Below are 461,373 nucleotides of genomic sequence, written 5' to 3'. Positions count from 1 at the left end.
TAAACCGGCTGCTTCAGCACCTAAGACTTCCGGCTCCACTTATACCGTTAAGAAAGGCGATACACTTTCCGAAATCGCGCAGAAAACAGGCGTAAGTATGGCGAAGCTTCAATCGTACAACGGTATCAAGAACGCGAATAAAATCTCCGTCGGCCAGGTGCTGAAGCTTAAAGGCGGTTCTTCTAAGCCGTCATCCAGCGGTAAGAAATACGTTTACCTTCCGGCTTCTGCCGATTCATGGCGCATCTATCCGACAAACAAAGCACCGGTCAAAGGAAACGAATGTGGCTCATTGCGTCCTAAGAAATTCGGCGGTCTGAAGTACGAAGTCCTCGGTAATCCGCAAAAAGACGTATATACGATCAAGACGGATCAGTTCGGAAAAGTAAATATCTACGCTGCAAAATCAACTGGCGCAACTGTAAAGTAAACGATAAAGGAGACGATAATATGCAAGACGTTTTAATCTTCGCAACTGTACTGGCGCCTATTTTAACGGCGCTTGTTCAACTCGTAAAGAAAACGGTTAAGCTTCCGACCAACATTGTACCAGCTCTAAGCTTCGTGATCGGTATCGGACTAGGCGCGGTTGCTTATCCGTTTACCGACCTTGATTTGGTACTGCGGTTATGGGCCGGAGGCTTTGCGGGATTAGCTGCGACCGGTCTTTTTGAACTCGGAGCAAAACGCGAAGGTACAACGAAATAACGAAACTTTTAGCGAGTGCTTACGTATGATAACGTAGGTGCTCGCGTACATAAAAACTCATTGCGGATAAGTTTGGCGCCGTAGTATAATTTTACTAACTCATATAAAGGACGGGTGAGATAGCGTGGAATATAAAACGGTGACTGTAAGTAAGCAACGATTTGGCGCAAGTCGAATAGTATGTCTGATAATCGGCATCTTACTCGTTTTAGTCGGATTTCTCTTAAGCCTAACGATAATAGGAATAATTGCGGGTGGTATGCTTATCATCTTCAGCTTACCGTTTTTTGCAGTCGCTAAAGGTGGCGCAAAGTACACGTGCCCTAACTGCGGTTATAAACACAACGGAGTAGCTTCCGGCAGCGTAAACGCAACCTGTAGGCGCTGTAAACAAAATATTGCCGTAGATTGGGTCGATCACCCGGATAAAGTCGTATAAACGAAACCAGCCCCGTCCTTAACCGGATGGGGCGTTTTTTATGTTTATGATATCCGCAAACCTCACGAAATTAGTATCGCCTCGGGCGTCCTTCACGCGAAACTCCTTACGTATGTGGTCCACGTAATGTACTGCGCCTATTACCTCTCGTATGTATCCATCGTCGTAAACCTCGAATGCGAGCGCCGCACCGAACTCCATCGACTGTGCGACTGTTATTTCCATATCCTCGATCTGCTGCGCATCCAGCTGCGGCTTTTCGACCTTCCGTCTCTCTTCGGCTTGTCGCGCTAGGCCGGCTCTGTGCTCCGGTAATATAATACGCATTGCCCACCGTTTATCCTCGATCTCCATGGCGAACACCTCCGCATTTATTATATGCGAATGTGTGTTCGATTATCAACAGTCAAAATAATCCTCTCGATCGACTTCGTATCCCAGCGACCTTAAAGCTCGCTGCACTTTTACCCACGTTGAAATACGCGGTGCATAATCGCGGTCATTACACAAGCTCGTCATTGTGCCGTGACCTATGCCGGCCTTTTGGCGAACTTCCTCCTGAGCGATTCCTTCTCGATCCAAAAAGCGCCCGAATCGGCTGCGTTGTTTACCTAGTCCAAACATCGGACAACACCTCCTAAAATCAGCGTGTCCAAAAAATCGGAAAGTTAAACGTAGGCAAAAAACTGTGATATTGGACGATCCGTAGTGCGTAACGTTTATTAAACGGCAACTACACGGCAGCTAAACGGTAGGGTGCGGGTAGGTTCGTTAGAGTTTCGAAAAGGTTACCGCACTTGGCGACGACTTCCGTAACGGTTATTACCGTGTTAACCTACCGCACTTTATCGCGCTTAACGCCCGTAACGAAGCCGTTTACGAAATTTGTTAAGGAGTGAGAGAGATGAGCGAAGCGAAACGAAAGAACGACAGGGCGGGGCTATCACGAGCGTTTTCGTTCGTGCCTGGCGGATTCACAGCGGCAGGATTTTTCGATATGTCTCCGGAGGTAGTCGGCTTGTACGCGTTAGTTGGTGGCGCGGGCTTGGTCTGCATCGGAGCGGCTTGGCTAGAAGGACGCTTGTTCGGCGGCAAATTTGCGTATATAGGAGACGCAGTGAACGGGCTTTTACGGTTCGTCCTACCTGCGGGCTATGCCGTGTTGCTACTGCGTTTTTTGAATGCGATATGAAACGGTTCTTGCGCAACCTACACGCCAAACAAACGCTGAAGTACGCCTTCGATGCCGCAGGCCTGTATGCAGCCAAACGCCTGTCTAACGGAAAAGAAGCGCGCCGATATCCGAAAATTCATGACGTTGATATTAACGAAGAAAGAACGCGTTATGTATTCACGTTGTTAAACGGAATGGACCCGAAAGAAATCGCGAAAAAGGAATTCGTGTTCCGGCAAGTATTCGGACGCAACGTTGAACTAAGCGGCGATCTAAAGCGATATGTGCTCACGGTTTACAGCGCCGAGATGCCGGCCGTGTTGCGTTATGACTTTGCGGAAATCCAGCCGGTTATCGAACGCCATAAGCTCGGTATTATCGCGGGCAAAGATCGTCACGGCCGATACGTTAGCTTCGACTTATTAACGCAGCCGCATATTCTTATTGCGGGCGAAACGGGAAGCGGAAAGTCAACGCAGCTACGTTCGATTCTTACAACGCTAATAAAACAGAACCGACCTGACCGGCTGCAGTTATACCTCGCGGACTGTAAAAAATCGGAGTTTCACGTATTCCGGAAAGTTGAACATGTACAATGCGTTCTAACAAGCGCGGAAGACATACGAAGAATGTTACGAAGCATAAAACGCGAATTAGATGAACGAAGCAACCTAACGGATCAATTCGAAATAAGCCATATCGATGAGCTTCCGAATGATCAAAAACGACCGTATATAGTCGTCTGTATTGACGAGTTTCTTCTATTAAGAAAAGACGCAGAGATCATGGACGTACTAGCGGAGCTCGTCGCGATAGGTCGGACGCTTGGAGTATTCGCTATTCTTTCGATGCAGCGGCCGAATGCCAAAACGCTCGATACGACTATTCGCGCTAATCTAACCGTAAGCATGGGCTTTAAACTACGCGATATAACGGAGGCCCGAATCGTCAATACGCCGGGCGCCGAGAAGCTGGACGTAAGCGGGCGCTTTATAATGGCGGCCGACAAAACCTACGAACTTCAGGCGCCGTACCTCGAAATGAACGAAGCGAAGGCGCTGCTTAACCCGTACTGCGTAATGAAATCACCGACCAAAGACGTAACGCCACCGGCAGCCGAGCCGGAAATCTTAACGGAAAAGGACGTGTTTATCGATGGCCCTTACTAACCGAGATAAAGCGATCATTGCGGATCTTAATAAATTTCGCGTAATGGATCGCGATACGATTGCCGAGCTACACTTCGGAAATTTACGCAGACCAAAATACGCAGCCAATAACGTTCTGCTGCGTTTACTTAGGGACGGACATATTCAGCGATCGACGGCGCGCCAGCCTTACGTTTACTTTGGCGGCGAAACGACGATGAAAAAGAACAGCGCCAAGATCGATCATTTTCTTGCGATAGGTAACGTGTATAAAGAGATGCGAGGGCAGGCGTTGGAGTCGTTCTTAGTGGAGCCGAAGTACGGCGAAAAGGGAACGGTCGAGCCGGATATATTTGCGCTATACCGGCGAACGCCTTTCTTTATCGAGGTGCAGCGGTCGGTTTATTCGGAAAAGCAGATGCGCGAAAAATTAGACCGGTACGAAGCGTTATTCCAGTCGGGCATTATCGCGTTAGAGCCGTGGCAGAATCCCGAGCGGATTATGTTTCCGCATGTATTGATTCTTTCGGAATCACAGTACGGACTGCCTTCATTTCCGTTTAGGGTATTCCAGGCGCCGACCTTCACTGCGTTCATTCAGTCGATAACAAAGCCGAAAGAAAAGACGCCCGCGAATTAATCGTGGGCCTTCTTCATTCCTTCTCTGAGTCGTTCTCCATCAGAAATACTGTTTGTTTCAATCTTTACTAGTAGTTCATGAAATTCGTCGCGGAGTTTGCTAATATTTGTAGGCAGTGATCCGTCCATCTTAGCTCCAGTTAACTCATAGATATTACCTTTTTCTAATTGCGCAAGCTTGTTTTCAATTCTAGATATTTCTCTTGAATATTTACGAACGATACCGGTTCCTCTTTCCACACAGTCACCTCCCTTCAATTAATCACGAAACTCAAACAATTCGTTCATATCCGTAATGCCGAGAACTTTCGCAATACGTCCGATATGCTCACGATTATAAGTTGTGCGCTGGTGGTTGCAGATTTCGCTGATTACGTTCGGTCTAAGCTGAGTTTCTTCTGCGAGCTTCTTGCGGGTCCATCCGCGGGCTTCTAATATCTCGTCCAATTTAACGTAGAGTTCCAATCGAATCGCCTCCGTTTTATGTTACGTTAATTATAACGAAATATCGCTATCGTGTAAATAAAAATATTGACATACCGTTATAACAATATCTATAATCAAAATAACGACATAACGATATGGGGGTATCGGTATGCATTACTTAGCGGAACACCAAACGTTCGACTCGACGGCTCAACTTAACGAAGCTGTTTACGAACATATCAAGCGCAATACATACGAACTTAACGATACGGATCGCCGGGCGCTTAAGATGATCGCGAGGTACGCGGTTAAGTTTAGCGGGGCAGCGCATCTTAAAGCGGAAACGTTGGCGGGCCTTATCGAAAAATCCGTAAAGACGGCGAGGCGAGCGCTGAATAAATTGGCGGGATTGGGCATCGTAAAGAAGGTCGCTACGACGCGGAAGATAAACGGAGGCAAAGGTGCGAACATAATCGTGATCCTGCCGATTGGAAAAGCGTGCGAAACCGAAGGTGACCAGTCGACAATGTCCAATCGCGGACAAGCCGAAAAGCCTACGGAATCAACGGTTGAAGCACCGAAAACGAAAAACGAACCATCGGATTTAATTAAGCGTTCTAAAAACCAAAATAACGTATTAGATACGGCGCCAGTCCCGGCTGAAGCGTTAAAGGGCGCGTTGCCTAGCGAAATCTATAACGCAATGGCTCGCTACTTCGACGCCGAAAAGATTTATAAATACTACGGAATTCTTTTGCGCGCTAAGGCAAGCGTAGACAGAACGATCAGACTCGAAGATCATGCGGCACCTTTCGTTGAAGCGTGGCACGCAACGATTATGAAAGCGAAATCGCACGAAATTAAGCGTTTCGATGACTACTTATACGCTGGGTTTAGGAAGGCGGCTTGGACGGTTAAGGCGCGGTTAAATCGTGGCGGATCGCTTATGGAACGGTTCAGAAAGGCATTTGAATAATATCGCGGGTTACGGTGCGGAGACTTGCGCGGTGGCGGTGCTATACGCTATAATTCGTAATATCGAAATAAAAACCGTTTGACTTAACGATGACTTAACGCTGATATACCAACGTTTGACTTACCGATTGACTTATCGGATCACTTGCGGATACCTTGACAGGGTAGAGGTCGCTGGTTCGAGCCCAGTCGGAATCATAGCTTAAACCCTTGCGTAGCAAGGGTTTTTTACTTTGCTTATTTATTGATTTTGTCATCAGTCATCAAGTTGGGGACGAATTGGGGACGAAATTATTTTTTTGAGCTGATTTTGAAGAGGATTTCAAAATCAACTCTGTTTTTGTGCTAGGTTTCTAGGATCGAACTGGTTAAAGTGTTTTACTGTGCTATTTTCGAGTTTCTCGGTAACATGACCATAAATATCACTAGTTGTTCGAGCACTGGCATGTCCAGCTCTTTTTTGAATAGCACTGAGACTTTCGCCAGCTTCCATAAGGAGAGCCACCATAGTATGCCGCAAGTCATGAAGACGAACATCTTTTAGGCCGTACTTCTTTTTTATTTTAGTCCATTTTGCGGTAGGGGTCGTATAGTAGTAAGGTTTACCTTTACCACTGTGAAATACATATTGATGTTCTCCGCCTTCCCAGGCATCGCCAAGCAACAATTTTTCTTTTTTCCATATGCGATAATATTTAGCCAACTCATCCATATAAAAATCAGGCATTTTAACGAATCGTTGAGAACTTTTTGACTTCGGGCTTTTGACATGAGGCTCTCCGTTTATTGTTTTAGAAATTGATCTATTTACGTATATTCCACCTTTGTCCCAATCTACATCCAAATGCCATTCACAAGCAAGAGCTTCTCCTCTGCGATGCCCCCCGATCAGAGCTGCAAGATAATATAAGCGCCATTTAATATCTATTTCATACAACACTTTAATACATTCAGCTGCTTCTTCCGATTCAAGAAAGTTCATTTCCTTATTCTCAGCTTCAGGTGAATTCAATCCCTCCATAGGATCATCTTTTATCAATTTCCATCCTCTGTTGCGGTTTTAAGGACCCTTAAACACACAAAAACACCGAAGCAGAGCCCGGCGTTTTGATATGAACTGGTACTTCTATCATAGCACAGGGGGGGCGCTAAGAATGTACAACCCAAGAAAAATTAATTTAAGCAAAGATACAATAATCCAGCAGGCAATCGAGCCGGGCAAAATACAAATTCTTATTTTAGATGGGGACGAGGGCACTGCACATGTCCTTGAAGCCCCAGAACACGGAGAAACAATCATTCAAACAATTAAGGGCGGTCTGGCTCGTTTAGATTAAATAGCAGGGGCTTTCCCCTGCGGGGGAGGAACGGACATGTAAGAGAGAATTGAACGTCTAAAAAAACTGACATACATTCCTCAGAAGGAAATTGCTTGGCTTATCGAGCAAGCTGAACTGGCTGTTAAGCAACGAGAAATCATCGAGGAAAACAAACGCCAGCAGGAAGTAACGGTTCATCAATTCCGGCAGGCTCAAAAGGACATTCAGCATTTAAGCGGGGATAGGAAACGATACAAACAGGCATTAGAGAAGATCATTACTAATCTGAATTTCGCAGGTAACAGTTGGCCAAAACGAATTGGAGGGTGATGTGAAATGATCCCTTTACAAGTTGAGCTCCAGCGGGCAGTCAAAGCCACGAAAGACGAAGCGATGACAGTTGAGCAGGCTGCGGAATATCTAAAAGTACATCCAGATTACATACCGGTGCTCGTGGCAAAGTCAGACGATCTGAAAATGATCGGTGATGAAACAATTATTGCAAAGCGTGATAAGACAAACGGTTGGCTTCTCGGTGGGATTGTGGTGATTTTATTCTTTGTTATTGCGGTTCTGCTGGGGATAGGCTGATGACAGCATATTGATTGGAAAATAAAGAAGAAGGGGAATCCCCCTCCATCTAATTAATCCATCCTTCATATGTCGCACGATAAAATCCTTGGACAATCTCTACTGATTTAAGGTAATAAGTAACACCGCCCTTAACGGTTGTGTTTGGGATATCCCATCTGTGAAGAAAATCTTGAGTAAAAGAATCTTTGATTGCTTGTGTAGAAACTTCAGTTTGTGTTGGTGCGGTAGCTGAATTATTAGGACTAGCAGCAAAAGCAGGGGCTGCGGAAACAAGTAAAGCAAGGGACAATGTAGAACCAGTTAAAACCTTTTTCAATTTCATTTTAAACACTCCCTTTGTTTTTTTAATACAACTGTATTATTACACGGAATACAAAAATACCCAAGGGATTTTTTGTTAATGTTTTGTGAACTTAGTTGAAATATAGAAATCCGCCCAAATGCATACTGTCCGAAATGCGGGTGCAGCATGGGCGTTGAGGAGGAATTTTGTGCGGGTTAATGAGGGATTAAGGTGAAGAGGCAAAAGGTTATTCTAACCAAAAGAAGAGCCAATATTTGGCCCTTCTTGATGGTTGGAAATATTTAAAAGATTATTTTACAGTTACAGTTACGACTCCGAGTATTGATCTATCAGACTTAAATAAAGTAATGTGGGCAGTCCCTTTACTAACACCAGTAACAACACCATATTTATCTACTTTGGCTATTCCACTAGCATCAGAAGAGTAAGTTTCAGCTACTGGATTAGCTACACTTGCAGTTTTGCCTACTGCCAAATCAATTGAATAGTCTTGTACTTTTATAGGACCGGAAACAGTCGTAACACTTTCCACTGTATTACTTGGAGAAATCTGTACTTCTTTTGCAGAGGCTACACCACTAACCGCCAAAGCTAATGCTGATACTGATAAAGCAGAAACCAACGTTTTTTTGAAATTCATTTTGAAACACTCCTTTAAAGTTTTTTGTGTTGCACATAATAGATACGGCAAAAAGTAATTATTTTACTTGTAAATAAATGTTAATTATTTGTGAACAATAGGGGGATTAGATGGCACTCAGAATATTGTTTTTGCTGATAGGATGCGGGTTCTGGATTTATTTCCAACACGATTACAGGCCGGACATGAAAGCGAACCTTGCTTTGATCGGGGCAATCATTTCATTTACGGCTGCGGCTTACTTTTAAGATATTGATAAGTATATAAAGAAAGAGTAGAAAGGGTAATTATTAACCCAATAAAATCCTTAATAGAAATCGTATTAAAGCCGATATGATAAAATAGGGTTTATTGTAAATAATCGGTTTCAGGAGGAAATGGTTTGAAGGATGTTTTGTCTCTATTTGATTCACCAGAAGCTCTTTCTGCGTTGATGTCAGTATTTTTTAGCCTTACCTTTCTCTTTATAACAGTTTTTACTGTTATAAAGAGAAAACATGAAGAGAGATACTTAAGGACATTGAGGGAATTTGAATTTCTTAAAGAACATACTAAGAATCTCGATGAAAAAGAAGAACAAGAAGCACAAAAAAATGTGATGAAACAAGAAGTAAAGTCTCATGAAAGACCCTATGAAAAACCTTATAAAAAACTTCATGAAAAACCATATGAAAGAACATTGGGTATATATCAACAACAAGCTACTAATCATTCAAATTTGCAATTCTATGTTGGTCTAATTATGTCTATAGTTGGTTTTATCCTTTTAATAGGTATCATCATTTTTGCTGTTGGCTCAGACAACACTGTTAGTAGTGCAATTAGTGTTGTTGGAAGTTTAATTTTTGAAGGGATTTCACTTATGTTCTTAAAGGAGTCACAAAAGCTACGGATACGTGTAAAGGAATACCATGATAGTGTATTAGAAAATTCTAATAGAAAAGAATCAATAGACTTGGCGGATAAAATTCAAGATGAGAAATTACGTTCATTAGTACAGGCCCAATTAGCTTTTCATTTAATGGGAATTGATCCTGGCACATTGAATATTTCAAATCTTTCAGACAATAATAGTTCTCTAACTGAGGATAATTCAAATTAAATAAGTCCAAGACGGAAAGCCTGCGGACACTGAACTTACAGCATTGCGCTGTTTGTTCGGTGTCCGTTTTTTATTTCGCAACTATCTGGATGTCTATCGCGATTACTAGCAATGAAAGGAATGATTGGACATGAAACAAGCCAAAAAGAAACCATCACAGAAGCAACAGGAGCGCTCAGATCGTTTCTGGCAACAAATGATGAACACGAACATGCAAACACTCAGACGCGGCAACGGCGGCGCTTATAAAAGTAAATAAGAGGAGGATAAACATGCAGGATTTAATCATTGAATACAAAAGAGCATTAAAAGAAGCGAGAAAGATGTACCGGGCATTCTCGGAAACACCAGAAAATGAAATGACAGCAGAACAAAAGAACGATAAGAAGATCATTGGCAGTATGATCAGCAATATTGAATTCACTCTCGAATGGCTGCAGAACGGGAGACAACCAAGAGCACGCAGGGGAACTGACAGAAGGGACGTTTATCAAAGAACAATTCTTGCTGACCCTCGTATCATTGATGCAATGCCAGAAGAGTACGCGATTAATCAGGAGCCGGAAGGAGAAGTAAGCGACTGGGACAAAGAAAGAATTGCTGATGCCCTTTCTGTCCTTACTGAAAGAGAGAAGGACATTTTCATCATGCATACTGTGCAAAACAAACATGTCTTTCGAGGAGATCGCCCAGCTGCTGAACATTAAAAAAGGAACAGTGCAAAAAAACATTGAGCGTTCCCGTTTGAAAATGAAAAATAGAGCAGAACACAGCCTATTCTGTTTAGGATGAATAGGTTGTTTTTTTATGAGAAACAGGAAAAAAATTCTTCAATTAAATTGACGTGAGTAAAGTAATCGTATGTAATTAAAGTACAGAAAGGGGGAACGAAAGTGGCTAAAATTGCAGTGATACTGGGCATCATACTTACAGCACTCACTATCTTTGAAAAAATTCTCATCATCAGAGAAAAGCTTAAAACAAAAAAGCCCAAAATCAAAAGACGCAGACCACCAAGAAAGCGCAGATGATTTTGAGCCGAGAGAGAAGCTCCACCTTCTCTCTCGGTAAAATTATAACAGAAACAAAAAATAATGAAAAATTAATATAGCCACTTTCAACAAATGGAAAAACTCAGAACGTCAACTGATATTTTTGTCCTTTTTGCTTTGGGATACATGTTATTTGTTCGGCAGCATGTTGCAGCCAGTCCATTAAAGACAACTTTAGATATATGCATAATTGTTTTGTTTGCCGTTTCAATTGTGGAAAAGTCAATTTCCCTTTATCAAAAATATCGAGAAAAAAGAGGGTGATGTTTGGTGTACAGCTTAAAAGAGCGTGATGCAATTAAAAAGTTTTTGAATGAGGAGATCGTAAATACAAGTGAAGCGATTGAAATATTGGGCTTTACTCGTCAATATCTTAATCAGCTAATTAAAACAGGTCAACTTGAACCGGTTAAAGAAATGCCAAGGGACAGGCTTTTTATAAAAGAGGATATATTGGAATTCCAAAAGCATAGGAAGAAATGATCATCCAGGTTTAATTATCTGGATGCTTTCTTTAATAATTTGATGATCATATACTTATGTTTTTGCAATTAAATAAAGGGACAATTCTCTGGATGATCCTGTAGGGTTATGAACGGTAACTACCCATTGATTCTTTCTTCTCGGAAAGCTTTCCATCGCATACATAGGAGCCAAATCACGTGGGGCAAATCCACCATTAATTACATTGATGTTCTGTCCTGCCATAACACACACAAGGTATTCATTAGGATTGATTACTACATAATTTAACCACTCATATGAGTAAAACCCGTTTCCAAGATCAGCGCGAGATGCTTCTCTAATGTCTAGAGGAATTTCCCTTCTTCTCTGTCTGGAAAAGTCTTCTGTACTTCTTTCAATGTTATAAGTTGGGATAGAATTAGGCATTAACATAGGGACGTAATAACAATTGTACAAAATAACCACTCCTTAGTTTAAAATCAGTAAAATTGTATGTTGGTATATATTGGTAGGTGCGTGTTTTGTTTGATGTTCACTAAGGATGAATCTAAAGGATTAGTGGACTATTTAAACTTGTCTTTTTTGTCTTACGACTGCCACCTATTTATGAATAGTGCTTTCGTTCGACAAATTTTGCAAATAGTTCCATTGGTAACCCCTATAGTCGATAATAAGATGGGGGGAATGAAAAAATGAGTCAAAAGAAAGTAAGATTTGAATATTACCAAGTTGTTTACAGAAGGAATAATGATGGCGCGGATGTTAGAGACAGATTATTTGATTTGCTTGTGTGGATGGATCAAGCTAATAGAAGGTCTTTGGAAGGTAGAACATTTGACTATCGTCAGGAACAAGCGAGACTGGAAACCACTTATTGGGACACAGAATTAGGTTTTTATTTCTTACATTTTGTTAGACTAAGAGACACAAATATACCATCCACAGCAAGGGCAACAGCCCAAGTCGAGCCTTTAGAATTAGAAGACGATGAATATATTGGAGAAGAGGTGTCAGCTCTATATGATGAAATGAACCATGTTTTAATGCTCCAACGCAATAAGTATAGTTTGGGGCCAGAAGGCATAGAGGAATACTTAAATTTAATTTGGAATACTGAAGAGGAACAGATTTACCTAAGACCAATATGTCCGCCAAATGTATTTGATATGGCTCGAAGATCAACTGAATATAGAAAAATAAATCTTAGATTTGCTGACTTAAGTAACATCAATCCAGAACAAACTAGAAATAGATTACGGTCACCAATTGGAAATATTTTTTCAAGTTTTGAACGTTACCGAGGGATTAATGCACAAGTCACTATAACCGTAGGAAATACAAGAAATTCATTAGATGAAGAAACAGTTAATGATACATTAACTGATATTGAAGAAAATGCTGAATTATTTTCAAGGGCAGAAATAGCTAGAAGGGCTGATGATGATACAAGCGTCGAACTAATTGATCTGTTTGCTCATAAAGCGCATGACTTTGGAACTTTCAGGGTGGAACGTAGAGAAACACTTAGCCATGAGGCTATTGCTCAACAAATGTGGAAGATCTACAGTGCTAATGAAGATTGTAGAAACAGACAAAGAGATATTAATTCATACTTAAGGAATTAATTAGGAGAGTTGAATATATGACAGGTGGAAATGAAAATAATAGATTTAATTATGTTCATTTATTGCCTTCGTTTATAATTGCTTTATTAACCGCAGTGGCATTATTTTTTATGGGAATCAAAAGTGACATCCATAATTTCGATAAAGTTCTGGATGGAGCAATAAATTTCAGTTCCATTGTTTTAGGTTTTCTAGGTGCTTTACTCGGGATTTTATTGAGTATTAAGGATAGTGAAATTGTTAAGGCTATTTTCCGAAATAACGGAAAGTCCTTACTTAAGTATTATTTTAATGAGGCCTTTATTACAGGGTTATTGGTTGTTATCTTATCTTCAACAATGCACATAGTTCGTAAAGATAAAGGTGATCCAACACTTCTGGCTGATATCATGTTTTATGTTTGGGTAACTATTGTGGTTTTTTTCATTTTTTCAACATATAGGATCGTAAATATCCTGATGAATGTGTTTTTTAAAGCGAATGATAATAATGCTCAAACGAGACCAGAGGGAAATACGATAACAGATGAAGAGAGAAGAAATGAAATGAGAAATAGATTATCACGTTAATGGGAAGCATCCTTCGGGGTGCTTTTTTATGTTCTCTGTAAACTGCTTCCGGTAAGTCTCAGGATAGACAATTGGCGGTTAACGGCTTGAGCGCGGTGGTGGTTTAGAGGGAATATCTTTTCCAAAACAACACAAATCAGAAGGGGGCGGCGGTGAATGTAGATGGCCGAAAAGCACATTCAGGCGTATAAGGATTACGTCAAAGGCATGAAATACAAGGACCTTGCCGAAAAATACGAGGTGTCAGTGAACACAATCAAATCGTGGAAGCAGCGGCATGGTTGGGAAAGAAAAAAGGGTGCACCCATTGAAAAAAGTGTGCACACAAAAAAAGGCGGGCAACCTGGCAACAAAAATGCAGTCGGGAACAACGGCGGCGCACCACAGAGGAACCAAAACGCTGTGACTCACGGCTTTTTCTCTAAATTCTTGCCAGAAGAAACGCTTGAAATCATGGAAGAGATTCAAGAGCGTTCGCCTGCCGATATGATATGGGATCAAATTCAGATTCAATATGCAGCCATTATCCGGGCGCCCGGAGCAACAGGAGAAAAAATTCGTTTAATATCCTCACGATCCGTTTCTATGGTCATGGACACAAGAACTTCACATCTTTTATTTAGATCAACTAATAAATCGAGATCTCTTTCAACAAGTGGACTCCGTGTTTGAATTTGAAGGAAATCAGGTGGATGATCTAACATTCCTTTCAAAATATTACGGGTGATTCCCGCCTTACGTTCAATTGGTTGATAAGGATCTGTGGCTGAGGACATAAAAAGATTAATTGGTTTGTTTTTGAGACGAAGATTAGAGACTTCCTTTAGATAAATAACCGCAGCATTGGTTTTGATGTCCAACCACTCTCCACAAGGAATATCTTTGAACTTCTGAATGGGCATTTCTCTTACGTAACAGTATTTGCATGCAAAAGCGCAACCGCTATAAGGATTTAATGAATGCGTAAATCCAATATCTAAATAACCCTTAGCTTCAGTAAGGATTTTCTTTGAAATAATATCATTTATTTCGATCAGAGCTCTCCTCCTTCAGAAGAAAATGTTTGTTCATTGACGTAACTCCAAGTTGACGTCCAACCTAACACAATACTGATAAGGACTTGTTATTAATAAGATGAGATATCCCATCATAGTGGTCAATGAAAAAACTAGCTTGAAAGAATCGCTTTTACATATCCTCTGGTATCATTTAATTTGGATGAAGATTATAATTCAAAAGCTTTATTAATCCGTTCTACCCGTCAATTATGTGCTTCTTTTTTTACTTTTTGGTTTTGTTAGTTCAAAGCTATGCTTCACCATATCATGAATTTCAGTTTTAGATAAATCCCCATCAAGAATCACAGTGTTCCAATGTTCTTTATTCATATGATAACCCGGTTGTACATCTACAAAAGTGTTTCGTAAAGTGCCAGCATGATCGGGATCACATTTCAAATTTACACACAGATGATCATTATGGCGAAAAATAAGAGCGAAAATCTTCTTATTTTTCTTATGTCGAATCGCGGTCCAGCCTTCTCCAAATGGATGATCTTCAAAAGAGTTCGGATACGACAAACAATGTCTTACAATCTCATTCATATTCATAGATACTACCTCATTTCTTTAGTATTGATTTTCGCAAGTATAACATTTTGGGAACGTATGTTTTTGGATAACGTTATCACAACATATAGTACATAACCAAATATATATATCCACAATTAGTAAGGCATTTTCAACATGAAAATTAATGTTGATATCAATAATTTCAAAGGTGTTGCTGTCGAAACTCTGTAGGTGTACAACCTGTTTCACGTTTGAAAAATTTGTTAAAGTGGGTAGGTTCCTTAAAATTGAGTTTTTCTGCAATGTCGCTTATAGAATAGTCAGTATGCATTAGCAACCGTTTCGCTTCAAGGTTAATTCGGGCAGAAATAAAAGCTTTGGCACTTATGCCAACTGCTGCCATAGTTGCTCGATTCAGAGTTTTTTCTGAGCAGTTTAACCGAATAGCATAATCACTGACATGACTTAACTCAGCAAAGCATTCCTCAACGAGTTTTTGGAATTTTGTAAAACGCGGCGATATTTGAGAGTGAATATTGTCATGCATCTGTTTTTGTTTATGAAGAATATTGAGCCAAGCCACAAATGCATAAAGCTGGTAACGTAATAACATATGAACATCCTCTTCTTCCCCTTCAACTAACGAGTCTTCAAGCATTTGTTCGATTGAACTGATTCCACGACTTAACTCATCATTATTTACATTTAGAATGTTTGGCAGCCTATCAAAGTCAAGAGCTAGCTTATGCTCATTTAAAGTTGTTGTGTTAGGTAAAAGAAACTCCGAACGAAACAAAATAATCCACCCGTCCCAATTCTCATCATGTCCAAAATTATGAACTTGACCTGAAGATATGGCAAGTAAGGTTCCTGTTCTACAGGAAATCGGCTCAAAATCAATCCATTGTACACACTCTCCTTGAATAACACATATAAGCATATAGAATTCATACCTATAGGTTATATGCATCTTTTCTTTCGGTGTTCGCTGTTTAAGGTCAGAGAAAGGAAAGATTTCCAAATCGTACGGGTATGATATTACAGGTTGATATTTAAGGCGTTGTATATTAATTTTTTGTTTTTCCTTTCGTTTCATTACGTAAACCCCTTTATTCTAAAATTATATAAATGTCCGAAAAGTATCAGTTGAAGTCTTGATTTTACCTTTATCCATTCTGTTCGTTGGGCTAAAATGATCATATCACTTCAACAATTCTAAAGGAAGTATCCAGTTTCAAATAACGCATGGCGATTTTGCTTTAGTCATGTATATAATTTATAAAAAGAAAGAGGTAAAACAATGAAGAAATTTTATGAAGCTCGCTATACACCTGAGCAGCAGAAGTTAGCAGAAGAGATTATAGGAATGGAAAAGGCTGCGCTGGATAAGTATTTCAAAGGTGATATGTCTGGTTATCTGGATCTCTGGTCCAAGGACAACTTCACTTATTTCGATGCAAATACTGAAGAGAGAGCAGATACCTATGAAGAAGTTGCACATTTTCTGAAGACTGTCGTTGAAGGAAAAATGTATGCTGATAGCTACGATTTCCATGCTCCAAGAGTTCAGTTCGGTAAAGATATGGCAGTTCTGACTTACCAGCTTCATGCGGACACCTCTTTGATTGAAATGCATTACAACGTTATTGAGGTTTTCCAGAAAGACGTAAGTGGCTGGCATGTCATTCATTCTACCTGGGATTTGATCACACCGTTCTCCCCTAATGTAAAAAAACCGAAAGTGATTGTTTAAGTATCAAGAGATTTTCAAACCACACACTGTTCTTTACTACGATATTAGATCAGTAGTTATTATGTTCATAACTGATGGCTGCCATTGAACACATTGAAATGTTCTGTGGCAGCCTGTTTATATATAACTGTAAATATGACTTTCGACAGCAAGCTATTATTGACAAAATTTTAAAAAATGAAAAGGCAATTAATGAACGTTTTAACACAGGAGATTATTTTGGGTTTTTAGATTGTTCTATTGATGATGTAACTTATGTAGATCGAGTATTCCTAGCATGATTTATGATCCGCAATTCCTCCATATAATAGATGAGAAAAAGCAAAAGCCGGTCGATTTGGAGACATAATAGCATCTGGTATGCAAACAATGAGTACAAGATTTAAATTATGGATGAAGTAGGTGCTCATGAGGAAGTTGTAATTGCCGGAACTGGAATAAGCAATATAAAATTCATTAAACTTGTTTACCCGGAGGATGATTAATGTTGTTGTAGAAGTAATTGGAAAAGTACAAAAGAAGAAAGAGAGTGGAATTGTCACTGTACGTCTGACCGCGTGAAATCAACGGAGCGAGAAGGTGTTCGAAGGAGATTTGAGTGTCTTGATGAAAGATACAAAAAATATTGATAGAGAGGAGAGAACTCTCATGAAACAAGGCTCAATTTTTGAAGATGACAATGATAAGACCAGACCTCTGGCAAGTAGAATGCGACCTCAAAGTCTTGAAGAGTTCATTGGTCAGGAACACTTATTGGGAAAAGGAAAGATTCTCCGTGAATTGATTGAAAGCGATCAAGTGTCATCCATGATATTTTGGGGTCCTCCAGGTGTTGGTAAAACTACACTTGCCAAAATTATTGCAAACAAAACAAAAGCGGAGTTTATTACTTTCAGTGCAGTGAGAAGCGGAATAAAAGAAATAAGGAAGGTAATGGACGATTCAGAATATAATCGTCAATTTGGTGAAAAGACTATCGTTTTCGTTGATGAAATCCACCGTTTTAATAAAGCGCAACAAGATGCCTTTTTACCTTATGTTGAAAAAGGCAGTATCATCATGATAGGCGCAACCACTGAAAACCCTTCATTTGAAGTGAATTCCGCCTTATTATCGAGAAGTAAGGTCTTTGTATTAAACCCGTTGGAAACTAAAGATATCGTAAAATTATTAAAGAACGCCATTCAAAAAGGTTTTACAGAAGAAGTGGAAATCAGTGATGATATCCTGATGACGATTTCTAAATTTGCTAATGGAGATGCGCGGATTGCATTAAACACTTTAGAAATGTGTGTGTTGAATGCAGAGAGAGATGGCAAACATGTAAAAGTCAATGAGGATGTCATAAAACAACTGATCACAAGAAAAGCTCTCTTTTATGATAAGAACGGTGAGGAGCATTACAACATCATATCAGCTCTCCATAAGTCCATGCGAAACAGCGACGTTCATGCTGCTATCTATTGGCTTTCTAGAATGCTTGAATCAGGAGAAGACCCACTCTATATAGCTAGACGTTTAGTGCGATTTGCTAGCGAAGATATTGGTGTGGCGGATAGCAGAGCGCTGGAATTAAGTGTTAGTGTATTTCAAGCATGTCAGTTTCTTGGTATGCCTGAATGTGATGTACACTTAACACAAGCAGTAATTTATCTTTCATTGGCTCCTAAATCTGATTCAGTTTATGCAGCTTATAAAAAAGCCCAAAAGGATGCTTTGCATTCAGTAAATGAACCTGTACCTTTGCAACTGCGTAATGCACCAACACAACTAATGAAAGACCTTGAGTACGGGAAGGAATACCAACATGCACAAGATTTCAAAGACAAAATCACTGATATGCAGTCCATGCCTGATTCACTTATTGGCCGAGAATACTATCACCCAAGTGATCAAGGCTCAGAAAAGAGATTTAAGGATAGATTAGCCTCTATAAAAAACTGGCACTCGAACCGAAAAAAGAAGTAACTTTTTTTCATCAAAACTGCTAGTGTTCATCTTTGTGGATACAGCCAATAAACTTTGAGATGTGTTGCTTACCTTGGAAATTGCCTAAATGAATGAAAAAAGTTTGGCTCAGAATGTAAATTTTTGAGCCAAGCTTTTTTGTGATGGTATAAGCAGATAAACAACTCGTAATCGTTTTTTCACAAGTCTATTAAAGCAGACCCAGTCGCCAAGGTGTAGTCGACTCTATTTATATGTTGAAAGGATCAATTCCTAATAAAAAATTACTTATATTAGAGGAGAAATAATGATTAGTTTATTATTAATGAAACAAATTGCTGAACTTTTTTTAGCTATGGTTATGGGAGTTTTATTGGTAAAGACAAATGTATTGAAAACAAATGAGAGTAAAAGTCTATCTATTGTTGTTATTTATCTAGTAATGCCATGTTTGATTATAAATGCTTTTCAAATTAAATATACAGACAGTATACGTAATGGTCTAATTCTTGCATTTGCTGCCGCAATATTAATTCATTTAGGTGAGCTTTTTTAATTTATTCACTTGTTGCTTCTTGTCCACTCTTACCGCTCTTTGGTTTCCAGTGATTGGAAACCTATGGGCTACCATTAGATAATTTCGTTGCTGTTTTCATTTTTTGAGAAAATGTTATAATGAAAAGCCAGGAAATGATGGGAAGAGGGGGAATTTCGATGTATTACATAACTGCATGCTTAAAAATCATCAGTGATAAAGACCTTAATGAAATAATGAAGGAATTTAAAAAACTTGAGGAAGAAACGAATAAAGAAGAAGGGTGTATTACATTCCATGCTTATCCGCTTGAACCATCGGAACGCAAAATAATGCTTTGGGAGATTTGGGAAAACGAAGAAGCTGTTAAAACCCATTTCACGAAAAAACACACAATAGACGTTCAAAAACAAGAATTAACGGAAGTAGAATGGTTAATGAAAAGCAATGTGAATGAGTAAAAAGACATCTTCAAAAGTGACATTCAAAGACTAAGAATCAACCACTGTAATTCAGTGGAAAAATGTTGGCGGATTGTTGTCCAACTCTGCCAACTGGTAAAAATACTATAAGCTATATGGGAATATAATAAACTTTGTTGGAGAATAAAATACATGTAATAGATGTTAAAAGGCAGTGTAGAAAAAAATGAAAAAGAAAACTAAAATTATACTTTCTCTTTTAGCGGCACTTCTAGTTATATTGATAGCACTACCGGTTTTATCTCCTGTTGTCTTTACAGCTGCTTCTGAAAAAGGAGCAATCAGACACGAAATGTATAAAAGGGGATATCCCTACCAAAGCTACTTTGCCGTTCTCCAAAAAAGAGAAGGAGACAATGAATCTGGGAATCTTTATTATGTAAATTGGATGGATTGGAAAGATGAAACAGGACAAACTCCTCACTTATGCTATTCAAAACAAGCATCTGATGGTGAATACAAAGTTACATGTGGAACAGGGCCCTAAATAGGTCCAAGACCGAAGGCCTGCGGACACTGATCATTGGACAGAGAACTCTGTGCTTTGGATTGGTGTCCGTTTTTTTATCTTGTAAATTTCAGAGTGTCTCTCACGATTACTAAGACAGATAACTCAAAAACATAAAAAACACTTTTTTCCGGAAGATTCGGTAAAAAACGAAACTTTTGGCTCTATGATTCTGCTGTATAATGTAAACGGTTTCTTATATAGTATACTTATACTATCAGTTTGCTCAAATGGATACTGACAGGAAGGATAGAAAAACAGATGAAGTACATGAATACAAGACAAAAAGAGATTTTGTATCTGTTGTTATCTGAGCCTGATGAATATTTAGTTGTGCAAGATTTCGCAGACAGGGTAAAGTGTTCTGAAAAAACGATCAGGAATGATTTGAAAGCGATCGAGGATTATCTCAAGGAACATTCTAATGCTCAGCTTATTCGGAAACCAGGGTTAGGCGTCTATCTAAATATAGAAGATCAGGAAAGGGCCTGGCTAAGCCAACAATTACATACTGAACATTTTCATTCAAGGCAGCGGACCGATGAAGAAAGAATGCTCCAAATTGCTTATGACTTATTAATGAATGTAAAGCCTGTTTCCGCAAAAGAAATAGCCGCTCAGCATTTTGTGAATCGATCCTCCATTAAAAAGGATTTATGTGCGGTAGAGGAGTGGCTGAAGCGATATGACCTCACGCTGGTTTCGAAGCAGCGGCTTGGTTTAAAGGTTGAAGGGAACGAAAAAAGTAAAAGAAAAGCATTGGCAAGAATATCTGATTTGATAGATAACACGGAGTTTACTAGCCAATTTATTAAAAGTAAGTTCTTAAGTCATGAAGTAGATTTTGTGACGAAAGAAATCAAATCATTACAAACAAAGCATTCTATCTATTTCACAGATGAAACGTTTGAGAATTTGCTGCTGCATACGTTGTTAATGATCCGCCGAATCAAAATGAAGCAGCCAATCTCGATTTCTCCAAGAGAATTGGCGGCAGTAAAAAAGAAGAAAGAATATCAATGGACATTTGCTTGTTTACAACGGCTTGAGCCGGTTTTTGCAATCCGCTTTCCTGAAGACGAAGCCGTGTATTTGACATTACATATATTGGGCGGGAAAGTGCGTTATCCATTACAGAAAGAAGAGAATAATGGCCTTGAAAATGCAGTGCTTACAAAGGTTGTAAGGCACTTAATCAATCGTGTTTCAGAGCTGAAAATGCTGGATTTTCATAATGATCAGGATTTGATCAATGGATTGAACATTCATCTCAATACAGTTTTACAGCGGCTGAGCTATGATCTTTCTGTATCAAACCCTATGCTTAATGACATTAAAAAGATGTATCCTTATTTGTTTCATCTTGTCATTGACGTTCTGGAAGACATCAATCAAACGTTCGATCTTTATATCCCTGAGGAAGAGGCAGCATATTTGACGCTGCATTTTCAGGCAGCGATCGAACGGCTGCGTCGCAGCAGCGAGACACATAAAAAGGCGATCATCGTCTGCCACATGGGCATCGGAATGTCACAATTGCTGCGAACAAAAATTGAACGGAAATGTCATCAAATTGCTGTAATGGCCTGTATCGCTAAAGCTGATTTAGCGGGCTATATAAAAAAGCATGAGGATATAGATCTTGTCATTTCCACCATTGCGCTGGAACATGCAACGATTCCCCATATTGTTGTATCACCGCTTTTGGAGCCTGGTGATGAGAAGAAATTGAGTGCATTTATACGTCAGCTCGACGAATTGCACCGCCAAAAACAAAAAACTTTTCAGATGCTGAACAATACAACTCCTTTTTTGGTTTTTTTACAGCAAGAGGCAGAGCACCGCTACAAGTTAATTGAACAGCTGGCGACAGCTTTGTATGAGAAAGGCTATGTTGAAAAGGAATATGCCGTTCATGCGGTTATGCGGGAAAAAATGGCGGCGACAAACATTGGGGCAGGCATAGCCATTCCTCATGCAAACGCTAAATACATTAAACAATCAGTAATTGCAATTGCCACATTAAAAGAGCCGCTTGATTGGGGAAATGAGAAAGTATCGCTTGTTTTTATGCTGGCTGTCAAACATGAGGATCAAAATATGACAAAGCAGCTGTTTAGTGAGCTTTCATACCTGAGTGAGCAGCCGGCCTTTGTGCAGAAGCTGACGAAAGAAACAAACGTCATGACATTTTTATCTTATTTGGATTATTAAAAGCAGGGATTCATTCCTTGCTTTTTTTGTTTATAGGGAAAAATGCCGTTATTTCCGAAACTTATGGTAAAAAAAGCGATTTTAACGGCATGATTTCGGTATACAGTTGAGACAAGATCTTGTTATTCACACTTTAAAGGAGGTTTCGTATGAAACTGTTAGCGATTACATCTTGTCCGAACGGAATTGCCCATACGTATATGGCAGCGGAAAATCTGCAAAAAGCTGCTGACAGATTAGGCGTTAGCATCAAGGTTGAGACCCAGGGCGGAATCGGGGTAGAAAATGAGCTGACCAAAGAGGAGATTCGGGAAGCGGACGCGATCATTATTGCGGCAGACCGCTCGGTAAACAAAGACCGGTTTATAGGCAAAAAATTGCTGTCTGTCGGGGTTCAGGACGGCATCCGCAAACCGGAAGAATTGATTCAAAAAGCACTTAGCGGGGACATATCGGTCTATCATTCCGCTTCTAAATCGGAATCAAGCAATCAACAGGAGAAGAAACAAAATCCGATTTACCGTCATTTAATGAACGGCGTTTCGTTTATGGTTCCTTTCATTGTCGTTGGCGGATTATTGATAGCGGTTGCATTAACGCTTGGAGGCGAGAAAACACCTAAAGGCTTAGTCATTCCGGATGATTCTTTTTGGAAAACGATTGAACAGATCGGCAGTGCTTCATTTTCATTCATGATCCCAATATTAGCCGGATATATCGCATATAGCATCGCTGATAAGCCGGGGCTTGTGCCAGGGATGATCGGCGGATTCATTGCAGCGACTGGAAGTTTTTATGACAGTGCAAGCGGCGCCGGTTTCCTCGGCGGAATCATTGCCGGATTTTTGGCTGGATACGCGGCACTTGGGATCAAAAAATTAAAAGTTCCAAAAGCAATCCAGCCGATTATGCCAATTATTATTATTCCGGTGTTTGCATCACTGATTGTAGGTTTAGCGTTTGTATTTTTGATCGGCGCACCTGTAGCTCAAATTTTCACATCTTTAACTGTTTGGCTGGCGGGGATGAAAGGGTCGAGCTCGATCCTTCTGGCATTGATTTTAGGCGCGATGATCTCATTTGATATGGGCGGTCCCGTAAACAAGGTGGCATTTCTGTTTGGATCGGCAATGATTGGAGAAGGAAATTATGAAATTATGGGGCCAATTGCCGTTTCCATTTGTATACCGCCGATTGGCCTCGGAATTGCAACGTTTTTTGGAAAAAGAAAATTTGAGGCGTCGCAAAGAGAAATGGGGAAAGCGGCATTTACTATGGGACTCTTCGGCATCACTGAAGGAGCTATTCCATTCGCGGCGCAGGATCCTCTTCGTGTCATTCCCAGTATTATGGCAGGTTCTATGACGGGTTCTGTGATAGCGATGATTGGCAATGTGGGAGACAGGGTGGCGCACGGCGGACCTATCGTTGCAGTGCTTGGTGCAGTTGATCATGTATTGATCTTTTTTATTGCTGTATTGGCGGGATCTCTTGTCACTGCCCTGTTCGTCAATGTACTAAAAAAGGATATTACGGAGGCGTCCCCTGTACTCAGCGAAACTGCACCGCCAAGTGAAGCTGCTGCAGCAAAAGAAATACCGCAGCCAACTCAAGCTGAAAGCCGAGAAGCCGAGATGACGGAAATCAAAAAACTGACAGACATTATCAGCCCAGAGCTGATTGAACCACATTTATCCGGGGAGACCAGGAATGACATTATTGATGAAATGATTCAAACATTGTCCGACAGAGGTGTGCTGCATTCAGAGAGCGGGTTTAAACAAGCCATTTTGAATCGTGAACAACAGGGGACAACAGCGATTGGCATGAATATCGCGATTCCGCACGGGAAGTCTGAGGCCGTCAGGAAGCCGAGTGTTGCCTTTGGGATCAAACGATCAGGTGTTGACTGGAACAGCCTGGATGGATCAGATGCAAAATTAATCTTTATGATTGCGGTACCGAAAGAGAGCGGAGGGAACCAGCATCTGAAAATATTGCAGATGTTATCTCGAAAACTAATGGATGACAGCTATAGAAAGCAACTGCTCTCCGTACAAACAACAGAAGAAGCATACAAGCTACTGGATGAAATCGTATAATGCGGGGGGATTTTCATGACGACTGAACCGTTATTTTTCAAGCCTGTTTTCAAAGAGAGGATTTGGGGCGGCACCGCTTTAGCTGCTTTCGGCTATAACATTCCGTCAGAACGAACAGGGGAGTGCTGGGCTTTTGCCGCACATAAAAATGGACAAAGCGTTGTTCAAAACGGAATGTATAAAGGGTTAACGCTCTGCGAATTATGGGAACAGCACAGACATTTATTCGGATATCTTGAAGGGGACCGGTTCCCTCTTCTAACAAAAATATTAGATGCAGACCAAGACTTATCCGTTCAGGTGCATCCGAATGATGATTTTGCCAAAACCCGTGAAAACGGGGAGCTCGGGAAAACCGAATGCTGGTACATCATTGATTGCGAAAAAGATGCAGAGATCATTTACGGCCACAACGCAAAAACAAAGGAAGAACTGGTCTCGATGATAGAGCTTGGAGAATGGGATGAGCTCTTGCGCCGCGTAAAGGTAAAGCCGGGGGATTTCTTCTATGTGCCGAGCGGTACGGTTCATGCAATTGGAAAAGGCATTCTCGTTTTAGAGACGCAGCAGAATTCAGATACAACCTATAGATTATATGATTATGAGCGAAAAGATCCAGAAGGCAATATGCGCGAGCTTCATCTGGAAAAGAGCATAGAAGTCATAGCGGTTCCATCCATTCCAGATCGTCAAACTGTTCAATATGAACAAACAGATGATTTGCATGTAGCCACATTGATTGAATGCGCTTACTTTTCAGTGAAGAAGTGGAGTTTATCAGGATCAGCAAGATTAAAGCAGCAAAAACCATTCCTTCTTGTCAGTGTTATTAAAGGGGAAGGCCGTATGATATCCGGTGAGTATGTCAATACCTTCAAAAAAGGAGATCATATGCTGCTGCCTTTCGGTTTTGGACAATTTAAACTGGAGGGGCAGGCAGAGTGTATCGTCTCTCATTTATGAAACGATAAAGGGAGCAAGTACGTCAATTCATGCTAGGCCAGATTGTTTCATGTAGCGGACCAAAGTGTTGCTGAATATGGAAAAACCCTTCTCAGATTGGAGGGTTTTTTTGATTATAAAAAGGAGTTCCTTTTTATAAAAAGAAGACTATACGCATGCTGAGGAAGGAACTTTTGGTCCCTTACCCGCATTCACGATTCAAAGCCTGACGTTCTTTAAGTGCGGGGTTTTACATTATCCTGTTTAACATTACTAACTAAACCTTGAATAGGCTGTAACACATTTTTGCTGTTATTTTTTCTTATAACAATTGCAGCTATACTAGCTCCTAAACCTAAGAGAGACATCCACATCATCCCTCTGTTTCTTTTACCAGATAAAAGGGGTTGTTTTCTTGCGTTTAAAAGGGCGGTTATCCACCGGACATTATTCATCTTAGAGCCACTTCCATCAAAATTTTTGTTTCGATACTTAGTTTTCGCAAAAGAGGAATTGATATGCTGGAATTATAATGATGGAAGTCAAAAAAGAATATATAAGAATGCAACGAATTAAACTACACATGCTGGACAAACTTATAGGGATTAAAAAAGAAGAAAGGAGGATGGAAATGAAAAAATGGCTGCAAATCATAAGTGCGTTGTTTCTATCCAGTTTTGTATTAATGGGCTGTAATACTGGTCAAGATAATAATGATAATGATAACAATGCTCCAGATGTTGAGGAGAACAATCAAGATAATAACGGCAACAACCAAGATACTGACGATAACAACGTTCCAGGTGTCGATGAGGATGATACCATCAATAAAGATGATGAAAAAGATAATGATCCTGACCCTGAAGATCCAGTTGAGGATCCTGAAGATACCGATAAAGATAGAAAAGACGAGTAAGGAAACTGCACAAATATTGTTTGAAGAAAAACCCGCTCTCAGTTTAGGGAGAGGGTTTTATCTCTTTGCACGCGCTTCAAAAAAAGCAGGCATAGAGCCTGCTTTTTTACATTGTAACGTATCTCCAATGCATAAAGTCTTCTGATTTATGCTCCAATTTAAACCCTAACTTCTCTAAAATACGTTGTGAACCGAAATTGTTATGTTCACATCTTGCTGTGATATGGTTCACCGTATCTTGGCTTAATGCCCAGTTTATGATTTTTTGGGCAGCTTCAACACAATACCCTTTGCGGCGATGGCTTTTATTTGTTGCAAAACCGATTTCGATCATACCATTCGAATCCGGGTCACCTAAAAATCCGGTTCCTCCAACAATTTCATTATTGTCCTTCTTTAAAATAATCCATGAATCAAATCCTTTTGTTCCATTGTTTTCAACTAATTTCTCACGGAAATAAGGGATGGCTTCAAAAAAATCAGAATTTGGCCATTCACCATTTGTTTCATAACCTAGGTCCTTAATGGCCTGGTGATCTCGTTTAGATGCTGCGTCAAGAAGGGGGATATCAATCGTTTTTAATCGTAACCGATTCGTTTCAAGAAGAACCATATGTCTAATCCCCTTTTCTTTTTACTGGTAATAATGATAACATATTGCAATTTTGATACGGAACAAAAATTTTTGGGGACCAGAGAATGCTGAAGAGCATGTGGTGTATTTGAAATGAACCGTAGACAAAGTGCGATAATGCCATTTGGGGACCAATGTCCTCTCGTATTAGAAGATAATCATTGCCTTGACAGTATAGAGACTGCCCGGTATCATAGATCCAAAACGGGTAGGAAAACGCTGATAATAAAGCGTTCCTACCCGTTTTTCTGTTTTTGCTGAAACATTTTGTGTTACCTTTTTACAATCAGATAAAGCGATATGGCTCTTTGGGTTTGAACAGGATTATGAAGCGTAATGACCCATTGGTTTCTCCTCCGCGGATAGCTTGCTATTGCATACAATGGAGCATAATCGCGTGGAGCAAACCCGCCATTCACCACTTTTATATCCCTTCCTTCAAGATAACAAACAAGGTATTCACCGGGATCTATTACCTGTTGGCCAGTCCATGCGTAAGAATAAAAACCGTCTCCGAGATCCTCAGAGGAAGATGGCGGAATAAAGCCATCAATATTCAATGTGATTTCTCTTCTTCGCTGTCTTTCTGAAAAGTCTGGATTTCTTTGAGTGTTAGGAGTATGTGTAAAGTAAGGAATTAACGCAGGACCATAAAAGTAATGATACAAAGCAACCACTCCTTAGTTTTACATTCATACAAATTGTATGTGTGTGTATGTCGTTAATTCCTGTTTTGTTTCAAGTTGACTAAGAATGGAACTTAAGGAGTGAGATCCTTTAATTGGCTTAATGTCTTTTTTTGCACGTTTTTATTTGCTGCGGAGGCGGTGTTGTGACAATGCAGGTCAGTAGAATATGTCTGTCTCTGATGATAGAATTTACTTATTAACTGCAATTAAGAAGACATACATACATTCGATCGTGGGGGAAAAGGATGGCGAAAAAAATGACAAAAACAAATGCGGTTCGTTTGATAGAACAGCAGAACATCTCCTATGAGTTATTAGGCTACAAAACAGAAGGAGGCCAGCCGCTAGATGGCATCTCTGTTTCGGAAAAAATTGGTTACCCTTTGCAGTATGTATATAAAACATTGGTGGCAACAGCAGGAACAAATCATTATTACGTGTTTGTTGTACCCGTTGCAGAGGAATTAGATGTAAAAAAGGCAGCAAAAGTAGTAGGAGAAAAGAAAATAGAAATGATTGCAATGAAGGAACTATTAGGGGTAACTGGCTATCTTCGTGGCGGCTGCTCACCAATCGGCATGAAAAAATTGTTCCCGACCTATATTGATGCAGCAGCTGAAACACTTGATTTTATCATTGTCAGTGCAGGGAAAATCGGTATGCAGCTAAAGGTAGCGCCACAAGATTTAGCCAAAGCATGCGATGCAACATTTGCAGAAATTGTATAGATAGTAAACAAAAAAGCTTAGACACCTAGACTAAGCTTTTTCCGCATCTCTTTCAAATATGATTTCAAAATAAGCAGCTGCTCCATACCCATCGATACTAGGAGCGAAAATCTGAACGAATGTCCAGCCACTTTTCGCATAGTCATGGATGATTTGCTGGTAATCTACTTTAGGCCTTCTTCTCATAGTGCTCAGTTCAACTCTTACGAATTCATATTCTTTCATCGTTTGATACCTCCTCTTAAGGTATACGTAAGAATAAGAAGGAAGTTACAAAAAACTGGTAAAAATTGAACCGCTGTACAACTAAAAGCATCCCTTTCAATATTGTAGACCTCCAAATCTATGAACATGGAAAAAACTAAATAATATATTACCATAATATAGGGTGTTTGGACAATTTCTCTTTCTTTTCTTGCATGTAAGATAAAGGCGAAAGTCTATTTTTTTGTTTGTTTTTGGCTTATAATACCTGATGATGGAAAAAGAGTTCGAGTTTATAGATTGGATAATTACAAGTATTTTCCATTTTACTTTTGTGCTTTGGCGAACACCCGGTAGTAAGCTGGGGATGTACTTTCTTTTCTTTCAATCAAAACATGCAAAGATGCGGACATGTTTAATATCCGGCTGGGCTTTATCTCATTATGTATTTTGCCTTTAAGTAATCATTCCAAGAAAGCGATGATATTCATGAACAAAGAAACCCTAAAATACATACTCACTATTTTCTCAATATGTGCAACCCTTCAGGAAACCGATGATATGAGTATTGCTCATAGCTGGATTTTGACTGAAATCGTACGATTTTTGATTTGCACGGCTGTGTTTTTAATCCTGACATTTCTATTAGATGCTGTTTTTCCAAACAAAAAAGAGTCACATTAATGTGTGGCTCATTTTGCATAACATCATCTGATCAAAAACATCACAAATGAATCAATCATCATGATTAAAAACAGAAAGCAAAAATAAATGAGCGAGTAGACAAACATATCCTTTGCCCACTTCACGTCATCATCCGTTTTGAATCCTTGGATGCTTTTTTTGATCCATATGCCTCCGAGAACCAAGGCAGCTAAGAAATAAAATGGACTGATATGACCAGCGGCGAGAGTAAAAGGAAATAACAGCGTCACTGGCACTAGGACTGCAATATATTGAATCATTTTTACTTTCGTTACATGATTTCCTTTTACAACAGGCAAGAGCGGAACGCCCGCTGCCCGATATTCCTCTTTCCGTCTTATCCCAATCGCCCAAAAATGCGGGGGCTGCCACAGAAACATAATCGCGTACAATAGCACTGCCGTCATGCTGATGTCTCCGGTTACGGCACAATACCCCATCAATGGCGGCGCAGCTCCCGGAAAGCTTCCGACAAATGTACTCCACACAGAGGTTCGTTTCACCCATACCGTATAGATGATCGCATAAAAGATAAAGGCGGCCAGTCCGAGAAGGGCAGTTAATGGATTGAGGGAATACAGCATCACAAGACCGGTGATTCCTAATACGGAGCCATACGTTAAGATCATGGCTGGCGGCATTTTCCCTGTGACTGAGGCCCTGCTGCGGGTGCGCGCCATTTTTGCGTCCATATGGCGGTCAAAATAATTGTTATAGACAGTCCCGGAAGCCATAACAAACGCGGTTCCAAACATTGCTGTCACCATTGTCATCAAAAAAGCCATTCCTGTTAATGGTTTTTCTGCGCTGGCAAACGCAATCCAAAATCCGCCAAAGGCAGCTATCGAGTTTGATATGATAATGCCGGGTTTTGCAAGTTTGATAAAATCGTAAGCTGTTACCCGGTTAGAAGGTTTTATGTATGTCGTTTCAGATATAGCTGCAGAATCTCTTGTATTCTCCAAAAATAGACGCCTCCCCCAAAACTGCATGCTTTTGTTATCGTAACAAGAGGGCTGTGAAAGCGCAATTATTTCCTATATTTGTCATGATATTGTCATTTTTAAAACAAAAAAATGGGGAGCTGGACTGCCCCCATTTCGGTAAACGAAGCCTAGTATCCTCCGCCGTATCCTCCGCCATATCCGCCGCCGTACCAAGGGTAGTAAGGTGGACGCGGGCGCGGGTAGTAGTAAGGCGGACGCGGATAAAACGGGTAGAACGGATAAAACGGTCTTGGATAATAATAAGGCGGATAAAATGGCGGTCTCGGGCGCGGATAATAATAAGGCTGTCTTTCATCATAAGGTGTAATTTGTTCAAACGACTGTTCATTCAAAGGATAATCCAAGAGGAAAACCTCCCTAACTTTTTTATTCTGTTTACCATATTCTAGATGTTTGAGTTGGGTGTATGTACATTTGTGAAATCGTTTATTTTTTTATAATGAAATCCCTGAAAAAGGATTGACAAGAACTTTTAAATCTCATATTATTACAAATGTAAAATAAATGTTACTTTAATGTTACAAAAATATTTCTAAAAAGATACGATTCTAACATTGATGCAAGATAAATCGAAACGGTTACGAAAGAAGGAATTGGGTTGTTGGCAAAAAGAATCAAGTGGTTTCATGTATTAATTGCAGTTGTATGTGTGGCGGGCCTTATCGGCTTTTTCCATAATTCATTACAAAAAGAAACGGTTATGAATAAAGTAAAAACTGATTCTCAGTATGGGAATGTGGAAATCGCAACGCTTGTGAATGACGGGAAAACTTTCAATTACGCGGTCAACTATCCTGTTTTCAAAAATAAAAAAATGGATGGGGTATTAAAGAGTTTCGCGGAGAAAGAGGTTCGCCAATTTCAGAAGGAAACAAAAGACGTCGATCAGGAGCATACGAAAAAACGCAACGAATTAAATGTTGATTATAAAATTGTCCATTATGCCAAGCAGACAGTAGCGATTGTATTTAATGAATATAAATATATCGGCGGTGCACACGGGCAAACCGTGAAAAAAACGTTTAACTATGATTTTAGTAAGCAAGCTTTTCTTTCAATTGATGATATTTTCAATGAGGATGCTGACTATTTACATAAGCTTTCGTTAATCGCTTATCATGAGCTGAAAAAAGATAAGGACATTGCTGCCGACGATGCGCTGTTAAGAGAAGGAACGGCACCGAAAAAAGAAAATTTCAGCCGCTTTGCCATCAAGGAAGATTATATCGAATTTTATTTTGATACATATCAGGTCGCAGCAGGCTATCTTGGAGGGCAATCGATTGCCATTAAAAAAAGCCTTTTGAAAGACAGCTTGAAAGAACAATATATGGATAAAGCAAAAAACAAAAATAAAATCAAAGAACAAAAGCCGAAGCATGAAGTGATTTCATTGCCCAAAGAGGAAACAATTGATCCAAATCAAAAAGTCATTGCGCTTACTTTCGATGACGGCCCGAATCCTGCGACAACAAATCAGATTTTGGACTCCTTGAAGAAATATAAGGGGCATGCCACGTTTTTTGTTCTGGGGAGCAGAGTGCAATATTATCCGGAAACACTTAAAAGAATGCTGAAAGAAGGAAATGAGGTGGGGAACCATTCATGGAGCCATCCGCTTCTCACAAGGCTTTCAGTGAAAGAAGCGTTAAAGCAGATCAATGACACGCAGGATATCATTGAAAAAATAAGCGGATATCGCCCGACGCTTGTAAGACCTCCATACGGCGGCATTAATGATGAGCTGCGGAGTCAATTGAAAATGGATGTCGCGTTATGGGATGTTGATCCGGAAGATTGGAAAGACCGTAACAAAAAAACAATCGTTGACCGTGTCATGAGTCAGGCGGGAGATGGAAGAACCATCTTGATTCACGACATCTACCGCACCTCTGCTGATGCGGCTGATGAAATTATCAAAAAGCTCACCGATCAAGGCTATCAATTGGTGACGGCCTCTCAGCTTGAAGAGGTTAAAAAACAAAGAGAAGCGAATTAATACGAAAAGGCTGCCGCGGATATTGCCCGTTTGGCAGCCTTTTTTCTTTTTAATAAGATCCTGTGGTGGCCCAAACATTCAGGTTCGGTCCTGAATACTTGCCGAAAGCGTAAGAAGTCCTTGGGTCTAAATCATATACCATCGGTGTATAACAGGATTTTTGGCCGGCTACAGCTTTTCCGTTTCCGCCTGCAGAATCACAGTTATATCTCTTTCCGTCCGTGTTTCGGGTAATCTCCGCGTTTGCTTCAAAGCCTGTCGTTAATGTGTTATTCATCGTGATTTTTGCCCAAGCCGTTTTACATGTACTGCTGAATTTGAGCTCGACCACTCCGATGACTTGATTGTTGGCATTCACTAAGTTTGAGGATTTTTTTGTGGAGCCGCTGGACGCACAATCATTGTAATAAGGGCTTTTTCCATCGTAGGCATGGGTTTCTGCATTGGCGGGTGCTCCTTTGACAGCAAAAACAAATACTACTGCGAATAACACCAATGAAGCTTTCGTAAACAGTCTTTTCATGTTCTTTATTACCTCCTTAATATGGCAAACAATAAATCATACGGAGGAACAATCAAAACATGCATGCTTTTTTGTGAACAATAAAGGCGGCCTGGAGGGATGGAGTTCTTGGCCGCCTTTGGTGAGATATTAAGCTTTTACATCAATGGTTTGTCCGAGCGTCGGATGCTGAATCATCTTTAAAGTTTGATCGGCATTTTGCTTGGCGGTGTCCATCATTTTTTTCGTTAAAGCGATATCAACATTTTGGGCAAGGGATGCTTGATGCATCGCAACTGATAAAGCAGGAATATCCATCGTTCCACCTCCTATGCCTTACCTATCGGCGGCTTTGTATCATTTTACAGTGAAAAATGGCTTAATTTTCGCTGTTGACCCTTACGCTGCGGCATACCGTATGTTTTTGACAAGGAGGGAATCAGGATGAATCTTGTAATGGAAAAGACCATTGAGCAATACGAAAAGCTGTTTTCAATGGATGAACAGAAAAGAGAGGATGAATTTCGGTATACGATGATGAGGCCGTTTGAAAAGATGTGGGGCGCCATCCAAGTTCCGCTGAAAGCAAAGGAGCCAAACGGCTATGATGTAATGATGGCTGTGAAAATGCTTGGTTATTTGGATATCCGTGATGCTGAAACCGGGCAGAAAGCACTGCAAATACTGAAAGAATCACATGCTGCAGAGACAGCTGAAGCTGCGCTTCGGCAATGTATACGTTTTGCTGAGCGCAAGCAGCTGCGGGTGAATGCCGGCGAGACCAAATTCGGCCTTTATATCGCTGATCCCAATAAGCTTCAGCTGCAAAAAGGCTACTGCGGGTTTGGCGGGATACCGGGCTTTATTCAAGTATGGATTGATCCGAACAGTTATAACCTGCCGAGGCTCCCCTCTATCATTGCTCATGAGTTTCATCATAATTTGCGGTTTTCGTATGTTGATTTTCATCACGGCACTGTGAGTGTCGGGGATTATCTCGTGATTGAAGGATTGGCTGAGTCATTTGCCAGAGAGCTGTTTGGCGTGGAGCAATTGGGTCCTTGGGTAACACGTTTTGATCAAGAAGATTTGCAGTATTCCATTGAAGTGATCAATGAGGTGCTGGATGTGAAAGGTTTTTCAGAAGTGAGCCGTTATATGTTTGGCGATCCAATTGCTAAAGAGCAGGGTTTTGAGCCTGCTGGTTTATCGGCTTTTGCGGGTTATGCGGTTGGCTATCATGCCGTTCAGTCATTTATGGATCAACAGCAAGTCACGATAAACGAGGCCACGCTCCTGGATGCGGAGACCATTCTTTCTCAGTGCGGGCTGTTTTCCAAATGAAAAAAGCGTCACATATTGCGGCGCTTTTTGATTCCCAGAACCAGCAGTTCTATGGCGGCACAGGCGGCAATTCCGACTGTATACGCTCCGATATCGCTCCATAAAAATCCGTATCCCAGAACAAGACCGCCAAGAGAAGTGTCTCTGATCCGATCGATCCATTCGGCGTGATACAGCTGGCTGATTTCAATGATAAAACAGAAAGTAAGACTGATAATGCCCGTCATCATTGTCTTCAGATTTTGAAATAGAAACCCGCATCCCGTAAAGATCATGGCGGCCCACAGCGAGTCCCCGAGATAAGGATTGACGGCATCCGGAAGAACATTGGAGAATGCTCTAGATCCCAGCCCCATCCCGATGATCAGTAAGGTGAAAGCTGCATATATCCATCGATATCGCTTCATTAAAAATTGATACCCCGTCTCCAATTGATCTCCCATGTATTGTAAGGAATATATCTTTTATTTGTCCAATAAAAAAGCGGCCGAGCAGCCGCATGATGGTTTTATTTTGCTTTAAGGTTTACATGGTCAGCGGTCTGGTCCTTGCCAATTACAAAATGAAGTTCATATCGGCCTGTGTCATATACATAGTCGATTTCATCGGTAAACGGGACGGTTAACACTCGATTCGCGGGGCCTATTTTATTTTGCAGCACTTCCGGCGTAACCCCGCCTAAATTCAGCTGCCGTTCCACGCCGGTTCCGAAGTAGCGGATTTCTGAAATCGTCATGTCTTTATGATAGGAAAATCCGTAGCCCGGCTGGCCCATATTCCAGTGATATAAATCAAACCGATTGTCTCCTCCAGATGGTCGTTCCGGTTCCCCTAGTGCAGCGTGGACATCGCCTTTCGTGCTTTTGTTAACGGTAAGGCCTTGCGCTTGCTGAGGCATTTCTCCTGTGTAGGCGGTGCTGTAGAGATTTTTGACAAGCTCGGCGGCTGATTGGTTTGTGTTTTCAGAGAGCGTGTTTGTTTGAGTTACGCCCTTTGCCGGTGTTGAAAAGGACGCCGCTCCAAAGCTGGAAAGTGTGCCTGTCAGTACGGCTGCCGAGGTTAGAACAGACATTGTTTTTTTCATGTTGATCCCTCCTTTATCATCTACCATCTCGTTTCCCGGTGTTTATGCAATAAAACATGTGGGTGCGCTTTGTATGTTTTGCTGAGTCCTTGTAGGGGAACTGAAATGGGTAATTCGGTATATACAAGCAAGAAAGGGGAATGGAGATGGCTGACAAGAAAAAAATCACAATAAACGGCGTTGAAATGGAGGCGTCCGAGGAACAGACGGTGCTGCAGCTTTTGAATAACAGTTCAATTGAAGTGCCGCAAGTTTGCTATCATCCAAGCTTAGGGCCGATTGAAACATGCGATACGTGCATAGTCAGCATCAATGGTGAGCTGAAAAGATCGTGCTCAGCTGAATTAAAGGATGGGGACGTCATTGATACGCTTTCGCCTGATGTGAAAAAAGCGCAGGTCATCGGGATGGACAAGATTTTATATAATCATGAGCTTTATTGTACAGTTTGCGATTACAACAACGGGGGATGCGAAATACATAATACGGTGAAGGAAATGAAAATCAATCACCAAAGCATCCCGTTTGATCATAAACCTTACCATAAGGATGAATCCCATCCATTTTACCGGTACGATCCGGATCAATGTATTTTGTGCGGCCGCTGTGTCGAAGCGTGCCAGGACGTTCAGGTAACTGAAACATTGACCATTGATTGGGAACGGAAGCGCCCGCGCGTCATTTGGGATAATGATGTGCCGATCAATGAGTCGTCGTGTGTATCATGCGGCCACTGTTCAACTGTCTGTCCGTGTAACGCGATGATGGAAAAAGGAATGGAAGGGGAAGCCGGATATTTAACAGGCATTGATAACGAAACGCTCCGTCCGATGATCGAGATTACAAAAGGCGTAGAGACAGGTTACGGCTCGATTCTCGCCATTTCTGATATGGAATCCGCCATGCGTGATGAACGAATCAAGAAAACGAAAACCGTCTGCACCTATTGCGGTGTGGGGTGCAGCTTTGATGTCTGGACAAAGGGCAGAGACATTCTGAAAGTCGAGCCGCAGGAGGAAGCGCCAGCCAACGGCATTTCTACCTGTGTAAAAGGGAAATTCGGCTGGGATTTCGTGAACAGCGAGGAACGCCTGACAAAGCCGCTGATCCGCGAAGGCGACCGTTTCCGTGAAGCGGAGTGGGAGGAAGCGTTATCGCTGATCGCCAGCAAGTTCACGGATTTAAAAGAAGAGTTTGGCCCAGATTCACTCGCTTTTATTACATCTTCTAAATGTACAAATGAAGAATCTTATCTCATGCAAAAGCTGGCCAGAGGGATCATCGGCACAAATAATGTGGACAACTGCTCGCGCTATTGCCAATCTCCTGCGACTGCCGGTCTGTTCCGGACAGTCGGTTATGGCGGTGATTCAGGGTCGATTACAGATATCGCGCAAGCGGATCTTGTGTTGATTATCGGTTCGAACACGTCAGAGTCACATCCGGTCTTGTCCACTCGCATTAAACGGGCTCATAAGCTGAGAGGGCAGAAAGTGATCGTAGCGGATATCAGAAAACACGAAATGGCAGAGCGCTCTGATTTATTTGTTCAGCCGCGTGCCGGATCAGATATCGTCTGGCTGAATGCCATCGCCAAATATTTAATTGAAAACGGCAAGGCCGATGAACGCTTTTTGCGGGAAAAAGTGAACGGACGGGATGAATATGTAAGAAGCCTGGCACCATATACCCTTGAATATGCCGAGGAGAAAACCGGAATTGATCAAGACACCCTGATCCAAATGGCGGAGATGATTGGCCAAGCTAACAGTGTGTGCGCATTGTGGGCAATGGGCGTGACACAGCATATTGGCGGAAGCGACACGAGCACCGCAATCTCTAATCTGCTGCTTGTGACAGGAAACTACGGGAAACCGGGAGCAGGTTCTTACCCATTGCGCGGCCATAACAACGTGCAGGGAGCAAGTGACTTCGGAAGCATGCCTGACAGACTGCCGGGCTATGAAAAAGTAACGGACGAACAAGTCCGCCAAAAATACGAGCGGGCGTGGGGTGTGCCGCTGCCGAAGGAGCCGGGCATGACCAACCACGAAATGATCGAAAAAATCCATTCCGGCCAGCTGAAAGCGATGTATGTAAAAGGTGAAGAAATGGGCTTGGTCGATTCCAATATCAATCATGTACATGCCGCATATGAAAAGCTTGATTTCTTTGTGGTGCAGGATATTTTCCTTTCACGTACAGCCGAGTTTGCTGATGTTGTTCTTCCTGCGAGCCCGAGCCTTGAAAAAGAGGGCACCTTTACTAATACAGAACGCCGTATTCAGCGGCTGTATCAGGTGTTTGAACCGCTGGGCGAATCAAAGCCTGACTGGCAGATTATTATGGAGGTTGCCAATAAGCTTGGCGCTGACTGGCACTATGGGCACCCTGGAGACATTATGGAGGAAGCAGCCATGCTGTCGCCGATTTATGCCGGCGTCACCTATGAACGCATTGAAGGCTACAATTCCCTTCAATGGCCTGTAAACGCTGATGGAAAAGATTCGCCTTTACTCTTTACAGAGCGCTTTCCTTTCCCGGACGGCAAAGCCATTCTCTATCCTGTTCAGTGGACAGAGCCTGAAGAATTCGGTGAGGAATATGATATCCATGTCAACAATGGGCGGCTCTTGGAGCATTTCCACGAAGGAAACCTGACCTACAAATCAAAAGGCATTTCGAAGAAAACACCGGAAGCGTTCTTAGAAATTTCTCCTGAGCTTGCGGCAGAACGGGGAATTCAGGACGGAACCCTTGTCAGACTCACATCGCCTTTCGGAAATGTCAAAGTGAAGTGCCTGATAACGGATCGTGTCAAAGGGAAGGAAGTATACCTGCCAATGAACGATTCAGGGGAAGCGGCGATCAACCTGTTAACAGGCAGCCATGCCGATAAGGATACCGATACGCCTGCATACAAAGAAACATCAGCCAAAATGGAAATTTTGAAACACGACGGAACCAATCCGCTTCCTAACATCAATCACCGCAACGGCAATCCGCAGCCGCAAATCGGTGTGCAGGTACAAAAGAAATGGGCGCGGAAGGATTATATTTTTCCTGGCGACGCAGTGAAAAGGGGGATCGGACATAATGGCTAAAGCGATTAAACGAATTCAAAAAATCGAGGTAACCGAAGAGGATCAGCGAAAGCGTGATATGAAAGAAATTGAAGATGCATTAGTCGAAAATAAGGAAGCCATTCTTGAAACGCTGCAAATGCTCGGCCACATGAACGAGCGCGGCGTCCTTCCATTGCTCCGCGGCCTTTTTGGCCAAGGAGATAAAGTCCTTGATATCCTAGTGAAAAAGGCAGATACAGAGGAAACGGCCAATACGCTGAAAAATCTGCTTCTTCTGTTTGGAACGCTCGGCATGCTGGACGTAAAACAGCTGGAGCCTCTCATTTTGAAAGTGAATGCGGGTGTGGCAAACGCGGTGGAACAGAAGAACAGCGAAGAGAAAACAGGTTATTTTGATATCATCCGTTCGCTCAAAGACCCGGAAATCAACAAAGCAGTTACGCTGCTCTTCTCCTTTTTGAAAGGAATGGGACAAGATACAAAGGAGCTGGAACGCACGACGCAGCCTCCGGAGCACCAAAAACATCACCAGGAACCCCGAGAGAAAAGGGAAATGAATAAGCGAGATTGATTACCTGCCCGAGCCGGCTGCTGCCAGCTCGGGTTTTTTGATGAAAAGGGTCTAATGGACTAGTCTAAAATGTTCAAATACTAGAAAGAAGTAAGTTTATGATGAATGAGATAGAAATAATTGTTACTTTATTACCTGTTAGGAAAAGGAAAAATCTGATTATAATAGAAACCGATTACTTTAGATGGGGGAACAGTCATGAAAAAAGTCTTATTAGTATTGTTTGTCTTGACGATCGGGTTTGCGCTATCTGCGTGCAGCCAATCAAGCGATGCGTCAGAGAAGGAAAAACCGAAAGAGAAAAAATCGCAAGAAGAGCTTGAAAAGGAACTTGATAAGGAATTGAAAGAAGGCGGTGAGCCGAAGAACAAAAAAGATGATCAAATACATAAAATAGGAGAAACGATTAAAGCAAATGATATTCATTTTACGGTGAATAAAGTGGATCGTGAACAGAATGGCCAATATGGAGATTTGGGTGGAAAAGAATCTGATAAAATAAAAACAGTAAAAGGTGATGAAGAGCGGTTAATTATAGAAGTGACCCTGGAATACGTTGGAAAAGGTTCAATGGAATACAGCCGATTAGGATTAGATCTGAAAGACAGGAAGAATAAATCAGTTCGTTCTGTCATTTCTTTAGAAGATAAAGGAAAAATGTTTTTGGGGGGAAATCTGGCGTCAGGAAAAAAGGTGACAGGAGTAGTTAGTTATGTAATACCTAAAGGGGAACAGAAAAATTACACATTAGTGTATAACCCTTTTTTAACAGATACTAGAAGTGATAGAATTGAAGAAAGCGCAAAATACAATATAGATTATTTGATAAAATTAGATAAATAACATTAAAAAAAGCACGTTTTCATCAGGGGAAAAACGTGCTTTTTTTATAGTGACAAATAACGTGAAGGGATGAGTGATAAAAGTGCAAACCAAATGGCTGAAACGGGCGCAGCGGATTCAGGCGATCGCACAGGCAGGGCTTGCTTTTTCCAAGGATGTATATGACAGGGAAAGATACGAAGAGCTGATGAATCTCAGCGTAGAGATGATGGCGGATTACTCGCAGACGGAAATTGAAGTCATCACTGATTTATGGAAGGGCGAGAAAGGCTATCCGACACCGAAAGCGGATGTTCGCGGCGCAGTATTTCGAGAGAATCAGATTTTGCTTGTCCGGGAGAAGCACGATGAGCTGTGGTCGCTTCCGGGCGGGTTTTGCGAGATTGGTTTATCACCAGCAGAAAATGTGATCAAGGAAATCAAAGAAGAGTCGGGGTACGATACAGAACCGTCTCGATTGCTGGCCGTGCTAGACAGCCATAAGCATCCTCATCCGCCTCAGCCGTATCATTACTATAAGATATTCATTGAATGCAGCATAACAGGCGATCAGGGGGAAATAGGAATTGAGACGAATCACGCCGCTTTTTTTCTTGAAGACAGGCTCCCGCCGCTTTCTCCAAAACGAAACACACCTTCACAGCTCAGCGTTTTGTTTGACTTTTTGCGTCATCCGGACAAGAAAACGATATTTGACTAAAAAAAGAAAGAGCCAGGAAGGCTCTTTCTTTTTTTATAGCGCAATATGTTTTTCGCTGGAGAGTTTCAGAAGAGTCAAAATAGAATCGGCTTGTTTATGGCCGAGTTTTTGCTTTAATTTGTTTTCTTCAACTAATCGGCTGCCGTAAATCTCGACAGAGGCTTTGTCAACGACAGTATGCCAGTTTTCCTGCTTTTTTCCCTCAACAAGCGGTTTTTCATGTCTCTCAGAAAAAGAGAACACAAACAATACAAATGCAAGTGAAAGTAGGATGCCGACAACTTGTTTTTTGAAATTGGTCTGTGCTGCCATGTTGTTCTCTCCTTCACCTTTTACCTTCTATTTAATCATAGAATCAGCTTGGTTTATATAATGGAAAAGTCATTTTTGGGGTTAGTGCTATTGATTGAGAATAGGGGGTGTTTTCTGTCGGAGTGTGTGCAATTGAATGCATAGTGAATTTACATGCTTATGTCTAAGGTCACGTTGTGAGCCAAAGCGACAGTGCTGAATAGAAAAAAATTGAAAGATTATGGTAAGATGAACGAAATTCGAGGGGGAATATATGATGCCTGCATCGGACATCATGATCGCCTGCCTGCTGTTATCCAATCTGTCTATACTTGATTGTCCCTCTCTTTTTCGAAAGCGGGAGGTGAAGAAGAGCGTCAATTGCTGAATTCTTTCAAGGGGAGTGACAATACGTGAATGTGTTAAACCGACGGCAAGCCTTGCAGCGAGCGTTGCTCAATGGAAAAAACAAACAGGATGCGTATCATCCGTTTCCATGGTACGAATCGATGAGAAAGGAAGCGCCTGTTTCCTATGATGAAGAAAATCAAGTGTGGAGCGTTTTTCTTTATGATGATGTCAAAAAAGTTATTGGGGATAAAGAGGTGTTTTCCAGTTATATGCCGCAGCAGTCAAGCTCTATCGGGAATTCCATCATTAATATGGACCCGCCAAGGCATACGCAAATCCGTTCTGTAGTGAATAAAGCCTTCACACCGCGTGTGATGAAGCAATGGGAACCGAGAATTCAGGAAATCACAGATGAACTGATTCAAAAATTTCAAGGGCGAAGTGAGTTTGACCTTGTTCACGATTTTTCATACCCGCTTCCGGTTATCGTGATATCTGAGCTGCTGGGAGTGCCTTCGGAGCATATGGATCAGTTTAAAGCATGGTCTGATCTTCTGGTCAGCACACCGAAGGATAAAAGTGAAGAAGCTGAAAAAGCCTTTTTGGAAGAACGAAACAAGTGCGAGGAAGAACTGGCCGCGTTTTTTGCCGGCATCATAGAAGAAAAGCGAAACAAACCGGCACAGGACATCATTTCAATTTTAGTAAAAGCGGAAGAAACAGGCGAAAAGCTGTCCGGAGAAGGGCTGATTCCGTTTTGCACGCTGCTGCTGGTAGCTGGGAATGAAACCACCACAAACCTGATTTCAAATGCGATGTACAGCATATTAGAAACGCCGGATATATACGCTGAACTGCGCAGCCATCCTGAACTGATGCCTCAGGCAGTCGAGGAGGCCCTGCGTTTCAGGGCGCCTGCCCCGGTTTTGAGGCGCATTGCCAAACGGGATACGGAGATCGGGGGGCACCTGATAAAAGAAGGAGATATGGTTCTGGCTTTTGTGGCATCAGCAAATCGTGATGAAGCGAAGTTTGACAGGCCGCACATGTTTGATATCCGTCGCCATCCCAATCCGCATATCGCGTTTGGCCACGGCATCCATTTTTGTCTTGGGGCACCGCTTGCCCGTCTTGAAGCAAATATTGCGTTAACATCTTTGATTTCTGCTTTCTCTCATATGGAATGCGTCAGTATCACTCCGATTGAAAACAGCGTGATATACGGATTAAAGAGCTTCCGTGTCAAAATTTAATAAAAAGGAGACTGGAAATTTATGAAAAAGCACCATATTTCGATGATCAATATTCCGGCGTACGGGCATGTCAATCCTACGCTTGCATTAGTGGAGAAGCTTTGTGAGAAAGGGCACCGTGTTACGTATGCGACGACTGAGGAGTTCGCGCCTGCTGTTCAGCAAGCAGGTGCAGAAGCATTGATCTATCATACTTCCTTGAATATTGATCCTAAGCAAATCAGGGAGATGATGGAAAAGAATGAGACGACGCTCAGTCTTTTGAAAGAATCACTCAGCATTCTACCGCAGCTTGAGGATTTATATCAGGATGATCAGCCTGATCTGGTTATCTATGATTTTATCGCCCTGGCGGGAAAATTGTTTGCTGATAAGCTTAATGTGCCGGTTATCAAGCTCTGTTCATCATATGCCCAAAATGAATCCTTTCAGCTCGGAAGTGAAGACATGCTGAAAAAAATAAGAGAAGCAGAGGCTGAATTTAAAGCCTACTTGGAGCAAGAGCAATTGCCGGCTGTTTCATTTGAACAATTAGCTGTGCCGGAAGCATTAAATATTGTCTTTATGCCGAAGTCCTTTCAGATTCAGCATGAGACGTTTGATGACCGTTTCTGTTTTGTCGGCCCATCTCTTGGAAAACGGACGGAACAAGAAAGCCTGTTGATTGAAAAGGATGATCGCCCGGTTATGCTGATTTCATTGGGAACGGCGTTTAACGCATGGCCGGAATTTTACAAGATGTGCATCGAGGCATTTCGGAATTCTTCATGGCAAGTGATCATGTCGGTCGGGAAAACGATTGATCCTGAAAGCCTGGATGATATTCCTGCTCACTTTACCATTCGCCAAAGTGTGCCGCAGCTTGAGGTATTGGAGAGAGCCGATTTGTTTATTTCTCATGGCGGGATGAACAGTACGATGGAGGCGATGAATGCAGGTGTGCCGCTTGTCGTTATTCCGCAAATGTATGAGCAGGAGCTCACTGCTAAGCGTGTCGATGAATTAGGCCTTGGTGTTTATTTGCCGAAAGAGGACGTTAGTGTGGCCAAGCTACAGGAAGCAGTGCAGGCCGTATCCAATGATCAAGAGGTGCTCAGCCGCGTCAAGAATATGCAAAAGGATGTAAAAGAAGCAGGCGGAGCGGAGCGTGCGGCAGCTGAGATTGAAGCGTTCATGAAAAAATCAGCTATCCTGCAATAAATCACAAAAACCGAAATCAAAATACGATTTCGGTTTTTTGTTTAAATATTTTTTTTCATCCCGCATCTCCGGCATTCTCTAAGAAATTTTCCGCCTTTTACAGAGCTTTTGAACAGTGTGTAATCACAATTGTCGCAGCGCCCGCTGCGGACGTCCGGATATTCGTTGAATTCGTAAACGATCGATGTATCGTAGCCTTTTGTTTCATATTCTTCTTTTTTTGTTTCCATGATCGATCCTCCGTTAGCAAACGTGTCTGCTGTTTATATTACAGCAAGCTTCCGGCGTATTCAATGGATAGTAGAGGCTTGGAATTATCTTGATTTCTCCCTTTGTATGCGCCACAATAGCTTTATTAAGCTTGTATACATAAAAAGCCTATGCAAAGAGGAGAGGAAACGGGTATGGGAAAAGGATTACATGGAAAACGCGTGGCAATCGGGGGCTCCCGAAAAACGGAAGAAATCAGCACGATCATTGAGAAACAGGGTGGAACTCCTGTCATCCGGCCTCTCCAAGGAACGGTTTACTTGGCAGAGAAGCAGGTGGAGCCGGATTTGCGAACATTTGCGGAAGAAAAAGCTGACTGGGTCATTTTCACGACAGGCATCGGGTTGGAGACTCTTATCGATATGGCTGAGAAAATCGGTATGAAAGATGCGTTTCTGCAAGCCATTCGCCAGGCAAAAACGGCATGCCGGGGATACAAAACGCTGTCTGCACTGAAAAAGCTTGGAATCACACCGGAAGCTTCGGATGAAGACGGGACAACAAGAGGCTTAATCCGTTCCTTGGAGCCTCACGACTTTTCAGGAAAAACAGTCATGGTGCAGCTTCATGGCGAAAAAGCGCCGGCCCTCATGGCATTTCTTGAAGAAAAAGGCGCGTCTGTCCTGCCGATTCTGCCTTATCAGCACATCCCGCCGGAGGAGGAAACGGTGGAGCGGTTATGCCGAGAGCTGATAAACAATGAGATCGATGCCGTTTGTTTTACAACGGCAATTCAGGTTCGTTCCCTGTTTGAGTTTGCCAAGGAGCGCGGCTATATCGATGAAGTGAAGACCGTATTCGAAGAGCGCGCCATCGCTGCGGCTGTCGGAAAAGTGACTGCTGAAGCACTGCGGGAAGAAGGCATCACAAGACTGCTTGCTCCGGAGATTGAGCGGATGGGCGCGATGATTATTGAGCTGTCCAAGTATTATGAAGAAAAGGAATAACCCGTACAAAAAGCCGCTTTCCAAGGGAAAGTGGCTTTTGTCTGTCATCCATTCTGCTTCAGCTGCTGATGCGCGGTGAATAATGACGGGTATGTCAGCACGCTTAAGATCACACATGTCAGCGCGGCGGACGCCATCGTTGTAAACACGATTAAGAGCTGAAAGCGAACTGCCTGAATCGGGTCCGCACCCGCTAAAATCTGGCCTGTCATCATGCCTGGAAGCTGAACAAGCCCAAGTGTTTTCTGGCTTTCCAGCGTTGGGATCATACTCATTTTCATCGCAGAAGTAAGAATACGCTGTATAGATTGCTTCGGTGTGCCTCCAAGAGACAATATTAACTGAATTTCCTCTTTACGCACGCCGACTTCAGAGCTGAGCCGGTTTAAAAACAAACTTGCGAGCACCATCGAATTTCCGATGACCATTCCGCTGATCGGAATGACATATCGGGCCGTAAGCGGGATGATATGAAGAGACAAGAGAATTCCCTGCGTCACAATTTCTACAATCGCTAACGCCGCGAACACTCTCCAAAACGAACCGATTGTATTTTTCTTTCGTTTGATGACATTTTGCGCTGCCACTGCCAGCATTAACAGCACCATCAGAAGGATAAAAACAGGATGGTCTCCGCGGAAAATCAGCGATAGTACATAACCGATGACAAGCAGCTGTACCGCAGCTCGGATGGTGGCAATGATCATGTCTTTTTCTACGCCGGCTTTAAAGGATTTTGATAAAAACAAGGCGATCAAAACAAAGATCATCGTTAAAGAGAGGGAAAGGTAATCCATTACCGGGTACCTCCCTTCAAAAACTCTTTGGCTGTTTCATGCTGCGGATTAGAGAAAAATGTTTCAGTTTCTGCGATTTCCAGCAGCCGGCCATCCGCCATAAACCAAATGGTATCGGCTACTCGTTTTGCCTGCTCCATATTATGAGTCACCCACATGACCGTCAGCTTTTTCTCTTGATGCTGCTTTTTGATCAGCTCTTCAACCTCAAGAGCAGAAACCGGGTCCAAGGCCGACGTAATTTCGTCCAACAATAGAATAGAGGAAGGATTTGCGAGTGTTCTGGCTAGTGACAGTCTTTGACGCTGTCCGCCCGATAAATCCTTGGCGCTTCTGTCTAACAGATCTGATGACAGTCCTGTTAGAGAAGCAAGCTCTTCAGGGGAGTACAGCTGGGATTGATGCAGCCTTTGGACCAGACTTAGATTGTCACGCACTGTCCCATCGAGGACGGGAGCCGATTGAAACGCGAGTGCTGCCGTTCGCCTCAGCTTATTGACATTCCATTCCCTGACTTCCTTTCCGTATATTTTTACTTCGCCGTTGTCAGGCGTTCTCATTAAATTGCACATGGAAAGGAGGGTGCTTTTGCCTGATCCGGAAGGGCCTAAAATGGCCACGATTGCGCCCTGTTGAATGTCTCCGGTGATGTCTTGCAACACATCATAAGTTTGTCCATCTTGTTCATAGCTTTTTCTGACTGATCTGAAGGAGATGGCTGGTATGTTTTGTGTTTGATCGTTTGCTTCCATTACATTAATCACCTTTCAGTATAAGTAGGCTGAACCTATATTTAAATATAACGTGAAACAGATGCCTTTTGGTAGCAAAAATAAAGGAGAACAGGCTTTCACCCATTCTCCGGCAGATGCTACGCGGTCAGATTTGACTGTGTTTTCTTTTTCGGTATTCTCGGCTGTGAAGCGAAGGTATGTAACACCATCCCCGCAATAATAATAAATAAACCGGCAATTGATAAAAGGGACGGGAAAACGCCTGACAGCAGAACAATTTCACCAAGCAGCGCGAAAATCACTTCACCTGATTGAGTTGCTTCAACGGCTGCGAGTTTTTGCGGATTGTCTCTTACCATATCAGTGGCCCAGAAAAATAAAACGGTCGCAATGATGCCTGAGCTGACGGCAACGATAAAGGATTGAACGGTTTGTCCCGCTGTCGGTAGGCCATCTGACCACCAGCCGTACGCTGCTACTATAAGCCAGAACGGAAGGCTTGCCAAGGTCATTCCCAGCACACGCTGAAATGTATCAAGCCGGCCTCCGTATTCTTCGAGCATTCTCCGGTTTCCTAACGGATAGGCAAAAGCCGCAATAACAACCGGCAGCACACTGAAAAGCAGCATCTTCCCGGAAAGCGATTCTGCATGCTGAAGCTGAATCAGCGCCGCTCCGATCAGGATGATCACGGAAGTGCCAAGTGATACAAGGGGAATCTTTTGCCGAACGAGCTGCGAACCGGCCGGCATGTCTTTTTGGACATAGAACAAAGGAGATAAGAGCACGCCGGCTACAATGGTAATTTGCCAAGTTCCGGCTACAAGCCACCCGGGACCGTATGCAGCCGCAAATGTGATCGGCGCGTAAAAAAGCACGAAGCCGACAAAGCTCCATTTGATCCAAAAGAACGGCTTTTTCCGCATCTCTTGTAAGAGAGGAGCGAATGTCCCTCTCATGATGACAATCAAACATAAAAACGGCACCATAAAAATAAAGCGCAGCGAAGAGCTCCAAAGCCAGCTGCCTCCGGATAACTCCATCGCTCTGTTTAAAATAAAGGTAACGGCGAAAAAGAGTGAGGCTAATATTCCGATAATGATTGCTTTCATGATATCCCTCATTTTGGCATTATTTTTTATACTATACTATTCGGTATTATTCAGATCAATGGAATCGTGAGAAAAACATCATGTTTTACAAACCGCTATGTGTGGAAGACAAAAAATAGGAGGTGACATTGATGGAAGCAAAGATACAGACGTACTTCTTTCAGGATGACGGCAGGATTCCGAACCACCCTGATTATCCGCTCGTTGTGTATCAAAACACGCTCAAGGACACTGGTCAGGCAGAGCTGATCGTCAACCGGCATGGCTGGTCAAACAGCTGGTCAGGGAGTGTTTTTCCATACCATCATTATCACAGCAATACGCATGAAGTGCTGATTGCAGTACGGGGAGAGGCTGTGATTCAGTTTGGGGGAGAAAAAGGGGCTGCCATTCCTTTCAAATCTGGCGACACAGTCGTGATTCCAGCCGGAGTCGGCCATAAAAAGCTAAGCGCAAGCTCCGATTTTACCGTCATTGGCGCTTATCCGGGAGGCGTTCAGTATGATATGAAGACGGGAGAGCCGAATGAACGGGAGGAAGCGGTGAAACAGATCAAGCAGGTCTCATTGCCGGCGAATGACCCGATCACAGGAAAAAGGGGTCCTCTTTTGGAAATATGGGTAAAGTGAAGGGGAGAAATTGATGGATTGTCAATAACTAGTGCCGGAGAAATGTTATGACACGGGCTCCAAATAAATTAATTTCATAATCGAAGCAATTCACGTTCAAATTTTGTTCAAAAAGTGTTATCATATAGAAGGTAATCGAATTGGAGTTTTTTGTGTTTGCTATTTTCAGAGAGAGTAAAGGATTTTTGACTTATTCAATTGTTTATTTTTGAGATAAAAATAATACTGAATATGGCAAGATGAAAAACTGGGTAGTAAACATTTATTTTTGTAAATGATTGTGCATGAATTCACAATCCTTATTCTTATGCCTTCAAGCATGAGACCAGGGAGAGGCACTACCCTTTCCAAAAAAATCTGCAAACTGCTTATAGTAAAGGAGAATTGGATATGCCAGAAACAATCGATCAAACAAATGCGTCTGTCAGCCAAAGCCAGCAAGATCTTATTGATCAGCTGTTAAAGCCAGAAGTTCAAGAATCACTGACCGTTTTAGTTGACCAGCTTCCAAAGCTGACTGAGTTAGTGAATATTTTAACGAAGTCTTATGATTTCGCTCAATCTGTAGCAACTGACGAAGTGTTAAAAAGCGACACAGTCGGTGCGATCACTGAAATTCTTGAGCCTGTAAAAGAAACAGCGAAAGAAGTAGCCGCGACTGCAATCGAAGCGAAAGACCGCGCGGATGCAAGCAACGAAACAATTGGTCTTTTCGGCCTGTTGCGTATGCTGAAAGATCCTCAAGCTCAAAAGCTGTTCCGTTTTGCTAACAGCTACCTTGAAGTCATGAACGAACGCGAAAACCAAAAATAATCTCAGATTCAAATTGATATAAAGGACGGAGGATATACGATGTCAAAACATATTGTCATTCTAGGCGCTGGTTATGGCGGAGTTCTTTCTGCTCTAACAGTTCGCAAACATTACACAAAAGAACAAGCACGCGTGACAGTGGTAAACAAATACCCAACTCACCAAATCATTACGGAATTACACCGTCTTGCAGCAGGCAACGTGTCTGAAAAAGCGGTTGCAATGCCACTAGAAAAACTTTTCAAAGGCAAAGACATTGATCTTAAAATCGCGGAAGTAAACTCTTTCTCTGTTGATAAAAAAGAAGTTGCGCTTGCTGACGGTTCTACATTATCTTATGATGCGCTTGTTGTAGGTCTTGGTTCTGTAACGGCTTACTTCGGCATCCCAGGTCTTGAAGAAAACAGCATGGTATTGAAATCTGCTGCTGATGCGAACAAAGTCTTCCAACATGTTGAAGATCGTGTGCGCGAGTACTCTCAAACGAAAAACGAAGCAGATGCAACAATCCTTATCGGCGGAGGCGGCTTAACAGGTGTTGAGCTTGTCGGTGAGCTTGCTGACATCATGCCGAACCTTGCGAAAAAATACGGCGTAGACCATAAAGAAATCAAATTGAAACTGGTTGAAGCAGGTCCGAAAATCCTTCCTGTTCTTCCGGATGATCTTATCGAACGTGCGACTGCAAGCCTTGAAAAACGCGGCGTTGAGTTCTTAACAGGTCTTCCTGTTACAAATGTAGAAGGAAACGTAATTGATCTGAAAGACGGATCAAAAGTTGTTGCCAACACATTTGTTTGGACTGGCGGCGTTCAAGGTAACCCATTAGTCGGTGAATCAGGTCTTGAAGTGAACCGCGGACGTGCGACAGTAAATGACTTCCTGCAATCTACATCTCATGAAGATGTATTCGTTGCCGGTGACAGCGCAGTTTACTTCGCTCCAGACGGCCGTCCATATCCGCCAACTGCACAAATCGCATGGCAAATGGGTGAGCTGATCGGTTACAACCTATTCGCTTACTTAGAAGGCAAAACGCTTGAAACATTCAAGCCAGTAAACTCTGGTACACTTGCAAGTCTTGGACGCAAAGACGCGGTTGCCATTATTGGTGCAAATTCTACACCGCTTAAAGGTCTTCCTGCTTCCTTGATGAAAGAAGCAAGTAACGTACGCTACTTAACACACATCAAAGGACTTTTCAGCTTAGCTTACTAATCCTTTTTTGGACTCGGACATTGCCAAAAGCGTTCCTTTCGGGATGCTTTCCGGCAATGTCTTTTTTTCGTTTGTTTGCTAACGTTAACATTTCATTTTCAAAAAAAGAGATTGATCCCAGAGGAATATAAAGGTAAAATAAAACCAAATCAAAATGTTAACGTTAACATTTTGAAATAGAATGAAAGACGGTGAGGACATGGAACCCTTTATGGGCGAAAATTTTTTGTTGAAAAATGAAACCGCTGTCAGCCTCTATCACAATTATGCGAAAGGCATGCCGATTATTGATTATCACTGCCACTTAAGTCCGAAAGAAATCTATGAAAATAAGACATTTCAAAACATCACAGAAGCCTGGCTGTATGGAGACCATTACAAATGGCGCATCATGAGAGCCAATGGGATTGAAGAGACATACATTACCGGCGATGCGACTGATGAAGAAAAATTTATGGCTTGGGCGAAAACCGTGCCGATGGCGATCGGCAATCCGCTCTACAATTGGACTCACTTAGAACTGCAGCGTTTTTTTGGAATTTATGAGATTTTGAATGAGCAATCCGCGCCGGCTATATGGGAACGGACGAATGAACTGCTTCAAGGAGAAGGCTTCGGAGCAAGGGATTTGATCGTGAAATCAAATGTAAAGGTCGTTTGCACAACTGATGACCCTGTCGATTCTCTTGAATACCATCTATTATTAAAAGAAGAGAAAGATTTTCCTGTCAGCGTGCTGCCGGGATTTCGGCCGGATAAGGGACTGGAGATCAATCGTGAAGGCTTTCCTCATTGGGTGCAGGCACTTGAAGATGCAGCAGCCATTTCGATCACAACTTATGACGAGTTTCTAAAGGCGTTAGAAAAACGGGTGCGATTCTTCCACTCAGCAGGCGGCAGAGTGTCTGATCATGCGATAGATTCAATGGTATTTGCCGAAACGACAAAAGAGGAAGCGGGACGGATTTTTTCTGACAGATTACAAGGAACAGGTGTTTCTTATGAAGATGAGAAGAAATTTAAGACGTATACGCTTCAGTTTCTTTGTGGTTTGTATACGGAGCTCGATTGGGCGATGCAGTTTCATATCAACGCTTTAAGAAACACGAATACAAAAATGATGAAGAGGCTCGGACCTGATACAGGCTATGATTCTATGAATGATGAAGAAATTGCCAAGCCTTTATACAAGCTGCTGAACTCAGTTGAGATGAAGAACCATCTGCCGAAAACGATTTTATATTCACTTAATCCAAACGATAACTATGTCATCGCCAGCATGATCAATAGTTTTCAGGACGGTGTTACCCCGGGAAAAATACAATTCGGCACAGCCTGGTGGTTTAACGATACAAAAGACGGGATGCTAGAACAAATGAAAGCGTTGTCAAATGTCGGGCTTTTCAGCCGCTTTATCGGTATGCTCACCGATTCCAGAAGCTTTCTTTCCTATACGCGCCATGAATATTTCAGGCGGATCGTCTGCAATTTGATCGGGGAATGGGTGGAAAACGGCGAAGTGCCGTATGATATCGAGCTTTTGGGAAACATTGTTCAGGGAATTTGCTATGACAATGCGAAACACTACTTTCAATTTCAAGAAGAGAAAGCAAACGTGTAACCAAATGTCCGCTCAGCATCACAATCATGTGTCATCCTGAGCGGACCACTACCCGAAAATTCTTAAGACACAGAGGTGGAAGATGCGAACTGAACTGGCAAATAAGGTTGTGTCGATCGAAACGGAGAAAAGGCTTTCATTGAAAGAGAAAATTTCCTATGGATTTGGTGATTTTGGCAACGGTTTTATGTTTGATCTCGGCCAGATTTATTTATTGAAGTATTTTACTGATGTAGCGGGAATCCCGGCTGCGATGGCCGGCGGCATTTTTTTAGTCAGCAAGCTGTTTGCGGCGATAACAGATCCGATTGTCGGCTCATCAATTGATTATCGCAAAAATATCGGCAAACGGGGGAAATTCAGGCCTTATCTATTAATCGGCAGCATCGTGCTTGCGGTGCTTACTGTTCTTATTTTTCTGTCTCCTAATGTATCAACGACCGGAAAACTGATTTATGCATATGCATCCTACATGATTTGGGGCATCGGCTATTCATTTGTGAATATTCCGTACGGTTCATTAGGGGCAGCGATGACACAAAATTCTGAGGATCGGACCTCCATTTCGACTTTCCGCCAAATCGGATCACTTGGAGCCTTGTTTATCACAAGTGTTGCCGTGATGCCGCTACTCGTCAAATTTGATAATCCGAAGGTCGGCTACCCGGTGGTCATGGGCTTATTCGCCGCACTCGGTGTGCTTTGGTTTTATATTTGCTACCGCAACTGCAAAGAGCGCATTGTCATATCAGAAGCGCCAAAAGAAAAATTAACACTCTCTTCTGTCGTCAAAACATTTATTACGAATAAACCGTTGCTGACCCTTGTCTTAATGACGATTTTTTCAATTTCCGCATACAACATTAAATCCGCCATGCTAGTCTATTTCGCACAATATAACCTGGGCAATGTTGAATTAATGGCTTATATGAACTTTATTATTATCGGTTCTTCCTTTTTGGGCGTCGTATTCCTGCCAAAGCTCGTCAAGATGTTTGGAAAGAAACGAACGGCAATGATCGGCTTCGGCATCAGTGTAGCCGCCGATCTGACCAACTTTATGCTTCCGTCAAACGTTTATGTGTTTACGATCCTTGCCAGCATCGCCTTTATCGGAATCAGTATCCCAAATGGCATTACGTGGGCGTTTGTCTCCGATATTATTGACTATGGCGAATGGAAATCCGGTGAACGGAAAGAAGCAACGACATATTCACTTTTTAATTTCTCCAGAAAGCTTGCTCAGTCATTGTCCGGTTTTCTCTCGGGCATCGGTTTGGGGCTTATCGGCTATATGCCGAATGCAGTCCAGACAGCACAGGCGCTGATCGGAATCAAAGCGCTTCTGCTTCTGTATCCGGCTATTGCTTTGGCATTAGCGATGATCATTATCGGCTTTCTTTATAAGCTCACAGACCAGCAGCATGCACAGATCGTTCAGGATCTTCATCAAAAGGGCTAAGAGCATAATATAAAGAATATTTAAAATAATTTGTAAATAAGATATATTTGTAAGGGTTTTCACTAGGGAGTGCCCAAGAACTGAAAAGGAAGGAGGCACTTGATTGAAAACGGTAACGATACCGGCTGAAGAAGCAAAGGAACTCGTCCGGCAAAAGCTGACCGGTGCTGGTTTGAATGAACGAGGCGCTGAAAAAGTAGCAGATGTCCTCGTGCACGCTGATTTACGCAGCGTACATTCACATGGCGTGCTGCGAACAGAGCACTATGTGAACAGGCTAAGGGCGGAAGGGATCAATCCCGAAGCACATCCTGTTTTTAAAGAAACGGGGCCTGTGACCGGGGTGCTCGATGGTGATGACGGTTTCGGCCACGTGATCTGTGATATGGCAATGGACCGTGCAATTGACATGGCGAAGAAAAACGGTGTCGGCATGGTCACGGCCATAAACAGCAGCCATTGCGGAGCGCTCAGCTATTTTGTGCAAAAAGCGGCTGACGAAAAGCTGATCGGAATGGCAATGACGCATACGGACAGTATTGTTGTTCCATTTGGGGGGAGGTCTCCTTTTTTAGGGACAAATCCGATTGCTTACGGTGTCCCGTCTAAGCATAAAAAACCGTTTATTCTGGATATGGCGACCTCCAAAGTGGCTTTTGGGAAGATTCTGCAGGCACGTGAAGAGGGCAAAGACATTCCTGAAGGATGGGGAGTCGATGAAAACGGAGAAGCAGTAACTGATCCTGACAAGGTCGTTTCACTTTCAACATTCGGCGGCCCGAAAGGCTATGGACTCTCAATTGTCGTGGATGTGTTTTCCGGGTTGCTGGCGGGCGCGGCTTTTGGGCCTCATATAGCAAAAATGTACAGCGGCCTTGATCAAAAAAGAAAGCTGGGGCATTACGTTTGCGCAATCAATCCGTCCTTTTTTACCGACCGGGATACGTTTTTAGAGCAGATGGATGCCATGCTCGATGAACTGCAGCAGTCACCGCCGGCCGTTGGAGTCGAGAGAGTGTATGTGCCCGGCGAGATCGAGCAGCTGCATGAAGAAAGAAATAAGATACACGGAATATCAATCGCTCGGAGCGTGTATGAATTCTTAAAAAGCAGGTGAGAAAAATGAAAGCGGTTCAAGTGCGAAAAGCGAATGATCTGGTGACAGAGGAGATGAAGAAGCCGGTTCTTTCAAAGGATGATGAAGTGCTCGTAAAAGTCAAGCGAGTCGGGATTTGCGGTTCAGACATGCATATTTATCATGGCACGAATCCGCTCGCCACCCTCCCGAGAGTCATCGGACACGAGGTAACGGGACAAGTCGAGGAAGTTGGTGCGAATGTGCAGAGCCTAAAAGTCGGTGACCACGTAGTGATTGAGCCGATTTCTTATTGCGGAACGTGTTACGCCTGCTGCAAAGGGCGCCCGAATGTTTGCGCCAAGCTTTCTGTGTTTGGCGTACATGAGGACGGCGGCATGCGGGAATATATTGTGCTTCCGGAAAGGCAGCTTCACGCGATCTCAAAGGACTTGCCTTGGGAGGAGGCGGTCATGGCCGAGCCTTACACGATAGGCGCACAGGCAGTGTGGAGAGGCCAGGTGGAAAAAGGAGATACCGTTCTGATCCAGGGAGCGGGGCCCATCGGGATCTGTGTGTTAAAAATGGCAAAGCTGGCGGGCGCTGCCGTCATGATGACTGACTTGAACAACGAGCGGCTGGCATTCGCGAAAGAAAACGGTGCCGACGCTATCGTGAATGCCCAAGCAGAAAATGTTGCCGAGCGGGTCCGGGAATGGACTGGGAATGAAGGAGCCAATGTGGTCATTGATGCTGTTTGCCTGCCGGCGACTTTTGAGCTTTCAGTTGAGGCCGTTTCTCCGGCGGGACATGTGGTTGTGCTTGGATTTGACGAAAGAGCGGCACAGATTTCTCAGCTGCCGATTACAAAAAAAGAAGTCACGATAACCGGATCGAGATTGCAGACCAATCAGTTTCCAAAAGTGGTAGAGCTTTTGAATAAAGGACGGTTAGCGCATAACGGGCTGGTGACCCATGCATTTTCAATAGATGACGTCCATCACGCATTTCAGTTTATCAAGGAGCACCCAGATCAAGTACGGAAAGCTGTCATCACGTTTGATTAATCGACTGAATCCGGAGGTGTAAACATGAATATAACATTCCGATGGTATGGCCGAGGCAACGATACAGTCACACTTGGACACGTGAAGCAAATTCCCGGAGTCAAAGGCATCGTCTGGGCTCTCCATCAAAAACCTGTCGGCGACGTGTGGGAAAAAGAAGAAATTAGAGCTGAGACCGAATATATTCAATCCTATGGTTTTCATGCTGAAGTGGTAGAAAGCGTGAATGTTCATGAAGCGATTAAACTCGGAAACGAAGAACGCGGCCGGTATATTGAAAACTACAAACAAACGATACGCAACCTTGCTGAATACGGCGTGAAAGTCATCTGCTACAATTTTATGCCGGTTTTTGACTGGACACGCACGGATATGTTCCGTCCTCTGGAAGATGGATCAACCGCTCTGTTTTTTGAAAAAGCCAAGGTGGAAAGCCTTGAGCCCCAAGAGCTGATTCGGACGGTGGAGCAAGCATCTGACATGACACTGCCGGGATGGGAGCCCGAAAAATTAGCTCGGATCAAAGAGCTGTTTGCAGCCTACAGAACGGTTGATGAAGAACAGCTATGGGACAATCTATCATTCTTTTTGCAGGAAATTCTTCCGGTTGCAGAACGTCACGGTGTTCAAATGGCCATTCATCCGGATGACCCGCCATGGCCGATCTTCGGACTGCCGCGCATTATCACAGGGGAGGCAAGCTATAAGAGGTTAAAGGTGATATCGGATTCACCGTCTAATTGCATCACCCTTTGTACAGGTTCAATGGGAGCCAATCCCGCTAACGACATGGTGGAGATCGCTAAGACGTATGCCGGCATTGCTCCATTTTCACATATTCGCAATGTGAAAATTTATGAGAATGGCGATTTTATTGAAACATCTCATCTGACGAAAGACGGTTCGATCAACATTCAAGGCGTGATGGAAGAGCTGCATAAGCAGGATTACAAAGGATATGTCAGACCGGATCATGGGCGCCATCTTTGGGACGAGAAATGCCGACCGGGTTATGGCTTATACGATCGGGCCCTTGGCATCATGTACTTGAACGGACTGTGGGACGCATATGAAGCAATGGCAAAAAAAGAGGTGGAAGTATGATCCCGCTGCATGAGAACTTGGCTGGTAAAACGGCTGTCATCACTGGCGGCAGCGGGGTGCTTTGCTCTGCAATGGCCCGGGAGCTTGCCCGTCATGGCATGAAGGTGGCGATATTGAATCGGACGGCTGAAAAAGGCCAAGCTGTCGTGAAGGAGATTAAGGAGGCTGGGGACACAGCATGCTCTGTTTCTGCGGATGTGCTGGACAGGGGGGCACTGGTGCAGGCAAAGGACGACATCCTCGGCCGGTTCGGTTCCGTCGATCTGTTAATTAACGGAGCTGGCGGCAATCATCCTGACGCGATAACCGATGTGGAGACATATGAAGAAGCGGGAGAAGGCCAATCCTTTTTTGATATGGATGAGGGAGGCTTTTCAACTGTATTCTCCACCAACTTCACCGGTGCGTTTCTGGCCTCTCAAGTATTTGGAAAAGAGCTGCTGAAGGCCGATTCTCCGGCGATTATCAATCTTTCATCCATGAGTGCTTATTCACCCATGACGAAGGTTCCGGCATACAGTGCCGCCAAAGCATCGATCAATAATTTTACGAGGTGGATGGCCGTTCATTTTGCCGAAACCGGACTGCGGGTGAATGCGATTGCCCCAGGCTTTTTTCTGACAAAACAAAATCATGATCTGCTGATTAACCAAGACGGAACCTTAACCGGACGTTCTAACAAAATTATTGCGGGAACACCGATGAAGCGCTTTGGAAAACCGGAGGACTTGCTCGGCACGCTTCTTTGGCTGGCAGATGAATCCTATTCCGGTTTTGTCACCGGGATCACCGTTCCTGTCGATGGAGGATTTATGGCTTATTCAGGTGTGTAACGAAAGCAGCGCAACAGAAACTGAACCAACATAGGGGTGAGGTTGAGATGTTCTCAAAAGATAAGCTTCCCGTTATCCTTTTTTTGTTCCTGGCAGGGGTGATTAATTACCTGGATCGTTCGGCGCTTTCCATTGCAGCTCCTTTTATTCAGGATGATCTCACATTGTCTGCCACGCAAATGGGCTTGATTTTCAGCAGTTTTTCGATTGGTTATGCCATTTTTAACTTTCTTGGGGGCGTGGCATCTGACCGCTACGGGGCAAAGCTGACCTTGTTTGTCGCCATGGTCGTTTGGTCGCTGTTCAGCGGAGCAGTCGCCCTTGCCTTTGGTTTTGTCAGCCTGCTGATTATACGCATCCTCTTCGGAATGGGAGAAGGCCCGCTTTCGGCGACCATCAACAAGATGGTGAATAACTGGTTTCCGCCAACCCAGCGGGCGTCCGTTATCGGTGTGACCAACAGCGGCACGCCGCTCGGGGGAGCCATTTCCGGCCCGATTGTCGGCATGATCGCAGTCGCGTTCAGCTGGAAGGTGTCCTTCGTTCTCATTATGATCATTGGATTAATATGGGCAGTGCTCTGGTTCAAGTTTGTCAAAGAAAAGCCGCCAGCGGCGATGGGGGATGCACCGGCAATTAAAGCAGAAACGTCTCCTGGGGAAAAAATTCCGCTCACCTTTTACCTGAAGCAAAAAACCGTCCTGTTCACGGCGTTTGCTTTTTTCGCTTACAACTACATTCTCTTCTTCTTTTTGACGTGGTTTCCGAGCTACCTTGTCGAAGAGCGGGGATTAAGTGTTGAATCGATGAGCGTCATTACGGTCATTCCATGGATTTTAGGCTTTATCGGCCTGGCAGCGGGAGGATTTGTTTCTGACTATGTGTACAAAAAAACAGCTCGAAAAGGTGTGCTGTTCTCGCGCAAGGTAGTGCTTGTCACGTGTTTGTTTTCATCGGCGGTCCTGATTGGTTTTGCAGGGCTTGTGGCTACTACTGCGGGCGCTGTCACACTTGTCGCTTTGTCAGTGTTCTTTCTCTATTTGACAGGCGCTATCTATTGGGCTGTCATTCAAGATGTGGTTGATCAAAACAATGTCGGTTCTGTAGGCGGCTTCATGCATTTCCTCGCCAACACGGCAGGAATTATCGGCCCGGCTTTAACCGGTTTTATTGTTGACCGGACGGGCACGTTTTCTGGAGCATTTTTGCTTGCCGGAGGGTTAGCTGTCTTCGCTTCACTTGCTGTTATTCGTTTTGTCCGTCCGATCATCGGCAAACCAGCAGGAACAGAAGCGGAGGATTCAGTGTCTTATTAATCTGGAAATATAGTGGGAGAGGCGGTATGTTTGATGATACAATATACAGTAAATAATCGCAGCTGGCATGATAAGGAAGGGAAATAGATGGTAACCATAAAAGATATCGCAAAACTTGCAAACGTATCCCACACAACCGTTTCCAGAGCACTCAACAACAGCCCTTACATCAAAGAACATACGAAGAAAAAAATACTGGAGCTCGCAGCACAGCTCAACTATACACCAAATGTAAACGCGAAAAGCCTGGCGATGCAAAAGTCACATACGATCGGGCTTTTCTTCACAAGCATCACAAACGGAACCTCACACAGCTTCTTTGCTGACACAATCAAAGGCGTAAATCAAGCCATAAGCGAGGATTACAATCTCTATGTGCGCGGCATCGATGATCTGAAAAACTATGACTCTGTTACGCCGATGAGATATGATGGCATCATTTTAATGAGCCAAAGTGACATTGATAATTCTTTTATTTATCATATTCGGGAAAAAAACATCCCGCTCGTCGTGCTGAATCGCGATATTGATGACCGCAGCATCACGAATATTTTGTCCAATGATAAGGAAGGCTCTCAGGAAGCCGTAGAATACTTCATTAAGAACGGACATCAAGACATCGCCATCATCGAGGGGATCGAAGGCTTTAAATCCTCGCAGCAGCGAAAGGAAGGCTACCTAGCCGCATTGATTCATCAGCATCTTCCGGTCAAACATGAATACAGTGTCAAAGGGCAATACGATATGGAAAGCGGCTTTCAAGCGATGGAGCGGCTGCTGGCGCTGCCGAACCCTCCAACCGCTGTCTTTTGCTCGAATGATGACATGGCAATCGGAGCGATGAATGCGATATTCGCAAAGGGCCTGCGCGTCCCTGATGATATTTCAGTAATCGGATTTGATGATATTGGGTTTTCGCAATATATCACGCCAAGGCTTTCAACAGTGAAGCGCCCAGTGGAGAAAATCAGCGTGCTCGGCGCGCAAAAACTATTGTCGCTGATCAGCGAGCCGGAAACAAAAGCGGAAAAAATCTTGGAAAATACAGTGTTTATGGTACGTGATTCAGTTAGACAATTGACGCCGTGATGCCCCGTTTTTCAGCGGGCATTCTTTATACAGAAAAATGTTAACGTGTGCATAAATAAAAGAGGGAGGCAATGAAGGTGCAGAAGCTGAATAAAAACCTATACGATCACTATACTGAGTATCCGGAAAAAATACTCCAATTCGGAGAAGGAAACTTTCTTCGAGGGTTTGTCGATTGGCAGATTGATCAACTGAATCAACACACTGATTTTAATGGGAGCGTCGCAGTTGTACAGCCAAGAGGGTCAGAAAAAATCAAAAGGTTAAATCAGCAAGATGGGTTATACACGCTTTTTTTACAGGGAATGAAAGACGGAGAAGCGGTAAACGAGCATATGATTATCAATTCAATCAGCCGGGGAATTGATCTGTTTTCTGATTATGAAGCTTACAAAGAATTGGCTTCAAGTGAAGAGCTGAGGTTTATCATTTCCAACACCACTGAGGCCGGTATCGTATGTGATGAAAAAGATCGTTTAGAGGATAGGCCGCAAAAAACATTCCCTGGGAAATTAACTGCATTTCTTTACTTTCGCTATGAGGCATTTAAAGGAGATCGGACAAAAGGGTGTGTATTGATCCCATGTGAGCTGATCGAGAATAACGGCGAAAAGCTGAAGGAAACGATTCTTCATTATGCAGATCTATGGAAGCTGGAAGAAGGGTTTACACAGTGGATTCATGAGGCCAATACGTTTTGTAATAGTTTAGTAGACCGCATTGTCCCAGGATTTCCTGTCGACAGCATTGATGAGATTACTGCTGATCTGGGCTATCAAGATGAACTGATTGTTGTGGGAGAGCAATATTATTTATGGGTTATCGAGGGACCGGATTGGATTGGAAAGAAACTGCCCTTTACAGCTGCCGGGCTCCATACAAAGATCGTCAGCGACCTGACGCCTTACCGGACTAAAAAAGTAAGAATTTTAAATGGCGCTCATACGGCAATGGCGCCAGTGGCTTTATTATACGGCTTAAAAACGGTGCGGGATGCCGTCGAGCATCCGAAAGTGGGGCGGTTGATCAGAGAGATGATTCATGACGAAATTCTTCCTGTTTTAAAAATGGAAGGGCTTTCTCAATATGCCGACGATGTGCTGAACCGTTTCAAAAACCCGTATATTAAGCATTACCTGGAAAGCATTGCATTGAACTCTATTTCCAAATTCAAAACGAGAAACCTGCCGACTATTCAGGAATATGCTGAACAGAAGGGACAGCTTCCTGAACGCTTAGTGTTTTCGTTCAGCGCTCTGCTGTATTTTTATCACGGAAACGAGAAATTGCAGGATGATCCGGCTGTTCTTCAATTTTTTAAAGAGGTGTGGAATCAGGAGAGTGGAGACATGTTTCGTATCGCCTCAAGAGTGTTAAGCGAACAGCGGCTATGGGGGACAGATCTCAACGAGATACCGAAGCTGACTGATAGAGTCTCTGATTATTTGGATCATATTCATGAGCTGGGCATGCAGCTGGCTCTTGAACAATGCTGTACTCAAGGGGGAGAAGTAAGATGAAGTCATTTATAAAGATTCATATACAAGATAATGTCCTTCTTGCGCTGCGGGATATCCAGAAGGGAGAGCGGCTGAATGCGGACGGCGTGTCTATTGAAGTGAAGGATGATATAAAAAGAGGCCACAAGATTGCGCTGCAGCCTATCAAAGAAAACGATAGCATCATCAAATACGGGTTTCCAATCGGGCATGCGTCACAAGATATATCGATCGGAGAGCATATTCATGTCCATAATACGAAAACAAATCTGTCTGATATCCAAGCATACAGCTATACTCCGAGATTTGATGAGAATCCGTATTCAAATGAGAACCGGACGTTTAAAGGATTTAGAAGAGAGAACGGAAATGCCGGTGTACGAAATGAGTTGTGGATTGTGCCAACTGTCGGCTGCGTCAATGGAATAGCTGACAAAATGCTCCAGCGTTTTGTCAGAGAAACGGGGGATATCGCTCCATTTGATAACGTGCTCGTGTTAAAACACCAATACGGATGCTCGCAGCTTGGCGACGATCACGAAAATACGAAGCAAATCCTGCTGAATGCCATTCGCCATCCAAATGCCGGCGGCGTCTTGGTGTTAGGGCTTGGCTGTGAAAACAACGAGCTGGCAGGAATGAAGGAAGCACTGCAAGATGTGAACCTGAATCGGGTGAAGTTTCTCGAATCCCAGTCGGTGACCGACGAAATGGAGGCGGGCGTTGCTTTGCTGAAGGAGATTCATGAAGCGGCCAAAGGAGATAGGCGAGAAGACATTCCGCTGTGCGAACTGAAAATCGGGCTGAAATGCGGAGGTTCTGACGGTTTTTCCGGCATAACGGCAAACCCGCTGCTTGGACGTTTTTCAGATTATATCATCGCACAGGGAGGAAGCACGGTGCTGACGGAAGTCCCGGAAATGTTCGGTGCGGAAACCATCCTGATGCAGCGGGCTGTCAATGAAGAAGTGTTTCATAAGATTGTCCATTTAATCAATGATTTCAAACAATATTTTATCAAACATGATCAGCCGGTGTACGAAAATCCTTCGCCGGGCAACAAAGCAGGCGGCATTTCAACACTTGAGGATAAATCGCTGGGCTGCACGCAAAAAGCGGGGATTTCTCCTGTCGCGGATGTCTTGAAATACGGCGAAGTGCTCAAGACAAACGGGCTGACGCTTTTGAGCGCGCCGGGCAACGACTTGATCGCTTCCTCCGCATTGGGGGCTGCCGGCTGCCAAATTGTCCTGTTTACAACGGGGAGAGGCACGCCGTTCGGCACCTTTGTCCCGACAGTGAAGGTAGCCACAAACACCCAGCTGTACGAGGCGAAGCCGCATTGGATTGATTTTAACGCAGGTCTTTTAGCAGAGGATGATGTTCATGAGGAATATGTGTTGCGAGAGTTTATCCATTATATGATTGAGGTGGCAAGCGGTCAACTTGTGAATCATGAAAAAAATGATTTCAGAGAACTCGCCATTTTTAAATCAGGTGTGACGTTATAATGAAGAAGGCTATCCTCCGAGGGGATAGCCTTCTTCATTAAATCAATTTTAAGCCGCTGATCAAAATGATGGACGCCATAATAAATTGCAGCGGGCGCGGGGAGAATCGAGGCGAGAGATGGCTCCCGATCAGCACGCCGGGGATCGAACCGATCAGCAGATTAGCTGCCAGCATGTAATCCACGCTTCCGAAGCTTGCGTTCAAAATGCCTGCTGCCGTAACGAGAAGAAAAGCATGCGCGATATCTGTTCCGACAATCTGTGACGCTTTCATGTTAAATAAGTAGATCATGGCGATTGCAAATAGTGAGCCGGAACCGATTGATGTTAATCCGACAATAAATCCAAACACAACACCAATGAGAATCGTCAGCGCCCGCTTGTTTTCAAGCGGCATCAGCTGCCAGCGGTTTGGGCGAAGTTTTCGATCCAAAAACAAACGAACGATGATTGAAATGGCAACTAGCGTTAACACATAGCCAAGAGCGTGCTTTATAATTTCTTCCTGATGCTGATGAAAGGCGGGGAACAAATGCAGTATGCCAATGGCTAGCGAAGCACTCGGAATACTGCCGATGGCTAAGTATTTTACCAATTTAAAGTTAATCGTTTTCTGCCGCCAATGGGAGGCAACGCCAAACAGCTTTGTGATCGAGTTATATACAAGATCCGTCCCGACCGCGATGGAAGGATTAATTCCAAGCACAATTAAAAGAGGAGTTAATAAGGCGGCTCCGCCCACTCCCGTCAATCCGACTAAGGCTCCGACAAACAAACCCATCAATATGATGCTTACACTCATGATAAAGGCCTCCTGAAAACCCGACTATTTTTATCAGATTATATATGATTAGGTCATGTTAATCAATTAAATTTTTTGAATTTTTGTACGTTAGCTGCTTGAAATTTTGGTTTGCTCAATATCTTTATTCATTTGCCCTATAATGAGTGTCTGGACGAGATCCGGAAGTGAGCCGGAGGCACAAAAAAAGATACCCTAAACAGGTATCTTTTTTCTCGTTTCCTTTACATGCGCTGCTGATAGAAAGGAAGCTCCGTATGGCCCATTTCCCGCACATAAACGAACAGGTTGCCTTTATGGTGAATTTCATGCTCCATTGCAAGCTGAAGCAGTGCGCTGCCTGTGATTTTTCTGCCAAAAGTTGCTGTCAGATCAATTTCTCTGTCCAGCTGCTCTTCAGTCAGCTGTTCAAGGATTGCGACCGTTTTTTCTGTATATGTTCTTGCCAGAACATTGAGATCTGTTTCTGTTTCTTCCTGCTTGTTTTGAAATGGTGAGGCATTGCCTTCTTTAATGACATTTGCAAATAAGTGGAAAGACGTAAGGATGTGTTTGACCAGCTCTTCCGCTGACATTGACGTTTCAGCCGGTTTGTAGCCGTAATGGTCTTTGCTGATTTTTTCAGCAAGCTCATTGGTCACGTTTCGATGGGATAAAAAATGGCTGACAATTTGATTGGATTGACTCAATATGATCTCCTCCATATATAAAAATAAATGGTGCAATGAAATCCTATATCAACGGTTACCAATTCACAAGTAATATGCTGTGTAATGCAGTTCTGAAATTTTCATTTTGTTGCGGTTAGCCGAAATTCGACAATTGCGGTCTTTTTGCGTTCTTCTTTTTCTTGTAAATATGATAAAATATGACATATCTCGGGTAACTCAAAAGGGGGGATTAATTGAGGATGAAGCAAACGATTCCGTCCTCTTATGTCGGGCTTAAAATTAATGAATGGTATACCCATATCCGGCAGTTCCACGTCGGTGAGGCCGAACGGGTCAAGCTCGAAGTAGAAAGAGAAATCGAGGATATGGAAGAAGACCAAGACTTGCTGCTGTATTATTCTTTAATGGAGTTCAGGCATCGTGTCATGCTGGATTACATTAAGCCTTTTGGAGAGGACACTTCGCAGCTAGAGTTTTCAGAATTATTAGAAGACATCGAGGGGAATCAGTATAAGCTAACAGGGCTTCTCGATTATTACTTTAATTTTTTTCGAGGAATGTATGAATTTAAGCAAAAAATGTTTGTCAGCGCCATGATGTATTATAAACGGGCTGAAAAGAATCTTGCCCTTGTCTCGGATGATATTGAGAAGGCCGAGTTTGCTTTTAAAATGGCCGAGATTTTTTACAATTTAAAACAAACCTATGTTTCGATGAGCTACGCCGTTCAGGCATTAGAAACGTACCAAATGTATGAAACGTACACCGTCCGCAGAATCCAATGTGAATTCGTTATTGCAGGAAATTATGATGATATGCAGTATCCAGAAAGAGCATTGCCCCACTTAGAACTGGCTTTAGATCTTGCAAAGAAAGAAGGCAATCCCCGCCTGATCAGTTCTGCCCTGTACAATCTCGGAAACTGTTATGAGAAAATGGGTGAGCTGCAAAAGGCAGCCGAATACTTTGAGAAATCCGTTTCTATTTGCAAGTCGGAAAAGTTCGATAATCTTCCGCATTCTATCTACTCTTTAACACAGGTTCTGTATAAACAAAAAAATGATGCCGAAGCGCAAAAAAAGTATCGTGAAGGATTGGAAATCGCCCGTCAATACAGTGATGAATTATTTGTGGAGCTTTTTCAATTTTTACATGCGTTATACGGAAAAAACATTGACACAGAATCAGTCTCACACACCTTTCAATTTCTAGAAGAACATATGCTGTATCCTTATATTGAAGAGCTGGCGCATGATGCTGCCCAATTCTATATAGAAAACGGACAGCCCGAAAAAGCACTTTCATTTTATGAGAAAATGGTGCACGCACAAAAACAAATCCAGAGAGGAGATTGTTTATATGAAATCTAAATGGATGTCAGGTTTGTTGCTCGTTGCGGTCGGGTTTAGCTTTACTCAGGTGATGGTCCATGCAGGAGAAACAGCAGACACAGAGGGCAAAACATTTCATATTGCGGCCCGCAATCAAACATAAAGAGAAAAAAAGACCCTCCGGGGTCTTTTTTATTTCAGCTTCCATTCTTTTATGGTCAGCTCAGAAGATCCGCTTGCCACCAGAGGATCTGCATGTCCGATTTCCCCCGCCTCTTCCAGCGAATCTGCTACGATGACGTAGGCTCCGCCTGTGGCATCGCTGAATGGTCCGAACATTTTTAAGCGCTTTTCTGCCTGTAGACGGTCCAAAAATTCATAGTGTCCGGCTACATGCTCCTGATTGAAATGATCTGTTCTCGTTGTCAGCATTAAATATGTATTCATGACCTACCCCTCCTATTGAACTTCAGTTTAACACAATTATCCATATAGCGGTGACGGATGATATGAGCTTTTCGTCCTACGAATGCCACCTATTGGTGAAAAAGAAAAAGGAGAGATGATAGGTGAGCATTCAAGTGAAGAAAAATTTGGTTTCTGAAGCGAAATACGCGCTGAAGTGCCCCAATGCGATGTCCGCTGAATACATTACCATTCACAACACGGCAAACGATGCGTCAGCTTCTAATGAAATCAGCTATATGATTGGGAATACCAGCTCGACAAGCTTTCATTTTGCAGTGGATGATAAAGAGGTGATTCAAGGTCTGCCGCTTAACCGAAACGCCTGGCATACCGGTGACGGCACAAACGGTACAGGAAACCGCAAATCAATCGGCGTTGAGATTTGCTACAGCAAATCGGGAGGCCCAAAGTACGAGGCGGCCGAAGCCTTGGCGATTTCATTTGTCGCGCAGCTTTTGAAAGAGCGCGGCTGGGGAATCGATCGGGTGAGAAAGCATCAGGACTGGAGCGGAAAGTACTGCCCGCACCGCATTTTATCAGAGGGTCGCTGGGATCAAGTGAAGGCGGCAATTGAAAAGGAATTAAACGGAGGCGTATCAGCGAAAAAGGCTTCAGTCTCTTCTTCGGCGTCTGAATACCATGTGAAAAAAGGCGACACACTGTCGGGTATTGCCGCATCACACGGTGTCAGTGTGAAAACGCTGCAAAGCATAAATCATATCACTGACCCGAATCACATCAAAGTCGGACAGGTAATAAAACTGCCTCAGACGGCATCTGCTTCTAAAAGCCATGCCGCGTCTTCCTATCCGCTCCCATCCGGAGTGATCAAAGTGACAAGCCCGCTGACGAAAGGGGCAAATGTAAAGCAGGTGCAGAACGCTTTAGCTGCCCTTTATTTTTATCCTGATAAAGGAGCGAAAAATCACGGCATTGATGGCGTTTATGGCCCGAAAACAGCAAATGCCGTGAAACGTTTTCAGTCTGTCAGCGGATTAACGGCAGATGGGATTTACGGTCCGAAAACAAAAGTGAAAATCGAGGAAAAGCTATAATCAATAAACGGAAGCTGCCCAGCTTCCGTTATCACTTACATACAAACTGCAGCAAGCACTTTTTGAATATCATAAATGCTTTCATCTTTTTTAAACTGCTTTGAGACAGCGGGAAGTTCCGCACCGGAAATCCAAATTTTCAACTCTGAATCAAGATCAAAGCGGCCGGCGGTTTCCACACTGAATCTGGAAATGCTTTTGTACGGAATCGATTGAAATTCCGTTTTCTTGCCTGTGATGCCCTGCTTATCTACAAGAATAAGCCGCTTCTCAGTAAAGACAATTAAATCGCGAACCAGCTTAAACGCGGCATCAACATTCTCACCCTCCAGTAAAATATGAGCCAGCTCTTCTTTCGCCGCAGCCGTTGACAGTGTTGACGCATTGCCAAGTAATCCATCAATAAATCCCATGATATACCTCCTGATACGTATTCTATCAAATCATACTATAAAAAGGTTTTCATTCATAGATGAGTAGAGTAAACTGGTGCTGACTGGTAAAGGAGAGCGTTCAAAATGAAAGATATGTATGACAGCTTTGCAGCCCTTTCTGCTTCTGAATCAGAGTACCGGATTATTTATGAAGAAAAAAACGGAAGTGAACATATCGTCCTCGGTCCTCACGGCGGCAGAATTGAACCTGGCGTCAGTGAGCTGGTGCGGGCATTTTCCGAACAATGTTCCATTTATTTGTTTGAAGGTGTAAAGAAGCGAAACAACCGTTCCTTGCACCTGACAAGCACTCGTTTTGACGAGCCGCTGGCTTTAGAAAAAGTGAACGCCCACCATTATGCATTAGCATTTCATGGGTATCATGATCCAAAAACACCGCATACATTGGTCGGAGGCGCGGATCGTAAAAAAGCCAAGCTCATTTGTGAGCGGCTGATTGAAGCGGGCTTCAGTGCCGAGCTCACGAGTGAGAAAGACCGGCTGGCAGGTGTGCATCCGAAAAATATTGTCAATCGGACGAAAAGGGAAATGGGACTGCAATTGGAAGTAAGTACGGCACAGCGAAAAGCATTGTTCCGCAATTTTGGCTGCCGTGATGAAAGTTACACACAAAACGATTTGTTTTGTCGATATGTGGAAGCTGTTAAGCTTGGTTTTTATGATTGAATGAAACGGACCTGCACGATCGGCCTATTCCTTCATACGCTGGGTTGTGCGATAGTGCAGGGAGGAATGAATATGTTTTATCATATTAAAGAGCTTCAATATCAGGCAAAGCCAGCTCATCCCGATCCGGTTTATGCGAAAAAACTTCAAGAGGTGCTGGGCGGCCAATTTGGCGAGATCAGTGTCATGATGCAATATTTGTTTCAGGGGTTTAACTGCAGGGCGGACGCCAAGTATAAAGATTTGTTATGTGATGTGGGAACGGAAGAGATCGGGCACGTGGAAATGCTGGCTACGATGATTTCCAGGCTTCTGGATAATGCACCCGCTGATGTACAGGAGGATGCTTATAAAAGCAATCCCGCTATTGCAGCAGTAATGTCAGGGATGAATCCTCAGCACGCTATTGTATCCGGCTTGGGTGCGATGGCATCAGATAGTGAGGGCTATCCGTGGAATGCAAAGTACATCATATCGAGCGGAAATCTGTTGGCTGATTTTCGCGCAAACTTAAATGCGGAAGCCCAAGGGCGCCTTCAGGTGACACGGCTTTATGCCATAACTGATGATCCCGGGGTAAGGGATATGCTGTCATTTTTGATTGCAAGAGATACTTATCATCAAAATATGTGGTATGCAGCCATTAAAGAGCTGGAAGAAAGAGAACGCGATATTGTCGTTCCAACGACGTTCCCGCGTGAGCTCGAAAAGCAGGAAGTGGCCTATGACCTGTTTAACTTTTCCAGAGGGGATGAGAGCTCACAAGGAAGATGGGCTCATGGCGAAGCCTTTGACGGCCGGGGCGAGTTCAGGTATATCCCGGCTCCGATTGCGTTCGCATCTGCGCCTCATCTTAAACCGGCGCCAATGTGGCTGCAGAATACCATGCCTCCGATGTCGAAATATTAATATCTATGCCGGGCTGAGAGTAAATGTCCCCAGCCCGTTTTTGATCAGCTGTATTTGCCGATTTGATACAACGCTTTTTCTTCAGCGACCTGCAAGTGCTGCTGATCGCCTTCCTCGTACGCATTTGGCCGCTTATGTGATAATAAATAAGCGAGCCGCTTCTGAAATTGAATACCTGCTTTACGCCGTTCAAACATTTCAAGCCTTTTTTCAGCAAATTCCTTTGTTACCCGGAATACCGTCGCGATTGTGGCAAGCGCCTGGCTTCTCCATTGCGGCAGTTCCATCTGCAACAGCATAAAGGTTGGCACACAGAAGTGGTACATAAATTGATTCGCTTGAAATTCCTGCAGTTCCCTGAAGAGCTTGTTCATCTGAAAATGATTGCCTGCATGCTTTAACACGTGGCACAGTTCATGGCCAAAATCTTCCCATTGCTCTTCCCGTGATTTTCTCTGGTTCAATACGATACTGTACATGCCGTCGTATTTGACCATCATGCTCCCCATATCCTCAAAATGAACCCAAATATCCAGGTCCTTTGCGATTTTCAGCATGTCAATGTGATGTGGAGAGGTGATGCCCAGCCGGTTGTATAAATTTTTAACGTATTCCTCCAGATGTGATAAGTAATCGCCCAATTGAATACTCCCTTTCGAACGTATGTTCTGTTTTTAGCGAGAAAGAAAAGCCCGTATAGGACTGGAAAGTGTGTTGAAATCTTTCCCTTTTCTTTAAAAAATAAACACTTTTTTCTTTATATCGGTCTATTTTTTATATGTTTTAGAGAACAGAGAAATGTTTATTTATTTTTCGGTTTGCGGTTCTTCTCTTTTTCTTTTAAATAGTTGATAAATTCGATGGCCTGCTGTTTGCTTTCTGGGGAAAAATCCTGCATATCACGGTATGCAAGCTGCAAGTCCGGATCTGAGAACATATCGTCCTCGGATTTTTTGTCTTTCCCTGTTAATAAGTAATCAGTCGTTACTTGAAAGTATTCAGCCAGCTTTTGGAGTGTGTCGTAATCAGGTTCGCTTCGCCCGTTTTCATAGTGGGAATATCGTGCCCGTGACACACCGATGTGAGATGCGATTTCTTCCTGTGTCCTTTTCCCTCTGAGACTCTTCAATCTGCTGCCTATCATACTATGACCTCTCTTTTTAAACTCCCTAAGTTACTTATGATTATAGATACAATATGTATCAAAATAAAGTTATGATAAAAAAAGTATCAAAAATAACTTGATGATACAGATTGTATCGTTTATACTTGGTAACAGTTGATACGAAATGTATCAAAAAAGATTAGGAGAGTGATCACATGTATCCGATCCAAATTGTATTTAGTAAAAATCCCATAGATCAGCGCCATCTCGGACAATCCGGCGGCACCATCTCGTTTACGGCATGCGGCCTTCCGGTGTTCCACTTTGAAACGCAAGAACAGTTTCAAACATACATGAAGTTAAAAGGAGAAGCGGCATACAATGAGAGTCGATAAAAGTTATCCTTTTCCTATGTATTCAGGGTTATTGAATTCAGAACATTATGACAAAATCGGTCCGGCGCTATGGCTGTTTCTCTGGTTCATCAGCTCTACAACAAAAGAAATTGAAAAAGACGGAGTAAGCTGGGGAATCGTGCTCGGCCATAAGCCGTTAAAAGCGAGAGAAATGGCGGCTGTATTCGGTGTGAGTGAAAAAACTGTCAGAAGATGGCTGGAGCTTCTCGAAACTCATAAGTACATAAAGGCTGTCCGTGTGCCATACGGACTGATGATTTCAGTAAAGCATTCCAAAAAATTCAGCTTCAGATCGGACAAAACTGAACACCAGAGCATAAAGGAACGGCCATTTTCGCCGCAGGCACCGGACACAGACGTCCGTTCAGATAAAGATAAAACAAACACATATACTGCTGCTGATGATGCAGTGGATCACATTGCGAAGCGTTTTACACAATTACGGTCGGCTCAAGAAGGACGCACCGTGTATCCTTCCTCAAGAGATTATCAAGCCATCGCCCGTATTGTCGCCATCGGCGTTCCTGTGACGCAAACAATCAAATGGCTTGAGGAATGCTTTCAAGCCTTTGAAAACCGCCGAACCGCCGCTTCAGAAACAATCAAGGCCTTTCGCTACTGCTCGAAATTCATTGAAGACCGATTTTTCGCGCAGCAGGCCAAAAAGAATGCCGCAATTCAACATGAGAGGATGAAAAAACATGACAAAACGAACAATCGAGCAAATTTTGGACGAGCTGAGAAAAGGGAGACGTCCATTACTGGCGGACAAACCGGCCGAATCAGACGCAAGCCGGTATGATTGCCCGCGATGCAAGGATCAGGGAGGCTATCTCATCCGCCAGAACGGCCTGGAAGTCTGGACGATGTGCAGCTGCATGGCAGAACGGAAAGTAAAGCGGCTGCTCGGTGCTAGTGAGATTACCCCTGCCTTCAGACAGCTGGGCTTCAAAGAATTCTGCATTGAGGGAAAACCGCAGGCCATAAAAGATGCGTTTGAATGCGCAAAAGAGTATGTGGCGGATTATGAACAAATCAAGGACGCCCGGAAAAACAGCATCGGCCTTTTAGGACAGCCCGGGTCGGGGAAAACGCACCTTTTGACCGCTGCTGCCAATGAATTGATGAGAACACGCCATGTGCCGGTCATTTATTTTCCATTCGTGGAAGGCTTTACCGACCTTAAAAATGACTTTGATCTTTTGGAAGCGAAGCTGAACCGGATGAAGCAGGCAGATGTGCTGTTCATAGATGACCTGTTTAAACCGGTTAACGGCAAACCCCGCGCCACAGATTGGCAATTAGAGCAAATGTATTCGGTACTCAACTACCGCTACTTAAATCATAAACCGATTTTGCTTTCGAGCGAGCTGACGATTGAAACACTTGTACGGGTCGATGAAGCGCTCGGCACGAGAATCTACGAAATGTGCAGCGACTATTTAGTGATTATCAAAGGAGCAGCCTACGAGCTGAACCATAGATTGGAGGGCGTCAGATAATGTGCAAGCTTTGTCAGACGAAGAAAGTCATTGTGGAACATACCGGGATTGGAGCTGTTTTTCATCCATGTCCGAACTGCCGATCCGGCACTGACTTAACGCCGGTCATTCAAAAGCTGGAGCAAATGCTGACAGCGGGAAAAGCGAGGCTGAATGTCCGTGATTAAACAGCTGACAGCTTTAATTGCTTTGCTGTTTCGGGCAAAGCGAACAGAAAAAAACATTGAACAATGGTATAAGGATGACGGGAAGTGAAAGTAATGGCAAAAAAACAAGCAAAGAAAAGCCCTGCGCCGTGGCATGCTGTCCCGTGCGGGGATACGAAACCGATCTATATTTATTCAGCATACAGTGAAGAAGAAAAAGAAAGATTCCCATATTCAAATGGCCGGCTGATCGCCGCTGTATTCGACCTCAGCTCTTATTCGCAAAAAAGCAATGCTGCTTTGATGGCGGCTGCGCCTGAACTGCTGGAAGCGTCTAAAGCAGCTCTTGATTTTCTGAAAGGGAATTCTGTTCATTCTAAGGAGCACATCATTCAGGTATTAGAAAAGGCCAAAAAAAGCGCTGAATCAGAAAGGGAGGAAAAGAAACATGATCAATCCTAAAAAACTGCTGCATATCGATTCCATTACGCTGGAGAGCCAGCTGGAGGACGGAAAAATCCGCGTGATTATTGTGGACGGCATCAAGCAGGAAGCATGGATCACAGAAGCGCCGGAGCACGGAAAAACGCTCGTCGAAACGAGGAAGGGAGACCTTGCTCGCGTGGAATTTGAAATCGGCTACAAATTAAATTAAAGCGAAAACAGAATACGTCCAAGACGGAAAGCCTGCGGACACTGATCAACTGCACAGCATTTGTGCGTTGATTGGTGTCCGTTTTTTATTACCAAAAATGAGGAGGATCATAGAATGCAAGACTTACTATTTGAATATAAACGCACACTAAAACAAACAAGAACACAATATAAACCGCTCGCTGAAGCAGATGAATCCATGCTCTCAGCTGAAGAGCTGAAGGATAAAAAAATCATCAGAAATATCATCACGGATCTTGAATATGTAACAGAATGGCTTGAAAAAGGAAGACAACCCGGCATCAGACGGGCGATTGACCGTCGTGATGCCTACCAGCGGCTGATGATCAAGGATCCGAGAATTATCGAATCATTTTCCAGCACGATGATGGTCGAGCCGGACGGACAGGTATCAGAAGAAGACAGAGAGAGAATCCAAGAAGCGTTAGCCTTGTTAACAGACAGAGAAAAAGAAATGTTTTTATTGCATAAGGTAGAATGCTTTTCTTATGAACGGATCGCTGATCTTCTCGGCGTGAAAAAATCGACTGTGCAAACAACTATCAAACGGGCAATCGTAAAAATGCAAAGGCAGCAGGAGGAAATGAATCGATCGCTTGCCTGAAAGCTTGTCATACGTTTGCCACCTATAAGTGAATAGAGCATGACACATAAGCGGCTGGCAAGATCAGCCGCTTTTATGAATAGACATCCATGCTGGAGGTGGCGGTGATGCCGTAGCATGAAAACACAACAGCGCGAACAAGCATTAGCAATCTATCAACAACATCAGGGAAACATCACAAATCGGGCGATTGCGGATATAATCGGCGTTTCTGCGAAAACAATCGGCATCTGGAAAAAACAAGACAAATGGAAACAGGCCTTGTTTTCTGAAACCAGAAACGAACAAAAACAGCGCCGTATAGACAATGATGAATTAAATGAACGCCAGCGGCTGTTTTGCCTGTATTACGTCAAAAGCTTCAATGCCACACAGTCAGCAATCAAAGCGGGCTATTCTCCGGACAGCGCCCATGTGACGGGCAGCCGGCTGTTAAAGAATGAAAAGGTCGCTGCTGAAATCAGACGCATTAAAAAAGAAATGGTCAATGAAATGTTTATTGAAGCGATGGATGTGCTACAGGTTTATATCAAGATCGCGTTTGCGGATATTACGGACTATGTGACCTTCGGAAAAAAAGAGGTCCAGGCTGTCGGGAAATCGGGGCCGCTGTTTGATGAAGATGATAATCCGATTATGAAGGAAATCAGCTTTGTCGATGTCAAAGATTCCGGGCTCGTTGACGGCACCATTGTGACGGAAGCGAAGCTCGGCAAAGAAGGCATCGCCATCAAGCTGGCCGATAAAATGAAGGCGCTCGAGAAGCTGTCCTTATATTTCGATTTGTTTCCGGATCAATTTAAACAAAAAATTGAAAACGAGAAATTAAAGCTTGCCAAACAAAAAGCAGAGAAAACAGATGACAGCCAGGAGCCGATTGAAATCATGATCAAACGAAAAGAGGACAAGCCATGATTGTAAAAGAAATCAACCCTCATTTCGAAGATTACGTATTCAATTGGGAGCAGACGTACCAGTTTCTCGTCGGCGGCTACGGCTCATCCAAAAGCTATCATACCGCATTGAAAATCGTGTTAAAGCTGCTGAAGGAAAAACGGACGGCTCTTGTCATCCGCGAGGTGTTCGATACCCATCGGGATTCGACCTTCGCCTTGTTTCAAGAGGTGATTGAAGAGCTCGGCCTCACAAAGGCTGTGGCATCCCTTTCTTCCCCGATGCAGCTGCGTTTTCAAAACGGCAGCCGGATCATGTTCAAAGGAATTGATAATCCGGCAAAATTAAAATCGGTTCATAACATTTCATTAATATGGATTGAAGAATGCTCAGAGGTGAAGTATGAAGGCTTTAAGGAATTAATCGGCCGTCTTCGCCACCCTGAGCTGAAGCTTCATATGATCTGCACCACCAATCCTGTCGGCACCTCCAATTGGACGTACCGGCATTTTTTTCGGGATGAACGCAATAAACGGTTTGTGCTGGATGACAGAGAACTTTACGAAAAGCGGACGATTGTGAAGGGAGATACGTATTATCATCATTCCACAGCAAACGACAACCTCTTTCTCCCGAAAAGCTATGTGAATCAGCTTGACGGACTCAAAGCATATGATCCTGACCTGTACCGGATTGCCCGCAAAGGCCGATTCGGCGTCAACGGGATCAGGGTGCTGCCGCAGTTCGAAGTGCTCCCGCATGGCCAAGTAAAAGAACGTATCGCAGCCATCAGCAAGCCGATTTTTCGCACAGGCATGGATTTTGGGTTCGAGGAATCCTATAATGCCGTCGTCCGGCTCGCTGTCGATCCTGAGAAAAAATACCTCTACATTTATTGGGAGTATTATCAAAACAAAATGACAGATGACAGGACGGCTGAGGAGCTGCGTGAGTTTATCAATACACAGGAATTGATCAAAGCCGACTCGGCTGAGCCGAAAAGCATCCAATATTTCCGCCAGCAGGGCTTTCGAATGGTAGGAGCCAGAAAGTTTCCCGGCTCCAGGCTTCAATATACCAAAAAGGTGAAACGATTCAAAAAGATCTTCTGTTCGGACCGCTGTGAAAATGTCATCTATGAGCTCAAGTCGCTAACGTATGCTAAAGATAAAAACGGCTCGCTGATAGAGGATGAATTCACGATTGACCCGCATACGCTTTCTGCCATTTGGTATGCGCTTGATGATTATGAGGTTGCTGATATGAAAGAGACAGCAAACAAACGTATCCGGCCGAACCGGGAAAGGAGGAGGTCATAAATGATGCACAATCAAACAGTCAGAGCAACTGTATTCAAAACCAATTCCGCCGCTCCTCAGACAAAGCAAATCTATGAAGATGACTTTTCTGAGCTGTACGGAGAGGATATTATCGCACCGCCATACAATATCATCGAGCTCAAAACCATTGCTGAATACTCGACCATTCTTCAGCAATGCATAGATGCGTACAGAGTTAATATTACAGGTTTTGGCTTTGATGTTGAGTATACGTTTGATGTTAACGCCACTGGCGTCGATCAGGCGAAAAAGAAAAGGGCGGAAAAAGACTGGGCCAGACTTGAAGCCTTTTATAAATGTCTTCATTTTGACGAATCAGCCGAAATGATTTTAGGCTATGCCATCGAAGACAGAGAAAAAACAGGCAATGGCTTTATGGAAGTGCTTCGGGACGGGATGGGAAAACCGGCTGGCATCGAATATTTAGATGTGAAAAATATGCGTGTATGCGGAGCCGGCGAGCCTGTTGAAATATCTTTTATGTATGAAGAAAACGGAAAAGTGAAGAGAATCAAAAGGCAAAAACGTTTCCGAAAATATGTGCAGATGATCAATGGAAAAAAAGTATTTTTCAAAGAATACGGTGATCCGAGAAAAATGGACATGCGCACGGGTGAATATGTGAGCACATTGGCAGAGAAATATCAAGCGAATGAAGCCATTCACCTCAAAATCGGAAGCGGCGTATACGGCGTGCCGCGCTGGGTAGGCAATATCGTCAATCTATACGGAGCGCGAAAAGCGGAAGAGCTCAATTTTATGTATTTTAAGCAGGGCCGTCACGTCCCCGCTGCGATCACAGTGGAAAACGGGATGCTGTCGGAAGCTTCTTATCGGGAGCTGCAAGAATACATGAATGATCTTGAAGGCGTGGAAAACGCCCACAAATTTCTCTTGATTGAAGCGGAAGGAATCGCGAAAGAGAAGGATCTCCACGGGGGAGAGGATATTACGCCGGTGTCCGTGGAAATCAAGTCCTTGGCGGAAATTCTCCAGAACGACGCCTTGTTTCTTGAGTACGATGAAAAAAGCAGAAATAAGCTGCGCTCGGCGTTCCGCCTCCCGCCTCTGTATACAGGCGAGGCGCAGGAATACAACCGGGCGACAGCTGATACCGCTAGAAAAATTACGGAGGAGCAGGTCTTTCAGCCGGAGCGAAAAACGCTCGTGAATAAACTGAACACGCTGCTTTTGCCGGAGCTGAATATCCATGACGTCAGGCTGACATTAAAAGGACCGGACTTTCGTGATCCGCTTGAGATTGCGAAAGTGCTCGGTCCTTTTATTACAGCCGGAGCGGTATCGCCGAATGATTTACGCGATCTTGCGGGGCGGGTGCTTGGCAAAACGCTGGAGGAGTGGCCTGAGGAAATCTATAAACGGCCTGCAGGACAGGATGCGGAAAAGGCAAACCTGACTGCGCTCATGCAGGAGCTGAAAGAAAGCATCGAAGCGATCAAAACGTCCTGAAGGGAGGTGAATCAAGCAGGTGGCGCGGGAATTAAGAAATGCCAAAATCAGCTTTGTCAGTTATGTAGACAAGGCGGCTAATCAGACAGAATTTTTCTTTACGAAGTCAGACGGACCTCCGTCATTTGAAAAAAAGGTTCGGCTGTTTACAAAAAGTGAGCAGGATGAACAAAAGCTCGTGTACGGAATCGTGTATGAGCCTGATGTTCCTGATGCCCATGGCGATTATATGACCGCTGAGGAAATTGAAAAAGCGGCGCACGGCTTTCTCGCGGAGGCACGGGAGATTGATATCAATCACAGCTTTGAGGGCGGAACCGGCGTCGTGGTCGAGTCATATGTGGCGCCCGATGATTTTATGATCGGGTCAAAACGGATTACAAAGGGGTCGTGGGTGCTCGTGACAAGAGCGTCTGACGAGGTGTGGGAACAGATCAAGGCTGGAATCATCACCGGCTACAGCATGGCGGGCATTGCTGATGTGTATGAAGAAGAACCGGTTGAAAAAGCGGGATTCTTCAGTGTATTCAAGCAGATGCTGACTGACAAAACAGGGAAGGAGACTGAAGAAATGAGAAAAGAAGACATGAAAGAATCATTCGAGCATGCGCTTTACCCTCTGCTCAAACGGCTTGAGCGGATTGAAAAAAATACAGACACGGAGGAAAAGCCCGAGCAGACGGGTGATGACGAGCGTCTGAAAAAGCTCGTTGAGGACATGCTTGCCCCGCTGATCGAACGAATCGAAGCTTTGGAAAAAGCGCGAGGCGCGTCTAAGCAGACAGCGGACGATGCGGGCAACAATACAGAGCAAGTCAAAAAATCAATCTGGAGCGGACTGCTGTAAAACCAGTCAAAGAGGAGGAAATCAATTGAGAAATCAAGAGATCATTCGGAAAGCGGAAATGTCGCTTTCTGCTTTAAAAAGCGGCGGACTTATGAACCCTGCGCAAGCATCGGCTTTTATCCGCATGGTGCAAAACACGCCGACCATTTTCAGTGAATCCCGCGTGATTCAAATGGAAAACGACTCGCAAAAATTTGAGAAAATCGGCTTCGGCCAGCGTATTCTGCGGGCTGCACAAGAAGGAAAAGCACTGTCAAACGACGAGCTGACAGTTCCAACGACAAGCACTGTCCAGCTGAACACGAAGGAAGTCATTGCGGAAATCAACATTACGTATGACACACTCGAAAACAATATTGAAAAAGACGGCCTTCAGCAGACGATCATGCAGATTTTAGCAGAGCGCGCAGCCGTTGATATTGAAGAGCTGATTGTAAACGGTGATACAGCATCACATGATCCGTATCTGGCGCAGCTGGACGGCATCCGCAAACAAGCGGTGTCCCACATCGTTGACATGAACGGTGAAGAACTGTCCAGAGCGACATTCAAGAAAGGCTTAAAGGCTGTTCCGCCGAAATATTTGCGCATCCCTCAGGAATTCAGATTCTATACGTCGCACGGCTTAGAAGTTGAATGGAAGGACCGCGTGGCAGACCGCCAGACAAACCTTGGGGACCAGGCTGTTCAGGGCGGCTTGTCAACAGCATTCGGCGTACCGGTCAAAGGGGTATCCAATATTCAGCCGTACACAGTCGGAGAGGGAGACGCGCAATATGACGCTTCCGACATCATTCTCACACATCCGAAAAATATCATTCTTGGCTTCTCCCGCAATATCCGAATTGAAGTCGACAAAGACATCCGCTCACGTAAATTCATTATTGTCTTAACGGCCAAGCTGGACAGCAAGTTCGAGGAAGAGGATGCCTGCGCTAAATTAATTAACGTAAAAGAATAATAGAAACGGGGTGGTCAGCTCATGCTCATTGAACCGACTGACGTAGCCTCCTATTCGGTCTATGATCGAGTGAAAAACAGACCGGAAGAACTGCTGGCGCAGGATATCATCGAGGCGGAAGCGGAAGCGGCTCTCATCACGGGCCACCGCTTTGAAGACAGCGTTTATGACCCGCTGCCCGACAAGGCGAAATTGGCTTTGCTGAAGTTAGCCCAGTATTTTGCGCTTGTGAACAGCGATGAATCAGCCTCATCAAGCTATCAGTCTGAAAAAATGGGGGATTATTCCTACACGGTTTCCGGAGAAGGCGGCATTCAGCGGCCAGTGGTGTATCATTTGCTCGAAGAGTTTATTACGCCGGGCTACGTCCCTGAGTCCTCCAGACTGAAGGTGAGGTCCTTATGAGCTATCAGCGGATGCTCATTCACCGCTGCGACATTTATCATGAAGCGACTCAAGCGCCGTCTGCAGGCCGATTTGGGATTCCGGCGGACAAGCTGCAGCCGGTGACTTTATATCCGGATACACCCGATGAACAAGATGTCCCTTGCTATTTTACTGAAAAAACGCAGCAGCTGATCCAGGAGGAGCCTGATCAAACTGTATATCACAGCTTTCTCGTCCATTTTCCGTTGTCAGCGGACATCCGCGTGAACGATAAAATCATTTGGGAGAATCATAAATATATACTAAAGCTGCCAAAAAGGATCAGGCATCATCATTGGGAAGTCATCGCGGTCAGGGATGAAAGCCTATGAAAATAGCGGGGCTGAAACAGCTAAACACGTCATTAAAAAAGGCGGCATCAGGCGGATTTTCGCGTCAGGCGTCCCAGTGGCTTGAAGAGTGCGGGCAAGATTTTCTGGAGATCGTCCAATCTGAACTCATCAGCACACAAACGATTGATACAGAAAAACTGCTCAGTTCCTTTGAGAAAGGCGCAGAGGACAATCTCTGGATTGTGCAAAGCGGCGGGCTTTCGCTTGAGGTGGGTACACAGCTTGATCACGCCTCATTTCTTAATGACGGCCATTGGACCTCAAAAGAAGACGTGAGGTGGGTGCCAGGGCATTTCCAAGGCTCGCGGTTTATTTATGATCCCGCGGCTTCAACGGGAATGGCGCTCAAGAGAAAATGGATCGCGGGCACGAGATACTGGGATCATGCACTTCTTTTATATGAACAGCTGTTTGAAAAATCGCTGAAAAACAAATTGCGCCAGTGGCTGAAGAAGCTATAAAGGAGGGAACAGGATGAACAGCGAAACAGGATCGATCATGGCATTTTTGTACAGCAGGTGGTCTGTTCCCATTTATGAACGTGAGCTGCCTGATCAGTTTCAGGTGCCGTCGTTATACGTCCCATCGCCATCTGTTTTCGAGGAAACAGATACGGTCTCCACATTTAAAAAAACCTACAGTCTCAATGTGAAGCTGTTTCATCTTGACTCCGTTCAGGCGCTTGATGAAGCGGACAGGCTCGCGGATGCCATCAGAGAAGTGAGAAATATGGTTCCGCTGCTAAGTGAATCAGGTGAGAAGACGGGGGATATGGTCCGCATCACCCGAATTGAGACAAGGGTCGGAGACAGGGGCGAGGCGGTCATGGTGATCAGGTGGAGCAGCCGGTATTATTATCACAAAACAGAACAGCCTGTCTTACAGGATATCGACATGAACAGCGGGGTGAAATAAGCGGTGGCAAAGGACAAACAACAGAAGAAGGCTGTACATACAGAGAGCCGGGAAACTCTTTTTGATACAGCGGATTTGATTAAGCACGCGAAGGAGCTGTTCGGCGTTAAGCCGGATATCCTTCAGGGGGCTTTATTTGGCGTGGATCAAACACGTATGACGAAATCAGAAGCCAATCAATTGATTCAAACATTTCTAACCAAGGAGGTCATGTCATCATGAATGGCGGAACATTTACAACAGGAAAAGAAAAAGAACGTGCAGGCATTTATTTTAACTTTAAAACGACAGCGCAGGAGCGGGTGTCACTCGGAGAACGGGGAACAGTCGCACTCCCGGTTGCATCAAGCTGGGGGGAAGCGAAAACGTTTGTCTCCATTTCCAGCGTAGAAGATTTAAACAAAAAAGTGGGCCTTAGCATTGATGATCCATCATTATTGCTTTTGCGTGAAGCAAAGAAAAATGCGAAAACGGTATTAATGTACCGTCTAACCGAAGGTGTCCGTGCGTCTGCTGATATTGCTGAAGGTGTCAAAGCGACTGCTGTATATGGCGGATCAAAAGGAAATGACATTATCATCCGCATTAACCCCAATGTGCTGGATGCTGCTTCTTTCGATGTGACAACGTATATGGATGAGTCAGAGGTTGATAAACAGACCGTCAAAAAGGCTGAAGAATTAACTGCTAACGGCTATGTCACCTTTACCGGAACAGGCGATCTTTCTTCGACGATTCCGCTCACTGGATCAGAAGGAGAGACTGCAGCTGAATCTCTGAATGCATCTGCAGGAATCCGTTTATCCGGCGGTACGGATAAAGCCCCTGTCAACTCCGACTATACAGATTTCTTAGCCGCAGCTGAAACGGAGAATTTTGATGTGATTGCGCTGCCTGTTGCGGAAGGTGATCAGCTGAAGGCGACATTTGCTGCTTTCATTAAGCGTCTGCGCGACGGCCAAGGACAAAAAGTGCAAGGGGTCACAGCGAATTATTCCGGTGACTATGAAGGCATCATCAACGTAACAGAAGGTGTGCTGCTCGAAGATGGCACGGAAGTTACGCCGGACAAAGCAACGGCTTGGGTAGCTGGAGCGAGCGCAGGAGCAACCTTTAACCAATCACTGACGTTCGTTGAGTACGAAGGCGCCGTTGATGTGTTACACCGCCTTGACCACGATACGATTGTTGAACGTCTGGGCAAAGGCGAATTTTTATTCACATTCGACGCCCGCGATAAATCCGTCAGCGTAGAAAAAGACATTAACTCACTCGTCACGTTTACAGCCGAGAAAAACAAAAAATTTGCGAAAAACAAAATTGTCCGTGTCCTGGACGCCGTAAATAATGATTTAACACGCGAGCTGAAAGCCTTAATTAAATCAAGAAAAGGCAGCGGAAGCGATATTCCGGCGTCTGAAGACGGACTTCAGTATGTGAAAACGATGATCACGCAATACATGACAACCCTTCAGGATGCTGGCGGCATCACTGGCTTTGATTCTGATGAAGATATCACCATTTCAATGAATGAAGACCGTGACGGCTTCTTGATTGACCTGGCTGTACAGCCTGTCGACGCAGCAGAAAAATTCTACTTTAATGTGGAGGTAAACTAATATGGCATTAAAAGCTCAAAACACAATTTCAGGTAAAGAAGGCCGCTTATTTCTTGATGGCGAAGAAATGGCGCACATCAAAACATTTGAAGCAAACGTCGAGAAAAACAAGTCTGAAGTAAACATTATGGGCCGCCGCATGACAGGCCATAAAACAACAGGGGCAAACGGAACTGGAACAGCAACGTTTTATAAAGTCACATCAAAATTCGTGATCCTGATGATGGACTATGTCAAAAAAGGCAGCGATCCATACTTCACACTCCAAGCTGTTCTGGATGATCAATCCTCCGGCCGAGGCACAGAGCGAGTCACGCTGTACGACGTCAACTTTGACTCTGCCAAAATCGCAAGCCTTGATGTCGATTCAGAAGCGTTAGAGGAAGAAGTTCCATTTACATTCGAAGACTTCGACGTGCCTGAAAAGCTTTCTGACACGTTTTAATCAAGGTTGAACAAGCCATACGCAGACCTTTCTCAGAAAGGTCTGTTTTTTACACGATGAAATCAATCAAAAGACAAGGGAGTTTTTTACATGAGCGAGAAGAACGAAAACGTATATGATCTTTCCTTTTTTATGCCGGGAAAAACAATTGAAGCTGAGGAAATCAAAGTGCCGATCTCAAAGCGTTTTGTTGATAAAAAAGGGGACATCGTACCATTTATTTTTAAAGCGATCACGACGGAGCGCATTGATGAATTAGAGAAAGAAACAACAACTTATAAAAATGTCAAAGGCAGAGGCCGTGTAAAAGATTTAGACAGCCAGCGCTTTTATGCCCGAATCGCAGTTGAATCAACCGTTTATCCGGACTTCCGTTCAAAAGAGCTTCGAGAAGCTTACAAAACGGCCGACCCGGTAGAAGTTGCGAAACGCGTCCTCTCAGTTGGAGGCGAATATGCGAACTGGTTAAACAAAGCGATTGAGATTAATGGTTTCGAAGATGAATTAGAGGATCTGGAAGAAGAAGTAAAAAACTAATCAAGGATGGGCATAAAGAAGCCGTGTACCTCTACTATGCGATGCACGAGCTTCATTATTCTCCATCAGATTTATTAAAACTGTATGAAGCGCCTAGAAACTTTAAGGCGCTTTTGTATGGGCTGATTGGATATAAGCTAGATCTCCTTGAAAAACAAGCAAAGAAAGGAGGGGCATCGTAATTGGCAAAGTTGACAGCAAGATTTGAAATGGAAGACCGTGTAAGCAAAAAGTTAAGAAAAATACAAAATGGATTTAGGTCGCTTGAAAAGTATAGAAAAATGGTGCAGCGAAAAAGCGCTATCGATATACGAAAAGAAAGTAAAACTGTATTAAAGACAATTGACCGCATACAAAAATCATTAAAGAAAAAGCTTGGCGCTCAAATGATTTCCATTTCAGCTGAGGATAACGCCAGCACTGTCATTCAGCAGGTTCAAATTCAATTGCAGGGATTGCCGGCATCTGTATCCATTAAAATAGACGCTAGTGATCGAGCAACAGAAAAGTTTGAACGATTAAGAGAGCTTGTTGCGGGTTTTAAAGGCTTTACGATTATGCTGAGCGCGGAAGATCAAGTTTCGCCGGCTGTGCAAAAAATACAGCGTTATATGGAAACCGCACTTAAAAATGGTTACTCTGTTACGATACGCGTAATTGATCACGTCATGAAAACAGTCGGTCGAATTTCAGCAGGCATTGATACACTCACACAAAAAGATAATCAAATTCAGCTCACTTTAAATGATCAGGTATCAAAAAGGCTGGATGAACTTCAGAAGAAAATTGATAACTTTGGGAAACTAAAGACAGCTGAGAAAACAGCTCCCCCAGCAGCTAAGAAAGCAGAGAGCAAAAAGGGAGAAGAAAAAGAAGGCGGTTCCTTCTGGGGAAACCTCGTTGAAGAAGGCAAAAAAAAGATTAAAGAAAAGCTAGATGAAAAAGTAACTGAATATAAAGAAGCCGTTATTGATCGTGTTACCCAAAAATTTGAAAAGTTTAATCCGGAAAAAATACTAGATGATAAGTTTTATGCTTTATTAGATAAAGTGTTCGGTCCCGAAGAAAAAACTCCGGCAGAAAATGCGTGCTGCTGCTGCAACGGATTGAACCCAGGATCTGGAGGAGCCACAGAATCAGGAGGCGGAGGCCTTTTAGATTCATTTATTAGTGAAGGTACAGCCGGTATCAGCAATGCAATTGAGGAATTAAAAAATACCTTTTTGAAGGAATTTGAACATTTTACACCCGAATCGATCACCTCAAAATTAGAATCATACACAGAATCCATTACATCTAAAATGACAGAGATAGCTGAGAAGTTCAGCCCGGAGGCGATTTTAACAGAGCTGGATAAGTTCACAAGCTCCTTTATGGGAAAAGTGGACGAAATCGCAAGTAAATTCAGTCCAGAGACGATTTTGACAGAGCTGGATAAGTTCACAAGCTCCTTTATGGGAAAAGTGGACGAAATCGCGACGAAGTTCAGTCCAGAGACGATTTTGACAGAGCTGGATAAGTTCACAACATCATTTATGGGCAAAGTGGATGCAATCGCGTCAAAGTTCAGCCCAGAAACGATTCTGGCTCAGCTGGATAAGTTCACAACATCATTTATGAGTAAAGTGGATGCGATTGCGACAAAGTTCAGCCCGGAAACGGTTCTAAAACAGCTGGATAAGTTTACAGGCTCTTTTATGAAGAAAGTAGATGAAATCGCAAGTAAATTCAGTCCTGAATCCATTTTTAAACAGTTGGATAAGTTTACAGGCTCATTTATGAAAAAAGTAGACGAAATCGCAAGTAAATTCAGCCCAGAAGCTATTTTTAAGCAGCTGGACAAATTTACAGATTCCTTTATGAAAAAAGTAGATGATATCGTAAGCAAATTCAGCCCGGAAACTATTTTTAACGAACTGGATAAGTTTACAGATTCCTTTATGAATAAAGTGGACGATGTCGTAAGTAAATTCAGCCCGGAAACCATTTTTAACGAACTGGACAAGTTTACAGACTCCTTTATGAAAAAAGTGGATGATATCGTGAGCAAATTCAGTCCAGACGCGATTATCACTAAAGCAGAAGACTTTGTAACAAATATTGTTGACAAAATCTCAGAAAAATTTAATTTTTTGAATCCGGATAAAATTGCCAATAAAGCAGAGAAGTTTTTTGATAATATTGTCTCGAAAATCGCAAAAAAGTTTGAGAAATTCAGCCCTGATAAAATTATTGAAAAAGTGGGAGAGTTTTTTGAAAAGATTATAAAAGGTATTGCTGAAAAGCTGGGGAATTTGGATTTTGGAGGCCTGCTTGGCAGTGAAAGCAAAGGCAAACAAAAAGCCTCCAAAGCCAATACTAAGAACTCAACTTCTAACAACTCAAACCGCACTAAAAAACCTTCTATGAACCAAAAATCATCAGGTTCTAAATCAAAGAAGTCAGGCGGTAAATGGGGCGGGGCTTGCGGCTGCTGCTGTGCTGGAATCAGTACAGGCAAAAGCAAAAAAGTCAAAAATAGAAACGGTTCATCAACCAAAGACAATAAAACAAATTCTGTGAATACGCCTAAATCTGCAAAAGCAGCTAAAGGAGCATCAGGCAAAGGTTTTTCAGGTCTTATGAAAACATTGGGAGAATCAAAAGGCTTAAAAGGTGGACTGAAGGGCTTAAAAGGAGCCGCAAAAGGGATACCGGGATTAGGTGAAATTTTGTCTCTTACTGACTTAGCCGGAATCAATAAGGATAATGCCGGTGAAAAAGTTGGTTCAGCCGGCGGAGGTTTAGCCGGAGCAGCTGCCGGAGCGGCTATTGGAAGCGTTGTGCCGGGAGTCGGAACTGCTATTGGCGGTGTTGTAGGAGGAATTGCCGGGACTTTCGGTGGTGAAAGTTTAGGGAAGGCAATTGATGCCGGCGCTCTAAGTGATACATGGAATAGCATTACAGAAGGCGCGCAAAATGCCTGGTCTGCCATTCAAGATACTTGGGGAACTGTATCAACATGGTTTACGGACAATGTTTGGACACCAGTGTCATCCGCGGTTGTGGGGGTGGCTACAAGTATATGGTCTAACATCGTAAACGCATGGACAACGATACAAACGATATTCAGTACTGTTTCAACATGGTTTACGGACAATGTCTGGACACCTGTGTCAACCGCAGTTGTGGGTGTGGCTACAAGTATATGGTCAAACATCGTAAATGCATGGACAACGATACAAACAATTTTCAGTACCGTATCAACCTGGTTTATGGACAATGTTTGGACACCAGTATCATCAGCCGTTGTAGGTGTGGCTACAGCTATATGGTCTAAAATTGTAAACGCATGGACGACGATTAAAAATGTGTTCAGTGCAGTTGCTTCATGGTTTATGAGCAATGTGTGGGGCCCAGTCAAATCCGCTGTTATCGGAGCTGCAACCACAATCTGGGATAAAATGACTGGTGCTTGGAATAAGATTAAGAGTGTTTTCAGTACGGTATCGGGATGGTTCATGGATACAGTTTGGAACCCGGTCAAAAATACAGTCTCAGATGTAGGCAAGGGAATTTCTGACGCTTTCAAAAAAGCTATAGACACCGTCAAGAACATTTGGAAGGGTCTGAGCGGCTGGTTTAAAAAGAATATTCAAGAACCTCTTACAAAGGTTGGAGAAGCCATTTCAGATGCTTTTTCTAAAGCGTTCGGCTGGGTGAAGCAAATCTGGGATAAAGCTGGCGGCGTAGCTAGTAAAGTGATTAATTTTGTAACCGGCGGCGGAGATCCGAATAAAGGTAAGGATCCTGATAAAAAGGCCACAGGCGGCTACATCACCAAACCAACCATCTCGTGGATCGGTGAAGCCGGCAAGGAATTCGTTATCCCGGTTGACAACAACCGAGGCCGAGGGAAGATGCTTCTTTCACAAGCGGCGTCTAAGCTAGGTATGCAAGTTGTAGACGACATGGGTGCCGCTTCGTCTTCAGCTGGAAGTTCGGTATCTGTATCAGGAGGAGCGGCTGCCAGTCCGTTATCAGGATCAGCCTCCCCATCAATGGACACTGCAAATCTTACAGGCCAAACGTCCACACTCGGACAGCAATTTTCAGAAGGATTTGGTAAAGGCATCAGCAATCAGCCGGTTAAAATGGAAGATTGGAAGAAGAAAAACATCAATACGCCATTTACGCAAATGATATCGGCTTCACCAAACTACGGAAAACAAATGGTAAGCGGGTATGCCAAGGGCCAAAACGGTACAGCAACCGGAACAGACGGCTTTTTGCAATCAAAAGTTAAAACACCGTTCCAAGCAACTGTAAACAAATCGTCATCATGGGGAACAGGTACGGTCAAAGGCTTTGCGCAAGGACAGAACTCAACCCAAACAGGGACAGCGCAGTATGTAAGCTCACATGTTGACAAACCGTTCCTGCGTTCAAAAAACACATCCAACAGCTGGGGTTCTGGCTTGGTTGGAAACTTTGTGACAGGCATGAATTCTAAATCCAGTGAAGTGAAGCAAGCAGCAAAGGATATGGCGAAGAGAGTGGAGCAGGCTTTCCGTGAGGAATTAGATATCCATTCACCTTCTCGTGTCATGATGAGCTTAGGGCGTTTTGCTTCAATCGGTGTTGTCAAAGGTCTTGGATCAGTAGATGTAAAGAAATATGCTGAAAAACAAGCTGGATCACTGGCGGCGGCCTATTCAGGAATGGGCGCGATGAGCGGGAATGTGAAACAGTGGATTATGGCCGCTCTCATGGCCACAAAGACACCGATGAGCTGGCTTCCTGGACTAATGACGATTGCGCAGCATGAATCAGGCGGAAATCCGAATGCCATTAACCTATGGGACAGCAACGCAAAAGCGGGGCATCCGTCACAAGGGCTCATGCAGACAATTCCGAGCACCTTTAACGATCATAAAGCACCCGGCATGGGTAACATTAAAAACCCGATTCACAACGCAGCTGCTGCGATCGGCTATATTAAAAGCAGATATGGGTCAATCAACAATGTGCCGGGGATTAAAAGCTTGAATCATGGCGGACCGTATGTTGGATATGCCAACGGCGGGCTGATTACAAAAGAGCAAATCGCCCGTGTCGGAGAAGGAAATAAGCGGGAATGGATCATTCCGGAGGAGCGGGGCATACGCGGCCGCTACCTCCTTCAGAGAGCGGCACAGGCTCTTGGTATGGAAGTGACAGATCCATCTCAATCCCAGCAGTCTGAGCTTTCATCAGGACAAGTTTCCGCTGTTACTTCAGCTAGCCGGCCAACGGCAGCGGTTTCCGGATCAAAAGAGATTTATATTCAATTTAACGGTGACCAGCACTTTCATAATGGACAAGACGCCGAGACCCTTGCGGCGAAAATCAAGCAGGCGCTTGTAGACGAGCTGCAAAAGGATATCAATATTGGAACGAAGGGAGTCGTTGCATTTGACTAAATCCGTATATGAATTTTGGATTTCACAAGGGAAGGACAAGCTGCGGCTCCCCGTTCTTCCCGACCAGCTGAATATTTCAAATACGGTTCAGAATGAGACGGTTAAAGTAGCCAAGTTTGGTGACCTTACATTTATTGACGAACAGGGAGCGAAAGAAATTTCGTTCTCTTCGTTTTTTCCGAAGAAATACAGTCCGATAGCAGAATATCAAAACTTCCCGTCGCCGGAAAATGCGATAACAAAAATTGAAAAATGGATGAAGGCCAAAAAACCGGTTCAGTTTTTGATTACGGGAACCAAAGTGAATCTGACTTGCAGCATTGAAGGTTTTTCCTATAGCGAAGGCCAGCAGGATATCGGCGATCGCTCGTTTGATATTCAATTAAAAGAATACAAAACCGCTTCCCCCCGAAAAATCAAGCAGAAGAAAAAAACAAAGGCAAAACGTCCTTCGAAGGCTTCTCCGAAAACCTATACAGTGAAAAAGGGAGATACGCTGTGGGATATTGCCGGCAGGTTTTACGGGAACAGCACGCAGTGGCGTAAAATTTGGAACGCCAATAAAACAGCAATGATCAAACGAAGCAAACGAAACATCAGGCAGCCGGGCCACTGGATTTTTCCCGGTCAAAAATTAAAGATACCGCAATGAAACAGGTGATGTATGATGATAGAACTGTTTGTCATTAAAGACACAGAGTGGTTTGAGCTGGTAGCAGAAAGCGTATCGCTGGAAGGCCATCGTTATCAGGCGCCGCGCTCCATTGAAGCGACCATAGTTATCAAACAGGGCGACCAGACGTATTACAGCGTCACAGAAGGAGATACAGTCTTGTTTAAATGGAAGGGAAAAGAGCTTTTTCGGGGCATTGTTTTTGCAAGAACGCCGGACGAGCATACGCTTGCTTTCAGCGCGTATGATATGCTCCAGTATCTGGTCAAAAACCAGGATGTGTACGTGTTTTCCAACCAGCGTGCTGATCAGATGATCAGGAGGATTGCCAATGATTTTCAAATACCGACAACCTCGATTGCGAACACAGGCCATACAATCAAAAGCCTTGTCATAAAAAATGATACGACCCTGTATGACATCATCTTAAAAGCATTGAAACAGACGAAAAGCCAGACAGGACGACATTATCAGCTGTATTCGGAAAAAGGAAAGCTCGGTCTGCGCGCTTGGCCAGATCCGTCGGAAGTATGGGTGCTGGAAACGGGTGTCAATATCACGGGATACCAATACAGCACTTCCATAAACGACACTGCAACACGGGTGGTGCTTCGCCGGCAGAAGGACAATAAGACGTATAAAGCGTCTGCCAAGGACAGTTCAGGCTTAAACAAATACGGTGTGCTTCAATATACGGAAACGGTCACAGATGACATCAACCAGGCTCAGCTTCAGCAGCGGGCAGATGTGCGCCTTGCTGAAAAAAAGGGCGTGAAAAAAGAACTGAAAAATATTCAAGCAGTCGGCATTCCGGAAGTGCAGAGCGGCTTGCCTGTCTATATTTCCATTCCGGAGGCCGGAATCAAGAAAACCTATTGGGTTGATACGGACCGGCACGAGTTTAAAGGAACGAAACATACGATGACCATTGATGTAGTCGAAAAGAACACCATGCCGGAAGGAGTTTCCTGATGAGATTGAGTGAGGCGATTAAACATTTGGCCGTCGGCGCAGTTGACGCTGAGTCTCCGGTGGAACTGCTCCCAGCTGAAGTCGTTTCGGTTTCTCCTGTGGAAATCAAATTAAAAGAAAACAGCAAACTGATCATACCGGCTGACGCCATCATCATCCCAAAACGGATGCAGTCTGGAGGAGACGATGCACTCGAGCCGGGGGATCGCGTCATGACCGCGGCTCTGACTGGCGGTCAATCGTTTTTTGTTTTAGATAAAGTATAGACAAACCGCTTCAGCACGAAGGGGTTTTTATTTAGCTTGTCATAAAGGAGTGGGCACCATGGCCCTGACACCAGAAGTGGAGTTTGAGGATTTTGAAGATGATAGTGAAGTTATTGAAACCTCGCAAACCTACAAAATAGATTTTGAAAACGGAAGAATTACAAATGAACTGATTACCGGGCTTGAAGCGATCAGACAGTTCGTGTATATCGCCTTACAAACAGAACGTTATGCGTATTCCGTATACAGCCATAATGTCGGAAATGAGCTTCAGGACGTGCTTACAGATCACGAGACGACTGATGCCTACAAAAAAATGGAGATTCCGAGGCTGATAGAAGAGGCGCTGGTTTATGATGACCGGATATCTGCCGTAACAGACTTTGAGATAGAAAAACAAGGCGATGCGTTTCATATTTCTTTTGTGGTAGAGACAGATGAAGGGACGCTTGAGATTGAGGAGGTGATTGGCGAAGATGTTTGAAGATCAAACCTTTGAAGATATTATGGAGCGTATGCTGAACAGCATCTCCGCAGATATTGACACAAGAGAAGGCAGCGTCATTTATAATGCGTTAGCCCCGGCGGCAGCCGAGCTTGCGAAGTCATATATATGGCTGGATACTGTGCTTGAGCTAGTCTTCTCTGATACTGCGCAAGGCGAATTTTTAGACCGGCGTGCAGCGGAAGCGGGGATTGAACGGACAGCCGCGACAAAGGCGATCAGAGCGGGAGAGTTTACGTCTGGAGTTACCATTCCCGCGGGCTCCCGCTTTTACGTGGATAATCTTTATTTTCAATATACGGCAGACGGGACGCTCATCTGTGAAACACCTGGTGAAGCAGGAAACGCCAATCTGACCGGACGCAATTTACTGTCACTGGATACCATTCCCGGTTTAGAAACAGCCATTGTCAAAGAAATCCTGATTCCGGGACGGGAGGAAGAAGGAGATGACAGCTTACGAGAACGGTATTTTACAAGGGTTCGGCGTGAGGCTGTCAGTGCCAATAAAATGCATTATAAAGAGTGGGCTGAAGAAGTAGACGGTGTTGGAAAAGCAAAGATCTTCCCGCTTTGGAACGGGGAAGGCACGGTCAAAATTGTCGTCACGAATGCTAATCTTCAGCCGGCTTCCGATATCTTAATTCAAAAAGTGAAAGATTATATCGACCCTGAATCAGGACAAGGGGAGGGGCAGGCGCCAATCGGAGCCGTAGTTACAGTGGAAAGCGCGGTCTGGAAGGAAGTTGAGATTTCGGCCGAAGTGCTGCCTGAGATTAATCACTCGATTGATGAAGTGAAGTCGGAAATTGAAGAGGGCGTTTTAAATCTCTTTAAGAAAATGGCGTTCGAAGACAACGTCATCCGCCTATCGCAAATTAACAATATCGTCTATAATTCACCGTCCGTCAGTGATTATTCCAATATTAAAATCAATGGCACCTCTGAAAATCTGGTGCTGAGCGACGTGGAAATTCCTAAGCTTGGGCAGGTGAAAATCATTGAGCAAACAAGATGACATGAGAGCGTATCTGCCTCCGTTTCTCACCAGCCTTAAAGAAATGGCCGAGTTGCTGAAAGCGGAAGCGCCTGAGTTTGATAAACAGAATAACAGCATATTTGATCTGACGGATCAGCTATTTGTGCCGACAGCGACATGGGGGCTCAGCCGCTGGGAAAAGATTTTAAACGTGCCGCGGGAATCAGGGGATACCGATGAGATCAGACGATTGAGGCTCATTTCAAAAATGTCGAACATTCCGCCAATCACTTACAAAGCCATTGAGCAGGCGGTGAACCGTTTCTTGAAAAACCCGTCTGCACAAGTCCGCCTGCTTCCCGGCGAATACCGATTTAACGTGGATATCAATATTGATGACCTCCAGCATATGAATGAACTGATCGAAGCCATAGATAACATGAAGCCCGCTCATTTGGCGTATACGCTCAGAGGCGGATTAAACGAGACGCTTCAAATCAAAGACACAGTCATCCTGAATCATCGCAGATACCGAACAGCTAGTGAGCTGAAGGTCGGTTATTCTGTCACCCTTAACAACAATGAGGTGGTTTTACCTTGATTTCAACCATATACAGAGAACGCACAGCGGCAGATCTAAAAAGCAGAATCGATCACGTGCTGCTCAACGGCCAAAAAACAGAAATAGTAGAGCTCGCCATTGACGGTGCGACAGTCACCGTTCTGACAAAACGCGAGGAAGACATCAAGCATATCGAAACGGTACAAATTTTTGACGAGCTGGGCAATGTGATCACAGAGAGAAAGACTGATCTGGACGTCAGCGAAAACAGAACACTCGATTTCAGATTTACCTTTGAGGTGGTGTAAACATGGCATACGAAGAAAAAACAGACTGGCTCCCCGACGACCCGATCAACGAAGACGACGTCAACCGCTGGGAAAAAGGCATAAAAGACGCCCACACAGACCTAGCTGCCCACAAAAACGACATGAACAACCCCCACAACACAACAAAGGCGCAAGTCGGGCTGGGGAACGTGGATAACGTACAGCAGGCAGCGAAGAAGGATTTTGACCAACATGAGCAAGATCAGGTTCGGCATATTACAGGGGAAGAGCGGGACAAATGGAATGGCGGTCAGTTATCTAAGATTACAAATGATAATGGACAACCTATGTTCAATATCACGAGTGATTTCCATACAGAACTGTTGAATTATCCTACATTGACTTATTTTTCTTATACTGGCACGCCTCTAAATTCACCAGGCGGCTCAGGAAGAGGATTTTGGACTTGCAGTGACAGCAAATTAAATGGTCATGTAATTGTGATGACAAATGATAATAAAACTTTCCGTAAAACTCTCTTAAACGGCAACTGGTCAAATTGGATTGAATTAGAGACGACGGAGGGCGCTCAAACAAAAGTGAACGCTCATGCAGGAAAGGCGGACATACATGTCACACAATCAGACAAAGACAAGTGGAATAACAGTCAGCTTTTTAAAGTCACAGCAGACAACGGACAAGCAAAAATAAACTTAAGCGAAACAGATGATTTCCATGAAATTGTTCCGAAGTACACTGGAATGGTTCATTTCACCTCCTTGTCAAAAACGGTGAATGGTCCAGGCACTTCAGTCAGGGGCATATGGACAATTAATGCTACCGGGAATTACGGACAGATTATCGCTTTTGATAACGCTAATAAAACGTATCGGAAAACGATTACAGGAGGAAACTGGTCCGATTGGATTGAATTAGAGACGACAGCTGGAGCGGAGGCGAAAGTATCTAATCATGCAAAAGATATTTCAGTGCATATTACTACAATAGAACGTAATAAGTGGAATAATGGTCAACTTTCTAAAATTACGAATGACTCAGGTGGAGTTCTTGTTTCAATTGGAGATACAGATGATTTCCTTAGTAAGATTGTTCAAACAGGAAAAACGTTTGGCACATTTTATTCTACTGGGAAACCAACAAATGCCCCTTCTACATTGTCAACCAGAGGTTTTTTTCATTTTACATCAACTGACAGTAATGGCAATGGCACTTATGGTTATGTAGTTGCTGTTGATTATAAAAATAACTTGTACACAAATTACGTTGATGGAAATTTAGGTTGGCAGGGATGGAATAAAATTTCGACTGAAAGCAGTGCACAGGAAAAAGCAGATAAATCTTTAGCGTCTGCAAAAGACTATATAAATTCCAATTTTACAAATGAAAAATTAACCATTCTAACAGGTGCCAATGCTATTCTAGATGCGAGAACTGGCGGTGATGCTTACCCTTTGGGTATTACTTTGATGGACATAGGTCAAGAAAATACGACAGGTTATCCATTAAAGATGGGCATTGTGAAAAACGAAAAATACAATAGTTATCGATTTACTCAGTATTTTTATAGTAATGGCAATTTTTCATATTCATACGCTGGAATAGGTATTTGGGTTCGTCATTGGTATCCGCAATCAGGTTGGTCAGAGTGGGAGAAAATATCTGGGTTTGCTCATGTGAATGTAGGCACTACAGGAAAACAAGAACTAATAAAAGGTGAAACTCAAAAAATTAATTATAATCGTATTATTAAGGACAGCCATAAAATATACGATACAAATAATTCAAGATTTATAGCAAGTCATTCAGGGATGTATTTAGTCGGAGCTAGTTTAATAATAGAAAACACATTACAATATTCTAATTTTGAGCTATATGTTTATGTCAACGGATCAAAATATAAATTAATGGATCAGTATAGAATGCCTTCCCCAAAAGATAATAATGACACTAGTGAATTTAATGCAACTGTCACAGGATCAGTTACAGTGCCACTGAACGCAGGAGATTATGTTGAAATATATGTATATGTCGGATATTCAGGTTCCGCTACACGCTATGTACAAGATAGAGACGGTATTATTAACTATTTTGATATTATTGAACTTGGAGGGCACAATTATCCTAGAGTATAGGAGGTGAAAAAATGATATTATACGACGCAATCATGTACAAATACCCTGACGCTGTGGCAAGAAAGGATTTTGAGCTGAGGAATGACGGCAATGGTTCTTATATTGAAAAATGGAACCTGCGCGCCCCCATCCCAACCCAAAAAGAACTCGAATCCTGGTGGGAGGAGCTGCAAAAAAACCCACCGTATGAGCCGCCTGATCAGGTGGAGCTACTCGCTCAGGAATTGTCGCAGGAAAAGCTGGCACGCAAGCAGCTTGAAGAACTAAACAAAACGTTGGGGAGCGAGCTGTCAGATATAAAGCTTTCATTACTTTCCTTGAAAGGAGATCATGCTGAATGAATTATTGGGTGCTTGCCCTCTATTATGAGTGGGCGACAACGGATATGGTAAAGCAGGCCTTAGCATATAAAGACTGTTCAATTGAGGATCTGGCAGAGGGTATGAACAAAAAGCTGATCACTTCTGACCAGTATAAAGAAATTACCGGTAAAGCCATGTAGGCTTTTTTATTTTGCTCGTTTTTACATGAAAAGGAGGATAAAAATGGTCAAGTATCAATATGAGTTTCCTCTCGATAAGACTGGAAAAGCTGGAGCTGTGAAGCCGTATAGAGGAGAAAAAACCGATTTTGTCACACCTGTTTCGAATCTCTCAGGTGTAGCGGAGATTTTAACAAATGCCGCGCTAAAGGCGACTGAGGCATACAGTCAGCTCGGGCAAGACAGGCTTGGCACAGTTCTGATTTCGAAAGTGAAGGGCTGGGCGTATGGAGATCGTGAAGGCACGCTCTTTATAGAAGAAAGCGACAACAACAATGCTTGGACAACGACAGCAGCAATTAATGTCGCAGCAGGTGTCCTGACGGAAACGGACTGGGTGTATCTGTCTAAACGCTATTACCGCTTCCGCTTTGTGAACGGGAATCTTCAGCAATCAGAGTTTGTTTTATACCAATCAGTCGGCGCGGGAGAAATGGATGTGCGTTTAAGTGAAAAAGCCCCTTTGCAGATTGACTTTTCGGAATATCAAACAGATGATGGACGGCTGAAAGTGGCAGCTGGCAAAACGTTTGACTTTGTCTTTCATGAAAATGCAGAGTCCGCTGGCGAAGGTGCCGTGTTACCTGTGGACGGCGCCGCCCATTTACTCGTTGAGCTGTATGGCACAGCGGAAACGAGTGAGGTGAAATTTTGGGGCAAATCGGTGTCAGGACAGAGACTTCCGATTAGAGGCGTGAAATCTGATGATGCCTCCGCTGCCTGCAGTACGTTAGGGAAAGCTGAGGCATGGGCCTTCGATATTAAAGGGTTTAAGGAAATCATCATGGAGATCGTCAGTATCACCGGCGGGACTCTTTCGATAAAAGGAACCGCTGTTTCATAACCATTTCGGCCCTCGGAAGGGAGGTGATCCGCATGTAAAGGAGGAGTGAATGATGCAGCAAGAGATAGATGTAAATGTGGTTCAGCAAGATTTAGCAGACATGAAAGGTGAGCACAAAGCTCTTGAGCAGAGGGTTTCCGCATTAGAACGCGTGTCTGACCGGCAAGATCAGCAAATCATGACGCTGAACGAAAAATTAAACAAAATTGAAGAAAATACAACATGGATTAAACGCACCATCACAGGTGCCATCATTACAGCAGTGTGCACAGGGATCATTGGCGGAGCTATCGCGATTATGTACAACCTGCTGCAGCATTAGAGGGGGATTTTCATGAAAACGTATGACAAAGGCACGGTCATCAGGACGGTGCTTCTTTTGGTTGCATTAATCAACCAGACCATGATGATGCTTGGCAAATCACCATTGGACATTCAGGAGGAGCAGGTCAATCAGCTTGCTGACGCTCTTTATTCGGCCGGATCTGTCATTTTCACTATTGGAACGACACTTGCCGCTTGGTTTAAAAACAATTATGTAACAGAAAAAGGGAAAAAACAGCGTGACTTGTTAAAGGAAAATAATCTGACGAAATAAGGAGAGATGAAAATGGTTAACATTATTCAGGACTTTATCCCAGTAGGGGCAAATAACCGCCCAGGCTACGCAATGACACCTCTTTACATTACAGTGCACAATACAGCGAACACCGCAGCCGGGGCCGATGCTGCGGCGCATGCCCGCTATTTGAAAAATCCTGATACCACAACAAGCTGGCATTTTACAGTTGACGATACAGAAATTTATCAGCATTTGCCTTTAAATGAAAACGGCTGGCATGCGGGAGACGGAAACGGCAGCGGCAACCGGGCTTCTATCGGAATTGAAATTTGTGAAAATGCCGATGGGGATTTTGCGCAAGCTACAGCAAATGCCCAGTGGCTGATCAAAACATTGATGGCTGAGCACGGTATCAGCCTTGCTAACGTTGTACCCCATAAGTATTGGTCTGGCAAGGAATGTCCCCGCAAGCTGTTGGATACGTGGGATACGTTTAAAGCAGGGATTGGGGGAGGCGGCAGCCAAACTTACGTCGTGAAACAAGGTGACACGCTCACATCCATAGCGAGAATGTTCGGTGTTACTGTAGCTCAGCTGCAAGAGTGGAACAATATCGAAGATCCGAATTTTATTCAGGTCGGTCAAGTGTTAATTGTCAGTGCTCCATCATACGCTGCAGAACCCGAGCTCTATCCGCTTCCAGATGGCATCATTCAATTGACAACACCATATACCTCAGGAGAACACGTCTTTCAGGTGCAAAGAGCACTGGCCGCTCTCTATTTTTACCCTGATAAAGGAGCTGTCAACAACGGAATTGACGGCATTTACGGACCGAAAACAGCTGACGCGGTTGCCCGTTTTCAGTCTGTTAACGGTTTAACCGCCGACGGTATATACGGTCCTGCGACTAAAGCGAAAATCGCAGCTCAACTAAGCTGATCACAGAACACAAAAATCCCGGAGCTGCTCCGGGATTTACTTTTTCTTCTTCAACTTTTTTAAAATTCCTGCACTCCGCTCCCTCACACGAAGCGAATACCCGGAAAGTCCAAACCTTCCGTAATCAACAAACTTCACACGCCTCACCAATTTTTTCACTGTATCACCTGACAATATCCTCTGTTTGTTTTAGTATATGTAACCCTTTAAGAAAAGGAATAAGGACAAGAGCTGTTTTCCCTTGTCCTTTTAGTGTGATCATGCTTTTTTTCGTTTATACTCGTCAATCAGCCGTTCGTTTTCTTTAAAGATTCTTGCTGTATGCGGACTGACTTGATAGCTTGCAACACTGGTGGTTGAACGTTTTTTTAGGATTTTAAACGGCTTCGCCGCTCGGGGCTCGCATCCGTTTTGAAACGCGCGTTCCATTATCCTTCACCTTCCTCCTCAATTGGCAGCACCAAATCATATATGCTCGTTAATGATGTGAAAAGCAAATAATCAAATTCAGTGACAATGCTGTCAGACGTCAGCTTGATGACATAGCTCTGTGTCTCGATGGTAAAAGGAATGAGAACCATTTTTCCGTATTGGTCGTAATAAACATCCTTTCGATCAAGCCGGGTTTGCACGTCTGCCGGATCGTCCATATGCTCGGTTAACCGGTCTTTATCAGCCTGTGTCGAATAGTGACAAAGGGAGGCTGTTAAATTCATTTTATCGGCATAGGTTTTCAGCAGCTTATCAATACCTTCAGCATATGCATCTATACTTCCATAATAAACATGGATCGGTTCGTTTTTCAATAGGTATTGGTATGTTTTCAGCCGATTGAGATACATGTGGAGCATTTCGTTGTTTTCTTCAAGGATTTCTCTTGTGTCTGTTTCCAGTTCGCTGCCGGCCAGTTTTTTGACGTATGCGCTTAAGAAGATGAAAGCGTCAATTAAAGCGAAACTGACAGCGACAATGAGGTACCGTTCCCAGTGGGTAAATAGGGAAGAGGGCTCATATGTCCAGTATACCATAGCGCCCAGAACAAACAGCAAGTACCATGTTTTCCGGATGGCGGACATTTTTTCTTTGACCTTCGCTTCGAACCGCCACGTGGCGTACACGTATAAGCCTAATCCGGCCATGACGCACCACACCATGATCTGAAAGAATAAAAGCATACATCAATCCCTCACATCTGAAATAGGTTCTGCTTATTGTATTCGAGAGATACGGCTGGTTTTCCTGTTTCATCAAAAAAACCGCTCCTTTGACAGAAGCGGTGTAACCTTAAAAAATCATATTTAAAATAAAGTAGGCGATGGCACCAAGTGTCGCTGAAATCGGAAGCGTGATGACCCATGTAATGAGCATCCGCTTAGCTGTACCCCAGTTTACGCCTTTTACCCGGTGTGATGCACCGACGCCAAGGATTGATGAAGAAATGACGTGGGTTGTGCTGACGGGCAAATGAATAAATGTGGCCCCGAAAATAATGGCTGCCCCGGTTAAGTCAGCGGATACACCGTTTACCGGACGAATCTTCATGATCTTTCCGCCAACGGTTTTGATGATTTTCCATCCGCCGATTGAGGTTCCGAGACCCATGGCTGTCGCGCAGGCGAATTGCACCCAAGTTGGAATATCATTAGCAGAAGTATGTAAATTCGCTGTGATGAGAGCCATTGTGATAATTCCCATTGCTTTTTGCGCATCGTTTGTTCCGTGTGTATATGATTGCAGGGCAGCTGTTACAATCTGCACTCTGCGGAATTGCTTGTTCGTTTTCGCCAAATTGCTGTCTTTGAAAATCAGCTTGACGATGCTGTAAAGAATAAAACCAAGGACAAAGGCAATAATTGGTGATAAGAGCAGTGCTTCAATGATTTTAATGAAGCCCTTATAATTTAACGCAGTAAATCCGGCTGCCGCAACTGCTGCACCGGCAATTGCCCCGATGATAGCATGGGATGAGCTGCTTGGGATGCCGTAGTACCATGTGATAAGGTTCCAGGTAATCGCAGCGACTAGCGCAGCCAAAATCACGACAGAGCCATTCTCTAACGTATAAGGATCTACAATGTCTTTCGTAATGGTTTTGGCAACACCTGTAAATGTCATTGCTCCGATAAAGTTCATCACAGCCGCCAATATGATGGCATGGCGTGGTTTCAGCGCTTTTGTTGATACCGAAGTCGCAATTGCGTTCGCCGTATCATGAAACCCGTTGATGAAATCAAACGCCAGAGCACAAATGACTATTAGTATTGTTAATATTAATAGAATATCCATTTTTACCCCTCGTTACGCGTTTTTCATAATGATGGTTTCAAGATTATTGGCAACACTTTGGCAAGAGTCGGCAATTTCTTCAAGCGTTTCGTAAATTTCACGATATTGAATGACTTTGATCGGATCTGTTTCATTTCCGAAAAGATTTTTTAATGATTTTCTGTGCAAGTTGTCACAACTGTGCTCATACTCTTTAATTTTGATCGCGTGAGGCTGAATATCCTTTAAGCGGTTTTCTGCCAGCAGCTCAATTGTAATCAAAATTTCTTTCGCACATTCTCTGATGTATCCGCTGAACTTGTCGATATGCTCGTCTGATGAAGTGATTGAGAAAATCTCCATCATGGCAGAGAAATGTTCGATTCCGTCAAGCACATCATCCAGGCTGTTTGTCAGCTGAAGGATATCTTCGCGCTCAATAGGAGTGATGAACGCTTTGTTAAGCTCTTTAATCATGACATGAACATGATTGTCACCTTTTGTTTCATATTCCTTTAACGTATCTGCAAATTCTTTAAGCGTCGTTTGGTTAGTAACCTTAAAATTCACAAAATATTCTGCAGTTTCGTCTATGTTCTTTGCAATTTCTGTTAAAAGGAGTGAGAACTTATCTTTTTTTCTTCTTATCATTAAAAACCCTCCATAGTTTGAATGAACAATGCACACATCAAATTATTATATAGCCTTTTGTCGAAAAAAAACAGGTAAAGTCGAAAAAAACGTATCTTGACTTTTTCAATAAATCGTGTCTCCTTATTTTGGCCTACTTCGCTTTAAAAAAACGACCCAAGTTTGCAAAATCTTTCTGCTTAACGTAAAAAGTATATCAAAAGTTGTGTTTTTCCTGTCAACTTTTATCTTCTGTTTCACCAAAAAACGGTTCCCTAAACAAGGGAACCGTTTTATCAGCTTGCTTTTCGTTTTTTCATCCAGTAATAAACAGGCAGTCCGGCAAGGCCGATGAGGATGGATAATCCGCAGCTCAGTGTATCTGTGATGAGTGTGCTGCCTAACACAAAGAGTGAGCCTGCGATGGCCAAAATCGGCATCAATGGGTAAAGCGGAACACTGTAGGCGCGCTTTTCTCCCTTTGTTTGCTTGCGGAGGATAAACACCGCAAAAAAGGCCATCACATAAAAAATGTAGATCATGAAAATCGAGATTTCTGAGAGCTTATCAGGGTTGCTGATCAGCATCATAATCAAAGACACGGCAATTTGGAAGGATATCGCAATCCATGGTGTGCGGAACGTCGGGTGTACATGTGACAGTTTTTCAGCAAATGGAAGCTGCTTGCGTTCCGCCATCGCAAATGACACACGCGGGAAAGAAAGGACCTTTCCGTTTAAGCAGCCGAAGATGCTTACAATAATCCCGATACTGATCAGCTTTCCGCCCATTGACCCGAACAGCATGGTGGCAGCCGTGCTCGTCGCATTTTCACCAAGTGTGACAATTTCGTTCGCAGACAGGATGTGAAGCAATGCAAAATTAATGAAAATATAGATGGCTGTTACAATTAATAATCCGCCCGTCATTGCACGCGGCAGCAGCTTTTCGGGATTTTTCATTTCTCCGCCGAGAGCGGCCAGAAGAATCCATCCGTCGTAAGCAAACAGTGTAGCCAAAATGGCTGCTCCGAAGTTCATATCGGAAATGCTTTCGTTTACAGCTGTGAAGATGTGCTGATCGCCTTTCCAAAGGCCAAAGATGATGATGCATGCGATCGGAATCAGTTTTCCGATCGTTGTCAGCGTTTGGACAAAGCCGCCGTATTTTGTACCGATAATATTAATGACGCATAAAAAGAGAACTGCTATAATTCCGATTACTTTTGATAGGCCAGATCCCCAGCCGAAAAGATTCGCCATTAAAGATCCAAAATATAAACCCAGTGCGCCAATAATCGCCGGACCGTAAATGATAATCTGCACCCAGCCGCACAAAAATCCCCAAAACTCGCCGTACACTTCTTCAAGGTACGTATAGAGCCCGCCGGTTTTTGGAATCTGCGTTCCGATTTCCGCGATTGTCAAACCGCCCGCCAGAGTTAAAATACCGCCTAACAGCCAGGCGAAAAGCGCTGTTTTTGAATCACCTGAATAAGCGAGCACAGCGCCAGGCTTCATAAAAACACCTGAACCGATAATGGTTCCGATGACAAGAGTAAGGGCAAACAAGAGGCCTATCTCTTTTTTCAAACCGTTGTCTTCAGTATGCATGTCCTTAACCTCCTATGATGTTGAAGCTTCATAATGAAGAATCTATTTTTCATATTGTAAACCCTATTTTAGAAAAGTGGAATAAAATAAATTTTCTGATTTTCGATATTTGCATGTGTATGCCAGATAAAACTGTGAAAATGCATGATTTAACGAGTTATAAACGAATAAATGTATGGTTTTAAGATTAGAAAGTTCGTGTTTTTCAGGCGGTTTTTTGCCGATACGGAGGGTGCTGTGAGAACAAAGGAAAATAACGAACCTTCGGTGAAGCTGATATGTTGACTTTCCCGTGCGAATAAAATACCTTGTAATTAGAACAATAAATATACAACTATGATGTGATATCTCGAAATCGAGATAAAATAGCCTGGAGGGATAGCATATGAAAGTCAACGGCATACACCACGTGTCGGCATTAACAGCCGACGCACAAAAAAACTTAGATTTCTATAAAAAAGTATTAGGATTAAAGCTCGTCAAAAAATCCGTCAACCAGGATGAACCGACAATGTACCATCTGTTCTACGGAGATGAAGTGGCAAATCCGGGAACTGAGCTGACGTTTTTCGAGATTCCGCGCATTGCGCCGTTTCATGCGGGAACAAACAGTATTTCTTCTATTGGTTTGCGCGTTCCAAGCACAGAAGCCCTGCATTACTGGAAAGAACGTTTTGAAGAGCATCAGGTGGCGCACAGCGGCATTGCCAAAAGAGCCGGACGTGACATATTGGCATTCCAAGATCATGAAGGACAGCGCCTTGTGCTGACTGCTGATGAGAAAGGCAAAGGATATGGTCTGCCTGTTAAACAAAGCGGCATTCCGGGAGAATTTTCGTTTCGCGGGTTAGGGCCGGTTGAACTGACTGTGCCATACGCTGAATCAACCTTACACGTATTGATGAATATTCTTGGATTTACAGAAATCAGCCGTGAAGCAGTCGAAGGGCAAGGAACCGCCGTTATTTTGGAATCTGGAGAAGGCGGTGCGGCAACAGAAATCCATTTAATAGAAAGAAACGATCTTCCACGAGAGCGCCAAGGTAAAGGAAGTGTTCACCATGTCGCGTTTCGGGTAAGAGATGAAGAAGAACTTGCCGGGTGGCACCAGATCATCAGCCGGGAAGGCTATAGCAATTCCGGCATCGTTGAACGCTACTACTTCAAGGCGCTGTATTTCAGAGAGCCGAACGGCATTTTGTTCGAGTTATCAACAGACGGACCAGGCTTTATGGTTGATGAAAACCTTGATGAGCTTGGCCAAACGATTGCTCTTCCGCCGTATCTTGAGCATCGGAGAGCTGAAATTGAAGCAAAACTAAAACCGATTCAATAAATTGTGATTCATTTGCCTTCCGGCGCCGCCGGAAGGCTTTTTTTTATTACCATAATTAATTTTGACCTAAACAGCATGCCTTATTAGGGAGGAAATATCAGATGCTGATTGGGAGAAATGGCTTAAAACCCTTTGCGTATATGGACGATTGGTATGAAATGGACTCGGCAAAAATATTGTCTTTGTTTATTAATAGTTTATTCATATTTGCTTGTTACACTATTTCAAAGTTAGACAAAAAGGAGTGAAAAACACGTGGAAAAGAAAAAACGCGAGCTGGATATTCTCCTCATCCTCATTTTGCTCGCATCTGCATTCTTAAATATCTATAACATTTGGAAGGACGACACGGTGAATCCTTATTACACCGCGGCAGTTACAAGTATGATGCAAAGCTTTCATAATTTCTTTTATGCTTCGTTCGATGCTGCCGGCTTTATAACAGTTGATAAACCGCCTGTTACATACCAAATCCAAACGATCAGTGCACTGATATTCGGTATGCACGGGTGGAGTGTCATTCTCCCTCAAGCATTGGCAGGTGTAGGTTCAGTACTTCTTATGTACTTGCTGATTAAGCCGACATTCGGAAAAACGGCGGCACGCATTGCCTCATTTGTTATGGCATGTACGCCGATTGCTGTAGCTGTAGCACGTACAAACAATGTTGATGCATTACTGGTATTTTTCTTATTGCTGGCTACTTTGCTTCTCTTTAAAGCCATCAGAAAAGGAAAGCTAATCTGGCTGTTAGCAGCATTTTTCGTTGTTGGAGTAGGTTTCAATACAAAAATGCTACAGGCTTACATGATTTTACCGGCTTTCTTATTGTTCTATCTGATTGCGGCAAACACCACAATCAAGAAAAAAATCGTTTCATTGGTAAGTGCTTTAGCTGTATTGGCAGCCGTTTCGTTATCATGGCCGCTCATTGTTGACAATATCCCTGCAAGCAAGCGGCCTTATATCGGAAGCAGCCAGACCAACTCTGTTTTGGAATTGGCTTTCGGATATAACGGGATTCAGCGGCTGACAGGCCAAAATTCCGGCGGCGGCCAGGGCGGATCAAACGGAGACGCTTCAAAAGAAATGTCTTCTTCCGATAACAGTTCATCGCAAACTCAAGCACCGCCTAATCAGTCATCAGGCAGCAGCTCATCAAGCGATGATAAATCATCAAATGGCAACAATATGACGGCACCTCCATCCAATGGTCAAATGCCAAGCGGCGGTCAAGGAGGCCCTCCAAGCGGAGGAGATGGCGGCCAAGGCGGGCCTGGCGGAGACGGAGGGAAAAGCGGTACAGGAATCGGTTCAAAAATGCAATCAGGTTCAGGAATGTTCGGGACGGGAACACCTGGTCCGCTGCGGCTTTTCCAACAAGAATTATCTGATCAAATCAGCTGGCTTCTGCCATTTGCGATTTTTGGAATTGCAGGCTTACTGATCGCAGGCGCGAGAGAAAGAAGAAGACTATCTGCAGAGCAGAAGGAAACGGTTTTCTGGGTTGCATGGCTTGTACCGATTGCCGGATTCTTCAGTGTCGCAGAATTTTTCCATCATTATTATCTCATAATGCTGGCACCGCCGATTGCTGCACTTGTCGGAGCTGGATGGGTTGCGCTCGTTCAGTTATACCGAAACCATACAGACTGGAAGTCTTGGCTTTTGCCGGCGGCGATGATTGCCACAACAGGATTTGAATTGTTTATTCTGAGAAACTACAACGATCAAATCGGTGTTGGATGGAGTATCGGCGTAGGGGTTATCGGTGCGTTATCTGCCATTGCTCTGCTGCTGTTCAAACAGCGCCAAAAACCGATCAGTAATTATGTATCACTTGCAGCTCTTCTTGCATTGCTGGTGATGCCGATTTATTGGGCAAGCACACCGCTTCTGTACGGAGGCAACAGCTCACAGCCTGAAACAGGGCCTCAGCTCGCATCAATGAGCGGAAAAGGCATGGGAATGTCTGATGCCACTGTAAATGAAAAACTGATCAAATATCTAGAGGAAAATAACGCCGGAGCTGAATACCTATTTGCCACAACCGACTCGAACACAGCAGCGCCATATATTATTAAAACGAAAAAAGCTGTTATGACAATTGGCGGATTCAGCGGTTCTGACCCGGCTATTACGCTGACTCAATTTAAAAAGCTTGTAAAAGAAGGAAAAGTGAAATACTTCTTAGCTTCTGGAATGGGAAGAGGCGGAAACAATGACATTATTGAATGGGTTCAGAAAAACGGGAAAGAAGTGTCTTCAGATAAATGGCAATCAAGCTCTGATCAACAATCATCATCTGATCAGAAAACAGAAAATACTGATTCAGCTGATACATCAAGCAACAGCAAGTCTTCAGGCGAAAACGGCCAAATGGGCGGCGGACCTGGCGGAATGAATCAGTCAGCTACATTATATGAACTAAATGCTGATGAATAGGAGGAAAAAACATGAGCAGACATATTCAATATTCAATTGTTGTACCTGTGTATAACGAAGAGCTTGTCATTCATGAAACCTATCAGCGCTTAAAAGAGGTCATGGATCAAACGAAGGAAAACTACGAGCTGCTTTTTGTCAACGATGGGAGCAAAGATCGCAGTATTGAGATTTTAAGAGAGCACAGCCTAATCGATCCGAGAGTGAAAATCATTGATTTTTCAAGGAACTTTGGGCACCAGATCGCCATTACTGCGGGTATGGATTATGCACAGGGGAATGCAATCGTCGTCATTGACGCCGATTTGCAGGACCCTCCTGAATTGATTTTAGATATGATTGAAAAGTGGAAGGAAGGCTATGAGGTCGTGTACGCCGTACGAACAAAACGAAAAGGGGAAACCTTTTTCAAAAAACAGACAGCGGCCATGTTTTACCGGCTCCTCAGCAGCATGACAGATATTGATATCCCGATTGATACGGGTGATTTCCGCCTCATGGACAGAAAAGTCTGTGATGAAATGAAGAGATTAAAAGAAAAAAATCCTTTTGTCAGAGGGCTCGTCAGCTGGGTGGGCTTCAAACAGACAGCAGTCGAGTACGTACGTGATGAAAGGCTCGCCGGAGAAACAAAGTACCCGCTGAAGAAAATGCTGAAGCTGTCAATGGATGGCATCACGACATTTTCACACAAACCGCTGAAGCTGGCAAGCTATGCTGGGATGTTAGTGTCAGGTGCAGGATTTCTGTATATGTTTATCGTGCTGTATCTAAAGCTATTCACAGACAGCACCATTACCGGCTGGTCATCACTTATTGTGATCCAGCTCCTGTTCAGCGGCATCGTCCTTCTGATTCTAGGGATGATCGGCGAATATATTGGCAGAATCTACGATGAAGCTAAAGACAGGCCGCTTTACATCGTTCAGAAATCATATGGAATTGAAAATAAAAGACTCTATAGAGATCAGCATATGTCATAACCTGAAACCCCTGTCCGTTACGGACAGGGTTTTTTATATTCTGCGCGATGATCAAAGTAATAGATGCTGATAGATTTATGGGAAGAAGGGACACTGCGGTACAGGCATGCTGAAATAAAAACGGCAAAGCCTAAAGCTTTCGTCTTAGGCTTTGCTGCATGTCAGCTGTTATATTGAGGGGCTTTTAAGAAACGCATGATCACAGTCGTACCAGTGATGTTTAATAAAATAGTGGCACCCAGTGTAATTTCACATGCCAATGTCGATTCAGAAAGGAGGAAGCTTAGCACAGAAAAGCTAATCCTGCCCAGATCATGCTCAATCCCACGGTTTTCATGTTCATATCTCTTTCTCAAACATGCATCTGATTAGAATGATGTCAGTCTGAATGATATACAGATGTCTCAGTAGAAAGTTTCATAGAGCAACAGGTCTTTTGTCTAATAAAAAGCCTCAGGCCTTTTGCGGCCTGAGGCGTTATTTCTTAAGAAGTGGTTTCTTCTTTTTGATCGAGTTTGATTTTTTTTGTCAATTCTTTGCCGTTTCTGAGAATTTTTACTTCAACGGTATCACCGATGTTTGCGTCTTTATATAAGATATTGCGCAATTCACTGCCAGTATCGATTTCTTTGCCCTTCAGGCTGATGATAATATCCTCCGCTTTCAACCCAGCCTTTTCAGCAGGAGAGCCTGAAGCGACCTCACGGATGTACACGCCCTTATTCAGCTGGCTGCCGAACAGGCCGAGTGTGCCTTCTTGGTAGTTTTGCGGCACTTGTTCTAAATCAAGCATGCTGACACCGATATACGGACGTTCAATTTGTCCTTTAGACAGTAATTCTTCTGCAATCGGTTTTACGTCATTGCTTGGAATTGCAAATCCGATGCCCTCTACATCATCCTCACTGATTTTCATACTGTTAATGCCGACAATTTTGCCGTCTGTATTTAACAATGGACCGCCGCTGTTACCTGGGTTAATCGCGGCGTCAGTTTGAATCACGTTAATGCTTGTTTGACCGGCTGATGTTGACATCGAAACCGTTCTGTCCACGCCGCTTACAATCCCCTGTGTTACTGTGCGGGACAGGTCTTTTCCGAGCGGATCTCCAATCGCAATGACGGTCTCGCCAGTTCTAAGATCAGATGAATCTCCGAAGCTTGCCACTTTTGTTACGTGGTCATCACTGATTTGGAGGACCGCTAAATCTGTTAACGAGTCACTGCCTACGAGCTTTGCTGTCACCGCAGTGCCGTCATATAAAGATACCTTCAGTGAAGATGCTCCTTCTACAACGTGGTTATTCGTAATGATATAAGCCTTGCCGTTCTCTTTTTTGAAAATGACACCCGATCCTGAACCGCTTTCTGTATCTTCGCTGGAATCAGAGCTGGAACCGGATGAGTCAGAGCCGAACAAAGAACTGTTTGACTGAGCCTGAAGATTTGTGATGCCGACAATTGCCGGTGAAAGGTCTTCCACCATATCTGAGATTTTAGAAGAATCTTCGCTTTTGAATGCAGATGAGCTGCTTGAGCTTGATGAGCTTTTGCTAGATTCAGAGGACGTGCTTTTAGCTGTAACAGATTGCGTTTGCTGTTGGCTGGATGACTGTTTTACAGTGTCCTGAGAATCATGGTCGCCAAGCGGTGTAAACGTGTAAATCCCAAGGGCAAGACTGCCGCCGATCACTCCGCCAAGAAGGGGTCTGAACCATCCGAACCCTCGTTTTTTCTTCTCCTGATCATGCATGACATTACGGGCTGAGTAGGAGGTGCTCTGATCGTTCTCTTTCGCTAGAAAGACCTCATTCTCATTTCCTTCCGTTCTGTTTTCGTCACGATTGTTATCCATCATGTTCACTCCGTTTCTCTATTTTCACTAATTTCTATTTGATTATGATAGTTTTATGACTTGAGTTTATCATAAACAAAAACTGTGGGATAAAAATGAAAAGATTATGGGAAATTGTGAAAAAGGGCGGAAAACGGTACACTCTTTATTGTATATGAAAGGACTGAGTCGATGGAACAGATTGGATTGATTGGATATGGCAGCATGGCCGATATGATCGCCAGGCAGCTGTTGAGGCATGGAAAAATAAAGGAGAATGAGCTCTTTATTGAAACGAGAACGAAGGGGGAGCGGCTGAAGGCGCTGATCTCAGATTATCCAAACGTATCGGCTGATTCGCTTGAGAACTGGGCGGAAACGTGCCGTTTGATTTTGATATGTGTCCCGCCGCTCCATGTCATCGAAACATTGCGCCGTCTGCACCCGTATGTGAACAGGAATACTCATATCGTATCCATTGCCGCCGGCGTGCCGCTGCGCCTTTTGGAGGCTGAAACAGAAGCCGGTATATCACGTGTCATTCCTGCCATTACGTCCGAAGCAGAAGCAGGCATCTCGCTTGTCGTTCACAGTGAGGCATTGACAGCGGATAAAAAAGAACGTCTGAATGAATTGCTATCGGTTTTCAGCAGTGTACGAGAAATCAAAGAATCAAATTTGGATGCCGCCAGCAATTTGACGAGCTCGGCACCCGGGTTCATAGCTGCCGTCTTCGAAGAACTGGCGCTGTCTGTGGTGAGAAACAGCAACCTGTCCAAAGAAGAAGCCTTTGATTTTCTGATTCATTCTCTATACGGAACTGGCAAGCTGCTGATCGAAAAGAATATGTCTTTCGAGGAAACGCTGGGGCGTGTCGCAACGAAAGGCGGAATTACAGGGGAGGGTGCTGAGGTCATACGCGCCTCAGTGCCGGAAGTTTTTGATCAGGTGTTTGAAAGAACCCTGAAAAAATATAAGCTGCTTACAGAACAGACAGAGAAACAGAAATGAATCCTTGAAAGAGGATTCTTTTTTATCATTGAATCGTTGTGATTTTCCCCAGTTATATTGCATTTTTCCTCTTTTTTTAATATAATTTGTTAGAATATTCATAATTTAGTAAAAAAGGAGGAGCGTTATGAAACTATACATGTCAGTAGATATGGAAGGTATTTCGGGTCTTCCGGACGATACCTTTGTGGATTCCGGCAAGCGCAATTATGAACGCGGACGGCTCATCATGACTGAAGAAGCAAACTACTGTATTGCCGAAGCGTTTAACAGCGGGTGTACTGAGGTGCTGGTCAATGACAGCCATTCGAAGATGAATAATCTGATGGTTGAAAAGCTTCACCCTGAAGCAGACTTGATTTCCGGTGACGTCAAACCATTTTCAATGGTAGAGGGGCTTGATGATACGTTTACAGGCGCTTTGTTTCTCGGTTATCATGCCAGAGCTTCCACTCCCGGTGTGATGTCACACAGCATGATTTTCGGCGTCCGTCATTTTTACATAAACGATCGGCCCGTCGGTGAGCTCGGGTTAAATGCATACGTTGCCGGTTATTATGATGTCCCGGTCATTATGGTAGCCGGAGACGACCGTGCGGCGAAGGAAGCGGAAGAGCTCATTCCGAATGTTACGACAGCCGCTGTTAAACAAACCATTTCAAGATCCGCAGTGAAGTGTTTGTCTCCTACGAAAGCCGGCCGGCTGCTGACAGAAAAAACCGCATTTGCCCTGCAAAACAAAGACAAAGTCAAACCGCTCACACCGCCGGACAGACCGGTTTTGAGCATTGAATTCGCCAATTACGGACAGGCAGAATGGGCGAATCTGATGCCGGGAACTGAACTCAAGCCGGGAACCACAACCGTTCAATTTCAGGCGAAGGACATGCTTGAAGCCTATCAGGCGATGCTTGTCATGACTGAGCTTGCGATGCGGACATCATTCTGCTAAAGGGGTGTTTTAGGCTTTGGCGCGATACATGATAAAGCGTTTTTGGGCAATGGCAGCTACGATTTTGGTGATTACCACCCTGACTTTTGTTCTCATGAAGGTCATTCCCGGATCTCCTTTTAACGAGGAGAGAGGGACTAATGAAGCCGTTCAAAAAAATCTCGAAGCCTACTATCACTTAGACGATCCTCTCATTTTCCAATACATTTTCTACTTAAAATCCATCATTACATTCGATTTCGGACCTTCAATTAAAAAACCGTCAGACAGCGTAAATGATATGCTGGAACGCGGATTTCCCGTTTCCTTTGAGCTTGGAATGACAGCGATTGTCATTGCTGTGATCTCCGGGCTCGTGCTGGGCGTAATCGCTGCGCTCCGCCGCAATGGTTTTTTGGACTACGCCGCGATGAGTTTGGCGGTACTCGGCATCTCCATCCCGAATTTTATTCTGGCAACATTGCTCATTCAGCAATTTGCTGTCAATCTCAAACTATTTCCCGCTGCCACATGGACGAGTCCGATCCATATGGTGCTTCCGACCGCAGCGCTTGCAGTAGGGCCAATGGCAATTATCGCCAGGCTGACGCGGTCAAGCATGGTCGAAGTCCTGACGCAGGATTATATCCGCACAGCAAAAGCAAAAGGGCTTTCTCCGTTCAAAATTATCGTAAAGCACGCACTCAGAAATGCACTCATGCCCGTCATTACCGTTCTGGGCACACTCGTTGCCAGCATCTTAACAGGAAGCTTTGTTATTGAAAAAATCTTTGCCATTCCGGGAATGGGAAAATATTTTGTTGAAAGCATTAATCAGCGGGACTATCCCGTGATTATGGGAACGACCGTTTTTTACAGCGTCATTCTGATCATCATGCTGTTTTTGGTCGACTTGGCCTACGGTCTGCTGGACCCGCGCATTAAACTGCATAAGAAAGGGTGAAGCGTGTGAATCTCCCTGTACAAACAGATGAACGCCAGCCAGAGCAGCACATTCAGGTGCCGGATGAATGGTTTGTCTCGAATCAGGAAAAAAATCGAGAAGCCGATTCGGTCAAGCGGCCGAGTTTGTCATACACGCAGGATGCTTGGAGGAGGCTGAAGAAAAATAAATTAGCGATGGCTGGACTTTTTATTCTTTTATTTCTTTTTGTCATGGCAGTTATCGGGCCCTTTTTATCACCCCATAGTGTCGCGCGCCAATCGCTGACCGAACAAAATCTCCCGCCCTCAGCCGATCATTGGTTCGGCACCGATGAGCTCGGCCGGGATGTGTTTACCCGAACATGGTATGGAGCGAGGATTTCGTTATTTGTCGGAGTGATGGCAGCGCTGATTGATTTTGTGATCGGTGTCATTTACGGGGGCGTTGCCGGCTATAAAGGCGGCAGGACTGACAGTATCATGATGCGGATTATCGAAGTGCTGTACGGGCTGCCGTATCTGCTCGTTGTCATTTTGCTGATGGTGCTGATGGGGCCGGGGCTGGGCACTATTATTGTGGCGCTGACTGTAACCGGATGGGTCGGCATGGCGAGAATTGTTAGAGGCCAGGTGCTTCAAATTAAAAATTATGAATATGTACTCGCCTCGAAAACCTTTGGTGCGAAAACCTTTCGCATCATCCGGAAGAATCTGCTGCCGAATACAATGGGAGCGATTATCGTACAAATGACATTAACCGTACCTGCCGCTATATTCGCAGAATCATTTTTAAGCTTTCTCGGCCTCGGCATACAGGCTCCGTTTGCCAGTTGGGGTGTGATGGCGAATGACGGTCTGCCTACGATTTTGTCTGGGCATTGGTGGCGCCTGTTTTTTCCGGCCTTTTTCATCTCCTTAACGATGTATGCGTTTAACGTACTGGGGGACGGATTGCAGGATGCGCTCGACCCTAAGCTGAGGAGGTAGCTGTATGGAAAAAGTTCTGTCAGTCAAAAATCTGCACGTTTCGTTTACGACTTACGGCGGGACGGTTCAGGCGGTCAGAGGGGTGAGCTTTGATTTGTATCAAGGTGAAACCTTTGCAATCGTCGGCGAATCAGGCTGCGGCAAAAGCGTTACCTCCCAAAGCATTATGGGACTGCTTCCGCCTTATTCGGCGAAGGTGACAGACGGCAGCATTTTATTTAAAAACAAAGATCTTTGCCGCCTCTCTGACAAAGCAATGAGAAGCATAAGGGGAGCCGACATTTCTATGATTTTTCAAGACCCGATGACGGCGTTAAACCCGACGCTGACTGTCGGAGACCAGCTGGGGGAAGCGCTCCTGCGCCACAAAAAAATGAGCAAAAAGGCGGTACGGGAAGAGGTGCTTTCTATGCTGTCATTGGTCGGCATTCCCGATCCCAAAGAGCGCCTGAAGCAGTATCCCCACCAATTTAGCGGCGGCATGAGACAGCGGATTGTCATTGCAATGGCGCTGATTTGCGAGCCAGACATCTTAATCGCAGATGAACCGACCACTGCTCTTGACGTGACCATTCAGGCGCAGATTTTGGAGCTGTTTAAAGAGATTCAGAGAAAAACCAATGTGTCTGTCATTCTGATTACACATGATTTAGGGGTCGTTGCCCAGGTTGCTGACAGAGTCGCAGTCATGTATGCCGGAAAAATAGCGGAAATCGGCACGAGAAAAGATATTTTTTATCAGCCGCAGCATCCATACACAAAAGGGCTGCTGAACTCTGTCCCGCGGCTGGATTTGGATGGCGCGGAGCTAATTCCGATCGACGGAACGCCGCCGGATTTATTTTCACCTCCGCCAGGCTGCCCATTTGCCGCCCGCTGTCCGAACAGGATGATCGTGTGTGACAGGGTATACCCGGGCCAGACCATCAGATCTGACACGCACACCGTCAACTGCTGGCTGCAGGATCAGCGGTCCGAGCATGCGGTGCTGTCCAGAGATGCGAAGGATTGAACATGAAAAGGGGGAAGAGGATGAAACGAGTGAAAAAGCTATGGGGGATGGGCCTTGCATTAGGACTCTCGCTTGCGCTGATGGGATGTACAGCAAACGAACAGGCAGGAAAAGAAAGCGGAAATGATAAGGCAAAAACAAGCGGAGAAAAGGTGCTGTATGTAAATAACGAAAATGAACCGACTTCGTTCGATCCGCCGATCGGTTTTAATAATGTGTCGTGGCAGCCGCTAAATAACATCATGGAGGGGCTGACGCGTCTTGGCAAAGAGAATGAGCCTGAACCGGCAATGGCGGAAAAGTGGTCTGTATCAAAAGATAAAAAAACCTACACATTTACGATACGGGAAAATGCGAAATGGACAAACGGAGATCCGGTAACTGCCGGAGACTTTGAATACGCGTGGAAACGGATGCTTGACCCGAAAAAAGGCGCTTCATCCGCGTTTCTGGGCTATTTTATTGAAGGCGGCGAAGCGTATAACAGCGGAAAAGGGAAGAAAGACGATGTGAAGGTGACGGCAAAGGATGATCGAACCCTTGAAGTAACGCTTGAAGCACCGCAAAAATATTTTCTAAGCGTCGTGTCCAATCCGGCGTATTTTCCGGTAAACGAAAAGGTCGATAAAGAAAATCCAAAATGGTTTGCTGAGGCGGATACATTTGTCGGGAACGGTCCGTTTAAGCTGACGGAATGGAAGCATGATGACAGCATCACAATGGAGAAAAGCGACACGTATTGGGATAAAGATACCGTGAAGCTTGATAAGGTGAAATGGGCGATGGTCAGTGACAGAAATACAGATTACCAGATGTTTCAGTCTGGGGAATTGGATACCGCTTATGTCCCTGCTGAATTAAGCGATCAGCTGCTGGATCAGGATAACGTCAGCATTGTTGACCAGGCGGGCCTGTATTTCTACCGGTTTAATGTAAACATGGAGCCGTTCCAAAATGAAAACATCAGAAAAGCCTTTGCGATGGCTGTGGATCAAAAGGAAATTGTAAAGTACGTCACGAAAAACAATGAAAAACCGGCGCGTGCGTTTGTATCGCCCGGATTTACGCAGCCTGACGGCAAGGATTTCCGTGAAGCGGGCGGGGATCTGATCACGCCAAATGAAAGCAAAGCGAAGCAGCTGCTGGAAAAGGGCATGAAGGAAGAAAACTACGATAAGCTTCCTGCGATCACCCTTACTTACAGCACAAAGCCGGAGCATAAAAAGATTGCCGAGGCTATCCAGCAAAAATTAAAAAATACCCTTGGGGTCGACGTGAAGCTGGCCAATATGGAATGGAACGTATTTTTAGAGGATCAAAAAGCACTGAAATTCCAATTCTCTCAAAGCTCATTTTTGCCTGACTACGCCGACCCTATCAGTTTTCTGGAAGCCTTCCAAACAGGAAATTCGATGAACCGCACAGGCTGGGCCAATAAAGAATACGATCAGCTGATCAAGCAGGCGAAACATGAAGCCGATGAAAAAACGCGTTTCTCCCTGATGCATCAAGCGGAAAAGCTATTGATCAATGAAGCCCCGATCATCCCGGTTTATTTCTATAACCAGGTCAACCTGCAAAACGAAAATGTGAAGGGGATCGTCCGGCATCCTGTCGGTTATATCGATTTAAAGTGGGCAGATAAAAACTAACAACGGCCATTAAGAAAATACTGCTTCTTTATGCGAAGGAGCGGTATTTTTTCTCTTTCCTGCACGTATACGTAGGGTGCAGAGCAAATGAAAGGAGTGATTCAGTTGAATCACAAGCCGAAAGCGCTGAAAAAGGGTGATACAGTCGGAGTAATCGCGCCCGCAAGCCCGCCGGATCCAAAAAAGCTTGAAACCGCGCTTTTATTTTTAGAAGAGCTCGGTCTTCAGGTGAAACTGGGCAAGGCACTGAAAAACCAGCACGGCTATTTAGCGGGACAGGATGATGAGCGGCTGGCTGATCTCCATGAGATGTTCAGAGACGAGGAGGTAAAAGCAGTGCTGTGCGCATGCGGGGGTTTTGGGACAGGACGTATCGCCGCCGGCATTGATTTCAGCTTAATCCGCAAACATCCCAAAATCTTCTGGGGATACAGCGATATTACGTTTTTACATACAGCCATCCATCAAAACACAGGCCTTGTCACCTTCCATGGCCCGATGCTCAGCTCAGATATTGGCCTCGACGACGTCCACCCGCTGACAAAAGCGTCGTATGAGCAGCTTTTCCAAGAGACGGCATTCACCTATACAGAAGAGCTTTCTCCGCTGACGGTACTTGTTCCCGGAAAAGCGGAAGGCGAGCTTGTCGGGGGAAATCTGTCTTTGCTGACGTCTACACTGGGCACGCCGTTTGAAATTGATACGAGAGGAAAGCTTCTGTTTATTGAAGATATTGACGAGGAGCCATATCAAATCGACCGGATGCTGAATCAGCTAAAAATGGCAGGAAAGCTGACGGACGCCGCCGGCATTCTTGTTTGTGATTTTCATAACTGTGTCCCGGTGAAGAGGGAGAAGTCCCTCTCGCTTGAGCAAGTGCTCGAAGACTATATTGTATCGGCGGGCAAGCCTGCTCTGAGAGGATTTAAAATCGGCCACTGCTCACCGAGTTTCGCCGTTCCGATCGGTGTGCAAGCTGCAATGAATACAGCACAAAAAACTGTCGTCATCGAGGCAGGCGTTTCAGAAGGAGCGCTGAAGACATGAAAATCACTCGAATAGAAACAAGCCGAATCGCCGTTCCGCTCATAAAGCCGTTTAAAACCGCGCTTCGCACTGTGTATACGGCTGAATCTGTCATTGTAAGGATCAATTATGACAGCGGCACAATCGGATGGGGGGAGGCGCCTCCGACGATGGTGATTACAGGAGACAGCATGGATAGCATTGAAAGTGCAATTCACAATGTCTTGAAGCCTGCACTGCTTGGAAAAAGCCTGTTCGGCTGTGAGGCCATTTTGCATGACATACAGCATCTCCTTACAGGAAACCAGAGCGCTAAGGCGGCTGTGGAAATGGCGGTATACGACGGCTGGGCGCAGATGTGCGGATTGCCGCTTTACCAAATGCTCGGCGGATACCGAGATACGCTGGAAACGGATTATACTGTCAGTGTCAACTCACCTGAAGAGATGGCAGTGGATGCCGGGAATTATCTCAAACAAGGCTTTCAAACGCTGAAAATAAAGGTCGGCAAAGATGATATCGCAACAGATATCGCCCGTATCCAGGAAATTAGAAAACGTGTCGGGCCCGGCGTAAAACTTCGTTTAGACGCCAATCAGGGGTGGACGCCGAAGGAAGCAGTAACAGCGATTCGGAAAATGGAGGATGCCGGTCTAGGGATTGAGCTTGTCGAGCAGCCTGTCCATAAAGATGACCTCGCTGGGCTTAAAAAGGTAACAGATGCGACAGACACGCCGATTATGGCCGATGAAAGTGTTTTTACGCCGCGGCAGGCGTTCGAAGTTCTTCAAACCAGGAGCGCTGACTTGATCAATATTAAATTGATGAAAGCGGGCGGCATCAGCGGAGCGGAGAAAATCAATGCCATGGCTGAGGCGTGCGGGGTGGAGTGCATGGTCGGCAGCATGATCGAAACAAAGCTGGGCATTACGGCCGCGGCACATTTCGCGGCAAGCAAAAAAAACATCACACGCTATGATTTTGACGCGCCGCTGATGCTGAAAACAGATGTAATCAAAGGCGGCATAACATACAGCGGCAGCACGATTGCGATGCCTAGAAGACCAGGTCTCGGAATCACAGGAGCTGTGCTTTTGAAAGGGGAAATAGACCAATGATGCACACTGTCATATCAGCTGTGGCCAACATCTGGACATCGCCTGATTCGCCGCGTCCATCAGATCAAGTGATGATCCGTCCGACCGTATTGATCAGAGATTGGCTGGAGCGCATGACATTTGATGAGCGGCTTGGATTATGTACAGACAATGTGATCCAAACTCAGGTTCTCTTTGGCGAAAAGGTACTGGTGACGGCGGAACAGGGTGAATGGGTTTCTGTGATCGTGCCGAGCCAGCCATCCCGAAAGGATCCACGCGGATATCCGGGCTGGATGAAAAAGAACCAACTGAAAAAAACAGATCCGATCCATACACAAAACAATGTCATGATCAGCAAACCTGCTGCCTTTTTGTACAAAAGCAATGGAGAAAAGGAGATCGAATTGAGCTTTTTGACTGTCCTGCCCTTCATTGCAGAAGAAAACGGATATTTTAAAGTTTCAACCGCTTTTGGGGAAAGGTTTGTGAAGCTGACTGATGCAGTGCCTGTCCGGGAACAGAAAGGAACTGCTGAAGACATCATTCAAACGGGGGCGGTTTTTCTCGGACTTCCCTACCTGTGGGGAGGGATCAGCGGGTTTGGGTTCGATTGCTCAGGGTTTATGTACAGTATATTTAAGGCCAATGGATACCGTATCCCCCGTGATGCTGGAGATCAGGCAAAGGCGGGGGAGGATGTCCCGCTTGATAATATGAAAGCCGGTGATCTGCTGTTTTTTGCTTATGAAGAAGGAAAAGGAGCGATTCATCACGTCGGTTTGTATGTAGGCGGCGGGAAAATGCTTCATTCTCCAAAGACAGGGAAATCAATCGAAATCCTTACATTAAAAGAGACAATCTATGAAAAAGAACGATGTGCGGTGCGCCGCTGTTTTTCAGAATAAGGAGGGAGACAAATGACGCCACTGCCTTTGTTAGAGGTCAGCCAGCTGAAAATGCATTTTGACGCAGGGAAAAAGCGGACAGTCAAAGCCGTCGACGGGGTCACCTTTCAGATTCATGAAGGAGAAACGTTCGGGCTAGTCGGTGAATCAGGGTGCGGGAAATCAACCTTGGGGAGAGTGCTGATGCGCCTTTATCAGCCGACAGATGGAAGTGTGACATACCGCGGCACAAATCTTCACGCACTGAGTGAAAAAGAGCAGTTTGCCTTCAACCGCAAGCTGCAGATGATTTTTCAGGATCCTTATGCTTCACTTAACCCGCGCATGACAGTTCGAGAAATTATTTTGGAGCCGATGGAAATTCACAATCTATATCATACCCATAAAGCGCGGCTTCTCGTTGTGGACGAGCTGCTTGAGGCAGTGGGGCTTCATCCCGATTTTGGCAGCCGTTATCCCCATGAATTCAGCGGCGGACAAAGACAGAGGATTGGGATTGCAAGAGCACTGTCGCTGAATCCTGAATTTATCGTGGCAGACGAACCGATTTCTGCACTTGATGTCTCGGTTCAGGCACAGGTGGTCAACCTGCTGAAGCGGCTTCAAAAAGAGAAAGGACTCACGTTTTTATTTATTGCCCATGATCTTTCGATGGTGAAGCATATCAGTGACAGGATCGGTGTCATGTACTTAGGGCACATGATGGAAATTACAGAGAGCGGAATACTGTATCGTGAACCGCTGCACCCCTATACAAAGGCACTTTTGTCCTCGATTCCGATTCCAGACCCTGAATTGGAGGACAAGCGTGAGCGCATCCTTTTAAAAGGGGAACTGCCGAGCCCGGTCAATCCGCCGAGCGGCTGCGTGTTTCGGACCCGCTGTCCGGAGGCAATGCCTGAATGCGGGGAATCCCGTCCCCAGCTTCAAGAAATCGAAGCCGGTCGATTTGTCGCTTGCCACTTGTATCGAAATGCTAAGACGACAGAAAAGGTGAGATAAACAAAAAAGACTGGCTCCGGAGCCAGTCTTTGCTTTTATGATTGATGTAAAAATTTCACGCAAACCGGGTAAGGGACAGAAACAGTTGATGGAAGCACTGTCAATCGGCCGGTTTCTTTGTCTCTTTCAAACAGCACAAGGTTTCCTGTTTCTTCATTTGATGCAACAAGGAACGCTTCCGTTGGATCAAATACAAAGTCACGAGGCCAGTTGCCTTCTGTTGAGACTCTTTCCACGAAAGCCAGCTCGCCTGAGTATTGATTCACTTCAAATACAGCGATACTGTCATGGCCGCGGTTTGCGACGTAAACAAAACGGCCATCCTGTGTGACATGAATGGCACTTCCCTGGCTGTTATCTGTAAAATCATCAGGGATGGCAGAGACGACATGGATTTCTCGGAATTCGCCGGCAGTCGGATTGTATTCAAGCGCAATCACTTCATTGCTTAATTCTGTCATCACATAAGCGTATTTTTCTTTCGGATGAAAAGCAATATGGCGAGGCCCTGCGCCGGGAGCGAAAGAATGGGTTCCGGATTCAGTCAATACGCCGTCTTTCAGCTTATAGGTGTAAAGCTTATCTGTTCCTAAATCAACCGCTACGACATAGTTGTGTTCAGGTGTGAATCCCGCGTAGTGTGTATGCGGCTTTTCCTGTCTTTCGTGCGGTCCTTTTCCTGTGTGGGCAGCTTCTGCAGCAGGAGCTTGTAAACTTCCGTCGCCTTGGACAGGAAAAGCGTGTACCTTTCCGCTGTGATAATTGGCAGTCAATACGAATTGATTTTGATCATCGACGCTTACGTGGCATGGTGATGGGCCGTCAATTAACTGATGATTCAGAAATGTCAATTCACCGCTGTTTTTATCGATTTGATAGGCAGCAACTCCGCCTTGGCCGTCTGCTTTTTCAATTGAATAAAGAATGGTGTTGTCTTTATTCGGCGTCACATATGTCGGGTTGTCCAGCTTAGCGGCAAGCTTTGGCTCGCTGAGTGTTTTTTTCTCAGTATCAAGCTCAAATGAATAAATCCCTTCGCTTCCGCCTTTTGTATATGTTCCGACATATCCTATGTACTTTGTCATGCGATTTCCCCCTTAAAAATGATGTCACCTTTATATTAACGTATCTTGATAAAATAAGCTGTTCAAAACATGAAAAAGGGGAATATTCTTCATTCACCGCGAATCAGGGGCATCGTACAGCATCTGAAGGAGCCGCCTGACTTAATAATTTCTGACAGGTCGATTTCGATGATGTGATAGCCTCTTTTCGATAACTGTTGATTGACATGGCGGTTGCAAGGGAGGCTGATGATCGTTTTTCTCCCGATAGAAAGAACGTTGGTGCCAAGCGTAAATTGTTCGTCCTCGGGCACCTCGATGAGATCATAACGTTTTGCCAGCATTTCTGCAGCCTCTGGCTCAAGGGCTTTAGGATAAATTAGCGCTTCAGTTTCAGATACGATGTTAAATACGCAGTCCAAATGCAAAAATTTTTCATGCAGCTGTACTGGAATGACCGTATATTCAGGAAGCGCCTCTTCCAGCTGGCCGATGGCTGACATGTCCGTACGCTGGCTGATTCCGACGTAGACTGTATCACCATCGATGATGACGTCACCGCCTTCAATGCTTGTATCAAGCATACGGGTGTAAGAAATGCCTTGACTGTGAAAAAACTTTTTTATGACGGCTTCTTCCCCTTGGCGAATCGGTTCAGTCATGCTCGAGAGGAAGGCTTTTTCTCCGATGACAAACCCTATGTCTCGGGTGAAGACCTGCTCGGGGAGTCCGTCGCGGACGGGCAAAAGGATGACCTCGATGTTGTGTGACCTGAGTGTTTCAACCAAGCGGCTGTGCTGATCGGTGGCGGTTTTGACATGAATATTGTCATTTTCAAAATGTTTTTGTGTTTCGTTTATGACATCTTTTATGGTCATATGCTCCGGTCTGCATAAAATCACTTTCTGAAGTGTGCCGTATTCTGTTCGGCATACCGTTTTGTACTGATGTTTCGGGATGGATACGTCCATTTGTTTCTCCTCCTGACCGTGTGAAGAATACATTTATTATTCCCTCATCATGAAAATCATTAAACGTTTTGGAAAGAAAACCTGACAGTTAAACCATTTTAAATTTTAGACAAATGGCAGAGAATATTGTTTAATAGGAGAATATGAGTGCTTTTAGCTAAACGATCAGACATCAAAGGGGAGAAAGGTATGGAAACACCGGAAACAAAATTTTGTAAAGAGTCAAAGGTTGTAAAAACCAGCAGGGTGTTCCCGCTTGATACAAACAACCATAATACGCTGTTTGGCGGAAAATTAATGAGTTACATCGACGACATTGCCTCTATTTCCGCGGCGCGCCATTGCAGACGGGAAACAGTAACAGCTTCGATGGACTCTGTAGATTTTCTGAAGCCGATCGGGCAAAAGGATTCTGTCTGCTTGGAGTCATATGTGACATGGGTCGGCACATCTTCCATGGAGGTGTTTGTAAAAGTCATTAAGGAGCATCTGATGACTGGCGAACGGGAACTTGCCGCGACATCCTTTTTGACATTTGTCGCATTAGATTCAAATGGCAAGCCGGTGCCTGTACCGAGAGTTGTACCGGAAACAGAAGAAGAAATCATGCTGCACAATACAGCAGTTCAGCGAGCTAATGAACGAAAGAACCGCAAAAAACACAGCCAGGCGCTTGCAAATGCGCTCGGAACTGATAAGCCTTGGTAATCGTTAAACCCAAAACATGATGTTGTTTTGGGTTTTTTTGTGCTGTTCATCTTTCCGATGGTGATAATTACAGCGGTTAGTCCGTTTTTGCTAGGGGATTCTATAAAAAAGCAACATTTGTCACGTTAAATTGATAATTTTGTGACAATTTTATTAAAGATTCATTTTGAATATATCTTTTATTCGTGACATCATGTATTTTAAAGATATATTTTAAATATATCTTTTTGAAAGGATTGTTTAAACAATGTTAGATAATAAAACAATCGAAATTATTAAAAGCACTGTACCCGTATTACAACAGTATGGAGAAGCGATCACTGGCCGTTTTTACGATCTGATGTTCCAAGATCATCCAGAACTTTTGAACATTTTTAATCAAACAAACCAAAAGAAAAAAACACAGCGCACTGCACTTGCAAATGCCGTTATTGCAGCTGCGGCAAATATTGATCAGCTCGGAAATATCATTCCGGTCGTGAAACAAATCGGCCACAAGCACCGCTCTATCGGAATTAAGGCTGAACATTATCCGATCGTCGGCAAGTATTTGCTGATTGCGATTAAAGATGTTCTGGGAGATGCTGCGACTCCTGATATTATGCAGGCGTGGGAGAAAGCGTACGGAGTAATCGCTGACGCGTTCATCGGAATTGAAAAAGAAATGTATGAGAAGGCGGAGCAGCAAGCTGGCGGCTGGAAGGAGTATAAGCCGTTCGTCATCGCGAAAAAAGAGCAGGAAAGCAAAGAAATTACATCCTTCTATTTGAAGCCGGAAGACGGCAAGCCGTTACCTGAATTTCAAGCAGGGCAGTATATCAGCATCAAAGTACGGATTCCTGACTCTGAATATACGCATATTCGTCAATACAGCCTGTCTGATATGCCGGGAAAAGACTATTATCGAATCTCAGTGAAGAAAGACGGTGCCGTATCTTCCTATTTACACGATGGGCTGCATGAGGGAGATTCAATAGAGATCAGCGCACCGGCAGGAGACTTTGTTTTAGATCCTTCATCACAAAAAGATCTCGTTCTGATCAGTGCCGGAGTTGGCATTACACCAATGATCAGCATGCTGAAAACGTCTGTTTCCAAGCAGCCTGAACGGCAGATTCTGTTCATTCATGCCGCGAAAAACAGTGAATATCACGCATTGCGTCATGAGGTAGAAGAAGCGGCAGATCATTCGTCTGTCAAAACAGCATTTGTGTATCGTGAGCCAACAGAGCAAGACCGTGCAGGTGATCTTCAATTTCAAGAAGGACAAATTGATCAGCAGTTCCTCAAAAAACTAATTGCCAATACAGATGCGGATTATTATATTTGCGGTTCACCGTCATTTATTACGGCAATGCATAAACTTGTATCAGAACTTGGATCAGCACCGGAGTCTATCCATTACGAGCTGTTCGGCCCGCAATTAAGTTTGGCACAGTCCGTTTGAACACATACATGAAACTCTTCTCCTTTCTGAGAAGAGTTTTTTTATTGAGATAGAAGAAGGCGGACAAGCGCCTGCTTCTACATCCGGACAATCACTGATCCGCCGCCGCTTGTGCATACACGGTTTTGCTGTTCTTGCATCGTTCTCAGCAATTCATTGTTTACCTCAATCGCTCTGATTAGCTGCTCCATTCTTAGCTCTAAACCGGCTAGCCTGTCGATTGTCTGCTGTTGCTGATAGCCCGAGGAATGAGGAGCTGATGAAAGATCATAGGGCCAATGGGTATTCGTCTTCTGATACTTCATATTGTGCCTCCAATCTATGTTGCTTTCTATTATGGTATGTGCTAGGGAAGTGCACGTTCGCCTATTTAAACACCGAATAAAAGGGTGTGATGCATAGCGCTTCTGCCTCAGGGCAAAATAGGCTCAATATGACTAGCGTGATGGAGGTAAAGACCGGTGTTGTGGATCGTATGGGCATTTTTACTGAAGCCAGTTATCGTATTTTCGATTGCGTATATTCTGTTTCGGCTTGCCGGTAAAAAAGCCGTATCACAAATGAACAATTTTGATCTGCTTTTGACCTTCGCAATCGGAACCATTATCAGTGAGCCGATTCTTACATCCAGACTGCCGATGTCGATTTATTACGCGGGCACTTTTTTGGTGCTTTATCTTCTGATGAGCAAGCTTGCTCTTTCTAATAAATGGCGATGGCTGCTGGTCGTAAGTCCGACTGTCTTAATCCGAAACGGGGATATTGATGAACGCGGACTGCGTAAAGAAAGGCTGACTGTTAATGAGCTGCTCGGAAAGCTAAGGGAAAAGGGCTATGCCGATCCGGCTGACATTGATCTTGCCATCATTGAAGAAACGGGAGAAGTGAGCGTCATTCCAAAAGAGGAAGCGAGAGCGGTGCAGGTGCGGGATTTGAATATGGAAGCTGAACGGAATTTTATCCCGATCCCCCTCATACTGGACGGTGAAATCCTTGATCATAATTTGAAGTACCTCCAAAAAAACCGAGCCTGGCTGTTTGAGAAGCTTGAGGAAAAAGGATACAGCCCCAAACTGCTGTCCTCGATCACACTTGGCACGATGAATGACCGCGGCGATATATCGCTTGATTGCAATACTTCAAACGAACCGCGGCATGATCCGTATTTATATAAACCGGGAAATAACAATTAAGATTGCTCTCTATTTTTAAAGAGAGCTTTTTTCTTTTTTAAAGGGAATTTTTGTTTGGCGTCAAATGTACCTAGTTAGGAGGGGAACAAACATGAAGGACTTATTCATTAGAAACGACATGGCGCCGATGGTCAGTCTGCTGTATTCCGCAGTGGAAGAAAACACTCTCCGTCTGGCTTCTATCGTAAGCCACATGACACACAGTGAACTGTATTATAGGGGGCGCTGCCAAACAAAAAACAGCACGGCTCAGCTTTTGCACCATATCGTAAATGTTGACATCAGATGGGTCTGGCGTATCAAGGAAAACCGGATACCGGATCATATTGAACAGGCATACGGCCCGATGACAGATGAAAACGGCCGACTGCCTGAACCGGAGAACCAGCCCGGTTTAGATGAACTCCTGAGAAGACATCAACATGTGGTAAACGAGCTGAAATCGATATGTTTCACCTTAACTGAAGATGATTTGCACAAGCCGCTTTCTTACGATAATGACACCGCGACTGTAAGGTGGGGCATTTGGCACATGGCGGATCATAACCGCTATCATCAAGCACATATTGAAGCCCTCAAAAAAGAATGGAAGCAGGATTTGGCGAAATATGAGCGCTAAAACGAAGCTTGTGACCGATCGCATTTGTTTGCGCTGTATGGAAGATCGGGATCATGCTTTTTTGCTCGAGCTTTTTAACGATCCTGACGTCATGAAATATTATTCCGGTTTAAAAGATAAAAGGCAAACCCGCGAGTGGATCAATTGGAACAAGAGAAATGAAAAAGGGTACGGCGTCAGTCTGTGGATCGCCGAAGACATACGGACAGGGGATTTTTTGGGGCAATGCGGCATCGTGCCCCAGCAGATCGAAAATCAGACAGTAATGGAAATCGGCTATATGTTTGCACGCCGCCACTGGGGGAACGGCTATGCGCAAGAAGCGGCTCGAGCCTGCCTGGACTACGGCTTCGATGAGCGGCAGTTCGGCAAAATGGCAGCCTTGATTGACCCGGAGAACAAGGCATCCATACGGGTAGCGGAGAAAATCGGCATGCTATACAGCAGAACGATCAGAAAGTGGAATAAACCGATCGCGGTATATGAAAGAAAATCTTACATTTGAAAGAAAGTGTGAAGTTGTAGTATCATAGTGCCCAGGTAAAGTTTTCTAGGGTTCCGCATGTCAATGGACATGGACTGGTCCGAGAGAAAACACATACGCGTAAATAGAAGCGCGTATGCACACGGAGGGAAAAAAGCCCGGGAGAGTCAATCTCATGTGAGACGACTGTCCGGGGTTTTTTTGTTTTCGGAGAATCTTACTGGAAAGAAAGGAATGACTTGTAATGAAATGGGGATTAGTCCTGCTTGCCGCCGTTTTCGAGGTTGTTTGGGTGGTAGGCTTAAAGCATGCTGACTCAGCTTTAACATGGAGCGGCACAGCCGTCGGCATCATAGTCAGCTTTTATCTTTTAATGAAGGCGACAAACAGTCTGCCTGTCGGAACCGTGTATGCCGTCTTTACCGGACTCGGAACAGCTGGAACAGTGTTGAGTGAAATCATTCTGTTTCATGAGCCGATCGGATGGCCAAAGCTTTTGTTAATCGGCGTGCTCTTAATCGGTGTAATCGGATTGAAGCTTGTGACACAGGATGAGACAGACGAAAAAGGAGGCGAGGCATAATGCTGCACTGGATCAGTTTATTGTGCGCGGGCTGTTTGGAGATGGCCGGCGTGGCCCTTATGAATCAATATGCGAAAGAAAAAAACGTGAAATGGGTGCTGTTGATCATTGTTGGTTTTGCCGCATCATTTTCCTTGCTGTCGTATGCAATGGAAACCATTCCGATGGGTACCGCTTATGCTGTCTGGACTGGCATTGGCACCGCCGGCGGAGCGCTTGTCGGCATCCTCTTTTACAAGGAGCCGAAAGACGCCAAACGGATCTTCTTTATCGCTTTGATCTTATGCTCAGCCGTTGGTTTAAAAATTCTGTCATAAATTGATTTTTATCAAATCTTCAGTATAATGGATAAATAGTTTAGACTTACAAAGATAAGAGGGATTATTCATGAAATCATATATGACTCAGCGGTTAAACGAATACCGCGACGGGAATGAGGATAAAGGTCGCCTTTTGGTCAGCTGTCCCGATCAGCCGGGTATCGTTTCTGCGGTTTCCGCGTTTTTATTTGAACACGGCGCCAATATTATAGAATCCAATCAATATACGACAGACCCTGAAGGCGGCCGGTTCTTCCTGAGAATCGAATTCGACTGCGAGGGCATTCGCGAGAAAAAAGACACACTGCAGGAGGCGTTTGCGTCAATTGCGGAAAAATTCGACATGACATGGAGCTTAACATTGGCAAGCGAGCTGAAGCGTGTCGCCATTTTTGTCTCAAAGGAGCTTCACTGTCTGCATGAGCTGATTTGGGAATGGCAAACCGGCAACCTTATGGCGGAAATCGCTGTTGTTATCAGCAACCATGAAGAGGCGAGAGAGCTGGTTGAGCGGCTGAACATTCCATTCCACTATATGAAAGCGAACAAAGACATCAGAGCGGAAGTCGAAAAGAAGCAGCTTGAACTGCTTGAGCAATACAATATTGATGTAATCGTTCTCGCACGCTATATGCAGATCTTAACTCCTGACTTTGTCTCGGCTCATCCGAATCGCATCATCAATATCCACCATTCGTTCCTGCCTGCTTTTATCGGTGCGAATCCGTACAAACGGGCTTACGAGCGCGGCGTGAAACTGATCGGAGCGACATCTCACTATGTCACAAACGATCTGGACGAAGGGCCGATCATTGAACAGGATATTGAGCGTGTGGATCACCGTGACAACACGGACGCCCTTAAAAATATCGGCAGAACGATTGAGCGCAGCGTGCTTGCACGTGCTGTAAAATGGCATTTGGAAGACCGCGTCATCGTTCATGAAAACAAAACAATCGTCTTTAACTAGACGGCAAGAGCCCGCGCCATGCGGGCTCTTTTTGGTGACAAAAAACCTTGACAAGTGTCTTTTTTCTTTGCATAATATAAAAAAATCATTGAGCGTTGAAGAGGATTAGTAAGCAGACCTTTCTGTGACAGAGAGCAAAATGAATCGCTGAAACATTTTGCCGCATGAAACCTGCTGAACCTGCCTTGGAGTCTTAGGGGGAAAACCTAGGCGCGTAACCTGGCGTTACAGGAAAGCGGAGCGTGCATAAGCGCGTTCAATCAAGGTGGTACCACGGAAACCCATTTCGTCCTTATGAATCAGGATGAAATGGGTTTTTTTATTGTAAGTTGGCTGGCGAAGAGCCGCGGAGGAGAATAAATGAAAAAACAAAGAATAGTAGTAAAAATAGGAAGCAGTTCGCTCACGAATAGCAACGGAAGCATTGATGAGGCAAAAATCAGAGAGCATGTTCAGGCCATTTCCCTGTTGAAGAAAGCGGGACATGAAATGATTCTGATTACCTCGGGAGCCGTAGCGGCGGGGTTTTCCAGCCTCGGTTATCCGTCCCGTCCCGTTACCATTAAAGGAAAACAGGCGGCGGCCGCGGTCGGACAAACACTGTTAATGCAGCAATATATGAATCAATTCAAACAATACGCACTGACTCCGGGACAAATCCTGTTAACGAGAAATGATTTTTCGAAAAGAGAACGGTATCGAAACGCGTATGCAACGATTATGGAATTACTGGAGCGCGGCGTCATTCCGATTATCAATGAAAACGATTCTACATCTGTTGAAGAATTGACATTCGGGGATAATGACATGCTTTCTGCGTTAGTCAGCGGATTGATTCATGCGGACCAGCTCATGATTCTCACTGACATCAACGGGCTGTATGATGCCAATCCGAATGAAAATCCTGAGGCGAAACGATTTGATTATTTGCCGGAGATCACGCCTGAATTGCTGGGGTATGCCGGTTCAGCCGGATCAAAGGTCGGCACCGGCGGCATGAAATCAAAGCTGTTAGCAGCACAAACCGCGCTGTCTCTTGGAGTGAAAGTGTTCATTGGAACAGGCAGCGGAGAGCAAAAGCTGGCGGACATTTTGGACGGCACGGGAGACGGCACTTATATCGGAGACAAAGAACTATCCTCGGTTAACAACACGAGACAGTGGATTCAGTTCCACTCGCCGATATCAGGTGAGATCCTCATTGATGCTGGTGCCGAGGAGGCGATGATCCATAACGGAAGCAGCCTGCTGCCGGCTGGCGTTGTGGGCGTGAACGGAAGTTTTCCGAAAGGGGCGGTCGTGGAAGTTAAGGGACCGGGCGGCGTGATCGGCAAAGGCCAAACTCATTACTCCTCCGAGGAGATTATGGAGGCCAAAGGCAAACGAAGTGATGAACTTGATTGTGAGAAAACGTTTGAGGTGATCCACAGGAATGACTGGGTCAATTTAAAAGACTAGGAGGCGGAAAAATGAGTGAAGTTTCTGTAAAAGCGAAGCTGGCAAACGAAGCAGCAGCTGAACTGATCATGAAAACAACGGCTGAAAAAAATGAGGCGCTCAGCCTCATCGCAAACGGGCTCCGAAAAGAAATAGATTTTCTCTTAATGGAAAACGCCAAAGATATTGAGAACGGAAAGAACAATGGCTTAACACCTGATATCATTGATCGCCTGACACTTGATGAGAAACGCATTCGTGATATAGCGGATGCAGTAGAGCTTTTAATTGATTTGGCAGACCCGGTCGGTGAATCTCTTGAAACGATTGAAAAAGAGAACGGACTGTTTATCGAAAAAATCCGTGTTCCGCTCGGTGTTGTCGGAATGATCTATGAAGCGAGACCGAACGTTACAGTCGACGCGGCGACCCTCTGCTTAAAGACGGGTAACGCGGTTGTTCTGCGGGGAAGCTCCTCTGCCATTCACAGCAACAAAGCACTCGTCAGCGTGATTCACAGAGCGCTTGAGCAGTCATCGCTTCCAATTAACGCCATACAGCTGATTGAGGATACAAGCAGGGAAACAGCGAAAGAACTCTTTACGCTGAACGACGGTCTTGACGTATTAATCCCGCGTGGAGGCAAAAAGCTGATTGATCTCGTCGTGAGAGAATCAACAGTGCCTGTGTTAGAAACCGGAGCAGGAAACTGCCACATTTTCATTGACGAAACGGCCAAACCGCAAATGGCGGAAAAGGTTGTGGTAAACGCCAAAACGCAGCGCCCTTCCGTGTGTAATGCAATTGAATCATTGCTGATTCACAAAGCGTGGGCGAAGCAGCACGGGAAAGAATTGCTTGCCCAGCTGGAAAACGCGGGAGTTGAAATTCGCGGTGATGAATTTGTATGTGAACTTCATCCTTCAAGCAAACAAGCGTCAGAAGAAGATTGGGAAACTGAATTTTTAGCGCCTGTCCTCAGCGTAAAGACGGTTGAGAACGTCCAAGAAGCTTTGAGGCATATCCAACAATACGGCACCAATCATTCTGAAGCGATTTTAACTGAGGATGACAAGCACGCGGCTTATTTTCAAACCGCTGTCGATGCTGCTGCGGTCTATCATAACGCATCAACCCGTTTTACCGACGGCTTTGAATTCGGCTACGGGGCCGAAATCGGCATCAGCACGCAAAAACTTCATGCAAGAGGGCCAATGGGGCTTCCTGCACTGACTTCTACAAAATATATCATTAAAGGAACTGGGCAAATCCGCGAATAGCGGGGCAATGTTCGATGAAAAAGCTTATCTCGTAAAGGGATAAGCTTTTTTTATGCGCCAAAAAATTGACACTACAAATTAGATTGTGTACAATTTAATTGTATAAAATATATTTAGGGGGAATGAAACATGAGTCAGCCATTATTTACAGCATCAGTATCAGCGGTAGGAGGAAGAGAAGGAAAGGTGATATCATCAGATCGCGTTCTCGAACTCGATGTCGCAATGCCGGGAACACCGAGAGCAAAGAAATTAGAAAAAGCGACAAATCCGGAGCAGCTGTTTGCAGCAGGTTACGCAGCTTGCTTTGACAGCGCACTGCAGCTGGTAGCAAGAACAGAACGAGTGAAAGTAGAGACAGAGGTTACAGCGCATGTCAGCCTGTTAAAGGATGAAGAAGATCAAGGCTATAAATTAGGTGTGACGCTGCAGGTGAAAGGGAAAGGAGTCAGTGCATCAGAATTACAGGCACTTGTGCAAAAAGCGCACGGCGTTTGCCCGTATTCAAAAGCAACCTCCGGAAATATCGATGTTACGCTGGAAGTAGCTGAATAAAATATTAAGAGGATGCCTCGTATAAGGCATCCTCAACTTTTTTGATGGAGCGTTTCCAGCAATGTATATAGAGCGGATTTTAACTGTTTCAGGTCCTCTCCGGACTGCTTTGAGAGCCCCAAGATCGTCCTTGGTATGTCAGCCGCTTTTTCTTTTAATGACTCCCCGTTCTCTGTCAGGCTGATCAATACGGACCGCTCATCCTCTTCAGATCTTTTTCTCGTAATCAAACCTTGCTGTTCCATTCGTTTCAGCATCGGAGTGAGTGTCCCTGAATCTAAATACAGCAGCTCGCCCATTTTTTTGACAGTAAGCGTTTCGTGTTCCCATAACAAAAGTAAAGCCAAATATTGAGGGTACGTCACATTCAGCTTTTCAAGCAGCGGCTTGTATTGCTTTGTCATTTCCCGCGAACTCGCATATAGCAAAAAACAAAGCTGATTCTCCAACTTCATATGGTCAAATTCATTTTCCATCTTGTTCACCAACTCTTTCTGTCATTCCATTCTATTGTATCTGAAAAACATCACTTTTCCTATTCTCGGCAAACATAGCATGTTTAAAAAGATCAGAAAGGGAAATATAACAACTAGATACAAACAAGGAGGATGGAAAAAATGGCACTATTTACAGCAAAAGCAACCGCACGCGGCGGACGGGCCGGACATATTACATCAGATGACGGCGTTCTTGATTTTGATATTGTGATGCCTAATGCAAAAAAAGAAGGACAAACCGGAACAAACCCGGAACAGCTCTTTGCGGCAGGATACGCTGCATGCTTCGGCGGCGCCCTCGAACACGTGGCCAAAGAGCAAAATATTAAAATCGATTCCGAAATTGAAGGGCAGGTCAGCCTCATGAAGGATGAGAGCGACGACGGGTTTAAAATCGGCGTCACACTTGTTGTGAACACCAAAGATTTGGATCGGGACAAGGCACAAGAGCTTGTCAATGCTGCTCATGAATTCTGCCCTTATTCGAAGGCAACCAGAGGAAATATTGATGTAAAATTAGAATTAAAATAATGACCGGCATCCTGAGGGTTCTCAGGATGTTTTTTTGTGCGGAAGCACGCGGAGCGGGCATGATCTTTTCGAAGTGTGAATACATGTAGTATAGGTGAATTCAGACTAGAGAAAAGGTGAGCACATGAAAAGACCAAAGCTGTCAGTTTGTATGATTGTGAAGAATGAAGAACGCCATATCGCACGCTGTTTGGAGAGTGTGCAGCGTATTGCTGATGAAATCATTGTGGTTGATACCGGTTCGAACGATCGTACGGAAGACATTTGCAAAAGCTTTCATGCCCAAGTTTATCATCATAAATGGGAACAGGATTTTTCAAAGGCGAGAAATGCCAGTTTACAGCATGCCAAGGGAGAGTGGATCTTGATCTTGGATGCCGACGAAGAACTAGACTCGGATACGGGCAGCCTATTGCCTTCGCTGCTGACTGACAGCCTGCCGTCTCTCGGTTGTGTGAAGGTCGTGAACTACACCGGGAAGCAATGGAATGAAAATGAAGCGTTTGAACAAAGGCAGATCAGGCTGATCCGCAATCAGCAAAACATAAGGTTTACGGGAAGTATTGGGGAAAGACCAGAGGGAAGAGAGGCAAGCAGCCCTTTCTCGCTTCCATGTATCATTCACCATTACGGTTATTTAGAGCAGGAGGCACAGCAAAAGCATCAACGCAACATGAACTTATTGGATACGGAATTGCTGACATCCTGTGCTGACCCGTCTCTCATTTATCAGAAAGCAGCTGAGTATGACAGAGGAAACGAACATGATAAAGCCTTCCGGCTGGCAATGGATTGTATCAATAAATGTAAAAGAAAACAGCAAATTCCGCCGCCTGCTTTCTATTATTTAAAGTATAAATTATTGATTGACGCAGAACGGTACGAAGAAGCGAATCGGGATATCAATGAAGCGCTGGGGCATTATCCCGATTACTGCACGCTTCACTATTATAAAGGGATCATTATGTATCAGCTTAAAAAAGTAAGAGAAGCAATCACAGCGTTCGAAGCTTGTCTGCAAACCGATAGTGAAAATCTTCAGTACGTACAGGTAAAAGGAGCAGCCGATTTTAGATCAAGCTGCTGGCTCGGTGTCTGCCATGCTGAATTGCATCAGCATATGACCGCTGTTTTGTATTTGCAAAAAGCGCTGAAAGTCAATCCGAAGTGCGCACGGGCACAGCGGCTTCTCACCGAATTAACAAAGGATCAGGCCGCACATGCCTGATCCTTTTAATATTCTTTCTTATTGGCAAAATCCCGCCATGCCTGGAATGGGGATAAATGCTCCTTCAGGGTCACCTGATAAAAAGGTATGTTTCTTTTTTCTACCGGTTTATCAATTTCTTCATATATGAATGAATCATCAAATCCGGCTTCAGCAGCGTCTGTGTGCCCCGCTGCATAGTAAACGGCTTTCGGCCTGGCCCAGTAGATGGCGCCTAAGCACATGGGACATGGCTCGCAGCTTGCATATAAAATGCAATCATCAAGCTGATAGGTGTCAAGTGCCCGGCAGGCATTTCGAATAGCCGTCACTTCTGCATGGGCAGTCGGGTCATTGCTTGTTGTGACGTTGTTCTGTCCCTCGGCAATAATGGCTCCGTCTTTCACGATAACGGCTCCGAAAGGCCCGCCAACTCCCGCATTCACTCCTTCACGAGCAAGATCGACAGCCCGTTTTAAGAACTTTTCATGATTCATCCTAAACCCTCCTGTCAATTGAGTGTTATAAGTATAGCCGAAAAGAAGTGCAAAGAACATTCTCAAAAAAGTGAAAAGTAAACAAAATATTTGGGGGATTTGCTAAGATAAGAGGAGAAAAGAGGAGGGGTGATCATGCTGCATTTATATATTGCTAGGCACGGACAGACTCAATGGAATGTGGAAAAACGGATGCAGGGCTGGCTGGATTCTGATTTAACAGAACTTGGACTGTACAACGCCCGCGCTCTTGGGAAGCGTCTGAAAGATATTGAATTGAATCAGGTTTACATCAGCCCGAGCAAGCGGACAGAAGAGACGGCAAAAACCATACTGGGATCGCGCCGGCTCCCGCTGGTTAAAGATTATATGTTCAGAGAAATGTCACTGGGCTCATGGGAAGGGAAAAAACAAGAGGATATTGAAAGAGACGAACCTGATCTTTTTCATGCTTATTTTCATCATCCCGAAGCTTATCGCCAGCCGGGATGTGAAACGTTTTTTGACCTTGAAAGCCGGGTAAGGCTGGCTCTCCAAACGATTTTAGACAGCCATTCTTCCGGTAATGTTCTCTTGGTTACCCATTCTGTCTTTATATTAATGTTGTTAAATATCATAAAGGGAAGACGCATTAATGACATATGGAATTCTGCTTACATACATGATACTTCATTGAGCCTTGTGGAATTTGATGAAAATGGAACAGCCAAAATAGTAAAAGAAGGGGATGGGGAGCACCGGAAACCGATTCCCGCTTTCTAATAGAAAAAACCATCTGCCAAAGGCAGATGGTTTCTATATTTATACAAGCTGTGTCTGCTGAGCTCTTGCCTGTTTTGCAGCTTCAACCATGTTTTTCAATGCTGCAACCGTTTCTTCCTGCTGTCTTGTTTTCAATCCGCAGTCTGGATTTACCCAGAAGCGGTCAGTCGGACAGACGGCAAGCGCATCAACGATAATGTTGTACATTTCTTCAGTTGACGGAACACGTGGGCTGTGAATGTCATATACACCAAGGCCTAGACCCTTCAGATACGGATGCTCTCTTAAGTAATCCAAAAATCCTCCGTGGCTTCTGCTGTGCTCGATCGTAATAACATCCGCGTCAAGATCATTAATCGTATCGACGATGTCTTCAAAGTTGCTGTAGCACATATGCGTATGAATTTGCGTATCGTTTTTCACGGAAGAAGTGGTTAATCTGAATGCTTCTGCTGCCCAAGTCAAATATTCATCCCAATCTTGGGTTTTTAATGGAAGACCTTCACGCAGCGCCGGTTCATCGACTTGAATGATTTGAATGCCTGCGTCTTCAAGCGCTTTTACTTCTTTGCGAAGGGCAAGCCCAATTTGGAAGGCGATTTCTTTTCTCGAAATGTCGTTTCGAGGGAAAGACCAGTTTAAGATCGTAACAGGGCCAGTTAGCATTCCTTTCACATGCTTGGAAGTCAATGACTGTGCATACACAGTATCTTTTACTGTCATCGGTTCAATAAATTCAACATCTCCGTAAATGACTGGCGGGCGGACACAGCGTGAACCGTATGATTGAACCCAAGCGTATTTTGTGAAGGCAAAGCCGGCCAGCTTCTCACCGAAGTATTCGACCATGTCGGTCCGTTCAAATTCACCGTGAACAAGGACATCAAGTTCCAATTCTTCCTGAATATCAATCCATCTTTTTGTTTCTGCATTGATAAAGTTTTGATACTGTTCATCAGACCACTCATTTTTCCGCCATTTTTGGCGTGCGCTCCGCACTTCAGCAGACTGCGGGAAGCTCCCGATCGTAGTCGTTGGCAATAGCGGAAGGCCGAGAGATTTATTTTGCAGGGCTAAACGTTCTTCAAACGGAATCGGGCGCTTGAAGTCTTTATCAGCTAATTGCTCAAGCTCTTTCTTCTGTTCAGAATTCGCGCCTGTTGCAAACTGTTTGAGCGCCTGAATATCAGTTTTAGCCTGCTGAATTTGTTCGCTGATCGCCGCTTTTCCTGAAACTAAGCCTTCTTTCAAAGCTGTCAGCTCGGCTAGTTTTTCTTTTGCGTAGGATAATCCGTTCAGCAGATCCTTTTCCAAATGCTCGTCAGGGTGTTTTGCTACAGGAACGTGCAGCAGGCTGCTGGAAGGCTGAATCCACAGTTCCTCAACTTTTGCAATGCTGAGAATATCGAGAACGGCATCGAGACGTTCTTCAAGATCTGCTTTCCAAATGTTGCGTCCGTCGATCACACCGGCTGCCAGCACTTTGTCTGTTGGGAATCCGTGTGTTTTCAGCTGTTCCAGGTTTCTGCCTTTATCGTGAACGAAATCAAGGCCAATTCCCTGTACCGGATAAGAGATCAGCTCTTCATAAGCATCAACAGAATCAAAATACGTCTGCAAAAGCACATTCAAGGAGGAAAGCTCGCTTGTGATGTTTTTAAATAATTCTTTTGCACCGCGGACATCTTCGGCAGAGGCGGTAACGAGCGCCGGCTCATCGATTTGAACCCATTTTACGCCTTCTTCTTCAAGCTCTTTCAAAAGCTGTACATATAACGGCACAAGGCGTTTTTGGATCGCTTTAGCTTCAGACGGCTCATAGCCTTTGGCAAGCGTAACGAACGTATAAGGGCCGACAATCACAGGTTTTGTTTCAACGCCGTATTCCTGTTTGATCCTGCGATAATCTTCGAGCTGTTTGTTTCTTGTCAGGCGGAACTCAATGCTCTCGTCATATTCCGGAACGATGTAATGGTAATTTGTATTAAACCATTTTGTCATTTCACTAGATACAGCGTCTTTAATTCCGCGGGCGATAGCGAAGTATGTATCGGTAGCGTCAGTCAAATGTCTGAACCGTTTTGGAATCCAGTTGAAGCTGACTGCTGTGTCGAGTACATGGTCATACTGGGTGAAATCAGAAACAGGCACAACATCAATCTGCTGGTCAATTTGTGTTTTTACGGCGGATAAAAATAGTTCGTCGATTTGCTTTAAAAACGTATCTTTATCAGTGCTGCCTTTCCAATACGCTTCAAGTGCTTTTTTCCATTCTCTGTTCAGTCCGATTCTCGGAAATCCTAAATTTGATGTTTTGATGGTTGTCATTGTTTCTCCTCCTTTATATGTAAAACACTCTCGTTAACCCGCGGATACAGGCTGCTAAGAGGTTTTCTCACAATAAAAAGCCTCTTTCCCATGAGAGAAAGAGGCTTTTCTGCGTAAAACACTGCCTCTCTCATCTCTCAGACACAATCTGATGGAATTAGCACCGTGCCTTATGAGACATCAGTCTCGGCGCGAAAAGCAGTGCGCCCCATTTCACAATGGAATTACGGTCGGTTGCTGTTGGGGTCAAAAGGCCAATCCCTCGCCCAACTCTCGATAAGAGAAAATGTTATTAATTTTTTGAAAAGTTGAATCATTTGTTGGTAATCTTAACAGTAATTCAAATTCGTTGTCAACATAGAATTTGAAATTTTATTTACAAATTACGACATAAATTATATGAGAAAAATAATTTTATAGGGTCATCAAATGTGATTGCTCTGCTTTTTCTGCCAGCTCATCAGGAGCAGTTAAATAAAGGAATCCATTACCTGCCAGTGTTTTTGCGATATCAAGCGGGAGTGTCCTGCGGACCAGCTGCGCATAAACCTCAGGTTCAGTTAGATCTCTTTGAAACGATTCTTCTTCAAAGCTTTTAATTAAAGCAAGTGCTCCGCTGACATGAGGGGCAGCCATTGAAGTGCCGGTCAGCTTACCGTATTTCTTGTTAGGAAGGGTGGATAATATATTTTCTCCCGGTGCAACGAGATCAATTTCTTTATTTGCGTTAGAAAATTCCGACGATTCTCGAGCTACGGAAACAGAACCAACCGCGATCACATCATTATAAGCCGCAGGGTAGGAAAGCTCCTCTGTACGTTCGTCGCCGTCACCTTCATTTCCCGCTGCGCAAACGACAAGCACTCCATTTTTCACAGCGTTTTTCACCGCTTCTTCAAGCTCTGGCACATCGCTCGGTCCGCCAAGAGACATTGAGATGATATCGACTTTCTGTTCCACAGCGTAGTTAATGCCGTTAATAATCCATTCGTATTGTCCGCTGCCGTTTTCACCGCCAAGAACCTTCACAATCAATAGGCTTGCTTCAGGCGCGACTCCGGCAATGCCGCCGCTTGAATCATTAGCTGCAATTGTTCCGGCGACGTGTGTGCCGTGTCCGTTGTAGTCGGAAATCGCATCTTCCTTGCCGCCGTCATCATCCGTGAAGTTCTTTCCGCCGATGATTTGGTTTTTTAAATCAGGATGGCTTGCGTCGCAGCCAGTGTCCAATACAGCAATTTTTACATCTTTGCCTTTTACCCCTTTTGCCCACATTTCTGGCGCCTTAATCACTTTAATGCCCTCAGGAAGCTCGTTTACATCCATGATCTGCTCATTCGTCACATACGGGATCAAGCGGATTTCACCATTCATAAAAAAGCCCTCCTTTTTTATGCTTTCAAGTGGATTCAAGGGTGTTGCCTCATATTATATGAAAAAAACAACCGCTCGGACAGAGCCATTTGAAGCATTTTGAAAAAATAGGATACAACCCAAAGAATTAGTAATTTTCAAAATATTGGATGGTTTCGGCGTGTCTGACTGGGATTCAGCTGTAAGTCAAGTTATAATAGTGTTGGGGAAAGGAGCAGTGTGATGAAACTGAATGAAAAATTATATGCGTTTTTTTCAGAGCATGTGGAGCAAATGGCCGAGGAATGGATTGAAACGATGGAGGAAAGTGATCCGAATTCGCTTTACGCCTTACATAATGCATCTGTAACGGAAGAATTGAAAGAGCAGGACAGGGAATTTTACCGGCATCTGAATTACATGTATGTTTTACCTGAAAAACAATTTCTCGAAGAATTTCAAGAGTGGGTCATTGAGCTGACAAACGATCAAAAGCATCTTGACACTCCGGTTCAGTACGTCATTCGGGAGTTTATGAGAAATCGGAAATTATATACGAAGTATTTTGAGAAGTTCGCAGAAGAAAACGAGTCGGCGTTTGAACCGGGAGAGAAACAAAAATGGGCCGATTTAATTGTAAGAGTCTTTGATTTTACCATTTATACATTTGTCGATCACGCTGAAACGAATGCCAAACAGCAATTAAACGCCCAGAGAGAAATGATATTGGAATTAAGCTCGCCTGTCATTACCCTGAGCAAATCAACAGCTCTGCTTCCGCTTGTCGGTGACATTGATACCGAACGGGCAAAGTTTATTCTGGAAAACACGCTTCATGCTTGTGCAAAAAGACGCGTGGAGCACCTGTTAATCGATCTGTCAGGTGTTGTGGTGGTCGACACGATGGTGGCGCACCAAATCTTTAAATTAATTGAAGCGCTCAATTTAATCGGTGTCCGATCAACCCTGTCAGGAATCAGGCCTGAAATCGCGCAAACCGCTGTACAGCTTGGGATTGATTTTTCGAACATTACAATTAAAACCAATCTTGCCCAGGCATTAAACTATCATCAATAAGAAAAAAAGCCGCTATCGACAATAGCGGCTTTTTATGAGGAAAAACATAAAGATACGAGAAAAGATCCTGCGAATAACAAGAGAACGAGGCAAAAGAACAGCCAGTCGCGGCGGTTCACGGTCAGCGTCCGGTAATATGTCCGATTTCTGCTTCCTGTAAAACCTTTCGATTCCATCGCAAGCGCCGTCCGTTCCGCTTTTCTGATGGCGCTTGCTAAAAGCGGGATGGTATACCGCTTTAGCGCGCTGATTTTCTCTTTGAAGCCGTTCTCCGCCGCTCCTCCTCTGATTCTATGAGCCTGCTGGATAAGCTGGACCTCATCCTTTAACAACGGAAGAAAACGAAAGCCTGCAATGACGCCATATGCGAGCTTTGGTGAAAGCTTGCACTGCTGGATAAGGCTCAGCATAAATAAAATCGGATCGGTCGTAAAAACAAACATCATCGATAAGGCGGAAAAGCATAAAATACGAAACCCGAGAGAGATGCCGACAGACACATTGTCACTGTTGATCGAAAAAGGGCCGGCTTGAAACAAGAAATTATCCTGGGTTGTCGGAACCTTTCCAAAAACAGCGGCTGTCCATACGCATCCGAATGCCAAAATCAAAAACGGAATCGTAAACAAAAACCATTTTTTCAATGGGATTCTGGCTGCTAATAGGACACTCGCCACGATGATGATATAAAAACACGCAGGGGTGTAGGGATTGTAAATAAACGACAGCATGACAACACAGCAAAAAACCGCCGCTGCTTTCACTGTCGGATTAATGAGATGTAACGGCTGCATCATCACGCACCTCCTCTTGATATGCCATCCATTCATATAGAAGGGGAAGGGTGAGCTTTGCTTTTTGGACAAGCCCTGTTTCCTGAGAAAATAACTGCGCGGGAGATCCGTCAAAGGCCAGGCCCGTATCGTGAAGCACAAGCACGCTGTCGGCATACGAAGAGACTAGCTCCATATCGTGTGTAATCATAAGGACAGCGGTTCCTTCTTCCTTGATACGCTGAATCATATCCATGCATTCAGCCGCCGTGCGGGCGTCCTGGCCAAAGGTTGGTTCGTCTAATAATAAAACCTTTACGTCATACATGAGCATGGTAGCGACGCTCAGGCGCCGTTTTTGTCCTTGGCTGATTGCAAACGGATGATGGTCTGCCAAATGCGCAAGACCGAAACGATGCAGCAGGTGCTGCGCTTTTTTCTCGGTTTCAGCATCTTCTTTCTGGCCGAACAGCAGCTCTTCATACACTGTATCGGTGACGAACTGATGCTCCGGGTTTTGAAAAACAAATCCCATTCGTTTTCGCAGTTCATTTTCTTTATACGATTGCAGCGCCTTATCATATAGAAGAATCTTTCCGCTTTTCGGCTTCATCAGACGGGCGAGGACGGATAAGAGCGTCGATTTTCCGGTGCCGTTCGGGCCGACAAGCGCCGTTAAAGAGCCTTCGCGTAATGAAAAGCTAATGTCTTTGAAAATCGTCTGCTGTCCTCTTGCGAATGAAAGGTTGCTGACTTCCAGCACACTTTCCCCAGAAGGAGCTTTCTTCTTTTCAGCATGCCCGGCAGGAAAAGGTTCTTTAAACAGCGTTTCTTTTGATAGAGTAAACGGCATACTGAGTTTTTCCTGCAGGCCGCACACTTTTGGAATCGCGATGCCTAGTTCCTTTAGGGTCTCCGCTTCGTACTGAAATAGATCTTCTGTCCGGCCGTCCAGCGCTTTTTTTCCCGCTTTGTCCAGCACAATTGTCCTCTCAATCCAAGGCGTCCATTCATCAAGCTGGTGCTCAATGACGAGGAGGCTGAAGCCTTTTTCCCTCTGAAGGTCTTTCATCATGTGAACGAACTCCCGCGCTGAATAAGGATCTAACAGAGAAGTTGGCTCATCCAACATAATAAGCTCAGGCTCCATCGCCAAAATACAGGCGAGAGCGACTTTCTGCTTTTGTCCTCCTGACAGAGTGGATATCGTTTTTTCTTTTAAAGAAGTAATGCGTAATTTTTCTAAAACCGCATCAATTTTTTCTGTCATCTCTTTTTTCGGAATCTGCAGATTTTCCAGCCCGAAAGCGATTTCGTCCTCCACCGTCAGCATGCAAAACTGCTGATCAGGATCTTGAAAAACGACTCCGACATGCTGAGCAATCGTTTCGGAGGTTTCAGGGTCTGTGACTGTGACCGGCTTCTGACATAAAAAAACATGTCCGGACTGTATGCCGTCGCAAGCCTCCGGGTAAAGACCGTTTAAACATAGGGCGAGCGAGCTTTTTCCGCACCCGCTCGGCCCTAGTAATAAAGCGCATTCTCCTTTTTGAAGCTCAAACGAAATGTTTTGAAAAACCGGTTTCTCGTCTTCTTCATAAGAGAAGCTGAGCTGGTCAACCGTTAGGAGCTCATCAAAGGCTTGCATTGTCTGATACCCGTTTTCGTTTCTTTTTCAGTTCCTTTCCGAGTGCCATTCCGTTCAACACACCCGTATAAGCGAGAGAGTCGCTGACAGCTTTTCCGAGGAGCCCCGCAAGAAGCGCGCCGGAAATCAGACGGATTACAAGCGAAATGAGAAGATAACCAGGTGAATACGCTGCATAGCCAGAAACAAAGAGATCATAGATAAAGCTGGCTACTGAAGATCCCATTCCTGCCAGCAAAAGTACAGGCAGAGAGTATGCTTTCCAGCGTGTCGCGAGAAATACAGCTTCAGCCCCGAGACCTTGAACAATGCCGATGACGATGACCATTGGGCCAGATGGATTTCCCAGCAGGCATTCAACGAGAGCGGCAATGATTTCAGAAACAAGCGCCGCACCCGGTTTTCGAATAATGTACGCGGCGATGACAGAAACGATAAACCAAATGCCGTAAATCGGTTCATAAGCGATTGGACCGAACATACCGGCAAGTACGTTTCCAAAATGCGTGAATAATAAATAAACAACGGCAAAAACGATACTGATAACGGACATGATGACAATTTCTTTTACTTTCCAGCTTTTCATTTTATCCCTGCTTTCTGTTTTTTCTTGATGGACTGTTAGCCGAGACATTCACAGTCATGGTTACGTGGTTTGTTTGCTGTTCAGCCATGCGGAAAACGGCTTCCAGTGTTCTGAATACGTCATGCGCGTCCCCGTCAAGCTCGCTCGCGTAATGGACTCCCTGTACGAAGGTGCCTTCTGCTTTCGCAATGTCGACAGCTTCCATGATCAAACCCATATAATCCGGCTCATTCATCGGGTAAAGCGCAAATTGGCATGGTGCTTCCGCGTTCAGGCTTCCGACAGCATCTTCATTGACACGCTTGGCGTCTGCGGAAAGATATGTATCTCCTTGGGTATCGCCCGGGCACCCGATGGAAAACGTGCCGTTCATGACGATGTGTTTTTCGCTGTTCGCCGCATAAAGATAAATGGCTTTGGCAGCATCGAATACATGATCAATCGATCCGCGCAAGACTGTGCTGATATGGTCGGTTTTCGTCCAAACCTTAGATGTGTCGGTTTTTTTCAGCGCAGACTTGATCACACTGATAAAATCATCTGTCATCGGGTATAAAGAGAAGCGAAAACCAGCGATTCTGCTTGTACCGCAAATATGATCCATTTCTCCGACCTCCTGTTTTTTTGGTAAAATAAAAAACTGCATATCCTAAGGGAATATGCAGTCATAGATCGATTAAGCGCACAAAAAAATACACCATTCGGTCAACCTGCACTTCCCCACGCTGGTATTATCCAGATCGGGTCATAAGGGATCAAAGCGCGTGTTTGCGCGCTTTATCTCAGCCAAAACAGCACCCCTAGTGCTTTCCGTATACAATTTTTTATTTTGACATCATAATAGATGATAAGAATCATTTTGTAAACAATGAAATCATTTTTTCATATATGGGACAGGAGAGGATGATCGATTTTGGAAAAAGGGCACATATTAATTGTGGAAGATGAAGAAAAAATCGCCAGGGTACTTCAGCTTGAATTGGAATATGAAGGATACAGCGTCACCATCAAACAAGATGGCACAGATGGGCTGAATGCGGCCGCGGAAGGCGGGTATTCTCTGGTGCTTCTTGATGTCATGCTTCCGGGGCTTAGCGGCCTGGAGGTGCTGCGCCGCTTGAGAAAAACGGATCAGCAGACACCTGTCATTTTATTAACGGCGCGCGACAGTATTCCTGATAAGGTAACAGGGCTGGACATCGGTGCGAACGACTATGTCACAAAGCCATTTGAAATTGAGGAATTGCTTGCGAGAATCAGGGCGGCGCTGCGCCAAAATGGACCAAAAACAGAAGATATTGGCACTTTTCTTACATATGACGACTTGCGGGTGAACGAAAAAACCCGTGAAGTGAGCCGCGGAGGTAAAGAGGTGGAATTAACGCCCCGGGAATTTGATTTGCTCGTCTATATGCTGAAACATCCGCAGCAAGTGCTGACACGGGAGCAGATTTTAAACTCGGTATGGGGATTTGATTACATTGGTGATACAAATGTCGTGGACGTGTACATAAGATACATCAGAAAAAAACTGGACTATCCTTACGAAAAACAGCTGATCCATACTGTTCGCGGGGTCGGTTATGCCATTAAGGGGTAAACGATGAAGCTGAAGACCAAGATTCATCTGTACACATCAATATCGCTGCTGGTTTTATTAATTTTGGTCCATACCGCAGTCTATCTCATTTTTTCATCCGCGCTGACATCAAAGGATGCAGCCCGGCTTGCAGATGAGACGGATAACATTGCCGAAGCGCTGCATGCTGCTGAAACAGAAGGAGTGGCTTTGCAGGACATGCTGCAGGCCTATCTTCCGGCAAATGGCATGGTCCGTGTAGTGAATGGTGATCAAAAAGCCGTCATGACCATTACAAAAGAAAAAGAGTTTAAAGATTTTCCTCTTTCATTTCACAGCGGGGAAACGGCAGATGTAAGGAAACATGACGGCAAACTGTTTGCTGAAGCCGCTGTTCCGGTTATTTGGACCGATGGGCAAGTGGTATCTCTTCAGCTGGTTGAAAGGCTCGAGAACACAGAGGAGAGTCTGTTTCTTTTGAAAATCATCTTAATCGCTGCAAGTGCTGCTGTCTGTATCGCTTCTTTTTTTGCCGGCAGCTTGCTCGCCCGCCGTATCATCAATCCGATCAGACGATTAATGATGACAATGAAAGATATACAGCGGGAGAAAGCATTCAAAACGATTTCCTTGGAAGGACAGTCGCACGACGAGTTATATCAGATGGGGCTGACATTTAATGAGATGGCGATGATGCTGAAAGAGCACTACGATAAACAGCAGCAATTCGTTCAAGACGCTTCACATGAATTGAAAACCCCGCTCACGATTATAGAAAGCTACAGCAGTCTAATGAAGCGGTGGGGGGCAAAAAAGCCGGAAGTGCTTGAGGAATCGATTGAAGCCATTCATTCAGAAGCGGTGCATATGAAAAAACTGACCAACCAGCTGCTGGCGCTGGCCAAAAGCCATAAAGGACTCGAGCTTGACCTGAAAACAATCGATCTGATTGAAGTGTCACGCGCCGTTATGCAAACGCTACAGCCCGTCTATCACCGTGAGATTTTGCTTGAAACAGATAGGGAGAGCCTGCTTGTAACAGCTGATGAAGAACGGATCAAGCAGCTGCTGACCATTTTGCTCGATAATGCCATAAAGTATAGTGAAAAAGCCATTGTAATGACAGCCGGAACGAGGAATGGACGGCCGTTTCTGTCAGTAAGGGATGAAGGCATCGGAATACCTGAGGAGCATATCCCGCACTTGTTCGAACGGTTCTACCGGGCGGATGAGGCACGAAACAGAAAAACAGGCGGGACGGGTTTAGGCCTTTCCATTGCCAAGCAAATCGCCGATGAGCACGGCATTGAGCTGTCTGTCAAAAGCAAGCCGGACCAAGGAACAGCTGTCACCATGCAATTCAGAGAACAGAATGGGGGAGGCCGATGAAAAAAACAATAAAAGCAGTATCTGCTGCGGCAGCAGCGGTTTTAGCCGTCATCATCTGTGCGGTTCTCATCATTCGGCAAACCCACGAGGACGTACTGTCAAAGGAGGCTGTCGTAAAAAAAATCGAAGCCTCCTATGAAGGCGAGGTCACGAAAGTAACGCAATCAAAGAATAAAAGAACATATGATATGACCCTTGAAAATCCAAAGGGAACTTATTTTATAAAAGCTGACGCAAAATCGGCTGATATTCTTTCGATAAACAGAGTAAAAGCGATGAATCCATCTGCCATGACAGAAAAAGAAGCTGAGCATCTCGCGCTTGAGCGGGTGCCGGGAACCGTCAAAAAACAAACACAACAGAATCGTGTTGCCACATATACCATACAAAAAGAAGACGGAAAAACATACGAAGTGAAGGTAGATATGCAGGCAAAAGCAGTCGTGTCGGCTGATCAAATCAGCAGTGAAGATCAACAAAAAACACCGATTACGAAAAAAGAAGCCAAAACAATTGCAGAGCGAGAAACGGGCGGGACAGCGGATGACGCAGATCTCGAAGAAAATGAGGGCACTCTCATCTTTGAAGTGGATGTTGATCTTCCGGATGATAAGGAAGCGACAGTTAAAATCAATGCCTACACCGGAAAAGTTGCAAACATTATGTATGAAGACTGACGGTTTCTCATCAAATTCTCATCTTTCTCTCGTTTTCCTTTCATGTTGAGTGTGTAAACTGTACTCATACGAAAACAAAGGAGGAATCACATATGCTCAAGAAAAGATGGATGGTTGGCCTATTAGCAGGCTGTGTAGCGGCCGGCGGATTCAGCTACAACGCGTTTGCGAAAGAAAACAATGAAAACACACAGACTGCTTCGTCCAAGACTGGTGCACTCACTGAACAGGAAGCAGAATCGATTGCCAAAACGGTTGTTGACGGCACGGTGGATGATATCGACAGAGACATTTACAACGGCAAAGAAGTCTATGAAGTCGAGATCCAAAAAGACGGTGAAGACTACGACGTTTATGTAGATATCAATACAAAACAAGCGCTCAATGACCCGTTAAAAGAGAAAGCAGAACAAGTTGCCATAACAAAAGAAGAGGCTGAAGAGATTGCCTTAAAGCAAACAGATGGAACCGTAACAGAAAGCAAGCTTGACGAAGACGACGGTGCTTACAACTATGAAATTGAGATCAAAACGAAACAAGGAACTGAGGCGGAATTTGAGATTTCCGCAAAGGATGGACATATCATTAAGCAGGAGATAGACGACTAATCAAAACCCCGCAGCAGCGGGGTTTTTTCATGATAAGAAACCTTCTTTTGGACAATCTAAATAGAAAAGGAGGCGAAACGCATGGAAAAGAAAGAGGAGCAATACATCAATCAGGCTGAATATGTCCCTCATCCGACGAAGGAAGGAGAGTACGCCTTATTTCTTCATGAAACGTATCATTTGCTCTCTGAAGATGATGAGACGCAAACAACAGAATAAGGGCTTAGGCCCTTGTTTTGTTCCGTATTTGTGATGAAAGCGCATTTATTACTTTTTTGAGTTGACACAGCTTGTTTTTTTCTGTAATCTCAGTGTGTCAATTCAATTAGGAACTTCGTTAGGTGAGGCTCCTGTATGGAGATACGCTGCTGCCCAAAAATGTCCAAAGACGCCAATGGGTCAACAGAAATCATCGACATAAGGTGATTTTTAACGCAGCTGGATGATTGATCCTATGCCATACAGTGCTAAAGCTCTACGATTGAAGGCGCCCGCACGCTTTTTTGCCGTGCTTCTTTCTCCTTCAATCCCGAAGGCTTTTTTTATGCCTTTAAAACGAATTTTACCAAAGGAGGTGCGGAGTATGGATTCTCCCCATTCGAGTCAATCTGAAGAAGTACCCATATACTATGACAGCAAGGCAACTGATTACACGATGAGGAGACGATCTGCCGCACCTTCAGGCGAGGCCGGCACGTCTCCGTAGAGGAGGTACGAGTCCCGATGGTTCAAAACATGACCTATGACGAACTCATTTTACGCATCATTATTTTATTGCGAGACGGGAAAATCAGGGATTTCAGAAGCGTTATTGATGAGCTTCAGCCCTATGATATGGCATTTATTTTTAAAGAAATGCCGGAAAAACACCGCGCCCGCTATTTATCTTATTTAACTGTAGATGATATCACTGATATGATCGGGGAGCTGGAACGTGAATTTCAGCTTGCCGTCTTAAATAAAGTCGGAAAAACCAGAGCAACACTAGCGATGAACAAAATGGACAACGATGACCTTGCTCAATTGCTTGAAGAAATGGACGAAGAACTGAAGGAACAGCTATTGTCCAGCATGGAAGCATCAGAGTCTAAGGCTGTACAGCTTTTGATGAATTATCCGGCTGACTCAGCGGGACGCATGATGACAAACCGGTATGTGTGGATTCCTCAGCATTATACGGTAAAAGACGCGGTCGTCAAACTGAAAAGCTTTGCTGAAATAGCTGAATCAATCAACTACTTATATGTCATCAATGAAAGCAAACAGCTGGTGGGCGTACTTTCTTACCGCGATTTGATTCTAGGCGAACCTGAAGAAAAGGTGCAGGATTTAATGTTTACCCGCGTCATCTCAGCAGGCGCTCTCCAGGATCAGGAAGAAGTTGCCCGCCTAATTGAACGTTACGATTTCTTGGCAATTCCGGTTGTGGAGGAAAACAACGTGCTTGTCGGCATTGTAACGGTCGATGATATTATCGACGTCGTCATTCGGGAAGCTGATGAGGATTACGAAAAATTTGCCGCTTCCGGTAAAGACATCACCTTTGACACAAAGGCTTACGTGGCGGCATACCGGCGTCTGCCATGGCTGATTTTACTCTTGTTTATCGGACTGATTTCAGGAAGCATTATCAGTTATTTTGAAGATGCGCTGCAGCAGGTTGTCGCGCTGGCGTTTTTCATGCCGATGGTGTCAGGGATGACAGGAAATACGGGAACACAATCTCTCGCGGTTGTCATCAGAGGTTTGTCTAAAGAAGAAATGAACAAAAAAACGATTGTACGCTTGATCCTCCGGGAGTTCAGAACAAGTATTTATATCGGAGCGGTTTGTTCTGTTCTGATTGCGATTATCGCCATCTTATGGCAGGGGAACGCACTTCTGGGATTTGTTGTCGCCTCTTCACTGCTCTTTACTTTAATTATCGGCACGATGTCAGGAACAATTATCCCTATTATTTTGCACAAGCTGAAAGTAGACCCGGCGATCGCTTCAGGACCGCTGATTACAACGTTAAACGATATTTTGTCTTTATTAATTTACTTTGGCATTGCCACTGCATTCATACACTCATTATAAACGTAAAAAGTCCGTCTCAATTGCGAGTCGGACTTTTATCATTTAACGGTTTTTGTACCGAAAGTGAGCATTAAGCTGCCCCTCCAGCATTTTTTTCCGCACTTGCGGATCGTTTTTTACCATCTGCTCTTTTTTGCGCATATCCTTTAAAATCTCTGCCGTCTGTACGCCGTCTTCACGCTTATTGGCGATATCCATCAGCCGCTCCACATCGGCGAAAGAATATTTTCTCGTTCCCCTTGAAGACCGCTGCGGATAAATGAGCTTCCGTTCCTCATAGTACCTGATCTGTCTTACGGACAATCCTGTCAATTCACTGACAATCCCGATTGAAATCACTTTTTTGTCTTTATAAGAATGATCTTCTGTGGTCATTTTTCCACCCCTGGATGTCTTTTGATAATAGTATATAAAAAACAAAGAGAAAAAACCTGACGCTTGTCATATTTTCTAACATGAAATAGAAGATTTTTGAAAAAATACGGAAGAAAAATTAACAAGAATAATGCGTAACACACAAGCGCGTTTTATCCTTTATGTAACGAATCAATGAGGAGGAAGGATAATCATGGAGGAAGAAAAAGCGGTCTCACTGGCAAAAGAAATTATAGAGTTGGATATCAAACGTGATGAAATGCTGGAGACGTTTATGCAGCTTGCCGGAGAACATGCTTTTCAACTATTAAGATCGGTTCAAAACGGACTGTACCGAAAATCTTCGTAAACATAAATTCTTTACACTAGATTCATACCACGTTCATTTAAATAGAGTATCTTGTGTATAGGATACCTCAAAATGAAGGAGGACGCTATGAGTAATTTATTGAAATCCGCTTTAGAAAAAGAACGAAGCCATTATTCTGAAAAACTCTTTCAAATCGGAGTTTATAATAAAGAAATAATGAACAAAATGACGATTTCCGAACTGCGAAAGGAATACGCATATTTCTTCCGCAACATTGCAAATCACAAAAAATATCCTTATACAAGATAATGTATAAGGATTTTTTTGCTTTCAGAAGGAATTTCTCGAATTATAGCGAATACATATAGTAAGGGACTGAACTCTTATTATATGTAAGGGTTTTCATTATTTTTTTATAAAAATCCTATATACGAGGTAGATATGATGAGATTATCGTTTAACGAAGAAGAAGTTGAGCGTGCGATGAATTTGTACAGAGTTTTTGCAAGGGCTTTCAAAAGTGTGTCTGAACATAGTATCCGTGACAGCAAAGAGCACGGCTTTAATCCGACTGAGTTTGCTGTACTGGAGCTCCTGTACACAAGAGGCCCGCAAAAATTACAGCAAATTGGGTCGAGACTTCTGCTTGTGAGCGGAAACGTCACATATGTCATTGACAAATTAGAAAAAAACGGGTTTTTAGTAAGGGAGCAAGACCCGAAAGATAAACGCTCCGTTTACGCGCATTTAACTGACAAGGGAAATGAGTATTTGGATAAAATTTATCCGATTCATGCATTGCGTATAGCGAGAGCATTTTCAGGCCTTTCGCCTGATGAACAGGACCAGCTGATCGTCCTGCTGAAGAAAGCAGGCATTCACAGCCAGCATTTGCTGTTTCGTTAACATGTTACACTCTCTGTTTCAGGAGAGTGTTTTTTTGTTTTATATGATCCTTTTTAAAATATCTTCAATCTTCCGATCAGATATTTCACCAAGATATTGATTGACATGTTTTTCGTATTCGTTCACCTGTTCATTCGATTGGAAAAATGCCGCAATCTGTTCTTCTGCCTTCTGCATGTCCCAGTTTCTCATATCTGTGACAAGCTTCCGTTCCTTTAAAAGGTTCAAATTCATCTCCTCCTGGCCCGGCAACGCATGATAAATAAATACCGGAAGCCGTTTCTGTAAGCATTCGCTGATGGTCACGCCTCCGGGTTTTGTCATGATTCCTGACGCCTGTTCGTATAAACGGTTCATCTCTGCTTTGCTGTGAAGGTAGGGTATCGCCTCAATAAAAGGGTGGCCTAAACTTTTGACATAGCAGTAGAGCTTTTCGTTTCTGCCGCATAATATTTTGTATAAGATGTTTCCGCCTGGCGACAGCTCCTGAACCCATTTTAAAATACCCCCGACCCCCATACTGCCGCCTGTAATAATGATGGTATAGGGCGGATGATGCTGACAGGTGTCTGCAGATCCCATTTCAAACATCCGGTGAACGGGAATGCCGGTCAAGTATATGTTTTTCTGATTGATTCCTTCAGACACGAGTTGCTTCTTGACATCCATGATCGGAACAAAATGGTAATCAATGTTTTCCCGCCCCCATAATTGATTCACAAAAAAATCAGTGTATACATTCACAACCGTCAGATTCGGAAATTCCGGCTTTAGGCGGTTCAGCAGATAAGAAGGCAGCGCATGCGTACAGAAGGCGATATCAGGCTGTTTTTCTTTGAGAATGTGCCTCATTTGTTGTGTGAACAGCCATTCGTACATGGTATAGCGTTTGTCATTCTGATATTCTCCGCAGGCAAGGAGTCTGTAAATGCCGCTGTACGTTTTCGGGAAATATTGAATCCATTTTAAATATGTCTCAGAGGATAGTTTTTCTAACCGTCTATACGCATGTGAAAAGATATCAATTTTTTCAGATGCCAGTCCTTGTGACTCCAGTTCAGCCTGCAGGGCATCGGCGACATGATGATGTCCGGTGGAAATGCTTAAAAAAGGAAAAATGAGAATGTTTTTCATGACGGTCCTCCTTAAAAAATATGGCAACTATATTTTGGGGAGAACGATGACAAAATATAAGGGTATTTTTGATCATAAGGAAGGTGAAGAGATGAAAACCTGTTTCCTTTCCATTTGGAGAGTGATTGACCCGTTTTATTTCTTTTTTTCAAGGCTGACCTTGATTGACGAAGATCGAAAAAGCGTCTTTCGAGTCAGGCTGACGAAGTACAAAGGGCATCATGTCGTACTGAGCGACGGAACGCATATAAGAAAAAATGATGTGCTCGTTAAAATCCATCTGCACAATATTAAGCTGATCAGGGAGCTGCAAGGCATAGAGAGTGCAGTCAGAAAGGGGATCATTATCTATCAAAAAGTATATCAATCGATGCCGATATTATTGGAATACATCAACAATCATAAAAAAAGTGAAAAAATTAAAGGAATCGTGGGAATTACAATGCTTGACAAAGGTGTGGAAAGGCTCGGCTTTGATGTGGTCACCCCTGCCAATCCTTTCTACAAATGCTTTAAAAAGATAACCCATATGCCTATTTTATATTTAACGTCAAAGCCAGTGGGCTTGCGGCATTTACCGAATACATCCTATTTGTTTATTTCGAAAGAAAAGCTTCAGAAAACCTATCAAAAAAAAGACTGATGCCTTGGTCAGCACAGTCTTTTTTGATTATATCTGATGAAATGTCACTTCAGGGCGGCTTCCGACACGGATATTCACACCGGTTTGTCCTAAGCCTTCGCTGATATAAAACGGCTTATCCTGGTGATAATGAAGCCCTTTAATCATGTTCATGCGCACGAGCTTGCCCATTTTCACCAAATGATACGGTTTTGGCCAGTGGATTTGGCCGCCGTGAAAATGGCCTGACAGCAGGTAGTCAAAATGAACATCTTTCATATCCAGAATAATGTTAGGGTCATGTGTTAATACAAGATGATAGCCGTTGTCTAGATTTTGATAAGAGCCGATAATATTACTGCGATTCGTGCTGTAATCATCAATGCCAATAATATTGACAGGCCCTGCAGCTGTCTCGATTTGAACATGTTCATTTTGCAGCGTGATACAGCCGTTTTCCTCTAAAACACGCTTCAATCTCTGAAAGTCCTTTTCTTTCAATACATAATCATGGTTACCGAACACCGCGTACATTCCATATGCAGGCTTCAGCTTTTGCAATGCGTTTAAATAACCTGCCAGCTTCGGAATATTACGTTTCCGATCTAGAAAATCCCCGGTAAGCGCAATAATGTCCACAGGCTGATTTTTTGTTAAATGATACAGTTCTTCAGGTGAAACAGAAATGTTTTCTAAGTGAAGATCTGATAAATGAAGGATATTTAATTTTTTTCTGGCTGGAAGACCGTCTTTTTGATCAATTGAAATGGTGTTGACCTTCACATCTTTTGTATTGCGTTTCGCTTTATATATAAATGGCACACATACGAGTATGGCCAATGAAAGTAAGATTGTAAACAAAATATATCCCCTCCCTCCTATCAGTATAGTAAGTGATCGGGCCTTTTGGATAGCGGGAATTAATGGGTAAGAGACAGGTTGAAAAACGGATTGTCATCCGATGAATGTTTTAGAAGGGAAAAGGGATAATAAATTTTGACACATGAGGCAGAACATGCCGGATATGGAGTCAGAATAACAGATGGATGTGTAAGCGATGTTACGATTGATGAGACAACACAAAAAAGAAACATATTATCTCTGGATCGCATTATTTCTTCTTTTGCTGTATGTATCTCCACTTTTTATTTTAAAGGAAGATGCCCATATTCGCGTCCACGATAATTTAGATTCCAATATCGCTTGGTACAAGGTGCTGGCTGATAGCGGAGAAATCGTCGGCAAGGTTGACGCGGCCATTCCGCAAATCATTAACGGGCTGCCGCGGGATGCCTTTGGCACCGAGTTGAGCGGAATTGTTTGGCTGCATGCTTTCTTTTCTTCCATGACTGCCTATGCAATAAGCCAGACAATTACAAGGGTTGTCGCTTTTTTTGGAATGTATGTGCTGCTGAAGAAGCATGTGATCCCAGAGCCAAAGGCGGCTTTCATCCGAATTGGCGTATCGCTGGCATTTGCCTTAACACCTTTCTGGCCTTCGGGAATGCTGAGTACGCTTGGATATCCTTTGGCATTGTGGGCTTTTTTGAATATCCGAAAAGGGGATATCTCATGGAGAGAGTGGCTGACGCTCGGTTTGCTTCCTTTATATTCAAGCTTTGTCTTAGGGTTCTTCTTTTTCTTGGCAGGAATGGTGTGCTTTTGGCTGTATGATGCTATCACAAAAAGAAGATGGAATTTGATGTTCTTAGGCAGTATTGCTTTTATGACCAGTATTTATCTTTTCGTAGAGTACCGGCTCGTTTATTCGATGCTGTTCTCGCACGCACCGATGCATCGGATTGAATTTATTTCATCCAGGCATGACGTTTGGCATTCTCTCCGCCTATCCGTAAAAAACTTTGTCTATGGCCATAATCATGTGATGACCGTTCACACCGTTGTCATCCTCCCGATCCTGCTGCTTTTATTTGCAGCTTTGCTGTTCAAGCGAAACCGGACAAAGCCGGAAAATGTGTATCTGTTTTTATGTGTACTTAATTACGGACTGTCTTTATGGTATGCGTTTTGGTTCAACAAAATATGGGCGGTGCCAAAGCAGAAATTTGCCTTTTTAGCTGAATTTAATTTTGCCCGTTTTCATTTCCTGCGGCCGCTTGTCATATATGTGAGCTTTGCGCTTGCTTTATATCTCATTTGGCGAATGGGAAGAGGGTGGAAATGGCTTGTATATGCCGCTGTGGCTGCACAGCTGATGGTATTGGCGCCTTTTAATGAAGAATATACGTATGGCGTTCACTACAATGCGCCGACATTCCGGGAGTTTTATGCATCTGAGCAATTCAAAGAGATTAAGGAGTACATCGGGCGTCCGCAAGATTCATACAGGGTGGCGAGTATCGGACTGCATCCGTCTATCGCCCAATATAACGGGTTTTACACGTTAGATACGTATAACAACCTGTACCCGCTCTCATATAAATATGAATTTAGGAAAATCATCGAAAAAGAGCTGGAAAAAAACGCTCGGCTGAAACAATATTTTGATGAATGGGGCAGCCGCTGCTACCTTTTCGTCAACGAGCTCGGTAAACGGTATGATTTTAAAAAGAACTCGAAGAAAACGATCAACAATCTGGAATTAAATACAGATGTATTTAAAAAAATGGGCGGACGTTACATTTTTTCTTCAGTTCCGATCATGAATGCTGACCAAAACCATCTCGCGCTCGTCAAGACGTTTGACCATAAAGATTCCGCCTGGCGCATTTATTTATATGAAACAAGATAAGGAGGATATCGATTGAAACAGCCACAGCCAGTGTTAACCATCGTCGTTCCGTGTTTCAATGAAGAGGAAGTGTTTCAAGAGACAAGCCGTCAGCTGACAGAGGTTGTAGACGGCTTAATTGAAGAAAAATTAATTGCTGAAGACAGTAAAATTCTGTTTGTCGATGACGGCAGCAAAGACAGAACCTGGGCCTTGATTGCCATGGAAAGCATAAGAAACAAGAAGATTACCGGCTTAAAATTAGCCTGCAATGTCGGACACCAAAAAGCGCTTTTAGCCGGACTCCATAAAGCGAAGAACAGATCAGACTGCGTCATTTCGATTGATGCTGATCTTCAGGACGACATCTCTGTGATCCGGGATTTCATGCTGAAATACCATGAAGGCTGCGAGATCGTTTACGGTGTTCGCCGGAGTAGAAAAACCGATACCTTTTTCAAGCGCACGACCGCTTTAGGGTTTTATCGCCTCATGAATAAGCTTGGGATTAAATTAATTTATAATCATGCGGATTTTCGTTTAATGAATAAAAGATCGCTTGAAGAGCTCGCGCGCTATCCGGAAGCGAATTTGTTTTTAAGAGGCATTGTTCCCATGATCGGCTTTAAATCAGCCGAAGTCTTGTATGACCGTAAGGAACGCTTTGCCGGTAAAACGAAATATCCGCTCAAAAAAATGCTATCATTCGCTTTTAACGGGATTACATCATTCAGTGTTGCGCCAATTCGATTCTTTACGCTTTTAGGTTTTGTTTTACTTTTCGTCAGTGCTGTGGCGGGAATCGGCGCGTTCGTTCAAAAACTGCTCGGCCATACAAATGCAGGCTGGGCGTCGCTCATCATTTCCATTTGGTTTTTGGGCGGGCTGCAATTAATGGGAATCGGGATCATCGGAGAGTATATCGGTACGATTTTTTCTGAAGTGAAAAGACGGCCGAAATATGCAATTGATATCGATTTATATAATGAGCCGCTGAGCCCGCTCCAGCGCCAGGAAGAAGAACGGTTGGAAAAAAAGTACAGTTGAACGGAAAGAGCTGACTTAATTAGTCAGCTCTTTTTCTGCAACTGATGTAAAATGGCGCTAAGAGGCTCGTCTTGCGGGTAACGGTAAAAATCAAAAAATGGGCAGCCCTGCTTCTTAATACGATCAACGACAGTATCAATCGTAAACAGGGCGGGTGTTAAGGATGTTTGTACCTCATGCCAATAGAGCGGTGCCGCGACAGTGCCAAGGTCGTTCCCTCTTGTCGAATAAGGACAGATAATCGTTTTACCTTCTGCATGCTGCAAATAATCAAGATACAATTTGCCGTGCCTGTTTTTAATCAAGCGTTCTGTCGTAAAGAGCTCGGGAAATGCATTGGTGCAGTACTCTGCGATCAGCTGTGTAAATTGGCGTGTTTCTTCATACGTAAATGCCTCAGGAGACAAGGGAATATAAAGCTGGATGCCTTTGTTGCCGGACAGCTTCGGATACGATGTGATGCCAAAGGAGTCAAACAGCCGCTTCAGTTCATTTGCGGCCTGCACGGCCATGAGAAAGTCATCTCGTGAAGGCGGGTCCAAATCAATGACAATCTCAGCCGGACGTCTGCTTTTAATGGTTTGAAAAGGAACATGAAACTCCAAAGCAAGCTGGTTGGCAAGCCATAATAAAGTGGACATGTCCTCGCAGACGATGTGCTCATGGCTTCCATCATAGAAAGATTGAACAAAATCCGGCGCATAGTCTGGCTTGTTTTTTTGAAAAAACGATTCGCTCCTTGATCCATGCGGATAGCGGATGACGGTGACAGCACGGTTTTTCAGAAATGGGAACAGGTAGTCACTGACTTCGATCATGTACTGAATAAAATCTTCCTTTGTTTTTTTATTCTTTTCAAATATGATTTTATCCAGGCTTGTGAACTGAAGCTTTGGATGGACCGGTTTTGAGTGGCGTATGACTTGCGCATACGTGCATTCAGTCCAGTCCATATGGAATTCAAAGCTGACAAACGATACCTCTCTTAATGTACCTTGGAGAATCGTTAAGTATTGAACGGTTGCACAAATCGACGGTTCAAGCGTAAATTCACCTGATGATGTTTTATGTCCGTGCTGTTCCATAATCTCGCGTATGGCGCTTTTTTCCTCATCGCGCATTCCGTGTGAGACAGAGGCAATAGGTGTCATGACGCCGTTTTTTAACACAGACACCGTCAGAAAGCCATTGTTGGGGTTGAAACCTGTTATACAAACATAAGCTTGTTTAAAATTTTTATATTTGAGCCAATCGGACGACCGCTTTTTTTCAAGCCATTTGCTGTTTGTTTTCTTCGCTACAATTCCTTCTCCATCATATTTTGTAACCATCTCCCACATCGGATCAAAATGATCATAGCAGGGGATATACTGAATGGTTTCCTTAGCGTAAGGGTCTGGAGACGCAGGAAGCTTTGCCGCAGACATGAGATCGTACAGCGATTTTTTTCGATCTAGATACGAAAGAGATGATACATCTTCTCCGCTTCGCTCTAACAGATCAAAGGCGAGAAAGCAGCACGGCCGCGCGTTTGCCGATTCCTGAATTTTGTCTGGTCTTTTCAAACGCCCACGCACTTGAAGGTGTTCAAAATCTGCACGACAAGGGTTCACCAAACATACAATTTCGCCATCGAGTGTCAGCGGAAGAGCTTTTTCCATGTGCTGAAAGGCTGTCTTGGCGAATTGAGTGATTTCAGGGAAGGTGCTGTTAAGCTCCAAGCCATTTCTGCTAGTTAAAGTCACACCTGCTGAATGGATGCGGAGAATGCAGCGGTACCCATCATATTTAACTTCGTAGCGCCATTCTGCTCCTATTGGCGGAGACGAAGTAAGGACGGGCTGCATCGTAAACGCCATGTGTTAAGACGTGCCGGAGGCTTTTTTTCTAGTCGTTTTTTGTTTTTTATCTCCGGCTCCTTTCGGTTCAGCGGCCTGTGCTGGTGCGGCTGCCGGGGTTTCACGGTTCGGCTTTCTGGTACGGTCGATGCTGGCTTGCAGAGCGCTGACAAGGTCGATGACATCTTCACGAGGAGGCGCTTTATCAGGAGTGACGGCTGTTTCTTTATTTTCGAGCTTGTCATTGACTCTTTGCAGCAGGGCGTGCCGGTACGTATCTTCATATTTCTCAGGCTCAAACTCAGTCGTCAGCTCATCTATTAAAGTGATAGCAGTTTGCAGTTCCTTATCGTTTACATTCGATTGATCCGGTACACCTGGGACATGGGCAGCGCTTCTGACCTCATCCGGATAATGGATAGACTCCATAATGATACAATTTTCATAAACGCGGAGAATGGCAAGCTGCTGCTTCGACCTGATTGTCATATTGGCGATGCCGATCTTTCCGGTAGAGCGCAGCGCCTCACGCAGCAGGGTATAGGCTTTCGTGCCGTTATCCCCGGGGCCGACAAAGTAGGAGCGGTTAAAATAAATCGGGTCAATTTCCTGAAGCTGAACAAAATCAACAATCTCAACGGCTTTCTCTTCATGCTCCTGCTTTAAGCTTTTTAGATCATCGTCCGTCAGCACCACATATTTTCCTTTTACATATTCGTATCCCTTTACAATTTCATCAGGACCAAGTGTTTTTTCGCAATTCGTGCAAATTTTTTCGTATTTGATTGGCGCGTGATCCTCTTTATGAAGGCTTCGCAGCTTAATGTCTTTATCCTCTGTGGCCGCATATAGCTTGATGGGAATGTTTACTAATCCGAAACTGATCGATCCCTTCCACATTGTATGCATATCGATAAACCCCTTTTTTTCTTTAGTGTGAAGAGGAGGAGTATGATTCATGTGTAGCAACTTATGGGTAAAAAAACAGCCGGCACTGTTATTGCGGCGGCTGTTCGAGAATTAATTGTTCGAGTTGTTCCGGCGGTATCGGCCTGCTGAAATAGAAGCCCTGTAAATGGTCACAGCCTTTTTCGTAAAGAAGCTGTTTTTGAGCTGAATTTTCCACGCCTTCAGCAATCACCTGCAAAGACAGCTGATGGCCCATGGCAATAATAGCCCCGGTAATTTGCTCTGATTTCGGATGGGTTTGAATATCATCGATAAACGATTTGTCGATTTTCAGCCTGTGAATCGGAAAATCCTTCAAATAGCTAAGAGAACTGTGCCCCGTTCCGAAATCGTCAATACTGATTCTGATTCCTAATTCCGTTAAAGACGACAAAACCTTTTTGGAGTGATCGAGATTGTCCATTGTCATGCTTTCTGTCACTTCAACTTCAAGAAGCTGCGGAGGAAGCTGGTATTTCATTAGCGTGTCCTTGATCAGGGGAATCAGATCTTCGGATTGAAACTGTCTGGCGGAAATATTAATAGCGACAGAAAGATCAAAGCCTTTGTCATACCAAGCCCTTGCCTGCTTGCAGGCTTCATCTATTATCCACTTTCCGATATCAATAATGAGACCCGTCTCTTCAGCAACACCGATGAATTCTCCGGGCGGACACAGCTGCCCATCGGGGGTGACGAGGCGTATTAGTGCTTCGGCACCCGTCATTTTTTGGTTTTTTGTACTGAATTGAGGCTGATAATGCAAGACAAATCGATTGTTTTCTATGGCTTCTCTGAGCACCATCTCTTGGTTAAGCTTGACGGTTTCTTTGTTGCCGATTGAAAAAGAATAGTATCTGTATTTGCTTTTGTTTCGTTCTTTAGCGGCATACATCGCCATATCTGCTTTTTTCATCAATTCAAGGCCGTCCGTCCCGTCTTTCGGTGATATCGCAATCCCGATACTGACAGATGTGACAAGCGTGTGATCCTGGATTTTAAATGGCTTTTTGAATTTTTGGATAATTTTTCTTGCTAAAACATCTGCTTCTCCTGTTCTGGTATTGGCGTCCGTCAATATAATAATAAATTCATCTCCACCAAGGCGGGCGATAAATCCATTATCAGGGACAACAGAAGACAGACGTCTAGCTGCCAGCTGAAGCAGCTGATCGCCGATATTATGTCCTAGTGCATCGTTGATCACTTTAAAGCGGTTTAAGTCCAGAAAGAATACAACGGTGTTATAATTCAAGGTATACTCGCGCTTCAGCACCTCTGTTAAGTGCGAGATGGCGTGCCGTCTGTTGGGTAAATCTGTTAGCGAATCGTAATGAGCCATTCTATGGATTTCTTTTTCTGCTCTATACTGCTTTGTCATGTCCTTGCAGATAACATAAATGCTGTCCAGCTCTTGATTGACCTCAACGGGTATGAGCGTAATATTTAAGTGGAACTGGCCTTTTTCAGTAGTAAGGTCGCTATCACTGTTAATGGCTTGTTTCTCTTTTTTGACTTGCTCAAAAAGGCGCTTAATCTTCTGCGATGTATAGTTTCTCCAATCGTGCATGCTAAATCCAAATTTGCTGACCATGTCCTCACCAGCATGATTGGATGATATAATCTCTCCTTCTAATGACAAAATAAAAATGGCATCAATATTGTGAATGATTAAAGACTGAAACCTCTGTTCGTTATCTTTTATGCGTTCGCTCTGTTTAATAAACTTTCGGTCGGCATGGGAACTGAATAATAATAGCGTTTGTATACAGAAAATGAGTAACGTAACAAAAATCGACCAATGAAACGTATGGACCTCCATATGGCTTCCGGGCGGTGCCATGTCCATGTGGAAAGTCGCTGCAAGCATCCCCGTATAGTGCATGCCTGAAATCCCTATCCCCATTACAATCGAACTGATGACTTTATAGAACATAAGATGATCAGAATGTTTTTTTACAGCCAAATCAAAGAATATTTTTAACGAGACGAAAGATGCTACAATTGCAATAATTATTGAAACTGTAAAAAGAATCGGTTCGTACATAATCATTACCTGGGAAATGGAAGACATTCCGATATAGTGCATAGATGCAATAGATGCGCCAAGCACTACTGATCCGGTAAGCAGTCTGTAATATGTAAGAATGTGCCGGCTGACAAAATATAATGATACAAATGATCCAGAAACAGCTGCGCCAATGGATGCCATTAAAGGCATGAATTCATATTGCATCGGCATCTCCATATGGACGGCCATCATCCCGACAAAATGCATTGCCCAAATACCGAATCCCATAATAAGTGAGCCGCTGATCAGCCAAACTTTGCTTTTTAAACCTGTATTGATGGTGACTTTCCTTGACAGTTCAAGGGAAGTGTACGATGCGGCACAGGCAATTAGAATAGATAAACATATGAGTGTTGTATTATACGTTACGTGTATTTCCAAATGGAGATTCCCCCCGTGTGTTCCAGTCTAGTTGACTCTCCTTAATATCGGCTGCTTAACCGCAGAGTTTCAGCCTTTAAGACTATAGAAATTGAAAGAAATACATGTGAGATTTATTTTTAGTTCAGCTGACCGTGAAAAATGTGTTAAAATCATGTTGACGTTTTCCGAAAAAACAAAATGTATTTTACATAAATATGGACAAAGGGGAAGTGATGGATATCGAAGAGCTGATTATGTCTTGGATAGAAGCATTTAAAAGCTTATCTTATTTTGGAATATTTCTAGCGCTCTGTATTGAGTTTATCCCTGCTGAAATCGTCCTGCCGCTTGCGGGTTATTGGGTATCTAAAGGTGATATGACGCTTGCCGGCGCCGTTTTGGCGGGGTCGCTTGGGGGAGTGGCCGGCCCGCTCACGCTGTATTGGATAGGGCGATACGGAGGGAGGCCGTTTCTTGAGCGTTTTGGGAAGTATCTCTTTATTAAACCTGAGGCTCTCGATAAGTCGGATGAATTTTTTAAAAAGCATGGGGGCTTTGTAGCCTTCAGCGGCCGTTTCTTGCCAGGCATCCGCACATTGATCTCCATACCGTGCGGAATTGCAAAAATGAACGTTTGGGTGTTTTCGCTTTATACGTTCATCGCCATGGTCCCGATAACATTTGTATATGTTTATCTCGGTGTGAAGCTCGGTGAAAATTGGAAGGAAGTCGGCTCTATTCTCGATCAATATATGCTTCCGATCGGGATAGCGATTTTAGCGCTGTTCGTGTTTTACTTGCTGTTGAAAAAGAGGAAAAAACGCACGCACTCCGAACATTTATCTGTATTTTTAAAAAATAAACGTTGACAAATAATCGCGCTGCGCATATCATTGACGTATAATATCATATTTCTTGAAATCCCAAAGGGGAGTAGCGTCCGGAATGCTTTCCGGAAACAAAGTCGTCATTTCATGGATTGTTATATCCATCGGCTTTGTTGGCATGCCTGAATTCATGTCTAGCAAGACCTTTGCCTTATGTCGGCAAAGGTCTTTTTTGCATGGTCCGGCCGGCATAAGATCGGATGAAGAGAAAGAAAACAACTTTTTTGGGAGGGTATCATTTATGGATGCAGCATTATTATTAGAGTATGGTTGGGTTCTTCTCGTCTTGATCGGGCTGGAAGGCATTTTAGCCGCCGATAACGCGTTGGTTATGGCGGTAATGGTAAAACATTTGCCGGAGGAAAAAAGAAAAAAGGCTTTATTTTACGGATTGGCAGGGGCTTTTGTTCTGCGGTTTGGCTCTTTATTCGCGATTTCTTTTTTGGTCAACGTATGGCAGGTTCAAGCGATTGGCGCGATCTACTTACTGTATATCTCAGCAAGCCATCTATTGAAAAGGTATGTATTTAAGAAAGAAGACACGCATAAAGAGACGAAACAAAGCGGTTTTTGGCCGACAGTTTTAAAAGTTGAACTGGCTGATATCGCGTTTGCGGTTGATTCCATCTTAGCGGCAGTAGCGCTGGCGGTTACGCTTCCTGGAACATCGCTTCCGAAGATCGGCGGACTTGACGGAGGACAATTCATCGTCATTTTGGCCGGAGGTATCATCGGCCTGGTGATTATGCGGTTTGCGGCTTCAATGTTTGTTAAATTATTAAAGGAACGTCCAAGCCTAGAAACAGCAGCCTTTGTGATTGTCGGCTGGGTCGGAGTGAAGCTTGCTTTATATACACTTGCTCATCAAGATATAGCGGTTGTTTCCGAGCACTTTATCCATTCTGGAACATGGAAGTTGATATTCTGGGGTGTATTAGCGGCAATCGCGGTTTGCGGCTGGTTCATGTCAGGTGCAAAAAAACAGCCGGAGGGCGCACAAATCGAACAAAAAAACAGCAGCCGGGAAAGGGCGTAATCTTAAAGACTCTGCTTGAAAAGCAGAGTCTTTTCATGTTTAAAACGTTTTCATGGGCGAAATAAAATAACATTTTTATAACAGCTTTGTTACAAAAAACACTGTTAAAACCCCCTTAATTCTCTAGAAAGGCACGAAATCATGTATAGTACGTCAGAATGGTTTGTCATAATTGAGACATTGGAAATTAATATTTCTTTTTCTCCTTTGCGAATCCCTATCAAATTAGCTATCATTAATGAGTAGTTATAGGGAGGAACTGAGGTGAAACCAGTGCTTAGCCTTTTGTTTAAATTGGGAAAAAAGAAGCAAACGCTTGAAAAAACTGTTGAAAGTATACAAAAAGGCAATAAAGATCTGCAAAATGAATTAATACAGCAATATAAGCCATTTATCGCAAAGACGGTTTCATCCGTTTGTAAACGATATATAGATGAAAAAGACGATGAGTTCAGCATCGGACTGATCGCGTTTAATGAAGCTATTGAAAAATACTCACCTGAAAAAGGCAATTCTCTGCTCGCATTTGCTGAGCTTATTATAAAAAGAAAAGTCATTGATTACATCAGAAAAGAAGCTAGAAGCGCACAAAATATAAACATCGATTTACAGGAAGGAGACGATCAGGAGTCATCACAAAGCCTGATTGAAGCCGAGCTTTCCATTGATGAATACCGCCGTCAGATTGAACAGGAGCAGAGGCGGGAGGAAATTCTCTATTTTCAGAAGCAGCTCAAAGATTATGGTTTATCGTTTAAGGAGCTGCTTGAAAACTCTCCAAAGCATGCGGACGCAAGGCAAAACGCCATAAAGGTGGCGATTACCCTCGTTGAACATGAAGAATTGGCCGCTATCTTGTATACAAAGAAACAGCTTCCGGTGAAACAGCTCGAACAGCTTGTCTCTGTAAGCCGAAAAACGATTGAGAGAAACAGAAAATATATTATTGCGATGTGTATTATCATTACGGGTGATTATATTTATTTAAAAGATTATCTTAAAGGGGTGCTGCACTCATGAGAAGAGGGATTATAGTAGAGAAAAATAGAGAATTCGTCACGTTGCTGACCCCTGACGGACAATTTTTAAAAGCCAAAAATGATCGCCATAGCTATGAAATCGGAGAAGAAATCATGCTTCCGAGTGAGTCACGCATGGGCAGAAGGGCCAGCTTTTTTGATTTTTTAAAACTGCGCCCTTTCAAAATGGGGATTTTTACGATGACTGCTATTATGCTTTTTATTTTTATAGTTCTCCCCGTTTTTTCTAATAATAAGGCCTATGCGTATATGACAATTGATATCAATCCAAGCTTCGAAATGGCGTTAAACAGCGATTACGAAGTGATTGAACTGACGCCTCTGAACGATGAGGGGAAGAAGGTCGTGAATGATATAGATGATTGGGAGAAGACTGATTTTAAAAAGGTGATTGACGATATTATAACCGACTGCAGTGAGCACGGATATGTAAAGGAATCGAAAGAAATATTGATTTCCACTGTTTATGAAAATACGGAAGATAATACATATAAAACCGCTGTGAAAAAGCAGCTGAATGATGTGACGGAAAAATATAAAACGACATACCGCATGGAATCTCTCGAGTCAGATATGCAAACGAGGGAAAAAGCGAAGAAGGAAGGCGTTTCAACAGGCAGCTACATCAAATCAAATGAAAAGAATAATCATAAAGATTCAAAAGAAGACTCCAGCAAACCATCTGGGGAAGAAGATCAAAAGAGTGCCGGAAATGAGGATGAAACCATCGATCAAACAGACGGCGAGGACAGCAAGCAAGGAGATAATGAACAGCTGGATGATACGGATTCCGGTGAACAGATAGAAGACACAACGGATGACCAGACTGATGATAGTGACAAAGATAAAGATAAAGATGTAAAGGAATCAGATGAAAACACAAATGCTGAAAAAGATGGGGATCATGAGCAAACCCCAATTCAAGATCCTCAAGATAAAGGAAATGAGGAAAATAGCGCTGAAAAGGGCCAAAGCCAGTATCACAGGGACTGGAATAACGGTGACAAAGGAAAGAATCGTTCTTCGTCCGGCGGGAATAATGCTTCTGACCGCCGTAATCCAAACGGCTACAGCAGTAATAATAATTCAGCTCAAACTGAAGATTCGCCGAGTGACCCCGGCGAATAATGACCTGAATTTATTTAGTTGTGCCATTTAATTGTGATTGTGCTTGCTGTACCAGACGCTTTGTCATTTCCCCGCCTACAGAGCCGTTGGCGCGTGCGACTGTATCAGAACCAAGGTTCACACCGAATTCTTGAGCCACTTCGAGTTTAAATTGGTCTAGTGCCTGCTCCACCCCTGGAACAACGAGTTTATTTCTGCTCGCCATCTTTTTCATCTCCTTTTTCTTTAAAGAAATTCTTAACGCGTATTTAGTTTGAAATGTACGGGGTTTATTTATGCTGGCAATTGTTGTGGAGAATAAGAAAACCCCGGCCTTTAGCCGGGGACTATAGAATGTCAGCTGTCATTTTATGTGCGGTTGCCTGAATATGGAACGTCAAAATGGAGAGTACTGTAATAGCGATGATCTGTCTGATTTTAAGCCATTGGCTGTCATTCAGTTCTTCAAAACGGTGGCGAAGACGATTTGTCTCCTGTTCGACGATCTCCTGCAGATTGGATTCTTTCATAGAAGGCGTGTCTTGGTGATAAATGGCATCAAGCACATATGCACAGCTTTCATAATAATCAATCGGGCTGATGACATCATCGGATCTGTCTGAGATGGTGTTAAAGGCCACTTTTAAAATAGCCCGTATGTGTTCAAAGTCATAAATGGATTTTAAATCACGTACAATTAAAAGAATGACTGCCTGTTCAACTGAATATTTTTTGCCCAGTTCAGGATGTCCGATCAGATCTTTGATATCACGCTTTACCCAGTTTTGGATCGCGGTTGACTTTAACGAAGTCAGCTCGCATAAGTTGCCAAGTTCTACGATTTCGTTTGTAGAGAGACCGTATTCTTTTTTCTGTTTTTTTCGTTCGTATCTTGTAAGAAATTCAGGAATTTCAAGATGATTGGCTGCATTGTCTGCTGACATGTTCGCTGATTGGACGAGAATGTCGAGCGGGCTTATTTCTCCTTGTCCTTTTAGGGAATAGAGCAGCCGCACCATATCGGTTCGAGTGAGTTTAAAAATGTTCATTGTTCACCTCTTCAAAACAATTTGACGCGGATATAAGTTTATGTATGAATTCAAAATTAAAGCGTCATCAATACATTAACATCATACGTCTAATTACTTGCATTTTCAAACGGTTGTTTTATAATTAAATATACAGGTTCTTTTGATCTTAAAATAACGGAGGTTATTATGGCGAAAAGAATTTTTCTGTTTATTTTAACGAATATTTTGGTGCTTACAACAATCGGGATCGTTTTGTCTGTTTTAAGCTCTGTTACTGGAGTCGGAACGTACTTTACAGCTGATGGCGGCATCGATCCAATGGCGCTCCTTGTGTTCAGTTTAGTCGTTGGTTTTGTCGGTTCCTTTACGTCTCTTGCGATGTCCAGATGGATGGCAAAGACGATGATGGGTGTCAGAGTGCTGAACCCGAACAAGCACACACTCAGTTATGAGGAACAGCAATTGGTTGATCGCGTACACCGATTAAGCCGCTCTGCCGGTTTAACGAAAATGCCGGAGGTCGGAATTTACCGTTCACCTGAAGTGAACGCGTTTGCGACTGGACCGTCAAAACGCCGTTCCCTTGTGGCAGTGTCGTCAGGGCTGCTGGAGCAAATGGATGATGCCGCTGTTGAAGGTGTGCTTGCACACGAGGTCGCGCATATCGCTAATGGTGATATGGTGACAATGACGCTTTTACAAGGTATCGTCAATACCTTTGTCGTCTTTTTATCGCGTATCGCAGCATGGATTGCGAGCCGTTTTGTCAAAGAAGATCTTGCGCCGATCGTTCATTTTATTGCAATGATTGTCTTTCAGATTGTCTTTTCCATTCTCGGCAGCTTGGTTGTGTTTGCGTACTCACGCCATCGTGAATTCCATGCTGACAGGGGAGGAGCGGATCTTGCCGGCAAGGATAAGATGATTCATGCGCTCCGGACGCTTAAGAGCTATTCTTCACGCATTATAGAAGACGATCAGACAGCTGTCCAAACATTAAAGATTAATGGCAAGAAGCGATCTTCGCTTTTCTCTACTCACCCTGATTTAGATGAGCGAATCAGACGGTTAGAAGCGAAATAACAACATTCCTCTGAGACAATCCTCAGAGGTTTTTTTTGTTCCTTTGACTAAAACGATAAAAAATGAAGCAAGTTAAGAAAATGTTTCGTAAAAGCCTTTAAAAATGGACCTAATATCTTTAGAATAATTACCGTATCTAAAAAGAGAGGCAGAAGGATTTTACATGAAATTTAAGCTTGGAAAATTGATACAGGCACTATCTCCAGCCCAGCTGATTGCATTATATTATTTTCTTGCAGTAACTGTGGCCGTTATATTGCTGAGTCTGCCGGCGGCCCATAAACCGGGGGCGGACTGGACGTTTATTGATGCGCTGTTTACGGCTGTCAGTTCAGTCAGCGTGACGGGGCTGACGGTAGTTGATACAGCTGACACATTCAGCACAATAGGTATTTTTATATTGGCATTTGTTCTGCAATTTGGCGGAATCGGGATTATGACGCTCGGAACGTTTATTTGGCTGATCATGGGAAAACGAATCGGGCTGAAAGAACGTAAATTGATTATGGTTGACCAAAACCAATCCCAGTTTTCAGGGATTGTCAATCTCATGAAGCAGGTTCTTTTTCTGATCTTGTGGATTGAATTTTTTGGCGGGCTCATACTCGGCACCTATTTCTTAACCTACTATGATTCCTATCAGGAAGCTTATTTACACGGATTTTTTGCCAGTATCAGCGCAACTACAAATGGCGGATTTGATATTACCGGCAGTTCCATGATTCCATTCCGCCACGATTATTTTGTGCAGTTTATTACAATGCTTTTAATTGTATTTGGAGCAATTGGATTTCCTGTGCTTGTCGAAGTAAAGGATTTCTTGTTTTCAAAGCATCGGAGATACCCGTTTACACTTTTTACGAAAATCACGACCATTACGTTCGGCTCACTCGTCTTGTTTGGAGCCATCGGCATTTATATCCTGGAAGCAAACCACGCGTTTGCGGGAAAGTCATGGCATGACATTTTGTTTCTGTCCCTGTTTCAATCAACGGCAACCCGAAGCGGGGGGCTGGCAACCATTGATATCAGCCAATTATCAGATGCTACAATATTTTTTGTTTGCGCGCTGATGTTTATCGGAGCGTCGCCAAGCTCAGTCGGGGGAGGCATACGGACAACGACTTTCGCTCTGAACCTTCTTGCGCTGTTTCATTTTGCCCGCGGCAATAAAGCGGTAAAGGTATTCAAGCGGGAGCTACACCCTGCAGATCTCATGAAGTCGCTTGTTGTCACGATGATGGCAATCCTGCTCGTTTTTGGCGCGACACTTATCCTGACCATCACAGAAAAGCATTCTCTGCCGGAGCTGTTGTTTGAAGTGTGTTCGGCATTCGGCACAACGGGACTGTCGCTTGGCATTACTGCTGATTTGAGCAACGTTGGAAAATGCGTCATTATGATTGTGATGTTTATCGGGCGAATCGGCATCCTGACCTTCCTGTACCTGATCGGAAGAAAGGAAATCGAAGCGAATTATCATTATCCGAAGGAAAGAGTGATTATCGGATAGAAAAAACACCGCATGTTTTGCGGTGTTTTTTTGATTGCCAAAAAAAAGATGTGTGACGCCGTTTCAGTTGGAGAACCTAACATCAACAGGTGCAGCTTAAGGATCTTGCATCTTTAATGAAAATAAAATATCTGAAAACTGGCGAGGAGGATTCGTATGAAGCGCAAAGCTGAAGTGAATGAAGCCATTAAAAATAACAATACACCTACCGAGAGCATGGACCCAAATTCATATAAGACACAGTATCATGACGACCCGAATTTTAGGGGTGCAAACCGCAATTCCAAACAGGGTCAGCAAGGAGGCATGTGATTTTGAAGAAAAACCGTCATAGCAAAGATATGCAAAATCATAAAAAGCCTATGAATAAGAAGGTGCTGGAGGAAGAATTCTCAAGTGAATTTGGGGATTACAATGCCGGAAAAATCATCGAAACGCTAGAAGTCACAAAGCCTAAAAAGAAAAAAGAGAAAAAACAAAAATAAAAAAAGACCTCTTAGGCGATGTTCCGCTTAAGAGGTGCTTTTCTATTTTAAATAAGCATTTTTGCTGCTTCCCCTGACGAATTGCAATAAGCTGGTCATTCTCAGCTCAATGAAGGGCTGAGCAACTGTCTTAACAAAATTGCTGGAGAGAACGGACGTAAGGGCAGCGGTTAAAAGTAATAGAATGACTAAGTTCTGATAGTCAGTAAGCTGATCCTCAAGACCGACCTGCCGCAGCGTTTTAATTATAAACCCATGGAGCAGATAGACGTAAAAGGTCCGCGTGCCCCATTTTGTAAAGAAATAGCGTTTTTGCGGAACGAGCGCTAAAAAGCTGAAAGTAGATGCGAAGGCGAGTACATACCAGCCGATCCTGATCAGGCCGCTAGCCAGGGTAACGTCTCCAAATGAAGAATACGGTTTAGAGCCGAACAGAAAAGAATAGTCAAAATCAATGCCCCAGCAGATGACGAATACGGCGGCAAGCACCCCGGTCGCAATTTGTTTGCCTCGTTTTGATCTCAGTAAATCAAAATGATGTTTATTTAAATAAAACCCGACAAGGAACATCGGTAAGAATACAAATGTCCGCGACAAGCTCAGCGTGCTGCTGACAAAGTCAAGATAGCCGATCAGCACGGCAATTCCGCAGCTGACAAACAGCGCCCACAGCTTAGAAAGCTTTGAAAAAGGATAAAGCAGCAGATTCCAAAAGAATAAGCTGACGAGAAACCATAACGACCATTGCGGATCAATCGGGTTCACATTTGCCATGCTTTCGTCTTGCATAATGTAATAAAAGACGGAATAAATGATTTGGAAAATCAAATACGGAATAATCAGCTTGACCGCCAGCTTTTTCACATATCCCGCGCGTTTAAAGCCTTTCGCGAAATATCCGGATACGAGAATAAAGGCAGGCATGTGGAATGTGTAAATGAACTTGTAGAGGTAGAGCATAAAGTTGTTATCATTAATAAAAGATCGAAGAATATGACCGAATACAACAAGGAATATCAATAAGAATTTTGCATTATCAAAATAACTGTCCCGCGATTTACTCATAGCATCACCTTCTCTTTAATCAGTCACTAAGAGATTATTCCCTGTTGGTATATATTTTAAAATAAAAGATGAAAAAGGAATCTAAAAAACCGCTGATTGTTAGGACGATGTAAAGTGGCGGTAAGGATCGTAGAAAATGTCTTCGTTATGTAACCGCGCTGAAATTTTCTGAAATTTATAGGGCAAATGAAGGAAGTTCCCGCATTTTGTAGAAATATTGAGGGATAGGTTTTGATGAAGGAGTGTACACGTATGGAAACTCTTGGTGTCCAGACAAATTCAGAGCTGCGGGAAGAACTGAAGCGTCTCAAAGAAGAAAATGTCCAGCTGAAAAAGGAATTGAATCAGCATCAAGTGATTGTCAACAATACGCTCGATGCTATTTTTATATGTGATAATGAAATGCGGATCGTTCAGGCGAATGAAGCGACAGAGAGGATGCTTCAAGTTGATTCGGAAGATTTGAAAAAGCGTTCCGTTTTGGATTTTTTGTTTTCAATCCCAAAGGATGAACTGGATTTTGCCGTAAAGAAGTTTTTTAAGAAAGGTTTCCTGTGGAAGGAGGTTCCGATCAGGCTTGATAGCGGGGCGACAAAATACATAGAGTTTCTGGCCAAAAGAGGGATAGGCGAGGATTTCTTTTTTGTTGTCATGAGAGACATATCTTCCAAGAAGATTCTGGAGCGGGAATTCTCTATGAATGAACAGCTTTTTAAGGACTTGTTTGACAGAGCTGTTGACGGAATCGTTCTGTTTGATAAAGATGGCGGTTTTATTGATGCCAATTTGTCCTTTTGTAAAAGCTTTGAAATCAATCAAAATGAGCTGTCTCATTTATCGTTGTATGAATTCATAGACAGCGGCTCACGCAAAGATTTAGACAATATCTGGAAGACGCTCAACCGTAAGGGAAAAGCGAAGGGGGAGCTGCCCGTCAAGCTTCGTTCAGGAGTCCAAAAGCTATTTGAATTCACGATTACTTCAAACATCATCAGCGGTTTTTATATGTCCATTATGAGGGATATTACAGAGAAGCGGTCTATGGAGCTGCAGCTCTTTAAAAGTGAAGAGCGATTTAGAGAAATATTTGAAAATGCGATGGACGCCATCATCATCTGGTCGAATGACGGAAGAATTGTGAAGGCGAATCAATCAGCCTGTAAAATCTTTGAGCTGCCGATGAATTTGCTGTTGAAAAGAAGGCTGTGTGATTTTCTCGTTGACTCGCAGCAGAAATACAGCATAACAAAGAGGAAATACGCAAAATACGGAGAGATCAGAGAAGAGCTGTTGTTTCAAATGGGGAACGGGCAGTTCAAAGAACTCGAATTTACTTCAAAGCGGACAATACTTGAAAACCAGCACTTGACGATTTTAAGAAACGTCAGCGACAGAAAGCGGATGGAAAAGGAGCTTCGGGAAAGTGAGCTGAAATTCAGAAAAGTGTTCAACGGCTCAATGGACGGCAATGTATTGTTCGACAATCAATACCGAATCATCGACGCCAACCCGTTAGCAAGCAACATTTTAGGCCTGTCACATGAAGAGATTAAACAGCACAGCCTATTAGATATTATTTCTTCATATGAAATAGAAAACCTTGCTTCGCCGGCAAGGCAGATTAATTTTGATGAAATGGACAACGAAATCCCGTTTTTGTTGAGCAGCAATGACAACAGAAAACTGGAATTCTCATTTAAACGAAATATTATTCAAAATATGAACCTGGCTATCTTTAAAGACGTAACGGAGCGAAAAGAACTGGAGGAACGCCTGCGCAAGTCAGATACCCTTCATGTTGTCGGCGAACTCGCTGCAGGCATCGCTCATGAAATCAGAAATCCGATGACAGCTCTTAAAGGCTTCATTCAGCTTCTGAAAGGAAGTGTGGAGGGAGATTACGCCCTTTACTTCAACGTGATCACCTCAGAACTAAAGCGCATCGAATCCATCATCACCGAATTCTTGATTTTAGCCAAGCCCCAGGCCATTATGTATGAAGAAAAACATGTTACCCAAATTATGAGAGACACCATAGACCTTCTCAACGCGCAAGCCAATCTCAGCAACGTGCAAATGCATCTTGATCTAATTGGCGACATCCCACCGATCTACTGTGAACCGAATCAGCTGAAACAAGTATTTATCAATATATTAAAAAATGCCATCGAAGTGATGCCTGACGGCGGAAACATTTTTGTGACGATAAGGACATTGGATCAAGATCATGTTCTCATCTCCTTAAAAGACGAGGGAATCGGAATGACAGAAGATAAATTAAAGCGCCTTGGTGAACCGTTTTATACGACAAAGGAACGGGGAACTGGACTTGGGCTTATGGTAAGCTATAAAATTATTGAAGAGCATCAAGGCGAAATCATGGTAGAAAGTGAAGAAGGGAAGGGCACCGTTTTCCATCTTACGCTTCCCGTCAGACAGAATGCTGAAGAAAGAAGGATTGATGAATGAACTATTATACGACAGCGGAAACGCCGCTCGGGGAACTTATAATTGCCGAGGAGGATGGACGTATCACCCGTCTATTTCTCAGTCAGGAAGATTGGATGGATTGGAAAGAAAGCGTTCAGAATACAGAGCACATGGAAACACCTTATCTGGCAGAGGCCAAAAAACAGCTTCATGAATATTTCGCCGGCGAAAGAAAGAGATTCTCACTGCCGCTCAGCCAAAAGGGCACTCCTTTTCAGCAAAAAGTGTGGGAAGCGCTGGCGATGATACCATACGGAGAATCCCGAAGCTATGCTGACATCGCCGCTGCGGTCGGTAGTCCGAAAGCGGTGCGCGCAGTCGGACAGGCTAATAAACGAAACGACCTGCCGATTTTTGTCCCATGCCACAGAGTGATCGGCAAAAACAGTGCGTTAACAGGGTACGCTGGGAGCAAAACTGATATCAAAGCATTTTTGCTGAACATCGAGCAAATCTCCTACAAAGAAAAATAAAACATATGGCACGTTCCCTTTTTTTACGGCCGACATATCATTTTATTAAGTTAAAAAAGTTGGTCTGATGAAAAAGGAGGACAAAGCAATTGAAGCCGAGCCGCTCTGAGAAAATTGCCGTTTTTGCCAAACTGTTTGTGAAACTGCATATCTTATCAAGCGCTCAAAAAGATGAAATCATCAATATGAATAAAAACAAACAAAAAAACCGCTGACTCGGCCCAAAATGAGCAAAGTGCAGCGGTTTTTTAGTGAACCTTTTCGCCTCTGAACAGCTGTTCAATTTCTTCTTCATACGAACCGGTCATAATCCCTTTTTCTGTGATGATTCCTGAAATGAGATCATGGGGCGTAATGTCAAAAGCGGGATTAAAGACAGGCACGTCGGTTGGTGCGGTCCGGACTCCGGAAATCTGCCTTACTTCCTCGGAATCCCGTTCCTCTATCGGGATATCAGCGCCGCTTTTCACTTTCGTATCAAATGTAGATAATGGTGCGGCGACAAAAAACGGAATATCAAAGGCGTTTGCTAAAATCGCGAGACCGTATGTTCCGATTTTATTTGCCGTATCACCGTTCTTTGCAATTCGATCAGCTCCGACGATGACAGCGGAAATTTGTTTTTCCTTCATCGTATGGGCGGCCATGCTGTCTGTGATTAGAGTGACATCAATGCCTCCCTGCATCAGCTCCCACGCAGTAAGGCGTGAACCTTGAAGGACAGGTCTTGTTTCACAAGCATAAATATGCAATCCCAAATCCTTTTGTTTGGCTAAGTAAAATGGAGCGAGTGCCGTTCCATAACGGCTTGTCGCGATAGAGCCGGCATTGCAGATCGTCATAATCCGGTCGCCTTTTTTGAAAAGCTGCAGGGCGTTTTGGCCGATCATTCGGCACGTTTCCTCATCTTCGACCTGAATCTGAATCGCTTCATGGACAAGGTTTGTTTTTGCTTCATTTACGGAAATGGCGTTTTCGATCGAATGACTCAGTCTCTCAAGCGCCCATGATAAATTAATGGCGGTAGGCCGTGAGCTGTTTAAATACTGTTTGATGTCATCCAGTCTGCGGCGGAATACCGTGACATCATCTGTTTCGATGTCTTTTGCAGCAAGCGCAAGGCCGAAGGCAGCTGTAATGCCGATGGCCGGAGCGCCTCTTACTTTGAGCGTGACAATGGCGTCAAATACATCCTCTTTCGTCGTCAGCTCCAGATATTCCGTCACATCAGGAAGCTTTTGCTGATTTAAAATGGTAATGGCTGTTTCTTTCCATTCAACAGAACGCGGAACAGCAAATGAATGGGTCATGAATGGATCATTCCTTTACAAGTAACTTAAATAATTCAATAACATCTGTTATCGTTTTGAATTCCGAACGTTTTTCGATAAAAGCTGTGCCGGTTTCGAGTGCCAGCCGTTTTCTGCCGATTCGTTTATCAAACGGCACGATCGTATCCAGATCAGCCACATGCGCAAGACCGATCGCGCGGCGTATCAGCTCGCAGCCCGCAAACCCGATCGCCTCTTCAAAAATATGACGAAGCGTATCAGTAAGGTAACCGTCGATTTTGGCGTAAACATCCAGACTGTCCTTCTCCCAGGCTACACTAAACGTCTCTTTAAACGTTTCCCAGACCTGCTTGACATGTTCATATAACGGCTCTCTGTCAGCCCCGTCACGGCCGAGTGCGTTCAAGAATAAGTTGGCAATAAATTGGCCTACATCAAAGCCGATCGGTCCGTAAAAAGCAAATTCAGGATCAATCACCTTTGTTTCATGTTCGCTGGCGAAAATGCTTCCTGTATGCAAATCACCATGAATCAATGTTTCTGCAGATGTTAAAAACGACTTTTTCAGCTTAGCGGCTTCGATTTTGACGTTGTCATTATTCCATAGCTTCTCGACAAAAGGACGAAGCTCTTCTTCAAAGTCATTTGTGTCATGGTCAAAGAAAGGATCTGTAAAGACAAGTCTTTCCGTTATGTCGCACAGCTCAGGATTTGTAAATTGTTTAACAAGCTGTTTTTTCACCTTGGGTTCAAGCGCGTAATCTGATGAATAGAAAAGTGTTTTTCCTAAAAATTCACCGATGTGCTGTGACAGGTGCGGATAATGTTCCCCCTCAATGAGTCCTTTTCTTGCGATTTTCAGGTGAGAAAGATCCTCCATGACGGTAACCGCCATTTCTGTATCTGAATAAAACACTCTTGGAACCAGATGAGGGACATGCTCACCCTGGCGTATGAGAGCACTGCTTTCGATTCTTGCACGATCGATTGTCAGCGGCCAGCTTTCTCCGACCACTTTTGCATAAGGAACTGCCTGTTTAATGATCAATGCTCTGTCATGTTCTTGATCATAAATATGAAAAACGTAATTTAAATTGCCGTCGCCGATCTCCTGGCATGTCAGCGTGCTTTTGCTTGGAAATAAGCCAAGCTTCACCGCAAGTGCCACAGCGGAGCTTTCATTTAACGTTTCGTATAAAGGTGTTTTTGTGACTGCCATTGTCATAACCTCCAATTATGTAATCTCTTTGATATGTTTGCAGCTGAATGGCCGTAAAAAAGCCTCCTTCTCAGAGAGAAGGAGGCTTAACATCTATGTCCGCCTCTCTTATCTCTCAGATCAGATCTGAAGGAATTAGCACCGTGCCTTAAGAGACGAGTGTCTCGGCGCGAAAAAGATGCGCCCCATTTCACAATGGAATTACGGTCGGTTGCTGTTGGGGTCAAAAGGCCAAATCCCTCGCCCAACTCTCGATAAGAGAATATATTCACTTGTTAAACAATTCTAATTTATCAGTTGATGAACATAGTAACAGGTGTTTTATTAAGTTGTCAATATATTTTTTAATATAAATCTTTTCTGATATCATCGAAAACAGGAATGCTCTCCCGCACTTCAACGCTTTCCTGAAGGTCGATTTCCGCACGTACTATGCCTTCTTCCAGGCCGCCTTCAGCAAGTATACGCCCCCATGGATCAATAATCAGGCTATGCCCGGCAAATTCATTATCTGGATTTGAACCGGTACAATTGCAGGCAGCGACAAAGCATTGATTCTCAATGGCCCGCGCAATAAGCAGGCTTTTCCAATGATCAAGGCGGGGAAGGGGCCATTCCGCAGAAATAAACAGCACGTTGGCTCCTTTTGTCGTATGTTTTCTGATCCACTCCGGAAAACGGATATCGTAACAGATCAGTCCTGAGCTTTTGACGCCATCTAGCTCAAAGTAGCCGTCTTCGGAACCGGCTGATAAATACACATGCTCATCCATCAGCTGAAAAAGATGGGCTTTTCTGTACTCTTTAATGATTTGTCCTTCCTTATCCGCGATGTACATTGTATTATAAACATCAGAATCCTTTCTGACAGCGACCGATCCTGCGACAATATGAACGCCATGTTTCTTTGCCGTTTTCTTCAGCCAGTTCTGAGCAGAACGCCCGTCTTCATCAGCGAGCTCATCAAGGTTGGCCAGGTCATATCCGGTCGTCCATAATTCAGGAAGAACAAGAACATCAGCATGTTTACTTTCTTTTTCGATTAAAAATTCAGCCTTTTTTATATTTTCCGAAGGTTTACCGTATGAAATATCAAATTGAAGACAAGATATCGTCCATTTCATCTTTTTAACACCCCAAATTTTTCTTTACTTTTTTCATTTAACCATATATGATGATGGACTATTATTTCAAGAATTTTTTAGAAGGTGAGAATAGATGAAATTTGAACAGTCTCATGTATTGAAGGAATTGCCTAAACAATTCTTTGCTTCTCTGGTGCAGAAAGTGAACCGAAAGCTCGCAGAAGGACACGACGTCATTAACCTCGGACAGGGAAATCCGGATCAGCCGACTCCGGAACATATCGTTGAGGAAATGAAACGAGCCGTTGCTGATCCAGAAAATCATAAATATTCGTCTTTTCGCGGCTCATACAGTCTGAAGTCGGCAGCGGCAGCATTTTATAAAAGAGAATACGGCATTGATCTTGATCCTGAAACTGAAGTCGCTGTATTATTCGGCGGGAAAGCCGGTCTGGTCGAGCTCCCGCAATGCTTGCTGAATTCTGGTGATACGATTTTAGTTCCGGACCCGGGCTATCCTGATTATTGGTCAGGTGTCACACTCGCGAAAGCGAAGATGGAAATGATGCCGCTCGTAAAGGACAGGGCGTTTCTTCCTGATTACAGCAGCATCGCCGCTGAAGTGAGGGATCAGGCGAAATTGATGTATTTAAATTATCCGAATAATCCGACCGGAGCTGTTGCTACCTCTGAATTTTTTGAAGAAACCGTGAGTTTTGCGAAAGAAAACGGTATCTGTGTTGTTCACGATTTTGCTTACGGCGCTGTAGGGTTTGACGGCTGCAAGCCTTTAAGCTTTTTGCAGACTGAAGGTGCGAAGGATATCGGGATTGAAATTTACACGCTGTCAAAAACGTATAATATGGCAGGGTGGCGGGTCGGCTTTGCCGTCGGAAACGCTTCGGTCATTGAAGCGATTAATCTTTATCAAGACCATATGTTTGTCAGCCTTTTCAGAGCGACTCAGGAAGCTGCAGCGGCGGCACTGTTAGCTGATCAGGCATGTGTGGCGGAGCAAAATGCCCGATATGAAAGCAGGCGAAACGCTTGGATCACGGCATGTCGGGAAATCGGCTGGGATGTGACAGCTCCGGCAGGTTCATTTTTTGCATGGCTGCCTGTGCCTGAAGGCTATACTTCCGAGCAGTTCTCAGACCTTTTGCTGGAAAAAGCGAATGTGGCGGTTGCAGCTGGAAACGGCTTTGGTGCATATGGTGAGGGCTACGTCAGAGTCGGACTGCTGACAAGTGAAGAAAGACTCAAGGAAGCCGCTTATCGAATTGGGAAACTGAACCTGTTTACCCAAAAAAGCATTGACAAGATCTGATAACGATGGGATAATTCAAAATAATTTATAAAATCTATATTTTCTTATCAAGAGCAGGCAGAGGGACGAGCCCGATGAAGCCCGGCAACCGACTTGTAAAGCACGGTGCTAATTCTTGCAGCTGGCGGCTGAGAGATAAGATTCGGACGAGAAACGAAACCTCTTTAGACGCGATTGCTGTTTGAAGAGGTTTTTTTATATGGATGAAAATGAAAGGAGCTCTGGCATGAGTGAGTTATTAGCAACATATCTCCTGACAGAACCGGGAGCCGATGCAGAGAAAAAAGCAGAACAAATCGCAACAGGATTGACAGTAGGCTCCTGGACTGATCTGCCCCTGGTAAAACAGGAGCAAATGCAAAAGCACAAGGGACGGGTGATAAAGGTCGAGGAGAGAGAGGGGACTCTTGCATCAGGAAAACAAGCGGTGATCACAATTGCCTATCCTGAAATGAATTTCTCTCAGGATATTCCGGCTTTGCTGACAACAGTGTTTGGCAAGCTGTCGCTGGACGGGAAAATCAAATTAATCGATCTTCACTTCTCTGAAGCATTTAAGCGCACGCTGCCGGGACCGAAGTTTGGCGTATATGGTATTCGGAAGCTACTGGGAGAGTTTGAGAGACCGCTGTTAATGAGCATATTTAAAGGGGTTATCGGAAGGGACCTGAGTGATATTAAAGAACAGCTCAGACAGCAGGCGCTTGGCGGAGTTGACTTGATTAAGGACGATGAAATTTTCTTTGAGACAGGTCTGGCGCCTTTTGAAACAAGAATTACAGAAGGAAAGCAAATATTGAAAGAAACGTATGAGCAAACCGGGCATAAAACGCTGTATGCTGTCAATTTGACTGGACGTACGGCTGATCTGAAAGACAGAGCGAGACGCGCTGCCGAATTAGGAGCGGATACGCTTTTGTTTAATGTCTTCGCTTACGGTTTGGACGTCATGCAAAGCCTAGCGGAAGATCCCGAAATCGCAATCCCGATTATGGCACATCCAGCGGTCAGCGGGGCGTTTACGTCTTCACCGTTCTACGGCTTTTCTCACGCTCTTTTGCTCGGAAAATTAAACCGGTATTGCGGTGCTGACTTCAGTCTCTTCCCATCTCCATACGGTTCGGTTGCGCTTCCAAAAGAAGATGCGCTGGCGATTCACGAAGAATGTGTGAGAGAGGATGCCTTTCATCAAACATTTGCCGTTCCGTCAGCAGGCATTCATCCCGGTATGGTTCCGCTTTTAATGCGGGATTTCGGTATAGATCATATTATTAACGCCGGGGGAGGCGTACACGGACATCCGAACGGCGCCCAAGGAGGGGGTAAAGCATTCAGAGCCATTATTGATGCGGTCTTAGAAGCTCAGCCGATTGATGAAAAAGCCGAACAATGTAAGGATCTGAAGCTTGCGCTTGATAAATGGGGAAAGGTTGAAGCCGTATGACGACTCGAAAGCCTTTAATTATTTGTGATTTTGACGGAACCATCACGATGAACGACAACATTATAAGTATCATGAAAACCTTCGCTCCGCCGGAGTGGACGGTATTAAAAGACGGCGTACTTTCCAAAACGCTATCGATCAAGGAAGGTGTCGGGCGGATGTTCGGCCTTCTGCCAAGCAGTTTAAAAGAAGAGATTACAAGATTTGTATTGGAAGATGCAAAAATCAGGGAAGGCTTTCGGGAATTTGTAGCGTTTGTCAAGGAGCATGAGCTTCCGTTTTATGTCGTTAGCGGAGGAATGGACTTTTTTGTGTATCCATTGCTTGAAGGCATTGTGGAGAAAGATCGTATTTATTGCAACCATGCGTCATTTGACAGTGACTATATTCATATTGACTGGCCTCATTCTTGCAAGGGAACATGCAGCAACCAATGCGGCTGCTGCAAGCCGTCGGTGATACATGAACTTTCTGAGCCAAACCAATATATCATCATGATCGGTGATTCGGTTACAGATGTGGAGGCGGCAAAGCTGTCTGACCTTTGCTTTGCAAGGGATTACTTATTAAACGAGTGCCGGGAACGGAACCTGAATCATCTTCCGTATCAAGATTTTACTGAGATAAGAAAAGATATTGAGAATGTAACGGAGGTACAGGAATGGCTGCAAAACAACAACGCTGGCGAGAGCTCGCTGAAGTAAAACGGGAATTGGCCGAACGAGATTGGTTTCCGGCGACTAGCGGCAATCTGTCTATTAAGGTTACTGATGAGCCTTTAACATTTCTCGTAACCGCAAGCGGTAAAGATAAACGAAAAGAAACGGATGAAGATTTTCTGCTAGTGGATCAAAACGGAGAGCCTGCCGAAAGCGGACATTCTTTGAAACCGTCAGCAGAAACGCTCTTGCATACACATTTGTACAATAAAACCAATGCCGGATGCTGCCTGCACGTCCATACGGTAAACAATAATGTGATTTCAGAGCTATACGGGGACCAAAAGAAAATCACATTCAGAGGCCAGGAAATTATAAAAGCGCTCGGCCTGTGGGAAGAGAATGCAGAAGTGACCGTTCCGATCATTGAAAATCCGGCTCATATTCCGACACTCGCGGCACTGTTTGCCGAAGAGGTTTCAGAAGATTCAGGAGCTGTTCTGATCCGAAACCACGGTATTACCGCTTGGGGCAGAACGGCATTTGAAGCAAAAAGAGTGCTTGAAGCATATGAATTTTTGTTCAGCTACCATTTGAAATTGAAAACACTCCAGCATCAGCTGGTTAAATAAAAGGAGGAACTGAAATGGCAACAATTCGAATTCATGATGAGGCGAATACAACGATTGTAAAACAAGAGGAAGTTGCAAGCTTTCTCGACAGTCAAGAGGTTATTTATGAGCAATGGGATATCGCAAAGCTTCCTGAACAGCTTTCAGAGAAATATGATCTGACAGAAGAAGAAAAACAGCAAATCCTCGATACCTTTGAAACTGAAATTAAAGATATCTCAGCCCGACGCGGCTATAAAGCACAGGATGTTATCTCCTTGTCAGACAGCAATCCGAAACTTGATGAACTGCTTGAGAACTTTAAAAGAGAGCATCACCATACAGACGATGAGGTCCGTTTTATCGTAAGCGGACACGGCATTTTTGTTATTCAAGGCAAAGACGGAACGTTTTTTGATGTCCGTTTAAACCCTGGAGATTTAATCTCAGTGCCTGAGAATATCCGCCATTACTTCACGCTTCAGGAGGACCGCAAAGTTGTTGCTGTGAGAATCTTTGTCACAACTGAAGGCTGGGTTCCGATTTATGAAAAAGACAGCGTGAATCAATAAGCAGGAAAAGCCCCGTTCAATCGAACGGGGCTTTTTATATTTATTGCAAACGCCACTTTTCATATTGTGACATTTCTTTTTTAATCAGTGTCCAAATCAAACCTAAAACAGCTGCATCGTCAATGATCCCAAGACCAAGGATAACGTCTGGAATGATATCGAGCGGCATGGCGATATACAAGATGGCAGCACTTAGAAGCAAAAGTGTTTTAACCTGTGAACGGGGGTAGTCACCGTTTCTCCAATCGCGAAGCATTTGAAAAAAAATAGTGATGTGCTGGATACATTTTTTTCGGTTTTTCCTTTTTAAAATCGCTTTTCCGCCTGCCGCTCCGAGCATTATTGCTTTCTTTTTCTTCATCGGGCATACCTCCTGCCTGGCGGTGTGTTTAAGATATTCTTCACCTGGGTATTGTTCTTCTAATCCTATCAATATATCTATTATACCTGAAAAATTAACTTATTTAATGAAAATATGTTTACAAATAAAGTATAATCTGTAATAATGCACAATAACCCAATCAAACTTGTTTCCTATTTCTTAGCGGCGAGGGGTGAAGTGAATGGGCGGTTCTTCTGAACAAGAAAGATTGTTGGTATCTATTGATGAAAAAAGAAAGTTAATGATAGATGCCGCTAGAAAGCAGGGATTTACAGGGCATGACACGATCAGACACAGTCAGGAGCTGGATTGTTTAATAAATGAATATCACCAGCTCATGCAAGAAAACGAACATTCCCAAGGGATTCAAGGCCTTGTAAAGAAATTAGGCTTGTGGCCCCGCAGAGATGTTATGCCTGCATATGATGCAAATAAATAGCGGCGCTATCAGATGCATATATAAAGAGAGAGCTTTTCAGAAGCGCTCTTTTTTTCTGGAAAAATTCATATGAAAGAGGGAACTGATGAAAGAACTGGCGATTATCATTACTGAAATGGTCAATCAATTTCATGATGCTTTTATTTCATTATGCGGAATGTTTGGCATTCATTTAACCGACAAAGAGATGCATTTTTGGGTGATCGGCATTTTTGGCATTTTCTTTTTCGGCGTCACTCACGCTGTGTTTACATGGCTATCTAAGTGGAGCATGACAGCATTGTCCTTTATCTATACCGTTACAGTCATCATTGTCATCGTATTTGCTATTGAAATTCAGCAAAAAGTAACGGGGAGAGGGAATATGGAGTTTTTAGATGCCACTGAGGGTTTAAAGGGTTTTTTGGTATTCTTTATGTTTTTTTTGGTTCTGAAACTGCTGCTGCGTTTCATCAAAATACTCTTTTCTGGCAGAACAGCAAGCAAGTCGAATGGCAATTCACGTTCAAGAAGATAAAAAAACCCTCCTGACACGGTCAGGGGGGTTATGAAGCGGATACGGGGAGGGTGATCGTCACCTCCGTGCCTCTTCGCACTTCACTTTCGATATGAATGGAGCCTCCGTACATCAGCACGATCCGTTTACATACAACAAGGCCGAGACCAGTTCCTTTTTCTTTAGAAGTGACAAAGGGAAGGAAGATATGATCGAGCATTTCCTGAGAAATCCCTTCACCGTTATCCACGACTTTGATAATGGCCTTTTTATCCAAAGCTCCTAAGGAGATCGTCAGTTTGCCTCCTTCTGGCATTGACTCGAGGCCATTTTTTGCTACATTTAAAATCACTTGTTTAATATGATCTTTTGTACATTTTACGAGTAAGGGCTGCTCGGTTAAATACTGTAATTCAACTTCAACATTGTATAGGTTGCCCTCAGAATAGATGATCGGCATAATTTCACCGATAATATCCTGAAGCGAGTTCAGCTCCCATTTTTCAGCTGTCGGCTTGCCGAGAACGAGGAACTCGCTCACAATTTGATTAATGCGCTTTATCTCCTGTTCAATAATGGAGAAGTAAAGCTGATCTTCTTCACCTTTATATTTCTTTTGCAACAGCTGAATAAAGCCGCTTATGCCGGTGAGCGGGTTACGGATTTCATGAGCCGTGCTGGCAGCAAGCGTCCCGATCAGCTCTAATTTTTGCGCCTCATTTTCTGACCGCTCCAGCTGGGTCTGCCGCTTCAGCAAATAATACAGCACGAGAATAAAAAGGATATTCAGCAGAACAATAATACATGAAAGTGGAAGCACAAGGCTTTTCGTCAGTTCTTCTATTGTGACGGGGTTCGGATATACTTTCATATTCCAGCTGATATCATCCAGATATCCGCTGACTGGTTTCTGATCTTTTGCATGAGAGGCCTGTCCGCTTGTAAAAATCATTTTCCCGCCTTGGTTTATCACTTCAATATAAACATCAGGGCTCAGCAAGTTAATGAGGTTTTTCAAATAATCAATTTGAATAGCTGCGACAAGATAATCTGTCACATTTTCCTTTGAGTCCAAAACAGGAACACAAATGGTAAAAATCGGTTGGCCTGTAATTCTGCTCGAATAACTATCTGAAATGACTGTCTTTTTTGTTTCCTTCGCTTTTGTAAAAAAAGATCTGTCGGCCAGGTTTACTTTCGTTTTTAATTCCGTTGTGCTTACGGTAACGTCTCCTTTGGCGTTCAGAAAATAGAGACCGGAAAATCTCGGCTCTGAATCAAAGGTTTTTTCCAAAATCGACTGCATTTTCTTTATATCAACCGGTCTGTCAATGGCGATGGACAAGGAGGTCATTCTCGCCTTTGTTTCTCCGATTAAATAATTGATTTTGTTGCGGTGAAGGTTCAGCAGGACACTAGCTTCTTGCTTATGTTCTGCAGCTATTGTATCTTTTTCTTTTTCATATACGAAAAAGCTGATGACGATTGCCGGAATCACGACCAGTATAATATAAAGTTTGACTCTCCCGCAGGCGCCTTTTAGTATTTTCAATTTGCATCGCTCCAACATACACCTGATTAGAGGTATTATATCATTGTTTCTTCTTCTTTAATAAGAAAAAATAACCAAAAAAATTAGAAAAAGATGTTGAGCAGCTTACATGATAAAAAAGAAGAGAAATATTGGAAAGATTTTTATTGACATTTTGGTCTTTGTTTATTAATGTTTCTCTGTAACGGTTTCTAAAAGGATGATTGAGACATGACAGAAAAATCACTGAAGTTATTTATCGTGCTGTCGCGCGCGTATCGGTCTATTAACGATCATATGAATAAACATATTCATAAGCATGGACTGAATCCGACTGAATTTGCTGTGCTTGAGCTGTTGTACCATAAAGGCGATCAGCCGCTGCAGCAGATAGGGGATAAAATTCTCTTGGCTAGCGGGAGCATCACATATGTTGTAGATAAGCTGGAGCAAAAAGAACTCCTCATTCGGAAAGCGTCTCCTACAGACAGACGAGTGACATTTGCACAAATCACTGAAAAAGGCATCGGTCTTTTGAACGATATTTTCCCTGATCACGCTGCTGAAATTGATGAAATGATCAGTGTATTAAGCGAAGAAGAGGTAGAGATGTGCACAGAAATGTTAAAAAGAGTAGGATTAAACGCAAAACAATTTCATAATAAGTAAAAAAAGGAAGCCTGATATGTCACAAGGCTTCCTTTTTTACTATTTTTCATTTGTTTCCGCTGCGCCTCTCGGCAAGATGAGAACTTCAACCCGCCGGTTTTTGCTGCGGCCTTCCGCTGTTTTGTTGGAAGCCACCGGTTTATACTCACCGTAGCCCTTGGCACTGAACACTTTTGCGTCTAGCTTAGGGTTTTCAATCAGAAGCCCCATAAAGTTTACCGCTCTCATGACACTTAAATGCCAGTTTGATTGGAATTCAGAATTTTTAATTGGCATATTATCAGTATGTCCGCTGATAATGATATTTCTCGGCGGATTAATCACAAGAAGATTAGAAATCTCTTTTGCAAGCGGTACATCTACTTTACGTATGGTCGCTTTTCCAGAATCAAAGAAAATGCTGTCTTTAATCGTAATCAGCAGGCCTTCACTAGTCATCTTTGTTTCCAGCTGATGTTCCAGCTTTTTATCTTTGATGAACTTTTCCACCTGGCTTTTTACATTTTTAAGCTCTTCTTGATCAGCTGCTTTTTCTCTTTCTTTCTTGTTTTTCTCTTTCTCTTCTTTTTCCTTTTTCACTTCATCGATTCCGTCTGACTCGTTTTCAGGAGGGGTGACACTGGAGTAGTCCAGTACGCCGGTGCCGCCTGTAAAGACTTCATTAAATGATTTTGAAAGCATTTGAAACTTAGCTGCGTCAATTGAACTGCTTGCGTACAGCACAATAAATAATGCCAGGAGAAGAGTAAGGATATCGGCGTAAGGAACCAGCCATGATTCATCAACGTGCTCGTCCTCATGCTTCTTCTTCTTTTTTCTCGCCATTTTGCGCCTCTCCTTGTTCTGCAAATTTCAAGCGATCCTTCGCAGGAAGGTACATTAAAAGCTTTTGTTCGATGACTTTCGGTGCTTGTCCTTCTAATACGGACAGAACGCCTTCAATCATAACCTCACGCAGTTTTACTTCTTGTTTTGATTTTCGCTTTAATTTATTTGCGAAAGGATGCCATAACACATATCCCGTAAAGATACCGAGAAGGGTGGCGACAAAGGCTGCACTGATGGCGTGTCCAAGCTCATCTGTATTGTCCATATGAGAGAGGGCGGCAATCAGTCCGATTACTGCGCCGAGTACTCCAAGGGTCGGCGCGTAAGTTCCCGCCTGTGTAAAAATAGCGGCTCCGGCTTGGTGCCTGTCCTCCATCGCTTCAACTTCCTCTGTCATGATATCTCTGATAAATTCCGCGCTTTGCCCGTCAACAGCCATGCTGAGCCCGTTTTTCAGGAAAGCGTCATCTACATCCTCAATGCTTGCTTCTAAAGCAAGCAGGCCTTCGCGGCGCGCAAGCTGGGCCCATTCAGAGAACATAGGAATGAGCTCCTCTATTGTCAGCTGTTTGTTTTCCTTAAATAACACTCGGAACAGTGCAGGCACTTTTTTAATTTCTTTAGTTGGGAATGCAATAACGACTGCTGAGATTGTCCCGGCGATAATAATTAAGATGGCAGCGGGGTTTGCAAGCGCGCTGAAACTGACGCCTTTCAGAACCATCCCGACACTCAATGCCACAAAAGCAAGAATAATACCGATTAACGAAGTTTTATCCATAGTTTTCACCAAATCCTTTTTTACTAGCTTGTCTATGGTTAATATCGGTTTCGGTGCCCGGAACTTTAGGGACATTGTGAATTTGTTCATGAAATATTCAAGGAAGAGGCATAGAAGGGAGAAATAAACAAAACCGGGCCTTTCAAAATTGAAAAGCCCTCTTAACGGTATTGAAATTGACAGCTTGATTGCAAGCTGTTCCTCAGACGGTCTTCATATAATAATAGAAATAAATATTCACTGTATATAAACAAGCTCCATCCCTCCTTAAGAAAAGGGTAAAGGATGAGGGGGAATAGCGCTTCAGGGGAAGGGACGGTATTTTCTCAGCCAAGAGTATGAATGCACAAAAAAAGCGGCTTCCTAAATAGGAAACCGCTGATCGTTATTTCGCTTGTACTTTGATTTTGTTATCCTTTGCAGTGACGCGAAAACTTGTGATCTCACTATTGTCAAGCAGCAGATCTGTCATTTCATCCTCCACCCATTCTTGGATGGTTCTTCTGAGCGGACGTGCACCGAATGAAGGGTGGTAGCCCAGCTCAGCGATTTTTTCTTTCGCTTCGTCTGTCACACTCAAGCTGATGCCGCGTTCTGCCAATGTTTCTTCAAGTTCTCCAAGCAGCAGGCTGACGATTTTGACCAGATGTTCTTTTTCCAGTGAGCGGAACTCAATAATGCTGTCAAAACGGTTGAGGAACTCAGGTTTAAAGAACATGCTCAGTGAATCAATCAATGTTTGTTCTTCGATTACACTGTCATCTGATTGGAAACCGACTTTCGTTTGTTTTTCGCCGGTACCCGCGTTGCTTGTCATGATAATCACAGTGTCTTTAAAGCTTACGGTTCTGCCTTGGCTGTCTGTCAAACGGCCGTCCTCCATGATTTGCAGGAACATATGCTGAACGTCAGGGTGTGCTTTTTCAATCTCATCCAGCAACACGATGCTGTAAGGATTGCGGCGCACTTTTTCTGTTAATTGTCCAGCTTCCTCGTGGCCGACATATCCAGGCGGTGAACCGATGATTTTAGATACGGCGTGTTTCTCCATGTATTCGCTCATATCGAGGCGGATAATAGAGTCTTTGGTGCCGAATAATTCATCTGCCAGCGTTTTAGAAAGCTCTGTTTTCCCTACGCCGGTAGGACCGACAAAGAGGAAAGAGCCGACTGGTCTGTTTTTGGATTTTAATCCGGCGCGGCTTCGTCTTACCGCTTTTGCCACTTTTTGAACAGCGGCTTCTTGTCCGATCACACGTTCATGAAGTTTTGCTTCAAGCTCTTTCATTTTTGTTTGTTCATCTGCCTGCAGTTTGCCGACAGGGATGCCTGTTTTTTGTTCAACGATATCCTGAATGTGCTCAGCTTCCACAGTGACAGCGGAATGAGCGGAAGAGCTGTTCAGTTTTTTCTCCAATGCAATTTCTTCATCACGGAGTTTTGCCGCCAGTTCGTAATTTTCTTCTTCCAGGGCTTTTGTTTTTTCAGCTTCAATCGCAGTTAATCGTTTAGCCGCATCCTCATCATTCAGCTCATCAATTAACAGGTTGGCTTTTGAACCAGCTTCATCCAATAAGTCAATCGCTTTATCCGGCAGGTGTCTGTCCTGAATGTAGCGGGATGATAAAGTCACACATGCTTTGATTGCTTCATCACTGAATGTCACGCCATGGTATGCTTCGTATTTGTCTTTGATCCCTTGCAGAATGAGGATGGCCTGTTCAATAGAAGGCTCCTGCACCATGACAGGCTGAAAACGTCTTTCCAGTGCGGCATCTTTTTCGATTTGACGGTATTCTTTCAATGTTGTCGCACCGATGACTTGCAGTTCGCCTCTGGCAAGGGCAGGCTTGAGAATATTGCCTGCGTCCATTGAACCTTCTGCAGAGCCTGCGCCAACGAGAAGATGAATTTCATCAATGAACAGAATGACATTTTTTCGTTCTTTCAGCTCAGTGATCAGCTGTTTCATTCTCTCTTCAAATTGGCCTCTGATCCCTGTGTTTGCAACGAGGGATGCAACATCAAGCAAGTAAAGCTCTTTGTTTTTCAGTTTGTTTGGAACATCACCTTCAGCAATTTTTAAAGCGAGTCCTTCGGCGATTGCTGTTTTCCCTACGCCCGGCTCACCAATGAGAACCGGATTGTTTTTGTTGCGGCGGTTCAGAATTTCGATCACGCGCGCTACTTCTTCATCACGGCCGATGACGGGATCAATGAGACCGGCTTTTGCACCGTTTGTAATATTTTGAGCCAGCTCATCAAGCAATCCTTTTTTCTCGCTTTGTTTTGCTGCGTTTTGTTCTTTCTGCTGGAATGCTTGTTCAAACGGAAAACCGAAAGATTGAGGGCCCATGCTCATTGAAGGTTTACGGGTCAGCTCGTTATAGCAAGTTTCACATAGAACCATATGTTTATGAACAGAATTTATTTGCATGTTAAGGCGAATCGTCGCCTCGTTTTTATGACAATGTTGACAACGCATTTGCCAAAACCTCCTTAAAAGTTTGATCTTCTTTGACCAATGGATGTGAATAAAAGGCCGTTTGGATTTGACCTTCTTTGACTATAAGTATACGGCAAACTTATCGGCTTTCAAAACAATATGCTCAGAGCAGTCTGACTATTTGACTAACTTTGACCAATTGATTTTTAAAAAAGGCCGGTTTGTTTGACCAACTTTGATTAATAGTATACTCTGACTATCTTTGACTTTCAAGTCATTTGCGTAAAAAATTTTTGATTTGTTTACACAGTAAAACATGTTTTCTTCGTCTTTTCAAGGAACTTGTCTCATAGGTTATAAAAAGGCATATATGGACAAAACTGCGGTTCGTTTGGAGGGGAGAAATGGAACAATCAAAAGGATCAGCAAGTCAGCTTGCTTTCGTGTATATCGGCACAGTAGTTGGAGCTGGATTTGCGACTGGCAGGGAAATTGTTGAGTTTTTTCTGAAGTTTGGCTGGTTCGGTTTATTCGGCATTATCGTCAGCGGCGGGATGTTTACGTTACTGGGGGCCAAGCTGATGATTATTTCCAAGCGAATCAATGCCAAGTCATATCAAGAAATGAATATATTCTTGTTCGGGGCGACGGCTGGCCGGATTATCAATGTGTTTATGCTGTTTGTTCTCCTCGGCGTCACATCTGTTATGCTCTCTGGGGCAGGGGCGCTTTTTGAGGAGCAGCTGGGGATGTCCGCTCAGATTGGGATGCTGATTACTATCGGGTTAAGCTTAATTGTGATGACTAGAGGAGTAAAAGGCATTTTCGGTGTCAACGTGTTTGTTGTTCCTCTTTTGATCATCTTTTCTATGATTGTGGTGGCCGACTCTTTTATTTTCAGCGAGTCGCGGAACACAGCTCAGTGGGTATGGCCGCATCGCTGGGACTGGCTCTTATCAGCGTTTTCTTACGGCGCTTTGAATTTATCGCTTGCCCAAGCGGTTTTGGTTCCGCTTGCGAATGAAATGTCATCGGAAAAAGTGATAAAAAAAGGCGCTTTAATCGGAGGCACGATACTGACGATTGTGCTGTCCGCGAGTTTTCTATCTTTGTCGATGCTCCCGGATGTATTTTTGTATGATATACCGATGGCCCAAGTGGTTTATCTCTTTGCACGATCTGTCCATTTGATTTATTTGCTCATTATTTTCGGCGAAGTGTTCACATCGGTTATCGGCAATCTATATGGATTGGAAAAACAAGTGCAGAGCTTTCTTCCAATCAAAAGCAAATATATCTTTGCAGCCATTATGACCACGGCTTATATTACGAGCCAAATCGGGTACGGCAAGCTCATTTCAACGATTTATCCATTGTTTGGCTATGTGAGTCTGGCCTTCATAGGCGCCCTGATTTGCAAAAAGGCTCCCCGGCGGCGCAGTTTATAATCATATATAAATAAAGCGAGCCGTCATTGCAGAACGGCGCTTGTTGGGAAGCTAGGGGCTGACTTTTTTATTGTCAAGAAAAACAACATTATGGTAAGATAGCAGAAGTGAAAAATTGAAGAAAATCCGTGCGATATGCGGGAGAGGTTCTAGCTACACCCTCTATAAAAAACTAAGGACGAGCTGTATCCTTGGATACGGCCTTTTTTATGTTTTTCTAGAGCACCTTCCGAAAAGGTGTTTTTTTGTGTGAATCAGCTGTAGCGATGTCTCTCGCCGACGTTTTTATTGCGGAGAAGGAGAGGAATCATGAAAAAAGAAAAAGCAATTGTCGTATTCAGCGGCGGTCAAGACAGCACCACATGCTTACTGTGGGCTCTAAAGGAATTCGAAGAAGTCGAAACGGTGACTTTTCATTATAATCAGCGTCATTCGCAGGAAATTGAAGTGGCAAAATCTATTGCAGAAAAGCTTGGTGTAAAAAACCATTTGCTTGATATGTCACTTTTAAATCAGCTTGCACCGAATGCCCTGACAAGAAATGATATTGAAATAGAAGCAAAAGATGGTGAACTGCCATCCACATTCGTTCCGGGCCGCAATTTGGTATTCTTATCTTTTGCGTCTATCCTGGCATACCAAATTGGCGCACGCCACATTATTACGGGAGTTTGCGAGACAGACTTCAGCGGTTATCCTGATTGCCGTGATGAATTCGTAAAATCTTGCAATGTAACGGTAAACCTAGCGATGGAGAAGCCGTTTGTGATTCATACACCGCTCATGTGGCTCAATAAGGCGGAAACGTGGAAGCTTGCAGATGAGCTTGGCGCGCTTGATTTTGTAAAAAACAACACGTTGACCTGCTATAACGGCATCATCGCGGACGGCTGCGGCGAATGTCCGGCATGCCACCTTCGTTCAAAAGGTTATGAAGAATATATGGCGATGAAAGGAGAGCGTGCATAAATTGTTATCTCAAATTTATCCGCAGGCCCAGCATCCATATTCATTTGAACTGAATAAGGACATGCACATCTCAGCTGCTCATTTTATCCCTCGGGAAAGTGCGGGAGCGTGCAGCAGGGTTCACGGGCATACGTATACTGTAAATATAACTGTTGCCGGCGACGAACTTGACGATTCCGGTTTCCTTGTCAATTTCAGCGTGCTCAAAAAACTGGTGCACGGAAACTATGATCATACGCTTTTAAATGATCATGAAGAATTTTCTCAGGACGACCGGTATTCGCTGCCGACAACTGAAGTCGTGGCGAAAACGATTTATGACAAGGTGCAGGCTTACTTAGACACATTGGAGAATAAGCCAAGCTGTGTACAGGTGTTTGTCCGTGAAACACCGACAAGTTATTGTGTCTACCGTCCGAAAAAGAGTGGTTCGAATGGCTAAAGGAATTCCTGTGTTAGAAATTTTCGGCCCGACGATTCAAGGGGAGGGCATGGTGATCGGACAGAAAACGATGTTCGTCCGGACAGCCGGCTGTGATTATTCCTGCAGCTGGTGTGACTCCGCCTTCACTTGGGACGGGTCTGCTAAAAAAGATATTCGCTGGATGACGGCTGAGGAGATTTTTGCAGAGCTTAAGGAAATTGGGGGAGACGCGTTTTCCCACGTGACGATCTCAGGCGGCAACCCGGCCCTGTTAAAGCAGCTGGATGCTTTTATTGAACTGCTAAAGGAAAATGACATCCGTGCAGCGCTTGAAACCCAGGGGACCGTTTATCAAGACTGGTTTACACTGATCGATGATCTGACGATTTCTCCAAAACCGCCAAGCTCAAAAATGGTGACGAACTTCCAAAAGCTTGATCACATTTTGACTTCACTTAAAGAGAATAATAGACAGCATGCTGTCAGCTTGAAGGTAGTCATTTTTAATGATGAGGATTTGGAGTTTGCCAAAACGGTGCACAAGCGTTACCCGGGAATCCCGTTTTATTTACAAGTCGGTAATGATGACGTGCATACGACAGATGATCAGACATTGATTGCACATTTGCTTGGAAAATATGAAGCCCTTGTTGATAAGGTAGCTGTCGATGCGGAGCTGAATCTGGTCAGAGTGCTTCCGCAGCTCCACACCCTTTTATGGGGCAACAAACGCGGAGTATAATAGAAAGGAAGATAAATATGACGACAAGAAAAGAATCAGAATTAGAGGGTGTCACACTGCTTGGCAACCAAGGAACAAATTATTTGTTCGAATATGCGCCGGACGTGCTTGAATCCTTCCCGAACAAACATGTAAACCGTGATTACTTTGTAAAATTCAACTGTCCTGAATTCACATCTTTATGCCCGAAAACAGGACAGCCTGACTTTGCAACAATCTACATCAGCTACATTCCTGATGAAAAAATGGTTGAAAGCAAATCATTAAAGCTGTACCTGTTCAGCTTCAGAAACCATGGTGACTTCCACGAAGACTGCATGAACATCATCATGAACGACTTGATTGAATTAATGGACCCGCGCTACATTGAAGTATGGGGCAAATTCACGCCAAGAGGCGGAATTTCCATTGATCCGTACACAAACTACGGAAAGCCGGGCACGAAGTATGAGAAAATGGCCGAGTACCGCATGATGAATCATGACTTGTATCCGGAGACGATTGATAATCGTTAATCACAATAAAAGCGTGCCTAGTGTGACTTTTATGCATTAAAAAATTGATATTGCAGAGGTAATGTAAGACGTACAAATGTGTACGTCTTTTTTTATGCACAAAAACAATTTATTAACGTAAATATTTTGATAGAAAAGCTAGCAAAATCAAAGGCAAATATGCTGTAGATCGCTTTCTTTTTTTGTGGGGCATCTGCACAAGCTATCATGTCATCTCGTACCTGAACGTTTTTTATAGACTAGTACCGCGACAAGTTATATTACAAATACATACCAATAAAGTAGACATTAAATAGTGAAAGAGAGGACGAAAACGTGTGAAAATTCTTTTTCTTGAGAGTCATCCCATGTGGCTCTATGGTTTACCGAATGGGTTTAGGGAAGCAGGCCATACCGTAATGATTTCGGGTCCTGTAAGCCGGGAAAATATTACTGAAATGATAGACGAATTTAAACCGGATCTAATAGTATCTATGGGATGGACACCAGAGCATTCAAGGGAAAAGCAAGCCTGGATTCGCAACGCAACTAAAAAGGTGAATATTCCTCTCGTTTATTGGGCAACTGAAGACCCACTGCACACTCAAAACTTTACCATCCCGTTAATTAAAAAGATGAAACCGGATTTTGTTTTCACCGTTACACCTTCTCTGTGTAAAATTTATGAAAGCATGGGGATTAAAGCAGCTCACTTAGACTTTGCATATCACGAAAGTATACATCATCAGATTAAAACATTGAAGAAATACAGTTGTGATATAGCAGTGGTGGCTAATGCTTACCCTAATTATCTTGAAGAACATCCGGAAGTGTTTCGTTCGTCCTCTTTAAAAACGCTTATTCGCCCTCTTATACGAAAAGGGATTCGCATAGATTTTTGGGGCAAAAATTGGGAAAAAATGAGTAAACATATAGGAAAAGAAATTCCCCGCAATTGGATTCATGGATACCTCGATTATACTGAAGCATATAAAGTTTACAGTTCAGCAAAAATCATTATCGGTTTGCAAAACTGTGAAAGCCAACTTACGCAGCGCACCTATGAAATTCTTGGTTCCGGCGGGGTTTTATTGACATCGGATACACCGGCAGTTCGAGGTAAATTCAAACCTGGCCGCGATCTCATCGTCTCTTCCTCCCCAAAAGAAACATTTGAAAAGGTGAAATACTATTTGAATCATGATAGCGAGAGAAAAAAGATTCAGATAAACGGTAAAAAGGCAGTGAAGAATGACTCCTATCGGCATAGAGCTGAGAGAATGATTGAGGTGCTAACAAGAAGAGGAATCATAAGGAACGTAGGGGAAACCATACATTACGTAGATGTTCTCAAAGAAAAATACGAGATTCATCATGTTACTCCCGGTGAAACATTATTGAAAATTGCCATGAAGTATAAAGTTTCTCTGCAGCAAATCATGGAGCTTAATCATTTCAAATCAGATCAAATATATGCTGGACAAATTATTAAAATAAGACAGAAACGGTCTAGAGATGTGAAAAATAAATTTTTCTAAAGGAGAGTAATAAGAATGAAGGGGAAAATACCTAAAACAAGAAACCAAGCGAATAAAGTAAAAAGAACGCCTCGTTATATGGAATTTCCCGTGACATACGAAGTGTATCATGTGGAATCTGGTGATACATTATGGACGATTTCCAAATCCTTTAATATTCCGGTACAACAACTTATGAATCTTAATAAGCTTTCTTCAGATATCATTTATCCTGGACAAATGATAAAGATAAGAGAGAGGTAATCTATGAAGTTTCGGAAATTAACAAATTGAAATGATCAATCATTTTTTTATTTGTTGGGAACTTGATATTTTTGGGGATGAAGGGGTTATGAGATGTTTCAAATGAGCTATTTCTATTCTGGATTAGGTGTCGATTTTATTCAACACGTTGATCAAACGAACGGAGTATTAAATGTCGTGTCTCCTGACTTTTTCTATATCAGGAAAGATGGATCATTGCTTCTCCGTTCAGCTAATCCCGATGTAATTAAAGCTCTTCATAGAAGAAAATTAAAAGTAGTTCCTTTTCTAAGCAATCATTGGGATCAGGATTTGGGACGATCTGCATTAAAGAACCGAGTGCTTTTGGCTAAACAAATTTCTAATGCAATAGAAGAACTGAACCTAGACGGAGTCAATATCGATATAGAAAATCTTACAGAGAAAGATCGGCAGGCATTTACGGATTTTGTTAGACTGGTGAGAAAAAGTATTCCTAAGCGTAAAGAGGTATCGGTTGCAGTGGCGGCAAATCCTTTTGGCTGGACGAAGGGCTGGCACGGATCATATGATTATGAGAATTTAGCTAAACATGCGGACTATCTAATGGTTATGGCCTATGATGAAAGCCGCCTTGCTGGGCCTACTGCAAGTGTAGGATGGGTGGAAAAGTCCATTCAATATGCTCTAACCCAAAACATCTCTCCCCACAAACTAGTTTTAGGATTGCCATTCTACGGCCGTTGCTGGATGCAAGGCCAATCTAACTCCCAAGCCATTTCCCTTTATCTTGTTAACTCACTAGTAAAAAGACATAACGGGACAATTATTTTTGACACAAAGAGTCAATCTCCAAAAGCTGTTTTTACGATCAAACACGATAAGAAGGATCCATTACCGCCAGGAGCATATACATTATGGTTTGAAAATGAACAGTCACTCAGAGCAAAAATAAAACTCATTCAAAAATATAATCTGAAAGGCCTTGGCAGCTGGAGTCTTGGACAAGAGGATTCGTCATTCTGGAATAAAGTGTTTAAAAATATATAGGCGGAGACGACTGATAATCGTTAATATAGTTTCTCCTGCGAAAATGCAGGGGATTATATACATAAAAAAGACGAGTGAATCCGGGGGGAATGCCACTCGCCACCTTCTAATGAAAAGACGGGATGCTGGATGGCAGCTCGTCTGTTTCATTATAAAATATCGAACGTATGTTTGTAAAGGCGTCTTTTTTAAAGAAATGGTTAAAATAACTGCTCCGAACAGATTCATTGTAAACGTTAGCTAAGTTATGTTAAGATGCATGAACTGATAAGGAGTGGTACAGAGTGAAAACATTGCGTTTAAACGATGTAACGTTAGAAATGGCTGCATATCAAGAAGAGAGTGAGCCGAAGAGGAAAATTGCCTTCACCTTACACGTCACAAGTGAGACTTATCATGATATCGCTGTCCTGTTATATGAAAAAACGTTTAAAGTCGAGGTTCCTGACGAGAATCTTGCCTTCCGCGGGGAAATCACAAATTATTCAACGTCATTGACCAACCTGTACGAAGCGGGAGCCGTCAGTGAGTTCCATATCGAAATAACGGAAACAGACGGGAGCGCCGATTCATAATCGGTGTTTTTTTATGTGAAAAAGCTGCCGGGCGGCAGCTTTTGAGAAAGCTAAATTTGATATGTAAGGTGTTTAATTTCTCGTCTTGCAGTTTTTGCGAAAGTGTGTGGATGAAAGGAGGTTTTAATAGGAGTCTCTGATGATCTTGTAATTTTTATGATTGACAACCGTCAGTGAATCTAGCTCAAGATCCCGATAGTTATCCATAATGGTAACATCTACGATAACAGAATTCTCATTTACTTTTTCTACAACACCGGTTAACCCGTTTTTAAATTCAATTACGTTTCCGACCTTAGCGATTTTCACAAGCTTCCTCTCCTTTAAACATAATTATTCCTTTTGAAAGTATTTTGCAGTATTTTCATTGAGAAGTAAAGCGATAAGGAGTTTTATCTCCCTAAGGATTTGTCCTGGCGCTATAAAGATGATATATTGTTTTTCGTCTAAAGAATAAAAAGGGGGAGTTTTGATTGCGTCCCGAAGACATAACAGAACAGATTGAGCAGCTGCGCACTGGCGAAATAAAGGAACTGAGAGTCCAAAAAGAAGACTTTCTTGATTTCAGGGCCGTTTTATCTAAACAAGACGATTTTAAGTATTTCCGCGGCATAGCCCAGCAAGGCGGGGATGTGGTGTTTCAATATTTAGAACAGCCAAGAAGTTAACAAGGTTTCTCATGAGTGAGAAGCCTTGTTATCATATATGACAGAAAAACAGCCTTTTATTACATTGGCTGTAACATTCGTAAATAAAATGTAAATCGGAAAAAATGGATAAATATGCTTTTTGTTGACAAGATTTATAGAAAAACAGCCTGTTTTTTTGCCAGTAACCAGCGCGTCACCCGGTATATTCCATCCTGGTACCTGTTTGGGAGAGTTGGAAAATCTTTTTCCGTGAAAATGATTTGTTCTCTTGTTAAGGTTATGAAGTGTTTTTTGAGCACTTTAAGGAGGAAACTGTATGACGACAAAATTTACTGCTCTGGCTGTTTTTCTTCTTTGTTTCATGCCTGCTTCGAAAATTGAACATACACAAGCTTCACTACTGAGCACAAAGAAGACTAAACATGAAGAAGCTAAGCTGCTTACACATATAAATCAAGACACAGACACATCTTTCTCTTCACTGTCTGCTGATAAGGACAAGAAAAAAATAAAACCGATCAAGCTATCAGCGAACACTGAAAAGAAAGAAGAAAAACCAAAGAAAACGAATGATAAGGAAGAAACATATTCACAGTCTGAAAAAGAATTGCTTTCCCGTCTTGTTCACGCAGAGGCTAAGGGAGAATCCTATGAAGGAAAGGTCGCTGTTGCAAGCGTTGTGCTGAACAGGACGGAGAAAAAAGGTTTTCCTGATACAATAAGAGGGGTTATTTATCAGAAAAACGCTTTTGAACCGGTCGCAAACGGAAGCATTAATCAAAAGCCTGATAAAGAATCAATTGCTGCTGCCGAAGAAGCGCTGTCTTCAAAAAATAGAGAAACAGATGCTATATTCTTTTATAATCCGAAAACAGCGTCGGATGATTGGATTCGCTCAAGAAAAATCGTAGAAAGAATCGGCGGGCACGTTTTTGCCATCTAAGCATAGAAGAGACAATTTGTCTCAGCTGTGCTTTTTTTCATATAAAGAGTAAAAATAAAATAATTTTTGAACTTGTCTCATATGATGTTGGTAGTACAAGAGACAAGGGGAGACATCATGAATCGATTTGTGAAAGGGATCATTCTTTTATCCATTGCCGCCTTTTTCGCTGAATGCCTTGAATTTGTGGTGAATATGATTTTGGCACGGGAACTTGGCGAGCATGGGATGGGCCTTTACATGAGTATTTTGCCCACGATTTTTTTAATTATTGTCATCGCAAGCCTGGAACTGCCGATCTCGATTTCTAAATTCATTGCTGAATCAAATCCTAAGCTTCATGAAAGCATGCTGAGGCACGCTTTCAGAATGACAGCCATATTTACAGCATTTTCTACTGCCGCCGCCAGCATCGCGCTTCCGTTTATTCCGGTATTTGATACATACCACCCGTTTATTAAAGGGATTGTCATCGGCTTAATTCCTGTTGTGGCCTTTACTTCAATCGCCAGGGGTTACTTTATGGGTGTGCAAAAAATGGGGAAGATCGCAATCGCCAATGCGCTGAAAAAAATCATCCAGCTCTTGTGCTTATTCCTCTTTTTTCAATGGTACTCATTTGAATTGGACATGGCTGTGCTAATTTCCTTGTTTGTCCTAGTCGTGAGTGATGTGGTCGTGCTTGTTTATTTATATTCACAATTTATCATGGCGAGGCGGGCTATGTCCGGCCAGCAGCACATTCATTTGCGTGGAAAGGATGTAAGAAAAAGACTGCTTGCCGTTTCAATTCCTACAACAGGACTGCGCATTTTTCATGCCGTTGTCAACGCTATAGAACCCTTTTTAGTAAAAGGAGCGCTTTTGGCAGCGGGCGTTGCCGGAACGGCAGCGATCGATCAATACGGAATGCTGGCCGGAGTGGCTGTGACGATAGGATCGTTTCCTGCTTTCATTGCCCACTCGCTAATGGTTGTCATGATTCCGAGTATTTCTGAAGCCTATGCGCTCTCACAATATGACATCGTATTAAAAAGGCTGAAGCAGTCGATTTTCATTACATTTGGTTACGGTATACCGGCTGTTTGGATCATGTTCCAGTTTGCGGAGCCTCTGACCCACCTGTTTTTTCACTCTCCTGAAGCGCAGTATTACTTGCAGCTGTTATGGCCTTACTTTCTCTTTCATCTGTTTGTCATGCCGCTGCAGGCGTGTTTAATCGGGATGGGGTTTGTGAAAGAAGCGTTTTATCACAACGTGTGGAGCCATATCGTTGCCCTAAGTATGATGTATGTGCTGGGATCAATGGAGAATCTGCAAATGCTCGGGATCATCCTGGGGATGAACACCGGCATGATTTTGCTGACGAGCCTTCACTATACACAGATTTGCAAAGCGCTGCGGGTATCAGTTTTCCTTACGGGAGGAAACAGAACGCCGCGAATTGAAGGATGATAAAGAAAAAGCAGGGGCAAGCTAATTGAAAAGCATGAAAGGAAGATTCCATGTTGACGAAGCGCTTGCTTGCTGTATGCCTTATGTTATTGGGGATGATTGCATGGTCTCCTGATGTGGCAGATGCTGACGATAAACAGCCTGCCGTTCCCGCTGTTTTTCTTATGAAAACGATAGAAGGGGAGGATATCTCGATCCCGAATAAAGGGCAAAAAACCATCCTGCATTTTTGGACATCATGGTGTCCGCCCTGCAAAAAAGAGCTTCCGCAATTTCAATCATTTTATGATGCCCATCAATCTGAGAATGTAAAGCTGGTAACGGTGAATTTAGTGAACTCGGAACAAAATCAGCAAGCCGTTGAAGACTTTATTAAAGCAAACAAGCTGACGTTTCCGATTGTTCTTGACTCAAAAGGGGAATTGATGAAGGAGTATCGCATCATCACGATCCCAACCTCGTTTTTATTGAATGAAAAGGGAGAAATTGAAAAAACAAAAATAGGTCCGATGATGGCGGAACAACTGAAAGAATGGACGGAAGAATAAGCTGAGAGCGTAGCCTTTCAGCTTTTTTGTCATATAATGAAAGGTGAACAAATATTAATGATAATTATTATCAAAAAGAAATTAAAATAATTATAATTGAAATTTTCTTCCCGCATGCTATAATTAAGGAAGACATCATGAAATAACAACGATGAAGCTGCCTTTTGGGCGGCGATTTTGTTTTTTATAAGGGAAATGAAGATGATTTACGTTCTCAATTAGAGGGGAGAATTAAATATGAATGAACAAGTTATCGTTCAACACGATCCGCATAAGCCATTAAAAACAGAACAGAAAGATAAAAACTGGGCACAGCATGCTGAGCTTATCGCAGCACTGGTGTCAGGCGCTCTTATTTTGGCAGGCTGGCTCTTATCTGGACATCAAGTAATATCAGTAACGCTTTACTTGCTGGCTTTTGTGATCGGCGGATTTGCTAAAGCAAAGGAAGGAATCGAAGAAACGCTCGAATCCAAAACACTGAATGTAGAACTCTTAATGATTTTCGCTGCTATCGGCTCCGCCTTGATCGGATACTGGGCGGAGGGTGCTATTTTAATATTTATTTTTTCCTTAAGCGGCGCTTTAGAAACATACACGATGAATAAAAGCAGCAGAGATTTAACATCTTTAATGCAGCTTGAGCCTGAAGAGGCAACACTGTTGGTCAATGGCGAAACCAAAAGAGTTCCGGTTTCGGACTTGCAGGCCGGTGATATGATTGTGATCAAACCTGGAGAACGCGTAGCGGCAGACGGTGTCATTGAATCGGGCTCAACAAGCCTTGACGAGTCAGCATTAACAGGTGAATCAATGCCTGTAGAAAAAAACACCGGCGACGCTGTATTTACAGGAACTGTGAATCGCAACGGCTCCTTGACCGTTCGTGTCACGAAAGCAAATGAAGATTCGTTATTCAGAAAAATTATCAAACTGGTTGAATCTGCGCAAAGCAGTGTTTCACCCGCGCAGGCTTTCATTGAACGATTTGAAAATGCTTATGTAAAAGGTGTGCTGATTGCGGTGGGGCTCTTGTTATTCGTGCCGCACTTTGCGCTAGGCTGGAGCTTGAGTGAAACCTTCTACCGCGCAATGGTGTTTATGGTTGTCGCTTCACCTTGTGCGCTTGTCGCTTCTATTATGCCCGCGGCGCTTTCCTTAATTTCGAATGGCGCCCGCAACGGTATGCTTGTAAAAGGCAGCGTCTTTCTTGAACAACTCGGTTCTGTGCAAATGATTGCCTTTGATAAAACGGGCACTGTAACAAAAGGCCAGCCTGCCGTCGAGACTGTCAGAATCGCAGAAGGATTCAGTGAAACGGAGGTTCTTGAGGCTGTCTACGCCATCGAAACGCAATCAAGCCATCCGCTCGCTCAAGCTATAACGTCGTACGCTGTAAGCCGCGGCGTGAAACAGTCAGGCTACATATCTATAGAAGAAACATCAGGATTTGGCGTTATGGCAGAAGTCTCTGGCGCGAAATGGAAGATTGGTAAAGCAGGTTTTATCGGCGAGGAAATGGCAGCACAATTTATAAAACAAACAGCATCAGATGTCATTCAAAGCGGCCATACGATTGTATTTGTGAAAAAGGATGATCAAATAGCAGGCTGTATCGCACTGAAAGATCAAATCAGGCCCGAAGCAAAAGAGGTCATGGAAGAATTGAACCGGCTTGGGATTAAAACGGCCATGCTGACAGGAGATCATAAGGACACGGCTCAAGCGATAGCGAAGGAAGCCGGAATGACAACTGTTGCGGCAGAATGCCTGCCTGACCAAAAAGTGAATGAAATCAAACGGTTAAAAGAAGAATTCGGAACGATTGCAATGGTCGGTGACGGAATCAATGATGCACCGGCACTTAAAGCGGCGGATGTCGGCATTGCAATGGGCGGCGGAACAGATGTCGCTCTTGAGACCGCTGATATGGTACTCATGCAAAACGATTTGAAAAAACTCGTAAACATGTGCCGCTTGTCTCGGAAATTGAACAGGATTGTCAAACAAAATATCGTGTTCTCTCTAGCTGTGATCTGCCTGCTGATTTGTGCAAACTTTTTGCAGGTGATGGAATTGCCATTTGGCGTGATCGGTCATGAAGGAAGTACGATCTTGGTAATATTAAACGGGTTAAGGCTTTTAAAATAAAACCAGCAGTCCAATCGGGCTGCTGGTTTTTTATGTATCAAGCTTTCTCTTCTTTTTTGTCTTTATCGGATCTTTTTGTAACCATGATGAGAGCGAGGATGCAGCAAAGGAAGCCCGCTGCACAACCGATGATAGAGCTGTAATAATAAAAGCCGACCATCTTCATACCGATAAAAGGAGCGGAAATTCCCAAAATCGTTAAGAGCATAACTGCTTTTCGCCTGAAAAAATTCATCAGCAAACGGAACAACTCCCTGCAATTGAACTCTACTGTCAGTATACAGGATGGGGGGCAGGAAATAAAATGAATCTGAAAATGAAGGCGCCGCGAAAGGCAAACACCTGTAAAACCTGTTACAATGGAAGACAGAACAATGCATTGCAAATGGCAGGGAGGAACAAGAAGTGAATAGAATACAACGCGTCTCTTCATGGCTGAAGGAAGCGGGGCATACTGCCGCATTTATTCATACGAAAGAAAATGTTTTTTATTTAACCGGTTTTTACACAGAGCCGCATGAAAGATTAATGGGTTTATTTATTTTTCAAGAAGAGGAGCCTTTCTTTGTTTGTCCTGGAATGGAAGCAGGTCAGGCACGCAGCGCAGGCTGGAATCATGAAATCATTGGCTATGCGGATCACGAAAATCCGTGGGAGCTGATAGAGAAAGCCTTGAAAAAGCGAAATATCAGCATACATACACTCGCGGTAGAAAAAGATTCGATCTCACTATCACGCGCAGAACAGCTGAAGCATTCAGTGGGCGGGGCTCAATTTGTTTCAGCAGAAGAAACACTCAATCAATTTCGCCTGATTAAAGACGACAATGAAATTCGTTTGCTGAAAGAGGCGGCAAAGCTTGCTGATTTTGGTGTTGAAGTCGGCACAGCCGCTTTGCGTGAAGGCATCAGTGAAGTGGAAGTGCTCGCTCAAATCGAGTATGAGCTGAAGAAAAAAGGAATTCAGGGCATGTCATTCTCCACAATGGTTCTATTCGGAGAAAAATCAGGCCAGCCTCATGGAAATCCAGGGACAGCCACATTGAAGAAAGGTGATTTCGTTTTATTTGATCTCGGTGTTATTCTTGACGGCTACTGCTCTGATATTACAAGAACGTTTGCATACAAGACCATCAATCCGAAGCAAGAGGAGATTTATGAGACCGTTCTTCAAGCGGAAAAAGCTGCGATTGAGGCAAGCAAACCCGGTGTCAGAATCGGAGATCTGGATTTAACTGCCCGCAGGATCATTGAAAAAGCGGGATACGGAAATTATTTTCCTCACCGGCTGGGACACGGACTCGGGATTTCCGTCCATGAGTACCCGTCTATGAGCCAAGCCAACGATACACTGCTGCAGGAAGGCATGGTCTACACGATCGAACCGGGTATTTATGTGCCTGAGATCGGCGGCGTGCGCATTGAGGATGACGTTCATGTAACAAAGGACGGAGCGATTGCTCTGACCCAATATCCGAAGGAATTGATCATACTGCCTTAACAGGAAATAAAAAAGGACTTTGTTCTCGACATCGTCCTTTTTTATCTGCATTAAATAAAAAAATCATCAAATGTTCGAAAAGGTTTAATTTCATGTTTTTGGTTGAGAGGTTTTACAGCAAGACAGCTGCCGCCGAGAACAGTCAGACATAATCCAATTAAAATGAAGAAACCCATGTGATCTTCTCCTTTCAGCTAAAAACACAAAATATGTCTGGTACGCTCATATCATATTGTATGAAACGCATTCCAGATCAAGGGAATTTAGAAAGAAGGGAATCTATGGCTAATATTAAAGACATTGCAGAAAAAGCCGGTGTCTCCGTTACAACGGTTTCCCGAGTCATAAACAATCATCCTTACGTCAGCGAAGACAAAAGAAATAGAGTGCTCGAGGCAATGGAAGCATTAGAGTACACGAGAAATATCCACGCTGTTCATTTGTCGAAAGGATTTTCAAACATGATTGGTGTTGTCTTGCCGACGATTAATCTGCCTTATTTTGCAGAGCTGATCGCAGGTATAGCTGACGCAGCCGCGGAATCCGGGATTCACCTCTCTTTATTCCAAACAAACTATGATGTGCAGAAAGAAATCTTTGCGCTGTCCCAATTAAAGCAGCGTCAGGTTGACGGGTTGATTTTTTGCTCAAAGGCGCTTGCTGATGAAAAACTCATGGAATGGGAGGGCCCGATATTACTTTGCCAGAATTCAGATATCAGCCGTTTTCCAACCATCAGCATTCCTCACCAACAAGCATTCCGGAAAGGCTTGGACTATTTAATTGCCAAAGGGCACACAAAAATAGCCATCTGTTTGGCAAGAAAAAAGGGCATGAACAGCCATTTCCGAATCAAGGCCTATAAAGAAGCATTGGAAGAGATCGGAGAAGCATTTCGTGAAGACTGGGTGATTGAGAAAGCGATTACAATCAATGATGGCAAGGCGCTTTTTCATAAGTGGCAAAAGTGGAAGGAAAAGCCGACAGCTATTTTTGTTGCCAATGATCAAGTGTCAGCAGGGCTTTTACTTGAAGCAAGAGCCCAGCGGGTATCGGTACCGGATGAGCTTGCAATCTTAAGCGTTGATAACCATGAAATCAGCCAATCGCTTGGTATCACAACAATCGATATTCAGACAAAGGAAATGGGAAAGCAGGCATTTGCCATGCTGGAAAAAAGAATTCAAGGGCAGCCGATTGAAAGGAAAGTTCTGGATTACCGTCTCGTCGAAAGATCGACTGTTTAGTGAAAGCGTCGAAAAAAGGTTTGACGTGCATTCCGTTCGTTATGTACGATATGAGGTATTGAATGACAAAAGGAGCTGAGGATCGTGAATGGGTCCTTCACAGTGAAAAAGGTACTGAATAATAACGTATTAATTGCTTCTCATCATAAATACAGCGAAGTCGTTTTAATCGGAAAAGGTATTGGTTTCGGAAAAAAACAAGATGATGTCATTGAAGATAAAGGCTACGATAAAATGTTCATTTTAAAGGACGAGAAGGAACAAAAGCAGTTTAAAAAGCTCCTTGACTATGTTGATGAAAAGCTCGTTGATATTTCAAACGATGTGATCTACCACATCAGCAATAGGACAAACCACTCATTAAATGAGCATATTCACATTGCGCTGACAGACCATATCGCATTTGCGATCAAAAGGCAGCAGCAGGGCTTTGATATGAAAAATCCATTTTTAATGGAGACTCAGTCGCTGTATCCGGAGGAATACCAAATTGCCAAAGAAGTTATCGATATGATTAATGAAAAAGCGGGAATTTGCCTTCCAGAAGGAGAAATCGGTTTTATCGCCCTGCATATCCATTCAGCCCTGACAAACCGCCCGCTGTCCGAAGTCAATCAGCACTCGCAGCTGATGGCGCAGCTTGTTGAGGTGATTGAAGACTCATTTCAAATGAAAGTAAATAAGGAAAGTGTCCACTATTTGCGGCTGATCCGGCATATCAGATTTACAATAGAGAGAATCAAAAAAGAAGAACCGACTAAAGAACCAGAAAAATTAATGTTGTTATTGAAAAATGAATATCCACTATGCTACAATACAGCTTGGAAATTGATTAAAATCTTGCAGCAAACATTGAAGAAACCAGTTCATGAGGCGGAAGCGGTTTACCTAACGCTTCATCTGTACCGATTAACCAATAAAATTTCATAAATTCAGTTTATCCTTATAACGTGTTACTGATCCGATCAGGCATGAGTGATTGAGGGGAAAAAACGGGAAGTCTATTCTCGTTCTTTTGTGCACCCAATTTGCTCATGCCTTTTTTGTTGTGTAAAAGGGCAAATGTAAACGGTTAAACTGGAAGACTTACGCCTGTGAATTCGTTGTCATGATTTTTAGCTGTAAGGTCAGACTAGTAAAAAGAGGAGGTCAATTCTTATGTTTAAAGCATTATTCGGCGTTCTTCAAAAAATCGGGCGTGCGCTTATGCTTCCAGTTGCGATCCTACCGGCTGCGGGTATTTTGCTTGCGATCGGAAATGCAATGCAAAATAAGGACATGATTCAAGTCCTGCATTTCTTGAGCAATGACAATGTTCAGCTCGTAGCAGGTGTTATGGAAAGCGCTGGGCAGATTGTTTTCGATAACCTTCCGCTTCTTTTCGCAGTAGGTGTAGCCATCGGGCTTGCCAACGGTGATGGAGTTGCAGGGATTGCAGCGATTATCGGTTATCTGGTGATGAACGTGTCTATGAGTGCGGTTCTTCTTGCAAACGGAACCATTCCTTCCGATTCAATCGAAAGAGCCAAGTTCTTCACGGAAAACCATCCCGCATATGTAAACATGCTTGGTATACCTACCTTGGCGACAGGCGTGTTCGGCGGTATTATCGTCGGTGTGTTAGCTGCATTATTGTTCAACAAATTTTACACAATTGAACTGCCGCAATATCTTGGTTTCTTTGCGGGTAAACGTTTTGTTCCAATTGTTACGTCAATTTCTGCACTGATTCTGGGTCTTATTATGTTAGTGATCTGGCCTCCGATCCAGCAAGGATTGAATGCCTTTTCAACAGGATTAGTGGAAGCGAATCCAACCCTTGCTGCATTTATCTTCGGGGTGATTGAACGTTCGCTTATCCCATTCGGTTTGCACCACATTTTCTATTCGCCGTTCTGGTATGAATTCTTCAGCTATAAGAGTGCAGCAGGGGAAATCATCCGCGGGGATCAGCGTATCTTTATGGCGCAAATTAAAGACGGCGTACAGTTAACAGCAGGTACGTTTATGACAGGTAAATATCCATTTATGATGTTTGGTCTGCCTGCCGCGGCGCTTGCGATTTATCATGAAGCAAAACCTCAAAACAAAAAACTCGTTGCAGGTATTATGGGTTCAGCGGCCTTGACATCCTTCTTAACAGGGATCACAGAGCCATTGGAATTCTCATTCTTATTCGTTGCCCCTATCCTGTTTGCGATTCACTGTGTGTTTGCGGGACTTTCATTCATGGTCATGCAGCTGCTGAATGTTAAGATTGGTATGACATTCTCCGGCGGTTTAATTGACTACTTCCTATTCGGTATTTTGCCGAACCGGACGGCATGGTGGCTTGTGATTCCTGTCGGCTTAGGGCTGGCAGTCATTTACTACTTCGGATTCCGATTTGCCATCCGCAAATTTAATTTGAAAACACCTGGACGCGAGGATGCTACGGAAGAAACAGCAGCATCTGGGAAAACTGGTGAAGCAGGAGATCTTCCTTATGAGATCCTTCAGGCAATGGGTGACCAGGAAAACATCAAACACCTTGATGCTTGTATCACTCGTCTGCGTGTGACTGTAAACGATCAGAAAAAGGTTGATAAAGACCGTCTGAAACAGCTTGGGGCATCCGGGGTACTGGAAGTCGGCAATAACATTCAGGCTATTTTCGGACCGCGTTCTGACGGTTTAAAAACACAAATGCAAGACATCATTGCGGGACGCAAACCAAGACCTGAACCGAAAACATCTGCTCAAGAGGAAGTAGGTCAGCAGGTTGAGGAAGTCATTGCAGAACCGCTGCAAAATGAAATCGGCGAGGAAGTTTTCGTTTCTCCGATTACCGGCGAAATTCACCCGATTACTGATGTTCCTGACCAAGTTTTCTCAGGAAAAATGATGGGTGACGGTTTTGCGATTCTCCCTTCTGAGGGTATTGTCGTATCACCGGTACGAGGAAAAATTCTAAATGTGTTCCCGACGAAACATGCGATCGGCCTGCAATCCGACGGCGGAAGAGAAATTTTGATCCACTTTGGTATTGATACGGTCAGCCTGAAGGGCGAAGGATTTACGTCTTTCGTATCAGAAGGAGACCGCGTTGAACCTGGACAAAAACTTCTTGAAGTTGATTTGGACGCAGTCAAACCGAATGTACCGTCTCTCATGACACCGATTGTGTTTACGAACCTTGCTGAGGGAGAAGCAGTCAGCATTAAAGCAAGCGGCTCAGTTAACAGAGAGCAAGAAGACATTGTGAAGATTGAAAAATAAGGGTGTTAGTACGCTGTGCTTGTCAGATGACAAGTACGGCTGTATGATATAATATTGTGAAGTAATATAGCTTTAAGTTAAAAGGAGAATGATAAAAATGGCACAAAAAACATTTAAAGTAACTGCAGATTCTGGAATCCACGCTCGTCCTGCGACAGTTCTTGTACAAACTGCAAGCAAATACGACGCTGACGTTAATTTAGAATATAACGGCAAAACAGTTAACCTTAAATCTATCATGGGTGTTATGTCACTAGGTATCGCTAAAGGTGCTGAGATCACAATCTCTGCTACTGGCGCTGACGAAAACGATGCTCTTAACGCTTTAGAAGAAACAATGAAAAGCGAAGGACTCGGCGAGTAATGCAAGAATTAAAAGGGATTGGCGCTTCAGCCGGCATCGCGATTGCAAAAGCATACCGGCTTGAAGAGCCAGATTTAACGGTTGAAAAGAAAAACATCTCTGATTCTGAAGCGGAAGTAAGCCGTTTTGATGAAGCGATTGCACGTTCAAAAGAAGAGCTCGAAAAAATCAAAGAGCACGCTTTAAAAGAACTTGGTCAGGATAAAGCTGATATTTTTTCTGCTCACCTTTTAGTTCTCAGTGATCCTGAGCTTCTAAACCCTGTGAAAGAAAAAATCAGCACTGATTCAGTGAACGCTGAATTCGCTTTAAAAGAAACGTCTTCTATGTTCGTTTCCATGTTTGAATCAATGGACAACGAATATATGAAAGAGCGTGCGGCAGATATCCGCGATGTAACAAAACGCGTAACCGGCCACCTGCTTGGCGTCGAAATTCCAAACCCAAGCATGATCTCAGAAGAGGTTATTATTATAGCTGAAGACTTAACACCGTCTGACACAGCTCAATTAAACCGTGAGTTCGTAAAAGGATTCACAACTGATATCGGCGGACGCACATCTCACTCTGCCATCATGGCGCGTTCTCTTGAGATTCCTGCAGTTGTTGGTACGAAAGCGGCTACAGGCACAATCCAAAACGGCGTGACTGTTATCGTTGACGGTATCAATGGCGATGTCATTATCGACCCATCTGCGGAAACTGTAAAAGAGTATGAAGAAAAACATAATGCTTATTTGGCTCAAAAAGCTGAGTGGGCGAAGCTTGTCAATGAACCGACTGTCTCAAAAGACGGACATCATGTAGAACTTGCAGCTAACATCGGTACTCCTGATGATGTGAAAGGCGTTCTTGAAAACGGTGGAGAAGCAGTTGGCCTTTACCGTACAGAATTCCTTTACATGGGAAGAGATCAGCTGCCTACAGAAGATGAGCAGTTTGATGCTTACAAAACGGTTCTTGAGCGTATGGAAGGAAAATCAGTTGTCGTGCGGACACTTGATATCGGCGGAGACAAAGAGCTTCCTTACCTACAGCTTCCTAAAGAAATGAACCCGTTCTTGGGATACAGAGCGATTCGTCTTTGCCTTGAAGAGCAAGAAATCTTCAGAACACAGCTTCGCGCGCTGCTTCGTGCAAGTACATACGGAAACCTGAAAATCATGTTCCCTATGATTGCGACAGTTAACGAATTCAAAGAAGCAAAAGCGATCCTTCTTGAAGAGAAAGAAAAGCTTGTAAAAGCAGGACAGGCTGTATCTGACGATATTGAAGTCGGTATGATGGTTGAAATTCCGTCCACTGCAGTCATCGCTGATCAGTTTGCTAAAGAAGTTGATTTCTTCAGTATTGGAACAAACGATTTGATCCAATACACGATGGCAGCTGACCGTATGAATGAACGTGTATCTTACCTGTATCAGCCATACAACCCGGCAATCCTTCGCTTAATTACACTCGTAATTGAAGCAGCACACAAAGAAGGAAAATGGGTTGGCATGTGCGGAGAAATGGCAGGAGACGAGATTGCGATTCCGATCCTTCTCGGCTTAGGCTTAGATGAGTTCTCAATGAGCGCAACGTCTATCCTTCCGGCAAGAACACAAATCAGCAAATTGTCTAAACAAGAAGCTGAGTCATTCAAAGAGAAAATTTTATCTATGAGCACGACAGAAGAAGTTGTCGCGTTCGTAAAAGAAACATTCAAGTAATGTACAAAAACCAGACGGCCTCCGGCCTGTCTGGTTTTTTTCATAAGTAAGGGTATAGGAGGGCACAATAACATGGCTAGGAGGGATAGTATGTCAAATCAATTTAACGCAGGAGATACAGTTTACGTGATCTACAGAAATCCGCACGCCGCCAATGTTGCCCACATAAAGGAAGCTGAAATTGTGCACCACCCATACCATGAAGGCGAGCTTTCCCTGTTTATTTATGAAACCTATCATCCGTTTGCAGAGGACGATGCTGTGTTTGCAAGCTATGAAGAGGCTAAATCACTTTACAAAGAACTATTTGATATCGATCCGTATGAGTAACAAGGAAATCATTACAACTCATATCCTTTCCGCCTTATGAGAAAAGTAACGTTAGTAAAGGAAAAGGATGTGGCATCATGCAGAACCCATTTGTTCCGCAGCTTGTGTATATAGAACCGAGAGCGTTGGAATATCCGCTGGCTCAAGAATTACAAGATAAATTTGAAAAAATGGGCATTGAAATCAGAGAAACGACATCCCACAATCAGGTGCGTAATATTCCTGGAAAAAATCATCTTCAGCAGTATCGTAATGCGAAGTCAACATTAGTTATCGGTGTCAGGAAAACATTAAAGTTTGATTCTTCTAAACCCTCGGCTGAATATGCTATTCCGTTTGCAACCGGCTGCATGGGGCACTGCCATTACTGCTACCTGCAAACAACCATGGGATCAAAGCCGTATATCAGAACCTATGTAAACGTCGAGGAGATATTGGACCAGGCAGATAAATATATGAAGGAGCGCGCACCAGAGTTCACAAGGTTCGAAGCCTCATGTACGTCAGACATTGTAGGAATCGATCATCTGACACACACGCTGAAGCGCGCCATTGAACATTTTGGACAAAGTGAGCTCGGAAAGCTCAGATTTGTAACGAAATTTCATCATGTCGATCACCTGCTAGATGCAAAGCATAACGGGAAAACGAGATTCAGATTCAGCATTAATGCCGACTACGTGATTAAAAATTTTGAGCCGGGAACCTCACCTCTTGATAAGCGGATAGAAGCGGCGGTAAAAGTTGCAAAAGCAGGGTATCCGCTAGGCTTCATTGTTGCGCCGATTTATATTCATGAAGGCTGGGAAGAAGGATACAAACATCTGTTTGAAAAACTTGATGCCGCTTTGCCGCAAGATGTCAGACATGATATTACTTTTGAATTAATTCAGCACCGTTTTACAAAACCGGCGAAACGAGTCATTGAGAAGAATTATCCAAAGACGAAGCTCGAATTAGATGAAGAAAAGCGGCGTTATAAATGGGGCCGTTACGGGATCGGAAAATATATTTATCAGAAAGATGAAGAGCATGCACTTCGGGAAGCACTTGAATCCTATATTGATACTTATTTCCCAAGTGCGAAAATCGAATATTTCACTTAAAGGGCTGTTGTGACGAACAGCTCGTTTTTTTATAAAAAGGATTTTTCCATTCCATCAAAACGCCGAAATTCAATGATTCTTCATCCTCTAAATAATTGCTGACTACACGAATCGGAGAACGGCCGCAATGCAGGAGAAAGGACAGCACAGGGTCTTTTTTCCTCCCCTCTATCACATCTTCAACGTATTGTACAGCGCTGATCTCGTCTGCGTATTTATGATAAAAAGGAATACGCCCGCCGCCGAGCAGGCGCTCCAGCCGCTTGTCAACAGTCAGCTCATACATCGTGTTCATCAGCCATTTTCCGATTCCAAGCTTTCGATATTGAGGAGAAACGGAAATATCCACTACATATAAAGTATTTCCATGAGGATCATGATTATTAATAGATCCGTTGTCTGTTGCCTGCGCCCATGTATGGTCAGGAGACTCTGGCTTAAAATGTACGATAAGGGCAGTCATAGAACCAACTATTCTGCCATTGACCAGCGCGCATAAAGCCCCTTCCGGAAAGGTTTTGATATGGCTTTCAAGCTGTTCCTCTGACCACAGCAATTCCTGAGAAAACGGAGGGGGGAAACATTCTCTTTGAAGTGAAATCAGCCCCTTTATGTCAGTCTCTGAATAGTTTCGGATGGTCAGAGCCTCAAATTTTCTGCCGTTATGCACGTACATTTGTTTTAGTATGATCATCACCCTCCTTATGTGTTTTATTATAAACAAGATTGAATTTTCAGTAAATATATTCCGGATTTCATATAATTTATTTTTTTATTATTCATTTTTCAAATGAAAGGGCCGATATAGAAATTAGGAGGGGATTGGTTTGTTTAAAAAACTTCACATGAAGATTGCTGTTTTTGTTTCGATCATGTTAATCGTCACAGTTGTTCTTTTAATGCTGTCTTCTTATCTGACGCTAAAACCAATGATTACAGAGGATGGGAAAAATACAACTCAAAACGTGACACAGTCACTTGAACAAAATATTGAATTGCAATTAAAGAGTTATGCCATTTCGTTAACAAGATTGGCTAATGGAGAATTAACTCATACATTTGTAACGAAACCAAGTAAAGAAGCTTCTCGGCTGTTTAATGATGACATTAAACAAATCAAAGATAACGATAATTATGTTGCGATGGCTTACATAGGCACCGCAAAAAAAGAGATGTTTACATATCCGAAAGCCGATTTTGCTGATGATTATGACCCGACATCAAGACCATGGTATAAGCTTGCAGCTGAAACTCCGGATCAAGTCGTTTGGACGGAACCCTATAAAGATGTCGTGACAGGAGACATGATTGTCACTGCATCGAAAGCGGTACTTGAAGGGCAGAAAGTGATAGGGGTTGCCAGCTACGATTTGAAACTTTCTGCTATCCAGAGCATGGTCAATAAGCAAAAGGTTCCTTACAATGGATTTGCCTTTTTAGCTGATGCAAGCGGAAATCTTTTAGCCCACCCGTCAAACCAAGGAAAAAATATATCAAAGGATCAATCATTGAAAACCATTGCATCTGAGAAAAAAGGGATACAGGATGAAAATGGAAAAATGGTTGTGTACCAAACGATTGGTGAAACGGGCTGGAAAGTCGGAACACAATTTGATACTGATAAATTAATGTGGATTTCAGATAAAATGAACCGGGCGAACCTTTGGATATCACTGATCGCGCTTGTCGCAACGATAATTCTCAGCTATTTCCTGGCCAAAACGATAACCGGCCCGATACAGCAGCTGATCGCAAAAACGAAGGCAGTCTCCGAAGGCGATTTAACCGTTCATGCTGAATCAAAATCCAAGGATGAAGTCGGTATTTTAACAAGAGACTTTAACCAGATGGTAGAAAATATGAAGGAAATGGTTGAACAAGTGAGACTCTCTTCAGGGAAAGTATCTGATACCTCTGAGCAATTAACGGCTGTCTCTGCGGAAACAAATGAAACAAGCGGACAAATTGCAAAAGCAATTGAAGAAGTAGCCGCAGGAGCATCAGAACAGGCTTCTGAAGTTGAGACCATTAATGAAAAATCAGAAAGCCTGTCAACTAAAATCAGACAAATCGCTGAGGAGGCGGGCGGAATTAAAGACCGCTCAAAATCATCTGAGGATGCAAGCTATAAAGGACTTGACGCGCTTGGCCAGCTTCTGATGAAGTCAAACGAAGCCAACATGGAAACAAAAAAGGTTGAAACGATGCTGCTTGATCTGGAAAATCAAACAAAGAATATTGAAGAGGTCGTTACAGCCATTTCGAATATTTCTGATCAGACCAACTTGCTTGCTCTAAATGCCAGCATTGAGGCAGCCAGAGCCGGAGAAAGCGGACGCGGCTTTGCCGTTGTAGCCGATGAAGTGCGGAAGCTTGCTGAGCAATCAGCACTTTCTACAAAGCATATCAGCGAGACTGTGAAGCTTATCCAGCTTGAGACAAAAGAGGCCTCTCACGCAATGGTTGAGGCAAGCAGAATGAATGATGAACAAAACAGTGCCATTCATGAGACTGGAGAGGTATTAAACACGATAACCGCAGAAATGCAATCACTGGTACAAGGCATTGATCACATTTACGAAGAAATTCAAAGAATGAGTGATGAACAGCTCGCAATTTCTGAAGCGATTCAAAGCATATCAGCCATATCACAGGAATCGGCCGCTGCAGCAGAGGAAGTGAACGCATCAACCGATGAACAGCTGATCACCCTTGATAAAGTCAAACACTCAACGGAAACGTTAAAACATGCAAGCCAAGAGCTTATGAACACAATTCAGAAATTCAAATTGTAATCCAATCAAATCCCCAAAACATGATATGTTTTGGGGATTTTTTTATTTTAGCAGTCTACTATATGATGAATAGATATGGTAGTCTAGAAAATGAAGGAAAAATGATAAATTTTAACTAAAATCAAACAAAGCATCTGGGAGGAATGACCTTGAAAAAAACAATTGGTTTTATCGGTCTTGGAGTGATGGGAAAAAGCATGGCATCACATATTCTGAAAGACGGCCATCCTGTATTGGTGTACACCCGGACAATAGAAAAAGCAGACAGCATACTTGAAAAAGGCGCGGTATGGAAAGAAACGGTCAAAGATCTTTCAAAAGAAGCGGATGTTATCATTACAATGGTCGGCTATCCCAGTGATGTTGAAGAAGTGTATTTCGGAAGCAGCGGAATTATTGAAAATGCAAAAGAAGGCGCATATCTCATTGATATGACGACATCTAAGCCTTCGCTTGCGAAGAAGATTGCTGAAGCGGCCAAAGAAAAAGCATTGTTCGCTTTAGATGCCCCTGTTTCCGGCGGAGATATCGGTGCACAAAACGGAACTCTCGCGATTATGGTCGGCGGAGAAAAAGAAGCATTTGAAGCCTGCCTGCCGATTTTCTCTTTAATGGGAGAAAACATTCAGTATCAAGGACCGGCTGGAAGCGGTCAGCATACCAAGATGTGTAATCAGATTGCAATTGCAGCTGGTATGATCGGTGTTGCTGAAGCGATGGCCTATGCTCAAAAATCAGGCCTGCAGCCGGAAAATGTCCTGAAAAGCATCACAACGGGCGCAGCCGGAAGCTGGTCATTGTCAAATCTTGCTCCCCGTATGCTTCAAGGCAACTTTGAACCAGGTTTTTATGTGAAACATTTTATTAAAGATATGGGAATTGCGCTTGAGGAAGCGGAATTAATGGGGGAAGAAATGCCAGGCTTGTCGCTTGCGAAATCCTTATATGACAAGCTCGCTGCACAAGGCGAAGAAAACAGCGGAACACAAAGTATATATAAGCTATGGGTGAAATAAAAAAGATTGCATGCCTTCAGGCTGTGAGCCTTATTTGATATTCGTTCTGAGAAGGATTTATCCTTCTCTTTTTTAATTCAATCGTGTTTTTACTCTTTTTAAAACTTGAGGCATACGATTTACAATGCTGCTGTCACTGATCCGCATTATTTTATTTTTGTTCAAAAAGCACCCTTCTTTCGATCATGCGCCTTTTTTGGGGGGAGAAAAATATCATCATCTCCTGCATACATTGTTTTTTTATTTTTAGCAGTTGACAAAACTGAGACAGTATTTTACTGTTGCCTTAACATAAAACGGAAGGGTGAAAATAAGAACATGATTCTATAACCCTAGCTTTTAGAAAGAATCAATAGCTTAACCTATACATTTAACTTCAGTACTATTTTTCCGATGATCTGAATGCTTATTTGTTTTGTTTATTGATTCATTTTCTGAGATAGGATTATGGGGTGATGTTCTTTATTTATACTGACTAAAGCGGCTTTGAAGTGAAGCCTATTTAGGTATGAATGTAAGCATTGCCTCCTATCTCAGAAAAGTGAGTATAGGAGGCTTTTTTGTAGATTATTATTGATGGGGGAATTGATATGAAGCTTGAACAGCAAGAAATAAATATTTTACATTCTGATTCTGGTCCATACGGGATAGCCATTTCACACGAAGGAAAGGTATGGTTTACTCAACATAAAGCTAACAAGATTAGCTGTATTAATAAGAAGGGGCAAGTTCAAGAGTATACTGTTCCGACACCTGATGCTGGAGTCATGTGTTTAACGGCGTCTTCAAAAGGTGATATCTGGTTTACAGAAAATAGAGCTAATAAGATAGGAAAACTGACAGCAAAAGGGCAATTTATAGAATATCCATTGCCGCATCAACATTCAGCCCCATATGGAATTACGGAAGGTCCAAACGGCGATATCTGGTTTACTGAGATGAATGGAAATCGTATAGGAAAATTGACATCAGAGGGCAAGATTCATGAATACGAACTGCCTAATGAAGGATCATATCCTTCTTTTATTACGTTGGGTTCGGATCAGTCACTTTGGTTCACTGAAAACCAGAACAGTGCTATTGGCAAAATAACCGAATCAGGAGAGTTAACGGAATATCCAATTCCTACACCAGCAGCAGGACCAGTAGGGATTACAAAGGGGCATGACGATGCGCTTTGGTTTGTAGAAATCATGGGTAATAAGGTAGGTAAGATTACGGTTTCTGGTGAAATAACTGAATATGACATCCCTACACCAAATGCACGTCCCCACGCTATCGCTGCAGGAGTGAAATCTGATTTATGGTTTACCGAATGGGGGGCAAATAAAATAGGAAGGCTGACAAGTGATCAAACAATTGAAGAATATACAATCAACACACCTAATGCTGAACCTCATGGCATTGGATGCGATAATGATGGAACAGTGTGGTTTGCATTAGAATGTAACAAAATAGGAAAACTAAACTTAATAAAATAATGAAAAAGGAGCCACCCTTTGGCTCCTCTGGCTGTCGAGAAAACCTCGGCAGCCTCTATTTCCCCATCGCACGGTTTGGTTTTCAAGTAGAAGCCGTCGCTTTCGATTCTGGTTACTTAACGACCCCAATTTCTAAAGGATTATCTGACTGTGATATCTTTGGTGAAATCGCTCATAGGCGCTACATCCTGCCCTGAAGTTTGTTTCCACAATGGAAATTTCATTACGGCAGTGAAAAAGGCAGGTGCATTTGTCTGAACCGGCACATTTACGCATTCAACAACTGACCGTAAAGGCCATCGGTCATCTAAATCACCCGCATATATGGAGACAAAATCGTTTGTCTGTTTCAGGGAAAACGGAATGTGAGCGAACAAGTTCTCCTCGCAGCTGCGTGCCAGAACATGAAGAAGATTGCTACACACCTATCCGAGCAGGGCTAGGTATGTGGGAGCTTTTTTCTGGTTCTAGAAACAGATTGAAAATGAAAAACAAAAAAGCTTGTAGAGAAAACATGGTTCTCTCTACAAGCTGAAGATTATCTGTATCGTACAGGATATTTTTTATTATTTTCCGATGAATTGCTGCGTCCAGATGCTTCCAGACTCAACGTAGCCTACACCGATGTGAGTAAAGTTAGGGTTTAGAATGTTTTTTCTGTGTCCTTCACTGTTCATCCAAGCTTTTACTACTTCTTCTGGTGTCTTTTGACCCTTAGCAATGTTTTCACCTGCTGTTTTGTAGCTGATTCCGAAAGATTTCATCATATCAAACGGTGAGCCGTAAGTTGGGCTTTGGTGATCAAAGTAGTTTTTGTCTTTCATATCCTGAGATTTGGCGCGAGCTGATTTGCTCAACGTTTCATCAATTTGAAGCGGTTTTAACCCTTGTTTTTGTCTTTCTGCATTTGTAAGCTCAACAACTTTTTTCTCATATGCGCTTACAGATGAAGGCGCAGATGTAGTTGTGTTTGTTTTTTCAGCTTCAGGTGCTTTAGAAGCAGTGTTTTGTTCAGTAGCAGCTGGTGTTTTAGAAGCAGTGTTTTTTTCAGCAGCTGCTTTTTCAGTAGTCTTTTGCGCAGGTTTTGCAGTTTCAGTCTTTTGAACATCCTGAATGTTCATGTTAGATTGCTTGGCATATTTTTGAAGGAGCTGCTTGATCTCTTTTTCGTTTGCAGCGTCTAATGTTTTGATATTTGTTTTAATATGCAGTTTTTTCACTGCATCGTTAAGGGGCATGTTTTGCACAGTGTTCCCCGTTTTTACCGTTACCACATGCTGGCAGGAGAGTTCTTTCGCTGATGCTTGCTGTACGCCCCCGAATGTGAATAATCCAACCGCAGCGGCAGCAGATAAAATAAATGCTTTCTTCATTAGTTCATAACCTCCTAGAGTTGTTTGTTTCTACAAGAAAAATCATAACATAGCTTTTTTGTCATAAAGAATCCATCAGTTTCCTTTGACAAAGAGAGATTGTCATTTTTGTAACCAACATGCGCTGAGCCGCTGAAACGAAGCGAATCAGCGCATTTCATGATTTTATCATACAGTTACATAGATTCCTTTTTTTTGAATGGTTAGTTATATTTTAATGTGTTTTTATATTGACAGCTTTTTTTATCCCTTTTTGCTGTAACAACTGTTACAAAGGTGTTACAATTAATCTCAGTATATGTAAATATATTGAATGATTTGAGAGGGGTAACCAGAAGTGACTGAAATAGGACGTGAACCTAAGAAAAAGCGCAAAGGAAACCGGGCGATCAGAATGAACCTTTTTTTCCTTGCTGTCTTTGTTCTATTCACTGCGTTAATCTTTAAGCTTGGCGTTGTTCAAATTGTTGAAGGCGAACAGCATGAAGAAGACGCTGAGAAAGCAAATGCAAAAACAGCGTACTATCCCGCGCCGCGAGGAAAGATGTACGACAGAAACCAGAAAGTGGCTGTCGATAACCAAAGTGTGCCTGAAATTGTGTATGTTTCTACATCGAGCACAAAAACAGAAGACAAAATCAAAACAGCGAAGCGTCTGGCTGCTTTAATCCATATTGATACCGAATTTTTGAAGGAAAGAGATTTGCGTGATTACTGGATTGCATCTCATCCGAAAAAAGGCGCCGCTCTGCTTAAGGAATCTGAAAGCAACCTGAAAGGGGCCGAGGCTTACAATCTTCAAATTGAGCGTGTGCCGAATCAAGAGCTGAAAGCTATTCAGCGAGATGATGAAGAAATGGAAATCGCTGCGATATATACAAGGTTTTCAAGCGGAAATGCTTACGAACCTCAAATCGTAAAGGCGATGAACCCAAATGAAAGCAACAGCAATGGAAAAAATGGAACGCTTCTTGATGAGAAGAAAAGCTCCACGCAACGACCAAAAAACGACTTAACATATGATGAAATTTCAATTGTTTCTGAGCATTTAGAAGAACTTCCGGGAATCGACATCGTAAACGATTGGACACGAAAATATCCTTATGACAAAACCCTCTATTCCGTTTTTGGAGGTGTCACGACACCTGATCAGGGCCTGCTGAGCGACCGGAAAGATTTCTACTTAACAAGAGGCTATGCGAATAATGACAGGGTTGGGAAAAGTTATATAGAGTATCAATATGAAGACTACTTAAATTCCCAAAAGGAAAAAGTGCAGTATGTAGAAGATAATAAAGGAAATGTCGTCAGCCAAAAAACCATTGATAAAGGCAGCAGGGGATACGATCTTCAGCTTTCTTTTGACATGGAACTTCAGGCAGAAGTAGAAAAGATCATTGAAGAAGAAGTGAGAAACAGCCGTGCACGCGGAAACTATATGCTTGACAGAGCCTTTGTCGTGATGATGGACCCGAATAACGGCGATATTTTGTCGATGGCAGGAAAAAAGATAGATTTAGAAACAAACAAAATTGAAGATTATGCGATAGGGGCATTTACAACCCAATATGAAATGGGTTCAGCAGTAAAGGGTGCCACCGTACTTGCCGGTTATCAGGACGGGATTCCGCATTATAAATATTTTGTGGATACACCTCTTTATTTTGCAGGAAACGGTAACAAGCCTAAGAAGTCCTATATGAATATGGGAACTATTAACGAATTAACCGCACTGCAAAAAAGCTCAAACGTATACATGTTTAATGTTGCCATGCATATTGCCGGTGTTACATACAAGCCGCATGGACCTCTTCCCGCTGACCAGAAGGATTTGAACAAAATGAGAAATTACTACAGCCAGTTTGGCCTGGGTGTAAAGACAGGTATTGATCTTCCGCAGGAATCAGCCGGAATGCAAACTACACCTGATGCGGTAGGGGGGTTAATTTTAGACTTGGCAATTGGTCAATACGATACATATACACCTCTTCAAATGGCACAGTACATCTCATCAATCGCAAATGGAGGATACCGTATTCAGCCAAGAATTGTTACAAGTGTTCACGAGCCCAACAATAAAGAGGGTCTTGGGAAAACAATTGAACAAAGAAAGCCAAACATTCTCAATAAAATTAACAACACAGAAAGTGACATACAGCAGGTAAAGACCGGAATGAAATTAGTTACCACTTCAGGGACAGCTAAAAATACGTTTACAGAAGATGTTTCAGGAAAAACAGGAACTGCTCAAACATTTTATTACGGAACAAACCGTAATTGGTGGGGAAAAAGCACGTATAATCTGACATTTGTCGGCTATTATCCGTCTAAAAATCCAAAAGTGGCATTTAGTGTCGTTGTACCTTCTGTAGCGAACGACCACGACCCGATCAACAAACTTATTGCCAAAAGAGCTATACACGCCTACACAGAGCTCGAAAAGAAACACAGCAAAAAATAAAAAAGAGGGTGCACATCTGAAAGATTGTGTGCCCTTTCTTTTATTCAAAAATTGACGATCACCATAAGAATAGAAGGAGAATACTCATTTTCTAGCGAATCATACTAGGTAAAAGTCAATCTGTATATATGGAAACACGATGATCATGCAAAGGAGGGATTCTGTGGAACAGGATACGCAGCATGTTAAACCATTTCAAACAAAAACCGATATTCATGCAGTCTTGGCCTCTAATGGACGCATCATTTATATATCTGCCAACTCTAAACTGCATTTGGGCTATCTCCAAGGAGAGATGATTGGATCATTCCTCAAAACGTTTCTGCATGAGGAAGACCAATTTTTAGTTGAAAGCTATTTTTATAATGAACATCATCTGATGCCGTGCACCTTTCGTTTTATTAAAAAAGATCACACGATTGTGTGGGTGGAGGCTGCGGTAGAAATCGTTACGACAAGAGCTGAGCGGACAGAACGGGAAATCATTTTGAAAATGAAGGTTCTTGAAGAAGAAACAGGCCATCAATCCCTAAACTGCGAAAAACATGAAATCGAGCCTGCAAGCCCGGAATCGACTACATATATAACGGATGATTATGAACGGTTAGTTGAAAATCTCCCGAGTCCGCTATGCATCAGTGTCAAAGGCAAGATCGTCTATGTAAACAGCGCGATGCTTTCAATGCTGGGAGCGAAAAGCAAGGATGCTATTATTGGCAAATGGTCCTATGAATTTATTGAAGAAGAATACCATGATATCGTCAGAAATAGGATACTACGAATGCAAAAAGGAATGGAAGTCGGAATGATCGAACAGACGTGGAAAAGGCTTGATGGCACACCTGTTCATTTAGAAGTGAAAGCGTCCCCGACCGTCTACAAAAACCAGCAGGCTGAACTGCTGCTGCTGATCGATATCTCTTCAAGGAAAAAATTCCAAACCATCCTGCAAAAAAGCCGTGAGCGATATCAGCTGCTGATTCAAAATTCAATCGATACCATTGCGGTGATTCATAATGGCAAATGGGTATTTATGAATGAGTCGGGAATTTCACTGTTTGAAGCGGCTACCTATGAGGATTTAATTGGCAAAAACATATACGATCAGCTGCATCCTTGCGATCACGAGGATGTAAAAGAGAGAATCCGAAACATCGCCGAGCAAAAAACAGAGTCAGAAATTGTCAAGCAATCCTGGTTCACCTTCCAGAACAGGGTCATCTATACGGAGATGGTCTGCATTCCGACGACCTTTTTTGGTGAAGCGGCTGTCCAAGTCATTCTTCGGGACATTTCAGAGAGAAAACAAACAGAAGAATTGATGCTAAAATCGGAAAAACTATCAATCGCAGGGCAGCTTGCGGCGGGAATCGCCCATGAGATCCGCAACCCGCTGACAGCGATCAAAGGATTTTTGCAGCTGATGAAACCGACGATGGAAGGGAATGACCACTACTTTGATATTGTATTTTCTGAACTCAGCCGCATCGAATTAATACTCAGTGAACTGCTAATGCTGGCAAAACCCCAGCAAAATGCCGTTAAAGAATATTTGAACTTGAAAAAATTAATTGGTGAGGTATCGGCCCTGTTAGAAACGCAGGCAAATTTGAATGGCATTTTTATCAGAACCAGTTATGAAAAAGACAGCATTTATATAAACGGAGATCAAAACCAATTAAAACAGGTATTCATTAATTTAATTAAAAATGCAGTTGAATCGATGCCTGAAGGGGGAACAGTAGACATTATCATAACGGAGGATGAGCATTCTGTTCATGTCACTGTCAAAGATGAAGGGGAAGGCATACCTGAAAAGGTGCTGAACCGGATTGGAGAACCATTTTTAACGACAAAAGAAAAAGGCACAGGGCTTGGACTGATGGTGACATTTAATATTATTGAAAATCATCAGGGAGTCATCCATGTAGACAGCCATCCCGAAAAAGGCACAGCGTTTAAAATTTCATTTCCCAAAAAATAAAACAACGGCTTAAACGCCGTTGTTTATCGTCTGCATAGATTCCCGTTTTTTTAATACAAATAATTCTAAACGGTCCAGGCCTTCTCTTAGCGTGTCCAGCGAGTATGCGAAAGACAGCCTCACATATCCTTCACCATACTTTGAGAACGAGCTGCCCGGCACGAGTGCCACACCAGCATCCTCCAAAAGAGCCATACTAAAATCAAATGAAGACATTCCAAATGATTTAATAGAAGGGAAGATATAAAACGCGCCAGACGGTTTTACAACGTCAAGTCCCATGGAAACAAGACGGTCATACACATAGTCCAGACGTTTTTTGTATTGCTCCCTCATAATCAGGGCGTCATCAAAGCCGTTTGTCACAGCTTCAAGCGCGGCTTTTTGGGAAATCGAAGACGCACATGACACATTGTATTGATGAACCTTTAAAATGTGCTTTGCAATGTCTTTCGGTGCAAATAAAAATCCAATTCTCCATCCGGTCATGCTGTGTGATTTTGACAAGCCGTTAATGACAATCGTTTGATCCCGCAAATGGGTTGCGATAGAGTAATGCGGTCTGTCATATGTTAATTCACTGTATATTTCATCAGATAATACGAATACATTTCTGCCTTTTAAAAGGGCGGCGATGCTTTTCAGCTCTTCTTCAGATAAAGTCACGCCGGTAGGATTTGACGGATAAGGGAGCACGACACACTTGGTGTTAGGAGTCAGAGCATCTTCAATCAGCCGGGCAGTAAGCTTAAAGCCGTGTGACGTAGTGTCAACAATGACAGGCTTGGCGCCGCACAAATTGATAATAGGTTCATAGCCTGGATAAATCGGGCCTGGCATAATCACTTCATCACCGGGAGATAAAATTGTCCGGAATGCAGCATCAATGGCTTGGCTTGCGCCTGTTGTGATGATGATTTCAGATTCAGCATCATAGTTGAAATCCGCCTTTTTCTTCATATAAAGCTGCACAGCTTGTCTCAGCTCGAGGTAGCCGGCGTTCGGCGTATATGACGTCACGTTTTCATCAATGGCTTTTTTTGCGGCAGCTTTCACGTGATGCGGCGTGAAAAAATCAGGCTGGCCGATTGTAAGTGAAATGACATCTTCGTGTTGAGCTACAAGATTTGAGAATTTGCGTATTCCTGAAATTTCAATCTCTCTTGCTTTCGGATTCAGCAAATGTTCCATAATTCATCACCTTAACAAATATAATGAGTTTATCCTATTTTACCACTAGCTGATCATTTGTCACCTGTTTAGCCGATATATTTCGATTGTATGCGCCTATTTTCTAAACATACCTTTCTTTTCAGAAAAAAGAAGACAACCAGCGATTTGATTGTCTTTATTGTATCATGTTCTATTATTGTTTATATGTGCCAATTTCATTAATAACCATAATCAAAATGAAGGTCTTCGTGCCAAATCATATACGGGGGATGCTCTTCTTGAAGGTCAGCTGATTCTTTCTTCATATGCAGATAAGTCTCTTCACTGATATCTTCTAAAACAGTCATTTCATTTTCTTTAAATATTACTAAGGTACCCATTATTTACACCCTTCTTTGGAAAAATCCTTGACTATTTTATCACTGTTAGTTGGAAAGTCAATGGTTATTAGGAAAAAAGTTTCTTTTTTTGAGAATCGCGGCGTGACGCTCCCAGAATCCGATTTTGAAGTGCCATGCCATTCACTTTTTACAATTTACGCCGATATATACAGTACAATACTGAATGCGAATAGCGAGGGATTGAATTGTCGTTACAACAATACGAAATTTTATTGGATTCTGGTACAAATGAATTAGAAATTGTGAAGTTTGGCGTGGGCGATAATGCTTTCGGAATTAACGTCATGAAGGTAAGGGAAATTATTCAGCCAGTCGAGGTGACATCAGTGCCTCACTCCCATCAGCATGTAGAAGGAATGATTAAGCTCAGAGGAGAAATTCTCCCTGTGATCAGCCTCTTCTCATTTTTTGGAGTTGAGCCTGACGGATCAAAAGACGAGAAATATATCGTGACTGAATTTAATAAACGGAAAATTGTTTTTCATGTCGGATCTGTTTCTCAAATTCACCGAGTGTCTTGGGAATCAATTGAAAAGCCGACATCGTTAAATCAAGGAATGGAGCGGCACCTTACCGGAATTATTAAGCTCGAAGACCTGATGATCTTTTTGCCTGACTATGAAAAAATTATTTATGACATCGAATCAGACTCAGGTGTGGAAACGTACAATATGCATACCGAGGGCTTCGATGAAAGAAGAACTGATAAAAAGCTTATCATTGTAGAGGACTCACCGCTCTTGATGCGCCTCTTGCAGGATGAATTAAAAGAAGCAGGGTACAACAATATCTCTTCGTTTGAAAACGGAAAAGAGGCATATGACTACATTATGAACCTTGCTGAAAACGAAACTGATTTATCAAAACAGATTGATATGATCATCACTGATATTGAAATGCCAAAAATGGACGGACACAGGCTCACAAAGCTCTTGAAGGAAAATCCGAAAAGCTCAGACGTGCCGGTTATGATTTTCTCATCATTAATTACGGATGATTTGCGTCACCGCGGAGAAGTCGTTGGCGCAGATGAGCAAATCAGCAAGCCTGAGATCAGTGATTTGATTAAAAAAGTGGATACGTATGTCATCGAATAAATAAAAACAGCCGGTGCCTGATGGGGCACGGCTGTTTTTATTTTAAAAGTAACTCTCGCCAAGTTTTTTAAAGACAGGTTTATGATAAGATGGCTGCTGGCGATTTGGCACAAGCGGCTTTTCTTTCATGCCGACATATTCTTGCAATAGGTGTTTCGCTTTTGTTAAAGACATATGAGCTTTAGGATTTCGGTACGATTGATTAAGTGTACCTAAATGCGGAAGATGTTCGAAGTCTTCTTTAGTTGGAGGCATGTGAAAATAGTAGTCTCCGATTGAGATAAGCACGTCCGATTGCTGTTGGCTGAACCTTGGATTTTTTGAAAAATGAAGCCCTATTTTCTTTCCTTTACCTTCTTTGACAAGCTTTTGCAAAGCCCGTTTTTTCAGCAGATATAGGTATTTAGGGTTGGGGGCGGTTTTTGCATGGCGGTTCACAGTGTAAACTGCTTTTGAAAGATTTTCTACGGTTGGCTGCAGATCTTTCGTATATGCATGGTCGTCCATTATTTCTCTCCTTTGCTCTTATCAAATTCTATATGATTAGATTATACTTTTTTAAAGTTGAAATGCAAATATTGAATGTAAAAATGCGCTTTTTTCTGAGAAAAAAAGCGCATTTTTAACGTATATTATACAGATCTTACTTTTTTCCTCGGCTGCTCTTGAAATGCTTCCTGAACATTCACTTCCGCAGCCTGTGCACTGTATTTTGGCAGTGCAACAAAATAAAAAATAAAAACAAGCAGGATGATAACGCCCATGCCGTAATAAAGATAATCAATGTTTGAAACGAACTTAGGGAATAACAGTGCAACTAAGCCGAGTGTCAAAGACTGTGCAAACATCATAAAAGGGTCTTGCAAGCCGCTTACACGTCCCATCAGCTTTGGATGAACAATCTTTGGCATCCATCCTCCGATTGCAATGTTGATCGGTCCGATGCACATTCCCAGGGCAAAAGCTGCCGCGTAATACACCCATAAAACATTCGTGTAGCCGAGGACGAAAATCAGCAAGCCTGCAATGAAAATCGGTATCGACATTAAAAAGTGCGGCTTCACTTTTTTAGAGATGATCGTGCCGATTACACTTCCAGCCAGCAGCCCAAACCCGAGTGCGATCGTAAATACAGATGTATGCCACTCATAACGGTCAGGCGCCAATCCGTATTTCATTGTAAACATCGGCAATACGGCGAATCCTCCGTTGACAAATCCAAATATGAAGAAACCGAAAATAAGAGATGCCAGCAGTTTGTTTTTTAAAATATAGAGAATGCCTTCCCTAAAATCATTTATTGAATCTTTAACAGAAGCTTTTCTCCAGCTGAATGCACCGTTTGGCTGTCGGGCTTCTTTCGGAATCCGGCAGCTGCGGATCAGCAGCCCGGAAATGATAAAGCTGACAAAATCAAGAATAATGGCGCCTTCAATTCCGATTGTGTTGTACATAACAGCGCCTATTCCGACTCCGAACACCATAAAAATACTAAAAAGCATCTGGTTAAGCCCTGCTGCTTTCGCATAATGCTCCTTCGGCAAGATAGCTTGTACCAAACTGTTTTCCGCCGGAAAGAAAAACTTCGTTACAGCGCTTCTGACAAATAAAATACAGAAAACAAGAGGAATATTGCCGGTAAATAAAGTGAAAAAAAGAACGACAGTCAGGCCGGCTCTGATCCAATCACAGTTTTCCGCTACCTTTTTTCTGTCAAAACGGTCCGCGACGACTCCCACGATCAAAAATACAAATACGGTAGGAAGAGAATACATCAGCTCCGCCAAGGTCGTATATGAAGGCTGGCTGCTGAAGCGGTCCAGCAAGAAAAAAGCAAATGCCATGTTGCCTACTGTCGTGCCCATTTGAGAAGCGAGTGCTGCGAAAAATAGACGAACAAAATTACGATTTTTAAATATATCCATAAAAACGCTCCTTACCCTAAAGGTCCCACTTTATCATATTATAAACCGCCTGTTTTTGAAACAAATAAGAAAACATTACCGGTTAATGGTGACTCTTGTTCCGTTTGGCACAATTGAAGCGAGTTCGATCACGTCTTTGTTATGCATGCGAATGCAGCCTTTAGAAACAGCCTTGCCAATCGAAGCGGGATTATTCGTCCCGTGTATTCCGTAGTGCTGCTTTGAAAGGCTTAGCCAATAAGCGCCAAATGGGCCCCCGGGATTGGGCTGGCGGTTAATAATGTAAAACTCGCCAGTGGGCGTTTGCGTCAGTATTTTACCTACGGCGATGGGATAGGTTTTCATTACCCGATTATTTTGGAACAGCGTAAGGGTCTTCGCTCCGATTGAGACTGCGATATGATACGGAATCGTATTGGGGTCCGGCAGACCGGGTATGACAATGCGTTGTCCCGCAGTGATCCCTGCCTGCAGTGACGGATTAGCCTGTATTAATGCAGCGATGCTGATTCTGAAATCAGCTGCGATGCTGTTCAGTGTATCACCTTGCTTCACCTGATACGTAAGCAGTTTCCTCACCCTCTCTTTTTACTTATAAGTATTGATGAGGAGCCCATCCTGCTACATTAATTTGTGTTTTTTAAGGTAAAGACAGTGATTTCAGGTTTGGCCAGAAACCGCAAAGGCAGTCTGGTCATCCCGAGGCCGCGATTTACGTAAATATGAGTGCTGCCTGTTTGATACATTCCCTCTGTGTAGACATTTCCATAGGGAGGCGTAATAATCGGTCCGTAAAAAGGCAGCTGAATCTGGCCGCCGTGTGTATGGCCGGAAAGCTGAAGATTCACCGGATAGCCTGTTGTGTTCAAGGCTGCATCAGGTTCATGGACGAGCAGAATGGAAAAAAGTCTGTCGCTTAGCCTTGATAGGATGCCTTCATAATCTGGGTTTCCGAGCATTAAGTCATCAAGAAATGCAATCTCGATTTCGCTGCCATCTGTGAGCGACAATGTTTGATAGCCATTGCGGTGTACCGTAAAACCGCCGGCTGTCATCAAGCTTTTGTATACGGCAGTTCCATAGCCTCCGTGATCATGATTGCCGTAAATACAAAGCTTGCCGAAGGGCGCATTTAGTTTTCTCAATAATGGAATCACTGCCTGGTGTTGTTGATACGTATCAGGATTATCGATGATATCACCGGTAAAAACAATGAGATCAGGCTTACATTCATTGATTGTCATGATGACAGTTTTTAAGTCTTCAAGAGTAAAATAATCACTCAAGTGCGTATCACTGAACTGCACGATTTTAAAACCGTCAAATCCATGCGGGATGAGAGAGCTTTTTATTGTGTGTTCGGTTGTCTCAATCATATGCGGCTCCAGGTATCTGGCATAGCCGTATCCTCCGCCGGCCGTTAAAGCCCCGGCGGCAAGAGCGCCGAACATTCCTTTTAGAAATTGCCTTCTGGACATCTTTTTCATTTCAAACCAACCTTTAATAGAGTTTTTCTATTATATCATCTGTATCTTAAAAAAATCTCATGTCAGCATGTACTGACAGAAGCAGGCATATAATGATAGAATAATATTGAATGAATACTCATTCATAACAGGAGGGAGAATCATGGGAAAAAAGGCGGTTATCATTACCGGCGGGTCAAGCGGCATGGGAAAAGCAATGGCAAAAAAACAGGCTGAATTAGGCTGGTACGTCATGGTGACAGGGCGGAACCAGGAAGCACTTGAGGAAACGAAAAGAGAAATTGAGACCTTTGAAGGGCAGGTCGCATGTTTTCAAATGGATGTCCGTTCTGATTCCGCCGCTTCAGAAATGATTACAGAAGCGATAAAAGCCTTTGGCCGGCTTGACGCGCTGATTAACAATGCGGCCGGAAACTTTATTTGTCCGGCAGAAAAGCTGACGCCCAATGGATGGAAAGCCGTCATTGAGATTGTTTTAAACGGCACATTCTTTTGCAGCCAAGCCGCGGCAAAGCATTGGATCGAGCAGCAGCAGAAGGGCGTCATTTTAAATATGGCCGCCACATACGCTTGGGGAGCGGGAGCGGGGGTCGTTCATTCCGCTGCAGCTAAAGCAGGGGTATTGTCACTGACAAGAACGCTGGCCGTTGAGTGGGGAAGCCAATACGGAATCCGAACAAACGCCATCGCACCCGGCCCAATTGAACGAACAGGAGGTGCGGAAAAGCTTTTTGAATCGGAAAAAGCGATGGCCCGCACAATGAACAGTGTACCGCTGGGCCGACTGGGTACGCCGGAGGAAATCGCTTCTTTGGCCGCGTTTTTGCTTTCTGACGAAGCATCCTATATAAACGGGGATTGTATCACAATGGATGGGGGGCAATGGCTGAATCCTTATCCGTTTTAAAGCATATTAATCTATGGATTCAATGTGGTATAATCAGACAAAGATAGAGAAGCAGGTGATAACATGTTGGATCCACTTGATATTTTAACGAACATTGATGATGTCCTTCCATATTACCAGGCGATTTTCAGTGCCGAGGAACAGAAGATCGTCGGATATGAGGTGCTTGGACGAATTTTGGCAGATTCAGAAATCCAAAGTCTCGGGCCTTTCTTTTTAGATGCAGGGATACCCGAAGAATATAAACTAGAGGTTGATAACAGAATTATCCGCCAGGCTCTTGACCGCTTTTTAGAAGCGGATTCTGATCTGCTGATTTTTATGAATCAGGATGCCAATCTCCTAATGCTTGATCATGGTGAAAGCTTTCTGGAGCTTCTGAAAGAATATGAAGCAAAGGGAATCGAACTCCATCGGTTTGTGCTTGAAATTACAGAGCACAATTTTGAAGGGGATATTGAGCAGCTCTACCATATGCTTGCCTACTATCGTACATACGGAATTAAAATCGCAGTTGATAACATCGGAAAAGAAAGCAGCAACTTGGACAGAATCGCACTGCTCTCACCAGATCTATTGAAAATCGATTTGCAGGCGCTAAAAGTATCACAGCCATCACCGTCATATGAGCATGTGCTGTACAGCATATCTTTATTAGCGAGAAAAATCGGTGCGGCGCTGCTGTATGAAGACATTGAGGCGAACTTCCAGCTTCAATACGCTTGGAGAAACGGCGGCCGCTATTTTCAGGGCTATTACTTGGTGTCTCCGTCTGAAACGTTTCTAGAGAGAAATGTATTGAAACAAAGACTTAAAACTGAATTTCACCAATTTATCACACATGAGAAAAAGAAGCTTGAAACCGTCTATGAGCACTCTGAACAGTTTTACAAACGAGTGCATCAGGCTGTGACGTCTTTGCGAAAAAACAATCTATCTTCTGATGATGACTTTATTAAAAAGCTGGCGGAAGAGCTGACAGATTGCAGCTTTAGAATTTACATGTGTGATGAAGAAGGCGATCAGCTGACGGGAAATGTGTTTAAACAAGATGGAGAATGGGTGTACCAGCCGGAATATGCGGAAAAGAACTGGAGCTGGCGACCTTATTTTCTGGAGAACATTATGAGGATGAGAAATCTCAGAAAAGGATTTTTCAGTGATTTGTACAGTGATTTGGAAACAGGTGAAATGATTAGAACGTTTTCGTATCCGATGGATGATCAGATGTATTTATTTATAGACTTGCCTTATTCTTATTTATATGAACAGGATGGACTGATTTAAGCGGCTGAATGGCCGTTTTTTTTTTATATGAATTGAAAAAAATATCAAAAAACGATTGACATTGATACTGAGAATCATTATCATTTAATTATAGAGAGAAGCTACTCTCTGTTCCCCAACCCCTCTATCAGATCAAGATCCGAAAAAGCTTGGCGCTACCCCCGCCAAGTTTTTTTATTTGCCAAAGCATAAGACAATCTAACGAAACAATAAACCTTACTAGTGGAAAACGTTCTGGGAGGAACAAAAATGTTCTTTCAGCGTGCGAACACCCCGACTCAATGCAGCAACGGCCGTGCAAGAGCTATTAGGCGGCAAATTCGGCAAGAGGCAAGATGTCCACTCTGATCATTACATATTCCAATCGTTTAATTTATGAAGCAAGAACAACATGAAAACCGCTTTGCGATCTCGTATCCAATATGACTGCTGAGAAGTTTAGCCACGTGGAACTTCACCAGGAATTTCAAAAAAAATTGCTGAAATTGCAAAAAAGCTTCTTGACTCTGAGGGCATATCAAAAAAATCATAATTGTGTGCATGACATTCCAAAAAAAGCCTCAAACTAATTAAAAATAGTTTTTTTACATTTTTTCTTTTCTTAAATTTCAGCAGTGAAAATGCCATCCTGTACGACTTTATGGTATGATGCTCAATAGAACTTGTATTATAATAAATACTTGTTGATTTGAAGTTGCTTTTTGAAAGGAGTCTTTTTTTAGAATGTCACAATTAATGGGTATCATCACACGGCTGCAAAGTCTGCAAGAAACAGCGGAAGCGGCTAACGAGCCAATGCAGCGTTATTTCGAAGTAAATGGTGAGAAAATATGCAGTGTTAAATATTTCGAAAAAAATCAAACGTTTGAGCTGACGGTTTTCCAAAAAGGTGAAAAACCTAACACATATCCGTTTGATAATATCGACATGGTTTCCATCGAAATCTTTGAACTTCTTCAGTAAGATTCCTGATATAGGGCGAACAAGCTTCCGCTTTTGCAAAAAATCGCAATAAACGATAAGGAACATACTTGTTTCATGGTTGTAAATCCTTGAAAAGGAGTGTCGTCATGGCTGATTCTTTTCTGTTTTATAATCTTTCAGAAGCACAGATGACCTTTCAAGATGTGATGGAACGGCTTAAAGCCTTTGTTCAAAAGGACCCCCGTTCTTCCTATGTGTTATCGATCGGAACCGATTCACAGGTCTACCGCGATTACACAAAGTTTATTACCGCATTGCATTTGCATCGTACAGGCAAGGGAGCTTGGGGCTGCTTGAAAAATCATACAGTCGACAGACCCATACATAGCCTTCGGGAGAAGATTTCGTTAGAAACGGCGTACAGCCAAGAAACGGCCGCTCATATTCTTGATGGGCACTTAATGGATATTACCGATCTGCTCCTGCCCTTTACCGGTGAGGGGGCGGATCTTACCTTTGAGGTCCATTTGGATATTGGGAAAAAAGGACTTACAAAAGAACTGATCCAAGAAATGACAGGACGTATCACTTCCATGGGGATTGAGGCGAAAATAAAGCCGGATTCATACACTGCCTTCAGCTATGCAAATCGTTTCACAAAATAATTCCGGCTGAAAAGCCAAGGGAAATGTCGAATTATGCGGTTGACGTTTGTTTTCTGATTACTTATTCTAGCGGTAGAGCTGAAAGTAAGTTGTCTTGCTTTCAGAGGTATTCAGTATAAAACAGGGGGCCTGATTGCGAATGAGTCTTATCGGTGAACGATTTACAGAAGAAGAACAAAAACTTCTGCTGAATATCCTGATCAACCATGAATATGCCATCGAGCTTTTAAGCAGTGAGATCAACGATATAGAGACAGGAACCAAAAACGTTGACGGAACCACCTACAAAAAACTTGTAACGCTATACGACCGATTTCGATTTGAAAATTAATGGAGCACCCTATAATTGATACTCGCCCAAAGAGTATCTTTTTTATTGAAAGGAAACTTTTCGACAAATACTGATAAAGTTTATATTATTGTAATATAGGGAATGTATTGTTGATGAAAATGAAAAGGGGTCGAAAACATGATAAGCTTACAATCAGACCAGCTTCTTGAGGCAACAGTCGGACAATTTATGATTGAGGCGGACAAAGTAGCGCACGTTCAAGTCGGCAATAACCTTGAGCACGCATTATTAGTGCTGACAAAAACCGGATACACAGCCATTCCAGTTCTTGATGCTTCCTATCGTTTACATGGTTTAATCGGTACAAATATGATCATGAACAGCATTTTCGGGCTTGAGCGAATTGAATTTGAAAAGCTTGACCAGATTACTGTCGAGGAAGTCATGGTCACCGATATTCCGCGTCTTCATATAAATGATCCAATTATGAAGGGATTCGGCATGGTCATTAATAACGGATTTGTCTGTGTTGAAAATGATGAGCAGGTGTTTGAAGGAATTTTTACGAGAAGAGTGGTTTTGAAGGAATTGAATAAGCACATACGCTCATTAAACAAGTAGGCTTTATGGCCTATTTTTATTATATTGGCAGAGCAACAAAGAAAGCGCATACATAATTTAAACCAGAATAGGGCTTGAATCAGAAACAAAGATTTTATTAGAATGGGAGATAAGAAAAACTTATTGATCATAAAAAGGAGGACGACATGCAGCTTCAAGAGCTTCATATGCTCGTAGTTTTAGCTGAGGAGTTAAATATGAGAAAGGCGGCGGAACGGCTTTTTGTATCTCAGCCGGCTTTATCTCAGCGCTTACAAACAATTGAAAAGGCGTGGGGCACAAAAATCTTTTTAAGATCCCAAAAAGGATTAACGGTAACGCCAGCCGGTGAGAAAATCATTCAGTTTGCGAATGATGTGACGTTAGAGCAGGAAAGAATAAGAGAAAATATTGATGAACTTGAAGGTGAAATTCACGGCACATTGAAGCTTGCCGTCGCCTCCATAATCGGCCAGCATTGGCTCCCTAAAGTCCTGAAGACGTATGTGGAAAAGTATCCGAATGCAAAGGTCTCGCTCATTACCGGCTGGAGCAGCGAAATGCTGAAAAGCTTATATGAGGATCAGGTTCATATCGGTATTATAAGAGGCAACCCTGAGTGGAAGGGCCGTAAAGATTACTTAATGACAGATCACCTTTATTTAGTGGACACTGAAATTTCCTGCATCGAAGACATTGCCCATACAGAACGGCCGTTTATCCAATTTAAAAGCGACAGCACTTATTTTCAGGAAATTCAGCACTGGTGGCATCAAAAATTTAAAACGTCTCCAAAACAGACAATATTGGTTGATCAGATTGAAACGTGCAAACAGATGGCGTTGCACGGAATTGGTTATGCTATTTTGCCGTCTGTTACCCTGCAAAACGAGGATAAAGTCAACAAAATGCCTCTGTTAGACACGAAGGAGCAACCAATCGGACGGGATACATGGCTATTAGGCTATGAACCTGCCTTTGAGCTGAAGCAAGTTCAAGCTTTTGTACAAGTGATAAAGGATATGCTGGATCAGGAAAATCCATTTTAAAGACAGCGATATGCTGTCTTTTTTTATTTATATATTGACAATGAAAATCATTATCATTTAAAGTGATACATATGATATTGAAAATCATTATCAATTGATGAGGTGATAACATGGCTAAAGCCTTGATTACATATGCCAGCATGTCAGGAAATACAGAAGATATTGCTGCAATTATAAAAGAAACGCTTCAGGAATATGAGTTGGATATCGATTGTGTCGAGATAGATGATGTGGATGTGTCTGCTCTGACATCCTATGATTATGTGCTGATTGGCACGTATACATGGGGCGACGGCGATTTGCCTTACGAAGCGGAGGATTTTTTTGATGAGGTCAAACAGCTTCAGCTTAATGGCTTAAAAACAGCCTGCTTCGGATCTGGTGATTATTCTTACCCAAAGTTTTGTGAAGCGGTCAATTTGTTCAGTGACATGCTGCAAGAGGCGGGAGCTGCTGTTTACCAGGAAACATTAAAAATCGAACTGGCGCCTGAGACAGATGAAGATGTAGATAGCTGCCGAGCGTTTGCGAGAGGTTTTCTTGCATGGGCAGATTATATGAACAAGGAAAAAAGCCATGTTTCATAAAGGAGCGACTGCTGTCACGGCGTCGGCATTTTCTGGTTATTTTGTGGCGGTACAAAGAGAAGGCATTTTTCATTATTCCTTGGAGCAGGGCTGGAGAAAGCTTTTTCGTTTGAAAAGCAAAATTCATTGCATCAGTTACATGGGGCCGTACTTATTTGGCGTAGGTGAAAAGGGAACGGTCATTCGATCGTCTGACGAAGGGAAAACCTGGACGATGTCTAGCTTTCCGACAAATGCAACAGTGTGGGCGATTACCGGGCGAAACGACGGGTTTGTCTGCGCCCACGGCAAGCATTGCATTTATGTATCGGATGATTTTGGGGTTTCGTGGCGTGTAGCCAAGCCTTTTGCGGATTTTGATAACCCGCCTGTTATCCGTTCGTTATGCCTGCACGGCGGCAGCCTTTTCATCGGCACACAAATACACGAATATTTTGGAGGCATTTGGGCTTACGACTTTAAACGTGACACTGTCCAAATCGTTAAGAAAGAGGAAAGCCGGATGACGGCATCCATGCTCGTGTTCAATGAAAATTGGCTGGTGGCGGCGATGGGTTCTGTGAAAGGAAAGCACGGTGCTGTCACTGTTAGGAATATTTTGACTGACGAAGAATTCACCATACAATCCAGCATGATCAGAAAAGAAGAATCATTTCTTGATATTTCAGAGGATAATGGAATCATATATGTTACCACCACGCAAGATGAAAATGGTTATTCGAGAATTTACCAGGCCGATCTCGAAGCCCGGGCGTTAAAATGGTTCGATACCATTAAAGGGCATGGGTGGAGAGTGGCGAATCAGAAAGAGAATTTCTTTTGTGCAGGCTTGTATGAATGTAAATTTGTCCAGCCGTATGAAGTTTCAGCAATGATTCATTAGAGGAGGAAAAAAGAATTGGGGAAGATTTTGCTCGTTTATGCAACAATGTCAGGCAACACGGAAGCAATGGCAGATTTGATTGAGAAGGGGCTTCAGGAGGCGGAAGCGGAAGCAGACCGTTTCGAAGCGATGGATATTGATGATGCACAGCTGTTTAACGATTATGATCACATCATTATGGGAACCTATACGTGGGGTGACGGAGATCTGCCTGATGAATTTTTAGACCTTGCTGAAGACATGGATGAGATTGATTTCTCCGGCAAAACATGCGCTGTATTCGGTTCCGGTGATACAGCATATGAATTTTTCTGCGGAGCGGTTGATACGCTCGAAGCAAAAATAAAAGAACGCGGAGGCGAAATTGTTCTGCCCTCGGTAAAAATTGAAAATAATCCAGAAGGTGAAGAAGAGGAAGAATTAATGGAGTTCGGGAGACAATTCGCAAAGAAAAGCGGATGCGCTGTCTGATCACCCAATGGGAACTGCTAAAGCGGCTGTTCCTTTTTTTCTTGTCTTTGTATCTTTCCTTTGATACAGTAATGAGGTAGAAAATCAGGAGGAGGACTTTACATATGAAAATGATGGACGCAAATGAAATTATTTCATTTATTCAAAATAGTACAAAATCTACACCTGTAAAGGTTTACGTGAAAGGTGAGCTGGAAGGAATCAATTTCGGCGAATCTGCGAAAGCTTTTATCAACGGAAACACTGGTGTCGTTTTCGGTGAATGGAGCGAAATCCAAACAGCAATTGAAGAAAATCAAAGCAAAATCGAAGACTATGTGGTTGAAAATGACCGCCGCAATTCTGCGATTCCAACGCTTGATCTTAAAAATATCAAAGCGCGTATCGAGCCGGGCGCGATCATCCGCGACCAAGTTGAAATCGGTGATAACGCAGTCATCATGATGGGTGCTTCTATCAATATCGGCTCAGTCATCGGTGAAGGTACAATGATTGATATGAACGTTGTACTGGGCGGACGAGCTACTGTCGGTAAAAACTGCCATATCGGCGCGGGTTCTGTACTTGCGGGCGTTATTGAGCCGCCATCCGCTAAACCGGTTGTCATTGAAGACGACGTTGTGATCGGCGCAAATGCCGTTGTGCTTGAAGGCGTAACAGTAGGTAAAGGAGCAGTTGTTGCTGCGGGAGCGATCGTAGTAAACGATGTTGAGCCATACACTGTTGTTGCAGGAACACCTGCTAAAAAAATCAAAGACATTGATGAGAAAACAAAAGGCAAAACTGAAATCAAGCAGGAATTACGCCAGCTGTAAGGAATGATTTGATAAAAAGGGCGTGGATAATATATCCACGCCTTATTCGTATAGGCAGGAGGAATGAAAATGAAGAAAGAGGAGCTCATCGCAATCCGCAGAGGTCTGCACCGTATACCGGAGCTTGGATTTCAGGAGTTCAAAACCCAACAGTATTTATTAAATGTCTTGGAACAATACCCGCAAGACAGAATTGAAATTGAGAAATGGCGAACAGGGCTTTTTGTAAAGGTGAACGGGACGGCGCCGGAAAAAATGCTGGCGTACAGAGCGGATATCGACGCACTTTCCATTGAAGAGCAGACCGGTCTTCCATTCGCATCAGAGCATCACGGCAACATGCACGCCTGCGGACACGATTTGCATATGACGATTGCACTCGGCATTATTGACCATTTTGTTCACCACCCGGTCAAACATGATTTGCTTTTTCTGTTCCAGCCTGCAGAGGAAGGGCCTGGCGGTGCAGAGCCAATGCTCGAGAGCGATGTATTAAAAAAGTGGCAGCCTGATTTCATTACTGCGCTGCATATTGCTCCAGAGCTGCCTGTAGGCACCATTTCGACAAAAAGCGGCCTCCTTTTTGCGAATACATCAGAGCTTGTCATCGATCTGGAAGGCAAAGGGGGACATGCAGCCTATCCGCATTTGGCTGAGGACATGGTTGTAGCAGCAAGCACACTTGTCACCCAGCTGCAAACGATCATCTCTAGAAACACAGATCCGCTGGACAGTGCCGTCATTACAGTTGGTACCATTACCGGCGGTTCAGCGCAAAATATCATCGCGCAAACAGCTCACCTGGAAGGCACGATCCGTACGCTTTCTGAAGAATCGATGAAGCAGGTAAAGGAACGGATTGAAGATTTGGTAAAAGGAATCGAAATTGGGTTCCGCTGCAAAGGAAAAGTGACATATCCGTCTGTGTATCACCAAGTTTACAATACGAGCGGACTGACAGAAGAATTTATGTCTTTCGTTGCTGAACATCAACTGGCAACAGTAATTGAAGCAAAAGAAGCAATGACTGGAGAGGATTTTGGCTATATGCTGAAAAAATATCCCGGCTTCATGTTTTGGCTCGGCGCTGATTCTGAACACGGGCTTCATCACGCAAAGCTGAATCCTGATGAAAAAGCCATAGAAACAGCGGTTAACGTCATGACAGGTTATTTTTCTGTTTATGCCAATTAAGTACAAATGAAAGAATAAAATTCCATAAAATGAGCACTCTAGTAAACGGAGGTGTTCAATATGGCTAAAAAAATAGGAATTGAACAATCGTTATCAGATGTAGAAGCTGCATTAAAAGAAAAAGGATATGACGTTGTAATGATGAAAAGCCCTGCCGATGCAAAAGGCTGTGACTGCTGTGTCGTAACAGGTCTTGATAATAATGTGCAAGGAATAGCCGATACGGTAACACAAGCACCTGTCATTACAGCTTCCGGGATGACTGCTGAAGAAATTTGCAGCGAAGTTGAAAGCAGAATTCAGTAAAATAAAAACCGAAGCAAAGAGCTTCGGTTCTTTTATTTATTCTGTTTCTTTGGGAAAAGCGCGGTCAAGCGCGTTTTTTATTTCTTTTCTCAGCACTCGCTCGACCCGCCACTGTTCCATATTTTCTGTTTTGGCAATGATTCTGATCACAATTTCAGAGGTTCCCAGTTCTTGGATACCGATGACATTGGGGCCTTCTTTTATTTGCGGGAGAGCGGCTGCCGTTTCATCACATACTTGCTGTAAAATGTGGATCATTTCATCAATATTTCTTTCAGCCGGCACTTTAATATCAACAAGAGCCTGCATTGTTCCCCGAGAATGATTGCTCACGTTTGTAATGTTTCTGTTTGGGATGTAATGCAGTGTTCCGTCAAAGCTGCGGACTTGAGTTGTTCTTAAGCCAACCTGCTCGACAATTCCGTTAAAGGTGGAAACGGTAATATAATCTCCGACATCCAATTGTTTTTCAAGCAGAATAAAAAAACCTGTCACGATGTCGCTGACAAGCCCTTGGGCGCCAAATCCGACAGCCAGTCCGACAATTCCTGCTCCCGCTAAAAGGGCGCTTGGATCGTAATGAAACAGATCCAGAACCATGACGAAGAATATAAAAATCAGTATGTAAGCAAATATGTTAAGAGTCAGGCTTCGGAGCGTATGTGCACGTCCGATAGACAAGCTGTTCTGCTCCTCGAATTTTGCAAACAGATGTTTAATGATTTTCATGCCTAATGATCGAACGATAAAATAGAGCAATATCATAATGACGAGTTTAATGAGCAGAACACCTGCATTTGTAATCAGTCCCGCCCAATCGTATTGTTTAATAAAATCCATGTTGGTGCTCCTTTTCTGAATTGATTGCTGCACGTTGAGATTTGTTACCCTATACATGAACATGTTAAACGTTTTATTTGAAAATGTCGAAGCCAAAGACATGCAAGATTTGTTAAAAATTGACTCGGGAAATCTCCTCCTATATAATGGGCATTGCGATGTTATTAACGTAATATGGATAAAAATCCTTTATTTTCATGTGAATCCGGCTTTTAAGCTAAACTATAAATTGGAGGGATACATATGGCGGAACGTATGGTAGGTAAACAAGCTCCTCGTTTTGAAATGGAAGCAGTCCTTGCAAGTAAAGAATTTGGCAAAGTAAGTCTTGAGGAAAACATGAAAAAAGATAAATGGACAGTGCTGTTCTTCTATCCAATGGATTTCACTTTTGTTTGTCCGACAGAAATTACAGCAATGTCTGACCGCTATGACGAATTCGAAGATCTTGATGCAGAAGTAATCGGGGTTTCTACTGATACAATTCATACTCATTTGGCGTGGATTAATACAGACCGAAAAGAAAACGGCCTTGGCCAGCTGAAATATCCGCTTGCTGCTGATACAAACCACGAGGTATCTCGTGAATATGGCGTATTAATCGAAGAAGAAGGTGTGGCCTTGCGTGGATTGTTTATTATCAATCCTGAAGGCGAGCTCCAATATCAAACGGTTTTCCATAATAACATTGGCCGTGATGTTGATGAAACGCTTCGTGTCCTTCAAGCGCTGCAAACTGGCGGACTCTGCCCGGCCAACTGGAAACCAGGCCAAAAAACACTTTAATTCTTTCTAAGAACGAAAAAGGGTCTAACTTATTCGTTAGGCCTTTCTGTTTAATAGGAGGGAAAAGCAATGAAATTACGTCAGCCAATGCCTGAATTAACAGGGGAAAAAGCTTGGTTCAATGGTGAAGTAACGAGAGAGCAATTGATCGGGGAAAAGCCGACGCTTATTCATTTCTGGTCCATCAGCTGCCATCTGTGCAAAGAAGTGATGCCGCAAGTGAATGATTTTCGTGATAAATATCAAGATAAACTGAACGTTGTAGCTGTGCATATGCCTCGTTCCGAAGATGACCTTGATCTCGCAAAAATTAAAGATGTAGCTGCTGAACACGACATTACTCAGCCGATTTTTGTCGACAGTGATCATGCTTTAACCGATGCATTTGAAAATGAATATGTGCCTGCATACTATGTGTTTGATCAAACAGGACAGCTCCGTCACTTCCAAGCCGGAGGGAGCGGCATGAAAATGCTTGAAAAACGTGTGAATCGCGTTCTGGCTGAAACAGAACAGGCATCTGAATAGTTCTTCATAAAAAACCTGATCTCATCAGGTTTTTTTATTTGTGCAAGAAAGTAATCGGAGAAGAGTAAGAAGCTTATTTTTCCAAATTTGGGCATAGGAAATGGTGATTTGTTTGATTGATACGCTAAAAAACTGCTATTTTTTTATGTTTTTCCTCAATTTTAGATAAATTTCATATCCCATAACTCGAAAATTGTAGATATTACACTAAATTTCATTAAAGAAGTAAGTAAAAGATATATTTTCAACATTATACCAATTGAATTCGAAAGACCCTCAACCCCTTGTGAATAAAGGACTCTTTTGAAAAATAAAACATTTTCAGAAAATAAGGAATTTTTCATAGAGTAAATATAATAGTAAAATGCTAAAATAATAGTTGATAAAATTACTTTTGTAATCTAATATCTTAATTAAAGATGTTAATTTTGATAGGGGGTACATTGAGGAATGTTTAATGAAAGAGAAGCTTTGCGCTTACGATTAGAACAATTAAATGAAGCTGAAGTGAAAGTCATTCGTGAATATCAAATCGAACGTGATAAAATATACGCAAAATTAAGAGAGCTGGACAGAAATGGAAGCCCTTCCGAAGTCAAAAAGGATTTCCGTTCTGAACGAAAAACTGACTCTCTGCCGGTTCTCGCTGAGCTTGCGGCTCAGGAAATCAGAAGCTATCAGCCGCAATCACAACAGCAGTCTGTACAGCCTCAGCTTCAATCTATTTCCTCTCTTCCTGCCGGTATACCAGACGGAACAACACGAAGAAGAAGAGGAACGGCAAGACCGGGATCGAAAGCAGCTAAGCTGCGTGAAGCTGCCATTAAAACATTAAAACGCCACAACGCGGCGATTAAGAGCTCCGAGCTTCAAAAAGAGATTGAAAAAGAAAGCGGTCTTGAAATCCCTAATATGACAACGTTTATGCAAAGCTTAATTAAAATGTACCCGGAAGTGAAAAAACCGTATCGCGGCCAGTACATTTTAGAAGGTGAAATCGAATCAGCTGAATCTGCAGAATCAGCAAATGAATAAACATACAGAAAAACTGCTTGGCGTAGTGCTCAAGCAGTTTTTTATTGAGTTTTTTTCTGTGAAGGTTTGTTTTCTTTTTCAAGATTGAGCTTATATACCCACTTTTGATAAGGTTTTTCCTCAGCGGCTCTGTTTTTCAGCTCTTCGATTGTATGACTCATGGACTGGTCTGATGATTGGGCGCGGACGAGCTGTTTTTGAAGTGCATGTATCTGTTTGGTGACATCTTCAAGTATGGTTTCTACATGATTTGGCTGCGCGTAGACCGCTGGAGCTTCTTCTTCCGTTTTTTCTGTTTGTTTCGTGCCGCCATCAATATCGGCAAAATGAGAAGCAATCCAGGCATCGCTTTCATCAAGCTGCCGTTTATACGATATAATAGTTTCGTGAAATAATTTTTCTTTCGTTTTTTCTATTTCGAGCAGCCTTTCTTTCGTTTCTATGATTCGGTCTTTCATATGATCAACTTCTATTTTGATATGTTTTAGCTGATATTCTTTTTCTACCATTTGCTCTTTTAGACGGCCGTTTTCGGCTTTTATTAATTCGGTTTGCTGTTTTGCTTGAAGCAGTGCGTTCTGTTTCTGCTCAATAGAGGCCTGAAGATGGCTGATTCGTTGATGCAGATGTTTATTTTCTTCTTCAATTTTAATTTTAGCGATATGAAGTTTATGTTTTTCTTGAATTTCGGCTTTGCGTTTGTAGGTTTCAGCAGAAAGAAGCTCCTGCAATGCAACGATTTTATCAAGCAGTTCAGCTCTTATTTGATGCAGGGTATGGCTGGTATGGGAGGCGTGTTTTTCTTTCGTTGACATGTTTGTTAATTCGGCAGACAGCTGCTGGAGTTTTTCTTTCATATCGTTATTTTCTTTGAGCAGTTTGTTATTTTTCTGATGGAAGTAGCTTGCTTCAAGTTCGGCAATCAGCTTATGGCACCTTGAAAGCTCTGATTTTAAGTAAAGGTTCTCCTGAGACACGTCGTGGAAAAAAGGACCTGATCTTTTCATTCGAACCATCTCCCTCATGATGTTAACACTACAATATGCAAATACTGAACAGCTATTCCTCTTTAATAAACAGACAAGCAGTGGCGTCGGGGCTTTGCTTTTGCTATGCTTTTAACGAACTAGAGGTGAGATGACATGGAGCATATAAGCGTACTGCTGGCAGGGGGAGCCTCACGGCGCTTCGGAGAACCGAAGGCGTTTGTGAAATGGAGGGGCAGGATGTTTTACGAATGGGCCCAAAGGGCGCTTGGAGAACATACGGTTATCATCAGCCGTCCTGAGTTTATTGATAGATTTCAAGAAAACGGTGAAAATGAAGTGTATCAAGATGCTGAGCCTTTTCAAGGCATGGGGCCATTGGCTGGTATATATACCGCTTTTAAAAAGACAGACGGTGATCTTTATACTGTTCTTTCCTGTGACACGCCGCTGATACAAAGAAGGACGATTCTGGAGCTCAAGCGTCTGATGACTGCCGGTATCGACGCAGTCGTCCCGATTTCAGATGGACGGGAGCAGCCATTGATTGCAATTTACCATAAAAGAATCATGCCCATTCTATATGATCAGCTTTCTGAGAAGAGATTAAGAATTTCAGATTTGTTAGATCGAATTTCAGTTTGTTACGTACACGCTGAAGAAATTGGGGCAAATCCGGCTGAGTTTATCAACATTAATACACGTGAGGATTTTAACTGTTTGGAAGAAAAAACGGATTCCTTCAGGTGGGACTGATGGGGCAAAAACATGTTAAGATGACATAAAAGATAAGGAGAACAGGTTTGATGGAGGAGCGTTATTCACGGCAAATCAGATTTAAACAAATAGGGGAAAAGGGCCAGAAAAGACTGGGAGACAGCCATGTGCTGGTTGTTGGAGCGGGAGCGCTCGGGACTGCAGGAGCTGAAGGGCTTGCGAGAGCGGGAGTCGGCACCATTACCATTATTGACCGTGACTATGTGGAGTGGAGCAATCTGCAAAGGCAGCAGCTTTACACAGAAAGCGACGCCAAGCTCCGCATGCCGAAAGCCATGGCTGCCAAGGAGCATCTTTCAGTGATTAACAGCGGAATACATATTGAGGCCCATGTTGCCGAAGGAACGGCCGAAACGCTTGAACCGCTGATTGAAAAAGCAGATGTCGTGATCGACGCGACAGATAATTTTGAAACCCGCATGCTGATAAACGATCTTGCCCAGAAAACAAAGACACCGTGGGTCTATGGCGCTTGTGTAAGCAGCCAAGGGATGTTCATGACGATTATTCCGGGAGAAACCCCTTGTCTATCTTGTTTGTTTGAGCAAATTCCTGTCGGCGGGGCGACGTGTGATACGGCTGGCATCATTCCGCCCGCTGTGCATATCGTTTCTGCCTATCAGCAGGCTGAGGCTTTAAAGCTGCTAACCGGCCAAACAGACGCGATACAGCGCGGTTTTGTGACGTTCGATGTCTGGAACAACTCGCATATGAAGATTAACGTTAATCATGTACGCCGTGAGGATTGCCCGTCTTGCAGAACACATGCGGTTTATCCTTATCTCCAAGACTGGAACACACCAAAAGCCGCTGTACTGTGCGGCCGTGATACAGTTCAGATAAGGTCGGAGTCATTAAAAAGAATTCCGAAACAGGAGCTCATCAAGCGGCTGAAAACAATTGGCAAGGTCGAGGCCAATGCGTTTTTGCTGCATATTTTTTACGAGGATTTCAGAATCGTCATCTTCAATGACGGACGTGCACTGGTGCATGGAACAAATGATGTGAAAGAAGCCAATTCCGTGTTGGCAAGAGTAATTGGATTGTAACAACTGGAGGGGTCAGAATGCTGGAGAAAAGAACACCGATACCGGTAGACGAGGCAGTTCGGCGTGTCTGCCATTTTCAAAAACAAGGGGAAACAGAATGGGTGGCGCTTGAAGACAGCCTTCATCGATTTTTAGCTGAAGACGTAACAGCAGATCACCATGTACCCGCATTTGACCGTTCGCCATACGACGGTTTTGCCGTCAGAGCGTGCGATACGGCTGAAGCTTCACGTGAGAACCCAGTTCGGTTTGAAGTCATTGACCACATCGGAGCGGGGGCTGTATCTGAAAAAGAACTTGGCCCGTTTGAGGCCGTGCGGATTATGACTGGCGCGCAAATCCCTGAAGGGGCTGATGCTGTCGTCATGATTGAGCTGACTCAACCCTTTGAGGAGAATGGGAAGGCGTTTATGTCTTTAAAACGCCGTTTTCAGCCAGGGGATAATATTTCAAAAACAGGTGAAGACGCTCAAAAAGGGAGTGTTTTATTGAGAAAGGGCACCCGAGTGACACCAGGAGTGACTGCGCTTTTGGCAACGTTCGGATACGCATCTGTGCCTGTCGTGAGAAAGCCTGTTGTCGGGATTATCGCAACCGGTACCGAATTGCTGAATGTCAGTGATCCGCTGGAGCCGGGGAAAATCCGCAACAGCAATGCCAGTATGGTGTATGCGCAAGTAATAGAAGCAGGCGCAACACCGCTTTATTTAGGGAAAATTTCTGATGATCTGGATAAAAGCTTTGCCGCGGTCAAAGAAGCGATGAAAAAGGTTGATTTTCTGATTACAACTGGCGGTGTGTCGGTTGGTGATTTTGACTTTTTGCCAGCGATCTATGAAAAACTCGGAGCGGACGTGCTCTTTAATAAAGTTGCCATGCGCCCGGGCAGCGTGACGACGGTGGCGCATGCACACGATATGCTGCTGTTTGGCCTGTCAGGTAATCCGTCGGCATGCTATGTCGGCTTTGAACTGTTTGTCAAACCGATGATCCAGACATGGCTTCTCAATGAAAAACCTCATTCGATTTGTGCGGAAGCTGTTTTGACTAAGGATTTTCCAAAGCCGAACCCCTTTACCCGATTTGTTCGTGCTTTCGTGTATCATCAGGAAGGAAAGCTGTTGGCGGCACCCGTCGGATTAGATAAATCCAGCTCCGTCACGTCACTTGCAGAAGCAAATGCGTTTATTATCCTGCCGGGCGGCACGAGAGGATATGAATCAGGCAGAACGGTTCAAGTGCTGCTCATCAGAGAAGAGAATGGAAGTGAATGGCCTTGGTCCGTCCTTTCCCGATCGTCCAAGTTGTAGGATTTCAAAACAGCGGGAAAACAACGTTTATCGAGCGCATTCTTGAAAAAGCCTTTGAACAGGGGCTCAATTTCGGCTGCCTGAAGCACCATGGTCACGGCGGTGAACCGCAAACGTTCACTGAAGGAAAAGACACTGACCGTTATCGAGCGGCAGGTGCTAGTGTGACAGCAGTAGAAGGTGCTGGTATATTACAGCTGACAGCCCGCCGCAATTGGGATTTGCCGCGGCTGATTGAGTTATATCGGTTTCTAGAAACAGACTGCCTTCTGATTGAAGGCTTTAAAAAAGCCCCTTATCCTAAAGTGGTTATACTTAGCAAAAAGGAAGATCTAGAAGCGCTGCAGGCAGTAAATACAATCGCCATCATCTATAGAAAAAAAGAGCATATGACAGAGCATCAGGGATTACCCGTTTTTCATGCGGATGATCCGGTTGCCGTGGATTTTGTGCTTTCACAGCTGAAGGGGGAATCTGCATAATGGAACGGTTTGAGATCACGAAAACACCCATTATTACTGAAGACATCATCAAAAAAGTGGAGAAACGGGAAGCAGGGGCAATTACGACATTTATTGGCACGGTTCGGGAATGGACAAACGGAAAAAGAACGGTTCGGCTGGAATATGAGGCATATGAACCGATGGCCGTGCAAATGCTGGCTCAAATCGGCGCTGAAATCGAAGAAAAATGGGGAGGTGCTTCAGCTGCGATCACGCACCGTATAGGTGTGCTGGATATCGGTGAAGCAGCGGTAGTGATCGCTGTATCATCTCCCCATCGGAAAGCTGCTTATGAAGCCAATGAGTATGCGATCGAACGAATTAAACAGATTGTGCCGATTTGGAAAAAAGAAATTTGGGAAGACGGTGAGCAATGGATCGGCGACCAGCTTGAAACAACAGCTTACCCGAACGGAAAACCAGACTTAAGCGAGGGAGAGCAGCATGATTAAAATTCTTTTATTTGCAGGGCTTGCTGAACAGGCTGGCAAACGAGCATTGGAAATAGATATGGAACAAGCAACTACAGACGAAATAAAAGCGAATCTAAAAGAACAATACGGCCTTGCATCCATTGATACAGCTATGATTGCTGTTAACGAAAGCTATGTAAAAGAAAATACCTCCGTATCTTCAGGTGACACGGTAGCCATCATTCCGCCGGTCAGCGGAGGATGAAAACCGGACGGCACTCAGCCGTCCGGTTTTTTTGTGCTTCATTCGCATATCCCCAAGTACTCCCAGCATACAATGATTTTCTGTAAGCGTTTATTTTACATAAGGGACTCCCTATAAAGTAAGAGACTCACTCCAACATTAGACTGAATTTTTGAAAAACAATAGAAATTTATTTCGGGTATCGATATAGTAAAGAAGATATAAACGAGAAAGGTGCTGGATATGGAGACATTTAAAAGATTAAAAATGTTTTATTGGCCGTACAGAAAGGTGTTTATGTGGTCGCTTCTCGCCATGCTTTTGATGACTGCGATTACTGTCGTTTACCCGATTATCCTGCAAATTACGATTGATGAAATCGTGCTGGGGAGGCAGTATCAGCTTGCAGCATGGGTCAGTTTAGGATTTATTGCGGTAATGGCCCTGAAAGGAACCGCCACTTTTTTTCATCAATATTTAGGTGATATGTTCGGGATCAAATCCGTTTATCGGCTGAGAAATGGCCTCTATGAAAAACTGCAGCGGCTTTCTTTTTCTTATTATGATAACGCGAAAACAGGTGATTTGATGTCCAGGCTGACAGCTGATGTTGAAGGGCTTCGTTTTTTCTTATCATACGGTCTCGCTGAGCTCATTCGATTCGTCCTGCTGGTCGCCATCAGCCTGTCGGTCATGTTTTACTATTCTGTTCCACTTACGCTTGTAACAATAGCTGTTCTGCCATTTCTCGCTGTTGCTGTATATCAGTTTGACAAAAGGGTCCATCCTGCCTTTAGAGGCATCCGCAAATCGTTTGCGAAACTCAATACAAAAGTCCAGGAAAATATCAGCGGCATCAATACGGTGAAATCTCTTTCCAGAGAGGATTTTCAGATCAGCACTTTTAATAAGGCTAATGCGGAATACAGGGCACAGTATTTACAAACATCATCCATTTGGTCTGCGTATTTCCCTTTAATGGAGTTCATCGGTAATATTTGTATTGTAGCTCTCCTCTCATATGGCGGCTACTTGGTCATGCAAAATCAGCTTAATCCCGGCGAGCTTGTCGCTTTTTTCAGCCTCGTGAATTATATGATGTGGCCGATTATGAACTTAGGTTTTGTAATCAATATGTTCTCTCAAGCAAAAGCGTCAGGTGAACGCCTGCTGGAAATTCTGGAAAAAGAAGAAGACATCACAGACCATGCTCATGTTTTGCATAAACAAAAATTAACCGGCAATGTCCATTTCGAAAATGTTTCTCTTGCATACGGAAAAGAACAAACAAACGCGCTGCGCAATGTAAGCTTTGAGGCAAACAGCGGGAAGGTAATCGGCCTATTGGGCCCGACAGGTTCAGGCAAAAGCTCAGTTACACAGCTCCTCACCAGATTTTACAGCCCTGTTGGCGGAATGATTACCATTGATCACAAGCCCCTCACAGATTATTCATTAAAAACCCTTCGCTCCAATATCGGGGTCGTACTTCAAGAATCTTTTCTGTTTTCATCTACGATTCGAGCAAACATTTCGTACGGGAGGCCGGATGCCTCAATGGAAGACATCATCGAAGCCGCAAAAAGGGCGCAGGCTCACGACTTTATTATGGAGCTTCCTGACGGATATGACACCATGCTGGGAGAGAGGGGAATGGGGCTTTCCGGCGGACAGAAACAGCGTATTGCCATTGCGAGAGCCATTTGCTTGAACCCGAGCATTTTAATATTGGACGACGCCACAAGTGCAGTAGATATGCAAACGGAGCACAGCATACAGCTTGCCTTAAAAGAAGTCATGAAAAACCGCACAACCTTTATCATCGCTCACCGCATTTCTTCACTGAAACACGCCGATGAAATTCTCGTTTTTGATAAGGGGCGCATTTGTGAAAGGGGAACACATCAAGAGCTTCTTGAAAAAGGCGGCTATTATAAAAAGATTTACGATTTGCAATACCGTGATGTCAAATTGATCAATGAGCCGCATCAGGTCGGATAGGGAGGGCCATATGAAACAAGCAAAAAAACAGGGGATTTTGGAGCGTTTCTATTATTCTTCAGATGAAATCATTGAAAAGCCGTTTAACTGGGCTCAAATGTGGCGGCTGCTGAGCTATGTCAAACCATATCGAAAAACAATTTTGCCGCTTTCCTTTCTCACCGTATTGATTGGGACTGCTGTAAAGCTTGTGATTCCTATTCTGATCGGCGTTTATGTTCTCGATCAAGCCATTACAGCGAGAAACTCGGGGCTGCTGATCCAGCTCATTTTCATCATTAGCGGTTTATATGTCCTCAATTATGCCGCCAATGTGTTAAGAATCAGGTGGATGAATCAGCTTGGCCAGCATGTGATATACGATTTGCGGCAGCATTTATTTACCCATGTGCAGCGCTTATCCCACCGATTTTTTGATCAGCGGTCGGCCGGGTCGATCTTGGTCAGGGTTATGAATGATATTAACTCTCTTCAGGAGCTCTTTACAAGCGGAGTCATCAACTTATTGACGGACTTGCTGCTTTTGGCCGGCGTTATTATCATTTTGTTTACGCTGAGTCCTGAGCTGACTATCGCCATCATGGTGACACTGCCGATTATGTTTTTTATTTCAACAAGTCTAAGGAAAAAAATACGCCGCTCCTGGCAATCGGTGCGTCTAAAGCAATCGAAGCTAAACTCTCATTTGAATGAAAGCATTCAGGGCATCCGTGTCACACAGGCATTTACGCAGGAAGAAGAAAACATGGCGTATTTTGACGGCGTTAATCAGGAGAACTATCAATCTTGGCAGGAAGCAACAAGAAAAAATGCCATGTTCCGTCCGCTGGTAGAAATGACGAATGCGATTGGAACGGCTGTCTTAATTTGGTATGGCGCCACACTCATCATGAATGAAACCATCACGATTGGTGTCTTTGTTTCTTTTGCCTTCTATCTGGGCATGTTTTGGGAACCTATTTCGAGACTGGGCCAGGTCTACAACCAGCTGTTAATGGGGATGGCATCATCAGAGCGGATTTTTGAGTTTCTGGACGAACAGCCAAATGTCAAGGAGAAGCCGGATGCCATTCATAAGAAAACGATAAATGGAGAGATCAGATTTGAAGAGGTTGAATTTTCCTATGATGAAAAACGAAAAGCCCTTCACGCTGTTTCCTTCTCTATCCCGGCGGGCTCGACGCTTGCGCTTGTCGGGCATACGGGAAGCGGGAAAACGACGATCGCCAACTTAATCAGCCGTTTTTATGATGCCACGGGAGGCACGATTAAAATAGACGGTATTCCGATTAAGGATCTTTCTCTTGCCAGTTTGCGCTCTCAAATCAGCATTGTGCTGCAAGATACATTTATTTTCTCCGGGACTATCATGGAAAATATTCGTTTTGGACGGCCGGGTGCTTCAGACGAAGAGGTGATGAAAGCAACCCAAGCGGTCGGAGCGGATGAGTTTATTTCTGGTTTAGCAGGAGGGTACGAAACAGAGGTGGAGGAAAGGGGGAGCGTACTGTCCGCCGGACAGCGCCAGCTCATTTCCTTTGCAAGAGCATTGCTCGCCGATCCGGCTATTATCATCTTGGACGAAGCAACGGCAAGTATTGATACAGAGACGGAGGTGAAAATTCAGCAAGCTTTGAAAACGCTGCTGAAAGGGCGTACAGCAGTGATGATCGCCCACAGATTGTCCACGATCCGCGACGCCGACCGGATCATTGTTCTTGATCACGGCAAGAAAATGGAAGAAGGAAACCATGAGCAGCTGCTCGCTAAAGGAGGCATCTATGCCGGGCTTGTGAAAGCGCAATACAGTACAGCGATAGAATAAGAGCAAAAGCCTTCAGTTATATACTGCAGGCTTTTCGAATTTTATTAGAAAAACATGAAACTTTTTGATACTTCTCCCGTATGATCTGTTAGATATTCTCAAGGAGGTTTTGAAATGGAAACAAATGTAGAAAAAAACAGCGGAATGGTGACTGAAAAGCCGTCACTTTTCGGAGTGATCACAAGTCCGGCCGTTCAATTTGAAAGAATAAGAGAAAGGCCGGTTGTATGGGGGCCGCTTTTTATTGTTGCAGTGATTATCATCGTTGGCGCGGTGTTGCAATCGCTCGGTACGGATTATAGTGAACTTTTGAAAAGCGGGGACACTCAAGGGTTATCAGCTGAACAAATTGAAACTGTCGCAACCATAACCAAATTTGGAGGAATGGCAGGCGCTATTTTCGGCGGTATCGCAGCGTTATTTATTGCCCCTCTTATTTATTGGCTCTGTGTAAAAATATCAGGCGGTGTTACGTCATACAAAAAAATGTTTTCTCTCGGTCTATTTGTCTCTTTGATTAGCAGTCTTGGATTATTGATTAACGGAATTGTTGCTTTTACGACTGACGCGAATCCTCTTTACAGCACGACGTCACTGGCAGGAATTATCCAGTCTGACGGGGCTCTCGCCAGCGTGTTAAACACCTTTGAGATATTCAGTATATGGAGCTATGTATTATTAGCAATCGGACTTCACAAAACAGGCGGCATCTCTAAAAAAGCAGGATGGATTTCAGTCATTGTTCTTTTCGGCATTTTGGTTGCCTTTTCGTTCTTTTCAGGTTTAATCAATTCTGTGGCGGGTGCATAAACTCATGAAAAAAGTTTGGATCGGAATTGGAATCGCCGCTTTAGTCGCTCTTTTTATTGGAATAAATATATACCGGTCTGCCGCTCCGACAAGCGGCAGCGCCGGCCAGAATATACAGACGGGAAGACTCGAAGAAAAAGAAATCTCGTCAACGGTTATGATTCCCGGCACACTTAAATTTTCAAATGAACAGTATGTGTTCTATGAAGCGGATAAAGGGACATTAGAAGACATTAAAGTGAAGGAAGGCGATAAAGTTAAAAAGGACACGCCTTTAGTCACCTATACAAATGAGCAGCTGAGCTTGGAAAAAGAACAGAACCAGTTAACGGCTGAATCGAATCAGCTTCAAATTGACCAAATTCAAGAAAAGATAAAAGCGTTAGACAATAAAGAAAAAGAACTGGCAAAACAGGTTGGAAAGAAAGAAGCAGAAAAACAAATTGAGTCTGAACGGACGGAGCTTCAAATGCAGGAAAAAACAGCTGAGATCGAATTAAAACAAACCGAGCTTCAGCGGCAGTCACTTGCCAGTCGGGTATCAGATCTTGAAGTGAAAAGCGAAATCGAAGGCACTGTTATTTCTGTCAACCAAGAAGCGGCATCCAAAAAATCAGATATTCAAGAGCCTGTCATACATATCGGCAACCCGAAAGACCTTGTCGTCTCAGGGAAATTATCTGAATACGATACACTGAAAGTCAAAAAAGGCCAGAAGGTCACACTCACTTCAGATGTTATCCAGGATAAAACATGGAAAGGCACAGTTTCCGCTGTCGGACTTGTTCCGGATCAGCAGGAAAGCACTGCGGCACAAGGAACAGAACAAGCAGTCCAATACCCCCTTCAAGTGAAAATAAAAGGGAAGCTTCCAGAAGGAAAGCCAGGCTTTAAATTCATCATGAATATTGAAACAGATAAGCGGAAAGCAAATACGCTTCCTTCAAAGGCAGTTAAAAAAGAAGATGATCAATATTATGTGTATACAGTAAAAGACGGAAAAGCAAAACGAGTTGATGTCAAAATCGGTGAAGTAACAGATGATCTGACAGAAATTAAAGAAGGAATTTCTCAAGATGATCAAGTCATTTTGAATCCTTCTGATCAGGTGACCGATGGAACGGAAGTGAAAGCATAAATGATTCAGCTTTCTAATGTGCGAAAAAGCTATCAGATCGGCAGGGAAACGTTTGATGTTCTCCATTCTATTCATTTGGACATCCATCAAGGGGAATATGTCTCAATTATGGGGCCGTCAGGATCAGGGAAATCGACGATCATGAATATAATCGGCTGCCTTGACCGGCCGACTTCCGGTACGTATAAATTAGACGGCGAAGATATTTCTTCATATAAAGATAAAGAATTGGCGGCAGTCCGTAACCAGTCCATCGGTTTTGTATTTCAGCAATTTCAGCTTCTTCCGCGGCTGAATGCCAAAAAAAACGTCGAGCTGCCGATGATTTATTCCGGGATAGGCAAAAAAGAACGTCAAGAGCGGGCTGAGAGAGCGTTGGAAAAAGTCGGGTTAGCTGATCGAATGCTCCACATGCCCAATGAGCTGTCGGGCGGGCAGAAGCAGCGGGTGGCGATTGCGAGGGCGATCGTGAATGAGCCAAAATTGATTTTAGCTGATGAACCGACCGGCGCGCTTGATACGAAAACAAGCGCGGCAATTATGGATCAATTTACAGCATTAAATGCCGAGGGAACGACAATCGTTCTTGTTACTCACGAGCCGGAGGTTGCGGATTGCACGAATCGGATCATCATGGTGCGTGACGGAAACATTGTTCCTGCCAGCTCCGGGCAAAGGAGCGTGGGAGAATGAGCCTGTTAGAGAACATCAGAATGGCTCTAAGCTCTGTCCTTGCCCATAAAATGCGTTCAATCTTAACGATGCTCGGCATTATCATTGGTGTAGGCTCTGTCATTGTCGTCGTTGCGGTAGGGCAGGGCGGCGAGCAAATGCTGAAGCAGTCGATCAGCGGTCCGGGAAATACCGTGGAGCTGTACTACATGCCAAGCGATGAGGAGCTTGCAAGCAATCCGAACGCTGCAGCAGAATCTACGTTTACAGAAAACGATATTAAAGGTTTAAAAGAGATAGAGGGCATCAAACAAGTCGTTGCTTCCACTTCAGAGAGTATGACAGCGCGTTATCATGAGGAAGAAACGGATGTTACGATTAACGGAATAAACGATGGATATATGAATGTCAATTCTTTAAAAATAGAAAGCGGCAGAACCTTTACCGACAATGATTTTCTCGCGGGGAAAAGAGCCGGAGTCATCTCTCAAAAGATGGCAGAAGAGCTGTTTGATAAAACCTCCCCTCTCGGTGAAGTAGTCTGGGTCAACGGACAGCCTGTTGAAATTATCGGCGTGCTGAAAAAAGAAACAGGCTTGCTTTCTTTCGGATTAAGTGAAATGTATGTGCCATTTAATATGATGAAATCCTCTTTTGGCACAAGTGATTTCAGTAACGTATCATTGCAAGTCGAATCAGCAGACAACATAAAATCAGCTGGAAAAGAAGCTGCACAGCTGGTAAATGACAATCATGGCACAAAGGATTCTTATCAAGTGATGAACATGGAAGAGATTGCTGCCGGAATTGGCAAAGTAACGGCGATTATGACGACAATTATCGGCTCAATTGCAGGCATCTCTCTTTTGGTCGGCGGAATCGGTGTTATGAATATTATGCTCGTATCAGTCACAGAACGGACGCGAGAAATCGGAATCAGAAAATCACTCGGTGCGACGAGGGGGCAGATTCTGACTCAGTTTTTAATTGAATCAGTCGTATTGACGCTTATCGGCGGACTGATTGGGATAGGAATCGGGTACGGAGGGGCCGCGCTTGTTTCTGCCATTGCGGGCTGGCCGTCACTCATATCCTGGCAGGTTGTATGCGGGGGCGTGCTTTTCAGTATGCTCATTGGTGTTATTTTCGGCATGCTTCCTGCAAATAAAGCCGCAAAGCTTGATCCGATTGAAGCTCTGCGTTACGAGTAGCCTCATGCAACATGCATGAGGCTTTTTTATGTTTAGTGATTTCTACTACGAATATAAAAGACTTTTTTCATTAAAATAAGAAGAAAATGTCGTACAATTGTCCTTATTTTTGTCGAATTTACAGTTTACAAACCCTATAGACATGCGTTAATATGGAGAAACGTGAAAGATTTTGATAGTTATTGAATGAATTTGAATGATTTTAGTTGCCTAAACTGAAAATAGCGTTTACAATGAAATTGTATTCAAAATGAATACGTTTTCATTAGGAGGTGAAGCATGCTAACTCCTGAACGGCATCAATTGATTATTGATCAAATAGAAAAGTATGATGTGGTAAAAATTCAAGAGCTCATAAATCTGACAAATGCTTCTGAATCAACAATCAGAAGAGATTTATCGACACTTGAAGAACGCGGTTTTTTAAAGCGTGTTCATGGGGGAGCTGCCAAGCTTTCCGATATTAGACTTGAACCCGATATGCTTGAAAAATCATCCAAAAACCTTCACGATAAATTGAAGATTGCTGAAAAAGCGGCTTCATTTTTAGAAGAAGGGGATTGCATTTATCTTGATGCAGGCACGACGACTTTGCACATGATTGATTTTATGGATAAAAGCAAAGATATTGTCGTTGTCACAAACGGGGTGATGCATATCGAAGCATTAATAAGGAAAGAAATTTCTTTTTATCTGCTTGGAGGATACGTAAAGCACAGAACGGGCGCGGTTATTGGAGGCGCTTCACTGATTGCCATGGATCAGTACAGATTCGATAAGAGCTTTCTGGGGACAAACGGTGTCCATACAGAGGCTGGATTCACAACGCCGGACCCTGATGAGGCCCTTTTAAAACAGAAAGCTGTCAAACAGGCAAAACACGCTTACGTCTTAGCAGACCCTTCGAAATTCGGAGAAATTTCATTTTCGGCATTCGCCGGAATAGGCGACGCAACAATCATTACGACTGACGCTGAAGAGCTTACATTCGATAATTACCAAGAAAAAACTGTCGTAAAGGTAGTGAAACCATGATTTACACTGTAACACTTAATCCATCTGTCGATTATATTGTTCACGTTGAAGATTTTACTGTAGGAGGCCTGAACCGTTCCGTATACGATACAAAGTATCCAGGGGGCAAAGGCATCAACGTATCGAGACTGCTGAAAAGACACCATGTACCGTCTAAAGCGCTCGGATTTGTCGGCGGATTTACCGGAGAATATATCAAAACGTTTTTGCGGGAAGAAAACCTGGAAACAGCTTTTTCTGAAGTAAAAGAAGATACCCGTATCAATGTAAAGCTGAAAACTGGTGATGAAACTGAAATTAACGGGCAGGGACCGACAATTTCGGATGAAGATTTCAAAGCCTTTTTAGAACAGTTCCAATCTTTGCAAGAGGGAGATATCGTCGTCCTTGCAGGAAGCATTCCATCTTCACTGCCTCACGATACTTATGAAAAAATCGCAGAGGCCAGCAAACAGCAGAACGCGCGAGTTGTTCTGGATATCTCAGGCGAGGCGCTTTTAAAAGCGACAGAAATGAAACCGTTTTTGATGAAGCCAAACCATCATGAGCTGGGAGAAATGTTCGGCACGACAATTACATCTGTTGAAGAAGCTGTTCCTTATGGGAAAAAGCTTGTAGAACAAGGCGCTGAACATGTAATCGTATCCATGGCCGGAGACGGAGCGCTTCTGTTTACGAAGGAAGCTGTTTACTTTGCTAACGTGCCAAAGGGGAAATTGGTAAACTCAGTCGGAGCAGGAGATTCAGTCGTTGCAGGTTTTCTTGCCGGTATTTCCAAACAGCTGCCGCTTGAAGAAGCATTCCGCTTAGGAGTGACATCAGGCAGCGCTACCGCGTTCTCTGAAGAACTTGGAACAGAAGAATTTGTCCAGCAGCTTCTTCCTGAAGTTAAGGTCACACGTCTATAGAGGAGGAAACAAAAGTGAAAATAACTGAGCTTTTAACGAAGCATACGATAAAGCTTAATATTGAGAGCAAAGAAAAAGAAAATGTTATTGACGAAATGGTCACTGTTCTTGATAAGGCTGGAAAGTTAAATGACCGACAAGCCTACAAAGAAGCCATTTTAAATCGTGAGAGCCAGAGCTCAACGGGTATTGGTGAAGGAATCGCTATCCCGCATGCGAAAACGGCAAGCGTTATCAACCCGGCGATTGCGTTCGGACGTTCTAAAGACGGTGTCGATTATGAATCATTAGACGGCCAGCCGGCTCACTTGGTGTTCATGATCGCTGCGACTGAAGGCGCAAACAACACTCACCTTGAAGCATTGTCAAGACTTTCAACGCTGCTAATGCGTGAAGAAATCCGCAAGCAGCTCCTTGAAGCTGAGTCAGAAGATGCCATCATCGCCATTATTAATCAGCACGATAAAGATGATGACGATGAGGAAGAGGAAGAAGAAGCGGCACCAGCACCTGCCGGAAAAGGGAAAATCTTAGCGGTTACTGCATGTCCGACAGGTATTGCACACACATTCATGGCGGCGGATGCCCTTAAAGAAAAAGCGAAAGAGCTTGGTGTGGACATTAAGGTCGAAACAAATGGGTCAAGCGGTATTAAGCACAAGCTGACTGCCCAAGAAATTGAAGATGCACCTGCAATCATTGTCGCAGCGGACAAGCAGGTTGAAATGGAGCGCTTTAAAGGCAAGCGCGTGCTTCAAGTACCTGTTACAGCAGGTATTAGACGCCCGCAAGAGCTTATCGAAAAAGCGATGAATCAAGATGCGCCGATTTATCAAGGAAGCGGCGGTGCTTCTTCAGCTTCAAACGATGAAGATGAAGCAAGAGGCAAGTCTGGCAACAGCATCGGAAGCGCGTTTTATAAGCATTTGATGAGCGGTGTCAGCAACATGCTTCCGTTCGTAGTCGGCGGCGGTATCCTCGTTGCCATTTCATTCTTCTGGGGAATTAATTCATCCAATCCGGATGATCCTACTTACAATACGTTTGCTGCAGCTCTTAAGTTTATCGGCGGTGACAATGCATTAGGATTAATTGTGGCTGTTCTTGCCGGATTCATCGCAATGAGTATTGCAGACCGTCCTGGTTTTGCGCCTGGTATGGTCGGCGGATTTATGGCAACTCAAGCAAATGCTGGATTCTTAGGCGGTTTAATTGCCGGATTCCTGGCTGGTTATATCGTTGTTCTTTTGAAAAAAGCATTCGTCTTTATTCCGCAGTCACTTGACGGACTGAAACCTGTATTAATTTATCCGCTGCTTGGTATTTTCTTAACTGGTATTATCATGCGTTTCGTTGTGAATACACCGGTAGCGGCATTTATGGATTTCTTAACAAACTGGCTTGAAAGCCTTGGTACTGGAAACTTAGTATTAATGGGTATTATTTTGGGCGGTATGATGGCGATCGATATGGGTGGCCCGCTTAATAAAGCAGCCTTTACGTTCGGTATCGCGATGATCGATGCAGGCAACTATGCGCCTCATGCAGCGATCATGGCCGGCGGTATGGTTCCTCCGCTTGGTATCGCACTTGCAACAACAATTTTCCGAAACAAGTTCTCTCAGCGTGACCGTGAAGCAGGTATTACATGCTACTTCATGGGTGCTGCTTTCGTAACAGAGGGAGCGATCCCGTTTGCTGCGGCTGATCCGCTTCGCGTCATTCCAGCTGCTGTCGTTGGTGCAGCTGTTGCCGGCGGATTAACAGAATTCTTCCGTGTAACGCTTCCGGCCCCTCACGGAGGAGTATTCGTAGCCTTCATTACAAACCACCCGCTGCTTTACCTATTAAGTATCGTGATCGGTGCTGTTGTGATGGCAATTATCCTCGGTATCTTAAAAAAACCTGTTACAGAGAAATAAGAAAAAAAGCGTCCTTCATTCGAAAGGACGCTTTTTCTTTATCCTGCTGGCGGGAGCGCGGTTAAGTTATGTACTTTATCATCATTTATGATAAAGTAAAAGAAGGGAAACAACTGACATAGCAATCGTCTAGGAGGAAACACTTTGACCGAGGAAAAAAACACGAAAACTGAAAAAACGGCGAAGAAAAAAACCAATACGTACTTGGAATGGGGAAAAGCGATTGTCATCGCTGTTCTGCTGGCTCTCCTGATCCGTCACTTTTTGTTTGAGCCTTATTTAGTTGAAGGTTCATCTATGTATCCCACATTACATGATGGAGAAAGGCTGTTTGTGAATAAAACAGTCAACTATATCGGCGAACTGCAGCGCGGAGATATCGTCATTATCAACGGTGAGACGTCAAAAATCCATTATGTAAAAAGATTGATCGGAAAGCCTGGAGAAACCGTTCAAATGAAGGATGACACGCTTTATATAAACGGAAAAAAAGTAGCCGAACCTTATTTGTCTAAAAACAAAAAGGAAGCAGAAAAACTTGGTGTCAGTCTGACAGGCGACTTTGGACCGGTTAAGGTTCCAAAAGGCAAATATTTTGTCATGGGAGATAACCGGCTGAATTCAATGGACAGCCGAAACGGGCTGGGACTGATTGCGGAAGACCGGATTGTCGGCACATCGAAGTTTGTCTTTTTCCCGTTTAACGAAATGCGTCAAACAAAATAAAAACGCCTTGCTGGCCTTTGGACAGCAGGCGTTTTTTAATTTGAAAAAGAAGCGACGAATGCAATGCATAATACCGTGATGAACACTGAACCGATAATGGCCAGCACACTGAAGAAAAGGTGAACCTGTTTGTTCTCTTTTCCGCGCTTTTCTAAAAGTCGTTTAGAGAAAATATGCGAAAATATGTAAATAAGGGCTATGCCAATATATAAGCCGATATCTTTGGCGGTAAAGCCTGTTACGGCAAGGTAAAAGCCCGTAAAAAAGATTAATAAGCAGTATTCAGTAAGTGTTAAAAGCCTCAACGTGTTCCTCCGTGAGAGTGTAATTTTCCAGCCGGATGCATCTCTCTGGTTCATTGTAACATAGCTGGCCGCTTTGAGTGTATAAGTGTTTTCTCTCTGTTTTATCAGGGAATCATTTCTCTTGCCCTGCATTCATGGTATACTTTTATTGATGATAGACATGATGGAGGATAATAAATGATTGCTGTAAATAATGTAAGCTTGCGGTTTGCAGATCGCAAGTTATTTGAAGATGTTAATATTAAATTTACCCCAGGCAACTGCTATGGGTTAATTGGTGCAAATGGTGCCGGTAAATCAACGTTTCTGAAAGTGTTATCAGGCGAAATTGAGCCTCAGACAGGCGACGTTCATATGAGTCCTGGCGAGCGTCTTGCCGTCTTGAAGCAGAACCATTTTGAGTACGAAGAGTATGAAGTGCTGAAAGTGGTCATTATGGGTCACAAACGCCTGTATGAAGTCATGCAGGAGAAAGACGCTATTTACATGAAGCCTGATTTCTCAGATGAGGATGGAATTCGTGCTGCTGAGCTCGAAGGTGAATTTGCAGAGCTGAACGGATGGGAAGCGGAAAGTGAAGCTGCGATCCTTCTAAAAGGCCTTGGAATCTCAGAAGATCTTCATACGAAGAAGATGGAAGACCTTGGCGGTTCAGAGAAAGTAAAAGTGCTCTTGGCCCAGGCATTATTCGGCAAGCCGGATGTTCTGCTGCTTGATGAGCCGACGAACCACTTGGACCTTCAGGCGATTCAGTGGCTGGAAGAGTTTCTGATTAACTTTGAAAACACAGTTATTGTCGTATCCCATGATCGTCACTTCTTAAATAAAGTGTGTACACACATCGCTGACCTTGATTTTAACAAAATCCAAATCTATGTCGGAAACTATGATTTCTGGTACGAATCAAGCCAGCTGGCGTTAAAGCTTTCTCAAGAAGCGAACAAGAAAAAAGAAGAGCAAATTAAACAGCTTCAAGAGTTTGTCGCTAGATTCAGCGCCAATGCGTCTAAATCTAAGCAGGCAACATCAAGAAAGAAACTTCTTGAAAAAATTACGCTGGATGATATTAAACCGTCTTCCCGCCGCTATCCTTACGTTAACTTTACGCCGGAACGGGAAATCGGAAATGATGTTCTTCGGGTGGAAGGCTTAACGAAAACAATCGATGGCGTAAAAGTGCTCGACAATGTCAGCTTCATTATGAATAGAGAAGATAAAATTGCTTTTACTGGCCGCAATGAACTGGCTGTTACTACGCTGTTTAAAATCATTTCCGGGGAAATGGAAGCTGACAGCGGAACGTATAAATGGGGCGTTACAACATCTCAAGCGTTTTTTCCAAAAGACAACAGCGAATATTTCGAAGGCAGTGATCTGAATCTTGTAGACTGGCTTCGCCAATATTCTCCTCACGACCAAAGTGAGAGCTTTTTACGCGGATTCTTAGGTCGCATGCTGTTCTCCGGCGAAGAAGTCCACAAAAAAGCAAATGTACTATCCGGGGGAGAAAAGGTTCGCTGTATGCTTTCGAAAGCGATGCTTTCTGGCGCCAATATTTTAATTTTGGATGAGCCGACCAACCATTTAGACTTAGAATCCATTACAGCGCTCAATAACGGCTTAATCAGCTTTAAAGGCGCTATGCTGTTTACATCCCATGACCATCAGTTTGTACAGACCATTGCCAACAGAATTATAGAAATTACACCTAACGGCATCGTCGATAAGCAAATGAGCTATGATGAGTTCCTTGAAAATGCTGATGTGCAGAAAAAATTGACTGAACTATACGCGTGATAAAAAAAGCAGAGATTCCTCTGCTTTTTTTGCTACATAGATATGAAAGGGGACACGACATGAAATTTTTAGTTGTCGGAGCAGGAGGAGTAGGCGGGTATATTGGCGGACGGCTTGCAGAGAAAGGCAATGATGTGACATTTCTCGTACGCCAAAAAAGAGCTGAGCAGTTAAAAGAAACCGGGCTTGCCATCCATAGTGAAAAAGGGAATGTATCATTTCAGCCCGCATTAATCAGTGCTGGAGAAACAGGGCAGTTTGATGTCGTTATCATCGCTTCTAAAGCATATTCACTTGGTCAAGTAATAAACGATGTCAAACCGTTTATCAATCGCGAATCTGTCATTATCCCTTTCTTAAACGGGTACCGACACTACGAGCAGCTGTTTGCGGCATTTTCAAAAGAACAGGTGCTGGGCGGTTTGTGTTTTATAGAAAGTGCCCTAGACAACAAGGGAGAAATTCATCATACGAGCGCATCGCATCGTTTTGTATTCGGAGAATGGAACGGTGAGCGTACGGAACGAATAACAGCGCTTGAAGAGGCATTTTCAGGCGTGAAGGCAGAAGTCATTATCAGCGAGCATATCGAGAAGGACATTTGGAAAAAGTATCTGTTTATTGCGGCGCAATCGGGGATCACAACGTTATTTCAAAGGCCGCTTGGCCCGATCCTCGAAACAGAAGGCGGACGTCACACGGCTCAAACTCTTATTGGAGAGATTGGCTCTATTTTGCGAAAAGACGGCGTTCCGGCTGATCCGAGTCTTGAGGAAGAGAGCTTCCAGACGATGTTAAGCATGTCTTATCATATGAAGTCCTCCATGCTGCGTGACATGGAAAACGGACAAACGACTGAAGGCCACCACCTGCACGGCTTTTTGCTTGAAAAAGCAAAGCGTTTATCTCTTCCGGCACCTATATTAGAAACGGTTTATGCCAATCTGCAAATGTATGAAGCAGAAAAATAAAAAGGAGGCGAAAGCCTCCTTTTGTTTATTAAAAAGCCCAATTTCCGTTTCTGAAGATAGGCTCTCTTTTACCGTCTGCTGTAATTCCGTCAATATTCATATCCTGAGAACCAACCATAAAGTCCACGTGTGTAATGCTTTCATTTAAGCCTTCTTTGACAAGCTCCTCACGAGACATCTGTTTTCCGCCTTCAATGTTAAAGGCATAGGCACTGCCGATCGCCAAATGATTTGACGCATTTTCATCAAACAATGTGTTATAGAAAAGAATATTTGATTGTGATATAGGCGAATCGTAAGGAACAAGTGCCACTTCACCTAAATAGTGAGAACCCTCATCTGTTTCCACCAGTTCTTTTAAAATGTCCTCGCCTTTTTCGGCTTTAATGTCGACTATACGGCCATTTTCAAAAGTGAGGGTGAAGTTTTCGATAATATTTCCGCCGTAGCTTAACGGTTTTGTGCTCGATACGACTCCGTCGACTCCATCTTTTTGCGGCAGCGTAAATACTTCCTCTGTCGGCATATTGGCCATAAACTCATGGCCGCTTTCATTTACGCTGCCCGCGCCTGCCCAAACATGCTTTTTCGGCAGCTTAATGGTTAAATCAGTTCCCTTTGCTTGATAATGTAAAGCAGCATAATGTCTCTCGTTCAAATGGTCAACTTTTTCATGTAGATTTTGATCATGCTTGATCCAAGCTTGTACCGGGTCGTCTTCGTTTACGCGCGTTGCTTTAAAAATTTCTTCCCACAGAAGCTGAATCGCTTCCTCTTCTGATTTGCCAGGAAACACTTTCTGAGCCCAGCCTGCTGATGCCGCACCTACGACAGTCCAGCTGACTTTGTCCGATTGAATATATTGTCTGTATGTATGTAATGCTTTGCCTGCTGCTTTTTGGAATGCAGCAATCCGTTTGGAATCTACACCTTTTAGTAGGTCTGGGTTTGACGACACGACAGAGATGAAAGCAGCTCCTTTTTTAGCAAGCTCTTCTCTGCCTTTTGCTTCCCATTCAGGGTATTCTTCAAATGCTTCAAACGGCGCGAGTTCATATTTGAATTTGGCGACTTCGTCATCCTGCCAATTCACCGTTACATTTTTTGCGCCTTTTTCATATGCATGTTTCACAATGAAGCGGACAAAATCCCGTACATCTGTTGAAGCATTTACGACTACATACTGGCCTTTTTGGACGTTTACGCCGACTTCGACCGCCAGCTGTGCATATGTATTTAATTTCTGTGAAATTGAATCCATGAATCATTCCTCCTCAAGCTTTTTTCTCATCATATCAAATATAATCCTATAAAGGAAAGAAAGGAGGCCAAAGTGAAAAACCCAAAACAACATGTCTTGGGTTTTTCGATATTATGGATGATTCAGTTTTACAGTGCCGCCTGCAGGCGAATGGGGCATATTTGCCAAAGAAATGCTCATGCCTCCAAGAATGATTCCGCTTAAAATGGCTGCGATCGCTACTCTTCTTCCTAAATCTCTTAGCATCTGTTTCCTCCTTAACGTTTCTCCATTTCCCACAATATGAAGGAAGTGAGGAAAAAAGAAGCAAGAAATTTGCTGGATGTGAGATTTTTGCAGGAAAAGACTATTTAATCGCCTTTTGAAGCTTATCGATCACTTCTAAAGAACGGCCTGTGCCGATTGCCACAGATTCAAGCGGATTTTGCGCCACGTGTACAGGCACTACAATCTCTTCTGTGAGCCATTCTTTTATCCCGTTAAGAAGCGCGCCGCCGCCCGTTAAAATAACGCCACGATCAACAATATCTCCGCTCAATTCAGGCGGGCAGTCCTCAAGCGTAGCTCTGATGGCTTCAAGAATATGCAGAAGAGATTCACGCATGGCATCTTGAATTTCGTTAGATTGAAGCATAATCGTTTTTGGAAGGCCTGTTACAAGGTCGCGTCCCCGAATTTCCATTGCTTCCGGCACATGCTCAATCAGGGCATGGCCAATTTCCATTTTCACCTGCTCAGCTGTGCGTTCCCCGATCAGCAAATTGTATTTTTTCCGGACAAAAGAAACGATATCCTCATCAAGCTGGTCTCCGCCGATTCTGATAGAGTGACAGGAAACAACGCCTCCGAAGGAAATGATGGCGACCTCTGTCGTCCCTCCGCCGATGTCTACTACCACATTGGCAACCGGCTCATCAACCGGTAAATCCGCTCCGATTGCGGCTGCTACTGGCTCTTCAATTAAATGGACGTTTTTCGCGCCGCAATTTTTCACTGCATCACTGATGGCGCGGCGTTCTACTGCTGTTGAGCCTGACGGTGTGCAAACGACTACATTCGGTTTTCTGAACGACATGCCGATGCTTTTTGCGGCTTTTTTCATAATGTGCTTTAACAAATCAGTTGTCATATCATAGTCTGCGATAACGCCATCTTTCATTGGTCTGACAGCGACAATTTTTCCCGGCGTTTTGCCAATCATGTTTTTTGCGTCAGCTCCGATAGCAAGTACTGCTTTTGTCGTTGTATCCACGGCAACAACAGATGGTTCATTTAAGATAATTCCTTTATTTTTGCTGTAAACAAGTATATTAGCTGTTCCTAAGTCAATCCCGATTTCAGTTGATTGAAACATGTCTTCACCCAATCTCTATCCTGATTTTATATGATTCTACATTTAAAGTTTCTAAGAAATGAAGCGATTTTTGGGGGTGTGCGTCGGGAAAGAAATGTTTTTGTAAAAAAACGCGGAACTGTGTAACAGAAGTAATACATTTCTCGGTTTTATGGAAAAAATATCTTGTAATTCTTATAGAAAGCGGGAAACTTTTTCTAAGTTTCGTACGTCTACGATATATTGAGGTACATCCTTAAACATTACATGAGAAAAGAAACATTTAAAGGAAGAAGGGTTTTTATGAAATCAATAGGTGTTGTGAGAAAAGTAGATGAATTAGGCCGTATTGTTATGCCGATAGAATTAAGACGGGCACTGGATATTGCCATAAAAGACAGTATTGAATTTTTTGTTGACGGAGATAAAATTATCTTGAAAAAGTACAAACCTCATGGTGTTTGTTTAATGACCGGAGAAATCACTTCAGATAATAAAGAATACGGCAACGGTAAAATTACGTTAAGCCCAGAAGGTGCACAGCTGCTTCTCGAAGAAATTCAAGCCGCTTTAAAAGAATAATATCATGTTGAAAAAAGGCGGAGCGATACAATCTCCGCCTTTTTTTGCGTGCCAATTTCTGATTACCGCCGCCTAAGATACGACATCATGAACATCAGGTAATGAATGATTTGGGATACTTTACATATTTTACTCAATTTTTTGTCGAAGAATGGTACAATAAATAGAGAAACACAAGCGGCAGGTGGTCATATGAGAAAATATCAAGCACGTATCATTTCCATCATTTTGGCAATGATTTTTATTATGTTTTGGGATTATTTATTTTATTTTATAGGCAAAAACCCGATTAATTGGCCTGTTGATATTGTGTATACTTCAGTCACGATAGTAAGTGTCTGGATGCTGGCTTATTATATTGATGAGAAACAGCAGCTGGTTAAGAAAATGAAGGATAATGAATGGAAGTATAAACAGCTCTCTGAAGAAAAGGACCGCATCATGGATAATTTGCAGGAAATCGTATTTCAAACGAATGCAAAAGGCGAAATTACATATCTAAACCAAGCGTGGGCATCAATAACCGGCTTTTCAATCCATGAATGTATGGGAACGATGTATAATGATTACTTCATAAAAGAAAAGCACGTAGCCGACCACATTAACACCCAAATCCAAAACAAAGCGTCTTCTGGCATGTTTACTGCAAAATACGTGACAAAGAATGGCACGATTTTTTGGGGAGAAGTTCATTATAAGCTTTACTACGACCGGGATGACCAATTTACAGGCAGCCTGGGCACAATGTCAGATATCACAGAGCGTAAAGAGGCTGAAGATGAGCTCATTGAGATTAATGAACGGCTGGCGAGAGAATCTCAGAAACTGTCAATCACAAGTGAACTTGCCGCCGGTATTGCACATGAGGTCAGAAACCCTTTAACATCTGTCAGCGGTTTCCTTCAGATTATGAAAACACAATATCCGGACAGAAAAGGCTATTTTGACATCATCTTTTCAGAGATTAAAAGAATCGATTTGGTGCTCAGCGAGCTGTTGCTGCTGGCAAAACCGCAGGCGGTCACATTTAAAACACATCAGCTCAATGAGATCTTGAAACAGGTTACGACACTGCTTGATACCAATGCTATTTTGTCCAATATTGTCATAGAAAAAAATTTCGAAGAGACAGACGGCTGTATCATTAACGGGGACGAAAATCAGCTGAAGCAGGTCTTTATCAATATTATTAAAAACGGGATTGAAGCAATGCCAAAAGGCGGTGTCGTTACCATTTCGACTGCTAAGACAGCCTCTCATGCAGTCATAAGCGTCAAAGATGAAGGGAACGGCATGCCACAGGAAAAGCTTAAGCAGATAGGCAAACCTTTTTATTCAACAAAAGAAAAGGGCACCGGACTCGGGCTTGCCATTTGTTTGAGAATCTTGAAGGAACATGACGGGGAATTGAAAATCGAAAGTGAAGCTGGAAAAGGCAGCGTCTTTCAAGTGGTTTTGCCTTTAACATCAGACAGCTGAGAGGGGAAAAATAAAATGAACTCGCTTCTGTTTGTATACGGGACATTAAGAAAGCATGAAAAAAATCATCATTTGCTGGCACAATCGGCATGTATCAATGAGCAGGCCAGAACGAAGGGATGTCTGTTTGCTGCAATAGAGGGGCCCGCAGCCGTTTTTGAAGATGAAGGCTATATATGCGGCGAAGTATATGAAGCAGATGAATTGTGTATACATAAGCTCGATCAGTTTTTTCAAGGCTATGATCAACAAACGGTGCTTGTAGAAACGGATACCGGGATCAAAAAAGCGCTTATTTATTTTATGAACAAAGACAAGTGTGCCGGCTTTCTGAAAATAAGCAGCGGCGACTGGAAAGAACATCAGATGATCAGTAAATCGCAAAATCCTGTTTATTATTTTGCCTATGGGTCCTGTATGGACAATGCCCGCTTTCAAAAGGCGGGAGTTGATCACTATTTTCAAGATCCAGTGAGAAGAGCTGTTCTAAAAGGATACACAACTCGCTTTACGCTAAAAAGAGAGGATGGCTCAAGAGCGGATCTGATGGAAGACGGAGGAACAACAGAAGGCGTTTTGTACCGTATCCCTTTTTCTGCACTCTCCTATCTATATAAAAGGGAGGGCGTTGAATCTCTTACATATCGGACGGCATTTGTAGATGTTGAAGCAGGCGGAAGGCGCTACACGGACTGCTTAACCTTTCTCGTCCTTCAAAAAGCAGCGGAAACTGCCCCGCCTGAGCACTACCAGATTGAAATTGAACGCGGAGCGGAGCTGTATTTGTCACCGGGGTTTGCTGACAAGCTTAAGCGGCATATGAATTCGCTGCCAAAAGGTTAACGAAATTAACACTGTTACAAAAGAATATGATAAAATTTGATCAATATGATGTCAGGTAAAGGAGCACCACTATGAAAAAAGAATTTGCGGTAATTGGACTAGGCCGTTTTGGTGGCAGTATTTGCAAAGCATTAAGCGAAGAAGGCGTCGAGGTTATGGCAATGGATATCGATGAAGATAAAGTCAACGAGTATGCCAAGATCGCATCTCACGCCGTTATCGGTGATTCAACAGACGAATCTGTCCTGAAAAATTTAGGTCTGCGAAACTTTGACCACGTCATTGTAGCCATCGGAGAAAATATCCAAGCGAGTATTTTAACGACCCTCATTCTGAAAGAACTGGGCGTTCACACCATTACAGTTAAGGCCCAGAACGATTATCACGAAAAAGTGCTGTCTAAAATTGGTGCAGATCACATCGTCCATCCGGAACGCGATATGGCAAAGCGAATTGCGCATAACATCGTATCCAACAACGTACTGGATTATTTAGAGCTGTCTGAAGAGCATAGTCTTGTTGAAATCGTAGCCAACAGCCGCCTGGCCGGAAATACGCTTCTCGATTTAGATATTCGTGCGAAATACGGTATTAACATCGTAGCCATCAAAAGGGGCAAGGAAGTTATCGTATCGCCGCTTGCAACCGAGGTCATACATCAAGAAGATATTCTCATCGTTATTGGTTCGGTTACAGACATTTCCCGTTTTGAAAAAAGAGTTCTCCATACAAAATAGCAGTAAAACAAAAGCCGGCCCAAAGGGGCGGCTTTTAATATTATCAGAATATAACAACTTTAATGAAATGAGCGCCAATTTCTTAAAATTTTATTGACTAAGCATAGGCGTTCCGATAGCATATTGTACCATATAATAAAAAAGAGGAGGGGCCTATTTGAATAAAGAAACGCTGGTCAATAGGCTGAATGCTTCAGCCCGAAGACAAAAAGCTGATATCGTCATTAAGAACGGAAAAATCATGGACGTATTTAACCAAGAGTGGATATATGAAGATATTGCAATTACAGATGGAGTCATTGTAGGCCTCGGCGAGTATGAAGGCGAAAAAATCATTGATGCAGAGGGACAAATGGTTGTTCCGGGTTTTATTGATGGACATGTACATATTGAGTCTTCAATGGTTACACCGATTGAGTTCGCTAAAGCGGTATTGCCGCATGGCGTAACAACCGTTGTTACCGATCCGCATGAAATAGCGAATGTGTCTGGTGAAAAAGGGATTGCATTTATGATTGAACAGGCTCGGCAAACACCGCTGAATATCCATTTTATGCTTCCCTCCAGTGTGCCTGCTGCAAGCTTTGAGCGATCAGGCGCAGTACTCAAAGCTGCTGATTTAAAGCCTTTTTACGAAGAGCAAGAAGTATTGGGACTGGCTGAAGTCATGGATTATGTGTCGGTTCAGCATGCTGAAGAAGATATGGTTCAGAAACTGCTCGATGCCCGCGTTGCAGGAAAGCGGATTGACGGGCATTTAGCGGGTTTATCAACAGATCTCATTAACATTTATAGAACCGCATTTGTCTTGAACGATCATGAAGTAACGACGAAGGAAGAAGCCCTTGATCGTATTAGAAGGGGAATGTATGTCATGATGCGTGAAGGATCAGTCGCAAAAAACACTCTAAAAGTGCTACCCGCGGTGAATGAAAAGAACGCGCGTCGTTTCTTTTTCTGTACAGATGATAAGCATGTGGATGATTTATTGTCAGAGGGAAGTGTAAATCATCAAGTAAAAATGGCGATTCAAACCGGACTTGACCCGTTTTTAGCCTATCAATTAGGTAGCCTTAACGCAGCCGAATGCTACGGACTAGATACAAAGGGAGCGATCGCCCCGGGTTTTGACGCTGATCTGCTCTTTGTTTCTGATCTGGAAAACGTCACAGTCACAATGACGATGGTAAAAGGACAGACTGTTGCTGAAGGCAAAAAAGCAGTCTATCAAGATAGCGCTCCAGCTGCAGCTCCAGAACCGGCACTGCTCGATTCTGTTATGCTTGCTGCTCCTCTTAAAGAACAGAATTTACATATGCCAATCAATTCAAATCAGCAAATCAATGTGATTCAAATCATTCCAAACCAGCTTGAAACACGATTGGTACATGTTCCGGCTCCTGATGCACACGTTTTTGAGCCTGACACCGAGCTCGATTTGTTAAAGATTGCAGTCATTGAGCGGCATAAAGGATTAAAAGAAGTCGGACTTGGTGTGGTGAAAGGATTTGGATTCAAGAGCGGAGCGATTGCAACAACCATTTCGCACGATTCCCACAATATTATTGCCGTTGGAACAAATGATGCCGATATCGCGGCTGCAGTTAATAAGCTGCAGGAAATTGGCGGAGGATTAACGATTATAAAAAATGAAGAAGAGCTTCATTCAGTACCGCTGCCGATTGCGGGGTTATTATCCGACCAATCTGCGGAGCAGGTGAATCAAAGCTTGCTGACGCTGCATGATAAATTGTCGTTAGTTGGTTTCACAGGCGGGTTTAATCCATTTTTGACGCTGTCGTTTTTAGCTTTGCCTGTCATTCCCGACATTAAAATGACGACAACGGGATTATTTGATGTGAAGTCATTTCAGCATATTGGATTACAATAAAAAAAGATGCACTCTCAAGTGAGTGCATCTCAGCGTGGCGACAAACCCTCGCATTCGTTGTCAGGCCTGCGCTTCGGTGCTCACGAATTTCAACATTCGCTGTGCTCCGATGCTCGTCCTTCCTAGAATTCAAGGGTTTTCAATCACGCTGAAAAGATGAAAAAATCCTAAAACTAAAAATCGTTTTAGGATTTTTTCAACAATCTAAGATGCACTCTCAAGTGAGTGCATCTTTTTTAAACCTCCATAATGATCGGAAGGATCATCGGACGGCGTTTCGTTTTTTCGTATAAGAACGGAGCAAGCGTATCTGTAATCTCGTTTTTGATTTCAGACCATTGAGTCGTTTTTCGTTCCATCACTTTTTGTAAGTGGTTTGAAATGAGCTCTTGAGCGTCATTGATCAAGTCGCCAGATTCTCTCATGTACACAAATCCTCTGGAAATCAAATCAGGTCCAGCTGAAATCTTAAAGCCATCCATGTCAATGCTGACAACCACGATGACAAGACCTTCTTCAGAAAGAATTCTGCGGTCACGAAGCACGATATTGCCAATATCACCGATGCCGCTTCCGTCAATGTATACTGAACCGGACGGGATTTTGCCGGCAACTGAAGCTTCATCACCTTTAAGCGCCAATACTTCACCATTATCCATGATAAAGCAGTTTTCTTCAGGGATGCCGCAATCTGTTGCAAGTTTGACATGCATCTTTTGCATTCTGTACTCACCGTGAATCGGCATGAAGAATTTAGGCTTAATTAAACGTAGCATAAGCTTCTGTTCTTCCTGTCCGCCGTGACCGGATGTATGGATATCATTAAGAGGTCCGTGAATAACCTCGGCCCCTGCACGATACAGCTGGTTGATTGTACGGCTCACGCTAATTGTGTTGCCTGGGATAGGAGATGAAGAAAATACGACTGTATCTCCAGGATTGATTGAAATCTGGCGGTGTGTGCCGTTTGCAATCCTTGATAATGCCGCCATCGGTTCCCCTTGGCTTCCTGTACATAAAATCGTTACTTTATTAGCAGGCATACGATTGATTTCGTTATGCTCAATAAACGTATTTTTAGGACAGTTAATATATCCGAGAGTTTGTCCGATTTCGATAGCCGATTCCATACTGCGTCCAAATACGGCAACTTTTCTCCCATTTAATACAGCAGCCTCAATTACCTGCTGCAAGCGGTGAATATTCGACGCAAATGTAGCAAAGATAACTCGGCCGTCTACCTTGCGGAAAATGTCGTGAATACTTTCTCCGACACGGCGTTCAGACATGGTGAACTCTGGGTTCTCACTGTTTGTGCTGTCTGAAAGGAGGCACAGAACGCCTTCTTTTCCGATTTCGGCCATTTTCGTCAAGTTTGCCGGCTCGCCGACTGGAGTAAAGTCGAATTTGAAATCTCCAGTATGTACGATGTTTCCTGGCGGTGTCTTTACAACAATACCGTAGGAATCCGGAATACTATGTGTTGTTCTGAAGAATGACACAGCCGTTTTGCGGAACTTTACGATATCATCCTCACCGATAATGTTCAGTTTCGTCTGTCTTAATAATCCATGCTCTTCAAGTTTATTCCGAAGTAAGCCGATCGCGAGTTTACCGCCGTAAACAGGAATATTTACTTGTCTGAGCAGGTACGGAATACCGCCGATGTGGTCTTCGTGCCCGTGGGTGATAAAAAGCCCTTTAATTTTATCTTCGTTTTTGACTAAATACGTGTAATCAGGGATAACGTAGTCAATTCCGAGCAGTTCGTCCTCGGGAAACTTGATCCCCGCATCAATCAGCACAATTTCATCTTGAAATTGTACCGCATACGTATTTTTACCGATTTCGCCCAACCCTCCGAGGGCGAAAACAGCAGTCTGATCATTTTTTACAAATTTCATACCGCTCATAACTCCAATACTTTAAAATTTTCGCTCTGTTGTTCATATTCTAAAAATGCACCATTAACAGGTGTGATAAACTCAATATTAAATTTCTTCTCTTTCAGCTTTGTTCTGACGTCACGCTCAGATACGCCTTCAATATAAAGTGAATCTGTCTTTTCCCGAACAGGTACTTCGTCAGCCTTTTCTTGATAAAATACCTTATAAATCATCCAAATCTCTCCTTAAATGCCGTATGTTAGACTCGCTTACTCTATTATATTCGAAAACGGAATATAAGGAAAGCCTTGAGCAAAATAAGGACCTCTCGAAAAGTGAAAGATCCCTTGTCAGGCAATCGCTTTCTTGCGGAGCATTCCGTTCCATTGTCTTCTGAGTTTCTTTCTTAATTTGCGCAGCATTTGTTAGTTCCTCCTTTAATAAAAACTTGTCCAGCGTTCTTTTATACAAATAGTATACGGAGATTGAGGAAGACTTTTCGTGGTTATTAATGGAATTTAATGTGATTTTTGAACGAAATAGTTTGCTGAATGGCAATCTTTCTGTATGATGAGGGTGGGAATTGCAGATCATGACGATAAAGGGGAAGTTACGATGGATTCAAAATTAATCTTTTTTGATATTGACGGTACAATATATGATCATGACAAGAATATACCGGAAAGTACGAGAAAAACGGTAGCTGAGCTGCAGCGCCAAGGGCATCATGTGTTTATCGCCAGCGGGCGGTCTCCGTTTATGGTTAAGCCGATTTTGGGGGAGCTGGGCATACACTCATTTATCTCCTATAATGGGCAGTATGTTGTCTTTGAAAATCAAGTGATCTATAAAAATCCGCTGCCTGAAGAGGCTATCAGACGATTATTAAAGCAGGCGGGAGAGGGCAAACATCCTGTTGTGTTTATGGCTGAGGACACGATGAAAGCGACTGTTGCGGATCATCCCCATGTTCTGGAGGGAATCGGCAGCCTTAAAACCGATTATCCAGAAACCGATGACCTTTTCTATGAAGGAAAAGAAATTTTTCAGCTTCTTTTATTTTGTCAGGATGAAGAAGAAAAGGCTTATGCCGCTTTTCCTGAATTTGATCTCGTACGCTGGCATGAGTTTTCGACTGATGTTCTGCCGCACGGAGGTTCAAAGGCGGAAGGGATCAAAAAAGTGATTGAGCGTCTCCCGTTTGATATCAGCGATACATATGCTTTCGGCGACGGATTAAACGATCTTCAAATGATTGAATATGTCGGAACAGGCGTAGCTATGGGAAATGCTGTTCCTGAATTGAAAGAAATCGCGGACTTTGTAACAAAGCCGGTAGACGAGGATGGAATCGCGTACGCTGTCAAAGAATTGGGTCTTTTAAAATAAAGAAACGGCTGGCACTGCACTGTGCCAGCCGCTTTTTCTTTTTAGCGCTCAATCGCGATTGCATTTTCAGGTTCTTTGAAAGGATTCTCCTTATCAATATGATCATAGAACATAACGCCATTTAAATGATCGATCTCATGCTGAAACACAATAGCCGGAAATCCTTTTAAACGGATATCAATGTTTTCGCCTTCAAGGGTTGTTCCTTTTACTCTGATGCGAGCATAGCGGGGAACATAACCGGGAATCGCTTCATCAACAGACAGACAGCCCTCGCCGCTTGTTAAGTAGCTTTTTTCGACAGAATGGCTGACGATCTTAGGATTAAACAAAGCATAGCTGTATAACTTTCCGGAAGCATCTTCCGCATGAACGGCGATCATTCGTTTTTTGATATTAATTTGAGGAGCTGCGAGTCCTACGCCTGGACGCAGCTTGTATTTTTCGGCTAATTCCGGATTTTGGCTGTTCTTAACAAATTCGATCATGTCGGCCAGCTGCTGTTTGTCTGCATCAGTCGGAGGCAGCTCAACAGGTTCGGCTGTCTCTCTTAGGGCTGGATGGCCGTCACGTACGATGTTTTCCATAGTAATCAAGAAACTTCACTCCTAAAGCTTAATATGTAAATTATATCGGATTTCTTCACAAAGGTGCAACGAACGAATGACCAGCCGTAGATGGCTGGTCAAGTTCATGCTGTTTGATTAGCAACAGCCTCCGCCTAAATAAGCAGCTCCGACAATGATTAACAGAATGAATAAAACAACGATTAGCGCAAATGTGCGGCCGTAGCCATATCCATATCCGTAACCACCATAACCGCAGCAGCCTCCGCCGTAACCATATCCATACATATTACAAAACCTCCTCTTTTAATTACGCCAGAGCCTTTATCAGTAGGCATAGCGTCTACTATAACCTATGTAAAAACAAAAAAGTTGTATGGTCATCTGTCCTGATTTTTCAGTTTTTTGATTTGATTCCAGCGTTGCATTCATACAGTACATCTATTGCCAAATGCCCCCATGGATTCTATAGTAGAAATTGTCAAGATTGGGGGATTTAACGTGAAAGACGCAATAAAACGGCAGCCCGTAATGAAAATCGGAGCTTTTTGTGCTGTGACATTGATATTAACAGGTTGCATGGGACAGGACCCGGTTGATTCACTGCATCACTCATTAGAAAAAGCCGCGGAATCGGAAAAGCCGTTTCAAGAAGAACAGAAAACGCTCGAAGAATTAGAGGCGAAAGAAAATCAGCTTTATGATGATGTCATGAATCTCAATATGGATGATTATAAAAAAATTGTTGCTTTATCTAACGAGGCACTTGAAAATGTCAGCAAGCGAGAAGAACATCTAAAGATTGAAAATGACAGCATCAAACAATCGGAATCGGAATTTGAGGAAGCAAAAACCTCTGCCGAACATATTAAGGATAAACACATAAAAGAAAAGGCAGATGCCGCAGCAAGCCACATGGAGAAAAGATATTCATCATATGGCACTATGTATGAAGAATATAAAAAAGCGCTTCAGCTTGATAAAAATCTGTATAAGCAGCTGAAAGACAAAGACTTGACACGAGACGACCTGGATCAGCAGATCGACAAAGTCAATGCATCTTATGAAAAAGTCCTTAAATATAGCGGAGAATTTAATGAACAAACAGAAAAATATAATAAAGCCCGGGAAGATCTATATGATGCCGCTGGCTATCATGTGAAAAAGAGCTGACTTTGGACAGCTCTTTTTTAAATAAACACGCCACCGATTTTGTTCAAAATTTTCATTTCTATTGTAGTACAGTATGGTAGTGTATACTAGTACAGTTTTGGATACAGTCAGCATCTGTTTTTTTATTGAAAATGTAAAGCGAATACATTTATTGAAAATCAGCAATGAAAACGATTGACGGTTCTTCTTTATTTGGTGTAAACTAATCCATGTTAAGCGGTGTTGTATTAGTTTTTTACAACTTCGAAATAATACAGTTCAAAGCAGAGTGTAACTATCCTACATAAAAGGTTTCGGCAAACTGGGGATCGGCTAAAATATATACGACTTACTGCTGATACTTTAGGGTACCCTAAGTTTGTATGTATAAAAGGAATGCACGTCTAATGACTGTTTAAAAGAAAGGAAGAGGTGACTTAGTATGGCTGCAAAAACGAAAAAAGCTATCGTTGACAGTAAGAAGCAATTTGATGCCATTAAAAAGCAGTTCGAAACGTTCCAAATTTTAAATGAAAAGGGAGAAGTCGTGAATGAAGCGGCGATGCCTGATTTAACAGATGATCAATTAAAAGAGCTAATGCGCCGCATGGTATTTACGCGTGTGCTTGATCAGCGCTCTATCTCATTAAACCGTCAAGGACGTCTTGGATTCTACGCTCCTACTGCGGGTCAAGAAGCTTCTCAGATTGCAACGCATTTCGCGCTTGAAAAAGAAGACTTTGTACTTCCTGGATACCGTGATGTGCCTCAGTTAATTTGGCACGGCCTTCCATTATACCAAGCGTTTCTTTTCTCTCGCGGACATTTCAGAGGAAACCAAATGCCTGATGATGTGAATGCCCTTTCTCCACAAATCATTATCGGTGCTCAATACATTCAAACTGCCGGTGTTGCGCTTGGTCTTAAAAAGCGCGGCAAGAAAGCTGTCGCAATCACTTACACTGGTGACGGCGGAGCTTCACAAGGGGACTTCTACGAAGGAATTAACTTTGCCGGCGCTTATAAAGCACCTGCAATCTTCGTAGTACAAAACAACCGCTACGCGATTTCAACTCCGGTTGAAAAACAATCTGCGGCTGAAACAATTGCACAAAAAGCTGTCGCTGCTGGTATTGTCGGCGTACAAGTAGACGGAATGGATCCGCTTGCTGTATACGCTGCAACTGCTGAAGCACGCGAGCGCGCAATCAACGGCGAAGGCCCAACACTGATTGAAACACTTACATTCCGTTACGGCCCGCACACAATGGCTGGTGACGATCCGACTAAATACCGCACAAAAGAAATCGAAAATGAGTGGGAACAAAAAGATCCGCTTGTACGTTTCCGTGCGTTCCTTGAAAATAAAGGCTTATGGTCTGAAGAAGAAGAAGCAAAAGTAATTGAGGATGCGAAAGAAGAAATTAAGCAAGCGATCAAAAAAGCTGATGCTGAGCCTAAGCAAAAAGTAACTGATTTAATGAAAATCATGTACGAAAAAATGCCTCACAACCTTGAGGAGCAATTTGAAATTTATACACAGAAGGAGTCGAAGTAAGCCATGGCGCAAATGACAATGATTCAAGCAATCACGGATGCGTTACGCACAGAACTGAAAAATGACGAAAATGTCTTAGTTTTCGGAGAAGACGTTGGTGTAAACGGCGGCGTATTCCGTGCGACAGAAGGATTGCAAAAAGAATTCGGTGAAGACCGTGTGTTTGACACGCCACTTGCTGAATCTGGTATCGGCGGACTTGCCCTTGGTTTAGGCTTAAACGGCTTCCGTCCGGTAATGGAAATCCAATTCTTCGGATTTGTTTACGAAGTAATGGATTCTGTTTCTGGCCAAATGGCTCGTATGCGCTACCGTTCTGGCGGACGCTGGACTTCACCTGTAACAATTCGTTCTCCGTTCGGCGGCGGTGTTCATACTCCTGAACTTCACGCTGACAGCTTAGAAGGTCTTGTTGCACAGCAGCCTGGTATCAAAGTTGTTATTCCATCAACTCCTTACGATGCCAAAGGACTTTTAATTTCTGCAATCAGAGACAATGATCCTGTTGTTTTCTTAGAACACATGAAGCTTTACCGTTCTTTCCGTCAGGAAGTTCCTGAAGAAGAATACACAATTGAGCTTGGCAAAGCTGACGTAAAACGTGAAGGTACTGACCTTTCAATCATCACTTACGGCGCAATGGTTCATGAATCATTAAAAGCTGCCGAAGAGCTTGAAAAAGACGGCATTTCAGCTGAAGTTGTCGACCTTCGTACTGTAAGCCCGCTTGATATCGATACAATCATCGCATCTGTAGAAAAAACAGGACGCGCGATTGTTGTTCAAGAGGCACAAAAACAAGCCGGTATTGCAGCAAACGTAGTAGCAGAAATTAATGACCGTGCGATCTTGAGCTTGGAAGCACCTGTACTTCGCGTGGCTGCGCCTGATACAGTATTTCCTTTCTCTCAAGCGGAGAGTGTATGGCTTCCAAACCATAAAGACGTTCTTGAAACAGCAAGAAAAGTACTTGAATTTTAATCAAACTGCATAATCGAGAGGGAAGATGAGCGTTTTCCCTCTATTATATATCTGTTTTCAATGCTTACGATGTAAACTTTAAAATTGCTTAATCAAACTAGGAGGTCGAGAACTGTGGCATTTGAATTTAAACTTCCAGATATCGGGGAAGGTATCCACGAAGGCGAAATCGTAAAATGGTTTGTCAAGCCTAACGATGAGGTAGACGAAGATGATGTACTGGCTGAAGTCCAAAATGATAAAGCAGTAGTAGAAATTCCTTCACCTGTTAAAGGAAAAGTATTAGAATTAAAAGTTGAAGAGGGAACGGTTGCAACTGTTGGACAAACGATCATTACGTTTGATGCACCTGGTTACGAAGATCTTCAATTTAAAGGCAGCGATGAGTCTGACGATGCGAAAACTGAAGCACAAGTTCAGTCAACTGCAGAAGCTGGACAAGACGTTGCGAAAGAAGAGCAAGCTCAAGAGCCTGCAAAAGCAACTGGTGCAGGACAGCAGGATCAAGCTGAAGTTGACCCGAACAAACGCGTGATCGCTATGCCTTCTGTACGTAAATATGCTCGTGAAAAAGGCGTAGACATCCGTAAAGTATCTGGTTCAGGCAACAACGGACGTGTTGTAAAAGAAGATATCGACAGCTTTGTAAACGGAGGAGCGCAAGAAGCTGCGCCGCAAGAAACAGCTGCACCACAAGAAACAGCTGCTAAACCGGCTGCTGCACCAGCTCCAGAGGGCGAATTCCCAGAAACACGCGAAAAAATGAGTGGTATCCGTAAAGCAATTGCGAAAGCGATGGTTAACTCTAAACACACTGCTCCTCACGTAACGTTAATGGACGAAGTGGACGTAACAAACCTTGTTGCACATCGTAAACAGTTCAAACAGGTTGCTGCTGATCAAGGAATCAAGCTGACTTACTTGCCTTACGTTGTAAAAGCTCTTACATCTGCACTGAAAAAATTCCCTGTTTTAAACACGTCAATTGACGATAAAACAGATGAAGTAATCCAAAAACATTACTTCAACATCGGTATCGCTGCAGACACTGAAAAAGGTTTGCTTGTACCGGTTGTGAAAAATGCAGATCGTAAATCTGTCTTTGAAATTTCTGATGAGATCAATGGCCTTGCAACAAAAGCTCGTGAAGGCAAGCTTGCTCCAGCTGAAATGAAAGGCGCATCTTGCACAATTACAAACATCGGTTCTGCCGGCGGACAATGGTTCACTCCGGTTATCAACCATCCAGAAGTTGCGATTCTTGGTATCGGACGCATTGCAGAAAAAGCGATTGTTCGTGATGGCGAAATCGTAGCAGCTCCAGTCTTAGCTCTTTCTCTCAGCTTCGACCACCGTATGATCGACGGAGCAACTGCGCAAAATGCATTAAATCACATCAAGCGTTTACTGAACGATCCACAATTAATTTTAATGGAGGCGTAATGTTATGGTAGTAGGAGATTTCCCTATTGAAACAGATACTCTTGTAATTGGTGCGGGACCTGGCGGCTATGTAGCTGCCATCCGCGCTGCACAGCTTGGACAAAAAGTAACAGTCGTTGAAAAAGCAACTCTTGGAGGCGTTTGTCTGAACGTTGGATGTATCCCTTCAAAAGCGCTGATCAATGCAGGCCACCGTTATGAGAATGCAAAGCATTCTGACGACATGGGAATCACTGCTGAAAACGTATCAGTTGATTTCACAAAAGTTCAAGAATGGAAAGCTTCTGTTGTAAACAAGCTTACTGGCGGTGTAGCAGGTCTTCTTAAAGGCAACAAAGTAGATGTTGTAAAAGGTGAAGCTTACTTTGTAGACAGCAATTCAGTTCGTGTTATGGATGAGAACTCTGCTCAAACATACACGTTCAAAAACGCAATCATTGCAACTGGTTCTCGTCCTATCGAATTGCCAAACTTCAAATATACTGAGCGTGTCCTAAATTCAACAGGCGCTTTGGCTCTTAAAGAAATTCCTAAGAAGCTCGTTGTTATCGGCGGCGGCTACATCGGAACTGAGCTTGGAACTGCGTATGCTAACTTCGGAACTGAGCTTGTTATTCTTGAAGGCGGAGATGAAATTCTTCCTGGCTTCGAAAAACAAATGAGCTCTCTCGTTACACGCAGACTGAAGAAAAAAGGCAACGTTGAAATCCATACAAATGCGATGGCTAAAGGCGTTGAAGAAAGACCAGACGGCGTAACAGTTACTTTTGAAGTAAAAGGCGAAGAAAAAACTGTTGATGCTGATTACGTACTGATTACAGTAGGACGCCGTCCAAACACTGACGAGCTTGGTCTTGAGCAAGTCGGTATTGAAATGACGGACCGCGGTGTCGTGAAAACTGACAAACAGTGCCGCACAAACGTACCTAACATTTATGCAATCGGTGATATTATCGAAGGACCGCCGCTTGCTCACAAAGCATCTTACGAAGGTAAAATCGCAGCAGAAGCTATCGCTGGAGAGCCTGCAGAAATCGATTACCTTGGTATTCCTGCGGTTGTCTTCTCTGAGCCTGAACTTGCATCAGTTGGTTACACTGAAGCACAGGCGAAAGAAGAAGGTCTTGATATCGTTGCTGCTAAATTCCCATTTGCAGCAAACGGCCGTGCGCTTTCTCTTAACGAAACAGACGGCTTCATGAAGCTGATCACTCGTAAAGAGGACGGTCTTGTGATCGGTGCGCAAATCGCCGGCGCAAGTGCTTCTGACATGATTTCTGAATTAAGCTTAGCGATCGAAGGCGGCATGACTGCTGAAGATATCGCGATGACAATTCACGCTCACCCAACATTGGGCGAAATCACAATGGAAGCAGCTGAAGTGGCAATCGGAAGTCCGATTCACATCGTAAAATAATGCTCATATCAAAAACAGCCCTCGCTCAAAGCGGGGCTGTTTTTTTATTTTGACAGCACATGCTGTAATGGTTTAATGATGTCTTCTTTCTTTTTCACACATCCCTCGATTTTTACCACGACATGGCGCTGATCCACAACCATAAGGGTAGGGACGGTTTCAATCTCATCTTCCCAGCCCTCTTTGTTATCATAGACCTTCATTTTATCTATTTGCTCAGGATAATCTTTTTCTAAATCAAGCAGTGCATCATAATATGGCGCTTCCTGGTCAATTTGGTTTTCATCAGAAAAAAACAGGATTTGTGTATGATGAATGTTGTCAATCCGGCTTTTTTTCATCGGATTGATGGTGGAAAGCGTACAGCCCGATAAAGCAAATACTATTATCAGTATGGGGAATACCGCGCGATATCGCATCTATCTTCTCCTCTGTATAAACAATAGTAAACTAGTTTTAGTTTATCATGAGAGGCGGCTTAAACTGCTTCTTGTTACCTAATTGTTATATAATTGAAACCGTTTTTAAAGTGACATTACATATCATATCAATCGTTTAAAATAGCGATCTGGGGGTATATAGGATTTATCGCTGTGTTCTTCAATAAACGTTCAAGAAAACATGAAATCATTTATGTGTTTTGGCATATGTATCGATTAAAGCTGTTGCATGAAGAAGATATAGTGTGATGGAAGACGAAAAAATACGCTATATATAAGGATATAGAAATAAATGTGTTATACAATTTGTTGTTGACATTTTAAATGTGACATATTAATATAATAGCAACAAAAGAAATTAAGCGTTTTCAAATTTCAAAGAAATGGGGAATAAGAGATGGGTACGATTGTTTGCCAAGATTGCAACGAAGCCATTCATTACTTTGAAGATGAGAAAGTGACAACATTATACGGAACATGCTGCGGACAATGTCAATGTCCTGTTGATGAAGAGTAAAAAAAGCATGCGGCTCAAGCCGCATGCTTTTTATTTATTGAATCGCTTTTTGCTCTTTAATGACCCGGATCATGTTTAGCGTCGAGTCCTCAGGCCCTTGAACAGGGAGACCTGCGTCGAGGTTCTTGAAAATGTAGCTGATGTTTTCTTCTGTAATAATCTCACCTGGAATGAAGATTGGGATACCAGGCGGATATACCATGACAAATTCAGCGATAATCCGTCCGGATGCTTCTTTTAATGGGATGACTTCCGTATTTGCATAGAAAGCATCACGCGGTGTCATTGCCAATAAAGGAATTTCCGGAAGCAGAACCTCAGTTTGCTGATGTGTTACATCTTGTTCTGACATTTGATGTGCGATCTCCGTTAAAGCCTCTACAAGCCGGTCTGCATCATTTTGGCTGTCACCAGGGGTGAAAATACACAAAATATTGTACAGATCTGAAAGCTCAACTTCAATATTAAAGGATTCACGAAGCCATTTTTCAACGTCATGACCTGTAAGCCCAAGATTTTTGACAGAGATAATCAATTTTGTCGGGTCATAGCTGTAAGCTGCTTTCGAACCAAGAATCTCAGAACCGACACAATAAATGCCTTCAATCTGATTGAGGTGATCTCTCGTCTGGTTGGCAAGCTTCAGTGTCTCTTCAGCAAGCTGATGGCCTTCTGTTGCAAGGCGTTTTCTGGCAACATCCAGAGAGGCGAGAAGCAAGTAAGATGTTGACGTTGTTGTCAGCATGCTCAGGATGGATTGCACTCTGTCTTTAGATACAAGGCCTTCTCTCATGTTTAAAATAGAGCTTTGTGTTAGTGATCCGCCCAGTTTGTGGACACTTGTCGCTGCTATGTCTGCTCCTGCCTGCATAGCTGAAAGCGGCAATTCATCGTGAAAATGAATATGAACGCCGTGTGCTTCATCAACAAGCACCGGCACGTCGAACGAATGAGCGAGTTCTACGATGCTTTTTAAGTCGGCTGCAACACCGAAATATGTCGGGTTGATGACGAGAAGCCCTTTTGCATCTGGGTGCTCGGTAAGCGCCCGTTTAGCAGATTCAAGTGTAATGCCATGGGAGATGCCCAATTCATTGTCAATTTCAGGATGAATAAAGATTGGGATCGCTCCGGAAAATACAATAGCTGTCATAATTGATTTGTGCACATTTCTTGGAATGATAATTTTATCTCCAGGTCCGCAAACAGCCATCACCATTGTCATAATGGCGCCGCTTGTTCCTTGAACAGAAAAAAATGTGTGGTCCGCGCCAAATGCTTCAGCCGCCAGATCCTGTGCTTGTTTAATGATGCCTTTTGGCGCGTGCAGGTCATCTAATGGTTCAATATTGATTAAATCTATGCTTAACGCGTTTTCACCGATAAATTGTCTGAATTCTGGGTCCATTCCTGCCCCTTTTTTATGGCCGGGAATGTGGAATTGAACAGGCTGTCTGCTTGCATGCTTTTTCAGTCCTGTGTATAAGGGTGTTTCATGTTGCGACAATTGTTTTCCCACCTTTGTAATCATACCTATGCATAATAGTGTGTATTAAAATCAGTTTCTCAACCGTTTTTTAGACGTAAAACAAATGAATTATATTATGAACTTGAAAGAATGTAAAGAACAATTTATGATCAAATGAAGATGCTTTCTCTAAAGGGAAGCAAATCTATAAGGAGTGAAGAAAATGGAATACCAATATCCGATGAATGAAGATTGGACAACCGAAGAAGCAGTAGATGTGATTGCGTTTTTCCAGCAGGTTGAGCATGCATATGAAAAAGGCGCAGATCGTGAAGAGCTGCTTAAAACTTACCGCCGTTTCAAGGAGATTGTCCCGGGGAAGGCCGAGGAGAAAAAGCTATGCAGCGAGTTTGAAGAACAAAGTACATACTCTCCATATCGTACGGTCAAACAAGCAAGAGAATCTGATCAGGCGAAGATTAAGATGTAAGAAAAAGAGCCGGGTGATATCCCGGCTCTTTTTTATGCTTGTGATACTTTTTGGGTAAAACGGTACAGAAAAGCAAGCTGCTGGAAGGCATCGTCGATACGCTGAAGGAATTCCTGGTTATTCATATTCAGCACTTCTTCTTTTTGAAGCTGGATGCCGCATAACAGCTCGGCTTTCTTTATAGTCTGCAAACGCTCAAACAACGTCTTCAGCTGTTCCTTGTCCATTTCAGACTGCTTATGTACTCCCGGTTTTGTGTGATCTGCGGACCAAACGAAGCTGTCTGGAATATTTTTGGTAATCGTTTCCTGATTCGCTTCAAGCAATTTGCCGTATTCTTCTTTGATAGGGGATTCATAAATAATCGCGAACCACACAAATACGTGGCTTTCCCATAAACCAATCTGAAAATGCGGCAGTTTTTTATAGCCTCTTTTGCTGTTTGCGAACGCCACCCAGCTGTCAGCGGGGGGATTGACGGATCTTCTTGCGTGCTTTGCCACATGCGGAAACATTTCATCTCCGGTTAGAGCTGATAAAGTTGGGGCAAAATGTTCGCCTAGAGCTGTAAGCTTCGGACGAACCGTCTCTTTTAATACTTCCATGCGCGCGTCTAAGCCTTCTATTGTAAATGTGTTAAAGTCTTCTTCCGTAAAACGCATTTGTGTCATGATTTTCCTCCTTCATGCTAAGTATACATATTTTATCACAGTTAGGACGAGCGGCAAAAAGATTGAGCGCGTTTGAAGAAAGGGGAAATGTGGTAATAAACGAGTAGGTAAACACACAATTTTCAGAATCATGTTACGCGCAAATAGAACAATCATACGATATAAGAAGTAATCATTGTTGAATGGCAAAATGGGATGCTTTTTTACAAACAAATGATCTCTGGAAGGGGCGAAAGACAATGAGGCAAGTTGTGAAAGAGGGATTTAAGGAAGAGAAAAACAATCGTGTAGCTGTCTGGAGACTAGAGGTTGATTATGAATTGGCAACCCTATATGAAGCAATGCAAAAAGAAAATGAAGAACAGATTGAGCAAAGCAAAAACAAACTTGAGCGACTCAGAAAAGAATGGATTCGTCTTAACGGGTAAAAAAGCGATAGTGAAAACGAACCGCGTGAATGGTTCGTTTTTACATGAGAAGGGATATTTTTCATTTTCCTTGCTTTTTCACCGCCGTTATCAGTATCCTATAAAATAAAGGTCTACATAGAAGAGAGGTACGCACGAATGACAAATTGGACGGAAATTGATGAAATTGCAAAGAAATGGGTAAGAGAAGCAGGCGCGAGAATTAAACAATCCATGCATGAAAGCCTGACAATTGAAACGAAATCAAATCCGAATGATTTAGTCACCAATATTGACAAAGAAACGGAAAAGTTTTTCATTGACCGCATTCAAGAAACGTTTCCGGGACACCGCATACTCGGCGAAGAAGGGCAAGGGGACAAACTCCACTCACTTGAGGGAGTCGTCTGGATTATCGACCCGATTGACGGGACGATGAATTTTGTGCACCAGCAGAGAAATTTCGCAATTTCAATCGGAATTTTTGAAAACGGAGAAGGGAAAATCGGGTTAATTTATGATGTGGTGCATGATGAGCTGTATCACGCATTTAGCGGCAGAGGAGCTTATATGAATGAAACGAAGCTGGCTCCCTTAAAAGAAACCGTCATTGAAGAAGCGATTCTTGCCATTAATGCGACATGGGTAACGGAAAACAGAAGAATTGATTCAAGTGTGCTAGCGCCCCTTGTGAAAAGAGTCAGAGGCACACGATCCTACGGTTCTGCCGCTTTAGAGCTGGCAAATGTCGCGGCAGGAAGAATAGATGCTTACATCACGATGCGGCTTGCGCCATGGGATTATGCAGCCGGCTGTGTGCTGTTAAATGAAGTAGGAGGCATTTATACGACCATTGAGGGAGAGCCGTTTACCTTTTTAGAAAATCACAGTGTGCTGGCCGGAAACCCATCTATACATAAAACGATATTTGAAGAGTATCTTCATGCTGGAAAGTAGGCCTTTTGAACAGGATGACCTCAGCTTGTTAGAGAAGCTCGCGGAGGCTCATCCTGTATGGAAAGAGGAGGAGTTTGGGGAGAAGGATGCAGAAAGCTATATAATCTCCTATTCCATGTACAACGGGTCATGGCTTGTATGGGAAAAAGATGGTCATCCTGTTGCCGTAAGCTATCATCTCGAGTGGGCGCCTTCCAATGGAAAGCCGTGGCTTGGAACGGTGCTGGTAGACCCGGCTGAAGAAAAAAAGGGGCATGCGAGGATAATTATTGAACGGATCAGCAAATCGCTTAGAGACAAACATAAAGCGATGTTTGCGGCAGTTCCCATTGACCGCAGTGAATGGATACTGTTTTTGAGCCAATGCGGCTTTGAACAGCTGAAAACGGAAAATGATGAGAAAGGCAAATCATTTTTGATCCTGGTAAAGCCTTTAGCGTAAGCTGCCGTATGATGACGGCAGCTTATTTTTTGTATGCCAGTACCTTAAAAAGCCTCCCAAAATTGAGAGGCATCTGTTACAAAATTATTTTTTCACCGCATGAATATAATGAATCGTTTCAAACGCTGACAAATAGTCTGTTCGATTGCCAAAGAAAAGGCCATTAATGTCGGCTGGTGATAGATGTTCATAAATCAGCAAACCTGATGACTCTAACATTCTTTCAATTTCATCATAAGTAAAGCAAGATTTCATCGGTTCTCCGCTTGCAGCAGCCATCTTCACCATATGTTCAACTCTATTTGATGTTCCTTTTGCTGTAAAGAGTGTTTCGTCCGCATAATCAAAAACGATAGAGCTCCCTGATGGGACATGAGAAAATAAATTGCTGATCAAGCCTGCATTTTCTTCTCGTGTTAAATAATAAGACACTCCCAGAAGGCTAAAGAATGTTTTTGTGTTTTCAAATCCTTTATCTATAAGAGGCTGATACGAAAACGTTTTGGTAAAATCCATAGGAACAAAGTGAAGATGTTCAGGCAATGTCAGATTTGCATCTTTTAGCTTATTTTTTTTGAATTGCTGTGTAGCCGGATGATCAACCTCGAAAACTTGTAAGCTGTTTTCCAATTCAGGATGCCGAAAACAGAAAGTATCGAGCCCGGCCCCAAGAATGACATACTGTTTTGCTCCAAGCATCAATTCGTTGTGTAAGACTTTTTCGCAATACGAAGCACGTGCTAAGGGCGTGGGCGACAGCTGGACTTGCGTAACCCATTTTAATATTTCTTCGGGATCATTTTGCAGGCGTTCAGCAATCTCTTTGTTGAAAAACGTGATTCCTTGAATCATATTCTCGCTGATGTCGGAAAACTCTTTTTCGTTAATAAGCTCTTTTGCAATAAAATCATCAAAAATGAGAGGCGTGTCATATCGGCTGTGATACGCACGGGCAAAAGCTGAAATCAAAGACGTTAAGCTGGACTCATTTTTCCTCATGAAATGATCCTCCCATAAAAAAATAAGATTCCCCTGGCCAGGAGAATCTTATTATACATACAAATATATTAATAGTAAATTATAGCATAAATAAAATTTTTTGTCAATGTTTTTGCTCTTTCTTCAGTCGTATGAACTTCCTTTATTTCATATGCTTACGTTCATTCTTTAGATAGCAGTTAAAAAAATCTTTTACAATGTCAAGAGTATGATGCTGGGTAAAACCGATATGTCCGGCCTCCTTTATTTTATACATAATGGCATCGTGGCCTGCTTTTTTTAGTGCGTGATAAAATTCAGCGCTTTGCTCATACGGAACGACGTCATCCTGATCACCATGCATAATAAGAATTGGCGGCGCCTTGCGATGTACATATTCAATAGGGCTGGCTTTTCTGGCTTTTTCCTTATGTTCCTGAATTGCCCCGCCAATAAGCTTTGATTCAGGAGAATGAGGGGAGTCATGATCAAAAATAGACGGATATCGGCTCATTGTCAGTAAATCGGTCGGCCCAAACCAATCTGCAATGGCCTGCACTCGACTCGATACATGGGCATATTCCCGGTTTCCATCGAATTCTTTTAATCCTTCAGTTAATCCGAGCAGTAGAGCCAAGTGTCCGCCGGAAGAATCTCCCCAAACCCCGATGTTTTGCGGATCGATATTGTATGCTGAAGCGTTGGCTTTTAAAAAACGCACTGCTGTTTTTACATCCTGCAGCTGAGCGGGGAAGACTGCATCGCCGCTTCCTCTGTACTGCACACTTGCGACGGTGTACCCCTCTTTTGCAAATTCAGCAAGCTGAGGCAAAAAGGCGTATGTATCCTGTTTTGTCCAGCCCCAGCCGCATCCTTGTAAATAAATTATTAAAGGGTAGGTTTCTTGGTTGCCTTTTTTGTCAAACAACGCATCCATTGGATCACGGCGCACCAGCAAATTTAATGTAAGAGTAGTATTTTCTACGGTTGAAAATTCAATATCGGGAATGAGTTGTACATATGAATTAACATTTTGCTCCCAATGAAGTTCTTTTATTTCTTTCATCTCATCATCTCCAGTATGAAATAGGGTTTAACCGTTGTAATAAACTTCATTACAACGGTTATAAAAAAAGTATGCTTACTGTGAAGCATTCCTTTTTTGAACGATTAATTCAGTCAGTTCCTTTACGCTTGTTTCCTTCAATATATTCTCCATGGCGTCTTGGGCTTTTAATAAAATGAGCTCGAGAACACGATGAATATTTGCCCCGACCCAGCAGTTTGGGTTGGGATTTTCATGGGAATGAAAAAGCGCGCCTTCTTCAACAACTTCAGTGGCCTTATAGATGTCGTATAAAGTGATGGCGTCTGCATCTTTTAATAAATAAGCCCCACCCGAACCCCTTTTCACATCGATTAGACCTGCTTTTTTTAATAAGCGGCTGATTTGGCGGATAATGACTGGATTGGTATTTACGCTGTCAGCCATTTGTTCTGAGGTGAGGTGATCCGTCCGCACATTTAATAGAGACAACATATGTACGGCTATCGTGAAGCGGGTGCTGATTCTCATGGTATCATCCTTTCGTTGTAATGATTATACTTACAACAGAAACGAAAATCAATACATGTAACGAAAAAAAGCCTGAGAGATCTCAGGCTTTTTCTAATATTACAATCCAACAGCATTCCAGGCTGCTTCAACTTTAGCGGCATCAGTTGAGCCGTACAGATCACGGGCAGACTGAATAAGAGCTGCCTTTGCATCTTTGAACGTGGAAGAAGGCGTGAGGTACGTTGTTAACGCACGGTAATAGATTTGCTGTGATTTAGATACACCAAGCTTTGTAATGGTATTGTAAGCGGCTTTGTTTGGAATTCCGCTGTTTATGTGTACGCCGCCATAATCGCCTTCATCTGTGTTTGGAAGGTTTTGGTAATCGGCATAATTGTCAGGCTGATCGTATTTTGTCGGATTGGACAGGCTGCGGAGAGCAGGCTGGCTGACTGTAATGTCTTCACCAATGTCCCAGTCTTCTGTATCTGTAAAATAACCGAATACGTCAGAGAATGATTCGTTTAATGCCCCCGGCTGATTTTCATAAATCAAGTTGGCCGTTTCTTGAGTGACGCCATGTGTCATTTCATGTGCTGTCACATCTAATGAGCCGGAAAGCGGAGAGAAGAATGATCCGTCGCCGTCACCGTAAATCATTTGATCGCCTGTCCATGCAGCATTGTTATACCGAGTGCCGTAGTGAACGGAAGACACGATTTTACTGCCTTTGTTATCATAGCTGTTCCGTTTAAATGTCGAATAAAAATAATCGTACACTTTACCAAGGTTATAGTGGGCGTCAACGGCTGCCCGCTGAGATGAAGTTGTAAATGTATTAGTTGTGCTTGAGACAAGCGTTCCCGGAAGGCGGCTTTGTCTGTTTTGCAAGTCATATGTGATGATTTGAGTGCCTGTTGGTTTTGAAAGATCTCTTAGAACGTATTTTCCGCTCTCATAAGAGATGTTCAAAGGAACGGTTGCACCCTTTAGAGTTGTTCCGCTTCCAGTGGCGGCAGCGTGTTCTACTTTATTTTGCTGTTTTAATATGCTGCCTGTTTCGGCATCAACTAAGACTTCCCAGTTTGCAGGTTCAGGCTCGATATAGCGAATCGTCACATCGTAAGCAAGACGATAGCTGCCGTCCTTTGTTTCTACCGCTTTTAACTCGGCTTTATCACTGTTTTTGGCCGTTCCGTTAGAAACAGCGTCCGGTGATTTGCCGATGGCTTTGAAAGCGAGTGCCAGCGCTTTTTCAGAAGAGACTTTTTGGCTGTTTTCTGTTTTGCCAGCAGATTGATTGTGTAATTCGCCATTGATCGCATAGACATTATCGGATTTATCGACGTGAACGATCACTTGTGAATCTTTAATAGGCACTCCGTTAACCACAGGCGCATATCGAAAGTGCTTGTACCCAAGGGCATCAGTCGTGCTTTCGACAAGCTTCAGCCTTTTGGCAGGATCACCTTTAAAAATGTTGCTGTTCTTCTTCAAAAACTGTTTGACAGCCTTGTCATTTGGTGCAGATAGTTCTGATTGCGCAATTGCGTTTTTGGAGAGGAAATTTGTTTGATTCTCTTTAAGCTGATGACTTTCAGCAGCCTGAACACCAGGAAGGCTGATTGACAAACTCATAAACGAAGCAGCGACAGCAACAGACAATTTCTTACCTAAACCCACAATAAATCCCCCTTTTTGAAAATACTGAAAAATCTTTATATCGTTATATTAAACTAGCATTCTGGAATACTCAACAAAAACTAACATAACTAGACAAAATTGATAGAATTGTCCTGTGTTTATTTTTGCTGAATAATATCAAGATGAGTCATGTGTCATGTGATGGTGCATTGCAAGTGTTATGTCTTTTTACATATCAAAGAGAAGATGAGAGATTTTTTGTTTCTTATTGAAACTTTTTGACAAGCCGGCTGTCTAACCGACTGATGAAGAAATCGCGGAGATATTAGGATGGAGTCTTGCAAAGGTGAAAACCACACTTCACCGAGCCAGATTAGAGCTTAAGAAAAACATGGCGAAAAGAAGAGAGGAGGAGGGGATATGACCTGCTTTCTAGTAAGAGACCTGCTTCCTCTGTATCTTGAAGGTGATTGTAAAAGAGAAACGGAACACGTCATTGAAGAGCATTTAAAAACCTGCAGCAGCTGCAGAGAAATGTTTGACATGATGGCTGAGCCTTTTGAATTGGAAGGTGAACAGGCCGTTGAGGAGAATTTTCTGCCGGAAGAGGAAATACGGTTTAAACAGAGGTACTACGGTTTGCTGATCGTTAAAGCTGCCTGCTGGTTTGGAGCGGCTGTTGCCGTGATGCTGATCATCAAACTGCTGATCTAAGGAAAAGCGCTTGCCGGAAAACGGACAAGCGCTTTTCCTTAGATTAAGCTTGGGGATGAATCATTTCGTAGATTGCGGCAAGCTGTTCTTGTGACAGAGCACCGAAGAGTTTTTCGTAAACGTCAGTTTGCAGAGTTGTCGCGCCTGCTTGTACCGCTGCATCTTTATCATAGCTGTATACACCGTCCTGTAATACAATTGCTGCTTGAAGAATGTGGATCTTTAGGGAAACAGCAGAGAAAAATTGTTCAAGTGCGAGTGCTTCTTTTTCTGTGAAGCCAAGTTCAATTGCTTTTTCTGTGTCAAATTTGTAATTTCCATCTTCGACATACACACATTGTGAAACAACATTGAAAAATTCTGATGTCGACTCCCATAATGTTGCGATTACTTGAGCCTCTTCTTTTGTCATGCCTAGCTCGACAGCTTTTTCACTGTCAAAATAATACACACCGTCTTGTTCGTATATACATTGATTTAATATATCAATGAATGTATTGAAATCTTCGTTTGTAATTGTCTGATGTTGAACATGAACAGCAGTGTTATCAGCCAATGTTTTTGCGCTGGCTGCACCAGGGCCGAACGTTAATAGAGCAGCTGAGGTCATTGCGGCAGTCGTTAGCATAGCTTTTTTTACAAATGTTTTCTTCATGTTTCTTCTCTCCCTTTTATGAATTATGTTACAAATTCCATTATAGGGAGAGATTAGTATGAGAAAAATAGGCTCTATGGTATTTTATGTATGCCGTTGCCGAACTACTTTTGGCCGTCACATGTGTAATCGTTAGAACGATTGTCTATGTATGAATCCTGTTTTGCATCTTCCCGACTAAGAAACAGGGGAGATAAGACTTAATGAAATAAAAAACACCGCTTTCTTTGCGGTGTTTTTTGATTACAATGTCTCCAGCGGGGCAATGCTTTTAATCAAGCAAGCCCTGCTCGCGCATTTTCTTTTTTAATGTAAATCCGCCGCCCATAACGGCGCAAACAAGTACAATGCTGGCTGCAATGCCTATTGCGCTTTTTTCAGCGATAAAGACGCCGATCAGCATAATGCTGAAAACCGCTGCAAATGCGAATAATAGTAAAAGCCAATTCATTTTTTTCATATTTTCCATCCCCTTTTACGTCTTATCATAAGTTTACAGAAAAACGTGACGCTTTTAAAGAGGATGTGTGGTATAATATGAAAGTTATCTAATTTTATTAGGAGATGAAAAAGTGAAACTTCGAAATGATCTTCGCAACATCGCGATTATTGCCCACGTTGACCATGGGAAAACGACTCTAGTCGATCAGCTTTTACATCAGGCTGGTACGTTCCGTGCCAACGAACAGGTTGCTGAACGCGCAATGGACTCTAATGATCTTGAACGCGAACGCGGCATTACAATTTTGGCGAAAAATACTGCGATTAACTATAAAGATACACGCATCAATATTTTGGATACCCCTGGACACGCAGACTTTGGGGGAGAAGTAGAACGGATTATGAAAATGGTTGACGGCGTAGTGCTTGTCGTTGACGCATATGAAGGCTGTATGCCTCAAACTCGTTTCGTTCTGAAAAAAGCTCTTGAGCAAAACCTGAACCCGGTTGTTGTTGTAAACAAAATTGACCGTGACTTTGCTCGTCCTGAGGAAGTTATCGATGAGGTTCTTGATCTGTTCATTGAGCTTGATGCCAATGAAGAGCAGCTCGAGTTCCCAGTAGTATACGCTTCAGCGATTAATGGAACAGCGAGTCTTGATCCGAAACAGCAGGATGAAAACATGGAAGCTTTATATGAAACGATTATTAAGCATGTTCCGGCACCTGTTGATAATGCAGAGGAGCCGCTTCAATTCCAAGTTGCCCTTCTTGACTACAACGACTATGTAGGCCGTATCGGTATCGGACGCGTATTCCGCGGCACGATGAAAGTCGGTCAGCAGGTTTCTCTTATGAAGCTTGATGGAACGGCTAAATCATTCCGTGTAACAAAAATTTTCGGTTTCCAAGGCTTAAAGCGTGTGGAAATTGAAGAAGCAAAAGCGGGAGACCTCGTTGCGGTTTCCGGTATGGAAGATATCAACGTTGGTGAAACGGTCTGTCCTGTAGACCATCAAGATCCGCTTCCAGTGCTTCGCATTGATGAGCCGACACTTCAAATGACATTTGTCGTAAATAACAGTCCGTTTGCAGGCCGTGAAGGCAAATATGTAACGGCCCGCAAAATCGAAGAGCGTCTTCAGTCACAGCTTCAGACGGATGTGAGCTTGCGTGTCGAGCCTACAGCTTCTCCTGATGCTTGGGTTGTTTCCGGACGCGGTGAGCTGCACTTGTCAATTTTAATTGAAAATATGCGCCGTGAAGGCTATGAGCTTCAGGTGTCAAAACCTGAAGTTATCATCAAAGAAATCGACGGCGTACGCTGTGAGCCTGTTGAGCGTGTACAAATCGATGTTCCTGAAGAGCATACAGGTTCTGTCATGGAATCAATGGGTGCCCGCAAAGGCGAAATGATTGATATGATCAATAACGGTAACGGCCAAGTCCGTCTCATCTTTACAGTTCCTTCCCGCGGATTGATCGGTTACTCTACAGAGTTCCTGTCATTAACACGCGGATTCGGTATTCTGAACCATACGTTTGACAGCTACCAGCCGATGCAGGCGGGCCAAGTCGGCGGACGCCGTCAAGGTGTGCTTGTGTCAATGGAAAACGGAAAAGCGACATCTTATGGTATTCAAGGAATTGAAGACCGCGGTGTTATCTTCGTTGAGCCGGGTACTGAAGTATACGAAGGAATGATCGTTGGAGAGCATAACCGTGACAACGACCTTGTTGTTAACGTCAGCAAAATGAAACAGCAGACGAACGTCCGCTCTGCGACAAAAGATCAGACAACTACAATCAAAAAAGCGCGTATCATGTCTCTTGAGGAGTCTCTAGAGTACTTAAACGAAGATGAATACTGTGAAGTAACGCCTGAATCCATCCGTTTAAGAAAGAAAATCCTCAATAAAAACGAACGTGAAAAAGCAGCTAAAAAGAAAAAAACAGCAGGATTGTCTTAATCTCTTGCAGAATTTGAAAAGATAGAACCCGCACGTTTGCAGGGGAGGGAATCTTTTTGAATGACGTAAATGAACGCCTGTCGTTCTTTGCCGCTCTATATCAAGTAGACCGGCAGCCTGCGGCAGGCATGTGGCTGCTGTACGGCACGATTTTTGTGCTAGCCGTTATTGTGTTTAAGCTTGGCTTTGCTAAACGGCTTCCGGTATTAAAATCAGCAGTGGTGTATGTATTTCTGGCTTTGGGCTGCACTGTTTTGACCTTTTTAGGAGTGTTTTTGCCCGTGGCAGAGGGATTGGTCGTCGCTGCGCTGATTTTAATCATTTACAAAATTCGGCTGTATCAGTCGAAAAAGGGACAGTCTGCAAAATCATAAAAAGACTCAGCTGAGAAGCTGAGTCTTTTTTGTTCTTTATGGTAAAGCGTTGCTTTATTTTTTGACTTTTTCTTTCTTCTGCTGTCCCGGATGAAAAGTGAATTTTCCCGTTTTCAGCCGTTCTTCTGTTTTTTTGGTAATCCGGTCGTGGCATTCCTGACACATATATGTATGGATTGGGCGGTTTCGAAGCCGTTTCGCGATCAGGGTATCATCATCAATAGTTTCAATTTTATCGCAAATAGAACATTGGACCCTCATCATATCACCTCTTTCACTAACATGTATTATAGCACGGATCAGAAGCTGTCCAAAATAAGAAAAAGCTAAAGCGCGAGGCTATAGCTTAATCATTGTTATTCTTTTTCATATGATGATCAGATTGATCGTTTTGCTCCTGATCCATTTCCTGCTGCTGCTTTCTGTTTAATTGATCATTTTGCTGCTTTGTTTGCGGCTCGTCTTCATTATCAATCACATCGTTAGGCACTTCCGGAAGCACTCGGCCGACAATCGCAGCCAATTCATCTAATATGCCTGTCACCGGACGGCCTTCACTGATTTCCCTGCTCATTTCATTCAGGCGGCTGACCGTATCTGGGTCAGCAATGACAACTGCGTTGGCGCCGTATCGATCATTTTTTAGAGCTTGGGCTACAGAATATTTAATGGTTTCCACTTTGCTTCTGTCCAAAGTATCATCGACGTCAATCCCCACAACGGCATATCCTCCGAGCACAACGGCTGTTGCATCCTTGACATCAGGGATTTTTTCAGCAACGCTGACAAGATGCTTGGCAATATCCGTTCTTGTTCCATTGTCTTTTGTCTCCTGAGTTGTGTCCTTTACGTGAATCGGTTTGGTTTCCTGTTGTCTTGTTGATTCTTCTTCAACATTTTGATCCTGTCTTCCTTGCTGGTAGGCACATGCGGACAGGATAAGCGTCAGCTGTATGATAATGAAAAGAATTCGCACTTGCGGGTTCCCTCCTTGAGATACATTCATTAATTTTATTGTTGAATTAACCTTCTATCTTTATGCACAAAAACATATATTTTAGCAGGCATTCACCTTTTTCATCGTAAGAGAAGCAGGAAGAACTTTGACCCTTATATCAGGAGGCTGAGACTTGAGTAAAATTTATGTGTTAGATACGAATGTGTTATTACAGGATCCTAACGCGATATTTTCTTTTGAAGAAAATGAGGTTGTCATCCCTGCTGTTGTATTAGAAGAGGTTGATTCAAAAAAACGGTATATGGACGAAGTTGGGAGGAATGCAAGGCACGTATCTAAGCTGATCGATGCGCTAAGGCAAAAGGGCAGGCTGCATGAGCAGGTCCCGCTCCACACTGGGGGCACATTGAGAATTGAACTGAATCATCGTTCGTTTCACCAGCTGCAAGAGATCTTTATTGAAAAAACGAACGATAATCGTATATTAGCTGTTGCTAAAAACTTAAGCCTTGAGGAAGAAACGAAGGAAGATGGCAGGGCGGTTATCCTTGTCAGCAAGGATGTATTGGTCAGAGTTAAAGCAGACGCAATCGGGCTGCATGCTGAAGATTTCTTAAATGACCGGGTTGTGGATAATGATGAAATGTACAGCGGCTATAAGGATTTATATATCAGCCAGCAACTGCTCAGCTCTTTTTATGGGAAAAATCAAATTTCAGTAAATGATTTAAAACAGCACGCATTTTATCCGAATCAATTCGCTTTAATGAAGGATGAGCTGGGAGGATCATCCTCAGCTGTCGGAATTGCAGATAAAACAGGAAAGGTCTTAAAAAGGCTTGTATTTGATGATGAACATGTATGGGGAATCAGGCCGAAAAATGTACAGCAGACAATGGCATTAGAGCTTTTGCTGCGTGAAGATATTCCGCTCGTCACCCTGATCGGAAAAGCAGGAACCGGCAAAACGCTTTTAGCATTGGCGGCGGGGCTATTGCAGACAGAAGACTTAGGAATATATAAAAAGCTGGTCGTCGCAAGACCGATTGTTCCTGTTGGCAAAGACATCGGATACTTGCCCGGCGAAAAAGAGGAAAAGCTAAAGCCTTGGATGCAGCCGATTTTTGACAACTTAGAGTTTCTGTTTAATGCGAAAAAACCGGGGGAGCTTGAGGCCATTCTGTCGGGTATTGGCTCAATTCAGGTTGAGGCGCTGACTTATATCAGGGGGAGAAGTATTCCAGATCAATTTATTATTATTGATGAAGCACAAAATTTGACCAGGCATGAAGTGAAAACGCTGCTGACGAGAGTCGGTGAGGGCAGTAAAATTGTCTTAATGGGCGATCCTGAACAAATTGATCACCCATATTTAGACAGTTTGAACAATGGTTTGGCCTATGTGGTTGAGCGATTTAAAGGACAACCCATCTCAGGCAGCGTGAAGCTGTTAAAAGGTGAGAGATCAGGTCTCGCTCAGCTGGCCGCTGACTTGCTGTAATACTAAACGATTTCAATTTCTTTTATATGGGTGATCGGCTGTTCGTGATCAACTGGATATTCAAAGTAAATATGTACGGGGCCGCCTTCTTGAATCGGCTTGCCTGCTTCACTGAAATGGACAATACTGTTCAGAGCGGTTTCAAGAGGAACGGCGGCCTTTCCCGAACTTGTGACGAATACGCATTGTGTCGCGGAGCTGAGCGGCTCGGCATTTTTCAGAACAGTTCCAAGTTTCATTGCGAAACTGCCGTTCATCAGTTTTTGCTTCTCGAATTGTTTTTCCGTCTTTAATGTTGGCGGCGCAATCCGGCCTTCTCTGATCACGCGTTCAGGATCAAGATCCGATTCATCCCCGGCTGATTGTAAATGTATGTCTTGACCGTCCCCTTTGTGGTCAAACGAAAATTTGCGATCATCAAAAATCCATACACTCGGATCAATGGTGATCGGATATGTAACATTGCCTTTTACTTGTATAACACTCATGATATAACCCCCTTCTCTCAAAATTATAAAAGTTTTCGCATGAATTGTCACTTTGTGTACAAATTATGTGTATTGAAATGCTCAGGGAGCGAGGGTGGTTGCATGGTATGCCGGCATAATGACGAGCTTGAAGCCTTAGTAAAAGAGGCAAAAAAGGTGACAGACAAGGGGGAAGTAGCCAGCTATATTCCCGCCTTGGCAAAAGCTGATAAAAACGATCTGTCAGTGGCGATTTATTATTCCAATAATGCTTGTCTGTCAGCGGGTGACGTAGAAAAAACATTTACGCTTCAAAGTATATCGAAAGTCCTCTCACTTGCATTGGTGTTAATGGAATACGGCAAAGATAAGGTCTTCAATTATGTCGGACAGGAGCCGACCGGTGATCCGTTTAATTCAATTATCAAGCTGGAAACAGTGAATCCGAGCAAGCCGTTAAACCCTATGATCAATGCCGGGGCATTGGTCGTGACAAGCTTGATTAAAGGGAAGACGGTGAAAGAGAGACTTGATTATTTGCTTTCTTTTATCAGAAGGCTGACAAACAACCGAGAGATTACATACTGCCGGGAAGTGGCTGAATCTGAATACAGCACGTCAATGATTAATCGGGCAATGTGTTATTATATGAAGCAGTACGGCATTTTTGAAGATGATGTAGAAGCTGTAATGGATTTATACACGAAGCAATGTGCGATTGAGATGAACAGCCTGGACTTGGCGAAAATCGGATCTGTATTCGCGCTGAACGGCAGACACCCTGAGACTGGGGAGCAAGTCATCTCAAAAGATGTTGCGAGAATTTGCAAAACGTTTATGGTGACGTGCGGAATGTACAATGCAAGCGGGGAATTTGCAATTAAGGTCGGAATTCCTGCAAAAAGCGGCGTATCCGGAGGGATTATGGGCATTTCGCCTTACGATTTCGGGATCGGCATTTTCGGCCCGGCATTGGACGAAAAAGGGAACAGCATTGCGGGTGTAAAGCTTTTGAAAATAATGTCTGACATGTACAGGCTGAGTATTTTTTAATTTATGGCATCTGCTTAAATCCTCTTGCATTTTCTGCTCATACCCTTTATGATAAATAGAAGAATTAGGTACTCGCCTGGGGAACGGAGGGATACTTTTGGCTTCAGAGATGATAGTTGACCATCGGCAAAAAGCTTTTGAGCTCTTAAAAGTTGACGCTGAGAAGATTTTGAAGCTGATCCGAGTACAAATGGATAACTTAACGATGCCTCAATGTCCTCTATATGAAGAGGTTTTAGATACTCAAATGTTCGGGCTTTCGAGGGAAATCGATTTTGCTGTCCGCCTGGGATTGGTTGATGAAAAAGACGGTAAAGACCTTTTATACACATTGGAGCGCGAATTGTCTGCTTTACATGACGCGTTTACAGGTAAATAAATGATAAAACTCAAACTTATTAACAGTTTGGGTTTTTTTATAACCGCTGATTTTCTCTCATCTCCTTAAAGACGGTCTTTTTTTACACATTCCTTCCGAATCGTATAGAGATTCTTCGTCTCGTTTGATAAATTGTAGTAAAATAAAAAAATAGAAATACATAAAAACCATAGATAATGGAAGTTAGAAGCAGGGAAGAGGATGTTATGTTAAAAAAAATGCTAAAATCTTATGATTACTCACTGATATTCGCAATTGTTTTATTATGCGGATTCGGTTTAGTGATGGTATACAGCTCAAGCATGATTACGGCTGTTTCTCGGTATGGAGTAAGCAGTAATTTTTTCTTCATGCGGCAGCTGTTTGCTTTAATTGCGGGGGGCGCTCTTTTTATTCTCATGGCTTTGTTTCCTTACAAAGCACTGGCTCACCAGAAGTTTCAGAAGGGCATGCTGCTTGTTTCTGTTCTGGCGCTTATCTCGCTGTTCGTATTCGGGCATGTTGCCGGAAACGCACAAAGCTGGTTTAAAATTGGCGGATTGAGTTTTCAGCCGGGCGAATTTGTCAAGCTGGTGGTCATATTATATCTTGCGGCCGTATACGCCAAAAAACAAAGCTATATTGATCATCTGTTAACGGGAGTGGCGCCTCCAGTGGTGATGACAATCATTCTTTGCGGATTGATTGCTATGCAGCCTGACATCGGTACAGCGTCGATTATCGCTTTAATTGCAACATGCATGATTTTGTGCTCAGGTTTCAGCGGAAAAACGTTGGTAAAGCTTATTTTGTTGGGCGGGATTGTTTTAATACTGGTCAGCCCGATTATTTATTTAAATAAGGACAAGATCCTAACAGAAAAGCGTTTAGATCGTTTTGAGAGCCTTGAAGACCCGTTTAAATATGCGGATTCATCAGGTTTACAAGTGATCAATTCATATTATGCGATCGGCTCAGGCGGTATTTTCGGTCTGGGACTCGGTGAAAGTATTCAAAAATACGGATATCTGCCTGAATCACATACTGACTTTATCATGGCCGTGATTGCTGAAGAACTAGGTATTTTTGGGGTATTGTTTGTGATTTTCCTATTGGGTTTTATCGTAATAAAAGGCTTTTATATTGCCAGGAAATGCGAGGACCCGTTTGGAAGTCTTCTAGCGATCGGCATTTCGAGCATGATCGCCATACAATCGTTTATTAACCTTGGCGGTGTCAGCGGATTAATTCCGATTACGGGGGTTACGCTGCCATTTATCAGTTACGGGGGCTCTTCTTTAGTGCTGCTGCTGGCGAGTATGGGGATATTAGCGAATATCAGCATGTTTGTGAAATATTCAGAGAATAAGAAAAAGAGAGAGCCCTTGGCGCCGAAGGGAATGAAAAAGAAACAGCTCAAAAAAACTGTTTATCTGTAAAAAACAAGTGTGTACATGGGAAGGATATTTCGCTATGATAGATTATATTCCATTCGGGTAAGGGGGAGAAAAGTTTGTCTCAGCAAACGATACAAAAAGTATTAGTAGCAAACAGGGGAGAAATTGCAATCCGAATATTCCGGGCTTGTACCGAATTAAATATTCGTACTGTTGCGGTCTATTCAAAAGAAGATTCCGGTTCCTACCATCGGTACAAAGCGGATGAAGCATACCTGGTCGGTGAAGGGAAAAAACCGATTGATGCTTACCTGGATATTGAGGGTATCATTGATATTGCGAAAAGAAACAAAGTCGATGCGATTCATCCGGGATACGGTTTCTTATCTGAAAATATCCATTTCGCGAAACGATGTGAAGAAGAAGGCATCGTATTCATTGGTCCAAAATCCGGGCATCTAGATATGTTTGGTGACAAGGTAAAAGCGCGTGAGCAGGCAGAAAAAGCCGGAATCCCTGTGATTCCCGGAAGCGACGGTCCTGCAGAAACGCTTGAAGCAGTCGAACAATTTGGACAAACTAACGGTTATCCGATTATCATTAAAGCTTCGCTTGGCGGCGGCGGCCGCGGTATGCGGATTGTCAGATCTGAAAGTGAAGTCAAAGAAGCATATGAGCGTGCAAAATCAGAAGCAAAAGCAGCCTTTGGCAATGATGAAGTTTATGTAGAAAAATTGATTGAAAATCCGAAACATATTGAGGTTCAGGTGATTGGAGACAAGCAGGGCAATGTCGTCCACCTTTTTGAGAGGGACTGTTCTGTTCAAAGACGCCACCAAAAAGTCATTGAAGTGGCACCGAGTGTCTCGCTGTCACCTGAATTGAGAGATCAGATTTGTGAAGCGGCAGTTGCGCTTGCGAAAAATGTAAACTATATAAACGCAGGTACGGTTGAATTCCTTGTTGCAAACAACGAGTTCTACTTTATTGAAGTAAACCCTCGCGTACAAGTTGAACATACGATTACAGAAATGATTACAGGTGTCGACATTGTTCAAACACAGATCCTTGTTGCCCAAGGGCACAGCCTTCACAGCAAAAAAGTAAATATTCCTGAGCAAAAGGACATTTCTACAAACGGCTATGCCATTCAGTCACGGGTTACGACTGAGGATCCGCAAAATGACTTCATGCCTGATACAGGAAAAATCATGGCTTACCGCTCAGGCGGCGGTTTTGGTGTCCGTCTTGATACTGGAAACAGCTTCCAAGGAGCCGTGATTACACCGTATTATGATTCACTACTCGTTAAGCTTTCCACTTGGGCTTTAACGTTTGAACAGGCGGCGGCCAAAATGGTCCGAAACCTTCAGGAGTTTAGAATCAGAGGCATTAAAACAAACATTCCGTTTCTTGAGAACGTTGCAAAGCATGAGAAGTTCCTGACAGGGCAATATGATACATCTTTCATTGATACAACACCTGAATTATTTATTTTCCCTAAACAGAAAGACCGCGGAACGAAAATGCTCACTTACATCGGCAATGTGACAGTGAACGGGTTCCCTGGAATCGGTAAAAAAGAAAAACCGGCGTTTGACAAGCCGTTAAACGTAAAAGTAGACGTTGATCAGCAGCCTGCCAGAGGGACAAAGCAAATTCTCGATGAAAAAGGTGCTGAAGGGCTTGCGAAATGGGTTAAGGAGCAGAAATCTGTCCTTTTAACTGATACGACATTCAGGGATGCCCACCAATCGTTATTGGCGACGAGATTCAGATCTCATGATTTGAAAAAAATCGCGAATCCGACGGCTGCTTTATGGCCTGAGCTATTCAGCATGGAAATGTGGGGAGGCGCGACCTTCGATGTAGCTTACCGATTCCTGAAAGAAGATCCGTGGAAGCGTTTGGAGGACCTTCGCAAGGAAGTGCCGAATACTTTATTCCAGATGCTGCTTCGTTCATCAAATGCGGTCGGCTATACGAATTATCCGGACAATGTGATTAAAGAATTTGTGAAGCAATCCGCTCAAGCCGGTATTGATGTGTTCCGTATTTTCGACAGCTTAAACTGGGTAAAAGGGATGACGTTAGCCATTGATGCTGTTCGGGATACCGGCAAAGTGGCAGAAGCAGCGATTTGTTACACGGGAGATATTCTTGACAAGAACCGCACGAAATATGATCTTGCTTATTATACGTCGATGGCGAAGGAGCTTGAGGCTGCCGGAGCCCATATTCTCGGAATTAAAGATATGGCGGGACTGTTAAAACCGCAGGCTGCATATGAACTCGTTTCTGCATTGAAAGAGACGATCGACATTCCGGTTCACCTTCATACGCATGATACGAGCGGCAACGGTATTTTTATGTATGCGAAAGCTGTTGAAGCCGGCGTTGATATTATAGACGTGGCGGTCAGCTCAATGGCGGGATTAACGTCTCAGCCTAGCGCGAGCGGATTTTATCATGCGATGGAAGGCAACGCCCGCCGTCCGGAAATGAATGTTCAAGACGTTGAATTGCTGTCCCAGTATTGGGAGTCAGTGCGTAAATATTATAGTGAATTTGAAAGCGGAATGAAGTCTCCGCATACTGAAATTTATGAGCACGAAATGCCTGGAGGCCAATACAGCAACCTGCAGCAGCAGGCGAAAGGAGTAGGCCTTGGCGACCGCTGGAATGAAGTTAAGGAAATGTACAGACGCGTCAACGATATGTTCGGTGACATCGTGAAGGTAACGCCTTCCTCTAAAGTAGTCGGAGATATGGCGCTCTATATGGTGCAAAATAATCTCACTGAAAAGGACGTTTACGAAAAAGGCGAATCATTAGATTTCCCTGATTCTGTAGTGGAGCTTTTCAAAGGAAATATTGGCCAACCTCATGGCGGATTCCCGGAAAAACTCCAAAAGCTGATCTTAAAAGGCCAGGAGCCGATTACGGTCAGACCGGGAGAACTGTTAGAGCCGGTATCCTTTGAAGCAATCAAACAGGATTTTAAAGAGCAGCATAACTTGGAGATTTCAGATCAAGATGCTGTGGCGTATGCCCTTTATCCTAAAGTCTTCTCTGATTATGTGAAAACGGCAGAAAGCTATGGAGACATTTCGGTATTAGATACGCCGACATTCTTCTATGGCATGACCTTAGGTGAAGAAATAGAAGTGGAAATTGAGCGCGGAAAAACATTGATTGTCAAGCTGATTTCAATCGGTGAGCCTCAGCCTGATGCCACTCGCGTCGTTTATTTCGAACTGAACGGACAGCCGCGCGAGGTTGTCATTAAAGACGAAAGCATCAAGTCTTCCGTTCAGGAAAAGCTGAAAGCGGACCGGACAAACCCAAGCCACATCGCAGCTTCTATGCCTGGAACGGTTATTAAGGTATTGACTGAAGCAGGTACAAAAGTCAATAAAGGTGATCATTTGATGATCAATGAAGCGATGAAGATGGAAACAACGGTTCAGGCGCCTTTCTCAGGAACAATCAAGCAGGTTCATGTCAAAAATGGCGAGCCGATCCAAACGGGAGATCTTCTTCTCGAAATTGAAAAAGCATAATAAACCGGAGTGTATATCATTGGATATACACTCTTGTTTTTTTAAAAAAAAGCGGAGTGAAACAGTTGAAAGTGTGTGTATGGTTTTAAGGCTTGAAGACAATTCAGCACTGTCACAAGTCATTTTCTATTCAAAACAAAAAACAGAACTTATCTGCTGCCGATCCTTCAGGTAGATCAGTACTTTATAAACGTGAAGTATGATATAAGCCATGAATATCTCTTTAAGACTCAATCTGTTTTTTTAAATGAGGCGCGGCAAAAGGCTTTACCTGCACATTTTTTATCATGAAGCGATACAGATGGATTCATATGAAATTGATGCGTTTTTTATAATCAGGATGACGCAGGATACGGAGCGCACCGTTCCGCTCATTGATCATCAAGTTCAGCGGAGACTAGCGATGGAAGCGTATGAAGCGGCAAAAAAAGACCAAAGCGTAGGGCTTTGGTCTAGGGTCGTTATGATTGTTTGGATTCATAACGGAAGCGTGCAATTAATAATAAGAAATAGCATAGAACGCCAAACAGGCAGGCTATAAAGAACGAGTGGGCAAGTGCAAAACCCAGAGCCAGTTCAGTGTATACGATCATAATACCGGACAGCGCCTGTAATGTGATAAAAATAAGACATGAGATCCAGCCCCAAAAGATCTGTTTTTGATCTTTATAGGAAGTAATAGCATGAACAGCGGCAACAATAATCCATACAAACAACAGCAAGGCTGCTGCTCTGTGGCCCATTTGCACCCATTCATGGAATTGAGTCGGAAGTCCATTGTTCAGCGGACTGCACAGCGGCACATCAGGACATGCCAAGCTTGACTCAGTATGTCTTACATATGCGCCTGTATACACAACGATATAGGAATATATTAAAATCCCTATCATGTGAAATTGCATTTTTTTGCCGATTTGGAGCGGCTTAACCAGTTTTCTAACTGATTTATCAGCTTCAAATATGAGCAATGTCAAAATGAGCACTGAAGCGAAAGAAATCAATGAAATGCCAAAGTGAAGCGCCATAATCAGCGCGTTTGAACCGAATACGACAGCCAATGCGCCAAGCAGTGCCTGTAGAAATAAAAAGATAATAGACATGATCGCGAGAAACGTTGTTTCACGGAAAATAGGCGTGATTTTTCTCCAAGACCAAAATGCAAGGCTTAACACAAGGATAATAGAAATCCCGCTTGCGAATCTGTGGCTCCATTCAATAATTGAAGCCGGATTCAGTTCAGGGAAAAAACGGCCGTGACACAGCGGCCACTGTCTGCCGCATCCTTGGCCGGAACCTGTTTTTGTAACGAGGGCACCCCCGATTAAAACAATAAGCATGACAAATGTTGTCAGAACACCGAGAGCTTTTAATGCTTTATTCATACAATATTCACCTTCTCAACATACTGCTGCAATTTTATATACGTTCCAAGTGTAAGCGAATATGTGTTTTGTGGCAATTCTTAGAGCCTTTTGTTCACAAAATTATAATAGAATGACGGCTTCCGGAAAATGTACACTTGATTATTCATGCCGGGTCTGATAGAAATAAGGTAAACGCACTGCCGATTTGGCGATTGCCTTCATCTTTGGTAAAATTCATAAAAAGTTCACAAATAAATTCCTGTTTGTCGTTTAATATTTAATAGGATGTTTTTTTACAAGATGTTATCTTGTATGATAGAGTTGCAGGTTTTTTATTCTCCTGCGTTAGGTTTGTAAGGGAGGTTTACGTTATGGCTAACTCCAGAATCTTAAATGATACAGCTATAGACGGACAAATTGAAGAAACAACGGCGTGGAAAGATTTTCTGTCCCTTATTAAAATAGGGATCGTCAATTCTAATCTCATCACGACTTTTACTGGAATGTGGCTTGCACTGCATATTTCCGGTTTGAGTTTTTTAGGCAATATAAACACCGTTCTTCTTACGTTAATCGGGTCTTCTCTGATTATTGCGGGCTCCTGCGCGATCAATAACTGGTATGACCGGGATATTGACCATGTTATGGAGCGCACGAAAGTAAGACCTACGGTTACGGGTAAAATTCAGCCGAATCAGGCATTATGGTCTGGAATTTTACTGGTTGCTTTAGGATTGATCATGCTGCTGATGACAACTGTCATGGCTGCCGTTATCGGTTTTATCGGAGTCTTTACGTATGTTGTATTGTACACAATGTGGACGAAACGCCGTTATACGATTAACACAGTAGTAGGAAGTGTTTCCGGTGCAGTGCCGCCGCTTATTGGATGGACGGCAGTGGAAGGCAATATCGGTGTCGTGGCATGGGTATTATTCATGATTTTATTTATTTGGCAGATTCCTCATTTCTTAGCATTGGCTATTAAGAAAACTGAGGATTACAGAGCTGCAAATATTCCGATGCTTCCTGTCGTATACGGATTTGAAGTGACAAAAAGACAAATTATTGTCTGGGTTGCGTGTCTGATGCCGCTACCGTTTTTCCTTGGAAGCCTTGGCCTTCCGATTGTCATCCTCGGCTTGCTGTTAAATATCGGCTGGCTGATTCTCGGCTTGATGGGCTTCCGCTCCAAGAATATCATGAAGTGGGCAACACAGATGTTTGTTTACTCGCTCAATTACATGACAATCTATTTCGTTGCCATGGTTGTCTTGACTCTTTTCTAAAAAAATAGATACATTGCTTGTTTTATCGCTTCAAAATAAACGATGACAACTAGTAAATGCCGCCTTGACCTTTTGTTTAATCAGGCGGCTTTACTTTTATACATAGATGGCATTTTGAGTAAAAAAACTCATAATTTAAGAGAAGAGGAAATGTAAGTGCTTTATTGGTGGTAGGCTGGATTGCGATGAATTTCGAGTCTGCTTTCCGCCTTGTATTGACCAGAAAAGGGGTTGGGTGAAATGGTAAAGCATTGGCGTCTTATTTCATTATTAGCCTTAGTGCCGCTTCTATTAAGCGGATGTGGAAAACCTTTTTTATCCACGCTCAAGCCTGCTGGCGAGGTGGCTGATAAACAGTATGATCTGACAGTGCTCAGCACATTGATTATGGTGGTTGTTGTTGCAGTAGTATCTGTTATCTTCTTTTATGTGATTGTGAGATTCAGAAGATCAAGGGTCGGTGAGAACACGATACCGAAACAGGTAGAGGGGAACAAATTTTTAGAAATCACATGGACCGTGATCCCGATTTTGCTGCTCATCATTCTTGTGATCCCTGTCGTATTATATACGCTTGAGCTAGCAGATACATCACCAATGGATAAGAAAGGCCGCAAAGCCGAGGATGCTCTCGTAGTCAATGTCCGGGCAAATTTATATTGGTGGGAGTTTGAATACCCTGATTACGGCATTATCACAAGCCAGGAGCTCATTGTGCCGACAGACCAGCGTGTATATTTTAATTTAAAAGCTTCCGATGTCAAACATTCCTTCTGGATTCCTTCAGTCGGAGGAAAACTTGATACGAATACAGATAATGAAAATAAGTTTTTCCTGACATTTGATTCAAAACGAAGCAAAGAAGCAGGAGATATGTTTTTTGGGAAGTGTGCAGAGCTTTGCGGTCCTTCACACGCGCTGATGGATTTTAAGGTAAAGACGATGTCTGCAAAAGAATTTCAGGGCTGGACAAAAGAAATGAAAAACTATAAGTCTACAGCAGAGAGCGATTTGGCTAAGCAGGGCGAAGAACTGTTTAAAGAGAAGAACTGTCTGAGCTGCCATGCGGTAGAGCCGAATGATAAGCGTGCAGAAGCAGCTAGAACCGCACCTAACTTGGCGACCTTCGGTGAAAGGACAAAGGTAGCAGGGGTGAAAGAGTCCAACGAAGAAAATGTGAAGGCTTGGCTGAAGGATCCTGAGAGCATAAAACCTGGGAACAAAATGACAGGAACATATCCGAAGCTGTCAGACAGTGAAACAGATGCGCTTTATGAATACTTAAAAGGGTTAAAAGCGGAAAGCAAGTAGGGAAGAAAGGGAGATATTGGGGGAGGTCACATATGTTGAATGCGCTTACAGAAAAGCGGACGCGCGGATCTATGCTTTGGGATTATTTGACGACGGTGGACCATAAAAAAATCGCGATTCTTTACTTAATCGCCGGGGGATTCTTCTTTCTTGTCGGGGGAATTGAAGCGATGTTTATCAGAATTCAGCTTGCAAAACCTGAAAATGCTTTTCTCAGTGCCCAAGCGTACAATGAAGTAATGACAATGCACGGGACGACAATGATCTTTCTGGCTGCGATGCCGCTTTTATTTGCCTTGATGAATGCGGTCGTGCCTTTGCAGATTGGGGCTCGCGACGTTTCGTTTCCATTTTTAAACTCGCTCGGTTTTTGGCTCTTCTTTTTCGGGGGCATTTTCTTAAATCTAAGCTGGTTTTTGGGCGGAGCACCAGACGCGGGCTGGACGTCATACGCCTCACTTTCGCTTCATTCTGAAGGGCACGGCATAGACTTTTTCGTCCTCGGACTGCAAATATCGGGGCTTGGGACGCTGATAGCCGGGATTAACTTTTTGGCCACGATTATCAACATGAGGGCTCCGGGCATGACATACATGAGGCTACCTTTGTTTACATGGACGACATTTGTGGCTTCGGCATTGATTTTGTTTGCATTTCCGCCGCTTACGGTCGGATTGGCACTGATGATGCTGGATCGGCTGTTCGGCACCAATTTCTTTAATCCGGAGCTTGGCGGGAATACGGTCATTTGGGAGCATTTATTTTGGATCTTTGGCCATCCGGAGGTTTATATCTTAATTTTGCCTGCATTCGGTATTTTTTCAGAGGTCATTCCTGTGTTTGCCAGAAAGCGTTTGTTTGGGTACTCATCAATGGTTTTTGCCATCGTGCTCATTGGCTTTTTGGGCTTTATGGTTTGGGTGCATCACATGTTTACGACAGGTCTCGGCCCGATTGCAAATGCGATTTTTGCGGTTGCCACAATGGCTATCGCGATACCGACCGGGATTAAGATTTTTAACTGGCTTTTGACGATCTGGGGAGGAAATGTAAAGTATACAACTGCTATGCTGTATGCCGTCTCCTTCATTCCGTCCTTCGTACTCGGCGGTGTGACGGGGGTCATGCTGGCAGCGGCAGCTGCTGATTATCAGTTCCATGATACGTATTTTGTGGTGGCGCACTTCCACTACGTCATTATTGGCGGCGTGGTATTCGGCCTTTTAGCCGGTGTTCATTTCTGGTGGCCGAAAATGTTCGGTAAGATTCTGCATGAAACGATGGGGAAAATTTCATTTGTATTGTTTTTTATCGGCTTTCATCTCACGTTTTTCATTCAGCATTTTGTCGGTTTGATGGGGATGCCGCGCCGGGTTTATACGTTTTTGCCAGGCCAGGGTCTTGAAACCGGCAACTTGATCAGTACGATTGGAGCGTTCTTTATGGCGGCAGCTGTTATTCTTCTGCTGGTCAATGTCATTTGGACATCAGTAAAAGGTGAATATGTCGGAGCCGATCCTTGGCAGGACGGACGTACGCTTGAATGGACCGTTTCTTCACCGCCGCCGGAGTATAACTTTAAACAGCTTCCTTTTGTCAGAGGGCTTGATCCGTTTTGGATTGAGAAGCAGGCAGGACACAAATCAATGACACCGGCTGAACCGGTTGATGATATTCATATGCCGAACGGCTCAATCCTGCCGTTCATCATTTCCTTCGGCCTCTTTGTCGCAGCGTTTGGTCTGCTGTACAGAACCGATCACGCTTGGGGGCTGCCGGTGATCTTTATCGGGCTCGGCATCACATTTATTACGATGCTGCTTCGCTCAGTAATTGATGATCACGGCTATCATATTCATAAAGAGGAACTGCCGAACGATGATAAAGGGGTGAAGGCATAATGCAAATTGAAGAAAAATTCACCGCAGAAACCTTTCCAGCTTCTCCCGAAAAAGTAACACTGGAAGGGAAAAATAAATTTTTAGGCTTTTGGCTTTTTCTTGGGGGAGAGACAGTTTTGTTCGCGTCTCTCTTCGCAACGTTTCTTGCACTCCGGAATTCAAACGCCGGTGATCCGCCTACGACGGAAATGTTCGATGTAACACTTGTTTTTATCGCCACAATGCTATTGTTAACGAGCAGTTTAACGAGTGTGTACGCAATGTACCACATGAAGAACTTTTCCTTCGGCAAAATGCAGCTTTGGCTGGGAATTACGATCTTATTGGGGGCTGGCTTTTTAGCATTGGAGATTTATGAGTTTAAGCATTACACCCATGAGTTTGGATTTACCATCACAAGCTCTGCGCTCGGTTCCGCGTTTTACACGCTTGTCGGTACACACGGCGCCCACGTGGCATTTGGGCTTATGTGGATCAGCACGCTGATGATCCGTAATGCCAAGAGGGGGCTGAACCTGTATACGGCGCCTAAGTTTTATGTTGCCAGTCTTTATTGGCACTTTATTGATGTCGTGTGGGTCTTCATCTTTACCGTTGTATATTTAATGGGGATGGTGGGATAAACATGGTCGGTAAAAAAAGCAGAGGGCATATCAACAGCGACCTTGAATTTAAGAAAAAGAAGCATGCTCAGGAGATGAAATATCAGGTTCTGTCTTTTGGCTTAATGATCGGTCTTACGATTGTTGCATTTCTGACTGTGGCAACGGACGGTGTCGGCAGCTGGTTTACGATTCCTTTCATTATTCTGCTTGCTGCAGTTCAAGTCATCTTCCAGCTGTATTATTTCATGCATATGAATCAAAAAGGGCATGAGGCGCCGGCACTGTTTTTGTATTCAGGGGTGTTTGTCGCGTTCATCACTGTGCTTGCGTTTGTCACAATTATATGGTGGTAATTTGAACAGCAGCCGGAGGTGAAGAAATGAATCAGTTAGAGGTATTTGGGTTTCGCGCGATGTGGAGCCCTTATCTTTTTTGTATCCTGTTGGGCATTACGGTGCTTTATCTCTTTTTTTACAGGCGAATGTCTTCAAAGCCTGAACGGATAACAGGTAAAGAGATGGTGTGCTTTCTGTCGGCGATGCTGTTTTTATATGCAGCCGAGGGAAGCCCGGTTGATCTGCTCGGACATATTATGTTCAGCGCGCATATGGTGCAGATGGCTGTGCTGTACTTGGTAGTCCCGCCGTTATTGATCGCGGGAATTCCTGCATGGCTCTGGGAGAAAATCATTTTCAAGCCTGCCATTAAACCGGTTTTTTCATTTTTCTCGACGCCTTTAATTGCTTTGCTTTTATTTAACGGCATTTTTTCTTTATATCATGTTCCGTTTATATTTGATGCTGTCAAAACGGATCCGTTTTACCATACGTTAATGACTTGGCTTATCTTTGTGCTTGCGTTTTTGATGTGGTGGCCGCTTGTTCATAAGGTAGAGCGTCTTCGGCAGCTCAGCGGCTTGATGAAGCTGGGATATATTATGGCGGACGGTATACTGCTCACGCCTGCTTGCGCACTGATCATGTTTAGCGGTGCGCCGTTATACGCCACCTATACAGATCCGTCTGCGTGGGCTGAGGCAATGAAGCTTTGTGTGCCTGCAGATATGATGGGGCAGGTCCCATTAACAGGACCGGAGCTATTCAATACACTGCCTTTGTTAGAGGATCAGCAGCTCGGAGCAGTTATGATGAAAATCATTCAGGAAATTGTGTACGGTACTTTTTTGGCGATTATTTTTTTCCAATGGGTGAAGAAAGAAAGGGAAAAGGACGGGCAAGAGGAGCCGCCGTATATTCAGCAAACGATATCATAAAAGGTACAGCAAAACATGCTGTACCTTTTCATTACATTTGAACTGTTTTTAACAAGTCGGAGATGTCCTGAATCAGTGCCTTGCTTTTTGTCACAACCTGTATGGGAAACTCTTCCGTTTCTCCATATTCTACTCCATGCGGGTAATAATGCTTGCCTAAGAGAGGGGACATTAATTGAATCACGGCGCGGCCGCTTCCAACATCGCCCTCTGCCGCAATGCCTTGTATCCGCAGATAAAACGTACCCTCAATCGTCGAAAACTTCCTGTCATAGGTGACTCTTTCGTAATCCCATTGACCCGCTCTGACGAGGCCTTTGCTTTCCATCAAGTCGTCCAGCCAGCTCAGCTCAGCCTTTACCCCTTCAAGTCCGCTTTCAGTAAACTTCAACACTGACCCCTCCTTATAAAAATTACCTTTCCTGACAATCATAGTATGAAAGCGTTAAACTTTCAATGAATCTTCTTCTTTTGAAAGTATGCAAAAATTAAATTTTGACGACAATAGCACTAGACTAAAGGAGGTTATACGGATGACAAAAATAAAAGATCTGATGACGGCCGACTTGCAATATTGCACGGTATTAGATAATGTATATGAAGCTGCGGTAAAGATGAAAGACGCGAATGTAGGTGCGATTCCAATAGTTGATGAGGATGGAGAAACACTGGTAGGCATCGTAACCGACCGTGATCTCGTGTTAAGAGGAATCGCCATAAAAAAACCAAACTCGCAAAAAATCACTGACGCGATGACCGAAAAACCTGTCAGTGTGGAGGAAGATGCTTCAGTCGATGAGGTTCTTCATTTGATGGCATCCCATCAGCTCAGAAGGATACCTGTTACAAAAAACAAAAAGCTGACTGGAATTGTCACGCTTGGTGATCTTTCTTTATCTGAACAAACCAATGAACGTGCCGGCAGTGCCTTATCGGATATTTCCGAGGGTGATAATAGAGAAGAAGGCTTTTTTCATTAACACATAAATCTTTGACATGTTAAATAGGCTGTATTGTAATGAGACGTAAGGCAAGACATTGTGATTCGCCACGGGGGTGATAGATTGAAAAATATATTGAGAGCACTGGTTATCCTCTTGATTATCTGCGGAACTTACGTTCTGTTTATTCAATATGGATCTGTTCCTGAAAAAAAATCAAATGACAGTGAGCCTCAAGTGTCTAATGAGGAAGCGCAAAGCGGCAAACGAATACATATGCCGACTTCAGGGTTATTGTCCTTTATGGGCAAGTCCGCCGATGATGTAACGAAAAAACTGGGGGAACCTGAACGCATTGACCCTTCAGCTTATGATTACGATTGGTGGGTATACAATCAAGGAAAAGACCAATATATCCAAATCGGGGTATTAAACAATAAAGTGGTCACATTATTTGCGGCTGGGAATGATATTAACGCAAAGCCTTTCAAAATTGGTGAATCGACCGGAGAAGTATTTAAGACGACCCAGGTGGCACCATTTGTGAATGTAGAGTATAAAGGAAATTCCTATCGATTTGAGTTTTCTGAAGAGGACATCAATACAAGACCGACTGTAAAAGTAGGAAAGATGTATGTCCAGCTGTATATGGACAAATTTGAGGGGAAGCTATCCAGCATTAGGGCATTTGATGCGCAAACCTTTGTTAAGCAAAGACCTTATGAGGTTGTATACCGTGGTGAATTGATTGAACCGAAAGCTGTTTCAGATGATAAGTGGAAAAAGATCCAAACGACGAGCGAAAAGCAAATACTTGATTTGACGAATGTCATACGCGTCAAACATGGGCTTGCGAAGCTTGAGTGGGATCAGCCGACGGCGGAAGTGGCTTTTGGACATAGCGAGGATATGAAGGACAATAACTATTTCTCCCATGTCTCTAAAAAATACGGCTCGCTGAAAGACCGCTTAGAAGAAGGGGATGTTGACTTTCAGCAAGCGGGAGAAAATATAGCATACAATTATGTGGACGGTCCGGCCGCTGTAGAAGGCTGGCTGAATAGTGAAGGCCATCGAAAGGCGCTTCTGAATTCAGATTATACGCATCTTGGTGTCGGAGTAGACCGAAAATATTACACCCAAAATTTTATTAAGCGATGGTAATGAAAAGCCGCGGACGAATGGTTCCGCGGCTTTTCCTATTCCGCAAAAGCTGATGGCTCGAGTGCAAGTACTGATGGTAACAGAGGTGGTAGATTCCCATTCCTTCTAAGGCTACGGCTTTTATGTGTATGGAGGCAAGGTTAAAAATTCATGCCTGAATGAATATAGGCGAACACAATGCCTCACAAAACGATACATTGTAGTAGGTATCGATTTTCGGAGGGGGTGAGGATTGTGGCGAATCAACATGGCAATCATTCAATCAATGACTTTAAACAATTCGTCAAAAAGCATCCCAAGCTGATAAAAGAAGTGCGTAAAGAACAAAGAAGCTGGCAGGACGTATATGAAAATTGGGTTCTCTTTGGGGAGAGCGACCCGATTTGGGATCCATATCGGGAACCGGAAGAAGCTGCGGAAGATGTGCCTGAAACACCGCAAAAAAATGATTTTGTCTCTAAGATGGTGACAGCGGTGAAAAAGATGGATGTCAATCAAATGAACGAACAAATCAATAAAATGAGCCAGTCGATCTCATCGTTGCAAAGTCTTCTTCATACATTTTCCGGAAACGGCCAGAAGCAATCTCAGCCAGGCTCTGGACAGCATCCTTTTTCTTTTCGAAAGGATTAAAAAAGGGGAGCTCATATGCGCAAAGAGGTTCAGGAATTTATTTTAGCAAACGAAGAACGGAAACGATTCATCAGAGAACAGCCGATATGGTACCGCAGGCTTTCGAGAAAACCGGATGATCTGTCCTCCTTTCAGCTTGAGATGATGAACTTTTATGAAAAAACCATACCGCACCGGGTGAACCAATTTACAAACGGAATTCAAATGGCGCAAATGATGATGCAAATGTTTCAAGCGATGCGGACAAAAGATTAAAAGGCCCGAAAGAGGGTCTTTTTCGTGAGATTGTTTTTGGGCTGTGGTTAAGCATTTTCCAATTGGCTGGTTTCATGGTAAACTAACAACTGGAGGTGCATGTTATGTATGCGACGATGGAATCCGTGCGGCTTCAAAGTGAAGCTCAGCAGCTTGCCGAGATGATTCTGCATTCGGAGACGGCTGAGAACTACCGCAATTGTTACAAGCGTCTCCAGGAAGATGAAGAGGCAGGGCGGATTATTCGTTCTTTTATCAAAATAAAAGAGCAGTATGAGGATGTACAGCGTTTTGGTAAATATCATCCTGACTATAGAGAAATATCCCGGAAAATGAGGGAGATCAAGCGGGAGCTGGACCTGAACGATAAGGTGGCTGACTTCAAGAGAGCTGAAAATGAGCTCCAGTCTATTCTTGACGAGGTTAGCGTCGAGATTGGGACTGCTGTTTCAGAGCATGTTAAAGTTCCGACTGGGAACCCTTATTTTGACGGTTTGTCTTCATGCGGAGGCGGCTGCGGTTCAGGCGGAAGCTGCGGATGCAAAGTATCCTGACGAGACTGGCCGTCTCGTCTTTTACATAAAAGAAAAATCAGGCAGGTGATTGTATTGGAGAATAGGCGCCAGGGCATGGTTGTGTATCTGCATTCCCTTAAGCAAAGCAAAATGCTGAGGAAGTTCGGAAATGTGCACTATGTATCAAAACGCTTAAAATATGTCGTACTGTATTGCGATATGGACCAAATTGAAAAAACAATGGACAAGATCGCATCGTACTCGTTTGTGAAAAAAGTAGAGCCTTCTTATAAACCGTTTTTAAAATTGGAATTCGAGTCAAAGCTTGATAAAGCAAAAGAATACGATTATAAAATCGGAATATAGCTGTATAAAAAAATCCCCGCAGGCTTCTGCGGGGTCCTTCTATTCCTTAACATGTTAAGGAGAAGGCAAAGGGAGAGGAGAAACCGGAGGAAGAACTTATGGGGAAACGTAAGTCTTCTCCGCGGTTGGCAACAACATCCTCTAGATGCTGTTGCTTATAGTATGGACAAGGATCATTCTGCCTATACACCTGTTTATCAAGATTAGCGTTCATTGTTTGAAAGAATGCTTTATGTTAAGATAGGGATGATTTTTTTCTATGTACATAGCGGCGTCCGGCCGAACAAAGAAACAAAATAGCTTTTAGAAAAAGTGGTGTGGAACATGAGAGTAATTTCTGGATCAAAAAAAGGCCGTTCATTAAAGGCTGTGCCGGGAACATCAACAAGACCGACAACCGATAAAGTGAAGGAATCCATTTTCAATATGATCGGCCCTTATTTTGATGGGGGCAGGGGACTTGACTTATTCGCGGGGAGTGGAGGCCTAGGAATCGAAGCGCTTTCACGCGGATTTGAGCATTGTATATTTGTTGACCGTGATTTTAAAGCAATTCAAACGGTAAAATCAAATTTGAAAACGCTGGAGCTTACAAAACATGCACAGGTATACCGCAATGATGCGGAACGGGCTTTGCATGCTGCTGCCAAAAGAGAAACATGCTTTCGCGGAATTTTTCTTGATCCGCCGTATAAGGAACAAAAGCTGAAAGCACTCTTAACGATGATTGACGAATATCAAATGCTGGAAGAAGACGGCTTTATCGTTGCTGAGCATGACAGAGAGGTCGAGCTTCCCGAAACCGTAGGAGATCTTGTGATGACTAGAAAAGAAACCTATGGGCTTACAGGGGTGGCGATTTATAAAAAGAGGGGGTAGTGATGTGGCGAGTATAGCTGTCTGTCCCGGCAGTTTTGATCCGGTGACCTACGGGCATTTGGACATCATCAGACGCGGGGCGCATATTTTTGAACAAGTGTATGTATGTGTGCTGAATAATTCTTCAAAAAAGCCCTTGTTCAGTGTGGAAGAACGGTGTGAGCTTCTGAGAGAAGTGACAAAAGACATTCCAAACATAACAGTTGAAACGTCGCAAGGGCTGTTGATCGATTATGCAAAAAGAAAAAATGCGAAAGCGATTTTAAGAGGCTTGAGAGCGGTATCTGATTTTGAATACGAGATGCAGGGGACATCCGTAAACCGTGTGCTGGATGAATCCATTGAGACGTTTTTTATGATGACAAACAATCAATATTCGTTTTTAAGTTCAAGCATCGTAAAAGAAGTGGCAAGATACAATGGCTCGGTATCAGAGTTTGTGCCGCCGGAAGTAGAGCTGGCGCTTCAGCAAAAATTCAGACAAGGATGAGGGTTTTGACTCATCCTTTTTTTGTTCCGTTTGTCAGTCTGTAAGAAAAAATGATAATGTACGTAAACAGCGCGCATAATGTGACAGCAGGTCCAATCTGCACAAGCAGATTCCATCCGTTTATAAATGCAGTTGGCATTTCGCCGCTATTAAGAGGTTTGAATACATGCTGATACGGATCATGCCATGCTATGTAAAGAGGTTTCCATAAAAGCATGACGAACACGGCCGCATAAACGCCCTGCAGCAAACGTGCGATAAAGAATGGTTTAAATCTGATATCGGTTTCCGATAAAATACCTGCCACCTGAGCTTGAACGGAAAAGCCGCTAAACCCGAGAATAAAGCTGACGATAATGGCTTTTTGCAGAAGAGAAACATCTGTCTCGCTGACAAGCTTGCTTCCTAACGTGATTTCAAACATCCCTGATAAAAGGGGAATGTCCAATTGAGCCGGAAGCTGAAACAAGGTCAGCGCGCCTTTTGTGAAAACAGACAGAATATCAGTCAGCTGAACGACAGACAACAGCCGGTTAAAGACAGAAAATAAAATGATAAAGCCGCCTACCATAAGAAGCGTTTGAACTGAAGACGTCACAGCGTCGCCTAAAATTTTGCCCAGAGGCCGTTTTTCCGCAAGTCTGGCGGTATGAAGAGCGTGTAAAGCATCTTTGATCGAAGGAAAAGGTATCGTTTTCCTCCTTCTGAGATGCTGCTCTTCCTTGCGTCCGTAGGAACGCATCGTTAAACCGACAGCCAGATTCCCCAAATAGTGTGCAGAAGCCAATAAAATGCCCAATGACGCGTTTTGAAAGAAACCGACGGCAACAGCGCCGAAAATAAAGAGCGGGTTTGAAGAATTGGTAAACGACGCAAGCCGTTCTGCTTCTACTCTTGAAATCTGTTTTTCCTGCCGCAGACGGGCAGTGAGCTTTGCTCCCGCTGGGTTTCCTGATGCCATTCCCATAGCAAGTACGAAGCCGCCGACACCCGGCACACGAAAGATCGGCCGCATAAAAGGCTCAAGCAAAACACCGACAAACCGCACAATGCCAAAGCCGATTAAGAGTTCAGACAGAATAAAAAATGGCAGCAATGACGGAAACACAACTTCCCACCACATAGAAAGCCCGGTTTTAGAGGCTTCGAATGAAGCCTGCGGATGTGAGATGACAGTCGCTGTTAAAAAAAGAAAAAACGAAGCAATCAAAAGTGTATTAATCTTCGACAAGTTCATTCTTACCTCCCCGATGCTAAAAATGCCCAATGACATGTATATCATGATAAAATAATGTATGACACGAAACGGCCAAGCAGTACCTGTCCTCTTGATTCTTTGTACTAATATACGAGCATAGGGGTTCAGTTTAGACCATAGAATTCGGTATACAGGGAATTCAGGCAGGAGGTTAACGCGTTGGCCAAACCTAAAATCGGGTTAGCGTTAGGATCGGGAGGGGCCAGAGGGCTCGCTCATCTCGGTGTGCTTTCCAGTTTACATAAGCACCAAATTGAAGTGGATATGATTGCGGGGAGCAGCATGGGCGCTTTGGTGGGCAGTTTCTATGCCGCCGGCCATGACGTGGCAACGATGAAAAAAGTCGCCAAAGCCTTTAAACGGCGGTTTTATGCTGATTATACAGTGCCCAGACTCGGTTTTTTAAAAGGTGACCGCGTCAGGCAGCTTGTGCATGCTTATACATTCGGAAAACCGATCGAAGAGCTTCAAATCCCGCTGGGCATTGTTGCATGTGATTTACAGACGGGAGAAAAGATTGTGTTCCGCAAAGGATCAGTGTCAGATGCGGTGCGGGCCAGCATAAGCATACCGGGTATCTTTATTCCGCAGAAGCTGGACGGACGGCTTCTTGTAGATGGCGCTGTCGTAGACCGAATTCCGGTTTCTGTTGTAAAAGACATGGGAGCTGATATCATCATCGCCTCTGATGTCTCCAGGGTTCGAAAAACCGAAACGGCGTCGCATATTTTTGATGTAATTATGCAAAGTATGGATATACTGCAAAATGAATTGGTGCGACATCAAACGATCGCCGCGGATATCATGATTCGCCCTTCTCTTGAAACATACAGCTCCAGCTCGTTTGCCAATATTGAAGCAATGATATCGGCAGGCGAGGAGGCGACAAACCGAATGATCAGCCAGATAAAAAAAGAAATAGAGAATTGGGAGGGCTTATAATTTGCTACGTAAAAAACATTTTAGCTGGATGCTTGTCATCCTCATCTTGATTGCCGTTTTATCATTTATAAAACTTCCATTTTATATTACAAAACCGGGAGAAGCGACAGAGCTTGCTTCACTGATAAAAGTGGAGGGAGGCTACCCGGAAAAAGGGAGTCTGTCCTTAATGACTGTCAAAGTGGGACCGGCTAATCCATTTACATATGTGTGGGCAAAGATGCACCCTTATTATGAGATTGTTCCTGATGAAAGCATCAAGGAAGAAGGCGAATCAGATAAGGAGTATATGAAAAGGCAGATCCAAATGATGGAAAGCTCGCAAGAAAACGCCGTCATAGCCGCCTATCAAAAGGCAGGAAAAAAAGTCAGCTATTCCTTTAACGGCATATACGCAAGCTCAGTTGTAGAAAACATGCCTGCAAAAGGGAAAATAGAAGTCGGTGATAAAATCATCAGCGCAGACGGCAAAAACTATCAGTCTGCTGAAAAGCTGATTGATTATATCAGCAGCAAAAAAGCGGGAGATAAAGTCACGTTAAAAATCGAAAGAGAAGAAAAAGAAAAGAGTGTCACCCTTTCGTTAAAACAATTTCCTGATGAGCCGGAACGGGCAGGAATCGGAGTATCGCTCTATACGGACAGAAACGTGAAAGTGGAGCCTGATATTGATTTTGAAATCGAAAATATCGGCGGACCGTCAGCAGGGTTAATGATGTCTCTTGAAATCTATAATCAGCTGACAAAAACAGACGAAACAAAAGGCTACGATATTGCGGGAACTGGTACAATTGATGTTGACGGAAAAGTAGGCCCGATTGGCGGCATTGATCAAAAAGTCGTCGCTGCAGACAAAGCCGGAAAAGACATTTTCTTCGCGCCAAATCAAAACGGTGCCAGCAATTCTGATTATAAAAACGCAGTAAAAACAGCAAAAGATATCGATTCAGACATGAAGATTGTGCCTGTTGATACGATGCAGGATGCGATTGATTATTTGAATAAGCTGAAAGCAAAAAGCACCTGATACTCAGGTGCTTTTTCTATAAGTTTAAAAAACGTTGTTCATCTTCGTCATATCGGATCGGTGCATGTCCGTATTCTTGCAGGTCAAACTCAGTTCTCAGCGGCTCTTCTATCGGCAGGCTGTAGATTCTGCTCGCTTTAATGTCCAGATCTAGAGCGGGATGGGAGAAAGAAGACAGTTTGCTGACAAGCGGAACGGACAGCGCTTTTTTCTTTTTCGATAAATAAGCCTGTCCTTTTTTCGTCATGCCGAGAAGCCTGATATAAGGCACTTCTTTGTCGTCAAGCAGCTTGTGTATATCCTGTTTTTTCGTTCTGGTTAAAATGTGCGTGTTCATCCGCTGAAGTCTTGTCCACGTATAACGTTTTGTTTTCAGCATCTCCATAAATTCCTGATAGGAGCTGGCTTTTCTGATCGAACGAAGAATTCTGTGCTCTAAACCTTCCTCCACCTCGTATATTTGCTGTAATTCCTGTGCTGTTACAGTTGAAAGGCTGTATTTTAAGTAAGAAAAATAGCTTTCAGGTGTATGCCACAGTCCGAAAGATTTACGGTAATCTGCCAATTCACATGCAGATGCAGCAGGAAGAAAACGAAGGCAGGTTTCAAGATTCTGTTCAATCATCGCTTTTCTGATGCTTGTGGCGCTTGCGATATGGTGTTCGCCTTCTGGAAGGTCGGCATCATGATAGTCCGAGGAAATTCGAGCTGTGGTATAAGGTTTCATCGGATATCCGCCGGAAAGAATGGAAGTCACATAATGGTATCCCAGAATGTTGTTTGGTTTTGACAAATCAAGTGTATTTTCGGTATGTAAAATGGAGCTGAAGGCGATAGCTGCCGCTGCTGGGTAACTGGCACCTTTTTTAATTTCTTCTTTAATACGCTGATCAAATGTATGTTTATGCTCATCAATAAGCTTTGCAGTTTTTAAAAACGGCTCAATATCACCATTTTCGCTTCCGAAAAACTGCGCCTCGCATCCGAGTTTGTTCAGGCTGGATACACTGCCGCGTGCAAAAATCTCCGCTTTTTGCACCGCATACAGATAAGGCAGCTCAATCACAAGATCGACGCCGCTTTGCAGCGCCATTTTTGTTCGTGCCCATTTGGACACAACAGCTGGTTCTCCGCGCTGTAAAAAATGCCCGCTCATTACCGCGACAGCCGCGTCGCATCCGGTTTGCCGCTTTGCTGTTTGGGCATGATAAAGGTGACCGTTATGAAAGGGATTATATTCAACCACCAATCCGACAGCTTTCATATTTTTTCCGCCTTTCTTGCTATGTTTAAAAACGTATGGTACATTTGCAAATGAAAACTCTTATGTCTTATTTTTGTTTTAAGTGTATGCATAGCACATTCCGCTGTCAACGATACTTGAATGGCAGCATTATGCTGTAAAGAAAAAATATTGACAAAAACAATCTTAAAAGCTATAATCATGTTTGTTGCTTTCCTGAGGTGATACAAATGAAATGGACGATTTATCAGCTGCATCAAATGCCAAAACAAAGTTTTGAGTTTGATGAAACAGTTGAGTTAAATGAGCTGACAAAACTGAATTCTGACATTCGCCGCATTTCTCCCGTCCGGGTGAAGGGCAGAGCGGATATCAAATCCAAACAGGTTTCGTTTGATTTTACAATTTCAGGCGAAATGATTTTGCCATGCTCAAGAACACTCGTTGATGTTCCGTATCCATTTGAAATTTCAACAAAAGAACTGTTTATATTTCATCAGACGGATGATATAGAAGATGATGACGTTCACATTGTTGAGGACGATACTATCGACTTAACTCCGATCGTGAAAGAAGAAATTCTTTTAGAAATCCCTATGCAAATCTTTTGTGAATCTGAACAAGAAAAAGGGGCTGCTCCTCAAGAAGGAAAGGACTGGCAAGTCATTTCGGAGGAAGACAAGAAGAATCAAGTTGATCCGAGACTTGCAGCCCTCGAAAAGCTCTTAAAACAAGATGATGAATCTTAACTCTTTAAGGAGGTGGGAATAATGGCTGTACCTTTTAGAAGAACTTCTAAAATGAAGAAAAGATTGCGCCGTACACATTTCAAACTTAATGTACCTGGTATGACAGAATGTCCGTCATGCGGAGAGATGAAATTGTCTCACCGTGTATGCAAAGCATGCGGATCATACAACGGCAAAGACATAAATGTAAAAAGTAACTAAGTAAGAAAAGCGCAGGGTGAAAGCCCTGCGCTTTTTCTTTTTCTCTTCCTGTCAGCTTGCGGAAAAATTGTGAGTGCAAATAGTCTATCTAATCTATTACTGGCATATGTATGAGATAAATAAGCTGACATGGAGGGAGATTAAATTTGACCATTACAAGACAAGATGCTTGGACTCAGGATGAGGATTTGCTGCTGGCGGAAGTGGTGCTTCGTCATATTCGAGAGGGAGGAACACAGCTTTCCGCCTTTGAGGAGGTTGGAAGGGCGCTGACCAGAACTGCGGCAGCCTGTGGGTTCAGGTGGAACTCGTATGTGAGAAAACAATACCAGTCAGGCATAGAGCTTGCGAAAAAGCAGAGGAAAGAATTGAGAAAGCAAATCGGCGTTCATTCAGTCAATATGCCGAATTCCGTGAAGCAGACTGCCGCGGCAGCGCCAGAAGGAAAACGAGATTTGTCCATTCAGGATGTGATTCAATTTCTTGAACAATTCAAAGAAACGCCGTCTTCGCAAGAATTTCAGCTTGAAAGGGAAAAATTGAAGGAGCAAATCCAATCGCTGCAAAAAGAGCTTGAGGATTTACGGAGTGAAAATCAAACACTGAGGAACCAGCTAGAGATGACAGAAGAGGATTACAAGGCGCTGATCGATATCATGGATCGGGCCAGAAAAATGGTTGTTTCAAAGGAAGACGGAAGAATGAAAAAAGCAGCTCAAGAAACGTAATGAACGTCTGAAATGAACCGGCCCTATATTTAGAAGAGGCCGGTTGTTTTTATTTCTATGCAGACTCTCCCGGTGTCATTTCGTGATCCATGTCAGGATGCCAGATGAGCGGGTTTTCCCCTTTGTCCCGCGCCATATCATACTTAACAGTTTCAAAGTTCATTTTATTCCAAAATTCCGCTGATTTCATTCGTGGATTTGTCCGGATCGGCATTTTGAATGATTTAGCGAATTCAACCAATGCTGTCCCGTAACCCCTGTTCTGGTAGCCCGGAAGAACCTCAAGCTTCCACAGCTCCAAATAATCCTGGCGATTGTCGAAATAAGGATTCGATTTGCCGTTAACTTGATATAGACTCATTCGCGCTACAAGTTTATCCCCAAAATAAATCCCGTAAAAAGGCGAAGTACTGTCATTTTCAATAATATTATCCTGAAGATCTTCAAGCATTGAAAGCTCCTGGATACCGTATTCTTTGAATTTCTTGAATTCATCAAGCGTTTTATAGTTGATAAGCAGACGTTCTACCTTTACCAAACAAATCTCCCCCTTTGTTGTTTCTACATATATTGTAAACGCTTTATTTAAAAAATCCAAATATTTAAACTTTAATTTTAAGCACACGGGATCTTTGAGAAGTAATTTCTTTGCACTTCTGCTATGATAATACGTAAATGCTAAATTGGGTGTGACATCATGAAAATTGGAATTATCGGCGGGGGCTCCGTCGGCCTTTTATGCGCCTATTATTTGTCACTTCATCACGAGGTGACTGTTGTGACGAGGCGGGAAGAACAGGCTGCGGCCATTCAGTCTGAAGGGATCCGGCTTTATAAAGGCGGAGAAGAATTCAGAGCTGATTGCAGTGCGGACATGAGTATCAATTCGCATTTTGATCTTCTTGTCGTGACAGTGAAGCAGCATCAGCTTCAGTCTGTTTTTCCATCGCTTGAACGGATCGGGAAAACGAATATTTTATTTTTGCAAAACGGTATGGGGCATATCCATGATCTCAAAGACTGGCGCGCTGGCCATTCCATTTATGTTGGAATTGCTGAGCACGGAGCTGTAAGGAAATCAGATACTGCTGTTGAACATACAGGCTTAGGTGCGATAAAATGGAGCGCGTTCGACGGTGCTGAACCAGATCGGCTGAATGTCTTGCTTTCGCATAACCATTCGGATTTTCCGATTCGTTATGAGACGGATTGGTATCGCCTGCTGACGGGCAAGCTGATTGTAAATGCTTGTATCAATCCGTTAACCGCGTTATTGCAGGTGAAGAACGGAGAACTGCTGACAAAGCCAGCCTATCTGGCTTTTATGAAGCTGGTTTTTCAGGAGGCGTGCCGTATTTTAAGGCTTGAAAACGAAGAAGAGGCTTGGGAGCGTGTTCGAACCGTTTGCGGGCAAACGAAAGAAAATCGTTCTTCTATGCTGGTTGACGTCATCGAAGGCCGGCAGACAGAAGCTGACGCCATTATCGGATATTTATTGAAGGAAGCAAGACTTCAGGGCCTTGATGCCGTCCACCTGGAGTTTTTATACGGCAGCATTAAAGCTTTGGAGCGAAATACAAACAAAGTCTTTTGAGCTTTTTCGGTAACATGCTATACTCATTTCGGATAACTAACTATTTATTGGAGAAAGGAAGTTCTAGAAGATGCAGCTAACTGAACTTTCCATCAAAAATCAGAATGTGTTTGTACAGCACTATATAGATGGCAAAGAAGAAATGTCTTCTTTTTTTGATTACAGCATTCATCATAAGGACATGTGGCGCGAAAGACTGAAAGATTTATCTTCCCGGTTTTTCGCAAGAGAGGAATTGGCGGCGTACTTATCCTCTTACCATCATAAATTCGGATCAAGTGCCATGCAGTCTGCCATTGAGAAGCTGAGGGACCCGTCAAGTGCCGCTGTTGTCGGCGGACAGCAGGCCGGACTTTTAACAGGACCGCTTTACACTATACATAAAATCATTTCAATCATTGTGTTAGCAAAGGAACAAGAAAAGCAACTGCAAGTGCCTGTCATACCGATCTTTTGGGTGGCCGGAGAAGACCACGATTTGGATGAGATTAATTTTGTCCATACGTCAGAAGAGAATGGGCCTGTGAAAAAAAAGCTGCCTCAGTCTTACTGGAAGAAGTCTTCGGCAGCAAGCACATCGCTTGATCAGGAAAAATGTGCCGCCTGGATAGATGATGTATTTGCCGCGTTTGAAGAAACAGACCATACGAATGCACTTCTCGACAATGTAAAACGATGTTTAAGGGAATCTGTTACGTTTACTGACTTCTTTGAACTGCTGATTGCGGATCTGTTCCAAGAGGAGGGCCTAGTATTATTAAATTCTGGAGATCCGGGGATTAAAAAGCTGGAAACGGCCATGTTCCAAAAGATTCTTCGGGAAAATGATGAACTCGCCCGCGCTGTTTCAGATCAGCAGGCCTTCATGCGTGAAGCAGGCTACAAACCGATTATCGAGTCCGGAAAAGAGCAGGCGAATCTGTTTTATGAATATGAAGAAGAACGTTTTTTAATTGAAAAAGATAACGGCCGTTTTGTTATCAATGAGCTTGATCTCGGATGGACGATGGATGAACTTTATACCCATATGGAAGAACATCCTGAGCGCTTCAGCAACAATGTTGTGACGAGACCGTTAATGCAGGAATACCTCATTCCGACTTTAGCATTTATTGCAGGCCCTGGAGAAATCAACTATTGGGGTGAGCTCAAACAGGCCTTTGCGGTGATGGGCTTTAAAATGCCTCCTGTTATGCCGAGGTTGAACATTACAATACTTGAACGGCATATTGAGAAAAAACTGCTTGAACGGAATATCTCGTTACAAGACGCGATTGAACGCGGAACGGAGAATCAAAGAGAGACATACTTTGAGCGCCAGATTCCGGAAGAGTTTACCGCAGTGATGGATCAGGCGAAGAGCCAAATTGAAGCGATTCACAAAACGGTCCGGCAGGAGGCGTTAAAGGTTGATCAAAGCATGGAACCTTTACTCGTGAAAAATGCCACTTTTATCCAGGATCAGCTTCAGTTTTTAGAGCGTACGGTGACGAAACGAATTGAAGAGAAAGAAGGCTACGTGCTGAAGGATTATGAGAGAATCCAAAATAGCATTAAGCCGATGCTTGCGCCGCAAGAACGAATTTGGAATATTATGTATTATTTGAACAGGTACGGTCCAAAATTCTTCACATCATTCAAGAATCTGCCATTTTCTTTTCAAAATCAACATCAAGTTGTCAAACTTTGAAATAAAGTTTTAAAGAACCCTGAATAGTTCAGGGTTTTTTTTTATGGGTAAACAGTGTAAAATGAAGTTGTGGAGAGAAGTGGTGGATAGTGGTGAGTTAAGGAGAGAAAGTGGGGCAAGAGATCATGTTTATGGGTGAATATCAGCATACCATCGATGCGAAGGGCCGCATGATCGTACCCGCTAAATTCAGAGAAGGCCTCGGTGAGCAGTTTGTGCTAACTAGAGGGCTTGACCAATGTCTCTTCGGCTACCCTATGCACGAATGGAAACAAATTGAAGAAAAACTAAAAGCTCTTCCTCTCACTAAGAAAGATGCCCGCGCGTTTACCCGTTTTTTCTTTTCAGGGGCAACCGAATGCGAACTGGACAAGCAAGGCAGGGTAAATATTGCATCATCTCTATTGAATTACGCCAAACTGGAAAAAGAATGTGTTGTTATCGGGGTTTCTAATCGAATTGAATTGTGGAGTAAAGTAATTTGGGAACAATACACAGAAGAGCAAGAAGATTCATTTGCTGAAATTGCTGAAAACATGATTGGGTTTGATATATAATGATTCTTCGTGTATAACACTCTAAAAACAATTTCAATTCATCCTGATAAAAGGTGGGACCAACACAATATGTTTCAACACAAGACAGTACTTCTTCATGAAACCGTAGACGGGCTTAATATTAAACCGGACGGTACATATGTAGACTGCACACTCGGCGGAGCTGGGCACAGTACATACTTATTGCAGCAGTTATCCGAGAAGGGGCGTTTAATCGCTTTTGACCAAGATGATACGGCATTACAGCATGCGAAAGAAGCGTTGTCCGATTATAAAGGGCAGCTCATTCTGATTAAAAGCAATTTCAGGTATTTAAAAGAATGTTTGAATGAACAAGGCATTACAGAAGTAGACGGTATTTTATTTGATTTAGGGGTGTCCTCCCCGCAGCTGGATACACCGGAACGCGGATTCAGTTACCATCATGACGCTCCGTTGGACATGAGGATGGACCAGTCGGCCACGCTTACGGCGAAAGAAGTCGTAAATGAGTGGCGCTATGAGGATCTCGTACGTATTTTCTTTAAATACGGCGAAGAGAAGTTCAGCAAACAGATCGCCAGAAAAATTGAGGAGGCAAGAATCAAATCTCCTATTCAAACTACGGGCCAACTGGTCGATCTAATAAAAGACGCGATTCCCGCTCCAGCGAGAAGGAGCGGGGGACATCCCGCTAAACGCGTGTTTCAGGCAATCAGAATTGCCGTGAACGATGAACTTAAGGTTTTTGAAGAGGCTTTGGAGCAGGCAATTGAGGTTCTTAAGCCAGGGGGAAGGGTATCAGTCATTACCTTCCACTCGCTTGAAGACAGAATTTGCAAAAGCACTTTTAAAGAAAAGTCGTCGCTTCCGGAACTTCCACCGGGTCTTCCTGTCATACCGGAAGAGTTTGAACCGGAGCTGAAGCTCATCACACGAAAACCGATTACGGCATCTCATGAAGAGCTTGAAGAAAACAACCGGGCTCGTTCTGCGAAGCTTCGGATTGCCGAAAAAAGAAAATAACGAAACACGAACGCAAAATTAAAAGGAGGTCATCAGCCTATGAGCAATTTAGCTTACCAACCAGAGAAACAGCAGCGGCATGCGATCAGTCCTGAGAAAAAAGTGATTGTCAAGAAAAGGGCTTCCATTACTCTCGGAGAAAAAGTGCTTCTTGTCCTCTTTGCTGCGGTGGTGCTCAGCGTATCGCTTTTGATCGTATCGAAGGCGTATGCGGCATATCAAACCAATATTGAGGTACAAAAGCTTGAGGAGCAAATTTCATCCGAAAATAAGCAAATTGGTGACCTCGAAAAAAGCGTTGCTGATTTAAGCAAACCGCAGCGTATTATGGACATTGCGAAAAAGAACGGTTTGAATTTAAAAGATAAAAAAGTGAAAAACATACAGGAATGATTCAAATGCCAAAAAAGAATAAATTTATGAATAGAGGAGCAGCGATTCTAAGTATTTGTTTCGCTCTCTTTTTCTTTGTCATCCTGGGGAGAATGGCATATATTCAAATAACCGGAAAAGCGAACGGTGAAGTGCTTGCGACAAAAGCGACAGAGCAGCATGAAAAGAAACGGACCATCGAAGCAAGCCGCGGCTCGATTTTAGACCGAACCGGAAAAGTGATTGCAGAGGACACAGCGACGTATAAGCTGATCGCCATTCTCGATGAAAAAATGACCACTGATAAAAAGCACCCTCAGCATGTCCAAGACAAAGAAAAAACGGCGGAAGCGCTGTCTAAAGTAATAAACATAGACAAGGCTGATATCCTTGATATCTTAAATAAGGATGCAAAACAAGTAGAGTTCGGCTCAGCGGGCCGGGATATTACGTATTCACAAAAGCAAAAGATCGAAAAGCTGAAACTCCCGGGCATTTCATTTTTACGGGATACAAAACGCTACTATCCAAACGGCGTTTTTGCATCCAATTTAATCGGCTATGCCGAGGTTGATCAAGACACAAATGAAATTTCCGGCGCGATGGGATTAGAAAAAGTGCTGGATAAGTATTTGAAGGAGCGGGACGGATATGTGACTTATGAGAGTGACAAATCCGGCTGGGAGCTCCCGAACAGCAAAAATAAAATTACAGCGCCAAAAAATGGTGACAATGTATATTTAACCATTGACCAGAAAATTCAAACCTTTTTGGAAGACAGCATGACAAAAGTGGCGAAAAAGTATAATCCGAAAAAAATCATGGCCGCAGTCGTCGATCCGAAAACGGGCAAAGTGCTTGCAATGGGACAGCGCCCAAGCTTTGATCCGAACACACGTGATGTGACAAACTACTATAATGATTTGATTTCATATGCGTATGAACCAGGATCAACGATGAAGATTTTTACACTTGCTGCTGCGATGCAGGAAAACGTGTTTAATGCAAATGATAAATATAAATCTGGAACCTATAAAGTTGGCGGCGGAAAAGTATATGATCATAATCGAGGTGTGGGCTGGGGCTCTATATCATATAAAGATGGGGTGCTTAGGTCCTCTAACGTAGCTTTTGCTAAATTGGCCAACGAGAAGCTAGGTTTTGATCGTTATAATGAATATTTGCATAAATTTGGATTTTATCAAAAGACAGGAATTGATCTGCCGGGAGAGGCATCAAGTAAAATGAACTTCAAGTATGAATTTGACAAAGCTTCAACAGCATACGGCCAGGCATCAGCTGTCACACCGATTCAGCAGCTAGAAGCTGCAACCGCAATCGCAAATAACGGTAAAATGATGAAGCCTTACGTCATTGACCATATTGTTGATCCTGATACGAAAAAAACCGTTTATCAAAATAAACCGGAATCTGCAGGAACACCGATCTCTGCTAGTACTGCTAAAAATGTACGAGAAATCTTAGGAGATGTCGTTTCATCAGATATCGGAACTGGACGGCCGTATCAAATTGAGGGCTTTGATGTGGCTGGGAAAACAGGTACAGCGCAAATTGCTGGAACGAATGGTTATTTAACTGGACAGGATAATTATATCTTCTCATTCATGGGAATGGCGCCTAAAGATGATCCCGAGTTGCTGATCTATGTTGCAGTACAACAGCCGCAATTAGAGAATGATGAAACGGGTTCAAATCCAGTATCTGAAATCTTCAACCCAACAATGAAAAACAGCCTGCACTACCTAAACATAGAGCCAACTGAAAAGTCTGACTCAGATAAGGAAGACACAAAAGCGCAGACGATGCCTGATTTAACAGATCAAACGGTAACTGCTGCTCAAAAGAAAGCAAAAGAAGAGAATCTCACACCGATTGTCATCGGCAGTGATATCGCTGTAAAAGAACAGTATCCGAAAGCGGATGAGGAAGTTCTGACCAATCAGAAGGTCTTCCTGAAAACGGGCGGCAAAATCAAAATGCCTGATATGACAGGCTGGTCGAGAAGAGAGGTTCTTCAGTACGGCGAGCTGGCGGGTATTCATATTGAAGTAAACGGACAAGGCTATGCTGTCAGCCAAAGCGTCAAGAAGGACAAAGAAATAAAAGACAAAACCGTCATCAAGGTAACGTTTAAAAATCCAGATTAAAAAGAAAGCCTGCTGGGGATTTTCCCCATTATGCAGGCTTTCTTTTTTTATACCTTCAGATGAGCATCGTTCTACCCGTCCAATTTCAGGCATAAAATGAAACAAGCCTAAATAAGGAGTGGACGGTCTCTTGCGCGTCTCGAATGTAACGGTTAGAAAACGTTTATTATTTGTTTTGCTTTTTGGCGTGATCGTGTTTCTGATCATTGATACAAGGCTGGGGTATGTTCAGTTTGTGATGGGCGAGAAACTGACTTCGCTGGCGAAAGATTCCTGGAGCCGGAACTTGCCGTTTGAACCAGAGAGAGGAGAGATTCTGGATCGGAACGGTGTGAAACTCGCAACAAACAAAAGTGCGCCGACCGTATTCGTCGTCCCGCGCCAAGTTCAAAATCCGATGAAAACGAGCAAGCAGCTTGCGGCGGTTTTAAACATGTCAGAAGAAAAAGTATATAAGCATGTGACAAAAAAAGCGTCAATCGAAAAGATAACTCCTGAAGGGAGAAAGATTTCGAATGAAAAGGCGAAAGAAATCAAAGCGCTTGATTTAAAGGGTGTGTATGTTGCGGAGGACAGTATCCGCCATTACCCTTTCGGCAGCTTTTTATCTCATGTGCTTGGATTTGCCGGCATTGACAACCAAGGGCTCCTTGGACTTGAAGCCTATTACGACGATGATCTGAAAGGGGAAAAGGGCTCTGTTAAGTTTTATACAGATGCAAAAGGGAAGAAAATGCCTGATGAAGCGGATGACTACACACCGCCTAAGGACGGGCTTGATATGAAGCTGACAGTTGATTCGAAGGTTCAGACGATAATGGAAAGGGAGCTTGATAACGCTGAGGCCAAATATCACCCTGACGGTATGATTGCCGTAGCCATGAATCCGAAAAACGGAGAAATATTGGGCATGGCTAGCAGGCCTGACTTTGACCCGGCTGATTATCAATCAGTCGATCCGTCCGTCTACAATCGGAATCTGCCGGTATGGAGCACATATGAGCCGGGGTCTACCTTTAAAATTATTACACTTGCAGCAGCTCTTGAAGAACAAAAAGTAAATTTGAAACGTGATCAATTTTATGATAAAGGGCATGCGGAAGTGGACGGAGCGAGACTGCGGTGCTGGAAAAGAGGCGGACACGGGCTGCAGACGTATCTAGAGGTTGTACAAAACTCCTGCAACCCGGGGTTTGTTGAATTAGGCGAGCGCTTAGGGAAGAATAAGCTTTTCAAATATATTAAAGACTTTGGTTTCGGCCAAAAAACGGGAATTGATCTGCAGGGCGAGGGGACAGGAATCTTATTCCCGCTTGATAGAGTAGGTCCGGTCGAGCAAGCGACTACGGCTTTTGGACAGGGGGTATCTGTCACGCCGATTCAGCAGGTTGCAGCCGTATCTGCCGCTGTAAATGGAGGAACGCTCTACACACCTTATATTGCAAAGGAATGGATCGACCCTGTAACGAAAAAAACGGTTAAAAAACAATCGCCAATCGCAAAGAAACAAGTCATTTCTGAGGAGACATCCAAACAAATCCGCTATGCTTTAGAAAGCGTCGTTGCAGAAGGTACCGGCCGTAACGCATTTGTTGAAGGATATCGTGTCGGCGGAAAAACGGGAACCGCACAAAAGGTAAAGGATGGAAAATACCTCGAAAACAACCATATTGTATCATTTATCGGTTTCGCGCCGGCTGACGATCCGAGTCTTGTCGTCTATGTCGCGGTGGATAACCCGAAAGGCACGATTCAGTTTGGCGGAACGGTTGCAGCGCCTATTGTCGGGAATATTATGAGAGACAGCCTGCCGGAGATTGGTGTGAAGCCTCGGAAAAATCAAATCGAGAAAAAGTACCAATGGAACGACACAAAAACAATAGAAGTTCCGAATGTTGTAGGGATGTCTGTCTCAGATCTTGAGTCACTTTTGGTGAATCTCAATGTGGATGCTTCCGGGAAAGGAAGCAAAATCGTTAAACAATCGCCAGCTGCCGGAACGAAAGTAAAAGAGGGCTCAAAGATACGCGTTTATTTGACTGAAGAAGATGAAAAAGAGGCAGCCGATTAATTCGGGCTGCCTATTATTTTATTGCAGAAAAAATGCTCATATCTTCAAGATTAGCTGGATGTATCCTTTTATTTACGCTAAAATATGAACTGTATGTTTAAAATCATTATCACATCATTTGACGTGACTTCAAATGATAAAAAGAACGAATTAGAATGTTGAGAGGTTTGATACGATGAAACTGACAAAGCTGCTTACATACTTAACAACCGAACCTTCTGTAAACGACTCACAAGACCCTGAAATAACTTCAATTGAGATGGACTCCAGGGAAGTAAAGAAAGGGAGTCTTTTTGTATGTGTAAAAGGGTATACGGTAGATGGCCATGATTTTGCGCAAAAAGCAGTAGAGAACGGCGCAGCGGCTATTGTGGCTGAAAGAGAGCTCGATGTGGATGTGCCCGTCATTATTGTCCGGCAGTCACTGCGTGCGCTCAGCGTTTTGTCTGATGCGTTTTACGGACAGCCGACAAAGAAGCTTCAGCTGATCGGGATAACAGGCACAAACGGCAAAACATCAACGACCCACATGGTCGATGAAATTCTAAAAAAAGCAGGAAAACGCACAGGCTTGATCGGCACAATGTACATGAAAATCGGCGATGAAACACTTCCAGTTAAAAACACGACTCCGGAAAGCGTCACGCTGCAGAAAACGTTTAAGAAAATGAATGACAAGCAAGTTGACACTGCTATCATGGAGGTTTCTTCTCATGCTTTGTCTTTAGGACGTGTTCATGGCTGTGATTATGATATTGCCGTGTTTACGAATTTAACGCAAGACCATCTGGACTATCATAAAACGATGGATGAGTACAGACAGGCAAAAAGCCTGCTCTTTTCTCAGCTTGGCGGGGCTTTCAACCATGAACATCCAAAGCGTGCCGTACTGAACGCTGATGATGAGGCGAGCGCATATTTTGAAAAGGTGACCGCAGCGCATATCTCTACATACGGAATTAAAAACAACGCTGATGTGATGGCGAAGAACATCACGATCACTGCACAGGGCACAAGCTTTGATCTTGTGACAAACAAAGGCACTAAACATATCACGATGTCGCTCGTCGGACAATTTAACGTGTATAATGTGCTGGCAGCTGTTGCAACATGTATTGCAGCAGGCATACCGTTTGAAACCATCACTGAAGCTGTTGAAGAATTGCATGGCGTAAGAGGCCGCTTTGAATTGGTCAATCAGCAGCAGGAGTTTCCGGTTATTGTAGATTACGCGCACACACCGGACAGCCTTGAAAATGTGCTGAAGACATGCAGAGACATGACGGTAGGAAAGCTCTTTGTCGTTGTTGGCTGCGGGGGAGACAGAGATAAGACGAAACGCCCAAAAATGGCTAAAATCGCTGTAGAGCTGGCTGATGAGCCGATTTTCACTTCAGATAACCCGCGAAGCGAAGATCCTCGCGCGATTTTAAGAGATATGGAAGCCGGAGTAGAGAACGAATACTACCACAGCATTGCAAACCGCGAGCAGGCAATCTTTTTCGCGATTGCCAACGCCAAAAAAGGAGATGTAGTTCTCATTGCCGGAAAAGGGCATGAAACCTATCAGCAGATCGGAAGCGAAACCTTCGATTTTGACGATGCTGAAGTGGCGGCGAGAGCCATTGTCGAACTCAATAAGAATAAGACGAATTCATAGGAAAGAGATGTTATTGAATATGGAGCTTGAAAAGAATTTTCATATGAGAAAAAATCATGAATATGATAACTACGTATGTCGTTTGAAAGAAACAGGAGGAGAAAAGGACAATGCTTGAGCAAGTCATTCTGTTTACAATTTTAATGGGTTTTTTAATTAGTGTTCTGCTCTCTCCGATTCTTATTCCGTTTTTAAGAAGATTAAAATTCGGCCAGAGTATTAGAGAAGAAGGACCGAAATCACATCAGAAAAAATCAGGGACGCCGACAATGGGCGGGGTCATGATCATACTTTCTATCATTGTGACAACAATTGTTATGACACAGAAATTTTCAGAAATAAGCCCGGAAATGGTGCTGCTTCTGTTTGTTACGCTCGGCTACGGTTTGCTTGGCTTTTTAGATGATTACATCAAGGTCGTCATGAAGCGCAATCTGGGATTGACGTCAAAGCAAAAGCTGATCGGACAAATTATCATTGCGGTTGTATTTTATGCCGTGTACCATTACTACAATTTTGCGACAGATATTCGCGTGCCTGGAACTGACTTATCATTTGATCTTGGCTGGGCTTACTTTATCCTGGTGCTCTTTATGCTTGTCGGCGGATCAAATGCGGTTAACCTGACTGACGGTCTTGACGGCTTATTATCCGGTACTGCGGCGATTGCTTTTGGCGCTTTTGCCATCCTGGCATGGAATCAGTCTCAATATGACGTAGCGATTTTCTCAGTTGCCGTTGTGGGTGCGGTGCTGGGCTTCCTCGTATTTAATGCTCATCCGGCAAAAGTCTTTATGGGAGATACGGGATCACTTGCATTGGGAGGAGCCATCGTTACCATTGCCATTTTAACGAAATTAGAGATCCTGCTGGTTATTATCGGCGGTGTATTTGTTATCGAGACATTATCCGTTATCCTGCAGGTTATCAGCTTTAAAACGACAGGTAAACGTATCTTTAAAATGAGTCCGCTTCATCACCATTATGAGCTTGTCGGCTGGTCTGAATGGAGAGTAGTCGTGACGTTTTGGGCTGCGGGACTTTTGCTTGCCGTTTTAGGAATTTACATCGAGGTGTGGTTATAAGTGGAAAACGATCAATTTTTACAGAATCAGCATTTTTTAATCCTTGGGCTCGCGAAAAGCGGGTATGCGGCGGCATCCATTCTTCACGAAAAAGGCATTTATGTTGCAGTCAACGACCAAAAGCCTTTTGAAGAAAACGAACCAGCGCAGAAGCTTTCTAAAAAAGGACTCGAGGTTGTTTGCGGAGAGCATCCAGTTTCTCTGTTTGATCAGCATCAAATCACGGTCCTGATCAAAAACCCGGGAATTCCATACGAAAATATTATGGTTCAGGAAGCGGAAAAAAGAGGCATCCCGGTTTGGACGGAAATTGAGCTCGCTTATTACCTGACAAACGCCAAGTTTATCGGGATTACCGGATCGAACGGAAAAACGACCACGACAACGCTGATTTATGAAATGCTCAAAGCTGACTCGCAAAAAGCTCTGATTGCCGGAAATATCGGCACAGTCGCAAGTGAGGTTGCCTATCATGCTGATGGGGATGAGTGGATCGTTACTGAATTGTCTTCGTTTCAGCTGATGGGAACACACGCTTTCAGACCGGAAATCAGCTTGATTTTAAACATATTTGACGCTCATTTGGATTATCACCATACGCGAGAAAACTATGAAAAAGCGAAACAGAAAGTGTATCTTCATCAGACTGCTTCAGATAAAGCCATTGTCAACCAGGATGATGAAACCGTCATGCGTCTGGCTGAAGCCGGTAAAGCCGGTATCGTTCCATTTTCAGTCAGCAAAACGCTTGATCAGGGCGCTTATGTAAAAGAAGGTATGATTATGTTCAACGGCGAAGTCATTCTTCCTCTGGAAGAGGTTGTGCTGCCCGGCGCTCATAACCTGGAGAACATTTTAGCTGCCATTGCAGTTGTGAAAACGGCAGGAGCGTCCAACGAAGCAGTCAAAAAGGTGCTGACAAGCTTTACTGGCGTGAAGCACCGTCTCCAATATGTCACAACAGTGAAAAACCGCAAGTTTTATAATGACAGTAAAGCGACAAACATTTTGGCGACAAGCAAGGCGCTTTCAGCTTTTGACAAACCGGTCATACTGCTTGCAGGCGGACTGGATCGCGGAAATGGTTTTGACGACTTAAAACCGTATATGAAGCATGTCAAAGCAGTGCTTACATTTGGTCAGACTGCTCCGAAACTCGAGAAGCTCGGTAATGAGATGGGAATACAACATGTCAAACGTGTCGATAATGTTGAACAAGCAGTATCTGCGGCGTTTGCGCTCTCAAATGAAGGAGATGTCATCTTGCTGTCACCTGCGTGTGCGAGCTGGGATCAATTCAAAACATTTGAAGAACGCGGTGACATGTTTATAGATGCCGTGCATATGCTTAAGTAAGGGCTTGTCTTGAAGTAATCAGCAGCCCTAATGACTTTAAGCTTGGGGTGTCGATTGCTTTGACTACTAAAAAAACATCGCCTGATTTGTTATTGGTCATCATTACGTTATTATTATTAACAATCGGATTAATTATGGTGTACAGTGCGAGTGCGGTATGGGCGGATTATAAATTTGATGACTCATTCTTTTTCGCGAAACGGCAGCTGCTGTTTGCGGGAATAGGCGTCATAGCCATGTTTTTTATCATGAATGTTGATTATTGGACATGGCGGACATGGTCCAAATTGCTGATGGTTATCTGTTTTTTTCTTTTGATTCTTGTTTTGATACCGGGCGTCGGCATGGTGCGGAACGGCTCAAGAAGCTGGATCGGAGTCGGGGCATTCAGCATACAGCCTTCAGAGTTTATGAAGCTTGCGATGATTGCATTCCTTGCTAAATTTCTCTCTGAAAAACAAAAAAACATAACATCGTTCAGACGGGGATTCATCCCGGCACTTGGCATTGTATTTTCAGCATTTTTGATTATTATGTGCCAGCCTGACCTCGGAACGGGGACAGTAATGGTCGGAACTTGTATTGTTATGATTTTTGTAGCTGGCGCGCGAATCGCCCATTTCGTCTTTCTCGGACTGATCGGCCTCAGCGGATTTGTTGGGCTCGTACTATCGGCTCCATATCGGATTAAGCGGATTACTTCATATTTAAATCCGTGGGAAGATCCGCTCGGCAGCGGTTTTCAAATCATTCAATCGCTTTATGCAGTGGGGCCCGGCGGATTGTTCGGAATGGGACTTGGACAAAGCAGACAGAAGTTCTTTTATCTGCCTGAGCCGCAAACAGACTTTATTTTCGCCATCTTGTCAGAGGAACTTGGGTTTATCGGGGGAACACTTATTTTGCTCCTCTTCAGCGTCCTGCTGTGGAGAGGAATCAGAATTGCACTCGGTGCGCCTGATTTGTACGGAAGCTTTGTCGCAGTCGGCATTATTTCAATGATTGCCATTCAAGTCATGATTAATATCGGCGTAGTAACTGGCCTTATTCCGGTAACAGGGATCACGCTCCCGTTTCTGAGCTACGGAGGTTCTTCATTGACCCTGATGCTGATGGCCGTCGGTGTGCTGCTGAACGTGAGCCGATACTCGAGGTATTAATGAATGTTTGCCTAAAGCTCCCTGTGAAACAGGAAGCTGGGAAACAATTGATGCGATAACCCTGTCCAACAAAACAGGGTTATCGCTATGTTATAGAGAAACTTAGACTGGGGGAAGAGATATGCGAATTGCAATAAGCGGAGGCGGTACAGGGGGACACATTTATCCCGCTCTTGCCTTTATTAAAGAAGTGCAGCGCCGTCATCCTAATGTGGAATTTTTATATATCGGAACAGAAAACGGGCTGGAGAAAAAAATTGTGGAACGGGAGAATATACCGTTTCGTTCAATTGAAATTACAGGGTTTAAAAGAAAACTGTCATTTGAAAACGTCAAGACTGTGATGCGTTTTCTAAAGGGCGTAAAAAAGAGCAAATCGTATTTAGCGGAATTTAAGCCTGATGCCGTAATTGGAACGGGCGGCTACGTATGCGGACCGGTTGTCTATGCCGCTGCCAAGATGGGAATTCCGACTATCGTCCATGAACAAAACAGCCTGCCGGGCATCACGAATAAGTTTCTTTCAAAATATGTTAATAAAGTAGCAATTTGTTTTGAAGAAGCAAAATCGCATTTTCCTAGCGAGAAAGTTGTATTTACGGGAAACCCGAGAGCCTCTGAAGTCGTCTCAATAGAGACGGGCCGATCAATGGCTGAATTTGGGCTTTCTGAAGAGAAAAAAACGGTCTTAATCTTCGGCGGAAGCAGAGGTGCCGCACCGATTAACCGTGCTGTCATTGATATGCAGGATGCGCTGAAAACAAGAGACTACCAAGTGCTGTATATTACCGGTGAAGTTCACTATGAAAAAGTGATGAATGAGCTGAAAAGCAAGAGTGCAGCTGATAATATGGTCACAAAGCCGTTTCTTCATCAAATGCCAGAGTATTTGAAGGCCATTGATGTCATTGTGGCCAGAGCTGGTGCGACGACGATTGCTGAAATTACTGCTCTCGGAATCCCAAGTGTACTGATTCCAAGCCCATATGTAACAGCGAACCACCAAGAGGTCAATGCGAGATCTCTCGGCCAGCATGATGCGGCGATTGTGCTGAAAGAAACAGAGCTCAACGGGGAAAAACTGATTGAAGCGCTTGACCGGATCGTACTGAATGAGAAAACGTTAAAGGAAATGAGCGAACGGACAAAGTCACTCGGTGTTCCTGACGCGGCTGCCCGTTTATATAGCGTACTCGAAGAATTGAAAAAATAATAGAAAAGCAAATGGAATGCGGAGGTTTACGATGGAGAAAGTGATACAGGAATTAAAAGAACGCGAAGTCGGCAAGGTTCTTGCAAATGAACCGCTCGCGAATCATACAACGATGAAAATCGGCGGACCTGCGGATGTATTGGTCATTCCAAGCAGTGTAGATGCTGTCAAAGATATTATGGACGTTATTAAAAAATATGATGTGAAGTGGACAGTCATCGGCCGCGGATCAAACCTTCTTGTTTTAGATGAGGGAATCAGAGGCGTAGTGATTAAGCTGGGCGCAGGCCTTGACCATTTGGAGCTTGACGGGGAACAAGTAACAGTCGGAGGCGGCTATTCCGTGGTCCGTCTCGCAACATCATTGAGCAAAAAAGGCCTGTCCGGGCTGGAATTTGCTGCTGGTATTCCAGGATCAGTCGGCGGAGCGGTTTATATGAATGCCGGCGCCCACGGTTCTGATATGAGCGAAATCCTCGTCAAAGCACATATTTTATTTGAAGACGGCACGATTGAGTGGCTGACAAATGAGCAGATGGATTTCAGCTACAGAACATCTGTATTGCAAAAGAAACGCCCGGGCGTTTGCCTTGAAGCTGTTCTGCAGCTGGAGCAGAAGGATAAGGAATCAATCGTTCAGCAAATGCAAAGCAATAAAGATTACAGAAAAAATACACAGCCGTATTCAAGCCCTTGTGCGGGAAGCATATTCAGAAATCCGCTTCCGAATCATGCCGGAAACCTTGTAGAAAAAGCAGGCTTGAAAGGATATCAAATCGGCGGTGCAAAGATATCGGAGATGCACGGAAACTTCATCGTCAATGCGGGCGGAGCATCAGCAAAAGATGTGCTTGATCTCATTGACCATGTGAAAAAGACAATCCGTGAAAAATACGAGATTGATATGCACACAGAGGTTGAAATCATCGGCGAAAATCGCTGATTCAAGTTCTGACTGAAGCTGTTCATATGATATACTGTAAGCAAACGACAAACGGCATCGTAGTATGCCGTTTGTTTTGGAATAGACAGACTTTTAACAGCTGTTTCATTTGAATGAGGTGAACAGGCAATGAACCCGGGTCATGACCGAGAAAAAATCGTAAACATTGAAGAACGGATTCCTAAAATTAAAGAGCAGAGGAAACAGAAGGCAAACCGCCGTCTCATTTCATTTATTATGCTCTTTTTTATTATGGTGTTGATCATCGTGTACCTGCAGACGCCAATCAGTAAAGTATCAACCATCTCTGTTACAGGGAATGAGAATGTATCCAAAAAGGAAATTATCGAGCTTTCCGATATTAACAGCGGAGATACTGAGTTTTGGAGTTTGGACAAGACAAAAACAGAAAAGAAGATTCAGCAAAATAAATTAGTAAAAAAAGCGGAGATCAGCAAATCGCTTCCTAATAAAATCAACATTGCGATCGAAGAGTATAAAGCGATTGCTTATTTAGAAAAAGACAATGTGTACTATGAAGTGCTTGAAAACGGATCAGTTCTGCCAAACGAAGTAACGCCGGAGGATGCCGGACCGATTTTGGTCAATTGGACAAACGCGAAAAAGCGGTCTCAAATGGCCAAGCAGCTCGATGCTTTGTCAAATTCTTTAAAACAGTCAATTTCAGAAATTTATTACACGCCTGTAAAAATGGATGAAAACCGTATTAAATTGTATATGAACGACGGTTATGTTGTTACTGCGTCTATTAAAACCTTTGCAGACCGAATGAAAACGTATCCTTCTATCATTTCACAGCTTAGCAGCAATAAGAAAGGCATTATTCATTTAGAAGTTGCCACCTATTTTGAAGAGTTTGGAAAAAACAATAAAGCTGCTAAAAAGGAAGATGAAAATTGAGGGGCAAATCAGCAGTCCTTCTTTCTTTGATTATGCTTATCGCAGGCTTTTTGATCTCATTTTCTTTTCAAATGACAAAAGAAAACAACAAAAGCGCGGCTGAGACGGAAGAGTGGAAAAAAGAATATGCGCTGAGAGATGAACTTCTGAAACAGGAGAAAGAAAATAAGAATCTTGAAAAAGAATTGTATCAAAAGCAAAACAAAGTCCGTCAGGCAGAAAATAAGCTGAAGAAAGAAAAGACGGAATACTATAACGTCCTCGAAGATACAGAAAAGTACCGAATGTATATTGGGGAAGTCGGTGTGCAGGGAGAGGGCGTTGAGGTGACCTTGGAAGATGCGTCGTACATACCGGAAGGGGAGAATGTGAACAGTTACATCGTTCACGAAAGCCATATCTTTCAAGTGGTAAACGAACTGTATGTTTCGGGGGCGGCGGCCGTCGCCGTTAATGGCCAGCGTTTGACACATGATTCCTATATCAAGTGCAACGGTCCTGTTATAACGGTAGACGGGGTGCAGCATCCGGCTCCGTTTACGATATCCGCTATTGGAGATCCTGATGTTCTGCTGCCTTCGTTAAATATAGCAGGTGGCCTGATCGATCAGCTGTCAATGGAGCATATTTCTGTTACCGCAGAAAAAGAGAAAAATGTACAAATGAAACCGATTCTGAAAACGAAGGAATGACTGAAAAAGCGGGTGAAACAGATTGAAAATAAAGCGTTCCTTCATAAGCATCAGTGTGCTTATGGTCATCTTCGGCCTCATGATATCTGTTCAGTTTAACTCGTTAAAGCATCCTAAAGTCCGAGATACAAGAGATATGTGGGATATAAGAGAAGAGTTGACATCAGAGCAGAAGAAGCAGGAAAAGCTGCTGGCTGAAATAAACAAATATGATAAACTGCTGAATAGCTATTCGCAGAGTAAAGAAATGACAAAAGAAACCGCGCTCAATAATACCTTGCAAACCTTAAAAAAAACAGCCGGCATGACCGATATAACAGGTAGCGGAATTGTCATCACCATTTCCCCGCTTTTTTCTGAAAGCTTAACAGGAGAGCCGATCGAAAATCCGCCTCCGGATTTGCTGAAGAAGCTGATCAATGAACTCAACTCCTTCGGTGCAGAGCATATTTCGATTAATGAGCGAAGAGTTGTGAATCATACAGTCATAAGGGATATAAACGGCACAACAAAAATAGACGGATACGGCCTTGACGATTATCCTTTAACAGTAAAAGTGCTCGCCGAAGACCCGGACATGCTGTACAGCAGAGTGAAGGGGTCCGGCCTTGAGGATCTTTTTGCATCTGAAAATTTAGCATTAAAAGCCGGTAAATCTAAAAGCGAGCTGACATTAAAAGCATACGACAGACCATTGGACGTACAACAGCTGAAACCGCTTAAAGACTGAAAAGGAGGAGAATTGTCATGTGGCTGCCTGTGCTGGGACTGGTGCTCGGAATAGCGATTGGACTGATGACAAACTTAACGATACCGAGTGAATACTCAAACTATTTATCGCTTGCGGTGCTCGCCGCACTTGATACATTAATCGGCGGAATCAGGGCGCATTTACAAGGTACATATGATGAAATGGTATTTGTTTCCGGTTTCTTTTTTAATATTATATTGGCAATAAGTTTAGCTTTTCTGGGAGTCCATCTTGGTGTAGACTTGTATTTAGCAGGTATATTTGCATTTGGAGTCAGATTATTTCAGAATATAGCTGTTATTAGAAGAAATCTACTAACAAAGTGGACTCTTTCTAAAAAAAATAAAAAAAATGTGATATAAAAGAGGATATACATAGGATATAACGAATATTTTCAATAAACATAAAATGTGAAAAGCACATAAGGAATATTCTGTTGTGATATTTTTTGTTACACACTTGTAAAGCCACATTCATTGTATTGTTGTTCCGCAAATAATAGAATAGAAATGATCGAAATGTGAGGAGGTGCCATAGAATGAACAACAATGAACTTTACGTCAGTCTTGACATCGGTACGTCCAATACAAAAGTGATCGTCGGAGAAATGACAGATGATTCCCTTAATATTATCGGTGTGGGAAATGTACCGTCTGAAGGGTTGAAAAAAGGCTCAATCGTTGATATAGATGAGACCGTTCATTCTATAAGAAAAGCGTTTGACCAAGCTGAAAGAATGGTAGGTTTTCCGCTTAGAAAAGCTATTGTCGGCGTTAATGGAAATTATATCAATATTCAAGATACAAACGGTGTTGTAGCAGTTTCCAGTGAGAATAAAGAAATTCAAGTTGAAGATGTACGCCGTGTCATGGAGGCAGCACAGGTTGTTTCAGTACCGCACGAACAGCTGATTGTCGACGTCATTCCTAAACAGTTTATCGTAGATGGAAGAGATGAAATCACCGACCCGAAAAAAATGCTGGGTGTGCGTTTAGAAGTAGAAGGCACCCTGATCACCGGTTCAAAAACAATCTTACATAACTTGCTTCGCTGTGTTGAAAGAGCCGGTATTGAAATAACTGATATATGTCTTCAGCCGCTGGCAGCCGGTTCTGCTGCATTGTCAAAGGACGAGAAAAATCTTGGTGTGGCTCTCATTGATATAGGAGGAGGGTCAACAACCATTGCCGTGTTCCAGAACGGACATCTCACTTCTACCCGTGTCATTCCTCTCGGAGGCGAAAATATCACCAAAGATATCTCCATCGGATTGAGAACGTCAACAGAAGAAGCAGAACGCGTGAAAAAGCAATTTGGACATGCCTATTATGACGAAGCCTCGGAAGATGAAGTATTTGAGGTAACCGTTATAGGCACCAATCAAAAACAAACATTTACACAGCAGGAAGCAGCGAATATCATTGAAGCAAGAGTAGAAGAAATTCTTGAAATTGTTTCAGAAGAGCTTCGCAGTATGGGAATTACCGATCTGCCGGGAGGCTTCGTGCTGACAGGGGGACAAGCAGCAATGCCGGGTGTCATGTCATTGGCACAGGATGTGCTGCAAAACAATGTCAGAGTGGCAAGCCCGAATTATATCGGTGTAAGAGATCCTCAATATATGACGGGAGTGGGTCTGATCCAATTCGCCTGCCGAAATGCAAGAATCCAAGGCAGAAAAATAGGCTTCAAGATGCCTGAAGAAGCGATACAGGAAATTGCAGTCTCATCATCAGAGGAACAAGAGCAGCATCATCACCAAAATGAGGTGCAGCAGCGGCCAAAAGGAAAACAAAAAACACAAGCCGAACATAATAAACAGAGCAAAATGAAAAAACTATTAAGCATGTTTTGGGAATAGATAGATAGTCATTCGGCAGATTAGGAGGATTTAGCATGTTGGAGTTCGAAACAAACATAGACGGCTTAGCATCAATTAAAGTAATCGGAGTAGGAGGCGGCGGTAACAACGCTGTCAACCGAATGATTGAAAATGAAGTGCAAGGAGTAGAGTACATCGCGGTAAATACGGACGCTCAAGCTCTTAACCTGTCAAAAGCAGAAGTGAAAATGCAAATCGGCGCAAAGCTGACAAGAGGATTGGGAGCAGGTGCGAATCCGGAAGTCGGAAAAAAAGCCGCTGAAGAAAGCAAAGAGCAGATTGAAGAAGCGTTAAAAGGCGCTGACATGGTATTCGTGACAGCTGGTATGGGCGGCGGAACAGGAACAGGTGCTGCACCGGTTATCGCACAAATCGCGAAAGACTTAGGCGCATTAACAGTCGGAGTTGTTACAAGACCGTTTACATTCGAAGGACGCAAAAGACAGCTTCAGGCTGCAGGCGGAATCTCAGCAATGAAAGAAGCGGTGGATACACTGATCGTGATCCCGAACGACCGAATTCTGGAAATTGTTGATAAAAACACGCCGATGCTTGAAGCATTCCGTGAAGCTGATAACGTACTCCGTCAAGGGGTTCAAGGTATTTCAGACTTGATTGCTACACCTGGTCTTATCAACCTTGACTTTGCTGATGTGAAAACAATCATGTCAAACAAAGGATCTGCTTTGATGGGTATCGGTATTGCGACTGGAGAAAACCGCGCGGCTGAGGCAGCAAAAAAAGCAATCTCCAGCCCGCTTCTTGAAGCGGCCATTGACGGTGCGCAAGGTGTCCTCATGAACATCACTGGGGGAACCAACCTCAGCTTATATGAAGTTCAGGAAGCAGCAGACATTGTCGCTTCTGCGTCTGACCAAGACGTAAACATGATTTTCGGTTCTGTTATTAATGAAAATCTAAAAGACGAGATTGTGGTGACAGTGATTGCGACTGGTTTTATCGAACAAGAGAAGGACGTCACGAAACCCCAGCGTCCAAGCTTAAACCAAAGCATCAAAACACATAACACAAGTGTTCCAAAGCGTGAACCAAAACGTGAGGAGCCTCAGCAACAAAACACAGTAAGCCGTCACACGTCACAGCCGGCTGATGATACGCTTGACATCCCGACATTCTTAAGAAACCGTAATAAACGCGGCTAATGTAAAGGACAAAATCGTTTTCGATTTTGTCCTTTTTGTTTTTCTCCAAAATTTTTCTTCTTGTAAAGTCTTTTTCCCTATGTCTTCCTTCACAGAATAACAAATCAGACTATTAGACCTATTCTTATTTCATGACGATTTTATCATTTTCATATATATGGAAATCAAATGACATAAAACGACAATATCTGTAATACAGATTGTCTACAGTTAACGTACAGCGATGTTCTGACAAACCATTCACTTTTTAAAAGGAGGGACGACATTTTTTTACAAAGCATTTTGAAAAAAAGGGGGATAAAAATGAGGAAAAAAACGAAAAACAGACTCGTTAGCTCTGTTTTAAGTACGGTTGTTATCGGTTCACTGCTGTTTCCGGGTGCAGCCGGGGCAAGCAGCAAAGGCGCCTCAACTTCTGTTAAACAGGAGCTTCAATCTGCTGAATCCATTCAGAACAAGATCTCAAGTTCATTAAAGAAAAGCTTTAAAAAGAAAGAAAAAACGACCTTTCTGATTAAATTTAAGGATCAAGCTGACACAGAAAAAGCGGCAAAAGCAGCTGTCAAAAAAGCAAAATCGAAGAAGCTGACTGCCGCTAAGACGGAATATCAAAAGCGTTCTGCCGTTGTGTCATCCTTAAAAGTCACAGCCAATGAATCACAGCAAGACGTCTTAACATACTTGAGCAGCCAGAAAAATAAAGGAAATGCAGACCAGATCCACTCTTATTATGTGGTGAATGGGATCGCTGTTCATGCCTCAAAAGAGGTTATGGAAAAAGTAGCGCAGTTCCCCGAAGTGGAAAAGGTGCTTCCAAATGAGAAACGGCAGCTTTTTAAGTCATCCTCCCCATTTAATATGAAAAAAGCGCAAAAAGCTGTCAAAGCAACTGACGGTGTGGAATGGAATATAGACCAAATCGACGCCCCGAAAGCTTGGGAACTTGGATACGATGGAACTGGCACAGTTGTCGCGTCTATTGATACTGGTGTGGAATGGAACCATCCGGCATTAAAACAGAAATATCGCGGATATAATCCGGAAAATCCTGATGAGCCTAATAATGAAATGAACTGGTATGATGCCGTAGCAGGCGAAGCAAGCCCTTATGATGATCTGGCTCATGGGACCCACGTGACAGGTACGATGGTGGGATCTGAACCCGATGGAACAAATCAAATCGGTGTAGCGCCTGGCGCAAAATGGATTGCTGTAAAAGCGTTCTCCGAAGAGGGCGGCACTGATGCTGACATTTTAGAGGCGGGTGAATGGGTTTTAGCTCCAAAGGATGCAGAGGGCAATCCTCACCCGGAAATGGCTCCTGATGTTGTCAATAACTCATGGGGCGGGGGCTCAGGACTTGATGAATGGTACAGAGATATGGTCAATGCCTGGCGTGCGGCCGATATTTTCCCTGAGTTTTCAGCGGGGAATACGGATCTCTTTATTCCGGGCGGACCTGGTTCTATCGCAAACCCGGCAAACTATCCGGAATCGTTTGCAACTGGCGCGACTGATATTAACAAAAAGCTCGCTGACTTTTCTCTTCAAGGGCCATCTCCATATGATGAAATAAAGCCGGAAATTTCTGCACCGGGCGTAAATATCCGGTCTTCCGTTCCCGGCCAGGCATATGAGGACGGATGGAACGGCACATCAATGGCAGGGCCGCATGTGTCTGCTGTTGCTGCACTGCTGAAACAGGCGGATGCCTCACTTTCTGTCGATGAGATGGAGGATATATTAACGAACACGGCTGAACCACTGACGGATTCAACATTTCCTGATTCTCCGAATAACGGATACGGCCATGGTTTGGTGAACGCTTTTGATGCTGTATCAGCTGTTACAGATGGTTTAGGAAAAGCAGAAGGACAAGTTTCTGTAGAGGGAGATGATCAAGAGCCTCCTGTCTATCAGCATGAGAAAGTAACAGAAGCCTATGAAGGCGCCAGCCTGCCGCTGACTTTGACAGCTGAAGACAATGTGAGTGTGACGTCTGTAAAACTGTCCTATAAGCTGGATCAAGGTGAATGGACAGAAGTAACGGCTAAACGAATCAGCGGTGATCACCTGAAAGGAACGTATCAGGCAGAGATTCCAAACATTAAAGGAGCTGCACTAAGCTATAAGTGGATGATTCAGGATTTTGGCGGCCATGTCGTTGAGTCTGACACATACGATGTAACTGTGAAGCCAAGCATCACGGTGGGATACAAGCAGGACTTTGAAGCTGCACCCGGCGGCTGGATTGCAAGCGGAACAAATAATAACTGGGAATGGGGAGTTCCGTCGTCAGGCCCTACTACAGCAGCATCAGGAGAAAAAGTATATGGAACAAACCTGGCAGGAAACTATGCCAATTCAGCAAACATGAATCTCGTAATGCCTCCTGTTGAAGTGCCGGATTCAGGAAACCTGTTTCTTCAATTTAAAAGCTGGCACCATTTAGAGGATGATTTTGATTACGGCTACGTTTTTGTTCTTCCGGAAGGCGAAAAGAATTGGGAGCAGGCTGGTGTCTATAATGGAAAGACATCAAGCTGGACGGATGAAGAAATTGATTTATCCGCTTATAAAGGTCAAAACATTCAAGTGATGTTTAACCTTCAATCAGATGAAAGCATAGCAAAAGAGGGCTGGTACATTGATGATGTAGTGCTTTCTGACAAATCGGCCGGAAAAACAGTCAAAAAGAATAAGCTGGGTGTCGAAAAGCCTTCTGGAAAGCAAAAGAAAAAGCCAGTCAATCCGAAAAAGGCTAAGCCATCTGCAAACACAGCGGTAAAAAATCAGAGTAAAGATATACAGCCTCAGGTTTTGCCGATCAGGGCACAAGTCAGTGTCGTGGAAACAGGAAAATCAACATATTCGGATCAATCCACAGGGCAGTACACGCTGACACACAAAGCGGGAGATTATACGCTTAAGGCAGAAGCGTACGGTTATCAATCGAAAACCCAAAAAGTTTCTCTGCAGGCAGATCAGACGACACAAGCTAATTTTACGTTAGAGGAAATGAAGAAGGGGACATTAAAAGGCACAGTCATTAATAAAACGACAGGAGAGCCGGTAAAAGGCGCCACCGTCTATGTTATAGAGGATGCTGCGGTTGAACCTGCTACAACAAACGAAAAAGGCGAATATACGCTTGAAGCTTATGAAGGCGCTTATACGATTAAAGTCGCTGCACCGGGTTATTACAGCGATGAATTTACCGTTGATTTAAAAGGTGATGTTACGAAGGAAACTGTACTGAAGCCTTTCGTCGGTTATCCGGGTGAGATTGCATATGATGACGGAACGGCGGAAAATGCCAATTCCTATTTTGCAGCAGGTAACGGATGGGCGGTAAAAATGACGTTGGCTGACGGCAAGGACAAAGGTATGCTTACAGGCGGACTGTTCAGATTCTGGGATACAGAGTTCCCTGATCCTGGCGGCACCGAGTTTAAGGTTGAGGTATACGATGCTACAGGAGAAGACGGAGCACCAGGCAAAAAAATTGCCGGGCCATTTAACGCCGAAGCCCTTCGCAATGGCGAATGGACCAAGGTAGATCTCAGTTCAAAAGGGATTATGGTCGATAAAGACTTTTATCTCGTGTATATCCAGTCAAAACCTGATCCGTATTCACCTGGACTGGCAATGGATGAAACCGGTCAGAATTCTGGCCGCAACTGGCAGTATATAGATGGACAATGGCAGCCAGGTGACGAAGCGGACGGCAACTATATGATTCGCGCATTAGTTGATTATGAAGCTGCTGTACCTGAAATGACTTCACCGGCAGACAAATCGTACACAAACAAGGAGAACGTTACTGTAAAAGGAAAAGCCTCTCCTGGTACAACAGTACACATTTATAATGGAGAGAAAGAAGCAGGAGAAACGAAAGCTGCTGCGGATGGCACCTTCCAGGCAGGCATCTCACTCAGCAAGGGTGAAAATAAGCTGACGGCCACTGCATCAACAGACAACGGAACTACGGATGCCTCCAGCCCTGTTACAGTCACGCTTGATCAAGTCAAGCCTGAATTGACGCTGGACAATCCAAAGGATGGCGAGAAAACAAATAAAGAAGCACTGACTGTCAAAGGGGCTGTATCCGATGACAATCTGAAAGAAGTCAAGGTGAATGGCAAAAAAGCAACGGTTACAGATGGTTCATACTCAGCCCGTGTTCTCTTGGAGAACGGAAGCAATGAAGTCAAGGTGACTGCCTCTGACTTAGCGGGCAACAAAACGACGAAAAAGGCAGTCATTGACGTTAACTTTGACAAGCCTGTCATTTCCGGATTGATCCCTGGAGAGGACAAAACCTTAAAAGCCGGTGAATCTGTGAAAATCGCTTTCTCAAGCGCAGAAGATTTGGATGCAACGTTTGTCATTCGTCTTCCGCTGACAAATGCAAGGGCGAGTGTGCAAAACGCCACCGAGCTCCCGCTAAGAGAAATTTCTCCGGGGAGATATGAAGGCTATTGGACAGCCACTTCTTCTATTAAAGCAAACGGAGCAAAAGTAGAAGTGATTGTACGAGATGAGTATGGAATTGAAACTAGAAAAACAGCGAATGGAAAACTTTATATCAATACTGAAAATTAAGTGTAAAAAAGCTGCCGTCACAGGCAGCTTTTTTATATACTCTCATTTATTTCCTCGACAAATTAAGCAGATATCCCTGAAAAATTGTATTTTCCTCTCAACATTAATTGACAGACTTTCCCACAGAGCTTGCTTTATACTTATGAAACAAGAAGGGGAACAGCGTGATGCAAGAAAGAAAGGAGTCAGATGTGAAAATCTATTTAGATGTCATTTGGCTGTTAAACTTTTGTTTTGATGCACTTTTACTTTTGCTCACGGCATTTATTTTAAAACGTCATGTGAAAAAAAGGAGACTGATAGGCGGAGCGTTCATCGGTTCAAGTATTGTCCTTTTGATGTTTACTCCTTTTTCGCCGATCGTTGAACATCCGGCCGGGAAGCTGGCTTTTTCAGTTGTGATTGTGATGGCGACATTTGGATTTAAAAGATTTCGTTATTTCTTTCAAAATTTGTTTTCCTTTTATTTTGCCACTTTTTTAATGGGGGGAGGAATTATCGGAGCTCATTCTTTGCTGCAGTCACATTCTGTTGTTCGAAACGGTGTCATGATCACCAATCAAACCGGGTTTGGAGACCCAATCAGCTGGTTGTTTATTGTTGCTGGCTTTCCAGCGTTATGGTTTTTTTCTAAGAGAAGAATTGACGACATTGAAACAAAAAACATTCAATATGAGGAACGAGTCAGCGTACAGGCGGATTTGGGCGGCCAAACGCTTCATGTCAGAGGGCTGATTGATTCCGGTAATCAGCTGTACGATCCTCTTACAAAAACGCCGGTTATGATTATTTACATTGATAAACTGGAGCCGATTTTCGGAGCGGCTGAAACGATGATCATTCGAAACACAGATCCATTGGAAGCGATTGAACAGCTCGATGATTCATTTCGTTTTTTAGATAAAATGAGGCTGATTCCATACAGGGGGGTAGGGCAGCAAAATCAATTTTTATTATGCATTAAACCGGATCACGTAACGATAATGACAAAAGAAGAAATGGTTTCTGCGGATAAATGCTTAATCGGCATCAGCACAACAAAGCTATCGGCAGATGGAGAGTTTGACGCGATTATTCATCCGAAAATGCTTTCGGGCAAGGCCATCAAACACGTTTCATAATGTTCGCAAATGTCCGTTACTTATCATACTCAAACGACGTGACATTTAGAAGGGAGAGGAAGATGAAAAAACTGAAATTGCGACTGACGCACCTCTGGTATAAGCTGCTGATGAAACTTGGATTGAAAAGTGATGAAGTCTATTACATAGGCGGGAGTGAAGCCCTGCCGCCGCCATTATCTAAAGATGAGGAGCAGGTTCTGTTAATGAAGCTCCCAAACGGTGATCAGGCGGCTCGCGCCATTTTGATTGAACGCAATCTGCGTCTGGTCGTCTATATAGCACGGAAATTTGAAAATACAGGAATTAATATAGAGGATTTAATCAGCATCGGCACCATCGGATTAATTAAAGCTGTGAATACGTTCAATCCAGAAAAGAAAATCAAGCTGGCGACCTATGCCTCGCGGTGTATAGAAAATGAAATCCTGATGTATTTAAGAAGAAACAATAAAATTCGTTCAGAGGTTTCCTTTGATGAGCCGCTTAATATTGATTGGGACGGCAATGAGCTTTTGCTTTCTGACGTACTCGGCACTGACGATGACATCATCACAAAAGATATAGAAGCCAACGTAGATAAAAAACTCTTAAAAAAAGCGCTTGAACAGCTCAATGAGAGAGAAAAGCAAATCATGGAGCTGCGGTTTGGGCTTGTCGGCGAAGAAGAAAAGACTCAAAAGGATGTAGCGGATATGATGGGGATTTCTCAGTCCTATATTTCGCGTCTTGAGAAAAGAATTATAAAAAGATTGAGAAAAGAGTTCAACAAAATGGTGTAAAATTTTTTATGGTTATAACCCCTTGATTTTACAGGGATTTCCTGATTTCGACTGTTTTTCGGTCTGAGTGCAGTGCATATTTTTCCCACCCAAGGAGATACTTAACGTTGTACAGCAGCTCCTGTAGGGAGGGAAAAAAGTGTCTAGGAATAAAGTCGAAATCTGCGGGGTGGATACCTCCAAATTACCAGTACTCAAGAATGAAGAGATGAGAAAGCTGTTTAGGCAGCTGCAGGATGAAGGCGATGATTCAGCCAGAGAAAAGCTTGTAAACGGGAACTTGCGTCTTGTCTTAAGTGTCATTCAAAGATTTAATAACAGAGGGGAGTATGTTGATGACTTATTTCAGGTCGGCTGCATCGGACTAATGAAATCCATTGATAATTTTGACCTAAGCCACAATGTTAAGTTTTCAACATACGCTGTACCTATGATTATCGGAGAGATCCGCAGGTATTTACGCGATAATAACCCGATCCGTGTTTCAAGATCGCTTCGGGACATCGCTTACAAGGCGCTTCAGGTAAGAGAGCGGTTAATCAGTGAGACAAGCAAGGAGCCGACTGCAGAAGACATCGCAAAAGTTCTTGAGGTACCGCATGAGGAAATCGTATTTGCGCTTGATGCCATCCAGGATCCGGTTTCTCTATTTGAACCGATCTATAACGACGGCGGAGACCCGATCTATGTGATGGACCAAATCAGTGATGAGCGCAATACAGATTCACAATGGATTGAAGAGCTGGCTTTAAAAGAGGGCATGAGAAGGCTGAATGATAGGGAAAAAATGATTTTGAGAAAGCGCTTCTTCCAAGGGAAAACACAAATGGAAGTAGCCGAGGAAATCGGGATTTCCCAAGCGCAGGTGTCCAGGCTTGAAAAAGCGGCTATCAAACAAATGAATAAGAATATTCATCAATAATGAAATGAAAAGCCTTTAAAACAATTTTTGTTTTAAAGGCTTTTCTATTGATTGCGGGTTGTTTACGTTTTGGAAAAAATAAGGTATCCTAGTCACAAAGTTTTATGAAAATTAAAACAATTATAATAGAAGTTTAGAGGAGGACCACGATGATTTTGCAGCTTGACAATGTCTCACTAAAACGAAATGGAAAATGGATACTGAGGGATATTCATTGGAAGGTGGAGGAAAAGGAAAATTGGGTGCTTTACGGATTAAATGGTGCCGGAAAGACAGCGCTGTTAAATATGCTTTGCTCATATTACTTTCCAACATCAGGCGAGATGCAGGTGCTTGGCCATGAATTTGGTAAAACCGAGCTTGGGGAGAAGCTCAGACGGAAAATTGGCCTCGTCTCAGCGGGTCTTCAGCAAAAATTATATCCGGCAGATTCAGCCTTTGAGATTGCGTTGAGCGGAGCTTACGCTTCGATAGGATTATATGAAACGCCAAGTGCGGAAATCAGGGAAAAAGCGATTGGTTTGTTAGAGGATTTGGGTGCAATAGAATATGCCGACCGCCGCTATGAAACCCTTTCTCAAGGAGAAAAACAAAGAGCCTTGATTGCAAGAGCGCTAATGGCCGATCCGGAGCTGCTGATACTGGACGAACCGGTCACAGGGCTGGATTTTATTGCCCGGGAAAAGCTGTTAGACACGATTACATATATTGCAAACAAAGAAAATGCGCCATCGATCCTTTATGTGACACATCATGCGGAAGAAATTTTACCGGTCTTTGACAAAGCCCTTTTGTTAAAACAGGGAGAGGTCTTTAGATCAGGAGAAATAAAGGAAATGCTCACTGATCACATACTTTCCGCTTTTTTTGATACGCCAATCCATGTATTATGGAATCAGGATCGGCCGTTTTTAACAAGAGCCGAGCCGATAACCAATGCCTGACAAACACATATAGATTCATCCTAGGGGTGCTTTGCGAAGCTGAGAGAGACATTGTCTCAACCCTTTTGACCTGATCTGGATCATGCCAGCGGAGGGAAGCGGTGAAATAGCGGAGTACATAGGACTCTGTTTGTTTTTACTAAGCCGTTTCATAACATTTGAAACGGCTTTTTGATTTTTAAGAATAGGAGCGGATCACATTGAATCAACAAATAGACTCTCTGTTAAAAAAGGTGGAAGATCAAAAGGAGGAGCTTATTCAGCTGGCAAAAACGCTGATTTCTTATCAAACACCTGCTCCGCCTGCAAGAAATACAGACGGCATTCAGTCATGGATTGCTCGGTTTTTAAATGAAATGGGATTCTCGATCGACAAATGGGACGTGTACCCGGGAGATCCCAATGTTGTAGGCCTGCTAAAGGGAACAGATGCAGCAGACTATCATAGCTTGATCATCAATGGTCATGTAGATGTGGCAGAGGTAAAAGAGGATGAGGATTGGGAGCATGATCCGTTTCATCCAATTGAAAAAAACGGTTTCTTAATCGGACGGGGTGCTTCTGATATGAAAGGCGGAATGGCGTGTGTGCTGTTTGCGGTCAAATTGATTCGTGAAGCCGGCATTGAACTTCCCGGTGATTTGATTCTGCAATCGGTTATCGGGGAGGAAGTTGGAGAAGCCGGTACGCTTGAGTGCTGTAAGAGGGGCTATCGCGCTGATTTTGCAGTTGTCGCAGATACGAGCGATATGCATATTCAAGGCCAAGGCGGTGTCATTACAGGCTGGATCGAAATCAAAAGCAGTCAAACGTTTCATGATGGGACGAGGCGGAATATGATTCATGCAGGCGGAGGAACATTCGGGGCAAGCGCAATTGAAAAAATGGCAAAAATCATTGCGGGGCTCGGTGAACTTGAGCGCCACTGGTCCATTATGAAAAGTTATCCCGGCTTTAAACCAGGCACAAATACGATTAACCCGGCTGTCATTGAAGGCGGCAGACATGCGGCTTTTATAGCGGACGAGTGCCGGCTGTGGATCACAGTCCATTTTTACCCGAATGAAACCCATGACCAAGTGGCAGCGGAAATAGAAGATTACATCAATCGGCTGAGTGACAGTGATGTTTGGCTTAGGGAAAACCGCCCTGTTTTTAATTGGGGAGGCTCATCTATGATTGAAGACAGAGGAGAAATTTTTCCGGCACTGGAAGTTGATCCTGGCCACCCAGGCGTCTCAGCGCTTACTGTGTCTCATGAGAAAGTGAAACGGGAGCGCCCGGTTATGGACGTTTCTCAATCCGTTACAGACGGGGGATGGCTGTATAATGCCGGCATTCCATGCGTGATATACGGTCCTGGCGATCTGCACAATGCACACTCCGTAAACGAGGAGGTATCGATTGAGCAGCTGGTAGATTATACAAAAATCATGCTCGATTTTATCATCAGCTGGTGCAGCCGTAAAAAAGAACAGTGATCATGAAAATTTCTTCTTGCTGACAAGGTTCAGCCCGCCCGTTCATATACTGGAAAAAAGGACGGAAAAAGGACGTGATGGGATGATCAGCATTTCTGAATTTCAGGTGAAGGATGTCGTCAATGTCTCAAACGGAAAAAAGCTGGGGAGCATTGGTGATATAGATATCAATGTGACCACTGGAAAAATTCAAGCGATCATACTGGGAGGAAATGGGAAGGTTCTCGGTTTTTTTGGAAAAGAAGAGGAATTGGTCATTCCATGGCGAAATATAGTAAAAATCGGGGAAGACGTGATCTTGGTCCGATTAAGTGAACCGCATGCATAACCTGCTTTGTCTGCCGCGGATTGGCAAATGCCGGAAGTCTCGATTCTTCCGGCACATTTCATTTAGAAATATGCAAATCGGCGCTCAACGAATGCAGAAAGATGTGGTAAAATAAGTGGGAAATTCCGCTTTTTTAAATGTTTGTCGAAAGGTTGGATCATCATGAATACATATCACCCATTCAGTCTTACCACACCCTCGACACTCATGATACAAGACTGGACACAAACGAATCAAAACAACAGAGAAGTCATTGCCGGATTTACTACGAAAAACGGCGGTGTCAGCCAAAAGCCTTTTGAATCGTTAAATACAGGATTGCACGTTCATGACAAAGATGCAGATGTAGTTAAAAATCGTGAATATATTGCCGATATGTTTAATATTGATTTGCAGTCTTGGGTATTTGCTGATCAGACACATGATAATCGCGTTCAGAAAGTGACGCAGAGGGATAGGGGAAAAGGCGCCCGTGAGTATCACACGGCTTTAAAAGCAACGGACGGGCTCTACACAAATGAAAAGAATGTGGTTTTGGCATTATGCTTTGCTGATTGTGTGCCTCTTTTCTTTTATGATCCGGTTAAATCGCTTGTCGGGGTCGCCCATGCCGGGTGGAAAGGCACTGTCAAACAGATTGGCAGAGAAATGGTGAAGCAATGGACCGGGCAGGAAGGTTCAAAGCTCTCAGATATTTATGCTGTTATCGGACCGTCTATCAGCGGAGCATGCTATACGGTAGACGATCGTGTCATGGATGCTGTCCGCGCATTGCCGGTTTCAGCAGAACGTGCCGTAAATCAGACGGGAAAGGGACAATATCAGCTTGATCTGAAAGAGCTGAACCGCCTCATACTGATCGACAGCGGTTTGGCAAATGAACAGATTTCTGTCAGCGGTTTATGCACAGAAAGTGAGCAGTCGCTTTTCTATTCTCACCGCCGCGATCAGGGGAAAACTGGACGGATGATGTCCTTTATCGGAATGAAGGAGGCATAAAAGATCTTGCGTGTTGTTGATAATTTACGACATATAAACGAACGAATAAACGAAGCATGTAACAGATCGGGCCGCAGCTCCGATGAAGTTACGGTTATTGCTGTCACAAAATATGTATCGCCTGAAAGAGCACAGGAGGCAGTGGATGCGGGCATCACCTGCCTCGGAGAGAATCGGGACGCGGAACTGCTCCGCAAACAGGAAATGATGAAAGGGAATCCTGAATGGCATTTTATCGGCAGTCTTCAATCAAGAAAAGCAAAAGCTGTCGTCAATGCGGTTTCCTATATCCATTCCTTAGACCGGCTCTCATTAGCGAAAGAAATTGAAAAACGGGCTGAAGGTACTGTCCAATGCTTTGTGCAGGTCAATACCTCTCTTGAGCCTTCTAAACACGGCATGAAAAAAGAAGAAGTCATTCCCTTCATACAGGAGCTTTCCGGTTTCGAACACATCGTTGTGTCCGGACTGATGACAATGGCTCCGCTGACTGATGATCAAGATCAGATCAGAAGCTGTTTTCGGGCGCTGAGAGAACTCCGTGACCAGGTTCAGGAGCTGAAACAGCCAAACGCTCCGTGTATTGAACTGTCGATGGGCATGTCAAATGATTTTGAAATTGCAATTGAAGAAGGGGCTACTTATATTAGAATCGGCTCATCGTTAGTCGGAAATGAAACAGGGGGTGTACAGCAATGAGTATGAAAAATAAACTGAAAAACTTTTTCTCGATGGATGAGGAAGAATACGAATATGAATATATTGAGACAGAGCGGGAGTCTCAAGAAGAGCATGAGCAAAAAGAAAAGCCGGCTTATGCCGCAAACAAACCTGCGGGCAAACAGAATGTAGTAAGCTTGCAAAGTGTTCAGAAATCCTCTAAAGTGGTGTTGAGTGAGCCGCGCGTTTATGCGGAGGCCCAGGAAATAGCCGACCATTTGAAGAACCGGCGGGCAGTCGTCGTCAATCTTCAGCGGATACAGCATGACCAGGCTAAGCGGATTGTTGACTTTTTAAGCGGAACCGTTTATGCCATCGGCGGCGATATTCAAAGAATCGGCTCGGATATTTTCCTCTGCACGCCTGACAACGTAGATGTATCAGGCACAATTTCTGAGCTCATATCTGAAGACGAACATCAGAGGTGGTAAAGCGAGATGATCCTTTATCAAGTTTTTTCGGTTTTAAGCTTATTAATTACAATATACTCATTTGCCCTGATCATATATATTTTTATGTCATGGGTGCCGAGTACGAGGGAAACGGCAGTCGGGCGTTTTTTAGCTTCGATTTGTGAACCATATCTCGAACCATTCAGAAAAATCATCCCTCCGATCGCAATGCTGGATATTTCACCGATTGTAGCTATACTTGTGCTTCGGTTTGCGACAACCGGCTTGTGGGGGCTTTATCGCATGATTGCGTTTTAAAGTGACAGTTTGATAGGGGCTTGGCAGCAGCCAAGCCTCTTTACATAGAAGGGAAAGACGATGAACGATATCTATCAGCACTTCAGAAAAGACGAGCGGGCCTTTATTGATCAGGCGCTCGAATGGAAAAGTATTGTCCAGGAGCAGTACCGGATGAAACTGACTGACTTTTTAGATCCCCGAGAGCAGGTCATCCTCTCTGCTGTTACCGGACAGGCAGATGTTGGGCTTGCTTTTTCCGGCGGCTATGACAGAGCGGAACGAAAACGGGCGATCCTCTATCCAGAGTACATCACTCCGGAAGAATCGGATTTTGAACTGCAGGCGTTTAACGTCCGTTATGCTGAAAAGTTTGTCACAGTAGACCACCGTTCTCTCCTAGGTGCATTAATGGGTATAGGCTTAAAGCGGCAAAAGTTTGGTGACATCGTGTTTTCTGAGACATCAGTGCAATTGATTGTCTCAGCCGATACCGCTGATTTTGTCGCTGCACAGCTGACCCAAGCAGGCAAAGCTGCGGTCAGCCTAGAGAAAATTGACTTGTCAGACCTTAACATTCCGGCAATAGATGTCGAAATAAGAGATGACACGGTTTCTTCTTTAAGGCTTGACGCCGTCTGCGCCTCTATGAGTAGGCAATCCCGCCACAAATCACAGACGCTCGTGAAAAACGGACTCGTGAAAGTGAACTGGAAGGTAGTTGAAGATCCTTCATATATGGTAGCAGAAGGGGACATGCTCTCTATCAGAGGTTTTGGACGATGCAGCTTAACAAAAATCGAAGGAAAAACCAAAAAAGACAAATGGAGAGTTACGTTTGAACGACAAAAATAGTCGGTTTTTCAGTTTTTTTCTCCATCTGTGCGAAATTTGTTTTATAATGTGAACTAGATAACCGTACTGAAATGTAAAAATGGAGGTGGCATCATGCCATTAACGCCAAATGATATTCACAACAAGACGTTTACAAAAAGCTTTCGCGGATATGATGAAGATGAAGTAAATGAATTCCTAGCGCAAGTCAGAAAAGATTATGAAATTGTTCTCCGTAAGAAAACTGAGCTTGAAGCGAAAGTCAATGAACTTGATGAAAGAATCGGACACTTTGCCAATATTGAAGAAACGCTGAATAAATCGATTTTAGTTGCTCAAGAAGCGGCTGAAGACGTAAAACGCAATTCTCAAAAAGAAGCAAAGCTGATCGTTCGGGAAGCGGAGAAAAACGCTGATCGTATTATCAACGAATCTTTATCAAAATCAAGAAAAATTGCAATGGAAATTGAAGAGCTGAAAAAACAGTCTAAAGTTTTCAGAACACGTTTCCAAATGCTGATTGAAGCACAGCTCGATCTTCTGAAAAATGACGATTGGGATCATCTGCTTGAGTATGAAGTCGATGCGGTATTTGAGGAAAAGGAATAAATTCTCTGATTATCTTGACATTATCTTAGCTTGTCGAATATAATACGTTCATAAATTCAGATGAAAAGACGGTTGAAAGGGACAGTCATGTTTACTTCAGGCCTTCATAGCGACCCGGAGATGGTGAGAGCCCGGGATGGCCGGAATCATGAAGATCAGCCCTTAAGTTTCCTTTCTGAACTCACAGTAGGTTAGGACGTTCATCACGTTACGATGCTCGAGAGGAAAAAGCGTATGCTAGCTTTTTCTAAAAGGGTGGTACCGCGAGATAAGCTTTCTCGTCCCTTATGGGATGAGAGGGCTTTTTTTATTTTCTGAAAAAATGCAGTGGAGGAATGAAAATGGATTTTAAAGACACGCTCTTAATGCCGAAAACAGATTTCCCGATGCGAGGAAATTTGCCAAACCGTGAGCCTGACATTCAAAAGAAATGGGAGGAACAGGATATCTACCGTCTTGTGCAGGAACGGACGAAAGACCGCCCGAAATTTGTTTTACATGACGGACCTCCGTATGCAAACGGCGACATCCATATGGGACACGCGCTTAACAAGATTTTGAAGGATTTCATTGTCCGTTACAAATCAATGAGCGGCTACAACGCGCCGTATGTACCAGGCTGGGATACACATGGATTGCCGATTGAAACAGCTCTTACAAAAAACAAAAAAGTCAACCGCAAAGAAATGTCAGTAGCGGAATTCCGCAAGCTGTGTGAAGAGTACGCCTGGAAGCAAATCGAGGGGCAGCGTGAGCAGTTCAAACGCCTTGGTGTCCGCGGTGACTGGGAAAACCCGTATGTGACATTAAAACCGGAATACGAAGCGCAGCAAATCCGCGTATTTGGTGAGATGGCAAAACGGGGCTACATTTATAAAGGCCTTAAACCGGTTAACTGGTCACCTTCAAGTGAGTCTGCTTTGGCTGAAGCTGAAATCGAATATCAAGATAAACGTTCAGCATCTATTTACGTTGCTTTCGGTGTGAAAGACGGAAAAGGCGTTCTTGAAAACGGCGAGCGCATCATCATTTGGACAACAACGCCTTGGACAATTCCGGCGAACCTCGGAATTTCAGTGCACCCTGATCTTGAGTACAGCGTGGTTGCAGTTGGTGAAGACCGCTTTGTCGTAGCAAGTGCTTTAGTCGAAAATGTTGCATCTGCATGCGGATTTGATCAATATGAAGTGACAAGAACGATCAAAGGGAAAGACCTTGAGAACATTATCGCTGAACACCCGCTCTATGGCAGAGACTCACTCGTTATGCTTGGCGAACACGTAACAACTGATGCCGGAACAGGTTGTGTTCATACAGCGCCCGGACACGGGGAAGATGATTTTATCATCGGCCAAAAATACGGTTTAGATGTGCTTTGCCCAGTTGATGAAAAAGGTGTAATGACAAGTGAAGCTCCTGGCTTTGAAGGCATGTTCTATGATGATGCGAACAAAGCAATCACACAGCAGCTAGATGAAAAAGGCGCGCTTGTGAAGCTTGAATTCATTACTCACTCTTATCCGCACGATTGGAGAACAAAGAAACCAACCATTTTCAGAGCGACAGCGCAATGGTTTGCGTCTATTAAAGATTTCAGATCAGACCTGCTGGATGCCATTAAAGAAACCAAATGGGTTCCTGAATGGGGCGAGCAGCGTTTGCACAACATGGTGCGTGACCGCGGAGACTGGTGTATTTCCAGACAGCGTGCGTGGGGTGTTCCGATTCCGGTATTTTATGCCGAAAACGGAGAACCGGTTATTACAGATGAAACCATTGAACATGTTTCTGAATTGTTCAGACAGCACGGATCAAACATTTGGTTTGAAAAAGAAGCGAAGGATCTTCTTCCCGAAGGCTTTACGCATCCTGGCAGCCCTAACGGCACATTTACAAAAGAACAGGACATCATGGATGTTTGGTTTGATTCAGGCTCTTCCCATCAAGCGGTGCTTGAAGAACGTGAAGACCTCGTTCGCCCGGCTGATTTATATCTAGAAGGATCAGACCAATACCGCGGCTGGTTTAACTCATCTCTTTCTACAGCAGTAGCCGTAACAGGAAAAGCGCCATATAAAGGTGTGCTCAGCCATGGATTTGCACTGGATGGAGAAGGACGCAAGATGAGTAAATCAATCGGTAACGTCGTTGTTCCAGCTAAAGTCATGAAACAGCTCGGTGCCGACATCTTGAGATTATGGGTGTCTTCAGTTGATTATCAGGCGGATGTTCGTGTGTCTGACGCAATTCTGAAGCAGGTTGCTGAAGTATACCGTAAAATCCGCAATACGTTCCGTTTCCTTCACGGCAACCTATTCGATTTTGATCCAAAAACGAATGCGGTGGCTGTCGAAGACCTTCGCGAAGTGGATCAGTATATGCTGATTAAGCTGAACAAACTGATTGATAAAGTGAAAAAAGCGTATGATGAGTACGAATTTGCGGTTGTGTATCACAGCATCCATAATTTCTGCACAATCGAATTGAGCTCATTCTATCTTGATTTCGCAAAAGATATTGTGTACATCGAGCATGCGGATCATCCGGATAGACGCAGCATGCAGACAGTATTCTATGAAACGCTTCTTGCATTAGTGAAGCTTTCAGCGCCGATTCTTCCTCATACGGCTGACGAATTATGGTCTCATTTAACATTTGTCGAAGAGCAAAGCGTTCAGCTGGCAGACATGCCGGAAACAATTACGGTTCCAAACAGCGAAGCGACAGAAGATAAATTTGACCGCTTTATGGCTATTCGTGATGATGTACTAAAAGCATTAGAAACTGCGCGGAATGAAAAAATTATCGGTAAATCATTGGAAGCGAACCTGAAATTGTATCCAAACAAAGAAAACCAAGAGCTCTTGGCTTCCATTAAAGAAAATCTTTCTCAGCTGTTTATTGTTTCTGAACTAACAATCAGCGAAGAAAATGAAGCGCCGAACGATGCGCAAAGCTTCTCGACAGGCAAAATTGCTGTCGAGAAAGCGGAAGGCGAAATGTGTGAGAGATCCCGTGTGATCTCAAAAGATGTAGGCGCAAATCCGAAATACCCTACACTTTCACTGCGAAACGCAGAAATCGTTGAAAAATACTATCAAAATTAATGAAAAATAGTCCGGCGTTAAAGCCGGGCTTTTTTTGTGCCAAGAGTGACATCGTTTAGAACGGCAGGAAAAATCTTATGGGCTTTAGATCATCATTCACAGGCAACACTATAGGTACTACGTTAAGAGCAGGAGTTGTGATGAATGAATGATCAACTGACCGCAATTTATACGGAACTTCTTCTGATGAAAGAAGAATTACAGTCGAGATTATTTGAGTATTCTTGCTTTCAGGTTTCAACAAGCCCGCAAGCAGCAATCAATCATAAACAAAAAGCAACTCTGATCTATCACATTAAAGAAGAGCTACAAGACGTTCTCCTCGCATTGTCCAAAATCGAAAACGGCACATTCGGATACTGTGAAGAAACCGGGGCTCCCATTCCTCTTTCAAAACTGGCGGTGTTGCCGACTGCCCGAACAGCAAACGATTTTCTTTATTCTGTCCAATTCGAAAAAAAAACGCTTCCGCTGTGGAAATCAACGGATATCGAATATGGTCAGGCACTGTATGAATAACAGTGTCTGGCCAGTTTATATGCCTGATATTTCTTTACTCCAGTGCTTTTTATTGATAAAATGCATAATGGATTAAAGTAACCGTAAACTGGAGGAACGTTTGTGCTGTATTATGTGATTGCACTACTTATTATTGCAGCCGATCAATTGACAAAATGGTTTGTTGTTAAGAACATGGAGCTTGGACAAAGCATTCCGATCATTGATCAGGTATTCTATATCACCTCCCATCGCAATACGGGTGCTGCATGGGGGATATTAGCCGGTCAGATGTGGTTTTTCTACCTCATTACAACCGTGGTTATTATTGGCATTGTTTATTACATACAGCGTTATACAAAAGGACAAAGGCTTCTTGGCGTGGCCCTCGGACTTATGCTTGGCGGTGCCATCGGCAACTTCATCGACCGGGCTGTCAGACAGGAAGTTGTGGATTTTATCCATGTCATTATTGTGGATTATAATTACCCGATTTTTAACATCGCGGACTCTTCACTATGTGTCGGCGTAATGCTTTTATTTATACAAATGCTGTTGGACAGCGGGAAAAAGAAAAAGGAGCAATAGCATGAATCAAATTGATATAACCGCTTCAGAAGAACAAAAAAGTGAGCGGATTGATAAATTTCTGGCATCGACTGAAAATGATTGGTCGAGAACCCAGGTGCAGCAATGGGTGAAAGACGGACAAGTTGTCGTGAACGGAAGCCCTGTAAAATCGAATTATAAAATTCAGCCAGGTGATCAGGTGACCGTCACCGTACCTGAGCCGGAAGCGCTCGACGTGCTGGCAGAACCTATGGATCTGGATATTTATTATGAAGACCAGGATGTGCTGGTCGTCAATAAACCTCGCGGAATGGTTGTGCACCCAGCCCCTGGGCATCTTACGGGTACGCTTGTAAACGGCCTTATGGCTCATTGCACGGACCTTTCCGGAATAAATGGCGTGATGCGTCCAGGGATCGTTCACAGAATCGATAAGGACACGTCCGGCTTATTAATGGTAGCGAAAAATGATATGGCGCATGAGTCTCTCGTGAACCAATTGGTCAACAAAACGGTCACGCGGAAATATACGGCAGTTGTCCACGGGCTTATTTCTCACGATGACGGCACAATTGATGCACCGGTCGGACGAGACAAGAAAGATCGTCAAAGCATGACTGTGACGCGTGATGGCAAAAACGCCGTCACTCATTTTCATGTGCTTGAGCGTTTTCAGGATTTTACGTTGGTGGAATGCCAGCTTGAAACAGGGAGAACGCATCAAATTCGTGTTCATATGAAATATATCGGATTTCCATTAGCAGGCGATCCAAAATACGGTCCAAGAAAAACGATCGATTTTAACGGCCAGGCCCTTCACGCCGGAATATTAGGTTTTGATCATCCTCGTACCGGTGAATATGTCGAATTTGAAGCGCCGCTCCCGGAGGATATGGCAGAATTAATCGAAAACCTCAGAAAAAACGGTTGACAGACTGTTTCTTTTCTGAAATAATAAACGAAGCTGAATAGATTCTTTAAAACAGTCCAGAGAGGCTGAGAAGGATAACGGATAGACGGGATGCGTGTATATGCGCGCACCTTGTCCTAAAACCCCTCTATGCTCTGGCAGGAGGGGTTTTTTTCTTCTATATGAACTGTGAGGTGTCACACATTGAATCAAAAAGCTGTCATTCTCGACGAACAGGCAATCAGACGGGCACTGACCAGGATTGCTCATGAAATGATCGAACGCAATAAAGGAATGAATAACTGCATCCTTGTCGGCATCAAGACAAGAGGGATTTACTTGGCAAAACGCCTTGCAGAACGAATCGAACAGATTGAAGGGAATCCTGTAACAGTTGGCGAAATTGATATTACTCTTTACAGAGACGATCTTTCCAAAAAAACGAGCAACGAAGAACCGCTTGTGAAAGGTGCAGATATTCCTGTAGACATTACAGATCAAAAAGTCATTCTCGTTGACGATGTCCTGTACACCGGAAGAACGGTCAGAGCAGGTATGGATGCGCTTGTTGATGTAGGCAGACCTTCCTCCATTCAGCTGGCTGTGCTTGTTGACAGAGGACACCGGGAGCTGCCGATCCGAGCGGATTATATCGGGAAAAACATCCCGACATCAAAAGCTGAAAAGGTTATGGTTCAGCTTGATGAGGTAGATCAAAACGATCTCGTCGCCATTTATGAAAATGAATAATAGATCACCTTTTTAAAGGCAATCCAGAGAGGTTGCAAAGAGGTGCACAACGAAGTCCTGAAAGTATTCGGCAGGTCTTTGTATGCCTCTTTGCGTAAAAATAGCAAAGAGGTTTTTTTATACAGTCATTGAGTCATCCTAAAATGAAAGTCAACAATCAGGGGGAAATCATCATGAGTAAGAAAAAAGTAAATTTAGGAGTCAGGGATGTCCCGACACCTTTCTCTTGGGTTTCATTCAGCCTGCAGCATTTGTTTGCCATGTTTGGCTCAACGATTTTGGTTCCGAAGCTGGTCGGAATGAGTCCTGCTGTGGCATTGGTGACAAGCGGCATCGGGACACTTGCTTACCTTCTTATAACGAAAGGGCAAATTCCGGCGTATCTCGGTTCATCCTTCGCCTTTATTTCTCCAATCATACTGGTAAAAGCGACCGGCGGGCCGGGAGCGGCAATGGTCGGGGCGTTTCTTGCAGGGTTAGTGTACGGGCTGATTGCCTTATTGATCAGGCAGCTTGGAACAGGATGGCTGATGAAGATTCTCCCGCCTGTAGTTGTAGGCCCTGTTATTATCGTCATCGGGCTGGGTCTGGCAAGTACTGCGGTAAACATGGCGATGTACGCTGATCCGAACGCGAGTGAATTGGTCTACAGCTTAAAGCACTTCAGTGTCGCAGGAGTTACGCTGGCCATCACGATTATTTGCGCGATTTTCTTGCGAGGGTTTCTGAGCCTGATTCCGGTTTTGATCGGAATTATCGGCGGATACTTGTTCGCCCTTACTCAAGGGATTGTCAACTTTCAGCCGGTGCTTGACGCGAAATGGTTTGCAGTGCCTGAATTTATCATCCCGTTCAAAGACTATTCACCGTCAGTAACACTCGGCATCGCAGCGGCAATGGTTCCCGTCGCGTTTGTGACAATGTCAGAGCATATCGGCCATCAAATGGTACTGAGCAAAGTCGTCGGACAAGATTTCATTAAGAAGCCGGGGCTTCATCGCTCCATTATGGGGGACAGCGTGGCGACAATCCTTGCTTCCCTGATCGGCGGTCCGCCGACAACGACTTACGGGGAAAACATTGGCGTGCTGGCCATCACAAGAGTATTCAGCGTCTTTGTCATCGGCGGCGCGGCAGTGATTGCCCTTTGCTTCGGCTTTATCGGCAAAATCTCAGCGCTGATCAGTTCAGTACCGTCAGCGGTCATGGGAGGCGTCTCCTTCCTGCTGTTCGGAATCATCGCTTCGAGCGGTCTGAGAATGCTGATTGACAACAAAATTGATTATGAAAACAACAGAAACCTCATTATTACATCAGTTATCCTTGTGATCGGTGTAGGAGGCGCATTTATCCAAGTGTCTCAAGGGGGATTCCAAGTGTCGGGAATGGCGCTTGCAGCAATAGTCGGTGTCATCTTAAACCTGATTCTTCCACAGCCGAAGGAAGAGCAGGCAGATACATCTGAACAACATCATATCTAAAACCTTTTAAAGAAAGTCCAGAGAGGCTTGGAAGGGTTATGAAGAGAAGGAAGCTTCAATGCTGCCCTCTATTTAACCATACCCCGAGTCTATCTAAGACCGGGGTTTTTTTCAGCCTTAAAGTTGAAATGAGAGGGGAAAAAACATGAAGCATTTAACGACGATGAGCGAACTCAGTATTGAGGAAATCAAAGATTTGCTTCAAACAGCACAAGACCTAAAAAGCGGAAAAACAGACAATTGGCTTATGGGGAAATTTGCAGCGAACCTGTTTTTTGAACCGAGCACGAGAACGCGGTTCAGCTTTGAGGTCGCAGAAAAAAAGCTGGGTATGAATGTGCTCAACCTTGATGGAACAAGCACAAGCGTGCAAAAAGGCGAAACCTTATACGACACCATCCGGACGCTCGAATCAATTGGTGCGGACGTGTGCGTCATCAGGCACAGTGAGGATGAGTACTATAAAGAGCTTGTCAGCCAGGTGAATATCCCGATTCTTAATGCGGGAGACGGATGCGGCCAGCATCCGACACAATCACTGCTTGATTTAATGACGATTTATGAAGAGTTCAATACGTTCAAAGGGCTTACCATCTCCATTCACGGCGATATCAAGCACAGCAGAGTGGCTAGATCAAATGCAGAAGTTTTGACTAGACTAGGTGCCCGAGTCCTGTTTTCCGGTCCTACGGAATGGCAAGATGAAGAAAATACATTCGGCACATATGTCTCAATAGATGAAGCAGTTGAGTCTTCCGATGTCGTCATGCTGCTGCGCATTCAAAATGAAAGACATCAGTCCGCTGTCAGCCAAGACGGCTATTTAAACAAGTACGGTTTGACTGCAGAACGGGCTGAACGTATGAAGCAGCATGCGATCATTATGCATCCAGCTCCGGTAAACAGAGGAGTCGAGATTGATGACAGCTTAGTCGAAAGCGAAAAATCAAGAATCTTCAAGCAAATGCAAAATGGCGTATTTATCAGAATGGCAGTGATACAGCGTGCCTTACAAACCAATGTGAAAAGAGGAGAAGCAGCGTATGTCATATCTCATTAAAAACGGCTGGATACTTAACAAAAATGGTGAAAAAACAGAAGCGGATATTCGAGTGACAGGAGAAATCATCTCTGAAATCGGCAAGCTTGATGCAGCGGATGAAGAAACAGTAATTGATGCAAAAGGATTGCTTGTTTCACCTGGATTTGTTGATCTCCACGTACACTTCAGAGAGCCGGGCGGAGAGAAAAAAGAAACCATTGAAACCGGCGCAAAAGCAGCAGCGCGCGGCGGCTATACAACAGTAGCAGCAATGCCGAATACGCGGCCTGTTCCTGATACGAAGGAGCAGATGGAATGGGTGCAAAACCGTATTAAAGAAACATCATGCGTCAGAGTTCTTCCATATGCATCTATTACGATCAGACAAATCGGCGGTGAAATGACAAACTTTGAAGCTTTAAAAGAAGCCGGGGCATTTGCCTTCACAGATGACGGCGTCGGTATACAGACAGCAGGAATGATGTATGAAGCGATGAAACGGGCAGCTGCAATTGACAAAGCGATTGTTGCGCATTGCGAAGACAATTCCTTAATTTACGGAGGAAGCGTTCATGAGGGGGCATTCTCCAAAGCGAACGGGCTCAACGGCATTCCTTCTGTGTGTGAATCGGTCCATATTGCCCGCGATGTGTTGCTGGCTGAAGCGGCAAACTGCCATTACCATGTATGCCATATCAGCACGAAAGAGTCTGTCAGAGTCGTACGCGATGCGAAAAAAGCAGGAATCAAAGTGACAGCAGAAGTATCACCGCATCATTTGCTGCTTTGTGATGAGGACATTCCGGGGCTGGACACAAATTATAAAATGAATCCTCCGCTCCGCAGCGCAGAAGACAGAGCCGCTTTAATCGAAGGTCTTTTAGACGGAACAATTGATTTTATCGCAACAGACCATGCGCCGCATACAGAAGAAGAGAAAAACACAGACATGAAGCTGGCGCCATTCGGAATTGTCGGCTTAGAAACAGCGTTCCCGCTCCTATACACACACTTTGTCAAAAATGGCAGCTGGTCGCTGAAACAGCTGATTGACTACATGACAATCAAACCATGCGAAGCGTTCGGTCTCCCATACGGAACATTACAAACGGGGCAAGTCGCTGACATTACGTTAATCGATTTGGAAAAAGAAGCAGTTATAGACAAAGAGACATTTTTATCAAAAGGAAAAAATACACCATTCAACGGCATCAGCTGCACCGGCTGGCCGGTCGCTACAATTGCGGCAGGGAAGCTTGTTTATGAAGAAGGGAGACTTGTCAAATGAAGAGACGATTAGTACTGGAAAACGGAGCGGTATTCGAGGGAGAAGCCTTCGGAAGCTTAGAGCACAGCATGGGAGAAGTCGTTTTTAACACTGGGATGACAGGCTATCAGGAAATTTTATCTGATCCTTCTTACTGCGGGCAGATCGTAACATTAACGTACCCGCTTATCGGAAATTACGGCATTAACCGTGATGATTTTGAATCCATTACCCCTTTTGTGAAAGGGCTGATCATCAAAGAATTATGTGAACTGCCTTCAAACTGGCGTTCAGCATACACATTGGACGAATATTTAAAAATGAAAAACATTCCGGGACTGCAGGGAATTGATACGAGAAAGCTGACAAGAATGATTCGCACGGCAGGCGCGCTAAAAGGAACATTCGCTTCACCTGATGAAGATATCGAGGCAGTGCTGAAAAGACTGAACGAAACTGAACTGCCGAGAAATCAAGTATCCCAAGTATCAGCCAAAACAGCATATCCGAGCCCGGGAAGAGGCAAACGCATTGTCTTGGTTGACTTCGGCATGAAGCACGGAATTCTAAGAGAGTTGAACAAACGGAAATGTGACGTTATCGTTGTGCCTTACAACATTACAGCGGAAGAAGTGCTTCAGCTGAAACCGGACGGTATCATGCTTTCTAACGGACCTGGGGATCCAAAAGATGTGCCTGAAGCGATTGAAATGATTAAGGGTGTTCTCGGAAAAGTGCCATTATTCGGAATATGTCTTGGCCACCAATTATTCGCGCTGGCGTGCGGGGCGAATACTGAGAAAATGAAATTCGGCCACAGAGGCTCAAACCACCCGGTAAAAGAGCTGGCTACTGGAAAAGTCGCCTTAACATCGCAAAACCATGGCTATACAGTGTCATCCATCAACGAAACAGAACTGGAAGTGACACATATCGCAATTAATGACGATACGATTGAAGGGCTGAAGCATAAAACACTGCCGGCATTTACAGTTCAATACCATCCTGAAGCCTCGCCTGGTCCTGAGGATGCCAACCATCTATTTGACAGATTCATTGAAATGATCGAAACAACAGAGAAAGAAGGGGAAGCGGTATGCCAAAACGCGTAGACATTAACAAAATTTTAGTAATCGGATCCGGACCGATCATCATCGGCCAAGCAGCAGAATTTGACTATGCGGGAACGCAAGCCTGCCTTGCTTTGAAAGAAGAAGGCTATGAAGTCATCCTTGTCAACTCAAACCCTGCCACGATCATGACAGATACAGAAATGGCTGACCGGGTTTACATCGAACCGCTCACACCGGAATTCCTGACACGAATCATCAGAAAAGAACGCCCGGATGCTATTCTTCCCACTCTCGGAGGCCAAACCGGTTTGAATCTTGCGGTTGAGCTTTCAGAAAGAGGCGTCCTGGCAGAATGCGGCGTTGAAGTGCTTGGCACGAAACTGTCTGCGATTCAGCAGGCTGAAGACCGTGACTTGTTCAGAACACTGATGAATGAGCTGAATGAACCGGTGCCTGAAAGTGAGATCATCCACTCTCTCGAAGAAGCTGAAAACTTCGTCAGTCAAATTGGTTTCCCTGTCATTGTCCGCCCGGCATATACATTAGGCGGAACAGGCGGAGGCATTTGCTCGAATGAAACCGAACTGAAAGAAATTGTTGAGAACGGCTTAAAATTAAGCCCGGTGCATCAATGTCTGCTTGAAAAAAGCATCGCCGGCTATAAAGAAATCGAGTATGAAGTCATGAGAGACAGCCAGGATCACGCCATTGTCGTTTGTAACATGGAGAACATTGATCCAGTCGGAATCCACACTGGAGACAGTATTGTAGTCGCGCCGAGCCAAACGCTCAGCGACCGCGAATATCAGCTCTTGCGGAATGTATCGTTAAAACTGATTCGCGCTCTTGGAATCGAAGGCGGATGTAACGTACAGCTCGCTTTAGATCCGGACAGCTTCCAATACTACATTATTGAAGTAAACCCGCGTGTTAGCCGTTCATCTGCTCTTGCATCAAAAGCGACGGGATATCCGATTGCAAAGCTCGCTGCTAAAATCGCAGTCGGTCTTTCATTAGATGAAATGATGAACCCGGTGACAGGAAAAACATATGCAGCATTTGAACCGGCTCTTGACTATGTCGTATCCAAAATTCCGCGCTGGCCGTTTGATAAGTTTGAATCAGCAAACAGAAAGCTCGGCACGCAAATGAAAGCGACAGGAGAGGTCATGGCGATCGGCCGCACGCTTGAAGAGTCATTGCTGAAGGCTGTGCGTTCCCTGGAAGCGGATGTGTATCATCTGGAATTGAAAGACGCTGCTGACATTTCCGATGAGCTTCTTGAAAAACGAATTAAAAAGGCCGGTGACGAACGCTTATTCTACTTAGCTGAAGCATACAGAAGAGGCTACACGGTAGAAGAGCTCCATGAATTTTCCGCTATCGATGTCTTCTTCCTGCATAAGCTGTTCGGAATCGTACAGTTTGAAAAAGAATTGAAGGCACATGCTGGCGATACGGATGTGCTGAGACGGGCAAAAGAACTCGGATTCTCTGATAAGTACATCAGCCGTGAGTGGGAAATGAAAGAATCGGAGCTTTACAGCTTGAGAAAACAAGCGGGAATTGCGCCGGTTTTCAAAATGGTAGATACATGTGCGGCAGAATTTGAATCAGAAACGCCATACTTCTACAGCACATACGAAGAAGAAAATGAGTCTGTCGTTACGGATAAGAAAAGTGTGATCGTGCTTGGTTCCGGTCCGATTCGAATCGGCCAGGGTGTTGAGTTCGACTACGCGACTGTTCACTCTGTGTGGGCCATTAAACAAGCAGGCTATGAAGCCATTATTGTCAATAACAACCCGGAAACCGTTTCAACAGATTTCAGCATCTCAGACAAACTGTACTTTGAGCCGCTTACAATTGAAGATGTCATGCATATCATTGACCTCGAACAGCCGGTGGGCGTTGTCGTACAATTCGGCGGACAAACTGCCATTAACCTGGCTGACGAGCTTTCTGCACGCGGAGTCAAAATCCTTGGGACTTCATTAGAAGATTTAGACCGCGCGGAAGACCGGGATAAATTTGAACAAGCGCTTGGAGAACTTGGCGTTCCGCAGCCGCTTGGCAAAACAGCGACATCAGTTGATCAGGCGGTAAGCATCGCGAGTGACATCGGCTATCCGGTACTGGTGCGCCCTTCCTATGTACTAGGCGGCCGGGCGATGGAGATTGTTTATCATGAGGAAGAACTGCTTCATTACATGAAAAACGCAGTCAAAATCAATCCGCAGCACCCAGTATTAATTGACAGATACTTAACTGGGAAAGAAATTGAAGTGGATGCAGTATCTGATGGTGAAACAGTTGTAATCCCGGGAATTATGGAGCACATTGAACGTGCGGGCGTTCACTCTGGAGACTCAATCGCTGTTTATCCGCCTCAGTCTCTCACAGAGGACATTAAGAAAAAAATTGAACAGTACACGATCGCACTAGCGAAAGGGCTGAACATTGTCGGTTTGCTCAATATTCAATTCGTCTTGTCAAAAGGCGAAGTGTACGTGCTCGAAGTGAATCCGAGATCAAGCAGAACCGTACCGTTCTTAAGCAAAATTACAGGTATCCCAATGGCGAATCTCGCAACCAAAATCATTCTCGGTCAAAAGCTGGCTGCGTTTGGCTATACAGAGGGCCTTCAGCCTGAACAGCAAGGTGTATTTGTAAAAGCACCGGTCTTCTCCTTTGCGAAGCTGAGAAGAGTGGACATTACGTTAGGGCCTGAAATGAAATCAACAGGTGAGGTCATGGGTAAAGATTCTACCCTTGAAAAGGCGCTCTATAAAGCCCTGATTGCTTCAGGCATTCAAATCCCTAACTACGGTTCCGTGCTTTTAACAGTGGCTGACAAAGACAAAGAAGAAGGGCTGGCCATCGCTAAGCGGTTCCATGCGATCGGCTACAACATTTTAGCCACGGAAGGAACGGCAGGTTACCTGAAAGAAGCTTCAATTCCAGCGAAGGTCGTCGGAAAAATCGGCCAGGACGGCCCGAACTTGCTTGATGTGATCAGAAACGGAGAAGCGCAGTTTGTCATCAATACGCTGACAAAAGGAAAGCAGCCTGCACGAGACGGATTTAGAATCAGACGTGAATCAGTAGAAAACGGTGTTGCCTGCTTAACATCTTTAGATACGGCAGAAGCGATATTGCGAGTGCTGGAAAGCATGACATTCCGTGCTGATCAAATGCCGGCAGTCAATACAAATCAGGAGGCGGCAGTCACTATATGAAAAAAGCGTATTTGACAGTATGTTCTAACCAGCAAATTGCAGACCGGGTGTATCAAATGGTTCTGAAAGGGGAGCTTGTCCAAGGGTTTACAACCCCGGGACAGTTCCTTCATCTTAAAGTGAGCGAAGCGGTTACGCCTCTTTTGAGAAGGCCGATCAGCATCGCCGACGTCAACTTTGAAAAAAATGAAGTGACCATCATTTATCGAGTAGATGGGGAAGGAACAAGACTCTTGTCGCTAAAGCAGCAGGGAGAGCTTGTGGATGTCCTCGGGCCTTTGGGAAATGGCTTTCCAGTCAATGAAGTCCAACCCGGAAAGACGGCTTTGCTGGTAGGAGGCGGTGTAGGTGTGCCGCCTCTCCAAGAGCTGTCGAAACGCTTGAACGAAAAAGGGATCAAGGTCATACACGTTTTAGGATTTCAATCAGCAAAGGATGTTTTTTACGAAGAAGAGTGCCGGCAGTACGGAGACACGTATGTGGCAACAGCTGACGGAAGCTATGGGGAAACCGGGTTTGTTACAAATGTAATTAAACAGAAAAATCTAGAGTTTGACATTCTCCTCAGCTGCGGGCCGACACCGATGCTGAAGGCGTTAAAACAGGAATATGCCCATAAAGAAGTCTACCTGTCTATGGAGGAACGAATGGGCTGCGGAATCGGCGCATGCTTCGCGTGTGTGTGCCATACAAACGAAAGTGAGACATCCTACGTAAAAGTATGTCTCGACGGGCCTGTATTTAAAGCTCAGGAGGTGGCGCTGTAATGCTAGAGGTGAAATTACCCGGGCTTGATTTGAAAAATCCGATCATTCCTGCATCAGGCTGCTTCGGTTTCGGAAAAGAGTTTGCGCGTTTTTATGATTTGTCTTGTCTCGGAGCAATCATGATCAAAGCTACGACAAAAGAGCCTCGCTTCGGGAATCCGACCCCAAGGGTAGCTGAGACTGGCGCTGGAATGCTCAATGCGATCGGTCTGCAAAATCCGGGGCTGGAAAGCGTCTTGCAAAATGAGCTGCCGTGGCTTGAGCAGTTTGATACGCCGATCATTGCCAATGTCGCAGGCTCTCAAGTCGAGGATTATGTTGAAGTCGCGAAGCATATCAGCAAAGCGCCTAATGTTCATGCACTTGAATTGAACATTTCCTGCCCGAATGTGAAAACAGGCGGAATCGCTTTTGGCACGAACCCTGAAATGGCTGCCGATTTGACGAAAGCGGTTAAAGAGGTTTCAGATGTGCCCGTTTATGTGAAGCTTTCCCCGAACGTGGCAAATATCACAGAAATTGCATCAGCGATCGAAGAGGCGGGAGCGGATGGTCTTACGATGATCAACACATTAATCGGCATGAGGCTCGATTTAAAATCAGGCAAGCCGATATTAGCGAATAAAACAGGGGGACTTTCCGGCCCTGCTGTGAAGCCGGTTGCCATTCGCATGGTGTATGAAGTCAGCCAGGCTGTCAATATCCCGATTATCGGTATGGGAGGCGTGCAGAAGGCTGAAGATGCACTGGAGTTTCTTCTCGCGGGAGCAAGCGCGGTCGCAGTCGGAACAGCAAACTTTGTGAATCCTTTTGCATGTCCAGACATCATTGAACAGCTCCCTGCTGTTTTGCGCCAATACGGCTATCAATCAATTGAAGAATGCATCGGAAGGAGCTGGAATCATGAAAAACAACCTGCCCATCATCGCGCTTGATTTTGCATCAGTTGAAGAAACACTTGCATTCTTAGCGTCTTTTCAGCAAGAACCGTTATTTGTAAAGGTTGGAATGGAGCTTTTTTATCAAGAAGGGCCATCCATAGTTAAACAACTAAAAGAAAGAAATTGCGAACTGTTTTTAGATTTAAAACTTCATGACATCCCGACCACTGTAAACAAAGCGATGAAGCGCCTTGCCGGTCTCGGAGTAGACCTCGTCAATGTTCATGCGGCCGGGGGCAAAAAAATGATGCAAGCAGCTCTGGAAGGTTTAGAAGAAGGTACGCCGGCTGGAAAAAAACGCCCGTCACTTATCGCGGTAACCCAGCTGACAAGCACATCTGAACAAATGATGAAAGATGAACTGCTGATCCAAAAGCCTCTGATCGACACGGTTGTGCACTACAGCAAACTGGCGGAAGAAAGCGGACTGGATGGAGTGGTCTGCTCTGTTCATGAAGCAAAAGCCATTTACCAAGCGGTTTCGCCTTCATTTCTGACTGTCACTCCGGGGATCAGGATGTCAGAGGACGCTGCGAATGACCAGATCCGCGTAGCAACACCTGCAATTGCAAGAGAGAAAGGTTCATCAGCGATTGTGGTAGGACGCTCGATTACAAAAGCGGCAGACCCGGTAAAAGCCTATGAAGCTGTCAGACTCGAATGGGAGGGAATCAAACAATGAAACAAATCATCGCAAAACATCTATTAGACATCCAAGCTGTATTTTTACGCCCAAACGCACCATTTACATGGGCAAGCGGCATTTTATCGCCAATCTACTGTGACAACCGCCTTACACTATCTTTCCCGGAGGTCAGAAATGATGTCGCCACAGGCATCAGCAAGCTTGTCGAAGAGCATTTTCCTGAAGCTGAAATGATTGCGGGAACAGCAACAGCCGGTATTCCTCATGCTGCACTGGCGGCTGACCGTTTGAATCTTCCGATGTGTTATGTGAGAAGCAAGCCGAAAGCGCACGGAAAAGGCAATCAGATTGAGGGAGCTGTTCAAAAAGGCCAAAAAACGGTCGTCATTGAAGACTTAATCTCCACAGGAGGCAGCGTGCTTGAAGCTGCGGCAGCTTTACAAGCGGCTGGCTGTGAGGTGCTTGGGGTTGTCTCAATCTTTACGTACGGGCTTCCTAAAGCGCAGGAAGCGTTTGCGAAGGCAGAGCTGCCATACTACTCATTAACTGATTATGATACGCTGACAGAGGTCGCGCTTGAAAACGGAAATATTCATTCGGACGATCTAAAAAAGCTGCAAACGTGGAAGCTAAATCCCGAGTCAAAAGATTGGTTTAAAAAATAAAAAATAAATTCCGGTGATGCACAGGGGCTTCAAAGCCTTGCTGTGCGTGAAAACAGGCCTAGAGGCCTGTTTTTTTATTAATCCTATAAAAAAAGTCGGGTTGACTTATGTTAGAATTGTGCTAAAATTTACTACAAATCTAAAAACTTATCAAGAGCGGCTGAGGGACTGGACCTATGAAGCCCGGCAACCTGCACAGTGTGTAAGGTGCTACTTCCAGCAAAATGAATTCCATTTTGAAAGATAAGGGCTACATGCTGTTCCTGTCTTTCTTTCCGCCGGATTGAAAGTTTTTTATTTTAAGAGGAAAAAAGGCTGTTTGCGATAACAGCAGCCGCACCACATTACAATTGGGAAAAGACAACCGGCAGAAAGCTACTGTTTGTTTGTCTCCGAAAGGAGGAAAGAAGAAATGTTAACGTACGATAATTGGGAGGAACCAACGATTACATTTCCGGAAGACGATCCTTATAAAGGAGCGCTGTCAGTTTTAAAGTGGGCATACGGCCATTACGGCAATCAGCTTGTTTATGCCTGCAGTTTCGGAATTGAGGGAATCGTTCTGATTGACTTAATTTATAAAGTGAAAAAAGACGCAGAGATTGTGTTTCTTGATACAGGACTTCATTTTAAAGAAACCTATGAAACGATTAAGCGAGTGAAAGAGCGTTATCCGGGTCTTAATATCATCCTGAAAAAGCCAGATCTTACCCTTGAGGAGCAAGCCGAAGAATATGGTGAAAAACTGTGGGAAAGAGAGCCGAATCAGTGCTGCTATCTTAGAAAGGTTGTTCCTTTAAGAGAGGCGCTTTCAGGGCATCCGGCCTGGCTTTCCGGTCTGCGCCGCGATCAAGGGCCAAGCCGTGCCAATACGAATTTCTTAAACAAAGATGAAAAATTCAAATCAGTAAAAGTATGTCCGCTTATCCATTGGACTTGGAAAGACATTTGGAGATACACATCCCGGAATGAGCTGGACTACAACCCGCTTCATGACCAAGGATATCCAAGCATTGGCTGCGCACCTTGTACGGCTCCTGCTTTTACCGCAGAGGATTTACGCTCAGGCAGATGGAATGGTATGGCGAAAACAGAATGCGGATTGCATGAATAAGGAGCTGCAAAATGGAACTAGCCGCTATTTTATTTAGCTTGTTTTTCGCGATGAATATCGGTGCAAGCGGCGCTGCAGCTTCGATGGGAGTTGCTTACGGCTCTGGAGCCATCAAAAAGAAAACCTACGCTTTGATCATATGTGCAGTCGGTGTGCTGGCCGGGGCGGTCATTGGCGGGGGCGAGGTTGTAAAAACCATCAGCTCCGGCATTATCCCTGAGCAGACGATTACACTGACGATTGTTTGCATCATTATTGGAGCCGCTGCGCTGTCGCTCTTTACGGCTAATCTGCTCGGCATTCCATTGTCGACAAGTGAAGTAACAGTCGGCGCGGTTGTCGGAGTGGGAGTGGCTTACAAAGTATTGTTTGTGAACAATCTTCTGGTCATTGTGACGTTTTGGGTTTTTGTCCCGCTGTTTGCTTTCGGCTTCACCTATTTTGTTTCAAAGCTGTTTAGCTATTTTAAGATTGAAATTAAGTCTTCTAAAAAGCAAAAAGTCCTTGGCATTGTTTTGTTAGTTGCCGGATTTTTTGAAGCGTTCTCTGCCGGCATGAACAACGTGGCGAATGCCGTTGGCCCATTAGTAGCTGCCGGTGTGCTTGATGTCGCGAAAGGAACCTTGTACGGGGGAGTTTTTGTCTCCCTTGGCGCACTGTTATTAGGCCGGCGGGTGTTAGAAACAAACGGGAAGAAAATTACGAGATTCTCAAAAGGAGAAGGCATTCTCTTATCTGGTACAGGAGCCGGACTGGTGATCATCAGTTCTGTATTTGGGATGCCGGTGCCTCTGGCGCAAGTCACGTCATCGTCTATTATCGGAATAGGCATGGCAAAAAACGGTCCGAATGTGTTCCATAAACAAGTTGTTCAAACGATGCTGAAGGTATGGATCGTATCGCCGTTTTTATCTTTATCGATTTCTTATCTGCTTGTATCCTTGTTTTTAAAAGAGGATTATTATTCAATCTTTATCATGGTAAGCGTGCTTTTAGCGGCGGGCGGTGCCATCAGCCTGACGAAGGCCATTCGTAAAGAGAGACGCTCTGTCCACGAACAAGGCGGGGGAATCTGATCATTAATCTGAGTTATTTTATATGTTAACTAGGAGGAAATGGATATTATGAGCTTAGCACCACACGGAGGAACATTAGTAAACAGAGTAGATGAATCATATGATGTGAGCAGCATTCAAAAAGAAATTGAACTTGATTTAATTTCTTTCGCGGATTTGGAATTAATCGGAATTGGCGCATACAGCCCGATCGAAGGCTTCTTTAATGAAAAAGATTACGTATCTGTTGTCGAAAACATGCGTCTTTCTTCCAGCGTTGTCTGGTCCCTTCCAATCACACTTCCGGTCGATGCGCAAAAAGCAGCGGAACTGTCAGTCGGTGAAACGGTAAAGCTAACGTATGAAGGAGAAACATACGGCGTGATCCAAATCGAAGACCTGTACGTGCCTGACAAACAAAAAGAAGCTGTCAATGTGTACAAAACGGATGAGCAGGAGCATCCGGGTGTTAAAAAGCTGTTCGGCCGCGGCGATACATATGTCGGCGGACCGATCACATTGATTAAAAAAGCTTCAAAACAGTTCCCTGAGTTTACGTTTGAACCAGCGGAAACAAGACACCAGTTTGCGGAAAAAGGCTGGGAAACCATTGTCGGATTCCAAACAAGAAATCCTGTTCACAGAGCGCATGAATACATTCAAAAAACGGCTCTTGAAACAGTAGACGGCTTGTTCTTAAACCCGCTGGTAGGCGAAACAAAATCTGATGACATCCCAGCCGATGTGCGCATGGAAAGCTACCAAGTGCTTCTAGACAATTACTATCCGAAAGACCGCGTGTTCCTTGGCGTCTTCTTAGCGGCGATGCGTTATGCAGGACCAAGAGAAGCGATTTTCCACGCGCTTGTCAGAAAAAACTATGGCTGCACGCATTTTATCGTCGGCCGCGATCACGCAGGTGTAGGTGACTATTACGGAACATACGAGGCACAGGAGCTGTTTGACACATTTAAACCTGAAGAACTCGGAATTACACCGCTGAAATTCGAGCACAGCTTCTTCTGCGAAAAATGCGGAAATATGGGAACAGCGAAAACTTGCCCTCACGGCAGAGAGCATCACGTCATCTTATCAGGCACTAAGGTAAGAGGCATGCTGAGAGACGGTGTGCTGCCTCCTGCAGAATTCAGCCGCGCAGAAGTCGTAGAAGTGTTAATCAGAGGTATGAAGAAAAAAGAAGAAGCAGGCGTATCTTAAGGAGGACTGGCAGTGACAAATCGCGATATCGTATGGCATGAAGCCTCTATTACAAAAGAAGAGTATCAGCAAAAAAACAAGCACAAAAGCTCCATTCTCTGGCTGACAGGGTTAAGCGGTTCAGGTAAATCAACGATTGCCAATGCAGCTGCGAGAGAATTGTTTGAACAGGGCTACCAAGTGATTGTGCTGGACGGGGATAATATCCGTCACGGCTTAAATAAGGACCTTGGTTTTTCTGATGAAGACCGAAAAGAAAACATCCGCCGAATCGGAGAGGTGGCAAAGCTTTTTGTTCAGCAGGGCACCATTGTGATTACTGCTTTTATCTCTCCTTTCCGCGAGGACAGAGAACAGGTTCGCCAGCTTGTGGAAGCAGGCGAATTCAATGAGGTATACATTAAATGCGACCTCGATATTTGTGAACAAAGAGATCCGAAAGGGCTCTACAAAAAAGCAAGAAACGGGGAAATTCCGTTCTTTACAGGAATTGATTCTCCTTATGAAGAGCCGGAAGCACCGGAGCTCGTTCTTGATTCAGGACAGCATGACCGTGAAGAGTGTAAAAACCAGCTGATCGAGTTTGTCAAACAAAAATTGAGCTAAATATGATCTGCTGTGTTCTTCTCAGATGTTGAAATGCAAGCGAGAACAACATCACAGCGAATGTTCTGGAAGAACTCGAATAGATCGGGGGAAATACGATGGGGAAAGTATATATTGTAGGAGCGGGTCCCGGAGACCCTGATCTGCTGACAATTAAAGCGCTGAAAGCCATTGAAAAAGCTGATGTCATCTTATATGACAGATTAGTAAATAAAGAGATTTTACAACATGCCAAAGAGCAAGCAGACCTGATCTACTGCGGGAAGCTTCCAGATTTTCATACGATGAAACAAGAAACCATCAATCGATTTCTTGTGAAGTATGCACAAAAAGGGAAAACCGTTGTCAGACTGAAGGGCGGAGACCCATTTGTGTTCGGCAGAGGAGGGGAAGAAGCGGAATGCCTCTCTGAAAACGGAATTCCGTTTGAAATCATCCCCGGCATTACGTCAGGAATCGCGGCAGCCGCTTATGCCGGGATTCCTGTTACTCATCGGGATGCGGGCTCTAACGTCGCTTTTGTAACGGGTCATTATAAAAAAGAAGAAGATTTTGAGGAAAAGTGGAAAGCGCTGGCTACAGGAATTGATACACTTGTCATCTATATGGGTATCAAAAACGTACAGCAGATTGAAAGAAAACTCCTTGAAAACGGCCGGGACGGTTCTACGCCAGCAGCCTTTATTCACTGGGGAACAACGGACAAGCAAAAATCTGTTTTTTGTACAGTTGAAACCCTTTCAGAAACAGTGATAAAAGAAGATATTAAAAATCCGAGTTTAATTGTCATTGGAAATGTTGTAAATTATCACTATAAGCTGGATTGGTTTGAATCTGAACTGAAAAAACAAGATTTAAGCGAGGCGTTGTAAAAATGAAACAAGCGATTTTATATGTCGGTCACGGCAGCCGGGTAAAAAAGGCGCAGCAAGAAGCCGCAGCCTTTTTGGAAGGATGCAAGGCGCACGTCTCTGCGCCTGTACAGGAAATCAGCTTTTTGGAGCTTCAGGAGCCGACAATTGAGACAGGGTTTGAAGCATGTGTGAAGCAAGGCGCCACTCATATCGCAGTGGTGCCTCTGCTTCTTTTAACAGCTGCACATGCAAAACATGATATTCCGGAAGAAATTGTGCGTGCAGCATCGCGATATCCTTCAGTCCGCATTTCATACGGAAAGCCGATCGGGATTGACGAAGAAGTAGTCAAAGCAGTATATCACCGAATAAAAGATATAGGTGTTCCGTATGAAAATGCCAGAGTCGTGCTCATCGGGAGGGGCAGTTCAGATCCCGCTGTAAAAAGAGACGTAACCGGCATTGCCAATCTTCTTCAACAGATGATTCCGGTCAAGGAAGTCATCCCGTGCTTTTTGACAGCATGCGGCCCGAATTATAAAGAGATTTTTTCAGAGCTTAAAAAAGATGACGGCATGACAACCTTTATTGTTCCCTATTTGCTCTTTACAGGTATGCTGATGAATGAAATAGAACGAGAGGTTCAGAAATTAAAAGCTGAAAATCCGAATGTCTACCTCTCTTCCTATATCGGTTTCCACCCCCATGTGAAAAACGCATTTTTAAACCGTGTGAGAGAAACTGCCGCAAACCCTGATGGTCAATTTGATTTTGACGGAGGTTCATATGCTTCCGCTGCACATTAGTCTGGAAAAGAAAAAGGTTGTCATTGCGGGGGGCGGCAGTATTGCTCTCAGAAGGCTGAAAACGGTGCTTTCTGAGGGAGCTGATATTACGCTTGTCAGTCCGGATGTTGAACTGGAAATCAAGCAAATGGCAGACAATCGCCGCATCAGATGGATCAGCCGCACGATTGAAAAAGAAGATTGTCTCGATGCTTTTTTGATTATTGCCGCGACAGATAATGCGGCAGTAAACAAGGAAATTGCTCAAACCGCTTTGCCTTTCCAGCTTGTCAATTGTGTCAGTGACGCTGAGCTTGGCAACGTGTACATACCGAAAATCGTAAAAAGAGGGCATGTTACGGTGTCTGTTTCTACAAACGGAGCCAGTCCAAAGCATACAAAGGAACTGGCTGAAAAAGTGGATGAGCTGATTGACGGCGACTTTGTCGCTGAAGTTGACAGGCTTTATCATGTAAGACGAAAGAAATAAGCCAGAGCATACAATGCTCTGGCTTTTCTTTATGCGGCTCAGCTTTTTTTCAGCTTGATGACAGTATCAGCATCAGGTGTGACAAAAACGGTATGCTGGCTGTCGTAGGTGACGAAGCCGGGCTTCGCGCCGTTCGGTTTTTTGACATGCCTGATTTTTGTATAATCTACAGGCACTGAACTTGAAACTTTGGCTTTTGAAAAATAAGCTGCAATTGTCGCAGCTTCAATGATTGTTTGCTCATCCGGTTCGCTGCTTCTGATCACAACGTGGGAGCCTGGAATATCCTTCGTGTGAAGCCAAATATCGTCTCTGGCTGCCGCTCTTGTCGTTAAATATTCATTTTGGCGGTTGTTTTTACCCACTAAAATCGTTAAGCCCGAAGAGGATTCATATGTTTCTAAAACCGGGTTGTGCGGTTTTTGTTTTTTCTGTCCTTTTTGCTGCTTAGGGCGTAAATATTTGCCCTCCACGAGCTCCTCCCTGATTTCGCTGATATCTCGAGGAGAAGCGGACGAAAGCTGCTGAATCAGCTGATCAAAGTATTCGATCTCCTCCTGTGCAAGCCTGATTTGCTCTTCGACAACTGCGACCGAATTTTTCGCTTTCTGATACTTCGTGAAGTAGGCCTGTGCGTTTTCAGAAGGCGTTTTGTTCGGGTTTAACGGTATCGTGATTGTCGGACTTTCTTCATCGTAATAGTTGATGACCTCAGCCTGTTTATCACCTTTTTTCAGCATGTATAAATTAGCAGTTAAAAGCTCCCCGTATAGCTGAAATTCCTTCGCGTTTTCCGAATACTCCAGTGTTTTCTCTAATTTTTTGATTTTGTTGGCATTCTTCTTCCGTTCATTGACAACAAACCGTTCAAGATCCTGAGCCTGCTGCTTAACCCGGTCTCGTTCAGCTTTTCCGAAATAAAAACGGTCGAGCAGCTCGCTTAATGAATCAAACCGGCGCGCTTCACCTTTTAGATGAGTCAGCTCCAGCAGATAAAAATATTCCTTTCCGTTTACAGTTGTAATGTTGGGAATGAAGCGGTGTTCTTTTACTTCCGTAAACAGCTCCAGCAGCGCTTTTGGCAGTGTGACTTTGTTGGCAAGCCCCGCTCTGTGAACCGCTTCTTTAGCAAAGAGTGGAGACACACCTGAAAAGTGGTCGACAATTTGTTTGTCCAGCCGTCCTTCTTGAAAACTGAGATGACGTAAAATATCGTCTTCTGTCGCCTCAAGCGGCGAGATTTTGTCCTGGGCCGGCGGAAGCTTATAATCGTAGCCAGGCAGTACGGTACGGTAGCTGTTCATTGACGGCGATAAATGCTTAAGTCCGTCGATGATCACATTTTCTGCTCCGTCTGTCAAAATGATATTGCTGTGGCGGCCCATAATTTCTACATAAAGCTTTCGAACGGTTTCATCGCCAATTTCGTTCCGGCTTTTGATATGAAAAATCATAATGCGGTCTAAGCCCGCTTGTTCAATTTTCTCAATGAATCCGCCTTCGATATGCTTTCTCAGCAGCATGCAAAACATTGGCGGTTCGCTTGGGTTTTCATAAGCTTGCGTCGTGATGTGCACCCGTGAATAGCTCGGGTGAGCGGATAGTAATAGTTTTTGGTTTTTTCCATTAGCACGGATGTGAAAAATCACATCGTGCTTATATGGCTGATGGACTTTCGTAATTCGCCCGCCCATCATTTTCTCATTAAGTTCGTGTGTCATTCCGTATGTAAACATGCCATCAAACGACATATGCAATACACCCTCTCATTCTTCCTGCATTCGATAATTATAGCATGAAATGGGACGAGTCAGAATAAGCATGCTTATAGAGTGATATCTCTATAAGAGAGCAGGGGAGTGGACGAGCGGAATGAAGTTTCATGAAATGGGACAAACAGATTTACTAGAGGCAACCAATACGTCCATGAAACAAGGATTAACAGAAAAAGAGGTGAAAAAACGCCTCGACAAGCATGGACCAAACGAGCTGCAAGAAGGGAAAAAAACATCAGCGCTTCTCTTGTTTTTGGCGCAGTTCAAAGATTTTATGGTGCTTGTGCTTCTGGCGGCAACGTTAATCTCAGGATTTCTTGGTGAATATGTAGACGCGGTTGCGATTATTGCGATTGTGTTGGTGAATGGCATACTCGGTTTCTTTCAAGAAAGGCGTGCTGAGCAATCTCTACAGGCTTTAAAAGAGCTTTCAACACCGCATGTCATGGCGCTCAGGGAAGGAAGCTGGACAAAGATTCCTTCTAAGGAACTTGTGCCGGGTGATATTGTGAAATTTACAAGCGGGGACAGGATTGGCGCGGACGTTCGAATTGTCGAAGCGAAAAGCCTTGAAATAGAAGAATCAGCGCTGACCGGGGAATCAATCCCGGTAGTGAAGCATGCAGATAAATTGAAAAAACCGGATGTTTCCCTCGGTGATATTACGAATATGGCATTTATGGGAACCATTGTGACCCGCGGCAGCGGTGTCGGGGTCGTTGTCGGCACAGGAATGAATACGGCAATGGGGAAAATTGCCGACATGCTTGAATCAGCAGGGACACTGTCAACCCCGCTGCAAAGAAGACTTGAGCAGCTCGGGAAGATTTTAATTGTTGTTGCCTTGCTTTTGACCGTACTTGTCGTCGCTGTCGGTGTCATTCAGGGGCACGATCTGTACAGCATGTTTTTAGCGGGTGTGTCGTTAGCAGTCGCCGCAATTCCAGAGGGGCTCCCGGCGATTGTGACAGTGGCGCTGTCGCTAGGCGTACAGCGGATGATTAAGCAAAAATCAATCGTACGAAAGCTTCCCGCGGTTGAGACGCTTGGGTGTGCGTCTATCATTTGTTCAGATAAGACAGGGACAATGACGCAAAACAAAATGACGGTGACACATGTCTGGTCCGGAGGAAAAACATGGAGAGTAACAGGGGCCGGCTATGAACCGAAAGGAAGCTTCACACTGAACGAAAAAGAGATCAGTGTGAATGAGCATACGCCGCTTCAGCAGATGCTGCTGTTCGGAGCACTTTGTAACAACTCCAATATTGAAAAAAGAGACGGCGAATATGTGCTTGACGGAGATCCAACAGAGGGAGCGCTGCTCACCGCGGCAAGAAAAGGCGGTTTTTCAAAGGAGTTTGTTGAATCTCATTACCGGATGATTGAAGAGTTTCCGTTTGATTCTGCACGGAAAATGATGACTGTCATTGTCGAGGATCAGGACAGAAAGCGGTATATCATTACAAAAGGTGCACCGGATGTGCTGATGCAGCGCTCTTCCCGTATTTTTTATGACGGCTCAGCGGCGCTTTTCTCAACTGAGAGAAAAGCAGAAACAGAGGCGGTATTAAGACATTTGGCATCCCAGGCGCTCAGAACGATAGCGGTTGCCTACAGACCGCTAAAAGCAGGTGAAACACCGTCTATGGAGCAGGCGGAAAAAGATTTGACGATGCTCGGTCTTTCGGGCATCATCGATCCGCCGCGGCCGGAAGTCAGACAGGCGATTAAAGAATGCCGTGAAGCGGGAATTAAGACCGTCATGATTACAGGCGATCATGTGGAGACTGCTAAAGCGATAGCGAAAGACTTGCGCCTCCTCCCGAAAAGCGGCAAAATCATGGACGGCAAGATGCTGAATGAACTTTCTCAAGAAGAGCTTTCTCATGTAGTGGAGGATGTGTATGTATTTGCCCGCGTTTCTCCTGAGCATAAACTGAAAATCGTGAAAGCCTACCAGGAGAACGGGCATATTGTGGCGATGACGGGAGACGGCGTCAATGACGCCCCGGCCATTAAACAGGCTGACATCGGAATCTCTATGGGTGTTACCGGGACAGATGTGGCCAAAGAAGCGTCATCCCTTGTTCTCGTGGATGATAATTTTGCGACGATCAAATCAGCGATAAAAGAGGGCAGAAACATCTATGAAAATATCAGAAAGTTTATCAGATACCTGTTGGCTTCTAACGTAGGAGAAATTCTTGTCATGCTGTTTGCGATGCTGCTCGCCCTTCCGTTGCCGCTCGTGCCGATTCAGATTTTATGGGTCAACTTGGTGACCGACGGATTGCCGGCAATGGCGCTCGGCATGGATCAGCCGGAAGGAGACGTGATGAAGCGGAAGCCGCGTCATCCGAAAGAAGGAGTGTTTGCCCGCAAGCTTGGATGGAAGGTCGTCTCCAGAGGATTTTTGATAGGAGCTGCCACCATTTTAGCGTTTATCATTGTGTATCACCGGAATCCGGAGAATTTGGCTTATGCCCAGACGATCGCGTTTGCCACATTAGTGCTGGCTCAGCTTATTCACGTTTTTGACTGTCGCAGCGAGACCTCTGTTTTTTCCAGAAATCCGTTTGAAAATCTGTACTTAATCGGCGCAGTATTGTCATCAATTTTGCTGATGCTGGTCGTGATCTACTATCCGCCGCTTCAGCCGATTTTCCATACAGTTGCCATCACGCCGGGAGACTGGATGCTCGTCATCGGCATGTCCGCCATTCCTACTTTTTTGCTGGCTGGGTCACTTTTGACAAGAAAAAAATAAATTCATATGATATAATCTTAGGGGTAATAGCATGTCTATTGCCCTTTTATTATAGAACAGGGAAGAATTGGGTGTTTTAAAATGATACGAAGTATGACAGGCTTCGGCAGTGCAAGCAAAACACAAGATGATCTCTCTGTAAGCGTTGAACTTAAATCTGTGAACTACAGATTTAAAGAAGTGAACGCTCGTTTGCCAAGGCCTTTGCTATATTTTGAAGATAAGCTGAAACAGACCATTCTGCAGCATATCCATCGCGGAAGAATTGAACTTTTCGTATCCGTTGACAGCGATATGCTTGTTGAGAAAAGGCTTGAAATTGATTGGCCGCTGCTCGATGAGTTTGTCGCAGCTGCGAGAGATATGAAGAAGCGGTATCAATTGTCTGCAGAACCTGATGTAATGGATTTCTTCAAGCTTGACCATGTCGTTCAGATTCATGAAGAACAGACGCAAAATGACAAGCTGGAGGCGTTAATCACCGCTGCTGCAGAGGAAGCGGTAAAAGGGCTCTGTGAAATGCGTGAAAAAGAGGGGCTGCTTTTAGCAAAAGACTGCCTGCTGCACATTGATCAGCTTGAAGAGCTGGTGAAAGAGACTGAATTGCTGGCAGCGGATGTCGTATCTCGTTACCGGGAACGGCTGTACGCCAGAATAAAAGAATGGACTGAAGACGTGTTAGACGAGAGCCGGCTTGTAACAGAATGCGCTATTTTTGCAGACCGCTCTGATATCACTGAAGAGATTACCAGGCTGAAGAGCCACTTCGCCCAGTTTCGTGATATATTAGCTGGAGGCGGAGCTGTCGGGCGCAAACTCGACTTTCTCGTTCAGGAGCTGAATCGGGAAGCAAATACAATCGGCTCAAAAGCAAATGATCATCAGATCACAAAGCTTGTCGTCGAAATGAAAAGTTCTATTGAAAAAATAAAAGAACAAGTGCAAAATATAGAATAGTGACTGTGCGTATTGTTTACAGACGGTCTTACTAGGCTAAACTAGAGACGTCTATTTTACAGGGGGAACGTAGAAGATGACGATTAAACTGATTAATATCGGATTTGGCAATATTATCTCCGCCAATCGGATGATTTCGATTGTCAGCCCGGAGTCTGCGCCAATCAAACGGATGATCCAGGATGCAAGAGACCGCGGAATGCTAATTGACGCTACATACGGGCGAAGAACCCGTGCAGTTGTCGTCATGGATAGTGATCACATTATCTTATCTGCCGTCCAGCCTGAGACAGTTGCACACAGACTTTCTGTTAAAGAAGAAATTATGGATGAAGGGCAGGGATAATTGCCGCATGAAAGAAAGAGGGTTATTAATCGTTCTCTCAGGTCCCTCAGGAGTTGGTAAAGGAACGGTTCGGCAAGCGATTTTTTCGCAGGAAGACACAAAATTTGAATATTCGATTTCAGTAACCACAAGAAGTCCGCGGGAGGGCGAAGTGAACGGAGTCGATTATTTTTTCAAAACGAGAGAAGAATTCGAGCAAATGATTGCAGACAACAAGCTGCTTGAATGGGCAGAGTATGTCGGCAATTACTACGGCACGCCTGTCGATTATGTTGAACAGACGCTTCAAGAAGGAAAAGACGTCTTTTTAGAAATCGAAGTTCAAGGCGCTCTTCAAGTGAGAAATGCTTTCCCGGAAGGCCTGTTTATTTTCCTTGCGCCTCCAAGCCTTTCTGAACTGAAGAACAGAATCGTGACAAGAGGAACGGAAACAGACGCTCTGATTGAAAATCGAATGAAAGCCGCAAAAGCTGAGATCGAAATGATGGATGCTTATGATTATGTCGTTGAAAACGATAATGTCGAAACGGCTTGCGATAAAATCAAAGCAATCGTTCTCGCTGAACATTTGAAGCGCGAGCGCGTTGCGCCAAGATATAAGAAAATGCTGGAGGTTGAATAACCAATGTTAGATCCGTCAATTGATTCTTTAATGAATAAATTAGATTCCAAATACACGCTCGTGACTGTTTCTGCGAGACGTGCCCGAGAAATGCAAATCAAAAAAGACCAAATGATTGAACATACGATTTCACACAAATATGTAGGCAAAGCTTTAGAAGAAATTGATGCAGGCCTGCTTTCGTTTGAAAAGGAAGACCGCGAATAGTAGCACAAGTAGCAACCTATATCATGTAGGTTGTTATTTTTTTCCGTGCGGTTTTTGTAAAGTGCAGAGGGGGAGAAGTCATTGCTTAACAATCGAAATGTGTTACTTTGCGTGAGCGGAGGCATCGCTGTTTATAAAGCCTGTGCGTTAACGAGCAAGCTGGTTCAGGCAGGAGCAAATGTCAAAGTGATTATGACTGAATCAGCATGCCGATTCGTTTCACCGCTGACATTTCAGGCATTGAGCCGCCATGAAGTCTATACAGATACATTTAAAGAACAAAATCCAAGCGTCATTTCTCATATTGATGCCGCAGACTGGGCCGACTTGGTTATCGTGGCGCCGGCTACGGCCAATGTGATTGGAAAACTGGCAAACGGCATTGCTGATGATATGCTGACGACAACATTGTTAGCAGCAACGGCTCCCGTTTGGATCGCGCCGGCGATGAACGTTCACATGTACGACCACCCGGCAGTCAAACGAAATATTTCTGTTCTTTATCAGGATGGTTTTCGTTTTATTGAGCCGAGCGAGGGCTATTTAGCATGCGGTTATGTAGGAAAAGGCAGATTGGAAGAGCCTGAAAATATCGTGAAGCTAGCCGAAAAGCATTTTGCTGACGAAAAAATCGCTCCTTTGGAGGGCAAACGTGTGGTCATTACAGCTGGCCCGACAAGGGAAGAGGTTGATCCTGTCCGATTTTTCACCAATAAATCAACGGGCAAAATGGGATATGCATTAGCGGAGGCTGCTGCCCAGCTCGGCGCACAGGTAACCTTAATTTCTGGCCCTGTTTCGCTGGATCAGCCGAAAGGCATTTCTCAGTTTATCCCTGTTCAATCGGCTGCGGATATGCGCGAAGCGGTGTTCTCTGTGTATGACGCAAGCGATATTGTCATCAAAACAGCTGCAGTAGCCGATTTTACGCCGAAAACAGTGTTTGACCATAAAATGAAAAAACAAGACGGCGGGATGACCCTTGAATTAAAAAGAACGGTTGATATTTTGAAAGAATTGGGCGAGAAAAAGCAGGAGCAGCTATTGGTCGGATTTGCCGCTGAAACACAAGACGTTGAACACTATGCCCGTAAAAAGCTCACCGCCAAAAATCTTGATATGATTGTGGCAAATGACGTGAAAGCAAATGGGGCCGGTTTTGGTGCTGATACGAATATCGTGACAATCTTCTTCAAAGACGGGCGCAAACGCGAGCTGCCGATGATGTCTAAGCTCGATGTTTCTTTTGAAATCCTTCAGGAGATCGCAGCCCTCTTAACACAAACCGGAGAGCGCCCATGAATTTTGCCGAAGTCATCGTTGATGTCAGCACCAAAAATATAGACAGGCCTTTTGATTACAAAATCCCAGACCATCTCAAGGGCATGATCAAAACGGGCATGCGGGTCATTGTTCCGTTTGGCCCCCGTAAAATTCAAGGATTTGTGACAGCTGTCAAAGAAGCATCTGATCTCTCGGGGAAGTCTGTCAAGAAAGTAGAGGATTTATTAGATCTTACACCTGTTTTGACAGAGGAGCTTATGAATCTGTCATCATGGCTGTCCGACAAAACGCTGTCTTTTAAAATAACGGCGCTTCAAGCGATGCTGCCTGCTGCATTAAAGGCGAAATATGAGAAAGAATTAAAAATCGCACACGGCGCCGATCTTCCGCCTCAAGTGGAACGGCTGTTTTCTGAAACAAAGACTCTGCTGTATTCGGATATACCCGATCACGATACGCTGAAAATGATTCAAAAGCATGTTCAAAAAGGCAGCATTGACGTGACGTATAAAGTCGCGCAAAAAGCCAATAAAAAAATGGTCAGGCACATTCAGGCAAATGCGAGTAAAGAAGAGCTTGCCAAGCAGGCTGAGGGATTATCCCGCCAAGCAGCAAAGCAGCAGGCAATTCTTCACTTTTTCATCGCTGAGCCGGAAGGGGTGAAAATCCCTGCGGCGGAATTGTGCAACAAAACGGATGCGAGCTCTGCGACCATCAAAACCCTGATCCAAAAGGGGCTTTTGAAGGAAAGTTATGAAGAGGTTTACAGAGATCCCTATCAGGACAAAATGTTCAAAAAAACAGAACCGCTCCCGCTGACAGACGAACAGAGCGCTGCCTTTGAGCCAATACGTCAGACCTTGGACAACGATGAGCATAAAGTGTTCCTTCTTCACGGCGTGACAGGAAGCGGAAAAACAGAAATTTATCTGCAATCGATTGAAAAAGTACTGGCGAAAGGAAAAGAAGCCATCGTCCTCGTACCGGAAATCTCGCTGACGCCGCAGATGGTCAATCGCTTCAAGGGCCGTTTCGGCTCTCAGGTTGCAGTCATGCACAGCGGATTATCCACAGGGGAAAAATATGACGAGTGGCGCAAAATCCACCGGAAGGAAGTGCGGCTTGTCGTCGGCGCCAGATCGGCTATTTTTGCTCCATTTGAAAATCTCGGCATGATTATCATCGATGAAGAGCATGAATCCTCTTATAAACAAGAAGAAATGCCGCGCTATCATGCGAAAGAGGTGGCAATCAAGCGGGCTGAGCATCACAGCTGTCCTGTTGTGTTAGGCAGTGCTACCCCAACATTAGAGTCATATGCACGGGCGCAAAAGGGTGTGTACGAGCTTCTTTCGCTGAAGCATCGCGTTAACCGCCAGGTGATGCCTGAGGTTTCCCTTGTCGATATGAGAGAGGAGCTCAGAAACGGCAATCGCTCGATGTTTTCAATTGAATTGATGGAAAAGCTTGAAGAAACGATTGCCAAGGGTGAGCAGGCCGTGCTGTTTTTAAATAAAAGGGGCTATTCTTCCTTTGTGATGTGCAGGGATTGCGGATATGTCCCGCAATGCCCGCACTGCGACATTTCCATGACGTACCATCGTTACGGCCAAAGGCTGAAATGCCATTATTGCGGACATGAGGAGCCTGTTCCGCATACTTGTCCCGAATGCACAAGCGAGCATATTCGTTTTTTCGGAACGGGAACACAGCGGGTGGAGGAAGAGCTGACAAAAGTTCTGCCAAATGCGAGAGTGATTCGGATGGATGTTGACACGACATCGCGGAAAGGCGCCCATGAAAAACTATTGTCAGCTTTCGGAGAAGGAAAAGCGGATATTCTTCTCGGAACGCAAATGATCGCGAAAGGGCTTGATTTTCCGAATGTCACACTTGTCGGAGTGTTAAGTGCCGATACCACACTTCATATTCCTGATTTCAGATCGGCCGAAAAAACATTTCAGCTGTTAACGCAAGTCAGCGGCCGGGCAGGCAGGCATGAAAAGCCCGGCCATGTCATCATTCAAACGTACACACCATCCCATTACAGCATCCAGCTGACGAAGACGCACGATTATGAAACGTTCTATCAGCACGAAATGGCGCACAGGAGAGAGCAATCCTATCCGCCCTATTACTTTTTGGCTCTTGTGACTGTTTCTCATGAGGAAGTGGCGAAAGCAGCTGTTACGGCTGAAAAAATCGCTCACTTTTTGAAAGTAAACTGCGGAGCTGATACGAAAATTCTCGGGCCAAGCGCGTCGCCGATAGCCAGGATCAAAGATAGATATCGCTATCAATGCGTGATAAAATACAAACAGGAAACCCAGTTATCCACTTTGTTGAAGAAGATACTGGAACATTATAAACGCGAAATTGAACAAAAGCATGTAATGATTTCAATTGATATGAATCCTTATATGATGATGTAAGATCTCACGTCTTGGAGGGTAACAAATTGGCAGTAAAAAAGGTTGTCACACATCCTGCGGAGGTGTTGGAAACACCTGCAGAAACCGTGACTGTTTTTGATAAAAAGTTAAAAAAGCTGCTTGATGATATGTACGACACCATGCTTGAAATGGATGGAGTCGGACTGGCAGCGCCGCAGATCGGCATTTTAAAAAGAGTGGCTGTCGTAGATATCGGAGATGACAGCGGCAGAATTGATCTCGTTAATCCCGAGATTTTAGAAAAAAGCGGTGAGCAAACCGGAATTGAAGGATGCCTGAGCTTTCCTGGCGTCTATGGTGATGTCACACGTGCCGATTATGTCAAAGTGCGTGCGCTTAACCGTCAGGGAAAACCGTTCATTCTGGAAGCGCGAGGTTTTTTAGCGAGAGCCGTGCAGCACGAAATGGACCACTTAGACGGTGTGCTGTTTACATCTAAAATAAGCAAATACTATACAGAAGATGAACTAGCGGATATGGAAGGATGATTTGATGACGAGGATCGTATTTATGGGGACGCCGGATTTTTCAGTTCCTGTTTTAAGAACCCTGATAGAGGATGGTTATGAAGTAGTGGGGGTCGTCACACAGCCGGACCGTCCGAAGGGCAGAAAAAAAGTGCTGACACCTCCTCCGGTAAAGGAAGAGGCATTGCGTCACGGCATCCCGGTTCTTCAGCCGGAAAAAGTCAGATTGAAAGAAGAAATTGAGAAAGTGCTGGCTTTAAAGCCAGACCTTATTGTAACGGCAGCATTCGGACAAATTTTGCCTAAGGAGCTTCTCGACAGCCCGAAATACGGCTGCATTAACGTTCACGCGTCACTTTTACCGGAACTGCGCGGGGGGGCTCCGATCCATTATTCCATTCTGCAGGGAAAGAAAAAAACCGGTGTTACCATTATGTATATGGTAGAAAAATTAGATGCCGGCGATATGATCTCAAAAGTGGAAGTGGACATTGAAGAAACCGATAATGTCGGAACGCTGCACGATAAATTAAGCGTAGCTGGCGCCAAGCTATTGTCTGAAACAGTTCCAAACGTCATTGCCGGCAGCATATCACCTGAAAAGCAGGATGAAGAGAAAGCGACATACGCGCCTAACATCAAAAGAGAGCAAGAGCTGATCCACTGGTCTAGAACGGGTGAAGAGCTTTACAACCAAGTCCGCGGCTTAAATCCTTGGCCTGTTGCCTATACGACTCTTAATGGACAAAACTTGAAAGTGTGGGCGTCGAAAAAAACACCCGCACAAACAAAAGCTGAGCCCGGTACAGTCGTTTCGGTTGAAAAGGAAGGGATTATCGTTGCCACAGGTAACGATACGGCCCTGTTATTAACCGAACTTCAGCCGGCCGGCAAAAAACGCATGAAAGGCGAGGACTTTGTGCGCGGCGCTCATGTTGAAGCCGGCGATAGGTTAGGAGTAAACAATGAAAAAAAATAGTGTTCGTGATATCGCCCTAGAGGCGCTGGTCAAACTGGAACAAAACCAGGCATACAGCAATCTGCTCCTGAAATCGGTCATTAAATCAAATGAGCTGAGTGATCAGGACAGAGGGCTTTTGACTGAACTTGTCTACGGTACATTGCAAAACAAGATCGCGCTCGATTATATGCTCAAACCGTTTATTAATAAGCCCCAAAAAGTAAAGCCGTGGGTGATTCAGCTTCTTCGCCTGTCCTTGTATCAAATGGAGTATTTGGAGAAGATTCCAGAGAGGGCGGCCATTCATGAAGCGGTCGAAATTGCTAAAATCCGCGGACACAAAGGCATTGCTTCATTTGTCAACGGCGTGCTTCGTTCCATTCAGCGCGAAGGTGTTCCATCCTTTGACGCTATCGAAGATCCTGTCCGCCGGCTGGCGACAGAGACAAGCCATCCGGAATGGCTTGTGAAAGAGTGGGCGGATGCATATGGATTTGATGCGGCTGAAAAGATTTGCCGCATCCACCTCATTCCGCCGAAGCAGACACTGCGGGTCAATCAAATGAAAACAGACAGAGCGGATTTGCTTAATCAAATGGCTGCTGAAGGAATCGAAGTTGAAAAAGGCGATCTGACTGAAGACGCTGTGAAGCTCTTAAAGGGATCAATCGCTGGAACTCATTTCTTCCAAAACGGTGAAGTTTCCATTCAGGATGAGAGCTCCATGCTCGTCGCCCGCGCCCTTGATCCTAAGCCCGGTGAAACGGTGCTTGACGCGTGTGCCGCGCCTGGCGGAAAGTCAGCTCATATCGGAGAATTGATGGAGAACAAGGGAAGCGTTACATCGCTTGATCTTCACAAGCATAAAGTGAAGCTGATCAAAGAATCGGCAGATCGGCTTGGACTTACAATCATTGACGCGAAAACGATGGATGCGAGAAAAGCAGGCGAAACGTTTGAAAACGGACAGTTTGACCGGATATTGGTCGATGCCCCGTGCTCAGGTTTTGGTGTCATCCGAAGAAAGCCGGACATGAAATACACGAAAAAGCCTGATGACAGCGCACGGCTCGCTGAAATCCAGCTGTCGATCTTGAGGGAAATCGCACCATTAGTAAAAAAAGGTGGCACTCTTGTCTACAGTACATGTACAATGAACCGGACAGAAAATGAAGAAGTAATACATGCGTTTATACAAGAACATCCTGATTTTGAACCCGATTTGTCTCTTGAAAAGCGGCTGCCCGAAAAGGCGAGACCCTTTGTTCGGGATGGAAGGGTGCAAATCCTTCCTCATTATTTCGGAACAGATGGTTTCTTTATTTGCAGCATGAGAAAGAAGGGATAAGCAATGGCAGAACTTAAAAAAACAAAAGTAAGAAAAGAATTGCGGACAGAGCGCCCGTCTATTTATTCTTTTGAATTAGATGAAATCAAACAATGGCTGACAGACAACGGAGAGAAACCGTTCCGCGCGGCACAGATCTTTGAATGGCTATATGAAAAACGCGTGTCTTCTTTTGAAGAAATGACAAACTTGTCAAAGGATCTGCGTGAGAAATTAAGCGCTCATTTTGAGATGACGACGCTGAAAACGGCTGTTAAACAAACCTCTCAAGACGGTACGATGAAGTTTTTGTTCGAGCTTCATGACGGTTATACAATCGAAACCGTTTTAATGAGACACGAGTATGGCAATTCTGTATGTGTAACGACACAAGTCGGCTGCCGTATTGGCTGTACGTTTTGCGCGTCAACACTCGGAGGTTTGAAACGAAACCTTGAAGCGGGTGAAATTGTCGCTCAAGTACTCAAAGTTCAAAAGGCTCTGGATGAAACGGATGAACGTGTCAGCTCTGTGGTGATCATGGGAATTGGTGAACCTTTTGATAACTTTAATGAAATGCTTGCTTTCTTGAAAATCATTAACCATGACAAGGGCTTGAATATTGGTGCTCGTCATATTACGGTTTCTACAAGCGGCATCATCCCGAAAATTTACGAATTCGCTGATCAGAAAATGCAGATTAACTTTGCAATTTCTCTGCACGCGCCGAATACAGAAATCAGAAGCCGTTTGATGCCGATTAACAGAGCGTATAAACTGCCTGATTTAATGGAAGCCGTTAAATATTATATTAATAAAACGGGACGCCGTATCAGCTTTGAATACGGGCTGTTCGGGGGCGTAAACGACCAGGTCGAGCACGCTGAAGAACTTGCCGACTTGCTGGAAGGAGTCAAATGCCACGTAAACTTGATTCCGGTAAACTACGTGCCTGAACGGGACTATGTGCGTACACCACGTGATCAGATTTTTGCTTTTGAGAAAACGCTGAAATCCCGCGGAGTAAATGTCACAATCCGAAGAGAGCAAGGACATGACATTGACGCAGCCTGCGGTCAGCTTCGCGCGAAGGAGCGTCAAGACGAGACGAGGTGATGAGGGTTGTTAACAGCCTTAAAAACAGATACAGGGAAAATCCGCCAGCATAATGAAGATGATGCGGGAATATTCAAGGGGAAAGATGAATTTGTATTAGCGGTTGTCGCTGATGGCATGGGCGGCCATCTTGCTGGAGATGTTGCAAGCAAGATGGCTGTGAAAGCCATGGGGGAAAAATGGAATGAGGCAGAAACTATTCCAGTTGCGCCCTCGGAATGTGAAGAGTGGCTTATTAAACAGATTCTTGCGGTAAACAGCAAAATATACGATCACGCTCAGGCCCACGAAGAATGCCAAGGCATGGGGACGACGATTGTATGTGCGCTTTTTACAGGGAAAACGGTTTCTGTTGCCCATATAGGTGACAGCAGATGCTATTTGCTTCAGGACGATGATTTCATTCAAGTGACAGAAGATCATTCGCTTGTAAATGAACTGGTACGCACTGGAGAGATCTCCAGAGAAGACGCCGAACATCATCCGCGAAAAAATGTGTTGACGAAGGCACTTGGAACAGACCAGTCAGTCAGTATTGATACACGTTCCTTTGACATTGAAGCCGGGGACAAACTGCTTCTATGCTCTGACGGACTGACGAATAAAGTGGAAGGCACTGAATTAAAAGACATCCTGCAAAGCGATTCAGCTCCTCAGGAAAAAGTAAACCTGCTTGTGGACAAAGCCAATCAGAATGGCGGGGAAGACAACATTACAGCAGTTTTGCTTGAGCTTGCTTTACATGTTGAAGAGGGTGAAGATCAGTGCTAATCGGCAAGCGGATCAGCGGGCGTTACCAAATTCTCCGCGTTATAGGCGGCGGGGGAATGGCCAACGTGTATTTAGCTGAGGATATCATTCTAGACCGTGAAGTCGCAATCAAAATCCTTCGGTTTGACTATGCGAATGACAATGAATTTATCAGGCGTTTCCGCAGAGAAGCCCAATCCGCATCAAGCCTTGATCACCCGAATATTGTCAGCATTTACGATTTGGGCGAGGAAGGCGATATTTATTATATTGTCATGGAATACGTTGAGGGCATGACGCTCAAAGAATACATAACAGCAAACGGGCCGCTTCACCCTAAAGAAGCGCTGAACATCATGGAGCAAATTGTCTCAGCCATCGCTCATGCCCACCAAAATCAGATTGTTCACAGAGACATTAAGCCGCATAACATTTTGATTGACCACATGGGAAATATCAAAGTGACGGATTTCGGAATTGCGACGGCACTGAGTTCGACCACAATCACCCATACCAATTCTGTCCTGGGCTCAGTCCATTACTTATCACCTGAACAGGCGCGGGGCGGTTTGGCGACAAAAAAATCGGATATTTATGCGCTTGGAATCGTTTTATTTGAGCTTTTAACCGGCCGTATCCCGTTTGATGGAGAATCGGCAGTCAGCATCGCCTTAAAGCATCTTCAGGCGGAAACTCCTTCGGCGAGAAGGTGGAATCCGTCAGTACCTCAAAGCGTTGAAAACATCATACTAAAGGCAACTGCCAAAGATCCTTTTCATCGCTACGAAACGGCTGAAGACATGGAAGCAGACATACAAACAGCTTTTGACGCCGACAGACTCAATGAAAAGAGATTTACCATTCAAGAAGATGAAGAAATGACAAAAGCGATTCCTATCATTAAAGATGAAGAGCTCGCTAAAGCTGCTGGCGAAAAAGAAGCTGAATCGACATCCGTCCAAGAGAATAAAACAAAGAAAAACGGCAAAAGAAAAAAGTGGCCGTGGGTTTTGCTCACGATATGCATCGTTTTTATCACGGCTGGAATTCTCGCTGTCACTGTTTTCCCATCGCTTTTTATGCCTAAAGATGTCAAAATACCTGATGTTTCCGGAATGGAATACGAAAAGGCGGCAGGCCTTTTGGAAAAAGAAGGTTTGCAGGTTGATTCCGAGGTTTTGGAAATCTCGGATGAGAAAATTGACGAGGGCCTGATGGTAAAAACGGATCCTAAAGCGGATTCCACAGTCAAAGAAGGAGCAACGGTCACGCTTTATAAGAGCACCGGAAAAGCAAAAACGGAGATCGGTGATGTGACAGGCCAAACGGTCGATCAGGCAAAAAAAGCGTTAAAGGACCAGGGGTTTAAACATGTAACGGTGAATGAAGTGAATGACGAGAAAAACGCGGGCACTGTCATTGACCAGAATCCGTCAGCAGGGACTGAGCTTGTGCCGAGTGAAGATCAAGTCAAGCTCACAGTCAGTATCGGACCCGAAGACATTACGCTTAGAGATTTGAAAACTTACAGTAAAGAAGCAGCGTCTGGATATCTGGAAGACAACGGGCTGAAGCTGATAGAAAAAGAAGCATACTCGGATGACGTTCCAGAAGGACAGGTTGTTAAACAAAAACCAGCAGCAGGCACGGCAGTAAAGCCGGGAAACGAAGTTGAAGTGACATTCTCTCTCGGACCTGAGAAAAAACCTGTGAAAACAGTGAAAGAAAAGGTCAATATCCCCTACGAGCCAGAAAATGAAGGGGACGAGCTTGAAGTGCAAATCGCGATTGACGATGCGGATCACAGCATCTCTGACACTTATGAAGAATTTAAGATAAAAGAGCCGACTGAACGGACGATCGAACTAAAGATTGAACCCGGCCAAAAAGGGTACTATCAAGTGATGGTAAACAATAAAGTCGTCAGCTACAAAACCATTGAGTATCCAAAAGATGAATAACAAGGAGGGAAAATATGCCTGAGGGCAAAATTATTAAGGCGCTAAGCGGCTTTTACTATGTACTGGATGAATCAGAGGATTCAGATAAAGTGATACAATGCAGAGGAAGAGGCATTTTCAGAAAGAACAAAATTACCCCTCTCGTCGGCGATTACGTTGTGTATCAGGCTGAAAATGACAAAGAGGGATATCTGTTAGAAATTAAAGAAAGAACCAATGAGCTTATCAGGCCGCCAATTTGCAACGTTGATCAAGCAGTTCTTGTATTCTCAGCGGTTCAGCCTTCTTTCAGCACAGCATTGCTCGACCGCTTCTTGGTTCTTGTTGAGGCCAATGATATTCAGCCGATTATATGCATTACAAAAATGGATCTGATTGAAGATCAAGATACACGAGATGTGATTCAAGCCTATGCAGAAGACTATCGGAAAATTGGTTATGACGTGTACCTCACCTCCTCTAAGGACCAAGACAGTTTAACGGACATCATCCCGCATTTTAAGGACAAAACAACGGTGTTTGCCGGTCAGTCCGGTGTTGGAAAATCCTCGCTTCTCAACGCGATCAGTCCGGAGCTCGGTTTGAGAACAAACGAGATTTCCGAACATTTGGGCCGCGGGAAACACACAACCCGTCACGTGGAGCTGATTCACACGTCCGGAGGCTTGGTTGCGGATACTCCGGGATTCAGTTCGCTTGAATTCACAGACATTGAGGAAGAAGAGCTGGGCTATACCTTCCCTGATATTAGAGAAAAAAGCTCTTCATGCAAATTTAGAGGCTGTCTGCATTTAAAAGAGCCGAAATGTGCGGTGAAACAAGCTGTTGAAGACGGGGAATTAAAGCAGTACCGCTATAACCATTATGTTGAATTTATGACGGAGATTAAAGACAGAAAGCCGAGGTATTAGCATAATGATAAAGGTTGCACCATCTATTCTTTCCGCTGATTTTGCCGCTTTAGGCAATGAGATTAAAGATGTAGAAAAGGGCGGAGCCGATTGCATTCATATTGATGTCATGGACGGCCATTTTGTCCCGAATATCACGATCGGTCCGCTGATTGTAGAAGCTGTCCGGCCAGTAACAGATCTGCCGCTTGATGTTCATTTAATGATAGAGGAGCCGGATCGTTATATCCCGGCTTTCGCGAAAGCGGGCGCAGATATCCTGTCTGTGCATGCTGAGGCGTGTCCACACCTGCACCGCACCATCCAGCTCATTAAAGAGCATGGCGTGAAGGCCGGTGTTGTTCTGAACCCGCATACGCCTGTTCAAGTCATCGAGCATGTTTTTGACGATATTGATCTTGTTCTTTTAATGACGGTGAACCCGGGATTTGGCGGGCAGAAATTTATTCATTCAGTTCTTCCTAAAATAAAAGAGGTTAAGCGAATGGCTGATGAAAGAGGAAAAAAAGATCTATTAATTGAAGTAGACGGCGGCGTCAACAAAGAAACCGCTCCGCTAGTCATTGAAGCGGGCGCAAATTTACTCGTTGCCGGCTCAGCTGTTTATGGCCAGCCTGACCGCAAAAAAGCGATTTCTGAAATTAGAGGAAGCAAATAAGCAAATCAAAAAAGAGCTGGGCATCCTGAGCCTAAGCTCTTTTTCCTGTATGCAGAGAAAGGAATCAGAGATGAAAACAATCAATATCGTTGCGGGAGGCCCTAAAGGTCTCATTCCCGATCTAACCGGCTATACGGCTGAACACATCCTCTGGATCGGTGTCGACAAAGGCACGGTCACTCTTTTAGATGCCGGGATCATTCCTGATGAAGCCTTTGGAGATTTTGACAGCATAACAGAGCAAGAACGCCGCCGAATTGAAAAAGCCGCTCCCGCACTCCATGTGTATCAAGCAGAAAAAGATCAAACAGATTTAGACCTCGCCCTTGACTGGGCGCTGGAAAAGCAGCCGGATATCATTCAGATTTTCGGCATTACAGGCGGCAGAGCTGATCATTTTTTAGGAAACATCCAGCTTCTGTACAGAGGTGTAAAAACAAATATAAAAATTAGGCTGATAGACAAACAAAATCATATTCAAATGTTCTCTCCCGGTGAATATGATATTGAGAAGGATGAAAACAAGCGATATATCTCCTTCATACCGTTTTCCGAAGAAATACATGAGCTGACCCTGGACGGTTTTAAATATCCGCTAAATAAGTGTCATATTACGCTCGGTTCAACACTATGTATTAGTAACGAACTCATTCATTCACGAGGTACTTTTTCGTTTACAAAAGGCATATTAATAATGATAAGAAGCACGGATTAGCATGTGCTTTCATTCATTTGCTGAAATCAATGAACAGGCGGTTACGGGACGTTATAGGAGGGGACAAAAATGAAATTTTACACCATTAAATTGCCGAAGTTTTTAGGAGGAATTGTCCGGGCGATGCTGGGCTCATTTAGAAAAGATTAATGCCCAGGGGTTCAAAGCCCTCTTTCACCACATAAAAACGCCTGCCACATATCGGGGCAGGCGTTCATTTTGTTATACACGCTCAACTTTACCGGATTTCAAAGCTCGAGCAGATACATATACTTTTTTAGGTTTTCCGTTCACAAGGATACGAACCTTTTGAAGATTCGCGCCCCAAGTGCGCTTAGAAGCGTTCATTGCGTGAGAACGGTTATTCCCAGCTGTTGTTTTTTTACCTGTGATAACGCATTTACGTGCCATTTGTTTCCCTCCTCACTTGCACAAAACATCTACTTTTAAACATTCATATGATCTTAGATGCTTTCGATATGGATACTTTAAATAATTTACCACAGCTAAAAAACGTTTGCAACTATTGTTTCATCATCTTTCAAGAAAATTCACTTGACATCTTGCAGAAACAGCGGCGCTATAGTATATGTAGAGGGACGGGCAGCAATACCCGGGTCTTTTCTTTTCATAATGGAAACCATATAGTAGAATAGCTGTAACTCTATGCATTCGAAGGAGGAACTAGTGTGTCCATTGAATTAAGAACGAAGTACGGGCAGATTGATATATCTAATGAAGTCATTGCGATGGTTGCAGGAGGGGCGGCGATTGACTGTTACGGCATTGTCGGCATGGCCTCTAAAAACCAGATTAAAGACGGACTGACTGAAATCCTTCGGAAAGAGAATTTCAGCAGGGGTGTCCAAGTTCGCCAAGAAGGAGAACAGATACATATTGACATGTATATCATTGTCAGCTATGGCACAAAAATTTCTGAAGTGGCACATAATGTCCAAACAAAAGTAAAGTACACAGTAAACCAAACCATCGGACTGGCAGTGGACTCTGTCAATATTTATGTCCAAGGCGTACGAGTGACGAACCCGTAGTTAGGAGGAGTAGGATTGTCTATCAGAACATTAGGCGGCAGAACCTTTGCCGAGATGATTCTTGCGGGAGCGCAGAATCTGTCTCAAAACGCGAGTGCGGTTGATGCGCTGAACGTGTTTCCGGTGCCGGACGGCGATACGGGAACAAACATGAACCTGTCGATGACTTCCGGAGCAAGAGAAGTGGAGCAAATGGATACGGATGATATCGGTAAGGTGGGCTCCGCGTTATCTAAAGGACTGCTCATGGGAGCACGCGGTAATTCAGGAGTTATCCTGTCCCAATTGTTCCGCGGCTTCAGTAAAAGCATTGAAACGAAAAAAGAAATTAATGCGTTAGAGTTTGCACAAGCACTGCAAGCAGGTGTTGATATGGCGTATAAAGCTGTCATGAAACCTGTAGAAGGCACCATTTTAACAGTTGCAAAAGACGCTGCGAAAAAAGCGGTGGCTCTGGCAGAAAAAGAAACCGATATCACAGCGCTGATGACTGCTGTGACAGGTGAAGCAGAGGCGTCTTTAAACAGGACCCCTGAATTGCTTCCTGTCCTGAAGGAAGTAGGAGTCGTCGACAGCGGCGGCAAAGGCCTGCTTTGTGTGTATGAAGGTTTTCTTGCTTCATTAAAAGGTGAAATTGTGCCTCAGAAAGCAGTTCTTCCGTCACTTGACGACATGGTCAGCGCAGAGCATCACAAGAGCGCGCAAAGCATGATGAATACCGAAGATATTGAATTTGGTTTTTGTACCGAAGTGATGGTTAGGCTCGACCAGACAAAACGAGAATTCGACGAAGGCACGTTCAGACAAGACCTAAGCCAGTTCGGTGATTCTCTGTTAGTCATTGCGGATGAATCGCTGGCAAAGGTTCATATTCATGCGGAAGAGCCGGGAAATGTATTAAACTATGCCCAGCATTACGGTGAATTGATCAAAATTAAAATAGAAAATATGAGAGAACAGCATACCTCCATCATCAGCCAAGAAAGCAAGCCTGCTGAGAACGAAAAACCGCCGGCAAAGCAGCCGTATGGCATTGTGACTGTAGCGATGGGAGAAGGCATTTCTGACTTATTCAAAAGCATCGGCGCTTCTGTTGTGATTGAAGGCGGGCAGACCATGAACCCGAGCACTGAGGATATTGTCGAGGCCGTGAAATCTGTAAATGCAGAAACGGTGTTTATCCTACCGAATAACTCAAACATCATCATGGCTGCTAATCAAGCGGCCAGCGTAATGGGTGAACAGGTTTTTGTCATTCCTGCCAAAACGGTTCCGCAAGGGATGTCAGCCCTGCTGGCATTTAATCCGGATCAAGAAGCTGAAGCGAACGAAGCCAATATGCTCAGCGCCATTCAGCAAGTAAAAAGCGGGCAGGTGACGTACTCAGTTAGAGACACTCATATTGACGGCAAAGATATTAAAAAAGGCGACTTTATGGGAATTCTGAATGGAACGATTATCGGCACTGCTGAAGATCAGCTGTCAGCCGCGAAAATGCTGCTGTCAGAAATGATCGGAGAAGACGACGAAATTGTCACCATCCTATATGGTGAGGATGCGTCTCAGGAAGAAGCGGAGGAGCTTGAAGCGTTTCTTAGTGAAAAGTACGAGGAGATTGAGGTTGAGATCCACAACGGAAAACAGCCGCTGTATTCGTATATAGTTTCTGCAGAATAGAAGGGCGATTCGCCCTTCTATTCTTATGTCTGCTTTTAAGTGCGGCAGCGCTGTAACGCGCCCGCTTGCCATTTTATATGTGATCCATTAGTCTAGAAGCAAAGCGCTTATAAGCTCTTGTTCATAAGGAGGAATAGCATGAAATACAGAAGCGTTTTTGATATTATCGGCCCGGTTATGATCGGTCCGTCCAGCTCGCATACAGCGGGAGCGGCGAGAATAGGGAGAGTGGCCAGAAGTTTATTTGGCAGAGAGCCTGAGAGCATCATCGTATCCTTTTACGGCTCTTTTGCGGAAACGTATAAGGGCCACGGCACAGATGTCGCGATTATCGGCGGATTGCTTGATTTTGATACATTCGACGAACGAATTAAAACCGCTATACAAATTGCAGAAGATAAAGGAATTGATATAGAGTTTCGGGTTGAAGATGCTGTCCCGGTCCATCCGAACACAGCCAAAATCACCATTTCTGATGAAAAGGGAGAGCTTGAGCTGACGGGTATTTCAATTGGCGGAGGAAAGATTGAAATCACAGAATTAAATGGTTTTGAACTCCGGCTTTCAGGAAATCATCCGGCCATATTGGTTGTTCATAATGACAAGTTTGGCACGATTGCCGGTGTTGCCAATGTTTTGGCGAAATTTTCAATCAACGTAGGCCATATGGAAGTAGCCCGCAAAGATATCGGCCAGCTTGCGCTGATGACAATAGAAGTCGATCAAAATATTGACGACCACGTTCTCGACGAGCTGTCGAAGCTGCCGAATATTATTCAAGTGACAAAGATTGCTGACTAGAGAAAGGTCAGGAGGAGCCAGTTATGTTTCGTAATGTAAAGGAATTAATTGAGATTACTAAAGAAAAGCAAATATCCATCTCTGAGGTAATGATCGCACAAGAGATGGAAGTAACAGAAAAAACAAAAGAAGAGATTTTTCAGCAGATGGATCACAATCTGACTGTTATGGAAGCGGCGGTTCAGAAAGGACTCGAGGGGGTTACGAGCCAAACGGGCTTAACAGGCGGGGATGCCGTTAAATTGCAGGCCTATATTCAATCAGGAAAAAGCCTGTCTGGACCGCTGATTTTAGATGCGGTATCGAAAGCTGTTGCAACAAATGAAGTAAATGCAGCCATGGGAACGATCTGCGCGACACCGACTGCAGGTTCTGCTGGTGTGGTGCCAGGCACGTTATTTGCTGTAAAAGAAAAGCTGAACCCAACAAGAGAACAAATGATCCGCTTTTTATTTACGGCCGGTGCTTTCGGATTTGTTGTGGCTAATAACGCAAGTATTTCCGGCGCCGCCGGGGGATGTCAGGCAGAGGTTGGATCTGCCTCAGGTATGGCAGCTGCGGCGATTGTTGAAATGGCAGGCGGAACGCCCGAACAAAGCGCAGAGGCCATGGCCATTACATTAAAAAATATGCTCGGCCTTGTGTGCGACCCTGTTGCGGGGCTTGTTGAAGTGCCTTGCGTGAAACGGAATGCAATGGGCGCGTCAAATGCGATGATTGCTGCTGATATGGCATTGGCAGGCATTACAAGCCGCATCCCATGTGATGAGGTTATCGATGCAATGTATAAAATTGGCCAAACGATGCCCACTGCACTTAGAGAAACAGGCCAGGGCGGTTTAGCAGCAACACCGACTGGAAGAGAATTAGAGAAAAAAATTTTCGGAGGAGCGCTAGGTTCACGTGAAACAACATCAGCAAACTAGTATAGCTAACATTAAGGGTATTGGGCCGGAAACAGAAAAAACATTGAATGAACTCGGTATTTATGACATTTCTGATCTTCTGAATTATTTCCCTTATCGCTATGATGACTACGAGCTGAGGGATTTAGAAGAAGTGAAGCATGATGAAAGAGTTACCGTCGAAGGGAAGGTTCATTCAGAGCCTTCTCTTACCTATTACGGAAAGAAACGAAACAGGCTGACATTCAGGCTTCTTGTCGGCCACTATTTAATCACAGCCGTATGTTTTAACCGGCCTTATTTGAAGAAAAAGCTTTCGCTTGGCTCTGTTGTGACGATCTCCGGTAAATGGGACAAGCACCGCCAAACCATCTCTGTTCAGGAGTTAAAAAACGGGCCGCATCAAGAGGATAAAAGCATTGAACCAGTGTATTCTGTGAAAGAAAATGTGACCGTCAAAATGATGAGACGCTTTATTCAACAGGCGCTGACCCAATATGCAGACTCACTTCCGGATCCTCTTCCGGAAAAGCTAAGAACAAGCTATAAGCTGCCGGACTATCAACAGGCGTTAAAAGCAATGCACCAGCCTGAAACAAGAGAAGCGTTAAAGCTTGCCAGACGCCGGTTTGTTTACGAAGAATTTTTGTTGTTTCAGTTGAAAATGCAGGCGTTCCGAAAGGCGGAAAGAGAGCAGACTCAAGGGATACGGCAGCGTTTTTCAAACGAAGAACTCATGAGATTTATCAAAAGCCTCCCGTTTCCCCTCACAAACGCCCAGTCGCGCGTGCTTCGCGAAATAACATCAGACATGTCTTCTCCATACAGAATGAACCGTCTTCTTCAAGGGGACGTAGGATCAGGAAAAACGGCAGTCGCCGCCATTGCGCTGTATGCCGCGATTCTGTCCGGATACCAGGGAGCGCTCATGGTGCCGACAGAAATTCTGGCCGAACAGCATGCTGATTCGCTCGTTTCACTATTTGAAAAGTGGGATGTCAGCGTCGCCCTTTTGACAAGCTCTGTCAAAGGAAAGCGGCGAAAAGAACTGCTTGAGCGCCTTGCGGCGGGAGAGATTGATATTCTTGTAGGAACCCACGCTTTAATCCAAGATGAAGTGGAGTTTAAGGCGCTGAGTCTCGTTATTACAGATGAACAGCATAGATTTGGAGTTGAGCAGCGCAAAAAGCTTCGGAACAAAGGGCAGGATCCCGATGTTCTCTTTATGACAGCCACTCCAATCCCAAGAACGTTAGCCATTACAGTGTTCGGTGAAATGGATGTATCTGTCATTGATGAAATGCCGGCGGGACGAAAACAAATCGAAACCTATTGGGTAAAGCATGACATGCTGGACCGTATTTTGGCATTCGTCGAAAAAGAATTAAAGCAGGGCAGGCAGGCTTATATCATCTGCCCGCTGATTGAAGAATCAGACAAGCTTGATGTGCAAAACGCCATTGACGTGTACAATATGCTTTCTGACATTTTCCGGGGGAAATGGAACGTCGGTCTTATGCACGGAAAGCTGCATTCTGATGAAAAAGATCAGGTCATGAGAGAATTCAGCGCGAATCACTGTCAAATTCTCGTATCAACCACTGTTGTTGAGGTTGGCGTGAATGTTCCGAATGCAACCATTATGGTGATTTATGATGCCGACCGTTTCGGGCTGTCACAGCTTCACCAGCTGCGCGGACGTGTCGGACGGGGGGAGCATCAATCTTTCTGCATTCTGATGGCCGACCCTAAATCAGAAACAGGAAAAGAACGGATGAGAATCATGTCCGAGACCAATGACGGCTTCGAGCTGTCTGAAAAGGACCTTGAACTTAGAGGCCCCGGGGATTTCTTCGGGAAAAAACAAAGCGGTATGCCTGAATTCAAGGTGGCGGACATGGTTCATGATTACAGAGCGCTTGAAACAGCAAGGCAGGATGCTTCGAATCTTGTGGCTTCTGACGCGTTCTGGAAGGAGCCGGAATACGGTGCGCTGAGAGAACATTTGCTGAAGAGCGGCGTAATGGACGGGGAAAAATTGAGCTGAGCACCAGAAGTTTTTGGTGTTCAGTCAGAAACAATCGTTGCATTCCAATCTATGAAATTATATACTACTATTAGTACCTAGTCTTAATTGTCCGGATGGTGTTTAGATATGAGAAGAAATAAGAGAGAACGCCAGGAATTACTTCAGCAGACGATTCAAATAACCCCCTTTATTACAGACGAAGAATTAGCGGGTAAATTTGGGGTGAGCATCCAGACGATACGTTTGGACCGCTTAGAGCTTTCCATACCGGAGCTGAGAGAAAGAATTAAGAATGTGGCAGAGAAAACGCTTGAAGATGAAGTGAAATCTCTGTCACTGGACGAAGTTATCGGAGAAATTATTGACCTTGAGCTGGATGATCAGGCGATATCCATTTTAGAAATAAAACAGGAGCATGTGTTCAGCCGGAATCAGATTGCGAGAGGGCACCATTTATTTGCGCAGGCGAATTCTTTGGCCGTTGCAGTCATTGATGACGAGCTGGCGCTGACTGCAAGTGCAGACATCCGCTTTACAAGACAGGTAAAGCAGGGTGAACGTGTCGTAGCGAAAGCGAAAGTGACGGCAGTCGAAAAAGAAAAAGGAAGAACGGTCGTCGAAGTGAACAGCTATGTCGGCGAAGAAATTGTTTTTTCTGGACATTTTGACATGTACCGTTCAAAACATTCATAAAGGTGGAGCATGCATGAGAATAGCTGTAGATGCAATGGGAGGAGACCACGCTCCCAAAGCTGTTATTGACGGAGTTATAAAGGGGATAGAGGCATTTGATGATCTCCATATCACACTTGTCGGTGACAAAACAACGATAGAATCACACTTAACCACAACATCAGATCGCATCACGGTGCTGCACGCAGATGAAGTGATTGAGCCTACGGATGAACCGGTCCGCGCCGTGAGAAGAAAAAAGAACTCATCTATGGTCCTTATGGCGCAGGAAGTTGCGGAAAACAGAGCTGACGCCTGCATTTCAGCAGGAAATACCGGTGCATTAATGACAGCCGGTCTGTTTATTGTCGGAAGAATTAAAGGAATTGACCGCCCGGCGCTTGCCCCGACACTTCCGACCGTTTCAGGAGACGGTTTTCTTCTCCTTGATGTTGGCGCCAATGTCGATGCCAAACCGGAGCACCTCGTTCAATACGCCATCATGGGTTCTGTTTATTCTCAGCAAGTGCGCGGTGTCACTTCACCGAGAGTCGGACTTTTAAATGTCGGAACAGAAGATAAAAAAGGAAACGAACTGACGAAGCAGACGTTTCAAATTTTAAAAGAAACAGCAAATATTAATTTTATCGGAAATGTGGAAGCGCGAGACCTTTTAGATGATGTGGCGGATGTTGTAGTAACAGACGGCTTTACCGGGAATGTTACACTCAAAACACTGGAAGGATCTGCGTTATCTATTTTTAAAATGATGAGAGAAGTAATGACGTCTAATCTCACATCAAAGCTTGCAGCAGCTGTGCTGAAGCCAAAGTTGAAAGAAATGAAAATGAAAATGGAGTATTCGAATTATGGCGGAGCAAGTCTTTTTGGCTTAAAAGCGCCTGTGATCAAGGCGCACGGCTCTTCAGATTCTAATGCTGTTTTTCATGCGATTCGGCAAGCAAGAGAGATGGTCAGCCAAAATGTGGCTGCGCTCATTCAGAAAGAAGTTAAAGAAGAAAAAAACAGATGAGTAGTCTGGAGGTTTTTACATCATGAGTAAGATTGCATTTTTATTCCCGGGTCAGGGATCACAATTTATCGGCATGGGAAAAGAGCTTTATGAGCAGGTGCCTGCTGCAAAACGTCTGTTTGATGAAGCGGATGAAACATTGGAAACAAAACTCAGCTCACTGATTTTTGAAGGTGATGCTGAAGAATTAACACTTACATACAATGCGCAGCCTGCCTTGCTGACGACAAGCATTGCTGTTCTTGAGAAATTTAAAGAATCAGGCATTACACCTGATTTCACAGCAGGACACAGCCTTGGTGAATATTCCGCACTGGTTGCGTCTGGCGCACTGTCTTTCAAAGATGCTGTTTATACCGTCAGAAAACGCGGCGAGTTTATGAATGAAGCGGTGCCGGCTGGCGAAGGAGCTATGGCTGCGATTCTCGGCATGGATGCTGAAGCATTAAAGCAAGTAACCGATAAAGTCACGGAGGAAGGCCACCTTGTACAGCTTGCGAATCTCAACTGTCCCGGACAAATCGTTATTTCCGGAACAGCTAAAGGGGTAGAGCTTGCGTCTGAACAGGCAAAAGAGAACGGTGCAAAACGCGCAATCCCGCTTGAAGTAAGCGGTCCGTTCCATTCCGAACTGATGAAGCCTGCTGCTGAAAAACTGAAAGAAGTACTGGACTCCTGTGAAGTAAAAGACGCTGACGTTCCGGTCATCTCAAATGTTTCTGCTGATGTTATGACTGATAAGGCAGACATCAAAGAGAAACTCATTGAGCAGCTATACTCTCCGGTTCGTTTTGAGGAAAGCATTAACAAGCTGATTGCAGAGGGTGTGACGACTTTTATTGAAATCGGTCCCGGAAAAGTGCTTTCAGGCCTTGTGAAAAAAGTAAACAGACGCTTAAAAACAATTGCTGTATCAGATCCGGAAACGATCGAGCTGGCAATTCAAACGCTTAAGGAGGAGAATGAAAATGCTTAATGACAAAACAGCTATTGTCACTGGCGCATCCCGCGGAATCGGCCGCTCAATCGCCCTTGATCTGGCAAAAAGCGGCGCAAACGTTGTCGTGAACTACTCCGGCAATGAAGCGAAAGCAAATGAAGTCGTAGATGAAATCAAATCAATGGGCAGAAAAGCAATTGCTGTCAAAGCGGATGTATCAAATCCCGAAGATGTACAAAACATGATAAAAGAAACGCTATCTGTTTTTTCTACGATTGACATTCTTGTTAATAATGCCGGAATTACAAGAGACAATCTCATCATGAGAATGAAAGAAGATGAATGGGATGATGTCATTAACATTAACCTGAAGGGTGTTTTCAACTGCACGAAAGCTGTTACAAGACAAATGATGAAACAGCGTTCAGGCCGGATTATTAACGTATCGTCTATCGTCGGCGTCAGCGGAAATCCTGGACAAGCCAACTACGTGGCTGCAAAAGCCGGTGTGATCGGTTTAACAAAATCTTCTGCTAAGGAGCTTGCAAGCCGTAATATTACGGTAAATGCGATTGCGCCTGGATTTATCTCAACTGATATGACAGATAAGCTTGCAAAAGACGTTCAAGACGAAATGCTGAAACAAATTCCGCTCGCGCGCTTTGGCGAACCTGGCGATGTCAGCAGCGTTGTCACGTTCCTTGCTTCAGAGGGAGCCCGTTACATGACAGGCCAAACGCTTCATATTGATGGCGGAATGGTGATGTAAGTTTTTTTCTCGAAAATTTCATCATAGTTTCTCTAGTTTTTTAAAAACGAATCCACTATAATACTTGAGGGGAGGTGAATTGCTATGGCAGATACATTAGAGCGTGTAACGAAAATCATCGTAGATCGCCTTGGCGTTGATGAAGCAGACGTCAAACTTGAAGCTTCTTTCAAGGAAGACTTAGGTGCTGATTCCCTAGATGTAGTTGAGCTTGTTATGGAACTTGAAGACGAGTTTGATATGGAAATTTCTGACGAAGATGCTGAAAAGATTGCAACAGTCGGCGACGCTGTGAACTACATACAAAACCAGCAATAAGCTGATGCTAAAAGTCCCGCCGAAACGCGGGGCTTTAGCCCTTTATTCGTGCAGTTATTACAGCATGCCGCTTTTACGCGCGCTGTATCCGGTTTAGTCAGAGAAGCGCGGTGAACCTGATGTGCCTATGGAGGTTACTATGTCAAAACACTCACATTATAAAGATAAAAAAAAGTTCTATAAAAAAGTAGAACAATTTAAAGAGTTTCAAGAACGGATTTCGGTTCACTTTCAAAATGAAAAGCTTTTGTATCAAGCATTTACACATTCATCTTATGTGAATGAGCATCGGAAAAAGCCGTATGAAGATAATGAAAGGCTTGAATTTTTAGGTGACGCTGTTTTGGAACTGACGATCTCCAGATTCTTATTTGCCAAGTACCCGGCTATGAGTGAAGGAGATTTGACGAAATTGAGAGCCGCGATTGTATGCGAACCGTCTCTCGTTTCATTGGCTCACGAACTGTCATTCGGCGACCTTGTCCTGTTGGGTAAAGGTGAGGAAATGACAGGCGGAAGAAAGCGTCCTGCTCTATTGGCGGATGTTTTTGAGGCATTTATCGGAGCCTTGTATCTTGACCAGGGGTTAGAGCCGGTCGAAAGTTTCTTAAAAGTCTATGTGTTCCCTAAAATTAACGATGGTGCTTTTTCTCATGTGATGGATTTCAAAAGCCAGCTGCAGGAATATGTGCAGCGGGACGGCAAAGGCTCTCTGGAGTATAAAATCTCCAACGAAAAAGGTCCTGCGCACAATCGTGAATTCGAAGCCATCGTATCTCTAAAGGGTGAACCACTCGGAGTCGGAAATGGCCGTTCAAAGAAAGAAGCCGAACAGCACGCTGCTCAGGAAGCTTTAGCTAAATTGCAAAAACACCATACGAAACAATAAAATCCCCCTGAGTCGTAAGGGGGATTTCAGTATGTATGCCGTCTTATTTCACCCATGTTTATGATAGAATTGAAATACTTATTACATAAGGAGGATCGCTATGTTCCTCAAACGTTTAGACGTTATAGGATTTAAATCATTTGCAGAACGAATTTCCGTAGATTTTGTAAAAGGCGTTACAGCGGTTGTCGGCCCGAACGGAAGCGGAAAAAGTAACATCACAGATGCCATTCGCTGGGTTCTCGGAGAACAATCAGCCCGGTCTCTTCGCGGCGGAAAAATGGAAGATATCATTTTTGCCGGCAGTGATTCGAGAAAGCGATTAAATCTAGCTGAAGTTACGCTTACTCTTGATAATGATGATCATTTCTTGCCGATTGACTTCCATGAGGTCAGTGTCACAAGACGCGTGTACAGATCAGGCGAGAGTGAGTTTCTGATTAACAATCAGCCGTGCCGCTTAAAAGATATTATTGATTTGTTTATGGACTCTGGCCTGGGTAAAGAAGCATTTTCTATTATCAGCCAAGGGAAAGTGGAAGAGATCCTGAGCAGTAAAGCGGAGGATCGCCGCAGTATCTTTGAAGAAGCGGCCGGAGTGCTTAAATATAAAACGAGAAAGAAAAAAGCAGAAAATAAATTGTTTGAGACACAAGACAATTTAAACCGGGTAGAAGATATATTACATGAGCTAGAAGGACAGGTTGAACCTCTTAAAATTCAAGCTTCAATAGCGAAAGACTACCTGGAGAAAAAGAAAGAGCTGGAGCATGTTGAAATTGCGCTGACAGCCTATGATATCGAAGAGCTGCATGGCAAATGGTCAATTCTTAAAGAGAAGGTACAGCTCGCCAAAGAAGAAGAGCTCGCTGAATCGTCTGCGATTTCTGCGAAAGAAGCAAAGATTGAGGATACGCGAGACAAAATTCAAGCGCTTGATGAATCAGTAGATGAGCTCCAGCAAGTCTTACTGGCAACGAGTGAAGAGCTGGAAAAGCTTGAAGGCCGTAAAGAAGTCCTGAAAGAACGCAAGAAAAACGCTGTGCAGAACCAAGAACAGCTTGAAGAAGCCATCGTTCAGTTTCAGCAAAAAGAAACGGTGCTGAAAGAAGAGCTAGCGAAGCAGGAAGCTGTCTTCGAAACGCTTCAGACAGAGGTGAAACAGTTAAGAGCTCAGGTAAAAGAAAAGCAGCAGGCTCTCAGTCTTCACAATGAAAATGTCGAAGAGAAAATCGAGCAGCTGAAAAGCGATTACTTTGAGCTTTTGAACAGCCAGGCTTCGATTCGTAATGAGCTCCAGCTGCTGGATGACCAGATGTCCCAATCCGCTGTTATATTGCAGAGGCTTGCGGACAACAATGAAAAGCATCTTCAGGAACGGAGCGATATTTCTGCGCGAAAAGCCGCATGTGAAACGGAGTTTGCCCGAATTGAGCAGGAGATACACAGCCAAGTCAGTGCATATCGTGACATGCAGACAAAATATGAGCAGAAAAAGCGTCAATACGAAAAAAATGAATCCGCTCTGTATCAGGCATACCAATACGTTCAGCAAGCGAGATCGAAAAAGGACATGCTTGAGACGATGCAGGGTGATTTCTCCGGTTTTTATCAAGGTGTTAAAGAAGTGCTGAAAGCGAAAGAGCGCCTTGGCGGAATTCGCGGAGCTGTACTTGAGCTGATCTCAACAGAACGGAAGTATGAAACGGCCATCGAAATTGCGCTCGGCGCTTCTGCCCAGCATGTCGTGACCGACGATGAACAGTCTGCCCGTAAAGCGATTCAATATTTAAAACAGAATTCCTTCGGCCGGGCGACGTTTCTGCCTCTTTCTGTTATCAGAGACCGCCAGCTTCAAAGCCGTGACGCGGAAACAGCAGCACAGCACTCGTCATTTCTCGGGGTTGCCAGTGAACTAGTCACATTTGATCCTGCATATCGGCGCATCATCCAGAACCTGCTTGGAACCGTGCTGATCACAGAGGATTTAAAGGGAGCAAACGAGCTTGCGAAGCTTCTCGGTCACCGGTACCGCATCGTAACCCTTGAGGGAGATGTCGTGAATCCGGGTGGTTCAATGACGGGCGGCGCGGTTAAAAAGAAAAATAACTCCCTGCTTGGAAGAAGCCGGGAGCTTGAAGATGTGAGCAAACGGCTCGCTGAAATGGAAGAGAAAACAGCACTGCTTGAACAAGAAGTCAAAACCCTTAAGCAATCCATTCAGGATATGGAGAAAAAACTGGCTGACTTAAGAGAAACCGGGGAAGGCTTAAGATTAAAGCAGCAGGATGTAAAAGGCCAGCTGTACGAACTACAAGTTGCCGAGAAAAATATCAACACCCATTTAGAGCTCTACGATCAAGAAAAATCTGCTTTGTCAGAAAGCGATGAAGAGAAGAAAACACGCAAACGCAAGCTGGAAGAAGAGCTTTCTTCCGTATCAGAAAAGATGAAACAGCTTGAAGAGGATATTGACAGACTGACAAAACAAAAACAAACACAATCGTCAACGAAAGAGTCTCTCTCCAACGAGCTGACTGAGCTGAAGATCACAGCGGCCAAAAAAGAACAGGCATGCAAGGGTGAAGAGGACAACCTTGCCAGATTAAAGAAAGAGCTCACAGAAACAGAGTTTGCGTTAAAAGAGGCGAAAGAAGACTTAAGCTTTTTAACGTCAGAGATGTCTTCAAGCACCAGCGGCGAAGAAAAGCTGGAAGAAGCCGCAAAACATAAATTGAATGACAAAACGAAAACGATCGAACTGATTGCGTTAAGACGCGATCAGCGTATCAAGCTTCAGCATGGGCTTGATACGTATGAGCGTGAGCTGAAAGAAATGAAACGCCTGTATAAACAAAAAACAACGCTCCTAAAAGACGAAGAAGTCAAACTTGGCCGAATGGAAGTAGAGCTTGATAATTTACTCCAGTACTTACGGGAGGAATACAGCTTGTCCTTTGAGGGGGCAAAAGAGAAATATCAGCTTGAAACTGATCCAGAGGAAGCCAGAAAGCGCGTGAAGCTGATTAAACTCGCAATCGAAGAGCTGGGCACCGTAAACCTCGGAAGCATAGATGAGTTTGAAAGGGTCAACGAACGGTATAAGTTTCTGTCAGAACAAAAAGAAGATTTGACAGAAGCGAAAAATACCCTGTTTCAAGTGATTGAAGAAATGGATGAAGAAATGACGAAACGCTTTAACGACACATTTGTTCAAATCCGCTCACACTTTGATCAAGTCTTCCGCTCCCTATTCGGAGGAGGTCGAGCTGAACTGAGGCTCACCGATCCTAACGATCTGCTTCACTCAGGAGTCGAGATTATCGCACAGCCGCCGGGGAAAAAACTGCAAAACTTAAACCTTCTGTCAGGCGGAGAGCGTGCGCTTACTGCAATAGCGCTCTTATTCTCAATCTTAAAGGTTCGTCCTGTGCCGTTTTGCGTCCTTGACGAAGTAGAAGCTGCGCTAGACGAAGCGAACGTGTTCCGTTTTGCGCAGTATTTAAAAAAATACAGCAGCGATACCCAGTTTATCGTGATTACCCACAGAAAAGGGACGATGGAGGAAGCGGATGTGCTATACGGCGTAACAATGCAGGAATCCGGTGTTTCCAAGGTAATCTCAGTTAAGCTGGAAGAAACAAAAGAATTCGTTCAGTAACGAGGAAAGAGGTTAAAAGATGAGCTTTTTTAAAAAATTAAAAGAGAAAATCACAAAACAGACAGATTCTGTATCTGAAAAGTTTAAGGATGGCCTTGAAAAAACAAGAAACTCCTTTCAAAACAAAGTGAATGATCTTGTATCCCGTTACCGTAAAGTGGATGAGGATTTCTTCGAAGAGCTTGAAGAGGTTCTCATCAGCGCGGATGTCGGTTTTACAACCGTTATGGAATTAATAGAAGAGCTGAAAAAAGAAGTCAAACGCCGGAATATTCAAGATCCGATGGAAGTTCAGTCTGTTATTTCTGAGAAGCTGGTCGAGATTTATAACAGCGGAAATGAGCAAATTTCTGAGTTGAACATCCAGGATGGCCGTTTAAATGTAATCCTTCTGGTGGGTGTAAACGGAGTCGGCAAAACGACAACGATCGGAAAGCTTGCCCATAAACTAAAGCAAGAAGGAAAATCTGTCGTACTTGCTGCCGGAGACACATTTAGAGCAGGTGCCATTGAACAGCTTGAAGTATGGGGAGAGCGTTCGGGAGTTCCTGTCATTAAGCAGACCGCCGGTAGCGACCCTGCGGCTGTCATCTACGATGCTGTCCATGCTGCCAAAGCAAGAAATGCCGATGTATTAATCTGTGATACGGCAGGGCGTCTCCAAAATAAAGTAAACTTAATGAAAGAGCTTGAAAAAGTGAAGCGCGTCATCGAAAGAGAAGTGCCTGAAGCGCCGCATGAAGTGCTGCTTGCCCTTGATGCCACAACCGGCCAAAACGCTATGGCACAGGCGAAAGAGTTCTCTAAAGCAACAAATGTTACCGGCATTGCTTTAACGAAGCTTGACGGTACGGCAAAAGGCGGTATCGTCCTTGCGATCCGCAACGAACTTCACATCCCGGTTAAATTAGTCGGGTTAGGTGAAAAAGTTGACGATCTCCAGGAATTTAACGCTGAATCGTATGTGTACGGTCTCTTTTCAGATCTAGTGGAAAAAGCCGACGATTAAGAAAAGGCCCTCACATTTGGGGGCCTTTTTCTTTTTTATCTTCTCACTTGATAGGCGAAATGATAAAGGCTGTTATCAGTGGATGCCAGTCTTGAATCTCCTGAATAAACTCTGAATGGGATGATGTCATAGTAATGAACGGAAACAGATGTGTAATACGTGTAGTACCCTGCAGCTGGCCCCAAATACATTGGAACCTCAAACGTTCCGTTTGCATCGGTTGTTCCTGAAGCTGTTTGTGTTGTATTTCCGACTTTCGTATCTGCTTCGAATCTTACTGGAGCGTTTGGCACCGGCTGTCCGTTTTGGTCGAGTAATTTGCCGCTTATCGTAATATTGTACTTGACTCGCCAAAATTGACCTTGGCCGTAATTGATTTTTCCGTAAACCCCTCCATCTGTGCTGATATTAGTGATTGAAGCCTTATAAGGCGCTTCAGCAGCGTCTGCTTGATGTGCAGGGAAAATGATTGTAAACACGGTTGCCAAGCACAGCATAAATAATAAACCGATTTTTTTCATAAAAAATCCTCCTTTAAAATAGGGTTCATATACAATATCGGAATTAATTGGATTTTATTTAGCGTATTTTGGAAATAGTAATCGTTGCTTTGACAAGATAAAAACTTGACAGTCTCAATGAAACCGTGTAAACTAAGTTATCGTAAAGGGATTTGACTTAACAAAGGGGAGAGCTCAAATGTCACTCGAAAAGACAACGAGAATGAACTATCTGTTTGATTTTTATCAGTCGTTGTTGACGTCAAAACAGAAGAGCTACATGTCGCTTTATTATTTGGACGATTTCTCCCTAGGCGAAATAGCCGAAGAATATGAGGTTTCAAGACAAGCTGTTTATGATAACATCAAACGAACAGAAGCGATGCTTGAACAATATGAAGAAAAGCTGCTCCTTTTGAAAAAGTTTCAGGAGCGTAAAGAGATGTTTAATAAGCTGAAGGAGCTTGCTTCCGGTTCAAAAGAAGAGGAAGAAATTACAGCTCTGATTGAAGCGCTTGAGAAATTAGATTAGGAGGCGGCAAACTATGGCATTTGAAGGATTAGCCGACCGACTGCAGCAGACGATTTCTAAAATCCGCGGAAAAGGGAAAGTCAGCGAACAAGATGTAAAAGATATGATGCGTGAGGTTCGTCTTGCGCTGCTTGAGGCTGACGTTAACTTTAAAGTAGTCAAGGATTTTGTCAAAAAAGTAAGTGAACGCGCTGTAGGCCAAGACGTCATGAAAAGTCTGACCCCCGGCCAGCAGGTCATTAAAGTTGTTAAAGAGGAACTGACTGAGCTGATGGGCGGCGAAGAGAGCAAAATCGCCGTTGCAAAAAGACCCCCGACTGTTATTATGATGGTCGGTCTCCAAGGTGCCGGTAAAACGACAACAAGCGGTAAGCTTGCGAATCTGCTGCGAAAAAAGCATAATCGCAAACCAATGCTGGTTGCTGCCGATATTTACCGCCCAGCCGCGATTAAGCAGCTGGAAACGCTCGGCAAACAGCTTGACATGCCTGTTTTCTCTCTTGGTGATCAGGTCAGTCCTGTAGAGATAGCTAAACAGGCTATTGAAAAAGCCAAGGAAGAACATTATGACTATGTCATTTTGGATACGGCAGGCCGCTTGCATATCGACCATGAACTGATGGATGAACTGACCAACGTGAAAGAAATCGCGAATCCGGAAGAAATCTTCCTGGTTGTCGATTCAATGACCGGTCAGGACGCTGTGAATGTTGCCAAAAGCTTTAATGAACAGCTCGGTTTAACCGGTGTTGTGTTAACTAAGCTTGATGGAGACACACGCGGCGGTGCTGCGCTTTCTATTCGCGCGGTCACAAACACGCCGATTAAGTTCGCTGGTTTAGGCGAAAAGCTTGATGCATTAGAAGCGTTCCATCCTGAACGCATGGCATCAAGGATTCTTGGCATGGGCGACGTGCTGACATTGATTGAAAAAGCACAGGCCAGCGTCGATGAAGATAAGGCCAAAGAGCTCGAACAAAAAATGAGGACGATGAGCTTCACATTGGACGATTTTCTGGAGCAGCTCGGGCAGGTCAGAAACATGGGGCCGCTTGATGAGCTTCTGCAAATGATGCCGGGTGCAGGCAAAATGAAAGGCCTGAAAAACATCCAAGTTGATGAAAAACAGCTGAATCATGTGGAAGCGATCATTAAATCCATGACTGTTCTTGAAAAAGAACAGCCGGATATCATCAATGCCAGCCGGCGGAAGCGGATTGCGAAAGGAAGCGGGACATCCGTGCAGGAAGTCAACCGTCTGCTTAAGCAGTTTGACGAAATGAAAAAAATGATGAAGCAGATGACAAACATGTCAAAAGGTAAGAAAAAAGGGTTTAAGCTACCTTTTATGTAATCGGTTATACATGATAAAACCGTTGTTAAGAAAAAACACTTTACAAACACTTTTATCATTGTTAATATACTATCTTGTTGAAATATTTTCGGAGGTGCTAGTAAAATGGCAGTAAAAATTCGTTTAAAACGTATGGGAGCAAAAAAATCTCCTTTCTATCGTATTGTTGTAGCAGATTCTCGTTCACCGCGTGACGGCCGTTTCATCGAAACAGTCGGAACTTACAACCCGGTTGCAAAACCAGCGGAAGTAAAAATCGACGAAGAGCTTGCTCTTAAATGGCTTCAAACTGGAGCGAAACCATCTGATACAGTTCGCAACTTGTTCTCTAGCCAAGGAATCATGGAAAAATTCCACAACGCTAAACAAGGCAAGTAATGACTGATCAACACTTGGAAGATTTGATTGTCAAAATTGTGACGCCGCTTGTTGATCATCCAGATGACATTCGCGTCATAAGAGAAGAAACCGATCAAAAGATTGCGCTGCGCTTATCTGTCCACAAGTCAGATACCGGTAAAGTTATCGGAAAGCAAGGCCGGACTGCAAAAGCGATTCGAACAGCTGTATTTGCAGCTGGCGCACAGTCTTCTAAGAAAGTTCAATTTGAGATATTTGACTAAAAGGGAGAGGGCCGGCACCTCCCCTTTTTTTACACGCAAAAAAAGGGTAAACTGATAGAAGCTTAGGCAAAATAGAAAAGCCTGAGCCAAAAAAAGTTTTAAAAGCGGGGAGCTTGGTGCGATGCAAATTATTCACCGTGTAGCCGTTATGCAAGTCTTAACCGAGCGCAGCAAAGAAAAGCTTTTAGCTTCTTTTGCCGAAAAGAAACAAATGCTTGAACGAGAATGCAGCCAGCTCTATTTTCAGCTTAGAAAACATGAGAAAGAACAGCAAAACCCAGATATGATTGAACAATTTAAAAAGGCAATAGAAAAGCGAAAAGATAACATAAAAATAATCGATTTTCAAATCGGTCAAGTACATACATTGCCGCTCGGCAGTGAGATGAAAGAAAAGGAAGTCGATGCGCTGCTGACAATTGAAGCCGGGGATGACTGGCAGGAGAAAACAGCAGCAAACACCATCGTCATAAAAGACGGAAAAGTAATTGAAATTCGCCAGAGGTGATCATATGACAACGCGATGGTTTAATGTAGGCAAAATCGTAAATACCCACGGAATCAAAGGCGAAGTTCGGGTGATTTCGAAAACAGATTTTGCCGAAGAACGGTACAAGCCGGGCAACACGCTGTATTTGTTTATGGACGGACGTAACGAACCCGTGGAAGTAACGGTAAACACGCACAGGCTGCATAAGCAATTTCATCTGCTGCAGTTTAAAGAAAGACAAAACCTGAATGAAGTAGAGGAACTGAAAAACGCAATCATTAAAGTTCCTGAAGAGGATTTAGGAGAGCTGAATGAGGGAGAATTTTATTTCCACGAAATTATTGGGTGCGAAGTATTTACAGAAGACGGCGAACTAATCGGAAAGATCAAAGAAATTTTGACGCCTGGAGCTAATGATGTATGGGTCGTCGCGCGAAAAGGGAAAAAAGACGCGCTGATTCCTTACATTGAATCAGTGGTCAAGCATATCGATGTCAGTGAAAAGAAAATTGAGATTGAACTCATGGAAGGGTTAATAGACGAATGAAAATCGACTTTTTGACGCTGTTTCCCGAAATGTTTGAAGGTGTGCTCGGTTCATCGATTCTTCAAAAAGCCCAGGAAAAAGATGCGGTGCAGTTTCAGGTTGTGAATTTCCGGGAGTATTCTGATAACAAGCACAATACTGTTGATGATTATCCTTATGGCGGCGGCGCAGGCATGGTTCTCAAGCCTCAGCCTGTTTTTGACGCGGTCGAGGATCTGACATCAAAGGCAGCCGCTGCTCCGCGTATCATCCTCGTATGCCCGCAAGGTGAGCGTTTTACCCAAAAAAAAGCTGAACAATTAGCAAAGGAAGAGCATTTGCTGTTCATTTGCGGCCATTATGAAGGATATGATGAACGCATTCGAGAGCATCTGGTGACGGATGAAATATCCATTGGCGATTTTGTTCTGACAGGCGGCGAGCTTCCTGCAATGATGATTGCAGACAGTGTCGTCAGACTGCTTCCGGGTGTGCTGGGCAAGGAAGCTTCCCATATTGAGGATTCATTCAGCACCGGCCTCTTAGAGCACCCGCATTATACAAGACCGGCAGATTATAAAGGTTTAAAAGTGCCTGAAACACTTCTATCAGGAAACCATGCAAAAATCAAAGAATGGCGGAATAAAGAATCAATCAGAAGGACCTATGTAAGACGTCCGGATCTTTTGAAAGACTATCCGCTTACAGAACAGCAAAGAAAATGGATTTCTGAATGGGAAAAAGAATAGATTTTATTGCATAGGCTATGAAATTGTGATAAGATACTACTTGTGGCTTAAGCGGGCTTATCCGCTATAAGCTTGAAAACGATGTTCCGCTGTGCCGGGTTTTGTGGCCAAGAGCATCTGTTGGAAGGAGTTGAAAACGATGCAAAAACTAATTGAAGATATCACAAAAGAACAGCTTCGTACTGATCTTCCTGCGTTCCGTCCTGGTGACACTTTACGTGTACACGTTAAAGTTGTTGAGGGTAACCGTGAGCGTATCCAGATCTTTGAAGGTGTTGTGATTAAGCGTCGTGGTGGTGGAATCAGCGAAACGTTCACAGTTCGTAAGATTTCTTACGGTGTTGGCGTTGAACGTACGTTCCCTGTACACACACCAAAAATCGCGAAAATCGAAGTTGTACGTTACGGTAAAGTACGCCGTGCTAAGCTTTACTACCTGCGTGAACTTCGCGGAAAAGCGGCTCGTATTAAAGAGATCAGACGATAATGATAACGAACGAAAAGAGCTTGTTACCTGTAACAAGCTCTTTTTTTATACAGAATTTGAAAATGCCGGACAGGCATCGTAAAATACATAAAGGACAACAAAGAATCTTACATACTGAAGAGATAAAGGCGGTGTTCGTGTCACATGACAATTCAATGGTTCCCGGGCCATATGGCAAAAGCAAGAAGGGAAGTAACCGAAAAACTAAAATTAATCGATATTGTATATGAATTGGTAGATGCCAGAATTCCAATGTCATCAAGAAATCCAATGATTGAAGACATTCTAAAAAATAAGCCGCGAATTATGCTGTTAAACAAGGCTGACAAAGCAGATGCGGCAGTTACACAGCAATGGAAAGAGCACTTTGAGAAAGAGGGTATCCGCTCTCTGTCCATTAACTCTGTGAACGGACAAGGTTTAAATCAAATTGTGCCGGCATCGAAAGAGATTCTCCAAGAAAAGTTTGACCGGATGAGGGCGAAAGGTGTGAAGCCGAGAGCAATTCGCGCTTTGATTATCGGCATTCCAAACGTTGGAAAATCAACGCTCATCAACCGGCTGGCAAAGAAAAACATAGCGAAAACGGGAGACAGACCTGGTATTACGACATCTCAGCAGTGGGTCAAAGTCGGAAAAGAATTAGAGCTCTTAGATACACCGGGGATTTTATGGCCTAAATTTGAGGACGAGCTTGTCGGCTTGAGACTCGCAGTCACCGGGGCTATTAAAGACTCGATTATCAACCTGCAGGATGTGGCTGTGTTTGGTCTTCGTTTTCTCGAAGAACACTATCCTGAACGGCTTAAAGAGCGTTACGGCCTTGATGAGATCCCGGAGGACATTGCGGAGCTGTTTGATGCAATTGGTGAAAAGCGCGGCTGTCTCATGAGCGGAGGGCTCATTAACTACGATAAAACGACTGAAGTCATCATTCGTGATATCCGCACTGAAAAGTTCGGCAGGCTGTCATTTGAACAGCCGACTATGTAAAGGCGCGCAGAAATGCGGGTCTTTATTTTTTCCTGACCGAACCGATACATACAGTAAGGGAGAAGAGAAAGTGAATACATTAACCGTAAAGGACATTAAAGACCGTTTGCAGCAAGTGAAGGATGAACAAGACCCATTTCTTGCTCAATGCGAAAACGACCCGAGAAAAAGCGTTCAAACGCTTGTAGAGCAATGGCTTAAAAAGCAGGCGAAAGAAAAAGCGCTGAAAGAACAATGGGTGAATATGACTTCCTATGAAAGGCTGGCAAGAAACAAAGGATTTCGCTTGATTGCAGGTGTTGACGAGGTCGGCCGGGGGCCATTGGCAGGACCTGTGATCGCCAGCGCAGTTATCCTTCCAGAGGAATGTGAAATGCTTGGGCTGACAGACTCCAAAAAGCTTTCAGAAAAAAAGCGTGAGGAATATTACGAGTTTATTATGAAAGAAGCATTGGCGGTCGGAATAGGGATTGTAGAAGCCTCTGTCATTGATGAAATCAATATATATGAAGCTTCAAAGATGGCAATGGTGAAAGCGATACACGATTTGTCAGATACACCTGATTATTTGCTTGTTGACGCAATGACGCTGCCGCTCGACATGGCTCAGTCGTCAATTATAAAAGGTGATGCCAAAAGTGTGTCTATTGCGGCAGGTGCGTGTATCGCGAAAGTCACAAGAGACCGGATGATGAGCGCCTATGCCGAAACATATCCCATGTACGGCTTTGAAAAAAATAAAGGCTATGGGACAAAAGAGCATCTTGAAGCTCTTGCCGCATACGGCCCAACTGAATTGCACCGCAAAACTTTCGCTCCTGTTCAATCTTTCAGATAAAACAATGGACAAGGAGGCACCTTTTTTAAATGAATATACGAAATGATGTGCAAAAGGCGCTGCAGCACCTTTTGGGAAATACAGCAGTCCCGCAGGAAACATCAAATGCCAGCGAAGCGCTAAACGGGGAGAAGCGCCTCCTTTTAGGAAAAGTGCTTCGTTTATTAGGAGACCAGCATGCACTGATCCAAGTAGGCAATCAAACTGTCCAGGGAAAACTTGAAACCCAGCTTCGTCCTCAGGCGTACTATTGGTTTTCCTACGAAAAAAAAACGACAGAACAGTCAGGCCGTCTTCAGGTCGTTCAAAGCTTTGACCAAAATCCAAAAACCATTCAGGATGCAGCTGGCAAGCTTTTAAATGCCATATCAGTGAAACCGTCAAACACTGCTCTCATGATGACAGGAGCAATGCTGAAGAGCAAAACACCTGTAACAGAAAATGATATCAAAACGGCTGTCCGCTGGATGGATACGTTGCCTGCGCAAGACACAAAAAAAGCGATTGAAACGGTTCTGTTCGCCTTAAAACGTGATCTTCCCATTCACCCCGAGGTGTTGAGTGGTGTTCATGCTATAAAATCACCTGTTCCGCTGCATCAGCACGTATCCCAGCTGCTTCAGGCAATCAGCCAAAGCCCTCAACAGAGCCAGATGATGACAAAACTGAAAGAAGCAGTTACGGCACTTTTTAATAGTGAAATCGAAATCCATGCAGAACGTCTGATCGAAAAGCTTATTTCTTTAACGGACAATACAAAAGCACCTTCTTCAGGCAATACAGCTGGAAACAGGGAGCTTAGCGCACCACCCGGCTCCCCCGTAAAGGCCAATTTGCCGCCTGTAAACCACACAGCGGAACAGAGAAGCATACAAGGAGAGCCTATCAAAAACGCAGCAGACATTCCAATCAAAGAAGCCCGCCAGCTAATGACAAAGCTGACGGAATCTGCTGAAAAAAACGGTCTTCAAATTGTGAAAGAAGCAGCAAATTGGATTAAAACGGCTGCTTTATCGGGTGATAGTAAGTCACCTGCAGCTTCAGCTGTTTTACAGGAGGCGCGAGTAACAGATCAGGAAGCCGAAGTTTTTTTAAAGGCTGCCCAGCAGACAGCACCTAGTTTGGCGGATAAGGCAGATGTCCTTTCTTTTTTATCCAAAGTGAAAATGGCAATCGGCGCAAGGGACGAGCTTGCATTTATTAAAGCATTTGAACAAGGAAGCTCAGTCACACCTGACGATATACAATCCATCAAGCTGGCTCTTCATGCCGCAAGAGCATCGCATGAGGTAGCCGAGCCTGTCAAACAGGAAGCTGATCAGCTTTTTCATAAATTAAACGGCCAGCTTTTCATGCAGCAGGATCACCCGTCATACAGCCAAATTGTGATGTCATTTCCGCTGTTTTCGAAGTCAGGGGCTCAGGACATGACTGTTTTGTTTAAAGGTAAGAAAGAAGCGGATGGAAAGCTTGATCCTTCCCATTGCCGCCTTTTGTTTTTGCTGCAGCTGGATACGTTAAAAGAAACCGTCGTGGACTGCTTGATACAGCAAAAAGTCATGACCATTACAATTGAGACTGATTTCGAGCTTCAGGCTGCGATCGATCCGATGGTGCCCGCGCTTAAACAGGGCCTCAAGGAAATGGGGTACAGCCTTTCAGGGGTAAACGCTAAAAAAAGGATTCATCCCGAAGAAAAGACTGCAATCGATCAATACATAACAAGCATCAGTGATCAGGAAGTGGATGTGAAAATATGAAAGAGCAGACGCCGATCAGAAAAGCTGTGGCTCTCCATTATGATGAACAAAAAGACAAGGCGCCAAAAGTGATTGCGACAGGTAAGGGCCATGTAGCTGACAACATTATCAAAGAAGCAAAAAAGGCAGGGGTCCCGATTCAAGAAGATTGGACCCTTGTCGAATTAATGCGCCATTTGACTGTAGATGATCAAATTCCGGAAGCTCTTTATGAAACGGTAGCTGAGATTTTTTCGTTCGTTTACCGATTGGACGAAAGCGTAAAAAACAAAAAATAGCTAAAATATTCCCCATCCTCTGTTTGAAATTTATGTTTTTAATAAAATAAAAGTTTGAATGTTTAGAAGGATTTTAAGATTTTGCATCGAACTCTAGACAATTCTTCCAGTATTATTATAGAATGAAAGCGCAGTCTATTTTAGTTTTGTTACATAAGTTAGGAGGATGGGAAATGAATATCCATGAGTACCAGGGAAAAGAAGTCCTCAGAAAATATGGGGTATCTGTTCCTGAAGGTAAAGTGGCTTTTACAGCAGAAGAAGCAGTTGAGAAAGCAAAGAACTTATCCAGCTCGGTTTATGTCGTAAAGGCTCAAATTCATGCTGGCGGTCGAGGCAAAGCTGGTGGGGTAAAAATAGCAAAATCATTAGACGAAGTGAAAGCGTATGCCGAAGAACTCTTAGGGAAGACCCTAGTTACACATCAGACGGGTCCGGATGGCCAAGTAATAAAACGCTTACTTATTGAAGAAGGCTGCGATATTAAAAAAGAATACTACGTGGGGCTCGTTCTTGACCGCGCTACTTCTAGAATCGTTCTGATGGCTTCTGAAGAAGGCGGAACGGAAATTGAAGAAGTTGCGGAGAAAACACCGGAAAAAATCAAAAAAGCTGTCATTGATCCGGCTGTCGGCCTTCAAGGCTATCAAGCTAGAGAAATCGCATTCGCTATTAATATTCCAAAGGAGCTCGTGGGAAAAGCTGCTAAGTTTATGCTTGGACTATATAAAGCGTTTGTTGAGAAAGACTGCTCAATCGCCGAAATCAATCCGCTCGTTGTAACCGGCGATGGAAATGTGATGGCGCTTGATGCGAAATTGAACTTCGACAGCAACGCGTTGTACAGACAAAAGGACATTATGGAGTACAGAGATTTGGATGAAGAAGATCCGAAAGAAATCGAAGCATCCAAATATGATTTAAGCTACATTTCCCTTGATGGAAATATCGGCTGTATGGTAAACGGCGCGGGACTTGCAATGTCCACAATGGATATTATCAAGCATTATGGAGGAGAACCGGCCAACTTCCTTGATGTGGGCGGCGGTGCAACCGCAGAAAAAGTCACGGAAGCATTTAAAATCATTCTTTCTGATCAAAACGTTAAAGGGATTTTTGTCAACATTTTCGGCGGCATTATGAAATGTGATGTCATCGCAGAAGGGGTTGTTGAAGCGACAAGACAAGTCGGTTTGACATTGCCGCTTGTCGTCCGTCTTGAAGGCACAAACGTGGATCTAGGGAAGAAAATCCTTAGTGAATCAGGATTAAATATTACATCTGCGGAATCAATGGCTGACGGCGCGCAGAAAATCGTATCCTTAGTTTAGGAAAGAATGAAAGGCAGGGGACCAGATAATGAGTGTTTTTATTAATAAAGATACAAGAGTTATTGTGCAAGGGATTACAGGTTCTACCGCTTTATTTCATACGAAGCAGATGCTCGAATACGGCACAAATATCGTAGGCGGTGTAACACCTGGAAAAGGCGGAACTGAAGCGGAAGGTGTTCCTGTATTTAATACAGTGGCTGAAGCCGTCCAAACGACCGGCGCTAACGCGTCTGTTATATATGTGCCGGCACCGTTTGCAGCAGATGCGATTATGGAAGCGGTAGATGCGGAGCTTGATCTCGTGATTTGCATCACTGAGCATATTCCGGTTTTGGATATGGTGAAGGTCAAACGCTTCATGGAAGGCAAGAAAACGAGACTGATAGGGCCGAACTGCCCTGGTGTCATTACGCCTGAAGAATGTAAAATCGGCATTATGCCTGGATATATCCATAAAAAGGGTCATGTAGGCGTTGTATCGCGTTCAGGAACTTTAACATACGAAGCGGTGCACCAGCTGTCAGAAGCGGGTGTAGGACAATCTACAGCTGTTGGAATCGGCGGCGACCCTGTAAATGGAACAAACTTTATTGACGTTTTAAAAGCGTTTAACGAAGATCCTGATACACACGCTGTCATCATGATTGGCGAAATCGGTGGTACTGCCGAAGAGGAAGCGGCAGAGTGGGTAAAAGCCAACATGACAAAACCGGTAGTCGGTTTTATCGGCGGTAAAACAGCACCTCCAGGGAAGCGCATGGGGCATGCCGGCGCCATTATTTCCGGCGGAAAAGGCACAGCTGATGAAAAAATCAAAACCCTTAATGCATGCGGAATCGAAGTTGCAGAGACACCTTCTGTAATGGGTGAAACCTTAATAAAGGTGCTGAAAGAGAAGAACTTGTTCGAAACTTGCAAAACGCATTAATAAAGAAGGGACAGCCGTCAAGGCTGTTCCTGCTTTTTCTGTCAAAAGGAGGTCAATATATTGGATCAGGCCGCTGCCTGTTTAATGATTTGCAGAATCAATCAATTATTATCCCCATCCCTTCTATTAAAATGGTGGAAAGCTGATCCGTCTATGTCGCTGACATCGCCCGTGTTCGAAACTGTTACTCGCGGTAAAGTAAAGGCAGCTGCATTAAAAAACAAAATAGAAGAATATTACCCAAAACTTCAGCGTGTACTTGCTACTTACCATGAGCAAGGCATTAACATCATCCCGATTTCTTCAAAGCAATATCCTTTCTGGCTGAAAACCATTTATGATCCCCCCGCTGTCCTGTTTGCAAAGGGTGATATGACCCTTCTTTCTAAAGGGAGGAAAATTGGAATTGTAGGTACAAGAAATCCAACAGCGTATGGTATACAAGTTGTCAATCATCTTACAAAAGAGCTTTGCCGTAAAGATTGGGTGATTGTCAGCGGACTGGCGTCTGGGATAGACGGAATGTCCCATGCTGCAAGTATTAAGGCGAAGGGACGGACAATAGGCGTCATTGCAGGCGGATTTCAGCACATTTATCCCCGGGAAAACCTTCAGTTAGCAGATCACATGGCTAAACACCATATCCTTCTGTCAGAGCATCCACCAGCAACCAAACCCCAAAAATGGCATTTCCCTATGAGAAACCGTATCATCAGCGGATTAAGTGAAGGCATTATTGTCGTGCAGGGCAAAGAAAAAAGCGGTTCGCTGATTACTGCAGATCAAGCAATGGAACAAGGGAGAGAAGTTTTTGCCGTACCCGGTTCATTATTTGATCCTTACGCCGGAGGTCCTATAAAACTAATCCAGCAGGGGGCTAAAGCCATATGGTCAGCAGAGGATATTTTCGAGGAGCTTCCTGAGAGAAACGTTCAATATACGGAACCCTTTTGAATTATCGTTTGACAAACGGCATTGTAATATTTAATAATAGTGAGGATTTAAAGTTGCATATTGTTTTCTATTTAAATAATGACGTTCATCATAAAGAATGAAATGTTGAAAGCCAAATAAAGACAGCTGCAAAAACAAAATTGAAATACTTGAAGAGAGAGAACACCTCTTGAGGGGGATGAAAATGTCTGATTATCTAGTCATCGTGGAATCGCCCGCTAAGGCGAAAACGATTGAACGTTACTTAGGTAAAAAATATAAAGTAAAAGCATCAATGGGACATGTCCGGGATCTTCCAAAAAGTCAAATGGGAGTTGACATAGAACAGAATTTTGAGCCGAAATACATTACCATTCGAGGTAAAGGGCCGGTATTAAAAGAGCTGAAAACGGCTGCAAAAAAAGCCAAAAAAGTGTATCTCGCAGCCGACCCCGACAGAGAAGGGGAAGCGATTGCATGGCACTTGGCACACAGCCTTGATTTAGATCTCAATTCAGACTGCCGTGTGGTGTTTAACGAAATTACAAAAGACGCCATTAAGGAATCGTTTAAGCATCCTCGCATGATCAATATGGATTTAGTGGATGCACAGCAGGCGAGACGTATTTTAGACAGGCTTGTCGGATATAAAATCAGTCCAATCCTATGGAAAAAAGTCAAAAAAGGCCTTAGCGCAGGCCGCGTACAATCCGTTGCCCTCCGCTTGATTATTGACCGTGAAAAAGAGATTAACGACTTTAAGCCAGAGGAATATTGGACAATTGACGGTACGTTCTTGAAAGGACAGGAAACGTTCGAAGCGAGCTTTTTCGGAAAAAACGGCAAAAAACTTCCTTTAAAAAGTGAAGCCGATGTAAAAGACATTCTTTCTCAGCTCAAAGGCAATAAATATACAGTTGAAAAAGTAACGAAAAAGGAACGCAAACGTAATCCGGCCTTGCCTTTTACAACTTCCACCCTGCAGCAGGAAGCTGCGCGTAAGCTCAATTTCAGAGCGAAGAAAACGATGATGATTGCACAGCAATTATATGAAGGAATCGATCTTGGAAGAGAAGGAACTGTCGGTCTGATCACGTATATGAGAACGGATTCAACCCGTATTTCAAATACGGCTGTTGATGAAGCAGCTGCATTTATTGATCAGGCATACGGCAAAGAGTTCTTAGGCGGCAAACGAAAGCCTGCGAAAAAGAATGAAAATGCTCAGGACGCTCACGAAGCAATCCGCCCGACATCAGTTCTCAGAAAACCAAGTGAATTAAAAGCAGTACTTGGCCGAGATCAAATGAGATTGTATAAATTAATTTGGGAGCGCTTTGTTGCCAGCCAAATGGCACCTGCTGTTCTCGATACAATGAGTGTTGACCTGACAAACAATGGTTTGACATTTCGTGCAAATGGAAGTAAAGTCAAGTTTTCCGGGTTTATGAAGGTGTATGTTGAAGGAAAAGACGACCAAATGGAAGAAAAAGACCGGATGCTGCCTGACTTACAAGAAGGCGACACGGTATTAAAAAAAGATATAGAACCAGAGCAGCATTTTACCCAGCCGCCTCCGCGCTATACTGAGGCACGACTCGTTAAAACCCTTGAAGAACTCGGTATCGGCCGTCCTTCCACATATGCTCCGACGCTTGATACCATTCAGCGGCGCGGCTACGTGGGTTTGGATAATAAACGCTTTGTTCCGACTGAACTGGGACAGATCGTCCTTGACTTGATTATGGAATTTTTCCCTGAAATTATTAACGTTGAGTTTACAGCGAAAATGGAAAAAGACCTTGATCATGTTGAAGAAGGCAATACCGAATGGGTTAAGATTATTGATAACTTCTATACCGATTTTGAAAAACGGGTTAAAAAAGCAGAAGCGGAAATGAAGGAAGTTGAAATCGAACCGGAATATGCAGGAGAAGATTGTGAATTGTGCAGTTCTCCAATGGTATATAAAATGGGTCGGTACGGTAAATTCTTAGCGTGCTCCAACTTCCCGGACTGCCGGAACACAAAACCGATTGTGAAACAAATCGGCGTAAAGTGCCCGAGCTGCGGTGAAGGAAATATTGTGGAGCGAAAATCGAAAAAGAAACGGGTTTTTTACGGCTGTGACCGTTATCCGGACTGTGAATTCGTTTCCTGGGACAAACCAATTGAACGGAAATGCCCGAAATGCGGAAAAATGCTTGTCGAGAAAAAACTCAAAAAAGGCATACAAGTCCAATGCGTGGAATGCGATTATAAGGAAGAACCACAGAAGTAGCGGTGAGCAGGGTCTTGCTCACCTTCTTTGTGTGTTAAAAGAAGGCCTTGAATAATAAACTAGGAGATGTGAAAGATGAACCAACAAACAGTGAATGTAATCGGAGCCGGACTCGCAGGAAGTGAAGCAGCATGGCAGCTTGCCAAACGGGGAATTCAAGTTAAATTATATGAAATGCGCCCTGTTAAACAAACGCCTGCGCACCATACAGATAAATTTGCCGAGCTTGTGTGCAGCAACTCTCTGCGCTCCAACACGCTTGCTAACGCTGTCGGTGTATTAAAGGAAGAAATGCGGGCGCTTGATTCAGCCATCATCGCGGCTGCTGACGAATGTTCGGTCCCTGCCGGGGGCGCTCTCGCAGTTGACCGTCATGAATTTGCCGAAAGTGTGACAAATCGGGTAAAAAATCATCCAAACGTAACTGTTATTAATGAAGAAGTGACAGAAATCCCCGAAGGCCCTACCATTATCGCAACGGGTCCGTTAACATCAGAATCGCTGTCTGCCCAGCTGAAGGAGCTGACTGGAGAGGACTATTTATATTTTTATGATGCAGCGGCGCCGATTGTAGAAAAAGACAGCCTTGATATGGATAAAGTATACCTGAAATCCCGTTATGATAAAGGTGAAGCGGCGTATTTGAACTGCCCGATGACAGAAGAAGAGTTTGACCGTTTTCATGAAGCATTAACATCAGCAGAAACAGTCCCGTTAAAAGAATTTGAAAAAGAGATTTTCTTTGAAGGCTGCATGCCGATTGAAGTCATGGCAAAACGGGGTAAGAAAACAATGCTTTTCGGCCCGATGAAACCGGTTGGTCTAGAGCATCCTGTTACAGGAAAACGCCCTTATGCTGTCGTTCAGCTCAGACAGGATGATGCAGCAGGAACACTCTACAATATTGTAGGATTCCAGACTCATTTAAAGTGGGGAGACCAAAAAGAAGTTCTTAAGTTGATTCCAGGGCTTGAAAATGTAGAAATCGTGAGATACGGCGTGATGCACAGAAATACATTCATCAACTCTCCAAGCCTGTTAAAGCCGACTTATCAATTTAAAAACCGCAATGACCTGTTCTTTGCAGGCCAAATGACGGGAGTAGAAGGATATGTGGAATCAGCTGCCTCAGGACTGGTAGCAGGCATTAATGCGGCTAAACTTGTTTTAGGAGAAGAGCTTGTCACTTTCCCTCAGGAAACAGCAATAGGCAGCATGGCTCACTATATTACAACAACAAATCAGAAGAACTTCCAGCCGATGAATGCAAACTTTGGGCTTTTAAAAGAATTGCCTGTTAAAATTAAAAATAAAAAAGAGCGGAACGAGCAATACGCGAACCGCGCGATTGAGACAATTCAAACAATTTCGAAAACAATATAGGTATTGATTGCAACTTGAACGCGATTTGTGATACCATTTAAAAGCCCTTTCTGGGGAGGTATTAGGCATGGAGAATGTTAAGAATTTCGTAAAGTTATTCGTTGAATATTTACAAATTGAAAAAAATTATTCACAATATACTATTGTGAATTATGTGGATTCAATTGAAGAATTCGAGACTTTCCTGCGCGTTCAAGGTATAAATGGATTTGAAAAAGCTGCATATCAAGATACTAGGATTTTTTTGACAGAAGCCTATGAAAAAGGTTTATCGAGACGAACAATAAGCAAAAAGATATCTGCATTGAGAAGCTTTTATAAGTTTCTGATGCGGGAAAAGCTTATTGAAGAAAATCCGTTTCAGCTTGTTCATCTGCCGAAACAAGAGAAACGGATACCGAAGTTTCTATATCAAAAAGAGCTTGAGGAGCTGTTTGAAGTTTCAGATATAAGCCAGCCGGCCGGAATGAGGGATCAAGCGCTGTTAGAGCTTCTCTATGCCACCGGAATGAGGGTCAGTGAATGTTGTTCCATAAATGTCAACGATATCGATTTATTTATGGACATTGTACTTGTTCATGGTAAAGGCAAGAAGCAGCGCTATATCCCCTTTGGTTCTTACGCCCGCGAAGCATTGAAGGTATATATGAATAGCGGAAGACAGTGCTTGCTGATGAAAGCAAAAGAACCTCATGATCTATTATTCGTGAATCAAAGAGGTGGACCGCTTACAGCCCGAGGCATCAGACATATTTTAAGCGGGCTTGTTCAAAAAGCGTCCGGCACTTTACATATCCATCCGCATATGCTTCGACATACGTTCGCCACTCATCTGTTAAACGAAGGAGCAGATTTGAGAAGCGTTCAAGAACTGCTCGGGCATTCCAATCTGTCTTCGACACAGATATACACGCACGTTTCGAAGGAAATGTTGAGAAACACATATATGTCTCACCATCCAAGAGCTTTTAAGAAAAATTAAAGGAGGCCCTTTATGTCATCTTTTCATGCGACCACAATATTTGCCGTCCAGCATAAGGGACGAAGCGCAATGTCCGGAGATGGCCAAGTGACATTTGGTCAGGCTGTTGTCATGAAACACACTGCGAGAAAAGTGAGAAAACTGTTTAACGGCAAGGTTCTTGCTGGGTTTGCGGGTTCTGTTGCAGACGCTTTCACTTTATTCGAAAAGTTTGAAGCTAAGCTTGAAGAGTATAACGGCAACTTAAAACGGGCAGCTGTTGAGCTTGCAAAGGAATGGCGCAGCGATAAAGTGCTTAGAAAGCTTGAAGCCATGCTGATTGTAATGAATCAGGATACTTTGCTTCTCGTATCGGGAACAGGCGAGGTGATCGAACCAGATGACGGCATTCTCGCGATTGGATCAGGAGGCAATTATGCTTTGGCAGCCGGAAGAGCTTTGAAAAAGCATGCCGGTGAAAGCATGTCTGCAAGTGAGATTGCTAGAGCCGCGTTAGAAACAGCAGGCGAAATTTGTGTTTACACGAACGATCAAATCATACTGGAAGAGCTTGAATAGAAAGGACTTGAGGCGCATGGAAAAAAAACCGTTAACACCTAGACAGATAGTAGATCGGTTAGACCAATATATTGTCGGTCAGCAAAACGCGAAAAAAGCTGTCGCCGTGGCATTAAGAAACCGCTATAGAAGAAGTCTTCTGGATGAAAAGCTGAAGGACGAGGTCGTTCCGAAAAACATTTTAATGATGGGGCCTACCGGCGTTGGAAAAACTGAAATTGCCAGACGTATCGCCAAGCTTTCAGGTGCGCCATTTATTAAAATTGAAGCAACAAAATTCACCGAAGTCGGTTATGTAGGCAGAGATGTTGAATCAATGGTCAGAGACCTTGTGGAAACTTCTGTTCGGCTTATAAAAGAAGAGAAAATGAATGAAGTAAAGGAGCAGGCAGAAGAAAATGCAAACAAACGCATTGTTCGTCTGTTAGTTCCTGGGAAGAAAAAACAATCAGGTGTGAAAAATCCGTTTGAAATGTTTTTTGGCGGCAGCCAGCCGAATGGCGAAGATGAGGCGGAGAGCCAGGAAGAAGCAAACATTGAAGAAAAAAGAAAACGCATGGCGCATCAGCTGGCTTTAGGAGAGCTCGAAGACTATTATGTAACAGTAGAAGTCGAAGAGCAGCAGCCTTCTATGTTTGACATGCTGCAAGGCTCGGGTATGGAGCAGATGGGCATGAATATGCAGGACGCGCTGAGCGGATTAATGCCAAAGAAAAAGAAACGGCGCAAAATGACAGTCAGAGAAGCCAGAAAAGTCCTGACAAATGAAGAAGCAAGCAAACTCATCGATATGGATGAAGTCAGCCAGGAAGCTGTTCAGAGAGCAGAAGAGAGCGGCATTATCTTTATCGACGAGATCGATAAAATTGCAAAAAACGGCGGCGCGTCATCATCTGCCGATGTATCAAGAGAAGGCGTTCAGCGGGATATCCTCCCAATCGTTGAGGGTTCTACCGTTGTTACTAAATATGGTTCGGTAAAAACAGACCATGTGTTATTTATTGCAGCAGGAGCGTTTCATATGGCCAAACCGTCTGATTTAATTCCTGAGCTGCAGGGACGTTTCCCGATTCGTGTAGAACTGAGCAAACTCACGGTAGACGACTTCGTGAGAATTTTGGTTGAGCCGGATAATGCGCTGCTGAAACAATATCAGGCTTTATTGCAGACAGAAGGTATATCTCTTGAATTTTCTGACGAAGCTATTCATAAGATTGCTGAAGTTGCTTATCATGTGAACCAGGACACAGATAATATCGGTGCGAGACGCCTTCATACAATACTTGAACGCCTATTAGAAGATCTGTCGTTTGAGGCTCCTGATGTAACAATGGAGAAAATAACGATTACACCACAGTATGTCGAAGAAAAGCTCGGAACGATAGCCAAAAATAAAGATTTAAGTCAATTTATATTGTGAAAAATTTAATAAGAGGAATGTTTAGGAGGATTATTTATCATGGCTTTATTACAAAAAACAAGAATTATTAACTCCATGCTGCAAGCTGCGGCAGGGAAACCGGTAAACTTCAAGGAAATGGCGGAGACGCTGCGGGATGTAATTGATTCCAATATTTTCGTTGTGAGCCGCAGAGGCAAACTCCTTGGATATTCTATTAACCAGCAAATTGAAAATGATCGTATGAAAAAAATGCTTGAGGATCGTCAATTCCCTGAAGAATATACGAAAAATCTGTTTAACGTCCCTGAAACATCTTCTAACTTGGACATTAATAGTGAATATACTGCTTTTCCTGTTGAGAATAGAGACCTGTTCCAAGCTGGTTTAACAACAATTGTACCGATCATCGGAGGCGGAGAAAGATTAGGAACCCTCATTCTTTCACGTTTACAGGATCAATTTCATGATGATGATTTAATTCTCGCTGAATACGGCGCTACAGTTGTCGGCATGGAAATTCTGAGAGAAAAAGCAGAAGAAATCGAAGAGGAAGCGAGAAGCAAAGCTGTCGTACAAATGGCTATCAGCTCTCTTTCTTACAGTGAGCTTGAAGCAATTGAGCACATTTTTGAAGAGCTTGACGGAAACGAAGGCCTTCTCGTTGCAAGTAAAATCGCAGACCGCGTCGGCATTACCCGCTCTGTGATTGTTAATGCACTCAGAAAGCTGGAAAGCGCCGGTGTCATCGAGTCAAGATCATTAGGAATGAAAGGTACTTATATCAAAGTCCTTAACAACAAATTCCTAATTGAATTAGAAAATCTAAAATCTCATTAATAAATGAAAGAACCCCTTAAAAAGGGGTTCTTTTTTATACTCAAATAAAGGAAATTGATAAGCTTTATTTCCTGGGTTGAAAGTCTTTCGTTGTAATAATTTTAATAAAATTTACATTTTTCTTCAAATGGACATAAAAATGACGAAAATAATGAAGAAAAAACAGAAATTCTGCTATTTTCAGGCTTATATCAAAGTGAAAACATAGTTCAAATAATCTAGGACTATGTGCCTAGTTGTAAAATAGATAATTGTGAGGACATTTTTTTACACGAACTTCATAGACTTTATGCCTGTTATTTCTTACAATAAGCATATAGTTTTACAATTCTCGACAAGGATATTGAGGGTGAAAAAAACTGAAATGGAGGTAAGTGGATTTGAGCTTATTTTCTGGAACGATACAAAATCTTGAAAATGCCTTGAGCAGAGCGGATATTAAGCAAAAAGTCATAACTAATAATATCGCCAATATAGATACACCGAACTATAAGGCAAAAAAAGTCTCTTTCCAAAATTTATTAGATCAAGAATCCTCGCGTCTTGATGCGACAAAAACAGACTATCGTCATGTTGATTTTTCTGATACTGATTCGAATTATTCAATTGTAACAAGCGGGAATACATCGTATCAGCAAAATGGAAACAATGTTGATGTTGACAAAGAGATGACGGAATTAGCACAAAACCAAATCAACTATCAAGCTTTAGTTGAAAGAATGAACGGTAAATTTAATTCGCTGAAGACCGTATTAACAGGAGGAAAATGATGACAGCTTTTCATAGCTTAAATGTTTCAGCATCAGCTTTAACAGCTCAGCGTGTCAGAATGGATGTTGTATCGTCTAACTTGGCTAATATGGATACGACAAGAGCTAAGCAAGTGGATGGAGAGTGGGTGCCTTACAGAAGAAAAATGGTTTCCCTTCAGTCAAAAGGTGAATCGTTCTCTTCCATTCTCAATTCACAAATGAGCGGAAGCGGCAATGCAGGAAACGGTGTAAAGGTTTCAAAAATCACGGAAGATGATTCGGATTTTAATCTTGTCTATGATCCGACAAACCCTGATGCAAACGCTGAAGGATATGTACAAAAGCCTAATGTTGATCCATTGAAAGAAATGGTTGACCTTGTCAGCAGCACAAGATCATATGAGGCGAATGTGACAGCGATGAATGCCACAAAGGGAATGCTGATGAAGGCGTTAGAAATCGGAAAGTAAGGTGAATGAATGTGATTAATGCAATTTCTCCTTTTCAGGTTCAAAATACTCAAAACACTCAAAATGCAACAAATCAAGTAAACAATAGCCAAAAAACAGATTCTTCAAATCAAACAAGCTTTTCGGAGCTTTTAAAAAACTCTATTAGTTCGTTAAATGAGTCCCAAGTAGCTTCTGACAACATGACTAATGCCTTGGCAGCAGGAAAAGATGTAAATCTTGATGAGGTCATGATCGCCGCTCAAAAAGCAAGCATCTCTCTAACTGCTGCAACAGAGTTCCGCAATAAAGCTGTGGAAGCCTATCAGGAGATTATGAGAATGCAAATGTAGGGGGTCTGACGATTAAGAGAAAGAGTGGAATGACCGGGGGTTAACATGAATCGTACTCTAATGCAAATGAAAAACAAAACGAGTGAGTTTTGGAAAAATAGATCTAAGTTACAAAAGATTTTAATGATTAGTGCTTTAGCGGCAATTATTATTATTGGAATTATTATTAGTGTTTTTGCTTCCAGCACAAAAATGGCGCCGCTGTACAAAGATTTGTCTGCCGAAGAAGCAGGACAAATCAAAGAAGAACTCGATGCAAAAAAAGTGCCAAACGAGCTTTCAAACGGCGGTACAGTGATTAGCGTTCCGGAGGATCAGGTTGATTCATTGAAAGTGCAAATGGCTGCAGAAGGACTTCCTAAAACCGGATCAATTGATTATTCGTTTTTTGGGCAGAATGCCGGCTTTGGTTTGACAGACAATGAGTTTGATATGGTCAAAGTGAAAGCAACACAGACAGAACTATCAAATTTGATCAATGAAATGGACGGTATCAAAAATTCAAAAGTAATGATTAACCTCCCGAAAGACGCTGTGTTTGTCGGTGAGGAGCAATCTGTAGCATCTGCGTCAATCGTTCTGCAGATTCAACCGGGCTATACACTTGATCAAGGCCAGATCAACGGATTGTATCATCTGGTATCGAAAAGCGTGCCGAACTTAAAAGAAGATAACATCGTCATCATGGACCAAAATTCTACATACTACGACAAGTCAGACAGCGATGCAGGGTCCTACGCGGATAGTTATTCTTCTCAGCAAGGAATTAAGTCCCAAGTTGAAAAAGATATTCAAAAACATGTTCAGTCATTGCTTGGAACGATGATGGGACAAGATAAAGTCGTTGTCTCCGTGACAGCTGACATTGATTTCACAAAAGAAAATCGCACAGAAGACATTGTTGAACCTGTTGATAAAGAAAACATGGAAGGTATTGCAGTCAGCGCGGAAAAGGTTTCTGAAACATACCAGGGTGATGGTGCAGCCAATGGCGGAACTGCCGGAACTGGCGACGAAGATGTAACAAACTATAAAGCTGACGGCGAAAATACCGAAAGCGGGAACTACGAAAAGAGCAGTAATAAAATCAATTACGAAGTTAACCGCATCCATAAAGAAATCGCTGAAAGCCCTTATAAGGTCAGAGATTTAGGGATTCAAGTCATGGTAGAGCCGCCTGATGCCAAAAACACAGCGTCGCTATCAACTGAAAGACAGGATGATATACAAAAAATCCTTTCAACTGTTGTCAGAACATCACTGGATAAGGATGCAACACAAAATCAGAACCTTTCTGATGAAGATATCAATAATAAAATTGTGGTCTCCGTTCAGCCATTTGACGGAAAAGTCAACTTGGATACAAATACGGAAAAATCCTCAGGTATCCCGCTGTGGGCATATATCGTAGGCGGTGTTTTAATCGCAGCAATCATTGTTCTCATCATTATGCTAGTGAGAAAGAAACGGGCGCAAGAGGATGAATATGAGGAATATGAATATGAGGTTCCTCAAGAACCGATCAATCTGCCTGATATCAACGAAGAGGAAAATGAAACAGCGGAAACAGTCAGACGAAAACAGCTTGAAAAGATGGCGAAAGACAAGCCAGAAGATTTTGCAAAATTGCTGAGAAGCTGGCTGGCCGAGGATTAGGAGGAATTAGAAATGGCGAGACGTGATCAAGATAAGCTTACAGGAAAACAAAAAGCAGCCATTCTCATGATTTCCTTGGGGTTAGATGTGTCAGCTTCTGTATATAAGCACTTAACCGATGAAGAAATTGAAAGGCTTACCCTGGAAATATCGGGTGTTCGAAGTGTTGATCATCAAAAAAAGGATGAAATTATAGAAGAATTTCATAATATAGCCATTGCGCAAGATTATATTTCTCAGGGCGGTCTAAGCTATGCAAGACAAGTTCTTGAGAAGGCGCTTGGAGAGGATAAGGCGGAAAACATTCTAAACAGGCTGACTTCATCTTTACAGGTTAAACCATTTGATTTTGCCAGAAAAGCGGAGCCTGAACAAATTTTGAATTTTATACAGCAAGAGCATCCGCAGACGATGGCTTTAATCTTGTCTTATTTAGATCCTGTGCAAGCCGGGCAAATTTTATCCGAGCTGAATCCTGAGGTACAGGCTGAGGTCGCAAGAAGAATCGCGGTCATGGACAGAACGTCACCTGAAATTATTAATGAGGTAGAACGGATTCTGGAACAAAAATTATCTTCTGCATTTACTCAAGATTATACACAAACAGGCGGAATTGAAGCTGTTGTTGAAGTGTTAAACGGGGTAGACAGAGGAACAGAGAAGACGATCTTAGATTCATTGGAAATTCAGGATCCTGATCTTGCTGAAGAAATTAAAAAGCGGATGTTTGTCTTCGAAGATATTGTTACACTTGATAACCGCGCAATTCAGAGAGTCATTCGCGATGTTGAAAACGACGATCTGCTCCTTTCATTAAAGGTTGCAAGCGAGGAAGTCAAAGAAATTGTATTCAACAATATGTCACAGCGTATGGTTGAAACCTTTAAAGAAGAAATGGAATTCATGGGCCCTGTACGCTTGAAAGATGTAGAAGAAGCTCAATCAAGAATTGTAAGCATCGTCAGAAAGCTTGAAGAAGCCGGTGAAATTGTGATAGCAAGAGGCGGAGGGGACGATATTATTGTCTAATATCATTAAACAAGAATCATCTTTTTCTCCACAAAAGGAAAGAAGAAAACTCTCTGTACAAGAGGTGCGAATCGATCATTCTCACCTTTTGCAGGCTGAAGAGAATCCGGAAGCGCTTATCGCCCGAGTGAAAGAGGAAGCTGACCGGATTTCAAAGCAGGCCAACAGCCATATAGAAACTATTCGCCGTCAAATTGAGCAGGAAAAAAATGATTGGGCAGCTGAAAAACAAAAGCTTATTGAGGAAGCAAAAGCCGAGGGTTTTGAACAAGGTGTGGCATTAGGCAAAGCGGAGGCGCTTCAACAGTATTCCGAGCTGATCGACCAAGCAAACAGCATAACTGAAATGTCCAGAAAAGCTGTTGAGGACAAGCTTGAAGACGCTTCTGAAGAAATCGTTGAGCTTGCCGTTGCACTGGCTAAAAAAGTATGGCAGCAAAAATCTGATGATAAAGAGGCTTTTCTCCTGCTAGTGAAACAGGTTGTAAACGAAGTAAAGGAATATGACGATATCTCAATATATGTAGACCCATATTACTATGAGACAGTCTTTCAGCAAAAAGATGAAATTCTGCAGCTTCTTTATAAAGAATGCCGGCTTGGCATATATGCTGATGAAAAAGCTCAAAAAGGATCTTGTTATATAGAAACTCCTTTTGGCAGAGTGGATGCGAGTGTTGACACGCAACTAATGCAATTGAAAGATAAACTTCTGACAGTACTGGAAGCGGGTGCAGCTGAATGAAGACACAGAGTCTGATAGATTGTATAGAAATGACGGACTCGTATAAATGGCACGGAAAAGTCAAGCGGGTGATCGGCCTGATGATTGAATCAAAAGGGCCTGCAAGCTCAATTGGCGACGTGTGCCTGATTTATGCAAAAGGACAATCTGGTAAAGTCATAAAAGCTGAGGTTGTCGGCTTCCAGGAAGAAAATATTTTGCTTATGCCTTATTTAGAGGCTGCAAGCATTGCGCCCGGCAGTATTGTAGAAGCCACTGGTGAATCTCTTCGGGTTAAAGTCGGAGCAGGACTGATCGGACAGGTTATCGATGCTTTTGGCGAGCCGCTTGACGGAAAACTGCTGCCGAAAGGGCTCTCGCCTGTATCGACGGAGCAATCACCGCCCAACCCGATGAAACGGCCGCCTATCCGTGAAAAGATGGGTGTAGGAGTCAGATCAATTGACAGCTTGCTGACAGTCGGTAAAGGCCAGCGGATTGGCATTTTTGCAGGAAGCGGTGTCGGTAAAAGTACATTAATGGGGATGATCGCCAAGCAGACAGAGGCTGACTTAAACGTCATTGCACTTGTCGGGGAACGCGGGCGAGAGGTTCGGGAGTTTATTGAAAAAGATCTTGGGGAAGAGGGGCTGAAACGATCGATTGTGGTCGTTGCCACCTCGGATCAGCCAGCATTAATGAGATTGAAAGCGGCATATACAGCGACGGCAATTGCCGAGTATTTCCGCGATAAAGGCCAAAATGTCATGTTTATGATGGATTCTGTTACAAGGGTGGCAATGGCGCAGCGTGAGATTGGACTGGCTGCCGGAGAACCTCCGACGACAAAAGGCTATACACCTTCTGTGTTCGCTATTTTACCTCGTTTATTAGAGCGAACAGGTGCAAATGAGCACGGAACCATTACGGCGTTTTATACAGTATTGGTAGACGGGGATGACATGAATGAGCCGATTGCGGACACTGTTCGCGGAATTTTAGACGGACATATTGTGTTGGACAGGGCGCTTGCCAATAAAGGCCAGTTTCCTGCAGTTAATGTACTAAAAAGCATCAGCAGGGTGATGTCAAACATATCGACAAGACAACATCTGGATGCAGCAAATAAATTCCGTGAACTTTTATCAACATATCAAAATTCAGAAGATCTCATTAATATCGGAGCTTACAAAAGAGGATCCTCAAGAGAAATTGATGAAGCGATACAATTTTATCCGCAGCTTATTCAATTTTTAAAACAGGGAACAGACGAATCAGCATTATTAGAAGAAAGCATTGCTGCATTAACTAGTTTGACAGGAAATGAGGAATAAACGTGGCTTATCAATTTAGATTCCAAAAGCTGCTGGAACTAAAAGAAAATGAGAAAGATCAATCCTTATCCGAGTATCAGCAATCAGTATCTGAATTTGAAAATGTTGCTGAAAAATTATATGAGAATATGAGCAAAAAGGAATTGCTTGAACAAAATAAGGAAAAGAAATTGAAAAGCGGCATGAGTGTACAAGAAATGAGGCATTACCAGCAATTTGTCTCAAACCTTGAAAACACGATCTATCACTATCAAAAGCTTGTCATTATGAAAAGAAATCAAATGAATCAAAAACAAGAAATTTTGACAGAGAAAAATATAGAAGTAAAAAAGTTTGAAAAAATGCGTGAAAAACAGTTTAAAATGTTTGCTCTTGAAGACAAAGCTGCAGAGATGAAAGAAATGGACGATATTTCGATCAAGCAGTTTATGATTCAAGGCCATTAGGAGCGAATGTAATGTCCGGCAAAAAGAAAGAATCAGGTAAGTTCCGTTCGGTTTTGCTTATCATTATCCTTCCGCTGATGTTTCTTCTAATCGCTGGGGGGATTGTTCTTTGGGCTGCTGGTGTTAATGTCTTAAAGCCGATACAGGAAGCTGCGGCAAAAACGCCGGTTCTTAAAGAATTGGTTCCTGAAACCGAAAATAAAAAAGACACAGCATCAAATAAGGATAGCAGTAATACGGCAGCTCTGGAAAAGACCATTAAGGACCAAAAAAGTGAAATCAGTATATTGAATAAAGATTTAGAAACAAGTAAATCTGAAATCGACAGGCTCAATCAAAAGATCCGTTCACTTGAAAAGACGGCGGAGGATCAAAAAAAGTCATCAGAAGATAATCCTGAAGAAACATCAGGTTCGAATTCTTCTTCTAAGGATGACAAAGTGATCAGTGTATATAAAAGCATGGACAGCGGAAAGGCTGCTAAAATTATTGCCCAATTAAAGGAGCAAGAAGCGCTGAAAATATTGAATGGTCTAAGCAAAAAGCAGCTTGCTGACATCTTGGCGAAAATGACTCCTGAGCAAGCAGCAACCTATACAGAAAAAATTGCTGCCAGCCAAGAATAGGGGGAATTGAAGGTGAAGCTGCTTGAATTGGCGGGACCTTTGCTGCAAACCACAGCGGGTACTGCTGCTAAAACCATGAAAAGTAGCCAGGGAGTTTTTCAAAACTGGCTGATGTCTGAGGCCGGATTGAAGGAAATCTCAGAACAAGGAAGTGGTACTCCTACTTCCGGTCAGTTTTTGGCAGATGCGCTTAAAAAGATCAGTGATTGGCTAAATGCAAGTCCTGAAGATCAAGACAAACAAAAAGTGGAACTTCTTCAAACATTAAACAAACTAACAGGGGAGCAGTTGGATGAAACTGCTCAGCGAATGCTGCAGAATCTGTTGCAAGCAGTTGAATCAAAAGTGTCCGGCGGGATAGATCAATTACTCGCAGAAGCAGACAAAATCATTTCAGAAAGTAAAACGGCTTTGGCAACCAATGAGTCTGCTGCTGACATTAATGGAGAACTGAAGTCTGATACAGAGCAATCAAATCAGGAGAATGAAGGATCTGAGGATGATAAAGAACTTATCCTTATCCAGATGTTCATTAGTCAGCTGCTAGAAGGGAATAAGCTGTCTGACCGCGGGAAGGGAAATGAAGCTCATGTCATTTACCAGAATGGTGATCAATTTCTTTCTGCATTAGAAAAAAAGAGCGTATCTCAACAGCTCATTCAGGATCTTAAACAGCAAATATTCACTAAAGATGAGTCAAGTTCAAAACTTTATTCGATGACAGCGTCAGAGCTGAAAAGCTTTCAAAGCTTAATGGAACAAATGTCTATGCTTCCTCAAAAAGGGACCAAAGAATGGAATTTAGCTGAAAGTCAGCTGAAAGCTTTCCTGTTATCGAAATCATCCGAATCATCGCAAGACTTTGGAAAGCGTGCCCTCTCACCGTTCTCTCAGAGTTCATCCAGCAAAAGTGGACCGGATGCTTCTGGAAGTATTCAGCCTGTAGATAGTAAATCAGGACTCCAAATGCTGTTTTCAGGATACCGGAGCACTGGAGTTCAAACACTGGATCTGCAGCAGCTCTCATCTGATTTACCGACTGCTGAAACAAAAACGGTGGCTGATCAAGTGATCAATGCATGGAAGCAGATGAAATATACGCCTTTCGGCAGATCGACGGGAAGTTTCACCATTCGGCTGAACCCTGAACATTTAGGATTTGTCACAATCAAGCTGACAAATGAAAATGGGATCTTTCAGAGTAAAATCATTGCATCGAGCCAATCAGCAAAGGAACTGCTTGAACAGCATCTTCCTCAGCTGAAGCAATCATTGCCGAATATGGCCGTTCAAGTTGACCGTTTTACTCTCCCGGTCCAAACCGGAGATCAGCCGATATACGGCCAGCTTGCTGATGAACAGAAACAGCAGCAAGAGGGGCAGAGACAGCAAAGACAGAAAAAGCAATCAAATGATTTCGGTGATCTGCTCGATGAAGTGTCGATGGTTGAAATGGAGGAAGAAGAATGACTTCTATAAGTTCAGAATATAAACTGCCTGAAAAAACAAGCACTATGAAGACTAGCAATAGCAGCTTGGGGAAAGATGAGTTCTTAAAGATATTAATGACTCAAGTCCAAAACCAAGATCCGCTCAACCCGGTTGATGACAAAGAATTTATCAGTCAGATGGCGACTTTTTCAAGCTTGGAGCAAATGATGAACATGAATAAGACCATGACTCAATTTGTTGAAAATCAAGATCCGTTTACTTCGTATGTTGATTGGTTGGGAAAAGAAGTATCTTGGACTGATGGTCAAAGTACAACAGATAAAACTGGCACAGTAAGCTCTGTTAAACATTCTCAAGGAAACTATTATCTCATTCTTGATGATGGGACCGAGATCAATCCGTGGAATGTAATGTCTGTAGCACAGTCTTCGAAATAAAAAATCTGGGGGAATTTATTATGTTACGTTCACTTTATTCTGGAATCAGCGGTATGAAAAACTTTCAAACAAAGCTTGACGTTATCGGCAACAACATTGCCAACGTGAATACAGTAGGATTCAAAAAGAGCCGTGTTACCTTTAAAGATATGGTAAGCCAAACAATTGCCGGCGGTTCTGCGGCTGGTGCAACTATCGGCGGTACGAACTCTAAGCAGATCGGTTTAGGTTCATCTTCTGGCACAATTGATACAATTCATTCAACAAGCGCAACACAAAGCACAGGGCGAACACTTGATTTAGCGATTGACGGCGATGGTTACTTTAGAATTGATACAGGCGACGGAACAGCTTATACAAGAGCAGGAAACTTCTATTTAGATAATACCGGAACACTGGTTACCGGTGATGGCTATCATGTGTTAAATATGACTGGTGGAACAATTCAAATCCCTCTTGATGCGCAAAGCTTCAGCATTGGTTCTGATGGAAAGGTGTCAATTGTTGATGCGGGCGGTCAAACACAAGACGGCGGACAAATCGGGATTGTTACTTTTGCAAACAGTGACGGTTTGGATAAAATCGGAAGTAACTTATACCGTGAGTCTTTAAACTCTGGGACTGCCAGTGCAGCCAACCAGCCTGGTGATGGCGGTACAGGTTCCCTTAAATCAGGTTTTCTCGAAATGTCTAACGTTGATTTAACTGACGAATTTACTGAAATGATCGTTGCCCAGCGCGGATTCCAATCAAACTCGAAAATTATTACAACATCTGATGAAATCCTTCAAGAACTGGTTAACCTTAAACGTTAAGGAGGGAGGGGAGGCGAGTAATCGCTTCTCCGCTGTTTTATGATTAAAGTAACCCGTTTGAATGGGCAGCCCTTTACACTGAATGCGCTGTTTATTGAACAGATTGAATGCTTTCCGGATACTACAATCACTCTGTCAAATGGTAAGAAGTTTGTAGTAAAAGAAGATGAAGAAGCTGTTCTGGAAAAGATCGCATCTTTCTACCGAAAAATACAAATATTTTCAATGGATCAAGGAATAGAGGAACCGGAATGAAGAAAAAATTAATGATCATTTTACTAATTATTCTTATCATAATTGGTGCTCTCGGGGCGGCGGCTTATTTTGTTTTAGGCGGAAAGTCCGAAAAAAATGAAGCGAAAAAAAGTATTGATGAAATCGTTGCATCTTCTGTTGATGTAGAAGAGATCACAACAAATTTAAAGTCTGATAACATTATCCGGCTTGCTATTAAACTTGAAACTGACTCTGATAAATCAAAAAAAGAACTTGAAAAACGTGATTTTCAAGTGAAGGACGCTGTAATATCACTGCTGGCTGATACGAATGCTGATGAGATTGAGGGAGACAAGGGAAAAGAAACCTTTAAGAAGGAACTAAAAGATAAAATAAATAGCTACCTCCAAGAAGGAAAAGTAGAAAAAGTGTATATTACCTCCTTTAATCTGCAATAAAGCATAATTTGACAGAATACGGAGGTGAGGAAAATGTCAGGAGAAGTTCTCTCCCAAAATGAAATAGATGCACTGCTTTCTGCAATATCAACTGGTGAAATGGACGCTGAAGAGCTGAAAAAAGAAGAAAAAGAGAAGAAAGTGAAGGTTTATGATTTCAAACGTGCGCTGCGGTTTTCTAAGGATCAGATCCGCAGTTTAACGAGAATTCATGACAATTTTGCAAGGCTTCTTACTACTCACTTTTCTGCTCAGCTCAGAACCTATATTCACATATCTGTCAGTTCTGTTGACCAAGTCCCGTATGAGGAATTTATAAGATCTATACCGAACATGACGATCCTGAATCTGTTTGATGTCCATCCGATGGAAGGCAGAATTATGATGGAGGTTAACCCGACGATTGCTTATACGATGATGGATCGGGTAATGGGCGGTATTGGAATCAGTCATAATAAGGTTGATAGCTTGACAGAAATTGAAACAAAAATCATTTCTAATTTATTTGAAAATGCACTGGGAAATTATAAAGAAGCTTGGCAGTCAATTGCTGATATTGAACCGGAAATGACTGAGTTTGAAGTGAATCCGCAATTCGTTCAGATGGTATCTCCTAATGAAACAGTCGTGGTAATTTCACTCAATACTCAAATCGGTGAAATCAGCGGTGTCATAAATCTCTGTATCCCGCATATCGTCCTCGAGCCGCTCATACCGAAACTTTCAGTCCACTATTGGATGCAATCAGATCGAAATGAGCCGAAGCCTGAGGAAACAAAATCGCTTGAAAAACGTATCATGACAGCACAAATACCTGTCGTGGCCGAGCTCGGCACATCTGAACTGACAATAGAAGAGTTTTTAAGTTTAGAAGTCGGAGACTGCATAACTTTGGACAAATCAGTCACGGATCCTCTTACTGTATTGGTCGGAGATAAGCCGAAATTTTTAGGACAAGCCGGCCGGGTGAATCGAAAACAGGCAGTGCAAATTTTAGATCACGACATAAGAGGTGAACAAGATGGAGAATAATAGATTATCTCAAGATGAGATTGACGCGCTTCTTAACGGCACTGGCAGCACGCCGGATGAGCCAGAGGTTCCGGAAGTACTTGACTTATCGGAAATGGAGCGTGATGCGATCGGTGAAATCGGAAATATTTCATTCGGCAGTTCTGCAACAGCACTGTCAACGCTTTTAAACCAAAAAGTCGATATTACGACTCCGAGCGTAACTGTCATACCTAAAAGTAAAATCAGCGATGCGTTTCCTGAACCGTATGTAGCGATTGAAGTAAATTATACGGAGGGCTTCAGCGGCAGCAACCTGCTGGTCGTGGAACAAAATGACGCGGCGATCATTGCTGACTTAATGATCGGGGGAGACGGAAAAGGTGCGGACCCTTCACTGGGTGAAATCCATTTAAGTGCGGTTCAAGAAGCAATGAACCAAATGATGGGATCGGCAGCCACATCAATGTCTACTGTATTCAGTAAAAAAATTGATATTTCACCGCCTCGGGTTGAATTGCTCGATGTCACTGAAGAAAAGGGAACAGACCGTATTCCTGATGATGAAATGCTGGTGAAAGTTTCTTTCAACTTAAAGGTGGGAGAATTAATAGACTCCAGCATTATGCAGCTTTACCCACTGACATTTGCGAAAGATTTAATTTCAAGCCTTATGAACACAGGAAATGCAGAGGGAGAAACAACGCCGCAGCCTGATGTTACATATGAGCAGCCGAAAGAGCCTGTGGCACCAGAGCCGCGTATTGAACCGCAGCAGCAACAGCCGCCAAAAAGGCAGGGAACGCCGAAGAAAACAGCGCCAGTTCAGGTTTCACCGGTGGAATTTTCCGCGTTTGACCCAAATGAGGCTTCGCAAGCCCCTATAAACAACCTGGATATGCTTTTGGATATCCCGCTTTCGATTACTGTTGAGCTTGGCAGAACGAAGAGAAGCGTAAAAGAGATTTTGGAGCTTTCTGCCGGAAGTATTATTGAGCTTGATAAATTAGCCGGTGAGCCGGTAGATATTTTAGTTAATCAGCGTATTGTTGCCAAAGGCGAGGTCGTTGTGATTGAAGAAAACTTCGGTGTAAGAGTCACTGACATTTTAAGCCAGGCAGAGCGCATTAATAATTTAAAATAACGAAACACAAGGAGAGAGATTGATTATGGCACACAGAATTTTAATTGTAGATGACGCAGCATTTATGCGAATGATGATTAAAGATATTTTGGTGAAAAACGGTTTTGAAGTAGTAGCGGAAGCTGAAAATGGAGCACAAGCAGTAGAAAAGTATAAAGAGCATTCTCCTGATCTTGTTACTATGGATATCACGATGCCAGAAATGGATGGGATTTCAGCATTAAAAGAAATTAAACAAATTGATGCACAGGCAAGAATCATTATGTGTTCTGCTATGGGACAGCAATCAATGGTTATCGATGCCATTCAGGCCGGCGCTAAGGATTTTATCGTAAAACCTTTCCAGGCAGACCGTGTGCTTGAAGCAATCAACAAAACATTAAGTTAAAGGGTGTACGACTGTTGAAAAAGAGTCAATATTTCATCGCTTTTATTTGTTTTTTCGTTTTATTCAGTGTACATCCGATTGCTGCTGCCGCAGCAGACTCTGATAATTCAACTGTAAACGAATGGTTTCAAAAGAAAGATGAAAAAAATGCAGATAAGTCAGAGCAAAAGGAAGAAAAAACACCACAAACTGCTGATGAGACGGAGGGAGCGGCGGCTCCTTCTGTCTCAGCTTTTGATTTTGTAAAGATGATTTTCGCTTTACTGTTTGTTATCGTGCTGATTTACGGGCTGGTTAAGCTCATGAACAAAAGAAATCGGCTCCTAAAGCCTTTTCAATATGTTGAAAATATTGGCGGCACATCGGTCGGCCAAAACAGATCTATTCAATTGATCAAAGTCGGAAAAAGTGTGCTCGTCGTCGGTGTTGGAGAGACGATCCAGCTGCTAAAAGAAATTGAGGATGAAAAAGAGATTGAAGTCATTCTCAACCAGCATGAAGAGGCAATGTCAAGCAAGATAGAGTGGCAAAAGTTTGTGAAGCCGCTGAAGGGCTCTGAACATCAGCCGCAGCAAAAACTGCCTTCATTTTCAAAAGCTTTAAAAGAGCAGCTTGAAGAGTTAAAACAAAATCGTTCTGAAGGAAAGAAGAAAGGCCCACGTCATCATGAATGAGTTTATAAATATTTTCAATTCAAGCGATCCGGAAAACGTTAGTTCAACTGTTAAATTACTATTATTGTTAACTGTATTTTCAGTGGCGCCTGGAATATTGATTCTTATGACTTGTTTTACCCGCATCGTCATTGTTCTGTCATTTGTTAGGACTTCACTGGCGACGCAATCTATGCCGCCAAACCAGGTTCTTATCGGGCTTGCGCTGTTTTTAACGTTTTTTATTATGGCTCCTACTTTTTCAGAGATTAATAAAGAAGCGCTGACGCCATTGATGGACAACAAAATCAGCTTGGACGAAGCGTATACGAAAGCTGAGGAACCAATTAAAGAATTTATGAGTAAACACACAAGGCAGAAGGATCTGGCGCTGTTTATGAATTACGCAAAAATGGATAAACCGGAATCATTAAAGGATATTCCACTAACGACGATGGTTCCCGCTTTTGCCATATCGGAGCTCAAAACAGCGTTTCAAATAGGTTTTATGATTTTTATCCCATTTTTAATTATAGATATGGTAGTGGCGAGCGTCTTAATGTCAATGGGAATGATGATGCTCCCTCCAGTTATGATTTCTCTGCCCTTTAAAATATTACTTTTTGTTTTAGTAGACGGCTGGTATTTAATTGTGAAATCTTTGCTTCAGAGCTTTTAGGGTAGGTGCTAAACGTGAGTTCAGAATTTGTAATTTCTATGGCGGAAAAAGCCGTATACGTAACGCTGATGATCAGTGCGCCATTGCTGGCTATTGCTTTACTGGTCGGTTTAATCGTCAGCATATTTCAGGCGACAACTCAAATCCAGGAACAGACTTTGGCGTTTATTCCGAAAATCGTGGCGGTTCTTCTGGCCTTGATTTTTTTTGGTCCATGGATGCTGTCGACCATTCTTTCGTTTACAACAGAGCTGTTTTCTAATTTAAATCGTTTTGCAGGGTAATGTAGAGATGAATTCGATTATTGATTTATTTCCTGCCTTCTTATTGGTTTTTATTAGAATTTCTGCTTTTTTTGTAACGATTCCGCTATTCGGACACCGGAATGTCCCAGCTGTTCATCGTATTGGATTTGCTTTTTTCCTCGCGGTCATTTGTTTCAGCACCATTGATAAACCTCCCTCTTTGGAGATAGATGGGCAATATATGCTCTTGGCATTTAAGGAAGCTTTGGTTGGTCTTTGTCTAGGCTTAATTGCTTATATGATGATTGCCGCAGTTCAAATTGCCGGCTCTTTTATTGATTTTCAAATGGGATTTTCAATTGCGAATGTTATTGATCCGCAAACTGGTGCACAAAGTCCGTTGATCGGCCAGTTTATCTATACGATGGCACTTTTGTTTATGCTGAGTGTCAATGCCCACCATTTGCTGCTTGACGGTATTTACTACAGCTTTCAGTATATTTCAGTTGATCAGGCATTTCCGAATTTCGGCGATGAAAAGTTTGCTTATTTTATCGCGAAAAGCTTTAATGCGATGTTTATTATTGCTTTTCAAATGTCAGCGCCGGTTGTGGCCAGTTTGTTTCTTGTTGATTTAGCATTAGGTATCGTGGCTCGAACTGTTCCGCAATTAAATGTATTTGTGGTCGGTCTGCCTTTAAAGATCGCTGTCAGTTTCATCATGCTCATTGTGTGTATGTCCGTTATCTTCGTCGTTGTGCGGAATGTCTTTAGTTTAACGATTGAAACGATGCGGAATCTTTTAGCATTGGTCGGTGTTTCTTAATGAAGCTTAGAATTGACCTGCAGTTTTTTGCGGGAGAGAAGACAGAGAAAGCCACTCCGAAAAAACGGAAGGATACGCGAAAAAAAGGGCAGGTAGCAAAAAGCGCGGATGTCAATACCGCCATTTCTTTATTAGTAGTATTCCTTTCGTTTATTGCGATTGGTCCGTTTATGAGAGACAGGCTGCTGTCATTTATAGAAACATTTTATACCGAGTCGCTCACAATGAAGCTCTCAGAATCAAATGTGCACACACTGTTTATCAGCTTATTAGAGGATACGGGCATCATACTTGCACCGATCTTGCTTGTCGCTCTTGTTGCAGGGGTCGTAAGCAACTATATGCAGGTTGGGTTCTTGTTTTCTGCTGAAGTGATACAGCCTAAGCTTGAAAAACTGGACCCGATCAAAGGATTTAAACGAATATACAGTATGAGGGCGATTGTAGAGCTGATTAAATCGATATTGAAAATCACGGTTGTCGGTTTTGCGGCCTTCGCTGTTCTTTGGCTGCATTATGGAGAAATTCTCCGGCTCCCGCTCCTGACACCAGAAGAGGCCCTTTCTTTTGTTTCAAAACTCACACTGTGGATGGGGCTGAGCGGTGCAGGCGCTTTGTTGATTCTTGCTGGTCTCGATTATTTATATCAGAGATTTGACTATGAGAAAAATATCAAAATGTCAAAACAGGATATAAAAGATGAGTACAAAAAATCTGAAGGAGACCCGATTATCAAGTCTAAAATTAAACAAAGACAGCGGGAAATGGCGATGAGACGGATGATGCAGGAAGTTCCAAAAGCGGATGTCATTATCACAAACCCTACTCACTATGCGATTGCCCTGAAATATGACGAAGAAAAAATGGACGCTCCTTATATTGTTGCAAAAGGTGTTGACCACCTGGCGTTAAAAATCAGGAAAATTGCTAAAGAGCATGATGTCATGATGGTAGAAAACAGACCGCTTGCCCGTGCGTTATATGATCAGGTAGAAATTGACCAGGCAGTGCCGGAAGAATTTTTTAAAGTCTTGGCAGAAATTCTAGCTTACGTATATAAAACAAAACAAAAAGTATATTGAACTTTTCGATTTAAAAGGAGAGAAAAAACAGCATGTCAACAAGAGATTTATCCGTTTTAATAAGTGTGGTCCTCATTGTGGCGATGCTGGTGATTCCATTTCCTCCATGGCTGTTAAGTATTTTGATCATTATAAATATTTCTCTTGCGTTGATCGTGCTTCTCACCACAATGAATATGCAGGAAGCGCTTCAGTTTTCGATTTTTCCGTCACTGTTGCTGCTTTTAACCCTATTTCGTTTGGGCTTGAACGTCTCAACTACCCGTTCAATTCTTTCACATGGTGAAGGAGGAAAAGTCGTCGAGACTTTCGGAAATTTCGTTGTCGGCGGAAATGTATTAGTTGGACTTGTTGTATTTATCATCCTGATTATTATTCAGTTTATCGTCATTACGAAAGGTGCTGAACGTGTTTCTGAGGTTGCAGCAAGGTTTACGCTGGACGCAATGCCCGGGAAGCAGATGAGTATTGATGCTGATTTAAACGCAGGGATGATTACCGAACAGGAAGCGAAGCACCGCCGCGAAAAAGTGGCAAGAGAAGCAGACTTTTATGGAGCAATGGACGGTGCCAGTAAATTTGTAAAAGGCGACGCGATTGCCGGAATCATCATTGTGATGATCAATATTATTTTCGGTATCGTTATCGGAATGCTTCAGCAGGGCATGTCTATTCAAGAGGCCGCTTCACACTTTACGATGCTGACTGTAGGGGATGGAATTGTTTCGCAAATTCCGGCGCTGTTAATTTCTACAGCTACGGGTATTGTCGTGACAAGAGCTGCCTCTGAAGGAAACTTAGGGCATGACATTACAGGTCAGCTGTTTGCTTATCCAAAGCTTTTATACGTCGCAGCAGCTACGATTCTGCTTCTTGGTATTTTCACTCCGATTGGCATTTTTCTGACGGGGCCGCTTGCGGGGCTGCTTGCTTTCGGTGCTTATACGCTATCTAAATCAGGTAAGGAAAAAGAAGAAGTGGATGAGATTCTTGAGGAAGAGGCTGAGGTTGACGAGCTTAAAAGCCCTGAAAGCGTTGTTCAGCTTCTGCACATCGATCCGATAGAATTTGAGTTTGGTTATGGTCTGATACCGCTTGCTGATGCCAATCAAGGCGGTGATTTATTAGACCGAATTGTTATGATTCGCCGCCAGTTGGCCCTGGAACTAGGGCTTGTCATTCCTGTCGTGCGCATCAGAGATAATATAGCACTGCAGCCTAATGAATACCGATTGAAAATTAAAGGAAACGAAGTAGCAAAAGGCGAGCTGCTCCTTGATCATTATTTAGCGATGTCGCCTACGCCTGAAGACGATCTCATAGAAGGGATTGAAACAGTGGAGCCGTCATTCGGACTGCCGGCCAAATGGATTGGCGAATCGGTAAAGGATGAGGCTGACATGCTTGGTTATACAGTTGTCGATCCTGCTTCAGTCGTTTCAACCCATATTACGGAGAAAATTAAGCAGTATGCCCACGAATTGATCGGAAGACAGGAGACGAAACAGCTCATTGATCACTTGAAAGAAACGTATCCAGTCCTTGTGGAAGAGGTTACGCCGAATCCGTTGTCTGTTGGTGATATTCAGAAGGTGCTGGCTAAGCTTTTAAAAGAAAAAGTTTCAATCCGAAACTTAGTAACGATTTTCGAAACGCTTGCTGACTATGGAAAATTAACAACAGATTCTGATCTTTTGACAGAGTATACAAGACAGGCACTGGCTAAACAAATTACAGCCCAGTTTGCTAAAGAAAATGAAGTGTTGAAGGTTGTTACTTGTTCGGGCCGTGTAGAAAAGGCAATAGCAGACGGTGTACAGCAAACGGAACACGGGAATTATTTATCGCTTGAACCAGATATTTCAGAAAGTATTGTGCGCTCTGTCGCTAAAGAAGCTGAACAGCTCTCATTGCGTCAGGAAACTGCGATTCTTCTTTGCTCGCCGCCTGTCAGAATGTATGTGAAACAGCTTCTGGAACGATACTTCCCTGATCTTCCGGTACTCTCTTATAACGAACTTGAGGCGAATGTTGAGGTACAAAGCATTGGAGTGGTGGATATTTAATGAAAATCAAAAAATTTACTGCTGCTTCAATGCAAGAAGCGGCACTTCTCATCAGAAAAGAGTTGGGTAATGAAGCTGTCATCTTAAATTCGAAAAAAATTAAAAAGCGAAAATGGTTTGGACTCGTCAACAAGCCTGCTGTTGAAGTAATTGCCGTATTGGATCAAGACTTTCTTGAGAAAAAAACGCCTCAGAAGGCAGCTGAGCCGAAACAAACATTAAAAACTCCGGTCAGCAGTCCGAAAATAGAGGAGAGGACATACCCCCCTCAATTTCCGGTGCAACATGAACCCGTTGATTTTTCAGCTTATCAATCTGTACTTCCTGAGCCGCTGCGAAAAGCAGAAAAGCTTTTGCAAGAAACGGGGATTAAAGAGGCAACGAAGACGAGCGCTCTGAAAAAATTGCTGCGCTGCTCTGTGGAAGCGGGCGGTCTTACGGAAGAAAACGTGGCCAGTAAACTTCAGGATATACTATGTGATACGCTGCCTTCAGCAGACAAGTGGCAGGAGCCTATTCATTCAAAGTATATCGTGCTGTTTGGTTCAACAGGGGCTGGTAAAACAACAACGCTTGCTAAGCTCGCAGCCATATCTTTGCTTGAAAAACAGAAAAAAATTGCTTTTATTACAACAGATACGTATCGTATTGCAGCTGTTGAACAGTTGAAAACATACGCCGAACTGCTGCAGGCTCCTCTGGAAGTTTGCTATACAAAAGAAGAATTTCAGCAGGCGAAAGAGTTATTTTCTGAGTATGATCATGTGTTTATTGATACAGCCGGAAGAAACTTCAAGGAGCAGCAATACATTGATGAATTGAAAGAGACGATTCCTTTTGAGAGCAGCATTCAGTCATTTCTCGTTTTATCCGCGACTGCAAAATATGAAGATATGAAGCATATTGTCAAACGGTTTTCATCTGTCCCTGTCAATCAGTTCATTTTTACAAAAATAGATGAGACTTCTTCTTTAGGTTCTGTATTTAATATACTGGCAGAATCAAAAATAGGTGCCGGATTTATAACAAACGGCCAGAATGTGCCGGAGGATATACAGACTGTATCACCTCTTGATTTTGTAAGGATGCTGTGCAGATGAACAGATTTGACCAAGCAGCAACTTTACGGGCGAAAATGGAAAAGCGTCAGCGTGTTCTGCCAATGGTTTGTTCTCAAAAAGCGAAGACACTTGCTGTCATCAGCGGCAAGGGCGGTGTCGGAAAATCCAATATTACCTTAAACATGGCTCTTGCGTTGCAGGATAAAGGTAAGAAGGTACTGCTCATCGATCTTGATATCGGGATGGGGAACATTGATATATTAATGGGAAATTCATCGTCTTCCACGATTATCGATGTATTAACCGATCGCAAGCCTTTGATGCAGTCATTATCTGTTGGGCCAAAGGGTTTGCGGTACATATCAGGGGGAACCGGTCTTGATGTGATATTTCAGCTGGATCAGAGAAAATGGGCGTTTTTTGCCAATGAGCTTTCTCATGCGTTAAGCCAGTTCGATTATGTACTGTTTGACATGGGAGCGGGCTTATCAAAAGATCAGCTGCCTTTTATTTTATCGGCGGAAGATATTTTGATCATAACAACTCCCGAACCTACGGCCATCATGGACGCATATAGTGCTGTCAAGCACCTGGTTTTGACAGAAAATAAGCTATCAATGAAGGTCGCTGTCAATCGGTGCCGTGATCAAAAAGAAGGGCTGAACGCTTTTACCCGCCTTTCCCGCACGATTCATATGTTTTTGGATGTTCAGGTTCAGTTTGCAGGTTCTGTTTCTGACGATCCGATCGTAAGCAAAGCAGTTGTCGAACAGGTTCCTTTTTTCATACAAAGTCCTCAGGCAAAAGCCAGCCGGTCAGTCCGTCTTTTAGCGGATGCCTTGTTTGAAAGAGAAGAAACAAGACACAAAGTAGAAAAACAGACATTTATTGAGAAGTTATCTTCTTTTTTAATGAGGAGGGCTTAATTTGATTCGTGTGCTTGTAGTTGATGATTCAGCTTTCATGAGAAAAATGATAAGTGATTTTCTAACCGAGGAAAAGCAGATAGAAGTAATCGGAACTGCGAGAAACGGAGAAGAAGCGCTTAAGAAAATTAAATTACTAAAGCCGGATGTTGTTACTCTTGATGTTGAAATGCCGGTCATGAATGGGACAGACACACTGCGCAAAATCATTGAGATTTATAATTTGCCGGTCATCATGGTGTCAAGCCAGACCGAGAAAGGAAAAGAGTGCACAATTAATTGTTTAGAGATCGGTGCCTTTGACTTTATCACAAAGCCATCAGGCTCAATATCTCTGGATTTGTACAAAATTAAAGAACAATTAGTTGAGCGTGTCGTCGCGGCTGGACTTTCCGGCAAGCGGAAACATCCTGCTTCACAGGCAGTTCGGCCTGACCCTATAGTACGTGCTGGAAAGCCTGAATTAAGCAAACCGAAACCCGGCACAGGCAGACAAATTGTATGCATCGGCACATCAACAGGCGGTCCAAGGGCGTTACAAAAGGTGATACCGAAGCTTCCTAAGGATTTGAACGCACCAGTGGTTGTTGTTCAGCACATGCCTGAAGGTTTTACTGCTTCTTTGGCTGAGCGGCTGAATCATTTATCCGACATACAAGTAAAAGAAGCAAAAGATGGCGAAACAGCTCTTAATGGCTGTGTTTACATAGCACCGGGCGGAAAAAACATATCCGTTATCAAAAATAGCGGAGGACTCCAGATCGTTCTTGATAATCTCGATACGCCAAGCCGTCATAAGCCATCAGCCGATTATTTATTCCGTTCTGTTGGTAAACTGGCAGACTATGAAAAAGTAGCGGTCATCATGACCGGAATGGGCAGTGACGGCACTGCCGGCCTAAAAGACATGCTTACGGCCGGCAATGTGAAAGCCATTGCGGAGTCTGAAGAATCTTGTGTCGTATATGGGATGCCGAAAGCAGCTGTTAAAGCGGGCCTCATCCATGAGATTAAACATGTGGAAGATATCGCAGCATCCATCACAAGCTGCGTGAAAAAAGAGAGGGTGTGATTCAAATGGATATGAATCAGTATTTAGATGTCTTTATTGATGAGAGTAAAGAACATTTACAAACATGTAATGAAAAGCTTCTCCTTTTAGAGAAAGACCCGACTGACCTTCAGCTCGTTCATGATATTTTCAGGGCTGCCCATACATTAAAAGGAATGAGCGCAACGATGGGCTATACGGATTTAGCACATCTAACCCACCTGCTTGAAAACGTGCTGGATGCAATCCGAAACGGAGATATGGCAGTTACCTCAGACTGGCTGGATATCTTGTTTGAAGCCCTGGATCACCTGGAAGCTATGGTTCAGTCCATTATTGACGGCGGGGATGGTAAAAGAGATATCTCAGAAGTGAGCGCAAAGCTTGATGTAAATGGTGCGCACGCTGAAACGGCTGCCTCTGCGGAACCTGCAGTAACAGAAAATTCAGCATCTGATTGGGGATATGACGAATTTGAACGGACTGTCATACAAGAAGCGGAGGAGCAAGGCTTCAAACGATATGAAATCAAGATTTCTCTGAACGAAAACTGTATGTTAAAAGCAGTTCGTGTATATATGGTGTTTGAAAAGCTTAATGAAGTCGGAGAAGTAGCGAAAACAGTCCCAAGTGCGGAAGTGCTTGAAACCGAAGATTTCGGCACTGACTTTCAAGTTTGCTTCTTAACACATCAATCAGCGGAAGAGATTGAACAATTGATCAATGGCGTTTCAGAAATTGAGCATGTTGAAGTCATTCAAGGGGCTCCTTTAACATCAGCAGAAAAGCCGGAAGAATCTAAGCCGGCAGATTCACCAGCAGCTGTACCTGTGAAGCAGGAGAAACAAAAACAGCCTGCTAAAAACGATGAACAGGCGAAGCACGGCGGATCTAAAACAATTCGTGTCAACATTGACAGACTTGATTCTTTAATGAACTTATTTGAAGAGCTTGTCATTGACCGCGGGCGTCTCGAGCAGATTGCAAAAGAGCTTGAGCACAATGAATTGACTGAAACGGTTGAACGAATGACGAGAATTTCCGGAGATTTGCAATCGATTATTCTTAATATGAGAATGGTTCCGGTTGAAACCGTTTTTAACCGGTTCCCGAGAATGATTCGACAGCTTCAAAAAGAGCTGAATAAAAAAATCGAACTCTCGATCATCGGTGCGGAAACTGAACTGGATCGAACAGTAATTGATGAAATCGGAGATCCTCTCGTTCACTTGATCAGAAACAGTATTGACCATGGTATCGAGTCGCCGGAAATACGTTTGCAAAAGGGAAAACCGGAATCAGGAAAAGTTGTGCTTAAAGCCTATCACAGCGGCAACCATGTCTTTATCGAAGTAGAGGATGACGGTGCAGGCCTTAATCGCAAAAAAATTCTTGAAAAGGCACTTGAGCGCGGGGTCATTACGGAAAAAGAAGCTGAAACCTTAGAAGACAATGAAATTTACGAATTGATTTTTGCTCCAGGGTTCTCAACTGCTGATCAAATTTCTGATATTTCCGGACGCGGTGTCGGACTTGACGTTGTGAAAAATAAACTGGAGTCTCTTGGCGGTTCAGTCAGTGTGAAATCTGCAGAAGGTCAAGGCTCTTTGTTCAGCATCCAGCTTCCGCTTACATTGTCCATTATTTCAGTACTGCTGATTAAATTGGAAGAAGAGACATTTGCCATTCCGATTTCTTCAATCATTGAAACAGCAGTTATTGATAGAAAAGACATTTTGCAAACGCATGACCGTGAAGTGATTGACTTTAGAGGACACATTGTCCCTGTCGTTTATTTAAAAGAAGAGTTTAAAATAGAAGATTCAAGACAAGATGCGGAACAGCTCCATATCATTGTCGTGAAAAAAGGCGACAAACCTACTGCATTTGTGGTGGACTCCTTTATTGGCCAGCAGGAAGTTGTGCTGAAATCACTC

Annotated in this window: 492 protein-coding genes, 8 pseudogenes, 9 riboswitches and 2 other annotated features (2 of these 511 only partly in view); of the genes and pseudogenes, 392 read left to right on the top strand and 108 right to left on the bottom strand. The window is 43.5% G+C overall.

Annotation, left to right across the window (positions count from 1 at the left end):
- From CVV77_RS06565 to CVV77_RS22640, 3 genes are all read left to right on the top strand, one after another.
- Positions 1–430, top strand: partial view of an N-acetylmuramoyl-L-alanine amidase gene (locus tag CVV77_RS06565; protein ID WP_100274904.1) — the final stretch only. Its footprint begins 509 nt before the window's first position; the window shows 430 of its 939 coding nt (coding positions 510–939); the start codon falls outside the window, past its left edge; the stop codon is at positions 428–430.
- Positions 431–450: 20 nt separating this feature from the next.
- The gene (locus CVV77_RS06560; RefSeq protein ID WP_100274903.1) at positions 451–708 is read left to right on the top strand and encodes a holin; all 258 of its coding nucleotides are present in this window, start codon (positions 451–453) and stop codon (positions 706–708) included.
- 124 nt (positions 709–832) lie between these two features.
- Complete coding sequence (locus CVV77_RS22640; protein WP_100274902.1) at positions 833–1,147, top strand: DUF5362 family protein; 315 nt, start codon at positions 833–835, stop codon at positions 1,145–1,147.
- An 18-nt stretch (positions 1,148–1,165) separates the two neighbouring features.
- Here the strand turns inward: CVV77_RS22640 and CVV77_RS06550 are convergent, their stop codons facing one another.
- Positions 1,166–1,501, bottom strand: a complete 336-nt coding sequence (locus CVV77_RS06550) for a YolD-like family protein (protein ID WP_100274901.1) — start codon at positions 1,499–1,501, stop codon at positions 1,166–1,168.
- A gap of 45 nt (positions 1,502–1,546) precedes the next feature.
- On the bottom strand, positions 1,547–1,771 hold the full coding sequence (locus CVV77_RS06545) for a transcriptional regulator (RefSeq protein WP_100274900.1): 225 nt from the start codon (positions 1,769–1,771) through the stop codon (positions 1,547–1,549).
- A gap of 280 nt (positions 1,772–2,051) precedes the next feature.
- On the opposite strand from CVV77_RS06545, the gene CVV77_RS06540 reads away from it, so the two are divergent.
- From CVV77_RS06540 to CVV77_RS06530, 3 genes are read left to right on the top strand one after another with little or no spacing between them, the layout of a single operon-like run.
- Positions 2,052–2,339: a hypothetical protein gene (locus CVV77_RS06540; RefSeq protein WP_100274899.1), complete on the top strand. Its 288-nt coding sequence runs from the start codon at positions 2,052–2,054 to the stop codon at positions 2,337–2,339.
- Positions 2,336–3,490 carry an FtsK/SpoIIIE domain-containing protein gene (locus CVV77_RS06535; RefSeq protein ID WP_100274898.1) on the top strand — a complete coding sequence of 385 codons (1,155 nt, stop codon included), beginning with the start codon at positions 2,336–2,338 and terminating at the stop codon, positions 3,488–3,490. Before CVV77_RS06540 ends, CVV77_RS06535 begins: the two co-directional genes overlap by 4 nt.
- Positions 3,477–4,109, top strand: a complete 633-nt coding sequence (locus tag CVV77_RS06530) for a replication-relaxation family protein (RefSeq protein ID WP_100274897.1) — start codon at positions 3,477–3,479, stop codon at positions 4,107–4,109. Before CVV77_RS06535 ends, CVV77_RS06530 begins: the two co-directional genes overlap by 14 nt.
- Here CVV77_RS06530 and CVV77_RS06525 read toward each other — a convergent pair.
- Both CVV77_RS06525 and CVV77_RS06520 read right to left on the bottom strand, forming a co-directional pair.
- Positions 4,106–4,348 (bottom strand): hypothetical protein, encoded by a 243-nt coding sequence (locus CVV77_RS06525; protein ID WP_100274896.1) that lies wholly within the window; start codon positions 4,346–4,348, stop codon positions 4,106–4,108. The genes CVV77_RS06530 and CVV77_RS06525 overlap by 4 nt on opposite strands.
- 18 nt (positions 4,349–4,366) lie before the next feature.
- A complete protein-coding gene (locus CVV77_RS06520) occupies positions 4,367–4,573 on the bottom strand; it encodes a helix-turn-helix domain-containing protein (protein WP_100274895.1) in 207 nt (68 codons plus the stop codon).
- Between the two features lie 130 nt (positions 4,574–4,703).
- On the opposite strand from CVV77_RS06520, the gene CVV77_RS06515 reads away from it, so the two are divergent.
- Positions 4,704–5,510: a helix-turn-helix domain-containing protein gene (locus CVV77_RS06515; RefSeq protein WP_100274894.1), complete on the top strand. Its 807-nt coding sequence runs from the start codon at positions 4,704–4,706 to the stop codon at positions 5,508–5,510.
- A gap of 327 nt (positions 5,511–5,837) precedes the next feature.
- On the opposite strand, the pseudogene CVV77_RS06510 reads toward CVV77_RS06515, so the two are convergent.
- Positions 5,838–6,577 (bottom strand): annotated as a pseudogene (locus CVV77_RS06510) (site-specific integrase); the annotation flags it as partial.
- 86 nt (positions 6,578–6,663) lie between these two features.
- Between CVV77_RS06510 and CVV77_RS06505 the strand changes: the two are divergent.
- The 3 genes and pseudogenes from CVV77_RS06505 (at position 6,664) to CVV77_RS06495 (ending at position 7,419) form a co-directional block, all read left to right on the top strand.
- On the top strand, positions 6,664–6,846 hold the full coding sequence (locus tag CVV77_RS06505; RefSeq protein WP_100274893.1) for an XtrA/YqaO family protein: 183 nt from the start codon (positions 6,664–6,666) through the stop codon (positions 6,844–6,846).
- Between the two features lie 66 nt (positions 6,847–6,912).
- A pseudogene (locus CVV77_RS22570) lies at positions 6,913–7,168 on the top strand (hypothetical protein).
- Positions 7,165–7,419, top strand: coding sequence for a hypothetical protein (locus tag CVV77_RS06495; RefSeq protein WP_100274892.1), 255 nt, complete (start codon positions 7,165–7,167; stop codon positions 7,417–7,419). The pseudogene CVV77_RS22570 and the gene CVV77_RS06495 overlap by 4 nt, the downstream one beginning before the upstream one ends.
- A 49-nt stretch (positions 7,420–7,468) precedes the next feature.
- On the opposite strand, the gene CVV77_RS06490 is transcribed toward CVV77_RS06495, so the two are convergent.
- Entirely contained in the window at positions 7,469–7,744 is a 276-nt protein-coding gene (locus CVV77_RS06490) for a hypothetical protein (RefSeq protein ID WP_100274891.1), read from the bottom strand.
- A gap of 271 nt (positions 7,745–8,015) precedes the next feature.
- The gene (locus CVV77_RS06485; protein ID WP_100274890.1) at positions 8,016–8,366 is read right to left on the bottom strand and encodes an Ig-like domain-containing protein; all 351 of its coding nucleotides are present in this window, start codon (positions 8,364–8,366) and stop codon (positions 8,016–8,018) included.
- Between the two features lie 110 nt (positions 8,367–8,476).
- Between CVV77_RS06485 and CVV77_RS22130 the strand changes: the two genes are divergently transcribed.
- The 6 genes and pseudogenes from CVV77_RS22130 to CVV77_RS06460 all read left to right on the top strand — a co-directional run bounded on the left by CVV77_RS22130 (position 8,477) and on the right by CVV77_RS06460 (position 11,003).
- On the top strand, positions 8,477–8,614 hold the full coding sequence (locus tag CVV77_RS22130; protein WP_181280829.1) for a hypothetical protein: 138 nt from the start codon (positions 8,477–8,479) through the stop codon (positions 8,612–8,614).
- A gap of 134 nt (positions 8,615–8,748) precedes the next feature.
- Entirely contained in the window at positions 8,749–9,468 is a 720-nt protein-coding gene (locus CVV77_RS06480) for a TRADD-N-associated membrane domain-containing protein (protein WP_100274889.1), read from the top strand.
- Between the two features lie 130 nt (positions 9,469–9,598).
- Positions 9,599–9,727 carry a hypothetical protein gene (locus tag CVV77_RS06475; protein ID WP_019260139.1) on the top strand — a complete coding sequence of 43 codons (129 nt, stop codon included), beginning with the start codon at positions 9,599–9,601 and terminating at the stop codon, positions 9,725–9,727.
- A 13-nt stretch (positions 9,728–9,740) separates the two neighbouring features.
- Positions 9,741–10,260: pseudogene (locus CVV77_RS06470) on the top strand (sigma-70 family RNA polymerase sigma factor).
- A gap of 101 nt (positions 10,261–10,361) precedes the next feature.
- Positions 10,362–10,499, top strand: a complete 138-nt coding sequence (locus tag CVV77_RS22125; protein ID WP_019260141.1) for a hypothetical protein — start codon at positions 10,362–10,364, stop codon at positions 10,497–10,499.
- A 291-nt stretch (positions 10,500–10,790) separates the two neighbouring features.
- A complete protein-coding gene (locus CVV77_RS06460) occupies positions 10,791–11,003 on the top strand; it encodes a helix-turn-helix domain-containing protein (RefSeq protein ID WP_024713902.1) in 213 nt (70 codons plus the stop codon).
- A gap of 54 nt (positions 11,004–11,057) precedes the next feature.
- On the opposite strand, the gene CVV77_RS06455 is transcribed toward CVV77_RS06460, so the two are convergent.
- Positions 11,058–11,441, bottom strand: coding sequence for a hypothetical protein (locus CVV77_RS06455; protein ID WP_100274888.1), 384 nt, complete (start codon positions 11,439–11,441; stop codon positions 11,058–11,060).
- Positions 11,442–11,677: 236 nt separating this feature from the next.
- Here CVV77_RS06455 and CVV77_RS06450 point away from each other — a divergent pair, with 236 nt between their 5' ends.
- From CVV77_RS06450 to terS, 3 genes and pseudogenes are all read left to right on the top strand, one after another.
- Positions 11,678–12,610: a DUF6731 family protein gene (locus tag CVV77_RS06450; RefSeq protein ID WP_100274887.1), complete on the top strand. Its 933-nt coding sequence runs from the start codon at positions 11,678–11,680 to the stop codon at positions 12,608–12,610.
- Positions 12,611–12,627: 17 nt separating this feature from the next.
- Positions 12,628–13,179, top strand: a complete 552-nt coding sequence (locus CVV77_RS06445; RefSeq protein ID WP_019260145.1) for a hypothetical protein — start codon at positions 12,628–12,630, stop codon at positions 13,177–13,179.
- Positions 13,180–13,341: 162 nt separating this feature from the next.
- Positions 13,342–13,713: pseudogene (terS, locus tag CVV77_RS06440) on the top strand (phage terminase small subunit); the annotation flags it as partial.
- Here the strand turns inward: terS and CVV77_RS22330 are convergent.
- From CVV77_RS22330 to CVV77_RS06425, 3 genes and pseudogenes are all read right to left on the bottom strand, one after another.
- Positions 13,704–14,213, bottom strand: a pseudogene (locus CVV77_RS22330) (radical SAM protein); the annotation flags it as partial. The pseudogenes terS and CVV77_RS22330 overlap by 10 nt on opposite strands.
- A 231-nt stretch (positions 14,214–14,444) precedes the next feature.
- The gene (locus CVV77_RS06430; RefSeq protein WP_100274886.1) at positions 14,445–14,789 is read right to left on the bottom strand and encodes an MmcQ/YjbR family DNA-binding protein; all 345 of its coding nucleotides are present in this window, start codon (positions 14,787–14,789) and stop codon (positions 14,445–14,447) included.
- Positions 14,790–14,952: 163 nt separating this feature from the next.
- Positions 14,953–15,846: an AraC family transcriptional regulator gene (locus tag CVV77_RS06425; protein WP_100274885.1), complete on the bottom strand. Its 894-nt coding sequence runs from the start codon at positions 15,844–15,846 to the stop codon at positions 14,953–14,955.
- A gap of 204 nt (positions 15,847–16,050) precedes the next feature.
- Here CVV77_RS06425 and CVV77_RS06420 point away from each other — a divergent pair, with 204 nt between their 5' ends.
- The 9 genes from CVV77_RS06420 to manA all read left to right on the top strand — a co-directional run bounded on the left by CVV77_RS06420 (position 16,051) and on the right by manA (position 25,254).
- A complete protein-coding gene (locus CVV77_RS06420) occupies positions 16,051–16,503 on the top strand; it encodes a nuclear transport factor 2 family protein (RefSeq protein WP_019260150.1) in 453 nt (150 codons plus the stop codon).
- Positions 16,504–16,577: 74 nt separating this feature from the next.
- Complete coding sequence (locus CVV77_RS21980; protein ID WP_141564878.1) at positions 16,578–16,784, top strand: hypothetical protein; 207 nt, start codon at positions 16,578–16,580, stop codon at positions 16,782–16,784.
- Positions 16,785–17,151: 367 nt separating this feature from the next.
- On the top strand, positions 17,152–18,471 hold the full coding sequence (locus CVV77_RS06415; protein WP_100275149.1) for a replication-associated recombination protein A: 1,320 nt from the start codon (positions 17,152–17,154) through the stop codon (positions 18,469–18,471).
- Between the two features lie 286 nt (positions 18,472–18,757).
- A complete protein-coding gene (locus CVV77_RS06410) occupies positions 18,758–19,006 on the top strand; it encodes an AEC family transporter (protein ID WP_198508141.1) in 249 nt (82 codons plus the stop codon).
- Positions 19,007–19,125: 119 nt separating this feature from the next.
- Positions 19,126–19,446, top strand: a complete 321-nt coding sequence (locus tag CVV77_RS06405; protein WP_100274884.1) for a putative quinol monooxygenase — start codon at positions 19,126–19,128, stop codon at positions 19,444–19,446.
- A gap of 187 nt (positions 19,447–19,633) precedes the next feature.
- Positions 19,634–19,954, top strand: a complete 321-nt coding sequence (locus CVV77_RS06400; RefSeq protein ID WP_100274883.1) for a hypothetical protein — start codon at positions 19,634–19,636, stop codon at positions 19,952–19,954.
- A 282-nt stretch (positions 19,955–20,236) separates the two neighbouring features.
- Positions 20,237–22,189, top strand: coding sequence for a mannose transport/utilization transcriptional regulator ManR (gene manR / locus CVV77_RS06395; protein WP_100274882.1), 1,953 nt, complete (start codon positions 20,237–20,239; stop codon positions 22,187–22,189).
- Positions 22,190–22,338: 149 nt separating this feature from the next.
- Positions 22,339–24,291: a fructose-specific PTS transporter subunit EIIC gene (locus tag CVV77_RS06390; RefSeq protein WP_100274881.1), complete on the top strand. Its 1,953-nt coding sequence runs from the start codon at positions 22,339–22,341 to the stop codon at positions 24,289–24,291.
- Positions 24,292–24,306: 15 nt separating this feature from the next.
- Positions 24,307–25,254 carry a mannose-6-phosphate isomerase, class I gene (manA, locus tag CVV77_RS06385; RefSeq protein ID WP_100274880.1) on the top strand — a complete coding sequence of 316 codons (948 nt, stop codon included), beginning with the start codon at positions 24,307–24,309 and terminating at the stop codon, positions 25,252–25,254.
- Between the two features lie 215 nt (positions 25,255–25,469).
- Here the strand turns inward: manA and CVV77_RS06380 are convergent, their stop codons facing one another.
- Positions 25,470–25,688, bottom strand: coding sequence for a hypothetical protein (locus CVV77_RS06380; RefSeq protein ID WP_100274879.1), 219 nt, complete (start codon positions 25,686–25,688; stop codon positions 25,470–25,472).
- An 80-nt stretch (positions 25,689–25,768) separates the two neighbouring features.
- Between CVV77_RS06380 and CVV77_RS06375 the strand changes: the two genes are divergently transcribed.
- Positions 25,769–26,149, top strand: a complete 381-nt coding sequence (locus CVV77_RS06375) for a hypothetical protein (RefSeq protein ID WP_019258092.1) — start codon at positions 25,769–25,771, stop codon at positions 26,147–26,149.
- A gap of 106 nt (positions 26,150–26,255) precedes the next feature.
- Here the strand turns inward: CVV77_RS06375 and CVV77_RS06370 are convergent, their stop codons facing one another.
- The gene (locus CVV77_RS06370; RefSeq protein ID WP_088111115.1) at positions 26,256–26,762 is read right to left on the bottom strand and encodes a GNAT family N-acetyltransferase; all 507 of its coding nucleotides are present in this window, start codon (positions 26,760–26,762) and stop codon (positions 26,256–26,258) included.
- A 293-nt stretch (positions 26,763–27,055) separates the two neighbouring features.
- The gene (locus CVV77_RS06365) at positions 27,056–27,451 is read right to left on the bottom strand and encodes a hypothetical protein (protein WP_088111114.1); all 396 of its coding nucleotides are present in this window, start codon (positions 27,449–27,451) and stop codon (positions 27,056–27,058) included.
- A gap of 266 nt (positions 27,452–27,717) precedes the next feature.
- On the opposite strand from CVV77_RS06365, the gene ybaK reads away from it, so the two are divergent.
- Entirely contained in the window at positions 27,718–28,200 is a 483-nt protein-coding gene (ybaK, locus tag CVV77_RS06360; protein ID WP_019258097.1) for a Cys-tRNA(Pro) deacylase, read from the top strand.
- Positions 28,201–28,230: 30 nt separating this feature from the next.
- Here the strand turns inward: ybaK and CVV77_RS06355 are convergent, their stop codons facing one another.
- The 3 genes from CVV77_RS06355 to cotT form a co-directional block, all read right to left on the bottom strand.
- Entirely contained in the window at positions 28,231–28,425 is a 195-nt protein-coding gene (locus CVV77_RS06355) for a DUF4177 domain-containing protein (protein ID WP_100274878.1), read from the bottom strand.
- A gap of 686 nt (positions 28,426–29,111) precedes the next feature.
- Positions 29,112–30,101 (bottom strand): heme o synthase, encoded by a 990-nt coding sequence (gene cyoE / locus CVV77_RS06345; protein WP_100274877.1) that lies wholly within the window; start codon positions 30,099–30,101, stop codon positions 29,112–29,114.
- 122 nt (positions 30,102–30,223) lie between these two features.
- A complete protein-coding gene (gene cotT / locus CVV77_RS06340; RefSeq protein WP_019258099.1) occupies positions 30,224–30,460 on the bottom strand; it encodes a spore coat protein CotT in 237 nt (78 codons plus the stop codon).
- Positions 30,461–30,714: 254 nt separating this feature from the next.
- Here cotT and pdaC point away from each other — a divergent pair, with 254 nt between their 5' ends.
- On the top strand, positions 30,715–32,115 hold the full coding sequence (gene pdaC, locus CVV77_RS06335; RefSeq protein ID WP_060398411.1) for a peptidoglycan-N-acetylmuramic acid deacetylase PdaC: 1,401 nt from the start codon (positions 30,715–30,717) through the stop codon (positions 32,113–32,115).
- Positions 32,116–32,164: 49 nt separating this feature from the next.
- Here the strand turns inward: pdaC and CVV77_RS06330 are convergent, their stop codons facing one another.
- A complete protein-coding gene (locus tag CVV77_RS06330) occupies positions 32,165–32,638 on the bottom strand; it encodes a YjfA family protein (RefSeq protein ID WP_060398412.1) in 474 nt (157 codons plus the stop codon).
- A 129-nt stretch (positions 32,639–32,767) separates the two neighbouring features.
- The gene (locus tag CVV77_RS06325) at positions 32,768–32,935 is read right to left on the bottom strand and encodes a YjfB family protein (RefSeq protein ID WP_019258102.1); all 168 of its coding nucleotides are present in this window, start codon (positions 32,933–32,935) and stop codon (positions 32,768–32,770) included.
- A gap of 126 nt (positions 32,936–33,061) precedes the next feature.
- Between CVV77_RS06325 and CVV77_RS06320 the strand changes: the two genes are divergently transcribed.
- The gene (locus CVV77_RS06320; RefSeq protein ID WP_100274876.1) at positions 33,062–33,961 is read left to right on the top strand and encodes a DUF2268 domain-containing putative Zn-dependent protease; all 900 of its coding nucleotides are present in this window, start codon (positions 33,062–33,064) and stop codon (positions 33,959–33,961) included.
- 8 nt (positions 33,962–33,969) lie between these two features.
- On the opposite strand, the gene CVV77_RS06315 is transcribed toward CVV77_RS06320, so the two are convergent.
- Complete coding sequence (locus CVV77_RS06315) at positions 33,970–34,368, bottom strand: ribosomal maturation YjgA family protein (protein WP_100275148.1); 399 nt, start codon at positions 34,366–34,368, stop codon at positions 33,970–33,972.
- A gap of 101 nt (positions 34,369–34,469) precedes the next feature.
- Positions 34,470–35,045: a YjgB family protein gene (locus CVV77_RS06310; RefSeq protein WP_100274875.1), complete on the bottom strand. Its 576-nt coding sequence runs from the start codon at positions 35,043–35,045 to the stop codon at positions 34,470–34,472.
- Between the two features lie 146 nt (positions 35,046–35,191).
- Here CVV77_RS06310 and fdhF point away from each other — a divergent pair, with 146 nt between their 5' ends.
- The 4 genes from fdhF (at position 35,192) to CVV77_RS06290 (ending at position 40,245) form a co-directional block, all read left to right on the top strand.
- The gene (gene fdhF, locus CVV77_RS06305) at positions 35,192–38,149 is read left to right on the top strand and encodes a formate dehydrogenase subunit alpha (RefSeq protein WP_100274874.1); all 2,958 of its coding nucleotides are present in this window, start codon (positions 35,192–35,194) and stop codon (positions 38,147–38,149) included.
- Entirely contained in the window at positions 38,142–38,702 is a 561-nt protein-coding gene (locus CVV77_RS06300) for a helical membrane plugin domain-containing protein (RefSeq protein WP_100274873.1), read from the top strand. Before fdhF ends, CVV77_RS06300 begins: the two co-directional genes overlap by 8 nt.
- Positions 38,703–38,900: 198 nt before the next feature.
- Positions 38,901–39,545: a DUF4352 domain-containing protein gene (locus tag CVV77_RS06295; RefSeq protein WP_100274872.1), complete on the top strand. Its 645-nt coding sequence runs from the start codon at positions 38,901–38,903 to the stop codon at positions 39,543–39,545.
- 73 nt (positions 39,546–39,618) lie between these two features.
- Positions 39,619–40,245: an NUDIX hydrolase gene (locus tag CVV77_RS06290; protein ID WP_100274871.1), complete on the top strand. Its 627-nt coding sequence runs from the start codon at positions 39,619–39,621 to the stop codon at positions 40,243–40,245.
- A gap of 33 nt (positions 40,246–40,278) precedes the next feature.
- Here CVV77_RS06290 and CVV77_RS06285 read toward each other — a convergent pair whose 3' ends face one another.
- The gene (locus CVV77_RS06285; RefSeq protein ID WP_019258109.1) at positions 40,279–40,557 is read right to left on the bottom strand and encodes a hypothetical protein; all 279 of its coding nucleotides are present in this window, start codon (positions 40,555–40,557) and stop codon (positions 40,279–40,281) included.
- A 392-nt stretch (positions 40,558–40,949) separates the two neighbouring features.
- Here CVV77_RS06285 and yjiB point away from each other — a divergent pair, with 392 nt between their 5' ends.
- Together yjiB and CVV77_RS06275 are read left to right on the top strand one after the other, a co-directional pair.
- Positions 40,950–42,140, top strand: a complete 1,191-nt coding sequence (yjiB, locus tag CVV77_RS06280; protein ID WP_100274870.1) for a monooxygenase YjiB — start codon at positions 40,950–40,952, stop codon at positions 42,138–42,140.
- 21 nt (positions 42,141–42,161) lie between these two features.
- Positions 42,162–43,340 (top strand): glycosyltransferase, encoded by a 1,179-nt coding sequence (locus CVV77_RS06275; RefSeq protein ID WP_100274869.1) that lies wholly within the window; start codon positions 42,162–42,164, stop codon positions 43,338–43,340.
- 41 nt (positions 43,341–43,381) lie between these two features.
- On the opposite strand, the gene CVV77_RS06270 is transcribed toward CVV77_RS06275, so the two are convergent.
- A complete protein-coding gene (locus CVV77_RS06270) occupies positions 43,382–43,570 on the bottom strand; it encodes a DUF8096 family protein (RefSeq protein ID WP_014113438.1) in 189 nt (62 codons plus the stop codon).
- Between the two features lie 174 nt (positions 43,571–43,744).
- Between CVV77_RS06270 and CVV77_RS06265 the strand changes: the two genes are divergently transcribed.
- The gene (locus CVV77_RS06265; RefSeq protein ID WP_100274868.1) at positions 43,745–44,557 is read left to right on the top strand and encodes a uroporphyrinogen-III synthase; all 813 of its coding nucleotides are present in this window, start codon (positions 43,745–43,747) and stop codon (positions 44,555–44,557) included.
- A gap of 44 nt (positions 44,558–44,601) precedes the next feature.
- Here CVV77_RS06265 and CVV77_RS06260 read toward each other — a convergent pair whose 3' ends face one another.
- The 3 genes from CVV77_RS06260 to CVV77_RS06250 all read right to left on the bottom strand — a co-directional run bounded on the left by CVV77_RS06260 (position 44,602) and on the right by CVV77_RS06250 (position 47,200).
- Positions 44,602–45,354 carry an ABC transporter permease gene (locus CVV77_RS06260; protein ID WP_088111099.1) on the bottom strand — a complete coding sequence of 251 codons (753 nt, stop codon included), beginning with the start codon at positions 45,352–45,354 and terminating at the stop codon, positions 44,602–44,604.
- Positions 45,354–46,106: an ABC transporter ATP-binding protein gene (locus CVV77_RS06255; RefSeq protein ID WP_100274867.1), complete on the bottom strand. Its 753-nt coding sequence runs from the start codon at positions 46,104–46,106 to the stop codon at positions 45,354–45,356. Before CVV77_RS06255 ends, CVV77_RS06260 begins: the two co-directional genes overlap by 1 nt.
- Positions 46,107–46,225: 119 nt before the next feature.
- Entirely contained in the window at positions 46,226–47,200 is a 975-nt protein-coding gene (locus tag CVV77_RS06250) for a DMT family transporter (protein WP_100274866.1), read from the bottom strand.
- Between the two features lie 131 nt (positions 47,201–47,331).
- Between CVV77_RS06250 and CVV77_RS06245 the strand changes: the two genes are divergently transcribed.
- The 13 genes from CVV77_RS06245 (at position 47,332) to CVV77_RS06185 (ending at position 62,437) form a co-directional block, all read left to right on the top strand.
- Positions 47,332–47,829 carry a cupin domain-containing protein gene (locus CVV77_RS06245; RefSeq protein ID WP_100274865.1) on the top strand — a complete coding sequence of 166 codons (498 nt, stop codon included), beginning with the start codon at positions 47,332–47,334 and terminating at the stop codon, positions 47,827–47,829.
- A gap of 390 nt (positions 47,830–48,219) precedes the next feature.
- Positions 48,220–48,642, top strand: coding sequence for a DUF1641 domain-containing protein (locus CVV77_RS06240; protein WP_003239166.1), 423 nt, complete (start codon positions 48,220–48,222; stop codon positions 48,640–48,642).
- 39 nt (positions 48,643–48,681) lie between these two features.
- The gene (locus tag CVV77_RS06235; protein ID WP_088111095.1) at positions 48,682–49,860 is read left to right on the top strand and encodes an NAD(P)/FAD-dependent oxidoreductase; all 1,179 of its coding nucleotides are present in this window, start codon (positions 48,682–48,684) and stop codon (positions 49,858–49,860) included.
- 199 nt (positions 49,861–50,059) lie between these two features.
- On the top strand, positions 50,060–51,481 hold the full coding sequence (gene uxaC / locus CVV77_RS06230; protein WP_100274864.1) for a glucuronate isomerase: 1,422 nt from the start codon (positions 50,060–50,062) through the stop codon (positions 51,479–51,481).
- An 82-nt stretch (positions 51,482–51,563) separates the two neighbouring features.
- On the top strand, positions 51,564–52,943 hold the full coding sequence (locus CVV77_RS06225) for an MFS transporter (RefSeq protein WP_100274863.1): 1,380 nt from the start codon (positions 51,564–51,566) through the stop codon (positions 52,941–52,943).
- Positions 52,944–53,046: 103 nt separating this feature from the next.
- Complete coding sequence (gene allD, locus CVV77_RS06220) at positions 53,047–54,060, top strand: ureidoglycolate dehydrogenase (protein WP_100274862.1); 1,014 nt, start codon at positions 53,047–53,049, stop codon at positions 54,058–54,060.
- Between the two features lie 5 nt (positions 54,061–54,065).
- A complete protein-coding gene (locus tag CVV77_RS06215; protein ID WP_100274861.1) occupies positions 54,066–55,085 on the top strand; it encodes a zinc-binding alcohol dehydrogenase family protein in 1,020 nt (339 codons plus the stop codon).
- Between the two features lie 24 nt (positions 55,086–55,109).
- A complete protein-coding gene (gene uxuA / locus CVV77_RS06210) occupies positions 55,110–56,189 on the top strand; it encodes a mannonate dehydratase (protein WP_100274860.1) in 1,080 nt (359 codons plus the stop codon).
- A complete protein-coding gene (locus tag CVV77_RS06205; protein WP_100274859.1) occupies positions 56,186–57,022 on the top strand; it encodes an SDR family oxidoreductase in 837 nt (278 codons plus the stop codon). The genes uxuA and CVV77_RS06205 overlap by 4 nt, the downstream gene beginning before the upstream one ends.
- A 47-nt stretch (positions 57,023–57,069) precedes the next feature.
- Complete coding sequence (locus CVV77_RS06200) at positions 57,070–58,338, top strand: MFS transporter (protein WP_100274858.1); 1,269 nt, start codon at positions 57,070–57,072, stop codon at positions 58,336–58,338.
- A gap of 87 nt (positions 58,339–58,425) precedes the next feature.
- Positions 58,426–59,427 (top strand): LacI family DNA-binding transcriptional regulator, encoded by a 1,002-nt coding sequence (locus tag CVV77_RS06195; protein WP_100274857.1) that lies wholly within the window; start codon positions 58,426–58,428, stop codon positions 59,425–59,427.
- Positions 59,428–59,504: 77 nt separating this feature from the next.
- A complete protein-coding gene (locus CVV77_RS06190; protein WP_100275147.1) occupies positions 59,505–60,947 on the top strand; it encodes a tagaturonate reductase in 1,443 nt (480 codons plus the stop codon).
- Positions 60,944–62,437, top strand: a complete 1,494-nt coding sequence (locus tag CVV77_RS06185) for a UxaA family hydrolase (RefSeq protein ID WP_100274856.1) — start codon at positions 60,944–60,946, stop codon at positions 62,435–62,437. The genes CVV77_RS06190 and CVV77_RS06185 overlap by 4 nt, the downstream gene beginning before the upstream one ends.
- 37 nt (positions 62,438–62,474) lie before the next feature.
- Here CVV77_RS06185 and CVV77_RS06180 read toward each other — a convergent pair whose 3' ends face one another.
- Positions 62,475–63,239, bottom strand: coding sequence for a sulfite exporter TauE/SafE family protein (locus CVV77_RS06180; protein WP_003239147.1), 765 nt, complete (start codon positions 63,237–63,239; stop codon positions 62,475–62,477).
- A 224-nt stretch (positions 63,240–63,463) separates the two neighbouring features.
- A complete protein-coding gene (locus CVV77_RS06175; protein ID WP_060398432.1) occupies positions 63,464–63,928 on the bottom strand; it encodes a DinB family protein in 465 nt (154 codons plus the stop codon).
- Positions 63,929–64,143: 215 nt separating this feature from the next.
- Between CVV77_RS06175 and rapA the strand changes: the two genes are divergently transcribed.
- Both rapA and phrA read left to right on the top strand, forming a co-directional pair.
- Complete coding sequence (gene rapA, locus CVV77_RS06170; protein WP_080010777.1) at positions 64,144–65,280, top strand: response regulator aspartate phosphatase RapA; 1,137 nt, start codon at positions 64,144–64,146, stop codon at positions 65,278–65,280.
- Positions 65,270–65,404 (top strand): phosphatase RapA inhibitor PhrA, encoded by a 135-nt coding sequence (phrA, locus tag CVV77_RS06165; protein ID WP_019258130.1) that lies wholly within the window; start codon positions 65,270–65,272, stop codon positions 65,402–65,404. Before rapA ends, phrA begins: the two co-directional genes overlap by 11 nt.
- A gap of 29 nt (positions 65,405–65,433) precedes the next feature.
- Here the strand turns inward: phrA and CVV77_RS06160 are convergent, their stop codons facing one another.
- Entirely contained in the window at positions 65,434–65,688 is a 255-nt protein-coding gene (locus CVV77_RS06160) for a YciI family protein (protein WP_100274855.1), read from the bottom strand.
- A gap of 122 nt (positions 65,689–65,810) precedes the next feature.
- Between CVV77_RS06160 and CVV77_RS06155 the strand changes: the two genes are divergently transcribed.
- The gene (locus CVV77_RS06155; protein WP_100274854.1) at positions 65,811–66,764 is read left to right on the top strand and encodes an N-acetylmuramoyl-L-alanine amidase; all 954 of its coding nucleotides are present in this window, start codon (positions 65,811–65,813) and stop codon (positions 66,762–66,764) included.
- A 35-nt stretch (positions 66,765–66,799) separates the two neighbouring features.
- Here the strand turns inward: CVV77_RS06155 and CVV77_RS06150 are convergent, their stop codons facing one another.
- A complete protein-coding gene (locus CVV77_RS06150) occupies positions 66,800–67,177 on the bottom strand; it encodes a PH domain-containing protein (protein ID WP_088111083.1) in 378 nt (125 codons plus the stop codon).
- A 105-nt stretch (positions 67,178–67,282) separates the two neighbouring features.
- Between CVV77_RS06150 and CVV77_RS06145 the strand changes: the two genes are divergently transcribed.
- Positions 67,283–67,885 (top strand): poly-gamma-glutamate hydrolase family protein, encoded by a 603-nt coding sequence (locus CVV77_RS06145; protein ID WP_003239139.1) that lies wholly within the window; start codon positions 67,283–67,285, stop codon positions 67,883–67,885.
- 72 nt (positions 67,886–67,957) lie between these two features.
- Positions 67,958–68,794, top strand: coding sequence for a manganese catalase (locus tag CVV77_RS06140; RefSeq protein WP_100274853.1), 837 nt, complete (start codon positions 67,958–67,960; stop codon positions 68,792–68,794).
- 44 nt (positions 68,795–68,838) lie between these two features.
- Here the strand turns inward: CVV77_RS06140 and CVV77_RS06135 are convergent, their stop codons facing one another.
- Both CVV77_RS06135 and xre read right to left on the bottom strand, forming a co-directional pair.
- Entirely contained in the window at positions 68,839–69,435 is a 597-nt protein-coding gene (locus tag CVV77_RS06135) for an ImmA/IrrE family metallo-endopeptidase (RefSeq protein WP_088111082.1), read from the bottom strand.
- A gap of 161 nt (positions 69,436–69,596) precedes the next feature.
- The gene (xre, locus tag CVV77_RS06130; protein ID WP_084995151.1) at positions 69,597–69,938 is read right to left on the bottom strand and encodes an HTH-type transcriptional regulator Xre; all 342 of its coding nucleotides are present in this window, start codon (positions 69,936–69,938) and stop codon (positions 69,597–69,599) included.
- A gap of 176 nt (positions 69,939–70,114) precedes the next feature.
- Between xre and CVV77_RS06125 the strand changes: the two genes are divergently transcribed.
- The 36 genes from CVV77_RS06125 to CVV77_RS05950 all read left to right on the top strand — a co-directional run bounded on the left by CVV77_RS06125 (position 70,115) and on the right by CVV77_RS05950 (position 97,758).
- A complete protein-coding gene (locus tag CVV77_RS06125; protein WP_084995148.1) occupies positions 70,115–70,294 on the top strand; it encodes a hypothetical protein in 180 nt (59 codons plus the stop codon).
- Entirely contained in the window at positions 70,281–71,117 is an 837-nt protein-coding gene (locus CVV77_RS06120) for a phage portal protein (protein ID WP_100274852.1), read from the top strand. Before CVV77_RS06125 ends, CVV77_RS06120 begins: the two co-directional genes overlap by 14 nt.
- Complete coding sequence (locus CVV77_RS06115) at positions 71,017–71,817, top strand: ATP-binding protein (RefSeq protein WP_080428994.1); 801 nt, start codon at positions 71,017–71,019, stop codon at positions 71,815–71,817. Before CVV77_RS06120 ends, CVV77_RS06115 begins: the two co-directional genes overlap by 101 nt.
- The gene (locus CVV77_RS06110) at positions 71,817–71,984 is read left to right on the top strand and encodes a hypothetical protein (protein ID WP_019258140.1); all 168 of its coding nucleotides are present in this window, start codon (positions 71,817–71,819) and stop codon (positions 71,982–71,984) included. Before CVV77_RS06115 ends, CVV77_RS06110 begins: the two co-directional genes overlap by 1 nt.
- A gap of 84 nt (positions 71,985–72,068) precedes the next feature.
- Positions 72,069–72,425, top strand: a complete 357-nt coding sequence (locus tag CVV77_RS06105; protein ID WP_100274851.1) for a phage portal protein — start codon at positions 72,069–72,071, stop codon at positions 72,423–72,425.
- Entirely contained in the window at positions 72,412–72,618 is a 207-nt protein-coding gene (xtrA, locus tag CVV77_RS06100; protein WP_084995137.1) for a phage-like element PBSX protein XtrA, read from the top strand. Before CVV77_RS06105 ends, xtrA begins: the two co-directional genes overlap by 14 nt.
- Before the next feature lie 114 nt (positions 72,619–72,732).
- Positions 72,733–73,242 (top strand): sigma-70 family RNA polymerase sigma factor, encoded by a 510-nt coding sequence (locus tag CVV77_RS06095; protein ID WP_100274850.1) that lies wholly within the window; start codon positions 72,733–72,735, stop codon positions 73,240–73,242.
- Positions 73,243–73,359: 117 nt separating this feature from the next.
- Complete coding sequence (gene xtmA / locus CVV77_RS06090) at positions 73,360–74,157, top strand: phage terminase small subunit (RefSeq protein ID WP_003239127.1); 798 nt, start codon at positions 73,360–73,362, stop codon at positions 74,155–74,157.
- Positions 74,154–75,455 (top strand): PBSX family phage terminase large subunit, encoded by a 1,302-nt coding sequence (locus tag CVV77_RS06085; RefSeq protein ID WP_100274849.1) that lies wholly within the window; start codon positions 74,154–74,156, stop codon positions 75,453–75,455. Before xtmA ends, CVV77_RS06085 begins: the two co-directional genes overlap by 4 nt.
- Positions 75,456–75,458: 3 nt before the next feature.
- Positions 75,459–76,946 (top strand): phage portal protein, encoded by a 1,488-nt coding sequence (locus tag CVV77_RS06080; RefSeq protein WP_100275146.1) that lies wholly within the window; start codon positions 75,459–75,461, stop codon positions 76,944–76,946.
- Between the two features lie 19 nt (positions 76,947–76,965).
- Positions 76,966–77,793: an XkdF-like putative serine protease domain-containing protein gene (locus CVV77_RS06075; protein ID WP_019258145.1), complete on the top strand. Its 828-nt coding sequence runs from the start codon at positions 76,966–76,968 to the stop codon at positions 77,791–77,793.
- 25 nt (positions 77,794–77,818) lie between these two features.
- Positions 77,819–78,754, top strand: a complete 936-nt coding sequence (locus tag CVV77_RS06070) for a phage major capsid protein (RefSeq protein ID WP_019258146.1) — start codon at positions 77,819–77,821, stop codon at positions 78,752–78,754.
- A 21-nt stretch (positions 78,755–78,775) separates the two neighbouring features.
- Positions 78,776–79,159, top strand: a complete 384-nt coding sequence (yqbG, locus tag CVV77_RS06065) for a protein YqbG (RefSeq protein WP_003239123.1) — start codon at positions 78,776–78,778, stop codon at positions 79,157–79,159.
- Entirely contained in the window at positions 79,156–79,512 is a 357-nt protein-coding gene (locus tag CVV77_RS06060) for a YqbH/XkdH family protein (RefSeq protein WP_019258147.1), read from the top strand. The genes yqbG and CVV77_RS06060 overlap by 4 nt, the downstream gene beginning before the upstream one ends.
- The gene (locus CVV77_RS06055; RefSeq protein ID WP_100274848.1) at positions 79,509–79,994 is read left to right on the top strand and encodes an HK97 gp10 family phage protein; all 486 of its coding nucleotides are present in this window, start codon (positions 79,509–79,511) and stop codon (positions 79,992–79,994) included. Before CVV77_RS06060 ends, CVV77_RS06055 begins: the two co-directional genes overlap by 4 nt.
- 13 nt (positions 79,995–80,007) lie before the next feature.
- Positions 80,008–80,448, top strand: coding sequence for a phage portal protein (locus CVV77_RS06050; RefSeq protein ID WP_100274847.1), 441 nt, complete (start codon positions 80,008–80,010; stop codon positions 80,446–80,448).
- 3 nt (positions 80,449–80,451) lie between these two features.
- A complete protein-coding gene (locus CVV77_RS06045) occupies positions 80,452–80,670 on the top strand; it encodes a YqzN/YkzM domain-containing protein (RefSeq protein WP_084995110.1) in 219 nt (72 codons plus the stop codon).
- Positions 80,667–82,067 (top strand): phage tail sheath family protein, encoded by a 1,401-nt coding sequence (locus CVV77_RS06040; protein WP_100274846.1) that lies wholly within the window; start codon positions 80,667–80,669, stop codon positions 82,065–82,067. The genes CVV77_RS06045 and CVV77_RS06040 overlap by 4 nt, the downstream gene beginning before the upstream one ends.
- A 1-nt stretch (position 82,068) precedes the next feature.
- Positions 82,069–82,512: a phage tail tube protein gene (locus CVV77_RS06035; protein ID WP_003239114.1), complete on the top strand. Its 444-nt coding sequence runs from the start codon at positions 82,069–82,071 to the stop codon at positions 82,510–82,512.
- A gap of 90 nt (positions 82,513–82,602) precedes the next feature.
- Positions 82,603–83,049: a phage tail assembly chaperone gene (locus tag CVV77_RS06030; protein ID WP_003327445.1), complete on the top strand. Its 447-nt coding sequence runs from the start codon at positions 82,603–82,605 to the stop codon at positions 83,047–83,049.
- Between the two features lie 41 nt (positions 83,050–83,090).
- A complete protein-coding gene (locus CVV77_RS06025; protein WP_080010069.1) occupies positions 83,091–83,231 on the top strand; it encodes a hypothetical protein in 141 nt (46 codons plus the stop codon).
- Positions 83,232–88,490 carry a transglycosylase SLT domain-containing protein gene (locus CVV77_RS06020; RefSeq protein WP_100274845.1) on the top strand — a complete coding sequence of 1,753 codons (5,259 nt, stop codon included), beginning with the start codon at positions 83,232–83,234 and terminating at the stop codon, positions 88,488–88,490.
- Complete coding sequence (locus CVV77_RS06015; protein WP_024121074.1) at positions 88,483–89,142, top strand: LysM peptidoglycan-binding domain-containing protein; 660 nt, start codon at positions 88,483–88,485, stop codon at positions 89,140–89,142. The genes CVV77_RS06020 and CVV77_RS06015 overlap by 8 nt, the downstream gene beginning before the upstream one ends.
- Positions 89,143–89,157: 15 nt before the next feature.
- Entirely contained in the window at positions 89,158–90,135 is a 978-nt protein-coding gene (locus tag CVV77_RS06010; protein ID WP_100274844.1) for an XkdQ/YqbQ family protein, read from the top strand.
- Entirely contained in the window at positions 90,135–90,401 is a 267-nt protein-coding gene (locus tag CVV77_RS06005; RefSeq protein ID WP_019258157.1) for a DUF2577 family protein, read from the top strand. The genes CVV77_RS06010 and CVV77_RS06005 overlap by 1 nt, the downstream gene beginning before the upstream one ends.
- A gap of 58 nt (positions 90,402–90,459) precedes the next feature.
- Positions 90,460–90,885, top strand: coding sequence for a DUF2634 domain-containing protein (locus tag CVV77_RS06000; protein ID WP_019258158.1), 426 nt, complete (start codon positions 90,460–90,462; stop codon positions 90,883–90,885).
- Positions 90,878–91,924 carry a baseplate J/gp47 family protein gene (locus CVV77_RS05995; RefSeq protein WP_100274843.1) on the top strand — a complete coding sequence of 349 codons (1,047 nt, stop codon included), beginning with the start codon at positions 90,878–90,880 and terminating at the stop codon, positions 91,922–91,924. Before CVV77_RS06000 ends, CVV77_RS05995 begins: the two co-directional genes overlap by 8 nt.
- Positions 91,908–92,486: a YmfQ family protein gene (locus CVV77_RS05990; RefSeq protein WP_100274842.1), complete on the top strand. Its 579-nt coding sequence runs from the start codon at positions 91,908–91,910 to the stop codon at positions 92,484–92,486. The genes CVV77_RS05995 and CVV77_RS05990 overlap by 17 nt, the downstream gene beginning before the upstream one ends.
- The gene (locus CVV77_RS05985) at positions 92,483–92,755 is read left to right on the top strand and encodes a hypothetical protein (RefSeq protein WP_003232665.1); all 273 of its coding nucleotides are present in this window, start codon (positions 92,483–92,485) and stop codon (positions 92,753–92,755) included. The genes CVV77_RS05990 and CVV77_RS05985 overlap by 4 nt, the downstream gene beginning before the upstream one ends.
- A 2-nt stretch (positions 92,756–92,757) precedes the next feature.
- On the top strand, positions 92,758–94,869 hold the full coding sequence (locus CVV77_RS22635; protein ID WP_100274841.1) for a terminase: 2,112 nt from the start codon (positions 92,758–92,760) through the stop codon (positions 94,867–94,869).
- Positions 94,870–94,880: 11 nt separating this feature from the next.
- Positions 94,881–95,210 (top strand): XkdW family protein, encoded by a 330-nt coding sequence (locus CVV77_RS05975; protein ID WP_088111063.1) that lies wholly within the window; start codon positions 94,881–94,883, stop codon positions 95,208–95,210.
- Complete coding sequence (locus CVV77_RS05970) at positions 95,207–95,371, top strand: XkdX family protein (RefSeq protein ID WP_100274840.1); 165 nt, start codon at positions 95,207–95,209, stop codon at positions 95,369–95,371. The genes CVV77_RS05975 and CVV77_RS05970 overlap by 4 nt, the downstream gene beginning before the upstream one ends.
- Before the next feature lie 43 nt (positions 95,372–95,414).
- Complete coding sequence (xepA, locus tag CVV77_RS05965) at positions 95,415–96,254, top strand: phage-like element PBSX protein XepA (RefSeq protein WP_100274839.1); 840 nt, start codon at positions 95,415–95,417, stop codon at positions 96,252–96,254.
- A 52-nt stretch (positions 96,255–96,306) separates the two neighbouring features.
- Complete coding sequence (locus tag CVV77_RS05960) at positions 96,307–96,576, top strand: hemolysin XhlA family protein (RefSeq protein WP_060398448.1); 270 nt, start codon at positions 96,307–96,309, stop codon at positions 96,574–96,576.
- A gap of 12 nt (positions 96,577–96,588) precedes the next feature.
- Positions 96,589–96,852 (top strand): phage holin, encoded by a 264-nt coding sequence (locus CVV77_RS05955; RefSeq protein ID WP_003239099.1) that lies wholly within the window; start codon positions 96,589–96,591, stop codon positions 96,850–96,852.
- Positions 96,853–96,864: 12 nt separating this feature from the next.
- Complete coding sequence (locus CVV77_RS05950; protein WP_084995081.1) at positions 96,865–97,758, top strand: N-acetylmuramoyl-L-alanine amidase; 894 nt, start codon at positions 96,865–96,867, stop codon at positions 97,756–97,758.
- Positions 97,759–97,794: 36 nt separating this feature from the next.
- On the opposite strand, the gene spoIISC is transcribed toward CVV77_RS05950, so the two are convergent.
- The 6 genes from spoIISC to steT all read right to left on the bottom strand — a co-directional run bounded on the left by spoIISC (position 97,795) and on the right by steT (position 102,266).
- Positions 97,795–97,932 carry a three component toxin-antitoxin-antitoxin system antitoxin SpoIISC gene (spoIISC, locus tag CVV77_RS21970; RefSeq protein ID WP_119913750.1) on the bottom strand — a complete coding sequence of 46 codons (138 nt, stop codon included), beginning with the start codon at positions 97,930–97,932 and terminating at the stop codon, positions 97,795–97,797.
- Positions 97,933–98,016: 84 nt separating this feature from the next.
- Positions 98,017–98,187, bottom strand: coding sequence for a three component toxin-antitoxin-antitoxin system antitoxin SpoIISB (gene spoIISB, locus CVV77_RS05945; protein ID WP_003239095.1), 171 nt, complete (start codon positions 98,185–98,187; stop codon positions 98,017–98,019).
- Positions 98,187–98,933, bottom strand: coding sequence for a toxin-antitoxin-antitoxin system toxin SpoIISA (gene spoIISA, locus CVV77_RS05940; protein ID WP_003239094.1), 747 nt, complete (start codon positions 98,931–98,933; stop codon positions 98,187–98,189). Before spoIISA ends, spoIISB begins: the two co-directional genes overlap by 1 nt.
- A gap of 109 nt (positions 98,934–99,042) precedes the next feature.
- Positions 99,043–100,044: an inorganic phosphate transporter gene (locus tag CVV77_RS05935; RefSeq protein WP_088111059.1), complete on the bottom strand. Its 1,002-nt coding sequence runs from the start codon at positions 100,042–100,044 to the stop codon at positions 99,043–99,045.
- 12 nt (positions 100,045–100,056) lie between these two features.
- A complete protein-coding gene (locus tag CVV77_RS05930) occupies positions 100,057–100,674 on the bottom strand; it encodes a DUF47 domain-containing protein (protein WP_003218470.1) in 618 nt (205 codons plus the stop codon).
- A gap of 275 nt (positions 100,675–100,949) precedes the next feature.
- Complete coding sequence (steT, locus tag CVV77_RS05925; protein WP_100274838.1) at positions 100,950–102,266, bottom strand: serine/threonine exchanger; 1,317 nt, start codon at positions 102,264–102,266, stop codon at positions 100,950–100,952.
- 385 nt (positions 102,267–102,651) lie between these two features.
- On the opposite strand from steT, the gene CVV77_RS05920 reads away from it, so the two are divergent.
- The 4 genes from CVV77_RS05920 to CVV77_RS05910 all read left to right on the top strand — a co-directional run bounded on the left by CVV77_RS05920 (position 102,652) and on the right by CVV77_RS05910 (position 107,030).
- Positions 102,652–103,602 (top strand): ring-cleaving dioxygenase, encoded by a 951-nt coding sequence (locus CVV77_RS05920; protein WP_100274837.1) that lies wholly within the window; start codon positions 102,652–102,654, stop codon positions 103,600–103,602.
- 101 nt (positions 103,603–103,703) lie between these two features.
- A complete protein-coding gene (locus CVV77_RS21965) occupies positions 103,704–103,850 on the top strand; it encodes a hypothetical protein (protein WP_019258173.1) in 147 nt (48 codons plus the stop codon).
- A gap of 7 nt (positions 103,851–103,857) precedes the next feature.
- Positions 103,858–106,047, top strand: a complete 2,190-nt coding sequence (locus CVV77_RS05915) for a glycosyltransferase family 39 protein (RefSeq protein WP_100274836.1) — start codon at positions 103,858–103,860, stop codon at positions 106,045–106,047.
- Positions 106,048–106,058: 11 nt separating this feature from the next.
- Entirely contained in the window at positions 106,059–107,030 is a 972-nt protein-coding gene (locus CVV77_RS05910; RefSeq protein WP_100274835.1) for a glycosyltransferase family 2 protein, read from the top strand.
- A 484-nt stretch (positions 107,031–107,514) separates the two neighbouring features.
- On the opposite strand, the gene htrA is transcribed toward CVV77_RS05910, so the two are convergent.
- The gene (htrA, locus tag CVV77_RS05905) at positions 107,515–108,885 is read right to left on the bottom strand and encodes a serine protease HtrA (RefSeq protein ID WP_100274834.1); all 1,371 of its coding nucleotides are present in this window, start codon (positions 108,883–108,885) and stop codon (positions 107,515–107,517) included.
- Between the two features lie 171 nt (positions 108,886–109,056).
- Between htrA and proG the strand changes: the two genes are divergently transcribed.
- From proG to CVV77_RS05855, 10 genes are all read left to right on the top strand, one after another.
- Positions 109,057–109,875, top strand: a complete 819-nt coding sequence (gene proG, locus CVV77_RS05900) for a pyrroline-5-carboxylate reductase ProG (protein WP_100274833.1) — start codon at positions 109,057–109,059, stop codon at positions 109,873–109,875.
- Between the two features lie 127 nt (positions 109,876–110,002).
- Positions 110,003–110,827: a D-aminopeptidase DppA gene (gene dppA / locus CVV77_RS05895; protein ID WP_019258178.1), complete on the top strand. Its 825-nt coding sequence runs from the start codon at positions 110,003–110,005 to the stop codon at positions 110,825–110,827.
- A 16-nt stretch (positions 110,828–110,843) separates the two neighbouring features.
- Positions 110,844–111,770 carry a dipeptide ABC transporter permease DppB gene (gene dppB / locus CVV77_RS05890; RefSeq protein ID WP_003245446.1) on the top strand — a complete coding sequence of 309 codons (927 nt, stop codon included), beginning with the start codon at positions 110,844–110,846 and terminating at the stop codon, positions 111,768–111,770.
- Positions 111,771–111,775: 5 nt separating this feature from the next.
- The gene (dppC, locus tag CVV77_RS05885; protein WP_003239082.1) at positions 111,776–112,738 is read left to right on the top strand and encodes a dipeptide ABC transporter permease DppC; all 963 of its coding nucleotides are present in this window, start codon (positions 111,776–111,778) and stop codon (positions 112,736–112,738) included.
- 4 nt (positions 112,739–112,742) lie between these two features.
- The gene (dppD, locus tag CVV77_RS05880) at positions 112,743–113,750 is read left to right on the top strand and encodes a dipeptide ABC transporter ATP-binding subunit DppD (protein WP_088111052.1); all 1,008 of its coding nucleotides are present in this window, start codon (positions 112,743–112,745) and stop codon (positions 113,748–113,750) included.
- A gap of 2 nt (positions 113,751–113,752) precedes the next feature.
- Positions 113,753–115,402: a dipeptide ABC transporter substrate-binding protein DppE gene (gene dppE, locus CVV77_RS05875; protein ID WP_084995048.1), complete on the top strand. Its 1,650-nt coding sequence runs from the start codon at positions 113,753–113,755 to the stop codon at positions 115,400–115,402.
- 87 nt (positions 115,403–115,489) lie between these two features.
- The gene (locus tag CVV77_RS05870; protein ID WP_019258182.1) at positions 115,490–116,449 is read left to right on the top strand and encodes a S66 peptidase family protein; all 960 of its coding nucleotides are present in this window, start codon (positions 115,490–115,492) and stop codon (positions 116,447–116,449) included.
- Positions 116,446–117,546 (top strand): L-Ala-D/L-Glu epimerase, encoded by a 1,101-nt coding sequence (ykfB, locus tag CVV77_RS05865; protein ID WP_100274832.1) that lies wholly within the window; start codon positions 116,446–116,448, stop codon positions 117,544–117,546. Before CVV77_RS05870 ends, ykfB begins: the two co-directional genes overlap by 4 nt.
- Positions 117,543–118,433: a gamma-D-glutamyl-L-lysine dipeptidyl-peptidase gene (gene eepC / locus CVV77_RS05860; protein ID WP_019258184.1), complete on the top strand. Its 891-nt coding sequence runs from the start codon at positions 117,543–117,545 to the stop codon at positions 118,431–118,433. The genes ykfB and eepC overlap by 4 nt, the downstream gene beginning before the upstream one ends.
- A 12-nt stretch (positions 118,434–118,445) precedes the next feature.
- Positions 118,446–119,435, top strand: coding sequence for an ABC transporter ATP-binding protein (locus CVV77_RS05855; RefSeq protein ID WP_100274831.1), 990 nt, complete (start codon positions 118,446–118,448; stop codon positions 119,433–119,435).
- A 35-nt stretch (positions 119,436–119,470) separates the two neighbouring features.
- On the opposite strand, the gene pgl is transcribed toward CVV77_RS05855, so the two are convergent.
- Entirely contained in the window at positions 119,471–120,520 is a 1,050-nt protein-coding gene (gene pgl / locus CVV77_RS05850) for a 6-phosphogluconolactonase (protein WP_100274830.1), read from the bottom strand.
- Between the two features lie 89 nt (positions 120,521–120,609).
- Positions 120,610–121,470 (bottom strand): dimethylarginine dimethylaminohydrolase family protein, encoded by an 861-nt coding sequence (locus CVV77_RS05845; RefSeq protein ID WP_100274829.1) that lies wholly within the window; start codon positions 121,468–121,470, stop codon positions 120,610–120,612.
- Positions 121,471–121,659: 189 nt separating this feature from the next.
- Here CVV77_RS05845 and CVV77_RS05840 point away from each other — a divergent pair, with 189 nt between their 5' ends.
- Together CVV77_RS05840 and hmpA are read left to right on the top strand one after the other, a co-directional pair.
- Positions 121,660–122,178 (top strand): acyl-CoA thioesterase, encoded by a 519-nt coding sequence (locus CVV77_RS05840; protein WP_032732170.1) that lies wholly within the window; start codon positions 121,660–121,662, stop codon positions 122,176–122,178.
- A 247-nt stretch (positions 122,179–122,425) separates the two neighbouring features.
- Positions 122,426–123,625: an NO-inducible flavohemoprotein gene (gene hmpA / locus CVV77_RS05835; RefSeq protein WP_100274828.1), complete on the top strand. Its 1,200-nt coding sequence runs from the start codon at positions 122,426–122,428 to the stop codon at positions 123,623–123,625.
- A gap of 77 nt (positions 123,626–123,702) precedes the next feature.
- Here the strand turns inward: hmpA and CVV77_RS05830 are convergent, their stop codons facing one another.
- On the bottom strand, positions 123,703–123,930 hold the full coding sequence (locus CVV77_RS05830; RefSeq protein WP_100274827.1) for a hypothetical protein: 228 nt from the start codon (positions 123,928–123,930) through the stop codon (positions 123,703–123,705).
- A 156-nt stretch (positions 123,931–124,086) separates the two neighbouring features.
- Between CVV77_RS05830 and CVV77_RS05825 the strand changes: the two genes are divergently transcribed.
- The 9 genes from CVV77_RS05825 to CVV77_RS05785 all read left to right on the top strand — a co-directional run bounded on the left by CVV77_RS05825 (position 124,087) and on the right by CVV77_RS05785 (position 131,066).
- Complete coding sequence (locus CVV77_RS05825; protein ID WP_084995019.1) at positions 124,087–124,818, top strand: DUF421 domain-containing protein; 732 nt, start codon at positions 124,087–124,089, stop codon at positions 124,816–124,818.
- A gap of 91 nt (positions 124,819–124,909) precedes the next feature.
- The gene (locus CVV77_RS05820; RefSeq protein WP_100274826.1) at positions 124,910–125,437 is read left to right on the top strand and encodes a DinB family protein; all 528 of its coding nucleotides are present in this window, start codon (positions 124,910–124,912) and stop codon (positions 125,435–125,437) included.
- Entirely contained in the window at positions 125,427–125,942 is a 516-nt protein-coding gene (locus tag CVV77_RS05815; protein ID WP_100274825.1) for a GNAT family N-acetyltransferase, read from the top strand. The genes CVV77_RS05820 and CVV77_RS05815 overlap by 11 nt, the downstream gene beginning before the upstream one ends.
- Before the next feature lie 34 nt (positions 125,943–125,976).
- A riboswitch (guanidine-I (ykkC/yxkD leader) is annotated at positions 125,977–126,088 on the top strand.
- A 77-nt stretch (positions 126,089–126,165) separates the two neighbouring features.
- Complete coding sequence (ykkC, locus tag CVV77_RS05810; protein ID WP_060398468.1) at positions 126,166–126,504, top strand: multidrug efflux SMR transporter subunit YkkC; 339 nt, start codon at positions 126,166–126,168, stop codon at positions 126,502–126,504.
- Positions 126,504–126,821 (top strand): multidrug efflux SMR transporter subunit YkkD, encoded by a 318-nt coding sequence (gene ykkD / locus CVV77_RS05805; RefSeq protein ID WP_003239063.1) that lies wholly within the window; start codon positions 126,504–126,506, stop codon positions 126,819–126,821. Before ykkC ends, ykkD begins: the two co-directional genes overlap by 1 nt.
- 70 nt (positions 126,822–126,891) lie before the next feature.
- Positions 126,892–127,794, top strand: coding sequence for a formyltetrahydrofolate deformylase (gene purU / locus CVV77_RS05800; RefSeq protein WP_100274824.1), 903 nt, complete (start codon positions 126,892–126,894; stop codon positions 127,792–127,794).
- 86 nt (positions 127,795–127,880) lie between these two features.
- Positions 127,881–128,091: a binding site (T-box leader), on the top strand.
- Between the two features lie 63 nt (positions 128,092–128,154).
- Positions 128,155–129,252 (top strand): glutamate 5-kinase, encoded by a 1,098-nt coding sequence (gene proB / locus CVV77_RS05795; RefSeq protein ID WP_100274823.1) that lies wholly within the window; start codon positions 128,155–128,157, stop codon positions 129,250–129,252.
- 11 nt (positions 129,253–129,263) lie between these two features.
- Positions 129,264–130,511 carry a glutamate-5-semialdehyde dehydrogenase gene (gene proA, locus CVV77_RS05790; RefSeq protein ID WP_100274822.1) on the top strand — a complete coding sequence of 416 codons (1,248 nt, stop codon included), beginning with the start codon at positions 129,264–129,266 and terminating at the stop codon, positions 130,509–130,511.
- Positions 130,512–130,640: 129 nt separating this feature from the next.
- Entirely contained in the window at positions 130,641–131,066 is a 426-nt protein-coding gene (locus CVV77_RS05785; RefSeq protein ID WP_003239059.1) for an organic hydroperoxide resistance protein, read from the top strand.
- Positions 131,067–131,098: 32 nt separating this feature from the next.
- Here the strand turns inward: CVV77_RS05785 and ohrR are convergent, their stop codons facing one another.
- Positions 131,099–131,542, bottom strand: a complete 444-nt coding sequence (gene ohrR / locus CVV77_RS05780; RefSeq protein ID WP_019258198.1) for an organic hydroperoxide resistance transcriptional regulator OhrR — start codon at positions 131,540–131,542, stop codon at positions 131,099–131,101.
- A gap of 141 nt (positions 131,543–131,683) precedes the next feature.
- Between ohrR and ohrB the strand changes: the two genes are divergently transcribed.
- Together ohrB and CVV77_RS05770 are read left to right on the top strand one after the other, a co-directional pair.
- Positions 131,684–132,094, top strand: a complete 411-nt coding sequence (ohrB, locus tag CVV77_RS05775; protein ID WP_019258199.1) for an organic hydroperoxide resistance protein OhrB — start codon at positions 131,684–131,686, stop codon at positions 132,092–132,094.
- Positions 132,095–132,218: 124 nt separating this feature from the next.
- Positions 132,219–133,322, top strand: a complete 1,104-nt coding sequence (locus CVV77_RS05770; RefSeq protein ID WP_100274821.1) for a glycosyltransferase family 2 protein — start codon at positions 132,219–132,221, stop codon at positions 133,320–133,322.
- A 5-nt stretch (positions 133,323–133,327) separates the two neighbouring features.
- On the opposite strand, the gene guaD is transcribed toward CVV77_RS05770, so the two are convergent.
- Positions 133,328–133,798: a guanine deaminase gene (gene guaD, locus CVV77_RS05765; RefSeq protein ID WP_100274820.1), complete on the bottom strand. Its 471-nt coding sequence runs from the start codon at positions 133,796–133,798 to the stop codon at positions 133,328–133,330.
- A gap of 135 nt (positions 133,799–133,933) precedes the next feature.
- On the opposite strand from guaD, the gene CVV77_RS05760 reads away from it, so the two are divergent.
- On the top strand, positions 133,934–134,560 hold the full coding sequence (locus CVV77_RS05760) for a histidine phosphatase family protein (protein WP_088111039.1): 627 nt from the start codon (positions 133,934–133,936) through the stop codon (positions 134,558–134,560).
- Between the two features lie 39 nt (positions 134,561–134,599).
- Here CVV77_RS05760 and metE read toward each other — a convergent pair whose 3' ends face one another.
- Positions 134,600–136,888, bottom strand: coding sequence for a 5-methyltetrahydropteroyltriglutamate--homocysteine S-methyltransferase (gene metE, locus CVV77_RS05755; protein ID WP_100274819.1), 2,289 nt, complete (start codon positions 136,886–136,888; stop codon positions 134,600–134,602).
- A 127-nt stretch (positions 136,889–137,015) separates the two neighbouring features.
- Positions 137,016–137,171: riboswitch (SAM riboswitch) on the bottom strand.
- 131 nt (positions 137,172–137,302) lie between these two features.
- Positions 137,303–138,262: a serine protease Isp gene (gene isp, locus CVV77_RS05750; protein ID WP_003239048.1), complete on the bottom strand. Its 960-nt coding sequence runs from the start codon at positions 138,260–138,262 to the stop codon at positions 137,303–137,305.
- 222 nt (positions 138,263–138,484) lie between these two features.
- On the opposite strand from isp, the gene rsbRB reads away from it, so the two are divergent.
- On the top strand, positions 138,485–139,318 hold the full coding sequence (rsbRB, locus tag CVV77_RS05745; protein WP_003239045.1) for an RsbT co-antagonist RsbRB: 834 nt from the start codon (positions 138,485–138,487) through the stop codon (positions 139,316–139,318).
- Positions 139,319–139,350: 32 nt separating this feature from the next.
- Here rsbRB and CVV77_RS05740 read toward each other — a convergent pair whose 3' ends face one another.
- The 4 genes from CVV77_RS05740 to CVV77_RS05725 are packed head-to-tail and all read right to left on the bottom strand — an operon-like array spanning position 139,351 to position 142,929.
- Positions 139,351–140,115, bottom strand: coding sequence for an energy-coupling factor transporter transmembrane component T family protein (locus CVV77_RS05740; protein WP_084995284.1), 765 nt, complete (start codon positions 140,113–140,115; stop codon positions 139,351–139,353).
- On the bottom strand, positions 140,090–141,739 hold the full coding sequence (locus CVV77_RS05735; RefSeq protein ID WP_100274818.1) for an ABC transporter ATP-binding protein: 1,650 nt from the start codon (positions 141,737–141,739) through the stop codon (positions 140,090–140,092). Before CVV77_RS05735 ends, CVV77_RS05740 begins: the two co-directional genes overlap by 26 nt.
- Positions 141,726–142,325: an ECF transporter S component gene (locus CVV77_RS05730; RefSeq protein ID WP_019258206.1), complete on the bottom strand. Its 600-nt coding sequence runs from the start codon at positions 142,323–142,325 to the stop codon at positions 141,726–141,728. The genes CVV77_RS05735 and CVV77_RS05730 overlap by 14 nt, the downstream gene beginning before the upstream one ends.
- 1 nt (position 142,326) lies before the next feature.
- Positions 142,327–142,929 carry a YkoF family thiamine-binding protein gene (locus tag CVV77_RS05725; protein ID WP_100274817.1) on the bottom strand — a complete coding sequence of 201 codons (603 nt, stop codon included), beginning with the start codon at positions 142,927–142,929 and terminating at the stop codon, positions 142,327–142,329.
- A gap of 96 nt (positions 142,930–143,025) precedes the next feature.
- Positions 143,026–143,137: riboswitch (TPP riboswitch) on the bottom strand.
- 101 nt (positions 143,138–143,238) lie between these two features.
- Here CVV77_RS05725 and ykoG point away from each other — a divergent pair.
- The 7 genes from ykoG (at position 143,239) to mgtE (ending at position 148,657) form a co-directional block, all read left to right on the top strand.
- Entirely contained in the window at positions 143,239–143,925 is a 687-nt protein-coding gene (ykoG, locus tag CVV77_RS05720) for a two-component system response regulator YkoG (protein ID WP_019258208.1), read from the top strand.
- 3 nt (positions 143,926–143,928) lie between these two features.
- Positions 143,929–145,293 (top strand): two-component system sensor histidine kinase YkoH, encoded by a 1,365-nt coding sequence (gene ykoH / locus CVV77_RS05715; protein ID WP_084995292.1) that lies wholly within the window; start codon positions 143,929–143,931, stop codon positions 145,291–145,293.
- Positions 145,290–145,970 carry a PepSY domain-containing protein gene (locus tag CVV77_RS05710; protein WP_100274816.1) on the top strand — a complete coding sequence of 227 codons (681 nt, stop codon included), beginning with the start codon at positions 145,290–145,292 and terminating at the stop codon, positions 145,968–145,970. The genes ykoH and CVV77_RS05710 overlap by 4 nt, the downstream gene beginning before the upstream one ends.
- 92 nt (positions 145,971–146,062) lie before the next feature.
- Positions 146,063–146,578 (top strand): PepSY domain-containing protein, encoded by a 516-nt coding sequence (locus tag CVV77_RS05705; protein WP_019258211.1) that lies wholly within the window; start codon positions 146,063–146,065, stop codon positions 146,576–146,578.
- Between the two features lie 81 nt (positions 146,579–146,659).
- A complete protein-coding gene (locus CVV77_RS05700; protein ID WP_003218541.1) occupies positions 146,660–146,797 on the top strand; it encodes a transcriptional regulator SplA domain-containing protein in 138 nt (45 codons plus the stop codon).
- Positions 146,798–146,904: 107 nt separating this feature from the next.
- A riboswitch (M-box (ykoK) riboswitch) is annotated at positions 146,905–147,071 on the top strand.
- A 90-nt stretch (positions 147,072–147,161) separates the two neighbouring features.
- Positions 147,162–147,284, top strand: coding sequence for a hypothetical protein (locus tag CVV77_RS22320; RefSeq protein ID WP_003239030.1), 123 nt, complete (start codon positions 147,162–147,164; stop codon positions 147,282–147,284).
- Between the two features lie 17 nt (positions 147,285–147,301).
- Positions 147,302–148,657: a magnesium transporter gene (mgtE, locus tag CVV77_RS05695; protein WP_003239029.1), complete on the top strand. Its 1,356-nt coding sequence runs from the start codon at positions 147,302–147,304 to the stop codon at positions 148,655–148,657.
- Between the two features lie 42 nt (positions 148,658–148,699).
- On the opposite strand, the gene CVV77_RS05690 is transcribed toward mgtE, so the two are convergent.
- Positions 148,700–149,032 carry a MerR family transcriptional regulator gene (locus CVV77_RS05690; RefSeq protein WP_003239028.1) on the bottom strand — a complete coding sequence of 111 codons (333 nt, stop codon included), beginning with the start codon at positions 149,030–149,032 and terminating at the stop codon, positions 148,700–148,702.
- A gap of 193 nt (positions 149,033–149,225) precedes the next feature.
- Between CVV77_RS05690 and CVV77_RS05685 the strand changes: the two genes are divergently transcribed.
- The 3 genes from CVV77_RS05685 (at position 149,226) to CVV77_RS05675 (ending at position 150,248) form a co-directional block, all read left to right on the top strand.
- A complete protein-coding gene (locus CVV77_RS05685) occupies positions 149,226–149,381 on the top strand; it encodes a hypothetical protein (RefSeq protein ID WP_003218545.1) in 156 nt (51 codons plus the stop codon).
- 87 nt (positions 149,382–149,468) lie between these two features.
- Positions 149,469–149,651, top strand: a complete 183-nt coding sequence (locus tag CVV77_RS05680) for a hypothetical protein (protein WP_019258212.1) — start codon at positions 149,469–149,471, stop codon at positions 149,649–149,651.
- A 132-nt stretch (positions 149,652–149,783) separates the two neighbouring features.
- On the top strand, positions 149,784–150,248 hold the full coding sequence (locus tag CVV77_RS05675) for a MarR family winged helix-turn-helix transcriptional regulator (RefSeq protein WP_075745657.1): 465 nt from the start codon (positions 149,784–149,786) through the stop codon (positions 150,246–150,248).
- A 4-nt stretch (positions 150,249–150,252) separates the two neighbouring features.
- Here the strand turns inward: CVV77_RS05675 and CVV77_RS05670 are convergent.
- Positions 150,253–151,382 (bottom strand): annotated as a pseudogene (locus CVV77_RS05670) (MGDG synthase family glycosyltransferase).
- A gap of 91 nt (positions 151,383–151,473) precedes the next feature.
- Between CVV77_RS05670 and CVV77_RS05665 the strand changes: the two are divergent.
- Complete coding sequence (locus CVV77_RS05665; protein WP_100275145.1) at positions 151,474–152,025, top strand: YkoP family protein; 552 nt, start codon at positions 151,474–151,476, stop codon at positions 152,023–152,025.
- Between the two features lie 27 nt (positions 152,026–152,052).
- Here the strand turns inward: CVV77_RS05665 and CVV77_RS05660 are convergent, their stop codons facing one another.
- Positions 152,053–152,865 carry a metallophosphoesterase gene (locus CVV77_RS05660; protein ID WP_100274815.1) on the bottom strand — a complete coding sequence of 271 codons (813 nt, stop codon included), beginning with the start codon at positions 152,863–152,865 and terminating at the stop codon, positions 152,053–152,055.
- 196 nt (positions 152,866–153,061) lie between these two features.
- Between CVV77_RS05660 and CVV77_RS05655 the strand changes: the two genes are divergently transcribed.
- Entirely contained in the window at positions 153,062–154,756 is a 1,695-nt protein-coding gene (locus CVV77_RS05655) for a DUF6044 family protein (RefSeq protein ID WP_003239020.1), read from the top strand.
- A 12-nt stretch (positions 154,757–154,768) separates the two neighbouring features.
- The gene (locus CVV77_RS05650) at positions 154,769–155,782 is read left to right on the top strand and encodes a glycosyltransferase family 2 protein (protein WP_019258217.1); all 1,014 of its coding nucleotides are present in this window, start codon (positions 154,769–154,771) and stop codon (positions 155,780–155,782) included.
- A gap of 23 nt (positions 155,783–155,805) precedes the next feature.
- Here the strand turns inward: CVV77_RS05650 and CVV77_RS05645 are convergent, their stop codons facing one another.
- The 3 genes from CVV77_RS05645 to CVV77_RS05635 all read right to left on the bottom strand — a co-directional run bounded on the left by CVV77_RS05645 (position 155,806) and on the right by CVV77_RS05635 (position 161,020).
- Complete coding sequence (locus tag CVV77_RS05645) at positions 155,806–157,641, bottom strand: DNA ligase D (protein WP_100274814.1); 1,836 nt, start codon at positions 157,639–157,641, stop codon at positions 155,806–155,808.
- Positions 157,642–157,644: 3 nt separating this feature from the next.
- Entirely contained in the window at positions 157,645–158,529 is an 885-nt protein-coding gene (gene ku, locus CVV77_RS05640; protein ID WP_019258219.1) for a non-homologous end joining protein Ku, read from the bottom strand.
- Between the two features lie 88 nt (positions 158,530–158,617).
- Positions 158,618–161,020, bottom strand: a complete 2,403-nt coding sequence (locus CVV77_RS05635; RefSeq protein WP_142397308.1) for an EAL domain-containing protein — start codon at positions 161,018–161,020, stop codon at positions 158,618–158,620.
- A gap of 197 nt (positions 161,021–161,217) precedes the next feature.
- Here CVV77_RS05635 and CVV77_RS05630 point away from each other — a divergent pair, with 197 nt between their 5' ends.
- The 4 genes from CVV77_RS05630 to CVV77_RS05615 all read left to right on the top strand — a co-directional run bounded on the left by CVV77_RS05630 (position 161,218) and on the right by CVV77_RS05615 (position 165,093).
- Complete coding sequence (locus tag CVV77_RS05630) at positions 161,218–161,871, top strand: DedA family protein (protein WP_080010784.1); 654 nt, start codon at positions 161,218–161,220, stop codon at positions 161,869–161,871.
- A 259-nt stretch (positions 161,872–162,130) separates the two neighbouring features.
- Positions 162,131–162,925 (top strand): TerC family protein, encoded by a 795-nt coding sequence (locus CVV77_RS05625; RefSeq protein ID WP_003239012.1) that lies wholly within the window; start codon positions 162,131–162,133, stop codon positions 162,923–162,925.
- Positions 162,926–163,189: 264 nt separating this feature from the next.
- The gene (gene sigI, locus CVV77_RS05620) at positions 163,190–163,945 is read left to right on the top strand and encodes an RNA polymerase sigma factor SigI (protein WP_003239011.1); all 756 of its coding nucleotides are present in this window, start codon (positions 163,190–163,192) and stop codon (positions 163,943–163,945) included.
- On the top strand, positions 163,942–165,093 hold the full coding sequence (locus CVV77_RS05615; protein WP_100274811.1) for an anti-sigma factor domain-containing protein: 1,152 nt from the start codon (positions 163,942–163,944) through the stop codon (positions 165,091–165,093). Before sigI ends, CVV77_RS05615 begins: the two co-directional genes overlap by 4 nt.
- A 10-nt stretch (positions 165,094–165,103) precedes the next feature.
- Here the strand turns inward: CVV77_RS05615 and sspD are convergent, their stop codons facing one another.
- On the bottom strand, positions 165,104–165,298 hold the full coding sequence (gene sspD, locus CVV77_RS05610; RefSeq protein WP_003218568.1) for an acid-soluble spore protein SspD: 195 nt from the start codon (positions 165,296–165,298) through the stop codon (positions 165,104–165,106).
- Between the two features lie 121 nt (positions 165,299–165,419).
- Positions 165,420–166,121, bottom strand: coding sequence for a transcriptional regulator HtpK (gene htpK / locus CVV77_RS05605; RefSeq protein WP_003239009.1), 702 nt, complete (start codon positions 166,119–166,121; stop codon positions 165,420–165,422).
- A gap of 168 nt (positions 166,122–166,289) precedes the next feature.
- Here htpK and htpX point away from each other — a divergent pair, with 168 nt between their 5' ends.
- From htpX to CVV77_RS05585, 4 genes are all read left to right on the top strand, one after another.
- A complete protein-coding gene (gene htpX / locus CVV77_RS05600) occupies positions 166,290–167,186 on the top strand; it encodes a protease HtpX (RefSeq protein WP_019258224.1) in 897 nt (298 codons plus the stop codon).
- A gap of 163 nt (positions 167,187–167,349) precedes the next feature.
- Entirely contained in the window at positions 167,350–168,699 is a 1,350-nt protein-coding gene (ktrD, locus tag CVV77_RS05595; RefSeq protein ID WP_003239007.1) for a Ktr system potassium transporter KtrD, read from the top strand.
- 156 nt (positions 168,700–168,855) lie between these two features.
- Positions 168,856–169,011: a hypothetical protein gene (locus CVV77_RS05590; protein ID WP_003232510.1), complete on the top strand. Its 156-nt coding sequence runs from the start codon at positions 168,856–168,858 to the stop codon at positions 169,009–169,011.
- 2 nt (positions 169,012–169,013) lie between these two features.
- The gene (locus tag CVV77_RS05585) at positions 169,014–169,184 is read left to right on the top strand and encodes a hypothetical protein (protein ID WP_003239006.1); all 171 of its coding nucleotides are present in this window, start codon (positions 169,014–169,016) and stop codon (positions 169,182–169,184) included.
- A gap of 42 nt (positions 169,185–169,226) precedes the next feature.
- Here CVV77_RS05585 and CVV77_RS05580 read toward each other — a convergent pair whose 3' ends face one another.
- Positions 169,227–170,249 (bottom strand): acyltransferase family protein, encoded by a 1,023-nt coding sequence (locus CVV77_RS05580; protein WP_060398489.1) that lies wholly within the window; start codon positions 170,247–170,249, stop codon positions 169,227–169,229.
- 252 nt (positions 170,250–170,501) lie between these two features.
- Between CVV77_RS05580 and kinE the strand changes: the two genes are divergently transcribed.
- From kinE to CVV77_RS21960, 3 genes are all read left to right on the top strand, one after another.
- The gene (gene kinE / locus CVV77_RS05575) at positions 170,502–172,718 is read left to right on the top strand and encodes a sporulation two-component system sensor histidine kinase KinE (protein WP_100274810.1); all 2,217 of its coding nucleotides are present in this window, start codon (positions 170,502–170,504) and stop codon (positions 172,716–172,718) included.
- Positions 172,715–173,212: a methylated-DNA--[protein]-cysteine S-methyltransferase gene (locus CVV77_RS05570; protein ID WP_100274809.1), complete on the top strand. Its 498-nt coding sequence runs from the start codon at positions 172,715–172,717 to the stop codon at positions 173,210–173,212. The genes kinE and CVV77_RS05570 overlap by 4 nt, the downstream gene beginning before the upstream one ends.
- Positions 173,213–173,301: 89 nt before the next feature.
- The gene (locus CVV77_RS21960; protein ID WP_003239001.1) at positions 173,302–173,427 is read left to right on the top strand and encodes a hypothetical protein; all 126 of its coding nucleotides are present in this window, start codon (positions 173,302–173,304) and stop codon (positions 173,425–173,427) included.
- 33 nt (positions 173,428–173,460) lie between these two features.
- Here the strand turns inward: CVV77_RS21960 and mtnA are convergent, their stop codons facing one another.
- From mtnA to CVV77_RS05555, 3 genes are all read right to left on the bottom strand, one after another.
- A complete protein-coding gene (mtnA, locus tag CVV77_RS05565) occupies positions 173,461–174,522 on the bottom strand; it encodes an S-methyl-5-thioribose-1-phosphate isomerase (protein ID WP_100274808.1) in 1,062 nt (353 codons plus the stop codon).
- Between the two features lie 7 nt (positions 174,523–174,529).
- The gene (gene mtnK / locus CVV77_RS05560; RefSeq protein WP_142397309.1) at positions 174,530–175,723 is read right to left on the bottom strand and encodes an S-methyl-5-thioribose kinase; all 1,194 of its coding nucleotides are present in this window, start codon (positions 175,721–175,723) and stop codon (positions 174,530–174,532) included.
- 105 nt (positions 175,724–175,828) lie between these two features.
- Positions 175,829–175,984: riboswitch (SAM riboswitch) on the bottom strand.
- Between the two features lie 83 nt (positions 175,985–176,067).
- Complete coding sequence (locus tag CVV77_RS05555; protein ID WP_100274807.1) at positions 176,068–176,847, bottom strand: carbon-nitrogen family hydrolase; 780 nt, start codon at positions 176,845–176,847, stop codon at positions 176,068–176,070.
- A gap of 94 nt (positions 176,848–176,941) precedes the next feature.
- On the opposite strand from CVV77_RS05555, the gene mtnE reads away from it, so the two are divergent.
- The 5 genes from mtnE to mtnD all read left to right on the top strand — a co-directional run bounded on the left by mtnE (position 176,942) and on the right by mtnD (position 181,421).
- A complete protein-coding gene (gene mtnE, locus CVV77_RS05550) occupies positions 176,942–178,135 on the top strand; it encodes a methionine-glutamine aminotransferase (RefSeq protein ID WP_100274806.1) in 1,194 nt (397 codons plus the stop codon).
- A 41-nt stretch (positions 178,136–178,176) separates the two neighbouring features.
- Positions 178,177–178,277: riboswitch (SAM riboswitch) on the top strand.
- Positions 178,278–178,361: 84 nt separating this feature from the next.
- Entirely contained in the window at positions 178,362–179,579 is a 1,218-nt protein-coding gene (mtnW, locus tag CVV77_RS05545) for a 2,3-diketo-5-methylthiopentyl-1-phosphate enolase (protein ID WP_142271117.1), read from the top strand.
- A complete protein-coding gene (mtnX, locus tag CVV77_RS05540) occupies positions 179,576–180,283 on the top strand; it encodes a 2-hydroxy-3-keto-5-methylthiopentenyl-1-phosphate phosphatase (RefSeq protein ID WP_100274805.1) in 708 nt (235 codons plus the stop codon). The genes mtnW and mtnX overlap by 4 nt, the downstream gene beginning before the upstream one ends.
- Entirely contained in the window at positions 180,241–180,870 is a 630-nt protein-coding gene (locus CVV77_RS05535; RefSeq protein WP_019258234.1) for a methylthioribulose 1-phosphate dehydratase, read from the top strand. Before mtnX ends, CVV77_RS05535 begins: the two co-directional genes overlap by 43 nt.
- 14 nt (positions 180,871–180,884) lie before the next feature.
- Positions 180,885–181,421 (top strand): acireductone dioxygenase, encoded by a 537-nt coding sequence (gene mtnD / locus CVV77_RS05530; protein ID WP_019258235.1) that lies wholly within the window; start codon positions 180,885–180,887, stop codon positions 181,419–181,421.
- A gap of 40 nt (positions 181,422–181,461) precedes the next feature.
- Here mtnD and CVV77_RS05525 read toward each other — a convergent pair whose 3' ends face one another.
- Entirely contained in the window at positions 181,462–181,782 is a 321-nt protein-coding gene (locus tag CVV77_RS05525; protein WP_100274804.1) for a YkvA family protein, read from the bottom strand.
- A 202-nt stretch (positions 181,783–181,984) separates the two neighbouring features.
- Here CVV77_RS05525 and spo0E point away from each other — a divergent pair, with 202 nt between their 5' ends.
- Both spo0E and CVV77_RS05515 read left to right on the top strand, forming a co-directional pair.
- Entirely contained in the window at positions 181,985–182,242 is a 258-nt protein-coding gene (spo0E, locus tag CVV77_RS05520) for an aspartyl-phosphate phosphatase Spo0E (protein ID WP_003218598.1), read from the top strand.
- An 85-nt stretch (positions 182,243–182,327) separates the two neighbouring features.
- Positions 182,328–182,759 (top strand): hypothetical protein, encoded by a 432-nt coding sequence (locus CVV77_RS05515; protein ID WP_019258237.1) that lies wholly within the window; start codon positions 182,328–182,330, stop codon positions 182,757–182,759.
- Between the two features lie 28 nt (positions 182,760–182,787).
- Here CVV77_RS05515 and CVV77_RS05510 read toward each other — a convergent pair whose 3' ends face one another.
- On the bottom strand, positions 182,788–184,308 hold the full coding sequence (locus CVV77_RS05510) for a sporulation kinase KinD (RefSeq protein WP_080010785.1): 1,521 nt from the start codon (positions 184,306–184,308) through the stop codon (positions 182,788–182,790).
- A 192-nt stretch (positions 184,309–184,500) separates the two neighbouring features.
- On the opposite strand from CVV77_RS05510, the gene mhqR reads away from it, so the two are divergent.
- Positions 184,501–184,938, top strand: coding sequence for a MarR family transcriptional regulator MhqR (gene mhqR / locus CVV77_RS05500; RefSeq protein WP_003232475.1), 438 nt, complete (start codon positions 184,501–184,503; stop codon positions 184,936–184,938).
- A 39-nt stretch (positions 184,939–184,977) separates the two neighbouring features.
- Here mhqR and motB read toward each other — a convergent pair whose 3' ends face one another.
- From motB to clpE, 3 genes are all read right to left on the bottom strand, one after another.
- Positions 184,978–185,763 (bottom strand): flagellar motor protein MotB, encoded by a 786-nt coding sequence (motB, locus tag CVV77_RS05495; RefSeq protein ID WP_019258238.1) that lies wholly within the window; start codon positions 185,761–185,763, stop codon positions 184,978–184,980.
- The gene (gene motA, locus CVV77_RS05490) at positions 185,735–186,547 is read right to left on the bottom strand and encodes a flagellar motor stator protein MotA (protein ID WP_003238984.1); all 813 of its coding nucleotides are present in this window, start codon (positions 186,545–186,547) and stop codon (positions 185,735–185,737) included. The genes motB and motA overlap by 29 nt, the downstream gene beginning before the upstream one ends.
- Before the next feature lie 385 nt (positions 186,548–186,932).
- Positions 186,933–189,032 (bottom strand): ATP-dependent protease ATP-binding subunit ClpE, encoded by a 2,100-nt coding sequence (gene clpE / locus CVV77_RS05485; RefSeq protein WP_100274803.1) that lies wholly within the window; start codon positions 189,030–189,032, stop codon positions 186,933–186,935.
- Between the two features lie 365 nt (positions 189,033–189,397).
- Here clpE and CVV77_RS05480 point away from each other — a divergent pair, with 365 nt between their 5' ends.
- The 9 genes from CVV77_RS05480 (at position 189,398) to CVV77_RS05440 (ending at position 196,455) form a co-directional block, all read left to right on the top strand.
- Complete coding sequence (locus CVV77_RS05480) at positions 189,398–190,441, top strand: YkvI family membrane protein (protein ID WP_003238981.1); 1,044 nt, start codon at positions 189,398–189,400, stop codon at positions 190,439–190,441.
- A 137-nt stretch (positions 190,442–190,578) separates the two neighbouring features.
- Positions 190,579–190,623, top strand: a riboswitch (PreQ1 riboswitch).
- A 127-nt stretch (positions 190,624–190,750) separates the two neighbouring features.
- The gene (queC, locus tag CVV77_RS05475) at positions 190,751–191,410 is read left to right on the top strand and encodes a 7-cyano-7-deazaguanine synthase QueC (protein ID WP_003238979.1); all 660 of its coding nucleotides are present in this window, start codon (positions 190,751–190,753) and stop codon (positions 191,408–191,410) included.
- Positions 191,403–191,852, top strand: a complete 450-nt coding sequence (gene queD, locus CVV77_RS05470) for a 6-carboxytetrahydropterin synthase QueD (RefSeq protein WP_100274802.1) — start codon at positions 191,403–191,405, stop codon at positions 191,850–191,852. Before queC ends, queD begins: the two co-directional genes overlap by 8 nt.
- Positions 191,845–192,576, top strand: coding sequence for a 7-carboxy-7-deazaguanine synthase QueE (gene queE / locus CVV77_RS05465; protein WP_003238976.1), 732 nt, complete (start codon positions 191,845–191,847; stop codon positions 192,574–192,576). Before queD ends, queE begins: the two co-directional genes overlap by 8 nt.
- Before the next feature lie 17 nt (positions 192,577–192,593).
- A complete protein-coding gene (gene queF, locus CVV77_RS05460) occupies positions 192,594–193,091 on the top strand; it encodes a preQ(1) synthase (protein WP_003218613.1) in 498 nt (165 codons plus the stop codon).
- Between the two features lie 317 nt (positions 193,092–193,408).
- A complete protein-coding gene (locus tag CVV77_RS05455) occupies positions 193,409–194,608 on the top strand; it encodes a DUF3880 domain-containing protein (protein ID WP_100274801.1) in 1,200 nt (399 codons plus the stop codon).
- A 15-nt stretch (positions 194,609–194,623) separates the two neighbouring features.
- The gene (locus CVV77_RS05450; protein ID WP_003238974.1) at positions 194,624–194,851 is read left to right on the top strand and encodes a LysM peptidoglycan-binding domain-containing protein; all 228 of its coding nucleotides are present in this window, start codon (positions 194,624–194,626) and stop codon (positions 194,849–194,851) included.
- A 93-nt stretch (positions 194,852–194,944) separates the two neighbouring features.
- On the top strand, positions 194,945–195,880 hold the full coding sequence (locus tag CVV77_RS05445; RefSeq protein WP_100274800.1) for a glycosyl hydrolase family 18 protein: 936 nt from the start codon (positions 194,945–194,947) through the stop codon (positions 195,878–195,880).
- 284 nt (positions 195,881–196,164) lie between these two features.
- Positions 196,165–196,455, top strand: coding sequence for a DUF3219 family protein (locus CVV77_RS05440; RefSeq protein WP_019258244.1), 291 nt, complete (start codon positions 196,165–196,167; stop codon positions 196,453–196,455).
- A gap of 123 nt (positions 196,456–196,578) precedes the next feature.
- On the opposite strand, the gene CVV77_RS05435 is transcribed toward CVV77_RS05440, so the two are convergent.
- Positions 196,579–196,764 carry a YkvS family protein gene (locus CVV77_RS05435; protein WP_003232446.1) on the bottom strand — a complete coding sequence of 62 codons (186 nt, stop codon included), beginning with the start codon at positions 196,762–196,764 and terminating at the stop codon, positions 196,579–196,581.
- Between the two features lie 164 nt (positions 196,765–196,928).
- On the opposite strand from CVV77_RS05435, the gene CVV77_RS05430 reads away from it, so the two are divergent.
- The 5 genes from CVV77_RS05430 to pfeT all read left to right on the top strand — a co-directional run bounded on the left by CVV77_RS05430 (position 196,929) and on the right by pfeT (position 202,202).
- The gene (locus CVV77_RS05430) at positions 196,929–197,123 is read left to right on the top strand and encodes a hypothetical protein (RefSeq protein ID WP_003238971.1); all 195 of its coding nucleotides are present in this window, start codon (positions 196,929–196,931) and stop codon (positions 197,121–197,123) included.
- A gap of 298 nt (positions 197,124–197,421) precedes the next feature.
- On the top strand, positions 197,422–198,048 hold the full coding sequence (locus tag CVV77_RS05425) for a cell wall hydrolase (RefSeq protein ID WP_100274799.1): 627 nt from the start codon (positions 197,422–197,424) through the stop codon (positions 198,046–198,048).
- Positions 198,049–198,165: 117 nt separating this feature from the next.
- Positions 198,166–199,503: a sporulation protein YkvU gene (gene ykvU / locus CVV77_RS05420; protein ID WP_100274798.1), complete on the top strand. Its 1,338-nt coding sequence runs from the start codon at positions 198,166–198,168 to the stop codon at positions 199,501–199,503.
- A gap of 50 nt (positions 199,504–199,553) precedes the next feature.
- On the top strand, positions 199,554–200,051 hold the full coding sequence (stoA, locus tag CVV77_RS05415; RefSeq protein ID WP_100274797.1) for an endospore biogenesis thiol-disulfide oxidoreductase StoA: 498 nt from the start codon (positions 199,554–199,556) through the stop codon (positions 200,049–200,051).
- A gap of 237 nt (positions 200,052–200,288) precedes the next feature.
- Entirely contained in the window at positions 200,289–202,202 is a 1,914-nt protein-coding gene (gene pfeT / locus CVV77_RS05410; protein ID WP_100274796.1) for a metal-transporting ATPase PfeT, read from the top strand.
- Between the two features lie 37 nt (positions 202,203–202,239).
- Here the strand turns inward: pfeT and CVV77_RS05405 are convergent, their stop codons facing one another.
- Positions 202,240–202,443, bottom strand: a complete 204-nt coding sequence (locus CVV77_RS05405; RefSeq protein ID WP_019258250.1) for a hypothetical protein — start codon at positions 202,441–202,443, stop codon at positions 202,240–202,242.
- A gap of 164 nt (positions 202,444–202,607) precedes the next feature.
- Between CVV77_RS05405 and papB the strand changes: the two genes are divergently transcribed.
- From papB to splB, 8 genes are all read left to right on the top strand, one after another.
- Complete coding sequence (papB, locus tag CVV77_RS05400) at positions 202,608–203,702, top strand: di/tri-peptidase (protein WP_100274795.1); 1,095 nt, start codon at positions 202,608–202,610, stop codon at positions 203,700–203,702.
- Positions 203,703–203,983: 281 nt separating this feature from the next.
- The gene (locus CVV77_RS05395) at positions 203,984–204,949 is read left to right on the top strand and encodes a LacI family DNA-binding transcriptional regulator (protein WP_003238962.1); all 966 of its coding nucleotides are present in this window, start codon (positions 203,984–203,986) and stop codon (positions 204,947–204,949) included.
- An 84-nt stretch (positions 204,950–205,033) separates the two neighbouring features.
- Entirely contained in the window at positions 205,034–205,879 is an 846-nt protein-coding gene (gene glcT / locus CVV77_RS05390) for a glucose PTS transporter transcription antiterminator GlcT (protein WP_003238961.1), read from the top strand.
- A 228-nt stretch (positions 205,880–206,107) separates the two neighbouring features.
- Positions 206,108–208,207: a PTS glucose transporter subunit IIABC gene (gene ptsG / locus CVV77_RS05385; RefSeq protein WP_100274794.1), complete on the top strand. Its 2,100-nt coding sequence runs from the start codon at positions 206,108–206,110 to the stop codon at positions 208,205–208,207.
- A gap of 97 nt (positions 208,208–208,304) precedes the next feature.
- Complete coding sequence (locus tag CVV77_RS05380; protein ID WP_003218637.1) at positions 208,305–208,571, top strand: phosphocarrier protein HPr; 267 nt, start codon at positions 208,305–208,307, stop codon at positions 208,569–208,571.
- Positions 208,571–210,283, top strand: coding sequence for a phosphoenolpyruvate--protein phosphotransferase (gene ptsP, locus CVV77_RS05375; protein ID WP_019258254.1), 1,713 nt, complete (start codon positions 208,571–208,573; stop codon positions 210,281–210,283). Before CVV77_RS05380 ends, ptsP begins: the two co-directional genes overlap by 1 nt.
- Positions 210,284–210,373: 90 nt before the next feature.
- Positions 210,374–210,613, top strand: coding sequence for a splAB operon transcriptional regulator SplA (gene splA / locus CVV77_RS05370; protein WP_003218644.1), 240 nt, complete (start codon positions 210,374–210,376; stop codon positions 210,611–210,613).
- 77 nt (positions 210,614–210,690) lie between these two features.
- A complete protein-coding gene (splB, locus tag CVV77_RS05365; RefSeq protein WP_019258255.1) occupies positions 210,691–211,719 on the top strand; it encodes a spore photoproduct lyase in 1,029 nt (342 codons plus the stop codon).
- Here the strand turns inward: splB and CVV77_RS05360 are convergent.
- A complete protein-coding gene (locus tag CVV77_RS05360) occupies positions 211,712–212,413 on the bottom strand; it encodes a GNAT family N-acetyltransferase (RefSeq protein WP_100274793.1) in 702 nt (233 codons plus the stop codon). The two genes, splB and CVV77_RS05360, sit on opposite strands and share 8 nt — an antisense overlap.
- Before the next feature lie 133 nt (positions 212,414–212,546).
- Between CVV77_RS05360 and mcpC the strand changes: the two genes are divergently transcribed.
- The 4 genes and pseudogenes from mcpC to CVV77_RS22630 all read left to right on the top strand — a co-directional run.
- A complete protein-coding gene (mcpC, locus tag CVV77_RS05355; protein ID WP_100274792.1) occupies positions 212,547–214,514 on the top strand; it encodes a methyl-accepting chemotaxis protein McpC in 1,968 nt (655 codons plus the stop codon).
- 149 nt (positions 214,515–214,663) lie between these two features.
- Positions 214,664–215,530 carry an NAD(P)-dependent oxidoreductase gene (locus CVV77_RS05350; RefSeq protein WP_100274791.1) on the top strand — a complete coding sequence of 289 codons (867 nt, stop codon included), beginning with the start codon at positions 214,664–214,666 and terminating at the stop codon, positions 215,528–215,530.
- Between the two features lie 590 nt (positions 215,531–216,120).
- Positions 216,121–217,011: a Vgb family protein gene (locus CVV77_RS05345; RefSeq protein WP_100274790.1), complete on the top strand. Its 891-nt coding sequence runs from the start codon at positions 216,121–216,123 to the stop codon at positions 217,009–217,011.
- Between the two features lie 65 nt (positions 217,012–217,076).
- Positions 217,077–217,454 (top strand): annotated as a pseudogene (locus CVV77_RS22630) (IS5/IS1182 family transposase); the annotation flags it as partial.
- 123 nt (positions 217,455–217,577) lie between these two features.
- Here the strand turns inward: CVV77_RS22630 and CVV77_RS05335 are convergent.
- Positions 217,578–218,384 (bottom strand): CAP domain-containing protein, encoded by an 807-nt coding sequence (locus CVV77_RS05335; RefSeq protein ID WP_100274789.1) that lies wholly within the window; start codon positions 218,382–218,384, stop codon positions 217,578–217,580.
- Between the two features lie 337 nt (positions 218,385–218,721).
- On the opposite strand from CVV77_RS05335, the gene CVV77_RS05330 reads away from it, so the two are divergent.
- Together CVV77_RS05330 and kinA are read left to right on the top strand one after the other, a co-directional pair.
- Positions 218,722–220,845, top strand: coding sequence for a peptidoglycan D,D-transpeptidase FtsI family protein (locus CVV77_RS05330; RefSeq protein WP_142397310.1), 2,124 nt, complete (start codon positions 218,722–218,724; stop codon positions 220,843–220,845).
- A gap of 163 nt (positions 220,846–221,008) precedes the next feature.
- Positions 221,009–222,829, top strand: a complete 1,821-nt coding sequence (kinA, locus tag CVV77_RS05325; RefSeq protein ID WP_100274788.1) for a sporulation histidine kinase KinA — start codon at positions 221,009–221,011, stop codon at positions 222,827–222,829.
- 9 nt (positions 222,830–222,838) lie between these two features.
- On the opposite strand, the gene CVV77_RS05320 is transcribed toward kinA, so the two are convergent.
- Both CVV77_RS05320 and CVV77_RS05315 read right to left on the bottom strand, forming a co-directional pair.
- Positions 222,839–224,020: an aminotransferase A gene (locus CVV77_RS05320; protein WP_003238945.1), complete on the bottom strand. Its 1,182-nt coding sequence runs from the start codon at positions 224,018–224,020 to the stop codon at positions 222,839–222,841.
- 200 nt (positions 224,021–224,220) lie between these two features.
- The gene (locus CVV77_RS05315) at positions 224,221–224,382 is read right to left on the bottom strand and encodes a hypothetical protein (protein ID WP_003238943.1); all 162 of its coding nucleotides are present in this window, start codon (positions 224,380–224,382) and stop codon (positions 224,221–224,223) included.
- A 206-nt stretch (positions 224,383–224,588) separates the two neighbouring features.
- Here CVV77_RS05315 and cheV point away from each other — a divergent pair, with 206 nt between their 5' ends.
- A complete protein-coding gene (gene cheV, locus CVV77_RS05310; protein WP_032732103.1) occupies positions 224,589–225,500 on the top strand; it encodes a chemotaxis protein CheV in 912 nt (303 codons plus the stop codon).
- A 42-nt stretch (positions 225,501–225,542) separates the two neighbouring features.
- Here the strand turns inward: cheV and CVV77_RS05305 are convergent, their stop codons facing one another.
- The 4 genes from CVV77_RS05305 to CVV77_RS05290 all read right to left on the bottom strand — a co-directional run bounded on the left by CVV77_RS05305 (position 225,543) and on the right by CVV77_RS05290 (position 228,912).
- A complete protein-coding gene (locus CVV77_RS05305; RefSeq protein WP_019258265.1) occupies positions 225,543–226,007 on the bottom strand; it encodes a YkyB family protein in 465 nt (154 codons plus the stop codon).
- Positions 226,008–226,132: 125 nt separating this feature from the next.
- On the bottom strand, positions 226,133–227,425 hold the full coding sequence (locus CVV77_RS05300) for an MFS transporter (protein WP_100274787.1): 1,293 nt from the start codon (positions 227,423–227,425) through the stop codon (positions 226,133–226,135).
- A 75-nt stretch (positions 227,426–227,500) separates the two neighbouring features.
- The gene (locus tag CVV77_RS05295; protein WP_080010805.1) at positions 227,501–227,995 is read right to left on the bottom strand and encodes a L,D-transpeptidase family protein; all 495 of its coding nucleotides are present in this window, start codon (positions 227,993–227,995) and stop codon (positions 227,501–227,503) included.
- 56 nt (positions 227,996–228,051) lie between these two features.
- Entirely contained in the window at positions 228,052–228,912 is an 861-nt protein-coding gene (locus CVV77_RS05290; RefSeq protein WP_100274786.1) for a metallophosphoesterase, read from the bottom strand.
- A 142-nt stretch (positions 228,913–229,054) separates the two neighbouring features.
- Between CVV77_RS05290 and fadH the strand changes: the two genes are divergently transcribed.
- From fadH to CVV77_RS05225, 13 genes are all read left to right on the top strand, one after another.
- Entirely contained in the window at positions 229,055–229,819 is a 765-nt protein-coding gene (gene fadH / locus CVV77_RS05285) for a 2,4-dienoyl-CoA reductase (protein WP_019258269.1), read from the top strand.
- A gap of 63 nt (positions 229,820–229,882) precedes the next feature.
- Positions 229,883–231,106 carry an EAL domain-containing protein gene (locus CVV77_RS05280; protein WP_100274785.1) on the top strand — a complete coding sequence of 408 codons (1,224 nt, stop codon included), beginning with the start codon at positions 229,883–229,885 and terminating at the stop codon, positions 231,104–231,106.
- 723 nt (positions 231,107–231,829) lie between these two features.
- A complete protein-coding gene (locus CVV77_RS05275) occupies positions 231,830–232,069 on the top strand; it encodes a YkuJ family protein (protein WP_003218671.1) in 240 nt (79 codons plus the stop codon).
- Between the two features lie 107 nt (positions 232,070–232,176).
- Complete coding sequence (locus CVV77_RS05270; RefSeq protein ID WP_038428894.1) at positions 232,177–232,695, top strand: ribonuclease H-like YkuK family protein; 519 nt, start codon at positions 232,177–232,179, stop codon at positions 232,693–232,695.
- A 133-nt stretch (positions 232,696–232,828) separates the two neighbouring features.
- Positions 232,829–233,026 (top strand): AbrB antirepressor AbbA, encoded by a 198-nt coding sequence (gene abbA, locus CVV77_RS05265; protein ID WP_010886502.1) that lies wholly within the window; start codon positions 232,829–232,831, stop codon positions 233,024–233,026.
- 138 nt (positions 233,027–233,164) lie between these two features.
- Positions 233,165–233,608, top strand: coding sequence for a cyclic-di-AMP-binding protein CbpB (cbpB, locus tag CVV77_RS05260; RefSeq protein ID WP_003238922.1), 444 nt, complete (start codon positions 233,165–233,167; stop codon positions 233,606–233,608).
- A 146-nt stretch (positions 233,609–233,754) separates the two neighbouring features.
- The gene (ccpC, locus tag CVV77_RS05255; RefSeq protein ID WP_003238920.1) at positions 233,755–234,636 is read left to right on the top strand and encodes a transcriptional regulator CcpC; all 882 of its coding nucleotides are present in this window, start codon (positions 233,755–233,757) and stop codon (positions 234,634–234,636) included.
- Positions 234,637–234,746: 110 nt separating this feature from the next.
- On the top strand, positions 234,747–235,223 hold the full coding sequence (locus CVV77_RS05250) for a flavodoxin (RefSeq protein WP_100274784.1): 477 nt from the start codon (positions 234,747–234,749) through the stop codon (positions 235,221–235,223).
- Positions 235,213–236,106 carry a WD40/YVTN/BNR-like repeat-containing protein gene (locus CVV77_RS05245; RefSeq protein ID WP_100274783.1) on the top strand — a complete coding sequence of 298 codons (894 nt, stop codon included), beginning with the start codon at positions 235,213–235,215 and terminating at the stop codon, positions 236,104–236,106. The genes CVV77_RS05250 and CVV77_RS05245 overlap by 11 nt, the downstream gene beginning before the upstream one ends.
- 15 nt (positions 236,107–236,121) lie before the next feature.
- Positions 236,122–236,577 carry a flavodoxin gene (locus CVV77_RS05240; RefSeq protein ID WP_003238914.1) on the top strand — a complete coding sequence of 152 codons (456 nt, stop codon included), beginning with the start codon at positions 236,122–236,124 and terminating at the stop codon, positions 236,575–236,577.
- A gap of 104 nt (positions 236,578–236,681) precedes the next feature.
- A complete protein-coding gene (gene dapD, locus CVV77_RS05235) occupies positions 236,682–237,392 on the top strand; it encodes a 2,3,4,5-tetrahydropyridine-2,6-dicarboxylate N-acetyltransferase (protein ID WP_003238912.1) in 711 nt (236 codons plus the stop codon).
- A 69-nt stretch (positions 237,393–237,461) separates the two neighbouring features.
- Positions 237,462–238,586, top strand: a complete 1,125-nt coding sequence (locus CVV77_RS05230; protein WP_100274782.1) for an N-acetyldiaminopimelate deacetylase — start codon at positions 237,462–237,464, stop codon at positions 238,584–238,586.
- A 60-nt stretch (positions 238,587–238,646) separates the two neighbouring features.
- Positions 238,647–238,892, top strand: coding sequence for a YkuS family protein (locus tag CVV77_RS05225; RefSeq protein WP_003238909.1), 246 nt, complete (start codon positions 238,647–238,649; stop codon positions 238,890–238,892).
- Between the two features lie 36 nt (positions 238,893–238,928).
- On the opposite strand, the gene mscT is transcribed toward CVV77_RS05225, so the two are convergent.
- Positions 238,929–239,732 (bottom strand): small-conductance mechanosensitive channel protein MscT, encoded by an 804-nt coding sequence (mscT, locus tag CVV77_RS05220; protein WP_019258275.1) that lies wholly within the window; start codon positions 239,730–239,732, stop codon positions 238,929–238,931.
- 243 nt (positions 239,733–239,975) lie between these two features.
- On the opposite strand from mscT, the gene ahpA reads away from it, so the two are divergent.
- The 3 genes from ahpA to rok all read left to right on the top strand — a co-directional run bounded on the left by ahpA (position 239,976) and on the right by rok (position 242,081).
- On the top strand, positions 239,976–240,518 hold the full coding sequence (ahpA, locus tag CVV77_RS05215) for a biofilm-specific peroxidase AhpA (protein WP_003238905.1): 543 nt from the start codon (positions 239,976–239,978) through the stop codon (positions 240,516–240,518).
- A gap of 69 nt (positions 240,519–240,587) precedes the next feature.
- Positions 240,588–241,046 carry a redoxin domain-containing protein gene (locus CVV77_RS05210; protein WP_084992650.1) on the top strand — a complete coding sequence of 153 codons (459 nt, stop codon included), beginning with the start codon at positions 240,588–240,590 and terminating at the stop codon, positions 241,044–241,046.
- Positions 241,047–241,496: 450 nt separating this feature from the next.
- Complete coding sequence (rok, locus tag CVV77_RS05205) at positions 241,497–242,081, top strand: transcriptional regulator Rok (protein ID WP_003238902.1); 585 nt, start codon at positions 241,497–241,499, stop codon at positions 242,079–242,081.
- Positions 242,082–242,122: 41 nt separating this feature from the next.
- Here rok and CVV77_RS05200 read toward each other — a convergent pair whose 3' ends face one another.
- Entirely contained in the window at positions 242,123–243,088 is a 966-nt protein-coding gene (locus CVV77_RS05200; RefSeq protein ID WP_100274781.1) for a coiled-coil domain-containing protein, read from the bottom strand.
- Between the two features lie 135 nt (positions 243,089–243,223).
- Between CVV77_RS05200 and CVV77_RS05195 the strand changes: the two genes are divergently transcribed.
- From CVV77_RS05195 to sipT, 16 genes are all read left to right on the top strand, one after another.
- Complete coding sequence (locus CVV77_RS05195; RefSeq protein WP_100274780.1) at positions 243,224–243,823, top strand: molybdenum cofactor guanylyltransferase; 600 nt, start codon at positions 243,224–243,226, stop codon at positions 243,821–243,823.
- Positions 243,824–243,873: 50 nt separating this feature from the next.
- On the top strand, positions 243,874–244,893 hold the full coding sequence (locus CVV77_RS05190) for a MoeB/ThiF family adenylyltransferase (RefSeq protein WP_100274779.1): 1,020 nt from the start codon (positions 243,874–243,876) through the stop codon (positions 244,891–244,893).
- Between the two features lie 17 nt (positions 244,894–244,910).
- A complete protein-coding gene (locus CVV77_RS05185; protein WP_100274778.1) occupies positions 244,911–246,203 on the top strand; it encodes a molybdopterin molybdotransferase MoeA in 1,293 nt (430 codons plus the stop codon).
- The gene (gene mobB, locus CVV77_RS05180) at positions 246,164–246,685 is read left to right on the top strand and encodes a molybdopterin-guanine dinucleotide biosynthesis protein B (protein WP_100274777.1); all 522 of its coding nucleotides are present in this window, start codon (positions 246,164–246,166) and stop codon (positions 246,683–246,685) included. The genes CVV77_RS05185 and mobB overlap by 40 nt, the downstream gene beginning before the upstream one ends.
- Positions 246,685–247,158, top strand: a complete 474-nt coding sequence (locus CVV77_RS05175; RefSeq protein WP_088110998.1) for a molybdenum cofactor biosynthesis protein MoaE — start codon at positions 246,685–246,687, stop codon at positions 247,156–247,158. Before mobB ends, CVV77_RS05175 begins: the two co-directional genes overlap by 1 nt.
- Positions 247,151–247,384: a molybdopterin converting factor subunit 1 gene (gene moaD / locus CVV77_RS05170; RefSeq protein WP_100274776.1), complete on the top strand. Its 234-nt coding sequence runs from the start codon at positions 247,151–247,153 to the stop codon at positions 247,382–247,384. Before CVV77_RS05175 ends, moaD begins: the two co-directional genes overlap by 8 nt.
- A 222-nt stretch (positions 247,385–247,606) precedes the next feature.
- Positions 247,607–249,364, top strand: coding sequence for an ABC transporter ATP-binding protein (locus CVV77_RS05165; RefSeq protein WP_100274775.1), 1,758 nt, complete (start codon positions 247,607–247,609; stop codon positions 249,362–249,364).
- Between the two features lie 10 nt (positions 249,365–249,374).
- Entirely contained in the window at positions 249,375–251,189 is a 1,815-nt protein-coding gene (locus CVV77_RS05160; protein WP_100274774.1) for an ABC transporter ATP-binding protein, read from the top strand.
- Between the two features lie 114 nt (positions 251,190–251,303).
- On the top strand, positions 251,304–251,999 hold the full coding sequence (gene yknW / locus CVV77_RS05155) for a YknW family membrane protein (protein WP_100274773.1): 696 nt from the start codon (positions 251,304–251,306) through the stop codon (positions 251,997–251,999).
- Positions 252,000–252,003: 4 nt separating this feature from the next.
- Positions 252,004–253,137, top strand: coding sequence for an efflux RND transporter periplasmic adaptor subunit (locus tag CVV77_RS05150; protein WP_100274772.1), 1,134 nt, complete (start codon positions 252,004–252,006; stop codon positions 253,135–253,137).
- The gene (gene yknY / locus CVV77_RS05145) at positions 253,138–253,830 is read left to right on the top strand and encodes an ABC transporter ATP-binding protein YknY (protein WP_100274771.1); all 693 of its coding nucleotides are present in this window, start codon (positions 253,138–253,140) and stop codon (positions 253,828–253,830) included.
- The gene (gene skiZ / locus CVV77_RS05140) at positions 253,827–255,020 is read left to right on the top strand and encodes a sporulation-delaying-protein transporter subunit SkiZ (protein ID WP_100274770.1); all 1,194 of its coding nucleotides are present in this window, start codon (positions 253,827–253,829) and stop codon (positions 255,018–255,020) included. The genes yknY and skiZ overlap by 4 nt, the downstream gene beginning before the upstream one ends.
- A gap of 279 nt (positions 255,021–255,299) precedes the next feature.
- The gene (locus tag CVV77_RS05135; RefSeq protein WP_100274769.1) at positions 255,300–256,055 is read left to right on the top strand and encodes a DeoR/GlpR family DNA-binding transcription regulator; all 756 of its coding nucleotides are present in this window, start codon (positions 255,300–255,302) and stop codon (positions 256,053–256,055) included.
- Complete coding sequence (gene pfkB, locus CVV77_RS05130) at positions 256,052–256,963, top strand: 1-phosphofructokinase (RefSeq protein ID WP_019258289.1); 912 nt, start codon at positions 256,052–256,054, stop codon at positions 256,961–256,963. Before CVV77_RS05135 ends, pfkB begins: the two co-directional genes overlap by 4 nt.
- Before the next feature lie 14 nt (positions 256,964–256,977).
- Positions 256,978–258,885 carry a PTS fructose transporter subunit IIABC gene (locus CVV77_RS05125; protein ID WP_100274768.1) on the top strand — a complete coding sequence of 636 codons (1,908 nt, stop codon included), beginning with the start codon at positions 256,978–256,980 and terminating at the stop codon, positions 258,883–258,885.
- A gap of 144 nt (positions 258,886–259,029) precedes the next feature.
- Positions 259,030–259,611 carry a signal peptidase I sipT gene (sipT, locus tag CVV77_RS05120; RefSeq protein WP_003238872.1) on the top strand — a complete coding sequence of 194 codons (582 nt, stop codon included), beginning with the start codon at positions 259,030–259,032 and terminating at the stop codon, positions 259,609–259,611.
- Between the two features lie 35 nt (positions 259,612–259,646).
- Here sipT and CVV77_RS05115 read toward each other — a convergent pair whose 3' ends face one another.
- A complete protein-coding gene (locus CVV77_RS05115) occupies positions 259,647–259,916 on the bottom strand; it encodes a hypothetical protein (protein WP_100275141.1) in 270 nt (89 codons plus the stop codon).
- A gap of 177 nt (positions 259,917–260,093) precedes the next feature.
- Here CVV77_RS05115 and CVV77_RS05110 point away from each other — a divergent pair, with 177 nt between their 5' ends.
- Positions 260,094–261,713 carry an ABC-F family ATP-binding cassette domain-containing protein gene (locus CVV77_RS05110; RefSeq protein WP_003238870.1) on the top strand — a complete coding sequence of 540 codons (1,620 nt, stop codon included), beginning with the start codon at positions 260,094–260,096 and terminating at the stop codon, positions 261,711–261,713.
- Between the two features lie 59 nt (positions 261,714–261,772).
- Entirely contained in the window at positions 261,773–262,684 is a 912-nt protein-coding gene (locus CVV77_RS05105; protein ID WP_100274767.1) for a ketopantoate reductase family protein, read from the top strand.
- 28 nt (positions 262,685–262,712) lie between these two features.
- Here the strand turns inward: CVV77_RS05105 and CVV77_RS05100 are convergent, their stop codons facing one another.
- The 3 genes from CVV77_RS05100 to mreBH all read right to left on the bottom strand — a co-directional run bounded on the left by CVV77_RS05100 (position 262,713) and on the right by mreBH (position 265,299).
- On the bottom strand, positions 262,713–263,945 hold the full coding sequence (locus CVV77_RS05100; RefSeq protein ID WP_100274766.1) for an aminopeptidase: 1,233 nt from the start codon (positions 263,943–263,945) through the stop codon (positions 262,713–262,715).
- A 111-nt stretch (positions 263,946–264,056) separates the two neighbouring features.
- Positions 264,057–264,191: a protein YkpC gene (locus CVV77_RS05095; protein ID WP_003238865.1), complete on the bottom strand. Its 135-nt coding sequence runs from the start codon at positions 264,189–264,191 to the stop codon at positions 264,057–264,059.
- A gap of 100 nt (positions 264,192–264,291) precedes the next feature.
- Positions 264,292–265,299: a cell shape-determining protein MreBH gene (mreBH, locus tag CVV77_RS05090; RefSeq protein WP_029316824.1), complete on the bottom strand. Its 1,008-nt coding sequence runs from the start codon at positions 265,297–265,299 to the stop codon at positions 264,292–264,294.
- A 282-nt stretch (positions 265,300–265,581) separates the two neighbouring features.
- Here mreBH and abhA point away from each other — a divergent pair, with 282 nt between their 5' ends.
- The 5 genes from abhA to ade all read left to right on the top strand — a co-directional run bounded on the left by abhA (position 265,582) and on the right by ade (position 270,810).
- Positions 265,582–265,860 carry a transcriptional regulator AbhA gene (gene abhA, locus CVV77_RS05085; RefSeq protein WP_003238863.1) on the top strand — a complete coding sequence of 93 codons (279 nt, stop codon included), beginning with the start codon at positions 265,582–265,584 and terminating at the stop codon, positions 265,858–265,860.
- Between the two features lie 192 nt (positions 265,861–266,052).
- Positions 266,053–267,339 carry a two-component sensor histidine kinase KinC gene (gene kinC, locus CVV77_RS05080; protein WP_100274765.1) on the top strand — a complete coding sequence of 429 codons (1,287 nt, stop codon included), beginning with the start codon at positions 266,053–266,055 and terminating at the stop codon, positions 267,337–267,339.
- Positions 267,340–267,354: 15 nt separating this feature from the next.
- A complete protein-coding gene (locus tag CVV77_RS05075) occupies positions 267,355–268,182 on the top strand; it encodes a gamma-glutamylcyclotransferase family protein (RefSeq protein WP_100274764.1) in 828 nt (275 codons plus the stop codon).
- Between the two features lie 71 nt (positions 268,183–268,253).
- Entirely contained in the window at positions 268,254–268,919 is a 666-nt protein-coding gene (gene ktrC, locus CVV77_RS05070) for a Ktr system potassium transporter KtrC (protein ID WP_003222311.1), read from the top strand.
- Between the two features lie 157 nt (positions 268,920–269,076).
- On the top strand, positions 269,077–270,810 hold the full coding sequence (gene ade, locus CVV77_RS05065; protein WP_100274763.1) for an adenine deaminase: 1,734 nt from the start codon (positions 269,077–269,079) through the stop codon (positions 270,808–270,810).
- A gap of 236 nt (positions 270,811–271,046) precedes the next feature.
- Here the strand turns inward: ade and rnjA are convergent, their stop codons facing one another.
- Positions 271,047–272,714 carry a ribonuclease J1 gene (gene rnjA, locus CVV77_RS05060; RefSeq protein ID WP_003238841.1) on the bottom strand — a complete coding sequence of 556 codons (1,668 nt, stop codon included), beginning with the start codon at positions 272,712–272,714 and terminating at the stop codon, positions 271,047–271,049.
- A 5-nt stretch (positions 272,715–272,719) separates the two neighbouring features.
- On the bottom strand, positions 272,720–272,929 hold the full coding sequence (gene rnpZA / locus CVV77_RS05055) for an RNA polymerase subunit omega 1 (RefSeq protein ID WP_003238840.1): 210 nt from the start codon (positions 272,927–272,929) through the stop codon (positions 272,720–272,722).
- Between the two features lie 382 nt (positions 272,930–273,311).
- Here rnpZA and CVV77_RS05050 point away from each other — a divergent pair, with 382 nt between their 5' ends.
- Positions 273,312–274,085 carry a Cof-type HAD-IIB family hydrolase gene (locus CVV77_RS05050; protein WP_100274762.1) on the top strand — a complete coding sequence of 258 codons (774 nt, stop codon included), beginning with the start codon at positions 273,312–273,314 and terminating at the stop codon, positions 274,083–274,085.
- Positions 274,086–274,126: 41 nt separating this feature from the next.
- On the opposite strand, the gene def (CVV77_RS05045) is transcribed toward CVV77_RS05050, so the two are convergent.
- Together def (CVV77_RS05045) and CVV77_RS05040 are read right to left on the bottom strand one after the other, a co-directional pair.
- Positions 274,127–274,681: a peptide deformylase gene (gene def / locus CVV77_RS05045; RefSeq protein ID WP_003238838.1), complete on the bottom strand. Its 555-nt coding sequence runs from the start codon at positions 274,679–274,681 to the stop codon at positions 274,127–274,129.
- Between the two features lie 108 nt (positions 274,682–274,789).
- Positions 274,790–274,939 carry a YjcZ family sporulation protein gene (locus CVV77_RS05040; protein WP_003238837.1) on the bottom strand — a complete coding sequence of 50 codons (150 nt, stop codon included), beginning with the start codon at positions 274,937–274,939 and terminating at the stop codon, positions 274,790–274,792.
- A 213-nt stretch (positions 274,940–275,152) separates the two neighbouring features.
- On the opposite strand from CVV77_RS05040, the gene CVV77_RS05035 reads away from it, so the two are divergent.
- The 5 genes from CVV77_RS05035 to lpdA all read left to right on the top strand — a co-directional run bounded on the left by CVV77_RS05035 (position 275,153) and on the right by lpdA (position 281,202).
- The gene (locus tag CVV77_RS05035) at positions 275,153–275,824 is read left to right on the top strand and encodes a YkyA family protein (protein ID WP_100274761.1); all 672 of its coding nucleotides are present in this window, start codon (positions 275,153–275,155) and stop codon (positions 275,822–275,824) included.
- Positions 275,825–276,245: 421 nt separating this feature from the next.
- Positions 276,246–277,361 carry a pyruvate dehydrogenase (acetyl-transferring) E1 component subunit alpha gene (gene pdhA, locus CVV77_RS05030; RefSeq protein ID WP_003222294.1) on the top strand — a complete coding sequence of 372 codons (1,116 nt, stop codon included), beginning with the start codon at positions 276,246–276,248 and terminating at the stop codon, positions 277,359–277,361.
- Positions 277,362–277,364: 3 nt separating this feature from the next.
- Positions 277,365–278,342 carry a pyruvate dehydrogenase complex E1 component subunit beta gene (gene pdhB, locus CVV77_RS05025; RefSeq protein ID WP_014113660.1) on the top strand — a complete coding sequence of 326 codons (978 nt, stop codon included), beginning with the start codon at positions 277,365–277,367 and terminating at the stop codon, positions 278,340–278,342.
- 114 nt (positions 278,343–278,456) lie between these two features.
- A complete protein-coding gene (gene pdhC, locus CVV77_RS05020) occupies positions 278,457–279,785 on the top strand; it encodes a pyruvate dehydrogenase complex dihydrolipoyllysine-residue acetyltransferase (protein ID WP_019258299.1) in 1,329 nt (442 codons plus the stop codon).
- Positions 279,786–279,789: 4 nt separating this feature from the next.
- The gene (lpdA, locus tag CVV77_RS05015) at positions 279,790–281,202 is read left to right on the top strand and encodes a dihydrolipoyl dehydrogenase (protein WP_003222288.1); all 1,413 of its coding nucleotides are present in this window, start codon (positions 279,790–279,792) and stop codon (positions 281,200–281,202) included.
- A gap of 44 nt (positions 281,203–281,246) precedes the next feature.
- On the opposite strand, the gene slp is transcribed toward lpdA, so the two are convergent.
- On the bottom strand, positions 281,247–281,621 hold the full coding sequence (gene slp / locus CVV77_RS05010; RefSeq protein WP_003238801.1) for a peptidoglycan-associated lipoprotein Slp: 375 nt from the start codon (positions 281,619–281,621) through the stop codon (positions 281,247–281,249).
- Positions 281,622–282,039: 418 nt separating this feature from the next.
- Here slp and CVV77_RS05005 point away from each other — a divergent pair, with 418 nt between their 5' ends.
- Complete coding sequence (locus CVV77_RS05005) at positions 282,040–282,159, top strand: GapA-binding peptide SR1P (protein WP_003232305.1); 120 nt, start codon at positions 282,040–282,042, stop codon at positions 282,157–282,159.
- Between the two features lie 34 nt (positions 282,160–282,193).
- Here the strand turns inward: CVV77_RS05005 and speA are convergent, their stop codons facing one another.
- Entirely contained in the window at positions 282,194–283,666 is a 1,473-nt protein-coding gene (gene speA / locus CVV77_RS05000) for an arginine decarboxylase (RefSeq protein WP_019258300.1), read from the bottom strand.
- Positions 283,667–283,850: 184 nt separating this feature from the next.
- On the opposite strand from speA, the gene CVV77_RS04995 reads away from it, so the two are divergent.
- On the top strand, positions 283,851–284,117 hold the full coding sequence (locus tag CVV77_RS04995) for a UPF0223 family protein (RefSeq protein ID WP_088110981.1): 267 nt from the start codon (positions 283,851–283,853) through the stop codon (positions 284,115–284,117).
- A 32-nt stretch (positions 284,118–284,149) separates the two neighbouring features.
- Here CVV77_RS04995 and CVV77_RS04990 read toward each other — a convergent pair whose 3' ends face one another.
- Positions 284,150–284,788: a YktB family protein gene (locus CVV77_RS04990; RefSeq protein ID WP_003238795.1), complete on the bottom strand. Its 639-nt coding sequence runs from the start codon at positions 284,786–284,788 to the stop codon at positions 284,150–284,152.
- Positions 284,789–285,027: 239 nt separating this feature from the next.
- Between CVV77_RS04990 and CVV77_RS04985 the strand changes: the two genes are divergently transcribed.
- The 3 genes from CVV77_RS04985 to CVV77_RS04975 all read left to right on the top strand — a co-directional run bounded on the left by CVV77_RS04985 (position 285,028) and on the right by CVV77_RS04975 (position 286,594).
- Positions 285,028–285,216, top strand: coding sequence for a hypothetical protein (locus CVV77_RS04985; protein WP_009967148.1), 189 nt, complete (start codon positions 285,028–285,030; stop codon positions 285,214–285,216).
- 138 nt (positions 285,217–285,354) lie between these two features.
- A complete protein-coding gene (gene suhB / locus CVV77_RS04980) occupies positions 285,355–286,152 on the top strand; it encodes an inositol-1-monophosphatase (RefSeq protein ID WP_019258302.1) in 798 nt (265 codons plus the stop codon).
- A gap of 25 nt (positions 286,153–286,177) precedes the next feature.
- Positions 286,178–286,594, top strand: coding sequence for a GNAT family N-acetyltransferase (locus CVV77_RS04975; RefSeq protein WP_100275140.1), 417 nt, complete (start codon positions 286,178–286,180; stop codon positions 286,592–286,594).
- Between the two features lie 84 nt (positions 286,595–286,678).
- On the opposite strand, the gene CVV77_RS04970 is transcribed toward CVV77_RS04975, so the two are convergent.
- The 4 genes from CVV77_RS04970 to nprE form a co-directional block, all read right to left on the bottom strand.
- Entirely contained in the window at positions 286,679–287,593 is a 915-nt protein-coding gene (locus CVV77_RS04970; protein ID WP_100274760.1) for a class I SAM-dependent methyltransferase, read from the bottom strand.
- 142 nt (positions 287,594–287,735) lie between these two features.
- Positions 287,736–288,638, bottom strand: coding sequence for a prolyl oligopeptidase family serine peptidase (locus CVV77_RS04965; protein WP_100274759.1), 903 nt, complete (start codon positions 288,636–288,638; stop codon positions 287,736–287,738).
- 75 nt (positions 288,639–288,713) lie between these two features.
- The gene (locus CVV77_RS04960; RefSeq protein WP_019258305.1) at positions 288,714–289,148 is read right to left on the bottom strand and encodes an Rrf2 family transcriptional regulator; all 435 of its coding nucleotides are present in this window, start codon (positions 289,146–289,148) and stop codon (positions 288,714–288,716) included.
- A gap of 99 nt (positions 289,149–289,247) precedes the next feature.
- A complete protein-coding gene (nprE, locus tag CVV77_RS04955; protein WP_100274758.1) occupies positions 289,248–290,813 on the bottom strand; it encodes a neutral metalloprotease NprE in 1,566 nt (521 codons plus the stop codon).
- 268 nt (positions 290,814–291,081) lie between these two features.
- Between nprE and CVV77_RS04950 the strand changes: the two are divergent.
- Together CVV77_RS04950 and CVV77_RS04945 are read left to right on the top strand one after the other, a co-directional pair.
- Positions 291,082–291,198: pseudogene (locus tag CVV77_RS04950) on the top strand (sigma factor-like helix-turn-helix DNA-binding protein); the annotation flags it as partial.
- Complete coding sequence (locus CVV77_RS04945; RefSeq protein ID WP_003238772.1) at positions 291,195–291,488, top strand: anti-sigma factor family protein; 294 nt, start codon at positions 291,195–291,197, stop codon at positions 291,486–291,488. The pseudogene CVV77_RS04950 and the gene CVV77_RS04945, both read left to right, overlap by 4 nt.
- A 43-nt stretch (positions 291,489–291,531) precedes the next feature.
- Here the strand turns inward: CVV77_RS04945 and CVV77_RS04940 are convergent, their stop codons facing one another.
- Both CVV77_RS04940 and CVV77_RS04935 read right to left on the bottom strand, forming a co-directional pair.
- Positions 291,532–292,143, bottom strand: a complete 612-nt coding sequence (locus CVV77_RS04940; RefSeq protein ID WP_100274757.1) for a hypothetical protein — start codon at positions 292,141–292,143, stop codon at positions 291,532–291,534.
- A gap of 271 nt (positions 292,144–292,414) precedes the next feature.
- A complete protein-coding gene (locus CVV77_RS04935; protein ID WP_003238768.1) occupies positions 292,415–292,603 on the bottom strand; it encodes a YlaF family protein in 189 nt (62 codons plus the stop codon).
- A gap of 112 nt (positions 292,604–292,715) precedes the next feature.
- On the opposite strand from CVV77_RS04935, the gene typA reads away from it, so the two are divergent.
- Positions 292,716–294,554 carry a translational GTPase TypA gene (typA, locus tag CVV77_RS04930; RefSeq protein WP_019258311.1) on the top strand — a complete coding sequence of 613 codons (1,839 nt, stop codon included), beginning with the start codon at positions 292,716–292,718 and terminating at the stop codon, positions 294,552–294,554.
- A gap of 56 nt (positions 294,555–294,610) precedes the next feature.
- Complete coding sequence (locus CVV77_RS04925; protein ID WP_003238765.1) at positions 294,611–294,928, top strand: YlaH-like family protein; 318 nt, start codon at positions 294,611–294,613, stop codon at positions 294,926–294,928.
- A 54-nt stretch (positions 294,929–294,982) separates the two neighbouring features.
- Here CVV77_RS04925 and CVV77_RS04920 read toward each other — a convergent pair whose 3' ends face one another.
- Together CVV77_RS04920 and CVV77_RS04915 are read right to left on the bottom strand one after the other, a co-directional pair.
- The gene (locus CVV77_RS04920; RefSeq protein WP_003238763.1) at positions 294,983–295,192 is read right to left on the bottom strand and encodes a YlaI family protein; all 210 of its coding nucleotides are present in this window, start codon (positions 295,190–295,192) and stop codon (positions 294,983–294,985) included.
- An 82-nt stretch (positions 295,193–295,274) separates the two neighbouring features.
- A complete protein-coding gene (locus tag CVV77_RS04915) occupies positions 295,275–295,904 on the bottom strand; it encodes a YhcN/YlaJ family sporulation lipoprotein (protein WP_019258313.1) in 630 nt (209 codons plus the stop codon).
- Between the two features lie 154 nt (positions 295,905–296,058).
- On the opposite strand from CVV77_RS04915, the gene CVV77_RS04910 reads away from it, so the two are divergent.
- Positions 296,059–297,387, top strand: a complete 1,329-nt coding sequence (locus CVV77_RS04910) for a PhoH family protein (RefSeq protein ID WP_003238759.1) — start codon at positions 296,059–296,061, stop codon at positions 297,385–297,387.
- 2 nt (positions 297,388–297,389) lie between these two features.
- Here CVV77_RS04910 and CVV77_RS04905 read toward each other — a convergent pair whose 3' ends face one another.
- Positions 297,390–297,875 carry a hypothetical protein gene (locus CVV77_RS04905; RefSeq protein WP_084992586.1) on the bottom strand — a complete coding sequence of 162 codons (486 nt, stop codon included), beginning with the start codon at positions 297,873–297,875 and terminating at the stop codon, positions 297,390–297,392.
- Positions 297,876–297,977: 102 nt separating this feature from the next.
- Here CVV77_RS04905 and glsA point away from each other — a divergent pair, with 102 nt between their 5' ends.
- The 4 genes from glsA to pyc all read left to right on the top strand — a co-directional run bounded on the left by glsA (position 297,978) and on the right by pyc (position 304,225).
- Positions 297,978–298,907, top strand: a complete 930-nt coding sequence (gene glsA / locus CVV77_RS04900) for a glutaminase A (RefSeq protein ID WP_100274756.1) — start codon at positions 297,978–297,980, stop codon at positions 298,905–298,907.
- 97 nt (positions 298,908–299,004) lie between these two features.
- Positions 299,005–299,286, top strand: a complete 282-nt coding sequence (locus tag CVV77_RS04895) for an Fpa/YlaN family protein (protein WP_003221339.1) — start codon at positions 299,005–299,007, stop codon at positions 299,284–299,286.
- 206 nt (positions 299,287–299,492) lie between these two features.
- Entirely contained in the window at positions 299,493–300,704 is a 1,212-nt protein-coding gene (ftsW, locus tag CVV77_RS04890; RefSeq protein WP_100274755.1) for a cell division protein FtsW, read from the top strand.
- A gap of 74 nt (positions 300,705–300,778) precedes the next feature.
- Entirely contained in the window at positions 300,779–304,225 is a 3,447-nt protein-coding gene (pyc, locus tag CVV77_RS04885) for a pyruvate carboxylase (RefSeq protein WP_100274754.1), read from the top strand.
- Between the two features lie 461 nt (positions 304,226–304,686).
- Here pyc and ctaA read toward each other — a convergent pair whose 3' ends face one another.
- Positions 304,687–305,607: a heme A synthase CtaA gene (ctaA, locus tag CVV77_RS04880; protein ID WP_019258318.1), complete on the bottom strand. Its 921-nt coding sequence runs from the start codon at positions 305,605–305,607 to the stop codon at positions 304,687–304,689.
- 353 nt (positions 305,608–305,960) lie between these two features.
- Here ctaA and cyoE (CVV77_RS04875) point away from each other — a divergent pair, with 353 nt between their 5' ends.
- The 6 genes from cyoE (CVV77_RS04875) (at position 305,961) to ctaG (ending at position 311,968) form a co-directional block, all read left to right on the top strand.
- A complete protein-coding gene (cyoE, locus tag CVV77_RS04875; RefSeq protein WP_003221348.1) occupies positions 305,961–306,878 on the top strand; it encodes a heme o synthase in 918 nt (305 codons plus the stop codon).
- Positions 306,879–307,118: 240 nt separating this feature from the next.
- Positions 307,119–308,189: a cytochrome c oxidase subunit II gene (gene coxB / locus CVV77_RS04870; RefSeq protein ID WP_088110974.1), complete on the top strand. Its 1,071-nt coding sequence runs from the start codon at positions 307,119–307,121 to the stop codon at positions 308,187–308,189.
- Between the two features lie 32 nt (positions 308,190–308,221).
- Positions 308,222–310,090, top strand: coding sequence for a cytochrome c oxidase subunit I (gene ctaD, locus CVV77_RS04865; RefSeq protein WP_100274753.1), 1,869 nt, complete (start codon positions 308,222–308,224; stop codon positions 310,088–310,090).
- Positions 310,090–310,713: a cytochrome c oxidase subunit III gene (gene ctaE, locus CVV77_RS04860; protein WP_003238746.1), complete on the top strand. Its 624-nt coding sequence runs from the start codon at positions 310,090–310,092 to the stop codon at positions 310,711–310,713. Before ctaD ends, ctaE begins: the two co-directional genes overlap by 1 nt.
- Positions 310,714–310,715: 2 nt before the next feature.
- The gene (gene ctaF / locus CVV77_RS04855) at positions 310,716–311,048 is read left to right on the top strand and encodes a cytochrome c oxidase subunit IVB (protein ID WP_003238744.1); all 333 of its coding nucleotides are present in this window, start codon (positions 310,716–310,718) and stop codon (positions 311,046–311,048) included.
- A 26-nt stretch (positions 311,049–311,074) separates the two neighbouring features.
- Complete coding sequence (gene ctaG / locus CVV77_RS04850) at positions 311,075–311,968, top strand: cytochrome c oxidase assembly factor CtaG (protein ID WP_019258321.1); 894 nt, start codon at positions 311,075–311,077, stop codon at positions 311,966–311,968.
- A gap of 31 nt (positions 311,969–311,999) precedes the next feature.
- Here ctaG and CVV77_RS04845 read toward each other — a convergent pair whose 3' ends face one another.
- On the bottom strand, positions 312,000–312,362 hold the full coding sequence (locus tag CVV77_RS04845) for a YugN family protein (protein WP_100274752.1): 363 nt from the start codon (positions 312,360–312,362) through the stop codon (positions 312,000–312,002).
- Between the two features lie 139 nt (positions 312,363–312,501).
- Between CVV77_RS04845 and CVV77_RS04840 the strand changes: the two genes are divergently transcribed.
- The 8 genes from CVV77_RS04840 to coaD all read left to right on the top strand — a co-directional run bounded on the left by CVV77_RS04840 (position 312,502) and on the right by coaD (position 317,211).
- Entirely contained in the window at positions 312,502–312,948 is a 447-nt protein-coding gene (locus CVV77_RS04840) for a CBS domain-containing protein (RefSeq protein WP_003238738.1), read from the top strand.
- An 84-nt stretch (positions 312,949–313,032) separates the two neighbouring features.
- Complete coding sequence (locus tag CVV77_RS04835; protein ID WP_088110972.1) at positions 313,033–314,073, top strand: CAP domain-containing protein; 1,041 nt, start codon at positions 313,033–313,035, stop codon at positions 314,071–314,073.
- A 234-nt stretch (positions 314,074–314,307) separates the two neighbouring features.
- Positions 314,308–314,706, top strand: a complete 399-nt coding sequence (ylbD, locus tag CVV77_RS04830) for a YlbD family protein (protein WP_003238734.1) — start codon at positions 314,308–314,310, stop codon at positions 314,704–314,706.
- Positions 314,707–314,721: 15 nt separating this feature from the next.
- Positions 314,722–314,961 carry a YlbE-like family protein gene (locus tag CVV77_RS04825; protein WP_014113693.1) on the top strand — a complete coding sequence of 80 codons (240 nt, stop codon included), beginning with the start codon at positions 314,722–314,724 and terminating at the stop codon, positions 314,959–314,961.
- A gap of 104 nt (positions 314,962–315,065) precedes the next feature.
- Entirely contained in the window at positions 315,066–315,515 is a 450-nt protein-coding gene (gene ricF, locus CVV77_RS04820) for a regulatory iron-sulfur-containing complex subunit RicF (RefSeq protein WP_100274751.1), read from the top strand.
- Between the two features lie 54 nt (positions 315,516–315,569).
- Positions 315,570–315,842, top strand: coding sequence for a YlbG family protein (locus tag CVV77_RS04815; protein ID WP_009967171.1), 273 nt, complete (start codon positions 315,570–315,572; stop codon positions 315,840–315,842).
- A 324-nt stretch (positions 315,843–316,166) separates the two neighbouring features.
- Positions 316,167–316,721, top strand: a complete 555-nt coding sequence (rsmD, locus tag CVV77_RS04810) for a 16S rRNA (guanine(966)-N(2))-methyltransferase RsmD (protein ID WP_100274750.1) — start codon at positions 316,167–316,169, stop codon at positions 316,719–316,721.
- Between the two features lie 4 nt (positions 316,722–316,725).
- The gene (gene coaD / locus CVV77_RS04805; RefSeq protein WP_003238727.1) at positions 316,726–317,211 is read left to right on the top strand and encodes a pantetheine-phosphate adenylyltransferase; all 486 of its coding nucleotides are present in this window, start codon (positions 316,726–316,728) and stop codon (positions 317,209–317,211) included.
- Between the two features lie 10 nt (positions 317,212–317,221).
- Here coaD and spoVV read toward each other — a convergent pair whose 3' ends face one another.
- On the bottom strand, positions 317,222–318,448 hold the full coding sequence (gene spoVV / locus CVV77_RS04800; RefSeq protein ID WP_019258326.1) for a dipicolinic acid transporter SpoVV: 1,227 nt from the start codon (positions 318,446–318,448) through the stop codon (positions 317,222–317,224).
- Between the two features lie 180 nt (positions 318,449–318,628).
- Here spoVV and CVV77_RS04795 point away from each other — a divergent pair, with 180 nt between their 5' ends.
- Together CVV77_RS04795 and ddcP are read left to right on the top strand one after the other, a co-directional pair.
- On the top strand, positions 318,629–319,411 hold the full coding sequence (locus CVV77_RS04795) for a patatin family protein (protein ID WP_003238724.1): 783 nt from the start codon (positions 318,629–318,631) through the stop codon (positions 319,409–319,411).
- Between the two features lies 1 nt (position 319,412).
- Positions 319,413–320,438: a protease DdcP gene (gene ddcP, locus CVV77_RS04790; protein WP_003238722.1), complete on the top strand. Its 1,026-nt coding sequence runs from the start codon at positions 319,413–319,415 to the stop codon at positions 320,436–320,438.
- A 16-nt stretch (positions 320,439–320,454) separates the two neighbouring features.
- Here ddcP and CVV77_RS04785 read toward each other — a convergent pair whose 3' ends face one another.
- Complete coding sequence (locus tag CVV77_RS04785; RefSeq protein ID WP_100274749.1) at positions 320,455–321,702, bottom strand: nucleotidyltransferase; 1,248 nt, start codon at positions 321,700–321,702, stop codon at positions 320,455–320,457.
- On the bottom strand, positions 321,699–321,884 hold the full coding sequence (locus tag CVV77_RS04780; RefSeq protein WP_003238719.1) for a hypothetical protein: 186 nt from the start codon (positions 321,882–321,884) through the stop codon (positions 321,699–321,701). Before CVV77_RS04780 ends, CVV77_RS04785 begins: the two co-directional genes overlap by 4 nt.
- A gap of 27 nt (positions 321,885–321,911) precedes the next feature.
- Between CVV77_RS04780 and CVV77_RS04775 the strand changes: the two genes are divergently transcribed.
- From CVV77_RS04775 to gerR, 3 genes are all read left to right on the top strand, one after another.
- Positions 321,912–322,430, top strand: coding sequence for a YceD family protein (locus tag CVV77_RS04775; RefSeq protein ID WP_003221388.1), 519 nt, complete (start codon positions 321,912–321,914; stop codon positions 322,428–322,430).
- A gap of 21 nt (positions 322,431–322,451) precedes the next feature.
- A complete protein-coding gene (gene rpmF, locus CVV77_RS04770; protein WP_003154457.1) occupies positions 322,452–322,631 on the top strand; it encodes a 50S ribosomal protein L32 in 180 nt (59 codons plus the stop codon).
- 146 nt (positions 322,632–322,777) lie between these two features.
- The gene (gene gerR / locus CVV77_RS04765; RefSeq protein WP_003238716.1) at positions 322,778–323,359 is read left to right on the top strand and encodes a sporulation-specific transcriptional regulator GerR; all 582 of its coding nucleotides are present in this window, start codon (positions 322,778–322,780) and stop codon (positions 323,357–323,359) included.
- 55 nt (positions 323,360–323,414) lie between these two features.
- On the opposite strand, the gene CVV77_RS04760 is transcribed toward gerR, so the two are convergent.
- A complete protein-coding gene (locus tag CVV77_RS04760; RefSeq protein ID WP_003238714.1) occupies positions 323,415–323,897 on the bottom strand; it encodes an N-acetyltransferase in 483 nt (160 codons plus the stop codon).
- A 159-nt stretch (positions 323,898–324,056) separates the two neighbouring features.
- Here CVV77_RS04760 and CVV77_RS04755 point away from each other — a divergent pair, with 159 nt between their 5' ends.
- The 53 genes from CVV77_RS04755 to sirC all read left to right on the top strand — a co-directional run bounded on the left by CVV77_RS04755 (position 324,057) and on the right by sirC (position 382,754).
- A complete protein-coding gene (locus CVV77_RS04755; RefSeq protein ID WP_100274748.1) occupies positions 324,057–324,953 on the top strand; it encodes a 2-dehydropantoate 2-reductase in 897 nt (298 codons plus the stop codon).
- Positions 324,954–325,023: 70 nt separating this feature from the next.
- The gene (gene bshC, locus CVV77_RS04750) at positions 325,024–326,643 is read left to right on the top strand and encodes a bacillithiol biosynthesis cysteine-adding enzyme BshC (RefSeq protein ID WP_100274747.1); all 1,620 of its coding nucleotides are present in this window, start codon (positions 325,024–325,026) and stop codon (positions 326,641–326,643) included.
- Positions 326,644–326,768: 125 nt separating this feature from the next.
- Complete coding sequence (gene mraZ / locus CVV77_RS04745) at positions 326,769–327,200, top strand: division/cell wall cluster transcriptional repressor MraZ (protein WP_003221402.1); 432 nt, start codon at positions 326,769–326,771, stop codon at positions 327,198–327,200.
- Positions 327,201–327,269: 69 nt separating this feature from the next.
- Positions 327,270–328,205 carry a 16S rRNA (cytosine(1402)-N(4))-methyltransferase RsmH gene (gene rsmH, locus CVV77_RS04740; protein WP_003238706.1) on the top strand — a complete coding sequence of 312 codons (936 nt, stop codon included), beginning with the start codon at positions 327,270–327,272 and terminating at the stop codon, positions 328,203–328,205.
- Positions 328,206–328,244: 39 nt separating this feature from the next.
- On the top strand, positions 328,245–328,598 hold the full coding sequence (gene ftsL, locus CVV77_RS04735) for a cell division protein FtsL (protein ID WP_003238704.1): 354 nt from the start codon (positions 328,245–328,247) through the stop codon (positions 328,596–328,598).
- A 5-nt stretch (positions 328,599–328,603) separates the two neighbouring features.
- Positions 328,604–330,745 (top strand): penicillin-binding protein 2B, encoded by a 2,142-nt coding sequence (gene pbpB, locus CVV77_RS04730; RefSeq protein ID WP_459209003.1) that lies wholly within the window; start codon positions 328,604–328,606, stop codon positions 330,743–330,745.
- Positions 330,746–330,875: 130 nt separating this feature from the next.
- Positions 330,876–332,816, top strand: coding sequence for a stage V sporulation protein D (locus CVV77_RS04725; protein ID WP_003238699.1), 1,941 nt, complete (start codon positions 330,876–330,878; stop codon positions 332,814–332,816).
- A gap of 175 nt (positions 332,817–332,991) precedes the next feature.
- Positions 332,992–334,476, top strand: a complete 1,485-nt coding sequence (locus tag CVV77_RS04720; protein WP_100274745.1) for a UDP-N-acetylmuramoyl-L-alanyl-D-glutamate--2,6-diaminopimelate ligase — start codon at positions 332,992–332,994, stop codon at positions 334,474–334,476.
- A gap of 110 nt (positions 334,477–334,586) precedes the next feature.
- Positions 334,587–335,561: a phospho-N-acetylmuramoyl-pentapeptide-transferase gene (gene mraY / locus CVV77_RS04715; protein ID WP_003238695.1), complete on the top strand. Its 975-nt coding sequence runs from the start codon at positions 334,587–334,589 to the stop codon at positions 335,559–335,561.
- On the top strand, positions 335,562–336,917 hold the full coding sequence (gene murD / locus CVV77_RS04710; protein ID WP_019258335.1) for a UDP-N-acetylmuramoyl-L-alanine--D-glutamate ligase: 1,356 nt from the start codon (positions 335,562–335,564) through the stop codon (positions 336,915–336,917). It begins immediately after the preceding gene.
- Between the two features lie 59 nt (positions 336,918–336,976).
- Positions 336,977–338,077, top strand: a complete 1,101-nt coding sequence (spoVE, locus tag CVV77_RS04705) for a stage V sporulation protein E (RefSeq protein ID WP_019258336.1) — start codon at positions 336,977–336,979, stop codon at positions 338,075–338,077.
- Positions 338,078–338,198: 121 nt separating this feature from the next.
- Positions 338,199–339,290: an undecaprenyldiphospho-muramoylpentapeptide beta-N-acetylglucosaminyltransferase gene (gene murG, locus CVV77_RS04700; protein ID WP_019258337.1), complete on the top strand. Its 1,092-nt coding sequence runs from the start codon at positions 338,199–338,201 to the stop codon at positions 339,288–339,290.
- A 31-nt stretch (positions 339,291–339,321) separates the two neighbouring features.
- A complete protein-coding gene (gene murB / locus CVV77_RS04695) occupies positions 339,322–340,233 on the top strand; it encodes a UDP-N-acetylmuramate dehydrogenase (RefSeq protein ID WP_003238687.1) in 912 nt (303 codons plus the stop codon).
- Positions 340,234–340,362: 129 nt separating this feature from the next.
- Positions 340,363–341,154, top strand: a complete 792-nt coding sequence (divIB, locus tag CVV77_RS04690; RefSeq protein WP_060398580.1) for a cell division protein DivIB — start codon at positions 340,363–340,365, stop codon at positions 341,152–341,154.
- On the top strand, positions 341,151–341,846 hold the full coding sequence (locus CVV77_RS04685; protein WP_100274744.1) for a DUF881 domain-containing protein: 696 nt from the start codon (positions 341,151–341,153) through the stop codon (positions 341,844–341,846). Before divIB ends, CVV77_RS04685 begins: the two co-directional genes overlap by 4 nt.
- Before the next feature lie 22 nt (positions 341,847–341,868).
- Entirely contained in the window at positions 341,869–342,576 is a 708-nt protein-coding gene (locus CVV77_RS04680; RefSeq protein ID WP_019258340.1) for a DUF881 domain-containing protein, read from the top strand.
- Between the two features lie 17 nt (positions 342,577–342,593).
- Positions 342,594–342,959: a small basic family protein gene (locus CVV77_RS04675; RefSeq protein WP_003238683.1), complete on the top strand. Its 366-nt coding sequence runs from the start codon at positions 342,594–342,596 to the stop codon at positions 342,957–342,959.
- A gap of 176 nt (positions 342,960–343,135) precedes the next feature.
- Positions 343,136–344,458 carry a cell division protein FtsA gene (gene ftsA, locus CVV77_RS04670; RefSeq protein ID WP_003238682.1) on the top strand — a complete coding sequence of 441 codons (1,323 nt, stop codon included), beginning with the start codon at positions 343,136–343,138 and terminating at the stop codon, positions 344,456–344,458.
- Between the two features lie 35 nt (positions 344,459–344,493).
- Positions 344,494–345,642 (top strand): cell division protein FtsZ, encoded by a 1,149-nt coding sequence (ftsZ, locus tag CVV77_RS04665; RefSeq protein WP_003238681.1) that lies wholly within the window; start codon positions 344,494–344,496, stop codon positions 345,640–345,642.
- Positions 345,643–345,945: 303 nt separating this feature from the next.
- Positions 345,946–350,247: a S8 family peptidase gene (locus CVV77_RS04660; RefSeq protein ID WP_100274743.1), complete on the top strand. Its 4,302-nt coding sequence runs from the start codon at positions 345,946–345,948 to the stop codon at positions 350,245–350,247.
- A 191-nt stretch (positions 350,248–350,438) separates the two neighbouring features.
- Complete coding sequence (spoIIGA, locus tag CVV77_RS04655) at positions 350,439–351,368, top strand: sigma-E processing peptidase SpoIIGA (RefSeq protein WP_029316827.1); 930 nt, start codon at positions 350,439–350,441, stop codon at positions 351,366–351,368.
- 62 nt (positions 351,369–351,430) lie between these two features.
- Positions 351,431–352,150: an RNA polymerase sporulation sigma factor SigE gene (sigE, locus tag CVV77_RS04650; protein ID WP_003221446.1), complete on the top strand. Its 720-nt coding sequence runs from the start codon at positions 351,431–351,433 to the stop codon at positions 352,148–352,150.
- 139 nt (positions 352,151–352,289) lie between these two features.
- The gene (gene sigG / locus CVV77_RS04645; protein ID WP_009967190.1) at positions 352,290–353,072 is read left to right on the top strand and encodes an RNA polymerase sporulation sigma factor SigG; all 783 of its coding nucleotides are present in this window, start codon (positions 352,290–352,292) and stop codon (positions 353,070–353,072) included.
- A gap of 149 nt (positions 353,073–353,221) precedes the next feature.
- Positions 353,222–354,016 (top strand): ABC transporter ATP-binding protein, encoded by a 795-nt coding sequence (locus CVV77_RS04640; RefSeq protein WP_019258343.1) that lies wholly within the window; start codon positions 353,222–353,224, stop codon positions 354,014–354,016.
- A gap of 12 nt (positions 354,017–354,028) precedes the next feature.
- A riboswitch (TPP riboswitch) is annotated at positions 354,029–354,130 on the top strand.
- 86 nt (positions 354,131–354,216) lie between these two features.
- Positions 354,217–355,497: an acetylornithine deacetylase gene (locus tag CVV77_RS04635; RefSeq protein WP_019258344.1), complete on the top strand. Its 1,281-nt coding sequence runs from the start codon at positions 354,217–354,219 to the stop codon at positions 355,495–355,497.
- 82 nt (positions 355,498–355,579) lie between these two features.
- Positions 355,580–355,825 carry a YlmC/YmxH family sporulation protein gene (locus CVV77_RS04630; protein ID WP_003232153.1) on the top strand — a complete coding sequence of 82 codons (246 nt, stop codon included), beginning with the start codon at positions 355,580–355,582 and terminating at the stop codon, positions 355,823–355,825.
- 162 nt (positions 355,826–355,987) lie between these two features.
- The gene (gene pgeF, locus CVV77_RS04625; protein ID WP_019258345.1) at positions 355,988–356,824 is read left to right on the top strand and encodes a peptidoglycan editing factor PgeF; all 837 of its coding nucleotides are present in this window, start codon (positions 355,988–355,990) and stop codon (positions 356,822–356,824) included.
- A gap of 6 nt (positions 356,825–356,830) precedes the next feature.
- Positions 356,831–357,523 carry a YggS family pyridoxal phosphate-dependent enzyme gene (locus CVV77_RS04620; RefSeq protein WP_100274742.1) on the top strand — a complete coding sequence of 231 codons (693 nt, stop codon included), beginning with the start codon at positions 356,831–356,833 and terminating at the stop codon, positions 357,521–357,523.
- On the top strand, positions 357,520–357,975 hold the full coding sequence (sepF, locus tag CVV77_RS04615; protein ID WP_019258347.1) for a cell division protein SepF: 456 nt from the start codon (positions 357,520–357,522) through the stop codon (positions 357,973–357,975). Before CVV77_RS04620 ends, sepF begins: the two co-directional genes overlap by 4 nt.
- Before the next feature lie 6 nt (positions 357,976–357,981).
- Positions 357,982–358,254, top strand: coding sequence for a YggT family protein (locus CVV77_RS04610; protein ID WP_003221463.1), 273 nt, complete (start codon positions 357,982–357,984; stop codon positions 358,252–358,254).
- Positions 358,255–358,314: 60 nt separating this feature from the next.
- Positions 358,315–359,088: a YlmH family RNA-binding protein gene (locus tag CVV77_RS04605; protein ID WP_100274741.1), complete on the top strand. Its 774-nt coding sequence runs from the start codon at positions 358,315–358,317 to the stop codon at positions 359,086–359,088.
- A 93-nt stretch (positions 359,089–359,181) separates the two neighbouring features.
- A complete protein-coding gene (divIVA, locus tag CVV77_RS04600; protein ID WP_003221468.1) occupies positions 359,182–359,676 on the top strand; it encodes a septum site-determining protein DivIVA in 495 nt (164 codons plus the stop codon).
- A 62-nt stretch (positions 359,677–359,738) separates the two neighbouring features.
- Positions 359,739–359,965: a binding site (T-box leader), on the top strand.
- A gap of 52 nt (positions 359,966–360,017) precedes the next feature.
- A complete protein-coding gene (ileS, locus tag CVV77_RS04595) occupies positions 360,018–362,783 on the top strand; it encodes an isoleucine--tRNA ligase (protein WP_100274740.1) in 2,766 nt (921 codons plus the stop codon).
- Positions 362,784–362,927: 144 nt separating this feature from the next.
- Positions 362,928–363,302, top strand: a complete 375-nt coding sequence (gene ylyA / locus CVV77_RS04590) for a sporulation-related RNA polymerase-binding protein YlyA (RefSeq protein WP_003238661.1) — start codon at positions 362,928–362,930, stop codon at positions 363,300–363,302.
- Between the two features lie 102 nt (positions 363,303–363,404).
- A complete protein-coding gene (lspA, locus tag CVV77_RS04585; protein WP_100274739.1) occupies positions 363,405–363,869 on the top strand; it encodes a signal peptidase II in 465 nt (154 codons plus the stop codon).
- Between the two features lies 1 nt (position 363,870).
- Positions 363,871–364,782: an RluA family pseudouridine synthase gene (locus tag CVV77_RS04580; protein WP_019258350.1), complete on the top strand. Its 912-nt coding sequence runs from the start codon at positions 363,871–363,873 to the stop codon at positions 364,780–364,782.
- Positions 364,783–364,965: 183 nt separating this feature from the next.
- The gene (pyrR, locus tag CVV77_RS04570) at positions 364,966–365,511 is read left to right on the top strand and encodes a bifunctional pyrimidine operon transcriptional regulator/uracil phosphoribosyltransferase (RefSeq protein WP_003221477.1); all 546 of its coding nucleotides are present in this window, start codon (positions 364,966–364,968) and stop codon (positions 365,509–365,511) included.
- A gap of 173 nt (positions 365,512–365,684) precedes the next feature.
- A complete protein-coding gene (gene pyrP / locus CVV77_RS04565; protein ID WP_019258351.1) occupies positions 365,685–366,992 on the top strand; it encodes a uracil permease PyrP in 1,308 nt (435 codons plus the stop codon).
- A 145-nt stretch (positions 366,993–367,137) separates the two neighbouring features.
- The gene (locus tag CVV77_RS04560) at positions 367,138–368,052 is read left to right on the top strand and encodes an aspartate carbamoyltransferase catalytic subunit (protein ID WP_100274737.1); all 915 of its coding nucleotides are present in this window, start codon (positions 367,138–367,140) and stop codon (positions 368,050–368,052) included.
- Positions 368,036–369,322 (top strand): dihydroorotase, encoded by a 1,287-nt coding sequence (locus tag CVV77_RS04555; RefSeq protein ID WP_100274736.1) that lies wholly within the window; start codon positions 368,036–368,038, stop codon positions 369,320–369,322. The genes CVV77_RS04560 and CVV77_RS04555 overlap by 17 nt, the downstream gene beginning before the upstream one ends.
- The gene (locus CVV77_RS04550; RefSeq protein ID WP_019258354.1) at positions 369,319–370,413 is read left to right on the top strand and encodes a carbamoyl phosphate synthase small subunit; all 1,095 of its coding nucleotides are present in this window, start codon (positions 369,319–369,321) and stop codon (positions 370,411–370,413) included. Before CVV77_RS04555 ends, CVV77_RS04550 begins: the two co-directional genes overlap by 4 nt.
- Positions 370,398–373,613: a carbamoyl-phosphate synthase (glutamine-hydrolyzing) large subunit gene (carB, locus tag CVV77_RS04545; protein ID WP_003238652.1), complete on the top strand. Its 3,216-nt coding sequence runs from the start codon at positions 370,398–370,400 to the stop codon at positions 373,611–373,613. The genes CVV77_RS04550 and carB overlap by 16 nt, the downstream gene beginning before the upstream one ends.
- Positions 373,610–374,380: a dihydroorotate oxidase B electron transfer subunit gene (gene pyrK / locus CVV77_RS04540; RefSeq protein ID WP_100274735.1), complete on the top strand. Its 771-nt coding sequence runs from the start codon at positions 373,610–373,612 to the stop codon at positions 374,378–374,380. Before carB ends, pyrK begins: the two co-directional genes overlap by 4 nt.
- The gene (locus CVV77_RS04535; RefSeq protein ID WP_100274734.1) at positions 374,380–375,315 is read left to right on the top strand and encodes a dihydroorotate dehydrogenase; all 936 of its coding nucleotides are present in this window, start codon (positions 374,380–374,382) and stop codon (positions 375,313–375,315) included. Before pyrK ends, CVV77_RS04535 begins: the two co-directional genes overlap by 1 nt.
- The gene (pyrF, locus tag CVV77_RS04530) at positions 375,284–376,003 is read left to right on the top strand and encodes an orotidine-5'-phosphate decarboxylase (protein WP_100274733.1); all 720 of its coding nucleotides are present in this window, start codon (positions 375,284–375,286) and stop codon (positions 376,001–376,003) included. The genes CVV77_RS04535 and pyrF overlap by 32 nt, the downstream gene beginning before the upstream one ends.
- On the top strand, positions 376,000–376,632 hold the full coding sequence (gene pyrE, locus CVV77_RS04525) for an orotate phosphoribosyltransferase (RefSeq protein ID WP_284438272.1): 633 nt from the start codon (positions 376,000–376,002) through the stop codon (positions 376,630–376,632). The genes pyrF and pyrE overlap by 4 nt, the downstream gene beginning before the upstream one ends.
- Before the next feature lie 144 nt (positions 376,633–376,776).
- A riboswitch (SAM riboswitch) is annotated at positions 376,777–376,882 on the top strand.
- A 162-nt stretch (positions 376,883–377,044) separates the two neighbouring features.
- Positions 377,045–377,746, top strand: coding sequence for a phosphoadenylyl-sulfate reductase (locus tag CVV77_RS04520; protein WP_100274731.1), 702 nt, complete (start codon positions 377,045–377,047; stop codon positions 377,744–377,746).
- A gap of 11 nt (positions 377,747–377,757) precedes the next feature.
- Complete coding sequence (gene cysP / locus CVV77_RS04515) at positions 377,758–378,822, top strand: sulfate permease (RefSeq protein WP_100274730.1); 1,065 nt, start codon at positions 377,758–377,760, stop codon at positions 378,820–378,822.
- Positions 378,823–378,870: 48 nt separating this feature from the next.
- Positions 378,871–380,019: a sulfate adenylyltransferase gene (sat, locus tag CVV77_RS04510; protein WP_100274729.1), complete on the top strand. Its 1,149-nt coding sequence runs from the start codon at positions 378,871–378,873 to the stop codon at positions 380,017–380,019.
- A gap of 12 nt (positions 380,020–380,031) precedes the next feature.
- Positions 380,032–380,625 (top strand): adenylyl-sulfate kinase, encoded by a 594-nt coding sequence (gene cysC / locus CVV77_RS04505; RefSeq protein WP_003238641.1) that lies wholly within the window; start codon positions 380,032–380,034, stop codon positions 380,623–380,625.
- A 98-nt stretch (positions 380,626–380,723) separates the two neighbouring features.
- Positions 380,724–381,497 carry a uroporphyrinogen-III C-methyltransferase gene (cobA, locus tag CVV77_RS04500; protein WP_100274728.1) on the top strand — a complete coding sequence of 258 codons (774 nt, stop codon included), beginning with the start codon at positions 380,724–380,726 and terminating at the stop codon, positions 381,495–381,497.
- Positions 381,498–381,499: 2 nt separating this feature from the next.
- Positions 381,500–382,285 (top strand): sirohydrochlorin chelatase, encoded by a 786-nt coding sequence (sirB, locus tag CVV77_RS04495; protein ID WP_100274727.1) that lies wholly within the window; start codon positions 381,500–381,502, stop codon positions 382,283–382,285.
- A complete protein-coding gene (gene sirC, locus CVV77_RS04490; RefSeq protein WP_019258362.1) occupies positions 382,266–382,754 on the top strand; it encodes a precorrin-2 dehydrogenase in 489 nt (162 codons plus the stop codon). Before sirB ends, sirC begins: the two co-directional genes overlap by 20 nt.
- Positions 382,755–382,792: 38 nt before the next feature.
- On the opposite strand, the gene rqcH is transcribed toward sirC, so the two are convergent.
- Positions 382,793–384,505, bottom strand: coding sequence for a tRNA modification protein RqcH (gene rqcH, locus CVV77_RS04485; RefSeq protein ID WP_181280830.1), 1,713 nt, complete (start codon positions 384,503–384,505; stop codon positions 382,793–382,795).
- Positions 384,506–384,626: 121 nt separating this feature from the next.
- Between rqcH and CVV77_RS04480 the strand changes: the two genes are divergently transcribed.
- The 17 genes from CVV77_RS04480 to spoVM all read left to right on the top strand — a co-directional run bounded on the left by CVV77_RS04480 (position 384,627) and on the right by spoVM (position 402,184).
- Positions 384,627–387,299 (top strand): calcium-translocating P-type ATPase, SERCA-type, encoded by a 2,673-nt coding sequence (locus tag CVV77_RS04480; RefSeq protein ID WP_100274725.1) that lies wholly within the window; start codon positions 384,627–384,629, stop codon positions 387,297–387,299.
- An 81-nt stretch (positions 387,300–387,380) separates the two neighbouring features.
- Complete coding sequence (locus CVV77_RS04475; RefSeq protein WP_019258365.1) at positions 387,381–388,256, top strand: YicC/YloC family endoribonuclease; 876 nt, start codon at positions 387,381–387,383, stop codon at positions 388,254–388,256.
- 76 nt (positions 388,257–388,332) lie between these two features.
- Positions 388,333–388,602 (top strand): extracellular matrix/biofilm regulator RemA, encoded by a 270-nt coding sequence (gene remA, locus CVV77_RS04470; protein WP_003154355.1) that lies wholly within the window; start codon positions 388,333–388,335, stop codon positions 388,600–388,602.
- A gap of 7 nt (positions 388,603–388,609) precedes the next feature.
- A complete protein-coding gene (gmk, locus tag CVV77_RS04465; protein ID WP_100275139.1) occupies positions 388,610–389,224 on the top strand; it encodes a guanylate kinase in 615 nt (204 codons plus the stop codon).
- Between the two features lie 3 nt (positions 389,225–389,227).
- Entirely contained in the window at positions 389,228–389,431 is a 204-nt protein-coding gene (gene rpoZ / locus CVV77_RS04460) for a DNA-directed RNA polymerase subunit omega (protein WP_003221520.1), read from the top strand.
- Between the two features lie 81 nt (positions 389,432–389,512).
- The gene (coaBC, locus tag CVV77_RS04455) at positions 389,513–390,733 is read left to right on the top strand and encodes a bifunctional phosphopantothenoylcysteine decarboxylase/phosphopantothenate--cysteine ligase CoaBC (RefSeq protein ID WP_100274724.1); all 1,221 of its coding nucleotides are present in this window, start codon (positions 389,513–389,515) and stop codon (positions 390,731–390,733) included.
- Positions 390,730–393,147, top strand: a complete 2,418-nt coding sequence (priA, locus tag CVV77_RS04450) for a primosomal protein N' (protein ID WP_100274723.1) — start codon at positions 390,730–390,732, stop codon at positions 393,145–393,147. The genes coaBC and priA overlap by 4 nt, the downstream gene beginning before the upstream one ends.
- A 26-nt stretch (positions 393,148–393,173) precedes the next feature.
- A complete protein-coding gene (gene def, locus CVV77_RS04445; protein ID WP_214284036.1) occupies positions 393,174–393,656 on the top strand; it encodes a peptide deformylase in 483 nt (160 codons plus the stop codon).
- Positions 393,657–393,660: 4 nt separating this feature from the next.
- Positions 393,661–394,614 carry a methionyl-tRNA formyltransferase gene (gene fmt / locus CVV77_RS04440; protein ID WP_100274721.1) on the top strand — a complete coding sequence of 318 codons (954 nt, stop codon included), beginning with the start codon at positions 393,661–393,663 and terminating at the stop codon, positions 394,612–394,614.
- Complete coding sequence (rsmB, locus tag CVV77_RS04435) at positions 394,601–395,944, top strand: 16S rRNA (cytosine(967)-C(5))-methyltransferase RsmB (RefSeq protein ID WP_100274720.1); 1,344 nt, start codon at positions 394,601–394,603, stop codon at positions 395,942–395,944. The genes fmt and rsmB overlap by 14 nt, the downstream gene beginning before the upstream one ends.
- Before the next feature lie 3 nt (positions 395,945–395,947).
- Entirely contained in the window at positions 395,948–397,039 is a 1,092-nt protein-coding gene (rlmN, locus tag CVV77_RS04430; RefSeq protein ID WP_003238612.1) for a dual-specificity RNA methyltransferase RlmN, read from the top strand.
- 6 nt (positions 397,040–397,045) lie between these two features.
- On the top strand, positions 397,046–397,810 hold the full coding sequence (gene prpC / locus CVV77_RS04425; RefSeq protein WP_100274719.1) for a protein-serine/threonine phosphatase PrpC: 765 nt from the start codon (positions 397,046–397,048) through the stop codon (positions 397,808–397,810).
- Positions 397,804–399,750 carry a serine/threonine protein kinase PrkC gene (gene prkC / locus CVV77_RS04420; RefSeq protein ID WP_100274718.1) on the top strand — a complete coding sequence of 649 codons (1,947 nt, stop codon included), beginning with the start codon at positions 397,804–397,806 and terminating at the stop codon, positions 399,748–399,750. The genes prpC and prkC overlap by 7 nt, the downstream gene beginning before the upstream one ends.
- A 14-nt stretch (positions 399,751–399,764) precedes the next feature.
- A complete protein-coding gene (gene rsgA, locus CVV77_RS04415) occupies positions 399,765–400,661 on the top strand; it encodes a ribosome small subunit-dependent GTPase A (protein ID WP_088110946.1) in 897 nt (298 codons plus the stop codon).
- A gap of 4 nt (positions 400,662–400,665) precedes the next feature.
- Positions 400,666–401,319, top strand: coding sequence for a ribulose-phosphate 3-epimerase (rpe, locus tag CVV77_RS04410; RefSeq protein WP_100274717.1), 654 nt, complete (start codon positions 400,666–400,668; stop codon positions 401,317–401,319).
- A gap of 70 nt (positions 401,320–401,389) precedes the next feature.
- Positions 401,390–402,034 carry a thiamine diphosphokinase gene (locus CVV77_RS04405; protein ID WP_100275138.1) on the top strand — a complete coding sequence of 215 codons (645 nt, stop codon included), beginning with the start codon at positions 401,390–401,392 and terminating at the stop codon, positions 402,032–402,034.
- Between the two features lie 69 nt (positions 402,035–402,103).
- On the top strand, positions 402,104–402,184 hold the full coding sequence (spoVM, locus tag CVV77_RS04400) for a stage V sporulation protein SpoVM (protein WP_003221545.1): 81 nt from the start codon (positions 402,104–402,106) through the stop codon (positions 402,182–402,184).
- A 72-nt stretch (positions 402,185–402,256) separates the two neighbouring features.
- On the opposite strand, the gene rpmB is transcribed toward spoVM, so the two are convergent.
- Entirely contained in the window at positions 402,257–402,445 is a 189-nt protein-coding gene (rpmB, locus tag CVV77_RS04395; protein ID WP_003221548.1) for a 50S ribosomal protein L28, read from the bottom strand.
- A 278-nt stretch (positions 402,446–402,723) separates the two neighbouring features.
- Between rpmB and CVV77_RS04390 the strand changes: the two genes are divergently transcribed.
- The 13 genes from CVV77_RS04390 (at position 402,724) to ftsY (ending at position 417,789) form a co-directional block, all read left to right on the top strand.
- The gene (locus tag CVV77_RS04390; protein WP_003238605.1) at positions 402,724–403,086 is read left to right on the top strand and encodes an Asp23/Gls24 family envelope stress response protein; all 363 of its coding nucleotides are present in this window, start codon (positions 402,724–402,726) and stop codon (positions 403,084–403,086) included.
- A 15-nt stretch (positions 403,087–403,101) separates the two neighbouring features.
- The gene (locus CVV77_RS04385) at positions 403,102–404,763 is read left to right on the top strand and encodes a DAK2 domain-containing protein (protein ID WP_019258377.1); all 1,662 of its coding nucleotides are present in this window, start codon (positions 403,102–403,104) and stop codon (positions 404,761–404,763) included.
- 138 nt (positions 404,764–404,901) lie between these two features.
- A complete protein-coding gene (sdaAB, locus tag CVV77_RS04380; protein ID WP_019258378.1) occupies positions 404,902–405,564 on the top strand; it encodes an L-serine ammonia-lyase, iron-sulfur-dependent subunit beta in 663 nt (220 codons plus the stop codon).
- Between the two features lie 23 nt (positions 405,565–405,587).
- Positions 405,588–406,490 (top strand): L-serine ammonia-lyase, iron-sulfur-dependent, subunit alpha, encoded by a 903-nt coding sequence (sdaAA, locus tag CVV77_RS04375; RefSeq protein WP_003238601.1) that lies wholly within the window; start codon positions 405,588–405,590, stop codon positions 406,488–406,490.
- Positions 406,468–408,516: an ATP-dependent DNA helicase RecG gene (gene recG / locus CVV77_RS04370; protein ID WP_088110943.1), complete on the top strand. Its 2,049-nt coding sequence runs from the start codon at positions 406,468–406,470 to the stop codon at positions 408,514–408,516. Before sdaAA ends, recG begins: the two co-directional genes overlap by 23 nt.
- 108 nt (positions 408,517–408,624) lie before the next feature.
- Positions 408,625–409,191 (top strand): transcription factor FapR, encoded by a 567-nt coding sequence (gene fapR / locus CVV77_RS04365; protein ID WP_003238599.1) that lies wholly within the window; start codon positions 408,625–408,627, stop codon positions 409,189–409,191.
- 13 nt (positions 409,192–409,204) lie between these two features.
- On the top strand, positions 409,205–410,203 hold the full coding sequence (gene plsX / locus CVV77_RS04360; RefSeq protein ID WP_100274716.1) for a phosphate acyltransferase PlsX: 999 nt from the start codon (positions 409,205–409,207) through the stop codon (positions 410,201–410,203).
- Between the two features lie 22 nt (positions 410,204–410,225).
- Positions 410,226–411,179, top strand: coding sequence for an ACP S-malonyltransferase (gene fabD / locus CVV77_RS04355; RefSeq protein WP_003238597.1), 954 nt, complete (start codon positions 410,226–410,228; stop codon positions 411,177–411,179).
- Positions 411,172–411,912, top strand: coding sequence for a 3-oxoacyl-[acyl-carrier-protein] reductase (gene fabG / locus CVV77_RS04350; RefSeq protein ID WP_014113766.1), 741 nt, complete (start codon positions 411,172–411,174; stop codon positions 411,910–411,912). Before fabD ends, fabG begins: the two co-directional genes overlap by 8 nt.
- Before the next feature lie 84 nt (positions 411,913–411,996).
- Entirely contained in the window at positions 411,997–412,230 is a 234-nt protein-coding gene (gene acpP, locus CVV77_RS04345; protein ID WP_003154310.1) for an acyl carrier protein, read from the top strand.
- Between the two features lie 139 nt (positions 412,231–412,369).
- Positions 412,370–413,119, top strand: coding sequence for a ribonuclease III (rncS, locus tag CVV77_RS04340; RefSeq protein WP_003232030.1), 750 nt, complete (start codon positions 412,370–412,372; stop codon positions 413,117–413,119).
- 100 nt (positions 413,120–413,219) lie between these two features.
- Positions 413,220–416,780 carry a chromosome segregation protein SMC gene (gene smc / locus CVV77_RS04335; protein ID WP_100274715.1) on the top strand — a complete coding sequence of 1,187 codons (3,561 nt, stop codon included), beginning with the start codon at positions 413,220–413,222 and terminating at the stop codon, positions 416,778–416,780.
- A gap of 19 nt (positions 416,781–416,799) precedes the next feature.
- Positions 416,800–417,789, top strand: coding sequence for a signal recognition particle-docking protein FtsY (ftsY, locus tag CVV77_RS04330; protein WP_100274714.1), 990 nt, complete (start codon positions 416,800–416,802; stop codon positions 417,787–417,789).
- A gap of 35 nt (positions 417,790–417,824) precedes the next feature.
- Here the strand turns inward: ftsY and CVV77_RS04325 are convergent, their stop codons facing one another.
- Positions 417,825–418,310 (bottom strand): Ig-like domain-containing protein, encoded by a 486-nt coding sequence (locus CVV77_RS04325; protein WP_088110940.1) that lies wholly within the window; start codon positions 418,308–418,310, stop codon positions 417,825–417,827.
- A gap of 178 nt (positions 418,311–418,488) precedes the next feature.
- On the opposite strand from CVV77_RS04325, the gene CVV77_RS04320 reads away from it, so the two are divergent.
- The 48 genes from CVV77_RS04320 to cheA all read left to right on the top strand — a co-directional run.
- On the top strand, positions 418,489–418,821 hold the full coding sequence (locus CVV77_RS04320) for a putative DNA-binding protein (RefSeq protein ID WP_003238590.1): 333 nt from the start codon (positions 418,489–418,491) through the stop codon (positions 418,819–418,821).
- 13 nt (positions 418,822–418,834) lie between these two features.
- Positions 418,835–420,175 (top strand): signal recognition particle protein, encoded by a 1,341-nt coding sequence (ffh, locus tag CVV77_RS04315; protein WP_019258383.1) that lies wholly within the window; start codon positions 418,835–418,837, stop codon positions 420,173–420,175.
- A gap of 105 nt (positions 420,176–420,280) precedes the next feature.
- Positions 420,281–420,553, top strand: a complete 273-nt coding sequence (rpsP, locus tag CVV77_RS04310) for a 30S ribosomal protein S16 (protein ID WP_003220815.1) — start codon at positions 420,281–420,283, stop codon at positions 420,551–420,553.
- Complete coding sequence (locus tag CVV77_RS04305) at positions 420,553–420,798, top strand: KH domain-containing protein (RefSeq protein WP_003238584.1); 246 nt, start codon at positions 420,553–420,555, stop codon at positions 420,796–420,798. Before rpsP ends, CVV77_RS04305 begins: the two co-directional genes overlap by 1 nt.
- Before the next feature lie 121 nt (positions 420,799–420,919).
- Positions 420,920–421,306, top strand: a complete 387-nt coding sequence (locus CVV77_RS04300) for a YlqD family protein (RefSeq protein WP_003238581.1) — start codon at positions 420,920–420,922, stop codon at positions 421,304–421,306.
- A gap of 4 nt (positions 421,307–421,310) precedes the next feature.
- Positions 421,311–421,835: a ribosome maturation factor RimM gene (rimM, locus tag CVV77_RS04295; RefSeq protein ID WP_019258384.1), complete on the top strand. Its 525-nt coding sequence runs from the start codon at positions 421,311–421,313 to the stop codon at positions 421,833–421,835.
- The gene (gene trmD / locus CVV77_RS04290) at positions 421,832–422,563 is read left to right on the top strand and encodes a tRNA (guanosine(37)-N1)-methyltransferase TrmD (RefSeq protein ID WP_003238578.1); all 732 of its coding nucleotides are present in this window, start codon (positions 421,832–421,834) and stop codon (positions 422,561–422,563) included. Before rimM ends, trmD begins: the two co-directional genes overlap by 4 nt.
- Positions 422,564–422,702: 139 nt before the next feature.
- Complete coding sequence (gene rplS / locus CVV77_RS04285) at positions 422,703–423,050, top strand: 50S ribosomal protein L19 (protein WP_003220825.1); 348 nt, start codon at positions 422,703–422,705, stop codon at positions 423,048–423,050.
- Positions 423,051–423,194: 144 nt separating this feature from the next.
- Positions 423,195–424,043 carry a ribosome biogenesis GTPase YlqF gene (ylqF, locus tag CVV77_RS04280; RefSeq protein ID WP_019258385.1) on the top strand — a complete coding sequence of 283 codons (849 nt, stop codon included), beginning with the start codon at positions 423,195–423,197 and terminating at the stop codon, positions 424,041–424,043.
- A 70-nt stretch (positions 424,044–424,113) separates the two neighbouring features.
- Positions 424,114–424,881 (top strand): ribonuclease HII, encoded by a 768-nt coding sequence (gene rnhB / locus CVV77_RS04275; RefSeq protein WP_100274713.1) that lies wholly within the window; start codon positions 424,114–424,116, stop codon positions 424,879–424,881.
- A 29-nt stretch (positions 424,882–424,910) separates the two neighbouring features.
- Positions 424,911–426,641, top strand: a complete 1,731-nt coding sequence (locus CVV77_RS04270) for a hypothetical protein (protein ID WP_100274712.1) — start codon at positions 424,911–424,913, stop codon at positions 426,639–426,641.
- Positions 426,638–426,919 (top strand): FlhB-like flagellar biosynthesis protein, encoded by a 282-nt coding sequence (locus tag CVV77_RS04265; protein ID WP_100274711.1) that lies wholly within the window; start codon positions 426,638–426,640, stop codon positions 426,917–426,919. Before CVV77_RS04270 ends, CVV77_RS04265 begins: the two co-directional genes overlap by 4 nt.
- A gap of 173 nt (positions 426,920–427,092) precedes the next feature.
- Complete coding sequence (gene sucC / locus CVV77_RS04260; protein ID WP_019714397.1) at positions 427,093–428,250, top strand: ADP-forming succinate--CoA ligase subunit beta; 1,158 nt, start codon at positions 427,093–427,095, stop codon at positions 428,248–428,250.
- 28 nt (positions 428,251–428,278) lie between these two features.
- On the top strand, positions 428,279–429,181 hold the full coding sequence (gene sucD / locus CVV77_RS04255) for a succinate--CoA ligase subunit alpha (protein ID WP_003238566.1): 903 nt from the start codon (positions 428,279–428,281) through the stop codon (positions 429,179–429,181).
- A gap of 60 nt (positions 429,182–429,241) precedes the next feature.
- Positions 429,242–430,135, top strand: a complete 894-nt coding sequence (gene dprA, locus CVV77_RS04250) for a DNA-processing protein DprA (protein WP_084992481.1) — start codon at positions 429,242–429,244, stop codon at positions 430,133–430,135.
- A 184-nt stretch (positions 430,136–430,319) separates the two neighbouring features.
- Entirely contained in the window at positions 430,320–432,395 is a 2,076-nt protein-coding gene (gene topA / locus CVV77_RS04245) for a type I DNA topoisomerase (RefSeq protein WP_003238559.1), read from the top strand.
- 75 nt (positions 432,396–432,470) lie between these two features.
- On the top strand, positions 432,471–433,778 hold the full coding sequence (gene trmFO / locus CVV77_RS04240) for an FADH(2)-oxidizing methylenetetrahydrofolate--tRNA-(uracil(54)-C(5))-methyltransferase TrmFO (protein ID WP_084992477.1): 1,308 nt from the start codon (positions 432,471–432,473) through the stop codon (positions 433,776–433,778).
- Between the two features lie 67 nt (positions 433,779–433,845).
- Positions 433,846–434,760 (top strand): tyrosine recombinase XerC, encoded by a 915-nt coding sequence (xerC, locus tag CVV77_RS04235; RefSeq protein WP_100274710.1) that lies wholly within the window; start codon positions 433,846–433,848, stop codon positions 434,758–434,760.
- A gap of 12 nt (positions 434,761–434,772) precedes the next feature.
- Complete coding sequence (gene clpQ / locus CVV77_RS04230) at positions 434,773–435,318, top strand: ATP-dependent protease subunit ClpQ (protein WP_003238555.1); 546 nt, start codon at positions 434,773–434,775, stop codon at positions 435,316–435,318.
- 16 nt (positions 435,319–435,334) lie between these two features.
- Positions 435,335–436,738 carry an ATP-dependent protease ATPase subunit HslU gene (gene hslU, locus CVV77_RS04225; RefSeq protein WP_019258392.1) on the top strand — a complete coding sequence of 468 codons (1,404 nt, stop codon included), beginning with the start codon at positions 435,335–435,337 and terminating at the stop codon, positions 436,736–436,738.
- Positions 436,739–436,777: 39 nt separating this feature from the next.
- Entirely contained in the window at positions 436,778–437,557 is a 780-nt protein-coding gene (gene codY, locus CVV77_RS04220; RefSeq protein ID WP_003238551.1) for a GTP-sensing pleiotropic transcriptional regulator CodY, read from the top strand.
- A 380-nt stretch (positions 437,558–437,937) separates the two neighbouring features.
- A complete protein-coding gene (gene flgB / locus CVV77_RS04215; protein WP_019258393.1) occupies positions 437,938–438,327 on the top strand; it encodes a flagellar basal body rod protein FlgB in 390 nt (129 codons plus the stop codon).
- Positions 438,327–438,779, top strand: a complete 453-nt coding sequence (gene flgC, locus CVV77_RS04210) for a flagellar basal body rod protein FlgC (protein ID WP_019258394.1) — start codon at positions 438,327–438,329, stop codon at positions 438,777–438,779. Before flgB ends, flgC begins: the two co-directional genes overlap by 1 nt.
- Positions 438,780–438,790: 11 nt before the next feature.
- On the top strand, positions 438,791–439,111 hold the full coding sequence (gene fliE, locus CVV77_RS04205) for a flagellar hook-basal body complex protein FliE (RefSeq protein WP_003238544.1): 321 nt from the start codon (positions 438,791–438,793) through the stop codon (positions 439,109–439,111).
- Between the two features lie 45 nt (positions 439,112–439,156).
- Positions 439,157–440,767, top strand: coding sequence for a flagellar basal-body MS-ring/collar protein FliF (fliF, locus tag CVV77_RS04200; protein WP_080010794.1), 1,611 nt, complete (start codon positions 439,157–439,159; stop codon positions 440,765–440,767).
- 12 nt (positions 440,768–440,779) lie between these two features.
- On the top strand, positions 440,780–441,796 hold the full coding sequence (gene fliG / locus CVV77_RS04195; protein ID WP_003231981.1) for a flagellar motor switch protein FliG: 1,017 nt from the start codon (positions 440,780–440,782) through the stop codon (positions 441,794–441,796).
- A complete protein-coding gene (gene fliH / locus CVV77_RS04190; RefSeq protein WP_100274709.1) occupies positions 441,789–442,541 on the top strand; it encodes a flagellar assembly protein FliH in 753 nt (250 codons plus the stop codon). Before fliG ends, fliH begins: the two co-directional genes overlap by 8 nt.
- A complete protein-coding gene (gene fliI, locus CVV77_RS04185) occupies positions 442,538–443,854 on the top strand; it encodes a flagellar protein export ATPase FliI (RefSeq protein WP_100274708.1) in 1,317 nt (438 codons plus the stop codon). Before fliH ends, fliI begins: the two co-directional genes overlap by 4 nt.
- Positions 443,855–443,856: 2 nt before the next feature.
- Positions 443,857–444,300, top strand: a complete 444-nt coding sequence (gene fliJ / locus CVV77_RS04180; protein ID WP_003238536.1) for a flagellar export protein FliJ — start codon at positions 443,857–443,859, stop codon at positions 444,298–444,300.
- 11 nt (positions 444,301–444,311) lie between these two features.
- Positions 444,312–444,926, top strand: a complete 615-nt coding sequence (locus CVV77_RS04175) for a MotE family protein (RefSeq protein ID WP_019258398.1) — start codon at positions 444,312–444,314, stop codon at positions 444,924–444,926.
- Between the two features lie 12 nt (positions 444,927–444,938).
- Positions 444,939–446,396, top strand: coding sequence for a flagellar hook-length control protein FliK (locus tag CVV77_RS04170; protein WP_100274707.1), 1,458 nt, complete (start codon positions 444,939–444,941; stop codon positions 446,394–446,396).
- Entirely contained in the window at positions 446,393–446,815 is a 423-nt protein-coding gene (gene flgD, locus CVV77_RS04165) for a flagellar hook assembly protein FlgD (RefSeq protein WP_100274706.1), read from the top strand. The genes CVV77_RS04170 and flgD overlap by 4 nt, the downstream gene beginning before the upstream one ends.
- A 20-nt stretch (positions 446,816–446,835) precedes the next feature.
- The gene (gene flgG / locus CVV77_RS04160; RefSeq protein ID WP_003238530.1) at positions 446,836–447,630 is read left to right on the top strand and encodes a flagellar basal body rod protein FlgG; all 795 of its coding nucleotides are present in this window, start codon (positions 446,836–446,838) and stop codon (positions 447,628–447,630) included.
- 39 nt (positions 447,631–447,669) lie between these two features.
- Positions 447,670–447,885 carry a swarming motility protein SwrD gene (gene swrD / locus CVV77_RS04155; protein ID WP_003220876.1) on the top strand — a complete coding sequence of 72 codons (216 nt, stop codon included), beginning with the start codon at positions 447,670–447,672 and terminating at the stop codon, positions 447,883–447,885.
- Positions 447,882–448,304, top strand: a complete 423-nt coding sequence (fliL, locus tag CVV77_RS04150) for a flagellar basal body-associated protein FliL (protein ID WP_100274705.1) — start codon at positions 447,882–447,884, stop codon at positions 448,302–448,304. The genes swrD and fliL overlap by 4 nt, the downstream gene beginning before the upstream one ends.
- Positions 448,305–448,337: 33 nt before the next feature.
- Entirely contained in the window at positions 448,338–449,336 is a 999-nt protein-coding gene (fliM, locus tag CVV77_RS04145; RefSeq protein WP_003220879.1) for a flagellar motor switch protein FliM, read from the top strand.
- The gene (gene fliY, locus CVV77_RS04140) at positions 449,326–450,459 is read left to right on the top strand and encodes a flagellar motor switch phosphatase FliY (RefSeq protein WP_003238528.1); all 1,134 of its coding nucleotides are present in this window, start codon (positions 449,326–449,328) and stop codon (positions 450,457–450,459) included. Before fliM ends, fliY begins: the two co-directional genes overlap by 11 nt.
- 25 nt (positions 450,460–450,484) lie before the next feature.
- A complete protein-coding gene (gene cheY / locus CVV77_RS04135; protein ID WP_003220882.1) occupies positions 450,485–450,847 on the top strand; it encodes a chemotaxis protein CheY in 363 nt (120 codons plus the stop codon).
- 14 nt (positions 450,848–450,861) lie between these two features.
- Positions 450,862–451,521, top strand: a complete 660-nt coding sequence (gene fliZ / locus CVV77_RS04130) for a flagella biosynthesis regulatory protein FliZ (RefSeq protein WP_019258403.1) — start codon at positions 450,862–450,864, stop codon at positions 451,519–451,521.
- The gene (fliP, locus tag CVV77_RS04125) at positions 451,514–452,179 is read left to right on the top strand and encodes a flagellar type III secretion system pore protein FliP (RefSeq protein WP_019258404.1); all 666 of its coding nucleotides are present in this window, start codon (positions 451,514–451,516) and stop codon (positions 452,177–452,179) included. The genes fliZ and fliP overlap by 8 nt, the downstream gene beginning before the upstream one ends.
- A gap of 14 nt (positions 452,180–452,193) precedes the next feature.
- Positions 452,194–452,463, top strand: coding sequence for a flagellar biosynthesis protein FliQ (gene fliQ / locus CVV77_RS04120; RefSeq protein WP_014113798.1), 270 nt, complete (start codon positions 452,194–452,196; stop codon positions 452,461–452,463).
- A gap of 7 nt (positions 452,464–452,470) precedes the next feature.
- Positions 452,471–453,250 (top strand): flagellar biosynthetic protein FliR, encoded by a 780-nt coding sequence (gene fliR, locus CVV77_RS04115; protein WP_003238525.1) that lies wholly within the window; start codon positions 452,471–452,473, stop codon positions 453,248–453,250.
- Positions 453,250–454,332 (top strand): flagellar biosynthesis protein FlhB, encoded by a 1,083-nt coding sequence (gene flhB, locus CVV77_RS04110; protein WP_019258405.1) that lies wholly within the window; start codon positions 453,250–453,252, stop codon positions 454,330–454,332. Before fliR ends, flhB begins: the two co-directional genes overlap by 1 nt.
- A 32-nt stretch (positions 454,333–454,364) precedes the next feature.
- Positions 454,365–456,398 carry a flagellar biosynthesis protein FlhA gene (flhA, locus tag CVV77_RS04105; RefSeq protein WP_019258406.1) on the top strand — a complete coding sequence of 678 codons (2,034 nt, stop codon included), beginning with the start codon at positions 454,365–454,367 and terminating at the stop codon, positions 456,396–456,398.
- Positions 456,398–457,498: a flagellar biosynthesis GTPase FlhF gene (gene flhF, locus CVV77_RS04100; RefSeq protein ID WP_019258407.1), complete on the top strand. Its 1,101-nt coding sequence runs from the start codon at positions 456,398–456,400 to the stop codon at positions 457,496–457,498. The genes flhA and flhF overlap by 1 nt, the downstream gene beginning before the upstream one ends.
- Positions 457,489–458,385 carry a flagellum location/number ATPase FlhG gene (gene flhG / locus CVV77_RS04095; protein ID WP_100274704.1) on the top strand — a complete coding sequence of 299 codons (897 nt, stop codon included), beginning with the start codon at positions 457,489–457,491 and terminating at the stop codon, positions 458,383–458,385. Before flhF ends, flhG begins: the two co-directional genes overlap by 10 nt.
- 1 nt (position 458,386) lies before the next feature.
- Positions 458,387–459,457 (top strand): protein-glutamate O-methylesterase CheB, encoded by a 1,071-nt coding sequence (gene cheB, locus CVV77_RS04090; protein WP_084992451.1) that lies wholly within the window; start codon positions 458,387–458,389, stop codon positions 459,455–459,457.
- A 5-nt stretch (positions 459,458–459,462) separates the two neighbouring features.
- Positions 459,463–461,373: the 5' portion of a chemotaxis protein CheA gene (cheA, locus tag CVV77_RS04085; protein WP_100274703.1), read on the top strand. It continues 99 nt past the right edge of the window; the window shows 1,911 of its 2,010 coding nt (coding positions 1–1,911); its start codon is at positions 459,463–459,465; the stop codon falls past the right edge of the window.

Source organism: Bacillus sp. SN1 (genome assembly GCF_002796895.1).
Taxonomy (GTDB): Bacteria; Bacillota; Bacilli; order Bacillales; family Bacillaceae; genus Bacillus; species Bacillus inaquosorum.
This window is presented reverse-complemented; position numbering and strand designations above follow the sequence as displayed.

What these genes read in the sequence shown, in the direction of transcription:
- CVV77_RS06560 (WP_100274903.1), top strand. Translation starts at nt 451, where the DNA reads ATGCAAGACGTTTTAATCTTCGCAACTGTACTGGCGCCTATTTTAACG.
- CVV77_RS06550 (WP_100274901.1), bottom strand. Translation starts at nt 1,501, where the DNA reads ATGGAGATCGAGGATAAACGGTGGGCAATGCGTATTATATTACCGGAG.
- CVV77_RS06545 (WP_100274900.1), bottom strand. Translation starts at nt 1,771, where the DNA reads ATGTTTGGACTAGGTAAACAACGCAGCCGATTCGGGCGCTTTTTGGAT.
- CVV77_RS06540 (WP_100274899.1), top strand. Translation starts at nt 2,052, where the DNA reads ATGAGCGAAGCGAAACGAAAGAACGACAGGGCGGGGCTATCACGAGCG.
- CVV77_RS06535 (WP_100274898.1), top strand. Translation starts at nt 2,336, where the DNA reads ATGAAACGGTTCTTGCGCAACCTACACGCCAAACAAACGCTGAAGTAC.
- CVV77_RS06530 (WP_100274897.1), top strand. Translation starts at nt 3,477, where the DNA reads ATGGCCCTTACTAACCGAGATAAAGCGATCATTGCGGATCTTAATAAA.
- CVV77_RS06515 (WP_100274894.1), top strand. Translation starts at nt 4,704, where the DNA reads ATGCATTACTTAGCGGAACACCAAACGTTCGACTCGACGGCTCAACTT.
- CVV77_RS06505 (WP_100274893.1), top strand. Translation starts at nt 6,664, where the DNA reads ATGTACAACCCAAGAAAAATTAATTTAAGCAAAGATACAATAATCCAG.
- CVV77_RS06495 (WP_100274892.1), top strand. Translation starts at nt 7,165, where the DNA reads ATGATCCCTTTACAAGTTGAGCTCCAGCGGGCAGTCAAAGCCACGAAA.
- CVV77_RS06490 (WP_100274891.1), bottom strand. Translation starts at nt 7,744, where the DNA reads ATGAAATTGAAAAAGGTTTTAACTGGTTCTACATTGTCCCTTGCTTTA.
- CVV77_RS06485 (WP_100274890.1), bottom strand. Translation starts at nt 8,366, where the DNA reads ATGAATTTCAAAAAAACGTTGGTTTCTGCTTTATCAGTATCAGCATTA.
- CVV77_RS22130 (WP_181280829.1), top strand. Translation starts at nt 8,477, where the DNA reads ATGGCACTCAGAATATTGTTTTTGCTGATAGGATGCGGGTTCTGGATT.
- CVV77_RS06475 (WP_019260139.1), top strand. Translation starts at nt 9,599, where the DNA reads ATGAAACAAGCCAAAAAGAAACCATCACAGAAGCAACAGGAGCGCTCA.
- CVV77_RS06450 (WP_100274887.1), top strand. Translation starts at nt 11,678, where the DNA reads ATGAGTCAAAAGAAAGTAAGATTTGAATATTACCAAGTTGTTTACAGA.
- CVV77_RS06445 (WP_019260145.1), top strand. Translation starts at nt 12,628, where the DNA reads ATGACAGGTGGAAATGAAAATAATAGATTTAATTATGTTCATTTATTG.
- CVV77_RS06430 (WP_100274886.1), bottom strand. Translation starts at nt 14,789, where the DNA reads ATGAATATGAATGAGATTGTAAGACATTGTTTGTCGTATCCGAACTCT.
- CVV77_RS06425 (WP_100274885.1), bottom strand. Translation starts at nt 15,846, where the DNA reads ATGAAACGAAAGGAAAAACAAAAAATTAATATACAACGCCTTAAATAT.
- CVV77_RS06420 (WP_019260150.1), top strand. Translation starts at nt 16,051, where the DNA reads ATGAAGAAATTTTATGAAGCTCGCTATACACCTGAGCAGCAGAAGTTA.
- CVV77_RS21980 (WP_141564878.1), top strand. Translation starts at nt 16,578, where the DNA reads ATGGCTGCCATTGAACACATTGAAATGTTCTGTGGCAGCCTGTTTATA.
- CVV77_RS06415 (WP_100275149.1), top strand. Translation starts at nt 17,152, where the DNA reads ATGAAACAAGGCTCAATTTTTGAAGATGACAATGATAAGACCAGACCT.
- CVV77_RS06410 (WP_198508141.1), top strand. Translation starts at nt 18,758, where the DNA reads ATGATTAGTTTATTATTAATGAAACAAATTGCTGAACTTTTTTTAGCT.
- CVV77_RS06405 (WP_100274884.1), top strand. Translation starts at nt 19,126, where the DNA reads ATGAAAAGCCAGGAAATGATGGGAAGAGGGGGAATTTCGATGTATTAC.
- CVV77_RS06400 (WP_100274883.1), top strand. Translation starts at nt 19,634, where the DNA reads ATGAAAAAGAAAACTAAAATTATACTTTCTCTTTTAGCGGCACTTCTA.
- manR (WP_100274882.1), top strand. Translation starts at nt 20,237, where the DNA reads ATGAAGTACATGAATACAAGACAAAAAGAGATTTTGTATCTGTTGTTA.
- CVV77_RS06390 (WP_100274881.1), top strand. Translation starts at nt 22,339, where the DNA reads ATGAAACTGTTAGCGATTACATCTTGTCCGAACGGAATTGCCCATACG.
- manA (WP_100274880.1), top strand. Translation starts at nt 24,307, where the DNA reads ATGACGACTGAACCGTTATTTTTCAAGCCTGTTTTCAAAGAGAGGATT.
- CVV77_RS06380 (WP_100274879.1), bottom strand. Translation starts at nt 25,688, where the DNA reads ATGAATAATGTCCGGTGGATAACCGCCCTTTTAAACGCAAGAAAACAA.
- CVV77_RS06375 (WP_019258092.1), top strand. Translation starts at nt 25,769, where the DNA reads ATGGAAGTCAAAAAAGAATATATAAGAATGCAACGAATTAAACTACAC.
- CVV77_RS06370 (WP_088111115.1), bottom strand. Translation starts at nt 26,762, where the DNA reads ATGGTTCTTCTTGAAACGAATCGGTTACGATTAAAAACGATTGATATC.
- ybaK (WP_019258097.1), top strand. Translation starts at nt 27,718, where the DNA reads ATGGCGAAAAAAATGACAAAAACAAATGCGGTTCGTTTGATAGAACAG.
- CVV77_RS06355 (WP_100274878.1), bottom strand. Translation starts at nt 28,425, where the DNA reads ATGAAAGAATATGAATTCGTAAGAGTTGAACTGAGCACTATGAGAAGA.
- cyoE (WP_100274877.1), bottom strand. Translation starts at nt 30,101, where the DNA reads ATGCAGTTTTGGGGGAGGCGTCTATTTTTGGAGAATACAAGAGATTCT.
- CVV77_RS06330 (WP_060398412.1), bottom strand. Translation starts at nt 32,638, where the DNA reads ATGAAAAGACTGTTTACGAAAGCTTCATTGGTGTTATTCGCAGTAGTA.
- CVV77_RS06325 (WP_019258102.1), bottom strand. Translation starts at nt 32,935, where the DNA reads ATGGATATTCCTGCTTTATCAGTTGCGATGCATCAAGCATCCCTTGCC.
- CVV77_RS06320 (WP_100274876.1), top strand. Translation starts at nt 33,062, where the DNA reads ATGAATCTTGTAATGGAAAAGACCATTGAGCAATACGAAAAGCTGTTT.
- CVV77_RS06315 (WP_100275148.1), bottom strand. Translation starts at nt 34,368, where the DNA reads ATGAAGCGATATCGATGGATATATGCAGCTTTCACCTTACTGATCATC.
- CVV77_RS06310 (WP_100274875.1), bottom strand. Translation starts at nt 35,045, where the DNA reads ATGAAAAAAACAATGTCTGTTCTAACCTCGGCAGCCGTACTGACAGGC.
- fdhF (WP_100274874.1), top strand. Translation starts at nt 35,192, where the DNA reads ATGGCTGACAAGAAAAAAATCACAATAAACGGCGTTGAAATGGAGGCG.
- CVV77_RS06300 (WP_100274873.1), top strand. Translation starts at nt 38,142, where the DNA reads ATGGCTAAAGCGATTAAACGAATTCAAAAAATCGAGGTAACCGAAGAG.
- CVV77_RS06295 (WP_100274872.1), top strand. Translation starts at nt 38,901, where the DNA reads ATGAAAAAAGTCTTATTAGTATTGTTTGTCTTGACGATCGGGTTTGCG.
- CVV77_RS06285 (WP_019258109.1), bottom strand. Translation starts at nt 40,557, where the DNA reads ATGGCAGCACAGACCAATTTCAAAAAACAAGTTGTCGGCATCCTACTT.
- CVV77_RS06275 (WP_100274869.1), top strand. Translation starts at nt 42,162, where the DNA reads ATGAAAAAGCACCATATTTCGATGATCAATATTCCGGCGTACGGGCAT.
- CVV77_RS06270 (WP_014113438.1), bottom strand. Translation starts at nt 43,570, where the DNA reads ATGGAAACAAAAAAAGAAGAATATGAAACAAAAGGCTACGATACATCG.
- CVV77_RS06265 (WP_100274868.1), top strand. Translation starts at nt 43,745, where the DNA reads ATGGGAAAAGGATTACATGGAAAACGCGTGGCAATCGGGGGCTCCCGA.
- CVV77_RS06260 (WP_088111099.1), bottom strand. Translation starts at nt 45,354, where the DNA reads ATGGATTACCTTTCCCTCTCTTTAACGATGATCTTTGTTTTGATCGCC.
- CVV77_RS06255 (WP_100274867.1), bottom strand. Translation starts at nt 46,106, where the DNA reads ATGGAAGCAAACGATCAAACACAAAACATACCAGCCATCTCCTTCAGA.
- CVV77_RS06250 (WP_100274866.1), bottom strand. Translation starts at nt 47,200, where the DNA reads ATGAAAGCAATCATTATCGGAATATTAGCCTCACTCTTTTTCGCCGTT.
- CVV77_RS06245 (WP_100274865.1), top strand. Translation starts at nt 47,332, where the DNA reads ATGGAAGCAAAGATACAGACGTACTTCTTTCAGGATGACGGCAGGATT.
- CVV77_RS06240 (WP_003239166.1), top strand. Translation starts at nt 48,220, where the DNA reads ATGCCAGAAACAATCGATCAAACAAATGCGTCTGTCAGCCAAAGCCAG.
- CVV77_RS06235 (WP_088111095.1), top strand. Translation starts at nt 48,682, where the DNA reads ATGTCAAAACATATTGTCATTCTAGGCGCTGGTTATGGCGGAGTTCTT.
- uxaC (WP_100274864.1), top strand. Translation starts at nt 50,060, where the DNA reads ATGGAACCCTTTATGGGCGAAAATTTTTTGTTGAAAAATGAAACCGCT.
- CVV77_RS06225 (WP_100274863.1), top strand. Translation starts at nt 51,564, where the DNA reads ATGCGAACTGAACTGGCAAATAAGGTTGTGTCGATCGAAACGGAGAAA.
- CVV77_RS06215 (WP_100274861.1), top strand. Translation starts at nt 54,066, where the DNA reads ATGAAAGCGGTTCAAGTGCGAAAAGCGAATGATCTGGTGACAGAGGAG.
- uxuA (WP_100274860.1), top strand. Translation starts at nt 55,110, where the DNA reads ATGAATATAACATTCCGATGGTATGGCCGAGGCAACGATACAGTCACA.
- CVV77_RS06205 (WP_100274859.1), top strand. Translation starts at nt 56,186, where the DNA reads ATGATCCCGCTGCATGAGAACTTGGCTGGTAAAACGGCTGTCATCACT.
- CVV77_RS06200 (WP_100274858.1), top strand. Translation starts at nt 57,070, where the DNA reads ATGTTCTCAAAAGATAAGCTTCCCGTTATCCTTTTTTTGTTCCTGGCA.
- CVV77_RS06195 (WP_100274857.1), top strand. Translation starts at nt 58,426, where the DNA reads ATGGTAACCATAAAAGATATCGCAAAACTTGCAAACGTATCCCACACA.
- CVV77_RS06185 (WP_100274856.1), top strand. Translation starts at nt 60,944, where the DNA reads ATGAAGTCATTTATAAAGATTCATATACAAGATAATGTCCTTCTTGCG.
- CVV77_RS06180 (WP_003239147.1), bottom strand. Translation starts at nt 63,239, where the DNA reads ATGAGTGTAAGCATCATATTGATGGGTTTGTTTGTCGGAGCCTTAGTC.
- phrA (WP_019258130.1), top strand. Translation starts at nt 65,270, where the DNA reads ATGAAATCTAAATGGATGTCAGGTTTGTTGCTCGTTGCGGTCGGGTTT.
- CVV77_RS06160 (WP_100274855.1), bottom strand. Translation starts at nt 65,688, where the DNA reads ATGAATACATATTTAATGCTGACAACGAGAACAGATCATTTCAATCAG.
- CVV77_RS06150 (WP_088111083.1), bottom strand. Translation starts at nt 67,177, where the DNA reads ATGGGATTTATTGATGGATTACTTGGCAATGCGTCAACACTGTCAACG.
- CVV77_RS06145 (WP_003239139.1), top strand. Translation starts at nt 67,283, where the DNA reads ATGAAAGATATGTATGACAGCTTTGCAGCCCTTTCTGCTTCTGAATCA.
- CVV77_RS06140 (WP_100274853.1), top strand. Translation starts at nt 67,958, where the DNA reads ATGTTTTATCATATTAAAGAGCTTCAATATCAGGCAAAGCCAGCTCAT.
- xre (WP_084995151.1), bottom strand. Translation starts at nt 69,938, where the DNA reads ATGATAGGCAGCAGATTGAAGAGTCTCAGAGGGAAAAGGACACAGGAA.
- CVV77_RS06125 (WP_084995148.1), top strand. Translation starts at nt 70,115, where the DNA reads ATGTATCCGATCCAAATTGTATTTAGTAAAAATCCCATAGATCAGCGC.
- CVV77_RS06120 (WP_100274852.1), top strand. Translation starts at nt 70,281, where the DNA reads ATGAGAGTCGATAAAAGTTATCCTTTTCCTATGTATTCAGGGTTATTG.
- CVV77_RS06115 (WP_080428994.1), top strand. Translation starts at nt 71,017, where the DNA reads ATGACAAAACGAACAATCGAGCAAATTTTGGACGAGCTGAGAAAAGGG.
- CVV77_RS06110 (WP_019258140.1), top strand. Translation starts at nt 71,817, where the DNA reads ATGTGCAAGCTTTGTCAGACGAAGAAAGTCATTGTGGAACATACCGGG.
- xtrA (WP_084995137.1), top strand. Translation starts at nt 72,412, where the DNA reads ATGATCAATCCTAAAAAACTGCTGCATATCGATTCCATTACGCTGGAG.
- CVV77_RS06095 (WP_100274850.1), top strand. Translation starts at nt 72,733, where the DNA reads ATGCAAGACTTACTATTTGAATATAAACGCACACTAAAACAAACAAGA.
- xtmA (WP_003239127.1), top strand. Translation starts at nt 73,360, where the DNA reads ATGAAAACACAACAGCGCGAACAAGCATTAGCAATCTATCAACAACAT.
- CVV77_RS06085 (WP_100274849.1), top strand. Translation starts at nt 74,154, where the DNA reads ATGATTGTAAAAGAAATCAACCCTCATTTCGAAGATTACGTATTCAAT.
- CVV77_RS06080 (WP_100275146.1), top strand. Translation starts at nt 75,459, where the DNA reads ATGCACAATCAAACAGTCAGAGCAACTGTATTCAAAACCAATTCCGCC.
- yqbG (WP_003239123.1), top strand. Translation starts at nt 78,776, where the DNA reads ATGCTCATTGAACCGACTGACGTAGCCTCCTATTCGGTCTATGATCGA.
- CVV77_RS06060 (WP_019258147.1), top strand. Translation starts at nt 79,156, where the DNA reads ATGAGCTATCAGCGGATGCTCATTCACCGCTGCGACATTTATCATGAA.
- CVV77_RS06055 (WP_100274848.1), top strand. Translation starts at nt 79,509, where the DNA reads ATGAAAATAGCGGGGCTGAAACAGCTAAACACGTCATTAAAAAAGGCG.
- CVV77_RS06050 (WP_100274847.1), top strand. Translation starts at nt 80,008, where the DNA reads ATGAACAGCGAAACAGGATCGATCATGGCATTTTTGTACAGCAGGTGG.
- CVV77_RS06040 (WP_100274846.1), top strand. Translation starts at nt 80,667, where the DNA reads ATGAATGGCGGAACATTTACAACAGGAAAAGAAAAAGAACGTGCAGGC.
- CVV77_RS06035 (WP_003239114.1), top strand. Translation starts at nt 82,069, where the DNA reads ATGGCATTAAAAGCTCAAAACACAATTTCAGGTAAAGAAGGCCGCTTA.
- CVV77_RS06030 (WP_003327445.1), top strand. Translation starts at nt 82,603, where the DNA reads ATGAGCGAGAAGAACGAAAACGTATATGATCTTTCCTTTTTTATGCCG.
- CVV77_RS06025 (WP_080010069.1), top strand. Translation starts at nt 83,091, where the DNA reads ATGCACGAGCTTCATTATTCTCCATCAGATTTATTAAAACTGTATGAA.
- CVV77_RS06010 (WP_100274844.1), top strand. Translation starts at nt 89,158, where the DNA reads ATGATAGAACTGTTTGTCATTAAAGACACAGAGTGGTTTGAGCTGGTA.
- CVV77_RS06005 (WP_019258157.1), top strand. Translation starts at nt 90,135, where the DNA reads ATGAGATTGAGTGAGGCGATTAAACATTTGGCCGTCGGCGCAGTTGAC.
- CVV77_RS06000 (WP_019258158.1), top strand. Translation starts at nt 90,460, where the DNA reads ATGGCCCTGACACCAGAAGTGGAGTTTGAGGATTTTGAAGATGATAGT.
- CVV77_RS05995 (WP_100274843.1), top strand. Translation starts at nt 90,878, where the DNA reads ATGTTTGAAGATCAAACCTTTGAAGATATTATGGAGCGTATGCTGAAC.
- CVV77_RS22635 (WP_100274841.1), top strand. Translation starts at nt 92,758, where the DNA reads ATGGCATACGAAGAAAAAACAGACTGGCTCCCCGACGACCCGATCAAC.
- CVV77_RS05975 (WP_088111063.1), top strand. Translation starts at nt 94,881, where the DNA reads ATGATATTATACGACGCAATCATGTACAAATACCCTGACGCTGTGGCA.
- CVV77_RS05970 (WP_100274840.1), top strand. Translation starts at nt 95,207, where the DNA reads ATGAATTATTGGGTGCTTGCCCTCTATTATGAGTGGGCGACAACGGAT.
- xepA (WP_100274839.1), top strand. Translation starts at nt 95,415, where the DNA reads ATGGTCAAGTATCAATATGAGTTTCCTCTCGATAAGACTGGAAAAGCT.
- CVV77_RS05960 (WP_060398448.1), top strand. Translation starts at nt 96,307, where the DNA reads ATGCAGCAAGAGATAGATGTAAATGTGGTTCAGCAAGATTTAGCAGAC.
- CVV77_RS05955 (WP_003239099.1), top strand. Translation starts at nt 96,589, where the DNA reads ATGAAAACGTATGACAAAGGCACGGTCATCAGGACGGTGCTTCTTTTG.
- CVV77_RS05950 (WP_084995081.1), top strand. Translation starts at nt 96,865, where the DNA reads ATGGTTAACATTATTCAGGACTTTATCCCAGTAGGGGCAAATAACCGC.
- spoIISB (WP_003239095.1), bottom strand. Translation starts at nt 98,187, where the DNA reads ATGGAACGCGCGTTTCAAAACGGATGCGAGCCCCGAGCGGCGAAGCCG.
- spoIISA (WP_003239094.1), bottom strand. Translation starts at nt 98,933, where the DNA reads ATGCTTTTATTCTTTCAGATCATGGTGTGGTGCGTCATGGCCGGATTA.
- CVV77_RS05935 (WP_088111059.1), bottom strand. Translation starts at nt 100,044, where the DNA reads ATGGATATTCTATTAATATTAACAATACTAATAGTCATTTGTGCTCTG.
- CVV77_RS05930 (WP_003218470.1), bottom strand. Translation starts at nt 100,674, where the DNA reads ATGATAAGAAGAAAAAAAGATAAGTTCTCACTCCTTTTAACAGAAATT.
- steT (WP_100274838.1), bottom strand. Translation starts at nt 102,266, where the DNA reads ATGCATACTGAAGACAACGGTTTGAAAAAAGAGATAGGCCTCTTGTTT.
- CVV77_RS05920 (WP_100274837.1), top strand. Translation starts at nt 102,652, where the DNA reads ATGAAAGTCAACGGCATACACCACGTGTCGGCATTAACAGCCGACGCA.
- CVV77_RS21965 (WP_019258173.1), top strand. Translation starts at nt 103,704, where the DNA reads ATGCTGATTGGGAGAAATGGCTTAAAACCCTTTGCGTATATGGACGAT.
- CVV77_RS05910 (WP_100274835.1), top strand. Translation starts at nt 106,059, where the DNA reads ATGAGCAGACATATTCAATATTCAATTGTTGTACCTGTGTATAACGAA.
- htrA (WP_100274834.1), bottom strand. Translation starts at nt 108,885, where the DNA reads ATGGATAACAATCGTGACGAAAACAGAACGGAAGGAAATGAGAATGAG.
- proG (WP_100274833.1), top strand. Translation starts at nt 109,057, where the DNA reads ATGGAACAGATTGGATTGATTGGATATGGCAGCATGGCCGATATGATC.
- dppA (WP_019258178.1), top strand. Translation starts at nt 110,003, where the DNA reads ATGAAACTATACATGTCAGTAGATATGGAAGGTATTTCGGGTCTTCCG.
- dppD (WP_088111052.1), top strand. Translation starts at nt 112,743, where the DNA reads ATGGAAAAAGTTCTGTCAGTCAAAAATCTGCACGTTTCGTTTACGACT.
- dppE (WP_084995048.1), top strand. Translation starts at nt 113,753, where the DNA reads ATGAAAAGGGGGAAGAGGATGAAACGAGTGAAAAAGCTATGGGGGATG.
- CVV77_RS05870 (WP_019258182.1), top strand. Translation starts at nt 115,490, where the DNA reads ATGAAAGGAGTGATTCAGTTGAATCACAAGCCGAAAGCGCTGAAAAAG.
- ykfB (WP_100274832.1), top strand. Translation starts at nt 116,446, where the DNA reads ATGAAAATCACTCGAATAGAAACAAGCCGAATCGCCGTTCCGCTCATA.
- eepC (WP_019258184.1), top strand. Translation starts at nt 117,543, where the DNA reads ATGATGCACACTGTCATATCAGCTGTGGCCAACATCTGGACATCGCCT.
- CVV77_RS05855 (WP_100274831.1), top strand. Translation starts at nt 118,446, where the DNA reads ATGACGCCACTGCCTTTGTTAGAGGTCAGCCAGCTGAAAATGCATTTT.
- pgl (WP_100274830.1), bottom strand. Translation starts at nt 120,520, where the DNA reads ATGACAAAGTACATAGGATATGTCGGAACATATACAAAAGGCGGAAGC.
- CVV77_RS05845 (WP_100274829.1), bottom strand. Translation starts at nt 121,470, where the DNA reads ATGGACGTATCCATCCCGAAACATCAGTACAAAACGGTATGCCGAACA.
- CVV77_RS05840 (WP_032732170.1), top strand. Translation starts at nt 121,660, where the DNA reads ATGGAAACACCGGAAACAAAATTTTGTAAAGAGTCAAAGGTTGTAAAA.
- hmpA (WP_100274828.1), top strand. Translation starts at nt 122,426, where the DNA reads ATGTTAGATAATAAAACAATCGAAATTATTAAAAGCACTGTACCCGTA.
- CVV77_RS05830 (WP_100274827.1), bottom strand. Translation starts at nt 123,930, where the DNA reads ATGAAGTATCAGAAGACGAATACCCATTGGCCCTATGATCTTTCATCA.
- CVV77_RS05820 (WP_100274826.1), top strand. Translation starts at nt 124,910, where the DNA reads ATGAAGGACTTATTCATTAGAAACGACATGGCGCCGATGGTCAGTCTG.
- CVV77_RS05815 (WP_100274825.1), top strand. Translation starts at nt 125,427, where the DNA reads ATGAGCGCTAAAACGAAGCTTGTGACCGATCGCATTTGTTTGCGCTGT.
- ykkC (WP_060398468.1), top strand. Translation starts at nt 126,166, where the DNA reads ATGAAATGGGGATTAGTCCTGCTTGCCGCCGTTTTCGAGGTTGTTTGG.
- ykkD (WP_003239063.1), top strand. Translation starts at nt 126,504, where the DNA reads ATGCTGCACTGGATCAGTTTATTGTGCGCGGGCTGTTTGGAGATGGCC.
- purU (WP_100274824.1), top strand. Translation starts at nt 126,892, where the DNA reads ATGAAATCATATATGACTCAGCGGTTAAACGAATACCGCGACGGGAAT.
- proB (WP_100274823.1), top strand. Translation starts at nt 128,155, where the DNA reads ATGAAAAAACAAAGAATAGTAGTAAAAATAGGAAGCAGTTCGCTCACG.
- proA (WP_100274822.1), top strand. Translation starts at nt 129,264, where the DNA reads ATGAGTGAAGTTTCTGTAAAAGCGAAGCTGGCAAACGAAGCAGCAGCT.
- CVV77_RS05785 (WP_003239059.1), top strand. Translation starts at nt 130,641, where the DNA reads ATGAGTCAGCCATTATTTACAGCATCAGTATCAGCGGTAGGAGGAAGA.
- ohrR (WP_019258198.1), bottom strand. Translation starts at nt 131,542, where the DNA reads ATGGAAAATGAATTTGACCATATGAAGTTGGAGAATCAGCTTTGTTTT.
- ohrB (WP_019258199.1), top strand. Translation starts at nt 131,684, where the DNA reads ATGGCACTATTTACAGCAAAAGCAACCGCACGCGGCGGACGGGCCGGA.
- CVV77_RS05770 (WP_100274821.1), top strand. Translation starts at nt 132,219, where the DNA reads ATGAAAAGACCAAAGCTGTCAGTTTGTATGATTGTGAAGAATGAAGAA.
- guaD (WP_100274820.1), bottom strand. Translation starts at nt 133,798, where the DNA reads ATGAATCATGAAAAGTTCTTAAAACGGGCTGTCGATCTTGCTCGTGAA.
- CVV77_RS05760 (WP_088111039.1), top strand. Translation starts at nt 133,934, where the DNA reads ATGCTGCATTTATATATTGCTAGGCACGGACAGACTCAATGGAATGTG.
- metE (WP_100274819.1), bottom strand. Translation starts at nt 136,888, where the DNA reads ATGACAACCATCAAAACATCAAATTTAGGATTTCCGAGAATCGGACTG.
- isp (WP_003239048.1), bottom strand. Translation starts at nt 138,262, where the DNA reads ATGAATGGTGAAATCCGCTTGATCCCGTATGTGACGAATGAGCAGATC.
- rsbRB (WP_003239045.1), top strand. Translation starts at nt 138,485, where the DNA reads ATGAAACTGAATGAAAAATTATATGCGTTTTTTTCAGAGCATGTGGAG.
- CVV77_RS05740 (WP_084995284.1), bottom strand. Translation starts at nt 140,115, where the DNA reads ATGATGCAGCCGTTACATCTCATTAATCCGACAGTGAAAGCAGCGGCG.
- CVV77_RS05735 (WP_100274818.1), bottom strand. Translation starts at nt 141,739, where the DNA reads ATGCAAGCCTTTGATGAGCTCCTAACGGTTGACCAGCTCAGCTTCTCT.
- CVV77_RS05730 (WP_019258206.1), bottom strand. Translation starts at nt 142,325, where the DNA reads ATGAAAAGCTGGAAAGTAAAAGAAATTGTCATCATGTCCGTTATCAGT.
- CVV77_RS05725 (WP_100274817.1), bottom strand. Translation starts at nt 142,929, where the DNA reads ATGGATCATATTTGCGGTACAAGCAGAATCGCTGGTTTTCGCTTCTCT.
- ykoH (WP_084995292.1), top strand. Translation starts at nt 143,929, where the DNA reads ATGAAGCTGAAGACCAAGATTCATCTGTACACATCAATATCGCTGCTG.
- CVV77_RS05710 (WP_100274816.1), top strand. Translation starts at nt 145,290, where the DNA reads ATGAAAAAAACAATAAAAGCAGTATCTGCTGCGGCAGCAGCGGTTTTA.
- CVV77_RS05705 (WP_019258211.1), top strand. Translation starts at nt 146,063, where the DNA reads ATGCTCAAGAAAAGATGGATGGTTGGCCTATTAGCAGGCTGTGTAGCG.
- CVV77_RS05700 (WP_003218541.1), top strand. Translation starts at nt 146,660, where the DNA reads ATGGAAAAGAAAGAGGAGCAATACATCAATCAGGCTGAATATGTCCCT.
- CVV77_RS22320 (WP_003239030.1), top strand. Translation starts at nt 147,162, where the DNA reads ATGGATTCTCCCCATTCGAGTCAATCTGAAGAAGTACCCATATACTAT.
- mgtE (WP_003239029.1), top strand. Translation starts at nt 147,302, where the DNA reads ATGGTTCAAAACATGACCTATGACGAACTCATTTTACGCATCATTATT.
- CVV77_RS05690 (WP_003239028.1), bottom strand. Translation starts at nt 149,032, where the DNA reads ATGACCACAGAAGATCATTCTTATAAAGACAAAAAAGTGATTTCAATC.
- CVV77_RS05685 (WP_003218545.1), top strand. Translation starts at nt 149,226, where the DNA reads ATGGAGGAAGAAAAAGCGGTCTCACTGGCAAAAGAAATTATAGAGTTG.
- CVV77_RS05680 (WP_019258212.1), top strand. Translation starts at nt 149,469, where the DNA reads ATGAGTAATTTATTGAAATCCGCTTTAGAAAAAGAACGAAGCCATTAT.
- CVV77_RS05675 (WP_075745657.1), top strand. Translation starts at nt 149,784, where the DNA reads ATGATGAGATTATCGTTTAACGAAGAAGAAGTTGAGCGTGCGATGAAT.
- CVV77_RS05665 (WP_100275145.1), top strand. Translation starts at nt 151,474, where the DNA reads ATGAAAACCTGTTTCCTTTCCATTTGGAGAGTGATTGACCCGTTTTAT.
- CVV77_RS05655 (WP_003239020.1), top strand. Translation starts at nt 153,062, where the DNA reads ATGTTACGATTGATGAGACAACACAAAAAAGAAACATATTATCTCTGG.
- CVV77_RS05645 (WP_100274814.1), bottom strand. Translation starts at nt 157,641, where the DNA reads ATGGCGTTTACGATGCAGCCCGTCCTTACTTCGTCTCCGCCAATAGGA.
- ku (WP_019258219.1), bottom strand. Translation starts at nt 158,529, where the DNA reads ATGCATACAATGTGGAAGGGATCGATCAGTTTCGGATTAGTAAACATT.
- CVV77_RS05630 (WP_080010784.1), top strand. Translation starts at nt 161,218, where the DNA reads ATGGACAAAGGGGAAGTGATGGATATCGAAGAGCTGATTATGTCTTGG.
- CVV77_RS05625 (WP_003239012.1), top strand. Translation starts at nt 162,131, where the DNA reads ATGGATGCAGCATTATTATTAGAGTATGGTTGGGTTCTTCTCGTCTTG.
- CVV77_RS05615 (WP_100274811.1), top strand. Translation starts at nt 163,942, where the DNA reads ATGAGAAGAGGGATTATAGTAGAGAAAAATAGAGAATTCGTCACGTTG.
- sspD (WP_003218568.1), bottom strand. Translation starts at nt 165,298, where the DNA reads ATGGCGAGCAGAAATAAACTCGTTGTTCCAGGGGTGGAGCAGGCACTA.
- htpK (WP_003239009.1), bottom strand. Translation starts at nt 166,121, where the DNA reads ATGAACATTTTTAAACTCACTCGAACCGATATGGTGCGGCTGCTCTAT.
- htpX (WP_019258224.1), top strand. Translation starts at nt 166,290, where the DNA reads ATGGCGAAAAGAATTTTTCTGTTTATTTTAACGAATATTTTGGTGCTT.
- ktrD (WP_003239007.1), top strand. Translation starts at nt 167,350, where the DNA reads ATGAAATTTAAGCTTGGAAAATTGATACAGGCACTATCTCCAGCCCAG.
- CVV77_RS05590 (WP_003232510.1), top strand. Translation starts at nt 168,856, where the DNA reads ATGAAGCGCAAAGCTGAAGTGAATGAAGCCATTAAAAATAACAATACA.
- CVV77_RS05580 (WP_060398489.1), bottom strand. Translation starts at nt 170,249, where the DNA reads ATGAGTAAATCGCGGGACAGTTATTTTGATAATGCAAAATTCTTATTG.
- kinE (WP_100274810.1), top strand. Translation starts at nt 170,502, where the DNA reads ATGGAAACTCTTGGTGTCCAGACAAATTCAGAGCTGCGGGAAGAACTG.
- CVV77_RS05570 (WP_100274809.1), top strand. Translation starts at nt 172,715, where the DNA reads ATGAACTATTATACGACAGCGGAAACGCCGCTCGGGGAACTTATAATT.
- mtnA (WP_100274808.1), bottom strand. Translation starts at nt 174,522, where the DNA reads ATGACCCATTCATTTGCTGTTCCGCGTTCTGTTGAATGGAAAGAAACA.
- mtnK (WP_142397309.1), bottom strand. Translation starts at nt 175,723, where the DNA reads ATGGCAGTCACAAAAACACCTTTATACGAAACGTTAAATGAAAGCTCC.
- CVV77_RS05555 (WP_100274807.1), bottom strand. Translation starts at nt 176,847, where the DNA reads ATGAAATGGACGATATCTTGTCTTCAATTTGATATTTCATACGGTAAA.
- mtnE (WP_100274806.1), top strand. Translation starts at nt 176,942, where the DNA reads ATGAAATTTGAACAGTCTCATGTATTGAAGGAATTGCCTAAACAATTC.
- mtnW (WP_142271117.1), top strand. Translation starts at nt 178,362, where the DNA reads ATGAGTGAGTTATTAGCAACATATCTCCTGACAGAACCGGGAGCCGAT.
- mtnX (WP_100274805.1), top strand. Translation starts at nt 179,576, where the DNA reads ATGACGACTCGAAAGCCTTTAATTATTTGTGATTTTGACGGAACCATC.
- CVV77_RS05535 (WP_019258234.1), top strand. Translation starts at nt 180,241, where the DNA reads ATGGCTGCAAAACAACAACGCTGGCGAGAGCTCGCTGAAGTAAAACGG.
- mtnD (WP_019258235.1), top strand. Translation starts at nt 180,885, where the DNA reads ATGGCAACAATTCGAATTCATGATGAGGCGAATACAACGATTGTAAAA.
- CVV77_RS05525 (WP_100274804.1), bottom strand. Translation starts at nt 181,782, where the DNA reads ATGAAGAAAAAGAAAGCAATAATGCTCGGAGCGGCAGGCGGAAAAGCG.
- spo0E (WP_003218598.1), top strand. Translation starts at nt 181,985, where the DNA reads ATGGGCGGTTCTTCTGAACAAGAAAGATTGTTGGTATCTATTGATGAA.
- CVV77_RS05515 (WP_019258237.1), top strand. Translation starts at nt 182,328, where the DNA reads ATGAAAGAACTGGCGATTATCATTACTGAAATGGTCAATCAATTTCAT.
- CVV77_RS05510 (WP_080010785.1), bottom strand. Translation starts at nt 184,308, where the DNA reads ATGTTGGAGCGATGCAAATTGAAAATACTAAAAGGCGCCTGCGGGAGA.
- mhqR (WP_003232475.1), top strand. Translation starts at nt 184,501, where the DNA reads ATGACAGAAAAATCACTGAAGTTATTTATCGTGCTGTCGCGCGCGTAT.
- motB (WP_019258238.1), bottom strand. Translation starts at nt 185,763, where the DNA reads ATGGCGAGAAAAAAGAAGAAGAAGCATGAGGACGAGCACGTTGATGAA.
- motA (WP_003238984.1), bottom strand. Translation starts at nt 186,547, where the DNA reads ATGGATAAAACTTCGTTAATCGGTATTATTCTTGCTTTTGTGGCATTG.
- clpE (WP_100274803.1), bottom strand. Translation starts at nt 189,032, where the DNA reads ATGCGTTGTCAACATTGTCATAAAAACGAGGCGACGATTCGCCTTAAC.
- CVV77_RS05480 (WP_003238981.1), top strand. Translation starts at nt 189,398, where the DNA reads ATGGAACAATCAAAAGGATCAGCAAGTCAGCTTGCTTTCGTGTATATC.
- queC (WP_003238979.1), top strand. Translation starts at nt 190,751, where the DNA reads ATGAAAAAAGAAAAAGCAATTGTCGTATTCAGCGGCGGTCAAGACAGC.
- queE (WP_003238976.1), top strand. Translation starts at nt 191,845, where the DNA reads ATGGCTAAAGGAATTCCTGTGTTAGAAATTTTCGGCCCGACGATTCAA.
- queF (WP_003218613.1), top strand. Translation starts at nt 192,594, where the DNA reads ATGACGACAAGAAAAGAATCAGAATTAGAGGGTGTCACACTGCTTGGC.
- CVV77_RS05450 (WP_003238974.1), top strand. Translation starts at nt 194,624, where the DNA reads ATGAAGGGGAAAATACCTAAAACAAGAAACCAAGCGAATAAAGTAAAA.
- CVV77_RS05445 (WP_100274800.1), top strand. Translation starts at nt 194,945, where the DNA reads ATGTTTCAAATGAGCTATTTCTATTCTGGATTAGGTGTCGATTTTATT.
- CVV77_RS05425 (WP_100274799.1), top strand. Translation starts at nt 197,422, where the DNA reads ATGACGACAAAATTTACTGCTCTGGCTGTTTTTCTTCTTTGTTTCATG.
- ykvU (WP_100274798.1), top strand. Translation starts at nt 198,166, where the DNA reads ATGAATCGATTTGTGAAAGGGATCATTCTTTTATCCATTGCCGCCTTT.
- stoA (WP_100274797.1), top strand. Translation starts at nt 199,554, where the DNA reads ATGTTGACGAAGCGCTTGCTTGCTGTATGCCTTATGTTATTGGGGATG.
- pfeT (WP_100274796.1), top strand. Translation starts at nt 200,289, where the DNA reads ATGAATGAACAAGTTATCGTTCAACACGATCCGCATAAGCCATTAAAA.
- CVV77_RS05395 (WP_003238962.1), top strand. Translation starts at nt 203,984, where the DNA reads ATGGCTAATATTAAAGACATTGCAGAAAAAGCCGGTGTCTCCGTTACA.
- ptsG (WP_100274794.1), top strand. Translation starts at nt 206,108, where the DNA reads ATGTTTAAAGCATTATTCGGCGTTCTTCAAAAAATCGGGCGTGCGCTT.
- CVV77_RS05380 (WP_003218637.1), top strand. Translation starts at nt 208,305, where the DNA reads ATGGCACAAAAAACATTTAAAGTAACTGCAGATTCTGGAATCCACGCT.
- ptsP (WP_019258254.1), top strand. Translation starts at nt 208,571, where the DNA reads ATGCAAGAATTAAAAGGGATTGGCGCTTCAGCCGGCATCGCGATTGCA.
- splA (WP_003218644.1), top strand. Translation starts at nt 210,374, where the DNA reads ATGTCAAATCAATTTAACGCAGGAGATACAGTTTACGTGATCTACAGA.
- splB (WP_019258255.1), top strand. Translation starts at nt 210,691, where the DNA reads ATGCAGAACCCATTTGTTCCGCAGCTTGTGTATATAGAACCGAGAGCG.
- CVV77_RS05360 (WP_100274793.1), bottom strand. Translation starts at nt 212,413, where the DNA reads ATGATCATACTAAAACAAATGTACGTGCATAACGGCAGAAAATTTGAG.
- CVV77_RS05345 (WP_100274790.1), top strand. Translation starts at nt 216,121, where the DNA reads ATGAAGCTTGAACAGCAAGAAATAAATATTTTACATTCTGATTCTGGT.
- CVV77_RS05335 (WP_100274789.1), bottom strand. Translation starts at nt 218,384, where the DNA reads ATGAAGAAAGCATTTATTTTATCTGCTGCCGCTGCGGTTGGATTATTC.
- CVV77_RS05320 (WP_003238945.1), bottom strand. Translation starts at nt 224,020, where the DNA reads ATGGAACATTTGCTGAATCCGAAAGCAAGAGAGATTGAAATTTCAGGA.
- CVV77_RS05315 (WP_003238943.1), bottom strand. Translation starts at nt 224,382, where the DNA reads ATGGGTACCTTAGTAATATTTAAAGAAAATGAAATGACTGTTTTAGAA.
- CVV77_RS05305 (WP_019258265.1), bottom strand. Translation starts at nt 226,007, where the DNA reads ATGGACGACCATGCATATACGAAAGATCTGCAGCCAACCGTAGAAAAT.
- CVV77_RS05300 (WP_100274787.1), bottom strand. Translation starts at nt 227,425, where the DNA reads ATGGATATATTTAAAAATCGTAATTTTGTTCGTCTATTTTTCGCAGCA.
- CVV77_RS05290 (WP_100274786.1), bottom strand. Translation starts at nt 228,912, where the DNA reads ATGAAAAAGATGTCCAGAAGGCAATTTCTAAAAGGAATGTTCGGCGCT.
- fadH (WP_019258269.1), top strand. Translation starts at nt 229,055, where the DNA reads ATGGGAAAAAAGGCGGTTATCATTACCGGCGGGTCAAGCGGCATGGGA.
- CVV77_RS05280 (WP_100274785.1), top strand. Translation starts at nt 229,883, where the DNA reads ATGTTGGATCCACTTGATATTTTAACGAACATTGATGATGTCCTTCCA.
- CVV77_RS05275 (WP_003218671.1), top strand. Translation starts at nt 231,830, where the DNA reads ATGTCACAATTAATGGGTATCATCACACGGCTGCAAAGTCTGCAAGAA.
- CVV77_RS05270 (WP_038428894.1), top strand. Translation starts at nt 232,177, where the DNA reads ATGGCTGATTCTTTTCTGTTTTATAATCTTTCAGAAGCACAGATGACC.
- cbpB (WP_003238922.1), top strand. Translation starts at nt 233,165, where the DNA reads ATGATAAGCTTACAATCAGACCAGCTTCTTGAGGCAACAGTCGGACAA.
- ccpC (WP_003238920.1), top strand. Translation starts at nt 233,755, where the DNA reads ATGCAGCTTCAAGAGCTTCATATGCTCGTAGTTTTAGCTGAGGAGTTA.
- CVV77_RS05250 (WP_100274784.1), top strand. Translation starts at nt 234,747, where the DNA reads ATGGCTAAAGCCTTGATTACATATGCCAGCATGTCAGGAAATACAGAA.
- CVV77_RS05245 (WP_100274783.1), top strand. Translation starts at nt 235,213, where the DNA reads ATGTTTCATAAAGGAGCGACTGCTGTCACGGCGTCGGCATTTTCTGGT.
- dapD (WP_003238912.1), top strand. Translation starts at nt 236,682, where the DNA reads ATGAAAATGATGGACGCAAATGAAATTATTTCATTTATTCAAAATAGT.
- CVV77_RS05230 (WP_100274782.1), top strand. Translation starts at nt 237,462, where the DNA reads ATGAAGAAAGAGGAGCTCATCGCAATCCGCAGAGGTCTGCACCGTATA.
- CVV77_RS05225 (WP_003238909.1), top strand. Translation starts at nt 238,647, where the DNA reads ATGGCTAAAAAAATAGGAATTGAACAATCGTTATCAGATGTAGAAGCT.
- mscT (WP_019258275.1), bottom strand. Translation starts at nt 239,732, where the DNA reads ATGGATTTTATTAAACAATACGATTGGGCGGGACTGATTACAAATGCA.
- ahpA (WP_003238905.1), top strand. Translation starts at nt 239,976, where the DNA reads ATGGCGGAACGTATGGTAGGTAAACAAGCTCCTCGTTTTGAAATGGAA.
- CVV77_RS05210 (WP_084992650.1), top strand. Translation starts at nt 240,588, where the DNA reads ATGAAATTACGTCAGCCAATGCCTGAATTAACAGGGGAAAAAGCTTGG.
- rok (WP_003238902.1), top strand. Translation starts at nt 241,497, where the DNA reads ATGTTTAATGAAAGAGAAGCTTTGCGCTTACGATTAGAACAATTAAAT.
- CVV77_RS05200 (WP_100274781.1), bottom strand. Translation starts at nt 243,088, where the DNA reads ATGAAAAGATCAGGTCCTTTTTTCCACGACGTGTCTCAGGAGAACCTT.
- CVV77_RS05195 (WP_100274780.1), top strand. Translation starts at nt 243,224, where the DNA reads ATGGAGCATATAAGCGTACTGCTGGCAGGGGGAGCCTCACGGCGCTTC.
- CVV77_RS05190 (WP_100274779.1), top strand. Translation starts at nt 243,874, where the DNA reads ATGGAGGAGCGTTATTCACGGCAAATCAGATTTAAACAAATAGGGGAA.
- CVV77_RS05185 (WP_100274778.1), top strand. Translation starts at nt 244,911, where the DNA reads ATGCTGGAGAAAAGAACACCGATACCGGTAGACGAGGCAGTTCGGCGT.
- mobB (WP_100274777.1), top strand. Translation starts at nt 246,164, where the DNA reads ATGGCCTTGGTCCGTCCTTTCCCGATCGTCCAAGTTGTAGGATTTCAA.
- CVV77_RS05175 (WP_088110998.1), top strand. Translation starts at nt 246,685, where the DNA reads ATGGAACGGTTTGAGATCACGAAAACACCCATTATTACTGAAGACATC.
- moaD (WP_100274776.1), top strand. Translation starts at nt 247,151, where the DNA reads ATGATTAAAATTCTTTTATTTGCAGGGCTTGCTGAACAGGCTGGCAAA.
- CVV77_RS05165 (WP_100274775.1), top strand. Translation starts at nt 247,607, where the DNA reads ATGGAGACATTTAAAAGATTAAAAATGTTTTATTGGCCGTACAGAAAG.
- CVV77_RS05160 (WP_100274774.1), top strand. Translation starts at nt 249,375, where the DNA reads ATGAAACAAGCAAAAAAACAGGGGATTTTGGAGCGTTTCTATTATTCT.
- yknW (WP_100274773.1), top strand. Translation starts at nt 251,304, where the DNA reads ATGGAAACAAATGTAGAAAAAAACAGCGGAATGGTGACTGAAAAGCCG.
- CVV77_RS05150 (WP_100274772.1), top strand. Translation starts at nt 252,004, where the DNA reads ATGAAAAAAGTTTGGATCGGAATTGGAATCGCCGCTTTAGTCGCTCTT.
- yknY (WP_100274771.1), top strand. Translation starts at nt 253,138, where the DNA reads ATGATTCAGCTTTCTAATGTGCGAAAAAGCTATCAGATCGGCAGGGAA.
- skiZ (WP_100274770.1), top strand. Translation starts at nt 253,827, where the DNA reads ATGAGCCTGTTAGAGAACATCAGAATGGCTCTAAGCTCTGTCCTTGCC.
- CVV77_RS05135 (WP_100274769.1), top strand. Translation starts at nt 255,300, where the DNA reads ATGCTAACTCCTGAACGGCATCAATTGATTATTGATCAAATAGAAAAG.
- pfkB (WP_019258289.1), top strand. Translation starts at nt 256,052, where the DNA reads ATGATTTACACTGTAACACTTAATCCATCTGTCGATTATATTGTTCAC.
- CVV77_RS05110 (WP_003238870.1), top strand. Translation starts at nt 260,094, where the DNA reads ATGATTGCTGTAAATAATGTAAGCTTGCGGTTTGCAGATCGCAAGTTA.
- CVV77_RS05105 (WP_100274767.1), top strand. Translation starts at nt 261,773, where the DNA reads ATGAAATTTTTAGTTGTCGGAGCAGGAGGAGTAGGCGGGTATATTGGC.
- CVV77_RS05100 (WP_100274766.1), bottom strand. Translation starts at nt 263,945, where the DNA reads ATGGATTCAATTTCACAGAAATTAAATACATATGCACAGCTGGCGGTC.
- CVV77_RS05095 (WP_003238865.1), bottom strand. Translation starts at nt 264,191, where the DNA reads ATGCTAAGAGATTTAGGAAGAAGAGTAGCGATCGCAGCCATTTTAAGC.
- mreBH (WP_029316824.1), bottom strand. Translation starts at nt 265,299, where the DNA reads ATGTTTCAATCAACTGAAATCGGGATTGACTTAGGAACAGCTAATATA.
- abhA (WP_003238863.1), top strand. Translation starts at nt 265,582, where the DNA reads ATGAAATCAATAGGTGTTGTGAGAAAAGTAGATGAATTAGGCCGTATT.
- kinC (WP_100274765.1), top strand. Translation starts at nt 266,053, where the DNA reads ATGAGAAAATATCAAGCACGTATCATTTCCATCATTTTGGCAATGATT.
- CVV77_RS05075 (WP_100274764.1), top strand. Translation starts at nt 267,355, where the DNA reads ATGAACTCGCTTCTGTTTGTATACGGGACATTAAGAAAGCATGAAAAA.
- ktrC (WP_003222311.1), top strand. Translation starts at nt 268,254, where the DNA reads ATGAAAAAAGAATTTGCGGTAATTGGACTAGGCCGTTTTGGTGGCAGT.
- rnjA (WP_003238841.1), bottom strand. Translation starts at nt 272,714, where the DNA reads ATGAAATTTGTAAAAAATGATCAGACTGCTGTTTTCGCCCTCGGAGGG.
- rnpZA (WP_003238840.1), bottom strand. Translation starts at nt 272,929, where the DNA reads ATGATTTATAAGGTATTTTATCAAGAAAAGGCTGACGAAGTACCTGTT.
- CVV77_RS05050 (WP_100274762.1), top strand. Translation starts at nt 273,312, where the DNA reads ATGGATTCAAAATTAATCTTTTTTGATATTGACGGTACAATATATGAT.
- CVV77_RS05040 (WP_003238837.1), bottom strand. Translation starts at nt 274,939, where the DNA reads ATGTATGGATATGGTTACGGCGGAGGCTGCTGCGGTTATGGTGGTTAC.
- pdhA (WP_003222294.1), top strand. Translation starts at nt 276,246, where the DNA reads ATGGCTGCAAAAACGAAAAAAGCTATCGTTGACAGTAAGAAGCAATTT.
- pdhB (WP_014113660.1), top strand. Translation starts at nt 277,365, where the DNA reads ATGGCGCAAATGACAATGATTCAAGCAATCACGGATGCGTTACGCACA.
- lpdA (WP_003222288.1), top strand. Translation starts at nt 279,790, where the DNA reads ATGGTAGTAGGAGATTTCCCTATTGAAACAGATACTCTTGTAATTGGT.
- slp (WP_003238801.1), bottom strand. Translation starts at nt 281,621, where the DNA reads ATGCGATATCGCGCGGTATTCCCCATACTGATAATAGTATTTGCTTTA.
- CVV77_RS05005 (WP_003232305.1), top strand. Translation starts at nt 282,040, where the DNA reads ATGGGTACGATTGTTTGCCAAGATTGCAACGAAGCCATTCATTACTTT.
- CVV77_RS04995 (WP_088110981.1), top strand. Translation starts at nt 283,851, where the DNA reads ATGGAATACCAATATCCGATGAATGAAGATTGGACAACCGAAGAAGCA.
- CVV77_RS04990 (WP_003238795.1), bottom strand. Translation starts at nt 284,788, where the DNA reads ATGACACAAATGCGTTTTACGGAAGAAGACTTTAACACATTTACAATA.
- CVV77_RS04985 (WP_009967148.1), top strand. Translation starts at nt 285,028, where the DNA reads ATGAGGCAAGTTGTGAAAGAGGGATTTAAGGAAGAGAAAAACAATCGT.
- suhB (WP_019258302.1), top strand. Translation starts at nt 285,355, where the DNA reads ATGACAAATTGGACGGAAATTGATGAAATTGCAAAGAAATGGGTAAGA.
- CVV77_RS04970 (WP_100274760.1), bottom strand. Translation starts at nt 287,593, where the DNA reads ATGAGGAAAAATGAGTCCAGCTTAACGTCTTTGATTTCAGCTTTTGCC.
- CVV77_RS04965 (WP_100274759.1), bottom strand. Translation starts at nt 288,638, where the DNA reads ATGAAAGAAATAAAAGAACTTCATTGGGAGCAAAATGTTAATTCATAT.
- CVV77_RS04960 (WP_019258305.1), bottom strand. Translation starts at nt 289,148, where the DNA reads ATGAGAATCAGCACCCGCTTCACGATAGCCGTACATATGTTGTCTCTA.
- CVV77_RS04945 (WP_003238772.1), top strand. Translation starts at nt 291,195, where the DNA reads ATGACCTGCTTTCTAGTAAGAGACCTGCTTCCTCTGTATCTTGAAGGT.
- CVV77_RS04940 (WP_100274757.1), bottom strand. Translation starts at nt 292,143, where the DNA reads ATGAAGAAAACATTTGTAAAAAAAGCTATGCTAACGACTGCCGCAATG.
- CVV77_RS04935 (WP_003238768.1), bottom strand. Translation starts at nt 292,603, where the DNA reads ATGAAAAAAATGAATTGGCTTTTACTATTATTCGCATTTGCAGCGGTT.
- CVV77_RS04920 (WP_003238763.1), bottom strand. Translation starts at nt 295,192, where the DNA reads ATGATGAGGGTCCAATGTTCTATTTGCGATAAAATTGAAACTATTGAT.
- CVV77_RS04905 (WP_084992586.1), bottom strand. Translation starts at nt 297,875, where the DNA reads ATGAGTGTTATACAAGTAAAAGGCAATGTTACATATCCGATCACCATT.
- glsA (WP_100274756.1), top strand. Translation starts at nt 297,978, where the DNA reads ATGGTATGCCGGCATAATGACGAGCTTGAAGCCTTAGTAAAAGAGGCA.
- ftsW (WP_100274755.1), top strand. Translation starts at nt 299,493, where the DNA reads ATGTTAAAAAAAATGCTAAAATCTTATGATTACTCACTGATATTCGCA.
- ctaA (WP_019258318.1), bottom strand. Translation starts at nt 305,607, where the DNA reads ATGAATAAAGCATTAAAAGCTCTCGGTGTTCTGACAACATTTGTCATG.
- cyoE (WP_003221348.1), top strand. Translation starts at nt 305,961, where the DNA reads ATGGCTAACTCCAGAATCTTAAATGATACAGCTATAGACGGACAAATT.
- coxB (WP_088110974.1), top strand. Translation starts at nt 307,119, where the DNA reads ATGGTAAAGCATTGGCGTCTTATTTCATTATTAGCCTTAGTGCCGCTT.
- ctaD (WP_100274753.1), top strand. Translation starts at nt 308,222, where the DNA reads ATGTTGAATGCGCTTACAGAAAAGCGGACGCGCGGATCTATGCTTTGG.
- ctaE (WP_003238746.1), top strand. Translation starts at nt 310,090, where the DNA reads ATGCAAATTGAAGAAAAATTCACCGCAGAAACCTTTCCAGCTTCTCCC.
- ctaF (WP_003238744.1), top strand. Translation starts at nt 310,716, where the DNA reads ATGGTCGGTAAAAAAAGCAGAGGGCATATCAACAGCGACCTTGAATTT.
- ctaG (WP_019258321.1), top strand. Translation starts at nt 311,075, where the DNA reads ATGAATCAGTTAGAGGTATTTGGGTTTCGCGCGATGTGGAGCCCTTAT.
- CVV77_RS04840 (WP_003238738.1), top strand. Translation starts at nt 312,502, where the DNA reads ATGACAAAAATAAAAGATCTGATGACGGCCGACTTGCAATATTGCACG.
- CVV77_RS04825 (WP_014113693.1), top strand. Translation starts at nt 314,722, where the DNA reads ATGCGCAAAGAGGTTCAGGAATTTATTTTAGCAAACGAAGAACGGAAA.
- ricF (WP_100274751.1), top strand. Translation starts at nt 315,066, where the DNA reads ATGTATGCGACGATGGAATCCGTGCGGCTTCAAAGTGAAGCTCAGCAG.
- rsmD (WP_100274750.1), top strand. Translation starts at nt 316,167, where the DNA reads ATGAGAGTAATTTCTGGATCAAAAAAAGGCCGTTCATTAAAGGCTGTG.
- spoVV (WP_019258326.1), bottom strand. Translation starts at nt 318,448, where the DNA reads ATGAACTTGTCGAAGATTAATACACTTTTGATTGCTTCGTTTTTTCTT.
- CVV77_RS04785 (WP_100274749.1), bottom strand. Translation starts at nt 321,702, where the DNA reads ATGAAAGCTGTCGGATTGGTGGTTGAATATAATCCCTTTCATAACGGT.
- CVV77_RS04780 (WP_003238719.1), bottom strand. Translation starts at nt 321,884, where the DNA reads ATGATTATAGCTTTTAAGATTGTTTTTGTCAATATTTTTTCTTTACAG.
- CVV77_RS04775 (WP_003221388.1), top strand. Translation starts at nt 321,912, where the DNA reads ATGAAATGGACGATTTATCAGCTGCATCAAATGCCAAAACAAAGTTTT.
- rpmF (WP_003154457.1), top strand. Translation starts at nt 322,452, where the DNA reads ATGGCTGTACCTTTTAGAAGAACTTCTAAAATGAAGAAAAGATTGCGC.
- CVV77_RS04755 (WP_100274748.1), top strand. Translation starts at nt 324,057, where the DNA reads ATGAAAATTGGAATTATCGGCGGGGGCTCCGTCGGCCTTTTATGCGCC.
- bshC (WP_100274747.1), top strand. Translation starts at nt 325,024, where the DNA reads ATGCAGCTAACTGAACTTTCCATCAAAAATCAGAATGTGTTTGTACAG.
- mraZ (WP_003221402.1), top strand. Translation starts at nt 326,769, where the DNA reads ATGTTTATGGGTGAATATCAGCATACCATCGATGCGAAGGGCCGCATG.
- rsmH (WP_003238706.1), top strand. Translation starts at nt 327,270, where the DNA reads ATGTTTCAACACAAGACAGTACTTCTTCATGAAACCGTAGACGGGCTT.
- ftsL (WP_003238704.1), top strand. Translation starts at nt 328,245, where the DNA reads ATGAGCAATTTAGCTTACCAACCAGAGAAACAGCAGCGGCATGCGATC.
- pbpB (WP_459209003.1), top strand. Translation starts at nt 328,604, where the DNA reads ATGCCAAAAAAGAATAAATTTATGAATAGAGGAGCAGCGATTCTAAGT.
- CVV77_RS04720 (WP_100274745.1), top strand. Translation starts at nt 332,992, where the DNA reads ATGAAACTGACAAAGCTGCTTACATACTTAACAACCGAACCTTCTGTA.
- mraY (WP_003238695.1), top strand. Translation starts at nt 334,587, where the DNA reads ATGCTTGAGCAAGTCATTCTGTTTACAATTTTAATGGGTTTTTTAATT.
- murG (WP_019258337.1), top strand. Translation starts at nt 338,199, where the DNA reads ATGCGAATTGCAATAAGCGGAGGCGGTACAGGGGGACACATTTATCCC.
- murB (WP_003238687.1), top strand. Translation starts at nt 339,322, where the DNA reads ATGGAGAAAGTGATACAGGAATTAAAAGAACGCGAAGTCGGCAAGGTT.
- divIB (WP_060398580.1), top strand. Translation starts at nt 340,363, where the DNA reads ATGAACCCGGGTCATGACCGAGAAAAAATCGTAAACATTGAAGAACGG.
- CVV77_RS04675 (WP_003238683.1), top strand. Translation starts at nt 342,594, where the DNA reads ATGTGGCTGCCTGTGCTGGGACTGGTGCTCGGAATAGCGATTGGACTG.
- ftsA (WP_003238682.1), top strand. Translation starts at nt 343,136, where the DNA reads ATGAACAACAATGAACTTTACGTCAGTCTTGACATCGGTACGTCCAAT.
- ftsZ (WP_003238681.1), top strand. Translation starts at nt 344,494, where the DNA reads ATGTTGGAGTTCGAAACAAACATAGACGGCTTAGCATCAATTAAAGTA.
- CVV77_RS04660 (WP_100274743.1), top strand. Translation starts at nt 345,946, where the DNA reads ATGAGGAAAAAAACGAAAAACAGACTCGTTAGCTCTGTTTTAAGTACG.
- sigE (WP_003221446.1), top strand. Translation starts at nt 351,431, where the DNA reads ATGAAAAAACTGAAATTGCGACTGACGCACCTCTGGTATAAGCTGCTG.
- CVV77_RS04640 (WP_019258343.1), top strand. Translation starts at nt 353,222, where the DNA reads ATGATTTTGCAGCTTGACAATGTCTCACTAAAACGAAATGGAAAATGG.
- CVV77_RS04630 (WP_003232153.1), top strand. Translation starts at nt 355,580, where the DNA reads ATGATCAGCATTTCTGAATTTCAGGTGAAGGATGTCGTCAATGTCTCA.
- pgeF (WP_019258345.1), top strand. Translation starts at nt 355,988, where the DNA reads ATGAATACATATCACCCATTCAGTCTTACCACACCCTCGACACTCATG.
- sepF (WP_019258347.1), top strand. Translation starts at nt 357,520, where the DNA reads ATGAGTATGAAAAATAAACTGAAAAACTTTTTCTCGATGGATGAGGAA.
- CVV77_RS04610 (WP_003221463.1), top strand. Translation starts at nt 357,982, where the DNA reads ATGATCCTTTATCAAGTTTTTTCGGTTTTAAGCTTATTAATTACAATA.
- CVV77_RS04605 (WP_100274741.1), top strand. Translation starts at nt 358,315, where the DNA reads ATGAACGATATCTATCAGCACTTCAGAAAAGACGAGCGGGCCTTTATT.
- divIVA (WP_003221468.1), top strand. Translation starts at nt 359,182, where the DNA reads ATGCCATTAACGCCAAATGATATTCACAACAAGACGTTTACAAAAAGC.
- ileS (WP_100274740.1), top strand. Translation starts at nt 360,018, where the DNA reads ATGGATTTTAAAGACACGCTCTTAATGCCGAAAACAGATTTCCCGATG.
- ylyA (WP_003238661.1), top strand. Translation starts at nt 362,928, where the DNA reads ATGAATGATCAACTGACCGCAATTTATACGGAACTTCTTCTGATGAAA.
- CVV77_RS04580 (WP_019258350.1), top strand. Translation starts at nt 363,871, where the DNA reads ATGAATCAAATTGATATAACCGCTTCAGAAGAACAAAAAAGTGAGCGG.
- pyrP (WP_019258351.1), top strand. Translation starts at nt 365,685, where the DNA reads ATGAGTAAGAAAAAAGTAAATTTAGGAGTCAGGGATGTCCCGACACCT.
- CVV77_RS04560 (WP_100274737.1), top strand. Translation starts at nt 367,138, where the DNA reads ATGAAGCATTTAACGACGATGAGCGAACTCAGTATTGAGGAAATCAAA.
- CVV77_RS04555 (WP_100274736.1), top strand. Translation starts at nt 368,036, where the DNA reads ATGTCATATCTCATTAAAAACGGCTGGATACTTAACAAAAATGGTGAA.
- CVV77_RS04550 (WP_019258354.1), top strand. Translation starts at nt 369,319, where the DNA reads ATGAAGAGACGATTAGTACTGGAAAACGGAGCGGTATTCGAGGGAGAA.
- carB (WP_003238652.1), top strand. Translation starts at nt 370,398, where the DNA reads ATGCCAAAACGCGTAGACATTAACAAAATTTTAGTAATCGGATCCGGA.
- pyrK (WP_100274735.1), top strand. Translation starts at nt 373,610, where the DNA reads ATGAAAAAAGCGTATTTGACAGTATGTTCTAACCAGCAAATTGCAGAC.
- CVV77_RS04535 (WP_100274734.1), top strand. Translation starts at nt 374,380, where the DNA reads ATGCTAGAGGTGAAATTACCCGGGCTTGATTTGAAAAATCCGATCATT.
- pyrF (WP_100274733.1), top strand. Translation starts at nt 375,284, where the DNA reads ATGAAAAACAACCTGCCCATCATCGCGCTTGATTTTGCATCAGTTGAA.
- pyrE (WP_284438272.1), top strand. Translation starts at nt 376,000, where the DNA reads ATGAAACAAATCATCGCAAAACATCTATTAGACATCCAAGCTGTATTT.
- CVV77_RS04520 (WP_100274731.1), top strand. Translation starts at nt 377,045, where the DNA reads ATGTTAACGTACGATAATTGGGAGGAACCAACGATTACATTTCCGGAA.
- cysP (WP_100274730.1), top strand. Translation starts at nt 377,758, where the DNA reads ATGGAACTAGCCGCTATTTTATTTAGCTTGTTTTTCGCGATGAATATC.
- sat (WP_100274729.1), top strand. Translation starts at nt 378,871, where the DNA reads ATGAGCTTAGCACCACACGGAGGAACATTAGTAAACAGAGTAGATGAA.
- cobA (WP_100274728.1), top strand. Translation starts at nt 380,724, where the DNA reads ATGGGGAAAGTATATATTGTAGGAGCGGGTCCCGGAGACCCTGATCTG.
- sirB (WP_100274727.1), top strand. Translation starts at nt 381,500, where the DNA reads ATGAAACAAGCGATTTTATATGTCGGTCACGGCAGCCGGGTAAAAAAG.
- sirC (WP_019258362.1), top strand. Translation starts at nt 382,266, where the DNA reads ATGCTTCCGCTGCACATTAGTCTGGAAAAGAAAAAGGTTGTCATTGCG.
- rqcH (WP_181280830.1), bottom strand. Translation starts at nt 384,505, where the DNA reads ATGTCGTTTGATGGCATGTTTACATACGGAATGACACACGAACTTAAT.
- CVV77_RS04480 (WP_100274725.1), top strand. Translation starts at nt 384,627, where the DNA reads ATGAAGTTTCATGAAATGGGACAAACAGATTTACTAGAGGCAACCAAT.
- CVV77_RS04475 (WP_019258365.1), top strand. Translation starts at nt 387,381, where the DNA reads ATGATACGAAGTATGACAGGCTTCGGCAGTGCAAGCAAAACACAAGAT.
- remA (WP_003154355.1), top strand. Translation starts at nt 388,333, where the DNA reads ATGACGATTAAACTGATTAATATCGGATTTGGCAATATTATCTCCGCC.
- gmk (WP_100275139.1), top strand. Translation starts at nt 388,610, where the DNA reads ATGAAAGAAAGAGGGTTATTAATCGTTCTCTCAGGTCCCTCAGGAGTT.
- rpoZ (WP_003221520.1), top strand. Translation starts at nt 389,228, where the DNA reads ATGTTAGATCCGTCAATTGATTCTTTAATGAATAAATTAGATTCCAAA.
- priA (WP_100274723.1), top strand. Translation starts at nt 390,730, where the DNA reads ATGAATTTTGCCGAAGTCATCGTTGATGTCAGCACCAAAAATATAGAC.
- fmt (WP_100274721.1), top strand. Translation starts at nt 393,661, where the DNA reads ATGACGAGGATCGTATTTATGGGGACGCCGGATTTTTCAGTTCCTGTT.
- rsmB (WP_100274720.1), top strand. Translation starts at nt 394,601, where the DNA reads ATGAAAAAAAATAGTGTTCGTGATATCGCCCTAGAGGCGCTGGTCAAA.
- rlmN (WP_003238612.1), top strand. Translation starts at nt 395,948, where the DNA reads ATGGCAGAACTTAAAAAAACAAAAGTAAGAAAAGAATTGCGGACAGAG.
- rsgA (WP_088110946.1), top strand. Translation starts at nt 399,765, where the DNA reads ATGCCTGAGGGCAAAATTATTAAGGCGCTAAGCGGCTTTTACTATGTA.
- rpe (WP_100274717.1), top strand. Translation starts at nt 400,666, where the DNA reads ATGATAAAGGTTGCACCATCTATTCTTTCCGCTGATTTTGCCGCTTTA.
- CVV77_RS04405 (WP_100275138.1), top strand. Translation starts at nt 401,390, where the DNA reads ATGAAAACAATCAATATCGTTGCGGGAGGCCCTAAAGGTCTCATTCCC.
- spoVM (WP_003221545.1), top strand. Translation starts at nt 402,104, where the DNA reads ATGAAATTTTACACCATTAAATTGCCGAAGTTTTTAGGAGGAATTGTC.
- rpmB (WP_003221548.1), bottom strand. Translation starts at nt 402,445, where the DNA reads ATGGCACGTAAATGCGTTATCACAGGTAAAAAAACAACAGCTGGGAAT.
- sdaAB (WP_019258378.1), top strand. Translation starts at nt 404,902, where the DNA reads ATGAAATACAGAAGCGTTTTTGATATTATCGGCCCGGTTATGATCGGT.
- sdaAA (WP_003238601.1), top strand. Translation starts at nt 405,588, where the DNA reads ATGTTTCGTAATGTAAAGGAATTAATTGAGATTACTAAAGAAAAGCAA.
- fapR (WP_003238599.1), top strand. Translation starts at nt 408,625, where the DNA reads ATGAGAAGAAATAAGAGAGAACGCCAGGAATTACTTCAGCAGACGATT.
- plsX (WP_100274716.1), top strand. Translation starts at nt 409,205, where the DNA reads ATGAGAATAGCTGTAGATGCAATGGGAGGAGACCACGCTCCCAAAGCT.
- fabD (WP_003238597.1), top strand. Translation starts at nt 410,226, where the DNA reads ATGAGTAAGATTGCATTTTTATTCCCGGGTCAGGGATCACAATTTATC.
- fabG (WP_014113766.1), top strand. Translation starts at nt 411,172, where the DNA reads ATGCTTAATGACAAAACAGCTATTGTCACTGGCGCATCCCGCGGAATC.
- acpP (WP_003154310.1), top strand. Translation starts at nt 411,997, where the DNA reads ATGGCAGATACATTAGAGCGTGTAACGAAAATCATCGTAGATCGCCTT.
- rncS (WP_003232030.1), top strand. Translation starts at nt 412,370, where the DNA reads ATGTCAAAACACTCACATTATAAAGATAAAAAAAAGTTCTATAAAAAA.
- smc (WP_100274715.1), top strand. Translation starts at nt 413,220, where the DNA reads ATGTTCCTCAAACGTTTAGACGTTATAGGATTTAAATCATTTGCAGAA.
- ftsY (WP_100274714.1), top strand. Translation starts at nt 416,800, where the DNA reads ATGAGCTTTTTTAAAAAATTAAAAGAGAAAATCACAAAACAGACAGAT.
- CVV77_RS04325 (WP_088110940.1), bottom strand. Translation starts at nt 418,310, where the DNA reads ATGAAAAAAATCGGTTTATTATTTATGCTGTGCTTGGCAACCGTGTTT.
- CVV77_RS04320 (WP_003238590.1), top strand. Translation starts at nt 418,489, where the DNA reads ATGTCACTCGAAAAGACAACGAGAATGAACTATCTGTTTGATTTTTAT.
- ffh (WP_019258383.1), top strand. Translation starts at nt 418,835, where the DNA reads ATGGCATTTGAAGGATTAGCCGACCGACTGCAGCAGACGATTTCTAAA.
- rpsP (WP_003220815.1), top strand. Translation starts at nt 420,281, where the DNA reads ATGGCAGTAAAAATTCGTTTAAAACGTATGGGAGCAAAAAAATCTCCT.
- CVV77_RS04305 (WP_003238584.1), top strand. Translation starts at nt 420,553, where the DNA reads ATGACTGATCAACACTTGGAAGATTTGATTGTCAAAATTGTGACGCCG.
- CVV77_RS04300 (WP_003238581.1), top strand. Translation starts at nt 420,920, where the DNA reads ATGCAAATTATTCACCGTGTAGCCGTTATGCAAGTCTTAACCGAGCGC.
- rimM (WP_019258384.1), top strand. Translation starts at nt 421,311, where the DNA reads ATGACAACGCGATGGTTTAATGTAGGCAAAATCGTAAATACCCACGGA.
- trmD (WP_003238578.1), top strand. Translation starts at nt 421,832, where the DNA reads ATGAAAATCGACTTTTTGACGCTGTTTCCCGAAATGTTTGAAGGTGTG.
- rplS (WP_003220825.1), top strand. Translation starts at nt 422,703, where the DNA reads ATGCAAAAACTAATTGAAGATATCACAAAAGAACAGCTTCGTACTGAT.
- ylqF (WP_019258385.1), top strand. Translation starts at nt 423,195, where the DNA reads ATGACAATTCAATGGTTCCCGGGCCATATGGCAAAAGCAAGAAGGGAA.
- CVV77_RS04270 (WP_100274712.1), top strand. Translation starts at nt 424,911, where the DNA reads ATGAATATACGAAATGATGTGCAAAAGGCGCTGCAGCACCTTTTGGGA.
- CVV77_RS04265 (WP_100274711.1), top strand. Translation starts at nt 426,638, where the DNA reads ATGAAAGAGCAGACGCCGATCAGAAAAGCTGTGGCTCTCCATTATGAT.
- sucC (WP_019714397.1), top strand. Translation starts at nt 427,093, where the DNA reads ATGAATATCCATGAGTACCAGGGAAAAGAAGTCCTCAGAAAATATGGG.
- sucD (WP_003238566.1), top strand. Translation starts at nt 428,279, where the DNA reads ATGAGTGTTTTTATTAATAAAGATACAAGAGTTATTGTGCAAGGGATT.
- topA (WP_003238559.1), top strand. Translation starts at nt 430,320, where the DNA reads ATGTCTGATTATCTAGTCATCGTGGAATCGCCCGCTAAGGCGAAAACG.
- trmFO (WP_084992477.1), top strand. Translation starts at nt 432,471, where the DNA reads ATGAACCAACAAACAGTGAATGTAATCGGAGCCGGACTCGCAGGAAGT.
- xerC (WP_100274710.1), top strand. Translation starts at nt 433,846, where the DNA reads ATGGAGAATGTTAAGAATTTCGTAAAGTTATTCGTTGAATATTTACAA.
- clpQ (WP_003238555.1), top strand. Translation starts at nt 434,773, where the DNA reads ATGTCATCTTTTCATGCGACCACAATATTTGCCGTCCAGCATAAGGGA.
- hslU (WP_019258392.1), top strand. Translation starts at nt 435,335, where the DNA reads ATGGAAAAAAAACCGTTAACACCTAGACAGATAGTAGATCGGTTAGAC.
- codY (WP_003238551.1), top strand. Translation starts at nt 436,778, where the DNA reads ATGGCTTTATTACAAAAAACAAGAATTATTAACTCCATGCTGCAAGCT.
- flgC (WP_019258394.1), top strand. Translation starts at nt 438,327, where the DNA reads ATGACAGCTTTTCATAGCTTAAATGTTTCAGCATCAGCTTTAACAGCT.
- fliF (WP_080010794.1), top strand. Translation starts at nt 439,157, where the DNA reads ATGAATCGTACTCTAATGCAAATGAAAAACAAAACGAGTGAGTTTTGG.
- fliG (WP_003231981.1), top strand. Translation starts at nt 440,780, where the DNA reads ATGGCGAGACGTGATCAAGATAAGCTTACAGGAAAACAAAAAGCAGCC.
- fliI (WP_100274708.1), top strand. Translation starts at nt 442,538, where the DNA reads ATGAAGACACAGAGTCTGATAGATTGTATAGAAATGACGGACTCGTAT.
- CVV77_RS04175 (WP_019258398.1), top strand. Translation starts at nt 444,312, where the DNA reads ATGTCCGGCAAAAAGAAAGAATCAGGTAAGTTCCGTTCGGTTTTGCTT.
- flgD (WP_100274706.1), top strand. Translation starts at nt 446,393, where the DNA reads ATGACTTCTATAAGTTCAGAATATAAACTGCCTGAAAAAACAAGCACT.
- flgG (WP_003238530.1), top strand. Translation starts at nt 446,836, where the DNA reads ATGTTACGTTCACTTTATTCTGGAATCAGCGGTATGAAAAACTTTCAA.
- swrD (WP_003220876.1), top strand. Translation starts at nt 447,670, where the DNA reads ATGATTAAAGTAACCCGTTTGAATGGGCAGCCCTTTACACTGAATGCG.
- fliL (WP_100274705.1), top strand. Translation starts at nt 447,882, where the DNA reads ATGAAGAAAAAATTAATGATCATTTTACTAATTATTCTTATCATAATT.
- fliM (WP_003220879.1), top strand. Translation starts at nt 448,338, where the DNA reads ATGTCAGGAGAAGTTCTCTCCCAAAATGAAATAGATGCACTGCTTTCT.
- fliY (WP_003238528.1), top strand. Translation starts at nt 449,326, where the DNA reads ATGGAGAATAATAGATTATCTCAAGATGAGATTGACGCGCTTCTTAAC.
- cheY (WP_003220882.1), top strand. Translation starts at nt 450,485, where the DNA reads ATGGCACACAGAATTTTAATTGTAGATGACGCAGCATTTATGCGAATG.
- fliP (WP_019258404.1), top strand. Translation starts at nt 451,514, where the DNA reads ATGAATGAGTTTATAAATATTTTCAATTCAAGCGATCCGGAAAACGTT.
- fliR (WP_003238525.1), top strand. Translation starts at nt 452,471, where the DNA reads ATGAATTCGATTATTGATTTATTTCCTGCCTTCTTATTGGTTTTTATT.
- flhB (WP_019258405.1), top strand. Translation starts at nt 453,250, where the DNA reads ATGAAGCTTAGAATTGACCTGCAGTTTTTTGCGGGAGAGAAGACAGAG.
- flhA (WP_019258406.1), top strand. Translation starts at nt 454,365, where the DNA reads ATGTCAACAAGAGATTTATCCGTTTTAATAAGTGTGGTCCTCATTGTG.
- flhF (WP_019258407.1), top strand. Translation starts at nt 456,398, where the DNA reads ATGAAAATCAAAAAATTTACTGCTGCTTCAATGCAAGAAGCGGCACTT.